The organism is Kosakonia oryzae (assembly GCF_001658025.2).
In the GTDB taxonomy this organism is placed as follows: Bacteria; Pseudomonadota; Gammaproteobacteria; order Enterobacterales; family Enterobacteriaceae; genus Kosakonia; species Kosakonia oryzae.
The window spans coordinates 2982632-3444004 of record NZ_CP014007.2 but is presented as its reverse complement, the minus strand read 5'-3'; the positions used below and the strand labels follow the sequence as shown (position 1 = coordinate 3444004).

The following is a 461373-nucleotide window of genomic DNA, read 5'->3' as shown; positions in this document are numbered from 1 at the left end:
GCCACGGGAAACGGTGGCGTGCATCCTGTTGCGTCGCCTGTGCAATACGTTCCTGAATGAGTTGCTTGAGGTTGTTTTGTCCTTCAGCTTCCCACGGCAGGCCTGTTAATAAAGGTAGCGCATCACGAACATCATCTACGGCCCAGATAAAGAATTGTTGTGCCTGAACCGCGTCCAGTAGTTCCTGATGCAACGAGAGATGACGCACATTTGCTGAAGGAATAATCACCCCTTGCTTACCTGTAAGCTCCCGCTGTTGGCAAATGGCGAAGAAGCCTTCGATTTTTTCATTCAATCCGCCAACCGGCTGTGAGCGACCGAACTGATCCACTGAGCCGGTGATCGCCAGACTCTGATTGATGGGCACTTCTGCAAGGGCGCTCATTAAGGCGCACAACTCCGCCATCGAGGCGCTGTCGCCATCAACCTCGCTGTAAGATTGCTCAAAGGTGAGCGAGGCAGAGAAGGGAAGCTGCTGTTCCAGCTCCAGCTCCGCCATCAGGAACGCTTGCATGATCATCATGCCTTTCGCGTGGATATTGCCACCCAGTTCGGCTTTGCGTTCAACATCGTTAAACTCACCATCACCGACATGAACGACGCAACTAATGCGTGAAGGCTCACCGAACGCACGTGGGTGACCCGGAAACTCGATGACTGACAGCGCATTAATCTGACCAATCTGCTCGCCTTCGGTTTCGATGAGAATTTGTTCCAGCAGAATTTCGTCCTGCATCCGTTCAGCGAGAAATCCTTCGCGCCATTCACGTTGAGCAAACATCGAGCGAAGCTCTTCGCCACTGAACGTTGCGCCTGAGGCTGTCGCCGCGACTTCCCGTAGCTGGCGCGCCAGCCATAATGGGCAGAGCGGCAACGTCTCCTGATCGCCGGTATAGCGTACTGCTTCACGAATTAACGGCTGCCACGCATCGGTACCGGGTGAGGGGAGCTGTGCGCTGTGTGCAACCTGCTCGACCCATTGACGCCAGGTTCCAATTGTTTCGGCATCCACAATTTGCAGTGTTTCTTCATATTCGCTGTAAATTGCCTGCGCGGCCAGATCGGGCTCCATCTCCTGGAAATCAGCCAGAGATTCGCGTTCCCCAACAAGAATCACTTTCAGATCCAGTGGCATAGACGGAATACTGACCGGCAGAGGGCGAGATTCGTCGAAGGAGACCCAGTCAAAACGGCGCTGCGTCACCATTGTTTTCAGACGCATCCACAGCAGCGGTTGCGCAAGCAGCGTGCGCAGGGAAATGATCAGCACACCGCCGTTTGCCTGATGTACCAGACCCGGCTGCAAAGTAATTTCATGATTGAACTGACGCAAACAACCAAACAGTTGCTCTGCTTCGATCCACTCAGCAATCGCTACCGGCTTGCTTCCGGTGAAAGGAGATTGCGCACTGGTTGCCGGGTCAAAACTTACGGATGCGCCGTTGATGCGGTATTGCCCCCCGGCTAGCGGGCGGTCCTGAGGAATTATTTCTCCGGTAGCGCAGGCAATAAGTGCCAGGTATTCAGCTTCTTCTGGCGCCTTTGCCAGTAAAAAACGTGACGTTGCCTGCGGATAGAGCAGTTGCTCCAGCGCGTACTGTAATCGGGGTTGCGTATCGGCCAGCGAGAAGTCCGCTTCGGGCGCTGATTCGGACGATTCAAAAACTTCCTGATAGCTTTCTGTATCAGGAACCAGGTCGTTCCATTCAAGTTTTGTAATGGTCAAAGTCGTTTTTTTGGTCTGGAGTAAAAGGCGAGATTATACCGTAAACCCTTCTTTAACACACCGGGATTACGCGCTTTCGCGATGCGAAGCTGGACGATAGCTCACAGTGGACGATTTCTTTTAAGCAGAGTGACAAAAAACTGATATTCTGAACTGAGTTACACGGTAACGTTGAGAGAGCAATGAAATATCAACAACTGGAAAATCTCGAAAGCGGCTGGAAATGGAAGTATCTGGTTAAAAAGCACCGTGAAGGAGAACTGATCACGCGTTACATTGAAGCCAGTGCTGCGAAGGAAGCCGTCGATGTATTGTTGACCCTCGAAAATGAGCCGGTACAGGTGAATGAGTGGATTGGTCTCCATATCAATCCGGCACTGGTTAACCGAATGAAACAGACTATCCGCGCCCGGCGTAAGCGCCATTTTAACGCGGAACACCAGCACACGCGTAAAAAGTCAATTGACCTGGAGTTTGTCGTCTGGCAACGACTTGCGGGGTTGGCGCAGCGGCGGGGGAAAACACTGTCTGAAACGATTGTGCAACTGATTGAGGATGCGGAACATAAAGAGAAGTATGCTTCGCAGATGTCCACACTGAAGCAGGATTTGCAGGCGCTGCTAGGCAAAGAGTGAGTTTTCCCTAAGACGTGATAGAATTTCAGGCAATAAAAAACCCCGCGCTCTGGCGGGGTTTTTGCTAAGACGTAAACTTAAGCCTGCGGCTGAGTTACAACGTCTTTGCTGCCTTTCACTTCGATCTCTACACGACGATCCGGTGCCAGGCAATCGATCAGCGCTGCGCGTGGTTTCACGTTGTCGCAGGTGCTGCCGGTAACCGGGTTGGATTTGCCCATACCACGTGCGGAGATTTTGTTCGCCGGGATACCTTTGGAGATCAGGTAATCAACAACGGACTGAGCACGTTTCTCGGACAGACCCTGGTTGTAAGCGTCAGAACCGATACGGTCGGTGAAGCCCAGAACCACTACTGAACCGTCTTTCGGATCCAGGTTGCTCAGCTGACCATACAGCTGATCCAGCGCCTGCTGACCTTCCGGTTTCAGAGTTGCTTTGTTGAAGTTGAACAGAACGTCAGACTTCAGGGTGAAGTGTTTGGTCTGCACTTCCGGAGCCGGAGCCGGGGCCGGAGCTGCAACTACCGGAGCTGCATCTTCCTGCTGGCCGAAACGGTAGGAAACGCCTACGCTCAGCATACCGTTATCCGGGCGAGCACCAACGGTGCTTGCGTCACCGATATTGTTAACCCACTGGTATTCCAGACGGGTAGCGATATCACGAGTCAGTGCATACTCAACACCACCAGCGAAGACCGGAGAAACACCGGTATCGTGATCTTTGAAGCCCTGGTTGCTCTGACCATCAGCACGCCATACCATACCACCCAGACGGGTATAGATATCCAGATCGTCAGTGATCGGGTAACCCAGCTTAGCAGTCAGTTGAACGCCCTGAGATTTGAACGCGCCGTTAACGGTGTCGCCTTTGTACGGCATACGGCCCAGCCAGTCATAACCCAGTTCGAAACCAACGTACGGGTTAACCTGGTAGCCACCGAACGCACCAGCACCCAGTTGGCTTTCGTGGGTCGGGCCATCGTTCTGCCATACCGCACCTTTGTCATGATACTGGGACCAACCCAGTTTGCCACCTGCATACCAGGTGTTATCTTTCGGAGCGGCCTGCGCTACGGTAGCGAAACCAGCCAGTGCCACTGCAATCGCGATAGCTGTCTTTTTCATTTTTGCGCCTCGTTATCATCCAAAAATCGCCATGGTTATCTCTAAGAGATGAGATGCCACGGTTAAATCCTTCACCGGGGGCGTTGCTCACTAACTATTCAGCAGATATCTTTACCGATATCTTTGGCTTATGCCGAGCACCCCTGGCGATGTAAAGTCTACAACGTAGTTGGAAACTTACAAGTGTGAACTCCGTCAGGCATATGAAAAAAAAGGCTTTGTATACACAATATTTAACAATTCCGCTGATATTTTGTCCGATGCGATGAGGCTGAAAAGCGCGCCACACAGGCTTTGTCGCTGTATTTGGCGGATAAAATGCAAAAGCAAGCTTCAGGCAAAAATAATCCCAGGAATACTCTTAAAGTTACTCAATGATACAAATTTGAGTGAATTTTTATCCCGGAATGCTGTCTCGCAGCCAGAGGATCATGACGTACTGGACGCATAACAAAGCCGATCGCGTTGCCTTCTTCTGCTGCCATCACCAACCGGTGGTGTTCATCTTCGGTTAATTCTTCCGCATGCCAGCCAATGACGACGCTATAGTTCCCGGTGCGTAATGCACGGATCATTGATTCCAGCGTCAGGTCAGGTGAAAGCTGGTTAACTTGCATCACCTTGGCGAGTGGCAGACCAACGGATTGCAGCCATTCACGGCTCAGTTTCTGTTGTGGCGTCAGCCACAACTGCCAGCGGGACTGTTGGCCGAGTTGCTGCAACAAGGGCAATAAAAGAAGCTGCGTCATTCCTGGCTGATCTTCGCGATAAACCACTTCGCTAATAAGCCCGGACACACTGCGGGAGTGGTCAGCATGATTTAACGTAGTGAATGCGGAATCGAATGTTGTTGAACGCTTAGCATAGCCCGAAGTGTACATAATCAATCCAGCCCTGTGAGTTACTGTATAAACATACAGTATCCTCTAAATGTTCAAAGATCAACCTCAATTTCTGAAACTATCTCGCATTTTTGTTTTTGTCTTTACCGCACAACGTAAAATTCGCTTGCTGTCCCGCTCACAGTTGCCTATGTTCCTGCCTAACGAAACAGCTAACATCGTAGTGGCTTTACTGTGTGATTTATAAGGGAAAAATCATGGAAGACCTTTCTTATCAGTGTATACATCAATCATGTGAATGTCTGACATCGCTTGGCGAAATTCGTCACCGTGCTCATTTTGGCGGTTACAGCTTGTCGGTGGACGACACGGTTTTTGCGATGGTGGCCGAAGGAGAGCTTTACCTGCGGGCCTGTGAACAAAGTACTCAATATGCAATAACGCACCATGCGCCACTTTTAATATTCAACAAACGAGGACGGGAGGTTTCGTTAAATTACTATTTTGTGGATCAGGCGTTATGGAACGATCGCCCTATGCTGCTGGAACTTTCGGCATATTCTCTCGATGCTGCCCGGCGTGAAAAAGTGCAGCGCAGCGCCAGAAAACGTCTGCGCGATCTCCCTAATCTGACGTTCCAGATCGAAACGCAGCTTCGTGATGCCGGAATTATGGATATACAGACGCTGCGTCTTCTTGGTGCTAAGGCCAGTTGGCTCAGGCTGCGGAAAGCGAATCGCCATCTGGGTGTGAAAATTCTTCTGGCGCTGGAAGGCGCTATCGTAGGATTGCACGAAGCGGCGCTCCCGGCGCAAACGCGCCAGGAACTGATGGAGTGGTTCGCTATTGTGATGAAGAAAACGGCCAATCCTCACTGAACCAGTTGGCTTTTCAGACGGCAAACTTCCGGCAATAAGGCGATAAGCAGGCCTATCTGTTGAAGGACCAGCGGCTCTTTGCTATCCGGGCGTGGATCTAAATGTTTAATGCGCTGCGACAGGGAACTTAGCGTTTCCTGTACGCGCGCATGATCAGAAGGAAGGTGATGCAGGGCGTCGTCTACATAACAGACGGCGTCATCAAGCAGATGCAAAATGTCGGGATGTGCGAGCTGCTCGCGATGCGCGCCAAGTGCAGAAATATAACTGGTAAAAGTGTGGTTAAGGCACAGTAAACGGAATGCCACATCGCGGAGTTCAGGCGATGCGCCGGGTTCTGAAGACATATTGGATACGACCGACGCCAGTTCAGCATCACGGTTATAGGCATTGCGCCGGGCAATACGGTACGCCAGTCGGTTATCGCGCCCCTGATGGTACTGTTCCAGAATCGCGTCGAGGTAACGGCAGTTGGCATCGAGAGCCTGCTCTATCACGCGTGGCAGGTGGCGAAAACGCCAGTCAGGCCAGATAAAGCTTACCGCCGCCCAGGCAATCACGCAGCCTATCAGAGTGTCGATGATACGGGGAATCGCTACTTCAAAGCCCTCACCGAGCAGATTAAAGCAGAGCAGCACCAGCAGGGTGATAAACATCGTAGCATGCGCGTATTGCACGGTGCGAAAAGCAAAAAACAGTACGCCGGTAATGACGATCAGCACCAGTTGTCCTTCATGGGAAGGAACGAAATAGAGCACTGGCAAACCTATCGCCACACCTACCAGTGTGCCGATGACGCGCAGGGTCAAGCGATGGCGGGTGGCGTTATAGTTGGGCTGGCAGACGAAAAGACTGGTCAGCAGGATCCAGTAACCATGCTGTAAACCGGTGATCTGAATAAATGCGTAACCAACACACAGTACCAGCGACATACGTACCGCGTGACGGAAAAGTGCAGATTCCGGCGTCAGATTATTGCGTAGCCGCAACCAGATATCGCTAAAGCTGTTCAGGCTGTCATCGGCTAACTGATTTTCTGTCTCATTCAGAAGCTGGGACTGCGGTTGTTCCGTTTCGATCGTCGCTAATTGTGCGTCAATCGCCCGCAGGTTATCGAGCAGAAAACCCAGGGCTTTCAAATGATCTGCTGACGTCACACCGCTGGCGCGGATGCGATCTAACGCGGCATCAAGATGCGTAAACGCACGCTCGAAACGGGAATCATGTTGATAAGGCGTTCGTAGCAGAATGGCGTGTGAAAGCCTGTCGCAGGCCTGTGCTTGCATTGATAGCAGACGCTGAAAGCGGAACATCACATCGCTGTAACGGAAATGTTCGCGCAGCGTCTGGTATTGAATGTGCGATGAGCTGGCGCGTTCATGGATATCCTGCGCGGCAAAGTAGTAATGCAGGGACTGGCGTGTGCTTCGTTGTCCACGATCGCCACGCAGGCGTGTCAGCAATGTTGCTTTCGTTTGGTTGAGCGTGGCAACGAGCTGACCATTGGCCAACGCCAGATCGTAAAGCGGCGCCTGACTTTCATCTTCAATATCCGGATCAAACAGGCGTGATTTCAGTTCAAGGTAGTGCGCCAGTTGTCCATAACTGCGTGAAAGATTGTCCTGCAAAGCGCGAACGGGGAAAACCAGGTGCCCAACCAGCGTCAGGAAGTTAAACCAGATTGCGCCTGCCAGCAACAGTAGCGGTTGCTGATACCACTGCTCGAAAAGCGAAATCCCCAGCATGGTGTAAACCGCAATCAGCAAGGCACCAAAGGCTATGGTGGCGTAGCGCTGCCCAAGTCCGCCCAATAAAATAAAACCGCAGGTGGAGCTGACAAGCCCGATAGCAAACAGCCACGGCCACGGGAACAGCAATTCGACGGAGGCGGAAGCAATAAAAAAGGAGATCAGCGTGATGATCAGGTTCTTCAGCCGTCCGCTCAGGCGATCGTCCAGATCGGCCAGCGCGGCAGCTACGACGCCCAGCGTTAAAGGGATGGTCAGTTTGACCTCGCCAAGCAGCCAGGGGAGCGCTGCTGTACCGCAGAGGGCGATAAAAATTCTGACGTTATACAGCCAGGCGCTATTCCATGTGTAACGACGAAGCAGAGGGCTTAACATAGCGGCATTCGGTCCGGTTACTGAAAACGACGACGGGCGTTAGCTTCGCGGGCTGCGCGGGCGGTTTCGACAGAGACCACACGACGACCCACTGGCCAGAGCGCAATCGCCGCAATTTTAAAATTCGCCACGCCTACCGGGATGCCGATAATGGTGATGCACTGCGCAATACCGGCGGCAATATGCATGATGCATAACCACCAGCCAAACAGCACAAACCAGATGATATTCAGCGCCGTTCCCCCCACGTTTAGCAGGCTATTCTGGCGCTCCGGTTCCAGTTCATCTATATGGATCGCTTCATTTCCCCACGGAATAAGCGAGAGCTTCGTGATTTCCCAACAGGAACGCGTCAGCGGCAGCGTTACAATCAGCACGATACTGACCACGGTTGCCAGCAACCAGCCCAATGTGGTGGCAAAACCACCAAGAACAAAGTTCAGAATATTCAGAACAGTACGCATAAAACCTCAGAACAACCCTATGAGTGGTATATCCCGGCAATTGTAACGACTTTTTGGACTGGAGCGCCAATTCTCTGGCAGGTAAACTGACTTTTATTGTCACAGGCTGAGAACGATAAGTCATGGAACTGAAAGCGACTTCACTGGGAAAACGGTTAGCCCAGCACCCGTACGATCGCGCGGTAATTCTGAACGCGGGCATTAAAGTCACGGGTGACCGGCATGAATACCTTATCCCTTTTAATCAGTTGCTGGCAATTGAGTGCAAACGCGGGCTGGTCTGGGGTGAGATGGAGTTTCAGCTTGCCGATAAGAAAGTGGTACGCCTTCACGGCACGGAGTGGAGCGAGACCCAACGTTTTTATCACCATCTTAATGAGCGCTGGAGTAAATGGGGCGCGGAGATGAGCGAAGTGGCGGCTGGCGTGCTATCGGAACAGCTTGAGCTTATTGCCGGGCGTGTCGATCGGGCGAAATGGCTGACGCGCAAACAGCTTACCGGGCTACAACAGCAGTTGCAGCAGGCTTTTACTGCGCTACCTATGCCCATAAGCCGACTGGCGGAATTTGAGAACTGCCGCGAGCTCTGGCAGCAGTGCCAGGCGTGGCTGAACGATGTTGAAGAACGAAGGGCGCAGCATAATAAGGCCTATACCGAGGCGATGCTTACGCAATATGCCGCCTTTTTTGAGCAGATAGAAAGTTCTCCGCTTAATCCTTCGCAGGCGCGAGCCGTAGTGAATGGCGAACAGTCGCTGCTGGTGCTGGCCGGAGCGGGCAGCGGTAAAACTTCCGTGCTGGTGGCTCGCGCTGGCTGGCTGCTTACGCGCGGCGAGGCGGCTCCCGATCAGATTTTATTATTAGCTTTTGGCCGTAAGGCTGCCCAGGAAATGGATGAGCGCATCCGCGAACGGCTGCACACCGAAGAGATTACCGCGCGGACTTTCCACGCGCTGGCGCTGTATATCATCCAGCAAGGCAGTAAAAAAGTGCCTGCGCTGAGCGAACTGGAGAACGATACTGCCGCGCGCCTGGCGCTGCTTACGGAAACCTGGTGTCAGCAATGCAGCGAGAAAAAAGCGCAGGCGAAAGGCTGGCGGCAATGGCTGGAAGAGGAGATGAACTGGGACGTGCCGGAAGGCAATTTCTGGGAAAATGACAAACTCCAGCGCCGCATCGGGCCGCGTCTCGATCGCTGGATCGGGCTGATGCGAATGCATGGCGGTGCGCAGGCTGAAATGATTGCCGACGCGCCAGAAGAAGTGCGCGACCTGTTCAGTAAACGTATTAAGTTGATGGCCCCGCTATTGAAAGCATGGAAAGCAGCGCTGAAGGCGGAAAACGCGGTCGATTTCTCCGGTCTGATCCACCAGGCTATCAATGTGCTGGAGAAAGGGCGTTTTATCAGCCCATGGAAGCATATCCTGGTGGATGAATTTCAGGATATTTCCCCACAGCGAGCGGCGCTGCTGGCGGCGTTGCGTAAACAAAACTCGCAGACTACGTTGTTTGCCGTCGGTGATGACTGGCAGGCTATCTACCGGTTTAGCGGGGCGCAACTTTCGCTGACCACCGCGTTTCATGACTACTTTGGCGAGGGCGATCTTTGTGCGCTCGATACCACTTACCGTTTCAATTCGCGCATCGGTGAAGTGGCAAATCGCTTTATTCAGCAAAACCCGTGGCAACTGGCGAAACCGCTTAACAGCCTGACCGCTGGGGATAAACATGCGGTAACGCTGATGGCTGAGGATCAGCTCGACGCCTTACTGGATAAACTCAGCGGCTATGCGACGCCCGAGGATCGCATCCTGGTGTTGGCGCGCTACCATCACCGTAAACCGGAAAGTCTCACGAAGGCGGCAACCCGCTGGCCGAAATTGCAGCTCGATTTTATGACCATTCATGCCAGTAAAGGTCAGCAGGCAGATTATGTGATTGTGGTGGGGTTGGATGAAGGGCAGGATGGTTTTCCCGCGCCGGCACGCGAGTCGATTATGGAGCAGGCGTTGCTACCTCAGACAGAAACGTTTCCTGATGCGGAGGAGCGGCGATTGCTGTACGTGGCGTTAACGCGGGCGCGTAAGCGTGTCTGGCTGCTATTTGATAAAGAAAACCCGTCGCGCTTTGTCGATATCCTCAAATCGCTGGATGTTCCTCAGGCAAGAAAACCCTGACTACAGGCGGCCTTTGCCGCCTGTGCTTACTTCAGCCGTTCGGCCAGATAGCGTTGATAATCCGGAATCAGAATGTCGACGGTGTCGTTGAATTGCGGCGAGGCGATAATAAAGTCTGCCGTCGATAAGTTAGTCGCTACCGGGATGTTCCAGACCGTCGCCAGGCGCAGCAGCGCTTTAACATCCGGATCGTGCGGAACGGCATTCAGCGGATCCCAGAAGAAAATCAGCACGTCGATTTTCCCTTCTGAAATCAACGCGCCTACCTGTTGGTCGCCGCCCATAGGGCCGCTCAGCATGGCGTTCACTGCAAGCCCTGTCGCACGCTGTATCAAATTACCGGTCGTGCCGGTGGCATAAAGCTCATGTTTTGCCAGCACCGGCTGGTGCCGCTCTACCCACTTCATTAACGATTGCTTGCAGTGATCGTGCGCCACCAGCGCAATATGTTTGCGCTCGGGTAGGGTGCGAGTTGTTGATTCCATCATCGGTTCCCGTCAGTTATTTTCGCTACAGATTACTGGAAGCGCCTGATGCTGCAAGAGAAGTAGATAAAAAAATCTGAAAATGGTTGAGAGGCTCTGTTTGACGTACACTTTGGGAAATCGCCCGGAGGAAACCATGAAAGAAACCGATATCGCCGATATTTTACAATCGACCCAGACTATTGCGCTGGTGGGAGCAAGTGATAAGCCTGACCGCCCGAGCTATCGCGTGATGAAATACTTGCTGGATCAGGGGTATCACGTGATCCCCGTTTCGCCCAAAGTCGCCGGGAAGACGCTGCTTGGGCAGCAGGGGTATGCCACGCTCGCGGAAGTGCCGGAAAAAATCGATATGGTGGATGTCTTCCGCAACTCTGAAGCAGCCTGGGGTGTGGCGCAGGAAGCCATTGCTGCTGGTGCGAAAACGCTGTGGTTGCAGTTAGGAGTGATTAACGAGCAGGCGGCAGTGCTAGCGCGTGAGGCAGGATTACGGGTGGTGATGGATCGTTGCCCGGCGATTGAAATACCCCGGTTGGGCCTGGCGAAGTAAAAAAATACCCCGCAGTCGGCGGGGTATGTTCAGTTACGCAGGCGTGGCGCCTGGAGTTGTCTGCGGATGGTGCGCGCCAGCTCGTCCATTGAGGGTTGTTCCGGGTGCTCATCCATCACTTCACTGGTGAGTTGCGCCTCCGCAAGGTAGGTATGAACCGCCTGGCCGTCGTCATCTTCCATAACGACATGATACCAGGGCAGAGCGCGTAACTCGTCGTTTACCGCCAGCTCATCCGCCGACGGCTCCTCAAGTGAATATTCAGGGTCGATATCGACCACCACGCCAAGATATCCCAGCAGCGAATGGCGAACCTGCTGACCGATACCGAATTTGCTGGCTATCATTGTCACCTCCCGGGAACCTTCTGTTCCCTCAGATATGAGGGTGCGGCTCCAAAATTCAAGTTACATGACGCGACAGGCAAACCCTTTTAAATACAGCCCTTCCGGGTAGGGAGCGATCACAGGATGATCGGCGGCCTGACGGAACTGTTCTATAAATTGTACATCACGGCCTGCATCTATTGCGGCATCGGCGATGATTTTCTGAAATAAATCGGTGGTCATCAAACCAGAACAGGAAAACGTCAGCAGTACGCCGCCCGGGTTCAGTAACTGAATCGCCAGCATGTTAATGTCTTTATAACCGCGACATGCACCCATCAACTGGCTCTTGTTTTCAACGAACTTCGGCGGGTCCATCACGATCACATCGAAGGTTTCACCCCGATCGCGGTATTTGCGCAGCAGCTTGAACACATCATCGCGGACAAACTCGGCTTTACTCAGATCAAGCTTGTTGAGCGTGACGTTCTGTTTCGCCACATCCAGTGCTTCCTGGGAAGTGTCCACGCTAACCACCTGGCGGCAGCCGCCCATTAGCGCAGAAACGGCAAAGCCGCCGGTATAGGAGAAGCAGTTCAGAACGCGTTTATCAGCGACATAGCGGCGGGTCGCCAGGCGGCTGTCGCGCTGATCAAGGTAGTAGCCAGTTTTATGGCCGCCCTGAATATCGACATACAACTTCATGCCGTTCTCTTCGATGGGCAGCAACGCAGGCGGCAGCTCACCGAGAACAGGGCCCTGCGTCAGTTCCAGCCCCTCTTTTTTACGCACAGCGACATCGCTGCGATCGTAAACAGAACATTGCGGATAGAGGGTTTGCAGCGCGGAGAGAAGTGCCGGACGCTGGTATTCTGCGCCTGCGCTCAGCAACTGCAATACAAGGAAATTACCAAAGCGGTCGATAGTCACGCCGGGCAGCCCGTCGGATTCCCCGGCAATCAGGCGATAGCTGTCCAGCCCGTCGCGCTGCGCCAGCCAGTCACGCCACTGCTGAGCCTGTTGCAGGCGACGCGTAAAGAAAGCGATATCAATACTTTCATCTTTATCGAACGTCCAGACGCGAGCGCGAATTTGCGAGGCAGGGGACAGCGCTCCACGCGCCAGCCATTTGCCCTGGTGATCGACGATATCAACGGTTTCTCCGAGGCTGGCTTTGCCCTCCATCCGTGCGACTGCACCGGAGAAAACCCAGGGATGACGGCGCAGCAACGATTTCTCGCGCCCTTTGGCTAACACTAAACGTACGCTCATAATTTGTTATGCTTTATTGCTAAGAATTGGGCGTCATTTTCCGGGTTAGTTCAGGGAAATGCAACGAGTTCGAGTAATCTCAGGCTTTGTAAACGTTGATATGTGTGCTTTTCCTGATATCGCAATCATCATCTGCCTGCAATCTGGAAAGAGCGATATTTATTCTCAGATGCTCTATAAATCATTAGTGTTTTTAATCTGTGGTGTTTTATAGCTATTTTTAAACGCTACCCAGAATAAGCTCGTTATGATTACCTCACATTTGATTGTTTTTTATCGCCGATAAGTCAAATCTAAAACTAATCCATGATTTTTATCTGAATGGTCAGAGTGATGATTGAAAAAAGTCATTCTTCGCTAATAATTTAAAAAAACCTCTGTCAGGTCTTTTAAAAATGAAAAGAAAACTATTTTTTTCTTTTTTGTTAACTGTGGGTGGGTGTTCTAATTATTATCCTCTGCCAGTAGCTAAACCCAGTCAATATGATGTGGAAAAACAATCGCAACTCAATAAATGCGCTAAGGATTCAAAACAATGTGAAAGTAGTAATGACACAAATAGTGAGCGGAAAAATCTGGCTAAGCAAAAAATTTTGCCAGAAATTCCTCAGACGTATACTAATATGCTCAGCTTTGCGCTTGCATATCGAGATGTATGGCACGAGAAATATTTAAAGCTGGTTTCACAAACCTATGTAACCAGCGAGATTGGTTTTCTTGGCACTTTAACGGCGTTAATCGCTGGGGTAAGTGGTGCAACAACAACTGCATGGGTGGGTGGTGGCGTGGCAGCGGGTACTGTATTGGTACCAGAACGATACCAATACAGTGTGCAGATTTATAATTATAAAAGTGCGGCTGAAACCGCACAATGTATCTATTCAGCGTTGGAGCTCCTTGATGTTAAGGTCGTTGAATATATGTCAGATACCGATTTCGCCAGAGAGATTGGACAATATGAATACCGGAAAATGCAAGATGTCACTTACGCGCTTGAGAATAAGCAAGCTGCGGTGTCACTGATGACCCCTGATTTAACGGCCTTTCAACAGATGATTGGCAAGGGGAAAAATACTACTACCGGGCCCCATATTCAAGGAGCGAAAAGCCCTGAGGAACTGTATAAAGAGAATATGCAGGAAAGTAAACAAAAAATTATCGACGCCTTAAATTTATGTACAGCCGCTGTTTCTGGAAAATAATATATTTGTAATGTTAACTCTGTGAGGTAATTATCATGTCTGATTATTCTTATAATCATCCTTTATTTGGTGATGTTTTTTATACAACTGCGCACACGCCAGCAATTTTTGGCGATGATATAAAATTCACCGCTGGGTTTGATTTTCATGATCTTGCTACAATTCATATCCCTCAACTTGTCGGGAGGTTGAATTTATTGTCTGATATTTATTTTCACAAAAAAGCACATCAACAACTTCTTGATGCATTTATTGAAATTGAGCAAGCTGGCCTGTTAGATGTTATCAAAGAATTTAATAGTGTTTTTAGTATGAGATTACGCAGACCCACCAGTGGTGTATTTAGCTCGCTTCCTTCAAACCACGCCTTTGGTATTGCTATTGATATTAATCAAGGGGATGGCGGGAATGGGATCACATCAGCGCCTCTTGCTCCCATTTTTGCAAAATATGGCTTTGTTTGGGGAAATAACTTCACCTCCCCGGATCCCATGCATTATGAAGTGAGCCAGTTTTATAGTTGATTTTTATAACATGATGTTGAAGCCTGAGGCGTTATGAAAAATATATTGCGATATAGAGACAGGTGACCAGAGATAATCGACACCTGCGCAAGGCGTGCACACTTGCCAGCATTAAACGTACGCTCATATTCGGCTATTCTGTAAACTGAAGAAAATGGGTGCTATTGTCACGGGTTCACCGGTTAAATGCAACGCGCCAGCACAGAAAGGGGAACAAGATGACACAAGTTTGCACAATTGCCTGGGTACACGGAATGGTGCAGGGCGTCGGCTTTCGTTACAGCACGCAGCATGAAGCTCAGCGTCTGGGGCTAACGGGATATGCACGTAATCTGGACGACGGCAGTGTCGAGGTGGTGGCTTGCGGAGAAGCAGAAAACGTTGACAAACTGGTAGCATGGCTGAAAGCGGGGGGACCGCGCAGCGCTCGGGTTGACAGAGTGCTGACTGAACCGCATCAACCCGGCAGAGAATGGACGAACTTTGGTATCCGCTATTAAATACATTTCACCGGTTTAGGCAGGCCGGCGATTTTCGTCGCCTGTTTTGCCGGGCCTTTCGGGAACAGGCGGTACAGATAGCGGCTATTGCCTTTCTCTTCGCCAAATTTATTCGCCATTGCTTTTACCAGCATGCGAATGGCCGGCGAGGTATTAAATTCCAGATAAAATTCGCGCACAAAGCGCACCACTTCCCAGTGTTCCGGGGAGAGTGAAATGCTCTCTTGTTGCGCAATAACCTCTGCCAGAGTTTCGCTCCAGAGGGTGGTATCTTTCAGATAGCCTTCGCTATCGGTCTCAATTTCTTTGCCTTCAAACATCAACATAGTTTTTCACAACGTCAGCCAACAACGGCGGCAGTGTAGCAAAAAACAAAGCCCCGCATAAGCGGGGCTTGTTGCAAAGCAGTGCCGTTTAGTCTCTGCTGGCAAAACCGAGGATGCTCAGCAGGCTGACAAAGATGTTGTACAGCGACACGTACAAGCTGACGGTTGCGCGAATATAGTTCGTTTCGCCGCCGTGAATGATGTTGCTGGTTTCAAACAGAATCGCGCCGCTGGAAATCAGGATAAACACGGCGCTAATTGCCAGGTGCAGTGCCGGTAGCTGCAGGAAGATGTTTGCCACCATACCGATCAGCACAACCACTACGCCCGCCATCAGCATACCGCTGAGGAAGGACATATCTTTGCGCGTGGTCAGCACGTAAGCCGAGCAGCAGAAGAACACCAGCGCAGTACCGCCGAGCGCCAGCCCGATCACATCACCCATACCGGCTGACAGATAGGCGTTCAGGATGGGCCCAAGGATATAACCCAGGAAACCGGTGAAGGCGAACGCCGCCAGAATACCGGTTGGTTTGTTGGCCAGTTTATAGGTCAGGAACATCAAACCGTACATCCCCACCAGCGTCAGGATCAGCCCCGGCGAAGGCAACATCAGTACAGTGCTGGCTGTGGCGGTGATAGCGGAAAACGCCAGCGTCAGGCTGAGCAGAAAATAGGTATTGCGTAAAACTTTGTGCGTGCTGAGCAGGGAACTCCGGTCACGCGATGAAGTAATAATACGATCCATGAGTCACTCTCTTATGACAGATGTAATTGTTTGCCGAGTCTAGAAAAGACTGGCTTTGTAACAAAGTTGTTTTACCCATCTTTACTCATAAAGCAAGGTTACCAGCACAATATTTCCTGCGAAGAAATGTGCTCCAGGCAGCATAAAGGGATTAATGTGAAGCATAACCATATTGGTGTCTTATATGTCACTGAAATCTATTGCTATATAAATCGTTGGGCGCTAAGAGTGTTAACGCGTCGGCATACTATAAATGAATAAGGTGAAAAGGACATGAAACCACAACCACGTAATCATATTGCACTTTCTCTGCTGGCTGTCGGCATTCTGAGCGCATGCAGTGGCGCGTTTGCCGCAACCGTGCCAGCGGGAACTGTACTGGCAGAAAAACAGGAACTGGTACGTAACAATGGCAGCGAGCCCTCTTCACTGGACCCGCATAAAGTAGAAAGCGACGTCGAATTTAATATTATCAGCGATATCTTCGACGGGCTGGTGGCAGTCAGGAATGACGGTTCCATCGAACCGCGCCTCGCGGAAAAATGGGAGAACAAGGACAACACGGTCTGGGTATTCCATTTGCGTCCGGGCATCACCTGGTCAGATGGTACCGCCATCACCGCGAAAGATGTGGTCTGGAGCTGGCAGCGTCTGGTCGATCCGAAAACCGCATCGCCTTACGCCAGCTATCCTGGCAACATGCACATTCTGAATGCGGCGGAGATTGCATTAGGCAAGAAATCGCCTGATACGCTGGGCGTAAAAGCGCTGGATGATTCAACGCTGGAAGTCACGTTGTCGCAGCCAACGGCCGCGTTCCTGGCGATGCTGGCGCACCCGTCGCTGGTGCCGGTCGATCCGGTGCTGATTAACCGTTTTGGCGATAAATGGACCAAACCGGAGCATATCGTTACCAGCGGCGCGTATAAGGTCACCGATTGGGTGGTCAACGAACGCATCGTTGCCGAGCGCAACGCACGCTACTGGAACAACAAACAGACGGTAATTAATAAAGTCACCTATCTGCCCATTAATGCCGAAACGGCGGATGTTAACCGCTACAAAGCGGGTGAAATCGATATTACTTACACCATTCCGGTGAATCAGTTCGCGCAATTACAGAAAACGCTGGGCGATCAGGTACATGTCGCACCGCAACTGGCGACCTATTATTACGAGTTTAATACCACCAAAGCGCCGTTTAACGATCCGCGCGTACGCCGCGCGCTGAATATGGCGCTGGATAAGGACATCATCGCCGATAAAGTGATGGGGCAGGGGCAGCGTCCGGCTTGGGTTATCAGCCAGCCGCAAATCGGCGGCGTGAAAATCGCGTCGCCGGATTATGCGTCATGGCCGCGTGAAAAGCGGATAGCCGAAGCGAAAAAGCTGCTCAGCGAAGCCGGGTTCAACGCGTCGCATCCGCTGAGCTTCAATCTGCTTTATAACACCATGGAGACGCATCAGCGTATTGCCATTGCCGCCAGTTCAATGTGGAAGAAAAACCTCGGCGTGGAAGCGAAGCTGCAAAATCAGGAGTGGAAAACCATGCTGGATACCATGCATACCGGTAATTTTGATGCGGTACGCTACGCATGGATTGCCGACTATGATGATGCCGCGACCTTCCTGAATAACTTCCGTACCGGCGACAGCGAAAACACCAGCAAGTACAGCAATCCGGCGTATGACGAAGCGATGCAAAATGCGGCGAAAGCGAAGGACGTTGCTGAACGTGGGAAATACTACCAGCAAGCGGAAGATCTCCTCGCCCAGGATGTTCCGGCCATTCCGGTCTACCATTATGTGCGTACACATCTGGTGAAACCGTGGGTTGGAGGTTTTGCGCCTGACAGCCTTGGTGTCTATCAGACAAAAGATTTGTACATCAAGAAACACTAAGTTTTGCCGGGAAGTGTGCTGAATAAACGATCATAACGCTGATATTTCAGACAAATAACACGTTTTTGATTGTTTTTCAGGCAAACAAACATTCTCAGTCTTTACAGACGCCCCGGGGATGTTTATAGTGCGCCTCATTCCGGAAGTGTGGCCGAGCGGTTGAAGGCACCGGTCTTGAAAACCGGCGACCCGAAAGGGTTCCAGAGTTCGAATCTCTGCGCTTCCGCCAGATTAAACAAGGGGTTACCGAAAGGTAACCCCTTTGTTTTTCTGGCTCCTGTCTACTCGCCTGAGAAATTCTCCCTTCCCGCGCTCATTTTCCTTTTACGTCAGCGTGAAAAGGGATATCCAGCCATCGAGAAATTTTCCCGTTCCTGCTGTGAACAGGCTCTTCCTGCGGCTGGAAAGATCCTGTATCAGGGCTGCTGTAAGCCGCTTCTTTGTTTAATCCACTCCTTATACCTGCCGGGTGACATGCCCATCACGCTAATGAAGGCGCGTCGAAAGGCCGTTTCGTCACTGTAACCGCATTCGCCGGCAATCTGCGCTAACGTTTTTCCCGGTTTTTCCAGCAACACGGCTGCGTTTTCAATGCGCGCCCGGGTGATAAAACTTTTGGGCGTTTCCTGAGACAATTCCCCCATTTTCCTGTGCAACGTTCGTGAAGACATATTCAGTTGTGCGGCGAGTTGCTCAACGGAGATAGCGATGTGTTGGTAACGAACAATATCTGGCACCATTGGGCTGGCTGGCGGTAAAAAAGTTATCGTTGTATCCGCGCGGGGTGGTTTTTACCATCAGACGCCGCTTCAGAGCATGGATTTTCAGGAAAACTATCTGGCTTCGTTTTTTGGTTTTCTGGGAATCAGTGATATCGGGTTTATTCGCGCGGAAGGAGCCTCAAAAGGTGAGGAGATTAAACAACAAGGAATTGCCAGCGCGATTGCTTCTATTAACGACACCCTGCAAAAGTTTAATTTAGTATGAGGGAATAAATAGCTTACATAGCGTAACCCTGAGAATCGCCTTCAGGCTTCTCAGGGTTTACGGTTCTTCTTAAGCAAGAAAAAACGCAATCTGATAGATTTCACTTTATTTTTTTACTTACAAAACATCGGAAAGCATCTTCCAATTCATCAATATTTTTGGATAAGTTGAGGGGGATATTTTTAAATTATTTATTGACGAGCGATAAGAAATAAATAAACGATCGATCGCCCCTTTTCTGATAGTTATCACCTATCGTAATGGTGTTTTTTGAAGTTTATTCCGATCAATACCTAAGAGAAATCATTATCCTGCCGATATTTTTCTATGCCATCTGCGACTGCGCAGTTGGTGTGCTTATTAATTCACTAAGGAAAGATAATGAAAAACAAAGCTACCATAGTAAAGCCGACAGGTATAAGTATCAGAAATAAGATTATTTTTTCGTTCGGTATTCTGATCGTGTTACTGGCTTTCATTGCCGGAAATGCGCTATATCGACTGGATGAAGCCAAAAATAAGATCTCAAAAATTGTCACGGAGGATTATCCCACCACGGCAATGGGCAATAATCTTATCAGAGAAGTTAATACATCAACGACTCTGTTCCTCAATGCATTAATAGAGAAAAATCCGCAAAAGCAAAGCCAGTTAATGCAGGAAGTGACTGCACGATCGGAAAAAATCAACGAACTCTATAAACAGCTCAACACGGCGGCAGACGATGCAGCATCCCAGGCGCTTTTAGTCAATGTTACGGACATGCGAAAGCTATATATCCAGTCGCGTAATAAGGTGATACAAAATATCCAGTCAGATCCTGTTTCAGCAATTGAGGAATATACCAATAATACGCGCGGAAAAGAATTGCAGTACATTGATAAAATTAATGCCTTTATCAATCTCCAGCGAGATGAAATGCAATCGTCATATACTGATTTTTTGCATGATTATAGTACGTCAAAAATGGTCATGATTATTATCGCGATAGTTTGCCTGATTCTTGGCGCCACCATGGCGATTGTTATTTCACGCGCTATTGTTATTCCGATTAAACATGCGGTTGAAGCTGCTACGCGTATCGCCGAAGGCAATCTTGGGGAAGAGATAAAGGTGACATCAAAAGATGAAACCGGGCAACTGACCAGCGCTATTTCTCATATGCAGGATGAATTAATAAAAATTGTCACGGAAATACGTGGCGGAGCCGAAAATATTGCGACCGGCGCGTCTCAAATTATGGCCGGAACCCGTGATTTATCAGCCCGTACGGAAGAGCAGGCCAGCTCTATCGAACAGACTGCATCGTCAATGGAACAGATTTCCGCAACGGTAAAAAATACTGGCGATAATACGGCGAATGCTTCACAACTTTCGGCGAGAGCGAGTAATGCGGTGACGGATAACGGAAAATTGATGGCTTCGTTAACGCAAGAGATTCAGAATATCAGCAGCTCCGCAGATAAAATGTCTGACATCATCAATCTGATTGATTCCATTGCCTTCCAGACCAATATTTTGGCACTTAACGCTGCCGTTGAAGCGGCGCGCGCGGGTGAACATGGTAAAGGGTTTGCCGTCGTGGCGCAGGAAGTTCGCAATCTGGCCCAGAAAACGGCCAATTCGTCGAAGGAGATCAGGACGTTGATTGAGAACTCAACGCAGCAAAGCGTTCGCGGGCTGGAGATGGTACGACAGGTAAACGGAAAAATGGATGAACTGGTACAAAATGTCGATAGCGTCACCAGTATTCTAAGAGAAATCGAGCAGGCCAGCCTTGAGCAAAGCGATGGCGTTCATCAAATTAATATTGCCATCGGGCAGATCGATACGACGACGCAGCAGAACGCCGCGCTGGTAGAGGAATCGGTTGCCGCTTCTGAGATGCTTAACGAACAGGCCAGAGTCATGCAAGATCTGGTCAGCGTATTCCGGATTCCACAACATGCCTGATAGCGCAACACGTTAACGAGTTAATTAATCTTCACCGGTGAAAGAGAGCTGTTTCTTTCACCGGATAAGATTAAGGTCATTCTTAACGCACTATTTTCGGGGACAGAGTGGTTATCACGTCATCATGTGTATGTGCGTTGGCAAATGCACTGCGCTTTCAATTTCAGACGTGCGGCGCGATTTGTCAGCGAGCGACAGGATATCACCTGTGAAATATCCTGCGCCCAGGTCCTTTATTTTTTCAGCAGACGAGGCAACTGGTTCTCCAGTTCAAGCACGCAGGCATCCATCATTTTCTGCGTCTCTTCGCTGACTTTCGCGTAGTTATTGGCTTTCCAGTCGCTTAACGGCGCGGTTTTCACCGGCGGTGCGCATTCAGCAGTGATATTAGCGCTGAAGGCGTTTCCACCTTCAGGGCGTTTAAAAAACTGCACCCGGTAGGTGAGATCATAATTGCTGTTTTTGGCTGACATATCGGTATAAATCAGTGACCACTGAGTTGCTGCGATATAGAGCGTTTCCTGATAGGCGTAACCGCCGCCATTTTTTTCCAGCCAGTCGTGAATTTTGGCCTCCGCTTTCGGCGCTAAATAGCGTGCGGTGGGTTCACGCATGGTATCAATAGAGGTCCCTTTATAGGTATTTTTATCGAACACATTACCCTTCACCCCTCCGCCAAGAACCGCGCCCAGTACGGCAAGCCCCATCCCGGCGCTTGACTGTACGGGGGAGACCTCACGTAGCAGAGGATCCGGATTGAGGTTGTTGTTCATTTGGGGAGTGGCAAACATGGTGTCAACACTCACTTTGCTGCCGTTACTTGCGGTCACTGCATGAGACGTCGTATTGGTTGCGCAGCCGCTTAACAATGCTGCGGATAAGGCACCGGTAATCAAAAACTGAATTTTCATGTTTTCCCTTTCTCTATTATTAAAATTAACGCGCATCAATCGTTTGCTTATTAAATTGCCCGGCAAGGTTTCTCAACACCGGGACGCGTTATCTCATTAGCGGCAGCAACACTAAAATCTTTATAAGAAATTTTCGTTAAGTTTTATTTTCTGTTAATTATTTTAGTGGCAAAATAGCACGAATAGACAAGATTTAATTCAATGGGTCAGTGTAATGGTGATATAAATTTAGCGCCCAAAGTAAAACTTGTGAATATAAAATCTGTTTTTCGGTTGGATTAATTGTTGTTATTTTTTGTCTTTAGTAACATCCTTAAAAAGGAGAATTAAAACACACTCATTGATTAATTTGCTTTATGGCAGGGATGACATCACCGTTGAATTACATTCGTAGTTCGGCTCTTTTTTTATTACTCGCGTTTACGGCACAGGCGGCGCCATTATCTCCGGCAGACCGTGACGCTGTCCGTCAACAGCAGGAACAGCTGCTTCGTCAGAGCCAGCAGCAGCGTGATGAACTGGAGCGCAGCACCACGCTGCCGCGCTCAGGCCAGAGTACGTCTGCCCCGCAGGCCGCTGGCCCCTGTTTTGATATTCACACCATCATCCTTTCCGGCGTGACGCTTATCAGCGAAAAAGCGCAGCAGAAACTGACTGCGCCCTGGCAGAATCAGTGCCTGAATATGGCGAAAATAACCGAACTGACCGCCGCGATTTCCGACTGGTATATCAGCCGGGGATATATTACCAGCCGCGCTTTTCTCACCGAGCAGGATTTATCGCACGGCGAATTACGCATTGTCGTGCTGGAAGGGAAATTACGCCATATCCTGCTGGAGGGGGAATCACCGCGCATGTTGAAAATGGTTTTCCCTGGCCTGGAAGGGAAAATCCTTAATCTGCGGGATATCGAACAGGGGATGGAACAAATAAATCGTCTGCGGCGTGAACCGGTGCAGATCGATATCGTTCCCGACAGTGAACCGGGTTATTCCAGCGTGAATTTAACCGCCACGCCGGAATTTCCGTTAAGTGCTTCGGTTTCGCTGGATAACAGCGGGCAGAAAAGTACCGGTGACGATCAATTAAATGGTTCGCTGACCGCCAGTAATTTGCTGGGGCTGGCGGAGCAGTGGCAGGTGAGCGGCGGGCGCAGCAGCGATTTCGCCACTGGCTATGACGCGCAAAATTTTCAGGCCGGGTTCAGCATGCCGTACGGTTACGGCCTGCTCGATTACAGCTATGCCTGGAGCAACTACCGCACCACCCTTATCAATCAGGGCTTTCCGTGGATCTCCACCGGTGACACCAAAACGCACCGCCTGAACGGTTCGTGGGTGGTGTTCCGCAACGGCAATATCAAAACCGCATTTACCGCCGGCGTCACACAGCGCTCCTCGCGCAACTGGCTCAACGACGCGCCGCTGGTCAGCAGCACGCGCAATCTCTCCAGCCTGCAACTGGGCATCAGCCATACGCAGAAAGTACTGGGCGGTGTGGCGACCTTCAACCCGACCTTCAGCCACGGCATGCCGTGGTTTAACGCCGCAACCGACGAAGGCAAAAGTGGCGATGAACCCCGCGCGCAGTTCCGCAAAGGGAGCCTGAGCGCCAGCTTCCAGCGCCCGTTCAGCGCCGACATCGTCTGGCTCACCAGCCTGTATGCGCAGTGGTCGCCGGACAGGCTCTACGGCAGCGAACGCCTGACGCTCGGCGGCGAAAGCTCCGTGCGCGGTTTTAAAGAACAGTATCTCTCCGGCGACAACGGCGGTTACTGGCGCAACGAACTCAACTACGTACTGTTCACGTTGCCTCTGTTCGGGCAGATCAGCGCCACGGCGGCGGTGGATGGCGGCTGGCTGGAAAAAGACCGGCTCGATCGCTACGCCTCCGGCACGCTGTGGGGCGCGTCTGCAGGGCTTGGCAGCGCCGGACGCTGGTTCGCCAGCCAGATCTCCGTTGGCACGCCGCTGCATTACCCCGACTGGCTCGGCCCCGATCACGTCAGTGTTAACTGGCGCGTTGCTGTCACGTTTTAAGGATCAAGACGATGAAGACTGACAAACCGGTTCGTTTTTCCCAGCGTGCTATCAGCTGGTTGATTATCAGCCTGCTGGTCTGGCAGCCGGTAGCCCCCGCGTTTGCTGCGGCGATCACGCCGACAGGCAGCGCCAGCATGGATAAAGCTGGCAACGGCGTGCCGGTGGTCAATATCGCCACGCCGAACGGGGCGGGCATCTCGCACAACCAGTTTCATGACTACAACGTCGGCAGCGAGGGGCTGATCCTCAATAACGCCACCGGGCAGCTGACGCAGACGCAACTTGGCGGGCTTATCCAGAACAACCCGAACCTGCGCACCGGGCAAGAAGCGAAAGGCATTATCAACGAAGTGACCGGTGGTAGCCGATCGCAGTTGCAGGGATATACCGAAGTGGCGGGTAAGGCGGCGAATGTGATGGTCGCCAACCCATACGGCATCACCTGTAACGGCTGTGGGTTTATCAACACGCCGAACGCCACCCTGACTACCGGTAAACCGCAATTCGATGCAGCGGGCAATCTCTCCGCACTGGAAGTGACCAAAGGCACCATCACCGTGGAAGGACAGGGGCTGAACGCCAGCGGCAGCGATGCGCTGGCGCTGATTTCCCGCGCCACCGAAGTGAACGCCGCCATTCATGCGAAGGACTTAACGGTGACCACCGGGGCCAACCGGGTGGACGCCAGCGGTAAGGCGACAGCGATTGCCGGCGAAGGTGCAGCGCCAGTGGTAGCGGTGGATACCGGCGCGCTCGGCGGCATGTATGCCAACCGCATTCACCTGGTCTCCACCGAGAAAGGCGTCGGCGTCAACCTTGGCAACCTGACGGCACGCCAGGGCGATATCACGCTTGATGCGAACGGCAAAATGGTGGTGAAAGAGAGCATTGCCAGCGGCTCGCTGACGGCGAAAGGCGACAGCGTCACCCTCAGTGGCAGCCACAAAGCGGGCGGCGATATCGCGGTTACGGCCACGCAGGATGTGGCGCTGAATCACGCCACGCTGGCCGCCGACGGCAAACTGACGCTCAGCGGCGCGGGCAACACCACCCTTACAGGCAGTTCACTCACCAGCGGCGGTGACATGTCGCTTAGTGGGAAACAGCTCACCAGTGATGCCTCCACCCAGGCCAATGCTGCAGGCAATGCCACGCTGAAGGCACAGACGATTACCCATCAGGGGCAGCTGACCACTGGCGGCAACGTGCAGATCGCCGCTGTTCAACTGGATAACCGTGGAACGGTGGCGGCAAAAGGCGGGCTGACTGCCAGCGCCAGCACAGTGAATAACAGCGGCACCCTGCAGGGGCAGACGCTGGGGATTAGCGGGGACAACGTACAGAACAACGGTTCACTGGCCTCCGCCAGTGAGGCGCGTATCAGTGCCGCGCAACTGGATAACCGTGGAACGGTGGCAGCAAAAGGCGGGCTGACTGCCAGCGCCAGCACAGTGAATAACAGCGGCACGTTGCAGGGGCAGACGCTGGGGATTACCGGCAACAACGTGCAGAACAACGGTACGCTGGCCGCCAGTGGCGCATTGAGCGTGGATGCCGGAACGCTGACCGACGGGGCAGATTCTGTCATTACCGGCAAAGGTGATGTCACGCTGACGGCACAGGGTGCGGCGGATTTGGCCGGGCAGGTGAATGCCGATGGCGCACTGACGGTTACCGCAGGAAGCATGCAGACCCGGCAGAATGCGCAACTGCAAAGCGGCGGCGATATGACGCTGGCGGCCAGTGATGCCACGCTGAACGGTACTCAGGCAGCGAAAGGGACGCTCAGCGTCGGGGCGAAAACGCTGAGTCACGGCGGTAAATCAGCGGCAACCCGTATTACGCTTAGCGCACCGGAAAACCTCACCAACAGCGGTACGCTGGTGGCGGATACGCTGGATCTCAGCAGTAGCCACATCAGCAACAGCGGCCTGTTGCAGGGTACGCAGGCGCTGAATCTGCACACCGGGCTGCTTGATAACCTCGCCGGCGGCACTCTCTACTCTGCGAAAGACCTGACGCTTGCCATCCCGCAATTGAATAACGGCGGCCTGATCACCACCGATGGCGACCTGTATCTGCACGGCGATGCGCTGACCAGCGGTGGCGAACTGAATGGCGTTAACCTGTTCAGCGATTATCACAGCCTGAGTAACAACGGCCGTCTGCTGGCGGACGGGCAGTTAACCCTCGCGGCAGACAGCATTCACAACAACGGGCTGGTGGCAGCAAACACCACTGGCGTGACGGCAGACACTCTCGATAACACAGGAACCCTGCAGGCTAATGATGCCCTGACGCTGCAGACACAGAACACCCGCAACAGTGGGACGCTGGCGGGCGGGAACGCGCTGGATCTTAGCGGGCAGGCGCTGATCAACAGCGGCCTGCTGGCCGCGAAAAGCCTGACGCTCAACAGCAGCGACATCACCAACAGCGGTACGTTGCAGGGCACCAGCCTGCTGACCGCCACGGGCAGCACACTGACCAACCAGCAGAATGGCCTGCTGCTGAGTAACGGCGCGGTCACGCTGAAAAACGATCGTCTCAACAACGCCGGGCAAATGCAGGGCGGCACGCTCGATCTGGCGACCGGAGAGTGGCTGAACAGCGGCACGGCGCTCGGGCAAAACGGGCTGAATGCCACGGTCAGCGGCTCGCTGGATAATCAGGGCAGCGTGGTTAGCCAGCAGGCGATGACGCTGACCGCGGACAGCAGCAACAACAGCGGTACGCTGATGGCGAAAGTGCTGGCGCTGCACGGCGATTTACGCAACAGCGGTCTGATCCAGGGGACTGACGGGCTGAACTGGCAGGGTACCACCTTTACCGGCACGGCTGACGGCCAGATGCTCAGCGGCGGCAGCCTGACTTTACAGGGCACCACGCTCGACAATCAGGGACGCATGCAGGGGCGCAACCTGACCGCCACCGCTGATAGCTGGCGCAACGGCGGTACGGTGCAGGCGCAGGATTCCCTGAACGCCACGCTTGGTCGTTCGCTTGATAACCAGGGGCAGATGCTGAGCCAGGGCGGGACCGCCATCAGCACCGCGCAACTGACCAACGACGGCAAACTGGCGGCAAAAGATCTCACTGTGACCGCGCCGGACATCGCCAGCAACGGCATTCTGCAGGGGAACGACAGCCTGACCATCGCCACGCAACATTTACTTAATGGCGGCAATGGTCAGTTAGTGAGCGGCAGCGGGCTGAACCTGAATCTTGATACCCTCAACAATCAGGGGCTGCTGTATGTACAGGATGGCCTGACGCTGACCGGCAATACGCTGATCAACGGCGGCAGCCTGGAAACCGGCGCGCTGGATGCCACCACCGGCAGCCTCGATAACAGCGGGACGCTGCTGGCGCATAACCATGCCACGTTACAGGCGGACCAGCTTGCCAACAGCGGTAACCTCATTGCCGACACGCTGGCGCTGACGGGCACCCGCATCACCAACAGCGGGCTGATGCAGGGAACGCAACAGATGCAGGCCACGGCGGACAGCATCGCTAACACCGCGGGCGGACGCTGGCTTTCCGGCGGCGGGCTGACGCTCAACGGTAATCTGAACAACGGTGGAACCGTGCAGGGCGATGCGATCACGCTGCGCGGCGACAAGCTGGATAACAGCGGGATCATCAATGGTCTGAACGGCCTGACAGGCATCCACAGCGGTGCGGTGACCAACAACGGTCAACTGGTCAGCGGTGGCGTAACGGATATCCACGCCGACAGCCTCTCCGGCAACGGGCGCATCAGCGGCGATACGCTGGCGCTCGACGCCCGCACGCTCAGCAATGGCGGGTTGTGGCAGGGTACGCACGGCCTGACGCTGAATGCGGATACCCTCACCACCGCCAGCGGTTCGCGCACGCTGAGCGGCGGCGATTTCACCCTGAACGCCGGGCAACTCTCCACGCAGGGCACCTTACAGGGCGGGCTGGTCAGCGTGACGGCGGATGACTGGACGCTCGGCGGCACCTTGCTGAGCCAGGGCAATTTAACGGCCACTGTCGGCAACACCCTGAACTTGCCGGGCGCGCTGCAAAGCCAGGGGGCGATGACACTCGCCGCGCAGACGCTGAACAATGACGGCCAGGTGTTAAGCGCCGGGGATATCACCCTGCGCGGGCAGCAGCTCACCAATAACGGCACCGTACAGGGCAACACACTGACGGCGCACGAAGCGGGCATCACTAACCGTGGTGCGCTCACCGGGCTTAACAGCCTGACGCTGGATAACCGCCAGGCAACTGCGGCATTGCAGGCGCGGATGGCGATGGCAACGCCGCAACTGGCGCTGCTCAACAGCGGTTCGCTGTTAACGCAGGGGGCGCTGGATATCACTGCCGGTTCGGTGAATAACAGTGGGATCTGGCAGGGTAACAGCATCCTGCTGGCGGCGCAGTCACTGGATAACAGCGGTGCCGTGCAGAGCGCCGGGGCGCTGAACTTCCAGCTTACCGGCGACCTGAATTCCGCCGCAGGCAGCAAAATTACCGCCATGGGCACGACCGCGCTGCAGGCCTTATCGCTGACCAACAACGGGCAGTGGGCGGCGAAAAACCTGACGCTTAACGGCGGGACGCTGAATAACAGCGGAGCCATCAGCGGCAGTGAAGGCCTGACCGCCACGCTGAACGGGGATATCAACCAGCAGAGCGGCGGCTCGCTTGCCAGTAACGGGGCGCTGAACCTGTCGGCGGCGTCGCTCGATAACGCCGGTAAGGTGCAGGGCGGTGATGTCACGCTTGCCGCTGCGGCGCTGACCAACCGCAGCGGCGCGCAGACGGTAAGCGCGGGCACGCTGACCCTGACCACGCCACAACTGCTTAATTATGGGCTGCTGCAGGGAGCGGGTGAAACCCGTGTCGATGCGACCGCGCAGGCGATCAACGAGGGCAAGTTGCTCTCCGGCGGGAAATTGACGCTCACCACACCGCAGTACAGCGGCGCGGGCTGGTTACAGGCCAGCAACCTGATACTGAATGCGACGAACAACAACGGCAGCGGCACGCTGCTGGCCGGGCAGATGACGCTGACCGGCGATACCTTCACTAATCAGGGGACGACGCAGGCGGATAACCTGACGCTGAATTACCGCCAGTTCACCAACAACGGCACGCTGCTTGGCACAAACCAGCTGACGCTGAATGCCTCGCAGGTGAATCAGTCCGCCAGCGGCAGGCTGTTCAGCGGCGGCGATCTGTTTGTCGGCGCGACCGGGCTGGACGCGCTGGGGCAGGTGGTGGCGCTCGGCAACCTGACGCTGCAACTGGCCAATGCCTTTACCGGCAAAACCACGCTGGCAGCGGGCAAAACCCTGACTGTTTCCAGCAACGGGGCGATCGATAACCAGAGCGTAATGCAGGGCCAGGCGGTGAATCTCAGCGCGGGCGGCCAGTTGACCAACAACGGGCAAATCACCACCGGTAGCGGGGCCAGTACCTTAAGCGGCAGCAATATTGTGCTGAACGGCAACAGTACGATTCAGGGCGGCGGCGATGTGGCGCTGGTGAGCCGGGGAGGGATTACGGCAAACGGCTTTGCCGGAACACTGGGCAGCCTGACGCTGAACGCGCCGGGTGCCATCATCAATACTGCGCTGCTGTATGCGGCGAACAACCTGGCGCTGTATGCCAACAGCATCACCAACCAGCGCGGCGATATGCTGGCGGGTAACAATCTGGTGCTGCAACGCGACGCGGCGGGGAATGCCAACAGCGAGGTGATCAACACCTCCGGCAGTATCGAAACGCGAAATGGCGACATCACCATTAAGACCGGGCATCTGCTGAATACCCGCGATGGGCTGAGTGTCACGCAAGCAACAAGTCAGAATACGAGCATATCAGGGTTGGGTAATGCCACGCTGGATCTCCCTTACACGATGATGCCTGACGGGACATGGGGTTATTACACTACGGAGTATGTCGTTCAGTCTGGACCATGCAATGGACATGGCGCATGTGACTACAACCACGTTACAGCTTACCATTACGCTCCCTTCAAGGAGTACACCACGCAGAAGTTTGCACTTTCACAAACGAATGTGAAAGTTGTGGCAAACGGCGGTGCAGCACGTATTTCTTCAGCAAGGAATCTGCAATTACAGGCAAACAACCTCGACAATCAGGCTAGTAACATTCTTGCCAGTGGTAATATTGCGCTGTCTGGCAGCCAGTTGAATAACCAGAGCTGGCAGGCAGGGACGAGCTATGATTACGTTGTTTATCAATACGGTACGAGTAATAAACCGACAACAGCAACGATTGACCCGGCGAACAGCTCACTGCATCCCACCGTTAAAGATAAAAATATTCCTTTCCAGTTGGTGGGGCATGAATCTGCTTTTACGGCGGGTGAAATTTACCGCGCTGTCATTCAGGCGGGCGGCAATGTCACTGCCAATTTCAGCAACAATATCAGTAATACAAACACCACGGCTCACACTGGTGGTGTTACGGGAACCATCACAGCCCCGTCACTGAATACCCTGAGCAATCAGGGTATCGGCGGTAGCGTGGCGAAACAGGCGCTGGCCGCAGGGCCAGTCGCGGTGAATTCCCCGCAGTGGCAGGATCAACTGCAAAATGCGCTGCAACAGATTAACGGCGGCAGCGGGCTTGATAACGGCGCGGCATCCGGTGCTGCGCTGGCAACGCCGGGCAGCCAGCAGAAAGGCAATGCCAGTCTGGGCAATACCGGCAGCCTGGCCAGCGCAGGCGTGACCACGGCAGCGCTGAAAAACATCGGCACAACACCGCAGCAGGGCAAAACCGTCGATACCAGCGCTTACCCGCTGCCGACCGGCAATAACGGTTATTTTGTGGTCACGGATAACCCGAAAAGCCCGTACCTCATCACCGTGAACCCAAAACTCGACGGCCTGGGGCAACTTGATCCGGCACTGTTCGGCGATCTGAATAAGTTACTTGGCATCACCCCGACCGCCGCGCCGCGCGAAACCAATCCGACGTATACCAACGAGACCCAGTTCCTCGGTTCGTCGTATATGTTAGGCCGCCTCAACCTGAACCCCGATTATGACTACCGGTTCCTCGGCGATGCGGCGTTTGATACGCGCTATGTCAGCAATGCGCTGCTGAACCAGACCGGCAGCCGCTACCTGAACGGTATGGGTTCCGATCTCGCGCAAATGCAGTATCTGATGGATAACGCCGCCAGCGCGCAGCAGTCGCTCGGGCTGTCGTTCGGCGTGGCGCTCACCGCTGAGCAAATCGCTTCTCTCGACCACAGTATTTTGTGGTGGGAGAGTGCGACGATTAACGGCGAGACGGTGATGATCCCCAAACTCTACCTGTCGCCAAAAGACGTCGCGGTGAACAACGGCAGCGTGATCGCCGGGAACAACGTCAGCCTTGACGGCGGCAGTGTCACCAACAGCGGCAGCACACTGCTGGCGCGTAACGATCTCAGCGTCAACAGCAGCGGGCAGATAACCAACAGCAACGATGCGCTGCTGAAAGCGGGCGGCAATGTTGATCTCAGCGCCATTGGCGATATCAGCAACATCAGCGCCACCATCAGCGGTAAAACCGTGGCGCTGGAGAGCGTGGAGGGCAGCATCAACAACCTGACGCTGGCCGATCAATTTGCGCTCAACACGAAGAATAAAGCGGGTTCAGTCAGCATCAAAGACACCACGCTGGGCAGCATTGCCAGCATTACCGCGACGGATGGCCTGTCGCTAGTGGCTGACAAGGACATCACCTTTACCGGCGCGACGGCCTCAGCGGGTGGCGCGCTGTTGATGGACGCAGGCGGCAATATCGCCGTTAACGCCATCCAGAAAAATGATGCTTACAGCCAGTCCGGCTTTTGGTGGCGTACCGACACCAGCCGCTCCACCGTCGGTTACCAGGGCAGCAGCATTACCGCAGGTGGCAATCTGGCGATGCAGGCGGGCAACGATCTAACGCTCAGCGCCAGCAATGTCAGCGCCGGGAAAGACGCAAAGCTGTCGGCAGGCAACGATCTGAACCTCGACGCGCAGCAGACCAGCAACGCCAGCCGTAGCGGCAAAAGTGAAAACCACAGCACCGGTGTTGATCGCACCACGGTCAGTGCCGGCGACAATCTGTTGTTGACGGCAGGCCGGGACATCAATTCGCAGGCCGCCGGGCTGGCGGCAGAGCAGCAGGTCGGCATGCAGGCAGGACGCGATGTCAATCTGCTGGCGGAAGCCACCACCCAGGGCGACAGCTACAAAGCCAGCAAGAAAACGGTCATTAACGAGCAGGTCCGCCAGCAGGGCACCGAGATTGCCAGCGGCACCGACACCACTATTATCGCCGGACGCGATATGAATGCCGAAGCGGCGCAGGTGACGGCGCAAGGCGATATTGGCGTACAGGCCGGGCGCGATGTGAACCTGACGACCGCCACCGAGAGCGATTATCACTACAAGGAAGAGACCAAAACCAAAAAAGGTTTCCTGAAAAAAACCACCACCCACACCATCTCCGAGCAGAGTGCCACGCGTGAATCCGGCACCTTGCTCAGCGGCGATAACGTGACGGTGAAATCCGGTAATGACCTGCTGGTGAAAGGCTCATCCGTGGTGGGCGACGGTGACGTGACGCTCAGTGCGGCGCATAACGTGGACATCACAGCCGCCACCAACACCGACTCGAACTGGCAATTTAAAGAGAAGAAAAAGAGTGGCCTGATGGGCTCCGGCGGCATCGGTTTTACCATCGGCAGCAGTAAAACCAAACAGGATCTGAAAGAGAAAGGCACCACCCAGAGCCAGAGTACGAGCACTGTCGGCAGTAATGGCGGGGATGTGACGATTTCGGCAGGTGACGCGCTGCATATTGGCGGCTCTGACGTGATCGCCAAAAAAGACCTCGCCCTGAGCGGCGACAGTGTGGTGGTCGATCCGGGTCATGACAAACGCACCACCGACCAGACCTTCGAACAGAAAAGCAGCGGTCTGACGCTGGCACTCTCCGGCGCGGTGGGCGATGTGGTGAACACTGCGGCATCCACAGCGATGGCGGCAAAAGATCAGAGTGACGGTCGCCTTGCGGCATTGCAGGGCACCAAAGCTGTGCTCTCCGGTATTCAGGCCTCGCAGGCTTCACGCCTGGCGGCGGTGAAAGCCGGCACGGATGATGCCACGAAAAATGGCTCCTTTGGTGTGATGGTTTCCATCGGCGGGCAGTCGTCGAAATCCACCTCCCATTCAGAGCAGGACACGGTGTTTGGCAGCTCGCTGAATGCAGGGGATAGCCTGAGCGTAACCGCGAACGGCAAAGGAAATGCGGCCAACAGCGGTGATATTGCCGTATCAGGCAGTCAGCTAAAAGCCGGGAAAGACATCACGCTGGCTGCGGCCAGGGATATCACTCTTGGCGGGGCGGCCAGCACGCAGCAAACCACCGGCAGTAACTCCAGCAAAGGTGGCTCGATTGGTGTCGGGATTGTTGCCGGGAAAAACGGTGCCGGGTTTATGGTGTCGGCCAGCGGAAACGCCTCGAAGGGGAACGAGAAAGGCAACGGTACCTCGTGGAATGAGACCACGCTGGATGCCGGGCAGAATGTTGATCTGACCAGCGGCCGCGACACCCTGTTGCAGGGTGCGCAGGTGAACGGCGATAAGGTGACGGCGGATGTCGGGCGCGACCTGACACTGAGCAGCCAGCAGGACAGCAATAACTACAACAGTAAACAGCAGAGCATCAGCGCCGGGCTGAGTTACACCTTTGGCGGCGGCGGCCCGGGCGGCAGTTTCAGCTACAGCCACGACAAAATGAACAGCAATTACGACTCGGTGCAGGAGCAGACCGGGATTTACGCGGGCAAAGGTGGCTTCGATATTACCGTCGGTAATCATACGCAGCTTGATGGCGCGGTGATTGCCAGCCAGGCGGATGCGGATAAAAACAAGCTGGATACCGGAACGCTGGGCTTCTCCGATATCAACAACAAAGCCGACTACAAAACGGAACATCAGGGTGCCGGGTTCAGCACCGGCGGCAGCGTGCCGGGTAATGTTCTCGGGAATATGACGAATGCCCTGCTGGCCGGTGCGGGCGGCAAGGGGCACGCGGAGGGCACCACGCAGTCGGCGGTGGCTGACGGCGCGATTGTGATCCGCGATCAGGCCGGCCAGCAGCAGGATGTGAACACGCTGAGCCGCGACACCGCGCACGCCAACGGCAGCATCGATCAGATTTTCGACAAGGAGAAAGAACAACGCCGCCTGCAAACCGCGCAGATGATTAACGAGATCGGCACGCAGGTAATGGATATTGCCCGCACGGAAGGTGATATAGCTAAAGCGAAAGCCGAGAGCGATCCGGCGGCACTGGCGGCGGCAAAAGAAACGCTGATCGGTAAGGGAAATCTCAATCCTACGCCAGAGGAAATTAGCGATCAGGCGGGCCGGACAGCAGAAGCAAACTTTGGGACGGGAAGCACACTCCAGCGTGCCATCACCGCAGCCACCGCCGCGATACAGGCACTGGCGAGCGGCGATATTAAATCTGCGCTGGCCGGGGCTGCCGCGCCGTATATTGCAAACGAAATTGCCGCGCAAATCCCGGAAACCGATCCTGCCGGGCGGGTTCTGGCGCACGCGGTGGTCAACGCCGCGCTGGCCGCAGCCAGCGGAAAAGATGCAGCCAGCGCGGCAGCAGGGGCGGCTACGGGGGAACTGACCGGGATAATAGCCCTGGAAGCGTGGGGCATAAAAGATACCAGTCAACTGAGCGAAGAACAGAAACAAACCGTCTCGGCGCTGGCAACGTTAGCGTCCGGGCTGGCGGGTGCGCTGGTGGGAGACAGTGGTGCAAATGCCATTGCAGCGGCGCAAGCCGGGAAAACGACGGTTGAGAATAACTATCTGAGCAAGCAACAATCTACTCAGCGGGATAAAGAGTTTGAGGCATGTAAAGGAAGCATCACCTGCCAGATTCAGGTGGGTGCTAAATGGGATGCTATCAATATAGGCCAGGAGGCTGCCTATGGTGCAGGAATGCTGGTTGGTATTCCTCAGGGACTCAGCGACTCTGTTGAGAACTTATCAAAATCCGTCACAAATCCTGTCGCAACTTTTGATGCCATCAAACAACTCTTAGAAAGCGACGACATCTTTAGCACACTGACAGATGCTGTTAAGCAAAACTACATTGATCGTCTTGAACTGATGGAGTCTGAATATCAGAGAGCTGGCGCAGCTGGAGCGTACAATGCAGGTGTCGAAGCTGGTAAACTGATATCAGATCTCGTTAGCGCGATTGCTGGTGGTGTTGGTGTTGCGAAAACGGGTGGGATGCTGACTGAAAAAATTATTGCAAAAGTCACCTCTAAAGCAGAGGTAATTTTCCCGGACACACCGTCGTTGACATGGACAGCAGGTGAAGGTGCATATTCAGGAATATCGGGCAAAGGTATTACAAATGTTGAATTTCCAAACGGGCAGTATGATGGAAATTCGTTGCCTTATGCGGTCAGTAAAGATAATGGTGTCACAACTGTCACTTACCCTGATGGGATCAGCTTCAGGATCGATATGCCGGATCACGTGGCAACTGTTGATAAGTTCACACAGAAATATGGGATTTCAGGTGGTCATAATGCAAACGCATTTTATGATGCGGTTAAGGAATACAATGTGAAAATTGTCAGTGAGACGCCTACTGGCGTAAAAGGTATTACTGAAGTTGAGTATTTAATACCGACGAAAGATCGGGCTGGAAATCTTACAGGAAATTATAAACCAACCACTGAAACAAAGACTATCTACGATCCTAATATATTCTCCGATCAGAAAATATTAGAGCTTGGCCAACAGGCGGCAGCTAAAGGTTATAAAGATGCGATGGCTAGTAAAAATGGTCAAGCTAACGTATCGGTTGATGGAGTTAACTTCAGAATATACGTGGATAAGACCACCGGAACTGTACGAAACTTCCATCCTAACTGAGGTGAATAATGATAAAAGAATTATTTAATCAACAGGATGTAGATAACGGACTTAATGTAGTCGTTGTATCTTATTTTGACAGAATGTATGAAGATGGTAAGTTTTTGCAAGTTTTAGAGTTCTTATCAAAAAAAAGGACGTTAAATGTTGATGGTGCTTACTGTAATTTTCCTGACATGGACAGTTATGACGAAGGTGAGCATTTTGAAGGAGTTGAATTTGCAGTCGGTTATCCACCATCTGAAGCCGATACAGTGATTGTCAGTGAAAAAATCTGTTATCACTATGTTCGGTTAGCCTGTGAAAAATACCTTAAGCTACATCCTGAAGATATGGAAAAAGTTAACGAGCTACTGGCTAAAATCCCATTATAAACAGCAAATCCCAGCCCTTAGCGACTGGGATTTTAGACTTATGAGGTAGTTATAGGATCTTTTTTCGGTAGGCTTAAAACCTGAAGGTAAAGATAATTGATCCAAATATGGTCAAGCAAGTCACTCCGACGAGTTGCGGTGCTGCATGTGCTGAAATGATGTTGAAGGATAGAGGCATCTTATCTTCTCAAATTGAGTTAGGAACAGAATTAACTTCAATGACTTCGTTGGCCAATAAACTTAATAAAGCCGATAGTGGTTGGGTGGCTAATAATGTTTCTTCATCTAGCTTTGAGGCTTTAAATCATACTGGTTCCTAGAGTGCAATGATGTGGGACTCGGGTAATAAAGTTGGTCACTGGGTTGTAGTCAAAGGTACTGATGATGTAGGAAACGTAATAATCAACGATCCATTTAAAGGGGCTCGTTATACGATGACCATTAGTGAATTTAAGGATACGTGGAATGGACACAGTGTCTACAAACCATAATATTGATTTGCTATCAATGAATTATGAATCTCAAACAAGTGTTGTTTATTATTGTTTGAGTGTGCAGGGTGAGGTTGAATATTTTTCTGCAAAAATATCTGATAATAAGGGTATAAGAGGTATTGCATATACGGATGGCCTTGATGAGTTAATAATATCCGTGATGCCTTTAAAGCCCAAAATATCTAGAGTATTGGGTGAAATAACATGGGATTATATTGAAGGTCGGGAAGTCATCTTCCCGATCCAGTTGGTTCCATGAATACTATCAAGATCTCAGCCTCGTACCGGGATCGATTTATTAGCCGTTATGGTATTCTCAAGAAAAATACTTCTTACCGCACTTAATCACCTGTATATCGCCGGTGATTAAGTGCACCGTGAAAGCTCTTCATCCACAATGCCACCTTCTTGGTTATTTGTTGTTACCCCTAGTGGTGTAGGTGCTGCGGGAGCTATAGGAGGTGGTAATAGTGCAGTGAAGGTGGTCGAGTGGAACCAAGCTCCGAATGGAACATATTTCCCCAAGAAGGGAAGTGATACAAAAGCTTTTGAGGGAAATGTTCCTCAGTCGGTTCTTGATAGTTTAGGATTGAAATGATGAAAGTTTATCAGGGTAATATTTCTAAAGAGTCATTAAGCCTGTTTGTTTCAGATATTGGCTCCGGAGAATTTTTTTCATATGTAGGACACTTGGTTTCACTAGAGCAAGCAATTTCTGTGCTGGGTTTGCTCTCTCCTGATTTTATTGAGATCCAGGGGCACATTTTCTGGCTACCTAACGCTCAGCAATACGACCCGAAAAAGTTTCATTTGTGGGGCTAGTAGAGAGTAAATCTGGTGTATTAGTACAAAGTACATCGCGCAGAGACGTTGAACGATACAGAAATATTTTTTCAATAAATCAGTTTTTTTCAAAGTGGGAAGATGCACCGGACCGACCCGTATTTAAAGTAGGTCTGTCAAAAGAGGATTATCGTCTTTGTCATTTATTTGCCGAGCAGATAACTAGATATTGGAAGCGCGCGTTAGCAGAGGCTTTCCCGGATAAGGTGTTTCAGTTTGAAATTGCTGACGACCTTCTGGATGAATATGGGGTTTGTCTGACATTTTGGCAGGAGTCTGTCAGTAATTCAGTGTAACTGCCCACTCGTTAAAGGTGAGCGCCCAGGCGGTCACCGAACTCGATAATGAAACGACGCATTTCCAGCCGCCAGTTCTGGATCGGCATACTCCATTTTTTTGCCTTCCACAGAGATAAACTCTGGAAATGCAGCTCCCTGGTTTGAAAAGCCCGGCGGGAAAATAAAATATGTGGAGCTGCCAACGAGTGGAAAAAAGACCGGATACTCCAGTTTAGCCTGGTACTCTTTGCCGGTGGGAGATCCTACTCATCGAGCGGATTCTTCCGGCAGGTATGACCGCAAATTATATCTCCCGCTCCTATAAATAAGGTCTGAACACGCTTTCATGATGCTGCGCCAGAGCAACCTGCGAAGCTTTTCAGCATCAAAGCATCACTTTTCTATTCACCTCTATCTACGCCGCAAAACAGTGTTAATTAACCCCGGTCACCTGTTTTCACCTCCTCCTGCATTCTCTTGACAGATATCAATCCCTCCTTTGCGATGCCGCTGTTGAATACCAGAGCAGAGTTTTTGCCCGGTATGCGGTTCGCACCGCTCTTCGATAATTAAAACAATCTGGTTATGGTCATGGAAAATGCTGTTCCGCAGCTTCAGTCAGTACATTCAGATCGCGTTCGTCGTCTAATTCAGCGCTGGCGCAACGATCCCGAAGCCACCTATCAGACGTGGTTTTTATGGGAGCAGAGGTTGAAAAACTTTCGCTCGATCCGCAGCGGTATTGCGGTCGTGGTGGATGAAATTGAGCAGGAAAAATTTGGCGTTGCTTACCGCGGTTCCTCGCTGGAGACAATTGTTCACTCCATTGCCGAGCAGAAGCAGATCTTCAAAGGTGCCGATCACGCTTTTCTGTGGAAACCAAAGCTGCGCATTCCGGATATTTATGAAAACAGCGCCAATCAGAAGGCCTTTGCCCGGCTTCTGCATCATTGCTCCTGTGCGGCGTGCGCGGACGATATTGTGGGACATATCAATGCTATCGATGCGTTGAAAATTAAAGGGCTCGGCCCGGCGGTCGCGAATCTGCTCTATTTTCTTCACCCCACGCACATTCCCCCGTTTAACACCGCCATTGTAAATGGCTATAACGCCCTTACCGGCGCGAAAGTTAAGCTCGGCAGTTGGCCGCATTTTCTCGCCATGCGTCAGGGGATCCTGAATTTAAACGCGCAGTACCGGGAATTACTGTCAAACGATTTGGGTGCTATTGGCGGGCTGCTTTTCGATATCGGTTCGGGTCGCTATCCTGCGCCGCCACTGGAAAATTCCGCCGCTGCCGACGCAGACTGGAATGCGTATCTGGAGGCGGCTCGCCCGCCGGCGGCGCAAAATAAAGCGCAAATCCAGGACGGGGAGAATGAACGCACGCACACGGAAATCCAGGCCTGGCTGCGTGATATTGGCAAAGCGCTCGGTTACGACGTATGGATTGCCGCCAACGACCACAGTCGTCTGCATCAGGGCGTGGCGCTATCGCACGGCTGTCTGAAAGCACTGCCGGAACATATCCTGTCGGTAAACGGTTCTGAAGCGACGCGTCTGATCGATGTCCTGTGGCTGAAACCAGAAGGTGCGCAGGTGGTGGCGGCATTCGAAGTTGAGCATTCAACCTCCATCTACTCCGGGATCTGCCGGATGCTGGATCTGGCGCTCAACGGCAATGATTTGTCCGCCTCAACCGAGCTTTTTCTGGTGGCGCCGGACAGCCGCGAAAATGATGTCAGAAGCCAGCTACAGCGCCCGGCCTTTAGCCGCATCACCGATCTCAATATGGCCTGGTTGCCCTACAGCGAGCTGGAAAAGCACCGCGACGCCATTATGCGTTTTGGCTCGGATCTGAAAGCCATTAAAGAGATTTCCCACGCCCTGTTGTAGCGCTGGCGGATAAAGAGATGCGCTAAACGCTGTGTTGACGGTGAAAAATGCCCGGGGCCGAAGCGTCAGGTTTCGGACCCGGCACAACGTGCCGTCACGGCGGCTACAAATCAATCACCAAAACCCGCGAGTGGCTGCGTGAGCAACATAGCGCGATATGCTGCGTGGCGGCGGTTTTCTCCGCTGCCGATTGCACCGTATCGCGGTGATCGACCACGCCATCAAGCACCGGCGTCAGACAGGCACCGCAAATCCCCATCTCACACGAAAGCGGCACTGCCACGCCATTATCCTGCAGCACCTGCGCAATGCTTTTGTTTGCCGGAACGGGCCATTTTTCTCCGCTGGAGGCCAGCGTAATGGTAAAAGTCTCTTCTTGTTGCGACGCCGCAACGGGCGCGGCAGGCGCAAATGCCTCGCTGTGGATCTGCGCTTCAGGCCAGCCTTTTGCCGCCGCAACGTCTCTTACCGCTGCCATAAAACCCGCCGGGCCGCAGGTATAAATGCGCTCTCCGTCGCCGGGGGCGGGAATCGTTGCCGCCAGCGTCTGCCGCGGGCTTTTGCCTTCTGAAGAGCAGTGAATAAGACAAACCCCGTGCTTCAGCGAGTGGGAAAGCTCGCGCGCAAATGCTGCTTCTTCTCGCCGTTTCACGAAATAGTGCAGCGTAAACGGCGTACCTGTCGCCTCCCGTTGCAGCAGCATCGCATAGAGTGGCGTAATGCCAATTCCGGCGGCCAGCAGCAGCACCGGGCCGTCATCGCGTAGCGCAAACAGGTTGCGTGGCGCTGAGATTGTCAGCGTCTGGCCTGGGCGTAACGTCTGATGGATATAGCGCGAGCCGCCGCGAGATGCGCTCTCCTGCGCCACGCAGATCAAGTAGCTTTCCGTCGTGCTTTCTCCGGTCAGCGAATACTGGCGGATCAGGCCGCAGGGCAGATGCACATCAATGTGCGCGCCGGGCTGCCAGCCGGGAAGCGGTTCGCCATTGGCGGAGACCAACCGCACGGCAAGATTTTTATCGCCCTGACGCCACAAGCCATCAACCACCACCTTCAGCACGTCATTCATCGCGCACCTCACACCAGAAAGAACTCGCCAAAACCCATTTTTTTCAGGCCACGGCGATAGGCAATCGAACTTCTGTCCGCCGGAATATGGGCTTCCAGCGTCAGATCCAGCGGCAGCCTTTCCGGCCGTTGTGTCTCTACCATCAGGCGATCTTCTTCAAACACGCGCAGGTTGAACGCGTGCACCTCTTCGATCGGGATATGCAGATCGAAATTGCGCGCGATCGGCGCAAACATGCGGGTAACGCGCGAGGAGACCGGCGATGCGGCATTCATGATCACCAGCCGCGCCTCGCCGGGAAAATGGATCGTCAGCGTGGCGGTAAACGGCAGGTGCATCTCGAAATGGCGCAGCCACTGAAAACCTTCCGGCGCGCGATAGTCAGAACTCGCCGGATAATTGCCGACCGAACTCCAGTAATCAGCAATAAAGCCAAACTCGGTCTCCTGCGGGCTGTAATCCGGGACGAACTGGTTATTGGCATCGGCGAAGGTGTCTGTGTGGATCCACGCAAAATGGGCGACATCGAGAAAGCCTTCCACCTGGCGGCCTGCAAATCCGTTCACCTCAAAGGCCGGGCAGTTGATCTGCTGAAAACCTTCGTCATCCCAGTGCGGCATCGTCGGGAGCGGTTGCGGGTTTTCCGCGTCAAACGCCAGGCAGGTCCAGATCAGGCCGAAACGCTCTTCAACGGCAAACGTCAACAGGTTGAGTTTTGCCGGTACCGGCTGATCGGGGCTGGAAGGGATGCGGTTACAGCGACCATCTTCACCGAAACGTAGCCCGTGGTAGGGGCAGACGATACCCTCTTCATCATGAAAACCGAGCGTCAGCGGCACGCCGCGGTGCGGGCAGACATCGCGGGCGACCACCACCTGGCCCTTCACGCGATAAATCACTAACTGTTCATCAAGCAGCGTGGCTTTCACCGGCGCTGCGCCAATATCGCAGGCGCGGGCGACGGGATGCCAGCATTTTGCCAGACGTAACCAGTCCTCCGGCTCGAAGGTGCAATGGGCGGGTGGGGTGGGGAGTGCTGTTTTCATGGTCATCATAGGCTCACATAAAAGCGATTGTTTAATTGTTGTAACTTTATTGTTGTCATATTAGGGTGTTCACATCCATCGCCATTAATTCACTGTGGCGTTGCAAAAAAGTGTACAGGTGCAGCATGAGTCCATTTTCCCGTTTCGCCCTCTATTTCGCTGAAGTTGCCCGCAGCGGCAGCCTGCGCCGCGCCGCAGAAAAACTGCATATCTCCGCATCGGCGATTAACCGGCAGATTTTGCAGGCGGAGGAGGAGTTTGGTACGCCGCTGTTTGAGCGGCTGCCGGAAGGTTTACGCATGACCACGGCGGGAGAGTTGCTGTATGACAATCTGCTGCGCTGGCAAAAAGAGTTTCAGCTTACGCGGCAAAAATTTGATGAGCTGCAAGGGCTGAAACGCGGCACGGTCAGTGTGGGAATGGTGCAGGCGCTGGCGGAAGGGAGCTTTGCCAGCGCGCTGGCCGACATTATCACCGGGCAACCGTGGCTGGAGCTGGAACTTCAGGTCGCGGATAGCCATACCGTCAGCCAGAGAGTGCGGCAGGCCGATCTCGACTTCGGTTTGATCCTCGATCCGGAAGGGCAATCAGGGCTGAATGTGCTGGCCTTCGCCGAGCTGGAGATGGGCGTGGTGATGCGTCCGGATCACAACATGGCAACTGCGCCGGCGTTATCGCTGGGCGAGCTGAGCGAGGCGCGGCATATTCTGCCCGGCGCGCCGCTCATTGTGCATGAGCGTGTCGGCATGCTTTATCGCCACTACGATCTCGCCCCGTCGAATACCATCAATTGTAATGACATCCGGCTGATTAAATCGCTGGTGCTGAAGGGGAGTGGCATCACGGTGCTGAGCCTGCTGGATGTGCTGGACGAAGTAAAAAGCGGGCAACTGGCGTTTGTGCCGCTGCGCAACAAACTGCTGCGCCCGCTGACGCTGGCGCTCTGTACCGCGCCATCGCGCCAGCTTTCCCGCCCGGCGCAAATGGCGATTCAGAAACTGACCCAGGTGCTGGAAGCGATGCAGAACGTTGGCGCATCAGCCTAACGGCCCGCCCTGAATGGTATCGCACAGGCCATTGATAATGCGCTCGCCGGTCTCCTCTTTCAGTTCCTGGTACCACGCCTGCGTCAGCGCCATATCTTTACCGTGAGTGATATCGCAGCGTTTACGCGCCTTGAGCACCAGATCGCGCACCCGGTCACAGCGTAGCGCTTCATACTGACGCAGCACGTTTTCGATGTCGCTCTGTTCGCGGAAAAGGTTTCCCAGCACTACCGCGTCTTCCATCGCCGCGCAGCCGCCCTGGCCGATATCCGGCGTGGTGCTGTGTCCGGCATCGCCCAGCAGCGCCACTTTACCGCGCACCAGCGTGTCGAACGGTTCGATATCATGGATCTCGATGCGGTTCGTGGTTTGCGGATCCAGCGCGGCAATCAGCCGTTGCACCGGCGGTGCCCAGCCGCTGAAGTAGCGCGTCAGGTCGTCGCGCAGCGTGCTGCGATCTTCCGCCAGCCCGGCGGGCAGCGGCACGTCAAAGAAGAAGTAGAAGCGCCCGTCGGAGATGGGCATCAGCGACACCCGTTTCCCTTCGCCCACAAAGGTTGTCCACTGCTCGGCGGGCGCAATGGCTTCATCGATTTTCACCAGGCCATTCCAGTTAACGTAACCTGCATAGCGCCGCTCTGGCGTATAGCCCAGCACGTACGGACGCAGCGCCGAATGGCTGCCGTCGGCGGCAATCAGAAAATCACCGTGGGCGCAGGTGCCATCGCTGAACCACGCGGTTACGCCATCGGCATGCTCTTCCACTTCGTTGACCCGTTTACCAAACTGCACCCGGTCGCGTCCCCAGTGATTGAGCATTTCGCGCTGCAGTTCCGCCCGCGATACCGGGCACGGGCGTCCGCCCACCCGCTCGACCAGCGGCGCAAGGCTAAACTGTGTCATCGTTTCGCCATTGCGGTAATCCTTATAGGCCATAAAGCGCATTGGGCCGCCGTAGGTCTCCATCATCTCGCCCATCCCCAGATGGTTCATGCACTTCACGCCGTTGGGCCAGATGGAGATCGCCGCGCCAACCGGCTTGATCTCTTTCACCGCTTCGAAAACCTGACACGCAATGCCTGCCTTCTGTAACGCCACCGCCGCACTCAGGCCACCGATACCTGCGCCAATCACCAATGCTTTCATTCTGTTCTCCTTTTACTTGCGTGTAACAGAAGGAGCAATTTGCGTACCAGAATGACGATGGGCGTTGGTGCGGGAGAGAGCGGGCGTTGCGAGGGTATGTTGCACTTTTGTAGTGCGTATTTGTATTAATGTTGCCTTTTTGTGAATCAAAAATTTCCAAATTTGGTGCAAGGAATCTAAAGTTTCACAGCGCTGGCGCGGGAGTGGCGACTCTGGCCTGCTTTGTGCATCAAGGCGTTGACGCGAATTGACAACAGGATGGAACGCCATGTCTGATGAAAAGAACAGCAGCTTATTGTACGGGCTGGAGCAGCGGATCCCGCCGCTTCCAGCTTTCTTCAGCGCTTTACAGCACGTACTGGCCGGGTTAGTCGGCATCATAACGCCGCCGCTGATCATTGGTGCGACGCTGGGGCTGGGCGAGTGGATGCCGTGGTTGATTAGCATGTCGCTGCTGGCCTCCGGGATTGGCACTTTTTTGCAGTCCAACCGCGTGTGGGGCGTTGGCGCGGGCATGATCTGCATGCAGGGCACCAGCTTTGCTTTTCTCGGTGTCGCCATTGCGGGCGGGATGTGGGTGAAAGGACAAGGCGGCACAGCGCAGGATGTGATGGCGATGCTGTTTGGCGTCAATTTCGTGGCCGCGCTGGTGCCAGTGATCGTCAGCCGCTTTATTGAGCCGCTGAAGCGCATTTTTACGCCAATCATTACCGGCAGCGTGATTGCCCTGATCGGCATCAGCCTGATTAAAGTCAGCGTGAATAACTGGTGCGGCGGCGTGCAGGCGAAAGATTTTGGCAGCATGAGCAATATCGGCCTCGGCGCAGGCACGCTGGCGGTGATTGTGTTACTGAGCTGTGCGAAAAACCGCTGGCTGCGTCTCTCTTCCGTAGTGGTCGGCATCGCCCTGGGTTGCATCGCCGCCGCCTTTGTCGGTAAGTTTCACTTCAGCGGCATCGGCGATACCTGGTTTCGTTTACCGTCGCTGTTCCCGTTTGGCTTCCAGTTTAATAGCGCCATCTTTCTGCCCGTGGCGCTGGTGTCGCTGGTGTGCATCCTGGAGGCGGTCGGCGATCTCACCGCTAACTGCCTGATCTCGCACCAGCCCATCGATAACAGCGCGTTTCGTTCCCGGTTGAAGGGCGGCATTCTGGCTGACGGCATCAGTTGTATGATTGCGGCGATGCTGGGCGCTTTTCCCAATACCACTTTTGCGCAAAACAATGGTGTTATCCAGATGACGGGCGTCGCCAGCCGCTTTGTTGGCCGCTATATTGGCGTGATCCTTATCCTGCTGGGGGTGTTCCCGCCGTTTGGCGAGTTATTACGCCAGATCCCGCTACCGGTGCTGGGCGGCGCGACGATGGTGATGTTTGGCTGCGTGGTGGCGGCCGGGATCCGCATCATTACCCAGAATCCGTTAACGCGCCGCGACATGCTGATTGTCGGGCTGGCGTTTGGTTTTGGTATGGGCGTCGAAGCGGTACCTGCTTTTCTCGCCCATTTCCCGCCCATTATCGGCAATCTGTTTGGTTCGGCGGCGACCTGCGGCGGCTTAGTGGCGATTGCTCTGAACCTGATTATTCCGGAAGAAAAAACGGCCATCGCCGCTGACGCAAGGAGCAAGGATGATCGCGCTGAATCACTTTAATCAGCTACCGGGCGACGAGGCCGCGGCACTGTTGCAGCCGTGTGTGGCGATCCCCGGCTGGACGGCGGCGCTGGTGGCCGCGCGTCCGTTTGCCTCGCTCGCGGAACTTCAGCAAACCGCGAGTGACATCGCCGGAGCCTGGGGGCGCGCCGAGCTGGAACAGGCGCTCAGCGCGCACCCGCGCATTGGCGAAAAGCCTGCGGGTTCGCAGGCGCATGCCGCGTTATCGCGCCAGGAGCAGTCGGCAGTGGACGATCGCGACGCGCAACTGGCCGCGGCGCTGCGCGAGGGGAATGCGCGTTATGAAGCGCGTTTTGGCCGCGTTTTTTTGATCCGCGCCAAAGGCCGTAGCGGAGAAGAGATTCTGCACGTGCTGGAACAACGGCTGACTAACAGCGACGCCGAAGAGATCGCGGCGGCGCTGGAGCAATTACGGGAAATCACCTTATTACGACTGGCAGGAGCGATTGGCGAATGAACAGCCTCAGTACCCATATTCTGGATATTTCCAGCGGTAAGCCCGCGCAGGGGGTGACGGTTAATCTGTTACTCGACGAGCAGACGGTGGCGAGCGGCGTCACCGATGCGAACGGACGAATCGGTGCGCTTTCCTCTTCATTGATGCCGGGACATTACCGGCTGGTGGCGCAAACGGGAGAATGGTTTGCACAGCGCGGCGTGGCGACACTGTTTCCCTGCGCGCAAATTGACTTTGTGATTACGCAAACGGCAGAGGAGCATTTCCATCTGCCGTTCTTAATTGCTCCCGGCGGCTGGTCAACTTACCGCGGCAGTTGACCATGCGCACTGACCGTTAATCCACGTCTCGCTGATATTGCGCTCGTCGCCGAGGGTCATCAGCACAAACAACTGCTCGTAGATCTCCTTGCAGCGCGTATTACGCAGGCGCTGCAAGGGCGTCACTGCCGGGTCAATGACCACAAAATCGGCCTCTTTGCCGGGCGCAAAATTACCAATTTTATCGTCCAGACGCAGGGCATGCGCGCCGCCAAGTGTGGCGTGGTAAAACGCTTCACTGGCGCGCAGGCGATAGCTTTGCAACTGGCCCACCTTGTAGGCTTCACCCAGCGTGCGCAGCATGCTGAAGGTGGTGCCTGCACCTACATCGGTGCCGATGCCCATGCGCACTTTGTTCTGCCAGCAGGCGGGCAGGCGAAACAGCCCGCTGCCGAGGAACAGGTTCGAAGTAGGGCAAAACGCCACCGCCGAACCGGTATCGTGCAGGCACTGCCACTCTTCATCATGCAGGTGAATGCCGTGGGCAAACACGCTGCGCTCGCCGGTCAGTTGATAGTGGTGGTAAACATCAAGGTAACGTTGATGTTCCGGCCAGAGATCGTTGACCCACGCCACTTCATTCGGGTTTTCGCTTAAATGTGTCTGCAGCCAGGTCTGCGGAAACTCTTCGCGTAAACGGCGTACCGCCTCAAGCAGCTCCGGCGAGGAGGTGGGCGCAAAGCGCGGCGTAATGGCATAACCCAGCCGCCCCTGATGCTGCCAGCGCTGGATCAGCTCGCGCGTTTGCTGGTAGCTCTGCTCAGCGGTTTCGCTGAGATATTCCGGCGTATGGCGATCCATCATCACCTTACCGGCGATCAGCCGCATATTCAGGCGCAGCGCTTCGCTAAACAGCGCGTTGACAGATTCCGGGTGCAGCGTGCAAAACACCAGCGCGGTGGTGGTGCCGTGGCTCAGTAACTGGCTGATAAAGAATTCGGCAATCTCTGTGGCGTAGGCTTCATCAGCAAACTGGCTTTCAACCGGAAAGGTGTACGTTGTCAGCCACTCCAGCAGTTGTTCACCAAATGCGCCAATCATTTCGGTTTGCGGATAGTGCACATGGGCATCAATAAAACCGGGGAGCAGCAGTTTGCCGCGCCGGTCGGTGTAGCCTTTATGCGCATCCAGATATTGCTCGCCCTCCTGCCAGCTCATTCGCGCCTGAATCTTGCCGTCGCGAATAAACAGCAGACCATCTTCAATGAAACGTGCGTGGTGGGCGATATCGTCGGCGTTGTCGCAGACTTCTGCAATGTCAAACAGCGCGCCGCGGACCGCGGCATGATAATCAATCATCGTTCCTGCCCTGATCGTTTCCATTGTGGGTGAAGTGTTAAAGCAAAATGAGTGCCAGCCGCGACGAGAAACGCCGCGGCCTGAGGTGAAGGGTTACTCTTTTTGTGCCGCGACGTTGGTATTGAAATGCGATGTCGTGACAACAGCGCGCTCTTCGCGGGCCAGCCAGCGATAGGTGATGCCGCCCAGCAGGACGCCGATAAACCAGCTAAAGTTGGCGACTTCGTGCAGCGCCGGAATAAAGCTGATGATCAACCCGACGGCCACTGACGGCACCAGCGCGCCAATCGCTTTCGGGTTAAAGCCATTGCGATACCAGTATTTGCCTTTTGGCGTGTCATCAAACAGGTCATCAACAAACACCTGCCCGCGTTTGATCAGATAGAAATCCGCAATCAGAATGCCGAACAGCGGGCCGATAAAGGCACCCAGCACGTCGAGGGTGTAGTGGATCAGTTCCGGCGAGTTAAACAGGTTCCACGGCGTCAGCAGAATCGAGCCGACAGCGGCGATCATGCCACCGGTACGGAAGCTGATTTTCTGCGGCGAGCAGTTGGAGAAGTCAAACGCCGGCGAAACAAAGTTAGCAACAATGTTGATGCCGATGGTGGCGGTGATCATGGTCAGCAGGCCAATCGCCACCGCCAGATCGTTGCCGACGCGGCTGACGGTTTCAATCGGATCGGTGATCATGCGGCCAAACAGCGACTGGGTGCCAGAGACAATCACCACGGTCACGATCGAGAACAGCAGGAAGTTGAACGGTAAGCCCCAGCGGTTGCCGCGACGAATTTCGCCCATGCTTTTGCCATAACGCGAGAAATCACCAAAGTTGAGCAGCGGCCCGGAAAAATAGGAGACCACCAGCGCAGTCGCGGTGATCATCTGCCAGGTTTGCTCACCGGCGCTGAGTGATTTGCTGGCGAGGGTAAACGAGATACCGTCGAAACCGGTCTTGTATACAATCCAGCCCGCCAGCGCCAGCATCACCACATACACCGCCGGACCGGCAATATCGATAAAGCGTTTAATCGCGCTCATCCCGTGCCAGAACACCATTGCCTGCAGAATCCACATGGTGGCGAAGCACAGCCAGCCAAGGTGCGACAGGCCGAACAGCGACCCCTGCGTTAAAGAAGAGAGCGACGGCCAGAACTTCAGCAGCACCAGCATTAAGGCATTCGCCGCCAGATAGGTCTGAATACCGTACCAGGCGAAGGCGATAAGACCCCGGATCACCGCCGGAATGTTGGCACCGAAGACGCCAAATGCCTGGCGGCAGATAACGGCATAGGGCACGCCTGCCATCTGGCTCGGTTTTGCAACCAGGTTTGCGCAAAGCTGCACAATGCAAATGCCTACCAGCAGGCAGAGCAGCACCTGCCAGCTTGCCAGCCCGAGCGTAAAGAAGCTCGCGGCGACCACGTAGCCGCCCATACTGTGTACATCCGACATCCAGAACGAAAAGATGTTGTACCAGCTCCAGTTCTGATCGCGCGTCGGCGCCAGATCCTCATTGCAAAGCCGTGGGCTGTATACCGCTCCGGAATCAGCGGCCTTAACCTGATGAGTGTTTTGTGTATTTGGCATGAAACCTGCTCCTGTCAATAAAAGCCCGTGAAAAGGGAGTGCTGATGTTGTTGCAGGATCCAGGCCAAAATGATTAATCTTGTATCCAATAATTTAATTTTATGTATACGATCCGATATCGAAAAGTAAAAAAGCGGAGTGGTTAATGAGTAATGAAAACAGTCTGCACGCCGCAGCTGCCTTGCAGGACAAGGATGAAACCATCTACCAGTCGCTGATGACCGCGATTGTCGAACATCAATTACTCCCGGGGAGCAAATTACCGGAAGAGGCGCTGGCGGAGGTGTTTGGCGTCAGCCGCACCGGGATCAGAAAAGTGCTGCAACGACTCAATGCTGTGCAAATGGTCACCTTAACGCCCAAACGTGGTGCACACGTCGCCAGCCCAACGGTCGAAGAGGCGCAGGCGATCTTCCGTACCCGCACGCTGCTGGAAGTGGCCAACCTGCCTGACGTGCTGGCGCACTGCCAGCCGCCACATCTGGCGGCGCTGGAAGCGATTATCCGCCAGGAGCAGCAGGCGCACGAAGCCTATGACGGCCCGGCGGCTATTCGCTACTCCGCTGAGTTCCACATTCAGCTTCAGGCTATTTCCGGCAACCCGGTGTTGACCGAGATGGTCACCGGCCTGAGCCAGCGCTCTTCGCTGGTGATTGCCGCCTGGGGCTCGCCGTGGCGTCAGGGATGTCGTTGTAACGATCATGAACAACTGGTTGATTTACTGCGTAAAAAGGATCTGCAGGCGCTAAGCGCGGCGCTGACGCACCATTTTGAACATATCGTCGACAGCCTCTGTTTCGAGCGGGCTGGCGTTTGTCTGCCGGATTTCGCCCGGCTGTTTGCCGGTCACAAGGAGGCGTAATGTCTGCCGTTTGTATACAAGTTATCAACCCGAACACCAGCCTGGCGATGACCGAAACCATTGGCGCAGCGGCACGAGCGGTGGCAGCCCCTGGCACCGAAATTGTGGCGGTATGCCCGCGTGAGGGCGTACCGTCGATCGAAGGACATTTTGATGAAGCGATTGCCGCCATCGGCGTGCTCGAACAGGTGAAAGCCGGGCGTCAGCAGGGTGTGGATGGTCATGTGATTGCCTGCTTTGGCGATCCGGGATTGCTGGCGGCACGCGAGCTGGCGCAGGGGCCGGTGGTCGGCATCGCCGAAGCCGCGATGCATATGGCGACGCTGGTGGCGACCCGTTTTTCCATCGTCACCACCTTGCCGCGCACGCTGATTATCGCCCGTCATCTGTTGCAGCAGTACGGTTTTCAGGAGCACTGCGCGGCGCTGCACGCCATCGATTTACCGGTACTGGCGCTGGAGGACGGCAGCGGTCTGGCGCAGGAAAAAGTGCGTGCGCGCTGTATTCAGGCGTTAAAAGAAGATGGCTGCGGTGCGATTGTGCTCGGCTGTGGCGGCATGGCGCAACTTGCGCAAGAGTTGACGCGTGAACTGCATGTGCCGGTGATCGATGGCGTCAGCGCGGCGGTAAAAATGGTGGAGTCGCTGGTGGCGCTGGGCTTATCGACCAGCAAGCGGGGCGATTTGGCCTTTCCGGAAAATAAAGCGTTGAGCGGTAAATTTCAGGCATTAATGCCGTAGCGAGTGGAGGGAGAATGGCACTTTTCGACGACAACTATCCGCGCGATTTGCGTGGCTACGCAGGGAAACCGCCGCATGCACAGTGGCCGCAGCAGGCGCGTATCGCCGTGCAGTTTGTGCTGAATTTTGAAGAGGGCGCAGAGAACCATGTGCTGCATGGCGATGCCGGATCGGAGCAATTTCTCTCCGATATTATCGGCGCGGCCAGCTACCCGGATCGGCATATGTCGATGGATTCACTGTATGAATATGGCAGTCGCGCCGGATTCTGGCGCATCCACCAGGAGTTCAGCAAACGCGGGTTGCCGCTGACGGTGTTTGGCGTGGCGATGGCGCTGGCGCGTCAGCCGGAGATCGTTGCGGCCATTAAAGCGGCGAATTATGACGTAGTCAGCCACGGCTGGCGTTGGATCCATTATCAGAACATGGATATCAATGAAGAGCGTGAACACCTGCAAAAAGCGGTGCAGGTGCTGCGCGATCTGTTTGGTAAAGCGCCCACCGGCTGGTACACCGGGCGCGACAGCCCCAATACCCGCCAGTTGGTGGTTGAGCATGGCGGGTTTGACTACGACAGCGATTACTATGGCGACGATCTCCCGTTCTGGAGTGAAGTCACCTGTGGCGACGGCACGCGTAAACCACACCTGATTGTGCCCTATACGCTGGATGCCAACGATATGCGCTTCGCGACCGCGCAAGGTTTTAATACCGCCGAGCAATTTTACACCTATCTGAAAGACAGCTTTGATGTGCTCTACGCCGAGGGCGAAAGCGCGCCGAAGATGATGTCTATCGGCATGCACTGCCGCCTGTTGGGGCGTCCTGGCCGTTTTCGTGCACTGCAACGCTTTCTCGATTATCTCCAGCAGCACGATCGCGTCTGGGTCTGTACCCGCCAGCAAATCGCCGATCACTGGCGGCAGGTTCATCCCTACGCACAATAAAAAACGCCCGGAAAATCCGGGCGTTTTTACTGACGCTGCGGCAAGAAAAGAGATTTCTTATGCCGCCGTATTTCGCACTAAGATGGGGTTCTATCAAACGCCAATCAGGCTTTCTAATGGGATACCAAATTGGGTGTGAAGGCGGCGAATCATCGGTAGCGTGAGGCTACGTGTACCGTTAAGAATTTCGTATACACGATTGGACTTGCCGATAGCAGGCTCCAGATCTTTCACGCTCAGCCCCAGTTGCTCCATACGAAATTTGATGGCCTCAATGGGTGAGGGGGGATCAATGGGGTAATGTTTCTTTTCGTACTCTTCAATCAGTAAGCACATCACTTCGAAATAATCACCTTCCGGCGTGTCCAGTTCCGGTTCATTGTCGAACATTGGCTCAACCGCCCGGAGAGCGGCTTCATAGTCCTCTTCAGTTCTGATCGGTTTAATGTTCATTTTTACTCCAGTTCAACGGTTTCGGCGTCGATAGTATCGTAGTGGCTGTGCGTCCCAATAAACTTCACGAATACCCATCCGCGCTGGTAAGCAATCGCCACAATTAATCGATAGTGATTTCCCTTAATGTTGAACACCACTCGCCTCTCTTTCAAAATGCTGGCGCTGCGGTATTGTCCTTTTATCTCTGCCGGGGTTTTCCAGTCTGCTTTGGTTACTTCATCGACCCAGGCTTTTAGCGGTTGCTCAGCGTCGGGATTCTCCGCCCAGAAGTCCCTTAATGTTTTCACGGAGATGATCTTCATGCGGACAGGATAGTCCCATTACGGGACTATGGGAAGCGCTAAGTCCCAAAATGGGATAATTCTTCACTAAGGTTGAATATAGCCCGGAACGCGTAATCCGGGCGTTTTTGTTAACTCATCAAACTGACCTGGGCGGCAACGATGCGCCAGCCGTAGGGGAAGCGCACCCAGCTTTGCTGCTGGCGACCAATGCGATCGCTCCCTTCACGGGTGAATTCGGTGCTGCACACGGCGTAATCCTCGCCGAAAGTGGTAATGACCGTATGGCGCAACTCGCGCTGCAAACCGGCGGCCGGACGCGCGGCGCGAAAGGCGCGGATCTCCTCAATGCCATAAAGATTCTCGCCTGCGCCGAGACGCACGGTGCTGGCATCGTGCCAGAATAGTTCATCAAGCACCGCAATATCGTTGCTGACCAGCGCGTCTTCATAGCGATAAAACGCGGCAGTGACCTCCGCCAGTACCCACGGGCGGTTAATGTCGTCCTGATGCATCATAGTGTTATCTCCGCAGGGCGGGCATCGGTGATGCCCTGTTCTTCCAGCACGCGGGCGGCGCGCAGGCAGGCTTGTTCGTTAAACGGCGCCGCAATCAGTTGCAGGCCAATTGGCTTGCCGGACGCGGTGCGCAGCGGCACGGTCACCACCGGCAGGCCTAAAAACGAAATCGGCTGCGTCAGCATGCCCATGCTGGCGCGGATCGGCAGCGGCTGGCCGTTTATCTCCATCGTCTGTTCGCCGATTTGCGTGGCGCTGCGCGGTGTGGCCGGGGCGATCAGCACATCGGCATGGGCAAACAGCGCGCGGCTTTCCTGCTGCGCGTGGCGGCGAAAACGCTGCGCCTGTAAATACCATGCCGCCGGGATCATCGCGCCCGCCAGCAGACGTTCGCGCGAGTGGGGTTCAAAACGCTGTGGTTCGCGGCGCAGCGCAGGTAAATACTGATTACCGCCTTCCGAGGCGCTGATAATGAACGCTGCCGAACGCGAGAGTTCCGCTTCGGGAAAGAACACTTCTTCGCGCGCATCGAGAGCGTGCGCTACACGGCTGAGCGCAGCTCTGGCATCGTCATCGCACCAGGTGGTGAAATAACCGCTCAGCACTGCGCAGCGTAACCCCTCCATCCCGCGTGACAGCAGCGGTTGTGCCGCTTCACTGGCGATTTGTGCTTGAAAGGCATCCTGCGGATCGCGCCCCTGTAAGGCATCATAAACCGCCGCCAGATCGCTCACCCGGCGGGCGAACGGCCCAATATGGTCGAGGCTGGGGACAAACGGGTGCGTTCCGGCACGCGACAGACGACCAAATGTCGGTTTAAGCCCGAAGATGCCGCACAGCGAGGCGGGCACGCGAATAGAGCCGTTGGTGTCGCTGCCGAGCGAAAAATGCACCAGCCCAGCGGCGACCGCCACCGCTGAACCGCCGGAAGAACCGCCAGCAATGCGCGTCAGATCGTGCGGGTTGCGCGTCGCGCCGTAGTGGCTGTTTTCAGTGGTAAAACCGTAGGCGTAAGCGTCCATATTGACCATGCCCGACAGCAGCCCGCCAGCCTGCCGTAACTGGCGCACGGCGCGGCTATCTTCTGTGGCGGCGGGGCGCTGGCTGAATAACTCTGCGCCTGCAAGCGTGGTGTGCCCGGCGACATCAAACAGGTTTTTCACCGCGTAGGGAATGCCTGCCAGCGGCGGCAGCGGCTGGCCATTCTGCCGTAGGGTATCGATGCGCTGCGCTTCGTCGAGCATGCGTGCTGCGGTCACCGTCGTCCAGGCGTTGATCTGCGGGTTGATTTGCTCAATCGCTGTCAGCGTCTGGCGGGCAATGTCGCTCGCGCTCAAATCCCCTGCGGCCAGTGATTGTTGGATGTCGGCAATACTCATCTCATGCAGCTTCATGCTTTGTACACTCCGGCAATTTCCAGACGATCGTCCAGCGGCAGCGCCATCAGCGGTTCAGCCATCGCGGCAATGCGGCGAAACTGTAGCAGCAGCTCGGCGCGCCGCTCATCCGTCAGTTCCACGCCATGAATGCGGATCATGGCGTCCAGATAGACGTCCCATTCGGGTTGTGAATTGTTCATGGTTCTCTCCTCAAAAACCGGCGGCGGAGCCGTTACTGCGGGGATCGAATGCCCCTTCAAACAGACCGTCAGGATGGCGAACAATCGCGCCTGCGTGGCCCATCGCTTCGCTGAAATCCGCCAGCACGTCAACGTCATGGCCCAACGCGCGCAGGCGGGCGACGGTCTCGGGCGAGAAGCGGCCTTCCAGCTTCAGCGAATCCGAGGTTTGCCCCCAGGTGCGCCCCAGCAGCCAGCGCGGGCGGCTGATTGACTCTTGCAGCGGTACGCCTTGCATTACGTAGCGGGTAAAAAGCGCTGCCTGGGTTTGCGGCTGGCCGTCGCCGCCCATCGAGCCGTAGACCATCACCCGGCCATCATGTAGCCGTGCTGCCGCCGGGTTGAGGGTATGAAACGGTTGTTTGCCCGGTGCGAGCGCCAGCAGGTGATCGGGGTTGAGGCTGAACGATGCGCCACGGTTTTGCCAGACGATGCCGGTATCCGGTAGCACCACACCGCTGCCAAACTCATGATAAATGCTCTGAATAAATGACACGGCGAGGCCGCTGTTATCCATAACGCCCATCCAGACGGTATCACCCGGCCCTTTGCCTGCGCCCCACGGCGCGGCCTGCCTTTCATCCACACGGTTAGCCAGCGCCTGAAGTTCGCTTGCGGCCAGCAGGCTTTGTATGTCGGTTTTCAGGTGGCGCGGATCGGTGATGTGGGTATCGCGCAGGCCGAAGGCGAGCTTGGTAGCCTCCACAATGCGGTGCACGGTGGCGGCATCGTCCGCGTTTCCCATCGCCAGACGGTCGGTAATACCGAGGATCGCCAGTGAAACCAGCCCCTGTGTCGGCGGCGCAAGGTTCCATACATCCCCCTGCGAATGCTGCAAGTGCAGCGGCGTGGTGCGGCGTGCGCGATGCTGCTGAAGATCTTCCCGCGTCACAGGCAGGCCATATTGCGCCATGCCGCGCGCCAGGCTCTCGGCCAGCGGGCCGCGATAAAAACTCTCCAGCCCCTCTTCAGCAAGGCGTTGCAGCGTAGCGGCGAGCGCCGGTTGACGGAAACGGCTGCCCGCTTTTGGCGGCTGGCCGTTGTGCAGATAGGTGTCGGCAAAGCCAGGCAGATCGCGCAGTTCGGCCAGTTTATCCGCCGTGGCGGTGGCCTGGGAAAGTGTCACCGGCGTGCCGTGTTGGGCGTAATCTATCGCATCCGTCAGCAGACGCGGCAACGGCAGCGCTTTGCCGGTTAATTCGTGCGAGACCTTCAACGCTTCATCCCAGCCGCTGACGGTGCCCGCAACAGTGAGCGCGGCGCGCGGGCCGCGATGCGGGATCGTCGCCAGATCGCTGTAGGCCGCGAGCGTCGCCAGCGAACCGGCAGCGCCACTGGCGTCGATGGCAATCGGTTCGCCTTCCGGCGGCACAATCAGCCAGAAACCGTCGCCGCCGAGGCTGTTCATATGGGGATAAACCACCGCAATCGTCGCCGCAGCGGCAACCATCGCCTCGATGGCGCTGCCGCCTTCGCGCAGGACAGACAGCGCACTTTGGCTGGCAAGATGATGGGGGGCGACCGCCATCCCGTGGGTGGAGACATTACTTTGCATTCGCTGTCCTCGTAAGCCGAAAAGTAGCCTGAAGTTGCAAAAGCCGTTCCATTTCTGAATAAAAAGTTTCACAGAGCGGGGCCGTGTCATTTTTTTGCCGGGCTGGCATGCATTGTGAAAGGGGAAATCGGTATAGTGCGATGAAACGAAAGTTACAGAGGTCTTATGGAACAGCTTGATGAACGTCTGAAAGGGCAATATGCCTCGTTATCGCCCCAGGAGCAGCGGGTGGCCGATTTTATCTTCGATCACTTTGATGACCTCATAAGCTATAACAGTGCTGAGCTGGCGCAGCTCAGCGGGGTGTCGAAGGCTACCGTCAGCCGCCTGTTCAAGCGTCTGGGGTATGAGAAATATAAAGACATGCGCGATGAACTGCGTACGCTGCGACAAAGCGGGATGCCGCTGACGGATAACCGCGATGCGGTGCAGGGCAATACGCTGCTGGCGCGCCACTATAAGCAGGAGATGGCGAACCTGACGCAGTGGGTTAATGCGCTGGATGCGCAGCAGTTTGCCGGTGCGCTGGAGGCAATAGTGAAGGCGCAACGCATCATTATTATTGGTATGCGTAACTCCTGGCCGGTGGCGCTGCACCTGCGCCAGCAGCTATTGCAGGCGCGCGGACAAGTGCAAGTGCTGCCGCAGCCGGGGCAGAGCCTGAGTGAAGAGTTGGTGGATTTAACGCCGGGCGATCTGGTGGTGATGGTAGCGTTTCGCCGTCGCCCGCGCATTATCCGCCCGCTGATGCAGCAGTTACAGAACGCGAACATTCCGCTGCTGCTGCTGTGCGAGCCGCAGGCGCACAACCTTTTTCCGCTGGCGAGCTGGCACCTTTGCGCACCGCTGGACAGCGTTTCCGCCTATGACAGCTATGCGTCAGTCAACAGTTTGATCAACCTGCTGGCGAATGCGTTTCTGCATGAAATTCTCGATAAAGGACGCCCGCGTATTCATGACATTGCCACGCTGTATCAGAAGCTGGATGAACTGGAACAGCGATAATGGGGCACCAGTGTGGTGATTTTGCATTGTTTTGGTGCATTTGATTACCACGAAACGTTCCGGTTTGAAGCGTCTTTTCTTTGTTTTCTCTGCGATAAATGCCGATTTCACCGTCGGCATTTTTATTGTGCACCGCTGGCACATTAGTTGCAGATATCAATTTAAGGAATCTTTTGTTTCATGTTAACGTAACGGGTAATCACCATGAGAAAACTTTTGATCGCACTGGCCGGGGCCGCTTGTCTGTTCACCTATGCTGCGGCTGCGCAGGCTGACCAATTACAGGATATTGAAAAGCGCGGCGTGATCCGCATTGCCGTTCCGCAGGATTTCCCGCCGTTTGGTTCGGTAGGCACCGATCTGCAACCGCAGGGCTATGACATCGATATGGCACGTTACCTCGCCAAACAGATGAAACTGAAGTTGCAACTGGTGCCGGTTACCAGCGCTAACCGCGTGCCTTATCTGCAAACCGATAAAGTGGATTTGGTGATCTCCAGCCTCGGTAAAAACGCCGAGCGCGAAAAGGTGATTGATTTCAGCCGCGCCTATGCGCCGTTCTTCCTTGGCGTGTTCGGGCCTAAAGGGGCGGAACTGAAAGATGCTGCGGCGCTGAGCGGCAAAAGCATCGGGGTAACGCGCGGCGCGGTTGAGGACATGGTATTGACCAGCGTTGCACCGAAAGATGCCGAGGTGAAACGTTACGAAGATAACAACACCACGCTCTCGGCGTATCTCTCCGGGCAGGTGCAGTATGTGGCGACCGGTAACCTTGTTGTGGCGGCGATTGCCCGGCAGAACGCGGATAAAGCCCCGGTACCGAGCTTTATGCTGAAAGATTCTCCGTGTTTTATCGGCCTGAAAAAGGACGAACCAGCGCTGAAAGAGAAGGTGAATGCGCTGATTGAGCAAGGGATTAAGGACGGTACGCTGAACAGCCTCTCTGAGCAGTGGCTGAAAGCGCCGCTGCCGGCAAACCTTGGCGCATAAGGCGTGTGAATGACGGAACAACTTCATTTTTCTGCACTCTGGCCGCACTGGCCAGAGTTGCTGGCGGGGATGTGGGTCACCGTGCAGTTGACGGTCATGGCGACGGTGGGTGGCCTGGCGATTGGCATTTTCGGTGCGGCGATTCGTAGCGGTCGGCCGACGTGGTTCAGCCGGATCTGGGGCGGTTATGTAGAGCTGATTCGTAACACGCCGTTTGTGGTGCAGCTCTTTTTTATCGTCTTTGGTCTGCCGAATATCGGTTTCAAGATGACGGCTGGCGAAGCGGCGCTGTTGGCGATGATCGTCAACCTGGGCGCTTACAGCACGGAGATCGTGCGTGCCGGGATCCAGGTGACGCCAAAAGGGCAATGGGAAGCCGGGCGCGTGCTGGGGTTAAGCCGAAGCCAGACGTTTATCCGCGTGGTGCTTCCCCCTGCGTTGCAGCGCATTTATCCGGCGCTGGTTAGCCAGTGCATTATTGTCATGCTGGGATCGTCCGTGGTGTCGCAGGTCTCCTATGAAGAGCTGACCTTCGCCGCCAACCTGATTCAGTCGCGGACATTCCTCAGCTTTGAGGTCTATCTGGTGACCACCGGCATTTATCTGCTGCTCTCGATCGCCATGCGTCAGTTGATGATGGCGGCGGGACGGAAATGGTTGGGGGTACAGGCATGATGACCACATTTACCGACTGGGACATTATCCGCAACCTGCTGCTGGCCGGGCGCTGGACGGTGTTGTTGTCGCTGGTGGCGTTTATGGGCGGGGCGCTGGTAACGCTGCCGCTGTTGCTGCTGCGACTCACTGGCGGGCGTCAGGTGAAACGCCTGATCCGCGCCTATATCGAACTGTTTCAGGGCACGCCGCTGTTGATGCAGTTGTTCCTCGCCTTTTTCGGTGTGGCGCTCTTCGGCATCGATGTGTCGCCCTGGACGGCAGCCTCGCTGGCGCTGACGCTCTATACCAGTGCGTTTTTACTCGATATCGGCTATGGCAGCATTCGCGCACTGCCGAAAGGGCAATGGGAAGCCTCGCGCTGCCTGGGGTTGAGCTTTGGTCAGACGTTATTCCGCGTGGTGGCGCCGCAGGCATTGCGCATCGCCATTGCGCCAACGGTCGGTTTTGCCGTGCAGGTGATAAAAGGTACTGCGCTTTCGTCAATCATCGGTTTTGTTGAATTGACCAAGGCCGGCACGATGCTGACCAACGTCACTTATCAGCCGTTTAAAGTCTTTGCGCTGGTGGCGCTGGGCTACTTCATTTTGTGCTATCCGCTGTCCCGCTACAGCCGTTACCTGGAGAATAAATTCAATGCCTCTCATCACCATTAATCAGGTACAGAAGTACTACGGCGACAACCACGTGCTAAAGGGTGTCGATTTGGACATCGATATGGGCGAGGTGATCTCGATTATCGGCCGTAGCGGATCGGGTAAAAGCACGCTGCTGCGCTGCATTAACGGCCTCGAAGGCTACCAGGAAGGGAGCATTAAGCTGGGCGGCGTGACCATTACTGACCGCGATTCACAGGCGCGGGAGATCAGCCGTTCCATCGGAATGGTGTTCCAGAGCTTTAATCTGTTCCCGCACATGACCGCGCTGGAGAACGTCATGCTGGCGCCGCGTCGGGTGCTGAAAAAAAGCGCCGCCGAGTGTCGCGAACTGGCGCAACGGATGCTGGAGAAAGTGGGGCTTGGCGACCGCCTCGATTACTACCCGGCGAATCTCTCCGGCGGTCAGCAGCAGCGCGTGGCGATTGCCCGTGCGCTGGCAATGTCGCCGAAAGTTTTACTTTGTGACGAGATAACCTCCGCGCTCGATCCCGAACTGGTGGGCGAAGTACTGAAAGTGCTGGAGCAACTGGCTGCCGAAGGGATGACGTTGATCCTTGTCACCCATGAAATGAATTTTGCCCGCGAAGTGGGCGACCGCGTGGTGTTTATGCATCAGGGCCGGGTGTGGGAGCAGGGCGACAGCAAAACGCTGTTTGCCAGCCCGCAGACTACCGAGCTGAAGCAGTTTATCTCTTCCGTGCGCGGTCTTAATTAACGTAAGGAATTTCAGATGGATATCGCTCAATTTCCGCAAATCAATCCGCCGCAACGTCTGCTGATGGGACCGGGGCCAATCAATGCTGATCCGCGCGTGCTGCGTGCCATGTCGAGCCAACTGATCGGCCAGTACGATCCGGCGATGACCCACTATATGAACGAAGTGATGGCGCTTTATCGCGGCGTGTTTCGCACGGAAAACCGCTGGACGATGCTGGTTGACGGCACGTCGCGCGCCGGGATAGAGGCGATCCTTATTTCCGCAATCCGGCCGGGCGATAAAGTGCTGGTACCGGTGTTTGGCCGCTTTGGTCATCTGCTGTGTGAAATCGCCCGTCGCTGTCGCGCCGAAGTGCATACGATTGAAGTACCGTGGGGCGAGGTTTTCACGCCGGATCAGATTGAAGATGCCATTAAGCGCGTGCGCCCGCGCCTGCTGTTAACGGTGCAGGGCGATACGTCAACCACCATGCTGCAACCGCTGGCGGAACTGGGCGCTATTTGTCGTCGCTACGATGTGCTGTTTTACACCGATGCCACCGCTTCACTCGGCGGTAACGCGCTGGAAACCGATGCCTGGCAACTGGATGCTGTCTCTGCGGGGATGCAGAAGTGCTTAGGCGGGCCGTCCGGTACCTCGCCCATTACCCTGAGTAGCCGCATGGAAGAGGTGATCCGCCGACGTAAATGTGTTGAAGAGGGTATTCGCACTGATGCGCATCTCGACGGCGTGGATGAGATGGTTTACTCCAACTATTTCGATCTCGGCATGGTGATGGATTACTGGGGGCCGGAGCGACTGAATCACCACACTGAAGCGACTACCGCGCTATTCGGCGCACGTGAATGTGCCCGGCTGATTCTGCAAGAGGGGCTCGATAATGGTATTGCGCGTCATAAGCTGCATGGTGATGCGTTGCTGAAAGGGATTCAGGCAATGGGGCTGGAAGCCTACGGCGATTTGCAACACAAAATGAACAACGTGCTGGGCGTCGTCATTCCGCAGGGCGTGAACGGTGACCAGGTACGCAAATTGATGCTGGAGGATTTCGGCATTGAGATCGGCACCTCTTTCGGCCCGCTGCACGGCAAAGTGTGGCGTATCGGCACCATGGGCTACAACGCGCGTAAAGCCTGTGTGATGAACACCCTGAGCGCACTGGAGTCCGTGCTGAATTACCTGAAATTCGCCACCACACAAGGGGCGGCGATGCAGGCCGCGTGGGATCACTATCTCAGCGAGGATGCGTGATGATTCGACCGGCACGCCTCGAGGCGGCAGCACGTGTAATGGCCCGCGCCGATGAGCTGGCCGCGATCAGCGAAACACCGGATGCACTGACCCGGGTTTATCTTTCCGCACAGCATTTACAGGCCAACCAGCGGGTTGCGGAGTGGATGCGCCAGGCGGGAATGCTGGTCTGGCAGGACAGTGTGGGCAATATTTGTGGTCGCTATGAAGCGGTTCAGGAAGGCGCTCCGGCGGTGCTACTCGGTTCGCATCTTGATACCGTGCGTAACGCCGGGCGTTACGACGGGATGCTTGGCGTGCTGACGGCCATCGAAGTAGTACACAGCCTGCATCAGCAGGATGTACGTCTGGCGCAGGCGATCGAGATTGTCGGTTTTTGTGATGAAGAGGGTACGCGTTTTGGTATCACTTTGCTGGGAAGCCGCGGGTTGACCGGAAGCTGGCCAGCGCACTGGCTTTCGCAAACTGATGCCGAGGGGATTAGCGTGGCGCAGGCGATGGTCAATGCCGGGCTGGACCCGCAGCGGATCCCGCAGGCGGCGCGCGATGCGGCGGCCTTCAGCAGCTATCTCGAATTGCATATCGAGCAGGGGCCGTGCCTGGAACAGGCTGGGCTGGCGCTGGGCGTGGTCGAGGCGATCAATGGCGCGCGCAGGCTAAATTGCCGCTTTACCGGCGAAGCCGGACATGCTGGCACGGTGCCGATGAGTCACCGGAAAGATGCGTTGGCCGCGGCGGCTGAGTGGATGATCGCCGTTGAGAGCACCACGCAACAGCAAGGTGGCAACCTGGTGGCTACCGTGGGGAATATGCGGGTTCTGCCTGGCGCGGTGAATGTCATCCCCGGCGAGGTGTCGTTGTCGCTCGATATCCGTGGCCCGCAGGATGTGCCACTTGATGCGCTGCTCAATGAATTACTGGCGATGGCGCAGGCCATCGCGGCGCGGCGCCATCTGCAATTCAGCGCCGAGGAGTTTTATCGTATTGCCGCCACGCCCTGCAATCAAAAGCTGCAAACATTGCTTGCTGATGCGGTGCAGGTTGTGCAGGGGGAGACGCTGTCGTTACCGAGCGGCGCAGGGCATGATGCTATCGCCATGGCGGAACGCTGGCCGGTTGGCATGCTGTTTGTGCGCTGCAAAGGTGGGATTAGCCACCATCCGGCGGAATCGGTACAGGTCGAAGATGTTGCGCTGGCTATTGATGCTTTTGGCCGCGCGGTGAGTGTGTTGGCCGCTGCGGAATAATCTCTGCAACGGCAGGTTTCAACCTGAAGGGAGGCGATGGACTGCCTCCCGGCGCTAAGCGTTAACGGGCGCATAAAAACAGTGGGCGCTTGCCGATGACAAACAGAAAGCCGTTTTTACCCTGTGGACGAATGGAGTAGTTGATCTCTTTATTCGGGTAGACATAAAAATCAGGCAGCACGCTCGCAATAACGTTATCGGTCGAGGTTTCGATGCTGTCCACTTTATTCACTGCAGTTGACGTAAAGTGATAGGAATGACGATTTTCTGTCCATGTATAAGAGACGTCTCGCCTGATCGTTTCTGTCGGTTTATTGTCTTCCATATAGCCGCCGCTTACGGATACAACGCCGCGTTTAGCCTCTCTGTTATACATAAAGTCGAGAGTAAAATTAGCTTGTACGTTTTTGTGATAAACAATCACTGAAGCTGAACATGTTTCCGTATAGCCGGATGATGCGACGAACAGATAATACAGATAACCTACAATCGCACCAGCGACTAAAAATATAAAGCTGAACAGAATGGTTTTTTTGTTATTCACTCTGCACTCTCCTGAAATAGAGTGAAATACAACCCGGTGAAACGGAGTTTTTAAAATCCTGCTTACAGGCTAGTGCAGTAAGCGTTGGCGATGTGGCTGATACCGGGAAATAAACCCAAGGATAAATCTTACAGTTTAGTCCGGTATTCTTAATCAGATTTTTATATTTCTGATAATAATTTCTGCTATCATGCGTGTCATCTTTAGTATAGATCTGACAGCCATTATCATTTTCTACAAAATTATAATTATCAAAGAAAACAGGCGTTTTACCGAATGGTAAAGAGTATGCAATTATCAGCAAACCTGTGGCAAAAGCGGCAAATATAATGACTGCCGATAAATGCCAGCCGGCAGATCGTGAAGGTTTGCTGGCAGGTATTTTATTGCGCCCAGGCGTTACCAGTGGAGTTTGTTCACGCTCATTGACATGCGCGCTTATCGCAGACCACGTCGGCTGGTCTGCGGTGCTATCGCGGGTAATAGCAGGATCGCCGTATTCTGTGTCTGAGGTAATATCGACTTCAGTAATGTCGGTTTCCGGTGTAACCGCTGCGTTAGATTTGTCCTGTTTTATGATTTTCACACTGTCGTCAATTTGAAAGCCTTTTCTGGGGATGGTTGCAATTAATCGGCTATCCGTTTCGCCGACTGCCCGCAATCCACGACGCACGATCGAGATATTTTGATATAACGTATTTGTTGGAACCAGCATGCCTTCTTCTTCCCAGACTTTTTTGAAGAAATCTTGCTGGAGAACAATTTCGGGTGAAGCCTCTAGTAGAAGCAGCAAACAACGGCTGGCGGGGGCTGTCAGCGTGACGTTTATTTCAGGATTGCTCACTGAAATAAGCTTTTTCATTTCCGGTCTGAATTCAATGTTATCGTTAATAATCCAGTTCATATACGCTACAACACAGCCATTGGTTGTGTTCCTTTATAAGTGTTTTATCTGTGTGAAAATCTGTAGATAAATATTTGAACATACACAGGGTTTGTTTTCCATGCTTTTTATATGTAGTTCAGCTAACCCACCCGCATTGATTGTAATGCTGAATGCTTCATTGTTAATAAAAATATTTTTCAAAGACTTATGCATTATTCTGGCGGTTTGTCAGGTTGGATTTATTGGGTTTTTATATATCTTAAATGCCTTATTAAGAATTACTTAAGATGCTTAAATGCCCTGTGAAGATGCTATTAATTGCATGTGTTAATTACTTTTATAAAACTATCATTGTAAACAATGTATATTTGTGAGGCAGTTGTGAGCGCTGGTTGATGAATGATATCCCCTGGGCGCATATACCACGATTTACCCTCCGCTTCCGCTGAGCCACAGTAGGGTTTCTCGATCAGCCTGAACCAGGTGTTACCGCTGTTTTTGAAACGCCCCTTTTGCCGCTCAAAATCCCATTCGAAATGGATTTTGCGCGGGCGGACCACCAGAATGGTGTCCATTATGATGACGGGCATCATACCGACGGTACTTTTAGAGGAAAGGTGAGTGGTGCGGTTTTGTGGCGGTATTTCCTGAAAAGAGACGCGGTAGTAGCGCTCTTTGTCGTCTGCCGGGCCATGATAAAAGAATTTGAAAAAGTCACTCTCTCCCGGCACGAGCGTTATCTGTCGCGGTGTAAACAACAGCTCTCCATCAGCGGTACGCGAGGAGACTTCCTGCTCTCCGGGTTTGTCGATGGATCGGACTTTCACGCGGTAAAGTCGTGCCTCTTTATTATTATTCACCACATGCTTGGCGACCATGTTGTTTTCCGCTGGCATGGAAAATGTCATGTCGCCGACCGAAATCGCCAGGCTGTACGCTGGCGCCATGAGCGCCAGCAGAGCGAAAAGAGAGTGAAGAAATTTACCTTGCATTTTGCCACATCGCCATTACGGTGACGTCCCCGGACGCACTGACGTCGCCATACCAGTCATTCTGATTAAGGGTTTTCAATGATTGTGGATCGTTCATTGGAATGGAAAACCGGACGGTTGATTTTCTTGTTACACCGGTTTCGCCGTTTGCCAGCGCCAGAGGTGTAGATGACCATAATGCTCCGGTCATGTCACGCCACTGCCCGTCACAGCCCACATCGATCTCTTCACGGGTTCCGCTCTGGGTGACAAAACTCACGATACCGGGGAAGGGCACCCGCGTTTGCCCGTCTTTTGAACTGAATATACACCAGGGGCGACCATTGATAGTTTGTGTCGGACCACTGACACTGACTAAGACCATATCCGCCGCCGTTTTTCCATTTGTGGTAACAATATAATCAAAATCGAGATCGGGATTAGCGAAGCCAACCGTTCCTGATCTGCTGGGTGTCACCGTAAAATCAGCCGGGATAATACTGATGCTAAAGTTGGTCGGCTTAAAGATAAGCTGTGCGGAGGTTGAAAACTCATACCAGCCGGATTCCGGCGCGGTGAGGTTTCTTAAACGGAACGTCACTAAATCACGTAAGTTACTTCCATTGGCGTTTTGATTAATCATCTCCTTAAAAAAATTATTTGAGAAAAAGAGATAAATTGAATCATGCCCTTTCATCGCATTAAACGTGTAGTAATTTGTTGTCCCTGTTACCGTCTGCCAGCTTGCGCCATCAAGGCTGAATTGCATATCTGCCGCTCTGACGGCAGACTCCAGCCCGGCATGGGAGATAGCCGGGAAAAAACGCACATCGGTGTCGCTAATACCATTATGATTTAACGTGTAAGTAACCACCTTGCAGGCAATGCCTGAAACACTGCCGATCACCTGCATCCGGCAATCTGCATTGCCTTCACCGATTGTTGGCGTCCCGTCGGTATTAAAGAAGATCTCTGACATCGAATTGGTACTGTAGAACTTGAAATGTGCAGCTTTAGTGTAAGAGACCTTACGCTCATACCAGTTGCCGCTGGGCATATACTGACAACGCTGCCCCAGTTTTGCATCATAAGCGTCTCTTGTCCGGCAGGTATTAATCGTCATGGAGAACGTTTGGCCGACCGGGGAATTGTTCAGATAATAATAAAATTGGTCTGACATCATCCCGTGCGCCCATTTAGCGCCGCCTGGCGTTACGTCCACGCCATAAAAGCCCTGGCTGTCCGTGGCCTGCGGCGGCAGCATGGAGGTTGCCATATCACAACCGCTGTACCAGTTGATACAGCGCATACCGACAAGCAGGTTTGACGCTGGAGCATTGGTGAGCCACATATCGAAGTAATAATTATCGCCAATTAAGGTATTGTAACCATTGTCAATATAACCAAGGCTGGTCTGATACATAGTACCTGAGCCGTTATATTTCAGACCTGTCCAGCGGTTTGAACCTGTCATTCGTGGATCCAGTGCCGCAACTGGCGTTACAAAATAGTTATCATCAGTGTCATTTTCGATGAAAATATATTGGCGTGTAGGTGCATCTGAATAGGTTGTTTTGCTTACCGCGGCGTGGACGGGAGCCGCCATAACATAAAAAACAATCAAAAATAAAAGACGCGAAAGATTAACTTTCATTGTGTTCTCCTGTCGGCATCAGGTTGGCAAAAGTTTTCAGACCCTGGCATGTAATATCACCAACCCATACCGCGCCGCGCGCCTGGCTAAGATCCAGTGCCGCTTCGCAGCTTTCATCATTGCCGTAATTAAAATCAATAACCGGGAATTTTTTATCAATATCCATAACAAATTCACCATTGTTATCAGTCTGCGCACGACCAATATGATTATTTATGCGCGCATTAGTCAGCAGCGTACCGTCTTCAGCACGAATCCTGCCGAATACAGTAACCATTTGTTTAATTTCTGGTTTAATGACTACAACATTACCTGGGTAAAGTGTCAGATGACTTTTTTTGCCGCGGGAAATGTCGTAGCTATCTAATGAATTTTTACTGTTAAGAATTTCAATATCATATTTATTATAGGGATCTAATGGCAGGTAATTATACTTACCGGTCATTGGGAAAGCACGGCCATTGATTTGTGCGGTCAATTTCCCATCATTTCCAATATCGGTGTGGAAAATAACGCCCGCATTTCCTTCATTATTACCGCTGGCCCCAATGCCCTCGGTCTGCCAGCCGAAACTGCCGGACGAGGTCATATTAGAATTAAGGTAACCATCAGCACCGCTATTAAGATTTAGTGTACCGGAAGAGTAGCGTGTTTCATAGCGAGTCCATGCTCCGCCACTCAATGTTTTATTATCACCGCTATCGCCGGAAATGGCGCGAGAAATATCTGCACCAACTGTACGAATAATACCCTCATCGAACTGTTTTTGTGCCGAAATATTCGCCGTAGTATATCCATTCTGGTGCGTCATACCGGTCTGGAGCCAGTTACCTAATGGTAATGAAAAATCGAGTGCAATAAATTTTTGCGTACTACTGGGACCGGTGCTGTCTCCGTAAGAATATTGTTGTATTCCGCCGCGCAGCCCCAGCGAACCAAAACGGCCGCTATAAAGCGACTGGCTATAATCGACAGTGTAGTTATGTGTGTGGTACTGATTATTGCTGTTGTAGCTCGCCGACAGTGTACCTAACTTTGACCACAGCGTATTCAGATTCAGGGACACACCCACCGCTGTATTGTCCGTACTGTTACGGCGCAGGCTGCGGCCAATCACCGTTTTTTCCCGGCTTAACCAGACGTTGCTGAATCCACCGGGAAGCGTTGCATTTATATTACTAATAAGGCTCCATGACCCATCGGTAGCAAACATGTTTTGCATACCCAACTGGAGCGCGTCAACGATCGGCCAGGAAAAATTGCCTTCAGCCACCGCGACATTGTTATAGTGATAGCCCGATGCCATCCAGTTGATTGTATTCAAACCGCCGGACGCGGAGGCACCCACCAGCAGCGTGTTTTTCGCCTGCTGAATGTTCCCGTTTTCATGAACCCAGTCGTCCATGTGCATGCTGCCGCCCCAAATCTGCCAGCTTAAGGGCATATCTGCCGTACGACTTCCGGTGAGCAATTTATTCACTTTTTGAATGTTGCTGCTCGTCACTTTGCCATTGACAATAACGTCGACTTTTACGTCATAAATACCGTACGGCAGATCGCGGGTATCCACTTCATGGCTACCCATATTAAAGTTCTGCACGCTTAGTAGCTTGTCATTGCGGTAAACATGAACCTCACCTGCGGCAGGCAAAAAAGCAATGACCGGCGTGATGGAATGCGAATGATCAAATTTGGTTGAGTTCGCCTGGTTTCCCCATGACATGCCATAAATTTTACCGGACGAGATGGCAGTGACTGGACCGAGAGATTGTAAATTCCATGCATCCAACACTCCCCCGGCAAACCGATAACCAGCGAAATCACGTTCGTACATGACTTTATAAATGTCGGCTTGCTGGTTAGCAGAGCCCAGGCCATAAATAGAGCTATCCACCAACAGATGGTGTTCACGTAATGCCGTGGCGCTCGCCAAAGAGAGATAGCTTGACGTATTGCTATCACCGCCGCGCATTTGGTTATGATAAACACCGAGATCATAATTCAGCGTACCGCTAATACTTTCAGCACTGGATGCGCCAATATCTTGACTACCGTCATGCAGTAACGTACCCAGTGCTTCTTTATTAACGACAAGTTGCAATATTAATTGCTGGAAATTTAAACGTAATGACGCGTCATTCGTCAGCGGAATAGTCAGGTCACTATTAAAACTGGTATTAACTAACGCTGTTAATTTTTCACGTGTTTGCTTATTTATCGAAGCATTTCCATCCTGCTCTTCAAGCTGGACTTGCCGAATTTTGAGCGATTTTTCATCAAGCCAAATTGCCGCAAGCCCAATCCGCTGATCGTCTGATTTCCCCTCTGTATTATTTAAGTGAATATACAGCGGTATGCTCATCCCATCGCGTAATGCGTTATTGAAGGCTTCAGGAATCATCACGCCATTGATTTGTTGATACAAAGATGGTTTAGCAACGGCGCCGTTTACATCAGTAAACAGAACCGCAGTACACGTGATGATTGTTTTTAAAATCTTATTATCCACAATAACGGCTCGCTAGTGAAAATACTATTTGACCGGAATAAAATTGTCCGCTTGCCAGAAAGCGAGTCGTGCTTTCTGATTTTCGATATCCACTTGGGTGAAACTTCTCGTTTTGCCGGGCATTAAGTAATAGTTTTCTTTACACTCTTTTTTCTCAGAGATTTTTTTACAAGGGCCATAGGCAATGAGGCGTAACGTGGCATTGCCAGTATTTTTTATTTCACCCTTTGAATATTGATAGTCATATTTTACTTTTCGCGGTGCGACGACCAGTATTGTACTAATACGAGCGGACGCGGTTGCGACAGCATAACGAGTGGCATTATTTTTTGATGCATTGCTGAGCGCCTGATCAAACCAAATAATACGATAATATCTTTCGATGTCGTCCTGTGGGCCATTATAGTAAAAACGGATCATTTCATTGCTTTCTGCCGGAAGCAACAGACTTCCCGGTGAGAGTAACAATTCATCCTTACTCTCCATCGGTATTGTTTTACCATCGCTCTGCGGCGAACTAATTCTTTCGACGCGAATATTAACCAGCCGTCCGGTGGTCGTCGGGTTTTTTATTGTTTTATTAAGAATAGTGGCATCGCTATACATAAATGAGGAGATATCACCAACATCGAGTGCATATACAGGCATTGCGCCACTTACAAATAGTAGCGTCGCCAGAATCGTTTTTTTCATAGAAATATCGCCGAAGAATTAAGCAGGAGCGTTATTTCGCTCCTGCTGAAAAAAGAATTAGCTCCAGGTAGCGTCGAACTGAACGCTGATATCACCGCTCCAGATACCTTCTGGCAGCTGGCTCATATCCGTAGCGGCAGTGGTGCCATCGGTGGTGCCATTTGCGATAGAGAAGGTGAATGCATCCTGTGCGGTAACACGACCGGTCTTGCTAAAGTCAGTGGCAAGAATGCTCAGGCCGCCATTTTTATTGCTGGTCGTATCAACCATTACGGTATCTGCATTTTGTTTAACTTCTTCACCCATATAATTCACGGCGACATTCAGGGTGGAGCCGGAACCATCAAGCTGAGTCAGGGTGTTGCTGATCAGACGAGAAGAGAGTTTGAATGCGGTAGCGGTAGCGTCGCCTTCAATCGCAACATCAAACAGGCCTTTTTGCGTGTTAAAACCTTTTACGCCATCAGCATACTGGAAGGTCAGGCTACCAAGCGGAGTAACAACCAGTGTGCTGGTGGTATCTTTTTTCGCGGTAGCAGACCAGGTTGCGATAGATTGACCCATCTGGGCGGCCTGTACGGAGCCAGCTGCAAAGGAAGCCAGTAAAGCAAATGCAATTACATTGCGTTTCATAAAAATACCTCAGTTATTTATATATCAGTTTGTTATTTAATCGCTGTGCATCAATGGTTATATCCATCGATGATATATTTGCGAACTCTATATTCTCGGAGAATACACGTGGTGCGCATTTAAAAAGCATCACTCTTAATTAGAATTGATGCTGATCTTACCGTTCAAAAGGAGGTGTTTATTAACGTCACTCGATTTTGTGAAGCCATTATTATTCGATAAATTTTTATTAGGAAGAGAAAAGTTTTTAGAAAGTGCTAAAATAATCATTGTTAATTATTTGTTAAATTTAAAATATGTATTTTCCCTGTTTTTTCAAAGCGAAAGGAGTTGTTGTTAACATTTAAGTATCACAACTAAATCTTATATAAGTTGAGAGTTCATATTTAGTGATGAGGTATAAGATTAGACCAGTGAGCAAGCTGCCTAAGAGGGGGGTAAATAATTCATGCATGATTATATTTTTTATAAATGCTATTTGCAGACGGATGCTTTTATGTAAATAAATGGCACGATGGGAAGTCAAAAGTGAGAGGGATAATTATGGGGAGTCGTATTCTATTATAAAATAAATCTTACGACTGCAGAGTAAAAAGTATCATTGCTACCCTCAATCATTGACGAAGATGGTTTTGTTTAGTATATGGAAGAAAATATAATCGATAGCGATCAGGCAAGTTAATTAGCGTAAATAAGATCTTAACCTACCGATCCTCGCTGCCAGGGATAATATCGTGCTGATTAAATGCGGTAATTACTGGTGCAGAGGAGAGGGCAATGTAATGATGTTGAAGGCATGTTTAAGACTAGTTCACTTGTCTTTATTCTTCCTGAGCGAATAATGAATATATTCAGACATGCTTCCGGTTTATCACGTATCCGGTTCTTTCTGAGTGAAATAAAAGATAAAACTATTTATTGCTGATATGGCTTCACGCTCAATGTTGCACTTTAAAGTATGTATGAAGGTTTATACAGTGGCGCTAAAAAAGATCGCTTCTTTTATAGCGAACGGAACCACTGTCTACGCCTGGCATAGTAACGTCATCTTTGCCAGACGAGATAATTTGATTACCGAAAAATAAAAACAGATTTATTGCCGATTAGCAGTAAATGACAGGTGCAATACATGTGCTAATAGTTAGTGATTACACATATATATTTTTTATGACTCAATGTTAAATATTATCGGATGAATAATGGGAATTAACAAAAATAAACGTGGAATGGTTAAATTGACCCCGCTCGCCGTGTCTGTCTTTCTGGCACTGCCTGTTCTCGCGCAGGCCGCATCTGTCAGTATCCCCGGCGGTAAAATAGTCAATGTAAACGGTGTTCCGGTTATAAATATCAATACTGCCAATAGCAATGGTATCTCCCATAATATTTATGATCAGCTTAATGTGGATAAAGAAGGGCTGATATTTAATAACAGTGCCAAAGATGTTGAAACGACTTTGGCCGGGCGTATTGCAGGCAACGCCAATCTGGCTGCGGGTTCGGCAAAAATTATTCTGAATGAAGTGACGTCAAACAACAAAAGTGTTATTGACGGAAAAATGGAAGTGGCGGGCGATAAAGCGCACCTGATCATCGCCAACCCGAATGGCATTACGGTTAATAATAGTGGTTTTATCAACACGGAAAAAACCACTCTGACAACCGGCAGGGCTGACATTAAGCAAGGTGAGCTGAAAGGGTATTCCGTTGCGGGTGGCACCCTGGGTGTAAAAGAGATCACCAGCGACTCGCCAACTGAGATTCTGGCGCGTTCAGTTGTGGTTAACGGCGAGATCCGTGCCGATCAACTTACCGTTATTGCTGGTAATAACTACGTGAACACGAAAGCACAGGCGATCGGAACGGTAACCGGCAGCGGCGCGAAAAATGCCTATGGCATCGATATTACTGAAGTTGGCGGAATGTACGCTAATCGAATAACGCTGGTCAGTACTGAAAGTGGGGTTGGTGTACGTAATTCAGGCATTGTCGCGGGTGGAGCCCAGGGAGTGGCGATCGACAACTATGGTCGCCTGGTGAATATTGACGCAGCAATCACTTCCGAAGGGAATCTTTCTGTCAGGACGAACGGTTCGCTGAACAACGAGTCAGGGACGTTACGCGGTATCGGGAAAATCTCGATCGACACGATTACCCATTCGATTAATAACAGCAAAGCAGGGAATATTAGCTCATTGTCGGACATTGATATTAGCAGCGGTGAATTCAATAACAGCAATGGCAAAATCATGTCCAATGGTCAACTGGTCATAAATACCCATAATAGAATATTGACCAATTCGGGAACCGCAAATGAAAGTGTTATCCACGGGGGAACTGTGATGCTCAAAACGGCTACCCTGAATAACAGCAAAGGCCGAATCACGGGTAACTCGATAGTCGTTGAATCCACTGTTGTTAATAATGCCAGCGGTGCTATTGATGCAATCAATGATGTGCAATTGATCAGTGCCGGGAATATTGATAACAGCCGTGGTTTGATTCATTCCCGTCAGGGTCAGATTGAAATTGCTGCACAGAAGGCGTTCTCGAACCGTGACACTCTTTCGACGGACGTTAATAACTCCGCCGCAATGGGCGTACAGGCTGATGCTGGCGACATAAAAATCATAGCCAGCTCGGTCAATAATATGCGAGGAGCTCTCAATTCAACAGGGAGTGTTATTGTTGAAAGCAATAGTGAACTGGTGAATGTTTACGGCAATATTTCTGCAATGGGCAACGTCATTCTCTCCAGTGCCGCTGCGATAGATAACTACAGTGGCCGTATTCACAGTGATAGCACCGTTTTTGTTGATGCTGCGTCTTTAGCTAATAGCTCCTGGAAAGGTATGCTTGTCGGGAAAAAAGGCGTAAATATTGAACTTAGCGGCATGCTGGATAACTCAACCGGCCTTATCGTCTCTGCTGAAGGGGATGTCGCGGTGAAGGTGAAAGCGCTGGACAATATGGGTGGAATTCTGTCAGGAAATAACGTAGATATAACCTCCGCATCTAATGTATATAACGTGGCAGGATTGATTAACGCCAATAAAAAACTCAGCATCAATGCGCTTTCTGAAATCGATAACCGATACGGGGATGATTTCACTAACGGTTTTGGTAGTAATATAAATGCAGGTTCGCTTACAGGCGGAATATATGGCCGTGATGGTATCAGTATCACTGCCAGAAATGTCAAAAACAACTATAGCAGCATCATTGCCGAAAAGGGGCCATTATCATTGAATGTTAATGACCGCATCATTAACGATCGTGGTTATATGGCAAGCCTTGCTGATATGTCGATTATGACGAAGAGCTTAAAAAATAATAATGGCATCATTGCGGCAATAGGGAATCTGTCGATCGATGTAGACACTTTGTCAAATACAGGTTCGGGTTCGCTCAGTAATAATAGCGCTGCGGGTATTATTTCGTCAGCTCAGAAAATGGATTTACTGATCAAAGGCAATTTTACCAATAGCGGCTGGATCAGCGCAAAAGGTGATGCCGTTATTAGCGTGGCGGGTAAATTGACGAACAATAAATCCATTTCCGCTGATAAGGCATTAACTATCAGGGCCATTGATGGTTTCACTAACAACATGGATATCATTGCTGCATCTGATTTAATTATCGACACCAATGGTAGCCTGACGAATGCGGTTGCGGGTAAGATCTCGGGTAAGGTAACAAACATCAACGTTGCTACTGATATCAACAATAAAGGTAATGTGCTTGCCAGCGATGAGTTAATTCTCAATGCCGGCGGCACTATCACCAACACAAGCAAAATGGTCACCGAAGGGTATGCATCAATTACGGCTCAAACTGTAAATAATAGCGGTAACAAAGCATCTCTTGGTGGTAGTAAAGGGCTGGTGCTGGAGGCTGACAAAGTCATCGGCGCAGGTACCCTCGTAGGGTTGTAAGTAATATCAACTCACATCGCCAGCGGAATCTGGCGATGTGAGTATCAGAAATCTGTTTCTTAAATATTAATCTTTCGTAGCCACTCTAAGGATGGAGCAAGTTATGTACAAATATAGCGATCTGAAAAATAAAACCGTATTAGTTTCCGGGGCAAATGGCGATACTGGTCGCGCAATCTGCCAGCAATATCTGGAGCAGCATGCAGTGGTTTATGCACTGCATGAAACCTGTGCCGAACAACTGCACGCGCTGAAAGCAGAACATCCCGAGGGGCAGAACCTGCATATTGTTCACTGCAATCTTGCGGATCCTGAGGCGGTGGTGGCAATCGGTGCCCGTTTGACCAGTGAAGCCGGGAAAGTGGATGTACTGGTAAACAATGCCAACGTGGTTAACGATAATCTCTTTGCATCTATGAGTTTTGATGACTTCAGCTCAACAATCGACGGTAATATGTTTAATACCTTCAGATTGACAAAAGAGATGCTGAGGCTGCTCAGAAGTGCTGAGAATGCGTCGGTTATTAATGTGGCGTCAATTACCGCCATTATTCCAGCGGTGGGACAGATTAACTACAGCGCTTCCAACGCCGCTCTGCTGGCCTTCACGCGTACGCTGGCGGCAGAACTCGCGCCGCAGGGCATTCGGGTAAATGCTGTTGCGCCTGGCATGATTGAGTCATCGAGCGGGAAAGAGCTCCCTCGCTCCCTGGTCCGTGAGATGACGGACTCGATTCCCTTACAGCGCATGGGTCGCAGCACAGAAGTCGCCAATACTATCGTTTACTTAAGCTCATCAGCTTCCAGCTATATTGTTGGTCAAACGATTGTCATCGATGGTGGTATGGTGATGCGTTAATTAATCTCGCGATCCAGTTTCCGCATTTCTATTGGCACGGAGACAAATAGTTATCAAAAAATAACGTTTATAATGAGATGGTTTATAGCCAGTATCGTTTGTTCCTTTTCTCAGGAGCGTGAGGAGTCTTGCCGGAAACTGTTTTTTAATCTGTGTACATATAGATGCACGTCTAAAATATTGGCCAGCAAATATAAATAACAAAGATAAGATGCCCAGACATTCTGTTTAGCCGCGTCTGAGAATTTCACCCTGACAGGGGGAACTCAGCAAGCAAACATTCGTGATCGTTGGGCATTTTATCCTCAGCTATTGCAATCATATCGGGTAAACCCACTCATACCTCTGTTCGAAAACCCTTCTCAAAATAGTTCGTAAACGGCCAGCAGGCCTTAGCGCACCATGTCGTTTAGTATGACAGCCTTCATTTAGCGCTGAATTCTGCAATGCCACTCTGTGATATTTCCGGAGCGTGGCGTCCTTTATCAGGATAAACATTGCCTGACATACTGCTATTAACCCGCAGGACACTTTCCTGAACGCACCAATCGCAACCAATTACTATCGGTAATATACCTCATGGTGGTTGTATAGCTCATGGTAGAAAGGCGTAAGCAGCCGCGTGGCTGCATCTGGTTGGTATATTATGGTAGCGATGGCTTCAGATTTGATGCGTGGCCAGAAGATGGTACAGAGAGGCGAGTACTGGTAAATATCCGCCTGGAGCCATAAGGGGCTACAGGCGGAGTGACTTTTTAGGTGATTACATCATTGCCATGCTGGTGGCTGAGGGAGCGAAGAAGGCGCTGGATTCAGCAAGCAGACTCTCTCTTATTAGCAGCAAATCGCTAATTTTTTTGCCCCCTAGTTTTTTACAGGCTTTATTACGATAGGCATAGACTTTTTTAGGCGGTATATTCAGTGTATTGGCGATAAGATCAATGTTTTTACCTTTCAGTGACTCATTGATAATAATATATTCGATATCGCTCAGGTGATTGTCTTTCGGTGTTGGATTTTTTTGTTTTTTGATGATTCGCTGCAGTGCCTGGCTAAATTCAGTAAGAGATACTCTTGATTTCAATACCTCATCGGCTTCATCAATAACAATATTACGCGCGCTGCGCATAATTACTAAAAGCTTACAGGTTTTATTGAGCGTTGATATAGCCCATGCACAGGAGTTGCTTTTTATATCAAGGTGAAGGATAACAATATCGTCGAAAGATAAATTATTAATCAATGCCGCATTAAGTTTATGTTCGATTATTTCGATATTTAATGTGTTGGCAAAAGACATGATGCCATGTTGAAGATAAGCATCTTCACTGATGGAGTATATTTTCATATTTTGGAATACCGAAAAGAATTGTCGGGAAATAAAATTTATATCCTGCAATTCTAATTATGTTTTTTTATTTCGGATAATTAAATAATCTTAAATCAACCTTAACTCGTTTCTGCGGTAAATAAGAATCTGCACAATGATGTGCATCATCAGACAGACTATACTTCCTGTGACGTGTTACTTGCGTCGGTACTGACAGGTAATAAATGGTATTTTTGGTTTATTGACTGCCTGTGGTTGGTGTTTTATGCCTTAATTGATCGCATTTGTGGTTTTTAAGTCTTAATCACGAAGGTGAAAGGAACCATAACCGCAAGCAAAGTTTTCCAGCGATGATTATGTGCAGATAACGACGACAACTGCGCGCTGACGGTAACGGGCAAGAGCAGCATCTACTACCGTAAGGATTTGAATGATGGAGACTTACCTTAAGAACATGAAGGCTGAGTGGGTCAATTTACTCGAGAGAACAGATGAACGCATTCGCCTTATCGCCGCTGAAGTTGGGAAGAATCATGCACGACAGCTGAGCCAGGAATTCTACACCGTTGTACTAACCGATTCGCAAGCGGCGGAATTTTTGTCTAATGAGCAGGTAGAAAGACAGCTTAAAGCTGCGCTTGCCCGTTGGATTGAAGAAGTACTTGCATGCCAGGTAGGTGACGTAGAGCGGTTGATCGAAGTGCAACAAACAATTGCTGCGGTTCATGCGCGCATTGGCATTTCCGTCGAGCTGGTAGAGATGGGGTTTCGGGTGCTTAAGAAGCTCCTTTACCCGGTGATTAATTCTGACGATTATGCACCGGCAGAAAAACTGCAAGTCTACCATTTCACAATAAATAGTATCGATCTGGCGATGGAAGTGATGTCACGCGCCTTCTCGTTCACTGAGCATAATGCGTCAAAAGAGGATGAAAACTACCGTATCTTCTCTTTGCTGGAAAATGCTGAAGAAGAGAAAGAGCGACAAATTGCCTCGTTATTAGCGTGGGAAATCGATCTGGTCTACCGAATTGTCCTTGATGCCGATTTAGGGAATAGCCTGTCCCTGAGCCAGGCGGATTTTGGTTTATGGTTTAACCATAAAGGGCGCCATTATTTCAGTGGTATTGCCGAGGCCGGTCATATTTCCCGGTTAATTCAGGATATAGACGAAGTCTTCCGTAATACTCGTGAAACGTCCAAAGCCTTAAGTAACCGCAGCCTGCGCACCAAATTCCTTATTCAGCTTAGAAAAAATGTGTCGCAAATCAGTACATTGCTGCGTGAACTTTTTGAGGAAGTCTCCCGTCATGAAGTGGGGATGGATGTACTAACACGCCTGCTCAATCGTCGTTTTTTACCGACTATTTTCAAACGTGAAATCGCCCAGGCAAAACGGGCCTCCACTTTCTTGTCGGTGCTGGTTATTGATGTGGATAAATTTAAGCAAATTAACGATACCTGGGGACACCATACCGGGGACGAAATTTTGCGCAAAGTGTCAGCGGCCTTTTATGACAATGTGCGCAGCAATGATTATGTATTTCGCTATGGCGGGGACGAATTCGTGATCGTCTTAACTGAGGCTTCCGAATTTGATACGACACGTATTGCTGAACGCATCCGTTCACGCGTCGAAAAAACCGTGATCAAATCGCCCGATGGCCAGACGATTCCGCTTTCGCTCTCCATCGGAGCGGCAATGTTTAGCGGTCATCCGGACTACGAACGGTTAATTCAGGCGGCGGATGAGGCGCTCTATATTGCCAAGAAACGTGGGCGCAACTGCGTTGAGTTGTGGAAACCCTCATCATGACTTATATCGGTGGAAACAGTGAAAATGCCGCTTTCATCTCTTTCGCCTCTTCGCCGGGGCTGCGGCCAAACAGACGGCGGAATTCACGATTAAACTGCGAGGGGCTTTCATAACCAACGCGGAATGCTGCGCCTGCGGCGGTCAGATTATCGCGGATCATCATCAGCCGTGCCTGGTTAAGCCGAACCGATTTGATGTATTGCAGCGGTGAAGTCCCGGTCACGGCTTTAAAGTGTTTATGGAAGGCTGGCACGCTTAAACCGATATCGTTTGCAAGCCGGGTGACATGCAGCGGTTGCGGAAACTCTGTGTGGATGCGCTGCAGGACGCGAGAGATGGCGGCGAACTGTCCCTGGCTGGCCAGCGCGGCCCGGATCGCGCCGCCTCGCGCGCCCATCAAAACCCGGTAATACAGTTCGCGAACGATCTGCGGGCCAAGGATTTTAGCCTCCTGCGGCGATGCCAGCGCGCGCAGCAACCGAAGCGTGGTATCCGCCAATTCGGGTTCCAGCGGCGTAGAAATGATCCCTTCCGGCGCGGTGGCGGCAGATATGGCTGACTGCTCCAGTTCACTCATTAACTCCAGCAAAACCGTCATCTCCAGCCGTACGGCAATAGCCAGCAGCGGTTCTTCTGCGCTGGCCTCTGTTTCGGTAGAAAAAGGCAGCGGCACCGAAAGCACCAGGTAATGTTGCTTATCGTAGTGGTAGACCCGGTCGGCCAGATAACCGCGTTTATGGCCCTGGCAGACAATCACTATGCCCGGCTCATAGACCACCGGCGTGCGGCCCAACGGGCGATCCGAGCGCATGAAGCGTACCGTTTCCAGCCGCGAACAGGTGTAACCCTCGTTGGGCGCCAGGCTGCGGAGCAGCGACACCATTTCAGTGTGCATTGCTTCTCTCCTCATCATAATTAAGCAACCATTCTGCCGTTTTTCGCCCGTTACGTGAACAGGGTGAAGAGGAACAGGCAATCATCGGAGAATAATAGGCCTGTTTTGCCTCTTCCTCGCCGCCTACTCTGTTGCTGGTGACACAACACAGGAGATCACCTTATGACGAAGCGCAAAATTATCCTGCTGACCGGAGCCAGTAGCGGTATTGGTGAAGCCACCGTGCGGCGGCTGGTGCAGGAAGGGCATCATTTGATTATCGGTGCCCGGCGGCTGGCAAAGCTACAGCGTCTGCAGGAGGAGCTGGGCAATATCGACGCGTTGCAGGTAGATGTGACAGAGGCTGGCGACCTGCAACAGATGGCGGATTTTGCCCTGTCGAACTACGGACGAATCGATGTGCTGATCAATAACGCCGGCGTTATGCCACTCTCGCCGCTGGCAGCGCGGAAACTGGATGAGTGGCGACAAACCCTCGATGTCAATGTGCACGGCGTCCTCAACGGTATTGCTGCGGTGCTGCCGGTTATGGAACAACAGGGCGGCGGGCAGATCATTAATGTGGCGTCAATTGGCGCACATACCGTTTTCCCCTCATCAGCGGTCTATTGCGCCAGTAAATTCGCCGTTCGCGCCATCTCTGACGGATTGCGCCAGGAGACGGAAACGATCCGCGTTACCGTCATCAGTCCCGGCGTGGTGGAATCGGAACTGGCCGATCACATCACGGATGACGACACAAAAACGGCGATGCAGGAATTTCGCCGCATTGCGCTGCCCGCAGATGCCATTGCCAAAGCGATTGCGTGGGCTATCGCACAGCCGGATGGCGTCGATGTCAGCGAAATGATTGTTCGCCCAACACAAAGCCCATATTGAGGAGGCGCAGATGGATAAAAAAGTCTGGTTTATCACTGGCGCAGCGCGAGGCGTGGGATTATCGCTGGCGCGCCAGTTGCTGGCACGGGGAGAATCCGTCGCCGCCACATCGCGTACGCTGCAAAACCTGCAACATGTGCCAGAGGCGCAGAGCGAGTGCTTTTTGCCGCTGGAGGTCGATTTGCGATCGGAAGCCAGCGTACAGTCGGCAATCGGGAAAACGATTGACCGGTTCGGCCGTATCGATGTGGTGGTCAATAATGCGGGTTACGGGCAGTATGGCGCGCTGGAAACACTGAGTGATGCCGAGCTGCGCGATAACTTTGACATTAATGTTTTCGCGCCGCTGCATGTCATTCGCCATGTCTTACCCCATTTACGTGAGCAGCAACGCGGGCATATTTTCAACATTGCTTCGATCGTCGGTTTTCAGGGCGGCTATGCGGGGTGGGGCAGCTACGTTGCCAGCAAATTTGCCCTGGCTGGCTTAACGGAGGCGCTGGCCGCCGAAGTGGCCGAATTAGGGATCACGGCGACGGTTGTCTACCCTGGTCCGGTTCGCACCGGGTTTCTCTCCGATGCGAGCCTGAAGGCGGCTTCACACACGCCGCCAGCCTATCGCGCTGCGCAGGCTTCGCTGGATTTGCACCTCAACGAGCTTGATGGCAAACAGGCCGGCGATCCGGAAAAGCTGGCGCTGTTGATGATCCAGGCCGCAAGCGTCAGCGCGCCGCCGCTGCATCTTTTCTCCGGTAAGATTGCCCATCAGCTGGCGCAGGAGAAAATCAGCGCGGTCAGCCAGGATCTTGCTCGCTGGAAAGGCGCTGGCGAAGCAACGGATTATTAGAAAACGCAGCAAGCGCAGCGCGGGTTGCCGCTGTGCTTGCTAAGCGACTGATATTTGATAACCTCGACGCTTTACGTCACAGGATGGCGAAAGTGAAAATCTCTCCTTATTTGCTGGCTGGCGCGCTCGGTCTGGCCGCGACGGCCGCCAGCGCACAGCAAGCCTACAACCCGGTTCTTTTAAACCTCTCAACGCTGATGGATTTCAACCCCGTGGTTGGTCACGTTAAGTCGCTGAATACTTCAGCGGTCAATGATAAAGGTGAAGCCGTGTATCAACTCAGCATGACGCTCTCCGCTGATGGCTGCGTTCAAACGCTGAACAGCACCGATAAAGTAAATCGTATGCAGACGGTGTTAGTGAAAGAGGGAAACACGCTGAAAGGCACCCAGAACGGGAAACCCCTGTCATTCACCCTCGACAGCAAATGCAATCTGCTGAGCCGCGATGACAGTGCAGGCCATCTGGATTTCGTCACCAATGCGCAAGGCCAACTGAAGTCTGTCATGCTGGGGGAGCAGAAGATTGTGGATCATTTTTATGATGCGGAAGGGAATTTAATCAAAGCGGAATTTTATGCCTCGGGTATGCTTGCCAGTTCAAATAGCGTGGCCTACCCGGATAGCGCTAATAAGCCGGTCGATTACACACTGGTGAATCAATCGGCTTACCAGCCCGGTTTTCGCGCAACAAATGCTTGCCAGTATGATAAGCAGCATGTTCCTACGCTGTGCCATGTCACGGTTACGCCCGAGAAAGGGCAACCGGCGCCGATGCCGAATATGACCGTCACCACGCAGGCAAGCTTTTACTAAACCTTGATGGGAGCCGTTAGTGGCTCCCGGATAACATTACAGCGTATAACGGGAAGCCGGTTTGCCATTGCGTGAGGCGCTATACAGAGCCAGCCGGGCTTCATCAAAATTGTGCCACAGCTGCAAATCTTCCACCGGCGGTACGGTCACTAACTCCCCTTGATCAAACCCCGTCAGGGCGGCATCCACCAGGTTTTCGGTGGTCATCACGGAACCTTCCGGCAGCATATCCAGTGTAACGCCGGAATGGCCCCAAATTTCCGTGGCTGTTGCCGCAGGCAATACGGCCTGAATACGCACATGGCTGTCAGCAAACTCTTCCTGCAAACCACGGGTGAAATTGAGCACCCAGGCTTTGGTGGCGCTGTACAAGGCGCTGTCTGCACGAGCGTGAAAAGCAAGGACTGAAGCGATATTGATAATGGCACCACGATCATTTTCGACAAAGCGCGGCAGTGCCGCCAGCGTCAGGCGCATCAGCGCGGTGGTATTCAGCGTATGAATGGCTTCATGCTCTTCAGCGCTTGAAGAGAGAAACGACGCCATGTTCGCGGCACCGGCATTGTTGACCAGAAAATCGATGTCTGCGTTCTCGCGCAGCACGGTTTCCACGCGTGCAATATCTGCTGACTGGCTAAGGTCGGCTATCAGTGTCTCTACTTGTACGCCATAACGCTGATGAAGATCGGCCGCCAGCGCCGACAAACGATCGGCCCGGCGCGCAACCAGCAACAGGTTGTAGCCACGGGTAGCGAGACGGTCGGCATAGATTGCGCCGATCCCTGAAGAGGCGCCGGTAATCAGAGCAGTGGTTGTCATTTTCAATTCCTCGAAGGTAAATGGTTTTATCATGCAACCACTACAGCATCGACTAAATGGTTTTATTATGCAACCAAATTAGATGGCAAAAGATGCGGTTTTATTTTCAGGGAAAGAAAACGTGGATTATTTGCTGTTGGCGACGCGCAATACCACCTCTTCCGGTTGCAGTTCGCGGCCATCTTCCGCCTGCAACATCAGTTTGCGCAATGGACGACGTGAAGCCTCATCAACCAGCACGCTGGCGGGTTCCCCGCGGGTAAACAACCACTCATTACCCCATTGCGACAGGGCGACCAGCACGGTTTGCAGGGCGCGACCTTTTTCGGTCAGCACATACTCTTGCCAGGCGCTGCCATCAGATGCCGGTTGGGTCTGTAATATTCCTTCTTCTACCAGCAGCTTAAGCCGCGCGGTGAGCATATTTTTGGCGATCCCGAGGCTTTTTTGAAACTCACCAAAACGCGAAACGCCGGCCAGCGCATCGCGCACAATCAGCAGTGACCACCAGTCACCGATAATGTTCAGCGAACGGGCAACGGGGCAAAAGGTCTCTTCAATACGGGTACGTTTCATGGGGATCCTCCGGTTAATGGTTTTATTATAAAACCAGAAGGGCGGTGAAAACATCGCTTTTTGCGCCAGTGCACACTCCGGACAACCGTACCCGGCGAAGCGTCATAAATGTGTCACAATCTTGCTTTCAGGCCGTGAAAAATGAGGGAAAAGAATGAAAAAACTGATCAGGGTAAGCGCTATTACCATTGCCATGTCCGCACCGGTTGCGTTGGCGCAGGAGATACCACAAGGGTATCAATTACAACAGGTTTTGATCATGAGCCGCCACAACCTGCGTGCGCCGCTAGCCAATAACGGCAGCATACTGGAACAATCGACGCCGAACCGCTGGCCGCAGTGGGACGTACCAGGCGGCGAGTTGACGACCAAAGGCGGCGTACTGGAAGTGTACATGGGCCATTTTATGCGCGAATGGCTGGTCAAAGAGCAGTTGTTGAAAGCGGGAGAGTGTCCATCCGCGAACAGTGTCTACGTCTGGGCCAACAGCCTGCAACGCACGGTTGCCACGGCGCAGTTCTTCACCAACGGCGCATTTCCTGGCTGTGATGTTCCGGTTCATCATCAGGAAAAAATGGGCACCATGGATCCCACTTTTAATCCGGTGATCACCGAGGATTCGGCTGAATTCAGTCAGCAGGCGGTCAACGCGATGGAAGCGCAACGACAGAAGTTTGCGCTGAATGAGAGTTACCAGTTGCTGGAAAAAATCACGCACTATCGCGCATCTCCGGCCTGTAAAGAGAAACAGCAGTGCTCACTCACCGATGCGAAAGATACCTTTAGCGCAAAATATCAGCAGGAACCGGGCGTGTCCGGGCCGCTGAAAGTCGGTAATTCGCTGGTGGATGCCTTTACGCTGCAATATTACGAAGGTTTCCCGCTCGATCAGGTCGCGTGGGGAGAGATTAAAAGCGACGCGCAGTGGCGCCTATTGTCGAAGCTGAAAAACAGTTATCAGGACACGCTGTTCACCTCGCCGGAAGTGGCGCGCAACGTAGCGAAACCTCTGGTGAAATACCTCGACAAAACGCTGGTGGAAGAGGCAAGTAGCGCGCCGAAAATCACCGTCCTGGTCGGGCATGATTCCAACATTGCCTCCCTGCTGACCGCGCTCAATTTCGCGCCTTACCAGTTGCATAACCAGTACGAGCGTACGCCTATTGGCGGCAAAATTGTGTTCCAGCGCTGGCACGACACGGCGGGGAAACGCGATGTCATGAAAATTGAATACGTTTATCAGAGTACGGAACAACTGCGAAACGCCGAGCCGTTATCGCTGGCTTCCCCGGCGCAGCGCGTTACCCTGGCGCTAAAAGGCTGCCCGGTAGACAGCAATGGTTTCTGCCCGGTGGATAAATTTAATGCGCTGATGCGCGATGCTGCGAAATAAAAAAAAGCCCCCGCGAAGGCGGGGGCGCGAGTGGTTACACATTTTTCCGTTCTATCGTCTGTTCACCCCAGAAGAGTTCATCTTTGTCGGTTTTATCAAAGGCGCGAAGTAACACGTCGTCGCTGCCTTCTTCCCAGATTTTCTCTGCCAGTACTTCGTCGTAATCGGCGACTTCAAAGATAGCCTCGGCGATCTCCGGCGAGGTATTGCGTAAACTGGCCCATTCACCGACGCGATGGGCTTTCGCTTCTTGAGTTGGCATCTGTTTCCTCCTGATGAAGGTTAGCCGTTCAGTTTTACTGCCAGGCCAGCAACATATTCGCCCTGGTAACGGGCAATTGACAGTTCTTCGCTGCTGGGCTGACGTGAACCATCACCACCGGCAATAGTGGTTGCGCCATAAGGCGTACCGCCGCGAACCTGCGAGACATCAAACAACTCTTGTGCGGCATAGCCAATCGGCACGATGACCATTCCATGATGTGCAAGCGTAGTCCATGTAGAGGAAATTGTGTGCTCCTGGCCGCCACCCGTACCGGTGGAACTAAAGACGCTGGCCAGTTTGCCGTACAGTGCGCCGGATGCCCATAAACCGCCAGTCTGGTCGAGGAATGTACGCATTTGCCCGGACATATTGCCGAAACGGGTTGGCGTACCGAAAATAATCGCGTCGTAGTCGGCCAGCTCTTGCGGCGTGGCGACGGGGGCATTTTGCGTTTTACCGCCAGATTTTAAGAACAGATCGCCAGGCATGGTTTCAGGAACACGTTTGATGACCACCTCTGCGCCATTCACTTTCTGCGCGCCTTCCGCGACTGCATGCGCCATCGTTTCAATGTGTCCATACATGGAATAATAAAGCACCAACACTTTAGCCATTTGCATCACTCCTGATTAGCTGATTTCGGCAGCACATCGCTGCGTCCTTCTTAAGCGTATGACGTGATCGCCAGAGTGCAAGTAAGAGAGCCATTTCTATGATAAATAACAAATTAAGCCCAATCCGGCTGTCGTTTACAATCTGACACATATTTGCGGCAGCGTTATTTTGGAGCGTTAAGAGAGGCTTATCGGTTTCGCTTAGGGAATATCGGGTTTCGGGCCGGGAAGCTGTTGCAGAATATTACCATTCACTGGATGAATGATTGTGTTCCACTAAGCTTAGTTCCACACGGCGTAGATAAAGGCCCGGCCTTCACGTCGTGAGGTGAAAGAATCCTCTTTTACTGAATGCAGTATGATGTCTAACATTTCACTTATCTGGAGGTCAGACATGGCAAACCATCGTGGTGGAGCAGGTAACTTCGCTGAAGACCGTGAAAGAGCATCAGCAGCAGGCCGCAAAGGTGGGCAGCAAAGTGGGGGTAATTTCAAAAACGATCCCCAACGCGCATCTGAAGCCGGTAAAAAAGGGGGCAAAAATAGTCACGGTAGCCGGGAAAGCTAACGTCCGATACTGACAACCTGCTGGGTTGTCGTCCATGCCCGCCGCCGGGGAAACCCGGCGGTTTTTTTTGCGCTTGCGCAACCCGTCGCGCCAACGCAAACTACAGGTTTTTCCTCAGGTCGGTGTGTTATGTCCCTCTCTCGTTACGCCTTTTCCGTCAAACCCCAGGAAGCGTTACTGATCCTCATCACCCTGTTCTGGGGCGGAACATTTCTTGCGGTGCAGTATGCCGTGACAATGAGTGGTCCGTTTTTCTTTGTTGGCTTGCGTTTTGCCACCGCTGGTCTGGCCGTGGCGCTCCTCTCGCTGCGAGTCTTAAACGGCATCAGCTGGCTGGAAATAAAAGCCGGTGGGGTGATCGGTATCGCCATCGCCCTTGGCTACAGCCTGCAAACCTGGGGGCTGCAATTTATTCCCAGCAGTAAATCGGCATTTATCACCGCCATGTATGTTCCGCTGGTGCCGCTGTTGCAGTGGTTGTGCCTGGGCCGGATGCCGGGGTTGATGCCGTGCATTGGGATCGCGCTGGCGTTTAGCGGGCTGTTACTGCTGGCCGGGCCGGAAGGCAATATGCTGGCGCTGGGGAAAGGGGAGATCATTACGCTTGCCAGCGCAGTGGCGATTGCCGCCGAGATCATTCTGATCAGCGCATGGGCCGGGAAAGTTGATGTCCGGCGGGTGACGGTGGTGCAGCTACTGACGGCTTCGCTGGTCTCCTTTGCCGCCATGATTCCTTCTGGCGAATCGGTACCGACGCTGTCGCCGGGGTTGCTGCTGGTCGCATTGGGGCTGGGGATCTTCAGCGCAATTATTCAGGTGGTCATGAACTGGGCGCAGCGCAGCGTATCGCCCACACGCGCGACGGTGATTTACACTGGCGAGCCGGTGTGGGCAGGCGTATTTGGCCGTCTGGCCGGTGAGCGTTTGCCGCTACTGGCGCTGTTCGGCGGGGCATTAATTGTACTGGGCGTGCTGGTCAGCGAACTGAAGCTGAAAAAGAAAAAAGCGCCGTTGCCAGCGCCTGAAAACAGCGTTAAACAGTCGGAAGGTTAGCAGGCAGGGCGTGATAGCGCCGGTCAAACCACACCAGCCCCTCCGGGGTTGGATGGCGGGCAATATCAACGATCTGGCAAAACAGAATATCGTGCGTACCGACGCTCACGACCTGGCTGATATAGCAGTCAAACGAGGCCAGCGCACCGGCCAGACGCGGGCAACCGGTTTCGCCTTGCTGCCAGCGTGCCGCGGCAAAGCGTTCATCCATCGGCGTTTTGCCGCCAAACAGATTCGATAAAGCTTCCTGTCCCGCCGCCAGCGTATTCACACACAGCGCCTGATTATTGCTGAATACCGGCCAGACGGACGCCGAACGGTTAAGGCATACCAGCAGCGTCGGTGGTGAATCGGTCACACTGCACACGGCGCTGGCAGTGAAACCGGCACGGCCCGCCGGGCCATCGGTAGTGATAATGTTGACCGCCGCGCCGACACAGGCCATCGCGTCGCGAAATGTAGTGTTGTCGATACTCATAACCTAAACCTCATGCAAACTGACAGACATCAGCAAAGGGCAAGCGCGGCAGGCGATCGTAGAGTTTGCCGGGATCGCCGTAACCAATATTGACCAGTAAATTGCTGCGCCAGGTGCTGTCGGCAAAAAATGCGCTATCGACAACGGCGCGATCGAAACCGGACATCGGGCCGGTATCCAGCCCCAGCGCCCGACAGGCAAAAATCAGGTAAGCCGCCTGCATGGAACTGTTGCGAAATGCCGTCTCCTCCGCCAGTTGCGGGCTGGAGGTGAACCAGCTCCGCGCATCGCCATGGGGAAACAGCACCGGCAATTGTTCATAAAATTCACTGTCCCAGGCAACGATGGCCGTTACTGGCGCACTGAGCGTTTTTGCCAGATTGCCGCTGGAGAGCGCCGGACGCAGCTTCTCTTTGCCTTCCGGCGTGCGGATAAACACCAATCGCGCCGGGCTACAGTTGGCCGAGGTCGGCCCCATTTTCAGCAGATCGTAAACCTGTTGCAGCGTCTCATCGCTAACCGGCCGTTCCAGCCAGCCATTGTGGGTGCGCGCCTGGTTGAACAGGGTATCCAGCGCCGCAGGGTTAACGGCTTCGCTCATAAATTCTCCTTCTGAGCCAGAGTCAGAACGGGCAGCATGCTGTGCAGCCCGTCGAGTAAAAGGGTATTAAAGTCTTCGCTTTCGGTGACATTGCAGGCATGCGCACCGCGTTCCATCACCTGTAACCGGCTTCCGGGGATCGCTGCTTGCAGGTCGGCGGAGCAGGTCCAGGGCACCAGCAGATCGTCCCGCGCGCAAATGATGTTTGTCGGGCAGCGAATCTCTTGCGCACGGCGGCTGAAGTCGGCATTTTTTAGCGCCGCCAGGCGACGCAACAGATTCTCCGTGCCCTGGAAATGCGCCAGCGCCAACGCTTCCTCTGCTTCCATCCGGGGCGCATGAGCGGCCATCCAGTCCGCCGGGTAAAGGAACAGCGGTTGCGCCTGAACCCAGGCTTCCGCGCCGCCCGCCGCCAGCAACCGCTCACGCACGCGGAAACAGCGAAGCGTATGGTCGTTCAGCCGGAGCCAGCCATTCACCAGCACCAGTCCGCTTACCGCCTGCGGGTAATCCAGCGCCAGTTGCAGGCCAATCAGCGCGCCCAGCGCGTGGCCGATAAGGCAAAACCGGGTGATGCCTTCCGCCTGCAGCGCCTGGTACAGCTCCGCTGCCATAGCCTGCATGCTATAACCATCCGGCAGCGTGGCCGGGTTATTGCCGGTTCCACGCTGGTCGTAGCGCACCACCTGGTAATGCGCTTCCAGCGTCGCGAGTTGCGCCAGCCAGTAGCTGCCAGCACCGCCCAACCCGGCGCTCAACACCACCATGGGCGCGCCTGCGTACGGTGCATCGCTCAGGGTTAGCTTCATGGCATCCTCACTGACCGATGTGCGCAACGGTGGCGATCTCCACCAGTGCATCGGGTTTCACCAGGCCGCATTGAATGCAGAAACGCGCCGGTTTATCGCCGGGGAAAAACTCGGCGTACACTTCGTTAATCGCGGCGTAATTTTTCCAGTCGGTGATAAAGATGCTGTTGAATGTCACATCCTCCATCGTGCCACCTGCGGTCTCGATCACGCGTTTGATCGTTTCCAGCACGTGGCGCGTTTGCGCCTTTGGGTCGCCAACAAACACCACGTTATTGTCGGCATCAAACGGCAGCGTGCCGGAGACATAAACCACGCCGTCAGCCAGCGTGCCCGGAACAAACGGGGCGATAGGGGTGGTGGTGCCCGGCGGAATAATGACCTGTTTTGGCATGATGAGTCTCCTTACGCAATATTGACCAGTTTTTGAGGTGCCAGGGCGGAGCAGAAAGTCTGCACATCGCTCACCCAGCCGAAGAAGGTTTCGATGTTGAACAGCGCAGCTTGCTGAGCAAATTCGGGGCCAGCCTGATGGGTGGCGTCTTCCAGTACGATGCCGAAATATTCGAGAAAAAAGCCGTCACGCAGCGTGGATTCAACGCAGACGTTAGTGGCAATACCGGTAAACACCAGATGGCGGATGCCGCGGCTGCGCAGGAGGCTGTCCAGCGGCGTATTAAAGAAGCCGCTGTAACGCGGTTTCGGCAGTACGATATCGCCAGCTTGCGGTTTCAGTTCCTCCACCAGTTCATAATCCCAGCCACCTTTTGCCAGCAATTTACCCTGCAATTCCGGGCGCTTGCGCATGGTCTTCAGCGCGTTGGATTTGTGGTAGTTCGGCGAACCGGGGCCACCGGCTTCCACGTACTGATCATCCCAGCCGTTCTGAAACCAGATAATCAGCATCCCGGCTTTGCGGGCGGCGGCAACGGCAATATTGATATTCTCAATCACCGGCCTGGTGGCCGAGACATCAAACCCGGCCAAATCCAGGTAGCCGCCGGGGCTGGCATAGGCATTTTGCATATCCACTACGATCAGGGCGCTGCGCTCAGGAGAAAAATCGACCGATTCCGGGCGGGCGTTGAGGGTAATCATCAGGCAACCTCGCGTGTTGGGGCTGGAATATGGCTACGGCACTGCATCAGCGGCTGAATACGCTCGCCGAACATTTCAACGCCCTGTAAAAAATCATCAAAGGTAAGCAATACGCCGTCGGTGCCGGGGACGCTGGCAACCTCATCGAGTAAGCGCGCTACCGTGGCATACGAACCCACCAGCGTGCCCATATTGATATTCACCGCCGATGTCGGATCGGCCATCTGACGCACATTCGTGTCGGCGCCGGAACGGGTATCTTTCTGGCTCTGTTCGGTCAGCCATGCCAGCGCTTCATCGTCAGCGCCTGCTTTGTAGTGCTCCCATTTGGCCCGCGCCGCCTCGTCGGTTTCATCGGCAATAATCATAAACAGCACATAAGAACCGACATCGCGCCCGGTGGCGCTGGCCGCTTCCTGCATACGTTTGGCCGTCGGCGCAAACGCGGTTGGGGTGTTAACACCTTTGCCGAAGCAGAAGTTGTAATCAGCGTATTGCGCGGAAAATGCCATTCCCGCATCGCTTTGCCCGGCGCAGATCACCTTCATCGGGCCGGTGGGTTGTGGGCTGACGCGGCAATCATTCATGGTGAAAAATTCGCCTTTGAAATCGCTTTTGCCGGTTCCCCACAGATCGCGCAATACCTGCACGTATTCCGTCAGATAGTCATAGCGACGCGAGAAGTAGTCGTCGCCGGGCCACAGGCCCATCTGCTCATACTCCGGCTTCTGCCAGCCGGTCACCAGGTTTACGCCAAAACGTCCGCCGGAGATGGAATCAATGGTCGATGCCATCCGCGCGACAATGGCAGGCGGCAGCGTCAGGGTAGCGGCAGTGGCGTAAATCTGAATACGCGAAGTGACTGCCGCAAGCCCGGCCATCAGCGTGAAGGATTCGAGGTTGTGATCCCAGAATTCGGTTTTGCCGCCAAAACCGCGCAGCTTGATCATCGAGAGCGCGAAATCGAAGTGGTAATGCTCCGCTTTCTGCACAATCGCTTTATTCAGTTCAAAGGTCGGCTTGTACTGTGGCGCATGGGTAGAAATCAGCCAGCCGTTGTTGCCAATCGGAACGAAAACACCAATTTTCATTACCTACCTCGCTTTGTCAGGTGAATGTCTGGCGTGGCGTTGCATCCTGCATTTTTCTTTCAGCCGCGCAATCAAGGGTTTGCAAAGCGGATGCCAACAATGAAAAGATCATTGTTATTAAGGTGTTAACTGAAAGTTGATGAAATGAGCCATAAAAAAGTGGACTAAATGGTCAAAAACGGTGCACAAAAAACAGGCACTCATGTTCAATCAGAGTGCACAGGGTCGAGTCGCCGTGCGCCTTTTGTTATGCTGCTGCCAACCAAAAGGAGAGAGAAAATGGCACAGGGTACGGTGAAGCGGGCCGGTAAACGTACGCAGGCGGTTAATGAGAAGCGACAGGCGATTTTGACGGCGGCGCTGGAGATCTTTTCCCGCGTGGGTTTCCACGGCGCGCGGCTGGAGCAGGTCGCCGATAGCGCGGGTGTGTCGAAAACCAATTTGCTCTATTACTACCCGTCGAAAGAGGCGCTCTATATTGCTGTGCTGCGGCAGATCCTTGATATCTGGCTGGCGCCGCTGAAAGCCTTTCGCGCAGATTTCACGCCGCTGGTGGCGATTAAGGAGTACATCCGCCTGAAACTGGAGGTGTCACGCGATTATCCCCAGGCATCAAAACTTTTCTGCCAGGAGATGTTGCAGGGTGCGCCGTTGCTGAAAGCGGAGCTGACAGGGGATTTAAAAACGTTGGTGGAGGAGAAGTCGGCCATCATTGCTGGCTGGATCGCCAGCGGTAAACTGGCGGCGGTCGATCCGCATCACCTGATCTTTATGATTTGGGCCTCAACCCAGCACTACGCCGATTTCGCCATCCAGGTGGAAGCTGTCACCGGCGCGACGTTACAGGATGAGGCCTTCTTTCAGCGCACGGTCGATAATGTGCAGCGCATGATCATTGAAGGCATTCGCGTCCGTTAATGGCCGGGCGGCAGCGGGCAACTGACATCGCCTTCGCCGCACTGTAGCAGCGAGGCCAGCCAGGCTTCACGCTCGTTGGTTTTATCCGTCAGGCACTGGTTTTCCACCATCGGCTGCACGCTTCCGCCGTCGACGCCGGAACTGACAAAGGCACAATCGCTGTCGCGCAGCGTTATCCAGGTTTGCTGCGCTTTTTTCAGCAGTGATGCCTGCGCGGGAGCGGCGCGCCTAATGGCGCTCTGATAAGTCTGGTTCAACTTTTTATCCGCCGCCTGATATTGTGCGGCAGTACAGCTATTCAGCTCAGCCTGTGTCGAGGCGTTTTCGCACTCGTCCGCGAGCAGTGGGCTGCTCATTAACAGCGCAGTCAGCGCCAGCATGCAACGTTTCATCCTGTTCCCTTCCGTACAAGGCTTTGATTCAGCCGTTTTATTAGCATAGCCCCGGAGGAATGTCATCTGCAGCGATAAGCGCAAGATGCGGGTAACGCGCCAGCCAGCGCTTTTCTTCCACTCGCCGGCGAAACTGCGAATATTTATGCCCTGTAAAGTGCGGCGTCGGTCGCAGGCGCAAGCCAAACAGATCGTCCAGGCCAAAAGGGGCAATAATCTCAATACGCGCCTTATCGACCAGCCGCACCGCCACAGCGGTGGCGGTTTCCGGCCAGTGCCGCAGCGCCGCAAGTAGTGAAGAATAGGGCTCATCGCCGTTGCGCAGATGCATGCGCGCCTGGTTTTTTACCGACCATGTAACCTCTGGCGCGCACTCGCGCAGGCGGTTTTCCATCTCGATATCCGCTTCGATCGCCATCTCATGTGGATTAAGCCAAATGACATCTACATCGCCAGCCGGTGGCTGCGGCGCGCTATGGTGCAGATGATCCCATACGGCATCGCGTACAAAACCGGCGCCAATCCAGCTTTCAGGGCACAAGGTGTGAACGATATGGAGTATGTTTTTGCGCCGGGGATCGGTGAGTAATAGCGTTTCCAGTGCGCTGGCATAACGCATGTGTGGCTCCTGCAAAAAGAGAGTGAGGTATCGAAAAGGGAAAAGACAGTATGCCGATGTTGCGTTTTACCTTACTCGTTTCAGTTCTCAAATTTGCAAACTTTTCCTGCCGTTAAAACCATCCATTCAGCGCATAAATGCTCTGAATTATTGATAAATGATAACAATATGTTAATAAAATGTTTTATTTAATGTTATTTTTAACATATGTGATCTGATATAAGAAAAGTATATGGTGTATTTTTACTTAAATTTAACCATAATTTTTCATAAAATTAACATTTTTGGGCATAAATCACATTTTGAATTTTTACATTATTTTGCCTCTTCCCTTCGTTGTTAATCTCCCGTTCGCGACTTTCCTCTGTCCTCAAGAAAGGTACAACTATGAAATTCAAACTCGCATTACTCAGCGCAGCGCTTATTTCTGCCTGCATGGTGTCGGGCCAGTCCGTTGCAGCAGAAAAGTATGAGATCGCGGTGGTTGCAAAAGTGACCGGTATTCCGTGGTTTAACCGTATGGAGACCGGCGTTAACGAAGCAGCGAAGAAACTGGACGTTAACGCTTACCAGACCGGGCCTTCGACCCCGGATCCGGCGCAGCAAGTGAAGGTGATTGAAGATCTGATCGCGAAAAACGTTAATGCCATCATCGTGGTGCCGAACGATGCGAAAGTGCTGGAGCCGGTGCTGAAAAAAGCTCGCGACAAAGGCATTGTGGTGCTGACGCATGAATCCCCGGATCAGCAGATTGGCCAGTGGGATATCGAAACCATCGACAGCGAAAAATACGCGCAGGCCAACGTTGATGAGTTAGCGAAAGATATGGGCGGTAAAGGCGGTTATGCGATCTACGTCGGTTCACTGACTGTACCGTTGCACAACGCCTGGGCTGATTACGCCATTAAATATCAAAAAGAAAAATACCCGGATATGTTTGAAGTCACCTCGCGTCTGCCGGTGGCGGAAAGTATCGACAAATCCTACGCCACCACCCTCGATTTAATGAAAACCTACCCGCAATTGAAAGGGGTGATCGGTTTTGGTTCGCTGGGGCCGATTGGCGCAGGGCAGGCAGTACAGAAAAAACGTGCGAAAGACAAACTGGCGGTTGTCGGGATTGCGATGCCGGGCCAGGCCGCGCCGTATCTGATGCGTGGCGATATCAAAAAAGCGCTGCTGTGGGACCCGCGTGATGCAGGCTTTGCGCTGGTCACCGTCGCTGACCAGTTGTTGCAGGGCAAGGAAGTCACTCCCGATCTGACCATCGACGGGCTGGGCAAAGCCGACGTTGATATGGACAAGAAAGTCATCCGCTTTAACAAAATCCTCGAAGTTACTAAAGATAACGCGCAATCACTCGGCTTCTGATTTTTTCAGGCCACACCAGGGAACCGGAGACCGGCCGCAAGGCCGGGCTCTTTTTGCAGCACAGATAACCATCGCGTCCCGTACGGGCGCTGGCAGGGGTATTGTCAATGACAGACACCACCGCATTTATCACTCTTGAGAATATCAGCAAACAATTTCCGGGCGTGCGGGCGCTGGACAATGTGAACCTGACGCTGGAAAAAGGCGAAGTTCACTGTCTGGCCGGGCAAAACGGCTGCGGTAAAAGCACCATCATCAAAGTGATCTCCGGGGTTTATCAGCCGGAAAAAGGTGCCAGCATTGCCCTGGACGGTAAACTTTTTCACCATCTGACGCCGCAGCTTTCAGCGCATTACGGCATTCAGGTCATTTATCAGGACCTCTCGTTATTCCCCAATTTTAGCGTGGCGGAAAATATCGCCATCCACCGTTATCTGCCCGGCGGCGATATCTGGGTGCGGCGCAGCGCGATGCGTGCGCAGGCGCTGGCCGCAATGGCGCGCATTGGCGTGCGCCTCGATCCGGATAAAAAAGTCGAGAAACTCTCCATCGCCGATCGCCAGTTGGTCGCCATTTGCCGGGCGATAGCTGCCGATGCCCGGCTGGTGATCATGGATGAACCGACCGCCTCGCTGACCCGCCAGGAAGTGAACGGGCTGCTGCGTGTGGTGAACGAACTGAAAGCCGCAGGGATCTGCGTGGTATTCGTCAGCCACCGTCTGGATGAGGTGATGGAAGTGGCCGACCGTATTAGCGTGATGCGTGACGGCAAGCTGATTGGAACATGGCCCGCAAACGAACTGGACAGCCACGAGCTGGCGTATCTGATGACCGGGCAGCGTTTTCACTACAGCCCGCTACCGGAAAAACCGCCGCAGGATCAGACGCCGATGCTGGAGCTGCGCCATCTGAGCCGCAAAGGCAAATATCGCGATATCAATCTGGCGCTGCGCAGCGGCGAGATCGTCTCCATTGTCGGTTTGTTAGGAGCAGGGCGCACCGAACTGTGCATGAGCCTGTTTGGCATGACGCACCCGGAAGATGGCGAAATCCGCATTAACGGTAAGCCGGTGAAACTGCGCAACAACCATGACGCCATTCGTCACGGTATTGGCTACGTTTCGGAAGACCGCCTGACGCAGGGGTTGATCATGGAGCAGTCCATTTACGACAACACCATCGTCACCGTTTTCGACAAACTGCATACGCGCGGCGGCCTGCTCGATCACGCCAAAGCCGGGCAACTGGTCGCGGAGCTGATCCGCAATCTGAATATCAAAGTCTCCGATGCGCAATTGCCGGTAAAAACGCTCTCCGGCGGCAACGCGCAGCGTATTGCCATCGCCAAATGGGTGGCGACCCAGCCGCGCATTCTGATCCTCGATTCGCCCACCGTCGGAGTGGATATCGCCAACAAAGAGGGGATCTACCAGATTGCCCGCCAACTGGCGGAACAGGGGATGGCGGTACTGATGATTTGTGACGAAATCCCGGAAGCGTATTACAACAGCCATCGCGTGCTGGTCATGCGCCGGGGTGAACTGGTGGCGGAATTCAATCCGCATCGCTGCACGGAGCAGGAGATTGCAGAGGTGGTCAATGCGTAACGCATCCCTTTCCCGCCTTGTCGGGCAACATGAATTCTGGCTTGGCCTGCTGGTGATTGCGCTGGCTGTAGGGCTGAGTGTGCGTACCGATGAATTTTTATCGCTGGGTAACCTGACGGATGTGGCGACCAGCTACGCCATTCTCGGTATCCTGGCCTGTGGCTTATTTGTGGTGCTGATCTCCGGCGGGATCGATATCTCGTTTCCGGCGATGACAGCAATTGCGCAATATGCGATGGCCAGTTGGGTGATCGCCCACGGCGGTAACTTCGCGCTGGCGCTGGCATTAGCCATGGCCGTCGGGCTATTGCTCGGTTTAGTGAACGGCTTCCTGGTTTACTGGCTGCGCGTCCCGGCGATCATCATCACTATCGCCACGCTGAACGTCTATTACGGGCTGCTGGTTTACGCCACCAAAGGCACCTGGCTGTATGGCTTCCCGGACTGGTTTATGAACGGCATTAACTGGTTCTCTTTCACTGCGGCGGATGGCTATGACTATGGCCTGACGTTGCCGCTGCTGTGCCTGGGGCTGGTGATCATTGTCACCGCCGTGCTGATGAATTACACCCGGCTGGGCCGCCAGATTTATGCAATGGGCGGCAACCGCGATGCGGCGTCGCGCCTCGGCCTTAATCTGCTGAAACTGCACTTTTATGTCTACGGCTATATGGGCATTCTGGCCGGTGTGGCCGCAGTAGTACAGGCGCAGATCACCCAGTCCGTTGCCCCGAACTCATTGATCGGTTTTGAGTTGACGGTGCTGGCGGCGGTAGTGCTTGGCGGCACCAGTATGTCCGGCGGCCGCGGTACGCTCACCGGCACGCTACTGGGGGTGGTTCTGCTGGCCTTCCTGCAAAATGGTTTAACGCTGCTCGGCGTCTCCTCCTACTGGCACATGGTCTTTAGCGGCGCGATTATTCTCGTCAGCATCAGCGCGACCGCGTGGAATGAAAAACGCAAACTCGCAAGGGAGCTTTAAGATGAAATCAATCGCCAGACTCTTCCCCGGTGATGCCATCATCCGTTTGCAATGCGTGATTATCATCGTTGTCGCGGTGGTCTTTTCCGCGCTGCTCGGCAGCCGCTTTTTCAGCGTCGCCAACTTCCAGTCCATCGGCTCGCAGCTACCAATCCTTGGCATGCTGGCGCTGGGCATGGGCATTACCATGCTGACCGGCGGCATCAACCTGTCGATTATTGCCGGCGCGAACGCTTGTTCACTGGTAATGGCCGCGGTGATTGTCACTCATCCCGACAATCCACTGTTTCTCGCGCTGGCGCTGCTGGCGGGTTTGCTGGTGGCGGTGGCGATTGGCGTGCTGAACGGCGCGCTGGTAGCGTGGATCGGCGTTTCGCCCATTCTTGCCACGCTCGGCACCATGACGCTGATTTCCGGCCTTAACATTTTGCTCTCCAACGGCACGGTCATTTCCGGCTTCCCGGCCGCGATCCAGTTTCTCGGCAATGCCACGCTGCTCGGTATTCCGGTGGCGCTGCTGCTGTTTATTGTGGTGGCGCTGCTGCTGTGGGTATTGCTGGAACATACCACGCTTGGCCGCAGCCTTTATCTGGTGGGATCGAACGAACAGGCGACGCGTTTTAGCGGCGTGAACACCGTGCGGGTGCAGATTTCGGTGTATGTCATCTCGGCGCTGTTGGGGTGGGTGGCCGCCATTCTGATGATGGCGAAATTCAACTCCGCGAAAGCCGGCTACGGCGAATCTTATCTTCTGGTGACCATTCTGGCGTCGGTGCTGGGCGGGATTAACCCGGACGGCGGCTTCGGGCGCGTGCTGGGGCTGGTGCTGGCGCTGGTGGTGCTGCAAATGCTGGAGAGCGGCTTTAACTTGTTGGGCATCAGCAGCTATCTGACGATGGCGCTCTGGGGCGCGGTGCTGATCCTCTTTATCGCATTACAAAATCGTAAAGCCTGATCTCAGGAGAAAAAGAATGGCGAGCTACTTTATTGGTGTGGATGTAGGGACCGGCAGCGCCCGCGCAGGCGTCTTTGATTTGACCGGCAGAATGGTCAGCCAGGCGAGCCGGGCCATTGAGATCTATCGTCCGCAGGCCGACTTTGTTGAGCAATCCTCGGACAATATCTGGCAGGCGGTGTGCAACGCCGTGCGTGACGCGGTGAATCAGGCGGATATCAACCCGATCCAGGTTAAAGGGCTGGGTTTTGACGCCACCTGTTCGCTGGTTGTGCTCGACAAAGAGGGCAACCCGCTGACGATTAGCCCATCCGGGCGCAGTGAGCAGAATATTATCGTGTGGATGGATCACCGCGCGATCTCGCAGGCCAACCGCATCAATGCCACGCACCATCGGGTGCTGGATTACGTCGGCGGCATTATCTCGCCGGAGATGCAAACCCCCAAGCTGCTGTGGCTGAAACAGCATATGCCAAACACCTGGGCGAACGCCGGTTACTACTTTGATCTGCCGGATTTCCTGACCTGGCGAGCAACGGGCGATGATACCCGCTCGCTTTGCTCGACGGTGTGTAAGTGGACGTACATGGGCCATGAAGACAAGTGGGATAATAGCTATTTCCATGAAATTGGGCTCGACGATCTGCTGGAACACGACGCCGAAAAAATTGGCCGCTATGTGAAAACCATGGGCGAACCGCTGGGGCGTGGGCTGACGCAGCGGGCAGCGACAGAGATGGGGCTGATGCCGGGCACGGCGGTAAGCGTGTCGATTATTGATGCGCACGCGGGTACGCTCGGTACGCTCGGCGCCAGCGGTGTTTCTGGTGAAGTGGCGGATTTCGACCGGCGTATCGCGCTGATTGGCGGCACCTCTACCGGGCATATGGCGATCTCCCCGCAGGCACGTTTTATCGGCGGTGTATGGGGGCCATACTACTCGGCGGTGCTGCCGGGCTACTGGCTGAATGAGGGCGGGCAGTCGGCAACCGGCGCGCTGATCGACCATATTATTCAGTCGCATCCGTGCTACGAAACGCTGCTCGGCCAGGCAAAAGCTCAGGGGCAAACCATTTACGAAGTGCTGAACGCGCTGCTGCGGAAAATGGCAGGCGAGCCGGAGAATATTGCGTTTCTGACCCGCGATATTCATATTCTGCCGTACTTCCACGGTAACCGTTCGCCGCGCGCCAATCCGACGTTAACCGGCGTCATCAGCGGGTTGAAGCTGTCGCGTACGCCGGAAGATATGGCGCTGCAGTACCTGGCGACCATCCAGGCCATTGCGCTGGGTACACGGCATATTATTGAAACCATGAATCAGAGTGGCTACAGCATCGATACGGTGATGGCCAGCGGCGGCGGCACCAAAAACCCGATCTTTGTGCAGGAGCATGCTAACGCGACCGGCTGCGCGATGTTGTTGCCGGAGGAGAGCGAAGCGATGCTGCTCGGCGGTGCGATGATGGGCACCGTGGCCGCCGGGGTGTTTGATAGCTTCCCGGAAGCGATGGCGGCGATGAGCCGTATCGGTAAAACCGTCACGCCGCAAACCAACCGCATTAAGCAGTATTACGATCGTAAATACACCGTGTTCCACGAGATGTATCAGGATCATATGAAGTACCGCGCGTTAATGCAGGAGCCAACATGAGCAGTGGCTGGCAGCAGGCCTGCGCCGCGTGGCAAATCTACAGCGAAGAGATGGCGGCGCTGAACCGCCATCTTAACGAAATGCAGTGGCAGGCGCTGATGGCGGAGCTGCGCGGCTGTCGCGGCAAAATTGCGGTAACGGGCGTTGGCACCTCCGGCATTGCGGCCCGCAAAATCGCCCATATGCTGGCCTGCGTTGAGCGTCCGGCGATGTATCTCAATGCCACCGATGCTGCGCACGGCGATTTGGGTTTTCTTGATGCCAATGATGTGGTGATTATGCTGTCGCGCGGCGGGAATTCCGATGAGCTGACGCGGCTGCTGCCGGGGCTGGCGGCGAAAGGCGTGGCGCTTATCAGTGTCACGGAAAACCCGGATTCAGCGATAGCGCAGGCCTCACGGCTGGTGATTTCCACTGGCGTTCGCCGCGAGATCGATCCGCTGAATATGCTGGCAACCACCTCGATTGTGCTGGCGCTGGCGATATTCGATGCCGCCTGCGCATGCCTGATGAGCGAAAGCGGTTATTCGAAGGAGACTTTGCTCGCCGTGCATCCCGGCGGCGATGTCGGCTTAACATTAAGCAAAAAAGCGCCGTAAGGCGCTTTTTTATTACCCCCTCCGAAGAGAGGAGGATAGATTTACGTGCCCCGGTCCGGGGATGTGCAACCTGCTGGTTTGGCTCCAGGTCCGATAAGCGTCGCGCCATCGGACCTGTTCACCGATTTAACCAATGGTCATCAGGCTGGCATTACCACCAGCGGCGGCGGTGTTAACGCTTAACGAACGTTCCAGCCACAGGCGTTCGAGCAGGATATGGCTTTCCCCGCGTGCAAAACCCTGCACCGAGACAATTGCGCCATCGCGTGCGGCGACGTTTTCACACAGCGTAACCAGTTGATCGGAATCACCATGGAAAATCACCGCGTCAAACGCTTGCGCCATCAGCGTATCGGCTTTGGCGAACTGGATGCGTGCGCTGACGATCGGCGGAAGCTGTTTCGCCAGATCGCGATGCAGCGTGTCATCCGGCCACAACAGCTGGCTGCCGCAGGCGATGACCGCCGCCAGTTGTACCAGCGCATCCTGTTCGTTATCTGCCACGCAAAGCACGCGTTCACGCGGAACCAGCGTCCAGCTATTACGCTCGCCGGTCGGGCCTGGCAGCAGGCGCTGCGTTCCGCTCTGCGCCAGCTCGCCAAACTGGCGGCATAGCGCCTGTAATGCCGGACGATCGGCGGCCCACGTGCTAAGTGCTTCCAGCGGTTGCGCCATCGCGTTTTTCAACTGGGTATCCAGCGGCGCGGTAGCATCATGCCGGGCGAGCGTTTTCAGTACCGCATTTTCCGGGCGGCTACCGAGCAGGCGATAGAGATAGAGCGGCCCGCCCGCTTTCGGCCCGGTGCCGGATAACCCTTCGCCACCAAACGGCTGCACGCCGACCACGGCGCCCACCATGTTGCGGTTAACGTACAGGTTGCCAACATGGGCGCTGCCAGTCACCTGGGCGATGGTTTCATCAATGCGCGTATGCACGCCGAGCGTCAGACCGTAGCCGGAAGCATTGATCTGCTCAATCAACTGCGGTAACTGATTACGGCTATAGCGCACCACATGCAGCACCGGCCCGAAGACCTCTTTTTGCAGCTCGTCGAAGCTCTCCAGCTCAATCAGCGTTGGCGCCACGAAGGTGCCGGTACGCCATTCGCGCGCATCTTCGCTGTTTTCGCGCATCGCCTGGAATACATTGCGCCCTTTGGCCTGCATCGCCTGAATATGTTTGTCGATATTCGCTTTCGCTTCGGCGTTGATCACCGGGCCGATATCGGTGGTCAGACGGCCTGGATTGCCCATCCGGCATTCGGCCATTGCACCACGCAACATGGTCAGCGTGTGATCGGCAATCTCTTCTTGCAGGCACAGCACGCGCAGTGCCGAACAGCGCTGCCCGGCGCTGTCGAACGCGGAGGCCAGCACATCGACAACCACCTGTTCGGTGAGCGCCGACGAATCGACAATCATCGCGTTCATACCGCCGGTTTCGGCGATGAGCGGCGTCGGACGGCCCTGCGCATCAAGCCGTGTGGCGATGGTGCGTTGCAGCAGGCTGGCCACTTCGGTCGAGCCGGTGAACATCACGCCGCGCACCCGCGCATCGGAGGTGAGCCGTGCGCCGACGGTTTCGCCACGCCCTGGCAGCAATTGCAATACCCCGGCAGGAACGCCCGCTTCCAGCAGAATGGCCACGCCTTGTGCGGCGATCAGCGGGGTTTGTTCCGCAGGTTTTGCCAGCACGCTGTTACCTGCTGCCAGCGCGGCGGCAATCTGCCCGGTAAAGATCGCCAGCGGGAAGTTCCACGGACTGATGCAAACCACCGGACCTAACGGGCGATGGGTTTCGTTATCAAAATCGGCGCTGACCTGGCCGGCGTAATAGCGCAGGAAATCCACCGCTTCACGCACTTCGGCAATCGCATTGCTGAAGGTTTTCCCGGCTTCACGTACCAGAATGCCCATCAACTGCGGCATCTGATCTTCCATCAGCACGGCGGCGCGTTGCAGAATGGCGGCGCGCTCCTGCGGCGGCGTGGCGAACCAGATGGGCGCATGATTAACGGCATTATTCAGCGCCTGTTCCACGTCTTCATCGCGGGCTTCCACCACGTAACCCACCACATCTTTCGGTTCTGCCGGGTTGATTACCGCGATCGGCTCGCCTTCCATCACCTGCTGCTCCAGCATTGGACGGGCATACCATTTCTGCATGGCGCTGTTCAGCAACGAAGAAGAGAGCGATGCCAGCCGGTGTTCATTCGCCAGATCCAGACCGGCGGCATTGATGCGTCCTTCCCCATACAGAGCGCGGGGCAGGGGGATCTTCGGATGCGGCAGACCGACCTGGCCTTCCTGCGCGGCCAGTTTTTCCACTTCCGCCACCGGGTCGGCCACCAGTGCATCCAGCGGTAGTGTGGTATCGGCAATGCGGTTAACAAAGGAGGTGTTGGCACCGTTTTCCAGCAGACGGCGCACCAGATAGGCCAGCAGGGTTTCATGCGTCCCAACCGGCGCATAAATGCGGCACGGGCGATTCAGTTTGCCGTCGGCAATTTTCCCTACCACCTGCTCGTACAGCGGTTCGCCCATGCCGTGCAGGCACTGGAACTCATACTGCCCGGGGTAGTAGTTTTGCCCGGCAAGCTGGTAAATCGCCGCCAGCGTATGGGCATTGTGGGTGGCGAACTGCGGGTAGATCAGGTTTGGCACTGCGAGTAACTTTTTCGCGCAGGCGAGGTAAGAGACATCGGTATACACCTTGCGCGTATAGACCGGATAACCCTCCAGGCCTTCCATTTGCGCGCGTTTGATTTCGCTGTCCCAGTAAGCGCCTTTGACCAGACGGATCATCAGACGGCGGCGGCTGCGGGTTGCCAGATCGATCAGGTAATCAATGACAAACGGGCAGCGTTTCTGGTAGGCCTGAATCACAAAGCCGATACCGTTCCAGCCCGCTAACTCTGGTTCAAAGCAGAGTTTTTCCAGCAAATCGAGGGAGATTTCCAGACGATCGGCCTCTTCGGCATCAATATTGATACCAATATCGTACTGGCGCGCCAGCAGGGTGAGAGATTTCAGGCGCGGATAGAGCTCTTCCATGACACGATCGTACTGCGCACGGCTGTAACGCGGATGCAGAGCGGAAAGCTTAATTGAAATGCCCGGCCCTTCGTAGATGCCACGACCGTTGGACGCCTTACCGATGGCGTTGATCGCCTGCTGGTAGGAGACCATATAAGCCTGCGCATCGGCGGCGGTGAGCGCCGCTTCGCCCAGCATATCGTAGGAGTAGCGAAAGCCTTTCTCTTCCAGCTTGCGGGCATTCGCCAGCGCTTCAGCGATGGTTTCGCCGGTGACGAACTGTTCGCCCATCAGGCGCATCGCCATATCCACGCCTTTGCGGATCAGCGGCTCGCCGCTTTTCCCGATAATGCGGTTCAGGGCGTGCGAGAGATTCGCTTCGTTGTGCGTGGAGACCAGTCGCCCGGTAAACAGCAGGCCCCAGGTGGCGGCGTTGACGAACAGCGACGGGCTGCGGCCAATGTGCGACTGCCAGTTGCCGTTGCTGATTTTGTCGCGGATCAACGCATCGCGGGTGGCTTTATCCGGAATGCGCAGCAGCGCTTCTGCCAGACACATCAGCGCCACACCTTCCTGCGAGGAGAGCGAAAACTCCTGCAACAGGCTTTGCACCATGCCAGCACGGCCGGAAGCGGTTTTCTGATTACGTAATTTTTCCGCTAACTGGTAAGCCAGTTTATGGGCATTTTCCGCGACCGGCTGCGGCAGACGAGCCTGCTCAAGCAGCATGGGTACTGCATCGGTTTCCGCCCAGCGCCAGGCGCTGGTAATGGCCGCGCGGGAAACAGACTGCGGCAGGATCTGCTCGGCAAAGTCGAGGAACGGCTGGTAGCTCTCATCAACCGGTACGCCGTTTTCCTCATCCTGTGACGTTGGCCCGGGCGCGGCGGCCAGCTCCGGTAATCCCTCGCTGCTCTCCAGCTTCTCCAGATAATTAAAAATAGCCTGTTTAATTAACCAGTGCGGCGTGCGGTCGATAGTCGCTGCGGCGGCTTTAATCCTTTCGCGCGTGGCGTCATCAAGCTTGACCCCCATCGTGGTGGTGCCCATGCTTTGCTCCTGTTTTTTTGGCTGTTTTGCGGTTCAGGCAGAAATATCCATCATGTTGCAACTTTGTGCAACCTTGTTAAATGTGACCTGGCTGGCAAGGTTAAAAATGAATGAAATGTTAATCGCTGGTAACAGGAAAAGGCGCTGGATATTTCACTGGAAAAGCAGGTTTTATGCGGTGGATAACACTTTTAAAAGGTGCAACCTGGAAAAGTGTGACACAGTGCAACCTATAGCAAAAAGCTATCAAGCTCAGGATGAATTTGATGTAAATGCTGTGTTAAATCAATTGTGAATAAGTGAGGCTTCCGGCAGGATACGGGCGCTTCTGATAATCAATACGCGCCATCACTACGTTCCGGTGATGGATAAAGCAGCAGAATGATTTTGCTGACGAAGAACCCTGGAGACTCCTTAATGGCAATGAGCACACCGATGCTGGTGACCTTTCTTGTTTATATCTTTGGCATGATATTGATCGGGTTTTTCGCCTGGCGTTCGACGAAGAATTTTGATGATTATATTCTCGGCGGCCGCAGCCTGGGGCCGCTGGTCACCGCGCTTTCCGCCGGGGCGTCCGATATGAGCGGCTGGCTGCTGATGGGGCTGCCAGGCGCGGTTTTTATCTCCGGGATTTCGGAAAGCTGGATCGCCATTGGCCTGACGCTGGGGGCGTGGGTCAACTGGAAACTGGTGGCCGGGCGTCTGCGCGTGCACACCGAAGTGAACAATAATGCGTTGACGTTACCGGATTATTTCACCGGTCGCTTTGAAGATAAAAGCCGTCTGCTGCGCATTATCTCCGCCGTGGTGATCCTTGTCTTCTTCACCATTTATTGTGCTTCCGGCATTGTGGCGGGCGCACGTCTGTTCGAAAGCACCTTCGGCATGAGCTACGAAAGTGCGCTCTGGGCTGGCGCGGCAGCCACCATTATTTACACCTTTATTGGCGGCTTCCTGGCGATTAGCTGGACCGATACGGTGCAGGCCAGCCTGATGATTTTCGCGCTGATCCTGACGCCGGTGATTGTCATTATTACGGTGGGCGGTTTCAGTGATTCGCTGGAGGTGATCAAGCAGAAAAGCATCGAGAACGTCGACATGCTGAAGGGGCTGAATTTTGTCGCTATCCTGTCGTTGATGGGCTGGGGGCTGGGTTATTTTGGTCAGCCGCATATCCTGGCACGCTTTATGGCCGCCGATTCCCACCACACAATTGTGCATGCGCGCCGTATCAGCATGACCTGGATGATCCTCTGCCTGGCCGGTGCGGTCGCCGTTGGTTTCTTTGGCATCGCCTGGTTCAATAACAACCCGTCGCTGGCGGGCGCGGTCAATCAGAACGCCGAACGCGTGTTTATCGAACTGGCGCAACTGTTGTTCAACCCGTGGATTGCGGGCGTGCTGCTTTCTGCCATCCTCGCCGCAGTGATGTCGACGCTGAGCTGCCAGTTGCTGGTTTGCTCCAGTGCGATCACTGAAGATTTCTACAAAGCGTTTTTGCGTAAAGGCGCCGGACAGACTGAGCTGGTGTGGGTGGGCCGCGCAATGGTGCTGCTGGTGGCGGTCGTCGCTATTGCGCTGGCAGCAAACCCGGAAAACCGCGTGCTGGGGCTGGTAAGTTACGCGTGGGCCGGTTTCGGCGCGGCGTTTGGCCCGGTGGTACTCTTCTCAGTGATGTGGTCGCGGATGACCCGCAACGGCGCGCTGGCGGGGATGATTATTGGCGCAGTGACGGTCATTATCTGGAAACACTACGGCTGGCTGGATCTGTATGAAATCATTCCGGGCTTTGTGTTCGGCAGCCTGGGGATTGTGGTGTTCAGCCTGTTGGGCAAAGCGCCTTCTGCGGCGATGCAGCAGCGTTTTGCCGAGGCTGATGCGCATTACCACTCGGCGCCGCCGTCCCGTTTACAGGCGGAATAATACGCCATTGACGAAAAACCCGCTGCGGCGGGTTTTTTTATTGCTAAATAATTGTAATTACGCTGTTATCTCAGAACAAATAACAACGAGGATAGCAATATGAAGTTAAAGACAGGGTTCACTGCGCTTGTGGTTGCCGGTTTGCTGGCGGGCTGTGCGGTGCCGGCATCGAAACCGAGCGTGGGCACGCAAACCTGCAAGGTTGAAAACCAAATGCAACAAACCACGCTCTATTACGGTTTAACCCGCCAGGGCGGTAAACTGATTACCGCTCAGGAGTGGCAACAGTATGTGGATAACGATGTCACACCGCGTTTTCGTGATGGCCTGACGGCTTTCGATGCCCAGGGGCAGTGGCTGGGCAGTAACGGGAAAGTGTCGAAGGAACCGAGCAAGGCGCTGATGCTTATCCACAGCGTGGACGCACAAACTGACGCAAAAATCGATACGTTGCGCGAGATTTATAAAGCGCGTTTCGCGCAGGAATCGGTGATGCGCGTGGATCAGCCGGTTTGCGTTCAGTTCTGATGTGCAACCCCTCTCCCGCAAGAGAGGGGTGAATCACTTACAGCACCACACCCGCAAAAGCGGCGGAGAGCAGGCTCACCAGCGTTGCCCCGTAGACCAGGCGCAGGCCAAAGCGGGAGACGGAATTGCCTTGCCGCTCATTCAGCCCCTTAATGGCACCTGCGACGATGCCAATTGAGGCAAAGTTGGCAAATGACACCAGGAACACTGACAAAATCCCCAATCCGCGCGGCGTCATCTGTGCGGCGATTTTTTGCAGTTCGATCATCGCCACAAACTCATTAGCGACCAGCTTGGTGGCCATGATGCTGCCAGCCTGCAACGCATCGCTGAGTGGAATGCCAACCAGCCACGCCAGCGGATAGAAAACATAGCCGAGAATTTGCTGGAAGCTGATACCGAATAGCGCAGAGAAGAGGGCGTTGACGGCGCTAATCAGGGCGATAAAACCGATCAGCATTGCCAGAATAATCATCGCTACTTTGAAGCCTGCCAGAATATATTCGCCAAGCATCTCAAAGAAACTTTGTGATTCGTGGAGTTTTTCCAGCTTAATTTCCGGTTCCGCTTCCGGGCGCGTGGGATTAATGATCGACAGCACAATAAAGGTGCTGAACATATTCAGGATCAGCGCGGCGACCACATATTTCGCATCCAGCATGGTCATATAAGCGCCGACAATCGACAGCGAAACCGTCGACATTGCCGTGGCGGCCATGGTGAACAGGCGGCGTGAAGAGAGGTCGGCGAGTATCCCTTTGTAGGCAATGAAGTTTTCGGACTGACCGAGAATCAGCGAACTGACAGCATTAAAGGATTCCAGCTTGCCCATACCGTTGAGTTTCGACAGCAGGGTTCCGATCAGGCGAATGAAAACAGGCAGGATCCGCCAGTGTTGCAAAATGCCGATCAACGCTGAAATAAAAACGATGGGACACAGCACGCCAAGGAAAATAAATGCCAGCCCTTTTTCGCTCATGCCGCCGAAAACAAAACCCGTGCCTTCACCGGCAAATTTCAGCAGCACTTCGAAGAAACCGGAAACATATTTAATCAGCGTTAATCCGCTTTGCGCATGCAGGAAGAACCAGGCCAGCGCCATTTCGATGACGATCAATTGCAGAATAAAGCGAAAACGTATTTGCCGCCGGTCGAAACTTACCAGCCAGGCGAGCGCGAGGATCACCGCCAGCGCCAGCAGAAAATGTAGGAAATTAATCATATCTCTAATTTTGCAGGTGAATGGGGGAGTATTTAGCCATAGCCGCGAGATGCGGTAAACATAAAGTTAATGCTTTGTAAGCTAAGTTATCGCTTTATTTCAACCACTTCTGCATAAGAGCCGCTTCGCCTGAGGTAGCCTGCTATCCGTTTACATCCAGTTATTATTCTTGTCATATTTTGCTTGAGTTTCTCGTTACCGTAATGATAATCACTATCAATGCAATTTACTTTTCTTTGCAACCGTTGACTGCACATGACACCAGGGGCGTCCTCCATGTTTGTTCCATTTCTTATTATGTTACGTGAAGGCCTCGAAGCGGCGCTGATCGTCAGTCTGATTGCCAGCTACCTGAAACGCACCCAGCGCGGACGTTGGATTGGGGTGATGTGGATTGGCGTTTTCCTCGCCGCTGCACTCTGCCTGGGGCTGGGGATTGCCATCAACGAAACCACCGGTGAGTTTCCGCAAAAAGAGCAGGAGCTGTTTGAGGGAATTGTCGCGGTGATTGCCGTGGTGATCCTCACCTGGATGGTGTTCTGGATGCGCAGAGTGTCGCGCAACGTCAAAGTGCAACTTGAGCAGGCGGTAGATAACGCGCTGGCGCGCAGTAATCATCACGGCTGGGCACTGATTTTGATGGTTTTTTTCGCCGTTGCGCGTGAAGGGCTGGAATCGGTGTTCTTTCTGCTGGCGGCATTCCAGCAGGATCTCGGTATCTGGCCGCCGCTTGGCGCAATCCTTGGGCTGGCAACGGCCGTGGTGCTGGGCTTTCTGCTCTACTGGGGCGGGATTCGCCTTAACCTCGGCGCGTTTTTCAAATGGACCAGCCTGTTCATCCTGCTGGTGGCCGCCGGTCTGGCAGCGGGCGCTATCCGCGCTTTCCATGAAGCCGGTTTGTGGAATCAATTCCAGGATGTGGCTTTCGATTTAAGCAACGTGCTCACCACGCATTCGCTGACGGGCACCTTGCTGGAAGGCATTTTTGGTTATCAGGAAGCACCGAGCGTGAGTGAAGTCTTTGTCTACTTTGCCTACCTGATTCCGGTGCTGGTGCTGTTTGTTTTGCCTCCACGCTCAAGAGCGCAGCCTTCGCAGGCGGCTTCCTGAGGATATGCACAGCTTCGTAGTTACAACATACTTATTTAAGGGAAGGGTCATGGCTATTCATTTTCGTCGTAGTGCTTTGCAGGTAGGGATCGCGGCGCTGATGTCTTGCGCTTTCGGGGTACAGGCTGCGGATGTTCCGCAGGTGAAGGTCACGGTAACGGACAAGCAGTGTGAGCCGATGAACCTGACCGTTAACGCGGGCAAAACGCAGTTCATTATCGTCAACCACAGCCAGAAAGCGCTGGAATGGGAGATTCTCAAAGGCGTGATGGTGGTGGAAGAGCGTGAAAACATCGCGCCGGGCTTCAGCCAGAAGCTGACCGCCAATCTGCAACCTGGCGAATATGATATGACCTGCGGCCTGCTTACTAACCCGAAAGGGAAACTGGTGGTCAAAGGCTCGGCAACTGCGGATGCGGCAAAAGACGATGCATTGTTGAGCCTGAGCGGAGCCATTACTGATTATAAAGCCTATGTGGTGGCGGAAACCGCGCAACTGGCCTCCGGTACGAAAGCCTTTACCGATGCGGTAAAAGCCGGGGATATTGAAAAAGCGAAAGCGCTGTATGCGCCAACTCGCCAGCACTATGAACGTATCGAACCGATTGCTGAACTCTTCTCCGATCTGGATGGCAGCATTGATGCCCGTGAAGATGATTACGAGCACAAAGCGGACGATCCGAAGTTCACCGGTTTCCACCGCCTGGAAAAAGCCCTGTTTGGTGATAACAGCACCAAAGAGATGGGCAAATATGCCGATCAGCTCAACAGCGATGTGCTGGATCTGCAAACGCGCATTAATGAACTGGCGTTCCCGCCGTCAAAAGTGGTGGGCGGTGCAGCCGATTTGATTGAAGAAGTGGCGGCCAGCAAGATCAGCGGCGAAGAAGATCGCTACAGCCACACCGATCTGTGGGATTTCCAGGCCAACGTTGATGGCGCGCAGAAAATTGTCGATCTGCTGCGTCCGCAACTGCAAAAAGAGAATGCGGAGTTACTGGCGAAAGTTGATGCCAACTTCAAGAAAGTGGATACCATTTTGGCGAAATACCGCACCAAAGATGGCTATGAGACGTACGACAAGCTGACCGACGCCGACCGTAATGCACTGAAAGGGCCGATCACCACGCTGGCGGAAGATCTGGCGCAGCTGCGCGGCGTGCTTGGGCTGGATTAACAATATGAAGCAACATGATGATCATGGCGTCAGCGAACCTTCGCGCCGCCGTTTACTGAAAGGGATGGGCGCGCTGGGAGGCGCGCTCGCAATTGCTGGCGGATGCCCGGTTGCCCATGCCGCAAAACCACAGAGTGCGCCGGGGACGCTGTCGCCGGATTCGCGGATGGAAAAGCAGCCTTTTCTCGGGGCGCATCAGGCCGGGATTTTGACGCCGCAGCAGGCGTCAATGATGCTGGTGGCTTTTGATGTGCTGGCTGCGGATAAAGCCGATCTTGAACGTTTGTTTCGCTTACTGACACAGCGCATCACTTTTCTCACTTCCGGCGGCCCGGCGCCGGATACGCCAAACCCACGGCTGCCGCCAATGGATTCCGGTATTCTCGGGCCGTATATCGCGCCGGATAACCTGACGGTCACCGTTTCTGTGGGCCAGTCGCTGTTCGATACGCGTTTTGGTTTGCAGGCGCAGAAGCCGAAAAAACTGCAAAAGATGGAACGCTTTCCCAATGATTCGCTGGATGCGGCATTGTGTCACGGTGATTTGCTTATCCAGATTTGCGCGAATACGCAGGATACGGTGATTCACACCCTGCGCGATCTCATTAAGCACACGCCGGATTTACTCAGCGTGCGCTGGAAACGGGAAGGGTTTATCTCCGATCATGCGGCGCGCAGTAAAGGCAAAGAGACGCCGGTGAATCTGCTGGGATTTAAAGATGGCACCGCCAACCCGGACAGCAGCGATAACACGCTGATGAATGAAGTCGTCTGGGTCACCAGCGATCAAGGTGAACCGGCCTGGGCCGTTGGCGGCAGTTATCAGGCGGTGCGGATTATCCAGTTCCATGTTGAGTTCTGGGATCGCACGCCGCTGAAAGAGCAGCAAACGATTTTTGGCCGTGATAAGCACTCCGGCGCGCCGCTGGGCATGCAGCAAGAGCACGACGTTCCGGATTACACAAAAGATCCGGACGGCGATGTGATTGCGCTCGACAGCCATATTCGTCTGGCGAACCCGCGTACCAAAGAGACACAATCAAGTTTGATGATGCGCCGGGGCTACAGCTATTCGCTCGGGGTGACGAACTCGGGTCAACTTGATATGGGCTTGCTGTTTGTCTGTTATCAGCACGATCTGGAAAAAGGTTTCCTGACGGTGCAAAAACGGCTTAACGGCGAGGCGCTGGAGGAATATATCCGTCCGATTGGCGGCGGCTACTTCTTTGTTTTGCCTGGGGTGAAAGACGCAAATCACTATCTTGCCCAATCTCTGCTCGAAGCGTAAAGATCCTATCCTGCCCGCCTGCGGGCAGGATATTCTGTCATTCGTTGCATTTTGACATACTTTTTCTGCCATCCAGCTATCATTTTTTCGTATGAGAAAGTATCTGTTATCTTTCTGTAATATTCATATCAGAGACTCTTTGCAACAACGCAGGGCGCTTGCACGTTATGAGTAAGTAAAAATAATGTTGCAATGATGCTAAGTTTTGATGTAATTAGTTTAAAGCGTTTTTCCCTGCGGTGATGAAGTTCTTCAGGAGATCGCGGATGGTAAAGTCCTGTAGCGGACACTCAAAAAGACCACGTAAGACCCGGCACGGAGATACCCCCTCCGGCAACGACTTCTTCACCCCTGAATTTTCCTCCTCTTTGTTCATACCTGATTTCAACGATGTGACCGGCGATGATGCCTGTCGCTCAGCCACATCATATTCAAAGGCAAGACAAGGCTTACAAGGAAGCCAACCCTCAGACGTTTGTGCGCATAGTCGCGTCGAAACAGACGCGCGTGATGTAAACCAACAACTCAAGGTGCTATCCATGGGAAGACAAAAAGCAGTGATCAAAGCTCGTCGTGAAGCGAAACGCGTGCTGAGACGTGATTCACGCAGCCATAAACAACGTGAAGAAGAGTCGGTCACCTCGCTTGTGCAGATGAGTGGCGTAGAAGCAATTGGCATGGCGCGGGACAGCCGTGATACCTCTCCGATTGCCGCTCGCAATGAAGCTCAGGCGCACTACCTGAATGCTATCGAGAGTAAACAACTGATCTTCGCAACCGGTGAAGCGGGATGCGGGAAAACGTGGATTAGCGCGGCGAAAGCGGCGGAAGCGCTGATCCATAAGGACGTGGAAAGGATTATTGTTACCCGGCCGGTCCTGCAAGCTGACGAAGATCTCGGCTTCTTACCCGGCGATATTTCGGAGAAGTTCGCGCCATACTTCCGACCCGTCTATGACGTGTTGGTTAAACGCCTTGGCGCGTCCTTTATGCAATACTGCCTGCGCCCAGAGATTGGTAAGGTGGAAATCGCGCCGTTCGCCTATATGCGCGGACGTACCTTTGAAAATGCGGTCGTCATTCTTGATGAGGCTCAGAATGTCACTGCTGCGCAAATGAAGATGTTTTTGACTCGCCTCGGGGAAAACGTGACGGTGATTGTCAACGGCGATATCACCCAGTGCGACCTGCCTTCCGGTGTAAAATCGGGGCTGAGCGATGCGCTGTCGCGTTTTGAGGAAGATGAGATGATTGGCGTGGTACGCTTTAACAAAGATGACTGCGTACGCTCCGCTCTCTGTCAGCGCACGCTGCTGGCTTATGATTGATGTCATCACAACGGAAGAGCCCGGCGTGCCGGGCTTTTTTATGCCTTTTTGCCATGCAGCATAAACTCAAGCATCAATGCAATCTGCGCTGCGAGCATGGCCCGTCCGGAATGTGTGCATAAATTGCGCTGCTGCGCCGCAGCAAGTAACGCTGTTGTCTCCGGGAAGATAATGATATCGCAGACCACAGCCGGCGGGTTGAGCGCCATCAGCGAGAAGGGGAGTTCTTGCGTCTCGCCCATGCCAACGGAGGTGGCATTAATGGCAATATCAACCTCTGCAGGTTTATCGTTGCCCAGTTGAAACTGTACCTGCGGATAGAAAACTGACAGTTCACGGATAAGGGCTTCGGCCCGGCTGGCGGTGCGGTTATAGATAACTAATTCTGCAACCTGATGAGCAGCCAGCGCATGCGCGATCGCCGTACCTGCGCCACCGGTTCCTGCCAGATAGATTTTCTTCTGCCTGACGGCAATATCCCGCTCCAGCAGACTGGCGACAAAACCTTCGCCATCCAGCATGGTGCCATGGATTTTCCCGTGCTGGTCACGGCGGATGACATTGCAGGCACCGCAGCGCGTTGCTGATGTGCTTGCTGAGTCCACGAAACGCATAACTTCTTTTTTATGCGGCATGGTGATAATGGCACCGGCGAAATTCTGCACAGCTTTCAGACCCTCAATCGCTTGTTGCACGCTGCCTGGAGAAACATGCAAAGGCACCATCAGTGTATCCGGGATGTGCTGCGCTTCGATGGCTGCATTGATCATCAAAGGGGCTCGCACTTGTGCTATGGGATCACCAATAATGGCCAACAGAGTTAATTTCCCACTTACGCTATTGAGTTCTTTCATTACGGCGCTCGTTTTCGCTACTGGAATGCCATAGTAATGCACCTGTAATTGCCGAGGGAGAAACAACGTGAGCAAGGTCAGAGGGTTTTCTTCTGAAGTGATATGAGGATGGGTTTTGCGATTGTTGAGTGCAGGTTGTGGACATGCATGCGCGACATGCGAAAAAAAGCCCGCATTTGCCTGCGAGCTCTTCTTCGAATAATGGCGGTGAGGGGGGGATTGACTCGCTTCGCTCGCCCTTCGGGCAGCCCACTCATGTTATTCGTGGTCTGTCCAACGGGCAGTTGCCCGTTGTCGAACCCCGGTCGGGGGTTCTCATCCCCCCTGCGCATGTGCGACATGCGAAAAAAAGCCCGCATTTGCATGCGAGCTCTTCTTCGAATAATGGCGGTGAGGGGGGGATTGACTCGCTTCGCTCGCCCTTCGGGCAGCCCACTCATGTTATTCGTGGTCTGTCCAACGGGCAGTTGCCCGTTGTCGAACCCCGGTCGGGGGTTCTCATCCCCCCCTGCGCATGTGCGACATGCGAAAAAAAAGCCCGCATTTGCATGCGAGCTCTTCTTCGAATAATGGCGGTGAGGGGGGGATTGACTCGCTTCGCTCGCCCTTCGGGCAGCCCACTCATGTTATTCGTGGTCTGTCCAACGGGCAGTTGCCCGTTGTCGAACCCCGGTCGGGGGTTCTCATCCCCCCCTGCGCATGTGCGACATGCGAAAAAAAAGCCCGCATTTGCATGCGAGCTCTTCTTCGAATAATGGCGGTGAGGGGGGGATTCGAACCCCCGATACGTTGCCGTATACACACTTTCCAGGCGTGCTCCTTCAGCCACTCGGACACCTCACCACATTGTATCGCTGCCTGCCACTTGGGGGGCAACGGGGCGCTACTATAGGGAGTTGCACTGAAACGGTCAAGCATATTTTCCGCATTGATGGCTGTTCGCTTAAGGTGTGAGCAATGGCGGATTTTGAGCAAAAAAATTGAACAGAAATGTCGTCCGGGTGAAGCATAGCTGCCAGCTGGCATTCCGGGGTTAAGTTGGTGCAGGATACGGCTAAAACAACGGTTACATAAGGTATCGCCGCCATTTCTGATGTTCATTCGGGGAACGGGCGGTTGCCCGTTGTCGAACCCCGGTCGGGGGTTCTCATCCCCCCCTGCGATGGAGAATATAAAAGAAAAAAGCCCGTACTTTCGTACAGGCTCTTGTCTGAAATGATGGCGGTGAGGGGGGGATTGACTCGCTTCGCTCGCCCTTCGGGCAGCCCACTCATGTTATTCGTGGTCTGTCCAACGGGCGGTTGCCCGTTGTCGAACCCCGGTCGGGGATTCTCATCCCCCCTGCGCATGTGCGACATGCGAAAAAAAAGCCCGCATTTGCCTGCGAGCTCTTCTTCGAATAATGGCGGTGAGGGGGGGATTCGAACCCCCGATACGTTGCCGTATACACACTTTCCAGGCGTGCTCCTTCAGCCACTCGGACACCTCACCACATTGTCGTCCCGACGTCATCGGGACGGGCGCTAATGTAGGGAAAAGCCATTGCGGCGTCAATCCTCTTTTTCAATAAATTAGCGTGTTTAGACAAACTTCAAACAACCTGCTTCTTAAACGTTCTGAAATCGCTTTTTTTCTCGTCACGGCACTTTCTCCGTGGTGTACAGGCGAAATTTGCTATGCTGATCACCCTTTTAAAAATAGCCAATAGAACCGGAAATTATCCGGATACATCACAACGAGTTCTGGAGTTGGAATGGACATTATTTTTTATCACCCTTCCTTTAATAGCGACTACTGGATTAACGCACTGCGTAAGGCGATGCCGCAGGTGAATGTTCGTGCATGGACGGCAGGCGATAATGCCCCGGCGGATTATGCCCTGGTGTGGCATCCCCCTGTCGAAATGCTTAAAGGGCGTAAACTGAAAGGGGTGTTTGCGCTTGGTGCCGGGGTGGATGCGATTCTCGGCCAGCTCAGCGCCAATCCGGGGATGCTGGCCGATGATATTCCGCTATTCCGCCTGGAAGACACCGGGATGGGATCGCAAATGCAAGAATATGCGGTAAGCCAGGTGCTGCACTGGTTCCGGCGTTTTGATGATTACCAGGCGTTAAAGCAGCAGTCCAGGTGGCAGCAGTTAGAAGAGTATGCGCACGGCGATTTCACTGTTGGTATTCTTGGCGCGGGCGTGCTGGGTTCAAAAGTCGCGGAAAGCCTGCTGCCGTGGGGATTTCCGGTTCGTTGCTGGAGCCGCAGCCGCAAGTCGCTGCCCGGTGTACAAAGCTTTGCTGGCCCTGAAGAACTGGGCGATTTTTTACAGGGCACGCGCGTGCTGATCAACTTGCTGCCGAATACGCCGGAAACGGTTGGTCTTATTAATCAGTCGCTGCTTAACCAACTCGCCGAACACTGTTATGTGATGAACCTGGCGCGCGGCGTCCATGTTGTTGAAGCCGATCTGCTGGCGGCGCTGGAGAGCGGAAAGGTGAAGGGCGCGATGCTTGATGTGTTCAGCCGCGAGCCGCTCCCTGCCGATAATCCACTGTGGGCACATCCGCGTGTGGCAATGACTCCGCACATTGCGGCGTTCACGAGACCGACCGAAGCCATTGAGTTTATCAGCCACACTATCGGCAAACTGGAGCGCGGAGAAACCGTCAGCGGGCGCGTTGACAGAGTTCGGGGTTATTAATGAAAGCCCGGCCTGTCCGGGTTTTGTCATTAAAATCGCCACCGATAACTGCTATCCTTGCAAAAAATAACGACAGGAGTGAGCCATGTACCCCGTTGACCTGCATATGCATACCGTCGCCAGCACCCATGCTTATAGCACCCTTCATGATTATATTGCCGAAGCAAAAAGCAAAGGCATCAAGCTGTTTGCCATTACTGACCACGGCCCGGATATGGCGGATGCGCCGCATTACTGGCACTTCGTCAATATGCGCATCTGGCCGCGTCTGGTGAATGGCGTGGGGATTTTGCGCGGTATTGAGGCCAACATTAAAAACACCGATGGTGAGATCGACTGCACCGGCCCGATGCTGGAAGCACTCGATCTGATCATTGCCGGTTTCCATGAACCGGTCTTTCCGCCGCAGGATAAAGCCGCGCATACCCAGGCGATGATTGCCACAATGGCCAACGGCAACGTGCATATTATCAGCCATCCCGGCAACCCGAAATTTGAGGTTGATATTCCTGCAATCGCCGAAGCTGCCGCGAAATATCAGGTGGCGCTGGAGATTAACAACTCTTCCTTTATGCACTCACGCAAAGGCAGTGAAGCTAACTGCCGCGCGATTGCTGCCGCGGTGCGTGATGCCGGTGGCTGGGTTGCGCTGGGATCGGATTCCCACACCGCGTTTACGCTGGGTGATTTCACTGAATGCCGTAAGGTACTCGATGATGTCGGTTTCCCGGAAGATCGTATTCTGAATGTCTCACCACGTCGCCTGCTGAATTTCCTTGAGTCACGCGGCATGGCACCGATTGCTGAATTTGCTGAACTTTAATACTGACTGGAACAACTGAATGAACGAATTTTCTATCCTCTGCCGCGTGCTTGGCTCGCTGTTTTATCGTCAGCCGCAGGATCCGCTGCTGGTGCCGCTGTACACCATGATCCGCGAGGGGAAACTGGCGGAAAGCTGGCCTCTGGAGCAGGATGATCTGCTGGAGCGCCTGCAAAAAAACTGCGATGCGCAGGCGCTGGCTGCCGATTACAACGCGCTGTTTGTCGGCGAAGAGTGCCGGGTGTCACCGTTTCGCAGCGCCTGGGTGGATGGTGCTACGGAAGCCGAAGTGCGTTCATTTTTGTCGAGCCGTGGCATGCCGTTAACCGATGCGCCAGCCGATCATATTGGTACCTTGCTGCTGGCGGCCTCCTGGCTGGAAGATCAGTCGGCTGAGGATGAAAGCGAAGCGCTGGAAACCCTGTTCGCTGAGTACCTTCTGCCGTGGTGCGGCACGTTCTTCGGTAAGGTGGAAGCCCACGCCACCACGCCGTTCTGGCGCACAATGGCGCCGCTTGCACGCGATGCCATTGCAGCAATGTGGGATGAATTGCAGGAAGAATCCGCTGAATAATGTGATTCACATCACTAATTGTGTGTAACGTGTAATTCATCGTTTCAATTAGTGTGCTTGTGGTCACATAACACCGGTGCGCATCTGCTATGATGCGCGCCATGAACATTCTCCTTTCTATTGCACTGACGACGGGTATTCTCTCTGGCCTTTGGGGCTGGGTTGCCGTTTCCCTCGGCTTGATTAGCTGGGCGGGTTTTCTCGGATGTACAGCCTATTTCGCCTGCCCGCAGGGCGGGTTAAAAGGGCTGCTGATCTCCACCTGTACCGTCATGAGTGGCGTTGTCTGGGCTCAAGTGATTATTCACGGCGCAGCGCTGGCACCGCATTTGGCGATCGTCGGTTATATGATGACCGGCGTGGTGGCATTCCTGATGTGTTTGCAGGCCAAAAGCTTGCTGCTCTCTTTTGTACCGGGCACTTTTATTGGGGCCTGCGCGACGTTTGCCGGGCAGAGTGAGTGGCGGATGATTGTGCCTTCGCTGGCCGTCGGGCTGCTATTCGGTTACGCCATGAAAAATAGCGGTTTGTGGATCGCTGCTCGCCGCGCGCAGCCTTTGCTAAACGAGCGAGAAGAAGTATAAATCGCATCAATGAAAAATCTTATTAAAACAGCCGACTAGCCGTCAACAGTACGCTTTGTGCGCTAAAGTATTAAAGAGATTAATTAAAAATGCCGATGAGTCAGATAGGTGGAATATCTGACTCCCACCATCAAGGATGAGCAACCTGTGAGGTGTTTATGCGGCTTTTTATGACATTCCTGTTTCCTCTGATTCTCCTTTTATCAATCTCTTCTGCCGGCGCTGCTACGCCGGGCGGGATCATTCACTTCCAGGGCACAATTGTCGAAGGCGGCTGCGATTATCGTTCCCATTTGCAGCAACTGGAACTCTCTTGCCCGCAGGGGCAAAAGGTCGAAACGCGGCAATTTTCGCTTCGTGATATTGCCGGGCAGTCTTTTGCATCGCTGGCAAAAGTCGAGATGCACTATCTCGATCCAGAGCATTCAAAGGCCATTGTTGTTATCAGTTATCACTGATTGTGCCTGCAAGTCGCCCCCGGTCCAGGATACACTTATCGAAAAGGCGGTTGATTGACCGGAAAGGGGGCAAAAATGCAGCCACGTATGCAGGTACTTCAGGGAGATATCACTACTCTCGAGGTTGATGTCATTGTGAATGCCGCAAACTCGTCGCTACTTGGCGGCGGCGGTGTTGATGGCGCTATTCATCGTGCGGCAGGACCGGAATTGTTGAAGGCGTGTCAGCAGGTGCGTCAGCAGCAGGGGGAGTGCCCTCCGGGGCATGCGGTGATCACCACGGCGGGAAATTTGCGCGCCAAAGCGGTGATCCACACGGTTGGCCCAGTGTGGCGTGGCGGCGGTGAACACGAAGCTCGTCTGCTTGAGGATGCGTACCGTAACAGTTTGCTGCTGGCTGAAGCGAACGGCTATACCACGATAGCGTTCCCGGCGATAAGCACGGGTGTGTATGGTTATCCGAAAGCGGCGGCGGCAGAGATCGCGGTCAACACGGTTTCTGCGCATCTGATCCGGCGCCCTCAGCTACAGCAGGTCTTGTTTGTCTGCTTTGATAGCGAAACGGCGCATCTTTACCAACGATTATTAACACAGCAGGGCGAAGAACCGGAGAAATAGGGGAAACGCAGGCTACTCACCAGGAGCAGCCTGCGAAATCAACGGGCGGTAGCGTGGGTTTTCACCTCTTTCTCCTGCGGTTTACCGGAGAAGAGAAAACGCAGCAGCGGAATGCGCAAATGAATTTCATACAGCAAAACCGCAATCCCAATAACGAATACCAGTCCGGTAACAAAACCTAACGCGTTGGACTGAATATGTGGCGTGATCCATGCGCCAAAAAGCAGCGTTAGCGGATGGTGTACCAGATAAATAAACAGTGAAGCATTAACAAAATAACTCACCCGAGCCGACTGAAAATTAAGCAACCGGTGCCCCAGCGAGAACACCACATTTACCATCCACAGCCCCAGCAGCATAGTAATTACTGCTTCGGTTTCATACATCCACGCATCGCCGCTGCCATAGCGTTGGTTAAGCAGATAAGCAATAAACGCCAGCACTGAACCAACCATGCACCACGGTGACGGCGTGGTAAAAAGTGATTTTAGCCGTGGATTGATGAACGTCAGCGCGCCAAGGATAAAGAAAGGAATGTAAAACAGCGTCTGCATGACGGCGAAATTAAACAGCGCATCGCGCAATATATCGGGATACAACAGAAAAATAATGCGCCGAAATGCGGCCCAGGCAATGCCCAGCAGCAGGAACCAGAGGGAAAGTGTACCGAGTGAAATAGAACCAAGTAGGCGATCGGCATTGTTTTTTATTTTTTTAAACAACCACATGCCAACCGTTGTTAATATGACAAGTACTAACAGGAACCATAAATGAGATATCAGCTCCCACGACAGCGTATTGAATTTGTCATATGCCGATAAGGTGCGCCATTCCGCGGTATTGTTATTCACATATTGCAACATAATAAATTGCGGCAACGTGAGCAGCGGAATTGCGGTGAGCATTGGTATACCGACGCGTTCAACGCGCACCATCCACCAGCGTTTTAGCGGATAACGCAGATATAGCATGTATGAAAAATAACCGGATATGACAAAAAACACCTGCATGCGAAACGCATGAATAGCGTCATTAAACAGGGTCAGCCACCAGGAAGGATAGGTGCTGTTAACGTGCCACATATGGCTGGAATAAATCAGCGAGATGTGGAACGGGATCCCAAGCAGCATTAACCACGCGCGGATGGAATCAAGGAAATATTCTCGTTGTGTGGGTACTCTGGCCATATAACTCCGGGCATTCTAAGACTTTTCGCCTTATCCATAAGACAAATAATGGTTACATTCGAAACTAACCCTACACTATGTCCGATAACCTGTCTCCAGGATAAGCCTGCAAAACGATAAAGGGTGAGTTTCTTTGCTTATTCAATGAGCCAGCAGGCAGAACAATACAGGGATTCAGTTGTCGGATTGGCTGAGTTTCCATTAAAATGGATCGGATCGATTTAAGCACACAAAGGGGGAAGTGCTTAGTTATTATGAAACCTAAATTACAAATGATGAAAATGCGTTGGGTAGGTGCTGCGGTTCTGTTGTCACTTTATACGTCATCAGGCTGGGCTTTTTCTATTGACGATGTCGCAAAACAGGCACAATCCCTGGCTGGCAAAGGCTATGAAGCACCCAAGAGCAATCTGCCCTCTGTGTTCCGTGACATGAAATACGCGGACTATCAACAGATTCAGTTCAACCACGACAAAGCCTACTGGAACGCGACCAACACCCCGTTTAAGCTTGAGTTTTATCATCAGGGTATGTATTTCGATACGCCGGTGACCATCAACGAAGTGACCGCCACCGCCGTTCGCCAAATTAAATACAGCCCGGACTACTTTAATTTCGGTAACGTTCAGCACGATAAAGACACGGTAAAAGATCTTGGTTTTGCTGGTTTCAAAGTTCTTTACCCCATCAATAATAAAGATAAAAACGATGAAATCGTCAGCATGCTGGGCGCAAGTTACTTCCGCGTGATTGGCGCAGGTCAGGTTTATGGGATCTCCGCGCGCGGTCTGGCAATTGATACTGCGCTCCCCTCCGGCGAAGAGTTCCCGCGTTTTCGCGAATTCTGGATCGAGCGCCCTAAGCCTGCCGATAAACGCCTGACGATTTACGCATTGCTGGATTCACCGCGCGCCACGGGTGCCTATCGCTTCGTTATTATCCCTGGCCGCGATACCGTGGTGGATGTGCAGTCCAAAGTTTACCTGCGCGATAAAGTGGGCAAACTGGGCGTTGCGCCGCTGACCAGTATGTTCCTGTTCGGTCCGTCGCAGCCCTCTCCGGCGACCAACTACCGCCCGGAACTGCATGATTCTAATGGCCTGTCGATACTTGCTGGCAACGGCGAGTGGATTTGGCGCCCGTTAAACAACCCGAAACACCTGGCTGTCAGCAGCTATGCGATGGAAAACCCGCAGGGCTTTGGCTTGTTGCAGCGTGGCCGTCAGTTCTCCCGTTTTGAAGACATCGATGACCGCTACGATCTGCGTCCGAGCGCATGGGTCACGCCGAAAGGCGAGTGGGGCAAAGGGAAGGTTGAGCTGGTTGAAATTCCGACCAATGACGAGACCAACGACAACATCGTGGCCTACTGGACGCCGGATCAACTGCCGGAACCAGGCAAGGAGATGAACTTTAAATACACCATCACCTTTAGCCGCGACGAAGACAAACTGCATGCACCAGACAACGCCTGGGTACTGCAAACTCGCCGTTCGACCGGTGATGTAAAACAGTCGAACCTGATTCGTCAGCCTGACGGAACGATCGCCTTTGTCGTCGATTTTACCGGCCAGGATATGAAAAAACTGCCGCAGGACACCCCTGTCACCGCACAAGCCAGCATTGGCGATAACGGCGAAATCGTTGAAAACACGGTTCGCTATAATCCAGTGACGCAAGGTTGGCGTTTGATGTTGCGTGTGAAAGTTAAAGATCCGAAGAAAACGACGGATATGCGCGCGGCCCTGGTAAATGCCGACCAGACCCTGAGTGAAACCTGGAGCTATCAGCTACCTGCCAATGAATAAGACAACTGAGTATATCGACGCGCTGCCGCTCACGGATGCGGAGAAGGCAGTGCTGCCGACAGAGAGTATTCTTAGCGTGCATCAGGCGCTGGATGCTGAACATACAGACTGGAAACGTGAAGACGATACGCCGTTGGGTTCTGTGACGGCACGCTTGCAGCATAGCTGGCCGGATTCACTGGGCAAAGAGCAGCTTATTAAGGATGACGAAGGGCGTGCGCAACTTCAGGCGATGCCGAAAGCGAAGCGTTCTTCCATGTTTCCCGATCCGTGGCGTACCAACCCTATCGGACGTTTCTGGGATCGACTCCGTGGGCGGGAAGTGGCACCGCGTTATCTTTCTCGTCTGACGAAAGAAGAGCTGGCGCACGAACAGAAATGGCGTACTGTCGGCTCAATCCGCCGTTATATCTTACTGTTGCTGACGCTGGCGCAGACGGTGGTGGCGACCTGGTATATGAAAACCATCCTGCCTTATCAGGGCTGGGCGCTGATCAACCCGACCGATATGGCGGGCCAGAATCTGTGGGTTTCCTTTATGCAGTTGCTGCCGTACGTGCTGCAAACCGGCATCCTGATCCTGTTCGCCGTCTTGTTCTGCTGGGTATCCGCCGGTTTCTGGACGGCGCTGATGGGCTTCCTGCAACTGCTTATCGGCCGCGACAAGTACAGCATTTCGCACTCAACGGTGGGTGATGAGCCGCTTAATCCGGAACATCGTACCGCGTTGATTATGCCTATCTGTAACGAAGACGTGGATCGTGTTTTTGCGGGGCTGCGTGCAACCTGGGAATCGGTTAAAGCCACCGGGCAGCAACAGCACTTCGACGTCTATATCCTCAGCGACAGCTATAACCCGGATATCTGCGTTGCTGAGCAGAAAGCGTGGATGGAGCTGATCGCGGAAGTGCAGGGCGAAGGGCAGATTTTCTATCGCCGTCGTCGTCGCCGTGTGAAACGTAAAAGCGGCAACATTGATGACTTCTGCCGTCGCTGGGGCAGCCAGTACAGCTACATGGTGGTGCTGGACGCAGACTCCGTGATGAGCGGTGAATGTCTGACCGGTCTGGTGCGTCTGATGGAAGCCAACCCGAATGCCGGGATCATTCAGTCGTCGCCGAAAGCGTCCGGTATGGATACGCTGTATGCGCGCTGCCAGCAGTTTGCCACTCGCGTTTACGGGCCGTTGTTTACTGCGGGGCTGCATTTCTGGCAGTTGGGGGAATCCCACTACTGGGGGCATAACGCGATTATCCGCGTGAAGCCGTTTATCGAGCACTGCGCGCTGGCACCGCTGCCGGGTGAAGGTTCTTTTGCAGGTTCCATTTTGTCGCACGACTTCGTGGAAGCGGCGCTGATGCGTCGTGCGGGTTGGGGCGTCTGGATCGCATATGACCTGCCGGGCTCGTATGAAGAGCTGCCGCCGAACCTGCTCGATGAGCTGAAACGCGACCGTCGCTGGTGCCATGGCAACCTGATGAACTTCCGTCTGTTCCTGGTGAAAGGTATGCACCCGGTACACCGCGCGGTGTTCCTGACCGGCGTAATGTCCTACCTTTCCGCACCGTTGTGGTTTATGTTCCTTGCGCTCTCCACGGCGTTGCAGGTGGTACATGCCCTGACGGAGCCGCAATACTTCCTGCAACCGCGCCAGTTGTTCCCGGTATGGCCGCAGTGGCGTCCGGAGTTGGCTATTGCGCTGTTTGCCTCAACGATGGTGCTGCTGTTCCTGCCGAAGCTGCTCAGTATCATTCTGGTATGGTGCAAAGGGCCGAAAGCGTATGGCGGCTTCTTCCGCGTAACGCTCTCGTTGCTGCTGGAAGTGCTGTTCTCGGTTCTGCTGGCGCCGGTGCGCATGCTGTTCCACACTGTATTTGTTGTCAGCGCCTTCCTCGGCTGGGAAGTGGTATGGAATTCGCCGCAGCGTGACGATGACTCTACACCGTGGGGCGAAGCCTTTATGCGTCACGGCTCGCAGTTGCTATTGGGGCTGGTGTGGGCAGTGGGAATGGCGTGGCTGGATCTGCGTTTCCTGTTCTGGCTGGCGCCGATTGTGTTCTCGCTGATCCTGTCGCCATTTGTATCAGTGATCTCCAGCCGTTCTACGGTAGGTCTGCGTACGAAACGCTGGAAGCTGTTCCTCATTCCGGAAGAGTATTCGCCGCCGCAGGTGCTGGTGGATACCGATAACTATCTGGAACTGAACCGCTCGCGTACGCTGGAGGATGGCTTTATGCACGCGGTGTTTAATCCTTCTTTCAATGCGCTGGCAACAGCAATGGCAACTGCGCGTCACCGTTCCAGCCGCGTGCTGGAAATCGCCCGCGACCGTCACGTTGAGCAGGCGCTGAACGAAACGCCAGAGAAGCTGAACCGCGATCGTCGCCTGGTGCTGCTAAGCGATCCCGTGACGCTTTCGCGGCTGCACTATCGCGTATGGTCCGCACCGGAGAGATATCTCTCCTGGGTAAACCATTACGAAGAGCTGAAGCTAAACCCGCTGGCGTTGAAGGCGAAGTAAGCCGACATTAAGGAAAATACCGGCCACTGCGCCGGTATTTTTTTACTCTGCAAACAGCAAGATGAGGTCAGGTGTGAGAGTTATTGTGGTTGTCGTAATGGCCTGTTTATTAAGCGGCTGCGGCAGCATTATCAGTCGGACTATCCCGGGGCAGGGCCACGGAAATCAGTACTATCCCGGCGTGCAATGGGATGTTCGTGATTCGGCGTGGCGCTATATTACCGTGCTCGATCTGCCTTTTTCACTGGTGTTCGACACGTTACTGTTGCCACTGGATGCACACCACGGCCCCTATGAGTGATCAGCGCTCGTCCCATTCGTCTGCCGCAGTCTGACCCTCTTCGGTATCGAGCGGTGGTTCAAGTTGGAATTCTCCCTCGTCCCATTCATGCAGCGTGTTCTCTTCCTGCCACTCCTGGCTTATTTCGATCTCGTCGAAATCACCGTCAAAGACGCTTTGCGCGGCTTCGCCACTGAGCATCGGCAGACACTCTCCAGGCTCATCCTCATCGGCAAAGAACTCAGCCTGCCAGGCGATATCGCCATCCTGAAGAACATACTTTTGCACATTAAATTGCTGCACGCTGATCTCGTCTTCATCAATATCTGGATTATTGGCGATAAAAATTTCACGTGCGGCATCAATTGCTTCAGACAGTGTTGAGTAATACTCCAGTTCGGATTCAGCCATGGAAAAGCTCCTCAAGTTGCAGAAAAAGTATCTGCAAAAATCTATAGACGCTGGTTTCGCCAGCGTCAAATGATAGCTGAGGTAATCAGATATTTAACAGAAATTGATCATTATGAAAAAGCGACAGAGCAGGAGGAACCCACTCTGTAACCGCTCACTCTTTACCGCTGACTACGGATGCGGTGGGAGTAGGTGTTTCAGAGTGAGAACGTGCAGGGCGCTGTAAGCTGAACCAGGAATAGATGGCATTAAAAAGCACCACGCCTGCGGTTACACAAAAGACCGCGCGGAACCCGTAGCTTGCGGAGACCGCGGCACCGATAAGCGGTCCGGTCACGTTGCCGATATCACGGAATGACTGGTTATAACTGAAAATACGCCCGGCAATTTGGTTGGTCGAGTTATACACCAACAGCGTCTGCACTGCCGGGAGTAACGCGCCATCGGCGGCGCCAAGCAGGAAACGCAGGATCGCCAGTTGCCAGGGAGTTTGTACAAACGACATGGGCACCAGCAGCAGCACGGATATCACCAGCGCGGCCACCAGGATCTTCTCCGGGCCGATGCGATCGCCCAGTTTCCCCAGGCGAGGAGCGCTCAACAGCGCCGCGACGCCAGGCACCGAGGCAATCATGCCGCTGATAAACGCGATATTGCTGACGTTACCCGTCAGTTCGCGCACGTACAGCGTCAGAATCGGCGCAATGGAGCCGGTTGCCACCTGAATAATCATGGTGGTGATAAACAGGCTCAGCACCAGTTTTGGATTTTTCAGCGAGGCAAAAACCTCTTTAAAGTGCAGCATTTCGCGTTTTGCCACCGGAACAAAATTCTCCCGAATGCAGAACAGTGTCAGCAGGAAGCAGAGGAACAGTACTGACGCGGTGATAAAGAAGACCATCCTCAAGCCCCAGTTATCGGCGAGCAGACCGCCTGCCAGCGGCCCAAGCAGCGCGCCGCCGACGCCGCCAGTGGAAAGGGTGCCGAGCGCCCAGCCGCTTTTATTTCGCGGTATTTGTGTCGCAATCAAAGCATTCGCGTTCGGGATAAATCCACCCAATAAGCCCAAAAGTGCGCGCAAGATTAAAAACTGCCAGACATTTTGCGCCATGCCCATCAGCGCCATAACAATCGCCATGCCCAGCGCCGAACGCAGCAACATAATTTTGCGGCCTTTACGGTCGGCAAGCCCGCCCCAGAATGGCGAAGCGATAGCAGAAAAAAGGAAGGTAATACTGAACACCAGCCCGGACCACATATTCAGCGCACCCGGATCGGTCACGCCGAGTTGCTCAACATACAGCGGCAGAAAGGGCATGACCAGGCTGAAGGCTGCGCCAGTAAGAAAACAACCAAACCAGGCAACGGTAAGATTACGTTGCCAGTTTATTGGGGCATCAGAAGATGACATAACCATCCGTACAGCGTTGTTGCAACGCGCGCATAAGGGAAATTGATAAGCATGCTAATTATGCGCTCAGGTGATGGTCGCTGCAATGCGCAGGGCGATTTTTGTATGATGAAAAAAAGCCCGCAAATGCGGGCTATTCAGATGTTCAGTAGCGAGAAGGGACGCCTTCCGGCGTGTTTTAAAGCGGCGATGTAGCCACATATACTGCTCGGGAGCCATCATGATGCAACGTTCCACGACTTTGTTCATCCAGGCGGCTGTTGTTTCTGCATCGTCAAGTGGCGGAGAGTACTCCGGCTCCAGCATGATCAGCTCATAGCCTTTAGCATCCGGCTTACGGCGCGGAACAAACGGTACGATAGCGGCCTGAGACATCCGCGCCAGCATCCAGGTGCCGGAAGTGGACGCCGCCTGCTCAACGGCAAAGAAAGGGGCGAAAACGCTGGCCCGCGGGCCGTAATCGTGGTCCGGCGCGTACCAGACAACCTCGCCGGCTTTCAGCGCGCGGATCATTCCTTTAAGATCTTTTCGGTCGATCATACTTTTGTTGGAACGCATGCGTCCCCAGGTCTGCACCAGATCGATAACCGGATTGTCGTTCGGTCTGTAGACACCAATTCCCGGCTCATTCATACCGAACATACGGGCGCCCATTTCCAGGGTGAGAAAATGCACGCCAATCAGCAAAATACCGCGCCCTTGCGCCTGCACATCGCGAACATATTCAAAACCGGAGACATCCATCCAGCGCGCTATTCGGCGATCGGACCAGAACCAGGCCATGCCGGTCTCCAGCAGGCCCATACCGACAGACGCAAAATTTTGGCTAACCATGCGCTGACGTTCTTCCGCACCCATCTGCGGGAAACAGAGTTCAAGATTGCGCTCGGCGATTTTTACGCGCCGTTTCATCACCCGTTTAGCCAGATGGCCAATGCCATACCCCAGACGATAAATGACCGGATAGGGGAGTTGAACGACCAGCCACAGCACACCAATTCCAAACCAGGTGGGCCAAAAACGAGGATGTAAAAGTGAGGCTGAAAACTTAGGTAAAAGCGTCATGACTGTCCTGTGTTAAGCAACAATTCCCTGTATTCTCGCACTTTTTCGGAATTTGCCAAAATCCGGGCGCACGGAATGGCGGTTTTTCCGGTGATTGTTATACCGCAATGAGCAGATTGAGAAGAAATGTAGCGTAAAATGTGTGGATGTAAATTATCAGTATTTGCTTTATGATGCCGCCGTTTTTTCACTCTCTACTTTGCAGGAAACGTACACCATGCCAGTGTTACACAACCGCATCGCCAACGATGAATTAAAAGCGCGCATGCTTGCTGAAACCGAGCCGCGTATAACGGTCTCGTTTTATAAATATTTTTCTATTATAGACCCGCAGGCAACGCGCGATGCCCTTTACCAGGCGTTTACCGCGCTGAAGGTATTTGGTCGCATTTATCTTGCTCATGAAGGGATTAATGCGCAGATCAGCGTACCGCAAAGCCTGTTCCCGGCTTTTCGCGAGACGCTTTATGCCTTCGATCCGGCACTGGATGGTCTGCGTCTGAACATCGCCATTGACGATGACGGCAAATCCTTCTGGGTGCTACGCATGAAAGTGCGCGATCGCATTGTTGCGGACGGCATTGAAGATGAGAGTTTTAACGCCAGCGATGTCGGCGATTATCTGAAAGCGGCGGAAGTGAACGCTATGCTCGACGATCCGGAAGCGATTTTTATCGATATGCGCAACCACTATGAATATGAAGTGGGGCATTTTGACGGCGCGCTGGAGATCCCCGCTGATACTTTCCGCGAGCAGTTACCTAAAGCCGTTGAGATGATGCAGGCGCATAAAGACAAGAAAATTGTCATGTACTGCACTGGCGGTATTCGCTGTGAAAAGGCGAGTGCCTGGATGAAGCACAACGGTTTTAAGAAAGTGTGGCATATCGAAGGCGGCATCATTGAGTATGCGCGTCGCGCCCGTGAACAGGGTCTGCCTGTTCGCTTTGTCGGAAAGAATTTCGTTTTCGATGAGCGAATGGGGGAACGCATTTCCGACGACGTGATTGCCCATTGCCACCAGTGCGGTGCGCCGTGCGACTCACATACCAACTGCCGCAACGATGGTTGTCATTTGCTGTTTATTCAATGCCCGACTTGTGCGGAGAAATATGAAGGCTGTTGCAGTGAATTGTGTCAGGAAGAGAGCAAGTTGCCGGAAGAGGAGCAGCGTAAACGCCGCGCCGGACGCGAGAACGGCAATAAAATCTTCAACAAATCGCGCGGACGTCTGAACACGAAACTGGGAATTCCGGATCCGGAATAACGCAAACAGGAGAGGGCAAGCCCTCTCCTGCTCATTTACTTCTGCTGTACGCCTTCGACGGAAATAATCAGCTCCACATCCTGCGATGCTGGCCCAAGATCGGTCGTAATATTGAAATCTTTCAGCGCAATTTTGCCAGAAGCTTCAAACCCTGCGCGCACGCCGCCCCACGGATCTTTACCCTCACCGATGAGTTTTGCCGCCAGCACCACCGGCTTCGTCACGCCATTCAGCGTCAGATTACCGGTGATATTCAGTCCATCAGCCGTTTTCTTCACTTCGGTAGAGCTGAACGTTGCCTGCGGGAATTTCGCCACATTCAGAAATTCCGCACTGCGCAGATGCTTATCACGCTCAGCATGATTGGTGTCCAGGCTGTTAGTGTTGATCGTCACATTCACTTTATCGGCGGCCGGGTTGGCTTCGTCGAAGGTAAATGTACCGTCGAAATCTTTAAACGTGCCGTATAACCAACTGTATCCAAGGTGCTGGATACGGAAGTTGACGAAAGCGTGTTGCCCCTCTTTATCGATTTTATAATCTGCGGCTACGGCAGTGCCGGTAGCAAAGAGTAGCGAGGCGAGAGCGAGTCCCGGCAGGATTTTCTTCATATTATGCTCCAGAGTCAGGCGACGATTTTCCCAGCATGCGCTTGAGAGTGACGTCTTTATCGATGAAATGGTGCTTTAAGGCGGCCAGACCGTGCACTACCGAGAGCACGACCACGCTCCATGCCAGCCATAAGTGAACAGTACCTGCGAGATCCGCCTGCGAACCGGCGTCGGTAAGCGTCGCAGGCACGTTAAACAGGCCAAATACGTTGATCGGTTTGCCATCCGCGGTGGAGATTAAATAGCCGCTGATGAGAATGCCAGACAGCAACACATAGAGTGCAATATGCGCCAGTACGGCACTTGCTCGCGTCAGGCGTGAATAACTGGAAAGCGAGGAAGGGGGCGGTGAAATATGCCGCCAGACAATGCGCACCACCAGCCCTAACATCAACAGAATGCCGATGCTTTTATGCAGTTCCGGTGCCTGATGGTACCAGCCATCATAATAACTGAGCGTGACCATCCATAATCCCAGCGCAAACATGCCATAAACGGCTATTGCCATCAGCCAGTGAAGAGCAACGGAAATAGCGCCGTAGCGGGTGGGTGAGTTGCGAAATTGCATAATTGTGAATTTGGTTAACGAACGGTTAATTTAAAATGGCGGGAGCGGATACATAATGCAACTGAAAATTAATCAATTAAATAATTAATTTTCCTATATCACATTTTTTGAATGATTATTGCTTGTGATGTTCAGATGATTAGAGGGTGACAGGTAACGTTGGCTGTTAATAGCAGGATGTGAAAGGTTTTTGTTGTTCAGGAAAATTGTTTTAATAATTGTTTTTTTAAATAAATGTCAGCTTTTGTCAATATTTATGGTCAAGGCCATACAATATAAATAAGGTCGATTAGCGCAACGAGTAGCCACAGCGCAATATATAACATCAAATGCTCACGCACGTTATTAATAAGGAAGTCGAATAAACGACGCATGATCTCTCCGCAAAAAATAAAGGCGGCCACAAATAAGGCCGCCGACGGATTATCGGGTAAAGCGTGACAGGGAAAAAGGCGTTAAATCAAAATCACTGCATTTACCCTGCGCAAATTCACAGGCGATTTCGCCGAGCACCGGCGCGAATTTAAATCCATGGCCGCTCAGTCCAGTGATAATCAGCGTGTCCGGATGTTCCGGTAAAGTATCAATAATAAAATCTTCGTCCGGCGAGTTATCGTAGGTACATGAAGCGCCGTAAAGACAACCGCCAATGCCCGGCAGGAACTGGCGCAGAAAACCGAAGCACTCCGAACCGTCTCCTGCTTCATGGCCAAAAGGTGTACGCTGTTGTGCCTCGTCGATGAGCTGACCGCCGTTATGACGACCGATCTTCAGTGCGTTGTCTTCGGCAGGGAAACCGTAATACTGATCGCCATTCGGCATTTCACCGGTGAAGGCGGGAAAGTGATTTTTGCTGCTGTAGCGACCATCCGCCTGGAACCAGGCGAAAACCTTGCGTACGGGTTGTACTGGAAGCGTTGGAATTAACTGACGTACCCAGGTGCCGGCGCTAACCAACACTTTCTTGCCGACGAACTCGCCTTCCGCTGTTTCGATGGTAGCGCCTTCAGGGCCATGACGCAGCGCGGTAACCGGGCAGTTAAACAGTTGCGCGCAACCGGCTTGCCGGGCGAGATGGATCCAGGTTTTTACCGCCAGTTCGCTTTTCAGCACGCCGGAATCGGCTTCGAACAGGCCGATATAGTCTTCCGGCACGGTGATTTCGGGCCAGCGGGCCATCAGTGAAGGCGCATCCAGTTTTTCTACCGCCAGATCCCACTGCTTAGCACTGTGGGCGACATTGGCGAGAAATGCGGAATCAGCCGGGCCGAGGTTGATCACGCCGGTCCGTTCGAACACCGCCTCACCGCTTTCGCTGGCTAACTGATCCCACAGCTGTTGGGCGCGCAGCACCAGCGGAACATATTTTTCACCTTCACCATACGCATGGCGAATCAGGCGCGTATCGCCATGATGGCTGCCTTGCTGGTGCGGCGGGAGATGAGCATCGGTCATCAGGACATTTAGCCCGGCGCGAGAAGCGTAATAGCCGGCCGCTGCGCCGACAGATCCGCTGCCGATAATAATCAGGTCATATTTCATGGTGTTCTCCAGGAAAAAGCGTGTTCAGGAGGGTAATTAACCTGGCGGCGTTATACAAGGGCAGAAATAATTAAGGCACCCTGAAGGGTGCCTGTTGGGATGAAGGTCAGCATTAAGACTAATGCCTGCGGTACTCATCTTCCTGGTAATCGCCTGATTCAATCTTGGCAATACCCGCCTCGAGAATCGATATAAACTGGCGGGCGACATCTGTCGTTAACCATAACGTCTGACCGACTTCAGTCTCTTCCTGAGCGGCTCTGTTTGGGGTCTGGTAGTGTAACCGGAGCATCAGGGCATCGTAACTATCCACGGTACTGATGTCCCATCCGACCAGTGGATGGGTCTGGATGACTTCATTATTCTTTACCATCATAACCCCCATATTAGCGTGTTTATTTAGACAACGACTTTCGAGGTTCAATGCGTGTTTTATTTGAAGCCTCTTTAGTATATCAACAGATGGGGGTGATGATCGAATAAATAAACACTCTGCAACATGTTTTTTAGGCTGTTTGATTTTTTTGAATAAGAAAACGAAACCTTAAGCACATATTTTTACTAAAGAACTACAGAATTAATGAATGGCGTAAAAAACAGACAAAAAAGCCGGGGCGACCCGGCAATAAGAACAAACTTAAAGAGAAATTAGTCGTTGATAAACCAGTCGTCGGCGCTTTCCCAGGTTTCCTGCAAAATTTCGCTTATGCGATCTTTATCTTCTTTTGCGCCACCAAGCACCGACAGGTTATTAGCCGCAGCGTAGCGAACGGTGATTTTGTTATCGTGTTCGGGATAGTAATTATTGAGCCGACGGGATAATTCGCCCGCCAGCGCATCGATAGCACCTGGCGGTAAGGGTGTGGTTTTGGCGATAGTCACTTCAATGCGCATAATAGCCCCCTGTGTGTTTACTGTATATATATACAGTTAATAAAGTATCTTTACAACAGGGGGCAATAAAAATTTTACTGCTTAACGCGCCAGCGAACGGTTTCTCCTGCGAGGAACGGCACCAGCGTATCGTCCGTCAGGGCAATGCTCTCTGGCACGACGCTTTCGATACGTTCCAGCTCAATAAAGCTCTCATTGAACGGCAGCCCGTAAAAACGCGGTCCATTCAGCGAGCAGAACGCTTCAAAATGCTGCAAGGCGTTCATCTCTTCAAACACGGTAGCGTAGCTGCCGAGCGCAGTCGGCGCGTTGAAGCAACCGGCGCAACCACAGCTTGCCTCTTTCCGGTGCCGCGCGTGCGGTGCGGAATCGGTACCGAGAAAAGCGCGTTCAAATCCACTGGCGACCAACTCTCGCAGCGCCTGCTGGTGGATATTGCGCTTAAGGATAGGCAAACAGTAGAGATGCGGACGCACACCGCCAACCAGCATATGGTTACGGTTAAACATCAAATGCTGTGGCGTAATGGTCGCTGCCAGGCGCTCATTGCCCTCGCGCACATAATCAGCCGCGTCTTTGGTGGTGATATGCTCAAACACGACTTTCAAACCCGGCAGGCGCTGGCGCAGCGGCTCCATCACCGTTTCAATAAAACGCGCTTCGCGATCGAAGATATCGATCTCCGCGTGGGTCACTTCGCCATGCACCAGCAGCGGCATGCCCAGTTTCTCCATGCGCTCCAGCACCGGCATAATGGCATCAATGCTGGTGACGCCGTGGCTGGAGTTGGTGGTGGCATTCGCGGGATAAAGTTTTGCCGCCGTAAAGACGTTTTCGTTAAACCCACGTTCCACTTCATCCGCACTCAGACTGTCGGTCAGATAGCAGGTCATTAGCGGGGTGAAATCATGTCCGGCAGGCACAGCATCAAGAATGCGCTGGCGGTACGCGCGCGCAGCATCAACGGTTGTCACAGGGGGAGCGAGATTAGGCATGACAATGGCGCGGGCGTAGGTTTCACTGGTCCACGGCACCACGGTTTTTAACATATCGCCATCACGCAGGTGGACGTGCCAGTCGTCAGGACGGCGGATTTTCAAAACCTGGGATTGTGTCATTGGAGTGCTCCGGCTGGTGAGAATCAGGTGTTTTTTGCCGGGCACTAAGGATAAGCGGAAACGTTTTCGTTTGCATCTTTTTCCTGAAAAAAAGGGCGCTCGCGGCGCCCTGTGGCTCAGTCGGTGAGGGGGATAATAATTTCGCCTGGTTTCACCTCAATGCCTTTGGCGTATTTCTTCGCCAGCGCTTCGCCTTTGCTGCTGTCCTCTTTTAGCACATAAGCCGGACGCTGATTAAAGTAGTTGCGCAGCGACTGGTTCAGGTAGGGCATCAACGTTTGCAGCACTGTCTGCATTTTTTCTGGCTGCACGTCGGCTTTCACTACTTCCATTTCTTGCAAATAAATGGCGCCTTTCTCTTTATCGAAGACTGGTAGCGCCTTCAGTTTCAGCTTGATGACCGCTTTCTGGTTACCGAAAAGGGAGGTCATATCCAGGTTGGCATCACCGGTCAGCGTGACTTTGTTCGGCTCTTCGCGACCAATTTCCGACGCCAGGTTGTTCAGCACAATGTGCGCGTCGGCCACGCCTGGCAGGCCAATGTCTTTCGCAAAATCATTGCGTTTTTGCAGCGCCTGGTTAATTTCCTGTTCGCTGATGGAATATTGGGTCAGTTGGTTACAGCCCACCAGCACGCCGCTCAGCAGTAAGGCAGCGGCAAAAAAGATCTTCTTCATAATTCCTCAACGTGATTCCGAAGGCGTCAAAGCCGGTGCGTAGGATGCGTCAGACGAGGTACAAAGGCTAGCGGAAAAAGCTGAAAGGCTGGCGGAAACATACGCTTCCGCCGTGAGTCCACTAAATAGCCATCGATGAAAGCAGGTTAACCTGGGTCTGCTTGGCCATATTATCGCGGTAATCCGCTACCCGGCTCGGCCAGTTAATTCCGGCAACAAGAGTCAGGTTACGCAGCAGCGGGAAAAGATGAATATCGTCCTCTGAGAGCTCGCCGTTGACCGCATTCGGTTTGACAATGAGCTTGTCCAGCGTCCGCAGGTCGTCGCTGATATTTTTCACCAGCCCGGCAGAGTGGGCGAGATGTTCGTCGAAATTGCCGATCGCCGCCTCTTTCTTCGCGATAAACCAGGCGCGCGCCTGCGGTGTGGAAAACTCGTCGAAGGCGGATTTCGCAAAGCGGGGTATCAGCAATTTGTTCACATAGCCATTAACCTTGCGCAGCCACTCTTCCAGTTTCGGGTTCCGTTTACCGGTGAGCAGCGGTTTGCCGTCAAGTTTATCGACATAGTGCACAATATCCATACTCTCCGGCAGATAACGGCTGTCGTCTTTTTGCAGGATTGGCGCCATTTTCTGACCAATCATTTTGGTTGGCGTGGCCTCGTCGTCACTGAGCAGGATATTGAGTTCTACGGGAAGATTTTTAAGGCCGAAAATCATGCGGGCTTTAACGCAGAAAGGGCAGTGGTCGTAAATGTAGAGTTTCACGTTTCTCCTCCATACTGGCTTATCCATCAAAGACCAGTATGGAAGAGAGCATTGCATGGCGCAAATCAGGCGCCAGGTTCAAGCATCCGCGGGCGAATACGCTTCTGGCCGAATTGCCACAGCAGCGCCATTGAGGTCATCAGCCCGATCAGACCGAGCATCATCCACGGTAATTCCGGCTGGTTGAAGGCTTTGCCGGCATCAAACAACCACCCGCCGCCGGCGTAACCCAGCGCGCCGCCAAATGCCAGCCCCAGGCGGCTGAAGCCCATATAACTGCCACGCGCACGGGCATCTGCTAGCTGTGCGCTTAAGGTTTCCCGCGCAGGTTCGGCAATAATTGAGCCGATATAGAACGTGCAGATAAGCGTAAACAGTTGCTGCAGCGTCCCGACCATTCCGATCGGCAGCAGGCTGAATGACATCACCAGCAGCCCGGCCATCAGACGGTGTTCAAGACGAAAGCGTTTTTCGCTCCAGCGGGCGATAGGGTAGAGCAACGTCAGCGACAAACAGGCTTCGATGGCATACATCCACTTCACCGCCGCCGGTGAACCGGCAATATCGTTGACCATGATCGGCAGCATCAGCATTACCTGTACTGCCAGCATATAGTAGCCGGTCAGCGTCAGAACGTAGGTGACAAACCGTTTGTCGTGCAGCACGCGAGCCAGCCCTTCGCGCACCGGTGCCTTTACCGTAGAGAGCTTCCACGCCGGTAACAGCCAGGCGTTAAACGCGGCGCAGAGCACGAACATTAGCGCACCGGCGGCACACACCAGACGAAAGTCATATTGCAACAGCCAGCTCCCGAGCAATGCACCGACAACCGCGCCGGCGCTGTCCTGCATCATCAGGATAGAGAAAAAGCGGCTGCGCTGGTTGGGGCGCACCAGTTTGACCACCAGTGCGGAACGCGGCGGATCAAACAGCGTGCCGCCCAGCCCGGAAAGAATGCAGGAGAGCCACAGCAGCCAGGGTTCATGCGCCACGCCCATCGCGACGAAACCGCCCGCGCGCATCAGCATGCCGGTGACGATCAGCGGTTTGGCGCCAAAGCGGTCGGCAATCGCGCCGCCGAAAATCCCCAAACCCTGCTGAATAAATTGCCGCAGGCCGAGTGCAATACCGACCATCAATGCCGCCCAGCCGAGCTGATCAACAAAACGAATAGAAATAAGTGGGAAGACAACGAAAAAGCCGAGGACCACCAGCATATTATCGACAAGCAGGAAATATTTACCCAGGCTCCTTGCCTGCGATATGCGCGCCATTTCCCCTCCGGGAAATTAAGAAAGATAAGACATTCTTATTCTGCGGGTTCGCCCGATCTTTTCCCACATGCGCGGTGACAATATTTTTTTATCAAAATCCGGCTTTGATTCAGAGTTTTCATCGAAAATAGCCCGCAAAGTGGAAAATGCCATGTTGCTGTTTTCACAGAGTGGCTGCGCAAATGTATAGTAAAGGTAAGGGGTTAAAAGAGTGGTGAAATGGAAGGAGTGGTAATGCATGTTTGGCTACCGCAGTAACGTGCCGAAAGTACGCTTAGTCACAGACAGATTAGTGGTTCGTTTAGTGCATGAGCGCGATGCCTGGCGCCTGGCGGATTATTACGCCGAAAATCGGCAATTTCTCAAGCCCTGGGAGCCCGTGCGCGATGAAAGTCATTGCTATCCTTCCGGTTGGCAGGCCCGTCTTGGCATGATCAATGAGTTTCATAAGCAGGGTTCGGCATTCTATTTCGCTCTGCTCGATCCTGAGGAAAAAGAGATCGTCGGCGTAGCGAATTTTTCCAATGTGGTACGCGGTTCGTTTCATGCTTGTTACCTTGGCTACTCCATCGGACAGAAATGGCAGGGGCAAGGGCTGATGTTTGAAGCGCTGACGGCGGCGATCCGCTATATGCAGCGCACGCAACATATGCACCGCATCATGGCGAATTACATGCCGCACAATAAACGTAGTGGCGATTTGCTGGCGAGGCTGGGTTTCGAGAAAGAGGGCTACGCCAAATCGTATTTGCTGATTGACGGGCAGTGGCGCGATCACGTACTTACCGCGCTCACCGCACAAGAATGGACCCCGGGTCGCTAAGGAGCAACGATGAAGTATCAACTCTCAGCGGTTGAAGCGCGCGTTATCGGCTGTCTGCTGGAAAAGCAGATCACCACGCCGGAACAGTATCCGCTGTCGATCAATGGTGTAGTTACCGCCTGTAATCAGAAGACCAACCGTGAACCCGTCATGAACCTCAGCGAACATGAAGTACAGGATGTGCTGGATGAACTGGTGAAACGGCACTATTTGCGCACCGTCAGCGGTTTTGGCAATCGCGTAACGAAATACGAGCAGCGTTTTTGCAACTCTGAATTTGGCGATCTGAAACTCAATCCGGCAGAAGTGGCGCTCATCACCACGCTGCTGCTGCGCGGGCCGCAAACGCCGGGGGAACTGCGCGGTCGTGCGGAACGCATGCATCGCTTTAACGATATGGCGGAAGTGGAAACGGCGCTGGAACTGCTGGCGACGCGGGAAGATGGCCCGTATGTCGTGCGGCTGCCCAGAGAGCCCGGCAAGCGCGAAAGCCGCTACATGCACCTGTTCAGTGGCGATGTACAGACGCTGGTGAATGTTGTTGAGGCGGTCAGCCCGCAGGAAGAATCACTGGCGACGCGCGTTGAGGCGCTGGAAGAGGAAGTGGCAGATCTGAAACAGCGTCTGGATTCGCTGCTCGCACATTTAGGAGATTAGCCGTGACGAAACTACGTGTTGGAGTGGTCGGCCTGGGCGGCATTGCGCAAAAAGCCTGGTTACCGGTTGTCGGCGCAGCGACCGACTGGACACTAACCGCAGCCTGGTCGCCGACGCGGGAAAAAGCCTTGCGGGTATGCGAGACCTGGCGCATTCCATATGCTGATTCGCTGTCGGCATTAGCCGCGCAGTGTGATGCGGTCTTCGTCCACACATCGACAGCTTCGCACTACAGCGTGGTCAGTGAGTTACTGAACCTTGGCGTGCATGTTTGCGTTGATAAACCGCTGGCAGAAAACCTCCAGGATGCCGAGCGGCTTATCGAACTGGCCGCGCGGAAAAAACTGACGCTGATGGTCGGTTTTAACCGCCGCTTCTCGCCGCTGTACCGCGAATTAAAACAGCAGATGCCGCAGGCGGCGTCGCTGCGGATGGATAAACACCGTACCGACAGCGTGGGGCCGCATGATTTACGCTTTACGCTGCTCGACGATTATCTGCACGTGGTGGATACCGCGTTGTGGCTGGCGGGAAGTGCGGCGGCGTTACAAAGCGGTACGTTGCTCACGGATGATGATGGCGCCATGGTTTATGCCGAACACCACTTCTCACTGGATCACTTGCAAATCACCACCAGTATGCACCGGCGGGCGGGAAGCCAGCGTGAATGGATTCAGGCCGTCACCGATGGCGCGCTGGTGGATATCACCGATATGCGCGAATGGCGCGAAGAGCGTGGGCAGGGCGTAGTCGCGCGTCCGGTTGCTGGCTGGCAGAGCGTGCTGGAACAGCGTGGTTTTGTGGGGTGCGCGCGCCATTTTATTGAATGCGTGCAAAATCAGACGGTTCCGGAAACGGCGGGCGAACAGGCCATCCTGGCTCAACGCGTGGTGGAAAAGCTCTGGCGTGAGGCGATGAGTGAATAACCGCCTGTAACATCTGGCGATAGTAATTCGCCTTTTTCCCTGTAGACTAAGCGCTTCGCTGTATACCAACGCCTGCATTGCAGGCGTTGTGCCTTATGGAATCCAGAATGAATCTATTAAAATCGCTGGCGGCTGTCAGCTCGATGACGATGTTTTCTCGCGTGCTGGGTTTTGCGCGCGACGCTATTGTGGCAAGGGTTTTTGGCGCAGGTATGGCAACCGACGCCTTCTTTGTGGCGTTTAAACTGCCCAATTTGTTGCGGCGTATCTTTGCTGAGGGTGCGTTTTCTCAGGCATTTGTTCCCATTCTTGCTGAGTACAAAAGCAAACAGGGCGAGGATGCGACGCGGGTGTTTGTGGCGTATGTCTCGGGTTTGCTGACGCTGGCGCTGGCGCTGGTGACTGTCGCCGGGATGCTGGCGGCACCGTGGGTGATTCTGGTCACCGCGCCGGGTTTTGCCGATACAGCGGATAAATTCAATCTCACCTCACAGCTACTGCGCATTACCTTTCCTTATATTCTGCTGATTTCGCTGGCGTCATTGGTGGGTGCAATCCTCAATACCTGGAACCGTTTCTCGGTGCCGGCGTTTGCGCCGACATTTCTCAATATCAGCATGATTGGCTTTGCGCTGTTTGCCGCGCCGTACTTCCATCCGCCGGTGCTGGCACTGGCATGGGCGGTGACGGTGGGCGGCGTGCTGCAACTGGTTTATCAACTGCCGCATCTGAAGAAGATCGGCATGCTGGTATTACCGCGCGTGAGTTTTCACGATGCCGGTGCTATTCGCGTTGTGAAGCAGATGGGGCCTGCGATCCTTGGGGTCTCGGTCAGCCAGATTTCGTTAATCATCAATACGATTTTCGCCTCGTTTCTGGTTTCCGGATCGGTATCGTGGATGTACTACGCTGATCGCCTGATGGAGTTTCCGTCTGGCGTGCTGGGCGTGGCGCTGGGGACGATTTTGCTGCCTTCGCTGTCGAAAAGCTTTGCCAGCGGCAATCATGACGAGTACTGCCGTCTGATGGACTGGGGGCTGCGTCTTTGCTTTCTGCTGGCGCTGCCGAGCGCAGTGGCGTTGGGCATTCTGGCAAAACCGCTGACCGTCTCGCTGTTTCAGTACGGTAAATTCACGGCCTTTGACGCGCTGATGACGCAGCGGGCATTAATTGCTTATTCCGTCGGCTTAATGGGCCTGATTGTGGTGAAGGTGCTGGCGCCGGGTTTCTATTCGCGGCAGAACATTAAAACGCCGGTGAAGATTGCCATTGTCACACTGCTGATGACACAGCTGATGAACCTTGCTTTTATTGGCCCGCTGAAACATGCCGGGCTGTCATTGTCGATTGGCCTGGCGGCCTGCCTGAACGCCGGTCTGCTTTACTGGCAACTGCGTAAGCAAGATATTTTCACGCCGCAGCCAGGCTGGAAAAGCTTTCTGCTGCGTCTGGTCATTGCGGTGCTGGTAATGGCGGCTGCACTGGTGGGCATGCTCTATGTTATGCCGGAATGGTCACTGGGTACGATGCCATACCGCTTACTGCGTTTGATGGCGGTAGTGGGGGTGGGCGTGGTGGCTTACTTCGCCACGCTGGCACTGCTGGGTTTTAAACTGAAAGAGTTTGCTCGCCGGACGGCATAAACAATTTTGCCAGGGGGGAAACCCCTGGCAAAAAAATGTCTGTCGATTAAATCGAGATTTTTTTGCCGCCGCGGTTAGCGGAAGCGGTGTGACCGTTGGCGCCGTACAGCGTCGGTTCCTGATGGGGTTTCAGTACATCCAGCGCCTGCTGATTACGCTCAATTTGCCCTTCCAGCAGCCATCCATTGTGCTGGTTAAGGTTGCGCAAATGCTGTGTCTTCTGCGTAATAATCTGCCAGCGATCGGCGATATCGTCATTCGCGCTGCGCTGTGTTTTCTGCGCCGAACGACGCTGTTGCTCCAGGTAATCCAGCGTTGCGAGCAAGGAACTTTTTTCTTCCGTAATACGCTGTAACGTACTGCCATTTACATGGCCTACGGAAAGTTGCTTTTGCTCAGCATCCATCACGTCTTTCAGAGCGCTCAGGATAACTGTCATTTGATCGAGGATGTCTGACAGTCGATTCATTCTGTTATTTACTCTGTAAGTAACTCTGCGCTTCGTTAATCAGGGCATCGGCAATCTTGCCGGTATCCATTTTCAGTTCACCATTACGAATCGCGGTTTTCAGCTGCTCAACGCGTTCCATATTGATGTCATTCGCGCCCGCCTGCATCAGCTTCGCCTGCGCACCGCTGATGGTGACGCTGGTGCTGTTCGCCGTCTCGGCTTTTTCCAGACGAGTTTTCTGCGACTGGGCGTCGTTGGTTTCGCGCTGTTGAACGGCGTTAACCGGCTTCAGAGGCGATGTACGATCAATGCTCATTGTGATGTCCTCATCGAGGTGTCCCGGCGTTTCGGGCCTGATATCTTTAGTCGTTGCTTATTTATCGGCAGGCAACATAATTTCTTTAAAAAGATTATAGGTTAATCAGAATATTCCCATCAGTGTTCACCGTACCGCTGACAATCTGGCCTGAAGACATGCGTACGCGGGCATTTTGCGCCACTGCGGCATTGTCCAGCGCTTGTCCTTCGCCGTTCACACTAAAGCCATCTCCCGATGCCACAACCTGTACCCGCTGTCCGGCTTTTACCCGCCATGCCTGACGCAGCATTGATAGCTGAATCGGCTGCCCGGGAACCAGATCGCGCAGGCTGATCGCATCCTGCGCCTGATTGATATCCAGCATGGTGCGCGGCGGCAATTGATCGAGACGACCGCGTTTTAATGTCACGCTGTCGGGTTGCAGCGTGCTGCCACGCGCAACAGATTGCGCCGCCACTACATAATTACCTGTCGCCTGCACGTTAACCTGCAAAAAGCGCTTAACCCCTGCACAGTTTGCCACAACATTTACGTTTCCCCATAACTTTGCGCTGCCGACCACGCTCAGCGCGGGCTGATCGCAGGCGGGCAACATGTTCTGCGGGGTGCGTATATTTACCACTACCTCGTCACTAACGCCAGCAAGGCGCTGAGCAAAAAATGATGTGAGCTGAGCTTGCAGCTCGCCCGCCTGTGTCAGCGGGCTCAAAAACAGTAAGGTCGCGGCTAAACCGCTTTTCAACGCGTTCATCGCAGACTCCTGCCTGTTGATGGGATGCAAAGATTTTAACTGCATGGCAAATCTATCAACGCAATAAATAGCGACGCATTTTGCCCTTATTCCGGCGATAAGTTTGCCTGAGGAGATTTAAGCTGTTGGCTAAATAATTGTCATCAGTGGGGGAGCTATGCTCGATAAACTTGATGCCGCTCTGCGTTTTCAGCAAGAAGCGCTGAACCTGAGCGCCCAGCGCCAGGAGATTCTGGCGGCAAACATTGCCAACGCCGATACCCCAGGGTTTCAGGCGCGCGATATTGATTTCTCCAGCGAATTAAAAAAAGTGATGGAGCGCGGGCGCGCTGAAAACAGCGGCGTTGCGTTGACGTTAACATCTTCCCGCCATATCCCGGCGCAAAACATCTCCACGCCGTCCGCCGATCTGCTGTACCGCATTCCTGACCAGCCTTCACTCGACGGTAACACTGTGGATATGGATCGTGAACGTACGCAATTCGCTGACAACAGCGTGAAATACCAGACCGGCCTGACCGTACTGGGTGGGCAGATCAAAAGCATGATGAGCGTTCTGCAACAGGGGAACTAATTAAATGGCATTACTGAATATCTTTGATGTCGCTGGTTCTGCGCTTACCGCGCAATCAAAACGTCTGAACGTCGCCGCCAGTAACCTGGCGAACGCCGACAGCGTAACCGGTCCTGATGGGCAACCCTATCGCGCTAAACAGGTTGTCTTCCAGGTTGACGCTGCTCCGGGTCAGGCGACCGGCGGCGTGAAAGTATCAGATGTGGTCGAAAGTCAGGCACCGGACAAACTGGTCTTTGAACCAGGTAATCCGCTGGCTGATGCCAATGGCTACGTCAAAATGCCGAACGTTGATGTGGTCGGTGAGATGGTGAATACCATGTCCGCTTCACGCAGCTATCAGGCAAACGTTGAAGTGCTTAACACCGTTAAGAGCATGATGCTCAAAACGCTCACCCTTGGCCAGTAAAGGAGACACGCATGTCTATCGCCGTGAACGTGAATGACACCACTGCTAACAGTAGTGTCTCATCGACCAGCAAAGGTACGTCCACTACAGGTACTAACAGCGCTTCCGACCTGCAGAGTAGCTTTCTGACGCTGCTGGTCGCACAGCTGAAAAACCAGGACCCGACCAACCCGCTGCAAAACAACGAGCTGACGTCGCAACTGGCGCAGATCAGCACCCTCAGCGGAATTGAAAAGCTGAATACCACTCTGGGTTCGATTTCCGGGCAGATTGATAACAGCCAGTCATTGCAGGCATCTAACCTGATTGGTCACGGTGTCATGATCCCGGGGCAGACGGTTCTGGTAGGCAGCGGAACCACCACGCCGTTTGGCGTTGAACTGACGCAGGCTGCTGACAAAGTCACTGCAACTGTCACCAGCAAAGACGGCACCGTGGTGCGCACGATTGATATTGGTTCGCTGTCGGCTGGCGTTCATACCTTTAGCTGGGATGGCAAGCTGACCGATGGGACGACAGCGCCGGATGGCTCTTACAAAGTCTCCATCTCTGCCAGCACCGGATCAACGCAGTTGGTTGCGCAACCGCTGCAATTTGCCATGGTGCAGGGCGTCACGCTCAACGCTAACGGCAACGCTTTAGATTTGGGTACCTACGGTACAACCACACTCGACGAAGTTCGGCAGATTATCTAAGCCTTAACACTTATCAGGAGTAAGTCATGGCCTTTTCACAAGCGGTCAGCGGCCTGAATGCTGCGGCCACCAACCTCGATGTCATTGGTAACAACATCGCCAACTCCGCCACATATGGCTTTAAATCCGGGACTGCGTCTTTTGCCGATATGTTTGCCGGTTCTAAAATTGGTCTGGGTGTTAAGGTTGCCGGGATTACCCAGGACTTTAACGATGGTACCACCACCAGTACCGGTCGCGGTCTTGACGTCGCGCTGAGCGGTAACGGTTTCTTCCGCCTGGTCGACAGCAACGGTTCTGTTTATTACAGCCGTAACGGCCAGTTCAAACTGGACGAGAACCGTAACCTGGTGAACATGCAAGGCATGGAAGTGACGGGTTATCCGGCAACGGGGACACCGCCAACGGTTCAGACCGGCGCGAACCCGCAGGCCATTACTATCCCGAACACCCTGATGGCGGCGAAAACCACCACCACGGCAACGATGCAGATCAACCTGAACTCTACGGATTCCACTCCGACAGTTACCCCTTTTGATCCGACTAACGCGGATAGCTACAACAAAAAAGGCTCTGTTACCGTTTACGACAGCCAGGGTAACGCCCATGACATGAACGTCTACTTCGTGAAAAGTTCTACGGCGAACACCTGGAGTGTTTACACGCAGGACAGTAGCGTAAGTGGCAGCACTGCGACGCTGGCAAGTACACTGGTGTTTGATACGAACGGCTCCCTGACCAGCGGCACCACGGCGAACATCACCACCGGTACCATTAACGGCGCAACCCCGGCGACGTTCTCCCTGAGCTTCCTGAACTCCATGCAGCAAAACACCGGTTCCAACAACATCGTTGCCACCACCCAGAATGGTTACAAACCGGGTGACCTGGTGAGCTACCAGATTAACGATGACGGTACCGTTGTAGGTAACTACTCCAACGAACAGACTCAGTTGCTGGGGCAGATTGTGCTGGCAAACTTCGCTAACAACGAAGGCCTGAAGTCCGAAGGCGACAACGTCTGGTCTGCCACGTCTTCTTCCGGTGTGGCGCTGCTCGGTACGGCAAACACCGGTAACTACGGCAGCCTGACCAGCGGCGCGCTGGAAGCTTCGAACGTGGATCTGAGTAAAGAACTGGTCAACATGATCGTCGCGCAGCGTAACTATCAGTCGAACGCGCAGACCATCAAAACCCAGGACCAGATCCTTAACACGCTGGTTAACCTGCGTTAATCGTCTGACGGGATGGCTTAATGGATCACGCAATATATACCGCGATGGGCGCTGCCAGCCAGACGCTGAATCAGCAGGCTGTCACGGCCAGCAACCTCGCGAATGCGTCCACTCCGGGTTTCCGTGCGCAGCTTAATGCGCTGCGTGCGGTGCCGGTAGAAGGGCTTTCGCTGCCTACCCGTACGCTGGTGGTCGCATCAACGCCTGGTGCCGATATGACGCCAGGCCAACTGGATTACACCTCGCGTCCGCTGGACGTGGCGTTGCAGCAGGACGGCTGGCTGGCAGTACAGACGGCGAACGGTACTGAAGGATATACCCGCAACGGTAATATCCAGGTGAGCTCGACTGGCCAGTTGACCATCCAGGGGCATCCGGTGATGGGTGATGCCGGGCCGTTGACCGTGCCTGAAGGCTCGCAAATAACCATTGCGGCTGACGGTACGATCTCCTCGCTGAATCCGGGCGATCCGGCCAATACCGTTGCGCCGGTTGGCAAACTGAAACTGGTGAAAGCAGACCCGCAAGAAGTGCAGCGCGGCGATGATGGCATTTTCCGTCTGACCCAGGCCGCACAGGCGACACGTGGCGCGACGTTGCAGGACGATCCGAGCGTACGCGTCATGTCCGGGGTGCTGGAAGGCAGTAACGTTAAACCGGTGGCGGCCATGACCGACATGATCGCCAGCGCGCGTCGTTTCGAGATGCAGATGAAGGTGATCTCCAGCGTCGATGATAACGCGCAACGAGCCAACCAGTTGCTGTCAATGGGCTAATAAACAGGACTACATATGATCAGTTCATTATGGATCGCAAAAACCGGCCTTGACGCCCAGCAAACCAATATGGATGTCATCGCCAACAACCTGGCGAACGTCAGTACCAATGGTTTTAAGCGTCAGCGTGCGGTATTTGAAGATTTGCTGTACCAGACGATTCGTCAGCCTGGCGCGCAGTCTTCCGCGCAGACTACGCTGCCTTCCGGCTTGCAGATCGGTACCGGCGTGCGCCCGGTTGCCACTGAACGTTTGCACAGCCAGGGCAACCTGTCTCAGACCAACAACAGTAAAGATGTGGCGATCAAAGGGCAGGGCTTCTTTGAAGTGGCGTTGCCGGATGGAACTTCCGCCTACACCCGCGATGGTTCCTTCCAGGTCGACCAGAACGGACAACTGGTAACGGCTGGCGGTTATCAGGTTCAGCCGGCGATCACTATTCCGGCAAACGCTCTGAGCATCACCATTGCCAGCGATGGCGTGGTAAGCGTGACCCAGCAGGGGACGGCGGCGCCAGTTCAGGTTGGCCAGTTAAACCTGACCACCTTTATGAATGACACCGGTCTGGAAAGCATCGGTGAAAACCTCTACACCGAAACGCAGGCTTCCGGCGCGCCTAACGCCACGACGCCTGGATTGAACGGTGCAGGCTTGCTGTATCAGGGGTATGTGGAAACCTCAAACGTAAACGTGGCTGAAGAGCTGGTGAATATGATCCAGGTTCAGCGCGCTTACGAAATCAATAGTAAGGCAGTATCGACCACCGATCAGATGCTGCAGAAACTGACGCAACTCTAAGGCGTTTTCCGGCGCGGTAAGCGCTGCGCCGGAACCCTGATTTTGAAGATGAATGCAATGCAAAAATACGCCGTGCGCAGCTACCCGATTATGGCTTTAGTGGCATTAACCCTGACAGGATGTGCCTGGGTTCCGTCTACACCGTTAGTGCAAGGGGCGACCACCGCTCAGCCCATTCCGGGGCCGGTGCCGATGGTGAATGGTTCGATTTATCAGACTGCGCAGCCAATCAACTATGGCTATCAGCCACTGTTTGAAGACCGCCGTCCGCGTAACGTCGGCGACACGCTGACTATCGTGCTGCAAGAAAACGTGAGCGCCAGCAAAAGCTCGTCAGCGAATGCCAGCCGCGATGGCAAATCCAGCTTTGGCATGGATACCACGCCGCGTTATCTCGAAGGGCTGTTCGGCAACTCCCGTGCCGATCTGAGCTCTTCCGGCAGCAATACCTTTAACGGCAAAGGCGGCGCAAATGCCAGTAACACATTTAGCGGCACGCTGACCGTCACGGTCGATCAAGTGCTGATCAACGGCAATTTACATGTAGTGGGTGAAAAACAGATCGCCATTAACCAGGGCACAGAGTTCATCCGCTTTTCCGGTGTCGTAAACCCGCGCACCATCAGCGGCAGCAACACAGTTCCGTCCACACAGGTGGCGGACGCGCGTATCGAATATGTGGGCAATGGCTACATCAACGAAGCGCAGAATATGGGCTGGCTGCAACGTTTCTTCCTCAACTTATCGCCGATGTAACCGGGGTGAATTATGTTTAGATATCTGGCAATGGCGTTGGTACTGGTGGCATCTGTCGCCCAGGCCGACCGCATCCGGGACCTCACCAGCGTACAGGGCGTGCGAGAAAACTCCTTGATCGGCTATGGCCTGGTCGTTGGCCTTGATGGCACCGGTGACCAGACCACGCAGACCCCTTTTACCACGCAGACACTGAATAACATGTTGTCGCAGATGGGGATTACGGTGCCGACCGGCACCAATATGCAGTTGAAAAACGTCGCGGCCGTTATGGTCACGGCGCAATTCCCGGCATTCGCCCGCCAGGGGCAAACCATCGATGTCGTCGTTTCCTCAATGGGTAACGCCAAAAGTCTGCGCGGCGGTACGCTGCTGATGACGCCGCTGAAAGGGGTCGACAGCCAGGTGTACGCGCTGGCGCAGGGGAATATTCTGGTCGGCGGCGCAGGTGCATCGGCAGGCGGCAGCAGTGTTCAGGTGAACCAGCTTAACGGCGGCCGTATTACCAACGGCGCGGTGATCGAGCGTGAGTTGCCGACGCAGTTTGGTTCAGGGAATACCATCAACCTGCAACTGAACCAGGAAGACTTCTCTATGGCGCAACAGATTGCCGACACCATTAACCGCAGCCGTGGTTACGGGAGTGCAACGGCGCTTGACGCCCGCACTGTGCAGGTCCGCGTTTCCACTGGCGGCAGTTCGCAGGTCCGTCTGCTGGCCGATATTCAGAACCTTGAAGTTGGCACGACTCAGCAGGATGCGAAAGTGATCATCAACTCGCGTACCGGCTCTGTGGTGATGAACCGTGAAGTGTCGCTGGATAACTGTGCCGTCGCGCAGGGGAACCTCTCTGTTACGGTCAACCAGCAGGCTAATGTCAGCCAGCCGAATACACCGTTTGGCGGCGGTCAGACGGTGGTGACGCCGCAAACGCAGATCGATTTGCGCCAGAGCGGTGGTTCGCTGCAAAGCGTTCGCTCCAGCGCCAACCTGAACAGTGTCGTACGCGCACTTAACGCGCTGGGGGCTTCGCCGATGGAACTGATGTCCATTCTGCAGGCTATGCAAAGTGCAGGTTGCCTGCGCGCGAAACTGGAGATCATCTAATGCTGACGGACAGCCGGTTGTTGTCGAGCGCGGCCTGGGACGCGCAATCACTGAACGAGTTGAAAACCGAGACCAGACAGGATCCGCAGGCCAATTTACGCCCTGTTGCGCGTCAGGTTGAGGGCATGTTCGTGCAGATGATGCTGAAAAGCATGCGTGAAACGTTACCGAAAGACGGTATCTTCAGCAGTGACTCAACGCGGTTGTATACCAGCATGTATGACCAACAAATTGCGCAGCAGATGACGGCCGGTAAAGGTCTGGGGCTGGCGGATATGATGGTCAAACAGATGGCCGCTCAGCAGGGTTCCGCTGAGCCGGCGGAACAAGCAGCACAGCAGGTGCCGATGAAGTTCCCGCTGGAAACGGTCACCACCTATCAGAACCAGGCGCTGACGCAACTGGTGCGTAAAGCGATGCCAAAAGCGCCGGATAGTAGCGATGAGCCGCTTTCCGGCGACAGCAAAGACTTCCTGGCGCAGTTGTCGCTTCCTGCCCGTCTGGCGAGTGAGCAGAGTGGGGTTCCGCATCACCTGATCCTGGCGCAGGCGGCGCTGGAATCTGGCTGGGGCCAGCGGCAGATCCCGCGTGAAAACGGCGAGCCGAGCTTTAACATTTTTGGCGTTAAAGCCACGCCAGGCTGGAAGGGGCCGACCACGGAAATTACCACCACCGAATATGAAAACGGTGAAGCGGTGAAAGTGAAAGCCAAATTCCGCGTTTACAGTTCGTACCTTGAAGCGCTCTCCGACTATGTCGGTATGTTGACGCGCAATAAACGCTACGCGGCGGTCACCACTGCAGCAACGCCAGAACAGGGCGCACAGGCACTGCAAAATGCCGGTTATGCGACCGATCCTAACTATGCCCGCAAGCTGACATCCATGATTCAGCAACTGAAATCGATGGGTGAAAAGGTCAGCAAAGCGTATAGCACCGACATCCAAAATCTGTTCTGAAAAGTCTCAAGTTTCGCCCTGGGTTGCCGATAATCGTCAACAGGACTCATGACTGAATGTATATAAGGAACCTCCATGTCCAGTTTGATTAATAGCGCCATGAGTGGGCTCAGCGCAGCCCAGGCCGCGCTTAATACTGCCAGTAATAACATCTCCAGTTATAACGTGGCGGGCTACACTCGTCAGACGACGGTGCTTTCAGCGGCGAAAAGTACGCTGGGCGCAGGCGGCTATGTTGGTAATGGTGTTAACGTCGTTGGCGTTCAGCGTGAGTATGATGCCTTTATCACCAACCAGTTGCGCGCGGCGCAAAACCAGAGCAGCGGGCTGACGACGCGTTATGAGCAGATGTCGAAAATCGACGATGTGTTGTCAAGCACCACCAATTCGCTGGCGACCAGCATGCAGGATTTCTTCTCCAGTCTGCAAACGCTGGTCAGTAATGCTGAAGATCCTGCGGCGCGCCAGGCACTGTTGGGTAAAGCTGACAGCATGGTTAACCAATTCAAAGTCGCTGATCAGTATCTGCGTGACCAGGACAAACAGATTAACCTGTCTATCTCATCAAGCGTTGATCAGATCAACAACTACACCAAGCAGATTGCCTCGCTGAACGACCAGATTTCCCGTCTTACCGGCGTTGGCGCTGGCGCGTCGCCGAATGACCTGCTCGATCAGCGCGACCAACTGGTTAGCGAACTGAATAAGATCGTGGGTGTGGAAGTGAGCGTGCAGGATGGTAATACCTACAACCTGACGATGGCGAACGGTTATACGCTGGTGCAGGGCAGTACCTCTCGCCAGCTGGCGGCGGTCTCTTCGAGCGCCGACCCGTCACGTACGACCGTGGCGTATGTTGATAACACCGCTGGCAATATCGAAATTCCGGAAAAACTGATCACCACCGGTTCGCTGGGAGGCCTGCTGACGTTCCGTTCGCAGGATCTGGATCAGACGCGTAACACGCTGGGTCAACTGGCGCTGTCATTTGCCGATTCATTTAACCAGCAGCACACGCAGGGTTATGACGCGAACGGCGACCAGGGCACCGACTTCTTTACCATTGGTTCCCCAACAACCCTGAACAACTCGAAAAACACCGGTGGCGCTACGTTGACGGCAGCCGTGAGCGACAGCTCTGCGGTACAGGCGACAGATTACAAAGTGGTTTACGACGGCACAAACTGGAATGTCACCCGTCTGTCTAACAATACCTCGTTTACGGTTACGCCGGACGCAACTGACGGTACGCTGAACTTTGACGGTCTGAAAATTACCGTTGGCGGCGCGACCGGACCGGCTGCCAACGACAGCTTTACCGTTAAACCGGTAAGTAATGCCGTGGTTAATATGAGCGTGGCAGTGACGGATGAATCGAAGATTGCTATGGCGCAAGTCGCCAATGGCGGCGCGAGCGATAACCGTAACGGCCAGGCGATGCTGGATCTGCAAAAGGCGACGAAAGTCGGCGGCAACAAAACGTTCAACGATACGTATGCCACGCTGGTCAGCGATGTGGGTAACAAAACCTCCACGCTGAAAACCAGCAGCACTACGCAGACCAACGTGGTGACACAGCTCAGCAACCAGCAGCAGTCTATCTCCGGGGTTAACCTCGATGAAGAGTACGGCAACCTGCAACGTTATCAGCAATATTATCTGGCTAACGCTCAGGTTCTGCAGACCGCAAGCACGCTGTTTAATGCGTTGCTGGATATTCGCTAAGTAAGGGGTGAATGATGCGTATCAGCACGCAAATGATATATGAACAAAACATGCGCGGCGTTACCAATGCGCAGAGTAAATGGCTGGCTTACGGTGAGCAAATGTCTACCGGGCAGCGTGTGAACCGTCCGTCTGACGATCCGATCGCCGCTTCGCAGGCTGTGGTGATCTCTCAGGCGCAGGCGCAGAACACCCAGTACGCGACGGCGCGTACTTTCGCTGAACAAAAAGTGTCGCTGGAAGAGAGCGTGTTGCAGCAGGTAACGACCGCTATTCAGGGCGCGCAGTCTACCATCGTTGAGGCCGGTAGCGGCTCGCTCAGTGACGACGACCGCGCATCGCTGGCCAGCAAACTGCAAGGCTATCGCGATCAGTTGTTGAACCTGGCGAATAGTACTGACGGTAACGGGCGTTATATTTTCGGTGGCTATAAAACCGAAACGGCGCCGTATGATTCCACCGGTACATACAGCGGCGGCTCGCAAAACATCACCCAGCAGGTTGATGCTTCCCGTAGCATGGTGATTGCCCATACGGGGGATGAAATTTTTAACCGCATCACCAGTAACGCCACGCCGGAACCGACGGATCCAGCAACTGGTTTGCCGGGAACTTCGGAAACCGATCTGTTTAAAATGCTGGATACCGCTATCGCCGCGTTGAATACGCCAGTTGCCGGTGATGAGACGGCTAAAGCGACCGCCCAGGCTGCGGTTGATAAAACCAGCCGTGGTTTGACGAACTCCCTGAACAATGTGCTGACAGTACGCGCGGAGTTGGGCACGCAGTTGAATGAGCTGGACAGCCTTGATTCGTTGGGGGATGACCGCTCGCTGGGTCTGACACAGCAGAAAAGCGATTTGGTGGATGTGGACTGGAACTCGGTGATTTCGTCTTACACCATGCAACAGGCTGCACTGCAGGCTTCTTACAAAGCATTCTCCGATATGCAGGGAATGTCGTTGTTCCAGCTTAACAAGTAATCGTTTCATTTTGAGCATGTCTTGAAACTGGGGCATGTTCCGTATGCCCGCTCTGTTACCGGAGCGGGCCTTTTTTTTGCCTTATGCTTTCTGCGCCGCTTGCTGGATACGACGGGCATCGACCAGGCGAATAATCAGCGCGATAAAACCAGAGAGCGTTGCCAGCACCACCACACCCTGCCATGAGGCGACGGAATAGAGTTTACTGCCCAGTGCAGAACCCACCGCCATACCGATAAACACACCGGTAAACAGTAACGCATTCAGGCGGCCACGTGCCTGGGGCTCCAGACCGTACACCAGATTTTGGTGCGCCACGAGGCTGGATTGCAGACCGAGATCGAAGCCGACCGCAGAGAGCGCAATCAGGATAAGCTGAGCGTGCGGCGGCAGTGCCGGCAGTAAAAACATCAGGGCAAAGGAGAGTGTCACCAACCCGGCGCCCAGTTGGGTCACTTTTTCAGCGCCAACTTTATCTGCCAGACCACCGGCCAGCGGCGCGGCCAGCGCACCGGCGGCACCCGCAATACCGAATGTACCGGCAACGGCGCTGCCCAACTGATATTTTTCCAGCAACATTACTGCCAGCGTAGACCAGAAGGCGCTAAAAGCGATGGACAAGAAACCCTGGGCGAAAGCCGCCCGGCGCAGTGCCGGATAACGTTGCCACAGGTGTGCCATCGATTTCATCAGTGCCGGATAGCTCAGCGTAGAGTGGGTGGCAAAACGCGGCAGCACGGACCACATCAGCACGCCAATCAGGGCAATACTGACGGCTGCGAGTTGATACATTACCCGCCAGCCAAATGCTGCGCCGACAAAGCCACTTACCGTACGTGAAAGCAGGATGCCCAGCAGCAAACCGGTCATCACCGTGCCGACCATTTTCCCCTGTTTCCCCGCGGGTGCCAGAATAGCAGCCGCCGGGACGATATCCTGCGCCATTGTCGCCGCCATCCCCAGCATCAGGCTGACGAGCAGCAGTGAGGGCAGGTTGCTGGTCAGGCTACAGGCCAGCAGCAGAATCGCCAGCGCCACGCTTTTTAGCAGAATGAGGCGGCGACGGTCATGGCGATCACCCAGCGGTAGTAAAAACAAAATTCCCAGCGCATAACCGGCCTGAGTCAGCGTCGGTACCAGCCCCATGCCGTTAACGGTCAGGTGCAGATCGCTACCCATCAGCGGCAGCAGCGGCTGCGAATAGTAGATTGAAGCCACGCTAAATCCCGCGCCCAGAGCCAGCGCTAAAATGACCCAGCCAACAACATCTGTCGAAAGAGAATGACGGTTCATACTGTGTTTCCCCGGTATGGTTTTTATGAATTCGTAGACGTGCTACGCAGTGAGGACATTCTTATCTAATACACTGTAGCGCGGTAGCCAGCGGAGTGGTAAAACGGTTATACGTGAAACGTATAGGCAAAATAAATATGAAGCGTCAGGAGCGTATAGACAGAGTGGATTTGATGCGGACGTTTATCCGCATCGTGGAAGCGGGCTCGCTGTCGTCAGCGGCACGCCAGTTGGGAACGACACAGGCGACGGTCAGTCGTCGTTTACAGTCACTGGAAACCCTGCTCGGCGTGAAGCTGCTGCTGCGCACCACCCATGCGATGAAACTGACCGATGATGGTGAACGCTGCTATCAACATGCAAAACGGGTGGCGGATGCCTGGGTAGCTCTGGAGGATGAACTGAGCCAGTCTGACGATGAACCGGTCGGCATTTTACGCGTGCGTGCGCCGCATGCTTTTGGTCAGGAGCAGTTGCTTGGGCCGCTCACCGAATTTCTGGAGCGACACTCGCAGCTTTCTGTCGAGTGGATGCTGAACGATAAAACGGTCGATTTTCTGAGCGTCAATATCGATTGTGCGATTCGCGTCGGCGCTGAAGTGGACCCGGCAACGGTATCGGTGCTGCTGGCAGAAGTACCCCGCAGCCTGGTGGCTTCTCCGGCCTTGTTGGCGCGTTTTCCGGCAATTGAGACTCCACAACAACTCTCAGCCTTGCCGTGGATAGCGTTGAACACTTTTTATCAGCATGAAATTCATCTGACGCATCAGCAGACCGGTGATGCAGAACAGGTGCCGATCTCGCCAAGGCTGTTTACCGACAGTTTGTACGCTGCGCGGAATACGGCGATCAGTGGTCTTGGTCTGGCGGTTATATCCAGTTGGGCAGTGGAAGAGGAGATTCGCAGCGGAAAACTGGTTGCCCTGTTGCCGGAATGGCAGGCGGCACCGCTGCCGGTACATCTGGTGTATCCGTGGGCGCGGTATTATCCGGCGCGATTGCGAAAATTTTTACAACTGATGCGCGAAGTGATGCCGGGCCTGGGAGGCGTGCGCCAGCCTGCGCGGCAGGCATAAAAAAGCCGACCCTGAGGTCGGCTTTTGGCTGTCTGACGATTAGTCAACAGAAGGTGGTTTCGTTGCCGGTGCGGTGGCAGCGTGGGTGGCGCTGTGACCGCCCGCGGAACCTTTACCTTCGAAGTTGAAGTCCGGACGAACCCAGTCGCTGTGACGCGGCGCTTCCGGTACATAGGCCGGAGCAGGCGCTTTGGTCATCGGCGCAGTGGCTACTCTACGGGCGACGACAGGCGCCACCGTTTCTTTAACCGGTTCAACAACGGGTGCTGCAACCGGGGCCGGGGCCTCTTCGCTAACAACCGGTGCGGTTTCAACAACTGGCGCCGGGGCTTCCTGCGCTGGCGCGGCTTCTTCCACAACCTCTTTGGCGACGACACGATCTTCTTCAGCAATCAGTTGCGGCTGCTCATCAACCGGCGCGGCGATAACCTCCGGATGGGTGGTTTCTACCGCAACGGTTTCTGGCTCAGCGACAGTCTGCTGCGGCTCGACAACGACAGGTTCAGTCACTTCCGTTTCAGCGGCTGGCGCTACAGTTTCTGCTTCTGCTGCAGGTTGCTGCTCAACCACTTCGGTCTGTACAGCACTAACCAACGCGGCTTCAGCCACCATCGGTGCAACATCCTGCTCAACGGCAACGTTCTCTTCTGCCGCGATCTCTTTCGCCTGCTCTTCCTGAGTGCGCGCAACCGGATAGCGGATCCATACTTTACCGGAAGCCATTTCAGGCGAAGCACATGCGACGGTCAGCGGCATGGCTGACTGCAACGGATAACGCTCGTCACGATAGCGACGACGGCGCTGGCCGCTGACGCGCAGGTGACGCGGAGAACGACGAGAACGGCGAGGCATCGCATTTTCGCGCGCTTCTGCATTCTCATCCTGATCCTGGCTGGTTTCCACAACGGCCGGGAGATCGACTTTCGCCACTTCAGTACTCTGAGCGATCGTCTCTTCGGTAGCATCTGCAGGCTGCGCATCTTCAATGCGAACTTTCTGGCTCAGTTGACGCTGTTTACGACGCGGCATCACCTGCACACGCTCTTCCTGTTCAGTTTCCTGCTCAGGCTGATCGGCACGGTTCAGTTCTTTAACATCCTGCTGCGCCTGACGTTTGTCATCGTTACGGCGACGGTTGCGTTCACGGCGTGACGGTTGCTGCTCATCGCGCTGTTTGGTTTTTTCCGTCTCTTCGACCGCTACTGGCTGACGCGCTTCGCGAGTTTCCGCGTTCTGCTGTGATTTCTCGCGGCGATTACGGCGGTTCTCTTCACGACCTTCGCGGTTTTCGCGATTCTCACGACCTTCGCGCGCCTCGCTGCCTTCAGCGCGGCCATCACGGCGTTCATTACGATCGCGACGATTGCTCTGGCGCGGTTTGCGGCGATCCTGCTGGCGATCTTGTTTCGCCGGTTTTTTCTCTTCACTGGCTTCGACAGCTGCCGGGGCTTCTTCGCCCGCAAACAGGCCTTTCAGTGCCGAAACGAAACGGCTGAACAGCCCCGGAGTTGCAGGTTGTACAGCGGCGGCAGGTTCTGCTTTGGCAGCAGGTGCGGCAGCAGCAGGCGCTGGCGGAGCAGGCGGAACATCCGGCATGACGAACGTCGCCAGTGCAGGCTGCTCAGGCAGTTTACGCTCGGCATACTCTTCTTCCGACGGCAGCGCCATCGCTTCTTCGTGCAGCTTCGGCAGCAGATAGCTCAGGGTCGGCGTCTCTTCGCCTTTACGCACGCGCAGTACGGAGTAGTGCGGCGTTTCCATCTGGTCGTTCGGCACGATCACGCAGCGTACGCCGCCCTGGCGGGCTTCGATAGCGCTGACCGCAGCACGTTTTTCGTTCAGCAGATAAGAGGCGACCTGGACCGGCACAATCGCGTGCACTTCCTGGGTGTTCTCTTTCAGCGCTTCTTCTTCGATCAGGCGCAGGATCGACAGCGACAGCGATTCGTTATCACGAATGGTACCGGTGCCGCTACAACGTGGGCAGACGTGATGGCTGGATTCGCCCAGCGACGGACTGAGGCGCTGACGAGACATCTCCAGCAGGCCAAAGCGGGAAATATGGCTGATCTGAATACGGGCGCGGTCCTGACGCACGGCTTCACGCAGGCGGTTCTCAACAGCACGCTGATGGCGAACCGGCGTCATATCGATGAAGTCAATAACAATCAGACCGCCAAGATCGCGCAGGCGCAGTTGGCGGGCGATCTCATCGGCTGCTTCCAGGTTGGTGTTGAAGGCGGTTTCTTCGATATCGCCACCGCGGGTTGCGCGCGCGGAGTTGATATCGATAGCCGTCAGTGCTTCCGTGGAATCGATAACGATAGAGCCGCCGGACGGCAGGCGCACTTCACGCTGGAAGGCGGATTCAATCTGTGACTCAATCTGATAGTGGCTGAACAGCGGAATTTCACCGGTGTACAGTTTGATTTTGCTGCTGAAATCCGGACGACCCAGCGCGGAGATGTGCTGGCGGGCCAGCTCAAGCACTTTCGGGTTGTCGATGAGGATTTCACCAATGTCCTGGCGCAGGTAGTCACGGAATGCGCGAACGATGACGTTGCTTTCCTGATGGATCAGGAACGGCGCCGGACGGCTTTCAGCGGCTTTCTGGATCGCTTCCCAGTGTTTCAGGCGGAAACTCAGATCCCATTGCAGCGCTTCGGCGGATTTACCCACACCAGCTGTGCGTACAATCAGCCCCATGCCATCCGGCAGTTCGAGGCTGGAGAGGGCTTCCTTTAATTCAGTACGATCGTCACCTTCAATGCGGCGAGAGATGCCGCCTGCGCGCGGGTTATTCGGCATTAACACCAAATAACTGCCCGCAAGGCTAATAAACGTGGTCAGTGCAGCGCCTTTATTACCACGCTCTTCTTTATCAATCTGGACGATAACTTCCTGGCCTTCACGCAGCACGTCTTTGATATTCGGACGGCCATGAGCGTTGTAATTGGCAGGGAAATATTCGCGCGCGATTTCTTTGAGGGGGAGGAAACCGTGTCGTTCAGCACCGTAATCCACGAAAGCGGCTTCAAGACTCGGCTCAATGCGGGTGATTTTACCTTTATAGATGTTCGCTTTTTTCTGTTCGTGCCCCGGACTTTCGATATCCAGATCGTACAGGCGCTGCCCATCCACAAGGGCGACACGCAACTCTTCTTGCTGAGTTGCGTTGATTAACATTCTTTTCATCGTAACTTACTCATTATTCTTACATTGACGACTAAGCTGCGGGCAAGATAACGCCTTTCCGGGGAGAACCGATGGCCTCGAGACTATTCACGTCGCCAACCTCACGGTTGTCGCTCGCTTAAGAGGCGCAGTGTGTCGGTTGCCTGTATTTCCTGTGGAAAATACAGCGCAATTATCAGGGGAACAGCCTGGGAAAAACTCTCCAGAGAAGATTCCATCTACCGGTAAGGACTGCAACCCGCAGCCCGCTAACTGCCTGAAAGTTCAATACGTCTTACGCCATTGCTGCGTGTATGATCGGACAGGCAAAACTGGTCATTCCGCTTATTTGCTTGTTTCAACAAGATTCAACACGGAAAACCGCAACATTATTCCCTGCGAACCCTCTTATAGCAAGCTGACTTTTACCATTTATCACCCGGTTACTCACAGTTTTTTCACCTCTGTACGGAGATTGGTTTAATAACCAGCGAATCAGAAGAAACTAACGCCAGTATCCAGGTGCGAATGTAAATATAAGCATAGAAAAATGAGTGGCGCTAATCATCATGGCTATTTAGAATCGCCTCCCATGAAAACTGAGACGCCATCCGTAAAATTTGTTGCTATTTCCGCTGACGAAGCGGGGCAACGCATCGATAACTTTTTACGCACCCAATTAAAAGGTGTGCCGAAAAGCATGATCTACCGCATTCTGCGTAAAGGCGAAGTGCGGGTGAATAAAAAACGCATCAAACCGGAATATAAACTGGAAGCGGGCGATGAAGTGCGCATCCCGCCGGTGCGCGTTGCTGAACGCGAAGAAGAGGCGGTTTCACCGCATCTGCAGAAAGTTGCGGCATTAAGCGACGTTATTTTGTACGAAGACGATCATATTCTGGTCCTCAACAAGCCGTCCGGTACAGCGGTACACGGCGGCAGCGGTCTGAGTTTTGGCGTGATTGAAGGTCTGCGCGCGCTGCGTCCGGAAGCCCGGTTCCTCGAACTCGTTCACCGTCTCGATCGTGATACTTCCGGCGTTCTGCTGGTGGCCAAAAAACGTTCGGCGCTGCGTTCGCTACATGAGCAACTGCGCGGCAAAGAGATGCAGAAAGATTATCTCGCGCTGGTGCGCGGGCAATGGCAGTCACACGTAAAAGTGGTGCAGGCACCGTTGCTGAAAAATATTCTGCAAAGCGGTGAACGCATTGTTCGCGTCAATAGTGAAGGCAAACCCTCGGAAACCCGGTTTAAAGTGGAAGAGCGTTACGAGTTTGCGACACTGGTACGTTGTAGCCCGGTAACCGGTCGTACGCACCAGATCCGCGTTCATACGCAGCATGCGGGTCATCCCATTGCTTTTGACGACCGGTATGGCGATCGCGAATTTGACAAGCAACTGGCAACAACCGGTTTGTCTCGTCTGTTTTTGCATGCAGCAGCGCTGAAATTTACCCATCCAAATAGCGGTGAGACGTTGCGTATTGAAGCGCCGCTCGATGATGAACTAAAACACTGTTTGCAGGTGCTGCGCAGCGCCAAATAAGTTTTCCCCCTCCGGTAAGAGGGGGAAAGCAACAGGTCAGGGCTTCAGCCACTTATCCAGCCACGGAAAGACTTCATCCTGCTGTTCACGGTAAAAAACATGCCCCAGTTGCGGCCAGGTGCGGGTGACGAGTTTGTCGTCGGCGTTCTGCGATTTCCAGACGCGGTGCGCTTTGGCAAAGGCCTCTTTTACTGCTTCCGGGGGGAACAGTTTGTCCTGGCCGCCGCTAAAGATCAGCATCGGTTTAGGCGCGGCGATACTGGCAATGTCCGGAATGTCCATCTGCGCAGGCATCCCAGGATGGAGCATATAAAAGGCGGACTGGCCGCGCAGAACGTTATTGCCCGGCTGCATCAGGCCGTTATACGTACCAAACCATGAGATCACGGCGGTTGCCGCCACTTTGTCGCTCAGTGCGGCCAGTTGCCAGGCGCGAAAACCGCCCATTGAGAAGCCCAACACGCCTACACGTTGACTGTCCACCCCGGCATATGAGGCGATAAAGTCTACCGTGCGCATATCTTCATAAGCCACTTCGCCTGCCAGAGAACGCCCAAGGTTGAAATAGTTACTGGCTAGCGCCTGCTGCTGCTCATAGACCATTGGCCCGCGATCGCCCCAACCCGGGCTGTCGATGGCGATGACGGCATAACCACGGCTGGCCAGCTCATCACCGATAAATTTTCCGCTGAAAAATTTGTCTGCCCAGGCTTGCGCGCTGGCGAGCTTTGTCGCATCGCCCCAGGGACGGATCAGCTTCTCTTTACCGATATCAAATTTCGCACCGTGATCGTGTAACAGCACGACTGCGGGGTGAGGTCCCGGGGATTTTGGCATCAGCAGTAGCGCCGCAATACGATTATCGTCGGTGATAGTAAGCGCCAGTTTTTCTGCGGTATAACTGCCACGATCTTCTTTGCTGAGAATTTCTGGTGCGAAAGGTTTCGTCGAGTCCGGGGTAAGCAAAGCTGTGCGGAATAACTGGCGGCTATGGGTTTGCCACTGAGTAAAATCTTTATAGTGGCCGGAGAGCCAGGAATGGGGATAACGCATCTCTGTTTTCAGCGTTTGCCATGAAGCGGGGAGGTTGCCTTCAATCACTCCCTGCGTTTGCCACGGTTCCTGCGCAATCGCATTCGCGGCGCCGAAAAGCGTCAACAGCAGCGCCATTTTATTGAATATCTTCATCACCTCTCCTTAAATTAAAACGGCGTTTTAATAACAGTGATGAATGTAATGTTTGCTCAAAAAAGAAACTGTGATCGCTAAAGCATTAGCTTAACAAGGGGTTACACTGTTCACGACGTAGCATCTGGCACAGCGCGATCAGCGGCAAACCGACCAGTGTATTAGGATCCCGGCCTTCAAGACGTTCAAACAGCGCAATGCCCAGACCTTCGCTTTTGAAACTACCTGCACAGTTCAGCGGACGCTCTTTACGGATATAGTCATCGATTTCCGGCTCGCTTAAATGACGGAAATGGACGTCGAAAGGCTCACATTCAGTTTGCAAATGGCCTGTGGCCGAATTATATAGTGCCAGGCCAGTATAAAAGGTGACAATATTCCCGCGAGCTTTCATCAATTGCTGGCGGGCATTTTCTTCCGTATGTGGCTTGCCGGTTATTTCACCGTCCAGCACACACACCTGATCGGAACCAATAATCAGATGCTGAGGATATTTGTCCGCCAGCGATTGCGCTTTTTCCTGCGCCAGACGCAGCACCAGATGACGCGGTGCTTCGCCTGCATGCGGGGTCTCATCAGCCTGCGGCGCGGCGCATTCAAACGCTAAGCCAAGCTTTTCCAGAAGTGCGCGGCGGTATGGGGAGGTCGATGCGAGAATAATTTGCGACATATTTTTTTCACCAAATATGGCTTAACAATGAGAGGCATTTTAAACTGTAGGCCGCAATGTGTGCGAATTATTGGCAAAAGGCAACCGTAGGCTGCCTTTTTCTTTGACTATATGACGTTACAAAGTTAATATGCGCGCCCTATGCAAAAGGTAAAATTACCCCTGACTCTTGATCCGGTTCGTACGGCTCAGAAACGCCTCGATTACGAGGGTATCTATACCCCCGAACAGGCGGAGCGCGTCGCCGAATCTGTAGTCAGCGTAGACAGTGATGTGGAGTGCTCCATGTCGTTCGCTATCGATAACCAGCGTCTGGCGGTCCTGACCGGCGATGCGAAGGTAACGGTATCGCTCGAATGCCAGCGCTGCGGGAAACCGTTCACCCATCAGGTCTACACAACGTATTGTTTTAGTCCTGTGCGTTCAGACGAACAGGCTGAAGCACTGCCGGAAGCGTATGAGCCGATTGAGGTTAACGAATTCGGCGAAATCGATCTGCTGGCGCTGGTTGAGGATGAAATCATTCTCTCCTTGCCTGTAGTTCCGGTGCATGATTCTGAACACTGTGAAGTGTCCGAGGCGGACATGGTCTTTGGCGAATTGCCTGATGAAGCGCAAAAACCAAACCCATTTGCCGTATTAGCCAGCTTAAAGCGTAAGTAATTGAGGAGTAAGGTCCATGGCCGTACAACAGAATAAACCAACCCGTTCCAAACGTGGCATGCGTCGTTCCCATGACGCGCTGACCGCAGTCACCAGCCTGTCTGTAGACAAAACTTCTGGTGAAACCCACCTGCGTCACCACATCACCGCCGACGGTTTCTACCGCGGTCGCAAGGTTATCACTAAGTAATCACGCGCAAGCGTGATTAAGCTTAGTGAGGATTTCCCCGCGAAAGCGGGGATAGACCGAACCAGGCTGCGAACGATACCTTGACACGTCTAACCCTGGCGTTAGATGTCATGGGGGGCGATTTCGGCCCGTCCGTGACAGTGCCTGCAGCTTTGCAGGCACTGAACTCTAATTCACAACTCAACCTTCTTTTAGTCGGCGATCCCGACGCTATCACGCCATTACTTGCCAAAGCTGATTTCGAGCAACGCTCACGCTTGCTTATCATTCCTGCACAGTCAGTTATTGCCAGTGATGCCCGGCCCGCACAAGCGATCCGCACCAGTCGCGGTAGCTCAATGCGTATGGCGCTGGAGTTGGTGAAAGAAGGGCGTGCCCAGGCTTGCGTCAGCGCAGGCAATACCGGCGCGTTGATGGGGCTGGCGAAAATGTTGCTCAAACCGATTGAGGGGATTGAGCGTCCGGCGCTGGTGACCGTTCTGCCACATCAGCAGAAGGGGAAAACTGTCGTGCTGGATCTCGGCGCAAACGTGGATTGTGACAGTAGAATGCTGGCGCAGTTTGCGGTAATGGGGTCGGTGATGGCCGAAGAGATCCTGGGGATAGCTAACCCGCGCGTCGCGCTGTTGAACATTGGAGAAGAAGAAACCAAAGGTCATGACAATATCCGTGATGCAGCGGCTCTGTTACGATCGGTTCCCTCAATGAACTACATTGGTTATCTGGAGGCGAATGAACTTCTGACTGGAAAAACGGATGTGTTAGTTTGTGACGGTTTTACGGGAAACGTCACATTAAAAACCATGGAGGGGGTTGTCAGGATGTTTCTTTCGCTGCTGAAATCACAGAGCGAAGGGCAAAAAAGGTCGTGGTGGCTGATTTTATTAAAACGTTGGTTACAAAAAAGCCTGAGCAGGCGATTCAGTCACCTCAACCCCGACCAGTATAATGGCGCCTGTCTGTTAGGATTGCGCGGCACTGTGATTAAAAGTCACGGAGCAGCGAATCAGCGAGCCTTTACCGTCGCGATCGAACAGGCAGTGCAGGCGGTGCAGCGGCAGGTTCCACAGCGAATTGCCGCTCGCCTGGAATCTGTGTATGCGCTTTCGGCATCATCCGCACAGGACGATGATAACCGGAATGTGTGTATATTACCCAAGAGTGACTGAGCGTACATGTATACGAAGATTATTGGTACCGGCAGTTATCTGCCTGAGCAGGTTCGAACAAACGCCGATTTAGAAACAATGGTGGAAACCTCTGACGAGTGGATTGTCAGCCGTACAGGGATCCGTGAGCGCCGTATTGCTTCGGCAAACGAAACTGTCTCAACCATGGGCTATGAAGCCGCTAAACGCGCGCTGGAAATGGCCGGCATCGATAACGATCAAATTGGCCTGATTATTGTGGCGACGACCTCTGCAACGCACGCTTTTCCGAGCGCGGCGTGCCAGATCCAGAATATGCTGGAAATCAAAGGTTGTCCTGCTTTCGACGTTGCCGCAGCATGTGCAGGATTTACCTACGCGCTGAGCATCGCCGATCAATATGTAAAATCCGGCGCGGTAAAACATGCGCTGGTGATTGGATCTGATGTGCTGGCGCGTACATTGGATCCAAACGATCGCGGTACAATTATTCTGTTCGGCGATGGTGCCGGTGCGGTGGTATTGGGCGCTTCGGAAGAGCCGGGCATTATCTCAACTCACATGCACGCTGACGGTAGCTACGGCGAGCTGCTGACGCTGCCGAACCTCGATCGCGTGAATCCGGAAAACCCGACCTATTTAACGATGGCGGGCAACGAAGTATTTAAAGTCGCGGTGACGGAACTGGCGCGAATTGTTGATGAAACATTAGCCGCTAATAATCTTGAGCGAAGCTCGCTGGACTGGCTGGTGCCGCATCAGGCTAACCTGCGTATCATCAGCGCCACGGCGAAAAAGCTTGGTATGGCGATGGATAACGTTGTGGTTACGCTGGATCGTCATGGCAACACCTCTGCGGCTTCTGTTCCCAGCGCACTGGATGAGGCGGTACGCGATGGGCGTATCAAACCTGGCCAGCTAATTCTGCTTGAAGCGTTCGGCGGCGGGTTTACCTGGGGTTCCGCGCTGGTTCGTTTCTAAGTATAAGGATAAGAAGATGACGCAATTTGCTTTTGTTTTTCCGGGGCAGGGTTCCCAGACCGTCGGTATGCTGGCGGATATGGCGGCAGCTTACCCGGTCATTGAAGAAACGTTTGCCGAAGCCTCTGCGGCTCTGGGTTATGATCTCTGGGCGCTGGTGCAGCAAGGCCCGGTAGAAGAGCTTAATAAAACATGGCAGACCCAGCCTGCACTCCTGAGCGCATCTGTCGCGCTGTGGCGCGTTTGGCAGCAGCAGGGTGGCAAAACGCCAGTGCTGATGGCTGGGCATAGCCTTGGCGAATATTCCGCACTGGTATGCGCCGGTGTTATCGCTTTTGCCGATGCTGTACGTCTGGTTGAGCTGCGCGGTAAATTCATGCAGGAAGCCGTACCTGAAGGTACTGGTGCGATGTCAGCTATCATCGGTCTTGATGATGAATCTATCGCAAAAGCGTGTGAAACTGCGGCGGAAGGCCAGATTGTTTCGCCGGTGAACTATAATTCCCCGGGGCAGGTGGTTATCGCGGGCCATAAAGAGGCTGTTGAACGTGCAGGCGCAGCCTGTAAAGCCGCTGGTGCTAAACGTGCACTGCCGCTGCCTGTCAGCGTGCCGTCTCACTGCGCACTGATGAAGCCGGCTGCCGAAAAACTGGCCGTTGAACTGAACGCTATTACCTTTAATGCTCCGCAGATCCCGGTTATTAACAATGTGGATGTGAAGTGCGAAACGTCGCCGGAAGCCATTCGCAGCGCACTGGTGCGCCAGTTGTACAGCCCGGTGCAGTGGACGAAAAGCGTTGAGTTTATGGCATCGCAGGGCGTTGAGCACCTGTATGAGGTCGGCCCCGGTAAGGTTCTCACCGGCCTGACAAAACGTATTGTTGACACGCTGACGGCATCGGCTATCAATGAGCCGGCTGCGATGTCAGAAGCACTCGCGCAATAAAAGAGGAACACCATGAGTTTTGAAGGAAAAGTCGCGCTGGTTACCGGTGCAAGCCGCGGAATTGGTCGTGCCATTGCTGAGACGTTAGCCGCTCGCGGCGCAAAAGTTATTGGTACCGCGACAAGCGAAAATGGCGCGCAGGCTATCAGTGATTATTTAGGTGCGAAGGGTAAAGGTTTACTGCTGAACGTGACCGATGCCGCATCTATTGAATCGGTTCTGGAGAACATTCGCGCTGAGTTTGGCGAGGTTGATATTCTGGTCAATAATGCCGGGATCACTCGTGATAACTTGCTGATGCGCATGAAAGATGATGAGTGGAGCGATATTCTCGACACTAACCTTTCATCTGTTTTCCGTCTGTCAAAAGCGGTAATGCGGGCTATGATGAAAAAGCGTCATGGGCGTATTATCACTATCGGTTCTGTGGTTGGTACCATGGGAAATGCTGGTCAGGCCAACTACGCTGCGGCGAAAGCGGGTCTTATCGGTTTCAGTAAATCGCTGGCGCGTGAAGTTGCGTCCCGCGGTATTACGGTGAACGTTGTTGCTCCGGGCTTTATTGAAACGGACATGACGCGTGCGCTCTCTGACGATCAGCGTGCGGGTATTCTGGCGCAAGTTCCTGCGGGTCGCCTCGGCGGCGCTCAGGAAATCGCCAATGCGGTTGCATTTTTAGCCTCTGACGAGGCGGGTTACATCACTGGTGAAACTCTGCACGTCAACGGTGGAATGTATATGGTCTAACCACGATTAAAATCATTTGCGTTATGAGGGCGAAAGGCCTCAAAATAGCGTAAAATCGTGGTAAGATCTGCCGGGATTTAGTTGCAAATTTTTCAACATTTTATACACTACGAAAACCATCGCGAAAGCGAGTTTTGATAGGAAATTTAAGAGTATGAGCACTATCGAAGAACGCGTTAAGAAAATTATCGGCGAACAGCTGGGCGTTAAGCAGGAAGAAGTTACCAACAATGCTTCCTTCGTTGAGGACCTGGGCGCTGATTCTCTTGACACCGTTGAGCTGGTAATGGCTCTGGAAGAAGAGTTTGATACTGAGATTCCGGACGAAGAAGCTGAGAAAATCACCACCGTTCAGGCTGCCATTGATTACATCAACGGTCACCAGGCGTAAGTGAACATCTCCAGGCGGTCACTCGACCGCCTGAGTTTTATCTAGTGTTATCCCTCGAATCTCTTTTTTATCCCTCCCTGGAGGACGAACGTGTCTAAGCGTCGTGTAGTTGTGACCGGACTTGGCATGTTGTCTCCTGTCGGCAATACCGTAGAGTCTACCTGGAAAGCTCTCCTTGCCGGTCAGAGTGGCATCAGCCTAATCGACCATTTCGATACTAGCGCCTATGCAACCAAATTTGCTGGCTTAGTAAAGGATTTTAACTGTGAAGACATTATCTCGCGCAAAGAACAGCGCAAGATGGATGATTTCATTCAATATGGAATTGTGGCTGGCGTTCAGGCCATGCACGACTCCGGCCTGGTTATCACGGAAGAAAATGCTTCCCGTGTTGGTGCCGCGATAGGTTCTGGTATCGGCGGTCTGGGTCTGATTGAAGAGAACCACAGCTCCCTCGTTAAGGGCGGTCCGCGTAAAATCAGTCCGTTCTTCGTACCGTCTACGATTGTTAACATGGTGGCAGGTCACCTGACTATCATGTTTGGCCTGCAAGGCCCAAGCATCTCCATTGCAACGGCCTGTACTTCAGGCGTGCATAACATCGGCCATGCTGCGCGTATTATTGCTTATGGCGATGCCGATGCGATGCTGGCTGGTGGTGCAGAAAAAGCCAGTACTCCGCTGGGCGTAGGTGGCTTTGGTGCAGCGCGTGCGCTGTCTACCCGCAACGATAATCCGCAGGCTGCAAGCCGTCCGTGGGATAAAGAGCGTGACGGTTTTGTCCTCGGCGACGGCGCTGGCATCATCATGCTGGAAGAGTATGAGCATGCGAAAAAACGCGGTGCGAAAATCTATGCTGAAATCGTCGGCTTCGGTATGAGCAGCGATGCTTATCATATGACGTCACCGCCGGAAAACGGCGCTGGTGCGGCCAAAGCAATGGTGAATGCGCTGCGTGATGCGGGCATTGAACCAGGCCAGATTGGCTACGTCAACGCACACGGTACCTCTACCCCCGCAGGCGATATTGCTGAAGCTCAGGCGGTGAAAGCGGTGTTTGGCGATGCCGCGCGTAGCGTCATGGTGAGCTCAACCAAATCCATGACCGGGCATCTGTTGGGCGCGGCCGGTGCAGTAGAGTCCATCTACTCCATTCTTGCGCTGCGCGATCAAGCCGTACCGCCAACCATCAACCTGGATAACCCGGATGAAGGTTGCGATCTGGACTTCGTACCGCACGAAGCGCGCCAGGTCAGCGGTATGGAGTATACCCTGTGTAACTCCTTCGGTTTTGGTGGCACCAACGGCTCGCTGATCTTCAAAAAAGTCTGATCACCTTCGCTGTTTGAAAGGCCCGCTTGTCGGGCCTTTTCTATTCAGCTTTCTCCGCTTGTTCTCTGCTTTCCATCCTGCCAAACTGTCCGGCTACATGCTTAAGGAGCCTCTATGTTCTTGATTAATGGCACAGAGCAACGACAGCTTGCGGCCAGTGACCGGGCCATACAGTTTGGCGACGGCTGCTTTACTACCGCGCGTATCCTCGCCGGGCAAATCCAGTTTGCACCCGCGCATATACAACGCTTGCGTCTGGCATGTGAACGGCTATGTATTCCCTTTAATGACTGGGATTTGCTGGCGCAGGAGATGGCATCGTTGGCACAAGGAAAAGCTGACGGCGTGGTTAAAGTGATCCTCAGTCGCGGTGGCGGAGGTCGCGGCTACAGCGCGGCGGGCTGCGATTCACCGACGCGTATTCTTTCTGTTTCAGCCCGGCCCGCTCACTACGCGCGCTGGCAGCGGGAAGGCGTTACGCTGGCGCTCAGCGATGTATGCCTCGGGCGTAATCCAATGCTCGCGGGTATCAAACATCTTAATCGTCTGGAACAGGTGTTAATCCGCGCCGGGCTGGAGCAGACCGGTGCTGATGAAGCGCTGGTGCTGGACAGCGACGGTTGGATCACCGAATGCTGCGCGGCCAATATTTTCTGGCGGCAAGGGCAGGAGGTTTTCACGCCGCGCCTCGACTATGCCGGAGTGGATGGCATCATGCGACAATATTGTATGCGACAGCTCGCATCTTCCGGTTTTCGCGTTGTCGAAGTGAATGCCCGCCAGCAAGCGCTGGCGCAGGCCGAGGAAGTGGTTATTTGTAATGCGTTGATGCCGGTCGTCCCCGTTCGCCAATGGGGAGAACTGCGCTGGTCAGCGCGTGATTTGTACCAATTTTTAGCCCCACTGTGTGAGCAGATAAATCAGTCATGAAGAAAATGTTACGCGTTGTTCTCCTGCTGCTGGCGGTATTAGTGATTGCGGCAGGAGCCGGAGTCTGGAAGGTTCGTCAACTGGCGGATTCCACGATCCTTACGAAAGGTGAAACCATTTTTACTCTGCCAGCCGGAACCGGCCGGGTGGCGCTGGGTGAATTGCTGTACCAGGAAAAAGTCATCAATCGCCCGCGTGTTTTCCAGTGGTTATTACGCCTTGAGCCGGATTTGTCGCACTTCAAAGCGGGAACTTACCGTTTTACGGCGGGCATGACCGTGCGCGAAATGCTGCAATTACTGGCCAGCGGCAAAGAGGCGCAATTCCCGCTACGTCTGGTGGAGGGAATGCGCCTGAGCGACTATCTGAAGCAGTTACGTGATGCGCCATACCTGAAGCACACGCTGAAAGATGATGATTATGCGACTGTCGCGCAGGCGCTGAAACTGGAGCACCCAAACTGGGTGGAAGGCTGGTTCTGGCCGGATACCTGGATGTATACCGCAAACACGACGGATGTCGCGCTGCTCAAGCGCGCGCATCAGAAAATGGCGCGAGCCGTTGAACAGGTCTGGGAAGGTCGCATGGACGGCCTACCGTACAAGGATCAGAACCAGTTAGTGACCATGGCGTCCATCATCGAGAAAGAGACGGCTGTGGCAGGCGAACGCGATCAGGTTGCCTCGGTCTTTATTAACCGCTTACGTGTCGGGATGCGCCTGCAAACCGATCCGACGGTGATCTACGGGATGGGCGCGCGTTATAATGGTAAGCTGTCGCGCGCCGATCTGGAGGCGCCGACGGATTACAACACCTATGTGATTAGCGGCTTGCCGCCAGGACCGATTGCTACGCCAGGTGAAGCCTCACTGAAAGCGGCAGCGCACCCGGCGAAGACGCCATACCTCTATTTTGTGGCCGACGGGAAGGGCGGACACACATTTAATACCAACCTCGCCAGCCATAACCGGTCAGTGCAGGACTATCTGAAAGTGCTTAAGGAAAAAAATGAGCAGTAAATACATCGTTATTGAAGGGCTGGAAGGCGCCGGTAAAACGACAGCACGCGATGTCGTCGTCGAAACGCTAAAAGAACTGGGCGTCGGCGAGATGATATTTACGCGCGAGCCGGGCGGTACGCTGCTGGCGGAGAAGCTGCGCAGTCTGGTGCTGGATATCCGTTCCGTTGGTGACGAAGTGATTTCTGATAAAGCCGAAGTCCTGATGTTTTATGCTGCTCGCGTTCAACTGGTGGAAACGGTGATCAAACCGGCGTTGGCGCGCGGTTGCTGGGTCATTGGCGATCGGCACGATCTCTCCACTCAGGCCTATCAGGGCGGCGGCCGTGGTATCGATCAGGGCATGCTGGCAACGTTGCGCGATGCCGTACTGGGCGATTTTCGCCCGGATTTAACCCTGTATCTCGATGTCACCCCTGAAGTTGGCCTGAAACGCGCCCGCGCGCGCGGTGAGCTGGATCGTATTGAGCAGGAGTCGCTGGATTTCTTCAATCGCACCCGCGCGCGTTACCTTGAGCTGGCTGCGCAGGATGCCTCTATTCGCACGGTGGATGCCACGCAACCGCTGGATGATGTTGTGCGCGCTATCCGTCAGACAGTTACCGCATGGGTGCAGGAGCAGGGCGCATGAAATGGTATCCGTGGCTGCGACCGGACTTTGAACAACTGGTCGCCAGTTATCAAAGCGGACGCGGGCACCACGCGTTACTTGTTCACGCGCTGCCAGGCATGGGGGAAGACGCGCTGATCTATGCGCTCAGCCGTTTTCTGCTGTGTCAAACGCCGGAAGGGCACAAAAGCTGCGGCCACTGTCGTGGCTGTCAGTTGATGCAGGCCGGAACTCACCCGGATTACTACCTGCTGGTGCCGGAAAAAGGCAAAACCACGTTGGGCATTGATGCGGTGCGTGAAGTGAGTGAAAAACTCTACGAGCATGCACGCCTTGGCGGAGCGAAAGTGGTCTGGATTCAGGATGCCGCACTATTAACTGATGCTGCCGCCAATGCATTACTGAAAACGCTGGAAGAGCCACCGGCTCAGACGTGGTTCTTCCTTGCCTGTCGGGAACCCGCGCGGTTACTGGCGACGCTGCGCAGCCGCTGCCGCTTGCATCACCTTGCGCCACCGGCGGAAAATTATGCCTGCGCATGGCTGAGCCGAGAAGTGACAATGTCACAAGAAGCTATTCTCAGCGCGCTGCGTCTGTGCGCCGGCTCGCCAGGCGCGGCTGAAGCGTTGTTGCAGGAAGACCACTGGGCGCAGCGCCAGACACTCTGTCAGGCGGTTGAAAACGCGCTGAACAGTGGTGACTGGTTCGCCATGCTGGCGACGCTTAACCACGATCGGGTGGCGGAGCGTTTGCAATGGATGTGTGCGCTGTTCCTCGATGCGCTGAAAGCGCAGCAGGGGGCGACACTACTGACCAATGTTGATGTGCCAGTGCTGATACACAGCCTTGCCCGTCAGTTACGTAGTGAGACATTGCATGCTCTGCTGCATGCCGTATTTACTTGCCGTGAGCAGTTGCTGAATGTCGTGGGAGTGAACCGCGAGCTGCTGCTTACCGATCTTTTGTTAACACTGGAACGGTACCTGCAACCAGGCGCCACGCTTCCGGTATCCCATCTTTAAGAGAGACATTATGTTTTTAGTCGACTCACACTGCCATCTTGATGGTCTGGATTACGCGTCTTTGCACAAAGATGTTGATGACGTATTAGCAAAAGCCGCCGCGCGCGATGTGAAGTTTTGCCTGGCCGTCGCCACCACGCTGCCCGGCTATCGCAGCATGCGCGAGCTGGTGGGCGAACGCAGTAATGTGGTGTTCTCCTGCGGCGTTCATCCGCTGAATCAGGACGAAGAGTATGACGTGGCGGCGCTGCGTCAGTTAGCGGCGGAAGAGGGCGTAGTGGCAATGGGTGAGACCGGGCTGGACTACTTCTATACGCCGGAAACCAAAGCGCGTCAGCAGATCTCGTTTCGCAACCATATCCGCATCGGACGTGAACTGAATAAACCGGTTATTGTGCATACACGCGATGCCCGCGCCGACACGCTGGCGATTTTGCAGGAAGAGCAGGTTCAGGATTGCGGCGGTGTACTACACTGCTTTACTGAGGATCGTGAAACGGCAGGCAAGCTGCTGGATATGGGGTTTTATATCTCTTTCTCCGGCATTGTTACTTTCCGTAATGCGGAACAACTACGCGATGCAGCACGCTATGTGCCGCTGGATCGGTTGCTGGTCGAGACCGATTCTCCGTATCTCGCGCCCGTACCGCACCGGGGTAAAGAGAACCAGCCTGCAATGACACGCGATGTGGCAGAGTATATGGCGGTTCTGAAAGGAGTTTCCATTGAGGAGCTCGCCCTGCAGACCACGCAAAACTTTGCCCGGTTGTTCCATATCGATCCCACCAGATTGCAATCTGCCTGAAATGTCAGCTTATTTTAGTACTCGTAATTAATAAACGATCAGAGTAAAGTTCACCGCCATAAAAAAGGCGGTGATGGTCGTTTTTCATACGCCAGTCAGCGCCTTTTGTAAATCTGTGTGAGTTTTAATTCGACCGCTAGCTGAAACGTGATAGCCGTCAAACAAAGCTGAAACGATTTATTTTACTCTGTGTAATAAATAAAGGGCGCTTAGATGCCCTTCCCAAGGCGCGGTTCTCCCCCCGTGCCAACGCGTGAAAGCGCAACAAAAAGCACTAATACTCAGGAGCACTCTCAATTATGTTTAAGAACGCATTTGCTAACCTGCAGAAGGTCGGTAAATCGCTGATGCTGCCAGTATCCGTACTGCCTATCGCAGGTATCCTGCTGGGCGTCGGTTCTGCAAACTTCAGCTGGCTGCCAGAAGTGGTTTCTCATGTTATGGCCGAAGCGGGCGGTTCCGTTTTTGCCAACATGCCGCTGATTTTCGCTATCGGTGTTGCGCTTGGCTTCACCAATAACGATGGCGTTTCTGCTCTGGCTTCGGTTGTTGCCTACGGCATCATGGTGAAAACCATGGCTGTGGTTGCACCTCTGGTTCTGCATTTACCTGCTGAAGAGATCGTTGCAAAACACCTGGCGGATACCGGTGTGCTCGGCGGGATCATCTCCGGTGCGATTGCCGCATACATGTTTAACCGCTTCTACCGTATCAAGCTGCCTGAGTATCTGGGCTTCTTCGCGGGTAAACGCTTTGTACCGATTATTTCTGGCCTTGCAGCGATTATCACCGGTGTGATCCTCTCCTTCATTTGGCCGCCGATTGGTTCCGCGATCCAGACATTCTCTCAATGGGCTGCTTACCAGAACCCGGTTGTTGCATTCGGTATCTACGGCTTCATTGAACGCTGCCTGGTACCGTTCGGTCTGCACCACATCTGGAACGTACCTTTCCAGATGCAGATTGGTGAATTCACCAACGCTGCAGGCCAGGTATTCCACGGTGATATTCCGCGTTACATGGCAGGCGACCCGACTGCGGGCAAACTGTCTGGCGGCTTCCTGTTCAAAATGTACGGTCTGCCGGCTGCCGCTATCGCTATCTGGCACTCTGCTAAACCGGAAAACCGCGCGAAAGTGGGCGGTATCATGATCTCCGCAGCGCTGACCTCGTTCCTGACCGGTATCACCGAGCCGATCGAGTTCTCCTTCATGTTCGTTGCGCCGATCCTGTACGTTATCCACGCTATTCTGGCAGGTCTGGCCTTCCCGATCTGTATCCTGCTGGGTATGCGTGACGGTACGTCGTTCTCTCACGGTCTGATCGACTTCATCGTACTGAGCGGCAACAGCAGCAAACTGTGGCTGTTCCCGGTCGTCGGTGCTTGCTATGCCGTGGTTTACTACACCGTGTTCCGCGTGCTGATCAAAGCGCTTGATCTGAAAACGCCGGGCCGTGAAGACGCAACCGAAGACACCAAAGCAGGTGCAAGCAGTGAGATGGCCCCGGCTCTGGTTGCAGCGTTTGGCGGTAAAGAAAACATCACCAACCTGGATGCGTGCATCACGCGTCTGCGTGTCAGCGTAGCTGACGTAGCGAAAGTGGATCAGGCTGGCCTGAAGAAACTGGGCGCTGCAGGTGTGGTCGTCGCTGGTTCCGGCGTTCAGGCAATTTTCGGTACGAAATCCGATAACCTGAAAACCGAAATGGATGACTATATCCGCGCTAACTAAGCCGTAGTCTGGGGAGACTGAGGGAGCCATCTGGCTCCCTTTTTTATTACTCTGCTATCAGAAGCTGTAATTTGCACTGACAGAGAAGTTACGCGGCGCGCCGTACACGCCGTAGGTGCCCAGATAATCGTAATACTCTTTATCGAACACATTGTTGAGGTTCGCCTGGATGGCAAAGTTCTTCGTGGCCTGATAGCGCGCGAAGAGATCCACCACCGTGTAACCACTCTGGGTAATGCGGGTATCGCCGTTCGGGCCGGTAATATCCTGCCAGGTTTTGTTCTGCCAGCGCGCGCCGCCGCCGATAGCCAGCTCAGGCAGCATCGGCAACTGGTAGCGGGTAAACAGCTTCATCGTGGTGCGCGGCTGTTCCGGGTTCACCGCAATGCCATCACCATCTTCCGCCATAAAGCGGCTTGCACCGAAGGTCAGTTGCAGGTTGTCGGTCAGCGCGCCGTTCAGTTCAAACTCTACGCCCTTGCTGACGGTGCCATTCACGGATTTATAGGCCGTCTGGCCACCTGAATCAGGAATATATTCACCGGTGGAAACAGCAACGTGATCCTGCTCGGTGCGGAAGAGTGCAAGCGTGGCGGTCAAACGCGTGTTAAACCAGTCGCCTTTTACCCCGGCTTCGTAGCTTTTACCGGTTGTCGGTTCAAGGAATTCGCTGTTGATGTCGCGCTGGCTGGACGGTTCGAAGATAGAGGTATAGCTGGTGTAGACCGACCAGGTGTCATCGATATCATAGATCAGGCCGGCATACGGCGTTACATCATCAAACTTGCTGTTACGGATCTCGTCCGGTTTACGCTCCAGGTTGTACTTCGCGCTCCACTCAGTGTAGCGGGCGCCGAGGATCAGATGCAGCGGATCGGCCAGCGAGATGCGGGTCGCGGCGTAGAGAGATTTCTGGCGAATAACATCGCGCTGGTAGAGTGCCCAGTCGGACCAGCTCGGATCGGCCAGCGTACTGCCGTTGTAATTGTTGATATTTCCGACATCCATCAGACCGAAATTATCATTCACCGGGTAGGAGTTATCGTAGTTGTTACGCTGACGGCTGTAGCTACCGCCGAACATCACCTCATGCTGGCGACCAAACAGGTCGTAGCCGCCGCGAACAAAGGCATCGACGGAATCCTGCTTACGCTCGCCCCGGTTCCAGCCGCCCCAGGCACCTTGCCACTGCGTGGCGTCATACAGGCCGGTGGCTTTATCCGGGAAACCATCGACATACATCAGTTTGCTGTCGAAATTGGTTTCGGCATGCATTGCGTTGACTTTGGCTTCCCAACCATTATCAAAACGCTGCGTCAGGTTGGCGAAAACCTTGCGTGAATCGACGTTAGAGTAAGCCCAGTCCGCCGCCGTGTTGAAACCACGGCGGAAATGGGTACGGCTACCGTCACTGTACAGCGAGGGAATGCCGCCCCAGGTCGGGCTATCTTCTTCACTCTCCTGGTAGTCATACCCGAGAGAAAGCGTTGTCGAATCGGTGAGGTCGGCATCGACAACGCCGGTAATGAATTTTTTGCGGTAGTGGTTGCGTTCAAGCCAGGAGTCGTTGTCCTGGTAGCCGGTAATAACTCGGCCGCGCACATTGCCGGATTCGCTCAGGGGAGCCTGGAGATCCAGGACATAACGCTGTTTGCCCCAGCTACCATACGTTGCCTCAGCCGAGCCTTTAAACGTTTTGCTGTCGGCGTGTTTACGCACCATGTTGACATACGCGGATGGGTTCCCTGTCCCGCTCATCAGACCCGCGGCGCCGCGCACGACTTCGATTTTGTCATAAATCGCTGTATCACCCGCGGTATCACCGAAATTCCATCGGTTATCGAGAAATGTCGGCATATCTTCATAGGCAAAGTTGCTGACGAAGAAACCGCGGGCGAAGAAATTGGTACGGTGTGAGTCAATGCGTGAAGCGTTAACGCCAATCGTGTTATCGAGTACTTGCTCAATCGTCGTTAGCTGTTGGTCTTGCATACGTTGCTGGCTGACAACGCTGACGGACTGGGGAATATCACGCGGCACTAACAGCAATTTTGTCCCGGTGGTGGTGGTTTTTACGCTGTAGTCCTGTGCCTGGCTATCGGAGGTGCTCAGCCCGCCGTCACCGTCGACCACGACAGTATCATCGGCGTTGGGCTTTGTTTCTGCTGCGAATACTGCAGCAGGCGCCAGCGCAAGTGCAATGCACGCCGCCAGCAGCGAAGGCGCAGCCGCGTTTGGACGCGCGCCATCCCTGAAGTGTTGAGTGAAAGACATAATAAACCCTTAATGGTGCGTTAGCGGGATAACCCGGCGGCGATACGTTGTCGTGCCGGAAGTGTTTATGTAATGCGTTTGGTAAGGATTGCGCATGAAAATGCAAATGCGAAATATACGTATTCACATCATGAATGTAAACAGATGTAATATTCATAATTGAAATGCTATTTCATGCTCGCTGCGTTGAAAGGAGAAAGGTTCCCGCCGCAGAGAAGGGCGTAAAGGAGAAAGAAAAAGAGCGTTATGGTTGAAACAACAAGAGAATCTCGATCATACTCTAGGGCACGTAATTGACGATGGCTGCGGGTTGGCTCCGCACCGGAAAAAGGAAAACGTCATGGCCGAAGAAACCATTTTCAGTAAAATCATCCGCCGGGAAATTCCCTCGGATATTGTCTACCAGGATGAACTGGTCACCGCTTTTCGCGATATCTCTCCACAAGCGCCGACGCATGTGCTTATTGTGCCGAATATCCTCATCCCTACGCTGAATGATGTCACCGAAGCGCACGAGCAGGCGCTGGGCCGCATGCTGACGGTTGCGGCGAAAATCGCCAGCGACGAAGGTATTGCCGAAGATGGATACCGTCTGATCATGAACTGTAATCGTCATGGTGGTCAGGAGGTTTACCATATCCATATGCACCTGCTGGGCGGGCGCGCAATGGGGCCAATGCTGGCTCATAAAGGTCTGTAAGATGATAAACGGGCGTGTCGCGCTGCTGCTGGCGGCGCTGGGGCTGATGGGATGCAGTTCGCGCCCGGCTATTCCGGTCGCCAGCGATCAAACGCTGGTGATGGAGTCCAGTATTCTGGCGGCGGGCATTATTGCGGAACCGCCGGAAATGGGCACGCAGGAGCTTCAACCTTCCGCCTCCTCCCGATTGTTTAATGAACGGCAGCAGCCGGTGACGGTGCACTACCGTTTTTTCTGGTATGACGCCAGAGGTCTGGAAATGCACCCGCTGGAAGCGCCACGCAGTATTACGATCCCGGCGCGTTCCGGCGTGACGCTGTATGGCAGCGCTAACTATCTGGGTGCGCACAGCGTCAGACTTTATCTCTATCTCTAAGGAGTGACACTTGATTAAAACATTTGGACGCTTCGCGCTACTGACCACGCTGGCGGTGTTGCTGGCAGGGTGTATCAGTAATCAACAGCCTGCGCCAGTTGAACAGGCAGGTGGCGCTCAGCAGCCCGCGCAACCGCAACCGCAACCCACGCAGCCCGTTCCGACAGTACCTTCGGTTCCGACGTTGCCGCAGCAGCCTGGCCCAATCGAACACCAGGATCAAACCGGACAGCCCGCGCCGCGCGAACGTCATTATGACTGGAACGGCGCCGTGCAGCCGATGGTCGGTAAAATGTTGCAGGCCAGCGGCGCTAACGCTGGCAGCGTTTTGCTGGTTGATAGCGTAAACAACCGGACCAACGGTTCGATCAACACCGGCGAAGCCACCGAAGTGGTGCGCAATGCGCTGGCCAATAACGGTAAATTTACGCTGATTACCGCGCAACAGCTCTCGCTGGCAAAACAGCAACTGGGGCTCTCCCCGCAGGACAGCCTGGGTACCCGCAGTAAAGCCATCGGTATTGCCCGCAACGTTGGGGCGCAGTATGTGCTTTATTCCAACGCGACCGGCAACGCCAGCGCACCCGCGTTACAAATGCAGCTGATGCTGGTGCAGACAGGTGAAATTATCTGGTCGGGTAAAGGTGCGGTTCAGCAACAATAAACAGACGCGTGACAGGGTATTGTCACGCTATTTTCCGACGTATACTCCCGTCGCCAGCCAGAATAGCGGGCTAAGCGGCGGGAGTTGTCTTATTCACAATGGCCGGCACACGCTGGTGCTGCGCCAGCGTCACCAGGCCGCTTCATCGCCTTTTCTGCGTCAGTACCGTTTGCTCCGCCGCTTGCCCGCGACTCTCGCGCCGCGCCCGCAACTCTATACTGGCGACTGGATGGCGGTGGGCTTTATACCTGGCGAGATCAAAACGGCCTTACCGCCGCCTGATGCACTGGCGGCATTACTCCGTGATTTACACCGTCAGCCACTTTTTGGCTGGCGTATTACGCTGTTGCCGCTGCTGGATCGATACTGGCAGCAGAGCGCGCCGACGCGGCGCACCCCTTTCTGGCTGCGGCAGTTAAAACAGTTAAGAAAACAGGGCGAACCGCAGCCGCTGCGGCTCGCGCCGCTGCATATGGATGTTCATGCCGGAAACCTGGTGCACAGCGCCGCAGGTTTGCGGCTTATCGACTGGGAATATGCTGGCGATGGCGATGTTGCTCTCGAGCTCGCCGCAGTATGGACGGAGGATGAGGCGCAGCGTCAGCAGTTGGTTGCGCAGTATGCTCAGCAGTCGGCGGTCGATCCGGTAATATTAGCGCGCCAGGTTCGACGCTGGCAGCCCTGGATAGGGATGCTGATGGCGGGCTGGTTTGAGTGCCGCTGGCAGCAAACGGGCGAACAACAATTTATTACGCTGGCAGAGGCTATCTGGCGGCGGTTACAGAACAAAGAATAAGAGAGGTCAGTGTGGGTCCGGTAATGTTGGATGTGGAAGGGTATGAACTGGATGCGGAAGAGCGCGAGATTCTGGCGCATCCGCTGGTGGGCGGCCTGATCCTCTTTACCCGTAATTATCACGATCCTGAGCAGTTGCGTGAACTGGTGCGCCAGATCCGCCAGGCTTCGCACCACCGTCTGGTGGTGGCGGTCGATCAGGAAGGCGGACGGGTGCAGCGTTTCCGCGAAGGCTTCACGCGTCTGCCTGCGGCGCAGGCTTTTGCCGCTCTGCATGGGTTAGAAGAGGGCGGACGTCTGGCGCAAGATGCCGGCTGGTTGATGGCCAGTGAAATGATCGCCATGGATATTGATATCAGCTTTGCCCCGGTGCTGGATGTTGGACATATCAGCGCCGCCATCGGTGAACGTTCTTACCATGAAGATCCAGCTAAAGCGCTGGTGATGGCGAGCCACTTTATTGATGGTATGCACAGCGCGGGAATGAAAACGACCGGTAAACATTTCCCGGGGCACGGCGCAGTAACCGCAGATTCACACAAAGAGACGCCGCGCGATCCGCGCCCGCTGGCGGAGATTCGCGCGAAAGATATGTCGGTATTCCGCTCGCTGATTGAGCAAAATAAACTGGATGCCATTATGCCTGCGCATGTGATTTATACCGATGCCGATCCGCGTCCGGCCAGCGGTTCACCGTGGTGGTTGAAAAACATTCTGCGCGGCGAGCTGGGTTTTAACGGCGTGATTTTTTCTGACGATTTGTCAATGGAAGGCGCGGCCATCATGGGCAGTTATGCTGAACGCGGGCAGGCATCGCTGGATGCCGGTTGCGATATGATCCTCGTCTGCAATAATCGTAAAGGCGCAGTCAGTGTGTTAGATAACCTGTCGCCGATCAATGCAGAGCGTGTTACACAATTGTATCATAAAGGTTCATATTCTCGTCAGGAGTTGATGAGCTCGGCGCGCTGGAAGGCAACCAGTAAAGCACTGGAGCAGTTGCATGAGCGCTGGCAGGAGCAGAAAGCCGACCATTAACCCCTGAGGACGTGATGTCGAAGTGGTGAGGATACAATGATTATCTATTTACACGGTTTTGACTCAAACAGTCCCGGCAACCATGAAAAAGTGTTGCAGCTACAGTTTATCGATCCGGATGTTCGCCTGATAAGCTACAGCACGCGGCATCCGAAACATGATATGCAGCATTTGTTGAAAGAAGTCGACAAGATGCTGCAACTCAACGTGGATGAACGCCCGCTGATTTGTGGCGTCGGCCTTGGCGGTTACTGGGCCGAGCGCATTGGTTTTCTCTGCGACATCCGCCAGGTGATTTTCAACCCGAATCTGTTTCCTTATGAGAACATGGAAGGGAAGATCGACCGGCCGGAAGAGTATGAGGATATTGCCACTAAATGTGTCGCTAATTTCCGCGAGAAAAACCGCGATCGCTGCCTGGTGATCCTGTCGCGAAAAGATGAAGCTCTGGACAGCCAGCGCTCTTCCGATGAGTTGCATCAGTATTATGAGATTGTCTGGGACGAAGAACAGTCGCATAAGTTTAAAAACATCTCGCCGCACCTGCAGCGCATTAAGGCCTTTAAAACCCTCGGTTAAGCTTCTCCCCGGCAGGCTCTCGTCTGCCGGGCTCCTCTTTTTCTCCTCTTCTGACGGGCAGTTTTTCGCTGTGCGACTACACTTGCTCAACTTTTAGGCATGAAAACTTGATTCATATCAATTTTGGTATGACCATTGAACCGTTCGTGATATTCTCGACGTCAAAGTGAGGTTGCGAGTGCGTAACTTATTGTTAATTAAGGGCTATTTTTATAACGTTTAATTAACAATTGGTTAATATTTTAGGGGGTCATTTTGACAACACCGTTGAGAAAGATTGTGATCGTAGGTGGTGGCGCTGGCGGTCTGGAACTGGCAACTCAGTTAGGTAAAAAGCTGGGGCGCGGTAAAAAAGCCAAAATTACGCTGGTCGATCGTAACCACAGCCATTTATGGAAACCCCTGCTGCACGAAGTGGCAACCGGCTCGCTGGATGAAGGTGTTGATGCGCTGAGTTACCTGGCGCATGCACGCAATCATCATTTCCAGTTCCAACTGGGATCTGTGGTGGATATTAATCGCGAAGGCAAAACCATCACTCTGGCAGAATTGCGTGATGAGAAGGGCGATCTGCTGGTGCCGGAACGCAAACTGGCCTATGACACGCTGGTGATGGCGCTGGGCAGTACCTCGAACGACTTCAACACGCCGGGCGTGAAAGAGCACTGCATTTTCCTCGATAACCCGCATCAGGCGCGTCGCTTCCATCAGGAAATGCTCAATTTGTTCCTGAAATATTCGGCCAACCTTGGTGCTAACGGCAAAGTCAATATTGCGATTGTCGGTGGCGGCGCGACCGGTGTTGAACTCTCCGCAGAGTTGCACAATGCGGTGAAACAGCTTCATAGCTACGGTTACAAAGGGCTGACCAATGAAGCGCTGAACGTCACGCTGGTGGAAGCGGGTGAGCGCATTCTGCCGGCGTTGCCGCCGCGTATCTCCGGTGCCGCGCACAATGAACTGACCAAAATGGGCGTCCGCGTGCTGACCCAGACAATGGTTACCAGCGCCGACGAAGGCGGTCTGCATACCAAAGAGGGCGAATACATCAAGGCCGACCTGATGGTATGGGCGGCAGGGATCAAAGCGCCGGACTTTATGAAAGAGATTGGTGGGCTGGAAACCAACCGCATCAATCAGCTGGTCGTTGAGCCGACGCTGCAAACGACGCGCGATGCAGATATTTACGCCATTGGCGACTGTGCTTCCTGCGCCCGTCCGGAAGGCGGATTTGTGCCGCCGCGCGCGCAGGCTGCTCATCAGATGGCCACCCTTGCGTTGCATAACATTCTGGCGCAGATCAAAGATAAGCCGCTGAAATCTTATGTTTACAAGGATCACGGTTCACTGGTTTCCCTGTCGAACTTCTCCACCGTGGGCAGCCTGATGGGTAACCTGATGCGTGGTTCAATGATGATTGAAGGTCGTATTGCCCGTTTCGTGTATATCTCGCTGTACCGTATGCACCAGGTCGCGCTGCACGGCTATTTCAAAACCGGTCTGATGATGCTGGTCGGCAGTATTAACCGCGTGATCCGTCCACGTCTGAAATTGCACTGATCCTGTTTCGCTGCTCTCCCGGTTATTGGCCGGGAGGCAGCATATCTCGCTGCCTTCCAGACGTATGCTGGTCGGAAAACTCTGAATATCATCTTTTACCCCACCTGTATCCCTATTTTTGCGTGCTTTCCGATTGGCTTTACTCTTGCTCAAGTTGCAAAATTGTTACCAATAGTCAACCAGGGAGAAAATCCTGTGAATAAATCAATGTTAGCGGGTATCGGTATTGGCGTGGCCGCTGCACTGGGCGTTGCCGCAGTGGCCAGCCTGAATGTCTTCGATCGCGGCCCTCAATATGCGCAGGTCGTTTCAGCCACGCCAATCAAGGAAACAGTAAAAACGCCGCGTCAGGAGTGCCGTAATGTTACTATGACGCATCGCCGCCCGGTGCAGGACGAAAACCGTATTACCGGTTCGGTACTTGGCGCAGTGGCTGGTGGGGTGCTCGGTCACCAGTTTGGCGGCGGCAAAGGACGAGATGTTGCAACTGTCGTCGGCGCGTTAGGCGGCGGGTATGCGGGTAACCAAATCCAGGGCGGTATGCAGGAGCGTGACACCTACACCACCACCCAGCAGCGTTGCAGCACGGTATATGATAAATCGGAAAAAATGCTCGGCTACGACGTGACGTACAAAATCGGCGACCAGCAGGGAAAAATCCGCATGGATAAAGATCCGGGAACGCAGATTCCGCTGGATAAAAATGGTCAGCTGATCCTGAATAACAACGCGTAAAATAGTAGTACTCTGCATGTTGGCTCCCCATCGCTCAGGCTGGGGAGCCTTTTTTTCACTAAAAAGCCCTGCATGACTGCAAGGCTTAATCAGATCAAATGAAATCGTGTTGACGAACCACCAATAGCCCGGTGATGAGAACAGATATAAAAGCAAATAATACTGAACCGCCCAACATAACCCACAGACCAAATAACAATGTAATTACTATTAACACTTTAATGAATGGTAATAGCAAAATCATCTCCATATTCCTTCTGCTTGTGATCAGTCAGTGAAGTACCCTTTATCCTCGACAAGTCATGCATTACAGCGCGTAAAAAAGAGAGCAAAGGAAAACCAGTTTAATGTGTCATCATGACGCTTATAATTTGTATCATTCTGCTGAATGATTAGCGGAGCAATAATCACAATTAATAATAGCAAAGCGGGGGATTTAGCTGATAGTTTTTACCTATTATTGAAATGTGATATCTCTATCACAGAGATAAAAAAAGAGACGGTTTCCCGTCTCATTTTTTTTATGCCTTGATCAAATTTGGCCACAGTCGCAGGGTTGTGCGCGTGATCTGCAGCAGCTTCTCAACGCTGGCACCTTCGCGCGCGCTGATCGACATTCCCTGCAAAACACATCCAAGGAATTCAGCCAGCGCCTGCGGATCTGCATCCGCCGGGATCTCACCGCGCTGCTGGCGCTGAGTGAGAAACTGGAGCAGGGTATCTTCCTGCTGCGCATGCCGCGACTTGATCGTTTGCGCGATGGCCTGCGAAGAAGCCGCCAGCGTCGCCGAGGTGTTGATCATAAAACAACCGGCTGGCGTATCGGTGCTGGTAAAGCACTTTGCCACGGCGGTGAAATAATCCAGCAGCGCGGTTTCTACCGGTTTGTCCTCGCAGAGCAACTGGGCTTCGTGCTTCCGGGCGAACCGCGCAATATAGCGATCGAGCACCGCACGGAACAACCCCTCTTTATTGGTGAACTCAGCGTACAGCGTCGGCGCTTTCGCCCCGGTGGCTTCCACGAGATCGGATAATGATGTGGCTTCGTAGCCATGCTGCCAGAACAGCGTCATGGCTTTGTCGAGCGCCGCTTCCCTGTCGAACACTTTCGGTCGGCCACGGCATTTTTTGGTGCAACTGGTGACTTCACTGGTCATATCGCCGCTTAACCTTTGTTGGTTTGTTGAACAACCATTATAAAAATAATTGTCGCCAATGACCAGCAGCAAATAGCACATATTCATAAAACATATGCTTATGAAATATAAGCAATTAACATTTTAATTAACAATCATTACAAAAATATGTTGACCAGTGACGAAGATCACACTTATCATTTACCTATCGATCGTTAACTTAATAGCTAACGACATCTTTTATCTTTATCCGGGAAAAAATCATGAAAAACATCACTGCGCTTTTCGCCGCTGCTGCACTCAGTACCCTCTCTTTTGCCAGCTTTGCTGCCGTTGAAGTTCAGTCTGCGCCGACAGGGCAGCAGGAAGTTGCTGCCATTGGCGTCAGCGCGGGTTCTGATCTCTCTTCCGTTGAAGCCAAACTGGCGCAAAAAGCTGACGAAATGGGCGCGAAATCGTTCCGCATCACTTCCGTGACCGGTTCTGACAAACTGCACGGTACTGCGGTGCTGTACAAATAAACCCAACCTCTCTCCCCTGTGCCACTGCAATAAAAAAGGCCCGGCGTACTGCGCCGGGCCTTTTCTTTTTCGCTTAGTTTTACAGAGCCTGTAAGGCACTCTCACTATGACGCGTAACATCAACCGGCATACCAGAGCGGATTTCCATTGCGTGGTTCATGATGCTGGCATCGCTACGCGCATCGTCTTTGAAGGCCTGCATCGCGGCATTCAGCATGATGGGTAGTGTTTGCGGATCGTCATCAATCGATTTTGACAGCGGTTGATGGACTTCAACCAGCCGCCTACCGTCCGGCTCAACCGACGCTTTTATCGGCGTATTAATGATATTCACCGCCGTTCCGGGCGTCACGCTGGCAAACAGACTGGAAATATCGGCATCGCGCAGGCGAATGCAGCCGGAGCTGACGCGCATGCCGATACCAAAATCCGCATTGGTGCCGTGCAGCAGATAAACCCCGCCAAACGCGGCAAGACGGATCGCATGATGCCCCATCGGATTATCCGGCCCGGCTGACATCACCGCAGGCAGATCAATCCCCTGAGCCTTGTAACGCGCGCGGATGTTGGCGGTTGGTGTCCAGGTGGGGTTGGCGCGTTTATCGGAAACGGTGGTGACCATCGTTGGTGTCAGGGTGTCGCCACCTAACTGGCCAATGCCGATGGGATAAACCGTCACTTCATTTTTTCCCGGCGGATAATAATAGAGACGCAGTTCCGCGAGATTAATCACAATGCCCTTGCGCGGAACATCCGGCAGCAGGGTTTGCAGTGGGATCGTCAGTACGCTGCCCGCGCGCGGCACATAAGGGTCGACACCCGGGTTTGCCTGCAACAGCGCGAGAAAACCAACGTTATATTTTTTGGCAATCGCTTCCAGTGAACCGCCATCATTTTGCACCACGTGATAACGGTTTTCGCCAACCAGACGGCTGCCCTCGGCGGGCAATGGCCAGCTATTTGCCCGCGCGGGCAGGGTGAGGGCAGTAACGATCGCAACAGTAAGAAGGGTGATCCAGCAGGTAAAACGCGCAATTCTTCTCATTACCATAATCCATGTAAATCATAAGGTTATTTGTGTGCAGCTTTGCGATGGGATTATGGTCGGGCAGGGTGTCGGGAAATCCTGGCTATTGCAAAATATTTGTAAATCTTGCGAAAAATAACAGGCCGGGCCAGGCGGCCCGGCGCTAAAACCGTCAGGCGACGGCGTTTTCGGCCAGTTGCTGCATAAAATTACGCACCCACTCCATGCGGGTTTTCCGTTCGCTCAGATCCTGCATAAATTTCAGCCGCGTCGGACCATCCAGACGGAAATGCTGCGGCTGCTTTTGCAGCAGACCAATCAGCCACACCGGATTGACGTTGTTTTTCTCGTTGAACTCGATGATGCCGCCTTTTTCATTGCCTTCCAGTTTGCGGATCCCCAGCTTCTGCGCTTGCTGGCGCAGCAGGGCGATATCCAGCAGATTTCGCGCGGCATCCGGTAGCAGCCCAAAGCGATCGATCAGTTCGACTTTAATCTCTTCCAGCGCGTTCATATCTTTTGCGCTGGCGATGCGTTTATAGAACGACAGACGGGTATTAACATCAGGAATAAAATCGTCCGGCAACAGCGAAGGCATGCGCAGTTCGACCTCGGTCTGCTGGCTGGTTAAATCCTCCAGCGACGGCTCGCGGCCGGCCTTCAGCGCATCAACGGCGTTTTCCAGCAATTCCATATACAGCGAGAAGCCGATGGTTTCCATCTGGCCGCTCTGATCTTCACCGAGCAGCTCGCCCGCGCCACGGATCTCCAGATCGTGTGTTGCCAGCGCAAAACCTGCGCCCAAATCCTCCAGCGAAGCAATCGCTTCCAGCCGTTTTTGCGCGTCGGGAGTCATCGCTTTCGGGTGCGGCGTCAGCAGCCAGGCGTAAGCCTGGTGGTGCGAGCGTCCAACGCGTCCGCGCAACTGATGCAACTGGGCTAGGCCAAAGTGGTCGGCGCGTTCGATGATAATGGTATTGGCGGTCGGAATATCGATCCCGGTTTCAATGATGGTAGTGCAGACCAGCACGTTGAAACGCTGATGATGGAAATCGTTCATCACCCGTTCCAGTTCACGCTCGCGCATCTGCCCGTGACCGATTGCGATACGCGCTTCCGGTACCAGCTTCGCCAGCCTGTCGGCGGCTTTCTGGATATTTTCCACGTCGTTATACAGGTAGTAAACCTGCCCGCCGCGCAGCACTTCACGCAGGATCGCCTCCCGCACCACCAGGCTGTCGTACTCCCGAACAAAGGTTTTAACCGCCAGACGGCGCGCGGGCGGCGTGGCGATGATCGACAGGTCGCGCATCCCGCTCATTGCCATATTCAATGTGCGCGGGATCGGCGTTGCCGTCAGCGTCAGAATATCGACATCGGCACGCATCGCTTTAATACGCTCTTTATGGCGCACGCCAAAGCGGTGCTCTTCGTCGACAATCAGCAGACCGAGATCTTTTAACTTCACATCGCTTTGCAGCAGTTTGTGGGTGCCGATCAGAATATCGATTTTACCTTCAGCCGCCTGTTCAAGAATTTGCGACTGCTCTTTGGCACTGCGAAAACGTGAGAGCATCTCAATGCGCACCGGCCAGTTGGCAAAACGGTCGCGGAAGTTATCAAAGTGCTGCTGCGCCAGCAGGGTGGTTGGCACCAGCACCGCCACCTGCTTGTTGTTTTCGACCGCAAGGAATGCCGCGCGCATCGCCACTTCGGTTTTACCGAAACCCACATCGCCGCACACCAGACGATCCATCGCCAGCGGCTGGCACATATCACTGAGCACGGCGTTGATCGCCTGCGCCTGATCCGGCGTGGTTTCGAAGGGGAAACTATCGCAGAACAGTTGATATTGTTCACGATCGTGCTTGAAGGCAAAACCTGCTTTTGCCGCGCGCTGCGCGTAGATATCCAGCAGTTCAGCCGCCACATCACGCACTTTTTCCGCCGCTTTCTGCCGCGCCCGCGCCCAGGCATCGCTGCCCAGTTTATGCAGCGGGGCACTCTCTTCTGCGCCGCCCGCATAGCGGCTGATCAGATGCAGCGAAGAGACCGGGACATAAAGTTTGGCGTCACCGGCGTACGTCAGCATCAGGTATTCGCCTTTAATACCGCCTGCTTCCAGCGTGGTCATACCGGCATAACGCCCGACGCCATGTTCCAGATGCACCACCGGCTGGCCGTCGTGCAGCTCGGCAAGGTTACGGATAAGCGTATCCGGGTTAATCGTCCGCCGGGTATCCTGGCGGCGGCGCGCAACGCGCTCGCCCAGCAGATCGCTTTCGCAAATCAGCGCCCGATTGCGCAGGGTGTCGATAAAACCGTGCTCTGCCGAGCCGATCATCAGCCAGGCACCGGGCGTTGACGCTTCGTCGAGGCGCAAAATGCGTTTGGGCGCCACTTTAATGCGCGCCAGCAGCTCTATCAGCGCTTCGCGGCGGCCTTCGCTTTCGACCGAGAAAACCACCGGGCCGCTGAAGGATTCAAGGAACTTACGCAGGTTATCCAGCGGTGATTTTTGCTGCGCCTGCACCGCCAGCTCCGGCAGTGCGCGGTAACCGAGATTAACGTGCGCGGCTTTTTCACTGAGCCGTTCAGTTTTGAGCTGGATACGCGGCCATTTTTTCAGTTCGCTGAACAGCGCGTCGCTGCGCAGCCATAAGCTTTCCGGCGGCAACAGCGGGCGCATCGGATCCACACCACGGCTCTCGAAGCGCGCCTGCGTCTCCTGCTGAAAACGTTCCGCGCTGACTTCCAGTTCGCCGGTATTAACCAGCAGCGTATTCGCCGGGAAATAGCTAAACAGCGGCGACAGCGGTTCGCTAAAGAACAGCGGCTGCCAGTATTCGATCCCGGCGGGCAGGGTGCCTTTGCTCACCTGCTGATAAATGTGTTCTGCATCGCGCTTCACCTCAAACCGATCGCGCCATTGGCTGCGGAACAGCTCAATGGCGTTTTTATCGGTCGGGAATTCATGCGCGGGCAGTAAATTAATCGCCTCGACCTCTTCCAGCGTGCGCTGGGTATCGGCATCGAACAGCCGCAAACTGTCGATTTCATCGTCGAAAAAGTCGAGGCGGAACGGCTGCTCGCTACCCATCGGGAAGAGATCCAGTAGCGCGCCGCGCGTGGCATACTCGCCGTGCTCCATCACCTGATCAACATGGCGGTAACCGGCGCTGTCCAGCTGCGCGCGCAGCTGATCGCGGGACAGCCGCTGCCCTTTTTTCATCACCAGCGCATGGCCGTGCAAATAGTTGTGCGGGCAGACGCGCTGCATCAGGGTATTCACCGGCACAATCAGCACGCCACGCTGCATAGCGGGCAACTGGTAAAGGGTGGAAAGACGGGAGGAGATGATCTCCTGGTGCGGCGAAAAGCTGTCGTAGGGCAGCGTTTCCCAGTCCGCCAGGTTCATCACCAGATTATCGGTAAACTGGCTTATCTCGTCCTGCAAGCGCAGGGCATTTTGCATATCCGGTGCGATCAGCACCACGGGACCAGCATGGCGCTCAATGATTTCCGCCACTTCGGTGGCGCAGGCGGCGCCGGTGAGTTCGCCAAACTGGCGCTGGTCACCCGCTTTGGTCGGCAGTGAATAACGATATTGTTCAGGCATAGAAGGTGTCGGAGTCTCTTGTGGATATACCCCCACATGGGGGCATATCACTGATACGCAATCCGTTGATTATCTGCGATTGCGTCATTTTAGCCAAGGCGAACGCATGGATCAGCGTGCGGCGACGGGCTGGAGGAGTTTTGTCGGCGGGGTGAAAAAGAGATCGCCGAACAGAGCGCTGGAGAGCTTGCGCACCAGCAATCCAAACAGCGTACAGATAAGCAACGTCGCAAACGGATAGACCAGCAGCAGCGCCAGCTCGGCTTGCGGCGGCCAGACGCCGGCATTCAGCGGTTTGATCAGCGCCAGGCTGAATCCCTCAATCAGAATGCGGTGAGTGGTATAAATTGCCAGCGTATTGCTGCCCACCACATTCAACAGGCTCTTTTCACTCGGTGGGAAACGCTGCTCCAGTTCCCAGAACAGCCGCATAATGGCAACGATCGAGAGCAAGCAGAGCGGCAACGGCATCGCAAACATCCACAGGCCGAAGGCCACAACTATCGCGAGGGCAAACAGCACGCCGTAACGGCGAATTTGCACGGTTTTGACCCACTCCATCAGGCTTGCGCCATACCAGGCACCCAGCGAGTAGAAAATCATATTGCGTACAACGCTGTTCATTCCCCACCACGGCAGCGGCAGATAATTGATCGCCAGACTGCCCAGGATAGTCAGCGCCAGCATCGGCACCTTCCAGCGGCTCAGTAGTTTGCACAGAGTGAAGTAGACCACCAGCGCATACAGATACCACAGGCTGGTGCTGGCGGTGAGCATCCCCTGTAAAAACTCAACCCAGCTATCCGCATAAGCGGCATTCGCGGCGTTGGTCAGATCGCGCTCCGGTGCCAGCCATGCATTAAGCTGGCTTAAACCCGCCCACTGCAACACACCCCACAGTGCCAGCACATACACAATATTCCAGATGCGCTTATCGATGGTTTCTTTCCATGGCACCTCATCGATATAGCGGCGGATCAAATAGCCGGAGATAAAAAAGAACACCGGCATGCGAAAAGGTGCGAGGTAAAGATTGAAGTAGACCCAGCACTTCGACAGTGTTTGCGACCACGGATGCTGGAACACATTGAGATGCGGATAGAAGGTAATCACGGAGTGGTAAATCACGACCAGACAAATACATAACCCTTTAATTTGGTTTAGCCACAAAGCTTTTTGTTTCACGCCCTTAGTTCCCTGTATTACAAAAAATTAAGTCTTTTATCCTGACCATTGAGGGCGTGAATGTGACGTTAAAGTGTCTGTATTTTGTGATTTTAGGATTAGGCGCAGGATCGTTTGTGGTTGACCTCTGTGCAAACATGCGGCGATTCAGCGTTCGCAGAATGGAATTATTGAGTTGATTTCCCGGCTTTTTTTCATATCACGCTGACGAATTCTTACGGTTCCTCTCATTTACGCTATGTGCTTTCGCTTATATACTCCTGACTCTGCTATCAGCAACCAGACGGATTTCATGTACCAGCCTGTCACTCTTTTCATAGGTCTGCGCTATATGCGTGGACGCGCTGCGGACCGCTTTGGCCGCTTTGTTTCCTGGCTATCCACCATTGGCATCACGCTCGGCGTCATGGCGCTGGTGACCGTGTTATCGGTAATGAATGGTTTCGAACGCGAGCTGCAAAACAACATTCTTGGGTTAATGCCGCAGGCCACGCTCACCACGCAAAACGGCTCTCTCAATCCGCAACAACTTCCCGCCAGTGCCGTGAAATTGCAGGGCGTAACGCGTATTGCGCCGCTGACTACCGGCGATGTCGTACTGCAAAGCGCGCGCAGCGTGGCGGTCGGCGTAATGCTGGGGATCGATCCGGCGCAAAACGATCCGCTGACGCCGTATCTGGTGAACGTTAAGCAGAGCGACCTGCAAGCGGGCAAATACAACATCATCCTCGGCGAGCAACTGGCCGGGCAATTAGGCGTTAATCGTGGCGATCAGATCCGCGTGATGGTGCCCTCCGCCAGCCAGTTCACTCCGATGGGGCGTCTGCCGAGCCAGCGTTTGTTCACCGTGATCGGCACTTTCGCCGCCAACAGTGAAGTGGATGAATATCAAATGCTGGTGAATATTGACGATGCGTCGCGGTTGATGCGTTATCCGGCGGGTAATATTACCGGCTGGCGCTTGTGGCTCAACGAGCCGCTGAAAGTGGACGTCCTGAGCCAACAAACGCTGCCGCAAGGCACAAAATGGCAGGACTGGCGCGATCGCAAAGGCGAATTGTTCCAGGCTGTGAGCATGGAAAAGAATATGATGGGGCTGCTGCTGAGCCTGATCGTCGCCGTTGCGGCGTTTAATATCATCACTTCGCTGGGCCTGATGGTGATGGAGAAACAGGGCGAGGTGGCGATCCTGCAAACTCAGGGGCTGACGCCGCGCCAGATTATGGCGGTCTTTATGGTGCAGGGCGCCAGCGCCGGGATCATCGGCGCGCTGCTTGGCGCCGTGCTTGGTGCGCTACTCGCCAGCCAGCTCAATAACCTGATGCCGATTATCGGTGCGCTGCTCGACGGCGCGGCGCTGCCGGTGGCGATTGAGCCGCTGCAGGTCGTGGGTATTGCGCTGGTGGCGATGGCCATCGCGCTGCTTTCAACGCTTTATCCTTCCTGGCGCGCTGCCGCCACTCAACCCGCTGAGGCTTTACGTTATGAATAAGATCCTGTTGCAATGCGACAACCTGTGCAAACGCTATCAGGAAGGCAGTGTGCAAACCGACGTGCTGCACAATGTCAGCTTTAGTATGGGCGAAGGGGAGTTGATGGCGATCGTCGGCAGCTCCGGTTCCGGGAAGAGTACGCTGCTGCACCTGCTGGGCGGGCTGGATACGCCGACCTCCGGCGATGTGATTTTCCGCGATCGGCCGATGAGCTCACTCTCGTCGGCGGCGAAAGCAGAGTTGCGCAACCGCGAACTCGGCTTTATTTACCAGTTTCACCATCTGCTGCCCGATTTTACCGCGCTGGAAAACGTCGCTATGCCGCTACTGATCGGGAAAAAGAAACCGGCGGAAATTGATGCCCGCGCGCGGGAAATGCTGCGTGCCGTTGGGCTGGAACATCGCGCCAGTCATCGTCCTTCTGAGCTTTCCGGCGGTGAGCGCCAGCGTGTCGCTATTGCGCGCGCGCTGGTGAACAACCCGCGGCTGGTGCTGGCGGATGAACCGACCGGTAACCTCGATGCCCGCAACGCCGACAGTATCTTTGCGTTGCTGGGGGAGCTGAATCAGCTGCAGGGCACCGCTTTTCTGGTGGTGACGCACGATCTGCAACTGGCGAAGCGCATGAATCGCCAGCTGGAGATGCGCGACGGTCATCTGAGCGCCGATGTGACGCTGATGGGGGCAGATTAATGGCGCTGCCTCTGTCGTTATTGATTGGTCTGCGCTTCAGTCGCGGTCGCCGTCGCGGCGGTATGGTGTCGCTGATTTCGGTGATCTCTACCGTGGGTATCGCGCTGGGTGTGGCGGTGTTAATCGTCGGTTTAAGCGCGATGAACGGTTTCGAGCGCGAATTGAACAATCGCATTCTGGCGGTGGTGCCGCACGGCGAGATCGAGCCGGTGAATCAGCCGTGGAACAACTGGGACACGGCGCTGGAAAAAGTGAAAAAAGTTCCCGGTATTGTTGCCGCTGCGCCCTATATTAATTTTACCGGGCTGGTAGAAAGCGGGGCGAATCTGCGCGCCATCCAGGTGAAAGGCGTCGATCCGGCGCAGGAGAGTGAGTTGAGCGCGCTGCCGAAATTTGTGCAGGGCGATGCCTGGCAGAATTTCCGCGCCGGTGAGCAGCAAATCATTCTCGGCAAAGGTGTTGCTGATGCGCTAAAAGTGAAGCAGGGCGACTGGGTATCGATCATGATCCCCAACTCGGACGATGCGCACAAACTGCTGCAACCGAAACGCGTACGTCTGCACGTGACCGGGATTTTACAGCTCAGCGGCCAGCTTGATCACAGCTATGCGATGATCCCGATGGCGGATGCGCAACAGTATCTGGAGATGGGCAGCAGCATTACCGGTATCGACATCAAAGTGAATGACGTGTTTAACGCCAATAAGCTGGTGCGCGATGCGGGCAGCGTCACCAACAACTATGTCTATATCAAAAGCTGGATCGGCAAGTACGGCTATATGTACCGCGATATCCAGATGATCCGCGCCATTATGTATCTGGCGATGGTGCTGGTGATTGGCGTGGCCTGTTTTAATATTGTCTCGACGCTGGTGATGGCGGTAAAAGACAAAAGCGGCGACATTGCCGTGCTGCGTACGCTGGGGGCGAAAGATGGCCTGATCCGCGCCGTATTTGTCTGGTATGGGCTGCTGGCCGGGCTGCTGGGCAGTCTCTGCGGCGTGGTGATTGGTGTTATCGTGGCGCTGCAACTGACACCGATTATCAACGTGATTGAGAAGATTATTGGTCATCAGTTCCTGTCGGGGGATATCTACTTTATCGATTTCCTGCCGTCAGAGTTACACCCGCTGGATGTGGTGTACGTGCTGGTGACCGCGTTAGTCCTGAGCCTGCTGGCGAGCTGGTATCCGGCGCGCCGGGCGAGCAATATTGATCCGGCAAGAGTGCTGAGCGGGCAGTAATCCCGCCGTTTTCACAGGGCCACAACGAAGGAGTGGCGATGAATTACGGATTTGATATCGGCGGCAGCAAAATCGCGTTAGGCGTCTTTGACGCTGAGCGACGCTTACAGTGGGAAAAGCGCGTCGCCACGCCCCACGACAGTTATGACGCGTTTCTGCGCGCCATCACCGGGCTGGTTGCCGAAGCGGATGAGCGCTTCGGTAGCAAAGGCAGCGTCGGCGTCGGTATTCCTGGTATGCCAGAGACTGCCGACGGCACGCTGTATGCCGCCAACCTTCCTGCCGCCAGCGGTCAGCCGCTGCGCGCCGATCTCAGCGCTCTGCTTGCGCGGGATGTGCGTATCAATAACGATGCCAACTGCTTTACCCTCTCTGAAGCCTGGGATGACGAATTTCGCGCTTATCCGCTGGTGATGGGGTTGATCCTCGGCACGGGCGTCGGCGGCGGGCTGGTGGTGAACGGGAAATCGGTGACCGGGCGTCGTTTTATTACCGGCGAATTTGGCCATATCCGCCTGCCGGTGGATGCGCTGGGGCTGATGGGTTTTGACTTTCCGTTAACCCGCTGCGGCTGCGGCAAAATCGGCTGTATTGAGAACTATCTCTCGGGACGCGGTTTTGCGTGGCTGTACCAGTACTTCTACCATCAATCGTTGTCAGCGCCGGAAATCATTTCGCACTGGGAGCAGGGCGAGGCGAAAGCGCGGGCCCATGTCGAGCGCTATGTGGATTTGCTGGCGGTGTGTCTGGGCAATATCCTGACCATTGTCGATCCCGATCTGCTGGTGATCGGCGGTGGTTTATCAAATTTCAGCGCACTGACCCGGCTGTTGCCGGAGCGCATTGCGCCGCATCTGCTGCCGGCAGGCGATGTCCCGCGTATTGAACGTGCTCGTCACGGCGATGCGGGCGGCATGCGCGGTGCGGCCTTCCTTCACTTAACTGATTAAATCCTGAGAGGATGCCATGCAATCGCGTCGTTTACATCGTCTCAGCCGTTTTCGCCGTAACAAACGCCGCCAGCGCGAGCGGTTACGCCAGAGAATTTTCTTCAGAGACAGAGTGGTACCGGAACTGATGGAAAAACCAAGAGTCGTCGTCCTGACCGGAGCAGGCATTTCTGCCGAATCCGGCATTCGTACTTTTCGCGCCGCCGACGGGCTGTGGGAAGAGCACCATGTAGAAGATGTGGCAACGCCGGAAGGTTTTGCCCGCAACCCGCAGCTGGTGCAGACTTTTTATAACGATCGTCGTCGCCAGTTGCAATTGCCGGAAATTGTGCCGAACGCCGCGCACCTGGCGCTGGCGAAGCTGGAACAGGCGCTGGGCGATCGGTTTCTGCTGATCACGCAAAATATCGATAACCTGCATGAACGCGCCGGCAACAAAAACATTATCCATATGCACGGTGAGCTACTGAAAGTGCGCTGCTCGCAGAGCGGGCAGGTGCTGGAGTGGACCGGCGATGTCACGCCCGAAGATAAATGCCACTGCTGCCAGTTCCCTGCGCCGCTGCGCCCGCATGTGGTGTGGTTCGGCGAGATGCCGCTGGGTATGGACGAGATCTACAGCGCGCTGGCGATGGCCGATGTCTTTATCGCCATTGGCACGTCCGGGCATGTTTATCCGGCTGCCGGGTTTGTCCACGAAGCGAAACTACAGGGTGCGCACACCGTTGAGCTGAACCTTGAACCGAGCCAGGTCGGCAGCGAGTTCGAAGAGAAGCACTACGGGCTGGCAAGCGAAGTGGTGCCGGAGTTTGTGGAAAAATTGCTGAAAGGGCTGTAACGATATTCTCTCGCAGGACGTTTTCCTGTCGCCCGGCGGCGTTTCGCTTGCCGGGCGTTTCGTTTCTCCCCGACAAATAAATTACAAGTCGCTTTCCGGTAAGTTCCCCGTAAGTTATCACCGCTGATGATAGCGCTTCCATTGCCAACAGGAGCGCCATTATGGTCGTTGTGCCGTACCGCATTATTGCTGCCAGTTTGCTGTCTCTCTCTTTTTCCGCCCTTGCCGATGATGCCACCACCTGGGGGCTGGGCGTCGGCGTTGCCAGCACGCAAAAACCCTATACCGGGATCGACCGCGAATATACGCCGCTGCCGGTACTGCATATCGACAACCGTTATTTCCGCTTTTTAGGCACCACCGCCGAAGTGAAATTACCTGCATGGCAGTGGAGTGAAACCCAACGGCTAAATGCCGGTCTAATAGCCCGCTATGATGGTTCAGGCTACGCCTCCGACGATGCCGACATTCTGCATGGGATGGATAAGCGCAAAGGCGGCGTATGGGCTGGCATCAAAGTGGAGTGGCAGAACCCGCTGGTGAATATTTTCACCGACTGGTCGCACGATATCTCCGGTAACAGCAACGGGCAACGCCTGCGTCTTGGCGCGGAGCGCAGTTGGCAATGGGGCGATGTAACCCTGACGCCGCGTGTTGTGGCGAACCGTTACGACAGCGATTATGTGAATTATTACTATGGCGTGCGCAGCGATGAAGCCCGCGCCTGGCGACCTGCCTGGCAAGGGGACGCCGCGCTGAACATGGAAATTGGCCTTAATGGCCGCTGGCAGTTCAGCACTCATCAGTTGTTAATGGTGGATGTGCAGACGACGCTGCTGGCCTCAGAGATTAAGGATAGCCCGCTGGTGGACAGGACCAACGAAAACCGAATTTTTGTCAGTTATCTCTACGACTTCTGATGAGCCGAATACTGTTAATAGAAGATCATGATCATCTGGCACGCCTGATTAGTAAAGGGCTGGCCGCCGCCGGGATCGCTACGGATATTGTCGGTCGCGGCGATGCCGCCTGGCATGCCATACAGCAAGTGGCTTACCAGGGGCTGGTGCTCGATCGGGGATTGCCGGATGGCGACGGTTTGCCGTTATTGCAGCGCCTGCGCCAGGCACAGGTTGTCACGCCGTGCCTGATCCTGACCGCTCGCGATGCGTTGCACGATCGTGTCGAAGGGCTGGAGGCCGGAGCCGATGATTATCTGGCCAAACCCTTTGCCATGGAAGAACTGGTGGCCCGCGTGCGGGCATTACTCCGTCGTCCCGCTGAAAGCCAGACCCTGAAGCCGGCGTGGGGTGATATCACTTTATTGCCGGAATCGGCGGTCATGTGCTGCAGGCAGCAGAGTGTCCCGCTGGCTCCCGCTGAGCTACAGATCATGCTGACGTTGATCCGTAAGCAGGGCAATATTGTGCGCCGCAACAGTATGGAGGCGGCCGGGTGGGGGCTAAGCGATGCCGTTACGCCGAACGCCCTCGATGTTGTTTTGTATCGCCTGCGCCGCAAACTGCTGGCGATTGGCTCCCGTTTGCAGATTGTGAATATCAGGGGGCTGGGCTATGCCATCCGGGAAAACCAGCCGCTTTAACAGCCTGTCGTTCAAGATCTTACTGGCCTTTATCACCGGCGTACTGCTCAGCATTGCGCTGCTGATCCTGCTCGGTATGGTAGTGAAAGAGCGTTTGCCGGGAATGGATCTGACCGATTACACCAGGGCGTTAGCCCGCCAGTTGCAATTTGATGCTCACGGCCAGCCGATCGGTTTTCGTGAAGGGGCTGATTATCCGCTGTGGATCTACAGCAGTCTCGAAGAGGAACTGGCGTACCGGGTGCTGGATGCCGACGGGAAAGTGGTATTAATGTCGCCGGGCGCACAGCACTGGCCGCCGCTACCGCAACTTACTGCGCCGGTTACGGGCGACTTCAAGTTTCAGTTGCAGGGCGCGGAATATGGCGGCACCAGCGATCTCTATTTCATGGAGGGAAAGCGCTGGTTTATCCAGGTGAGCGCCAGTTCGCGGATTATCGATTTCTTACACCGTGGATTTGCCCTGCCGTTTATTCGTTTTGGCATTGAGCTGTTCAGCCTGGTGCTGTTGGTGGTGTTCGGTTTGTGCGCCTGGGTGACGCTGGCCTGGTCGCTGCGACCGCTACGGCAGGCATCTGCTGGCGCCGCCACCATCTCGCCGCGTTCGCTGGATGCACGTTTGCCAACGGCGGGCGTTCCCACGGAGATTTTGCCGCTGATCGACAGTTTTAACCAGGCGCTGGCCCGGCTGGAAACGGGGTTTCGCAATCAGCAGGATTTTCTGGCGAAGGCCGCTCATGAGCTGAAGACGCCGCTGACGCTGATTCGCGCTGAAGTGGAATTGATGAGCGACTGCGCCGAGACCCGCGAACTGCTGCTGGCGCGCGTGGAACATCTTTCCCGCCAGGTACAGCAACTGCTGATCCTCGCGGAGGCCAGCGAGCCGCTGAGCTACCACTTCGCGCCGGTTGACGTGGCGGATGTCGCCCGCGATAGCGCGCGATTTCTGCAACGCATTGCCGAAGAGGCGCGCGTCAATCTGACGCTGACTTTCCGGAGTGTCGCTGTGGTGTGGAATGCCGATCGCGGCGCCTTGTTCACCTTACTGAAAAACCTGATGGAAAACGCGATCCAGCATGCGCCTGCGGGCAGCGACGTGCATATAGAAATTCATGCGCAGGCCATCACGCTTCGCGATTGGGGACCGGGCGTGGCCGGGGACGAACTGCCTTTATTGTTCACGCGCTTCTGGCGCGGCGCACACCGGCGCGATAGCGGTGCCGGGCTGGGGCTGGCGATCTGCCAGGAAATTGCCGTGGCTCATGGCTGGTCGCTGACCGCGGAAAATGCGCAACCCGGCCTGCGGCTGCGGTTGTGTGTGACGAGGGCGTAATTATCACGTTCTGCACCTCGCATCCGGCGTGCATGATGTTCAGTTATTCTGAGGGTTGCCAACAAATCTCCTGGCTTTCTCTGTTGGCGTGACAAACTTAGTATTTCTCTGTTGATACCCGTGATACACCGATCATGGCGAACAACCGGATCGGCCCGGATTTCGATCTGCACGGTACCACCAGATGAGAAAGGGCCGAGCTAAAACCGGGAAGCCGTACGCGGATTCCCGGCCCATAAAGGAGAATTAGCATGGCATATGTCACAACAAACCCGTATACCGGCGAAGTCGTTAAGACGTTCCCGGATGCCACCGATGCTGAAGTGAACGGCGCGATAGAACGATCTCACCGCGCTTTTAACGAGTGGAAAAATGTTTCATTTGCACAGCGCGGCGCGATTTTACAGAACGCAGCCAACCTGTTACGCCAGCAAAAAGATGAATTTGCGCAGTTGCTTACGCTTGAAATGGGCAAGCTGATTTCAGAAGCGCGAGCGGAAGTCGAACTGTCGGCACAAATTTTTGAATACTACGTGCATAATGCCGAAAAACTTCTGGCGCCGGAGATCCTGCCGGTGGCAAACCCGGAAGAAGCCACGGCAAAAATTGTGCATGAACCGCTGGGAGTGCTGCTGGCGATCGAGCCGTGGAATTTCCCGTATTATCAAATCGCCCGCATCATTGCTCCGCAACTCTCCGCCGGTAACACCATCCTGTTAAAACATGCGTCGAATGTTCCGCAAAGTGCTGCGCGGTTCGAGCGCCTGATGAAAGAGGCCGGTCTACCGGATGGCGGATTTATCAATCTCTACGCAGCCCGTCACCATATCGAACTGATCCTTAATGACCCACGGGTGCAGGGTGTGGCATTAACCGGTTCTGAGGGCGCGGGCGCAACCGTTGCTCAGCAAGCGGCGAAGGCGCTGAAAAAATCCACGCTGGAGCTTGGCGGGGCCGATGCGTTTATCGTGCTTGCCGATGCCGATATCGAAAAAGCGGCGAAGTGGGGCGTATTTGGTCGCCACTGGAATGGCGGGCAAGTTTGCGTCTCATCGAAACGCATGATCGTTGTTGATGAGGTGTATGACCAGTTTGTTGACCATTACATCAAAGGTGTTGCCGCGTTGCGGGCGGGCGATCCGCTGGATGAAAACACAACGCTGGCACCGCTCTCATCGCAACAGGCCGCTGACGAAGTTAAAGAGAAAATCAGCCTGGCCATTGCGCATGGCGCACAGGCGCTGGAAGTTGGACCGAAAGTCCCGAAACGCGGGGCATTTGTACAACCGACGATCCTGACCAATGTAACGCCAGACAATCCGGCCTACCATATGGAGTTCTTCGGCCCCGTGTCGATGATCTTCAGAGCCAAAAATGAAGACGACGCGGTGCGGATTGCCAATGACTCGCCGTTTGGTCTTGGCGGTTCTGTCTTCACCCGCGACACTGCGCACGGTGAAGCGCTGGCCAGCCGCATCTCTACTGGCATGGTGTATATCAACCACCCAACGCGTGTTAAAGCCGATCTCCCGTTTGGCGGGGTCCGCCGTTCCGGCTATGGCCGCGAATTAACTGGCTTGGGGATTAAAGAGTTCGTCAACCATAAGCTGATTTCGGTTGTCGATATTGATGCTGATTTTTAACTGCGTGAGGAGCCAGCCCCTGTCGGTTCGGCTCCCAGGATAACGCGACGCGGCCCACATTCCGGGCCGCGGTTTGCCTTAACGTCCTGCTTTTAACTTCTGGTAATACTCTTCATAAAGGGCGCTGGCGCTGCCCACATCATTTTGCCATTCGCCTTTGCTGAGGGTTTCCGCATCCGGGTAAAGCGATTTGTCGTTCGCCACTTCCGGTTTTAGCAGCTTACGCGCGGCAAGGTTCGGCGTCGGGTAACCGATGGTTTCCGCCACCTGTCTGGCAATGTCCGGTCGCAGCAGGAAGTTGATCAACTTCAGCGCGCCATCAACGTTTTTCGCATTGGCCGGAATCGACAGACTGTCCATCCAGAAAATACCGCCTTCCTGCGGCCATACCACTTCCAGCGGCGTACCGGCCTGACGGGCAACATACGCCGAGCCGTTCCATACCATGCCGAGGTTCACTTCCCCTTCCATATATGGGTTTGCCGGATTGTCGGAGTTGAAGGCCGCCACATTCGGCATCAGTTTTTGCAGCTCTTTATACGCCGCTTCAATCTCTTGCGGATCGGTGGTGTTGCCGGAGTAGCCGAGCTTGCGCAACGCCATCTGGAACACTTCGCGCGCATCGTCGGTCAGTAGCAGGCTGCCTTTGTATTCGGGTTTCCACAGATCGGCCCAGCGGGTGACGCTCTTCGGGTCGATAGCTTCGCTGTTCACACCAATAGCGGTTGCGCCCCAGATATACGGGATCGAGTAGTCATTGTTCGGATCGAACGGTTTGTTGAGCATTTGCGGATCGAGGTTGTGGAAGTTGGTAAGCTTCGTTTTATCGATCTTCTGAATCATGCCCTCTTTGCGCATTTTGTCGACGAAGTAGGTGGATGGCACCACCAGATCGTAAGCGCCGTCTTTATAGGTTTTGAGCTTGGCGTACATGGTTTCATTCGATTCGTAAGTCGAATAGATAACTTTGATGCCTGTCTCTTTGGTGAACTGTTCCAGCAGGCCTGGCGGCACATACTCTGTCCAGTTGTAGAAGTAGAGCGTTTTGTTGTCGTCCGCGTGCGCAGCGCTCATGCCGAGGGCAAGAGCGCCCGCTGCGAGCAGGTGGCGTGACCATTTTTTCATATTACGTCCCCTGAGATTGAGCCTCTGTTTCAGGCTATTTTATTTGCCATTCCGGGATTGAATGCGGCGGAAATCCTTGTGAACGCCTTGTTGCATCCGGGATGGCGGTGTTCGTTATGCCTGGCGCGGCAGGCGTCTGTTTTTGGTGGTATCGCGCGCAATCAACTGGCTGGCAATGACCAGCACCAGCGACAGAACCAGCAGAACCGTTGCCAGCGCGTTTACTTCCGGCGACACGCCGACTTTGACCATCGAGTAGATCTTCAGCGGCAGAATTTCATACCCCGGGCCGGTCACGAAGGAAGAGACCACCACATCATCCATCGACAGTGTGAAACTCAATAACCAGCCTGCGGCCACGGCGGGCATCGCCAGCGGCAGAATGATTTTGCGCAGAATGGTGATTTCGCTGGCACCGAGATCTTTGGCCGCTTCCAGCATCCGCACATCAAAACCCTTCAGGCGTGAAAACACCGTTACCACGACAAACGGCAGGCAGAAGGTGATATGCGAAAACAGCAGCGACCAGAAACCGAGCTGAATGCCCAGCAGCATAAACAGCACCAGCAGGGAGATAGCCATCACGATATCCGGCGACATCATCACCACGAACAGCATGCCGCTGACGAACGGCTTACCGCGAAAACGGTAGCGATAAAGCGCGACGGCGGTCAGCGAACCGATAAGCGTGGCGAATGTCGCCGACAGCACCGCCATGGTCAACGAGTGCTGCGCCGCCTGCAACAAACTGTCATTGTTCATCAGCAGGCTGTACCACTGCGTGGTGAAGCCCTGCCAGTTAATGCCGAAGCGCGAACTGTTAAAGGAGTTGACGATCAAAATAATGATCGGGATATAAAGATAAGCATAAATGGCGGTCATAAAACCGCCGCGCAGCAGTCGACCGATCATTCGAGTTCCACCTTTTTATTCAGAAGGTGAGCCAGTTTTAGAGCACTGAATTTAAACAAAATATTCCATTCTCCAAATTATCTCCAAAACTTTTCACCAAAACGGTTTGTTAAATAATCAATTTCCTGAACATAGAGGGCGCGCATTTTACAACAATTCATGAAGCATTGCGGCTTAAAATACCCATCAGATCACAAGCTTGATCCATTCATGTCCTCGGGTGTCGTTGTATCTGTCAGTAGTGGACTGAACTTTATGGCCAAGCAGCGTTTTAGTGTCTATTCCCTGTGCACGGTACAGGCGTTCAGCCAGCAAACATTACGCACCGGCAGATGCTGCTTCCCTTTCCGGTGAAAATTCAGTTTCAGTAGGCAGTGAATCCGGTGAACTCGTTTGTGGTTTCAGACATGGCCCTGCCTGCGTAATATCCAAAGTCGTATTGAGGATAGTGCTCAGCCGCTTCCACCCCGCCATATTTCGCTTTCCGGTTGTAATACGCGGTTTCTGATATTTCGACTTCACGGCAGACATTCTTAACGGTACATCCGGCCTCGACAGACTTAAGTACGGCGATGATCTGGTGCCTTGTGAATCAGGCCTTACGCATGGCGATCTCCTCACAGGGGCATAATCAGTATGTCGGAAGATCTCTGCAAGTGAATGGCCCGGTTATGCGGGATACTTACACAGGGCAGGTATGGTCACATCAGGAAGACCACCGTGTCGAAATCGCTTATTCGACCACCGATCGCAGTGAGTTCACCATCAATTATATCGGTGCGATTAAAGAGGGGTTTTCCAGTATTTCACTCGCTTCGGACTATGATCGCTGGGATGGCACAGCCTGGGTTACGGACACCACAGCCCAGCATACGTCAGAGGTTGCTTCTGATGGGCTGCACACGCAACAATTAGTTGACGCGGCAATGCAGTGTATCAGGGACATTCAGCTAAAATTGCAGGCTGGCAGAGTGCTGACAGATGTGGAAAAGACGAAACTGAATAATGTTCTGGGTTACATCGATGCGGTGAACGCTGTAGACACGTCCACCGCGCCGGATGTCAACTGGCCTGTTCGGATAGCGTCGACCATTCAACATTCGATGCTGTTAAGGTATTACGACTGCTCAGTCGCACTACAATATTTTATTGTCCGGATAATGTACCATTTTAGGTCGCCCCCGCTTTGTTGCGGGGCGTCATGTAGTATATTCATTTTTTATATTTCTTCTGCGAAGGTTTTTTTCGATTTTTTTACCTAAGGAAATGAATGGTTTTTCAATATAAAAATGTAATATTGTTCCTGCTGAAATTGTTATTGTGAGCATCATAAACAATCTTGCCAGGCCAATTTCGTGTACATAAAAACCAGGTTTATAGAAATTTAGTAAGTTAATAAACATATAATGCGATATGTATATTGAAAATGAAATATCACCTAAAAAATTCAGTGTTTTATTTTCTTTAAAACCAACATTGTTGTCATAAATAATAAAGCCAAGAAGCAATGCTAAGGAAATGATACCTCCTCGTTTCAACCCAAAGCCCAAAAAGTGACCGCTGAAATAATATGTTATAAAAAAACCACAACACACGAAGAATATGAATTTTGCAATATTTACGTCAATAGTGAATTTACCTTTATTGAATAATTCATAGAATACCATACCAACTACAAATTCAGAGAGTATTGGTGATGACATAAATCGCAGTAGTGCGAATGCAGGGTTGTCAACCGGAACATTTGCAGATGCGACACCTGATAAAGAAATATGTCCATTATAATGTAGCTGAATTACAAACATTGGAGCTAAAATTAGTAATGAAGATATCAAGGTTCTGTATTTTTGACTTATTGACATTGCTATTACAAATGTTGTATAGAAATAAATTTCGTACGTAAGTGTCCATGCAGGACCTAAAACGTTGTAACCAAATCCTGGTGCTACATTTGTGTAATCGCGGTGAAGAAAGAATAAAGCTCTGAGAAGGTTTTCGGACGGATCGAATCTATAGATTAACAATGCACCAATGGCAAAGATAATAATAAAGCAAGGATATATTCTGAAAAATCTCCTTATGACAAATGTTATTTTAGATGTATTGTTCTTTGTGGAAAGGGCGATTATAAAGCCACTTATCATGAAAAATAAATCAACGCCAAATGCACCTGAGCTAAACAGTATTAATCCTAAATCTTTTTGTGAATAAACTCCATTTAAGTATCCCCTAAAGTGAAACAAAACAACTGCCAGTGCTGCTATACCGCGCAGGTAATGTATAGACATTATTTTGCCATTCATAAACGCCCTTCTCGTTCATAACCAATGAGTTTAAAAAAAAAAGCGCAAATGCGCAAAAAATAATCACATTGTTTGATGGTCACAATAAGCTTTGCATGCTCTGCATCGTAGCCAATCACCACCAAAACGATAGGGACACACTATAAATGATTTATTGCTGCTCATTAAGCTAATGATGCTTGTTATTGATCTTTATGCGCGAAAAAAGAAAGGCTGTCGCACCACTTGCTCGATAGCTTCGGACAGCAATACTGTATTAATGTACAACATTGCTTTAGCGGTTCAGATCATGCCACGCAGCTCCGACATCATCCACGCGTTTTACCAGACCATTCAAGTCGAGCTTTCAGGCCGTCTAACGGTCAATACAGGCGAGTTCGTGCACCAACTCGCCGCCGTAAATTTTGACTGGACACGGTCCGAGGCCAACGACTGGATCAAGTCTCATACCCGTAATTTTCGCGACATTACCCCACATCACGGTGAAGACAGACTATGGTTTATGTTCAATCCGAATGGAGGGGAAGTATCTGATTATGGGCTTTCCTTCGCCACCACAGGACTATATTGAAGACCGGCTTTCTCTTGATAAGCAGTTTGTGGCGCATCCGCATGCAACCTATTTTATGCGTGCTGGTAATAGTACTGGCGCGCCGGTATAACGCAGTGGGCCTCTCATTATCGATCATTCGCTGACATCGTGTGATGGTTCTGTGGTTTTATGCTGCCTGGCGGGTGAATTCCATCTCCGCAGATACAGGCTTCACCCTTACCGGCATTTTGAACGGCTGGACGACGGTCGCTCTGAGATAATAGATCCTGAAACCGCCGATGATAACGAGGGGATTTTCGGCGTGGTAACGCACGCTGTAAACGATATGCGGACGCTTGAATTTGATGACTGTCCGGTGATGTGATGAAAAGGCCCATTTACATGGGCCTTTAACTAAAAACTCTTCTCCAAAACCAACCTATAACGTGTTGAATTTAAAAAGATCACATTAGAGTTTAAAAGCAAGAGAAAAATGGTCAAAAAAGCACCTAAGCTATTGATAATAAATGACTAACTATTTAAGTCATCAATCTTCTTATTCAGCAAGCGTGCGGCGCGCCAGTAAACCAGCAGCATCAACCCCATGACGATTGTCAGGGTGATACTGGTTGCCGAACCAAATGGCCAGTCGCGGATATTAAGGAACTGGCTCTTAATGACGTTGCCGACCAGCAGATTTTTCGCGCCGCCCATCAGATCCGCGACGTAGAACAACCCCATTGCCGGCAGCATTACCAGCAAACACCCGGCGATAATCCCCGGCATGGTCAGTGGAATGATAATGCGTGTAAAGGTTTGCAGCTTACTGGCTCCCAGATCTTTCGCCGCTTCCAGCAAGGGCTTATCGAGCTTTTCGATGCTGGAGTAGAGCGGCATCACCATAAACGGCAACAGAATATAGACCAGACCAATAATTACTGCGCCAGGGGTGAACATAATGCGTATTGGTGTATCGATAACGCCGAGCCACAGCAGGAACGCATTCAGATAACCTTTGGTGCTGAGGAAAATCTTCAGCCCGTAGATGCGAATCAGCGAGTTGGTCCAGAAGGGAACGATCAGCAGGAACAGCAGCAGTGGGCGCACTTTGGCAGGCAGCTTCGCCAGAAACCAGGCAAACGGATAGCCGAGCACCAGGCAGGCGAGCGTGGCGATCAACGCCATATTTAACGAGTGCAGCAGCACGTCGAAATAGAGCGGATCGAACAGGCGCGTGTAGTTGTCCAGCGTAAAAACCAGCGCGACGAAATGGGCGTCATCGCGGGTTAAAAAGCTGGTGGCGATGATCATCAGATTGGGCAGAAAGACAAACAGTACAAGCCAACCGACAATGGTGATGATCGCCGCGTTCTGGAATTTACTTGTCCTCTTCATCAGCCAGTACGACCTCCCAGCTTTCCACCCAATTAATGGCCATTTTTTGATCCAGCGAGTGGTCAAAATCAGGGTCATCTTCGTTGAAGAATTCGCTGACCATCACCATCTTGCCGTTCTCCAGCTCGACCATCGATTCCAGCGTCATGCCTTTGTAATTGCGTTCGCGCACGTAGCCGATCAGACCTGCCACTTCGGCAACATCATGAACTTCCTCCACGCGCAGATCTTCCGGGCGCAGCAGCACATTGAGCCGCTGACCTTTTTCAACGGCGAAATTGACATGAATCGTACATTCGCGGCCTTCGACGCTTGCGCGCACGCGCGTCTCATCCAGACGTTCGAGCACCGTGGCGTTAAAAATATTGATCTCGCCAATAAAGCTGGCGACAAACAGATTTTTCGGCTCTTCGTAGATTTCGCGCGGCGTGCCGTCCTGCTCAATACGACCATCGCGCATCACCACGATACGATCGGACATCGTCAGCGCTTCTTCCTGATCGTGGGTAACGAAAACAAAAGTAATGCCGAGCTTGCGCTGCAGCGCTTTCAGTTCGTTCTGCATCTGCTTGCGCAGTTTGTAGTCGAGCGCTGAGAGGGATTCATCGAGCAGTAACAGGCGCGGTTTGTTGACCACCGCACGGGCGATTGCAACGCGCTGCTGCTGGCCGCCGGAGAGCTGATGCGGTTTACGCTGGGCGAACTCATCAAGCTGCACCATGCGCAGCGCTTCGGTGACGCGCGGCGCGATTTCGCTGGCCGGGGTTTTTTGCATTCGCAGACCAAATGCCACGTTTTCGAAAACGGTCATGTGCGGGAAGAGGGCGTAGCTTTGAAAAACGGTATTCACATGGCGGTGTTCTGCCGGAACGTTCGTTATCTCCTGGTCATCGAGGCGGATGTAACCGGCATCGACGTTTTCCAGCCCGGCAATCAGGCGCAGAACGGTGGTTTTACCACAGCCGGAGGGGCCAAGCAGGGTGAGAAATTCGCCGTTATTGATGGTGAGATTAAAATCGGAAATGACATTTTTGCCATCAAAGCTTTTGCGAATACCGGCCAGTTGCACCAGTGGCGAACGCGATTGTGTGTTCAATTTTTTACTCTGTCCCGTGTTTGCGCATCGAATGGCGTATTGGATGCGGGGTTTGTGGTTAACCACCTTGAAGGTTGTGCACGATTTAAGGGCTGGCATTCTACGGCAAAGCCATGAAATCGCCAATCATTGTCAGCTTTTTGCTCATCAAACAGGCGCTTTCACAACGACATTTCCTGTGCGAGAGCAATTTTGAAAATATACTCGTTTACGGGGTAAAGGTGACTTGACGCAATATTTATCTTTTCATGCTTACTGATAATGTTGTGACATTTTGTTGGGGGGCTTCATGGACAAATTATTAGAGCGTTTTTTACAGTACGTTTCACTGGATACTCAATCTAAGCCCGGCGTCCGCCAGGTGCCAAGTACGGACGGTCAGTGGAAGCTCCTGCGTTTACTTCAGGCCCAACTCGAAGAGCTGGGGCTGGAAAATGTGACGTTAAGCGACAAAGGCACGGTGATGGCGAAGCTGCCTGCGAACGTGCAAACGCCGGTTCCGGCGATCGGTTTTATTTCCCATGTCGATACTTCCCCGGATTGCAGCGGGAAAAACGTCAACCCGCAAATCCTTGAAAACTATCGCGGCGGCGATATCGCGCTCGGCATCGGCGATGAAATTCTCTCGCCGGTGATGTTTCCGGTGCTGCATCAGTTGCTGGGGCAGACGCTGATCACGACCGACGGCAAAACGCTGCTCGGCGCGGATGATAAGGCGGGCGTTGCGGAAATCATGACCGCGCTGGCGGTGCTGAAAAAGGAAAATATTCCGCACGGCGACATCTGCGTGGCCTTCACCCCGGACGAGGAAGTTGGCAAAGGGGCGAAACATTTTGACGTTGAAGCGTTTGGCGCGAAATGGGCATATACCGTTGATGGCGGCGGTGTAGGTGAGCTGGAGTATGAGAACTTCAACGCCGCATCGGTGGATATCAAAATTGTCGGCAACAACGTGCATCCTGGCACGGCGAAAGGGGTGATGGTCAACGCTCTGACGCTCGCCAGCAAGATCCATGCGCTGGTGCCGGAAGAGGAGAGCCCGGAACAGACCGAAGGCTATGAGGGCTTCTATCATCTGACCAGTATCAAAGGCACGGTTGAACGCGCCGAGATGCACTACATCATCCGTGATTTTGATCGTAAAGCCTTCGAAGCGCGTAAACGTAAGATGATGGAAATTGCCAAGAAAGTGGGTAAAGGGCTGCACCCGGATTGCTATATCGAACTGGCGATTGAAGACAGCTACTACAACATGCGCGATAAAGTGGTGGAATTCCCGCATATCCTGGAAGTCGCTCAGCAGGCGATGCGCGACTGCGACATCGAACCGGACATGAAACCGATTCGCGGCGGCACCGACGGCGCGCAGCTCTCCTTTATGGGCTTGCCATGTCCGAACCTGTTTACCGGCGGCTATAACTACCACGGCAAGCATGAATTTGTGACGCTGGAAGGGATGGAAAAAGCGGTGCGGGTGATTGTTCGTATCGCCGAGTTGACCGCAAAAGGGCACTAATACAGGAAATGCCCGGTGGCGCTATGCTAACCGGGCCTGTGACAGAGCAGGACGTTGACAGATTTTCCAGGCCGGACAAGGCGCAACGCCCTCCGGCTTTTATTAATCCTCGAAGAACCAGTAACCGCTGTTGACCAGTGCGGCGAGCATGGCGAGGAATGACGGGTCTTCCAGCGCATCGCCAAAGTTCTCACCGGTTAATACGATATCGCCTGCCAGCGCATTCAGCGCCGGGCGGTGCGGCGTATCCACTTTCTCACCGTTTACGAAGACGTCTTCGCCAATACGCAGCACGCGCAGGCCGCCCAGACGCACCAGCTTGTCACCCTGTTGCAGCGCATCATAGATTTCATCCGGCTGATACGGCGGTTCCGGTGGCGCGACATCCAGTTCATGGCGCGACTGGGAAATAAACTCGCCCAGCCAGTCGTTAAACTGTGCGGGCTGGTTGATCAGGTTCAGCATCATCTCACGCAGTTTATCCACCTCTTCCGGCAGAATATCCGCTGGATGCGCACGCTGCGGCACGTCCGGATCGCTGTAACGCTGGCTGCCTAATTCACGCTGTAAAACGTAATCGGCGAAACCGCTGATCAATTCGCGGCCGCTTGGCGCACGAAAACCGACCGAATAGTTCAGCGAGTTTTCCAGCGAATAGCCTTCATGCGGGAATCCCGGCGGAATGTAGAGAATATCGCCCGGCTCCAGCTCTTCATCGATAATTGCCTCGAATGGATCGACCTGAAGCAAATCCGGGTGCGGGCAGTGCTGCTTGAGCGACGTTTTTTCGCCCACGCGCCAGCGACGACGGCCGGTGCCCTGAATAATAAACACATCATACTGGTCGAGGTGCGGGCCTACGCCGCCACCCGGCACGGAGAAAGAGATCATCAGATCGTCGGTACGCCAGTCGGGTAGGGCGCGGAACGGGCGCATCAGCGCGGCGGCAGGTTGATGCCAGTGGTTAACCGCCTGCACCAGCAGCGACCAGTTGCTTTCGCCCAGGTGATCATAGCTCTGGAACGGCCCGTGTCCGACCTGCCATTTGCCATCAAGATGGCTGACCAGTCGGCTGTCCACTTCATTTTCCATTGCCAGCCCGGCCAGTTCGTCAGGGCTGATAGGATCGACGAAATTTTTAATTCCACGTTTCAGCACTACCGGGCGTTTTTGCCAGTAGCGTTGAATAAAGTCTGGCCAGTTTATCTCTACGTGATATTCCATATGCGTTTCCGGCAAATAATCAGTGGCTGAATAAAGGATTATAGTAATGCTGATGCGCTATTTTGTCTGCGTAACGGGGTGAGATAACACGAAAAAGGGGGCGAATTCGCCCCCTTTTTGCACAATCGGTAAGTGAAGGCGATCAGTCACCGGCGGCGCTGGTGTGCTGCCGACCAAAAATCACTTCCATTCTGGCTCCGCCAAGCAGGCTCTCGCCGGTCAGAATTTGCCCTTCATACTGGTCCACGATCTCCCGCGCCACGGAAAGCCCGACGCCCTGACCGGGACGCAGCGTATCGGCGCGCTGCCCGCGATCAAAAACCATTTCGCGTTTCGCAATCGGGATCCCCGGGCCATCGTCGTCAACCATAATATGCAGCGTGTCTTCGGTTTGCCGGGCGGAAACTTCCACAAATTCAAGGCAGTATTTACAGGCGTTATCCAGCAGATTGCCCATCACTTCCATAAAGTCATTCTGCTCGCCAACAAAGCTGATTTCCGGCGAGATATCGAGTGTGATATTCACACCTTTGCGTTGGTAAACCTTGTTCAGCGCCGAGGTGAGGTTATCAAGCAACGGCGCAATGGGATGCAGTTCGCGGCTCAACAGACCGCTGCTGCCGCGCATGGTTGCCCGATGCAGATAGTAACCAATTTGCTGCGAAATACGGCTGATCTGCTCCAGCATTAAGGGTTCTGCTTCGGCAAGGCTCATCTTCTCGCCGCGCAGCGATCGTAATGTGCTCTGCAATACTGCCAGCGGCGTTTTCAGGCTGTGGGTGAGATCGGTCAACGTCGTGCGATATTTGTCGTAGCGATCGCGCTCACTCTTCAATAGACGGTTCAGGTTGCTCACCAGGCTGGTCAGCTCGCGGGTGGTTTCCGGGTTGAGTTGCTCACGGTGATGCTCTTCCAGCTCGCGCACTTCCCGCGCCAGATCTTCAATCGGCCGCAGGCTCCACCATGCCGCCATCCACAGCAATGGCACCACCAGCAGCAGGTTGGCAGCCAGTACATAGATAAACCAGTTCCAGACCATATTGGAGCCTTTAAGCTCGATAGGAATGGTATCGACAACCACGATGGTCAGTTGTGGCATGCGCGTTGTGGCGGGGTAAATATTCACAGCCACGGAGTGGGTCATTTCCGAATTGCTGTCGTCGTTGCGGATCTCTCTCAGCTCTTCCGCGATGGAATGGTCGTCATCCACCAGCGTACTGCTGGCATCGACATCAGCTTCAATTTCGTGGAAACCGTTGGCTGTTAGCCAATCCGGCTCGATCATTTTCTGCAACCACGGCACATCTTTCTGCGACCAGATCAGTTTGTTGTTCTTATCATAGATAAGCGCCACCGTCGGGCTTTGCAGGTTGAGATTTTCCGGCAACTCAACGCTGAGCTGGTTATTTTCCCACTTCGCCAGGGTGTAAAAGAGGTTACTTTCGCCGCGTAGCAGACGGAAGGTGGTTTTATCAAAACTGACGCTGTAACCCACCAGTGCCACCGCGCCATACGCCAGCGAGAGCACCATCACGACGGCTGCCGTGGCGAGTAAAAAGCGAACCCGCAATGACAGCGGCATGATGTGTCGCAACAGGCGTCTCATTTCGGCAATTCAAATAAATAGCCCTGGCCGCGCACCGTAGTGATGACGTCATTGGGATACTGCGCCTGGATTTTTTTACGTAACCGCCCCATCAGCACATCGATGGTGTGGCTTTCGCGCAGTTCTGCATCGGGATAAAGCTGCAACATCAACGAATCTTTGCTGACCACTTTGCCACTGTTGCGGATCAGCGTTTCCATAATGGTGTATTCAAAGGCGGTGAGTTTCACCACTTCATCATTCACGGAGAGTTCCCGGCGTGAAAGATCGACCTGGAAAGGCGGCATTGAGATCAGTTGCGAGGCCAGACCGCTGTTACGGCGCATCAGCGCCTGAATGCGCGCCACCACCTCTTCAATATGGAAGGGTTTGGTGACGTAGTCGTCGGCGCCCGCGCTCAGCACTTCGACTTTATCCTGCCAGCCTTCGCGGGCAGTCAGAACCAACACCGGCAGCGAAACCTCATGGCTGCGCCAGCGGCGGATCAGCGACAGACCATCTTCATCCGGCAGACCGAGATCGACAATGGCGATGTCCGGCAGATGTTCGTTCAGAAAGTAATCCGCTTCCCTGGCATCTTCCGCCGCGTCAACCTGATGTCCCAGTTCCTGTAACTGAACTTTTAAGTGGTGGCGCAGCAGAGCATTATCTTCCACAACGAGAACGCGCATCGTCAGAACTCTCCATATATTTTTGATACAAATAGTTTAACGCTGATTGTCAGGCGGTGGGGATAAACATTTACTAAACCGGGAGGGAAGAAACCCTCTTTTCAGGGAAAAGAGGGTTGGCAGGCAGAACAACGGGTTACTTTAATTCATCAACCATAGTGATGGCACGACCGATATAGTTGGCCGGCGTCATCGCTTTCAGACGTGCTTTTTCGTCGTCCGGCAGCGCCAGGCTATCGATAAACTGCTTCATCCCTTCAGCGTCAACGCGTTTGCCGCGGGTCAGTTCTTTTAACTTCTCGTACGGTTTTTCGATGCCGTAACGGCGCATCACGGTCTGGATCGGCTCGGCCAGCACTTCCCAGTTGTGATCGAGCTCGTCGAGCAGACGATCGCGGTTCACTTCCAGTTTGCTTACGCCTTTCAACGTTGACTGGTAAGCGATCAGCGCGTAGCCAACGCCAACACCAAGATTACGCAATACCGTCGAGTCGGTCAGATCGCGCTGCCAGCGGGAAACCGGCAGTTTGCTCGCCAGATGCTGCAACACGGCGTTTGACAGACCGAGGTTGCCTTCGGAGTTCTCAAAGTCGATCGGGTTAACTTTGTGCGGCATGGTGGAAGAACCAATTTCACCGGCAATGGTTTTCTGCTTGAAGTGGTTCAGCGCAACGTAGCCCCAGATATCACGGTCGAAGTCGATCAGGATGGTGTTGAAGCGCGCCATGCAGTCAAATAGCTCCGCGATATAATCATGCGGCTCAATCTGCGTGGTGTACGGGTTCCACTGGATCCCGAGCGAGGTGACGAACTCTTCGCTGAACTGATGCCAGTCCACTTCCGGATAAGCGGCGATGTGGGCGTTGTAGTTTCCTACCGCGCCGTTGATTTTGCCGAGAATTTCCACCTGGTTCAGTTGGCGGAATTGACGCTCCATACGGTAAGCGACGTTGGCCATCTCTTTACCCATGGTGGACGGCGTTGCCGGCTGGCCGTGGGTGCGCGAGAGAAGCGGAATATCACGATACTGCACCGCCAGATCTTTTACCGCGTCGATGATCTTGCGCCAGTAAGGCAGGATCACTTCGTCACGGGCGGTTTTCAGCATCAGCGCGTGGGAGAGGTTGTTAATATCTTCCGAGGTGCAGGCAAAGTGAATAAATTCAGATACCGCGTGCAGTTCGGCGATATCGGCCACTTTCTCTTTCAGAAAATATTCGACCGCTTTGACATCGTGGTTAGTGGTGCGCTCGATAGTTTTAATGCGGGCGGCATCTTCTTCACTGAAGTCTTCGACGATTTTATCGAGGTAACCGTTTGCGTGGGCAGCAAAAGCAGGAACTTCCTTGATCGCCGCGTGCGCCGCCAGTTTTTGCAGCCAGCGTACTTCAACCTGAACACGAAATTTCAGCAAACCGAATTCGCTGAAGATCCCGCGCAGTGCGCTGACTTTATCGCCGTAGCGTCCATCGACAGGGGAAACGGCGGTCAGTGAGGATAATTCCATAAGTCACAACTCCGGGAGGTTAACAATGAGCGAGAATTTGTTTGGCCTGTGTCGACAGGCGATTTCGGGAAAACATTAATTGCAGGCGGCCCCCGCCGACCTGATGCCACAGCACGGCGGCGCGGATCCCGGCGAGCAGCGTGGCGCGTACTTTTGCCTGCACCTGCGGGCTTTGCAGCACGGCGGGCGAGCCGGTGACCTGAATGCGCGGCCCCAGCGGGCTGATAACGTCAACATAAATACTGGCCATCGCGCTGAGCAGCGTCTCTGATTGCAGATCGAAGTGCTCAAGCTGGCGCTGTAACCCGGCAATACGGTTACCGAGCGTCTCCATTGCCCCTTTGCTGCCGGCAAGTTTACGCTCCAGAACCATCATAGAAAGAGTGTAGCGGGTTAATTCACCATTCAGACCCTGGCGACTACTGGCGTTCAACACGCCAAGCAGCGTCTCCAGCCCGGTACGCAGGTTGGTTTCACTGCCGCCGAACACGCTGAGCGTGGAGTCCGGGTTGAGATCGATAACGCTATTGAGCGAAACGTGCAGCGCGTCGGCGTCACAATGCCCCTGGTGCGCCAGTTGCTGCACCAGCCGTGCGGACTGGCAAATGCCTGCCAGCGCGAGGGTAATATCGTAATAGTTCTTCGCCACACTCACTCCTTCCACTGCCCGCATCGTTAACTGCTGCGCGGGCTTTCACCGGTCCAGTATTTCGCTAATTCGTTAAAGGGGCAGCGGCAGGCGCTGCTCAATAATGCCGCCGCCGAGGCAGACTTCGCCGAGATAAAAGACAGCGGATTGCCCTGGCGTGACGGCCGCAACTGGCGCATCAAAACGCACCTCAATGCGCTCGTCGTCCAGCACGGTGACGGTGCAGGGAATATCTTCCTGACGGTAGCGGGTTTTCACCGTGCAGCGCAGCGTCCCTTGTAGCGGCTCGCGATTGACCCAGTGCAACTGCTGGGCAATCAGCCCAACGGACATCAGACGCGGATGTTCGTGACCCTGCGCGACGATGAGAATATTGTTTTCCACATCTTTATCAACCACGTACCACGGCTCTTCGCTACCCTCTTTGGTGCCGCCGATCCCCAGACCTTTGCGCTGGCCGAGGGTGTGGTACATCAGCCCCTGATGCTCGCCAATCTCTTCACCGTCGACAGTGAGGATTTTGCCTGGCTGGGCGGGCAGGTAACGGCCGAGGAATTCGCGGAATTTACGTTCGCCGATAAAGCAGATGCCGGTAGAGTCTTTTTTCTTCGCGGTGACCAGGCCGAGCTCTTCGGCGATTTTACGCACCTGCGGTTTTTCCAGCTCGCCGACCGGGAACAGACTCTGGGCGATTTGCTCATGACCCAGCGTATACAGGAAGTAGCTCTGATCCTTGTTGCTATCCAGGCCGCGCAGCAGGCGGCTTTTGCCGTCAACGTCGGCGCGGCGCACATAGTGGCCGGTGGCAATGTAGTCTGCGCCCAGATCTTCGGCGGCAAACTCAAGGAAGGCTTTAAATTTGATCTCTTTGTTGCAGAGAATATCCGGGTTCGGCGTGCGTCCGGCTTTATATTCAGCCAGGAAATGTTCGAACACGTTGTCCCAGTATTCTGCGGCAAAGTTAACGGTGTGAAGCTCAATGCCGAGCTTGTCGCAAACGGCCTGCGCGTCGGCCAGATCCGCCGCAGCGGTGCAGTATTCCTCGCCGTCATCCTCTTCCCAGTTCTTCATGAACAGGCCTTCCACCTTATAACCTTGCTGCTGCAACAGGTAAGCGGAAACGGAAGAGTCGACACCGCCGGACATGCCGACGATCACTTTTTTTGGGCTATCAGACATAGAATACTCACGACTAAGAACTTCAGGGCGGCGTATTCTATCACGGGCTGACAGCGCAGGCATCCCTTTGTGCCCATTCATGTTGTGAATGTGTTGCGATAAGGCACACAACGGCCATTTACGCGGTGAACGGCCAGTTAAATTCGCCGACTAACGCCAGCGGATAGCGCTCCCCGCGCTGCCAGCTACGAATGCTCTCTGCGACCAGCGGCGAGCGCAAATTTGGTGCCTGCAAAATCTCTTCGGCAGTTACCCACAGGCAGCGATCGATATCGCTGTCGTGCGGCTCTGTGGCGCACGTTTCGTCAAGCTCTATGGCAAACAGAAAACGCAGAAACGGGGTTTTGTCCGGAGCGATCCAGTGATGCATGCGGATAAACTGCTGCGGTTCGGCGCGAATCCCGGTCTCTTCCCACAGCTCGCGTTTTGCCGCCTGCACGAGGGTTTCATCGGCTTCAAGATGACCAGCAGGCTGGTTCCATAGTGCTTTGCCGTTGATGGTCTCTTCTACAACGAGGAATTTGCCGGCGGCGTGAACCACGCAGGCGACGGTAACATGCGGTTTAAACATGGTTGGCTCCCTGGTAAGCGTCACGCCACTCGCCATTGGCGAGATTATCCAGCGTGTAATTCCCCATAGCGTAGCGGATGAGACGCAGGGTGGGAAACCCAACATGGGCAGTCATGCGGCGTACCTGGCGGTTGCGGCCTTCGTACAGCGTGATTTTCAGCCATGCGGTGGGGATCGATTTGCGCTCGCGGATCGGCGGATTGCGTGGCCATAGCCAGTCCGGCTCATTGACCCGCTCAATACCTGCGGGCAGGGTCGGGCCGTCATTGAGGGTGACGCCGCAGCGCAGCGCGGTGATGGCTTCGTCAGTCGGCTCGCCTTCCACCTGCACATAATAAATTTTGCCGGTACGTTTGCCGGGCTGGGTAAGGCTCGCCTGCAGCGCGCCATCGTTGGTCAGCACCAGCAACCCTTCGCTGTCACGGTCAAGACGACCGGCGGCATACACGCCCTGCACCGGAATAAAATCTTTCAGCGTGCTGCGTCCGGCTTCGTCGGTAAACTGTGGCAAAACATCGTAGGGTTTATTGAACAAAATGACGCGTTTTGGTTGGCTTTGACCGGAAGGTTTAGATGCTTGTCGCGAGCTGAATCGCTCAACCCGGTGATTTCTAAAAGAAGTTTTCTTCATGGTATTTTCAGTAGTTATCAATTGCCGCATTATAGCGGAATAACGATTGCCTTTCATGGAGCCTGAGTATCGGTTAGTATTGACGGGCTCATTACAATTCATTAACAAAAAACGGTTTGCTCTGTGTGATTCAGATAACAGGTGAACGGACGAAGTCTGAGCGCCCCGGCATGAAGTCAGCGAGCAAACAACCAGAAGCGCTCGAAGGAGAGGTGAATGGAAAGCAAAGTAGTTGTTCCGGCGGAAGGTAAAAAGATCACCCTGCAAAATGGCAAACTCAACGTTCCGAATAACCCGATTATCCCGTTCATTGAAGGTGACGGTATCGGTGTTGACGTGACTCCAGCCATGCTGAAAGTGGTGGATGCCGCCGTGGAGAAAGCCTACAAAGGCGAGCGTAAAATTTCCTGGATGGAAATTTATACCGGCGAGAAATCGACCCACGTTTATGGCCAGGACGTCTGGCTGCCGCCTGAAACACTTGATCTGATTCGTGAATACCGCGTTGCGATTAAAGGCCCTCTGACCACGCCAGTTGGCGGCGGCATCCGTTCCCTGAACGTTGCGCTGCGCCAGGAGCTGGATCTTTACATCTGCCTGCGCCCGGTTCGTTACTACCAGGGCACCCCAAGCCCGGTTAAGCATCCGGAACTGACTGACATGGTCATCTTCCGTGAAAACTCTGAAGACATTTACGCCGGTATCGAATGGAAAGCGGACTCTGCTGACGCAGAAAAAGTGATCAAATTTCTGCGCGAAGAGATGGGCGTGAAGAAAATTCGCTTCCCGGAACATTGCGGTATTGGCATCAAGCCGTGCTCCGAAGAAGGCACCAAACGTCTGGTACGCGCTGCGATTGAATATGCAATCGCCAACGACCGCGAATCCGTGACGCTGGTTCACAAAGGCAACATCATGAAGTTCACCGAAGGCGCGTTCAAAGACTGGGGTTACCAGCTTGCTCGCGAAGAGTTCGGCGGCGAACTGATCGATGGCGGCCCGTGGCAGAAAATCAAGAACCCGAAAACTGGCAAAGAGATCATCATTAAAGATGTGATCGCTGATGCGTTCCTGCAACAGATCCTGCTGCGTCCGGCTGAATATGACGTTATCGCCTGTATGAACCTGAACGGTGACTACATCTCTGACGCCCTGGCTGCTCAGGTTGGTGGTATCGGTATTGCGCCTGGCGCGAACATCGGTGACGAATGCGCACTGTTCGAAGCGACCCACGGTACGGCACCGAAATATGCCGGCCAGGACAAAGTGAACCCGGGTTCTGTGATCCTTTCCGCTGAGATGATGCTGCGTCACATGGGCTGGGTCGAAGCGGCTGACCTGATCGTTAAAGGCATGAGCGGCGCGATTAACGCCAAAACCGTGACCTACGATTTCGAACGTCTGATGGAAGGCGCTAAGCTGCTGAAATGTTCAGAGTTTGGTGACGCGATTATCGCGAACATGTAATCCGCATTGCGGGTTAAACAAGAACGGGAGCCTGAGGGTTCCCGTTTTTTTCTCCCCGCAAAAATTCTTCCGCGTTCTCTTCGCAGAGCATTATCTTGGGCCGTACAGACCGAAAGACGATGGCTACGAGAGGAAAGGTACGGAATTAAAGCAAAGCCTGATGGCTCCCCTGATCGAGTATTTTCAGGGTGCCCGAGCCTCACTCGGCGTCATATCGAAAGAGATTTCAGCCGCCACGGGTAAGAAAAACATGGTCTCGCACTGGTTCGGATCCAGCCAGTGGCAACTGCCGGGCGAGGCGGATTATCAAAAGTTGCAGGCGTTATTCACCCGAATAGCCACAGAGAAGCACCAGCGTAGCGAACTGATTCAACCTCATCACCAGTTGGTGGCCACGTACCATTCACTCAACCGTAAATACTGCGAGCTGGTGGACGAATATAAATCGCTCCGGCGGCACTTTGCTGTCACCGCCGCGATTCCGTATACCGATGTCTGGACGTATAAGCCGGTACAGTTCTACCCGGGAAAACACCCGTGCGAAAAACCAGCGGATATGCTGCAGCAGATTATCGCCGCCAGCAGCAGACCGGGAGATGTTATTGCCGACTTATTTATGGGATCCGGTTCAACGATAAAGGCAGCGTTGGCGCTTGGCCGCAGAGCTATAGGTGTGGAACTGGAAGAGGAACGTTTTAACCAGACGGCTGCTGAGATCAGAGGACCTTCAGGTTTATCCACTTAAAAAAGGTACGGCCCACCATGCGGGCCTTGCTTTATCCGTTTAATCAGGAATTCTCTCTACAACTTTTTGAAGGAATGAACGCCAGGTTTCACCCCAGGAAGCGGGCTTAAACTGGTTTTCCGCCAGTTCAACCATAATATGGTTTAACTCATCATCGCTTTCGAGTGCCAGCAATTGTGATGCCTGTTTTTTAAGGTTACGGAAAGCATATTCGCTTTCGGTTTCAGCGTAACTGGCCATTATCTCATCAATAGATTCGCCAAAAATATGAAAGTCTGGACCAAAGAAAATAACGACCAGCAGCCTGACATCAGGGTATTTTTTTTTCACAGTTTTATCTCATGAATGGATAAGCAGTTAAAACGTAATAGGGTTTGTTGTTATACATCTTTTTAATCAAAACAACGCGCACAACATACAGTGTTTCCTTAATCTGACTACCCTGTCGAAAGCCATAACCAACTGCAGAACCGTAATTGTATGTTAGTTCCAGTATGTTCCGGGAATCAGGGGTTAAATTTGCCCAGTGCAGTATTTTCAATCGATTAGCTTTTAGTGTTGCACTGATAACTTTTTCGGCCTGTTCAATTTTATAGAAAGACGACACCGATTCCAGCTGCGGACTTCTTGCCAGCCGGGATAATATTTCCTCATCAGGAATGGCGATATGCTTCGCAACAGTATGGCCGCCAGCTTTGATACCTTTAACCGCTTCATGCTCTGCCAGTTTGAAAGTCCCTGCCCGGACATAAGCCACCCGGGCAGCACCGAGCGTCAGGCCAAACGCCATAGGCACAGCGATATCGACAGTCAGCCCGATGTTTAACGCCGTATCTTCATCTGCGCCGAACTTTCGGGCCATATCAACGGCCAGCCGGTATGCAGCACTACGGGTATCGCGCCCGGTGATGGTTTGTTCAATAGATGTTTTTAGGCCATCCATACTATGAGCACCAACAACAACACAGGCTGCTTTGGTTAATCCGGTGGGATCCGGTGCTGCACACAATACGGTAGCCCCGGCCAGTTCAACGGTACTCATCGCGACACCAAGACCGCCGAGTAACCTGTTTTGCAGGGTTTCTGCTTTGGTAATTGTTTTATCTGATAAGACTGCTGCCAGTTGTACCGGCGACATAACAATCTGTAATCCTTCACTCATTGTTTTACTCCGTAATGGGTTGAAGCTGATGATAAAAAAAGCCAGTGCGCTGCGCAAAAAGTATTACCTGAAACAAGATTTTTACTTCTCTCTGGTTAGAAACAACGTTGAATCCTGGCTTGTGCGGGGATTTTTCATATTCAGCTTCCGGGCAATAAACATCTGAAGGCTTCGTTGTCGGAGAGTCTGACCCTTTCACGCACACAGCTCCCCTGAGCTGCTTCACTTAATAGCCTGTCTACTTCAATTAACAGCCTGGCGACTGATGTAGGCAATAAAGCTGCAAAGGGAGCGAACAGCGACATTACCAGCCTGGCCGGGATCACAACGCCGCTATCCAAAACGCAGGGCGGCACAGGTTCAAACAGTCCATTCGGTACGGCAGCGGACACTTTCTGCCAGGGAAATGATTCGCGCCTCAATACGGTTGCGGGTAAAACTGGCGGTCAGATAACATCAATTGTTGATGTCACTGGTAACGTCTCTGTAAGGCGAAGAACAGCGGCGGAACCTTCTTCCGGAACGGCACTTACAGGCTTCCCGATTGAGTCAATCCATAACATTGCTGGCGTTGACCGAGCGATCGCATCACTTGTTGGTAATTACACATGGGGACAAACAAACGCTTTCGGCACTTTTAACGTTGCTCTTTACAATGCTCAAGGCGGATTTGTCCGGGGGGCATCTTATACATTTGATGGCGGCGGCTCTGCAACTGCTCCGGGACAATGGGTGAATAACGCAGATGAGCGTATTAAAACTAATATCCAGCGCATAACTGATCCGCTGGATAAAATGATGCAACTTCGTGGCGTATCGTGGGATCGTCTCGACGGTTATGCTGGTGGTCTTGGCTTTATCGCACAAGACGTGCAGAAGGTTTTTCCGGGTAGCGTTTATGAGGGGCAGAACAGGACGTTAACTGATGGCACTGTCGTCGAAGGCGTTCTTGGCGTGGATACTTCAGGCGTTGCGGCCGCGTTGCATCATGAGGCCATTCTTGCGCTTATGTCCCGCATTGATGACCTTGAAAAGCAAATAGACATACTTCATTCAGGTTCATGAGATACCGGACGGAACCACGAAAAAATTTTCCACCACCTAAATATTTATTGCCAATAGAAAACATGTCAATTGCTGGCATATGTAAAGCGAAGCGGCCTTGATCAGTAGCACCAATAACACCACTGTATATAAAAACAGTATTAAGCAGGGCTACACTATGCAATTCATCAAACCAGCAGATTTTCCGCGCGCAGTTGTCGCGCTCCCGCTCTTCAGTGACCTTGTTCAATGTGGCTTCCCCAGCCCGGCAGCGGATTATGTTGAGCAGCGAATTGACCTTAACGAACTTCTTGTACAGCGCCCCAGTGCGACATACTTCGTAAAGGCTGCTGGGGATTCTATGATTGATGGCGGAATCAGCGATGGAGATCTGCTGGTTGTAGACAGTTCGTGCACCGCGCAGCACGGCGATATTGTGATTGCGGCGGTTGATGGCGAATTCACTGTGAAGCGCCTCCAGCTCAGGCCAACCATTCAGCTCAACCCAATGAATCCCGCATACAGCCCGATCCGGGTGACGAGTGAAGACACGCTCGACATATTCGGGGTTGTGACTTTTATCGTCAAAGCAGTGGGCTGAATATGTTTGCGCTTTGTGATGTGAACAGCTTCTATGCGTCGTGCGAGACTGTTTTCCGGCCAGATTTGCGGGGGATGCCGGTCGTAGTTTTGTCGAATAACGACGGCTGCGTGATTGCCCGGAGCGCTGAAGCAAAGCCTTTTGTCGTGATGGGCGAGCCTTACTTTAAGCAGAAAGAAGCATTCAGGCGCCACGGCATTGTGGCGTTCAGCAGTAACTACGAACTATACGCGGACATGTCTAACCGGGTGATGACAACGCTGGAAGAGATGAGCCCTCGCGTGGAAATATACTCAATTGATGAAGCCTTTTGTGATCTTACCGGCGTACGGAGTTGCCGCGATTTAACTGACTTTGGTCGTGAGATACGGGCCACAGTGCTGAAGCGTACTCATCTGACTGTCGGCGTTGGCATCGCACAAACCAAAACCCTGGCGAAGCTCGCCAACCACGCGGCAAAAAAGTGGCAGCGACAGACTGGTGGCGTGCTCGATTTGTCGAACCAGGCGCGCCAGCGAAAGCTGATGGCAGTGCTTCCGGTTGAAGACGTCTGGGGGATAGGACGTCGTATCTCAAAAAAGCTCGACGCTATGGGTATCAAAACGGCACTGGATTTGGCTGATACTGATATCCGGTTTATCCGTAAGCACTTCAGTGTCGTTCTGGAGAGAACAGTCAGGGAGCTTCGCGGCGAGTCATGCCTCGGGTTTGAGGAGTTCGCACCGGCAAAACAGGAAATTGTCTGCTCCCGTTCGTTTGACGGTCGCATTACCGATTATGAGGATATGCGACAGGCGATATGCAGCTACGCCAGCCGGGCGGCGGAAAAGCTGCGTGGCGAGCATCAGTACTGCCGGTTCATATCTGCTTTCGTTAAAACCAGCCCGTTTGCACCAAATGAGCCTTATTATGGCAACAGTGCCTCTGTAAAACTCCTAACACCCACGCAGGACAGCAGGGATATTATTGGTGCGGCCACGCGCTGTCTGGACCGGATCTGGAAGGATGCCCATCGGTATCAGAAGGCGGGGGTAATGCTGGGCGATTTTTTCAGCCAGGGCGTCGCGCAACTCAATTTGTTTGACGACAACGCACCGCGCGCGAACAGTGAAAAGCTTATGGAAGTTCTGGATCAGCTAAATAAAAAAGACGGCCGAGGCACTTTATACTTTGCCGGGCAGGGCATACAGCAACAGTGGCAAATGAAACGCGATATGCTGTCACCCCGGTATACAACTCGATTTAGTGATTTGCTTACTGTAAAGTAAAAAAACATTTTTACTTTAGGAATGGCTTTGATGGCACATAAACCGGTGCATCTTTATAAATATTTAACCTTCAGCGAAAATACCCTTAATCTTCTCTGTATGCTGCAGGTCTATTATGCAGATCCATCGCAATTCAATGATCCTTTGGATTGTCGACCTATTATTGTTAACGACTTGGAATTAGCGGATTTAAGAGAGGTTTACTCGAAATTAATTTTAAGGAAAGCTGAAAAGCAGTTTACTCGCAGTTTGCGCAAGTTGAAATTCCCAAAGGAAAAAACAGCGCAAAGAGCTTATCTTCTTGCAAACAGTGAGGTTGAACAAGCGCTCTCTGACTTTGAGTATTCAGCGACTGAGTTTGAAACGAAACAGCGAAGTGATTACTTGGAGAAACGCTATAGAGGGGTGATCCAAGATGAAATAGTTAACACCTTTAAAAAAGGTGTGCTCTGCCTTAGCCGAAAATTTGATAGTCCATTAATGTGGTCTCATTATGCCAATCAACATAAAGGGCTTTGTATTGAATATGATATGAGATCAGTAAAAGACGAACATGTACAAGAGGTTATCTATGGTGGCTCCAGGGAGATTTTAACAAGCGAAATCAACGAATGGCTCGATAATCCTGAGAATGATACAAGAATAAAACAGGTTTGCCTGTTAACAAAATCTGGGGAGTGGCGATATGAATCGGAATGGAGAATTTTTGGCCCAATAGGCCTTGGAAATTCATTGCCGCCTATCAAATCTGTAATATTTGGATTTAAATGTCCCGACGTTACTATTTATACGGTCATGAGAGCTATGATGTCAGATAATCGTAAGCTGAAGTTTTGGAAAATGGCTAATGAAGGTGTGGGTTTTGAATTGAAAAGGAAGTTAATTTATCCAGGGGACTATTTCAGCAATATGCCATATATATATTCAGATAGTGAAATAGATACAGCGTTGAGTGACCTATAATGCGAACCGCAAAAACATTTTATCAAGGTGCTATTAATTTTTTCCTTGATATATAGTATTTCCCATGGCACGCGACACAGCGTGCCAGATGAACTTCTCTGTCGGCACAGTACTGTCCGCAGCCATCTTCACAACAACCTTTCCGCCAATATCCTGTCTCATCCGTTCACGCGCCGCTTCAGGAGTTAACACGAGGGACCCCGAGCATGAATATCTACCAGACCTTTATCTGCCGCAGCCGTAACAATCAAAAATCCTTCCGCCTCATCACCTCGTTCGAAGGGTATGCTTCCGATCGCCGCCATGAAAATCGGCTGTCCGTCGACGCGGTGGATGAAATAAGGTCGTTTTTTGTCCCTCCTTCTTCCATTCAAACCAACCCTCAGCGAAACAAATTGCTCGCCCATGTTGCCATAGAGGTTTGAACATTCTGCTGGTAGCCGCAGTTTCTACCCGTGCATTAATCAGTGGCGGTTTATCCCACCATCCCGGTGCATATGACCAGATTACCGGATCGAGGTGTAAAAGATGATCGCGCTCGCTGAGTATCAGAACTTTTGTTCCCGGAGCCACGTTATAGCATCCAATGGGTTTTGGAGCATATGGAAGGAATATCACGTTCGGCTTCATCGGCCAGGTAAGCCAGATATTCTTCACGGGTTTGAGCTTGTGCAAAACGTCCACACATAGACACCTCCAGCACTGTAATGCTGAAAGTATAGGGCAGGGGGGAAAACTGGTGCGCACCCTTAAGTACTACGTTTTATAAGGGAATTTGATTTAACATTACACGGAAATTTAAGTAAAGGAACGGTCAGCGATTCTGGTAAGTATCTCTCAAAAAAACGCACCGAACAGACAGGGGTTTTACCTTCATTTTACCTTTGTTTTACCTTGGGCAAATCGCAGGCATAAAAAAACCAACCGCAATGGGTTGGTTTGTTTGGGATTTTTGGTCGGTACGAGAGGATTTGAACCTCCGACCCCTGACACCCCATGTCGGATGTTCAAATTTCTTCTAACTTGTCTATCAGAGCAATTGTAGAGTCCGCAAAGTTTTTTGCAGCGTCTTGGGAAATTTCGAAATTATGCTTATGTGCAGCCATGTTACGCAAATTGCGTAAGTTATCGTGTAAAGCTGCAAAATCTACATCAACCAAGCCAGTTTTATAAAGCAAGCGCATAAGAGTAGCTCCATGCATTGTCTCAAGGCGAATGAGGTGTGAATGAGAAGGTAACTCAATTGTACCGTCATCAACCTTTCGTCTCACTGCATTACGCAATGAGTCTTCAAGTTTCATATAGGATTTCATGACAGTTTCATAAGGGCTTAAGAAAACAAAATCCTTGTAACGCTCTGAGTTGTCTTTTTCTTTACCTGAAATATTCTCAGCCTCCCCAGCAGCTTCTGCAGCTTGCTCTTCAAACATCATCTCAAACTTATCATATTTTATTGATTTTATTGTTCTAATAAGTTTGAAAAGGTCATTTCTTCCGTAATAGAGAACACTAGCTAAAAGAACAGGCCAGGCTAGTGACTTGATTACTGATGATAAGAATGTCAAAAAATCCATTGTCTTTGCTTTTTTCGAAGTAGATATAGTGTGTATGTTACAAAAGCGTTCCCCAAAACGAAAGTAAATCATTTGTATATCAGCACGTTAGATCTTGTGATACAGCGTTAAAAAGATGTTTGGTTATTGAAAAATTCGACACAATAACAAGACCTTATGCTATTTTTATAAGTGTACTGCTGCGCCACATGGGCTGGGTTGAAGCGGCTGACCTGATCGTCAAAGGCATGAGCGGCGCGATTAACGCCAAAACCGTGACCTACGATTTCGAACGTCTGATGGAAGGCGCTAAGCTGCTGAAATGCTCAGAGTTTGGTGACGCGATTATCGCGAACATGTAATCCGCATTGCGGGTTAAACAAGAACGGGAGCCTGAGGGTTCCCGTTTTTTTATTATTAGATCCCGAACGGTTATCAAAATAATTTATCAAAACCCTTAGAGATTCCTTCACTATTTATTGAATACAATCCTTTTTAAATTATTTGAGCTAACAATTGTGACCGTACAGCTTGAGTAGGGAACAATTGACCTTTCCCCAGAATTAGATACAACCGTCAGCGGAAGCTACTCAGTTGCCAGCCCCTGCGACGCCGTCTGTGTTTTACACCCAGGCCGTTAAAATGATAAAGGTGGTACACGCGTTGGTGATTAACATGCAGACCTTCACGACGCAGCAACTGCCATATACGGCGGTAATCGAAACGCCTGCGTGCACGGTGGCCTGCGCATCAACAGCCGGACGCAGTGCTTCATAGCGCCAGGTCGATTTGATGAAAATGATATTGATATCATCAACGTAAATTCATCCACGAGAAATAACTCATTACGACGATATTATCTTTTATAGAAACAATGCGTGGCACTTAAAAAATATGAAAGGCAGAGCTTTTTTTCTAAAACGTCATTTTGCCATTATGGCATGTGCTTTTATATGAAACCGTGCATAAATTAAATTAAAGAATTCCAAATAAATGTCGTTATTACATCTAATACAACCAGATCGAGTGCTGCAATTATGACATGGAAAAATACCCAGGGCCGAATAGGCCTGTTACTTATAAGCTTTTTCGTTATCTTATTGATAGTAACCTATATTGTTATCAAGCAATTCGTCTCCCCGCAGATTATTGAGACTGAGACTAAAAATATTCAGGCGACAGTTGAATTACAAAGTAACGCGATTAAAGAGCAGATGAACCGCGTTAAGGCTCAGCAACGCTCAATCACTGAACTGGTTGTCGGGCTGCAAAGCCAGCAAATCGACGAGTTATTACCGCGTCTGGTTAACCAATATGGCGATTTAAACGTATTCGGCGGTGGGATTTGGCCTCTGCCTGCTCAGCGCGATCCGGCTCGGGACAAATTCAGTACCTTCTATGCCCGTGACGGAGGCGGTAATCTGCAGGTCAACACCGTATGGAACCAGCCGGAATCAGCAAAATACTGGGAACAACCCTGGTATAAAGACGGCATGAATGCGCCGAAAGGCGAGTGTGCGTGGGCGAAAGCCTATCAGGATGCGGCCAGCCCGCAGCCGCGAACTAACTGTGCTATGGCGATCTGGAAAGACGGCAAAGCCTGGGGCGTGGCGACCATCGACGTGACGCTGGGCTTCTTTAACCAGTTGGCTGTCGATATGGGCAAAGCGGTAAACGGCAGCGTACTGATTGTAGAAGCGGACGGCAAAATCGTCGGTAACGGCTCTTCCGTACAGGATAAACCCGCGCTCTCAAATGTCCGCGATCTCGGTATTCCGGCGGCGGCACCGTTAATTAGCCTGCTGGGCCAGGATAAAAAAACGGAAGTGCGCGGAAGCTATGAAGGTGAAGATGGCGCGCATTCACTGTTCGTTCTGCCCATTAGCGGCAGCCCGTGGTTCATGGCGGTTGATATTCCGAGCAGCCACCTGGTGAGTATGTCTGACGCTATTATGACCAAGCTCACCATCGTACAGGCGATTATCGGAATACTTATCGTCTTTATCATGATGATCATTGTGCGCAATATTTTCCATAATGTGACGTTGCTCAATCGTAATATTGAAGCGCTATCCAGCGGCGGTGCGGATTTAACGCAGCGTCTTGCGCAAAGTAAAAGCCCGGAATTTAACGCCATTATCAACAACTTCAATAAGTTTATTTCGTTCCTTAATGAGCTGATGCAACAGGTAGGAAATAGCTCGATGGCGATATCTTCGGCTTCGCGCCAGATTGCCAGCGGTAACCTGAACCTCTCCTCACGCACCGAAGATCAATCGGCCTCGATTGTGGAAACGGCAGCTTCGATGGAAGAGCTGACCAGCACCGTGCGCCTTAACGCAGAGAACGCGTTGCAGGCGAACAAGCTGGCGGAAGAGGCTTCGGCGGCGGCGAAACAAGGGGCCAGTGTGGTTAATAAAGTCGTCTCTACGATGAATAACATCAATGACTCCTCCTCAAAAGTGGTGGAAATTATCAGTGTGATTGACGGCATCGCCTTCCAGACCAACATTCTGGCGCTTAACGCCGCTGTGGAGGCAGCAAGGGCGGGTGAGCATGGTCGTGGGTTCGCTGTGGTGGCCGGTGAAGTTCGTTCACTGGCGCAGCGCAGTGCCCGCTCAGCGCAGGAGATCAAAAAGCTGATTGAAGAGTCGGTGAGCAGCATTGAGCAGGGCAGCGGACTGGTTCGTCAGGCGGGTACAACGATGGACGGCCTGATGGAAAAAGTTGAAAGCGTGGGTGTGCTGATCTCGGAAATCAGCTCTTCCAGCGATGAACAAAGTCGCGGGATTGCCCAGATCAACATCGCCATCAACCAGCTCGATAGCGCAACGCAGCAGAATGCGGCACTGGTGGAAGAGGTGGCGGCGGCCGCGCAGTCCATGGAAGAACAAACCGTCCAGCTCGAAAACGTGGTTGGCAGCTTCAAGCTCTGACAGACAAAATAGCCGACTCTGCAGAGTCGGCTTTCTTATATCTTGCGTCCGTCACTTATCCTTTCCGTCAATGCCCGCTTCGCATTTCCCTTGTTGTAAAAATCCATTCGCACTTCGGTATTTTTACTAAACTGAATCGCCCTCTAACCCGGGAGGACAGCACGGAGTTCGCTTAAAGGAACGGCTTTTGCGAAATACCATCCCTGTGCACAGCACTCAGGTACATTTTCTTTAAGGAACTGATACTGCATTTCAGTTTCCACGCCTTCGAAAACCACTATTTTAGGAATTTTTTTAAACATTTCTATCAAACCAGGAAGAATATGTTTATTGATGGATTCAGTCCCTATCGAGTCCGTTAATGATTTATCAATTTTAATTTCATCCACGTCAAGCAATGAAAGCCAGTTCAGATTTGAATAACCAGTTCCGAAATCGTCAAGTGCAAACATGACACCGGTATCCTTAAAAAAATCCATCGCTTGCTTGATATCATCTGTTCCGGAGCTTTGCCTTTCCGTAATTTCAAGGATAATAGACTCCCCTGCGACATTTTCTTTTTTTAACGTACTCAGCAGTTTCTCACGGAATTCTGCAGAACAGATATCAGAACAATTAACGTTGATGCTTAAAGTGATATTGTTGTTCAGCAATAGTGGTGCGCACTCCCTGATGGCATGCTCAACCACATACTGGCTAATCTTGTTGATTAAGCCATTTTTTTCCGCAAGCGGGATAAATATATCAGGGCCGATATATCCTATTTGCGGATCCGTCCAGCGTAACAGCACCTCCACTCCGGTTATTCCCCGGTCTTTAACTCTGTATATGGGTTGATAGACGAAATGTAACTCCCGGTTTAAAATTGCATTTTCCAGTCGCGTAAGTAATGACTGTTTATGGGATAAGTTATTAATATACAGGGTGCCAATCAAAAAGCCGATAATAAAGGAGAGACTAAATAAAAATACCAGAATATAACTATTGTTTTTAAAGAAGAGCGAGAGTGAGGTTCCGACAATAACACAAATATCATTCGCACGGTCGCAGGAGTGCTCAGTAAAGTACAACAAAGAATGAGTTTTGTTATGCTCTATCGACTCCAGTAATTGCGTATTTTTCCCGATCATGAAAAAATGATTTTCATGTTTAAAATCACCGATGATGGCATCAAAATCCATTTTATTGGCTTCCTCCCAGAAACGCTGGAAGACAAAAGGAGAGAGCGTTATGGCGAAGTTATTAGTGTAAAGAACATTTGCGGTAATGTTCTCTTCTATAAAGGCATCAAATACCCAAGTATAGCTCCCGCGATTAACCTTATTTCTGAATAAATTTAAAGAAACAGGTGAATTCAATTTTCCCCAAAGGGCCGAACAGATAATTTTCTCATCATCAACATAGGCGATATCTTTAATCAGGGGGTAGGGCCAGAGCCGTTTTCGCAATACATCCAGGTACTGGCTACTGCATGGCTCATAGACTGCAAACTCCTGCCGAAGCCCGTCAATCTGTTTTACCTCCGCGATCAAAGTGTCACTGCGCGCCAGAATTAAATCAGCATAATTTTCAATTTTTTCATGGATATAGTAATAATATATCCCGAGTCCTGCGCCGTACAGGACGCCGAAGGTTAACACTATTGAAAGTGAGTAGATACTGATCCTGTGGTGGATAATTTTCAATATTTGCAGTGGCATTGTTGACAGCATCCCCCTGTCATTATGGTTATTCGGCGCGAACGTTTTGTATAGTCTCGACCATACTCCAGCCATCGCATTGCGACATGAGAGGTAAAAGCAGTTTTCGTGGTTATCGGCCGCACGGCTCGAGACTTTATCAGTAATGTCTATCCTCTTTCTCTTGCGGCGTTACCCGTGACCCTTACCCGAGCAGGATTCAGTCATAATCAGGAATAACGGCTTCAGTCTGGCTGCATATGCTGGCAACCGGCATACTTCACCGCAAATTCTGACGGGCCATCCTGTCCTGCGCAGAATGGAGGTATAGCGTATGCATCGATCTTACAGCGCATTGCAAGGTTGCAAGCTTACGACAGCCCGGACAGGGGGGTTATAAAGCTGGCTGTGTATTCCACCTGTGCAGGTTCTTCTGCACCTCAGGAGAAGGCAGGAAACGCCTGTCTTCTCCGGGTTCCCTTTTTCTGGCTCGTCCGTGACATGTTACCGGACAACCAGAACAGGACATTTGGCGTGTCTTACCACTGCTGCCGCGTTTGAACCTAACAGATAGGTAGAGATGTCCGGCCGATGGGAGGCAATGATGATTAAATCCGCATTAATCGAATCGGCCAGCTTGAGGATTTGATCCTTTGGTGATCCGGTCACAGCATGGGTCTGGACCTTTTCCGGCGGTAGTTTGAATTCCTTAGCAAGCTCATCCAGTTTTTCTAACGCCGCCTGCTGGATTTCTTTTATTTTCGGCATTTCAACCGAATAGGCCAGACCCAACGTTGAATAATAGGGTAACGAGGGTATAACCGTGAGAAAATGCACTTTGGCGGTATTCATCACCGCGTGTGCCTGCACAAAGGGTATGACCTGGTGAGTCAGGTCGGTTTCAGAAATATCGATGGGAACCAGAATAGAGTTATACATGTTAGATCTCCTGTCTGATTTTGTTTAGCTCAGAATAGTCTCCCTGCAATTAAAAAATGTGTAGCTGCTGTCAAATTTGAATTCCATTTTAGTTGGCCTGCTCCCTGTGGATTAATACAGCCCGGTGTTTGCTAAGACGGAGTGCAACATAACGGCCACTTCTACAACAGGCCTGACTTGCTTCGATCAAAGCTCTTGTCTTTTAGCGTAAGAGAGTGTGGCCATCTGGCTATCCTGACAAAACTCTCCCTAAGTACGGAAGATATCGGTTAACAGGAAATCAAGGTGTTGCGGTTCTCAATGCCATGCTATCAGTGCCACTTAATTTGCTGGATTTCGAGGATTGCATCCTGTCCCGCATGCTCACAAAGGAGCCGAGCAATGCAACTCTTCCGGAGATTATTGGAACGGCAACGGCGCTCAACGCGGGTGCTGCCATTCATGGTTGCAGCAAGTATGGGCCGACTCAACGGCTTGTTAGCAGCGTTGAGGGATTGATTTTGCAATAGCATTTTTACTTACAGTCTCAAATATAACAGGGAACCTGATGATTCCCGTTTTTATTGCCTGGAAATAATTAGCAGGCTGATGATAATTAGCTTCACGGATATTTTCTATATTGCTTTGCAATAACCTTTTGGTTTTTTCTCATTGCTGATTATAAATCTTAATGTTTTATTAATATTTCTTGTGTAGCGGGAGAAATGCAGCTTAAAAATAAGAATTAATGAGATTGCTGAAGCGGGGTGCACTTAATACTCTTATAAAGTGTACTCACGTAGAAGGTATAAAAATCATGTTTAAGCGTCGCACTTTTAATACTGCTCTTGCGGCGGTGATTTCACTCTCTTTACTCGCGGCTCCTGCTTTTGCTAATCCGGGTAACGGAAATGGCAATGGTAACGGCAATGGTAACGGCAATGGTAACAGCAGTGGTAATCATGGTAATAACGGCAATAAAGGCAACAGCGGTAACCGAGGGAACAGCAGCGCCGCAGCCGATCAGGGGAATCGTAAAAACTACGGGAAACCGGATCACGTGGAATCGGATATTAGTGTCTCCCGCGCCCGTTCTCTGGCGATCAACTATGGCTTAACGGGTTACCAGTCGCTTCCTCCTGGCATTGCTAAAAACCTTGCTCGCGGCAAGCCTTTACCTCCGGGCATTGCTAAAAAAGCCGTACCCGCATCAATGCTGGGTCAGTTGCCTTATTATCCCGGCTATGAATGGCGTATTGTCGGTAACGACCTGGTGCTGGTCGCGCTGAGTACAGCCATTGTTACCGCCATCATCAATGGTGTGTTTGATTAATCCTCATCTCTTTTTAATCAACGCCTCGCATCTGCGGGGCGTTTTATTTTCAGACCAGGATGATCTGAGTTGCCATTAAATAAAATCACTCAAAGAAAAACCTCAGGAGAGGTTATTTTGTTGGGCCATATTCAGTGGGATCTTGCTGGTTCAGCGATGAATATTAGTGGCGAGTTGATCGCTTTGCCAGGGCGACGTTTTGTTGAGTTGCCGAAGTATTAAACTTTTTGGGATGTTTATTCACAGCGTAATTTTACTTAAGTCGAAATAGTGAAGATTTGCTGGCGAGCATAGTGTAGTGGAGAGTGAGAAGCGTGGGGGGCGGGTGTTTGGCCTCTGAAGAGGTCAGGGCAGCAAGGCGATTTGGGCAGACCACATCAGTGAAAACAGACATGTCCACACAAGGCGAGCGGCCCTGAATCTTGCACTGATGTGATTAGCGGCGTACTGCCATGGCCTCAATTTCCACACCGGCATCTTTTGGCAGGCGTGCCACTTCCACGCAGGAACGCGCCGGGAAAGCGGCGTCATGTTCGCGGAAAAAGGCTTCATATACCGCGTTCACCTGCGAAAAATGATTAAGGTCTTTGACAAAAATGGTGGTTTTAACAATATCCGCCACCTGCAGGCCACTTGCCTCGATAATGGCCTGCACATTTTCCAGCGACTGCCGGGTTTGCTGCGCAATGTCTGTCGCCATCTCGCCCGTCGTCGGGTTTAACGGGATCTGCCCGGAAGTGAACACCAGGGAGCCTGAATCTACCCCCTGAACATAAGGCCCAATAGCGGCAGGCGCCTGGGACGTTGAAATTGCTGACATAGACCAACCTTATTAAAAAGTAGTGTTATTTTTGACCGGAAAGCTCCGTCGTACGACGTACCGCAGCCAGAACGCTGCTTTGCAGGCCAGCGGCGAAATCACTTTTATTCAACTCATACAAACCATTAATGCCGACACCCGCCGGAGAGTTATTAATATCCATCAGTTGGCGCGGATGGCGTCCGGTTAACTTAAGCATTTCAACCGCGCCGACCAGGTTTTCCCACACCACCTGCGTGGACTGCGTGCGGGTTAACCCGGCAAGAACTCCGGCATCAGCCAGTGCTTCGACAAAGTAATAGACATAGTTGACGCCAGCGACAGCAAAACCGGTGAAAACGTCAATCAGCCGCTCCTCCAGTACCATCACCTTGCCGAAACTTTCGAGGAACGGCATGACGGACGCGCTGTTGACATAAGCATTAAACGCCACGCCGCTGTAGCCCAGCCCGGTATCCGTCAGCGTATTCGGGATGATCCGCGTAATCGGACGCGACTCGCCCAGCATTTCAGACAGTTGAGCCAGCGTTACGCCAGCAATAATAGAAATAACTGACGCCTGCGGCGCTGCATGCTGCTTAATCAGTTGTGCGACACCGGCAATATCATCCTGCGGACGAACCCCGATCACGATGTGATCCGCTGCGGCCAGCGCGTCGGGCAAATCCTGTGTATTGCTCAACTGATAGCGCGTTTTCAGCGTTTCAATTCGCGCTGGATCAATGTCCGATAAGCTGACCTTGTCCGGGTTTAATGCGCCGCGTTTTAAGGCGGCGCGCAGGATTGCTTCGGTCATTTGACCGGCACCAATAAAGTGGATATGGCTCATAATTAATCCTCGGATGTAACAGAAACAGGGCCCAATGACCTCTCCACCAGCGATACCCAAAGACCGATGCCAGGCGCGATAAGTTGGTCATTAAAATCGTAATGCGGGTTATGTAATGCTGCGCCCGGCGTTGGGCCATCGGCCCCCAGCCACAGATAAGCGCCCGGACAGGCTTCCAGAAAATAGGCGAAATCTTCTGCCGCCATGGATGGCGATAACTGGGTATGGACCTGCGTGATACCGGGGACATGGCGTGCGGCATCCGCCAGAATTTTTGCCTGTTGCGCATGGTTGACAGTTACCGGGTAACCGTATTCCCAACGAATGCTGCCACTGACGCCAAACGGTCGGGCGAGTTGTTCGACATACTCCGCCATCAGAGTCTGACAGCGCGTTCTGGCGGCCTGGCTCAGGCAACGCAATGTGCCGGATAAGTGCATTGTCTGCGGAACGACATTTATCGCTTCTCCGGCCTGCAGTTGCGTCACGCTGATCACGGCGCTGTCCAGTGGAGAGAGGCGCCGCGTGGTGATCGTTTGCAATGCGGTAATCAGGTGCGCACCGGCCAGCACCGGATCGGCACCTTTTTCCGGCATCGCCGCATGGCATCCCACGCCAGTCAGCGTGATAAAAAAGTTGTCCTGCGAAGCCATCATTGGGCCTGCGCTCACGGCCACTTCGCCCACCGGCAGCCCTGGCCAGTTGTGCAGCGCATAGACCGCAGAAACGGGAAAGCGCGTAAAGATCCCTTCTTCCACCATCAAACGCCCGCCGCCGGCATTCTCTTCCGCAGGCTGAAAAATAAAGTACACCGTACCGTGGAATGCTCTGGTCTGGCTGAGATAGCGCGCCGCACCCAGCAGAATGGCGGTATGCCCGTCATGTCCACAGGCGTGCATCGTGCCTGGCGAGGTTGAGCACCAGTCAACAACGTTGTTTTCCTGGATGGGTAAGGCATCAATATCAGCGCGAAGGGCTATTGCCGGCCCCTCGCCATTGCGCAGAACACCCATCACGCCAGTGCCTGCAATACCGGTATGCACTTCAAGATCAAATTCGCGCAGCAGGCTGCTGATTTTCGCGGACGTATGAAACTCTTGTAAGCCAATCTCCGGACGCGCGTGGATCTCACGTCGCCAGATAATCGCCTGATGAATAATCTCTTCGGGAATGGAGCGCATATTTCCTCTGCATTTTCCCGGCGCAATGCCGCAGCATGGCGCAGTGAATGGATTACCGGAACGCGTAATGCCCTCTGGTAGCTGATTCAATTATCGTAGTGGCGCTAACGAAAAAGAGCGGCTCAGGGCTTGCCAAAATAGATCCTCGCAAGCCCCTCTTTTGTCACTTCAACTGCGTGCTCGGCGCTCAATGAAATATGTTGCTCAATCAGCACCACGCCTTTTTCTATATTCCGCTGACGTAAAGCCGCAATAATTTCGACATGCTCGTCATAAGCATTGTTCCTGCGCACGGGGGTTTCGAGATCGATGCGCCGGAAAAAACGGCTTAGCGAATTCAGGCTATCAAGCATTTCATAGAGCCGGCTGTTATGGGAAATACGGGCTATTTCCATGTGGAAACGCTCATCGATTTCCGCGATCTTCGCCCAGTCCTGTTCGGTTTGCGCCGGGCGATGCTGGCTCACTTCCTCCCAGATAGCCGTGGTTGCAGCGATCTCTTCATCGGTTGCCCGCAGGCAGGCGAAACGAAAGGTGGACTGCTCTATCACCATTCGCACTTCATACAGCTCGCGGACACCTTCCGGCGTCAGGTCGCGGGAGTAAAAACCCCGGTTGGGGACAAAGTTCATAAAGCCGTCTTTCGCCAGACGGTTCAGCGCTTCCCGCACCGGGGTACGCGAGACGCCCAGTTGCGCCGCAAGCTCAACTTCATTCACCCGTTCGCCGGGACGAAAGTGGTAATCAATCGCCAGGCCTTTCACTTTCTCGTAGACCTTTTCCACACTGTCAGCGCTACGGGATTTCTTTTTAATAGCAACCACATTATCCCCTTAATTTACCGCACACTCAGCACGAAAATAAAAATGCTGTACAGGTTATTTCACGTAATATTTTTATAGATAGCACAGCGGAAAAAACAACTCAACACAAAAGTGAATACACTTTGTTTTTATTTAAAAGCCTATGATTTATAACTGTTTTTATCTTATTTTTTATCCTGAGTTTTTTCCGCACCATTTTACGGCAGCATTGCACCAAAATGATTCAAAGTGTATTCACTTTTGCACGCAGATGTTTTTATAAATCACGATAAAAAAGAAAAATGAAAGTTTCATGATGCGCTTTTCATTATTTTCGATTCCCTTGTATTTATTCGGGAATTTGCATTTGTCTTACCTGAAATAAGCACTGGATGCCGGGAACGTTCTGCTTCCTGGCATCGTCTTTGCTTAATGCACAAGTGTATGCACTTATATATTCACTTTAGTGCGCGCTTTTTCGGCATTACCAGGCAGGCTTGTGCACGTTTGTACAGGCGACAAAAAACACCGGCCTCAGAAGCCGGCAACAGCAAACCGGAGAACCAACATGAAAAATCGTTTTGGGCAGGGCATGACGCTGTCAACACTGGCAGGTATGACGTTGTTAGGTCTGGCGCACACGGCGCAGGCCGATGTGAACATTGGCGCGATTTTGCCCTTAACCGGCACCAGCGCCAGCATTGGTGAAGATCAGCGTCGTGGTATGGAACTGGCGGTTGAACAGATCAATGCCCATGGCGGCGTTAATGGCCAGCCATTACATGTGATCGTGGAAGATTCCGCCGAAAGCCCGGTAACAGGCCTGAATGCCGTACGTAAGTTAACCCAGGTTAACCATGTCCCTTTAGTGATGGGCAGTTTTTCCTCCAGCGTTACCATTCCAATTGGGCAATATCTGGTGAAGAACAACCTGCTACACATCAATATTTCCGGCACCAGCACCGATATCCGCAAAATCGGCGCGACGTCCTGGAGCGTGATTGGCCTGGATTCCCTTTCCGCGAGCTTCTCGGCACAAGATGTGCGCCAGCTCGGTTACAGCAATGTGGCCTTTATCGCCCCGGATGGCGCGTATGGTCAGGGGATGGCGGAGCAGTTCACCAAAGCGTTTGAAAAAGCGGGTGGCAAAGTGGTTGCCAAAGTGCTCTATACCAGCGGCCAGCCTTCTTACCGCCGCGAGCTGGAGCAAATCTCCCGCGCCCATCCGCAAGCGTATGTCTATACCAGCTACGGCCAGGATGCCATTGTGCTGAACCGCGAGGCCTGGGAGCTGGGTCTGAATAAAACGCCCTGGTATGGCATGTATTTAACCATGGCCATTGAAGGTTCTCCGGCGCAGTACACCAACGGGCAGGTTGGTATGGAAGTGGCGGGTATTGACCAGAAAGCGGCGAGCGGCAACGGCGCAAATTATGCGGAGCTGTACCAGCAAAAATTCCATGAGAAGCCACGATCCGTGTATGGCAGCTATGCCTGGGATAGCGTGATGCTGGCGGCGGCAGCGATTGATAAAGCGCACAGTGCCGATCCGGCAGCCATGATCGCAGCAATGAAAACCGTTGCGCCTGGCTTTACGGGCATTACCGGCACATTAAATCTGGATGCCGATAATCAACGTCAGTCCCAGCCATACCTGAAAGTGAAAGCGTTTAATGGCGTACCGGTTCCCCGGTAACGAGCCGTTTTATTTTGCCAGTTCACGCTACATCATCGGGGAAAAACCATGCTGCAGTTTTTGATTGATACATTAATTCGCACGGCGGATTTGTCGCTGGTCGCGCTGGGATTAAGCCTGGTTTACGGGCTGGTACGGTTCGCCAATATCGCCCATATGCAATATGCCATGGTCGGTTCATTTATGACCGCCGCCGGGCTTCATCTTGGCATGCCGTTGTCGCTGGCCATCGTATTTTCGGCAATAGTCTGCGGCATGCTGTCCATGATGTTGCATCACTGGGTATACCAGCCGCTGCTGAAAAGCGGCACCGCTAACGCCATGATCGGCTCGCTGGCGGTATCGATGGTGCTGATTGCACTGGTTCTCGGGGTTGAGGGATCGGCCCCGGTGAATTATTCCCTGCCCGTGGGCGCGCTCTTACAGGTAGGTGACACCCGCATCTCCTCCGACGAACTCTGGAGCCTTGGCGTCACGATTTCGCTGGTGGTGATGTTCAGCCTGCTGCTGTTTCGCACGCCGCAAGGCCGCGCTATTCGTGCGCTGGCCAGTAACCGGGATCTGGCGGCAGCCTCCGGGTTAAATGCCAGCGCCATTATCCACACCGTCAATCTGGTGGCCGGAATGCTGGCCGCCGTGGGCGGCAGCATGCTGGCGATGAACGCCAGTGCATGGGTTAACCAGGGCAATGATCTGATGTTGCCGGTACTCGCTGCCGCCATTCTTGGCGGTCTGGGAAACCCAATGGGCGCTATTTTTGGCGCGCTCCTCATCGCGACAACCGAAACCCTCGTGACCAACATCGATTGGAGCTGGCTGTTCGGCGGTGACTTATTGTTTATCCCGGTGACCTGGGTGAATGCCTCATCGTTTGTGATCCTGCTGCTGGCGCTGTTGCTGCGTCCTTATGGCCTGTTTAACCGGGAGGTCCGCCGTGTCTGAATTTTTACTGCATATCCTTTGCCTTGCCGGGATCTATGCCATCGTCGCACTTGCCCTGAATTTACAGGCAGGCTACGCCGGTTTGCTGAATTTCGGCCATATCGTGTTTGTCGGAACCGGCGCTTATGCCATTGGTCTGGGAAGCAATTTTGGCTTGCCGCTGTGGCTGGTGATCCCGGCCGGGTTACTGTGCGCCATTGTTATCAGTGCGCTGATGACGCTGCTGGGCCGTCAGCTCACGGCGGATTACTGGGGCATTGCCACGCTGGCGCTGGCTGAAATCATCCGTATTGCGGTGGTCAATGAAGACCATCTGACAGGCGGCGCGCAGGGGATTGGCGGGCTGTCCGCGCCCTGGTCAACCGGCGATACCGTCACCGATACGCGTATCTTCGCGGTCATTATCCTGCTCAGCGTCATTATCGCTACGCTCGCCAGCCTGCGGATCGGCGCCAGCCGGTTTGGCCGGGCGCTGCGCCTGATGCGCGAGCAACCTCAATTAGCGATCTGCATGGGTTATGCGCTGCCGTGGCTGAAATGCCGGGCGTTAATGAGCAGCGCGGTGATGTGCTGTCTGGCTGGCATGTTACTGGCCTGGTATACCGATTATGTCAGCCCGGATTATTTGCTCTCTTCGGAAACCTTTCTTATCTGGAGCATGGTGATGATCGGCGGTATTGGCAATGTGCGCGGCGTGCTGCTGGGCGTGTTGCTGGTGGAAGGGCTGTATAACTTTATCCCCTTCGCAAAAGATTATTTTCACATTAGCTCAGACCTGACTGGCGCTCTGCGCCTGGGGTTGGTGGGTCTGGCTTTATTACTCTGTCTGCTCACCCGCCCGGGCGGCCTGTTACCGGAAAAATTAAGGACTTTATCATGAGCCGTTTGCTTGAAGTGGCTGATGTCAGCAAAGCCTTTGGCGGCAACCAGGTACTGACATCCGTATCATTTACGCTGGAGAAGGGCGAAATTCTTGGCCTGCTGGGGCCGAATGGTTCCGGTAAAAGCACGCTGCTTAACACCATTTCCGGGTTTACCCGGCCGGATGGCGGCAGCATCACATTTGATGGGCGTTCCATTGCTTGCCAGCCCAGCCACCGGATCATCCAGGCGGGCATTGCGCGTACCTTCCAGCTACCGGTTATGCCGGAAAAGATGAGCGTGATGGAAGTCGTGATGACGGCGGGCACTCGTCAGCACGGGTTATTCAATGGTCTGCTTGGGCTGCCCTCCGGGCGTAAAGCCGAACAGGAAGACAGAGCCCGCGCCCGCGAATTACTGGATATTTTGTTGTTAACCAAAGTGAAAGACCTGCCTGCGGCGGCGCTTTCCGGCGGACAGAAAAAATTACTGGGCATTGCCTGTGCGTTGATGGGCAAACCGACGCTTCTGATGCTGGATGAGCCTATGGCCGGCGTGCACCCGAAATTACGTCAGGAGCTGGTGGAAACGCTGGTTAACCTCAGCCGTCAGGGCATTTCACTTTTGGTCATCGAGCACGACATGCACTTTATTAACACCTTGTGTCAGCGCTGTATCGTGCTGGATCGCGGGCAGATTGTTGCCAGTTGCCGCCCGGACGAACTGGCGCAGAACCAGCAGGTGCTGGAGGCCTATCTTGGGCACAGCACTGCAACATTGCAGGAGGCCGTATGATTACCCTCGAAAACGTGGTCGCCGGTTATACCCCGGGGATTGATATTCTGCATGGCATTTCATTGCACGTTGAACAGGCGGAAATCGTGACGCTGCTGGGGCCAAATGGCTGCGGCAAATCCACCTTGCTGAAATCGATTGCTGGTTTTGTCTCGCCGCGCGAAGGGCGGGTTGAAATTGATGGTCGGGAAACGGCAAAAATTCCGGTGCACCGCAAAATCCGTGAATGCGCACTCGGGTTTGTCCCGCAACTGGACAATGTCTTCAACAATCTGACCGTGGCAGAAAATCTGCAAACCGGGGGGCAGTTTTTGCCGCCCGGCCAGCGTAAACAGCGGATGGCGCAACTGGCGGAACATTACCCGGTGTTACATAAAAAGTGGCAATCGCCCGCGTCCGCGCTTTCCGGCGGCGAGCGGCAAATCCTCGCGCTGGCCCGCGCACTGATGCCCGAACCGGCGGTACTGCTGCTTGATGAACCCTCGGCCGGGCTGTCACCGAAAATGCTGACGGAAGTGTTTAGCGCCATACAAACCATTCGCCGCCAGGAAAAAGTGACCATTTTGATGGTCGAGCAGAATGCCATGGAAGCTCTGCACATTTCCGACCGGGCTTACGTACTGGCACTGGGGAAAGTGGCGATGGAGGGCAGCGCGCGGGATCTGCTGGACGACCCGCGTATGCGCGAGCTCTATTTTGGCGGTCGTGCTGCCTGACAGGATCAAAAAAGAACAGAAGGAATACGCTATGCCGATTACCCCGGTTATCGATCACGCGGTGATTAATGTTGATGAAGAACTGGATCAGGCGCAATGCCTGTTCCAGCGGATGGGATTTCAGCTCAGTACGCGGGGACACCATTCGATGGGCTCCAGCAACCATCTGGCCATCTTTGCCGATAACTATCTGGAACTTTTAGGTTATGAACCCGCCCGCCAGACAGATGCGCGCGGTTTATGGAACGTAGCCCCAGGCCTTGCCGGGCTGGTCTGGAAAACCCGCGATGCGCATGCGGTATGGCGGCACCTCCAGCAATGCCAGCTCGATGGCGAACCGCCGACCCGCTTCTTCCGCCCGGTGATACTGCCGGACGGCAGCCAGACTGAGGCCCGGTTTTGTATCTCGCGGATCCGCGCCAGCGCCGTGGAATACGGCTTCAGTTTTTTCTGCGAACATCAGACGCCGCAAGCCGTCTGGCAGCCCGCCTGGCAAGTACATCCTAATAGCGTGCAGGCGCTGTCCGCGTTCGTTATTGCCTCGCCGCAACCTGAACAGACGCTGGCGCTGTATCGCCAGTTGTTCGGCACGGAGGCCCGCGCGGAGGAGAACGGCGGCTATGTGCTTGATTCAGGAACCTGTTGCCTGCGCATTATCACGCATCAACAAGCAAGCCTGGAGTTTGCGCTGCCGCCTGTTGCGGCGCAGGCACCGGCGAAAATGGTGGCGCTCTGTTTTCAGGTGGCTTCACTGGAGCAGCTCAGGCGCTGCCTTAGCCAGGGCGATATTCAGTGGCGAGAGCAGGGCCATCAGGTGCTGGTAATGCAGCAGCAGGCACAGTGGCTGGCGATGCGTTTTGCGGAAAAAGCATAGAGGGGAGTGCTGAAAACGAAGGAAGAGCAGGACGTAAAGTGAATCGTCGCTGGCGGCTTCTCTTCCGGCATCCCTGATTTCAACCCGGCTGCACGTTCTGGCAGCCGGCAGATTTCGGCGCAAATTCAGAGAGCGTCATCCACGCTGGCGCTGCCTTACTCCGCCACCAGCCACATATCCGCTTCTTCAAACATTTCCTCGAGCATCCGGTTCAGCTTTTCCCGGTCGTTTTTACTGGCATCGCTGTTTAGCCCGTTGGCCTGCATGGGTTTTACCCGGACATCGGCATCAGGAAACAGACGGTGAACACGCCGGGTAAGTTCATCAAGGATGATTTCCCTGGCGCCGGAAAGCCCTTCAACATTGCGTTTGTCATAGACCAGTTCAACGAACATTAACCCTTCCTGTGTGTGAATTAATAGCGCAGTATTTATACTGTATAAAACAACAGTAATCAACAATGAAAGTGAGAGGGGAAGGGCAGAAAGTATTTTGTGGAATAGCGATCGGTTATTCCGCGCTGTTTCTGCGCGGAATGGGTGAAAAACAGAGGCGGTGTTTGCGGTGTGTATCATCGTGAGTCCTTTTCAGGACTCACGGTTTTATTTCGATTCTGAGCGGGAATTGCCGGTAGAGATCAGCTGGGCTGTACGGTTTTTTTCTTTTTAAAGTTTTCGTCATTAATCACAAACTGGAATGCGTCGAGAACCAGCCCCGATATTCTGAGAATATCTTCCATTTATCACCTGTAGCTTCAGAGCGTGTAGCCACTCAAATAGAGCAATGTTATTGGCCAGTTTATGACGATTTAATCGATGCGGTTTTTTCAGCCCTACGAAATGATCTCATTATTTAAAATAATTACCGTTTGGGCGGACAAGTCCGCCGCGCAATATCCCCTCTCGCCGCGCGTGAAAGCGCAGCGTTTGCCCACCGCATGAGTAAAAAAGAGCGTGCAATATCTGATTTTGCCCGTACCGGGCCACTATTGGCACGATCGGATGACATACACTGAACTGAGCAGCGAAAGCGAAGGCCCCTTTGTGCTTGTTCACCAGGAAGGCTTACGCCAGTACCGTCTGGAAATATGTCGAATAGCGCGTAAGCGCGGTGACTGTAGCGGGTTGATGATACCGGTTCGTACATATCTCTCCTCATCGCAGGCGTAACGGTGTTGAACAGTGGGAAGCAGCATGTTTAATCATTTGAAAAAACGAATGCACCAGTATAAAGAACCGGCGGTATCGCCATCGCAGGGGGAAGATATTCTCTTTGCTGCACTTGAGCAGAATATGATGGCTGCCGTGCTGATTGATGAGCAGGACAGGGTGATGTTTTACAATCGCGCGGCAGAAAAATTATGGGGCTACCGCCGTGACGATGTGCTCGGACAAAGTGTCTCCATTCTGATTCCGCATGATCTAAAAGCCGCGCATCCTGGCTTTATTCGCCATCATCGCGAGGGCGGTGATTCACGCGTTGAGGGGATGAGCCGGGAATTGCAACTGGAGCGAAAGGACGGCGAGAGGATCTGGACGCGCTTTGCCCTTTCCCGGGTCGTGAACGCAGGAAAAGTCTGTTATCTCGCGCTGGCGCGTGACGCCACTCTGGAGATGGAACAGCGGGAACAGACGCGTCTGTTGCTGCTGGCCGTTGACCATATCAGCAAACCGGTGATCGTGCTGGATACCGGACGGCGTATTGTGCAGGCGAACCGGGCTTTTACGGAGGCGTTTGGTCTGAGCTTAAGTGAGGCGGCGGGAAAACGCCTGGATAGCGTCCTCAATATTCCGGATGATCCGCCGGATAACCGGCAGCGTCTGCAAAACCTGTTGCGCAAGAATGAGCGCGAGCAGAATGAGTTTCAGGCGCTTGCCAGCAATGGCGAGAACGTCTGGTTCAACGCCACCCTCAGCCCGGTTCTTGCCAAAAATGGCCAGTTGCAGAATCTGGTAATGACTTTTTCTGATATCACCGAAGATCGCAAGATCCGCGAACTTGAACGGGCTTTGCTTTCCGCGATGCGCAGCAATCTGCCGATCGGTGAAATGGGCGAAATCATCTGCCGTAATATCGTCGCCGTGCTGGGGCAGGCGCACGCTTCGCTGAAAATCCTGCAAAATAATGTTCCGCAACGCTGGGCGTGCAGCGCCGAAAAACTCGACTGTCCGGGAGTCATATCGCGCGCCGTGACGATTCGCCGACGCGACGGTGTTGCCGCAGGTATCCTGACGATCGACACCGTGGCTGGCAAGGAAAACCGAGCCTTGACTGAGCGTGTCGCCGATATCAGCCAGCACCTGGCCGCGCTGGTGCTGGAACAGGAAAATAGCCGGCAGCAGATTGAACATCTGATTAAATTCGATCCGCTAACCGGGCTGCCTAACCGCAGACATCTGCAAGATTATCTCGATCAACGGCTGGCGACAGCGGAGACGAAAGCGCCAGTAGTGCTGATGATGATGGTTGATCACTTCCAGGATGTCATTGATGCGCAGGGGTATGCCACCGCTGAGCAGCTCCTCTCAATCGTGGCTAACCGGCTGCGCAATAGCCTCGGCGCGGGCCAGTATCTGAGCAAAATAGAGGGGCAACAGTTTGTGCTGGTGGATAGTGAGAATGACGTTAGCAGCATGACGCGGGTTGCGGAAGTGCTCGAAAACGCCGTCAGTGAACCTATCAACTTTAATAACACGACGTTTTCATTGACGTTGAGTATCGGCATTAGCTATGAGGCGGGTAAAGATCGCGACTGGCTGCTGTCCACTGCGCACAGCGCCATGGATCATATTTACCGCAGCGGCGGTAACGGCTGGCAGTTCTTCAATCAGGAGCTTAACCGCGCTGCGAGGGAGCGCCTGCTTTTGGGAGCGTCGCTGAAGCGCGCCGTTGCGGAAAATCGCTTGCGGTTGGTCTATCAGCCGCAGATCAATATCGCTACCGGTGAATTGTATGGTCTTGAAGCGCTGGCCAGATGGTGGGACCCAGAACACGGCGAAGTGCCGCCTGCGCGGTTTATTCCGCTGGCGGAAGAGGTGGGAGAAATCGAGAATATCGGCATCTGGGTGTTGCGCGAGGCATGCCGCCAACTGGCGCAGTGGCGCAAAAACTGGCCGGATTTTCCTGCGCTTTCTGTCAATTTGTCGGCCATTCACTTTCACAATATCCAGCTTCCCATGCAGGTACTGGACGCCATCAACGAGTTTGCCATCCCCGGTGAAATGCTGACGCTGGAAATTACCGAAAGTATGGTCATGGCGCCGGATGATGAGCTATCAGCGCGTTTTCAGACGCTGCGCGATATGGGGGTTGGTCTGTCGGTAGATGATTTCGGGACGGGGTTTTCCGGGCTTTCCCGGCTGGTCACGCTGCCGGTGACCGAAATTAAAATCGATAAAAGCTTTGTCGATAGTTGTCTGACGGATAACCGGAGCCGTTCGCTGCTGGAGGCAATAACCGGCATCGGGCAGAGCTTTGGCATGACGGTGGTGGCGGAGGGCGTCGAAACCCGTGAACAGTTACAGCTCCTGCGGCATATTGGATGCCCGGTGGTCCAGGGCTACTATTTTTCCAGACCGATTCCTCCGGAAGAGGTTCCAGAGTGGTTTTTAACGACCTTCCCAAGGCTTATCGCGCAAGAGGCGCAGCCCTGAAACGCGGTGAGTATCTTTGCGCTGAAATAGCCGCAACGCTTTTGTTTCTGCTGCGCCCCTTGTAGCATATGTCGCGAATTTTATTGTGGTTGTAGCGTTAGCTCTAAGGATGTGAGTGTGTTTGCGGAATTTGGCGTTATCAGTTACTGGACCTACTTTATCGGCGCAATTTTTATTATTTTGGTGCCCGGTCCGAACACCTTTTTTGTGCTGAAAACCAGTATCGCCGGCGGATTACGCAACGGGTATACCGCTGCGGCAGGCGTTTTTATTGGTGATGCTGTGCTGATGTTTCTCGCGTACGCCGGTGTCGCCACGCTGATTAAAACAACACCGGTATTGTTCAATATCGTGCGTTATCTCGGCGCGATTTACTTGCTCTGGCTTGGCGGGAAAATGCTCTACAGTACCTTTGTGCAGCGGACGCCGCCGCAAAGTGATGATGATGTGCATAAAGGCGATATTTTAAAACGCTCGCTGGTATTGAGCCTGACCAACCCGAAAGCGATTCTGTTTTATGTTTCGTTCTTTGTGCAGTTTATTGATATCCATTATGCCCGGCCCGGCGTGTCATTTTTTATTCTCGCCAGCACGCTGGAGCTCATCAGCTTCTGCTATTTCAGCTTCCTGATCGTGACAGGTTCTTATGTGACGCAATGGGTGAAGACAAAAAAACGCTTAACCCGTCTGGGAAATTCGCTGATTGGTTTAATCTTTGTCGGCTTCGCCGCCCGTCTGGCAACGTTGCAGTCCTGAAGAGTTAGCCTGAAGAGATAAAAAGAAAAGCCACGCCAGACAGCGTGGCTTTTTAGCATTTATTCTGCCAGCACGGGCATTTTCGCCATCACAAACTCCAGCACTTTCTCACCATCCATTGACGCGAAAGGATAACTTTCGATAATCGCGACAGGGGCATTACCCACGGCGGCCTTAATTTCGTCCAGTTTGTACTGGATGTGCGGCGCGACCAGAAAACAGTCAAAGGCGGGAGCGACGCTGGCGAAATTATCCAGACCGATTGCACTAATCAGCATTGGATAGCCATGTTCGTTGGCTGCCTTTTGCATCCGTTTCGCCAGTGCATTGGCGGTATTGCCGAAAAGACAACATATTAGTAACTTTTTCATGGTCCTGTCCTCCTGGAAGATACGCCTACACTATGCCTGCCAGTGGCGAGAAAATGAGCGCAGCCTCCAGGTTTATTACGAAATATCGTTACTGGAACACCGAAATAGCTTCTGCTAAACGAATAGCCTGCTGATTCATGCGCCCGGTGGCCTCAGCGCCTTCCTGCACGCGCTCGGCATTCTGGTGGGTGATCTTGTCCAGATCTTCCACGGCCAGACTAATTTCGCCAAGCGCCGTCGCCTGTTCGGCGGTGGCGGCACTGATTTGTGCAATCAGCGCGGTGACATTCTGGACCTTGCTGACAATCTCTTTCATTGTCTTGCCAGCGTTATCGGCCAGCTCACTACCGGAATCGACGTGCGCCACACTGGTTTCGATCAACGCTTTGATTTCGCTGGCCGCGCTGGCGCTGCGGCTTGCCAGGCTTCTTACTTCGCCAGCCACCACGGCAAAACCTTTCCCTTGTTCCCCCGCGCGTGCTGCCTCTACTGCGGCGTTCAGTGCCAGAATATTGGTCTGAAAGGCGATACTGTCGATGATGCTGGTGATGCTGGCAATTTGCCGCGAGCTGTCCGCAATTGCCGACATCATCTCGATCATCTGATTCATGACCTGCCCGCCTTGTTGCGCCGCGCTCTGCGTACCCTGCGAAAGGGTGGTCACTTCCGCCGCCGTCTCACGGTTACTCCTTACCGTCGCTGTCATTTCGTTCATGGTGGCGGCCGTTTGCTGCACATTTGACGCCGCCTGTTCAGTCTGACGGCTTAAGGAGTCATTTCCTTCCCGCAGCGCATCTGACGCTTTCAGCACGGTCACCGCCTGGCCGCTGACATCGTTAACCAGCCAGCGAAACATCAGGCCAAGCTGGTTGATGGCGCGTAGCGTGACGCCCACTTCATCTACGCGGTTGAGCTGTTCCACCTGATGTATTTCGCCGCTGGCAACCTGCAACGCCTGGCGCCGCAGATGTTCAATCGGGCGAACGATTTGCTGTTCAAGCCAGATATCGATTGCCAGCAGCAGTAGCGTCATAAAACCCGAGAAACTCGCCATTTGCCCCAGTGTCAATGCATGCAGCCAGGCGGCGGCAAGGCTGAATAACAGCGCGATAATTAGCGCTGAACGTAATCGCCAGCGCAGGGGAAGGGTGACGAACAGCGAGCGCCATGCCATCAAACCGGTGCGAATGATCAACCCTTTATGAAAACGTCGGCCTTTGCTCTGGCCGTTACGAAACTCACGGTACAGTGTCTCCGCCGCCGCGACTTCTTCCGCTGCGGGCCGCGTACGTACTGACATATAACCCTTGATCCTGCCCTCACGCACTACCGGAATAGCGTTAGCGCGTACCCAGTAATGATCGCCATTACGACGGCGGTTTTTTACCAGTGCCGTCCACGGTTCTCCCTGTTTCAGCGTGCCCCACATATCCGCAAAAGCTTCTTTTGGCATATCGGGATGACGAACCAGGTTATGCGGCTCGCCTTTTAGTTCCTCAAGCGAAAAACCACTGACCTGGATAAACGCGTCGTTAGCATAATTAATATGGCTTTGTGGATCGGTCGTTGACATTAAGGTGGCATCATTATCGAAAACGTATTCTTGCTGTGTGACGGGTTCATTGTTACGCATAGTGAGCCTTCTCAGGAAAAGGGATACGAGCCTGAAACATGTTACATTGCTTATATCTATTTACGGCATGAGGTACTACGTGCTTTATATTTTTCTGTTGCTTACGTACTGGCAAAATAGTGCATAAAATAATTTCATTTAAGCCATCATCTTTTTTCCCGAAGATAAAAGGAAATTTCACTTAAGGAGCAAAAAAAGGCGCGGCAGTAAAGTAAGTGTATATTTATATTCCAGCATAACCATACATAGTGTAGATGTTTTTATTATTGTTGAAGCTGCAGGGATAATGTTTCCGCTGAAACTATAAATACATGAATAAGAGTTGTGGTCGGGATCATAAACCTGTTGCTACGGTGCGCCAAATACGCGCCAGATCGTTTCCCGGCGGGCTGGATTCAGCTACGCTGAAACTCTCTTACTGCGAAAGGAATGTTCTTATGAAAGGTACTGTCGTTCACCACGAACACCGCATTGGCTTTCTTGTGATTCGCGACGATAAAGGCGAGTTCGCCCTCGCAGAGCTGCTGGGAAATTATGATGTTGAGATGGGAGATATCGTTTCTGGAAACCTGCATACCAACGGTAAGGAGACGTTGTTTAACCAGACTCAGAATGAAGCGATGGAGGTCTCTGTGAAAGGCTATGGATTATCTGAACAGGATGCCATTAGCATGTTTCTGCGCACGCACTGAATTAATTTACTGTTTCTTATGCGATATATCTTAGTTGCAGTGAATTAATTGCAGAGAAAAAAGAGTACCCATTTTCATTTGCGGCTTGAAGCAGGGGAAGGGCAATAAAATGCGGCAGTTTCGACACCAAAACTGCCAGCGAATGTTTTTTGAGATTGTTAAAGCGTATATCCGTCACGTGCGCACTTTATAACCTGTAACCCGATTGTGAGCCAACGCGAAATTTTCGCTGGAAAGATTAAGGAATTTGATGATTGTCCGCACTGCGCTTCGTTTGATAGCCACATGCTGCTGCGGAATGTGACGCCGCAGCAGCTCAATTCATTAAGTTATCTTATTATTCGTCTGCGTTTGAAGATTTTCATCCTTCCCGCAGGATTCCCGCCTGCTGCTTAATACAACAGGCCGGACAAATAACGTGCGCGTTAAATGCCGTACTGGTGGTGATTCTCGCCAGCGTTGATTTTCGCCAGTAAACGAAAGGGTTTACTGTCAGCCAGCCAGTCCGGGATCTCTTCGGGCGACAGCGGGCGTGAAAAGAGGTACCCCTGTGCGACATCGCAGCCATACTCTTCCAGCATGCGTGCGGTTTCAAGATCCTCAATCCCCTCGGCCAGTACCACGTACTGTAACTCTTTGAGCATCATAATCACGTTACGGGCGATAATCCGGCTGCCGGTGTCGGTGGTCACCTGGCTGACCAGCGAGCGGTCGAGCTTGATAACGTCGATCGGAATTCGGCGTAAGTAACTGATATTGCTGTATCCGGCGCCAAAGTCATCAAGCAGAATGGTAAAGCCCAGTAGCTTAAGCCTGTCCAGCTCCGCCAGCGCCGGTTCGCTTTCCAGCACTTTTTCCGTCTCCAGACATTCGATACGCAGATCGGAGGTATAAAGCCCGGCCGCGAGCACGTTGCGTTCCAGTTCATCGGCAAATCCCGGACGCGAAAAATCGCTCACCGTCACGTTGATCGATACCGGCAGCAAAATACCCTGCTGTTTCCAGCTTTTTAGCTGTGCGATCACCGTTTTAATTACCCACTGCGTAAGGTCGCTCATCAGGGTGGTTTTTTCCGCCAGCTCGACAATGAGGGCCGGAGAGACATTCCCCAGTTGCGGGTGTTTCCAGCGCAGTAACGCTTCGACGCCTTCGGTTTTACCGGAGCGCAGCGAAACCTTCGGTTGATAGACCATATAGAGCTGGTCCAGGGATTTGATGGCTTCGCTGAGATCGTGCAGCAGCTTGAAGTCTTTATTGCGTTTGTGGTCGAGGGTCGGGTCGAAAAGCAACGCCGGAATACCCTGGCGAATGGACTCATGCAGGGCGCTAATTCCCTGGCGCACCACTTCCTGCACATTGTCTTCCTGCGGGGAAAATTTAACGTAACCCGTATGCAGCGTCAGGTTGATGTCGATATCGCCAGCCACTTTCGCCTGTGTACAGGGTAAACGTTCCGCCCGTTTTGCCAGCGTCAGCGCGTAATCGATATCCACCAGCACGGCATAACGCGCGGTGGTAAAGGCATACAGCGTGACCTCGTCTTTCAGCTTCAGGCGCAAACGCAGCAGTGAACCGAAGCTGCGCAGCAGTTTCTCCAGCGCTTCGAGGCCGAGATAGCGAGAGAGTTCGTAAGCGCGCGGCATATCGATGCAATCAAAAATCACCAGCCCGTAAGGAGTGCTCGCTTTTGCAAGGGTTAACCGTTCCATCTCTTTCATCAGAAACTGACGGTTAGGTAGGCCGGTCAGCGCATCCACCAACCCGACGGTATAAAAGGATTCAAGATAGGCGGCGGCGAGGGCGGCAACACGTAAAAAGCTGGCAACCTGGCTGGATGTGGGCACGTAGGTTTCGGGATGACTCGCACACAGCGTACCCATGATCACGCCATCTTTATTTATCATTGGCGCTGAAGCATAAAAAACAATATCGCCGTTTTTTACCAGCGGCTGATGATTAAATCGACCATCAAGGCGGGTATCTGAACTAATTACCGTTTGGCCGCTGTGCAAAGAATATTGGCACATGGTCTGTTCGATTCGTATTTTTACGTGCTCAATCGGAATGTTTTTAACATATTTGATATATTGAAAAACATCATCGAATGTAGTGATAAAACAGCCTTCAACCCCCATAACTTCGCACGCCAGAAGAGCAAACTCGGCCAGTGCTGCATCGCGGGATTTATCCTCCTTGCTCAGCAGCTCCAGAGTGGCCAACCGTTTGCTTTCGCTTTTTTTCAGACCAGTGAACATAGCGAGCTCCTGCCCAAATAAATGAGACCGTAGAAATCTGTTCAGAGGACGCCATCATTCGTTTGGTTGAATTCTGCGCTGAAATAGCAACGTGTCTGTAATTACCACCAGCCCAATTGCGTTCCGGCCACGGCAACAATTGCCACAATCAGCATAATGATGGTTGTCTTTCTCACGAAAACTCCTTCACCGGCGATATACGCCAGAAATGAATTGTATAAGAGATAGAAGAAAATCAGATTTTTCTCAAGCTATCCATGGGGGGCAATAAGCTTAATCGAGACGGGTAAAGGATTTTTTCTTTTATTTTTTTCATCCGTTACATTACCTCTCTCGCAAACGCGCGACATTACATCATGAAAGCAGAACATTTGATATATCGGGGGCGGGAGCCACTAAAGCTGACAGGGAAAAATAAAAAAAAGCCCCGTTGATGAAGCGGGGCAAAAACTCATTGATTACGGAATGATGTTCTCTTGGTCATGGGTGAGAACGAGGCTCACTATAATGACCAAAAGTGCAGTAAGAATGGAGAAATCATGGAGATACCTCCGGCTTGAGGCTATGCTGAAGAGCAATTTCGCCTGAGATGAAGGAAAAAAATGATGCGCTATGTTTTATGGGTTTTGCCGTTTTTAGTCACCGCTTGCTCCACAACGAAACCCGATGCGCCGTTGCCGCCGCAGATCGGTAAAGCCAATCCGGCGGCGATGTACTGCCAGCAAAAGGGCGGGCAGCGGGTGCCGGTTCAGAGCCCGCAGGGGGTGCGTACCGAGTGTAAATTGCCGAATGGTGAGGTAATCGATGAATGGACGCTGTGGCGTCGCGATCATCCGCAATCCGGATCGTGACAGCAACGGGCAGCCCAGGGTAAACTTCGCTTTCAGATTAATCTCATTTTACTGTTGCGAGAGTACCAGAGAAGTATGTTTCAGCTACGAGCGGGCAGCCAGGCCTTAGTCATTGGCGCCCAGACCGCCAATGGTCGCTGCAATATTGGTAAAGCCGTTGAACTGTTCGGCCTGTGCCAGCCTGGAGAACGTTTTTTAAACCCTGTTAACGGTGTGATCACAGAGATGCCGCGCAACGTCGGCCGGGCGCTGTGGCTGGTCACCGGCAATGTCACCGCGTTCGATGGCCAGCAGGGCTTTGCTTTTATCCGGGCTGAGCATCTGATGCCGCTGCAACCCGACAGCGAACCGCAGGATCTGCGCGAGCGGGTGATCGACTAAGTCAACGAGCGCAGCCATTCAGCCAGCACGATGGCATGATTCTGCGCCTGGTTTTTCGCCGCGTATAACAGCGTAACGGTACTTTTTTTACCCCGCGCCGCGAGCTGTTCACCTGCCGTTTTTTGCCCATCCAGCTCTTTGCGGTAGGCTTCGCTGAAGCTGGCGAAATCGAGCACTTCCCCGTGAAAGGCTTTGCGCAGCTCCGTTGAGGGTGCCAGCGTTTTGTTCCATTCATCAAAACGCAGATCGGCTTTTTTTACGCCGCGCGGCCAGAGCCGGTCCACCAGCACCCGGTAACCGTCGTCGTCGCTGGCGGCGTCATAAACACGTTTACATTGGATCATGTTTTTTCCCTCTCTATCATCCCAGGTCACCAGTGCCGGTAATTGTTGCGCGGGAAAGGCAGTCGCTGACGAGGATGCAGGTTTGCTGCACGGCTGGCTCCTGATAATTTGTTCTTGCGCAACAGATTATTTCATTCTTCTGCGTGATACATGATCTCAATTTTAAGGTGTTGTGATTCCAGTAAAAGACAGCTAATGTGATGTTCCTTATGTTATTCGTTATTTGCCCCGGCATAAGGACACATTCATGCATCATATCCCTCCGAAAAAAACACTGCGTATCGCACTGGTCGGCGATTACAGCCATGACATTGTTGCTCATCAGGCGATTCCGCTGGCGATTGATGACGCTGCTGCCGTACTGGAAATTACCGCTGATTACGACTGGTTACCGACCAGCGAAATTAACAGCGCCGAAGATCTGGTCGGCTATGATGCCATCTGGGTGGTGCCGGGAAGCCCCTATAAAAATGCCCGTGGCGCGTTTATCGCCATTCAGTATGCGCGAGAAAATGCCGTGCCGTTCCTCGGTACCTGCGGCGGCTTTCAGCATGCGGTGATCGAATATGCCCGCAATGTGCTGGGCTGGAGCGACGCTGCACATGCCGAAACGGAAAACGAAGGGCGCATGGTGATCTCTGCGCTGACCTGCGCGCTGGTGGATCAAACCGGTACCATCGAACTGCGACCGAATACGCTGATTGCCCGCGCGTATGGCCGTGATGTGGTGGAAGAGGCCTACCGTTGCAGCTTTGGCGTTTCGCCAGAGTTTGCCCGCGAGCTGGAGAGCGGCGATCTGCGCGTGACCGGTTGGGATGAAGAGGGCGAAATCCGCGCGGTGGAACTGGTGACGCACCCGTTCTTTGTCGCCACGTTGTTCCAGCATGAACGCGCTGCGCTGGCCGGGCGACCTTCACCGCTGGTACAGGCGATGCTGCGCGCCGCCTGCGAATAAGCCATGGACCTCTTCCGCGCCATCCGATATCCGGCCGGATGGCGCGCGGTTTAGCGGGAAATAATTTCCCGATCGCGGCCAGCAAACGCGCCGCACACCGCCATTACCACCGCCAGCACGGTACATGCCAGCAACGGCAGGTGCCAGTCGCCGCTGGCGTCGTGAATTTTCCCCATCAACGGCGGGCCGCAGGCTGCCAGCAGGTAACCGACCGACTGCGCCATCCCGGAGAGGGCTGCCGCCTGATGTGCGGAACTGGCGCGCAGGCCAATAAATGTGAGGCCGAGGATCATTGTCGCGCCGGAGCCAAAACCAAAAATAACCGTCCACAGCACGGCGTGTGCTGGCAGCAACCATAATCCCAGCGAACCCACCGCGCACAGAAGCGCCACCAGTGCCGCGATGCCGCGCTGATCTTTCAGCCGATGCAGGAAAACCGGCACCAGTAAACCCGGCGCGGCGGTCGCCAGTTGCAAACCACCGTGCAGGGAACCCGCCTGCGCTTCACTAAAACCCTGCGTCAGCAAAATCGACGGCAACCAGCCAATAATAATGTAATAAATCAGTGAGTTGATACCGAGGAACAGCGTGACCTGCCAGGCCAGCGCCGAGCGCCAGATCCCCCGGCTGTGCAGCGCTCCGGAAGCGCTGATCTGCGCCGGTGCACCGCGACGCAGATGAGGCAGCCACAGCAGCAGCGCGAGTAGCGGAAACACCATCAGCATCAGCAATGCGCCGTGCCAGCCCGCGCCGCTCTGCGCCAGCGGAACCACCAGCGCGGAGCCGAGCGCTGCAGACGCGCCCATCGTCAGGGAGTAGGCGCCGGTCAGTTTCGCCACATGCCCGGCGAAGTCACGCTTCAGCATGCCTGGCAACAGCACGTTGCCGAGTGCTATGCCGCAACCAATCACCGCCGTGCCAACAAACAGCAGCGTGGAGGATGGCAGGGAACGGATGGCGATGCCAAGACAAATCAGCACCATTGCGGCAAACAGACTGCGCTCCATGCCGAAACGGCGGGCAACACCGGCAGCCAGCGGAGAGATCAGCGCAAACGCCAGCAGCGGCAGTGTGGTAAGCATGCCGGTTTGGGCTGTGCTTAAACCATATTCTGCACGAATGGCATCGAGTAACGGCGCCGCGCCGGTAAACGTGACGCGTAACGTGGTTGCAATCATCAGGATACCGGCAATCAGCAGCACCCCTTGTTGCCCACGGGAAGAAAGGCGAGTGGTCATTGTATTCTCTTGATAAACAACAGACCGCTACGATAGCGGTTTTTTCTTCGGTTTTAATCAAGCTAAAATGACAGTTTATCGCTAAATTCGGACAACTTAATGCACGGACTCGGACTGGGCGGCTACGATCCCGACAGCCAACAGGAAGCGGCGGTGGCTTTTCGTATCACCGTTGCGGCAGAAGAGCAGCGCATTCCTGCGCATTATCACCGCAAGGGGCAACTGATTCTGGCGCTGAAAGGGGCCATCACCTGCGAAGTTGAACATGCACGCTGGATGGTGCCGCCGCACCATGCCATGTGGCTGCCAGGTAGGGTGTCGCACAGCAATCACGCGACCCCCAACGCGCAGCTCTGCTTTTTATTTATCGAACCCTGGTCAGTGGTGATGCCAGAGCATTGCTGTACGCTGAAGATCTCGCCGCTGGTACGCGAGTTGATTATGGTGCTTGCCGCACGAACGCCAGCGCAGCGACGCCAGCCTGCTACGCAGCGGCTGGTGCAGGTGCTGTTTGATGAATTGCCGGATCAACCGCAGATGCAGTTGCAGCTTCCTGTTTCCGCGCACCCGAAGATCCGCCAGATGGTCGATCATATGGAGGCCAGCCCGGCTGAGCGACAAACGCTGGCGCAGTGGGCGCAGGTGTTCGCCATGAGCGAGCGTAACCTGGCGCGGCTGGTGGTTCGGGAGACGGGCCTCAGTTTTCGCCGCTGGCGACATCAGATGCAGTTGATTCTCGCCCTGCAACGGTTGATTAGCGGCCAGTCCGTACAGCAAGTCGCCCAGACGCTGGGGTACGACTCAACGACAGCCTTTATTACCATGTTTAAAAAGGGGCTTGGTCAGACGCCGGGGCGTTATCTGGCCACCCTCGGTACAGAGTAATATTTTCTGCTCTCTATTCCCTTGTGTTTATAAGGTCTTAAAAGGTTTGTTCTGTGGAGTGATGATGGATAAGTGATTTATATGGCGCATCTGTTTTTAATAATATTTTCAGATAATCAATGCACTTTTTGATATTTGTCTGATGAATGGGGTTATGTGACTTTAGCGCTGAAATCACCACAATAACAGGGCATAAGGATAAGCATGGCAACCTCATTACACACAAAAATCACCGCGCTCAGCGCACTGGCACTCCTTTCCGCACTCTCATTTTCTGCGCATGCCGACAAACTGGCGGATATCAAAGCCGCCGGTGTCGTCAAAGTGGCGACCTTCGATGCCAACCCGCCGTTTGGCGCGATTGACCCGAAATCGCACGAGATCGTCGGTTATGACGTCGATTTTGCTAAAGCGTTGGCGAAAAGCCTCGGGGTAAAACTGGAGCTGGTCGCGACCAATCCGGCGAACCGCATTCCGCTGCTGCAATCCGGCAAGGTGGATCTGATTGTTGCGGATATCACCATCACCCCGGAACGCGCGCAGGTGATTGACTTCTCCACGCCGTATTTTGTTACCGGCCAGCAGTTCCTCGTCCCGGCAACGGCTGCCGATAAACTGGAGGCCTACAGCAAAGCGCGCATCGGCGCAGTGAAAGGCACCACCGGCGAACAGGCGCTGCACCAACGCTTCCCGCAATCCCGCGTGCTGGCCTATGACGATATCCCGCTGGCGCTGACCGCGCTGCGTAATGGCAACGTACAGGCGATTACGCAGGACAGTACCATTCTGGCCGGATTACTGGCGGAAGCGCCGGATAAAGCCAAATTCAAAATCCTGCCGGATCTGCTGTCGAAAGAGGAGATTGGCGTAGGGGTGGGGAAAGGTGAAACCGCGCTGCTGAAAGCGGTGAATGATGAACTGGTGAACCTTGAGAAGAGCGGCGACGCGGCAAAAATCTACGATACCTGGTTCGGTCCGCAAACTAAAACCCCGGCTCCACGCAGCTTTAAAATAGAAGCGAAGTAATATGCTGTCAGGTCTGTTTTCCGCCTCTGTGGCTTCCGCCACGGAGGCGTTTCCCGTGCAAAAAGGAACGGTGACATTTCGCGGCGTCACAAAACGCTATGGCGATAATGTGGTGCTGAATGGCATTGATTTACAGGTCGCCGCTGGTGAAGTGCTGGCGGTATGCGGCCCCTCTGGTTCCGGCAAATCCACGCTGATCCGCCTGATCAACCAGCTTGAAACCCTGAGCAGCGGCGAGATTGAGGTTGATGGTCAACCGACCAGCACACTCTCCTGGCGCGCGCTGCGTGAACTGCGTCGCCATGTCGGTTTTGTCTTTCAGCAATTCAATCTCTATGCGCATCTCAACGCGCTGGACAATATCACGCTGGCGCTGCGGCACATTCACGGTAAAAGTGCCGGTGATGCGCAGGCTATCGCGCTGGCGTTATTGGCGCGGGTGGGATTGCAGGATAAAGCGCATCACTTTCCCTCGCAGCTCTCCGGCGGTCAGCAGCAGCGGGTGGCGATTGCCCGCACGTTGGCGGCCGATCCGCACATCATTCTGTTTGATGAACCGACCTCGGCGCTGGATCCGGAGATGATTGGTGAAGTGTTGCAGGTGATGAAATCGCTGGCGCACAGCGGTATCACGCTGATTGTTGTCACCCACGAGATGCAGTTTGCCCGTGAAATCGCCGATCGGGTGATCTTTATCGACGGCGGCGAGATCCTGGAGCAGGCGGCACCGGCGCAGTTCTTCTCCGCGCCGCAACACCCGCGCGCGCAGCGTTTCCTGCAAAAAGTGCTCAACCCACTGCACGCAGATAACAAGGAGTTGTGATGGCGCTGCATCTCGACTGGGCAGGCGTGCTGACCGGGCAGCCCGCGCAATGGATCCTCTCCGGTTTTCTCACCACCATTTGGGTCACCCTCGCCGGTATGCTGCTGGCGACGGCGCTGACGGTGCTGCTGCTGGCGTTGCGGTTGACCGGCGGCAAAGCAGGGCGCGCAGCGGTGGCGGTGTGGGTTTCGCTGTTTCGCAACACCCCTTTGCTGGTGCAGTTACTGTTCTGGTATTTCGCCGCCTGGAACCTGTTACCGCTGAGTTTTCGTCAGTACGTGAATGACGATCATGCATTCAGCATTCTGCCGGGCAATGTCTGGTGGTTTACCCCGGAATTTCTCTCCTCCGCCTGGGCGTTAGGGCTGTTTACCGCCGCATTTCTGGTGGAAGAGATTCAGGCCGGGCTGCACGCAGTTCCGCGCGGGCAAATTGAAGCGGCCGAGTCGCAGGGGTTCAGCCCGCTGGCGCTGTTTCGCTGGGTGTTGTTACCTCAGGGGTTACATAATGCCTGGCAACCGGTGGTGGGGCAATATCTCAACCTGATGAAACTCTCCTCGCTGGCCACCGGGATTGGCCTTGGCGAGCTGACCTACCAGACCCGGCAGATCGAAAGTTACAACGCGCATGAGCTGGAAGCGTTTGCCATTGGCAGCGTGCTCTATCTGCTGCTGGGGCTGGTGATGAGCGTGCTGTTCAATGTGTCGCAAAGCTGGCGGATTTTACGCCGCGCGGCGGGAGGTCAGCGTGATCGCTAACGTTACGGTTATCACCGATAACCTCGATTATCTGTTGTGGGGACGCGCGGCCCAGGGCGAACCGGGCGGGGTATTGCTCTCGCTGCTGATGACGTTTGGCGCGGCGGCGCTGGCCTTTCCCGGCGGCGTGCTGCTGGCCTGTTGCGCCTGGCGCTTTCGCGGCTGGCCGCGCAGGGCGCTGTTTCTGTGGGCGGAGATTATTCGCGGCATTCCGCTGATCTTCGTGATTTTCTGGCTGTGGTTTTTACTGCCGTGGCTGACAGGAACGGATCTGCCCGGCGCGGTGACCGTGACGCTGGCGCTGGCGTGGTTTACCTCGGCATCGGTAATGTATTCGACGCTGGCGGCACTGGGCGCGTTGCCGGACGGCCAGTACGAAGCGGCGCTGAGCAGCGGTTTTAGCAGCGTGCAAACCCTGCGGCTGGTGCTGCTACCCCAGGCGTTACGCAACGCGCTGCCCTCATACGTGGGGTTGCTGGTTGCGCTACTGAAGGACACCTCGCTGGCGTTTATCGTCAACGTGCCGGAGCTGACTACCGTGGCCGGGCAGGTGAATAACCGGGTGCAGGTCTACCCTGCGGCGCTGTTTATCTTTACCGGTCTGGTCTACTACCTGCTGTGCAGTGCGCTGGAATTTGCCGTCAAACGCCACCAGCGCCGTTATTCACTGCCGGCCAATTAGCAGCGACACCAGCCCGGCAGCAATCAGTGGCCCGACCGGAACGCCCCGGAACAGGGCCACGCCCAGCACGGTGCCGACCAGCAACCCTGCCACCAGCGACGGCTGCGTACTCATCAATGTCACACCGCGCCCACCGAGCCACGAGACAAAGATACCCACCGCAATGGCCACCAGCGACTTCCAGTTGACGAAGGAGTGCAGCAGGGTGGATGGCGGCAGCGAGCCGCTGGCAATCGGCGCCATCACGCCAATCGTCAGAATAATAATCCCCACTGTCAGCCCCTGTTTTTCTATCCACGGGAAGAAGGTATTCAGCGGCGTGATACGGACAATAATCAGCACCAGAATGGAGACGGCGACAGTGGTGTTGTGGCTGACAAATCCCAGCGCGGCGAGCGCGAGTAAAATAAACAGTGTGCTATCAAACATGCAGAGGTTCCTTGCCAAAAAAAGAAGCCTGTTCACTCTACGCATAAACGGATGATGAGGCAGGCTTTTTTCTTTCGTACGGCTAATTTCGGGCAGTTGCCAGAGTGCGAAGCGATTTTTTTACCTAAACCCTGTCAATTTGTCATGGAACAGTCATGTTCGGCGCTTATGAATAGCGCATCGACGGGTGAAATTTCAGGCAACTGCGAGCCGCTATCATGCCATCAGATATCTATGTTCTTACCGCACTGTTTACGACGCTGGCCGTTGGGCTGGTGATTTGCGTGTTAATACTGGAACGCTCGGAGTGGTAACCGGTTCATCACGCGGACAGACGGCGGAAATCGACAATTTCCGGCTGCGCAATGCGCAGGTAGTCTTGTGTATCCATAATCACTGATTTTTCCAGCAGACCGGCGTTGAAGGCGATATTGTCAAAGCGCTGAAACAGTACCGGGTCGGCCACCAGATGCAGATCCGGATGAAAGCTAAACGGCGGAATAGCGCCGAAGACGCAGGCGGTGAGTTCTTCCACTTCCAGCGGACTGGCCAGCGAGGCTTTCAGCCCACCAAAATGCTGTGCCAGGCGGCTGAGATCGGCTTGCAGGTCGGCGGCAAGGATCGCCAGCACATGCTTTTTCACGCCGTTCCCTTTAATTTTGCATACCAGCGCTTTGGCACCCTGGCCCAGGGCGGTGCCACGAATTTCACTGACCGCTTCGCATTTACCGACGGCGTCGTGCTCGACGACCTGAAAACGTGCCTGTTGCTGCTCAAGCAGGGTCAACAGATGCTGGTGGACGTCGCGGCTGGCAATTTCAGACATGATCTCTCCCGATAACAAACAGTAAGAGTGAAAGCATAATCCACTCGCCGGGCGATGAGAATAAAAAAGCCGCCCCGAAGGACGGCGAAAAAATACAAGCACTACAAACAACGCTTTGTGTGTACTGTTTATTTTTTTTGCAAAAGGTAGCTGTTTTCAAAGCCCGGAACGCTACCAATAACGTCGAATCCGTTAAAGAAGCCGCCTGCGCGCAGCAGGTCAACTGCGGGTCCGACTTCCGGAGAGTAAATGAAGTCACGATAATCATCGAACACAATAAATCCACCGCTGACCACGGTTGGCGCATACAGCAGGAAATCGGTAAGAACATGCTCTTTCAGGTGGCCGCCGTCAATATGCAGCAGAATGGTTTTCGGCTCCAGCGCCATTACCCGTTCAATACTGTGCTGTGAATAACCGCGTATCAGCGTGACTTGCGGGAAAATATGCTCGTGGTAGAAACCTAACTCCAGAGGCTGGTTCGTTAATTCCATCGGGTCGATGCTGATAATGCGGCGGTTACCCTGGCAGAGGGCGTTCATAAAGGCGCTGGATTTACCTTTCCAGACGCCGATTTCAATAATGTCGCCAGCGGCGTTGGCATTATTGACTAACCAGCAGAGATAACCGAGCAGCTTAACGTGATCGTGAAAAGAGAGTTCCCGACGCGGCATCGCTTTTTCAGCGGGCAGGATGGCTTGCGCTTGCACGAAAGCTTCTCCCAGATCGTCCCAGACGGTATCAATAATCCCTTTTATTTCAGGGTCCTGTACAAATACTTTTAAGTCATCCAGGTCGATCATGCGCACGGTTCCTGTCAATTTGTCTTTCGCGACGAAAGAGAACGCCACGATTTGTCGTGCGTAAAATGTGCCACATTTCTTTGTTCACAAGGGGTGAAATAGCCGCGCTTTTGTAGGGCAATTCGTGGATTAGCCCGGCGCGAGCGGAATAGATGGGATTACGGGAAAGAAACGCCTGAGGAAAATCAGCCAGCCGGGCGGCCCTGGCTGGCTGATGTGTGGGGTTAATTAGATGCTGCCGTTTGCTTATGAAACAGTTCGCGGAAGACAGGGTAGATATCTTCCTGATCGCGGATATGCTGGATGGCGAAGTTATCGAACATCGCTTGCAGATGTTCATACTCGCGCCACAGCGTCTGGTGCGCCCGGCGGGTGATCTCAATGTAGCTGTAGTAACGCACCACTGGCAGGATTTTCTTCGCCAGAATTTCGTGACACAGCGGCGAGTCGTCCGCCCAGTTATCGCCGTCCGACGCCTGCGCGGCATAGATATTCCACTGCGCCGGGTCGTAACGCTCTTTGACCACTTCATCCATCAGTTTCAGGGCGCTGGAAACAATAGTGCCGCCCGTTTCCTGCGAGTAGAAGAACTCATGCTCATCCACTTCTTTTGCCTGCGTATGATGGCGGATATAGACCACTTCCACGTTTTTATAGGTCCGGCTCAGGAACAGATAGAGCAGGATGTAAAAACGTTTGGCCATATCTTTGGTGGCCTGATCCATTGAGCCGGAGACGTCCATCAGGCAAAACATCACTGCCTGACTGGAGGGTTCCGGGCGTTTTTCGTAGTTTTTGTAGCGTAAATCAAAGGTGTCGATAAACGGCACACGCTCGATTTTTGCGCGCAGCTCCGCAATCTCTTTACGTAAACGCTCCTCTTCAAGTAACTGTGCCGGTTCGCTTTTCTCCACCGTTTCGAGACTATTTTCCAGTTCGCGCAATTCACGGCGTTTACCGGCCGTCATCGCGGTTCGGCGGGCGAGCGAATTTTGCAGCGATCGTACGACGCTGATATTCGCCGGTACACCGTTGGAGGTGTAGCCAGCGCGGTGCGTTTTAAATTCATTAAGCTGCCGTTGCTGATTTTGTTTCAGGTTCGGCAGCGCCAGATCCTCAAACAGCAGATCGAGGTACTCATCTTTGGAAATCTGGAAGACGAATTCATCCTCGCCTTCGCCGTCAGGGCTGGCTTCGCCCTGGCCGCTACCGGAACCGCCACCGCCGCCTTGCGGGCGTTCGATGCGGTCGTTCTGCACAAAATGATCGTTTCCCGGATGCACGCGATGGCGTAAGCCGCCGCGCCCCTGATGAAACATCGGTTCGCTGATATCTTCCGTTGGAATGGAGACAGACTCGCCGTTCTCCACGTCGGTCACCGAGCGTTTGTTAATGGCTTCGGAAATCGACTGTTTTATTTGTGCTTTATAACGGCGTAAAAATCGCTGGCGGTTAACCGTGCTTTTGTTTTTGCCGTTCAGACGTCGGTCAATGAACCAGGTCATTGGTGCCTCCCGCTGCGAATACCAACTTTGCAACAGGCCGCGCGCAGGGCGCGGCCCGATCGTTGTTATGATGATTTACGAACACGCAGATACCATTCGCAGAGCAGGCGAACCTGCTTGCGGGTGTAGCCTTTTTCCATCATACGATCGACAAAGTCGTCATGCTTTTTCTGCTCGTCGGTTGAGGTTTTGGCATTAAACGAAATGACCGGCAGAAGCTCTTCGGTATTCGAGAACATTTTCTTCTCGATGACCGTGCGTAGTTTTTCGTAACTGGTCCAGTTCGGGTTGCGGCCGTTGTTGTTGGCGCGGGCACGCAACACAAAATTGACGATTTCGTTACGGAAATCTTTCGGGTTGCTGATCCCGGCCGGTTTCTCGATTTTTTCCAGTTCCGCGTTCAGGGCTTCACGGTTAAACAACTGGCCGGTATCCGGGTCGCGGTACTCCTGATCCTGGATCCAGAAATCCGCATAAGTGACATAACGGTCGAAAATGTTCTGCCCATATTCGGAGTAGGATTCCAGGTACGCCGTCTGGATCTCTTTGCCAATAAACTCGGCGTATTTCGGGATCAGATAGCCTTTCAGGAACTCCAGGTAACGCTCTGCAAGCTCTTGCGGGAACTGCTCGCGCTCAATTTGCTGTTCCAGTACATAGAACAGATGCACCGGGTTGGCCGCCACTTCCACATGATCGAAGTTAAACACACGGGAGAGGATCTTAAAGGCGAAACGCGTCGACAGGCCGTTCATCCCTTCATCGACCCCGGCGTAATCGCGGTACTCCTGGTATGATTTGGCTTTCGGATCGGTGTCTTTCAGGCTTTCACCGTCGTAGACCCGCATTTTCGAGTAGATGCTCGAGTTTTCCGGCTCTTTCAGACGCGACAGGATCGAGAAACGCGCCAGTGTTTCCAGCGTGCCCGGCGCGCATGGCGCATGGGACAGCTCACTGTGATTGAGCAGTTTTTCGTAAATTTTCATCTCTTCCGAGATGCGCAGGCAATAAGGCACCTTGACGATGTAGACACGGTCAAGGAACGCTTCATTGTTTTTGTTGTTACGGAACTGCACCCATTCCGATTCGTTCGAGTGGGCGAGGATAATGCCGTTAAACGGCAGGGCAGAGATGCCTTCTGTACCGTTATAGTTCCCCTCCTGCGTAGCGGTCAGCAGTGGGTGCAGCACCTTGATTGGCGCTTTGAACATTTCGACGAATTCCATGATCCCCTGGTTTGCCCGGCACAGCGCACCGGAATAACCGTAAGCATCCGGATCGTTTTGCGCGTGGTTTTCCAGCTTGCGGATATCCACTTTACCCACCAGCGCGGAGATGTCCTGGTTGTTTTCATCACCCGGTTCGGTCTTGGCGATGGCGATCTGTTCCAGAATCGACGGCCACACTTTGACCACGCGGAATTTGCTGATATCTCCGCCGAATTCGTGCAGACGTTTGGCTGCCCACGGCGACATAATGGTGCCGAGATAGCGACGCGGAACGCTGTACTCTTTCTCAAGGATTTGCGCATCTTCCTGCGGGTTAAACAGGCACAGAGGATGGTCGTTTACCGGGCTGCGTTCGCCATTGGCGCTCAGCACGTAAATCGGCACCCGCTGCATTAAGGATTTCAGCCGTTCAGCCAGCGACGATTTCCCGCCGCCTACCGGACCGAGTAAATAGAGAATCTGTTTCTTCTCTTCCAGACCCTGAGCGGCATGTTTGAGGTACGAGACAATCTGTTCTATTGCCTCTTCCATGCCATAGAATTCTTCAAATGCCGGGTAGCGTCCAATGACCCGGTTCGAAAAGAGACGGGAAAGCCGTGGCTCCTGGGCGGTGTCTACCATCACAGGTTCACCTATAGCCATCAGCAGCCTTTCAGCGGCGTTAGCATAGGCACTACGATCTTGCTTACAGATAGCAAGAAACTCCTGCAAAGTGAACTCTTCGTCCTTGGCAGCTTCATAACGCTGGCGATAGTGATCGAATATATTCATGGCATGCCGTCCTTTCGTAATCTGTGGGAACATTACAGCTATCAGTTTTTCCACTTTTAGCGTCGCAAACCAACGGGATAAAAAATCTGATCCGTCCTATCTGTTATGAGCGTGTATCCGTCTTTGATCAAGTTATCGCTGGAGAAGATTCTGATGACAGGAGGGCGTTTTTTAACCATTATTTAGATTAAAAATCTGTTTGGTTGTGTTTATACAGATTTTTTATGAATGGTAACGGGTTTTTGCGTTGGAAAATGCCAACATTTCGCACCGGGCGAATGTTGGTAAATTTTTACAGGATGTGCGGAATCGCAAGTATAGAAAAAGTGACGCCGTCATGGTCACTTCGCCACAGAGCAAAGAGGAGCGACAATATTAACTACGCGAACTGTGTTAACGGAGGATGACAGTAGGTTGTTAAGACGAAAAAAAAGCTCCGTGCGATAACGCCTGGAGCCTTTGAATGCCATAACGCCTGCGTGATTAGCCGCGGTTCTCTTCGATGTAACGCGCTAAATCGGCGGGTGTTTTCAGTACGCTGGCGACTTCCGTCGGCGGGATCATGCAGCCGTAAACGTCCTGCACTTCCAGAACCATATCTACCGCGAGAATAGAGTCGAGAATATCGGACTCGATCAGCTCATCATGAAAGCCCACTTTGCGGGACAGAATCTTTTCAAACAGCGCGAGAATTTCTTGTTCCATTGTCTTTTCCTGTGTAATCAGTGGCTGCGGGCGTGGCTGTCCAGCAGTTTACGGTCGATTTTACCGTTAGGGTTCAACGGCAACGCGTCCTGGATAATGATTTGCGACGGCACCATGTACGAGGGCACCACCTGTGAAAGCGAATGTTTGATGGCGTCAGGCGCCAGTTTCGTTACGCAGAACGCTGCGATACGCAGTACGCCGCCGCCTGTTTTCATCAACGGCAATACGACCGCCTCGCGAATGCCGGACATCGCCAGCAGGCGGTTTTCAATCTCGTTGATTTCAATGCGGTAGCCGTTGAGTTTGATCTGGCTGTCATTGCGCCCCTGACAGTAAAGAAGCCCGTCTTCATAGCCGAGATCGCCCGTTTTATAGCCGCGCCAGGCTTCGCCTTCCCGGCGCAGTAATTTTTCTGCATTCTCCTGCGCCAGGCCGAGATAGCCGCGCATCACGTTTTTGCCCCAGATTATCAACTCACCCTCGGCAGTAATCTCCATTCTGGATTCCGGCATCATGGTGCCGATTGGCAGCAGGTCGTTCTCGCTGTTCACTATCTCATCGGTGATTTCAACCACGGTGGTGGCGATAGTCGCTTCGGTCGGGCCATAAGAGTTGAGGATTTTGGCCTGCGGAAAACGGCGGCGTAGCTGTTTAATCAGCGCTTTGTTGAGCACCTCGCCGATAAATATAAACACGCCAAGCGTAGGTAAAAAGTCGCTATTAAACTGCGGCGAGAGCAATTTCTGGTAGGCGAAAGAGGGGGTGGAAACCCAGACCGAGACAGCATTATTTTTCAGTCTGGTAAGCCAGTCTTCTGCCGCAATATCCTCTTTGGCATTCAGCACAATGTGGCCGCCGGTTGCCAGATTCGCCAGCAAGGGAATCAACGAGAGATCGAAACTGAACAGGGCGTGATTCATCAGCACCGGCACTTGCGGCAACGCGAAATCGTGGCTTACCCACTGCATAAAATGCCACACGCTTTCGCGCCCGATCTGCACGCCCTTCGGTTTGCCAGTACTACCAGACGTAAACATGATATAGGCAAGATCCGGCTCCGCCAGCGGCTGGCCGGTTTCACCGGTTGGCACAAACTGACGGGCTGCTACGTCGTAGTAGTACGGCGCGCTGGCGAGGTGGCAGATCTCCTTCAACCTTTCCTGAGGGTAGATGCAATCCACCGGAATATAGGGAATGTTGTGGAGCAGGCAACTATAGATTGCCACCGCAAATTCCGCCTGCTGGTGGCCATATAACACCACCGGCGTTCCGGCCGGGGGCTGGCAACGCTGATAGCGCTGTAACCACTCAGTTACCGCCACAGAGAGCTGTTGCCAGGTTAAGGTTTCATCGCTGCCGCTGATCGCTAACTGATGCGGGCGGGCGGGATCGAGTAATGCTGCACGCAGGAAATCCTGGAGCGCCTGGAGATCAGAGTGAAGATTCATAGGGGAGACATTCCGCTAAAAATGTAAAGGGATACCGCAGCGCTTGCGAGCGTTAACAGGCGTCCCAAAAAGAGCATCACGGGGTATTGCAACCAACGGTTCAGTGCCGGGCTGCGCTTTGCTGACCATTGCAACATATTGTGTGCAACTGAAATGGCGCCAAACAGCGCGCCGCTAATGACATAGTGCCGTTCGAGCCCGTTCCATGCCCCCATACAAAACAGCGTGCAGAAAATACCGATATTCTGCGCCAGCGTTTTGTTCTGACGGAAAAAGTCGAGCTTCATTAAATTCATATATATCGACATAAAGACCACATCGCGTAGCCATTCAGACAGGCTGATATGGAAACGGCGCCAGAAATCCTGTGGATTTTTCGCCAGAATGGGCATATTGAAATTTGCCGGAATATTAAGACCAAACAAGCGTCCGGCACCGATCGCCATATTGCTGTAGCCAGCAAAATCAAAATAGAGATAGGCGCTATAGGCCAGCGACATAACAATGCCAACACTTAAGCTAAACGGGCGATGGCTCCACGACTGAATGACCAGGTTATCGATCAGCATGGCAAATAAGAATTTCTGGATAATGCCGGTAAAAATGCTTTCTGCAGCAACGAGAAATTGCTCACGTGTCAGCGTAAATACCGGTTTATTAATATCTGTGATCCATGTGCGCCAGCGGTACATCGGGCCGGCCAGAATAATAAACGGCATAAACAGGTAGCAGAAATAATGCAAAATATTGTTGCCATCTTTTTTGTTGCGATAGAGCAGAACATCAATGGCACGGAAGGTCATAAAGGATAAGCCAATCATTCCCCAGTGATTATTTAAATGCAATTTCACCGCGAACAACGGCAGCAGGGTTAAACTTACCGCTTGCCAGGTTTTTAACCAGCCTTTTTCTTTTAGGGTCACGAGAATATAAAAACTGATGAATACCGCAACGGGGACTATGTAATCGCCCTGAAATATATATCCCCAGCCGAATGCCGCCAGCACGGAAAATGCGGATAAATAAGTTAACCGGTAACGCAGTACGCGGTTAACCAGCGCAAACAGCAACGCCGAAGAAAAGAGAAAGAAGAAAAAGGTTCCGGAGCTGTACATCATTCATTCCTCAGAACTTTTGATATTCAAAGTGCACTTTTAAATTCATGCTTTCATCAACAGAGGACCACGCGATAATGGTGACCGCCAGTAAGAGGTAAAGGAAAAACAGGCGAATAGCGTATTTCATCATTTAAAACTCTCAACAATAAAGCGGTCCATCGGAACCCATGCGAGATCGGTAGGATGCAGGCGATCCCAGTTCCAGCCGTTCTGGTAGGGCATTGAATACATATCAAGATACGGGATCTGATTTTCTTTCAGGATGGCTGTCGTCTGTGTTACCGCAGGCTGTACCAGTTCAGGGTTTTGTACCGCGCGCCGATTAATCGCATCGATAATGACCACTACCTGAACGTGGTGCTCTTTCAGCAGCTGGATCATGGCGCGAAACGCTTTCATTTGTTCGGCTTCAACGGGCGAATCGTCCCACACTTCCGGTTTTTCTCCCGGTTCATAGACAGTTTTATCCATCCATAAGGTGTCGGCGCTTTCCTGACGCGCCTCGTTCAGTTTGTGGGCATGGGCCAGTTCGCGATCCCAGTCCGGCGTGATGGCAACGGCAGGCTGCACCGGCCAGGGCCGCGCAGGTGAAGGGACAATATGCAGCATCGCCAGCCAGTCGTTTTTTATCAGCGTGCAGAAGTTGGCAAACTCGTAACTGACTTCTTGCCAGATATTGTCCAGATCCCAGCCAGAGATTTTCATTTGTTCAAACGTTAAATGGCTGGTTTCCTTTTTATCTATTTTGCGTAAGTAATTGACCAAAAATGGGCGTGTCTGTTCATCCTGCATTAATGGATTAAATACAGGGGCCGGGAAATTGTTAGCGAAAATAGTGGGAGGCACGCCAGTAGAATAAAAGCTGTCGGGGGCCAGCAGTAAAACCACTTTACTGTTTGCGTTAAGGGAATTTTTAAAGCGTGACAACAAAAGAAAATGTGTGATGCTGTCATCAAAACTGTCACCAAATGCTACTACATTGCGATGTAAATTATTATTGAGATAATTATATACGGCGTAAGGTTCATCTTCAGAGGTAGCTACCTCCGATGCGCCAATGAAAAAAATCGCATTGCCCTGTAAAGCATGGGAAATAGTCGCTATTTTTTCCGCCTGTTCTTTTGTCGTTCCGTCCATAGATTCAATCAGCGGCTGGAATTTAAGCGGCGGAGCATAACTGTTCATCAGCGGATGAATACAAAGGAACAGGACGGCAAGAAGTGCCATCAGAAAATGTAGGCAAAAAGTATTTTTGATTTTCATTATAAACGTGAAATTACTTGATGTTCTTATGTTTCAAAATTGTTGTTTTTCAAAGTCACAGACAAAGGAAACTTTGTTTCCGCGACACTATATACCAGCCGCAGGGGAATGATGAGTATTGCCGTGTAACAGTATGTACAGTGCGTCATTTGTCGCCAGCAATTCCAGAAACGACACAGCGCAGTTTTGCTGAGCAGGGTGCGGCAGCGTTTTGTCGTACTAAATACGCCAGGTAAGGCGCTATGAACAATTAGCGTCTTTTTTGTAATGTTCAGGTAAAAAAATTTGGGTAGGATGTCGTGGGCGGTTAAACTTCTTGCGCCAATTATTTGACTACAGGAAAGAAAGGACTGTGACCAAACTCAAACTCCTGGCACTGGGTGTGCTGACTGCAGGTTCCGCCTTTGCGGCGAATGCAGAAAATACCTTTTCCCTGGGCGCTGGTGTCGGCGTCGTGGAAACGCCGTACAAACAGTATGACAGGGATGTACTGCCGATTCCGGTGATCACCTATGAAGGCGATGATTTCTGGTTTCGCGGTATCGGTGGCGGCTACTATCTGTGGAATGATGATGCGGATAAGCTGTCGATTACGGCTTATTACTCACCGTGGCAGTTTAAACCGAAAGACAGTGATAACAATCAGTTACGCCAGTTAGATCGCCGTAAGGCGACCATGATGGCGGGGCTGTCGTATATTCACAATACGCCATATGGTTTCCTGCGCACCACGCTTGCTGGCGATGTGCTGGATAACAGCAACGGTATTACCTGGGACACCGCGTGGTTGTATGCGTACCACAACGGCGGTCTGACGGTGACGCCGGGAATTGGCGTTGAGTGGAGTAGCGACAACCAGAACGAGTACTATTATGGTGTCTCGGCTTCTGAAGCGCGTCGCAGCGGTTTAAATAGCTACGATCCAGACAGCAGTTGGAACCCGTATCTTGAGCTGAGCGTCAGCTACCGCCTGACTGATAGCTGGAGCATCTACGGCACCGGCCGCTATACTCATCTGTCGGATGAAATTAAAGACAGCCCGATGGTGGATAAATCATGGGCTGGCTTGTTATCCACGGGTGTGACTTACCGCTTCTGATTGTGCATTTGAATAGCGTAATTTGTGCATTAAAACAGGGCCTTTGGCCCTGTTTTGTTTTACGGTGGTGCATTTATCGCAGGGGGAGAAGATGGCAGAGAAAAACATCGTTTTTACCGGTAATGCAACGCTGCCCGCGATCGGCCAGGGCACCTGGTATATGGGTGAAAATTCACGTATGCGGGCAAAAGAAGTGGCTGCGCTACGGGCGGGTATCGATCTGGGGCTGACGCTGATTGATACCGCCGAAATGTACGCGGAAGGTGGTGCTGAAGAGGTAGTCGGCGAAGCCTTACAGGGCGGTTTGCGCGATAAGGCGTTTCTGGTCTCTAAAGTCTATCCGTGGAATGCGGCGGGTAAAAAAGCGATTGCGGCCTGTGAAGCGAGCTTACGTCGCCTGAAAACCGATGTGCTCGATCTCTATCTGCTGCACTGGCGTGGCAACTACTCGCTTGCCGAAACTGTCGAGGTGATGGAAACGCTGATGCAGCAGGGCAAAATCCGCCGCTGGGGCGTCTCTAACCTCGATTACAGCGACATGCAGGAACTTTTCCGCGTCAGCGGCGGTAAGGCCTGTGCTACCGATCAGGTGCTGTATCACCTCGGCTCCCGCGGGATTGAATTCGATTTACTGCCCTGGTGCCAGCAGCAGGCGATGCCTGTTATGGCGTATTGTCCGCTGGCGCAGGCCGGGCGTCTGCGAGATGGTTTATTGGAAAGCCGCGTGGTGCAGGATATCGCCCAGGCGCATCGCGCCAGCGCGGCGCAAATTCTGCTGGCGTGGGTTATCAGCCATCAGGGGGTGATGGCCATTCCCAAAGCGGCGAGCGTGGCGCACGTCGAGGAAAATGCGGCAGCGTTGAAAATCGAACTCAGTGCGGATGATTTGGCGCGACTCGATAACGCGTTTCCGGCACCCAACCGTAAAACGCCGCTCGATGTAGTGTAATATCGGGCTTTAACCCTCTCCCGGCGGGAGAGGGTAGGCAGCGGATCAGCGTTTAACCACGCGGATGCTTTGTGCCAGGCGGGACGGTTTTTCGGCGGTTGCTTTTTGCGCGACGGTCGCATTGACTGATTCCACGCAAACAAAGGTTTTATAACCATCGTCCGGCATGTCGGCCATGCTGACGGAGAGCGCCGGACCCGGGTTCCAGGCCACCACGTTGGCATTATGGCTGTGGGTCACTTCAATCTTGCGGTTCAGCGCGGCATCATGAATCAGGCTGCAACCTTCAGCGTTCAGATAGACGCGATCGGTACGATCCGGGAAGGTCTGTACGCCATCGGCCAGCACATCTTCTTTTGCGTCATTCACTTTATCAATAAAGCGATCGCCCAGCCCGCTCACTTTCACCGCGGCGATATCACCAACGTTGAAGTAGGTGTGCAGGGCGGAGGTGGTTTCAAACTCACCGTGGGCTTCCAGTTCAATTTCACAGGTTGCGCCCAGTTTATAACGTGCATACAGAGTAAAGTCGTGCGGCCACAATTTGCGCGAGGCATCGCTGCTTTGCAGTTCAAAAGTCAGCACCACGCCGTTTGCATCTTCGTTATGCGCTTTCAGCGTCCACGGCAGATTGCGCGCAAAACCGTGCGCAGGCAGGCCTTGCTGTTTTGCCGGGCCAAACCATGGCCAGCACACTGGAATACCGCCACGGATTGCGACGCCGTCTTTAAACGGAGTGTTGCCGCTCAGCCACAGGACTTCCTGTTCGCTTTGCGGTTTCCATGAGAGCAGATGTGCGCCCTGCAAGGTAAAGGCGGCTTTAACCTGCGGATGTTCAACGACTAACACATCCAGTTCGTCCATTTTACGGCGGGTAAGCGTTGGGGTAATTTGTTCGAGTACCGGAAGTGCAAAAATTTTTGTAATCATTAACGCAATCCTCTGTCTTGAAAACAAAAAAAAGAGCGACCGAAGTCGCTCTTTCAGATCATATGCTCATCTCAACTTATTTGGAGATGTGAGCGATCAGGTCCAGAACTTTGTTGGAATAACCTGTTTCGTTGTCGTACCAGGAAACCAGTTTCACGAAGTTGTCGTTCAGTGCGATACCAGCTTTAGCATCGAACACGGAAGTGCAAACTTCACCGTTGAAATCGGTAGATACAACGTCGTCTTCGGTGTAACCCAGAACGCCTTTCATCGGGCCTTCAGAAGCGGCTTTGATGGCTTTCTTGATTTCTTCGTAAGACGCTGCTTTTTCCAGACGAACGGTCAGGTCAACAACAGATACGTTCGGAGTCGGAACGCGGAACGCCATACCAGTCAGTTTGCCGTTCAGTTCCGGCAGTACTTTACCTACAGCTTTAGCAGCACCGGTAGAGGACGGGATGATGTTCTGGGATGCGCCGCGGCCGCCGCGCCAGTCTTTGTGAGACGGGCCGTCAACGGTTTTCTGAGTTGCGGTGGTTGCGTGAACAGTGGTCATCAGACCTTCGATGATGCCGAAGTTGTCGTTGATAACTTTAGCCAGCGGAGCCAGGCAGTTAGTGGTGCAGGATGCGTTAGAAACGATGTCCTGGCCAGCATATTTGTCGAAGTTCGCGCCACGAACAAACATCGGAGTGTTGTCTTTGGACGGACCAGTCATAACTACTTTTTTCGCGCCAGCAGTGATGTGCTTACGAGCAGTTTCGTCGGTCAGGAAGATACCGGTAGCTTCAGCAACAACGTCAACGCCGATTTCGTTCCATTTCAGGTTAGCCGGATCTTTCTCAGCAGTAACACGGATGGTTTTACCGTTAACAACCAGATTGCCGTCTTTCACTTCTACGGTACCTTTGAAAGGGCCGTGAGTGGAGTCGTATTTCAGCATGTACGCCATGTATTCAGCGTCCAACAGATCGTTGATACCAACGATTTCGATGTCAGAACGTTCCTGAGCAGCACGGAAAACAATGCGACCGATGCGGCCAAAACCGTTGATACCTACTTTGATAGTCATATATTCCACCAGCTATTTGTTAGTGAATAAAAGGTTGGCTGTAAAATTACAAAAACCGTACGCAGCGTCAAGCGGAATCGTGTCAATCATTGCGACAAATCAATCCTCCGCATAACCTTTGTTCGACTGACTCGCCTCACTCTTCCTTTGAGCATCCTCCCCATGTGGAGGCGCCGCGTGGGATTTTAAAGGTCAGACAGGATAAAAATGTGAAATACATCACATTTACCTGGCTGCTTTATCGCAACTGCTAAGTTTAGAACAAAAGTTAACACCCTAGTGTTAATGTTTTGTTAGAATCGTTGGAAAAAATGGTCTTACTTTTACCGCGAGATGTGAGCATATGGCGAATAATTCCTCCGAAGACGACCTGAAAAAAGAACTGACTGAAATGCAGTTTTATGTGACGCAAAATCACGGCACAGAACCCCCGTTCACGGGGCATCTGCTGCATAACAAGCGCGATGGCGTTTACCACTGTCTGGTGTGCGATGCTGCGCTGTTCAATTCCCAAACCAAGTACGATTCTGGCTGTGGCTGGCCGAGTTTTTTCGAACCGGTAAGTGAAGACGCGATCCGCTACATCAATGACTATTCCCACGGTATGCAGCGCGTAGAAATTCGCTGCGGGAAATGTGATGCGCATCTGGGCCATGTCTTCCCGGACGGCCCGCAGCCGACGGGGGAGCGTTATTGTGTGAACTCCGCCTCGCTGAGTTTCACGGATGATGAAGATGGTAGCCGGACTCGTGGCTGAAAAATCGATTCAGCTATTATTCCACGGAGATGAGTAACATGGATCTTGAACAAATTGTTAACAGTATGACGCCGGAGATCTACCAGCGACTGGCGACGGCCGTTGAATTAGGAAAATGGCCAGACGGCGTGGCGCTGACGCCGGAGCAAAAAGAGAACAGCCTGCAACTGGTGATGTTATGGCAGGCGCGCAACAACACGCAGGCGCAGCACATGACCATCGACACTAACGGGCAGATGGTGATGAAAAGTAAGCAGCAGTTGAAAGAGGATTTCGGCATTGCGCCGAAGCCGATCGCGACATTTAAGTCATAGGCGTTGCGCGATGCCGGAGGGCAGCTTCGCCTTATCTGGCCTGTAAAATCGCAAGCCGGACAGGCAACAGCCTCTGTCCGGCTATGCCCTCAGGCGTGTGTTTCCTGCCAGTCTGCCAATGTATAGAGCGTGGCGCCTTCTACCGCCATCTCCATAAATGCCTGCGTGCTGTCCTGCGGCTGAATATTGACGCCCCGGCAGCCATCGGTGATGACACTGACCACGTAGCCCAGCTTCAACGCATCCAGCACACTGAATTTGACGCAGTAGTCGGTGGCCAGCCCCAGCACGATTAACTCACGAATCCCGTGCTGCTGCAGCCAGCCATGCAGCGCTGTAGCTTTGCGGTGATCGTTATCGAAAAACGCACTGTAACTGTCGATGTTCGGATCTTCACCTTTGCGGAACACCTCATCAATGGCCTGCTGATTCAGCAGCGGGTGCAGCGCCGCGCCGTCACTGTTCTGCACGCAGTGATCCGGCCAGAACGTTTGCGCTAAACCATCCAGCTTGCCGGTGCTGAACGGCGCAACACCGTGCTGGCTGGCAAAGCTGCCGTGATTAGCAGGGTGCCAGTCCTGGCTTGCCAGTACCGCATCGCCGCGTGATTTACACCACTCGATCAGGGCATTGGCGATATCCACGGTGCTGTCGCCTTCGGCCACGGCCAGCGCGCCGCCGGCGCAAAAATCATTCTGGATATCGACCAACAGCAGGGCACGTTGCGTCATACAAAACTCCTCATTCATCCGGCGTCAGTTCACCACGCAGATTTTGCATCATCGCGGTACGGATCGCGTCCGCATCAAGCTGCTGGCTCAGCAGGTAGTGCAGTTTGGTCAGCGTGGCTTCGACAGTCATATCCGCGCCGCCAATCACCCCTGCGTGGGCGAGAGCATTACCGGTGGCGTAGCCGCCCATATTCACCTTGCCGGACATACATTGCGTCAGGTTGACCACCACGATGCCGCGCGCGCTGGCATCCTGCAAGGCTTTCAGGAAATCGCCGTTTTGCGGCGCATTTCCCACGCCATAGGAGCGCAGAATCAATGCTTTTACCGGCTGAAGCAGGAAATTACGCACCACATCGGCGGAGATCCCCGGATAAATCGTCACCACGCCAATTGGCTGCGGGGTGATAGGATGCACGATCAATTCTCCCACCGTGTGCGGTGCAGGCGGCGTATTGAGGCGGCGAATGTGGATACCGGCTTCCAGCAACGGTGGCAGGTTCGGTGAAGCGAATGCATCAAAACCGTCCGCATGCGCTTTGGTGGTGCGGTTGCCGCGATAGAGGCGATTGTTGAAGAACAGCGTCACTTCGTTAATCGGGAAGTTTGCCGCCACATACAGCGCGTTCAGCAGATTAATTTGCCCGTCGGAGCGAAGCTCGGCGAGTGGGATTTGTGACCCTGTCACAATTACCGGCTTGCCAAGATTTTCCAGCATAAACGACAGTGCTGACGCGGTGTACGCCATGGTGTCGGTGCCGTGCAGAATGACAAAACCGTCGTACTCGTCGTAGTGCGCTTTCACATCATCAGCAATATGCTGCCAGTCTTCCGGCGTCATATCGGAAGAGTCCATCAGCGGGGCATATTCGTGAATCGTGAAATCCGGCATCTCCGGGCGATGGAACTCCGGCATCAGCGCCAGTTGACGTTGCAGGTGGCCGGAAACCGGCACATAACCGTGTTCTGAGCGTTGCATACCGATGGTACCGCCGGTGTAGGCAACGTAAATAGATTTCTTTTGCATGGTTTCGTTCTTGCCGCATCTAAAAAAATCCCCTCCGGTGGAGGGGACGTGTGAGGTGAGTTTAGCGGATATTGGCGCAGTTCAGACAGAGGGCGTAACGATTTTGTGGATCGTTAAACACCGCCAGTTTGTCCGTTTCGGCTTTGACTTCCTGCGCAGCACTGGCCAGCGGCGCAGGCAGGTAAGCCTGCAACGCCTGCGGCAGCATCGCGCGCACGGAGCCAGTCATGCTGTCCATTACCCGATCAAAGAAGCTCGGTTCTTCTTCGTAGTAATCCACATGCCACTGCTTGAGTTTCGCCAGTTCCGCGGCTTTCGCCAGCGCATCGTCGAAATCGCCCAGCGCATCAACCAGACCGTTGTTTTTCGCATCCTGGCCTGTCCAGACGTGACCCTGGGCAATCTTATCGACCTGCTCAGGCGTGCTGTTGCGTGACTGGGCGACCAGCGTGATAAAGCGTTTGTAGCCGTTATCGATGCTCAGTTGCATCATTTGCTGAACTTCGTCAGGCAGCGCTTTGGTCATGCTGACATCCGCCAGCGGTGACGTGGCGACGCCGTCGGTGTGCACGCCAATGGTATCGAGGCTGTTTTCCAGCGTATTGATCACGCCAAAAATACCAATCGAGCCGGTCAGGGTGCTGGCATTGGCGATGATGTAATTTGCCGGCGTCGAGATCCAGTAGCCGCCGGAGGCCGCCATACCGCCCATCGACACCACCACCGGTTTGCCGGCCGCTTTTGCCGCTGCCAGTTCAGAGCGGATGATTTCGGAGGCGCTGACGCTGCCACCAGGGCTGTTCACCCGCAGGACGATGGCCTTCACTTTTGGATCAAGACGCGCGTCGCGGATCTGTGCGGCAGTGGTATCACCGCCGACATTCCCCGGCGTTTCTTCGCCATCCATGATCGCCCCGTTAGCGAAGATCACGGCAACGGTGTCGCCGACATCGCTCGGTTTCTTCGTCTGATAGTCATACATGCTGACGGCGCGGAAGTTTTTATCTTCGCTGCTCCAGCCAAACTGTTTGACCATCGCTTTTTCAGCGTCGGCAGCGGAACCCAGCTCATCCACCAGCTTATTGTCGAGTGCGTATTTTGCCGTGTCGCCATCGGCTTTGCGCAGACCGTCCAGCATCGCCTGCGCGCCAGGGAAGACCTGTTGCGCCGTGATCTGGCGGTTTGCAGCAACGGTATTAAGGTAGTTTTGCCACAGCTCGTTGATCCAGCGGCTGTCCGCTTCGCGCGCGGCAGGTGACATATCGTCACGGATAAACGGTTCAACGGCAGATTTATAGGTGCCAACGCGGAACACGTGCGTGGTCACTTTCAGCTTATCCAGCAGCGTTTTGTAGTAGAGGCCGTTGGTGGCGAAACCGTGCAGATCCACCACGCCCTGCGGCGACAACCAGATCTTATTGGCGAAGCTGGCAAGGTAATACTGGCCCTGACTGTAGTTATCACCGATGGCGTAAACCGGTTTACCGCTGTCGCGGAACGCGCGCAGCGCTTTACCGATGTACTGCATTGAGGGTTGATCGGCACCGGCGAAGTTTTTCAGATCCAGCACAATACCGGTGATATTGCGATCGCTCTGCGCCTGACGAATGGTCTCAACGATATCAAACAGCGAATTCTCTTGAAGGCGATCGGAACTGGCGCCAAAGAGCTGGCGGCCCAGTGCACCAAGACGTCCGCTGGTTGAAGTTTTATCGACCACCACACCGGTGATATCCAGCAGTAACGCGCCGCGATTGCTGTGCTCGGTTTTGCTGTCGCTGACCTGCATCCAGATCCCGACGCCCACCAGCACCAGCAGGATAAAGAACAAATTCAGCACCAGATTGCGGATAAAGTTCAGCAATCGCCAGCTCCATCGGAAAAAAGCGGCAATAAAACGCCAAAGTGTTCGCATGTATTCTCCCTGGTTTGTTTAGGCCGCCGCTGCCCGGGCGGCGAAGTGTGGTTATCCTAATTATCCCGTCGCCTCTTGTCAGCAGGAATCGCCTGCTGCGCTGTAACAAATTCTACGTCCGTGTTAATTTTAAGAATAAATTTTAATACAGGAGTTTAACTAATGGATGCACTTGAACTACTCATCAACCGTCGTAGCGCGTCACGCCTGGCGGAACCGGCACCAGCGGGTGAACAACTGGATAACATTCTGCGTGCCGGTATGCGCGCACCCGATCACGGTACGCTGCAACCGTGGCACTTTTTCGTTATCGATGGTGAAGGGCGCGAACGCTTAGGAAAAGTGCTGGAGCAGGGCGCAATTGCGGCGGGCCAGGATGAAAAGGGTATTGAGAAAGCGCGCACTTCACCGCTGCGCGCGCCGCTGATTATTACCGTGGTCGCCAAATGTGAAGTGGGCCATAAAGTACCACAGTGGGAACAGCTGCTTTCTGCCGGTTGCGCCGTGATGGCGATGCAGATGGCGGCGCTGGCGCAGGGGTTCAACGGTATCTGGCGCACCGGCCCGCTGACCGACAGCCCACAGGTGCGCGAGGCGTTTGCCTGCCGTGAGCAGGATAAAATCGTCGGTTTCCTGTATCTCGGCACGCCACAACTGAAAGCCTCCACCACCGTTACGGTTCCTGATATCGCTCCGTTCGTCACGCGTTTTTAATCACCGCATCTATTCACAGGCCGTATAAGACGAAAGCGCCACCCGGCAAATAGCCTCGTGACGCTTGAAAGGCCGGAAGGCGCTAATGCCTGGCCGGCCTGCGTTATGGATTCGCTACTTATTCTTCGCGGCAAACTCCGCTTTGGCTTTCTCCAGTTGCTGCTGGAATGCCGGGCTGGTGTGCAGCGTAGCAACAACGGCAGAACCGACGATCCGCGCGGCATCAACATCACTCTGCCAGTGGTAGCCGCAGATCACCCGGCTTTGCCCCAGATCGTAGCCGCGCTTGAGGATCTGATCCTGGCGCTGCGGGTTAATTTCCGCGAGCACCAGCGCCGTTGCCCAGCCAATTGAGGTATGCCCGGAAGGATAGGAGCCGTTTTTCGACAATTCATCCTGCTCTTTGGTATTGCAGGTCGGCACACCATAGAAGGCAAACGGACGTATGCGCATGTACTTCTGTTTAGCGCCGCGCGTGGCCAGATCGCCCGCATCCTCAATCATATTGGTCAGTAGCTTATGCAACTGCGGGGAGTCTTTTTCGGTAATCGGAGAACCGAATGCCGTTGAGAAGGCATTGGCGACGCCGCCGCTGCTCAGGTTGGCGTCTTCCGCAGCCTGTTTGCCACGCTCAGTGTTGCGCAGCAGGCGGCCTTGTTCGTACATCGCCTGATCGTTGAGAAACGCAATGCTGCCCACTTCCGGCGGTGGCGGCAGCAGCGCCAGGCTGTCAATCGCCTGCGCATTTTTCAGGTAGTAAAGGTCTGGTTTGGTGGTGGCATCGTTGCCCGCAGGGACAAGTGCAAAGGTATTAACAGAGAACAAACTCGCAATGCAGAGGGTTAGTAAACGTCTTTTCATTAGTGATTCCTTTAATTATCAATGACATCCTCAGATAAAAAGATAAGTAATATTTCTGTCATATAAAAGTAATAAATAAACACACGGTTTAAAAAATTGCTCTGCATCGCAAAATGGCCGATGTATTGAGCTCAGTGATGTTATGTGGCGACATACTCAGCAGTGAAATGCTGTTATTCGTTCGCTTAATGAGCAACAGCGCGTGAATTCAGACACGCAGACTTACCACCATGCCGTTTGGGCGCTACCATAGCGGGATTGCAATGACAGGAGATGTCCATGAGCGAGCAAACCATTCGTTTAACGCAATACAGCCACGGAGCCGGTTGCGGTTGTAAAATTTCCCCCAAAGTGCTGGATACCATTCTGCACAGCGAGCAGGCGAAGTTTCTCGACCCGAATCTGCTGGTCGGTAATGAAACGCGCGACGACGCTGCGGTTTACGATCTCGGTAACGGCACTTGCATTATCAGTACCACCGATTTTTTCATGCCTATCGTCGATAACCCGTTCGATTTTGGCCGCATTGCGGCAACCAACGCCATCAGCGATGTCTTCGCGATGGGGGGAAAACCGATCATGGCGATTGCCATCCTCGGCTGGCCGCTCGATAAACTGCCGCCGGAAATTGCCCGTGAAGTGATCGACGGTGGGCGCTTTGCTTGCCAGCAGGCGGGTATTGCGCTGGCGGGCGGTCACTCTATCGATGCGCCAGAGCCGATTTTCGGTCTCGCCGTGACCGGTGTAGTGCCGACAGAACGCGTGAAGAAAAACAGCACCGCGCAGGCGGGCTGCAAACTGTTCCTGACCAAACCGCTGGGTATTGGCGTATTAACCACTGCCGAGAAAAAATCCCTGCTTAAACCGGAGCATGTTGGTCTGGCGACGGAAGTGATGTGCCGGATGAATATTGCTGGCGCAGCCTTTGCAAATATCGACGGGGTGAAAGCGATGACCGATGTCACCGGCTTTGGCCTGCTCGGTCATCTGAGCGAGATGTGTCAGGGCGCGGGTGTGCAGGCGCAAGTGAATTATCAGGCCGTGCCGAAACTGCCGGGCGTCGAAGAGTATATTGCCAAAGGTGCCGTGCCGGGTGGCACGCAGCGCAACTTCGCCAGTTATGGTCATCTGATGGGCGAAATGCCTGCGCCCGTGCGCGATCTGCTGTGCGATCCGCAAACCTCCGGCGGCCTGCTGCTGGCGGTGTCGCCGGAAGCGGAAAACGAAGTGAAAGCCACGGCGGCGGAGTACGGCATTGAACTGAGCGCCATTGGCGAGCTGGTCAGCGCTCGCGGCGGCCGTCCGATGATCGAGATCCGTTAATTCATGCGGTTATTTATTGCCGAAAAGCCCAGTCTGGCCCGCGCCATTGCCGATGTGCTCCCCAAACCGCATCGCAAAGGCGACGGCTATATTGAGTGCGGTAATGGTCAGGTGGTGACCTGGTGTATCGGTCACCTGCTGGAGCAGGCGCAGCCGGATGCTTACGACAGCCGCTACGCCCGCTGGAATCTGGCGGATTTGCCGATTGTGCCGGAAAAGTGGCAGCTGCAACCGCGCCCGTCGGTGCTGAAACAGATCAATGTCATTAAACGCCTGCTCGCGGATGCCGAGCAGGTGGTGCACGCCGGTGACCCGGATCGCGAAGGGCAGTTGCTGGTGGACGAGGTGATCGACTACCTGCAACTGGCGCCGGAAAAGCGCCAGCAGGTGCAACGCTGCCTGATTAACGATCTCAACCCGCAGGCGGTGGAGCGCGCGATCGAACGCCTGCGCGCCAACAGTGAATTTATTCCGCTGTGCGTATCCGCACTGGCCCGCGCCCGCGCCGACTGGCTGTACGGCATCAATATGACCCGCGCGTATACGCTGCTAGGGCGCAATGCCGGTTATCAGGGCGTGCTGTCGGTCGGCCGCGTACAGACGCCGGTGCTCGGGCTGGTGGTGCGCCGCGATGAAGAGATCGAAAACTTCGTGGCGAAAGATTTCTTTGAGGTGAAAGCGCATATCGTCACGCCTGCCGGGGAGCGCTTTACCGCCCTGTGGCAGCCGAGCGATGCCTGCGAGCCGTATCAGGATGAGGAAGGGCGTCTGCTGCATCGTCCGCTGGCGGAACATGTAGTCAGCCGCATTACCGGCCAGCCAGCGCTGGTTACGGCGTATAACGATAAGCGCGAATCGGAACTGGCGCCGCTGCCGTTTTCGCTGTCGGCGTTGCAGATTGAAGCGGCGAAACGCTTTGGCCTCAGTGCGCAAAATGTGCTGGATATCTGCCAGAAGCTGTACGAAACCCACAAGCTGATTACCTATCCGCGTTCGGATTGCCGTTATCTGCCGGAAGAGCACTTTGCCGGGCGCCATGCGGTGATGAATGCAATTGGCGCGCATGCGCCGGATCTGCTGCCGCAGCCGGTGGTCAACCCGGATACGCGCAACCGCTGCTGGGATGACAAAAAGGTCGATGCGCACCACGCCATTATTCCGACTGCGCGGGCATCGAAAGTGAACCTCAGTGATAACGAAGCCAACGTTTATAACCTGATTGCCCGCCAGTATCTGATGCAGTTCTGCCCGGATGCGGTGTTCCGCAAATGTCAGATCGATCTGGATATCGCCAACGGCAAGTTTATCGCCAAAGCGCGTTTCCTGGCGGAAGCGGGCTGGCGAACGCTGTTGGGTTCGAAAGAGCGCGATGAGGAGAACGATGGTACGCCGCTGCCGGTAGTGGCGAAAGGCCACGAGTTGCTGTGCGAGAAGGGCGAAGTGGTGGCACGTCAGACGCAGCCGCCGCGCCACTTTACCGACGCCACTCTGTTGTCGGCGATGACCGGTATCGCCCGCTTTGTACAGGATAAAGAGCTGAAAAAGATCCTGCGCGCTACCGACGGGCTGGGGACGGAAGCAACGCGCGCCGGAATTATCGAACTGCTGTTTAAACGCAGTTTTCTTGTTAAAAAAGGGCGCTACATCCACTCCACCGAACCGGGGCGGGCGCTGATCCATTCATTGCCAGAAATGGCGGCCAGACCGGATATGACGGCGCACTGGGAGTCGGTGCTGACGCAAATCAGCGAAAAAGAGTGCCGCTATCAGGACTTCATGCAGCCGCTGGTCAGCACGCTGCATGAACTGATCCACCAGGCGCGTAATACGCCGGTGCGTCAGTTCCGTGGCCTGGTTGCGCCGGGCGGCGAGAAGAAAAAAACGTTTGCCAAAGGACGGAGTAAAAAACGCCCGCCATCAGCAGAGGCGGGCGGCGATGCAGTCGTTCCGCAGGCCTGATAAGCGAAGCGCCATCAGGCATTGCCGGACAGCGGCATAAATGCCTTGTCCGGCCTGCACCGCGGTTAAATCACACCCTGCGCCAGCATCGCGTCGGCGACTTTCACAAAACCGGCGATGTTGGCGCCGCGCACATAGTGCGTCTGTTTACCTTCACCGCCGTATTCGACACAGGCCTGATGAATATCAAGCATGATGTGGTGCAGACGGGCATCTACTTTTTCCGCTTTCCAGCTTAAACGCGCGGCATTCTGCGCCATCTCCAGCCCGGAAGTGGCTACGCCGCCCGCGTTGGCGGCTTTGCCCGGCGCGAACAGCACGTTTGCTTTAAGGAACAGTTCTGTCGCCGCGATGGTGGTGGGCATATTCGCCCCTTCGGCCACCGCTTTCACGCCGTTGGCAATCAGCACTCGCGCAGCATCCACATCCAGCTCATTCTGCGTGGCGCACGGCAGCGCGATATCCACGGGCACGGACCACGGCTGCTGGCCCTGCAGATAGTTCAGGCCAAATTCCCGCGCATAGTCGGCGATCCGGCCATCGCGGCTGGCTTTGATTTCACACAGACGGGCCAGTTTTTCCGCCGTAAAACCGGCTTCATCAACGACAGTACCGCTGGAGTCCGAAGCCGTGATCACGCGTGCGCCAAGAGACATCGCTTTTTCGATGGCGTACTGCGCCACATTGCCGGAACCGGAAACCGCCACGCGCATCCCTTCAAAACCGAGACCGTGGCGTTTCAGCATCGCTTCGGTGAAGTAAACCAGGCCGTAGCCGGTGGCTTCCGGGCGGATCAAACTGCCGCCGAACGACAACCCTTTGCCGGTGAAGACGCAGGCGGTGTTGTTGGAGAGTTTTTTCATCATTCCGGCCATAAAGCCGACTTCACGCGCGCCGACGCCAATATCGCCCGCCGGAACGTCGGTATCTGCGCCAAGATGGCGGTACAGTTCGGCGATCAGCGCCTGGCAAAAACGCATCACTTCGCCGTCGCTTTTGCCTTTCGGATCGAAGTCGCTGCCGCCTTTGCCGCCGCCCATTGGCAGGGTGGTCAGCGCGTTTTTAAAGGTCTGCTCGAAACCGAGGAATTTCAAAATCGACAGATTCACCGACGGGTGAAAACGCATCCCGCCTTTGTAGGGGCCAATGGCGGAGCTGAACTGCACGCGCCACGCGCGGTTGACCTGCACCTGGTTGCGGTCATCAACCCAAGCCACGCGAAACTGGATCACGCGTTCCGGTTCAACCAACCGCTCCAGCAGCGATAACTGGCGATAGCGCGGGTTAGCTTCAAGAAATGGCCAGAGGGTGGTCATCACTTCACGCACGGCCTGGGCGAACTCCGGCTGGTGCGGATCGCGTTGCTGGACATAACCGAGAAAGGATTCAAGAGAGGGTGTCTGATCCATAGATATAAGCGTCTCTTATTTTTAAGTGGATTTGTTGTGCTTGTGGTGCGCAAAAAACGGGCGCTTTCGGACTATAACATTCGTAATGACGCACGCTGCAAGGGAAAATACCCCACACCAGGCAAATTAATAATCTGCGCAGTGTCATAATGAAAAACGATGGCTGAGGAAACTAAAGCTGTGGGAAATAGATCCGTTATAGTAATACGTGGCGTCAATCAGAAAGGAAGAGTTATGGCCCGTTTATCGTGGATAGCAGCATTACTGGTGGTAGCGGCGGGCAGCGCGCTGGCCGAACGTTTACCCTCACCGGGAATTGAAGTGAATGTCCCGCCGGAAGTCTTTAGCTCCGGCGGGCAGACGCAAACCACGCAGCCGTGCATCCAGTGCTGCGTGTATGGCAATCAAAATTACAGTGAAGGCGCGGTGGTGAAAGCCGAAGGCGTGCTGTTACAGTGCCAGCGCGATGAACGCGCGATTTCTACTAATCCGCTGGTCTGGCGTCGCGTGAAGCCATAAACGCTTCCAGTAGCGGGATATCCGCTGGCGCCAGCGCCTGTTTCAGGGCGTCAGCGGGTTCGCACCACAGCAAGGCGCTGTGATAGTGGCGGGTTGGCTCACCGTGAAAGGCAACAACGTGCCACGCATGCAGATGGATCATCCGCCCGGACACTTCCCGCTGGTGGCTGGCGACATAACGAGCAGGCAGGGCATCAATGCCCAGTTCCTCGCGCAGCTCACGCGTTAGCGCCTGCGGCTGCGTCTCCCCGGCTTCCACCTTGCCGCCAGCAAACTCCCATAGCCCGGCTTGATCCGCGTGCGGCGGGCGTTGCGCCAGCAAAATTTTGCCATCGCGCTCGATGATCGCTGCGACCACCTCAACTGTTTTCAGGGTTGTCATCCGTCTGTTCCATTTTCTGCTGCTGGCTCCACTCGAACCAGCCGCCATCATACACGGCGATCTTCTGCCAGCCGAGCGCGCGGGCAAGCAAAAATGCCAGCGATGCACGCCAGCCGGTACCGCAGTAAAAAATCACCTGTTGATCGGCGGTGATGCCTTGCTGCTGCCACAATGCGGCAATCTCTTGCGGGGAGCGTACCGTGCCGTCCGGATGATGGTAATCCGCAATAAACTGGCTGTTGCCGCCAGCGTGTCCCCAGCGCGCGCCGGGAATATCACCAGCGGTGGAAATATAGTGATACCCACTGCTGCCGCCGCTGAATTCATCCCAACTGCGTACGCTGACCAGCACAGTTTCTGGCTGCGCCATTCGTTGCCGGGTTTGCGCCAGGTTAAGTAAAACGTCTGGCTGTGAAGGGAGCGGCGCGCCGAAATCCTGCGCGGTGATGGCAGGCGGCAGATCGATTGTTTGCCGTAGCCCGGCGCGTTGCCAGCTCTGCCAGCCGCCATTCAGCAGGCGGACATCGTTAACGCCCGCGTACAGCAGAATATGCGCCAGCCGCTCGGCCGCATAGTTGCCGCGACCGTAGAGAATAACGGTCATGTCGCTGCGTAAACCGCAACGGCACAGCACCGCGCGCAATATTTCGGGCGGCACCACATTCCACAGCGGCAGGCTTTCGACAAGTTGGGTGTCAATATAATACGCGCCGGGAATGTGTCCGGCGCGATAGCTTGGCTCGGCGTTATAGCCGACTTCCAGCAGCCGCCATGTTTCGGCTGGCGGATTGTGTTGCAGTAAATCGTCCAGCCACTGCGCGGTAACCCACGAATTGCCGGACGTCATGGCATCAGACCTTAAATTTAGCCCAGACCGGTGCGTGATCGGAGGGTTTTTCCATGCTGCGAATGTCGTAATCAATCCCGGTTTCGATGCAGCGCTCGGCCAGCGGTTGGCTTGCCAGTAGCAGATCGATGCGCAGGCCACGGTTGTCATCAAAGCCTTTGGAGCGGTAATCAAACCACGAGAAGCGATCGTTGGTTTCCGGGTTTGCTTCGCGGTAAGTATCCACCAGGCCCCAGCCCTTCAGGCGCTCCATCCATTCACGCTCTTCCGGCAGGAACGAGCATTTCCCGGTGCGCAGCCAGCGCTTGCGATTCTCTTCGCCAATGCCGATATCCAGATCCGTCGGGCTGATATTCATATCGCCCATGATCAGTACCGGGTTCTCTTTTTTCAGCTCGGTTTCGAGGAAGGTTTGCAGATCCTGGTAGAACTTCTCTTTCGCCGGGAATTTCAGCGGGTGGTCGCGGCTTTCGCCCTGCGGAAAGTAGCCATTAATCACGGTGATATTGCCGATAGGCGACGGGATTTCCGCCATGATAATGCGACGCTGCGCCTCTTCGCCGTCGTTGGGAAAGCCGCGACGTACGGAAACCGGCGTATCTTTGGTCAGCAGCGCAACGCCGTAGTGACCTTTTTGCCCGTGATAAAAGACGTTGTAACCCAGACGCGCCACCTCTTCGAGCGGAAACATATCGTCATGGACTTTTGTCTCCTGCAGACCGATCACGTCCGGCTGATGCTGCTCGACAAGCGCTTCCAGTTGATGAGGCCGGGCACGCAGGCCGTTGATATTAAAAGAGACAAATTTCATAGTCGCCGCCACTTAGCAGTAAAAAGATGCACAGATGTTAGCAGAATTTACATTTAACCACCGCCACTTATTGATATTGCTATTACTGATGAGCAAAAAACGCGCCAGTTGCCCTGATTTGGTGCTCGATGCGCCGAAATGGGGCAGGGTGCGAAGATTAATTTCGTTGATGATCACAGTTCCAGAATTAAATATTCTTATTGCATAAACCCGCGCCTCCGATCGTCCATTACCTCGCCTGGATATACATTTATTCACTTTTTATGCAATTTATATGAATAGCGACAGGTTGTAAGTTACTGATATTTCGTTGTGCCAGGACGTTTATGCATTTTTATCGCTGGCTGGCACGAACTGTGCAATCTACATTTACAGCGAAAACGTTCATATTAATTAACATTTATTCAACCTTTTATTTACCGGATGAGGTCGCTATGTCTACGTCAATTACGCGTGAAAATTTTGATCAATGGATGTTGCCTGTCTACGCGCCAGCGCCTTTTATTCCGGTTCGCGGGGAAGGCTCGCGTTTATGGGATCAGCAGGGTAACGAGTACATCGATTTTGCCGGGGGGATTGCGGTAAACGCGCTGGGCCACGCTCATCCTGCATTGTGCAAGGCTCTGAGCGAGCAGGCGGCGAAGTTCTGGCATACCGGCAATGGCTACACCAATGAACCGGTACTGAAGCTGGCGAAACGGTTGCTGGATGCCACGTTTGCCGATCGCGCTTTCTTCTGTAACTCCGGCGCGGAGGCGAATGAAGCGGCGCTGAAACTGGCCCGTAAATATGCCCACGACACTTTCGGCCCGCAGAAAAGCGGCATTGTGGCGTTCAAAAATGCGTTCCATGGCCGCACGCTGTTTACCGTCAGCGCCGGCGGGCAGCCCGCTTACTCGCAGGATTTTGCGCCGCTGCCGCCGCAGATCCAACATGCGGTTTACAACGATCTGGCTTCCGCCAGCGCCCTGATCAATGACGACACCTGTGCGGTCATTGTTGAGCCAATGCAGGGTGAAGGCGGCGTGGTCCCGGCCAGCCAGGCCTTTTTACAGGGCTTGCGCGATCTCTGTACCCGTCACAACGCGGTGCTGATTTTTGATGAAGTGCAGACCGGCGTTGGCCGCACCGGCGAACTGTATGCCTATATGCACTATGGTGTGACGCCGGATGTGCTGACCACCGCGAAAGCGCTGGGCGGCGGCTTCCCGATTGGCGCGATGCTCACCACCGAGACCTTCGGCAAAGTGATGAATGTGGGTACACACGGCACGACCTACGGCGGTAATCCGCTGGCGGGCGCAGTTGCTGGCGCGGTGCTGGATATCGTCAATACGCCGGAAACGCTGACCGGTGTCAAACAGCGTCACCAGTGGTTTGTTGAGCAACTGACGGCGTTCAACCATCGCCATCCGCTGTTCAGCGACATTCGTGGCCTGGGGCTGCTGATTGGCTGCCAACTGGTGGCGGAACATGCCGGGAAAGCGAAACAGATTTCGCAACTGGCGGCAGCGGAAGGGGTGATGGTGCTGATTGCAGGTGGCAACGTGGTGCGCTTTGCTCCGGCGCTGAATATCAGTGAAGAAGAGGTGCGTACCGGGCTTGCGCGCTTTACCCGCGCCTGTGAAAAATTCCTTGCGGAGAACGTATCATGATGGTGATCCGTCCTGTCGCGGCAAGCGATCTACCGGCGCTGATGAAGCTGGCCGGGAAAACCGGCGGTGGGTTGACATCGCTGCCCGCCGATGAAGCGACGCTGGCCGCGCGTATTGAGCGTGCCCGCCGCACGTGGCAAGGGGAGTTGCCGAAGGGTGAGCAGGGCTATGTTTTCGTGCTGGAAGAGACGCAAAGCGGTGAAGTGGCCGGGATCTGCGCCATTGAAGTGGCGGTGGGGCTCAACGATCCCTGGTATAACTATCGCGTGGGGACACAGGTTCACGCCTCGAAAGAGTTGAATGTCTACAACGCGTTGCCGACGTTATTTCTCAGTAACGATCACACCGGCAGCAGCGAGCTATGCACGCTGTTTCTCGATCCGGCCTGGCGCAAAGAGGGCAACGGCTATCTGCTGTCGAAGTCGCGCTTTCTGTTTATGGCGGCCTTTCGCGATCGCTTTAACGAAAAAGTGGTGGCGGAGATGCGCGGCGTCATCGACGAGCATGGTTACTCGCCGTTCTGGGAGAGTCTGGGAAAACGCTTCTTCTCGATGGAATTCAGCCGTGCTGATTATCTGTGCGGGACCGGGCAAAAAGCGTTTATCGCCGAATTGATGCCCAAACATCCTATTTATACCCACTTCCTCTCCGAGGAGGCGCAGGCGGTTATTGGCGAGGTGCATCCGCAGACCGCGCCTGCCCGCGCGGTGCTGGAGAAAGAGGGCTTTCGCTACCGCAATTATGTCGACATTTTTGATGGCGGGCCGACGCTGGAGTGTGATGTTGACCGGGTGCGGGCGATCCGCAAAAGCCGGCTGGTTACCGTGGCGCAAGGGCAGCGCGCGCCGGGAGAGTGGCCAGCCTGCATGGTTGCGAATGAGCAATACGAGCAATTTAGAGCCATGCTTATCAAAGCGGATCCCAATACGGAGCGTTTGCTGTTAAGCGCCGCAGAACTGGATGCGTTGAAATGTCAGCCGGGCGATACCGTGCGGCTGGTTCGCCTGTGTGCCGAGGAGAAATCACAATGAGTTTATGGATCAATGGCGACTGGGTAACCGGTGAAGGTGAGCGCCGGGTGAAAAGTAATCCGGTAAGCCATGAAGCGCTGTGGCACGGTTTTGATGCCAGCGCCGCACAGGTCGAAGAGGCGTATCGCGCTGCGCGTAACGCTTTTCCGGCTTGGGCGCGCGAACCTTTCTCCGTGCGCCAGGCGGTGGTGGAAAAATTTGCCAGCCTGCTGGAAGCCAATAAAGCCGCGCTGGCGGAAATCATCGCCCGTGAAACCGGGAAACCGCGTTGGGAAGCGGCGACCGAAGTGACGGCGATGATCAATAAAGCCACCATTTCCGTGAAGGCTTATCACACGCGAACCGGCGAACAGCACACGGAAATGGCCGACGGTGCGGCAACGTTGCGCCACCGTCCGCATGGCGTTCTCGCTGTTTTCGGGCCCTATAATTTTCCAGGCCACTTGCCGAACGGCCATATCATTCCGGCACTGCTGGCGGGCAACACCCTGCTGTTCAAACCGAGTGAACTGACGCCGTGGAGCGGCGAAGCGGTGGTTAAACTGTGGGAGCAGGCCGGTCTGCCCGCCGGGGTGCTCAATTTAGTGCAGGGCGGACGCGAAACCGGGCAGGCACTGAGTGCGTTGCCGGGGCTGGACGGTTTGCTGTTCACCGGTAGCGCCAATACCGGTTATCAATTGCATCGCCAGTTGGCGGGCCAGCCGGAGAAGATCCTCGCGCTGGAAATGGGCGGCAATAACCCGCTGATTGTCGAAGATATTCAGGATATTGATGCAGCCGTACATCTGGCTATCCAGTCCGCTTTTATTACCGCCGGACAGCGCTGTACCTGCGCGCGACGTTTGCTGGTGAAACGCTCAGCGGAGGGCGATGCTTTCCTTGCGCGACTGGTGGCGGTGAGCGCACGTCTCACGCCACAGGCATGGAACGCAGAACCGCAGCCGTTCCTTGGCGGTTTGATCTCCGCGCAGGCCGCGCAGCACGTGCTGCACGCGTGGCAGGAGCATGAAGCGCGCGGCGGCAAAACCCTGCTGGCACCACGTCTGCTGGAAGAAGGCACTTCACTGCTGACGCCGGGCATTATTGAGATGACCGGAGTGGCCGACGTACCGGATGAAGAGGTGTTTGGCCCGCTGCTGTGCGTCTGGCGCTATGACGATTTCGATGAAGCCATCGCGCTGGCGAACAATACCCGTTACGGGCTCTCCTGTGGGCTGATCTCCCCGCAGCGCGAGAAGTTTGATCGGCTGTTATTGGAAGCGCGCGCCGGGATTGTTAACTGGAACAAACCGCTGACGGGCGCGGCCAGCACCGCGCCATTCGGCGGAGTGGGCGCTTCCGGTAACCATCGCGCCAGCGCCTGGTATGCGGCGGATTACTGCGCATGGCCAATGGCGAGCCTTGAGTCTGCCGATCTGACTCTGCCGCAAACGCTCAGCCCGGGTCTTGATTTTTCCCGCGAGGAACAACCATGAAAGCGCGTGAAGTGAACTTTGATGGGCTGGTTGGCCTGACGCACCACTATGCCGGGTTGTCGTTCGGCAATGAAGCCTCGACCCGGCACCGTTTCCAGGTCTCCAATCCTAAGCTGGCCGCGAAGCAGGGGCTGCTGAAAATGAAGGCGCTGGCCGATGCCGGTTTCCCGCAGGCGGTGATCCCACCGCATGAGCGCCCAAATGTGCCGGTGTTGCGCCAGTTGGGATTTAGCGGCAGCGATGAGCAGGTGGTCGAAAAAGCCGCAGCGCAGGCGCCGCAAATCCTCTCTTCCGCCAGCTCGGCGTCGGCGATGTGGGTTGCCAATGCCGCTACGGTTTGCCCGTCGGCGGATTCCGTGGATGGCAAAGTCCATCTGACGGTGGCGAATCTCAACAATAAATTCCATCGCGCGATTGAAGCGCCGACCACCGAAGCGCTGCTGCGGGCGATTTTCCACGATGAAGAGAGATTCAGCGTGCATTCGGCACTACCGCAAGTGGCAATGCTGGGGGATGAAGGTGCCGCGAACCACAACCGTTTTGGCGGCGATTATGGCGACCCGGGCGTCCAGCTTTTTGTCTATGGACGCGAAGAGGGCAGCGCGCTCGCACCGACACGCTATCCGGCTCGTCAGACGCTGGAAGCCAGCCAGGCAGTGGCGCGTCTCAACCAGGTTCGCCCTTCGCAGGTGGTGTACGCCAGGCAAAATTCCCAGGTTATCGATCAGGGCGTGTTCCATAATGATGTCATTGCCGTTTCTAATCGCCAGGTGCTGTTTTGCCACGAGCACGCCTTTGCCGATCAAGCGCAATTGCTGGCCGAATTACGCCGTCGCGTGCCAGGTTTTATGGCGATCGAAGTGCCGCAGCAGGCGGTATCGGTTGCCGATGCGGTGTCGACTTACCTGTTCAACAGCCAGCTACTGAGCCATGAAGATGGCCGCATGGTACTGGTGTTGCCGCAGGAGTCGCAGGCGCATGAAGGCGTCTGGCGTTATCTGAACCAGTTGCTGGCGCAGGATAACCCGATCGCGGAACTGAAGGTGTTCGATCTGCGCGAGAGTATGGCAAACGGCGGCGGCCCGGCATGCCTGCGCTTGCGCGTAGTATTAACCGCGGCGGAGCAGCAGGCGGTAAATCCGGCGGTGATGATGAACGATACGTTGTTCGCCACGCTCAATGACTGGGTTGATCGCCACTATCGCGACCGTCTGACACAGGCAGATCTTGCCGATCCGCAGCTGTTGCGGGAAGGGCGGGAAGCGCTGGACAGGCTCACGCAGTTGCTGAACCTCGGTTCTGTTTACCCCTTCCAGCGTTAACCGGAGGTTGTATGGATAACTTTCTTGCCACCACGTTATCGGGTGACATCCCGCGTAAAATGTCAGGGGAGTCGGGCGGTATTCACTGGTTGTGGCACGAGCAAGGGATCCTTGAACTGGTGCCGCCGCACCCTACCGGGCGCTCGCTGGTGCTCTCCTGCGCCATTCACGGCAATGAAACCGCGCCGGTGGAGATGCTGGACATTCTGCTGAAAAATCTGTTTTCCGGCACGCAGCCACTGACCTGGCGGCTGTTGGTCATCCTTGGCAACCCGCAGGCGCTGAGGGAAGGAAAGCGTTTTCTGCATAGCGATTTGAATCGCATGTTTGGTGGACGCTGGCAGCAACTTCCGCCCAGTGATGAAACGGTGCGTGCCGCGCAGCTTGAACGCGCGGTTACCCACTTTTTTGCCGGTGGCGATGAAGAGCGCTGGCACCTCGATCTGCATACGGCGATTCGCGGATCGCATCATGTGCGTTTCGGCGTGCTGCCGCAGCGTGCGCAGCCGTGGGACGAGCTGTTTCTGGAGTGGCTGGGCTCGGCAGGGCTGGAAGCGCTGGTGTTCCATCAGGCGCCGGGCGGCACGTTTACCCACTTCACGTGCGCGCAATTTGAGGCGCTGGCCTGTACGCTGGAGCTGGGCAAAGCGCTGCCGTTTGGCGAGAACGATCTCAGCCAGTTTCAGCGTACCGCCTGGGCGCTGGCAGCGCTGCTGGCCGGTGAACCTGCGCCGGACACGCAGGGTGCGCCGGTGCGTTACCGGGTTGTGCAGCAACTGACGCGGCACAGCGAGGCGTTCAAACTGTATATGTCAGCCGAAACGCTGAACTTTACGCCTTTCAGCGCCGGGACGCTGCTGGCGGAAGATCGCGGTGAACGCTACGTTGTGCAGCATGATGAAGAGTATGTGCTCTTTCCGAATCCTGGTGTCGCTGTGGGTTTGCGCGCCGGATTAATGCTAGAAAAAATAAACTAATACCTCAGCCCTGTTACCACAGGGCTTATTTTTTAGTGGCTTTTAAAATAAATTACGGAAAAATCCTGGTTGCTGGGTTTATTATTAACCACTGTTGCTTTATAATCTTCATAATTCCTTATTAATCAATGTATTGATTATTTAATTTTCAACTCTCCACTGTTTATCCTTATTTCCCTCACATTTGACGTAAAAAGAGTCTTTACACTTTCATTGTTTTACTGTCGCTCTGATTAATTGACGATAAAGACGGTAAAGTAAATAGCGTCAACACGGCAATCGCCGTAAGTAAAACCGAAGTAAGGAATAATATTATGCGTAAATTGACTGCCCTGTTTGTTGCCTCTACCCTGGCTTTTGGCGCTGCTGGCCTGGCGCACGCCGACGATACAACGGCTGCACCTGCTGATGGTAAGCCGATGATGATGCACCACAAGGGTAAAGGTCCGCACGATATGATGTTCAGAGGCCTGAATCTGACCGATGCACAGAAACAGCAGATCCGCGAAATTATGAAAAGCCAGCGCGATGAGATGAAACGTCCGCGGGTTGAAGAGATGCGTGCAATGCATGACATCATCACCAGCGACAGCTTCGATAAAGCGAAAGCGGAAGCACAGATCGCGAAAATGGAAGAACAGCATAAAGCTGGCATGCTGAGACACATGGAAACGCAGAACAAAATTTACAACATTCTGACGCCGGAACAGAAAAAGCAGTTCAATGCGAATTTTGAGAAGCGTCTGACAGAACGTCCGGCACCGGAAGGTAAAATGCCTCCTGCACCTGCTGAATAATTCAGCACCCCCTATCAAGACCGCCGGTTTTGCCCATTGCATGCAGTACGTGATGGGCAGAATCGGCGGTTTTTCTTTTCTTCCCTCTTGCCAGCCGCCCGTGGCGCGGTATTCTCGTGAAACCCCTCTTCTTGGGTGCGTTACTTATCTGAAATTTATATTTTTTTACATGTCTGGTTACGCTGTGGCCTAAGGCAAATTGTTGCTGCTGCCGATAATCCGACAACGACAATAAACAATAACAAGCTGCCTGCTGAAGCAGCGGCGCGGATCGCATGATCGCGCCCTTCAGGAGTGATGATGGAATACTTTGATATTCGCAAAATGCCGGTGAATCTCTGGCGTAATGGTGCGGGCGAAACCCGGGAGATTTGCTGTTTTCCGCCCGCTACCCGCGATTTTAACTGGCGCGCCAGTATTGCTTCACTGGCAAGTAACGGTGAGTTTCCGCAGTTCCCCGGCGTCGATCGGGTCATAACCCTGCTGGAAGGTGGCGAAGTGACGCTGGATGGCGGTAGCGTTTTCCGCCACACCCTGAAACATCATCAGCCCTTTACCTTTGCCGGTGAACAGTCGGTGAAAGTGGAACTGTCGGAAGGGAAAATGTCGATGGATTTTAATATCCTGACGCGCCGCGACCGTTGTCAGGCAAAAGTGCGCATTGCCGATCGTACGTTTACCACCTTCGGGGCGCGCGGCGGCGTGGTGTTTATTCTTAGCGGCGCCTGGCAACTGGGGGATAAACTGTTAACCGCCGATCAGGGCGCTTGCTGGCAGGAAGGGCGGCATACGCTGCGGCTGTTGAAGCCAGAAGGGCAGTTGCTGTTCAGTGAAATCAGCTGGCTGCCCGGGCATTAATCCAGGTTAATGATTTCATGCTCGCCGCTGAGCAGCGGCTTGCAGAGTATTTTGTAACCATCATGGTCGAACCCGGCTGGCGTGCGCAGCAGCGCGGTGGCCTCGTCCAGGGTGTTAACCGAACCCAGCCACAGCCAGTTGTGAATGATGTGATATTGCGTCATCGCGCCGAAACTCTCTTTTAATCCGACCGGCCCTTGCCAGGGCCAGCACACCAGCTTCATGCGCGCCATTGCCGCCGCGAATCGCGCATCGTGCGCTTCACGCGGTTCTCTGCCGCTGCATGCGCCGGCGCAGCGTTGCAGCGCTGAGCGAAAGCAGGGACGACCGCGCGTGACCGCCTCCAGCCCCAGCAGGCCGTAGCAGAGCTTTTCGTCATCGGCGATGGATTGTAGCGCCTGTAGCGCTGCGCGGCGGTTGGCGAACAACCCGTGGAGCTCCGGCGTGGCGGAAAAATCCACTTCGCGTGCATAGACTACCTGCGGTTTCTCGCCGCCGAGCAGTAGCGAGCAGAGCTGGCGATTGCGGCGCAGACGTTTATTAAACAGCGGCTGCTGCTCTTTGATCAGCCGGGCTTCCAGCAGCAACGCACCCAACTCTCCGGCGGTGCAGATCCAACTGATGCGCCTGGACTGGCGCAGCATTGAGGCTTCATCCGGGGTGCGCATATGCGACAGCACCCGGCTGCGGATATTGACGCTTTTGCCGATGTACAGCGGCATCGCCTCGCTTTCACCATGAAAAATATAGACGCCAGGGTGCTTTGGCATGGCCTCCAGCCACTGGCGTAAATGTTCGGGGTATTCATAAATTGCCGCTGCGTCAAATTCGAGACGCGGCGCGGATTGACGCCTTGCCACTCAGAAACTCCTGATACTGTTTACCCATCCAGTATAACAACTAACGGCAGGCTAAAAAAGTGGCAAACAGGTGATGATGTGCGCAGGTCGGGAAAGCGGTGACAGCTTCAGGGAGCGGGGGATGAACGCAGAGGGCGTGACGCTTATCAGGCCCGACGCGCAGGCCTGATAAGATCAAGATGAATTTCAGGAATTATTTTTTCCAGAAGTCATCGAAAACGGTAATCGGCGGGCGGCGTTTGTGTTCGGTTTTCAGATACCAGCCTTCGATGATTTTGGCGATACCGGCATCCAGCGTTTTGCCTTCCAGATAATCATCGATATTTTCGTAGGTGACACCCAGCGCAGCTTCATCAGGCAGCGACGGGCGATCGTCTTCCAGATCCGCCGTTGGCGCTTTCTTATAGAGATGTTCCGGGCAGCCCAGATACGCCAGCAGTTGTTTCCCCTGACGTTTATTCAGGCGGAAAATCGGGTTGATGTCGGTACCGCCATCGCCGTATTTAGTGAAGAAGCCGGTTACCGCTTCAGCGGCGTGATCGGTGCCGACCACCACACCTTTGGTCATGCCAGCGATGCTGTACTGCGCTTTCATACGTTCACGGGCTTTCTCGTTGCCGCGAACAAAATCGCTCAGCTCAATGCCGGCATCGCGCAGTGCCTGTTCGCTCGCCAGCACTGCGCCTTTGATGTTCACGGTCAATACGCGATCCGGCTGGATAAAGCCGATGGCATCCTGGCAATCTTGCTCATCTGCCTGCGCGCCGTAAGGCAGACGCACCGCGATAAACTGATACGCTTCATCGCCGGTTTCCGCGCGCAGTTCGCTGATAGCCAACTGGCTGATTTTGCCGGTCAGCGTGGAATCCTGGCCGCCGCTGATGCCGAGCACCAGCGATTTAATAAAGGGAAACGTCTTCAGATAGGTTTTCAGAAAATCCACGCTGCGGCGAACTTCCTCTTCGGCGTTGATGCCCGGCTTCACGCCCAGCGCCTGAATAATCTCTTGTTGCAGAGTCATTTACCCCTCCGTTATGTAATCCTGCCTGGCAGGTTGCAAATAGTTAATATAGAGCCAAATTAACCCTTTGGCGGTAAAACGACAAGGATCACAGATTTGAGTGGCGCAATTTGCTGCGTTTTAGCAGCTTATGTCACTTTCATTAGATTTTTCCGAAAGAAATGCCATCGGCAACCCATAGTTGAAAAATGCACTTTTATATTCCAGGCTTAGATAACACGCTGATACACAAGCGGATACTAAAGAGGATGGAATATGAATAAAAACATCGCAGGAATTCTGGGTGCCGCCGCTGTACTGACCATGCTGGCAGGGTGTACTGCCTACGATCGCGCCAAAGATCAGGTCACACAGCCGGTTGTGAAAGATGTGAAAAAAGGCATGAGCCGCCAGCAGGTGATGCAGATTGCAGGTCGTCCTTCTTCTGAAGTCACTATGATTCACGCGCGCGGTACCTGCCAGACCTACATTCTGGGTCAGCGTAACGGTAAAACCGAAACTTACTTTGTGGCACTTGATGAAACTGGCCACGTAATGAATTCCGGTTATCAAACTTGCGCCGAGTACGATACCGACCCGCAAACTAAGCAGTAATTTATTTTTTGCCTGAGCATTAAAAAAACCGGCCTGATGGCCGGTTTTTTTATCTTACGCCGGTATGCTGTCAATCTTGCCGATTCGCGACCATACCCGGTGCGCAGCAAGGTGGGTGAGGAAATCATCCACCAGCATCGATGAGGCCGAGTCCGCTTCCACGATACCGTCTTCTCCCTGCGCAGCGACGCCCAGCAGCCCTTTAAACTGACGCGCATCGCCCAGCAGCGCAATGGTTTTCAGATGCTTATACGCCTCCAGCAGGTAGTATTTCGCATCCCCATTTTGTAAAAGTTCGCTCACGTTGCCGCCGGGGACGATCACACCGTCCACGGTCAACGAGGGCGATCCGGCAAACGTTGCGGCCACCGGCAGGCTGGAGCCGTCATCGGCGGTCACTTCACCCATGCGGGCATACAGCAATTTGCTGTGTACGCCTTTTGCCTGAAGCCCTTGCAGCACGTTCAGTACATCGGTAGCGCTGACGTTATCATGCAGCAGGACAGCCACTACCCGGCCTTTGACGCTGCCGTCCGGAACCGCATACAGGCTTAGCGCCGGATCTTTTTTCAGGCCGTTAACGTCCGGCGGCGGAGCGATATTGCGCTGTTCATCGCTGAGCGTAATCCCGAGGTTTTCGGCAACGCCCTGTGCCAGATGAACGTCGATATGCGCCAGTTGATCAACAACACGTTCGCGAATATAGGCGCGCGCCACTTTACTCAGTTCAAAGCTGAATGCGTCGATGATATGGCGCTGTTCAAAAGGCGTCTGGCTAAGCCAGAAAAGCCGTGGGTGGGCATAATACTCGGCAAAAGAGGCGCTGCGCTCGCGGATTTTATGGCCTTCAACGCGCTCCTGATACGTTTCAAACCCGCCGCGTTTCGGCCCCGGCGGCGTTTCCCGCGGCCAGTTATCGTTGATCGAGTTCGGTTCATAATTGGCCGGATTGGTATCAATATCCATGCGGTGCATGCCGTCACGCTGGAAATTGTGATACGGGCAGGTAGGGCGATTTATCGGGATTTCATGGAAGTTTGGCCCGCCGAGACGGCTGATTTGCGTATCGGTGTAGGAGAACAGCCGCCCCTGCAACAGGGGGTCGTTGGTGAAATCCAGCCCCGGCACAATATGCCCCGGATGGAACGCGGCCTGCTCGTTTTCGCTGAAGAAATTATCCGGGTTACGGTTGAGCACCATTTTGCCCACACGTTGCACCGGCACCAGTTCTTCCGGGATCAGTTTGGTCGGATCCAGCAGGTCAAAATCAAATTTGAACTCATCTTCTTCAGGGATCAGCTGCAGCCCCAGTTCATATTCCGGGTAATCGCCCGCTTCAATGGCCTCCCACAACTCACGGCGATGGAAGTCCGGATCGCGCCCGGTCAATTTTTGCGCCTCATCCCACACCAGCGACGCTTTGCCCGCCAGCGGTTTCCAGTGGAAGCGCACAAAGGTCGCTTTTCCTTCGGCGTTAATCAGCCGGAAGGTATGAATGCCGAACCCTTCCATGGTGCGATAACTGCGAGGAATGCCGCGATCCGACATCGCCCACATCACGTTGTGCAGTGTTTCCGGTTGCAAAGAGACGTAATCCCAGAAGGTGTCATGGGCGCTTTGCCCCTGCGGGATTGCCCAGTGTGGTTCCGGTTTCACGGCATGAACAAAATCCGGGAATTTATGCGCATCCTGAATAAAAAAGATCGGCGTGTTGTTGCCCACCAGATCAAAAATGCCCTCTTCGGTGTAAAACTTGGTGGCAAAGCCACGGATATCACGCACGGTATCTGCCGAACCGGCGCCGCCCTGCACCGTGGAGAAGCGGACAAAAACCGGCGTGATTTTCTCCGGATCGGAGAGAAAATCGGCTTTAGTGATGTCGCTCAGGCTGCGATAGGGCTGAAAATAGCCGTGTGCCGCAGAACCACGCGCGTGCACGATCCGTTCCGGAATGCGCTCATGGTCAAAATGGGTAATCTTCTCCCGCAGAATGAAATCTTCCAGCAGTGTGGGGCCACGGGTGCCGGCGCGCAGGGAGTTTTGATCGTCGGCGATGCGCACCCCTTGATTGGTAGTAAGTGGAAAATTCTCACTGCCCTTGCGGAAGGGCTCAAGCGCGTTCAGTTTGTCGTTGGACGTATCCGGCGCTTTCAGGCTGCCCGGCGCGGTTGGCTGTTCGCCTGGCGCAGTAGGCTTCGGGGAAGGACGGTGAGAATTATCTTCTGGCGCGAGGGAATCCAGCCCGGGGCGGGATTCGTCAGCATCATGTACAGGTGCATGTTGGGGGTCGTTTTTCTGGTGCGACATTGAACTCGTCTCCTGTTTTCATTACTGAAAAATGGTCGTTGTTATGGCAAAACCCCTCTAACTATAGAACATTGTCCTGTTACTGCCCGCCAGCCCGGCAGATAGCGGTTCGATGAAAAAGATGAGAAAAGTACGCCAGAGGCGACGGGCGGGGCAACAATCGGCTATGATAGGTCTTTCATGTCTGTAGATTTTGTCTTTAGTGAATGCATCGCTTATGAAACCTCTTCGCCAACAAAACCGAGTCGTTATCAGCTATGTCCCCCGGGTTGAACCCGCTCCGCCCGATCATGCCGAAAAAGTGGACGGGTATCGTGATGTCTGGCTGCTGCGCGGTAAATATGTCGCTTTCGTGCTGATGGGGGAAAATTTTCACCGTTCACCGGTTTTCAGCGTCCCTGAAGCGGCCCAACGCTGGGCGACGCAGATGCGCCAGCAGGACGAACTCGACGAAGAGTAATTCTGGCGCTACGGCTGGCGGAGCGCGGTGACAAGATAATCGGCAAACGCTCTGACCCTGGCTGAAAGATGCCGGTTTTGCGGGTACAGAAGATAAAACGGACGCGAACGGCCAGCCATCTCCTGCATCACTTCTTCCAGCCGTCCTTCAGCCACAGCCTGTGCCGCCACAAAATGGTAGATCTGAAAGAGTCCGCCGCCTGCTATCGCCCAGCCTACACCCGCCAGCACATCTTCATGGACCCTGCGCTGGCTGTTGAAACTGAAATTCTCATTTTCACCCTGCGCGTTGCGGAAAATCCACGCTACCGGCCGGCCCGTGCTGGGTAAAATAAACTGGATTAAATCGTGCTGGCGCAGGGCTTCCAGCGTCTGCGGGCGTGCGCGGTTTGCCAGGTATGCTGGTGATGCAAAGACGCCGACGCTGGCATCCTCCAGCTTGCGAGCCACGACGCGGGAGTCTTTCGGTTCTCCCATCCGAATGGCCAGGTCGTAGCCGTCATCAATAAAATCTATATTGCGATTCGAAATGTTAAGTTCGACCTCAATATCCGGGTATGCCGCCATAAACGCCGGTAACAACGGTACGATGCGGTGATGCCCGTAAACCGTTCCGACGCTGACCCGCAGAACGCCTTGCGGTCGGCGCTGTTGCCCGGTTAGCGCGCGTTCTGCTTCGGCAATCTGATCCAGCGCCTGCTGGCACTGCGCGCGATACAATTCGCCATCGCTGGTCAATTTTACGCTGCGGGTGGTGCGATTAAACAACCTGACGCCAAGCCGTGTTTCCAGCCGACCAATTGTCCGGCTAACCGAGGCCGGCGTGATCCCCAACGCTTCCGCCGCCGCAGTGAAACTGCCGCTCTCCGCTGCTTTGCAGAAAAGCTCAATACTGCCCAGTTGTACCGACTCGAATGACCGTGACATTTATTCTCTGATGTAATCAATAAAGTTCTTTCAGGTTAATTTATTTACAACAAGTGAACCAGTACATTTCTCGCACTGTTAATCTATTGGGAACCAACCATGAAAAAACTGCTACCGGGTTTGCTTGCTGTTATTGCGCTGGCAACCAGCGTGACCACTTATGCCGCATCGAAAGGCAATGTACTGGTGCTGCTCTCCAGCGAGACCGCGCTGCCGCTGCAAGAGGGGAAAAGTTATGCCTCCGGCTTTTACCTTAATGAGTTTGGTGTGCCTGCTGATGCGTTGATCAAAGCCGGATATTCACTGACGATTGTCACTCCCAAAGGCAATAAGCCGCTGCCGGATGAGCACTCGATCGACCCGATGTATTTCGCTAATAACCCGCAAGAGATGCAGCGCATTAAGGGCGTTGTGGACAAACTGACTGCCGAAGGCAGCGTTAAATCGCTTAAGCAGGTGCTGGCGCAAGGAACGGAGGGTAATGCGGGGATCTTTATTCCTGGCGGGCACGCCCCATTGATCGACCTGCCAGGGAGTGCGGATGTGGGTGCGCTGCTGCGTCAATTCCACCGCAGCGGTAAACCGACGGCGGCTATCTGTCATGGGCCGATTGCGCTGCTGGCGGCGCAGGAGCAGCCGCAGATTTTTGAGCAGGAGCTGATTACGGGCACGCCAGCGACGGCGAAAAACTGGATTTATGCGGGCTATAAGATGACGATTTTCTCCGATGCCGAAGAGCAGGCCTTTGAAGCGTCGTTGAAGGGTGAGAAGTTGCGTTACTACCCGGCGCAGGCGATGGCGCAAGCGGGAGGCAAGATGGCGTTTGCCAAAGCCTGGCAGGCTAATGTCGTGACGGATCGGGAGCTGATTACCGGGCAAAATCCTTTCTCGGATCAAGCACTGGCAAAAACGTTGATTGCTGCGCTGGATAGCAAAAAGCGATGAGATATAAAAAAGGCGGGGAGATTCCCCGCCTTTTATTGATGAGGCTTAACGATGCGCCAGCTCGGCGTCGTCTTCGCTCTCCAGAATAGCTTTGTCGGTCTGCTTCAGCCATTGGCTGGTCAGCGTCCCGGCGGTCATGGAGCCGCTCACGTTCAGTGCGGTACGACCCATATCAATCAGCGGCTCAACGGAGATCAGCAGCGCGACCAGCGTAACCGGCAGGCCCATGGCTGGCAGCACAATCAGCGCGGCAAACGTTGCGCCGCCGCCGACGCCTGCGACACCGGCAGAGCTGACGGTGACAATCCCGACCAGCGTGGCAATCCACACCGGATCCAGCGGGTTAATGCCGACGGTGGGGGCCACCATGACGGCCAGCATGGCCGGGTAGAGACCTGCACAGCCATTCTGACCAATCGTTGCACCAAAAGAGGCCGAGAAGCTGGCGATCGATTCCGGTACGCCCAGACGGCGGGTTTGCGCTTCCACGTTCAGCGGAATTGACGCCGCGCTGGAACGGCTGGTGAAGGCAAAGGTCAGCACCGGCCACACTTTGCGGAAGAATTTCAGCGGGCTGACGCCGTTAACGCCCAGCAGCAGGCCGTGCACGACAAACATAATGCCGAGGCCAAGATAGGAGGCGATAACAAAGCTACCCAGCTTGATGATGTCCTGAATGTTGGAGCCCGCCACGACTTTGGTCATCAGCGCCAGAACGCCGTACGGCGTAAGCTGCATCACCAGACGCACCAGTTTCATCACCCAGCTTTGCAGCGTGTCGATAGCGGTCAGCACGCGCTGGCCTTTCGGCGCGTCATCTTTCAGCAATTTCAGCGCGGCAACACCAAGGAAAGCAGCAAAAATCACGATGCTGATGATCGAGGTCGGGTTCGCGCCGGTCAGATCGGCAAACGGATTTTTCGGTACGAAAGAGAGCAGCAGTTGCGGTACGGTCAGGTCGGCCACTTTACCGACATAATTGCTCTGGATGGCATTCAGACGCGCCGTTTCTGCTGTTCCCTGCACCAGTCCTTCGGCGGTCAGACCAAACAGATTAGTCACCAGCACCCCGACCAGCGCGGCAATCAGCGTAGTAAACAGCAGCGTGCCGATGGTTAAGAAGCTGATTTTACCCAACTGGGAGGCGTTATGCAGGCGCGCTACGGCGCTTAAAATGGAGGCGAATACCAGCGGCATCACAATCATTTGCAGCAGTTGAACATAGCCGTTTCCAACCACGTTAAACCACTGGATAGAGGCTTTCAGTACCGGGCTGTCAGCACCATAGATAGCCTGCAACGCCAGTCCGAAGACCACGCCAAGCCCTAAGCCGACCAGTACTTTTTTGGCCAGGCTCCACTGTTTGTGGCGCGCCTGCGCCAGCAAAAACAGCAATGCCACGAACACAACGACGTTCGCGATTAATGGAAGATTCATCCCCGTTCTCCTGATTTCATTATTCGGTCAACCTTGTCGGTTAATCCAGTGGCGCAAGGTTAGCAGAAGTGCCGGGGTGGCCTTATATCCAAATGGAATGTTTTATGCCAAAAGCAGGAGAATTGCTGGTTTAATGGCCGGATTGTGGATGAATAAAGCGATTAAACTGGTTTTGCAGCGAGTTTATCATCTGTGATGACCAGCGAATTGCACCGTTTTCGGGCAACGATTGCGGCATCCACACCGCCCAGGTGAACAGCGCCATACATAATACGCGCTCCAGCTGGTTGCCTTTTTGCGGCGCCAGGATCGGCAGGCGAAAGCGCCAGCGACAAGGCCATAGCAGCGGCACGCCCGCGGGCGTCAGCATATCTGCAAGGATATGGCTCAAATAGCCCACCACCATTCCCTGTAATGCATCCGCAGGGACAATCCAGCTTTCCGGTACTTTCAGGGTAAACAGCGCGAGCGAGAGAAAAACCGCCAGCAGGCTGTGCGTAAAGCCCCGATGGCCGAAGGCTCGCGCCACCGGTTTTGATATCCACTTAAGTCGCTGGCCGAGAAAGGATTTCGGGTGATCGATGTCCGGTAACAGGCAGGTAAGAATGGCCGACGGAACAATATGCCACCAGTCACCCTGAGCAAGGACGGGTGTTAATTCGGCATTTTTGGCAAACACCGCGCAGGCAATGGAGAAAAGCAGGTGTCCTTCCGCCGTCATGATCAAACTCACTAAACTGTCGATGCATACAGTATAGGATGTTTATACAGTAGGCGGAAGAGGTGACGTTGTAACTCTTTGTCACAATCCTGTCAGATTAACGCGCCAGCCAGCCGCCATCGACGGCAAGGGTGAAGCCATTGATGTAATCGGATGCCGGTGAAGCGAGAAACACCGCTGCGCCTTTCAGATCTTCAGGCTCGCCCCAGCGCCCGGCGGGAATGCGATAGAGGATCTCCTGGCTGCGTTCGGCGTCTTCCCGCAGTTGCTGGGTGTTATTGGTCGCCATATAACCTGGCGCGATAGCGTTGACGTTAATCTGATGCGGTGCCCACTCATTGGCCAGCAGACGGGTTAACCCCAACACGCCGCTTTTCGACGCGGTATAAGAGGGCACGCGGATACCGCCCTGGAAAGAGAGCATCGAGGCAATATTAATAATTTTTCCGCCGTTACCCTGGACGATAAATTGTCGGGCAACGGCCTGCGACAGAAAGAAGACCGTCTTCAGATTCAGGTTCATGACATCATCCCAGTCCTGCTCGCTGAAATCGAGCGCGTCGCAGCGTCGAATGGCGCCAGCATTATTCACCAGAATATCCACCCGGCCCAGCTGGTTCACCGTCTGATTAACAATGTCATCAAGCCCGTGCTGGTGGCGCAGATCCGCCTGCACAGAAACAAAACGACGGCCGAGAGCCTGAACGCGTTCGGCCGTGTCATGTGGAATTTTTCGCCCCACGCCGACAATATCGCAGCCCGCCTCCGCAAGCCCTAACGTCATTCCCTGACCGAGACCGGTATCGCACCCGGTCACAATGGCCACTCTACCTGCAAGCTTAAAGGCATCCAGTATCATGTTCTCTCCGGCGTAATCATTATTGTTGTGACAGGGCATTAGCGCCTGAGGATCAGAATAGAAGCTGGGAAGGGAAAATACAAACAAAATGAAATGATGTTTCAAAAATAAAATCAAGGGGCAGCAAAAACTGCTGCCCCGGCGGGATTAGCCGATAAGATGGGCAAGCGTGAGCTGTTCGAGGCTGCTGAGCTTGACGTTAGCCAGCACATAACGCGGATCGGCGTGGTGTTCTTCATCCGGTACCACAATCGAGCGCATCCGCGCTGCTTTGCTGGCGATCATGCCATTGACGGAATCTTCCAACGCCACGCAGGTCAGCGGATCAACGCCCAGTTTAGCGGCACAATCCAGGTACACCTGCGGGTGTGGTTTGCTGTAGGGCAGCTTTTCTGCCGAAGCCAGCGCATCAAAGCTGTCGCGCAGTTCAAACATCGCCAGCACCTTTTCCAGCATATGTAGCGGCGACGCAGAGGCCAGCCCGACCAGCAGGCCGTTGGCCTTACACAGCGCAATGGCTTCACGTACGCCTGGCAGCAGCGGGCGTTTCTCTTCCACCAGCGAAATCGCACGCTGAATAATGCGTTCGGTGACTTCTTTGCGAGCCGGGCCATTCCACGGTTGCTGCGCATACCAGAGCTCCACCACCATATCAATGCGCAGACCGAGCGTGTCGGGCAATTCATTACGCCGGTTAATGTCTACGCCCAGGCTTGCTACAACCTCCAGTTCGGCGCGATCCCAGAGTGGCTCGGAGTCGATAAGTAATCCATCCATATCAAAAATGGCAGCAAGAATTTGACGCGGAGCTGTCATAAAACCTCTCTTTTTTATGGCATGTCGCCGGGGAATAAACGGTAAGTATGGTTAAACGTTCATCATACCGACTTTAAAGATCAGGCGAAAATGATTATCAGCAGGTAGACTAAGGCGGAAACAGTGCGTCACTTACAAGGGGAATCCATGACGTATCAACAAGCTGGACGCATCGCTATTCTGAAACGCGTTCTGGGTTGGGTGATTTTTATTCCGACCGTAATTTCGACAATCATTTCTGTATTGAAATTTATGTATGACCACAGTGAAAAACAGCCAGGTATTAACGCCGTAATGCTGGATTTCGCGCATGTCATGATTGAGATGATGCGTTTTAATACGCCTTTTCTTAACCTTTTCTGGTACAACTCGCCGACGCCCGACTTCCACCAAAGCCTGAACATTGTGTTCTGGCTTATCTATGTGCTGATTTTTGTTGGTCTGGCGTTGCAGGCCTCCGGCGCGCGCATGAGTCGCCAGGCGCGTTTTCTGCGTGAAGGGGTGGAAAATCAGATGATTCTTGAACAAGCCAAAGGGCCGGAAGGGTTGTCTCGCGAACAGATCGAAGCGCGCATCGTCGTACCGCACCACACCATTCTGTTGCAAATTTTCCCACTGTATGTGCTGCCGGTAATTGTGATTATCGCGGGCTATTTCTTCTTTTCACTGCTGGGCTTTCTGTAAGCAGTAACAGGCCCGAAAGCAATGACGCTACCGGGCCTGTCTGTTCTACGCTGCCAGTACGCGATCGAGCGCTTTTTGCGCGTTCAGCAGATGTTCGCCGCCAAAAAGAATGGCCCGGTTGAAGAGCGTATAAAGCTGGTAGATTGGCTGACGTTCGGGGAAGTCGAGGGGCAACGGTGAGACTGACTGGTAACCGTCGTAAATCTGCGGCGGCTGGTCCGGATGCAGCGGCAGCATCGCCAGATCGCACTCACGATCGCCCCAGTAACAGGCCGGATCGTAAATATAAGGGCCGTCTGGCCCCAGCGCGCAGTTATCGGACCACAGATCGCCATGCAGTAAGGACGGCTGCGGCTGGTGGGAGCTCAGGCGCTGCTGAACATGCTCGACAATGGCGTCGATATTGCCGAACTCCATACCTTTTTCCGCCGCCAGCTCTAACTGCCAGCCAATACGCTGCTCGGCAAAAAACGTTGACCAGCGGCGCTGCCAGGCATTGGGTTGCGGCGTGGTGGAAAGATCGTTATCAAAATCGAGGCCAAACTGCGGTTGATCGCTCCACTGGTGCAGGCGCGCCAGTTGTTGACCGAGCAGAAACGCGTTGTGCGCATCCAGCGGGCGGGCAGGGAGATACTCCATGACCAGAAAGCTGTAGTCGCGATCGCTGCCTACTGCGCACACCGTCGGCACCTTTACCGTATTGCTGCGCGCCAACAGCGCGAGCTGATCGGCTTCGGCGGTAAAAATAGGCAACAGTTCACGTTCATCGCATTTTACGAAAAGATCGCGACCCGCGTAACGGACATGCCATGCAGCATGGATTTCGCCGCCTGGCAGCTCATCCCGCTGCTCAATCTCGCCACTTCCCAGTTGTTCGCGTAACAGACCACTTATCGCTTGCCACATGATGTCTCTCCCATGTAATCAGCCAGATCATAAGGTTAGCGCACTAAAGCTGTGAAAAAATACGACATAACGCACACCTGCGGGACAGGTAACACGCCATGGCACTTAATGCTCTTTTTGCTGCCACTCCTCCCAGGTGCTGACGGTGATGTCAGCCTCGTCAGCCACCGCGGCGGCGGCTAATCCACGGGCGAGTTCGAGCACTTCCTGTTCACTGAGCGCACTGATGAGCCCGAAGGTGTTGGTGCCGAGATCGTGAACATTTCCATCTTCATCGGTCATCGTGAGCAGGAAACCTGCACGTGTAAAGTGGTTATTCAGTTCGTTGATTTCGGTCAGGCTTTGCTCATGAAATTTCACCACTACCACGTAGCGCGTGATGCCGTCACTGCTCATATTTCACCTCGTTGTAATCCTGAAGGTTTTTTTAGCATAGTCGTCACGCGCTATTTGTCGATTCTCAGGCATTACGCAAATAGTCGTAGATCTTTTGCGTGTCGGACAGCGCGCACAGTCGAGTACCATGGTTAATCGTCGCGGCACTCCCGGCGGCAACACCGTAACGGACCATATCGTCCAGTGGCGCGTTGTGCGCCAGTTTTAGCGTCATCGCACCCACCATACTGTCGCCAGCGCCTACCGTACTCTGGCTTTTCATCGGCGGCGGCACGACCTGCACGCACTGGTTCGCATCGACAGCCAGCGCCCCCTGAGGGCCCAGCGATACGACGACGCGCAGCGCTTTACCACTATCAACAATCTCCTGTGCCGCTTTGCGCACATCATCCGGCTGGGTCAATTCCCTCCCCACCAGCGCGCTTAGCTCTTTCTGATTCGGTTTGACCAGTTCGATATTGCCGATAGACAACGCAGCGCTGAGGGCTTCGCCGGAACTGTCAACGATGCAGCGCAGCCCATGCTGCTGCGCAGCTTTAATGAGTTGTGTCAGTTTCCCGACGGTAATGCCTGGCGGCAGGCTGCCGCTCACTACCAGTAACGCGCCCGGCTCAATGGTGAGTACTTTTTCTTCGATCTGACGAAACTCATCTTCACTGAGGCTGGCACCCGGCATGACAAAGCGGTATTGCTCGCCGCTGGATTCCACATGAACATGCAGGTTCTGCCGCGTCCAGTCTTTGGCGTCGACACTGATGGTTGGTACGTTTTCATCCGCTAACAGCGCCGTCAGGTGTTCGCCGGTTGCGCCACCGGCCGGAAAAATCGCTGTCGCTTTACCGCCAAGATGGGTAATGGCTCTTGCGACATTAATGCCGCCGCCGCCGGGCTCAAAAACAGGTGGGGTGCAGCGCAGTTTGCCTTCTGGATAAATCTGCGGCGTTAATGTTGCACTGTCCAGCGAAGGTGCCAGCGTCAAAGTATAAATCGCGACCATGATGACCTCCTTTTTCTTCGGTTGCAGTAAGTCTGGCACTGAATCCAGCGAAGGGAAAGGAAATAACAGACTGATTTAAATATGGTATCGATTAACCTGGCTTAGAGGATTAATAACCATTTTGTTGTTTTTGAGATCTCTCTTATTCAAAAATTCCAATAAGATTTCATTGATATGTTTAAGCGCCCTTTTTATAATTTGTTACCTTTCTTTGGAACGTTAGTCGTTGATCCTGATGAAAGTTTCCGGGACCGTGATGGTCTCTTTTTTATGCTGTTCGGACTCTAAAAAAATGAAGCTTTTGAAGACAGTACCCGCGTTTGCACTGGTCGCGGGCGTATTTGTGGCAATGAATGCTGCCGCAGATGATACCGTTTTTACTGTCATGGATGACCCATCCACCGCGAAACACCCGTTTGAAGGTAGCGTGAACGGCGGCTATCTGGCGCAGTCCGGCAACACAAAGAGCTCCTCTTTGACTGCCGATTCTACCCTGACCTGGTACGGCAATACGACGGCCTGGTCTCTGTGGGGCAACGCCAGTAATACCTCATCGAACGATGTTCGTTCGTCTGAGAAATACGCCGTTGGCGGCCGTAGTCGTTATAACCTGACGGATTATGACTATATTTTCGGCCAGGCTAGTTGGTTGACCGATCGCTATAACGGTTATCAGGATCGCGATGTATTTACCGCCGGTTATGGTCGTCAGTTCCTCAATGGCCCGGTTCATAGCCTGCGCTTTGAATTCGGTCCTGGTGTACGTTACGACAAGTACACCAATGACGACACCAAAACCACTGGGCTGGGTTATGCGTCCGGTACCTATACCTGGCAAGTGACCGACACCACCAAATTCACGCAGGGTGTCTCTGTGTTTGGCGCGGACGATACGACGGTGAACTCAGAAACGGCGCTGGAAGTGGCTATCAATGCCCATTTCGCATTGAAAGTAGGTTATTACCTCACCTGGAACTCCCAGCCGCCTTCATCTGCGCCGGATCATACCGATCGCAGAACGACGGTAACGTTAGGTTATAAAATGTAATACGCCGGGCCGGAAACTCCGGCCCACTCTTTTGTTTATTTGTGCTATTTCCCCGCGCTTTATATTCAGTTTTATTTAAGTAAACTTCTGTCTCCATATTGCCTTCATAATTAATTATCTGGACACACCTTCAGTTTATTTGACACGAATGGATAAATAAATTGACTGGGCAAAAATGTGATCCAGATCTACACTAGCTTTACGGGCAAAAAAACAGCCCAGCAAATAATGTTCGTTTTACAGAAAGAGAACTCCATTATGAAAACAATCAAAACTGCCGCAGTTGCCGTGGTGCTTTCTGCACTCTCTTTTGGCGTCTTCGCGGCTCAGCCAGCCACTTCAGCCAGCCAGAGCAACACGAATATCACTAACATCGAAGCAGGCTCCAATATGGTGCCAGTTGCGCAATCTACTCACGGAACCAACGATCAAGCATTTGATGCGCATACGCTGGTTGCCGGTGAATGGAATTAAGTAGATTCTTAGTTAATTCATTAACTTTGAAAACCGGAGAGTGTAGTACCGGTTTTTGTATTTACCCTCTAATGTAAATCAGCGCTCTGTATTTTATTAAATATTGGCTAAAACTGACGGTGATATTTAAAAGAGCTGCAGTTATTAAATAGGTCGTTTGTTTAACTCCGCAACAAAGATAAAATATTTTCTGCTGACTGGTTTGCCACTTTGAGTACGGCATCCTGCCCCTGTTGTAATATTTGTGCTTTCACCATGTTGCTGGTTTCCAGTGCATAATCTGCGTCTTCAATGCGGCTCTTTGCCGCCTGTGTGGCCACACTCTGTTGCGCCAGCACCGATTTTGACGATGCAAAGCGATTGATAAACGCGCCGTATTGAGAACGATAGCGACTGACTTTTTCCAGCGCGCTATCGAGTGTTTCCTGCGCATTGCCTGCGGTCGCCATTGAACGAAGATCGGTGTTCAGTAACCCCAGTGATTTCAGATCGGCCGACGTGGTCGGCATCGTGACGGCGCCAACCTCTTCATCAAAATTCGCACTGGTGACCACCTCCCAGGGGAAACTCTGCTTTGGCGGTTCGGCGGGAGTGATTTTAGGTGCGGGCAGGGTACCCCAGCTCAGGTTACTGCTAAACGAGCCGCTACCGACAATCATCACCACCAAATCTTCCGTAACATTATCTATTTTGATACGTTCCAGCCGGTTGGAACCATTACTGCCGTCGTTGTAGGCTTTGCCGGGTTCGTAGCGATCGCCATCGCCGCTGTAGCGGATGGTCATGCCGTCGTAATTAAGCGTTGCGCTGCCATTCAGCACCCAACTGGCACCTCCTTCTATCAATAATGAATCATCATAGGTTGCGCCCGCCTCAAAGCCGTTGGCCTCGGTCAGTACGCGGCTGGTCGCTTTTGCCGGGTCGGTGATACCACGGCTTTTCCAGGTGTAATCCGGATCGGTACCGGTGATCGGCGTACCGACAAGGTGCTTGCCATCGCGCGTGAAGAGCTGAATATCATCGTCCAGCCCCAATGAATCAATAGTGAGGGTGATATCCTTCGCCCCTGCGGGAATATACGCCAGTGAGACGATTCCCGAGCTGAATGTGTAATTCGTTCCCGCGACGGGAAATTTCGTGTCCAGCGGCGGAACATTACCGATTAACTCTGGCGGCAGATCCGGGGAGTCGGTGGCCAGCGGATAGCGACCAAAAATCTCTGTGTTTTCTGAAATGTACTGAATATTGTCAAGAATTTCTTGATATTCAGCATGCAAACTTTCCCGGTCACTTATCGACAACGTACTGTTACCGGACTGAATGGCCAGGCTTTTCGCTCGGATCAACAATTCACCGACGGTACTCAGGCTGCTTTCGGCGGTTTGCGCCATACTTATGGCATCGTCAAGCCCGCGTGAAATCACGGTATCCGAATTAACATTGGCGCGCATGCGGTTAACAATCGCCTGTCCTGCAGCGTCGTCTTTCGCGCCATTGATGCGCAATCCAGACGATAATCGCGTAATAGATTCCTGTAATGCTGATGTCGTTTTCTGGCGGGTGGACAGATTGAGACCGACCATTTCATTGTAATTAATCGTCTGCATCGCTGAGCTAATTCATTCGCGTTTCTAATGAATCATTCATCGGCAGTGAAGGTGGGTAACTTTAAGGTAAATTTATCAGCCGACATAATATGCGTGCATCCGATTGAAAGTGAAGGAAGTTATCAGCAGGGGTTACAAAGAGACGGGTTATCCCTATCCTGATGCCGATTAAGCGAGGCAAAACCACAACAACCGGAGGAGCAATGGGGAATTCCAAAGATGAGGCATTATACGAGGAGATGTGCCGGGTGGTAGGGAAGGTGGTACTCGAGATGCGAGATTTGGGGCAGGAGCCAAAGCATATTGTCATTGCTGGCGTGGTCAGAACGATGCTGGCAAATAAGCGAGTTACGCGTTCCGCATTAACGCAGGAAGCAATGGAAACCGTGATCCGCGCGCTGGGGTATCAATCCTGATAAACAAGGAAAAAAGGCACGCTTGCGCGTGCCTTTAGCGAGTGCGGGTTTGTCTTTCAAAGCAGTCTGGCACCATCAGCGCCGCTTTTTGTGACGACCCGGTAAACTTCTTGCTGACTTCATGCTGCGGTGCTTATAAAACGAAAAAATAATGATCGCAAGGAGCGCGATAATGATAACGGGATAAACAATTGCCATGCTTTATCATTGAGTTAGATGTTAATGGGAAGCCAACTAGACTGCCAGTGATACTGTTGTGTCAAGGTGGCCGCTAAAAATCAGATTAAACGTAAGCTATACGGTTAATTTTGAAACGTTTTTTCACAATAACAATCATCACTGCCAGTTATGAATATCCTGTTTTCAGGCGTGCAGAGGTTCCACGCTGGAGCGAATAAAAAGCACACACTTGCTGTTATATCCCGGAAATTCCATTTTGTACGTTTTTTTCTGCGGCGTGCTGAAATTGTGGTGAACGGTTACCGCTAGTGTGGTAGATATCGAGAGCTAAGTTGCTGAATTGTCAGTTACTGTGAACTGACAATTCACGTGGTAAATACTTTAACTTAATCGGGAGGGATCAATTTCCGCCATGATTAAACTGGCGATATCCTGCTGTTGGTGCACCTTTCCACATTTGATGATGATCTGCCTTGCGTTTTCATATCCCGGTGCCCAAAGCTGATTGTTGAGCCGTACATCTTTGTAGATAGCAATGAGCGGTTTCTGCCATGCGGCCGCCATATGCACGATCGAGGTGTCGGGCGAGATAATCAGATCGGCTTGCGCAATAAGTGCCATTGCATGGTGCAGAGTTTTAAAAGGATTTACGACGACTCTGGCGGGGAGAGGCAGACGGATCTCTTTACGGTGATCGAGCAGAATAATATTTACCGCTGGATAAGCAATCTGCAATTGTTCAATAATTGCCGCGAGCTGCGTCTGGGATAAACAGCGATCCTCATTACCGGCAAAGATATTAATGATAATCTTACGGCCTTCGATGGCGGCCAGAAATTGTTGCGTCTCAGCGTAAATATCCTGAGGAATATGCAGGTCATAAGTTGCCAGTTGTTTTTTATCTAATTGCATGCAGTCAGCGATGCAGTAAAAGGTTTTGCTGACATGCCAGTTTGCACAATCAAAATCAAAGGATTTGGTATAATGGTTAATAGAGGGCCATTTATTAAATCCTAACACTGCTTTGGCATTTATTTGTTTTAATAACAACAACCGATGCACAGGGATATCAAAAAGGGAAGGGTCGATAACAACATCATACTTATTATTAGATAACTCAGTAATCACAGAGCGGGGGACATTATGGGTGAACTTTTTAAGGTAGCTGGCAGAAGCGATATCTTCTGCCTCGTAGATATGGCGGATACGGGGGTTATAGCGCATTACCTGGCTGTTTGATTTTGTCAGCAGAAAATCAACGATATATCCTGACTCGTGCAGACATTTAACCAGTGCGGAATCGACGACAACATCGCCAATTGCTCCTTCGTTACGCATTAACAGAACTTTCCTTGCTGAGATTAAATTCAGTTCGCTTCGGGTTGGACTGTCCCAGAGCATTTTCGCGATATAAACGCGTAACAGAGTACGTATTTTTTTTAGAAAGTAATTACGCCGTCTGTTAAGTGCTCTTATTTTTTTAAATTTTCCGACAGGCATTTCTATCGCTGTGTGTTGCATCATGACGACTTTTTCCTTATTCGCAATAAACACTCCCGTCTGTGCCAAGATGAGAACGCAAGACGGTAAAAATGATTCAGTCAGGTTTGTTAGTTATTCCAGTAAAACGATGGATATCCTTTCGCTTGATTTCATCATGTGAAATTGAGGACATGATGGATGAAATGTGAATTCGTTATATTTTTTGCGATAGCGTATATAAAACTGCTGAGTTGTATAATTTCCCGTATTACGTGAACGTCATTGAAGGAGAATGTATTGTGTTAGCGCGCCATGATGGCGTGGCTGGCATGCTCCCTGCGATGTACGCCAGGAATATGATTCTGTTCACGCTTTTATGTCGTCGCGATGCCGTGTACTATTGTGGGGCGTTATCAGCAGGTGGGGATGGGCACTGTCAGGTTTTCTTCTGGTGTGCACAGTTTGCAGAGTGAAGCAAATAAACATTCTTAACATGCTGATATAAATATATTATTTAATTTTGTATGTGCTCTTTCGTGTGGGGCACCACTGCAAATAAGGAAATGAAATGCCTGTAATTACTCTTCCTGATGGCAGCCAACGCCATTACGACCACGCCGTAAGCCCTATGGATGTTGCGCTGGATATCGGTCCGGGACTGGCGAAAGCCTGTATCGCTGGGCGCGTTAATGGCGAACTGGTTGATGCTTCTGATGTGATCAACAGTGACGCCAACCTCGCCATCATCACCGCTAAAGATGATGATGGTCTGGAAATTATCCGTCACTCCTGTGCGCACCTGTTAGGCCATGCAATTAAGCAATTGTGGCCGAATACCAAAATGGCGATTGGCCCGGTTATTGATAACGGCTTCTATTATGACGTTGATCTTGACCACACCCTGACCCAGGAAGACATCGACGCGCTTGAAAAGCGTATGCATGAGCTCGCCGAAACCAACTACGACGTCATCAAGAAAAAAGTGAGCTGGCAGGAAGCGCGCGAGACCTTTGTTAAACGCGGCGAAAACTATAAAGTCTCCATCCTTGATGAAAATATTGCGCATGATGACAAGCCGGGCTTGTATCATCATCAGGAATACATCGACATGTGCCGTGGTCCGCACGTGCCGAACATGCGTTTCTGCCATCACTTCAAACTGATGAAAACTGCAGGGGCTTACTGGCGCGGCGACAGCAACAACAAGATGTTGCAGCGTATCTATGGCACCGCCTGGGCAGATAAAAAAGCGCTGAATGCTTATCTGCAACGCCTGGAAGAAGCGGCAAAACGCGATCACCGTAAAATCGGTAAGCAACTCGACTTGTATCATATGCAGGAAGAGGCGCCGGGTATGGTTTTCTGGCATAACGATGGCTGGACTATCTTCCGTGAACTGGAAACATTTGTTCGCTCTAAGCTGAAAGAGTACCAGTACCAGGAAGTGAAAGGCCCGTTCATGATGGACCGTGTGCTGTGGGAAAAAACCGGCCACTGGGACAACTACAAAGATGCGATGTTTACGACGTCTTCCGAAAACCGTGAATACTGCATCAAGCCGATGAACTGCCCGGGTCACGTACAGATTTTCAACCAGGGCTTAAAATCCTACCGCGATCTGCCGCTGCGTATGGCTGAGTTCGGTAGTTGCCATCGCAATGAGCCGTCAGGCGCGCTGCATGGGTTGATGCGCGTACGTGGCTTCACTCAGGATGACGCTCATATCTTCTGTACGGAAGAGCAGGTGCGTGATGAAGTGAACGCATGTATTCGTTTAGTCTACGATATGTACAGCACCTTCGGTTTTGAGAAAATCGTCGTCAAACTCTCTACTCGCCCGGAAAAACGTATCGGTAGCGATGAGATGTGGGATCGTGCTGAGGCGGATCTGGCGGTTGCGCTGGAAGAGAACAATATCCCATTTGAATTCCAACTGGGTGAAGGCGCATTCTACGGTCCGAAAATTGAATTTACCTTATATGACTGCCTCGATCGTGCATGGCAGTGCGGTACAGTACAGCTTGATTTCTCCCTGCCGGCTCGTCTGAACGCTTCTTATGTAGGCGAAAGCAACGAACGTCAGGTTCCGGTGATGATTCACCGCGCGATTCTTGGTTCTCTGGAGCGCTTTATTGGCATCCTGACTGAAGAATTTGCTGGCTTCTTCCCGACCTGGCTGGCGCCGGTGCAGGTAGTGGTCATGAATATCACCGATTCACAGTCTGAATACGTTAACGAATTGACGCGTAAACTGCAAAATGCGGGCATTCGTGTAAAAGCAGACTTGAGAAACGAGAAGATAGGCTTTAAAATCCGCGAGCACACTTTACGTCGCGTCCCTTATATGCTGGTTTGCGGTGACAAAGAGGTTGAGGCCGGCAAAGTTGCCGTGCGTACCCGCCGTGGTAAAGACCTGGGGAGCCTGGACGTAAATGATGTTATCGAGCAGCTGCAGCAAGAGATTCGCAGCCGCAGTCTTCAACAATTGGAGGAATAAAGTATTAAAGGCGGAAAACGAGTTCAAACGGCGCGTCCCAATCGTATCAATGGCGAAATTCGCGCCCTGGAAGTTCGCTTAACAGGTCTGGAAGGCGAGCAGCTTGGTATTGTGAGTCTGAGAGAAGCTCTGGAAAAAGCTGAAGAAGCCGGGGTTGATTTAGTTGAAATTAGCCCTAACGCCGAGCCGCCCGTTTGCCGTATAATGGACTACGGCAAGTTCCTCTATGAAAAGAGCAAATCTTCTAAGGAACAGAAGAAGAAGCAAAAAGTTATTCAGGTTAAGGAAATTAAATTCCGACCTGGTACAGATGAAGGCGACTATCAGGTAAAACTCCGCAGCCTGATTCGCTTTCTCGAAGAGGGCGATAAGGCCAAGATCACACTGCGTTTCCGTGGTCGTGAAATGGCCCACCAACAGATCGGTATGGAAGTGCTTAATCGCGTGAAAGACGATCTGAATGAACTGGCAGTTGTCGAATCCTTCCCAACGAAGATCGAAGGCCGCCAGATGATTATGGTGCTTGCTCCGAAGAAGAAACAGTAAGGCCATCAAGTAATTAAACCTGTGGGCCGCAAGCTCACGGGTTTGGTTCGCCTTTGTTTCGTTTATTAACAATGCGAAGTGGAAGTTAAAAAATGCCAAAAATTAAGACCGTACGCGGTGCTGCTAAGCGCTTCAAAAAAACCGGTAAAGGTGGTTTTAAGCACAAGCACGCTAACCTGCGTCATATTCTGACCAAAAAAGCTACTAAGCGTAAACGTCACCTGCGCCCGAAAGCCATGGTTTCTAAAGGCGATCTGGGTCTGGTAATCGCGTGCCTGCCGTACGCATAAGTCGTTAACCTTTTAACTTTTTTTAAGAATATAGATACAGGAGAGAGCATATGGCTCGCGTAAAACGTGGTGTGATTGCACGTGCACGTCATAAGAAAATTTTGAAACAAGCTAAAGGTTACTACGGCGCGCGTTCACGCGTTTACCGTGTTGCCTTCCAGGCTGTTATCAAAGCTGGTCAGTACGCTTATCGTGACCGTCGTCAGAAAAAGCGTCAGTTCCGTCAGCTGTGGATTGCACGTATCAACGCAGCAGCACGTCAGAACGGTATCTCTTACAGCAAATTCATCAATGGCCTGAAAAAAGCCTCTGTTGAAATCGACCGTAAGATCCTGGCTGACATCGCTGTATTCGACAAAGTGGCATTCTCTGCACTGGTTGAAAAAGCGAAAGCAGCTCTGGCATAAGCCAGTTTAAGAGAGGGAGCCTGGCTCCCTCTTTTGCTTTAACATTATCAATACATTGACATTTTGCAGTGATGCGTTTTCAATAGCCCATCACCGCCACTTACCCTGTTAAGGTAACGCAAGCATGAATGCTGCTATTTTCCGCTTCTTTTTTTACTTTAGCACCTGAACCCGGGAGGCTAGCGCGTGAAAGAAGAAACGGAAAACAGCGCCAGAAAGCCTCCCTTGTGGAGGCTTTTTTTGTATCTGTCGTTTGTAAATATCGTCATATAACGAGGAAAACCATGTCACATCTCGCAGAGCTGGTTGCCAGTGCGAAGGCAGCCATTAACGATGCTTCAGATGTCGCCGCTCTGGACAACGTCCGCGTCGAATACCTGGGCAAAAAAGGGCACCTGACCCTTCAGATGACCACCCTGCGTGAGCTGCCGCCAGAAGAGCGCCCGGCTGCCGGGGCAGTGATCAACGAAGCCAAAGAGCAGGTTCAGCAAGCGCTGAACGCCCGTAAATCGGATCTGGAAAATGCTGCGCTGAATGCGCGTCTGGCAGCCGAAACCATCGATGTCTCCCTGCCGGGGCGTCGCGTGGAAAATGGGGGGTTACACCCGGTAACCCGCACGATCGATCGTATTGAGAGTTTCTTCGGTGAACTGGGTTTTACCGTCGCCACCGGCCCGGAAATCGAAGACGATTACCATAACTTTGACGCGCTGAATATTCCGGGTCACCACCCGGCACGTGCGGATCACGATACTTTCTGGTTTGACGCGACGCGTTTGCTGCGTACGCAGACCTCTGGTGTGCAGATTCGTACCATGGAGAATCAGCAGCCGCCAATCCGCATTATCGCCCCTGGACGCGTTTACCGTAACGACTACGACCAAACGCATACGCCAATGTTCCATCAGATGGAAGGGCTGATCGTCGATAAAAACATCAGCTTTACTAACCTGAAAGGCACGCTGCATGACTTCCTGCGTAACTTCTTTGAAGAAGATCTGCAGATTCGTTTCCGCCCGTCTTACTTCCCGTTCACTGAACCGTCTGCAGAAGTTGATGTGATGGGCAAAAACGGCAAATGGCTGGAAGTACTGGGCTGCGGCATGGTGCATCCAAACGTATTGCGTAATGTTGGAATCGATCCGGAAGTTTACTCCGGCTTCGCATTTGGCATGGGGATGGAACGTCTGACCATGCTGCGTTACGGCGTTACCGACTTGCGCGCATTCTTCGAAAACGATCTGCGTTTCCTCAAACAGTTTAAATAAAGGCAGGTAAAACAATGAAATTCAGTGAACTGTGGTTACGCGAATGGGTCAATCCAGCCATTGACAGTGAAGCGCTGTCAGGGCAGATCACTATGGCCGGCCTGGAAGTGGACGGCGTAGAGCCGGTTGCCGGGGCGTTTCATGGTGTGGTGGTCGGCGAAGTAATGGAGTGCGCTCAGCACCCGAACGCTGACAAACTGCGAGTGACGAAAGTCAATGTCGGTGGCGATCGCCTGCTGGACATCGTTTGTGGCGCGCCAAACTGCCGTCTGGGCCTGAAAGTCGCCGTAGCGACAGTCGGTGCAGTACTGCCCGGTGACTTCAAAATCAAAGCGGCGAAACTGCGCGGCGAACCGTCGGAAGGGATGCTGTGCTCCTTCTCCGAGCTGGGTATTTCTGACGATCACAACGGCATTATCGAACTGCCGGCAGATGCGCCGATCGGCACCGATATCCGTGAGTACCTGAAACTTGATGATAATACCATTGAGATTAGCGTCACGCCGAACCGTGCGGATTGCTTAGGGATCATTGGTGTTGCACGCGATGTGGCGGTGCTGAATCAGTCTCCGCTGACGGCGCCAGAAATTGCGCCGGTCGCCGCGACAATTACCGACACGCTGCCGATCGCAGTGGAAGCCGCAGATGCCTGCCCGCGTTACCTCGGGCGCGTAGTGAAGGGCATCGATGTTAAAGCGCCAACCCCACTGTGGATGAAAGAGAAGCTGCGTCGCTGCGGTATTCGTTCAATCGATGCTGTGGTGGATGTGACCAACTATGTTCTGCTGGAACTGGGCCAGCCGATGCACGCGTTTGACCGCGATCGCCTGGAAGGCGGCATCGTGGTGCGCATGGCAAAAGAGGGCGAAACCCTGGTGCTGCTGGACGGCAGCGAAGCGAAACTGAACGCGGACACGCTGGTGATTGCTGACCATAACAAAGCGTTGGCGATGGGCGGTATCTTTGGCGGTGAACACTCTGGCGTGAACAGCGAAACCCAGAACGTACTGCTGGAATGCGCTTTCTTCAATCCGCTCTCTATTACTGGTCGTGCTCGTCGTCATGGTCTGCATACTGATGCTTCACATCGTTATGAGCGTGGCGTCGACCCACAACTGCAATACAAAGCCATGGAGCGCGCAACTCGCCTGTTGCTGGATATCTGCGGCGGCGAAGCGGGTCCGATCATTGATGTCACGAACGAAGCTACCTTGCCGAAACGTGCGACCATTCGTCTGCGCCGCAGCAAGCTGGATCGCCTGATTGGTCATCATATTGCCGATGAGCAGGTCAGTGATATCCTCAAGCGCCTTGGTTGCGAAGTCACTGAAGGCCAGGATGAATGGCTGGCGGTTGCGCCGAGCTGGCGTTTCGATATGGAAATCGAAGAAGATCTGGTGGAAGAAGTAGCGCGTATCTACGGCTACAATAACATTCCGGATGCGCCGGTTCAGGCCGGTCTGGTCATGGGCGAACACCGTGAAGCGGATCTTTCGCTGAAGCGTGTGAAAACCATGCTCAACGACAAAGGCTACCAGGAAGTGATCACCTACAGTTTCGTTGATCCGAAATTGCAGCAATTGATCCACCCGGGCGAAGAAGCGCTGATCCTGCCAAGTCCGATCTCCAGCGAAATGTCAGCAATGCGCCTGTCGCTGTGGACGGGGCTGTTGGGCACTATCGTTTATAACCAGAACCGCCAGCAGAGCCGCGTGCGTATTTTTGAAACGGGTCTGCGCTTTGTCCCTGATACCCAGGCAAATCTTGGTATTCGTCAGGATGTCATGCTGGCGGGCGCCATTTGCGGCAACCGTTATGAAGAACATTGGGATCTGGCGAAAGGCAGTGTGGATTTCTTCGACCTGAAAGGCGATCTGGAATCCGTTCTGGAGCTGACAGGCAAATTATTGGCCATTGAATTCCGTGCAGAAACGAATCCGGCGCTCCATCCGGGACAATCTGCAGCGATTTATCTGAAAGATAAACGTATTGGTTTTATTGGTGTTGTGCATCCTGAACTGGAACGTAAGCTCGATCTGAACGGTCGCACTTTGGTGTTTGAACTGGAGTGGAATGCGCTTGCAGACCGCGTGGTTCCTCAGGCTCAGGAGATTTCACGCTTCCCGGCAAACCGTCGTGATATCGCGGTAGTTGTGGCTGAAAATGTGCCCGCAGCAGATGTTTTGGCCGAGTGTAAGAAAGTTGGCGTAAATCAGGTAGTTGGCGTAAACTTATTTGACGTGTACCGCGGTAAGGGCGTAGCGGAGGGGTATAAGAGCCTTGCCATTAGCCTGATCCTTCAGGATACCAGCCGTACACTCGAAGAAGAGGAGATTGCCGCTACCGTTGCCAGATGTGTAGAGGCATTAAAAGAGCGATTCCAGGCATCATTGAGGGATTGAACCTATGGCGCTTACAAAAGCTGAAATGTCAGAATATCTGTTTGATAAGCTCGGGCTTAGCAAGCGGGACGCAAAAGAGCTGGTAGAGCTGTTTTTCGAAGAGATCCGTCGTGCTCTGGAAAACGGTGAGCAGGTAAAACTCTCCGGCTTTGGCAATTTCGATTTGCGCGACAAAAATCAACGTCCGGGGCGTAACCCGAAAACGGGCGAAGATATTCCCATTACAGCCCGGCGCGTGGTGACCTTCAGACCCGGCCAGAAGTTGAAGAGCCGTGTTGAAAACGCTTCGCCCAAAGCTGAATGATATGAACTAACTAAAAAGGCCGCGCTGCGGCCTTTTTTCTTTTCAGCGCCCGGCATCAATCATAAAATCAGCCACCTGACTGACGGTAAAACGGTTAACATGCTGGCATACGCTCATCTTCAACAGCAACGAAATCGCCGCTGGCTTGGCGGATTATTGCTGCTTTTATTATTCTCTGTGTTTATTAGCCTCTGCGCGGGCGAGCAATGGATCGCTCCCGACAGCTGGTTTACTCCTGATGGTCAGCTCTTTGTCTGGCAAATTCGTCTTCCCCGTACGCTGGCGGTAGTGCTGGTGGGTGCCGCGCTGGCGCTGTGTGGCGCTGTGATGCAGGCGCTTTTTGAAAATCCGCTGGCGGAGCCGGGATTGCTCGGTGTCTCAAGCGGCGCGGGCGTCGGGCTGATCGCTGCTGTACTGCTGGGCGGCGGTATGTTGCCTGGCTGGGCGCTGGGCGTGTGCGCCATCGCCGGAGCGCTGATCGTGACGCTTATTCTGCTACGTTTTGCCCGGCGTCATCTCACCACCAGCCGCCTGCTGCTTGCGGGTGTGGCGCTTGGCATTATTTGTACAGCGTTAATGACGTGGGCGGTTTACTTTTCTACCTCATTCGATTTACGCCAGCTTATGTACTGGATGATGGGCGGTTTTGGCGGGGTCGACTGGCAACAAAGCTGGCTGATGGTGGCGTTGTTACCGGCGATGATCTGGATCTGTTTTCAATCAAAACCGCTGAACGTTCTGGCGCTGGGGGAGATATCCGCGCGGCAGTTGGGGTTGCCGCTGTGGCTGTGGCGAAATTTGCTGGTGGTGGCAACGGGCTGGATGGTTGGTGTCAGCGTTGCGCTGGCAGGAGCCATTGGCTTTATTGGTCTGGTGATCCCGCATATTTTACGTCTCTGCGGGCTGACCGATCACCGGGTGCTGCTTCCTGGCTGCGCGCTGGCGGGGGCGGTGGCGTTGCTGTTCGCCGATATTGTTGCCCGGCTGACGCTTAGCGCCGCTGAGTTACCCATCGGTGTCGTTACGGCGACGCTGGGTGCGCCGGTGTTTATCTGGTTATTATTAAAGGTCGGGCGTGAAGCCTGAAATCCATAACATCAACTAAGGGTACGCTATGCAACAGGACATTCTGAATACCGAAGTCACGACCATTGATGGTGAACAGACCACGCTGGAAACTTATCGCGGTAATGTATTACTGATCGTCAATGTGGCATCCAAATGCGGCCTGACGCCGCAGTATGAGCAACTGGAAAACCTGCAAAAAACGCTCGACGGTGAGGGTTTCACCGTGCTGGGATTCCCCTGCAACCAGTTCCTCGGCCAGGAGCCGGGTTCGGAAGAGGAGATCAAAACTTTTTGCAGCACGACTTACGGCGTGACGTTCCCGATGTTCAGCAAAATTGAAGTGAATGGCGACGCGCGTCATCCGCTGTATAAAAAATTGATCGCTGCTGCGCCGTCCGCTGTTACACCAGAGGGTAGCGGTTTCTACGCGCGTATGGAGAGTAAAGGCCGCGCACCGAAAGAGCCGGGTGATATTTTGTGGAATTTCGAAAAATTCCTCATTGGCCGCGACGGTGCTGTTATTCAGCGTTTCTCGCCGGATATGACCCCGGACGATCCAGTTTTGCAACAGGCCGTTAAACAGGCGCTGGCGAAATAATGTCAGCGCTGCTGCAACTGCAAAATGTGGGCGCATCGGGCAGGCTGGGGCCGATTACGGCATCGGTTGATCGGGCGGCGATTGTACATCTGGTCGGACCAAATGGCGCCGGGAAAAGCACGCTGCTTTGCCGGCTTGCGGGTTTATCTGGCGGGCAGGGCGAGGTGTTATTGAATAACCGCCCGCTGGAACAATGGCCCGCCCAGGCGCTGGCGCAACATCGCGCTTATCTTGCCCAGCAGCAGACGCCGCCTTTTGCTATGCCTGTCTGGCACTATTTACTGTTGCATCAGCGCGATACTGCGCAAACTCACTGTCTGGGGAAAATTGCCGCTCAGCTTGGGCTGGGTGACAAGCTTAGCCGTAGAGTCAATCAACTTTCCGGCGGTGAATGGCAGCGGGTGAGGTTGGCCGCAGTGATTTTACAGATCCACCCGGAGGTAAATCCCTCCGGGCAGTTGCTGTTGCTGGATGAGCCAATGAATAGCCTTGATGTGGCGCAGCAGACTGCGCTGGATAAGCTTATCGCGGAGCTGGTAAGTGCTGGCGTGACCGTAGTGATGAGTAGCCACGACCTCAACCATACGCTGCGTTATGCGCAGCAGGTGTGGTTATTGAGCGCCGGGCGGCTACTGGGTAGCGGCAAACAAGAAGAGGTGCTGACGCCTGATCGGCTGGCGGAAGCTTACGGTATGGCTTTTCGTCGTTTCGACGTAGACGGGCATCGTGTGCTGATCCCGGCAACGTGACGAAAAGGTGACTTGCCACGCAACTGATTCACACGGTAGATTATTCCGATAAAAATAAAGTACGAGGCGAGATCCAGAATGCGTATCTGGTTTCTTCTGGCGGCGGCACTGTTTCTTGCAGGATGTAGTTCTCATCGCGCTCCGCCACCTAACCCAAGGTTGTCGGATTCGATCACAGTGATTGCGGGTCTGAACGAGCAACTGAGCGAGTGGCGAGGTACACCGTATCGCTACGGCGGTATGACGCGTTCAGGTGTCGATTGTTCCGGGTTTGTGATGATGACTTTCCGCGACAAATTTGCGCTTCAGCTACCGCGCGAAACGCGCCAACAGGCTGAGGTCGGCACGAAAATCGATAAAGATGATTTATTGCCTGGCGATCTGGTGTTCTTCAAAACCGGCTCCGGCGAAAGCGGGCTGCATGTTGGAATTTATGATACTGACAATGAATTTATTCATGCTTCCACCAGTCGTGGCGTGATGCGTTCTTCACTGGATAACGTCTATTGGCGGAAAAATTTCTGGCAGGCGCGGCGCATTTAAGCGCAGCGCCGCCGTGGTAAAAATTTGTTAAACCAGGATGTTTCCACTAATTATCTTTTAGAATATTAATTATCATAAGTGGACGTTGAAACTGGCAAAAGACTATTAGTGAGCAGCCTAATAAAGGAGAAGCCAAATATAAAATGGGATAAAAATGAAGTTAATCTCACTAAAATCATTAAGCCAGCAATTCATCTACTTGTGTTTAGCCATTCCGGATATCACCCTAAACGCGGGACGGCACAATGATCATTTTGCTTGATGATACTTATCGCCCGGAGTTTTTATTACAGCCAGCGAGAAAAAGTAACGGAATGCTTCAGGGGCTGGAAGTTATCGTTAACTTTGTCGGGAAAGACAGTAACGTCCGCGCCCCGGCAGAGCTGGTTTCCCCGCGCCTGAAGCCTGATGAAACCCTGCAACTCTTTACGGAGCAACTGGCGCTAATAGAGGCCTGTCAGCTCTTTTTCATACAACATCAATTAATCGCCTGGATTAATATTTCCCCGATTATTGTTGAAGCCTTACTTACCGATGAGGCACTGGCTGCCAGCGTGGCTAAATTTCCTTTTCTGGAATTTACTATAAATGAGAATTTCCTCAATTTAAATAAAGGCAAAGAGGATCCGTTTCTGTCTCTATTGGCGAAACAATATCCGCTGGTACTGGCTAATTTTGGTGTCGGAACAGCATCGACTAAAGCCATTTTTGACGGATTATTTAAACGTGTCGCATTAGATAAAAATTTTGTTCAGCAACGATTAGCTTCTCCTTCATTTGAACCTTTTATGCGGGCGATCGTTTCGCAGATAAGTCCTTATTGTCAGTCAATGATGATTGCGGGCATTGATGACGAATCTGCCCTGAAGCGGGCGGAACCTTTTCACTTCAGCGCAATGCAAGGGGCATTATGGCCGCCGGTCACCGTTGCGCAGATCACCTCTCTGATCCACCCATAGCCCTGCTTTTCGCCGGTGTTTAAACCTGATGGTTGGCACTACACTAAAGGCAGGAGGAACCATGACCCTTTCTTTTACTACCCGCTGGCGTGATGAACTGCCAGAATTTTACACTGCATTATCTCCGACACCGCTGCACAATGCCCGGCTTATCTGGCACAACGCGCCACTGGCGCAGGAGCTGGGCGTGGAGGACGCGCTTTTTCATCCCGAATCGGGTGCCGGTGTCTGGGGCGGCGAGGCATTATTGCCGGGCATGTCGCCGCTGGCGCAAGTTTACAGCGGACATCAGTTTGGTGTCTGGGCCGGGCAACTGGGCGACGGACGCGGGATCCTGCTTGGTGAACAACAATTGCCGGATGGCACGACCCGCGACTGGCATCTGAAAGGCGCGGGGTTGACGCCCTATTCGCGCATGGGTGACGGACGTGCAGTTCTGCGTTCAACTATCCGTGAAAGCCTGGCATCAGAGGCGATGCACTATCTTGGCATTCCGACGACCCGCGCGCTGAGCATCGTTACCAGCGATACGCCGGTCATGCGTGAAAGCCGCGAGCAGGGCGCTATGCTGATGCGCATCGCTGAAAGCCATCTGCGTTTCGGGCATTTCGAGCATTTTTATTATCGCCGCGAACCGCAAAAAGTACGCCAACTGGCGGACTTTGCCATCCGTCACCACTGGCAGCATTTGCAGAATGAATCCGATAAGTACGTGCTGTGGTTCCGCGATATTGTCCGACGCACTGCCACGCTGATTGCCCGCTGGCAGGCGGTCGGTTTTGCGCATGGCGTGATGAATACCGACAACATGTCGATCCTCGGGTTGACCATTGATTACGGTCCCTTTGGTTTCCTCGACGATTATCAGCCGTCATTTATCTGTAACCACTCGGATTACCAGGGGCGTTATAGCTTCGATAATCAACCCGCAGTGGCGTTGTGGAACCTGCAACGGCTGGCGCAGTCGCTGTCGCCGTTTATTGACATCGATGCGCTGAACAGCGCGCTGGATGACTATCAACATCTGCTGCTGACAGAATATGGCGTACTGATGCGCGGCAAGCTTGGTTTTCTCACCCAGCAGCAGGGCGATAACCAGCTTCTTACAGAACTGTTTGCGCTGATGGCACGCGAGGGCAGCGATTATACGCGAACCTTCCGCCTGCTCAGCCAGACGGAGCAGCAGAGCGCCTCTTCGCCGCTGCGTGATGAATTTATCGATCGTGCCGCGTTCGACAGTTGGTTTGTGCAGTACCGGGTACGTCTGCAACAGGAGCAGGTTGACGATGCGCAGCGGCAACAACTGATGTCCGGCGTGAATCCGGCGCTGGTGTTGCGCAACTGGCTGGCACAGCGGGCGATTGATGCTGCTGAGAAAGGCGACGCCAGTGAACTGTCGCAGTTACAGGAAGCGCTGCGCGAGCCGTTCCGCGATCGTAACGATGATTATGTCAGCCGCCCGCCGGACTGGGGAAAGCGGCTGGAGGTCAGTTGTTCGAGTTAGACTGGCTCATTTGGTCAGAATCAGCTTCCCGGCATGGGTCTGACGCAGCAGATATTGCTGGCCTTTATGCTCAATCACCACCCGGCCTTCTTCGCCCAGCAGTTGTTGACTGTTGATACGGCGATCGGTCGGGCTGATATGGGTGGGTTTTTCCTGCGAAGCGATGAGTGGGGCCGTCGAGCTATCCGTATGCGACATAAATGTTTAAATGTAGTTCATTATCAACAATGATAATCATTATCAATAATATGCCGACCGCTAGCAAGGGTGTTCTGTAACATTTCGCAGTTTCCCCCTGGATAAAGTAGGGAAAGAGGATCCCGCCGGCAGGCGGCGGGATGCGATCAGAGGCGGGTGGCGACTGCGGCCGCCAGTTTTTCCAGCAGCAATTCACTGTCGTCCCAGCCCAGGCAAGGATCGGTAATGGATTGCCCGTAAACCAGCGGCTGGCCGCTGACAATTTTCTGCGTGCCTTCCTGCAGGAAGCTTTCTACCATCACGCCGGCGATGGCGGTCGAACCGTTACGGATCTGCGAACAAACATTGTCACAGACATCGAGTTGACGTCGATGTTGCTTCTGGCAGTTGCCGTGGCTGAAATCCACCACCAGGTATTCCGGCAGATCAAACTCGCTCAGCGTATCGCACGCATTGGCGATATCCTCGGCGTAATAGTTCGGCGTTTTCCCGCCCCGCATAATGATATGCCCGTAAGGGTTACCACTGGTTTGATAGATGGTCATCTGGCCGGTTTTATCCGGCGAGAGGAACATATGGCTGGCACGGGAGGCGCGGATCGCATCGACCGCGATGCGGGTATTGCCATCGGTGCCGTTTTTAAAACCGACCGGGCAGGAGAGCGCTGACGCCATTTCACGGTGGATCTGGCTTTCCGTTGTACGTGCGCCAATCGCGCCCCAGCTAATCAGATCGGCTATAAATTGCCCGGTTACCATGTCGAGAAATTCAGTCGCCGTTGGCACACCGAGTTCGTTGACCTGGAGCAGCAGCTTGCGCGCCAGTTCGAGACCATGATTAACGCGATAGCTGCCATTCAGGTCCGGATCGGAAATCAGTCCTTTCCAGCCAACAACCGTGCGAGGTTTTTCAAAATAGGTACGCATCACGATCTCGAGCTGGGCGTGATGTTTCTCACGCAGCGTCTGCAAGCGGCTCGCGTAATCTACCGCCGCATCAAGATCGTGGATGGAGCAGGGGCCAATAATCACCAATAAGCGGCGATCTTCGCCATTGAGGATTTTTTCGATTCGCCGCCGGGATGCAATAACATGTTCGGCAATATCAGGTTTAACAGGATAACGCTGCGCCAGTTCAGCCGGTGTCACCAGGCTATCGATGCGCGCAGTGCGGAGTTCATCGGTTTTGTTCATCAAGCGTCTCAAAATTAGGTGCTTCAGCGGCAGGAATGCCGGAAGTGATGCGCACACCATAAACCAATCGCGGCTTATTTCAAGTATGGCCGTGAAGCGTATTACTTCAGTGGCAGGTATCATAGCGCAGTGTGAATCAATGTACTAGCTTGTTAGTACAAAAACGTGTGCAATACTCTGTGAGTGAGCATATTTTGAGCACGCTTTGCTGTGATTTGTTTTCTACTGAGTGAGCGTCAGGTGGGTCAGGTATTAATTATTTTTAAACTTAACACGATCTATTATTCCTGCCTGCCGGGGTTATTATTGTCGGAAATTTCTTTTGCATATAATTTGTTTGATAAATATGTGCGCCCTACGCTTGCTATTATAAAATGATTTACCAACCACGAAAAAAACAGAGGTGTTAAATTTCTGTATAGTTTTTATTTTAAAAGTTTTTTTAGGAAAAATATTGCGCGCTATTTCTGGACAATACATTCATCGCTGGCAGATACTATTAAGTATATTTTATAAAAGAATTTGGAGTTGTTATGTGATGGCTCCAGAAAAGCTGAAATCTATTTTTTCAGCGTTCTATTTAAATATTGTTTCCACATTAAGGGGAATTTAATGAAACAACTCAACAATGATGAAATGCAGGCCGTATCCGGTGCAGGTTTGATCTCTCTGGCTGCGGGTATGCTTGGTGAAGGCATTGGTATCGTGATTGATGCCGCCTTTGGCGGGAAAGGTTCTTTCGCCACTGATTTAGGTCGTAATATTGGTAAGGGCATCGGCGTCGTGCTTGAAACCGGCCTGAATCTTTTCTCCAGCATTATGAACATATTCAGAAAATAAATCATTAATCGCCACGGATGGCGAACTGCTGTTAATTTTACTGGGGGCTCCCCCAGTAAAATAAAACAGTGGATTTCTCATGCTTATCGGTACGTTAATGTTGCAAGGTGTCCAGATTTTTTCATCGGGTATCCGTGATGTAATACGCTCAAAAATGCGCTGATTATTATTGCGGCGTTTTTGGTTGTGCATAGACAATAAAGAGTACCATCGAAGATGACTTCACTGATATCAGAAATGGTATTCTTGTTTGTTTTATGCGTTCGTGAAAATTAACATTAAGGATAATGAAATGAAAGAACTTACCAATAATGAAATGCAGTATGCTTCGGGTGGAGTACTTTTTACCACAGCGGGTGCCCTGCTGGGGGGAGGTATCGGGAAATTGATTGATATGATGATCCCGGGCGAAGATCACTTCTCTGTGGCAAATGCGGGCCTGTCTTTGGGCTTATTGGGTGGTATTGCTGCTGACGCCATTGGCGTGGTAGCCACGCTCGGTACCATTGGCGTCGTGGGCGCAGTAGGGGCCGCAGGCGTGGTTGGCGCCGGCCTTCTTTGCCTGTCGCCGCTTCTGTTCTTCATCTAACGGTAGCCCGGTGCGGTATTAGAATATGAATAAGTGACATTTTATAAAAAGTGTCACTTATTTTTATATTCATCCCAACGCCTCTTACCTGCAAAGAACGAGTATCGGTGAACTTTATCAGGCACGCGAACCATAAAAAGGCCCTGAGATCGGGATTAAGCGGCACCGAAGGCGCAATGTTCAGTACATGCGGCGGTTCAGCCCCATGATGTCGAGCATTTTGGTTGCAATCTCTTCAACTGAGTAGTTGGTACTGTTAAGACAAGGAATCTGATTTTTGCGGTAAAGCGCTTCCACTTCCGCCACTTCCATGCGGCACTGTCGCAAAGAAGCGTACCGGCTGTTCTCCCGCCGCTCTTCACGAATCGCGGCAAGGCGCTCCGGATTAATGGTCAGACCAAATAATTTATGCTGCAACGGTTTTAACGCAGCCGGAAGTACCAGGTTATCCATATCATCGGCAATAAAAGGATAATTCGCTGCGCGAATACCAAATTGCATCGCCAGATAGAGGCTGGTGGGGGTTTTTCCACAGCGCGATACGCCCAGTAAAATCACCTGAGCCTGATCGAGATTGCGCAACGAAATACCGTCATCATGTGCCAGTGTGTAATCAATTGCGGCAATACGCGCGTCATATTTAGTTAAATTACCCGGATTAAGCCCATGCGTACGATGCGCAATGGGGGTGGGATCGAGCTTTAATTCCTGCTGTAATGGGGCAACCAGCGCCTGAACAATGTCCTGACAAAATCCTTCGCTTTGCAAAATAATAGAGCGAATTTCGGGGATCACAATAGAATAAAAAACCAATGGACGGTTGCCCGTTTGCTGATAGATAGCATCAATCTGATCTTTGACGGCGCGGGCGCGGCTCTCGTTTTCCACGAAAGGTAAGGTGATGCTGCTGACGGCGACCGGAAATTGCGACATCACCGCATGGCCCAATACTTCAGCGGTGATAGCGGTTCCATCAGAAATATAAAACACATGGCGATCAACAGAACTGTCCATTTAACCCATCCTGACTTTCATTCGTAATTCTCTGAAAGCATAAATTAAAATCTTCACTGTGCGTATCTCCTTTTTCTCATTTTTAAAATGAAATGGTGTTTTTATTTTTTATGAACTACAAGGTTCACTTTTTTTGATGGCGTATGAAAAATAAGGATATTCTAAAAAGAGATATTTTCACCGCGTGATTTATTGATGGGAATCTGTCCGAAAAACCATAATCTGGAATTGCTTACACGATTCACCGTTTTTTCCGGCGAATTAATTATGCCAGGATTAATACGCAGTCTGAGATTTTACCCATTCATATATCACAAAAGGATTGTTTCGATGTCCAACAATGGCTCGTCTCCGCTGGTGCTTTGGTATGACCAACTCGGCATGAATGATGTAGACAGAGTTGGGGGCAAAAATGCCTCCCTTGGTGAAATGATTACTAACCTGTCAGGCGTGGGGGTTTCCGTGCCGAATGGGTTCGCGACCACCGCCGATGCGTTTAACCAGTTCCTTGAACAGAGCGGCTTAAATCAACGTATTTATGCGCTGCTGGATAGCACGGATATTGACGATGTCTCTGAGCTGGCGAAAGCTGGCGCACAGATCCGCCAGTGGATTGTCGATACGCCTTTCCAGCCGGAGCTGGAAAAAGCGGTTCATGATGCGTATGCAAAACTGTCAGAAGATGACGCGCAAGCCTCTTTTGCCGTACGCTCCTCGGCAACGGCGGAGGATATGCCGGATGCCTCTTTCGCCGGTCAGCAAGAAACATTCCTCAATGTTCAGGGTTATGACGCCGTGCTGGTGGCCGTTAAACACGTATTTGCTTCGCTGTTTAACGACCGCGCTATCTCTTACCGCGTGCATCAGGGATATGACCACCGTGGCGTGGCGCTCTCTGCGGGCGTGCAGCGTATGGTGCGCTCGGACATCGGCGCTTCCGGCGTGATGTTCTCTATTGATACTGAATCCGGCTTCGACCAGGTGGTATTCATCACCTCGGCGTGGGGGCTGGGCGAGATGGTGGTGCAGGGCGCAGTCAACCCGGATGAGTTCTACGTGCATAAACCGACGCTGGCAGCTGGTCGTCCGGCGATTGTGCGTCGCACGATGGGCTCGAAAAAGATCCGCATGATTTATGCACCAACGCAGGAACACGGCAAACAGGTACAGATTGAAGATGTGCCGCAGGCCGATCGCGATCGCTTCTCGCTGACCGATGCCGATGTGCAGGCGCTGGCCAAACAGGCGGTGCAAATCGAAAAACACTATGGTCGTCCGATGGATATTGAATGGGCGAAAGACGGCCATACCGGCAAGTTGTTCATCGTGCAGGCGCGTCCGGAAACGGTACGCTCCCGCGGACAGGTGATGGAGCGCTACACGCTGCATGCGCAAGGGCGAATCATCTCTGAAGGTCGCGCTATCGGTCATCGCATCGGTGCTGGTACGGTCAAAGTGATCCATGACATCAGCGAAATGAACCTGATTGAAGCGGGCGATGTGCTGGTCACCGATATGACCGACCCGGATTGGGAACCGATCATGAAGAAGGCGGCGGCGATTGTTACCAACCGTGGTGGCCGCACCTGCCATGCGGCGATTATCGCCCGTGAACTGGGGATCCCGGCGGTGGTCGGTTGCGGTGATGCGACTGAACGTATCAAAACCGGTGAAAAAGTCACTGTCTCCTGTGCCGAAGGCGACACGGGTTATGTGTATGCCGATCTGCTCGATTTCAGCGTGAAAAGCTCCAGCGTCGATACCATGCCGGATCTGCCGCTGAAGATCATGATGAACGTCGGTAACCCGGATCGCGCCTTTGATTTCGCCTGTTTGCCGAATGAAGGCGTCGGGCTGGCGCGCCTGGAATTTATCATTAACCGCATGATTGGCGTTCACCCGCGCGCGCTGCTGGAGTTTGATGACCAGGAAGCGAAGCTGCAAAACGAAATTCGCGAGATGATGAAAGGTTTTGACTCGCCGGTTGAGTTTTACGTCGGCCGTCTGACGGAAGGGATTGCCACGCTGGGCGCGGCGTTCTGGCCGAAGCGCGTGATTGTGCGTTTGTCGGATTTTAAATCGAACGAATACGCCAATCTGGTCGGCGGCGAGCGTTATGAACCGGAAGAAGAGAACCCGATGCTCGGTTTCCGTGGGGCGGGCCGTTATGTGGCCGATAGCTTCCGCGACTGCTTTGCGCTTGAATGCGAGGCAGTAAAACGCGTGCGCAACGAGATGGGGCTGACAAACGTTGAGATCATGATCCCGTTCGTTCGTACCGTGGAGCAGGCGAAAGCCGTGGTTGATGAACTGGCGCGCCAGGGGCTGAAACGCGGTGAGAACGGGCTGAAGATCATTATGATGTGCGAAATTCCGTCCAACGCATTGCTGGCGGAGCAGTTCCTTGAGCACTTTGATGGTTTCTCGATTGGTTCCAACGATATGACGCAGCTTACACTGGGCCTCGATCGCGACTCCGGCGTCGTTTCCGAACTGTTCGATGAACGCAATGAGGCGGTGAAAGCCCTGTTGTCGATGGCGATCCGCGCCGCGAAAAAACAGGGCAAATATGTTGGTATCTGCGGCCAGGGGCCTTCGGATCACGAAGATTTCGCCGCCTGGTTGATGGATGAAGGCATCGACAGTCTGTCGCTGAATCCGGACACCGTGGTGCAGACGTGGCTCTCGCTTGCTGAACTGAAAAAATAACGCACTGAAGGAAAACCCCGACACAATGTCGGGGTTTATTATATATTTATCATAGGCTTATTTTATTATGGGGTGCCGAGCTGTGATAAAATATAAAGGAATAATATCAAACAATACAAAAAAGCCGGGCGAAGCCTGGCATGTCACTAGCTGTTCATTTGTTTAAAAAGTTCTCTTCCTGCCGCCTTCTGTTTCTCTATGTAATCGGCGAGATCCTGAATATGAATCATCCGCGGCGCCTTCTGGCTTTCGCCAGCCCGGAACGTTGGGATAGGCAATTGCCCCAAAGCAGCTTTTTTATCAGCGGTCGCTGACTTCATGCCAAAGTATTTTTCGCATACATCGGCAAGAGGTATTGATGCCGTTTCAAATTCAGTCAGTAATAAAAAAATCGTATTCATACCCACCTCACACCATACTCAGGCCACGGCAGTGGCTCCATGTCTCATATTAACCACTTCCCGGAAGTAGTGGCCCTCGTTGTCTTTTGTCCTGATTTTCATACTTCCTCGCGCTCTGAATTTATTCCACGGCTTACAAGTGAGCCGCTTTACTGGTTCCAAGGTTATCTTTCATTAAGGAATTTCCACGAATACGAGGGAAGCAATTCGATTGAAACGCTTTGGTTGAGTTTAAACTCAGGTGGAAAATTAGCCTTAAAATGTGCATTTATCGAGCCAGTACATTGGGCTTATTAACCCAGGAACAAGCAAGAACTGGTTATATGCATCTCAACTTTAAAGGGTATACGAGAGTTGAACCAGGTGATGAACTAGTGCACCCCGAAGAGCAGAGTATGTTGGCCGAAGCGATCGAAATGTTGGACGATGCAACATGGATGAAAATTCTTATGAAAACTGGTTTGAGCCAGGAATCGGTCAGGGAAATTTTTTCCGTTAATCGCCCCCTTTCAAATCCAAGAAATATACTCCAACTTGTTTGATGCTTAGTATCTAAACAACCCGCCATTTGCGGGTTGTTTCATTGTCTATAGAAAACCCCCAGCTAGGCTGGGGGTTCCGGAAAGCTTTCAGCTTTAAGCCAGTTATTAAAACCCCTTTTGATTTGTTAAAACACCTTGCGGTCTGGCAACTGCAAAAGTTCAACAAGAAATCAAAAGGGGGTCCCAATGGGGGACGAAAAGAGCTTAGCGCACACCCGATGGAACTGTAAATATCACATAGTTTTTGCGCCCAAATACCGAAGACAGGCGTTCTACGGAGAGAAACGTCTGGCGACAGGCAGCATTTTAAGAAAGCTATGCGAGTGGAAAAACGTACGGATTCTGGAGGCTGAATGCTGTGCAGATCATATCCATATGCTTGTGGAAATCCCGCCCAAAATGAGCGTATCTGGTTTTATGGGATATCTGAAAGGGAAAAGCAGTCTGATGCTTTATGAGCAGTTTGGAGATCTGAAATTCAAATACAGGAACAGGGAGTTCTGGTGCCGTGGATACTACGTAGATACGGTAGGGAAGAACACGGCGAAGATACAGGAATACATAAAGCATCAGCTTGAAGAGGATAAAATGGGTGAGCAGTTGTCGATCCCTTATCCGGGTAGCCCGTTTACGGGCCGTAATTAACGAAGTTTGATGCAAATGTCAGATCGTATGCGCCTGTTAAGGCGCGGCTGGTAACAGAGCCTTATAGGCGCATCTGAAAAACCTCCGGCTATGCCGGAGGATATTTATTTTCGAGACTACAATGTGCAATGTGGTATCGCCGCCGTTTGCTGAAGCCCTCGTTAGGGCTAATTTGCCAGAATCTGCAATACGCAGGAGGAGGCCGCTTGATGCAACCCCCCATCACAGAGGGGGCTATTTCCCACCAACAAACAGTGCAATTACAGCAACAATTAATGCCACAATGGAAACAGCGAATGATGCTATTGTAATAAGGATTGATGCCGTGGCAACCATTCTGGAATGATAGAACTCTCTCATTTCTTTCTTTGTTTTGTCGACTTCTTCAATGCTGTGGTTATGTTGAGGGAATGCATCAAGATAACCTCGACTTATTTTTTCCTCAAAAGACTCATGGAATTCTTTGTTCCAGCTATCAATAAAATTGATCACAGCATCTGTGATTTTTCGCTTATTTATCATTATGCCTCGCTTAATTTATTTTCATTTTGGAGTAATACCTGTTCATAATTCCAGTTATTAGCCTGAACAACTGACAACCTTATGCACCAGATGAGGACATTATGGCGCAGCAGTTACAGATCGTTAAGCATTGTTTGAATGTTGTCCCCGGCTTAAGTTAATGGCACTTATAAAATCAGGCCGGGGATTAGGAAATATTGAAATGAGAGCGCGCTAACTAATTTATTCTTTATTCTTCATTTGAATCATCTGTATTTCACTAATGCGCCGGCTATTCATGTTTATATTGCAACCAGCAAAAGCGGCTCCCAGGGAGTGTGTGCCTTGAGCGCCAGTTGTTGCTGCATTACAGTAATCATCACGGTATTTTAACCATTCACTCTGGCTTTTCTTGAAAGTATCGATCATTCGCTTTTTGCGATCCTCATCGCCCATCCACCATTGGGTGTAGTCAAACCCTTCGATTTCTTTAAGCTTATCAGTGTATGCTTTGTTCAGTGCATCGTCTGTTTTATCGTTGAGGTCTTCCAGACATTCGCTGTTATTTTCACCGTATTTTTGGATGCAGGCATCTACATCTTTATTCGACGTAATATCAGTAGCAGCGGTAGCCAGCGAAGCATTAGATGCCAGCAGCAGGGAAACTAAAACCAGAAGCTTTTTCATTACTGAAGGTTCCTTACTCTTATGTTTGTTCTTCTAACGTCACTGCCAAGATTGCTGTCGTTGCGCAGATAATCGATGATTTGCTGTCTGCTACCACCTTCGGCCATGATTTTAACCATTTGTTTCGCCGTAACGTTACCCTGATATAGCGTGTCAATAAACGCATCCCGGATTGTTTTATCTACGCTATTCCAGTCAAGAGCATTGGTAATGCCTAAGCGCCGTACCTGACGGCTGTAAACGCCTTTCCCGTATTCAATTTTTTCACGGTAAGCAATTTCGAATAACCGTATTTGCTGCTGGTGTGTAATTTCACCTACTAGCGGGCCATACACTTTTACGAATTGATCTGCTTCTCGATTTTTAAGCCCGGCAGCTTTTGCACACAGTTGGGCTTTATACTCTTCAATACCCGCCTGCCTGAGCGTCGCCAGGATTTCGCCCGCACTGCGATTACCCATATCGTATCCCCTGCCCAGAGTTACACCTGATCCGCCAACGGGTGGCCAGTGCAGGATTCTGGAAAAATAGGGATATGGATTCTGTCTGAATGGCATCACTGCGGTGATATAGTCTGTGCCTTCAGCATCAAACGTTATCTGCCCAATACTTACTCGAAGTGGGCCGCTGATATTTTGGGGCCGCCAGTGGGGTGTGGTTGCTTCTTCGAGCGCCTGCATAAACCAGGTATCAGTAGCACTGATCAGCCCTGATGGTGATAAATTCAGCAATCGTTGATACCAGCGTATTGCCTCGATGGTATCCAGATTACAACGCCCATCAGGTTGAATATGTCTGCCGGTCGCTACCGAGTATCCGGCACCGACAAGCTGCTGCTGGACAATTTTTACTTCTTTCGGATCGTTCGTTCCGCAATCCCCTACTGAAGAAGTCAGCCTGAATACCCTGGGGGCATGTTGCTGGCTGTGTCTCATTTGACTCTCCTTTTTCACGACATCATTCTGAGCTATGCATAATGATTTTTATTTTTGCACATGCATTGTAGCTGGCTTATTCACTGAAATCCCGCAGTAGATTTTTGAATATTCGGGGTTTGCTGATTGCTTAATATTCCCCGTTTTGCTTTGCCGTAAGCAACAATCCATAATACCTGCGTCAGCCCAAACAATAGGGCAGGATCGTCTACCGGGGCGGGGTCAGTCCATCAACGTCTCAGAAGTGTCCAGATTATCCGTGGCGATTCAGAAAGGGTAAAATTAGCCTGAATTGAGATAAAATGCACTAAAAAACACTGGTTGCATAATCAGTATTTTTTTGCATGTGAGTAATTATTATAGATTTTATTTTGTTGGCTGGCATGTGGATGCCGACACAATGTCGGGGTTTATTATATATTTATCATTGCCTTATGTTTGCATGGGGTGCTTATGGGGTGCCGGGCTGTGATAAAATATAAAGGAATAATATCAAACAATACGAAAAAGCCGGGCTAAGCCCGGCATGTCACTAGCTGTTCATTTGTTTAAAAAGTTCTCTTCCTGCCGCCCTTTGTTTCTCTATGTAATCGGCGAGATCCTGAATATGAATCATCCGCGGCGCTTTCTGGCTTTCGCCAGCCCGGAACGTTGGGATAGGCAATTGCCCCAAAGCAGCTTTTTTATCAGCGGTCGCTGACTTCATGCCAAAGTATTTTTCGCATACATCGGCAAGAGGTATTGATGCTGTTTCAAATTCAGCCAGTAATAAAAAAATCGTATTCATACCCACCTCACACCATACTCAGGCCACGCCAGTGGCTCCATATCTCATATTAACCACTTCCCGGAAGTAGTGGCCCTCGTTGTCTTTTGTCCTGATTTTCACACTTCCTCGCGCTCTGAATTTATTCCACGGCTTACAAGTGAGCGTATACGGCGCCTTCCTGTCAGTGCCGTCGCAACATAGCTTGCCGGGCGGTTGACCACTTCAACGGTAATTTTCACACCTTCAACCATAACCGTGTAAGTCGTCGTTTTGTCGTGGCGCCCGTACGGGCCAAATTTCTCGACATGCGATGCCAGAGCCGCGTCGCATGCCTGTCGCGCCAGCGGTGAATTTTTGCTGCTTCGGTTAATCAGCTTCATGCGCACGCTCCGGATCAAATTTGTCCCAGCAGTTAATTTCGATGTTGCGCTGCAGCCGCCGTGCCCGTACCTCTTCGATATCCCGCCCGGTCAACTCAGCTACCGACTGATTACCGTGCCTGGCGAGTAGCACCAGATCTTCGACACTCCAGTTTTCTCGCTCCATAAATCCTCCAGAGCGGGAGGGTTACCCCTCCCGGCGTCGATTAGCCAACGTATTCGGGTTTCATGTCGGTGAGCGTGATGCTGTATTTTTCGTACAGATCATCGCCCAGGTGGCGTTTTGCTGCGGAAAGCGTACGCTCCACGGCGGCAAACTGTTCCGCCGCGCCGGGTTCGCCGGGCGATGGCAGAGAATTAATCGCCGCCTCAACCTTGTTCCGGTTGTTGACCAGGTGATAACGACGCGTTGCCTTGTTTTTCAGTTCCGTGAAGAGGGCAGTGCCGAGAGCTGCTTTCGCCTCGTTAATCTGATTACCGACAGCAGTCGCAGCCTCCAGTGTTTCAGCGGCATCAATGCGCGCGCGGAATGCCTCTGCTTTGGTTTCCTGGCCATCAGTGTTATCGATCACCGTCTGATTTTGTGGCTCGCTCTCAGTGATCTCCTGGACGCTTACGCGTAGTGCCGGGTCAGGGTTGATGACTCTTTCCTGACGATCTTCAAGCTCATCCGGTGTGTATACGCCAAGGATCACATCCGGGCAGAAGAGTCGCGCCCAGCGCTTAACCGCAAGGTAAGCAAGCTGCTGGCGTGGATCATCCGCCCACAGGGTTGAGTTTCGAACCCGTGCCTGCGCCAGCAGTAAATCCAGTTCGCGGTATTGCTCCTCGCCTTTCAGCCGGGCGCGGATGATGATGCCGATCCCTTCTTCGTCCGCCATGCTCCAGCCAGGAACCCGGTATTCGCCTTTCTCACCTTTCTTGATGTTGAATCTGCCGATCACCTTTTCCCACGGGCCGTACCATTCATATTCGAAACGAGAAGCCAGCACGCCACTACGGGAGATCACCGCGTTGACGAGCTGCGCCTCATAACCCAGCACGCCATTAATCAGGTGTGTTTTCTGCGCTACGGCGAACGGGTTCATTTGCCACTGCGCCGCCTGCATAGCTACAGCCATACAATCCGCCGCATTTCCCTGGAGGTGACGCGGGACAGTTGCAGCCCCTTGCGACATCATCTGCGCAAAAGCGCTGATGGCGTTCAGATACTGCGAGTCGAAAAGCGCAATATTTGAATTAATAATCGCGCTCTGGTCTGTTACTGCAACATTTGTATTTTCCATGCTCCCCCCTTATGCGTTTGCCAGTGCGCGCAGCGCTTCAAGGCGGCGCAGGTCGTAGTCGTTCAGTTCGTCGGCGTAATCTTCGGTAACTGGCGCAGGCCATTCGCCTGTGTCGAATGCGTTCGCGATAGCGCGTATGGTGGTCTGGTATTCCAGCGCGCCAAGTTCGATGAGTTCCGGGCTGGCTTCGACAATCGCGATCCAGTGATAGCCCTCATCCTTGTTGACGAAAATCCAGAAGAACTGATCCAGTGCGGCGGTGTTCATGTACATGGCCGCGCTGAGGTGGTAATCGCGGTCGATAATTTCCCTGTGCAGTTTTGCCCGCAAAGCTGGCTGTTTGACGTTCCACATACTGATCGTTTTCAGGTCTACGCCGACACGGATGCCGCCCATATCGATTTCAAGATCGGGACGTACACGGATTTCCAGCCCGGTTTCGTCGTCGAACCCGAAATAGCTCACTTCAACGGCGCGGCCCGGGTGAGTGAGGAATTTCCCGGCGGTCGGGTGCGCCAGCAGCGCAGACTGAATCGCCGTGGCCGTTGCCATTTGCTGGCGGGTGACCAGAATTTTGTCTTCCGGGTTTTCGCGCCATGCATCCAGTAGCTCGTCGGCAAAGACTGCATCTGGATTAACGCTTTTAACGGCCTGAATCAGATCCGCTTTCGTGCCAGATACTTTCAGCGGTGCGGGTTTCTGCGCTTCCTGCGCAACTAAATCAGGATTAACAAGCGCCAGTTGCTCGAGCAGCGCATCACGGCTGCCGCTGGTTTTAACCGGGGCGGGCAGGGTGGAGTTGTATTCTTTGATGCAGGCCTTCATTGCCGTGGCAGTTTGCTTCTGGCCTTCTTCTATGCGCTGATATTCTGCCGGCAGGGACATGTAGCTTTGCCCTGTTTCATCAACAGATGTGCCTAGCGGCAGTTGCGCGGGCAGGGTGGTGTTGTGCGTTTCCAGCAGCGCTTTAATGTCATCTGTGCTTAACTGCGGCGGCAACCCGGCGTTGTATTCATCGATAAAGGCGCGGATTGTTGCTGTGGTGGTGAATGCGCCTTTCGGGATCTCCGGCTCAATGCTGAATTCGGCCAGAAGGTTTTCGGGCTGGAGCGCCAGTGCATGCACCAGATTCCCCATATCCAGTACCTTCGATTGCTCGCGGGCGATGGTTTTGGCAACGTGGCGTGCGTTGAAGTACATCAGGCTGACGCGGGCATCTTTCACCTGTGTGCTGCTGATACCGTTTGCCGCGTGGTAAACGTTATTCGGCAGACCTTCATAACGGCCCGGTTCGAAGAAGGCTGGATACTCCGGTTCTGATGCTGTGTCTGTTGCATCCAGTTGCACGTCTTCCGGCAACGGTTGGATGTTTTCCTGTTCGGCAACCGCGGCGGCCATCAGTGAGGCAGCAGCGGCCATAATGTCGTGGGTGCTCAGGGTATCTGCTTGCGTACCAGCGAGATCCACGCTTTCGCCTCCCGGCAGCGCAGCAGTATTTTGGTCTTCGATCTGGAAAGTCTCTTCCATCTGCACATCGTCGGCATTCTCCTGCACGCTTGTCTGGGTTGTGTCGCCGATCAGGCCATCAATGGAAAACATCCCGCCGCCCAGCTTTTTCACTTCCGGCTGACCGGTCGTTTCATTCACCGACGCGTGGGCAGCTTCGGCTGCCGCTTTCCCCACGACAGCAAATTCAGTGGCAAGTTTATCGAGGCTTTCAGCCGGTTCGGTGCCCTGAATCACCCCGGCAACAATCGCAGCACTGTCTATCTGGCGCGCCGCCGCAATGGTTTCTGCTGTCGGTTTGTCGTGCTGATGTTCAGTGAGGTTTGCGTTGATATAGGTCTGTAAGCTGACCGGGAAGTGATGCACATTTTCAGTGGCGCTACGGATGAGGGCGAAAATAGCAGCGCGGGAGAAATCGAGGATGCCGGGCGTTTTGCGCAGCGCTGCTGACCACTCTTTAAACGGACTTTCTTTGGCTGCGACAATGTCCTTCGCACGGCGGTGAACTGAACCAGGAATGTTGTAGATATCAAAATCCATCGGCATTGTTGCCGCCGCGATCTCGATATCCAGAGTGTCCAGCGTATGCTCATAGTCAGGATTGCGATCGGTGGCAATGCCTCCGCCCGCGTTAGCTCCCGTATCTGTGCGCTGAATGGCAGCAATACGCTTTCCTGCGGCCCATTCTTTTACAAGCAGGCCACGATCAATATGATGGGTGTCAGACCACGCCTGGATAAACTGAACCATGACAGCAAGCTCATGGCGTTTTTCTTCCGGGAATACTGACTTGAAGGCGCTGGTTAATTTCCACAACTCATGCGTTGTCAGATTGTCGATGCCGGGGATATTTCGCGCAGCAAGTAGCAAATTCTGGACATGGCTATTGTCGCTATCCATCTCCATAGCACCAATCTCAATACGCTGAGACTGAGTTACGTGATGGCGCATTTTGTCACTCAGATACTGTGCAATAATCCGCTGAGGCAGACGCAGTTTTACCACCGGATACAACGTATTTTCGTCATCATCCTCTGTTACGTCTGAGTGGGTATTCGTTTGCACGGGGGATGTTTCTGCGGGGGATGAAACCGGATCTGCTGCTTCGTTTACAGCACCCTCTGTTGATTCGGTATCCTGAGTATCTCTTGTGGCCTGGCTGGTAATTTTCTGCCAGGTGCGCCCGTCATCCGTAAGCGCATAACGATCGCACCAGGTGAAGTCGATAACTTCTTCTGCTGGCAGATCGTCAACCACAGGAAAATTAGTCAGTACCGGCAACTGATAATCGTGGCCGCGCCCGGTAGCGATTTCGTTATCTTCGAGAATTACCTGTACCTGCAATTTTGCACGGGCTTCGGTTTTCGCACTGAACCAGACAACTGCACTCGGCTTGCCTGATTTCTGAGTTGCTTTAATTAAATAAAAGAATTCCATACCAGATCCTTATTTTGGGGTGATAAAATCCCCGGCGCTGATTAAGCCGCCTGCGGTTTATTAGTGTTAAAAGTTCCGGTTTGCTTTGGTCGGTACACCGGAAGGGCTGGCCCACCTTGCGTGGGCTTTTGCTCAATGAACTTGCTGCAAAACCCTTTCAGTAAATTCACGCTTGTAGTTGCGATAACTGCCGAACATGGCTTTATCTGCGTCTGAAATACTGAGCGCCAGCAGGGCGATGGCCCTCACTGCGCAATGGGCGCAATCAAACTTACCCAGCACATAACCGCCATCGAGAATAACGGTCACTTCTTTTGATGACGGGGTGTGAATAACGCCGCTTACTTTCTTTTCGCAATTGAAAAGGGCGACATCCTGATTAATGACTTTAATTTCCGTTTGAGCTGTAATGATTTGCATAAATACTCCTTGGTTAATTAACCTTCGTGCGCCCACTGGTCATGGGTTGCACACTGTTTAGAGCAGTATTCATTTTCTTTGCGGGCGAGCTGCGCGCCGTTCCGAAAGAGAATGGTTTCTTTAACTGTGGTTTCAGCCGTGAGTGGCTTGCCGCAGTACGCGCATTTCGCGCCTGTAGGTGTTTTTTCTTTGATCACTGGATCACCTTTCCCGTTTAACAGAACTTCTACCAGGCAATCGCTGATGCGTGTGGCTTCGCGCATGGTGCGCAGGTAGACGTGTTTGCCGCGAACGGCTGAGACATTCCAGGTGTGGCCCTTGTGCATGGCCAGCATACCTGGCATCACGCACTGACGAATGATGTGCATCGTGCCGTAGTGTTGGTTAATCATTGGTTTTCCCCCTGTTGATGCCTGTCTTTTAACCACATCAGGCCCGGTGGTATGCTGGAGTTCCTACACAACCAGCAAGGACGGACTATGAAATCAGTAACCAAGCCGTGCCCGATCTGTGGTGAAGCAGCTACGTCGTTTAAGCATGTCAGTAAGGTTGTTAACATCAGCGGTAATCAACCCACTATCCGGGAGGTTCCATCCGTGGTTTATGTCTGTGATGAACACGGTTGGTTTATGCTCGCGGAACAAATTAATGACTTTGTCATTACAAGCACTGACCCATCTGTAAAAACACGGCTGGCAGAGTTGGTTAAGGTTCGCTTCGTACCTGAGCAAGAACAGCCGCTATCTCTGAAAGCTATTGAGTCGCTCGATTAAGGTCTTTACGGGACTCACTTCTCCAACCCAGGCGGTACATCTTTTTATTCATCCTGCCGCGAGGCACACCGCCTGTTCTGTTCACTTTCCGGCGAAGGTGGTGCATATGTTTTTCTTCCGGACTATTCATCCCTGTGCCGCCATCCTGCCGCGAGCTTTGAAGCTGCAAGGGTTTCTGTCGTGTCTCAAAAAGACGCGCCCAGTAAGCGCCAAACCCGAACATCTCAGTTTTCTTTGTGTTGCCTTTCATAGTCATCCTTTGCCGTTGTCGCCCGGCTGGCGGAACGTTGAAAAACCTTATGCGCGCATTACTGTGCGGTGAGCTGCTCTATGCTGCTCGTGTTTGGATGAATTAATGATAGCTAAAGCGATTACTTCAATCAATCGCCTTGACGATAATTGTCATTCCTTTATCGATTAAGTGTTGATTTATAAAGCGATTTATTTTTTGTAAATTGCGAGTAATATCGTGATTAAGTTTCCTAAGGAGATTGATATGAAGTTTCTCAAAGGATTGCTGTTTGTCTTTGGTGTCATGCTGCTGGGTGCAACGTTCAAAATGGATCAAGGTGGTGACATGCCATTCATCGCGTTCCTGTTCTACGGATTTTTTGCAATATCGGTGCTGATAGGATGGGCAGAGGTTGAGGCGTTTGTGTGGTAGTTGGCGGGAAAATGATGTGAAAGACCTGGATCGAGGGGCGCATTAGTTGCAAGAATTGATGCGTGGAACAGGATGTTTATATTGATAAAATCCTAGAGCAAAAAATCTACCGATTAAATTGTGATTTAAGCACAGAAAGGAAAAATCTGATGATTTACCAATGTCAATCATGTAATAGAACAACCTTTGAAATTAACTGCCCGTGGTGTTCTGGAGTGGGGCCAGCTACACACTCTGGGTGGGATTCCAGATCTTTACCAGCACAATCATCGGATATACAACAGTTGACATTAACACCTCTTAATCCGTCTTTCTACCCAGAGTTTCATTACCAATCAAAAGGGATGTTGAAAGATTTATTTGGGAAAAAGAAGGAACAAACGCAACTCAATCAGCTACTTGAAAGTGTGCTTGAAAAATATTCTCGTTTCAAAGACCCCTATTTTACAAATTTTATATATACATCCAGGTTTTCCCGTGGTAACGACTTAGATAAAAATTATACAGAAGATAATGGTGTATATTCTGAATTGACTTTATTTCGAGAAGTCCTTGTTCGACAAGGTTTCAATGAGCTCGAACAATTACCGCTGTTGTTGGATAAATTACTACTAACCACTTCATTCAATGCTCTTTATTTCGGTTTTGCTAAAGAAGTCAGTAGACATATTAAATCCACATTTACAGAATCGGTGAAGTCGTGGATAGACGAGGCAGGTACTAGTTTTCGAGCTGATATATCTCTGTTTTTATTTTATTTATGGAGCAATAAAATACAATTTCCTTCAATAGAATTTAATGAGGCTGCTGAAACTACTCCCGGCGTACCGTTGGTGTCATTCGATAATGTCAAAAAATACCTTTCCGTATGTGAGAACATATATTTTGATATTTTAGTTGATAGATTGACGGCTCGGCTCGAGAATTTTAACCCGAACAAATTTGTCACCATGTATCTTGTTGATGCAATGGATGGGTTTCAATTTGAAAATTTTCTTGTTGAAGTATTCCAGACAATGGGATATGACGTTAAGGAAACAAAGAGAAGTCAAGATCAGGGAGCTGATTTATTTGTTACCCGGTTTGGTAAAAAAATGGTAATTCAGGCGAAGAATTATTCGGGAGCTGTGGGCAACTCAGCGGTGCAGCAAGTAATTTCCGCAAAAACATTTTATGGCTGCGATGAAGCGATCGTAGTTACAAACTCTTATTTTACGAGGTCCGCAAAAGAGTTAGCTGAGTCTGCCTTGGTTCGCTTAATTGATAGAGATGAGTTACAGAAATATCTGGATGACTACAATCAGAAAATCATTGAGGATTTTCAATAAAATCAATAGATAATATCAACTCACATTTTATCATTATCACAAAATATTTATAGTATCCGCTTCTATTGCAAAGCTGCCTGTCAGGTGAGTTATGAATAAAAGCGGATGTTATGCCAAGTATTATAGTTGCACTGACCAATTATTATGGTTTTTTCTGTAAACTGCGCTCTAAATATTTCTTGCGATAGCTACGAAAAGGATAGTTATCATTAATTAATTTTTGGATTTTGATTATTCTTTTCTTGGATGTAAAAATAATTATAAATTGCCAAGAAAATACAAATGTCATAAACATAAGGAAGATTAAAGATAAGATATCAAAGATTACGCTTCCCATTTTAGTAAGATTTTCGCTTTCAATTGAATTCATTTTTCCAATTGAAACCATTATTTCTAGCATTAAGTAAACAGATGTTGAGTAAACTATTAATATAGCTACAAGACAAAGTAACATGCTCGTTAACCTGCTTGTTAACGTACTGTATGCGTCAGAATATTCCACAACAATATTATTGTTGGACTCTGAGAGTTTAAATATATCAAGTATTTTCCTTCCAACTGAGACAAGCTGAATGATTTCAAGGGCATTATTATAATGAAGCAGCTTTTTTAAGATATTGAATGGAATGGCCCTGCTGTTATGTATCCTGGATACGCAGGCTTGGATTATATAAGGCGTTGGTTTCTTATTGCTCAGTTCCTTAGAAAGGTTATCAATAATACTCGTTTTACTCTTGTTACTGCCATGAATGTAGTTTGTCCATAATGATAGAACAGAAATGATTATGGGAAGAAAAGCAAAAAAAAGAGATGTTTTCATTAGGAGTCCAAAATATTCAATTCGCTAATAATGAAATATGGTAAAAGATATCCACTAAAATATTTCTTACCTATTGATTAATTCTGTAGTAAGCCGTAAATATTACTATTAATTACTTAGCGGGAAACAATGGTCTGTTCGCCACTATATTAACGCAACTAACTATAAACAACATCAGCCTTTGGCACAAAACCCTCTATCAGATTAGGTACGGCTCTTAACCACAAAAGTATTAGCTTAAATATGAGAAAATACTAATACTGTTTGCATGCCTACCCAGCGTGTTTATCCATGCTTGCGATAAGTCTGTGGCATGCTTCCTATCACCTTCCCGAAAATTAGGACTCGATTCATTTCATCCCGTTCGATCGGATCCCAGGGCGTATAAATTTTGTTGTCCGAGATAACCAATAGCTTATCTTTCATCTTCTGGAGTCTTTTCACATGTACGGTGTCGTCATACAGGAATGCGTAAATACCGTCACCATCGAAACCTTTAACGCTGATATCGACAAAAAGCAGATCACCTGGCTCAATCGTACCGGACATGCTGTCGCCCCGAACGTTGATGATGCGTATTTGCTCCGCCTTTCTGCCATCGAACATCCTGCGGGCGTCTTCCGGCAGGTACTCCATTGACCGAAGCACTTCCACGAACTCGCTGTTCACAACTCCAGGCCCGGCGCTGACGCTGAGGTTTAAAACCTCGAGTCGATAGACGTCGCCGTGGAGCACTGGCTGCTCAGCTGGTTGCTGACCATCCTGCCGCATTGGGCCAGTGCCGGTGGAAAGCCACTCAGGACGAACCCCGAGCACTGATGCTATTTCCACTGTTTTTCTTGAACCTGAAGCTCCATTGAGCAGCTTGTTAACACTTGACTGTGCCATACCAACTGACTTGGCCAGCTTGCCTTGTGTATAGCCAGCTTCAGTCATTGCAAGCTCTAAACGCTCAGAAAACCCCATACAGACACCCCTCGATTAGTATCCAGAAATATTATCGCCAGAGCGATGAATTAGCAAAAATCGCCTATGCGATTGACATTCGTTTAAGCGATATTCATAATCTCAGCAAACCAATAGCTGGGGTGATTATGAAAAATTCTGCTGTAGAAAAAGCGATTGCCATCGCTGGAAGCCAGAAAGAGCTTGCCAGGCGCTGTGGTAAAGCCCAGTCCACAGTTTGTGACTGGCTGAATGGGAAGAAACAAATATCTCCCGTTCATGTGATCGGGTTGGTAAGAGCTGTTGATGGTGAGATTCAGGCTCATGAGTTTCGCCCTGATCTGCCCGAGTTATTTCCCCATCCCGACAATGCGGCCTAACACCTAACGGAGTTTCAATCATGCACAACGCAATAGCACGAAAGTTGGAACCACCAATTCTCAAGCCACTTGAAATTGAGAGCATTTTGCTCAACCGGCTGGCGTCGGTGGGGCAGAAGAATTACGCCGAGCAAATCGGCATTAGTGAATCGACAGTGAGCAAGCGAAAAGCCGACAGCCATTTTTCGGAGATGGCCAGGGAGCTTTCGGCGCTTGGTTTGCAAGTGGTACCGCCGGAGGCGGTGGTGGTCTCGCGCGATTACCTGACTTCGGTAGAGACACTGGCAGATATCGGCCTTCGTGCCGAACGCGCGCGGCCTGGCCCGCTGGGATGGGATTGATGCAGAGAAACAAAAAGGTGAAAGCCGGACTGCGTCAACAGTACCGGCCTTCGGGTGCAATGAGTGAGTCATTTGCGAGGCAATTATGACAAACAGCAATTCAAAACACCAGGCGCGGGAGGCATAGCTATGTCGAATGTCGCCTACGCCGATTTTTCGGCACGAAATGCCATCAGGAGCAACCGGATGGAGAACCAGAAAAGCGGATTCATCCTGTTGTACCGGAGCGTGCTTAAGCAACCCTGGGCGAAAGATGTTTTCCTGCGCACATTATGGGAAAACCTGCTAATGCAGGCTGCCCGGCAGCCATACACGGCAAATTTCCGGGGGACGCAATGGCCGCTGCAAACCGGACAACTGGTAACCACAACAGTCGATCTTGGGCTGAATTTATGTGACAGAGAGGGTAAGCCAACTAGCCGTCATGCCGTGGACAGAATGCTGGATATTTTTGAGCGTGAGGGGATGATTTCCAGGGCCGGAGAGAAGCGAAAAGGCACTGTGATAACCATCACAAATTACGTTGAGTATGCTCAAAAAATAGACGATTTACCCGCGCTTAAGCCCGCGCATATAGGCGAGCTTAAACCCGCGCATGGCGAAGCCAGTAACGGCGCGGCTTCGGAGGGGGATGCCGCGCATTCTGGCGAGCATAAGCCCGCGCAATTACCCGCGCATCATGAACAACAAGGTAATAACAATAATAAAAACCTTAAAAGATCTTCGTCTCGGAATTCTCACGAATCCCGAAACGACGCGACTGAAAAATTCCTCTCCCGTCATCCCGAAGCCATCGGCGGGATCTACACACCGGCGGGTAAGTCCTGGGGGACAGCGGAAGACCTCCGCGCCGCGAAGTGGATATTTGCGCAGTTGCTGGAAGTTAACGCGAGCCTGAGCGAACCAAAATGGGTCGAATGGGCTAATACCATCCGCCTGATGCGCCTGCAGGATTCACGCAGCCACAAAGACATTTGCAGCCTGCTCAAGTGGGCCAGCAAAGACGAATTCTGGAAAAACAACATCCTCAGCCCGTCTTCGCTGCGCAGACAGTGGGACACGCTCACCACCAGGCGGCTCAATGGACAAAGCGCGGTTCAGCCTAAAACCGGAGCCGGCACTCTGGACAATACCGACTGGATCAACGGGGTATTCAAATGAAAAACATCGCTGAAAGCATGCATGATTTTGACCGTGAAAACTTCCGCCGTGTCGCTGCTGGCTTGCCGGAAATTCAGGAAGAACAGACGCAAGGGGAGAAGCTCAAAGCGCTTGCCGGTTTGTTCAATGGCCTGTTCCGCGAACTGTGCGCGATTTTCCCGTACCTGTCGAACAAACCACAGGAAGACCTCGACGAAATGCGCCGCCAGTGGCTTCAGTCATTCGCTGAGAATGGGATCTGGACAAGCGCGCAAATCGACGCAGGGTTGCGCGTAGCGCGCCAGCAGGAAAAACCCTTCGTCCCGTCGCCGGGCCAGTTCGTCGCCTGGTGCCGCGCGGAAGAATGTGCGGCGGTAGGGCTGCCAAACCAGGCGGAGCTGATGGAACTGTTTTATCGTTACTGCCGTACGCGCGGAAGCTATCCTGATGCAGAGTCATTTCCGTGGCCCGGGAAAATCGACGGTAAGAACACCAGTCAATCATCCGCGAATTACTGGATCGTGACCACGCTGTACCAGCAGATGCGCGCCAGTGGTCTGAGTGACGCCGAAGTGCGCCGCAAAGCAGGCGAAGAACTGGCAGCGATGGCGCTGCGTATTCGTCGCGGCGAAGAGATCCCTGAGCCGAAAAAACAGCTTCCGAAGCTGGGCGGCAAGCCACTCGCACGCGCACAGAGCTTGGCAAAGATAGTCGAGCTTCGTGAAAAACATGGTTTGAGAGGCGCTAAGTCATGACCAGAAAATAATCGATTAAATGAAACTTCGGCCATTACGGGCTGTTCACTTGTGGGTCAGTTTCGTAAGTAACTGGCGTGAAGCGCATCGCCATTCAGGGCCAGTGCGCAAGATGTGCCAGTCTGGGGGAAATCATACTGGATTGCCGCATATTGCATTCTTACATAAGCGTCCCGATTGAGAACGAAGATAATCCGGTTGACCGTTAAGGCGTATACATCGGTTGCAGCACTCTCAAGTAAAAATATGGTGAGCACTCGTTCTTTCTTTAGATTTCTGTGCAAGAAAGACTGGCAATTTTGCTAACTAAATGGTGCACAAAACGTTTCATCTAGTATACTATCTCGTTTGAAATTGCTTCATTTTTTGGGATTTAAAATGAAAATTATACAAATGCAATCAGTTTTTTTCTACGAGCAAAACAATACTTTGGATTTTGACGGGCTTTCTTATTTTCTCAGAAAGAAAATTAAGGAAATAACAGGTTTTGAACTGCATTCTACTTCTCTACTAGGCGTCTTACCTAAAGATGTACCACCTGAGGTTCCTCGACTTCAATTAAATTCCGAAGATAATAAGTTAAGGGTTATCGGTTCCTTGCAACGTCTGGATTTTTTTATTGAACGCCGAGATGATCAAGAGGAATTAGAAAAAGAGAGATTTTTTAGCATTGTAGATGCTAACTTCGAAATTCATCAGCAGCTGGCTAAAAATATAACAAGGGTTGGTTTGATTGTTGTTAAGACAAGAGATGAGGATAATCCGCATGAATATGTTGCAAGAACATATTTAAATTCTCAAAATGTCCGGGATATACATGAATTAACAGAAACAAATATCGCCTATAATCGTCAATTTGAGTGCGATCATCTAAAATTTAATTGCCATACAACCCATACATCTGGTTATGATTATATCAGGCAAAAATCTATTTATATTAGGCAAATTGATGTTAGCTCGCTGCCAGATAAAATTTTTTATTTGACATATAATAAAAATGCTATTGTTAAAGCGTTCAATGAAAAATTAAACGAGCGTGAGTGAGACTTTAAAATGGACCAGAAAAAAGACAATAAAGATCCGGCGGAGACAGATGTAGAAAATAACGCAGATAAAAATGATCATGCTAATGTGTCGCCAATAGATTTTAGGCCTGTTTCTGATAGCTCTACATCCTCAATGACATCAAGGGCTTCATGGGTAACCAGCAGTAAAATTGATACTGGGGCGCCTACGAATGAAAGAAATATAGCTTTTGACCCACTAGTGTTGCTGGGAAATTATCCAGGAGCTTATACCTATCCACTTTTTGATAATATACCTATCTCTGTACCTCCATCCAGCTCGTTTGAAAAAGATGATACAAAAAATTGGTCTGTCAACAATACTGGTAGAATTAACCTTGTGACTTATTCTCCAGGCAATTCTTTTTATCAAGGGAAGTTATCATCTTCAAATGAAACTTTATCGGAAAATAACTCTAATCCACAAGCCAGTATACTTTGGTCATCGATCTTTAAGCGAGTTGCGTCCTTTGAAGAACAAATAAGCGAACATAACTCTAAGATTGTAAGTAGCCAAAAAAGTATAAGTAAAATTATGCTTTCTCTTGCAAAGCAAACATCCAAGATGAAGGGTTTTGATACCTCTCTTTCTAATGCAGAGGATAGGCTGGAACAAAAAGTTAAAGATTTTGAAAATGAACTTATAACTGCACGAAATTCTCTTTTAGCTGTCATCGCTCTATTTGCTTCTTTTTTTACATTTATATCGATTTCTGTAAATATCTTTTCTCGAGATATGTCACTAGCTACATCCATATCGGTGCTGTTGGTTATTTGGTCTTGCTTGATTAGTTTTATTTTTGTTTTTATGGCGGGAATTAGCAAAGGTGGGGAATTTTTTACGAGCAGCTCGTTTATAAAACACGCAGTGTTTATGGTTGTGCTCTTTTTTAGTTCATTTGGATTGCCTAGGATCGTTTTTCATTTATTCCCAATAAATTAGATGAATATGATTATGCTAGTGATGAAAATGCTTCCTGAATTGATTCTCATTATAGTATTTCATCGCCGCATCATCTCTTTTCCTATCCTTGGCTCTTAATACTGAGCAATCCTTTGACTAAATCATATTCGGGGGCTGGGATACAAATCAGTATTATTAATTGACAGTTATATCTAATACTTCGGACGGAAAGGTCATATACTACGATTGTAGACAAGTAATAGATCAAAGGAGTATTGAAAGATGGCTAAGTGGAGAGTGAGTTTCAAAGCGTCAAAAGGTAACATTTATTCAACTCCGTACACTGAAATTGTTGCAAGTTGCGAGGAGGATGCAGTCATTTTAGCTGAAAGGAAGCTTAAGCAAAAAATGCCTTTGAGCAGAGATTACGATTGGCAGGTTACGAGTGTAAAGCTAATTGAGTGATTTGATATCTCACAGTTACCTGTTCATAATTACAAGTGGTTAGTTTGACCACCTTATGCGCCTGATGGGGACATTATGGCGCAGCTACAACTTATCAATCATTCAGGAATCCTGATCCCGACAACGCCGGAGACCAGCGATTTTCTGCATTCAAAATGTAAGCTCGGCGCGGTGCTTTCTGCCGACGTAAAGCTTGTACGCAATCCGGCATTTCACCGCCTTTTCTTCGCACTGTAAGCCTCGGATTCGAATCCTGGGAGCCAATCGGTGATGCTTGATGCGCCAAGGTGCCCGAGTGGTACTCACTGACCAGACTATACTGCCCCGAAGTACGCGAAGGATAAGCAGGTGGCGCGCTGCGGTAACGCCGTTCCGCCGCCTTTCGCTGAGGCACTGGTGAGGGCCAATTTGCCTGAAATTTGCATTCATAAAGAAATTGCAGTTTAAAGATTGCAGGCATATTTTAATGATAATCATAAAAAGAAGGAGGTTAATATGAGCGAAAAGTTAAGAATTATTGGTGCACCGGATAAGGAATTTTATGCTGAGATAACATCTACTATAAGGCATGAAAAAAATGGAGATGTGGTTTGTAAAGATGCAAGGATAAAAGTGGAAACAGATTCATTTATATTTTTTTCACCAATGAAAATGGGGCAGGTTGTTACATTTATTAGGGAAGATGATACTTTTTTGGAATTATATAAATCTATTGATAACTCTGAAGAGTTTTTATTCTCGACCCATCCATATGGATAATTCAGTCATTTGATTTCTTGGAAGCAACTGTCTAAAATATCTTCGTCAGCCTGAACAACTGACAACCTTATGCGCCTGATGGGGACATTATGGCGCAGCTACAACTTATCAATCATTCAGGAATCCTGATCCCGGCGACGCCGGAGACCAGCGATTTTCTGTATTCAAAATGTAAGCTCGGTGCGGTGCTGTCAGCCGACGTCAAGCTGGTACGCAATCCGGCATTTCACCGCCGATTCTTCGCTTTGCTCAATCTCGGTTTTGAATACTGGGAGCCAACCGGCGGCGCTATCTCGTCCAACGAGCGGCGACTGGTGACCGGGTATGCAAAATTCCTCGCATCGTTCGGCGGCAACGAGTCCGCACTGTTGGATGCTGCTGAGCAGTATCTGGAGCAGGTTGCCAATCGCCGCATCACCAACGGGATTAGCCTCTGCAAATCCTTCGATGCGTACCGCGCGTGGGTGACTGTAGAAGCAGGGCATTATGACGCCATCGAGCTGCCGGACGGCACTCTTCGCAAACATCCCCGCAGTATTGCTTTTGGCAACATGGACGAAACCGAATTCCAGCAGCTCTACAAAGCCGCGCTTGATGTCCTCTGGCGATGGATATTGTCCAGTTCATTTAGCTCGCAGCAAGAGGCAGAAAACGCTGCGTCTCAACTGATGAGCTTCGCGTGATCATGAACAGAAAGAGCTGGTTCCAGCACACCGAATGCACCACGCAACAGGCCGACGAACTGGTGGAACAATACCGGCGCCGCGGCGTTGAAGTTGAGCGCAGCCTGAATCCTGATTTCATCACCTGGACTGTCAGCGCCAGGCTTCCCGAACAACGAAACGGTAAACGCGGTCGCCCGTGGGGAGGTCGCCTTGGCTGATTTACGCAAAGCGGCGCGCGGCCGCGAATGTACCGTCCGAATTCCAGGGATATGCAACGGCAACCCTGAAACCAGCGTGCTGGCGCATTACCGCCTGGCGGGAACCTGCGGCACGGGCATTAAACCGGATGATACACAGGCGGCGATCGCCTGTAGCTGCTGCCATGATGTCATCGACGGGCGCGTAAAAACCGAATACAGCCGCGACGAGTTGCGCCTTATGCACGCTGAAGGCGTAATGCGCACGCTTGCCATCTGGAAGAAAGAGGGGCTGGTGAAAGCATGACAGCCGCCGAAAAACACAGCTACGAAAAAGAATCCATCCTCCGCGCGCTTGCACCGGCGCGCCAACACCATTCCCGCACACAGCAGAAAACAGGAGCCGCCGCATGACTGCAAATCTCTCATATATCCGACAGCAACTGATAACCGCAATGGCTGATCTGAGCGGGGCGACAAAAGGCCAGTTACTGGCCTGGCTTGAGAATGCGCAATTTGACACGAATACTTACCGCAGGAAGAAGCCAAGAATTTACGATGAAGAAACGGAGAAATGGATAACGCTGCTCAACCCACCAATTAAGGGACGTCAGTCACTGGCGAAAGGGTCATCAATTGCTCTGATGAAGCCGGTGGAATTTGCGACTGCGTCGTGGCGCCGCGCTGTGCTGTCCGTTGAAGAACATCAGAAAGCGTGGCTACTATGGAACTACGGCGAAAATATCCGATTCGAATACCAGGTCGAAATAACTCGCTGGGCGTGGACTGAGTTTACGATGCAGCTCGACGGCAAGAAGATCGCCGGGAAAACGCTGGGGCGACTCCGGGCATTAATCTGGCTGGCAGCGCAGGACGTTAAATCCGAGTTAGCTGGGAGCGCAGTTTATCAATATAAAGACCTGGCGCTGCTGCTAGGGGTTGAAGATAAAAACTGGTCGAAAACTTTTACTGCTCACTGGCTCGCCATGCGCACTATCTTTCTGCGTCTCGATCAGATGTCTCTTTTGAGTATATCGAAAACACGATCGAAACAAATGGCGACCAATTATCAGCATGGTGTTGCAAAAGTAGATTAAAATGGCTATATTTCGTGTAAATCTGATATCGTCGTCATAGCTTTGATTGTCGACCAGATTATAAAACCTCGCATCGGCGGGGTTTTTTTATGTCTGGCATATTTACTTCTTGCTGGCGCATCGAACCAGAGTTATCTGTGTGTCACGTCATCAGAAAGGGTAAAAAGACATGCTAAAACAGCAAGATATGACAGAAACAGCAAGGGCTGTTTTAAGCGCGCTGACGTTATCTCCTGCCACTGCCGGGGAAGTAGCAGAAGCGGTGCATATTTCACACGAACGCTGCCAGTTGATACTGACTCAGTTGGTTATGGCGGGGTTATCGCATTATCAATTCGGATGTTATAAACGCCTCCAGTGATGGGGGTTTCCTGCTGTGAAAATGGGCGGCTGGTGGGTGTTGTAGCACCCTGCCAGCCATTCGCTCATGTCTGAGATCACAAGCGAACCAGGGCCCACTGCTTTAGCGCAAAAGCATAGTGAGCCTACCAGAGTCCCGCTTACTGATCTATGAAAAATACTGTAAAAATATCCAGTATTGAGTTAATCAATGCTGATTGCCTGCAATACATACAATCCCTTCCTGATAATTCCATTGACCTGATTGTTACCGATCCGCCTTACTTCAGGGTAAAGCCGAACGGCTGGGATAATCAGTGGAAAGGGGACGAGGATTACTTAAAGTGGCTCGACGGCTGCCTGGCGCAGTTCTGGCGAGTCCTCAAACCCTCGGGCAGCATCTACCTGTTTTGTAGTCATCGGCTTGCGGCAGATATCGAGTTGATGATGCGCCGCCGTTTCAGTGTGCTGAATCACATCATCTGGGCAAAGCCCTCTGGTCGGTGGAACGGCTGTAATAAAGAAAGCCTGCGGGCTTACTTCCCGGCGACCGAGCGCGTTCTTTTCGCCGAGCATTATCTTGGGCCGTACAGACCGAAAGACGATGGCTACGAGCGGAAGGGTACGGAATTGAAGCAAAGCCTGATGGCTCCCCTGATTGAGTATTTTCAGAATGCCCGCGCTTCGCTCGGCGTGACATCGAAAGAAATTGCCGCCGCCACGGGTAAGAAAAACATGGTCTCGCACTGGTTCGGCGCCAGCCAGTGGCAACTGCCGGGCGAGGTTGATTACCAAAAGTTACAGGCGTTATTCACCCGAATAGCGACAGAGAAACATCAGCGGAGCGAGCTGGATAAATCTCATCATCAGCTGGTGGTCACGTACCATTCACTTAACCGGAAATACTGCGAACTACTGGATGAATACAAATCGCTCCGGCGGCACTTTGCTGTCACCGCCGCGGTTCCGTATACCGATGTCTGGACGTATAAGCCGGTACAGTTCTACCCGGGCAAACACCCGTGCGAAAAACCGGCGAACATGCTGAGGGACATTATCAACGCCAGCAGCAGGCCTGGCGATCTCGTTGCTGATTTTTTCATGGGTTCTGGCTCAATGATTAAAGAAGCATTAGCGCTGGGGCGTAGCGCAATCGGCGTTGAACTTGAAACAGACCGGTTCAACCAGACTGTTTCGGAAGTATCAGCACAGGCGAGCAGGGACGCTGAATAATGTCGGTACTGGCCCCGTAAGACAAAAAAATAACACTGTGCAAAAGGTCATCTCTCTCTGATGACCTTTGACAAAGTGTTGTCCGTTGACGAAGTGGTACGGCTAATTTTACATTATTGATGTGGTGAATCCCCCTGTGCGGAGGGGCGTAAACAGCAATCTTCGTGTTTCACGACTGAAGCATACCCTGCGCGGGTCATGGTGGCTGGCCAAAGACTCACCGGGAGGCACCCGGCACCACATCCTGTAAATTTATTATTGCTTTTCTGGCCTGTTCATCCGAGCAGGCCTTTTTTTATCCTGTTTCCAATCACACAGCCTCCGCAAACAGCGAGGTGAGAGACTATGAAAATGCCTTACAAACAAGATTTCATTGCTGCTCTGCTGGCTGCAAAAGAGCAGGGTATTGGTGCAATGCTGGCGTTTGCAATGGCGTATCTCCGGGGGCGCTATAACGGCGGCCCGATCATGAAAACGCTTATTGATGCCACCATGTGCGCGATGATCGCCTGGTTTGCCCGTGACCTGCTGGATTTCTTCGGCCTGGCTAAAAACCTGTCGTATATCGCCAGTGTGTTTATTGGTTACGTAGGTACGGATTTTATCGGTGGCTTTATCAAACGCTTTGCCGCCAGAAAAGCAGGAGTGGATGATGCAAATCAGCAATAAAGGGATCGCGTTAATTAAGCAGTTTGAAGGTCTGCGGCTTGATGCTTATCAGGATAGCGTAGGCGTATGGACTATCGGCTATGGCTGGACGCAGCCGGTTGACGGCAAGCCAATCGGTAAGGGCATGGTCATCAAGCCGGAAACCGCTGATCGTCTGCTTAAAACTGGCCTGGTAAGCTACGAAAATGATGTGTCGAAACTGGTTAAGGTGAAGCTGACGCAGGGGCAGTTTGATGCGCTGGTATCGTTTGCCTACAACCTCGGAACGCGCGCGCTTTCCACCTCCACGCTGCTGAGAAAACTTAACGCCGGTGATTACCGTGGCGCTGCCGACGAGTTCCCGCGCTGGAATAAGGCTGGTAGTAAGGAGCTTGCCGGGCTGACGCGTCGCCGCGAGGCAGAGTTCGCTCTGTTCATGTCGTGATTAAGGCGCTGTTAAAGCGCTACTGGCTTCAATTGTCGGTAATAGCGCTGGTGGCCATACTCTCCTTTTTCGCTAATCACTACCGTGACAATGCGATCGCCTACAAAGCGCAGCGTGATAAAGCCACTGGCGAGCTGAAGCTCGCGAAAGACACTATCACCGACATGCAGGTGCGCCAGCGCGATGTGGCTGCACTGGATGCCAAATATACGAAGGAAATAGCTGATGCAAAAGCTAAAAATGATGCTCTGCAGCGTAAGCTTGATAATGGTGGTCGGGTGCTCGTCAAAGGCAAATGTCCAGTGTCAGCCTCAACTGAAACCGCCAGCACCTCCAGCGTGGGCCATGATGGCACCGTCGAACTCTCTGACGTTGCTGGACGAAACATTCTCGGTATCAGGGCAGGACTTATCCATGACCAGACAGCACTGAAAGCACTGCAAGAGTACATCATCACACAGTGCCTCAAGTAGCGAACTATGAAAATTTGCTGGATTTACTACTCGTTTTCTTTAGTACTGTCCAACCTATGTAGCATGTCATTAAGGGCTTTTTGTTTGTTTGCTGTGCTAACTTCAACCGTGGCAAATTGGAAGAGCGCTTCCTCCAGAAGGGGATAAGCATTTTTAAGTTTATCTTTAGTTAAAGGATATGTCGGTGTAGGCCAAATTTCCCAGAATGTTGGCTGCCCTATAGGGCAAGAATAATGAGCTACGATGCGATCTTGTGAATCAATTACGTGTATACCATCACGTAACCGTAAAGGCGTTAGTCCCAGTTTTTCTAGTGCTTCATAAATATCTGCAGTGTCATATCTTGTCATAGGTCCTCGATTTATTCGCTTGTCGTAAATTAGAAACAATAACAATTGTGTCGAGTTATTTTTCTCTATGTCGAAAGAGATTCAGAGGAATCGACGGAAGAGACAACGTTTATCCAGAGTCGTTCTTTGAACCTTTAAAGAGAGATTAAGCCCTTTTCAGAGGCGGCAATGAGAACCTTCGATAAAACGGACCATTCGAGATTTTGCGCATAATCTGTGTCGTATCCCTCCTCGGATGGATGGTTGAATGTGAGGTAATCAGTTGTATTCATATACATTTTTATAATGGATATGTCTTTATCATCATTATGTGAATAAAACTCAGTTTCTGAATACAAATCTTTATCGATAAAAACTAACCGAGTCTTACTTGACAATTTCAACTTAAGCATTGGAACCAGTACCTCAAGGTTAGACATTCTATCAAGTCCAACGATCACAATGTTGTTATCAGTATTTCTTGTTTTCCATTCTTCATATATTTTGTGATGGAACTCCTTTACGGTTTTTTCGAGCGCAGCACCGTAATGTTTGAGGGGAGAAATCACATCGCTCAAAGTTTTTAAGCTCATACGTCTCCTTAAATTACGAAATGGCAATTGCTAACAAACAGGAAATGTTACATCGAGATTAGTTCTACGATTCAATAAAGCAATATCCTCCTACAATCAAGTAAAAACCAGAGAAATTTATGGCAAAACCGGACTGGGGAGCGCTGCAAAACCAGTTCCTCGCCGACCATGCCAAAAACGGAATATCACCGAAAGAGTGGTGTGAAGCGCAGGGACTGAATTACGCATCAGCTCGTCGCTACATCAAAAAGCCCGCTACGCAAAGTGTGCAAAGTGCGCAAAAAACTGCGCAGAAAAAATTGCGCACTGCGCATGCGCAAAGCGGTGCAAAAACTCCAATTCCCCAAATTGAAAATCAAATTGATTCAAATTGCCTGCCACCTGAAAACATCGCCGATGAATGGAGTTTAAACCCTCATGAATACGGGCTTAACGACATGCAGGCCCGGTTCGTTAGCGAGTACCTCATCGATATGAACCGTGTGGCGGCGTATAAGCGTGCCGGTGGCAAAGGCGAGGGGAACACTGCGTATGTCGCAGCCTCGCGAATGTACAGAAACGATAAGGTGAGCCGGGCGATTCGCGATGCTCTGGCAGCAAGAGAGCGGCGCACTCAAATCACGCAGGATGCCGTGTTGAAAATGTGGTGGGAGCTTGCGACAGCAGATGCAACACAAATTACCGAACATCGTCGTTTGTGCTGCCGCCATTGCTGGGGATTCGGCCACCAGTATCAGTGGCGCGATGCGGTTGAATTTGAGGAAGCCGGTGCAGAGGCAAAGGAAAAGAAAAAAGCCGCTCCGCGCGATGACGGAGGCTACGGGTTCGATGCCACCCTTGATCCGAATCCCGAATGCCCTCGCTGTAACGGTATGGGGGTAAGCAGAGCATTTTTTCACGATACCCGCGATTTGCACGGCGCAGCGCGTCGGTTGTTCGCCGGGGTAAAAGAAGGGCGCTTCGGCCTGGAAGTTCAGATGCGCAATCAGGATGACGCCCTGAAGATGGTGGCGCAGCATCTTGGCATGCTGAAAAACCGCACCGAGCTGACTGGTGCTGACGGCGGCCCGATCAACCAGGTTAATTACACGCCGGAAGATTATGCGAAGGCGCAGGCGGCATTAGAAAAACAACTCCCCGATCTGGATTAAGCAGAAAAGAGAAAACAGGGTAAAAAGCGGGTTTCGCCTTTCATTTTAACCGGACCGTAATAATGGTGATTTGTTATCAAAATGTTATTGCTAAAAATGCCTGTTTATCACCGGGAAAACCTGTCCTTTTAACGCTTTCGTGGTGAATTTGCCATGAGTGCCAATCCCGCTATTCGGGTAACGTCCATTATGTTAAATAGCCCCAAAAAAGGGTAAAAATCGGGATTGAAAAATGTCGCAGCTACTCGAGTGGGAAGACCTCGATTTTCCTGATCGTGTCGCCCTTAAGTCAAAAAGCGAAAAATCCTTCCTGAATTTCACCCGCCTCTGGTTTGAGTTGTTGCAGGGTGATCGCCTGCTGGTTAACTGGCATCACCGCATGATGGCCAGCAAAATTGATGATCTGGTATTCGGACGGTTACAGCCCCGAAACCTCATTATCAACGTGCCGCCGGGCGGGACAAAAACAGAGTTCGTTTCGATCCACGCAGCGGCATACATCAACATGCTGGTGCAAACGGGTAAGTTACGCCGGTTTCGTAATCTGAATGTTTCGTTTGCTGATTCGCTGGTCAAACGTAACAGCCGACGCACCCGTGACATTATCGCCAGCGCTGAATATCAGTCGCTGTGGCCGTGCAAGTTTGGCGTGAACCAGGCCGAAGAGTGGGAGGTTGTTAATCCCCGCGGGCGAACCGTTGGCCAGACGGTTTCCCGCTCCAGTGGCGGGCAAATCACCGGTGGGCGCGCGGGATATCCCGGGCCTGATTTTTCCGGCTTTGTGTGCCTGGATGATTACAACAAGCCAGAGGACATGTTCTCCGCGACGAAACGCGATAACGCGAACCGTCTGCTGGTAAACACTATCCGTTCCCGCCGTGGCGATAAATCGAAAGACCATCCAACTCCATTTGTCAGTATCCAGCAGCGCCTGCACACCGACGATGCCACCGGCTTCATGCTGTCAGGCGGAATGGGCGTGGATTTCCACCACGTCACAATCCCGGCTCTGGTCAGCGAAGAATATATCGATGCACTGCCGGAACCATGGCGCTCGCTGTGTTGGTTCTCTGTTAAAGACACGGAAAGCGTGGTTGTCGGTGGTGTTCGCTACTGGTCGTACTGGCCAGCTAACGAATACGTGGGCGATCTGCTGCGACTGTGGGAGCGTGACGAATACACGTTTCTGTCGCAGTACATGCAGCGTCCGCGCGCTTTAACGGGCGGGTTGATCGATACCGACTGGTTTAAGCGGTACACACATCTGCCACCGCTGACACACCGCGCCGTTTACGTGGACACCAACAGCGGCAAGGTCGAGGACTACAACGATTACACCGTTTTCACGCTGGCTGGTATGGGGGCAGACAACAATCTGTATCTCATCGACAGCGTTCGCGGTAGGTGGGATCCGGAGGATTTGCTACAGCAGGCAACAGCGCTGTGGGAAAAATGGAAACCATACAATCCGAAACGCCCGGCGCCGCTCCGGCATATGGGCATTGAGGATAAACAGGCCGGGCAGGGACTGATTACCACGCTAAAAAAACGTAAATCGATCCCTGTGCTGGAAATCCCCCGAGGCGCCGGACAGAACAAGCTGGTTCGTTGCCTGAATAGCGTCCCTCAGATCAAAACCGGCAAAGTGTTCATTCCTGCATTGATGACCGACGATGGCCAGCCGGTCAATCAGGTTTATTACTGGGATGGTACGCCAGCAGCACAAACCAGTTGGGTATTGCCTGCCCTGGCCGAGTGCGCCGATTTCTCCGCAGATGACAGCCACAAAAATGACGACATCCTCGACACGTTCATGGATGCAATCGAGATCGAATTAATTTCCGGTGGCGGCACCGGGTGGGGATGGGTTTAACGATGAGCAATAACCAGTACGGCGGAAAACCGCGTATTCGCGTGACCTCTGACGGGCTAATGAACGTCATGACCGGCATGGGTACAGATCGTGACCGCCGCATGTTTAACCGTTTCCAGTTCGGCATGATGCAGGATTTTGGCGAACTGGAAGCCGCATATATCGAAAACTGGATCGCCCGCGACATCATTGATATTCCGGTTGACGACTCAACGCGCGAGTGGCGGGAATTTGCCGCTGACGACGCCACAGCCATTCGTGAGGCAGAAAAGGCGTTTAACGTTCAGGGGGTGACGCAGGAGGCCTTCAAGTGGGCAGGAATGTACGGTGGCGCGGGTGTGCTGATGATCACCGATCAATCGTTCGATGCCCCACTGGACGTGAAAAGAATCAAAAAGGGTTCACTGCGCCGTTTGCTGGTGCTCGACCGCATGTTTATCAACGGCCAGCAATTCAACGTCACAAATCCGCTGGAAGAAAATTACATGCTGCCGGACTACTACGTGGTTAACGGCGGTACTCAGCGCATTCACTACAGCCATTTCGTCAAAGCACCCGGCGCGCCGTTGCCTATGCGTTTGCGCATGATCAACGGTGGCTGGGACGACAGCCGTCTGCGGCGCTGCCTTGAGGATGTCAAAGACGCTGTCAGCGCAAAGGGCGGTATCGCGGCGCTGATTCAGGAAGCGAACATTGATATTATCAATCGTGAGAACCTCGCCTCCGATCTGTCCTCTGGTGATATGGATGAGTCGATAGCCCGCCGCTACAACATTTTTGGCATGATGAAATCCCTTTACCGACTGGCACTGCTGGACAGTAAAGAAGTTTTTGAACGCAAGCAGATTTCGTTCGGCGGACTGGGTGAAATTCTTTCATCCCTTATGGAATGGACATCCGGTGCAGCGGGCATTCCGATGACACGATTATTTGGTGTTCAGTCAAAGGGAATTGGCGACTCCGGCCAGGGCGATATGAACAACTACTACAACACCATCAGGGGCGGACAGGAATCAAAGTATCGGCCATTTCTGAAACGCATTGATGAAGTCCTGATCCGCTCAACGCTGGGCACCATGCCGGACGGACTGGATTTTGAATTTTCTCCGCTGGCGCAGCCGACCGACACCGAACTGTCAGCGCAGCGACTCGCTGACGCACAGGCGGATGATATTCGTCTGCAACAGGGGGTAGTGAAACCGTCTCAGGTAGCGCGAAAACTCATGGAGCAGGGGATCTATGGTATCGACGAATCTGATATTGCCGACATTGAGGCAGACGAAAAAGCCGAGCGAGGCGGCGATTATCAGTTCCGGCTCGGCAATGCTGGCGGAAATCCTGAAGAAGACCCCACCACGCCGACGGGCACCACTGAGACCGGCGAGGCAAACTGACGAAACTGAACGTTACTACAATGGGCAGTTGCGCGATATTGTCCGGCAAATGGCGCAGGCGATTGATGAGGCACTGATCCCGGTACTGTGCCGTGAGTACACCGCCGACAGCCGTTTAACCGATATCATCATGACCTCAATCCGGCAGGCGGCGGACCGGTTCTTCTCTGTTGCGTTTGGTGCAGCAACAGCAAAACTGGCTCAGCGCGTCGTCAGCCGGGCCGACTCCGAAAGTTCAGCGGTGTTTGTTGAGCAGATTAACCGCGCGCTGGGCGTTGACATGACCGGCCTGATGGTTAATGGCGGGCTGGTGGATTATTTCGACGCATCGGTCGAGCAGAATGTCGCACTGATCAAATCGCTGTCATCAGACTACTTCGACGACATTCAGCGGCAGGTCATGGATGGCATTCTGCGGGGCGACTCGCTGACCACGATTACCCGTAATCTGCAAAACACCACCGGCGCGACGTACAACCGGGCAAAACTCATCGCCCGTGACCAGACCGCGAAAATCCGTAGCGACATCACACGCCAGCGCCAGCAACAGGCAGGCATTGACCGGTTTCGCTGGTCAACGTCTCAGGATGTACGCGTCAGCGGCAACCCTGCAGGGCGATATCCGAAAGCAAAAATCAAATGCTTTCACATCGCCAGGCAGGACGTGGGCTACGGACCCGGCGTTTATCTCTGGTCAAAAGGCGCAAGCTTTAACGGCGAAACCGGCCTGTTTCCCGGGCGTGCGCATATTAATTGCCGTTGCACTCCCACCCCACTGATACAGGGACTCGATTACTAACCATCTGGAGTAACACGCATGCGGATCACAGTCCGTGACCGCGTGGCCTTCCCCGTCACATCCCAGCGCGAAATCACACCTGAGGGCTATCTCAAAGTCCCCGGGCGCGTTGCCCGTTCCGGTATTCAGCAGTATCTGGCCGCCGAGCTGGGGTTAACGGACAGGCCACCCGGTCAGATCGTTAATGTTTATCGTCCGCCAGAAGAGGTTTTTAAACCTGAGAGCCTGGCGAGCTACGACAACAAAGACGTCACCATTGATCACCCCGATGACCTCGTGGATTCCGGGACGTTTAAAGAGGTGACTGCCGGCCACGCGATTTCGCCGGGCCGCCAGGATGGCGATTTCGTCGTTGTAGATCTACTGATCAAAGACCAGGCCGCGATCGATGCCATTGACCGCGGTAAGGCGGAACTGTCAGCCGGTTATACCTCCGAGTATGACCATACCCCCGGCACGGCGCCGGATGGCACCCCGTACGAGTTCATTCAACGGGACATCACTATCAACCACATCGCACTGTGTGACCAGGCCAGGGCCGGGCATCTGGCGCGATTGTTCGACCATAAACCAACGGGAGCAAAGCCCATGCCATTTAAAGTTGTTCTGGATTCAGGCGTGCGGGTGGAAGTGGCTGATGAGGCAACTCAGCAGTTGATCCAGACCACCATCGACAACCTGAAAAAACGCGTGAAAGACGCGGAGGAGGAAAAAGAAAAGGCCGAAGCTGAGAAGGATTCGGCAGAGGAAGAGCTGGAAAAAGAGAAGGCCCAGTCTGACGCCAAAGACGAAGAGATCGAGGAACTGAAAGAGAAAACTTCCGAAGATTCGATTTCTAAACGCGTGGCGGATTTGCTGGCGGTGCGTGACTCAGCCGTGAAGGTGGCGGGTGCCGGTTTTACCTGCGATGCAACCGATCCTCTGAAAATCAAACGTGCTGCGCTGGATGCCGCGGGTATCAAGTGCCGCAAATACGAATCATGGGACAAAGCACCTGATGCGTATGTCACGGCTTATTTCGATGCGGAAGAAGAGCGCAAAGAAAACGATGACGACGATGACGAGGACGATCCGGACAGCAAACAGCGCTCCGATGACTCGCTCTTTAATTTCAGCCGCGATATGCGGGGCGCGAAAACCACCGGGGCGCAGGCGACCCGTGACAGCGTCCGTCAGTCCTGGCTCGATAAACGCTACGGCAAACAGGAGGCCAAATAATGGCTATTGCTCAGAACAATTTCACGCTTTATCGCGGCAAGGCGTACGAGGGGCAGATTTCCACCACTGACGTGGTTGAAGTGGTATCGCGGGTTGTTGAATCTGCGCTAGTTCCGTTTGGCCGTGCGGTGATCCGCGGAACCGCTGCCCGCTCATGTGCACCGGTGACTGCCGCCACTACGGCAGAGGACATTATCGGGTTTTCCGTCCGCTCTCTGGCTGAATTCAGCAACAGCTCACCAACAAACCCGGATGCCTATGCAACGGGTTATCCGGTGAGCCATGTCGCTTCCATTTTGCATCGTGGTCCCATGTTCGCGCTGTGCGTGGATGGGGCTAACGCGGGTGATTCGGTGATCGTTATCACTGCGGCCGGTGACAATCTGGGGCGTTTATCCGCCGGGTCCGCTGCGGGGGTGACGCTCAATTTTGTCCGCTGGGTTGATGATGTGGTTGCCGGTGAAATTGGTGAAATCCGCGTTGATGGCGTTCTTGCTGCTCCTGCTGCTGGCAATTAATAAAGAGGTTAATAATGAAGCGAAAATTTTCTGACGCTGCTGTTTTCGACGTGTCGCCGGTCGCGGCGCTGTCGTTCCTGATCCAGCAGGCCGCGTATGTCGAAGCGGAGATCTATCGGCTGGAGTATCCGCAGTTCAAATATGGCACATTGCTGCCGCTGGATAACAGCGCGCCGGACTGGGCAAAAATGGTGGTGTTCCGCGCGATTGATGCCCGTGGTGAATTGCAGGTGCTTGGTCCGAACAGCACCGATGTTCCGACCGTTGACATTGCGATGTCGCAGGGTTTCAAAGAAATCACGACCGCAGCACTGGGTTACACCTATTCTCTGGAAGAGATCGGCTTTGCCATGCTGAACAACGTTAACCTGGACGCCGAACGCGGGCAGGCAGTACGTGATGTCGTTGAGCAGGGGCTGAACAAAATCTATCTTCTGGGCGATAAGGGGGTGGGAGAGGGACTTTATAAAAGTCCTAATGTTGGCGTGGAGTCGGCATCGTCTACTCTGGCCGCGCTGGTCGCCGCAATTCCAACCTATGGCGCGCAGCCGATTATCGATTTCTTCGGTAATGCTTATAACCAGGTCTATCTGGAAAATACGCTGACCGTTCATCGACCAAACGGATTTGTGATCCCGTCAGAGCAGTTCCAGTTGCTCCAGCGAACCCTGCTTTCAACCGCAAACGCCAGCAACGTTACCCTGCTCGAATTCCTGCGCCAGAATTTCCGCGATATGGAATTTGAGGACGACATTCTGCTGAAAGGCGCGGGTGCAGGTGGAACCGATCGCATGATGGTCTATAAGAAAGACCTCCGTGTAGTCAAAGGACACGATGTGATGCCGTTGCGTTTCCTGGCTCCGGCCACGGCGGATAACATCAACTTCAAGGTACCGGCGCTGCTGCGTACCGGCGGGACGGAATGGCGTATTCCGAAAGCGGCTCATTACGTGGATGGGGTGTAACGATGGCTGAACTGTTTAATCTTCATTCTGCACCGTTGACCGTTACTGATGCGGTGACTGGCAAGCGTATCACCATCCAGCGTGGTCATTCTGCTCTGGTGGCGGGTGATTTCCGTGATCACCTGTTCGTTAAGGCCAAATTGTTGCGTGCAGAGCATGACGAGAGCGACGAGGCGCTGGCACAGCAGAATGCCAGTGAAACGGCAGTGGATATCGTCGCGTTGCGCACCCGGTACGAAGAGGTGCTGGGCAAAAAGGCACCATCGGCGGCTAAAGCAGAGACACTGCAAAAGGCCATCGACGAGGCGCTGGCGCAACAGCCGGATCCCTCCGGCAGTACTGCTGAAACCGAATAAACCCCGTCCTGGTGACGGGGTTTTGCTTTATGGGGGTAACGATGGAGATCACGACGCAAATTGTGACTGATTTCCGGGCGTATTACCCCGAATTCGGCGACGTGGCGTTGTGGCCGGATTCTGGGGTGATTACCGCACTGGCAGAAGGCGATGCAGAAACCGGCAAGCGCTGGGGCATCTATCCAGACGGTCGGGTGGTCAGCATCAAAAAGCGCGGCATGTTCGCGTTTGCTGCCCACAGACTGGTGATGCGTAAACGTTCCGCCGGGGGTGATGTCGGGGCCGCTTATGCCATTTCTGGTAAGTCTGTAGGTGATGAATCCACGTCGTTCGCTGTGCCGTCGGTGACGATGGATGATTTGACCATCAACGGCGATTTGCCGCTGACAGCGTACGGCGTGGAATTTATGCGCCTGCGCCGCCGTGCAGGCACCGGGGGACTGATGATATGAAAATCAATGCAGAAGTGCATGGCGGCAACAAAATCGCCCAGAAGCTGAAGCAGATTCAGGACCGACTGACGGCAAAACGCCGGGTGCTTGTGGGATTACCCGCTGGCTCCGGTAACTACGAAGACGGCGCGCCGTTGGTGGTCATTGGTGCGGTGCAGGAATTCGGCTCCGCAAACGGTCTCATCCCCGAACGCTCTTTCCTGCGCGTCCCTCTGCGCCAGAATCAGGACAACATCAAAAAGGGCTTTCGCGCCCTCTCAGGAAAGGTTGCCCGCGGAGAAATTACGGCATTCCAGATGCTCGACCAGATCGGTGCCCGGGCGGCGGGGTATTGCCAGGAAGCAATCAGTGCCGGAATTGAGCCGGCAAACGCACCGTCAACTATCGCCCGCAAGGGATCTGCAACGCCACTCATTGACACTGGCGCATTGCGGCAGGCTATCACCCATGTAGTGGAGGATTAACGATGTTCGGAAATGGTCTGGATATGAACGGCCATATCGATTCGACATTCAATTCTCCCGTTCCCGGCGGCGCGCGAATAATCCGGGCTGGTGCAGGTGGTTACACCGGACCCGGCGGGCGATGGGCGGATTCGCCGGGTGAAACCGTCGAACTGACGCGCGTTAACATTCAGCCTGCGAAGTGGAAAGACATGCAGATGCTGATTGGCATGGGTGGCACGGCGAATCCACAGGATGCGCGGGTCATTCATATCAACGACGGCGTGAATTATCTCTGGCCGGACGACAATGGAAAATTTGCCGATTTGCTCGAGTTCAGCGATGGGCAGGTGATGCGCCAGTGGCGGGTGATGTCCTGTGACAATCGTCCGTGGCGAAATTTCTGCCGCGCGGTGGTGGAACGATACCGGGGGACGGGCTGATGGAGCGCATCGACGAACTGTATACCGTTTTTCAGGAACTGGTGGCGCTGGCGTCGGGTGTGGATACCGTCATTCTGGCTGACCAGGGCCGCGATGCGCCAGCCGGGCTTTATGCCACCTACAAACCTATTCCGATCCGTGCATACGGCTGGTCGCAGCGACAACGCGAACTCATTCCGGCAACGGAGGAAGCCGATACATCGCTGGGGCAGTGGCAGGATCTGCGTGAAACGATAGTCACTTCAATGGAATTTATGTTGTCGGTGAACATCCTCAATGAGGGTGCGGATACAGCCATTCTGCGATTGCATAACGCCAATTTTCGCCAGCCGGTGAGTGAATTCCTGTACCGCAATGATATTGCCTGGCGTTACGTCAGTGGATGCAGAAATCTCACCGGAATATTACAGGCGGGGATCCAGCCGCGCTGGCAGGCAGATATCCATCTGTTTATCGAACACACCCTTTCTTACGAGCTGCTGCGTGCAGCGGGGTTCAATATTCAATTTATCAATGAGGGGTAAACCTCCCTATGGCTTATTCAGTCGATAATATTATCCCCATCAACCTGCTGTTGAGTCCGGCTGGCCTGGGGTATGCAGATTTTTCGAGCGCACTCGTTTTTGCTGATGCTGCCGATCTGGTTCAGGGGGCGGTGTTTGAGGCTGATACTTTTCGCGATTACGGCTCTGTAACAGACGTGGCGGCGGATTTCAAAACCGACAGCGACATTTACCGCATTGCCACCCGCTATTTCGCCAACGTGCCTAAACCGCCGACCATTACGGTATGGATGAAAAACGAAAATGACACGCTGCTGGAAATCATTAACAGTGCGAACGATCGACTCTGGCGCTACCACTACTTTTTCAAACACGCAGACATGACGGCGGTCATGTTACCGGATTTGTCCGACTGGTCTGATGCCGCCAGCCATCCGTTATGGTTCACGTTCAGCGATGACAACATCATCGATCAGAGCACCACGAATGATGTGATTTCTACTCTGAAAGCCAAAGGCAACCGCCACGTGTTTGCCGGGTACAAATCAGCATCCTCAGTGACCGCTGACGCCTCTCAGGCCTACGCGATGGTGCAACTGGCCGCAGCGTTCCACAAGTTTCGTCCGACTGGCGACAATACTGCCATCACTGGCGAGTATCAGGTATTGCCTGGTATCAGCGGTGACGATCTCACGACCAATGCCTATAACGCGCTGAAAGCGAAAAATGCGGTGTTTTTTACACAGATCGAACTGGCGGGGGAAACCGACAACAGCCGCGTAATTAACAGCAAATCGATGTCGTCTTATAGCGAGTTTATCGATGACGTGATCAATCTGGATGTGCTGAAAAACCATATTCAGGTGGATGGCTATAACTACATCGCTAACGCTGGTTCAAAACGTGCACTGACGCCTCGCGACTATGCCGGATTGCTGTCTGCCATCACGGCCACCTGCAAACGTTTTTATGATAACGGTGTGCTGGGTACGGGGTCATACGTCGATCCCGACGATGGTCAGACGAAAACAGCGCAGTTTGGTTTTGTGCTGCGGTCCTCCCCTGAAGATGTCCTCAGCCTGACATCCAGCCAGCGCAAGCAGCGCGTCTATCCGCCCACTTCCCTGATGGTCATTCTGTCGCGTGCCGGGCACGTGGCTGAAATCAATATCACCGTGGAGTAATACACTATGACAATGAAACGGTATGGCGCTGACGGCGCCAATTTAACCGTGTTCGGTATTCCGATTGACGATTTCGGCGACACAGATCCACCGATCACGATTGAGGATCTGGAGCCGCGCGCCACCCTGAAACGCGGTATCGGTAAAACGTCTGTACGCCTGGACAGCCAGACGCGCCCGAAGCGCCTCACCATTAACCTGATCCCCGGTTGCGATCAGGTGCGCCAGATTCTGGCAGTGGCAAAGACGGGCGTGGACGCCTCCTTTACATTTTTTCAGACGGGCACGGCAGAAACCGTCATGGGTTTTGATGGCGTTCTGGTGAACCGCGGCTCAATGGGGCGCGGTGGTAAAACCAGCGTCAGTGACGAGCAGTTTATTTTTGAATTTGCAGACAGCGAGGAAACCTGATGGGGCGCAGAATTGAAATTGAAATCGATGGCGCGACGTACAGCGGTGTGACCGCATCGGCAAAAGACCAGGTGGAAATGTTGCAGATTTCCGCGCAGGCTGGTCTGCTGCCGCTATTGGGGGAGGGGGTGACCCCGATGGGCATTACCGTCGCCATGGCTTCGCTGGACGGTGGGAAAACAGCCCGGCTGAAAGAACTGTGTATCGTGAAAGGAAAGATTGTTCGCGATTCTGATGGTGTGCCGGTAGCTGAAAACCTCTTTCAGGATGCCGCGCATAACTTCCTGCTGCTGCTTGGCCGTGCGCTGAAGGAGAATGTCGGCCCTTTCTGGCAGCTCAGCGAACAGAGCGAAAACGGCGCAGGGGCAACGCCGACCATTCCGTAACTGTCAAAGACTGGTTTCTGTGGCGTCCATGTGTGGGGGCGGGTGATGCCTGCCCGCCACTGGCGAAATGGTCGGATATGCTCGACGGAACGTATGCAATAGACGATGTGCAGGCCATGCACGATGTGCTTGATGATCTGATTGAACAGTTTGAGAGAGCAAGAGAAAACGCAAAATAAGCTGGTGATTCGCGCTGGCAATGTTGATCTGACAAACCCAAAGGCTCGCCCCGGCGGGTTTTTTATTGCCCGGAGAAAAGTAAATGGCGGAAAGTTCAGAAACCATTGATTCACTGCTGGTGTCTCTCGGCCTTGAAACCGATGCAAAATCATTCGAGAAAGGCGCTACCGCCATAAAAAGCGTCACCGATGGAATGCTTCAACTTGCCGCCATTGCCGGTGTTGGGATGGGCATGAAAGCCCTCACCAGTGGTGTTGCTAATTCTGCACTGGAAATGCAGCGCCTCAGCAATAATACCGGTTTTACGATCCGCCAGATTCAGGGACTGGAGATGGCAATGCGACGGCTTAATCTTTCTCCTGATGCTGCACACGACATCGCTAAAGCGATCCCCGATTTACAGCGCAAAGCCCGGTACGGGGAACTGAATGATAAGGCGTACTGGAACGGAGCGTTTAACCCTGGCGAATTCGCGAATATGGCTCCGGATCAGGGGTTACAGTATCTGTCCGATGCTTATCAGAAGATGAATCGCGATCAACGAGCATTTTTGCAGGAAGGTGCAGGGCTGGGGCGTGACTCACCGATCACTCGTCTGCTGGAGATGGGGCCAAAATTCCTCAGTGATTCTCAGGCAAAATCCGACGCAAACCCGTATAAAATTGATGCTCAGTTATTAAAAAACTCTCAAATATTTAACGACGAAATGGCGGATCTAAGCCGCAATTTTGAGGTGCTCGCTTACTCAATGGGCAGTAAATTGTTGCCGATCGTTAATTCAGTTCTTGATGTCATCAATAGTTTTATTAAAGAAAACCCTGGTGTTTCACAGGCTCTCCTTACGGCGGGTGGTGTCGCAGGCACCGCTGGCGCATTGAAAATCGGCGGGCGCCTGCTTGGCTTTGGTGGTGGTTCATCTTCAGGCTCGGGGGGCGGGTGGCTATCCCGATTTCTTCTCAATCCATTTACCGTTGGCGCCGCTGCGGCGATCACCCCCGGAAACGCCTTTGTTGATGAGAAAGATGCGCGCGCCATGAGCAATCCCGCACTTAACCGGGGGCGCTCTGATGGTGGGGGCGTCACGCCTTATGAGGCGTATTTAAGACAAAAAAAAGGCGGTGATCTTCATGGCGCGATCGATAACCCAAATGCCCGCGCCTATCTGGATGCCATTTCGCGCGCTGAGGGAACCGCGGCCCTTCCTGGTGGTGGCTATAACACGATGTTTGGTGGTGAACAGTTCGGCGATCTGTCTGACCATCCACGAGTATTGAAACCATTCCGACAGACAGACGGAACAATGAATCAGACGTCGGCAGCCGGGCGTTATCAGTTCACGCAAACATCATGGGATGAGGCAGCGCAGGCACTGGGTCTCACCGACTTTTCACCACGAAGCCAGGATATGGCGGCCCTGTGGCTTATCCAGCGGGCGGGGCAACTGGATAATGTCCTCAGTGGTGACTTTATGACGGCGACAAACCATCTCGGTGGTGTCTGGGCATCGCTGCCGTCATCGCCCTATGCTCAGCCCAAACGCAGCCAGGAGGAAATGGAAAATTACTATATTCCGGATTATGTCCAGCGCCGTAGTCAGGCGCCCTATAGCCCGTCAGTCAGCCGCTCTGAGTCGTCGCAGCCCACGCAGGTTACCCAGCGAAACGAGTTTAATATTTCTGGTCTGGGACTGGATGAAAAACAGGTGAGACACGTAGCAGAGGAAGTGGTTGTTGAAGCTGCAAACACGCTGGAGCGTTCATTCAATAAAAACAGAGGGTGATCATGTCAATCGTCGGAGTGTTCACTAAGTCCCTCCCGGAAATAGGCGGGATTTTTTTTGACGCAATACTGGAGGAGACCAGCGAACAACGGACTAACGTTAGTGAGTATCCGCTGGAAAATGGCCAGACGGCAAATGACAACGCCGTAACGCGACCGATGACGGTCACGATGACGGTGGCGATCTCTGATAACCCGGTTAAGGCATTGATGGATCAGGCTGGTGATCTGTCCGGCCTGGCCGGGATTGGTGCGGGCGTGGCGACTGGCGCCGTCAGCTCGCTGTTGGGGGGCGGCGCGGCTGCACTGGCCGGGATTGCAGCCTCCGCAGGGCTGGCTTTTGCCGTTTCCGGACGTCAGCGCTCAGAAGAGGCTTTGGTTAATCTTCGACGCTTACAGCGCTACAACAGCATATTAACGATTGTCGGCGTCAATTCATCTTACGATGACATGATCATCACCAACACCCGCGTGCAGAAAAGCAAGGAAAACGAGGGCGGGCAGGAAATCGTCGTCGAAATGCGCGCGCTGTTGATAAAAAACCGTAACGACAGCCCGGCGACGATAAACAGCAGGCTGCCTGCGGGTGACACCGCGGCCACACAGGGGCAGGCGAACGTGCATTTGGGCGAGGTGACACCGCAATGAAAACCATCCCCCTGACGGCAGGCCTGGCCGATTTTTCTTTTACCTCAACACTCAACGATACGTTGCTTCAGTTCAATATCCGCTGGCTGACGCGGTACGGTTATTTCGTGGTGGATATCCGGAATGCCAGCAATGAGCCGATCGCTCTGGGGCGGGGTCTGCATGTCGGAGTGAACCTGCTGGCAGGTCTGAACAGCACTATCGGCAAGATCGTGCTGGAGGGTGAAACGCCAACGATCGCCAATCTGGGCGTAACAAATAACCTGAACTGGTACCCCAATGACTGAATTATTTGGACGCGCATATCATCTGGAAATTACGTCAGCGGAAGGCAATAAGTTGATTTGCGACCCGCCCACGCAGGTTCGGTTCCTCATTACCAACATGCCACAGGACAGTGTGGCGACAGCCATGATCATGATTTATGGCGTCTCCAGTGAATACCGGCAGCTTATACAGCGCTGGGATAAAAAGCGCCTCCGTTATGGAACTGTGCGCCTGTCTGCCGGGTACGATGAATCTTCAGGTGAAATTTATACCGGGCAAATAAACAGCGTCGAAGTAGGGCGGGACGGCGTTAGCGTCTATTTACGGCTCAACTGCTGGTCAGTGATGTGGACTGAAGCGTCCACAGGTAAAACCTGGGGGGAGAAAGCGCGCGCCATCGAGATTCTTCAGGATGTGGCGCGTTCATTCGGGAAGCCGGTGCAGACGATAGGCGATTTTTCCGATTTGCCGGTTTTCAACCACGGTTACACAATGGCCTACACCTCCAGCCGCGCGTTCCTCGACAGAATGAAATCGGCGTGGCGCTATGACTGGTTATTGTCTGAAAACCGGACGGTGATCATCCGCGATGGGGCTACGCGTCCGACAACGTATGAAATCAATGTCGATAACGGCATGGAGGGCGTGCCGCGCTGGTATCAAAAAGAACTGGAGGTGGATGTTCGGATGAACCACATCATCCAGCCCGGAGACCTGATCAAAATCCGTTCTGATTTCTGGACCATCAACTACAGCGGCATGTACAACACGGGTCTGAATGACATGACGAATATTCAGCGCCGCACGGGCTCGTTTCGCGTACTGTCCACCACGCATCAGGGGGATCTCTGGGGTGATGACTGGCGAACGACATTACGATGCTTATGGAGCACCGCCCAGTGAAAAATACCAATCCGCTATTCAGCGCTGTCCAGTCTGCCGGGATGAGTATTATCAGCGACCTTATGATCGGTATGCCCGGTCATGTCATTGCTTTTAACGCTGACACGCAACGTGCGCAGGTTGAGTGCGGCATTCAGCGCCAGATGCCCGATGGAACGCTCGAAACCCTGCCACTGCTGGTTAACGTACCTGTCAGATTCTCCGGATCACCAGAGTGGGCTGTTTTCCATGAACTGCCCGTTGGCACAGAAGGGTATATCCATTTCAGCCAGCGGTCGGTTGATGCGTGGCTGGATATGGGCGGACCGGCACAACCTGTCGGGCCTGAGATGTTCAGCGCCAGTGACGCGTTTTTCTCGCCCGGCTACCGCTCAGCAAAAACGGCCATTCCTGGATTGCCGTCCAGCGGGATCGGCATAAGCAATCGCGATGGTTCGGTTCGCCTCCATCTGACCGACGGCGGCATTGTGCTGACGTGCGGCGGGCAAACGCTGGAACTCACCGCGAGTGGGCTAACACACAACGGTATCAACATCGGAAGCGACCACATTCATGGCGGTGTTGAGAAAGGCACAAGTAACACCAATGGCCCACAGTGAACCCATCTCATTACAACTTCACGCCCTGGCATTTGCCGGGGTTTTTTATGGAGTCTGATCCGTGATCCGAAATTTTGTGGATGGCGATATTGTCACACATGGCGACCACTTCGCGGTCGGGAAAGAGGCAACGCGGCAGGGCATTATCCGCCGTCTGCGTTTGTTCCTCAGGGAGTATTTTCTTGATTCAACGGAGGGTACCCCATGGTTTCAGAACATCCTCGGCAAAACACAGGCAGATATCGCTGCTGCCAGTATCAAACAACGTATCCTGACCGCGCCAGGCGTTATCGGCATCTCTCAGTTTGAATTCGATATCGATCAGAAAACCAGAAAAATAACCGTTTTCGCCTCACTGGTGGACGTCAATAACGAGCAATTCGAATTGTTCTTCAACGAGGAGATCATCTGATGGCGGAGATCACCAAAGACGGAGCGGTGGCTCAGACGCTGAATGCGTATCTCACCGTAATGCGTCAGCGCTATCTGGATATTGATGATGGCTGGAATATTAACCCGGAATCACCTGACGGGCTGATTATTGCGGCATGGTGTGAAACGCTGGCAAACCTTGATGAAGCCGTTATTAACGCCTATCACTCTGCTGACCCGAATTCAGCGATTGGCCAGCAACTCGATCGCATTGCGGCATTCGCTGGTATTACGCGGCAGGACGCCACGTTCTCCACGGCTACTGTGGTGTTCACTGGCACGCCGCTTGTGGAGATCCCCGCGGGCACACTGGTGCGTAACCGCATAACGGGGACGCTGTGGGCCACCGATACGACGGTCGCGACCAGTAACGCCGGAATTGCGACGGTAAGCGTGACGTGTACCACTGCCGGTGCGGTGGGGGCCAACAGTGACAATCTGTCGATCATTGCCACGCCAGTTGGCGGAATCACATCCGTCACTAATCCGGATTCCGCATCGCTGGGCGCGGACGAGGAAACAGATGATACATTCCGGATCCGGCGTAATGAGTCCGTGGCGCTGCCCGGCAATAACCAGATTGACAACATTTATGCCGCGCTGGTCAATCTCGATGGCGTAAAAAAGGTGAGGATTTATGAAAACGTCGATGATGCTCCGGATGAAAACGGCGTGCTGGGCCATTCGATGGCGATTTTCATTGATGGTGGCGCTGTGGATGAGATTGTGTCCACGCTGGCGGTGCGGAAAAGCCCCGGTTGCGGGCTGAATCGCTATAACACGGGGATTCCGAACCAGATTAGCATCGATACAACAACGCCAGGCGGAAACCCCTTCAATGCGACGTTCTTCAGGCCGGAATATGTATCCGCCCATGTCCGTGTGGAGATCGTCTCTGATTCGCTGTCCGGCGCCAACGATGATGAAATCAAACAGGCAATCATCGATTACTCGCTGCAAGGCTTTCCTGAAACAAACGGATTCGCAAAGCAGGGGTTTCGTATCGGCGAAACCATCGGTGCGGGCCGCCTGTACACGCCAGTAAATAAAATTGTTGGCAGTGATGATTACGTTGCTGCGATCACCGTCGGGAGCAGCGCTGGCGATGTAACTCACGGCATCATTCCGATCGCCTTTAACCAGTTGGCCGTGTTCTCGATGGACGCGATTGAGGTGTCTTATGCAACACCGTAATAAGGCGCTGACGCGAGCTTACTGGCAGTACAAAAACGCGCCAAAACTGATTGCGCTGCTGCTGGCGCTGCCGGATATCGCGCAGGCCAGCATTGAGGATCAGCTGGCAAAAATACAGGTCATGCTGGATATCGACAGCGCGGAAGGTGAGCAACTCGATATTTGCGGCCGCATTGCGGGGTACACCAAACGGCCGGTCGGGACATTTTACCCGGTATGCGTCCCTGCGGCGGTGAGTGATGACCTTTTCCGCCGGATGATCAAAGCAAAAATATTCAAAAACAACAGCATCGCGACGATTGATGAAATCAAACGCGCCACTGATTACATCCTGAATACGGCGGCGCGAATACTGGATGGCCAGGACATGGCCATGCGTCCGGTATTTTTCGAATATCTGGATGTTGGTTCGCAAAAACTCGTCGCTGATTACGATCTGATACCACGCCCGCAGGGTGTCGGGATGAGACAGGCCCGCACCCTGACTTACAGGCCTTTCGGTTTCAGCCAGCACTACAGCAATTTCCGCGCGCCGTTCTGGCACGGTGATGGCGTTAAATTTTATGCCGGGCTGCAACTGGTGATTATCTGGTCCGGTGATGTGGTATCCGGCACGCTGACGGCAAATCCGGGTGTCAGCGTTTCAGATATCGATGTGACACTGATTTACACCGCATCCGGTGCCAGCACATATCAGAGCGCGATCACTGATACAGAAGGGCGGTTTACCGTCACACCGCCGGTCGCTGAGCCGTTCAGCGTCATCGCCCGCGCGCAAGTCTGGACGCCGCTCTGCGAATGGGAAAGCGTTGAGAGTGCAGAAGTAACAACGAACATTTTTCACAACGGGGCCGTGACGCATAACGGCCTGCACACCCACAGAGGTTGACATGCCGAGTATCACCGAACTGAATGAATTCACCGCCGACATCCCGCTGCTGGAGCTGGATACGCCCGCGCGCGGATATGATGGTGTGGATATCGGCCCGGACAACGAGCAGGCGCAGCGGCTGGCGAACCGCACGAAATGGCTGAAACAGCGCGTTGATAACCTGCTGACGGCGCAGGTGCGTTCCGTCAACGGTAAATCCGGTACCGTCACGCTGACCGTGAATGATATCGGCGCGGATCCGGCGGGAACGGCGGACAGCCTGCTGACGGCGCACGAAAACGATGCTGACCCGCATCCTCAGTATTTCAACGAGGCGCGCGGTGATGTGCGCTATGTTGAGGTGTCACTCGCGAACACCGCCAACGGCTGGCTGCAACTGGACGCGTCCGGAAAAATCCCAGCGGCGCAACTCTCCACCATCGCATCGCGTTATGTCGTTGTTGCTGACCAGGCCGCACGTCTGGCGCTGGCGTCGTCGGCAAACCTCACCATCTGCGCTCAGGCGGATATCGACACGCTGTTTTATCTCAATGGCGGAGATAATCCCGCGGTGGCCGCTAACTGGGTGCAGGGACAGTCAGCCACGGTTTCCGGCGTGTCATCTGTATTCGGGCGTACCGGGGCCGTGACGGCACAGGCGGGGGATTACAGCGCTGACCAGATTAACGAGACGGCTGAGCGGAAATTTGTCACCCCGGCAGAGAAATCGGCGTGGAGCGCAAAGCAGGACACGCTGATGTCCGGGAGCAACATCCGCTCGCTGTTCGGTCTGTCGTTGACCGGCTCCGGTAACCTGGCGCCGACGCCGGCGCAGATGGGGGCTGCTGCCGCACAGCACACGCACGCCGTTGCCGACATTTCTGATTTCACACAGCAGACGCAGGCACTTATTGTTAACTCACTGGAAGCCGGTCCCGGCGTCACGCTGGGACAAAGCCCGGTCAGCGGGAAAACCATTATCAGCGCATCCGGCAGCGGTGCGGGGGGCGGAGGCGGTTATATCGTTGTTGACCGCGCCGGTGCCACGGCAGGCCAGGTGCATTCCTTCAGTTTTGCCCCACAGTCCGGTTTTAATTTATGCGCGTATGCGCTGAAGTCCGAGCAAGGGCAGCAGAATAAGTCGTACACTCAGGACGCTTTTTCCGCAGGCAGTGAGGCCAGTTTTAATACCACAGCGGATATCGTCTTTAACGCTAAAATGGGGCTGATCACGCAGTTAAATTACGTCACTGCCGCGGATGGGGGGCTGTTCAGTGCGGAGGTGCTTAAAAAGGGAAAATCCCTCGTCCTGTCCACCAATGCGGACAACAGCATCGTTCCCAAAATGACAGCCAACAACGCACCTGCCGGATATACGGTGAGCGCAAGCAGTGTGTATGATTCAGGCTCTCCGGCTTATTCGGCATTTGACCGGGTAGCCACTACTGCATGGGTGACATTATCCGGCCCGACGCAGTGGATTCAGATCAAATTACCTGAAGCCAAAAAAGTGAACCGCTTCAGGATCACAAACCGGACTGTGTCACAGCCCTTCCAGAATAACCCCAGAACATTTGCCCTGTACGGAAGCAATGACGGCACAAACTTTACTTTGCTGGCCAACGGGACAAGCACCAGTAACGTCGGTGATGCGCAGACAACAGTCACTATTCCGGCGCCGGCCGCCTGGCTTTATTACCGGTTAACGGTGACCGCCGTATTCCAGTCCGGGTCTGTGACACTGGGTGAACTCGAGTTGCTGGGCGATCCCTCCACCCGGTTCCTGTTAAATAGCAGTGACGGTAAATATTACACTGTGGTCAGCGGCGCGCTGTCAGAGGTTGCAGGCGCGATTGACAGTACCGTCATTGCAAATCAGGGCGTGGCCAGCGTTACCCTGACGGAGGCTATGCAGCAGCAACTGGGGGATTCATACAAAGTGGTTACCGGCGAAAGTGTGGAGATTAGCGGGGTGTTAACCCCCGACGACCAGATTGTGTTGCCGCTGGAACTGACAGGCGCGTCAGCATGGAGCACGATCAACAGCTCGACCATCACAGCCAGCCTGTCCGGCGCTGGCGCTGCACGGGTGGCCGTGACCAGGGATTTAACCGACTACGTTGTTTTTGACGGAACTACATGGGTCAGTATCGGGGCACTGACTGCCGATACGGCGGGGGCCGAAAAATTAATCGCTCAGGGAATGACCGCGGCGGCAGTGCCAGCCCTCACTGCCGCCCAGTGGGCGCAACTGTGGCCTGCGGGTGTGCCTGACCGGCTGGCTTTTGCGTATGCGTTGCATATTGCCGATGCGGCAGCCGATAAAGCGGAAATCGCCAGCAACGTGCTTAATGTGAACGAAGTTTCTGCCTGGAAGTTACAGACGCCCGCGGAAGTGGAAATCCGCTGGTATGCGGACAGTGTCAGTTTCAAAACCACCACTGCCGGTGATTACAAACTGGCGTATCAAATCCCGGACTAACCACCGCTAACAACCCACTCAACACATCTTCAGGCCGCATATCGCGGTCTTTTTTATTTTCTGGAGTACTGAATGGATCAGAAATTTTTCCGTGTACCGTTCGCATCGGTCGGTGATCGACAGACCATCCCGGACGTTGCACCAGGTAACGGTGCGGTAAGTTATCCCTCTGGCTGGGGGCCTGACTACGCAAAAGATCCCGGTGCGGATGCCAATGCAAAACCCGTTGAGCGCGAGGCCATGAACGCGGTGCTGAACGCCATTACTGGCGCGATTCGTCAGTACCAGACGAACGGCTATCCCGAGTGGATTACTACCGCGAACAATAACGGGGCTTCTTTCGGTTACGATGCGGGCGTGGTGGTGGATTATAATGGCGAACTGTACCTGTCGCTGGTCAGCAACAACAGCGCAACGCCGGGTGCTGATGCGACGAAATGGCAATTGTATATTCAGCGTGAGGCAACCGAACAGGAAGCTCTGGCCGGTGATGGCAGCGTGCAGGTAATGACGCCACGCCGGGTAAAACAACTGGCCGACTATCTGGATGACCAATTACATCAAACCATTACCACAGCAATGGCTCCGTATATTTTGCCGGTCGGGGCAATCATCCTGTGGGGAAACACCACGCCGCCTGATGGCTGGCTGGAACTGAACGGCCAGACGTTCGATACCGCAGAGAACCCTGAACTGGCTGTGCTGTACCCATCCGGACGCGTACCGGACTGGCGCGGACGGTTTGTGCGAGCCTGGGCACATGGTTCCTCGATTGATCCTGACAGTTCGCGCACTATCCTGTCCGTTCAGCAGGATGCCATGCAGGACCATACGCATTTTGCAGGCGCGGAAACCGGTTTTCATGACGGCGTTCCCGGTGCACCAACCCGCAACACTCCGGGTGGGGAAGATATCAGAACCTACTCGGCCAGAACCGGGCAGGTCAATGCGTACTGGGGGGGAGCGAGAGTATCAGACGAAACCCGCCCGAAAAACGTCGCGGCGATGTACATCATCAAGACGGATAAGGCTGAATCGGAAGCGGGCGCGGAAACACCCTCTGCCATTGTTATCAGCCCCGCTTCGGTGACGATGAATGCGGGAACTACGCGGCAGTTTACCGGCACGATTTTGCCGTCGGCGCTGGCGGCGGGTTATCCGGTATCATGGGCGGTGTCAGATCCATCGCTGGGCAGTATCAACAACAGCGGGCTGTATACCGCGACGGCGGGGAAATCCGGCACCCAGACCATAATCGCCAGTATCTCCACCGGTCTGACGGCAACAGCCGCTGTCACGCAACAGCTTTACCTGACCTCGATCGACATCGGTGCAGTACCGGCTGGCCTGCTGGCAGGTAACAGCTATCCCCTGACCATCAACTATTCTCCGGCGAATTACACAGAGACGGTTAACTCTGCGTCCACGGATGCATCTGTGGCGACATTATCCGCTGATGGTACGCTGACGGTCAGTGGTGCGGGTACGGCCACACTGTCACTGACCGGAGCCAGTTCCGGCGTCACGGATTCGATCACAATCACGGCAACGGAAGAAGTTATCCAGGAAACCCGTCTTCTGATCGTCAACAACCTGTCCGAAATAGCGGCCAGCGGCGGGGATGCGCAGGCGGAAGCGCGCGAAAATCTGGGGCTGGGGGCGCTGGCAACGAAAGATACCCTGACGGCGGCCGACACGGGTGCCGTTCCTCAGGACACGCAATCGCTCGGCACGGCGGATTTGAACACTGTGGTTTCTCCGGGGCGTAAGTTCCAGTCCCTGACGGGCAACGCCACCTCGGAGCGGCATTATCCCGTGTCACTGGCGGGCATGCTGGACGTTATCCGGACCACGGAAACCGGCATCCGGCAGATTTACTACCCGTACAACACCACGGACGTTCATCACCGCTACTGCGAGGACACTACGGTGGCCACGCCGGTATTCAGTAACTGGTCATTAAATGGTTCGGGGGATTATCTGGAAGCTGCAAATAACCTCTCTGACGTGGCCGATGCTGCAACGGCGCGGCAAAACATCGGGGTGAGTTACACCATATCGACCGATACGGCCCCCGCAGACTCGAGCGGATACGCTGCTGGTCATATCTGGTACCAGATTGAGGAAAGCTGAACCATGCCCATTTACCGTAAAACTGCAGGGGGCGATTTCGCCCCTGTCAGCGCGCTGAATATCAACGAGGGCGGCGAATTTAAATCCGTGATCGCAGCATGGGTGAACGACGGCGGGACATTCAGGAAAGTGTTTCCTTCTGTCGTTTATGTGGATCCGGCTGCGGATTATGACATGGCTGGAGCCACCATTCCGACGCTGACCCTTTCCCGAACCTCAGAAAGCGCTACGCAGAACGCCTGGAAAATAAACAAACTGGTCATTCCCCTCAAGGTAAACCTCGCCTCCAGTAATACGGATGTGGACTGGTCAGCGCTGGATATCATTGCCATCGATACACAGGAGGTGCTGCCCTTTGGCGTCTGGTCCACGGGTACATCGGATGAGATGTGGACTAAGGTAGAGCTTAAAGATGGCGTGGTGACCAATACCCGGATGAATGGGGTAACCGTTGCGGTTAACCCGTCCAACCACTGTCCACCGCCGCGCGACTGGATAAGCCAGTTATCATCCAGCAGTACCGGCACAGAGATGTATATCAAATACGGATGGTATGATTATACGGCCTTTTATGGCAGGCAGATCGGTATCCGCTGGCGCTGGCACAGCCAGCAGAACGGGAAGTATTACGAGCATATTTTTACTGACGAGAATATGGTGCTGAATGCACTGAGCTGATCTTGGTTGCCGCATCATAACTTATGCGCGCTGGTGCGGTTGCCTGGTGATTCGGGTTGTTGGTTCGTTAATCAACGACTGGACACTATGGCAATTTTCTATCAGTATTTTCATCCAGTAAGGCCTTCAACAGGATGAAGCTGATGGACACGGTGGAAGAGCTTAATGGAACTTACTTTTATCACGGACATACTAATGTATCCGCTGGTGAGTTGTTTAACCTTATCTTCCTTGAAAACTTCGCGGACAGTTTTGGTTTAGATGTTGCGTCTGCTGCAATGGTTCTTATCGGGCAGCCATACATACCGGTTTCAGGGAAGCTGGCGGCGGGGCAGAATACGCCGGGAACCAGCATTGCCTCAATCGTCAGCAGGAAGATTTTAAGAGATGCCCGTTTCCCATTCGGCTGGCGGCCACTGGCACCCGTGGGGAAACTCCGTTCTCTTAAAATGGTTCCCTCGAATAAGATTGCTACCTTTGTTGGCAGGTATATTCCTTACGTTGGGTACGCGATGGCCTTAGTGGCTGTCCAGCAGGTGATGAGCAAAACACGAACACAATACAATCTCATTGCCAGACCTCAGGACCGCATTAAATGGACGTATTTCTAATGGCCGATCGCGATTTCGAAAAAGAAGTAATTGATTATCTGATGGAACGCTACCCCATCAGAGCGCATTGGTTTAAGCCCGGATACAAGCAAATTACCAAAGACTGGACGCTTAACGATGATTTCCGGCTGGTTCCGGAAGATGCGGAAGATATGCTCCTGGACGTGTTCACACATTTCAATATTGATTACAGTGGTATGGATACCCGTAATTATATTGAATATGAGTACCCGTTCTGGCAGAAAAAACCAGAGATAGAAATAAAACCACTAACGGTAGCAATGATTATTGAATCGGCCAAAGCGGGTCGCTGGTTGTATGACTGACAACACCTTCATTAAGGATAAGGATAGCATTGCATCGACCCGTTGAACTCACAGCGAGAGGCGGAAGTTGGCAGGGCACGAGTATCTATCTAAAGGTGTTCGTCCAAAGAAATTATGTTCAGGCTCTCCCTTTATAATTCATCGACCATATACACCTTAACGCTGTGTCAACAATTGCCGAGTAAAGTCAGTTTACATGCGCATCTATCAGAAGTATTATTATCAAGTAAAGATGTACATGGCTGAGATTAAAACTTGGCATCAAGGTAAAATAATTACACTATAATTAATTTTAGCGGTGTGGTTATTTCATTAGACTTGAGGTTATTAATAAATGAAACTGGATTCCATACCATGAAAAGAGAAAAATCCATATTTACTAACTCTAGGCTTTATCCTCAGTCATATGAAGCACATGAATCTTTCTTAAAATACCTTTTGCTTACCGTAGAAAAACCGTACAGGTTTCTTTTTAAGAAAAACGAAGATAAAATAATCATTGAAGACATTCAATGCATGAATGACATAATTGATAAAATTGATAAAAAGTGTGCAAGAATAAGTCTTGAGCTTGAATCATATAGTACTATCCCCAAACTTATCGAGATTTTATCTAAATATTACTACACTACAGATTATAGTAATTTTGATTTGCCATATCTAGGTATTGGAGCAAAATCCGCGTTATGCTATTTATACGGCAATATAAGTACTGGAACAGGCTCTGCTAATAGCAAGGTCTTTCAGTTTATAGAATATTGCATGCTTAAAGAAAGTTTAATTGGATTGAAAAATCTTATCATTATCCATCCTGAGGAAGTAATAGAACTAACTTGTTATGGCGCGCTATTATCTGATAGGTTGAGAGTGATAGCCATTGATCTATCGAGTGTTAACAAGTCAGAACATAGAGGTTTACGGCTAGGAAAGTACGGTGCTGATTTGTTTCTGAATAAACACTCAGACTTTCTACGAAGTGTAATTAATGTTATTAATACAAGAAATAATTCTATTCCTGATATTTTCAAGAAGACACCTTTTGAATATATTCCATTTCATGTTGAAACCAAAGATTTTTGGATAAAAAGTTATTTATATTTAAAGTTATTGGTTTTTATAGCATCAGTTAGGAAATCAATAGAAGACTCGGATTATATAGGGGTGGTTATTCTTAATGACTGCGCTATGATATTAAATGAATTAAATATTCCACTCATTGAAAAGGACTTGCAAAGATTAAATATGACATTTTTTTGGCAAAGGCCGTGGTTCAAAAAAAGAATAGGCAATTGGAATAGTAATATGATCAATGAAAGGCCTATAGTTAGGATTGATAATAATTCAAAAGGTCTATATGCCACATCTGTAACTATAGTTTGTGATTCATTTAATTGGTTTTTGGAGTCATCTGTTTTAAATTACTCAGAAAAATCAGCGGGTGTAAACTTACCTCAGGGAATTTTTCAAAATGCAGTGTCAAATAAATTTGAAGAAGATGTCATTTCCTTTTTAAAAGAACATGACTTTAGGGCTGGGAAAGTTAGTGAAAATGCCACATGGTTTGTTGAAACACCAACTAAACTCACAAACATCAATAATGAAAAAATCCCTGGTGAGATTGATTGTTTAGCAGTCAAAAACGGAACTGTATTATTAATTGAATGCAAGGTACTTACAGATGGGGTAGATGAAAATAAAATTCGCAATTTATCGTCCAAACTTAATGAAGATGATCAAGAATTGTTTTTCTATAAGCAAGAATCTAAATTCAATTGGTTGATGAATACAGTTGAATTTAGAAACAACTATGATTTTATAAAAATAATCCTTCTCGATAAAAAACATTTGGCGCGAGTAAGTGACACTCACATAGTATTGACGTTTGACGAACTTAAAGAAATGGTTAGTTAAGCAGCGAGTGTAATATAATTGCTCGTCTATATTTTAAAAGTTTTCAATCCAACTACTCAACAGCAGGAATTTTCTGATTCCTGCATTGCTCCTATTTTTGTCATGTTAAGATGTCTGGCCGGACAGATGTCATTTTCGCAAAGAAGTATCATATGGAAATAAGGTAACTCATTCATTTAATTATCTATGGCAATCGATTCTTATTGTGATTGTGGTGTCTGATTAGTTTTTTTCTTACGGTAAATATCTAATATATAAAAATACCAACTCTCCGTGCTCAGCGATTTTTTCCAGCAGCAGGTCGGTGGATCTGACTTGGCCCCCAATTTAAGAAACGTCCGCTGTTGGCATAGAGTTGCCTGTCAGATTAGGTTTGGCTCTGTGCCATAGCTGTGTCAGGTCAAATCTGAGCTAATACAGTTAAATAGTGTGGCAAAGGGTCTGAAAAGGACTATCTGGTAATGCCTTAATCCTATCCGAGCCTTTCTTTTTTCAGTTGCTCCAGTCTCACATGCAGCGATTTAGGGAATAGTTCGGTATAAACCTGCCAAAGGATATTCAGTGATTTATGTCCTGTGACCTGGGCTACTTCTTCAATCGTAAAACCTGACTCGAATAGCCTGCTGGCGCCCTCCCGACGCAAATCGTGATAGCGTAAATCTTCTATGCCCAGCTTATCTCGTACCTGGCGATATGTTTGTGTAACGCTTCGACTGTGAAAGGGGAATACTCTCTCTGAGATTTTTGGTTGCCTCTGCAATATATCCCAGGATTCTCCAAGTAAGGGTACCAGCATGTGGTTTCCGGCTTTTTTTCTCGGATCCTTTCTGTCCCTGACCAAAACAGCCTTTTGCTGCATATCAACATCTTCCCATTGAATTCTGCAAACTTCCCCAATACGCATGCAGGTTAGTATGGAAAATAAAAAAATGTCAGAGAAAGGGACTTTTTTATAGGAGGTCATTTCTTTGTTTCTTAAGCCAGCAATAATCTGTTCCGATTCCTCGCGCGTGGGGCGCCGACTTCTCTTCTGTGTTGGCCCTATGACTTTCATTTGCGTAAGGTTTTGCCTGGCAAGGCTATATGCCTGCAGGTCTGCATCAATATTAAAAATCGGTTTAGCCGCTTTAAGGACAGAACCAATATAAGCCAGATCCTGCGCTACCGTCGCAGCACCTGCACCACAGGCCCGTCGTTGCTCGCAATGCTCAATAAGTGTACCTGATGACAAATCAGAAACTGCAACGCTGGCTACAGGTGAGCGGGATATCAGTTTTAGTACATCAGCTTTTGAACGTCCGTACTTTATGTTCGGGTGGCTGGTGTATTTTTGTATAAGCTCACCAAGCGTCACTTTTGGTGACTGGTCATCAGAAGGAATCCCATTGTTTTCTATATGCGAAACCCTGCTTATTCCCCAGGCTTTTGCGAGAGACAATTTTCCAAACGTCCTGTTCTCACGGTAGATATATTTCCCTGCCTTTTTCACCCCAACAGTGCACCGGTAGCGCAGGGTGCCGTCTGATTTGATTCTTTTCTCTACCGTGTAAAAAGCCATATATCGTTCCTTACTGGTGTCCTGTGGGGTGCTGTGTGGGGGACTGGGACGACAAAATTAGCCTAAATTGAGAAAAAATGCACTAAAAAATACTGGTCAAATAATCAGTTAAATTTATAATTTAATGATTAATAATGGTTTTATTTGGTGCTTGGGTATGCAGATGCCGACACAATGTCGGGGATTTTTTTAACTCGTCGGCGATCACAATTACTAAAAAACGTAAAAAGCCTGGTAATTATCACAATTGTCCGGGTGAGCGCTTCTTCTAATACTTTAGCCTGTAGTAAGCGGCGCGAAGCCCAATTCGCGTCAGGTTGAAATATCCATTTTCACCTCACAAGGCTGATAAAAAATGACCCTCACCTCTGTTCTCAGTACCAAAGATAAAATAGGTTATGGCCTCGGCGATATGGCCAGCGCGCTGGTCTGGCAAACGGCCACACTGTTTCTCGCTTATTTCTATACCGATGTTTTTGGTTTACCCGCCGCTATTATGGGCACCATGTTTTTGGTGGTGCGGGTGATTGATGCGTTTGCCGATCCCTGTATTGGCGCACTGGTCGATCGCACGCAAACCCGTCACGGACGTTTCCGCCCCTGGCTGCTATGGTTTGCGATTCCGTTTGGCGTCAGTTGCATTATCACTTTCTATGTGCCGGATGCCGGTCCAACGGCGAAAATCATCTATGCCTGCGTGACTTACGCGATCCTGAGTTTTATCTACTCCGCGATAAATGTACCGTACTGCGCAATGCCCGGTTCGCTGACCATGGACCCGCAGGAGCGCCATTCCCTGCAATCGTGGCGTTTTTGCCTGTCGTTTATCGGCGGATTGATCGTGACGGTAATTGCGTTACCGCTGGTGGCGCAGCTCGGTAACGGCAACGATCAGAAGGGCTATTTTTACGCGATGAGTATGATGGGCGTGCTGGGTATTTTACTCTTCTTCGGCTGCTTCTTTATGACCCGTGAGCGTTATACGCCGCATAATGACAGCTCAGGATCAATATTCAGCGATCTCAAATTACTGGCGAAAAATAGCCAGTGGCGCATTGTTTTTCTGTTCAATATTTTACTGCTCACCGCCGTGGTTACGCGTGGCTCGGCAACCATGTATTACGTCAAATATGTATTACAGCGCCCGGAAATGGTCTTTGCCTTTATTGTGTCCGGCATGATTGCCGCGCTGCTTGGCGCATTATTCTCCGCACGTTTGTTGGGGAAATTTGATCGCGTTCGGGCTTATCAGTGGACCATCATTACCTTTGTGGTGTTTGCCGCACTGATATTTATCATTCCGCCTACGCAAGTGTGGCTTATATTTGGCCTCAATATTGTTTTCAGCTTTATTCAGAATCTCACCACGCCGCTACAGTGGACCATGTTTTCCGATGTGGTGGATTACGAAGAGCATCGCAGCGGGCGACGCCTTGATGGCCTGGTGTTCTCGACGGCGCTGTTTGCCATCAAGTTCGGTCTTGCGCTTGGTGGCGCCGTTGTCGGCTGGGTGCTGGGCGCGGTGGATTATATACCGAACCAGGCGCAGCAAACGGCCAGCGTACTGACCACCATCAATGCGTTGTTTACGCTGATTCCGTGTCTGCTGTTTATTAGCATGGTGCTGTTGCTTACCCGCTACAAACTGAATAGCCAGCTGACCAACACCATTGCCCGCGAACTGATCCGCAAACGCGACGCCAGCAATTCAGTGGCAACCCCACAAACTACCCCGGATTTCAGTAACACAGGAGTGACCCGATGAGCGCAATTTATCAGGACCCTGGCCGCCCGGTTTCCGAACGCGTGGCCGATCTGCTTGCCCGGATGACACCGGAAGAGAAATTCGCCCAGATGCATGCATTATGGCTGGTGCTGTCAGAAGATGGCGAGCACCGCGAACGTAGCGATTTGAGCGACGAATTTGCCGGCGTCAGTGCCCAGGCGGCGCTGGCTGAACGGTTAACGCGAGGTATCGGGCAGATAACCCGTCCGCTCGGTACGCATATTGTTGATGCGCAAAGCGGGGTAAGGGCCGCTAACCGGCTGCAAAAAAGCATGGTAGAAGAGACGCGGCTGGGGATCCCGGCGCTGTTTCATGAAGAGTGTCTGGTGGGCTTGTTGTGCAAAGAGGCCACGCTATTTCCTTCATCACTTAACTATGGTTCGACCTGGGATCCGGCGCTGATAAAACGCGCCGCACAGCAAATCGGCGAGGAAGCGCGCAGCACCGGTTGCAAGCAGGGGCTGGCGCCGGTGCTGGATGTTTCGCGCGATGTGCGCTGGGGCCGCACTGAGGAGACGTTTGGCGAAGATCCCTGGCTGGTAGGTATGATGGCCTGTGCTTATGTTGAGGGGTTACAGGGCGAGCGGGGCGATATGCTGGCGACGCTCAAACACTACGTTGGCCACTCTTTCAGCGAAGGCGCGCGCAACCATGCGCCGGTGCATCTGGGTTTTTGCGAACTTAACGACACCTTTTTGTTGCCCTTTGAAATGGCGGTCAAACTGGCGAAAGCCGGTTCGGTGATGCCCGCTTATCACGACATCGATAATCAACCCGGGCACAGCGATCATTTCCTGCTGACCACGCTGCTGCGCGAAGAGTGGGGCTTTGATGGCATTATCGTTGCCGATTATGGCGGCGTCAGTCTGCTCCATCAGCATCACGGCGTCAGTCATGATGCGGCAGAATCGGCGGCGTTAGCCTTTAACGCCGGGCTGGATATTGAATTGCCGAAAGATGACTGCGCCCGTCATCTGGCGGAGGCGGTTGAGCGCGGGCTAATTTCAATGGCGAAGATCGATGAAATCGTCGCCCGCGTACTGGCGGTTAAATTCCGCCTTGGATTGTTCGAACAGCCCTACACAGATGAGCGCCGTATCGTGTTGCAGTCTGATGCGGCACGGCAGGCTGCGCGTGACGTGGCAACCCGTTCGCTGACCCTGCTGGAAAACAACGGCATTCTGCCGCTGCGAGGAACACCAAAAGTGGCGGTGGTTGGCCCGACAGCGGACGATCCGCTGGCCCTGCTCAGCGGTTACAGTTTTCCGGTACATTTGATCATCAGCGATATGCTGGAAGAGACCTCGCAGGTCACCACACCGCTCGCGGCATTGCGCCAGGCGCTGGGGGAGGGCAATGTTCGCTATGCGAAAGGTTGCCACATCATTGAAAAACGCATGGCGGGAGCGCCGGTCTTCCCGGGCGATGCCTCCGGCAAACCGATGCAGAAATCGCCGGTTTCCATGGATCAAAGCCTGATCCCGCAGGCGGTGCGTGCGGCGCAGGAGAGCGATGTGGTGATTGCCTGTGTGGGCGATCTTGCCGGGCTATTCCAGAGCGGCACGGTGGGTGAAGGCTCCGATACGGACAGCCTGTCGCTGCCCGGTGTGCAACAGCAATTGCTCGAGGCGCTGGTCGAGACCGGCAAACCCGTGGTGGTGGTGATGACCGGTGGGCGTCCTTACAACCTGCAAGGGCTGGAAACGCGTGTTGCCGCCTGGTTAATGGCATGGGCGCCGGGTCAGGAGGGCGGCTACGCAATTGCCGATGTGCTGACCGGCCGCGCGGAACCGCAGGGACGGCTGGTGGTGAGCGTGCCGAAAAGTGCGGGCGCGATGCCCTATTATTACAACCACAAACTGAAAAGCGGCGGCACGCCGTTTGCCTTCCATTTTGGCTCCCGCTACCCGTTCGGCTACGGGCTAAGCTGGACGCAGTTCGATTATGCGCCTCTGGTATTGTTAACGCCGGAAGTGGCTATTGATGGCGAAATCGCATTGCAGATTCGGGTCACCAATGTTGGCGAACGCAGCGGCAGCGAGGTTGTGCAGATCTACGTGCGCGACAAAGTCGCTTCGATGGTACGGCCGGTGCAGGAGTTGAAAGCGTTCCAGCGCGTGGAGCTTTCGCCAGGAGAGTCAGCCACGCTGACCTTTACCCTGCCCGTGGATATGCTCAATTTCACGCGGCGCGACGGCAAGCGCATCGTCGAGCCGGGCGAGTTTGAATTGCGGGCTGGTGCGTCATCGGGCGATATACGCACAACAGCAACGGTGAATGTTACCGGTGAAACGCGGGTGCTGCCAGCCGCATGGAGGATGATGAGCCGCTGCGAAATCAACCGTTAGCAAACCGCAGCCCATCGCCAGATGGGCTGTTTTTCTGGTTAGCATGCAGATAACAAATACATGTAAGAAATAACAAGCCCACTTTATTTCTCACATAATCGTAAGCTATGCGTGTGATCGTAAGCTATTTGTGCCGCGCCCCTGAATATATTCATTGTATTGATAATTACCCTGCATATAATCCTTTCTGTTCACTGTTATTTATCCCGCATAGTATTTCACGCTTTATTTAAGCGACGTATTTCGAGGCAATGTAATATGAGAAAAAACCATGAACGACATTACGTTCATTTTATTTGTAATGGCCTGACAGGTTTTGTGGAAGTGGAGCCTGAAGGTGCCATGTGGGTGAATTACGCGGGCGATCGCCGGGTATATGTGGCGTTACAGGGAAGGTTACGCAATGTGGTTGATCATGTTCTGGCGCAGCATAATCTGTTTTCTGGCAGGGTGAAATAAGGATTTACGCAATCTCTGCTATTTATTTTCACCTCTCCAAATCTCTTTCGTCGTTAATTTTTTTTGTTTTTCATCAGTGTGCGTTTTTTTAATGCAACGTTGACTCACCCGTATTATCTGGAATGGTTTGCATGAAAAATTTATTAATGGTTATTGCCGTACTGGCCTGTACGGCGCTCAACGGCTGCGCCTCGTATAATGATCATATACGCGCCTGCGATGGTCCGGATGTCAGCGCAGTACATTTGGCGTTAGATTATCTGCCTGTTGGCGCTGCGCTTGATAATGGTACGTGCGCGGTGATGGGTAATGCGAAGTGATGTTTTTGAGGCGAAAAAAAAGCCCATCGTGGGAGATGGGCAAAGACTACACACAGCAATTCGTTGTTTCACTCAGGGGATTTCCATGCTTATAAACCAAGGTGTTGATTTATAACCGTGGTCTTATAGTAGGCATGCGGCTTTTTTGAGTCGATCAGATTCGTCTCATTAGTTTAATGGTCTTGAAGAATATATGCGGAAGATACCGCATTATGCGGGCTACAGAGGAGTCTGATTAGATTTTATTATCTTAAATGATAAGCATGGCTTAATAATTATTTAAGGCGGGCTACCCCGCCTTAAGATTATTTTCAGGAAGAGGCTTGTGAATTTTGCTCGTCATTCAATACATCTTCTGCGCGCGTGGTGGGTTCGGGCACTTCATTCACCCATGCGGAGAAAAGACGCCATGAGACGGCCAGCAGCACCGGGCCAATAAACAGGCCAATCATACCAAATGCGATCAGCCCGCCGATGACGCCGGAGAGGATCAAAATCAGCGGTAAGTCTGCACCCATACGAATAAGCACCGGGCGGATAAAGTTATCCAGCGTGGCGACCACGCAGCTCCAGACCAGCAGCACGGTGCCCCAGGTGGAATCGCCGCTCCAGTAAAGCCAGATGATCGCCGGAACCAGCACCAGCAATGGCCCAATCTGGATAAGACAGGTCATCAGCATCACGACGGTGAGCAGCGTAGCGTAAGGGACGCCGGAGATGGCCAGCCCGATTCCGCCCAGAACCGCCTGCACCAGCGCGGTCACGACCACGCCCAGCGCTACCGCGCGGATAGCCTGACCGGCGAGCAACACTGCCGCATCGCCGCGCTTTGCCGCCAGACGAACGGCGAAATGGCGAATCCCCTGCGCCACCTGTTCACCTCGCCAGTAGAGCAAGGCGCTGAATAACAGCATCAGCCCACAGTGCAGCATAAAACGACCAATATGCGCGGCCTGGCCGACAAACCACGTGGTGGTTGCCCCAACGTAAGGCCGCAGTTTCGCCATGATCGCGGTGCCCCCCATATCCAGCAGGTTATGCCAGCCGCTATAGAGCTTTTCACCCACCAGCGGGATGCTGTGCAGCCATGCCAGATCGGGCGGTGACATCGAACCGGTGGTAATGGCATGGATAACCGGGCCGCTGGAGTCTACCAGGCTGTTCACCAGCAGGGCTACGGGAACAATAAACAGCAGGATTAATAGCAACATCATCACCAGAACCGCCAGCGAGCGTCGGCCAAACAGCAGGCGTTGCAGACGTAACAGCAACGGCCAGGTGGCTATTACTACGGTTCCCGCCCAGGCAAAACCGAGGATAAAGGGCTGAACAATCCACAAACAGGCGATAATCATGATTGCTAAAAACAGTACCGACAGCATCACTTGCGGCACATCCCTGGACTGACGTAGATCAACCATATGATTTACACACCTTTATTAAATTGCTGAAGAGTGGGCGTTGCAGGAAGGCGCCCGTGATAATGATTAATGATTTCAGCGCGTTTGCCCAGCCCGATTGTGCCTGCAATTCTCTGGGCGTATAAGAAAAAAATGTGATACAACGATGCATGCTTAAAGCAAACGATTAACTATTCACAACACTCACCATCAGGCAGGGTCAAGCATAATGATCCCACAGATTTCCCAGGCACCCGGCGTTGTTCAGCTGGTGCTGAATTTTTTGCAAGCACTGGAGCAGCAAGGTTTTACAGGTGATACCGCCACGAATTATGCCGACAGGCTGACGATGGCAACAGACAATAGTATTTACCAGTTATTACCCGATGCAGTCGTTTTCCCCCGTTCAACATCCGATGTTGCACTGATTACCCGTCTGGCGGCGGAAGAGCGCTTCCGCACGCTGGTGTTTACGCCGCGCGGCGGCGGCACCGGCACCAATGGTCAGGCGCTGAACCAGGGCATCATTGTCGATATGTCCCGCTATATGAACCGCATTATGGAGATCAACCCTGAAGAGGGCTGGGTGCGCGTTGAAGCGGGTGTCATTAAGGATCAGCTTAACCAATTCCTGAAACCTTACGGTTTCTTTTTCGCGCCGGAGCTCTCCACCAGTAACCGCGCGACGCTCGGCGGCATGATCAACACTGATGCTTCCGGTCAGGGTTCACTGGTGTACGGTAAAACCTCCGATCACGTTTTGGGCGTGCGTGCAGTGTTGCTGGGCGGTGATATTCTCGATACACAAGCGATGCCGGTGGCGCTGGCGGAAACGCTGGGCAAGGCCAACACGGCAATTGGTCGCGTCTATAAAACCGTACTTGAACGCTGTCGCGACAATCGCCAGCTGATCCTCGATAAATTTCCGAAACTGAACCGTTTCCTGACCGGCTACGACCTGCGTCACGTCTTTAATGATGAGATGACGGAGTTCGATCTTACCCGCGTGTTAACCGGGTCGGAAGGAACGCTGGCGTTTATCACCGAAGCGCGGCTCGACATCACCCGGCTACCGAAAGTGCGTCGGCTGGTGAACGTCAAATATGACTCGTTTGATTCCGCCTTGCGCAATGCGCCGTTTATGGTGGAAGCGCGTGCGCTGTCGGTGGAGACCGTAGATTCGAAAGTTCTGAACCTGGCGCGGGAAGATATCGTCTGGCATTCAGTAAAAGAACTGATTACCGATGTGCCGGACAAAACGCTGCTTGGCCTGAATATCGTTGAGTTCGCCGGTGACGATCAGGAATTGATTGATGGTCAGGTCGCGGCGCTGTGCCAGCGGCTGGATACGTTGATGGCCAACGGTGAAGGCGGGGTCATTGGCTGGCAGCTTTGCGAGGATCTGGCCGGGATTGAGCGCATTTATGCGATGCGTAAAAAAGCGGTCGGCCTGCTGGGTAACGCGAAAGGGGCGGCTAAACCGATCCCGTTTGCTGAAGATACCTGCGTACCGCCGGAACATCTGGCGGATTATATCGTTGAGTTCCGCGCGCTGCTGGACAGTCACGGTCTGAGCTATGGCATGTTTGGTCACGTGGATGCCGGGGTGCTGCACGTGCGTCCGGCACTGGATATGTGCGATCCGCAGCAGGAAATATTGATGAAATCCATCTCTGATGAGGTGGTGGCGTTGACGGCGAAATATGGCGGTCTGCTGTGGGGGGAACACGGGAAAGGGTTCCGCGCCGAGTACAGTCCGGCCTTTTTCGGCGCTCAGCTTTATGGCGAGCTGCGAAAAATCAAAGCGGCATTCGATCCTGAGAACCGCCTGAATCCCGGTAAAATTTGCCCGCCGGAAGGCGTGGATGCGCCAATGAAACAGGTGGATGACGTGAAACGCGGCACTCTGGATCGGCAGATCCCTATTGCGGTGCGTAATTCATGGCGCGGGGCGATGGAGTGTAACGGCAACGGTTTGTGCTTTAACTTTGATGTGAAAAGCCCGATGTGCCCGTCGATGAAGATTTCCGCCAACCGAATCCACTCGCCAAAAGGGCGCGCAACGCTGGTGCGCGAGTGGCTGCGCTTGCTGGCGGATCGCGGTGTTGATCCGCTGAAGCTGGAAAAAGAGCTGCCGGAAAAACGCGCCAGCCTGCGTACATTGATTGAGCGTACCCGCAACAGCTGGCATGCCCGACGCGGGGAGTATGACTTCTCGCACGAGGTGAAAGAGGCGATGTCCGGCTGTCTGGCCTGCAAAGCTTGCTCCACGCAGTGCCCGATTAAAATCGATGTGCCGGAATTCCGTTCGCGCTTCCTGCAACTCTATCACAGCCGTTATCTGCGCCCGGTGCGCGATCATCTGGTTGCCACGGTGGAAAGCTATGCGCCGCTGATGGCGCGTGCGCCGAAGACATTTAACTTCTTTATGAGCCAGCCATGGGTGCGTTCGCTGTCGGCCAAACATATCGGCATGGTCGATTTACCGCTGCTGTCGGTGCCCTCCCTGCAGCGTCAGATGGTGGGTCACCGTACGGCGAATATGACGCTGGAGCAGCTTGAACAGCTCAGTGCGGAGCGGAAAGCGAAAACGGTGCTGGTGGTACAGGATCCGTTTACCAGCTATTACGATGCGCAGGTGGTGGCTGACTTTGTGCGGCTGGTGGAGAAACTCGGCTTTGAGCCAGTGGTGCTGCCTTTCTCGCCGAACGGCAAGGCGCAACACATTAAAGGGTTCCTCAACCGTTTTGCCAAAACCGCGCAGAAGACCGCCGATTTCCTCAATCGCGTGGCGCAATTGGGGATGCCGATGGTGGGCGTCGATCCGGCGCTGGTACTGTGCTATCGCGACGAGTACAAACTGGCGCTGGGCGATAAGCGCGGTGATTTCCATGTTCAGCTGGTGCATGAATGGCTGCCTGCGGCGCTGGAGCATGTCGAGGCCCGCGCGGTCAGCGGCGAACCGTGGTATCTGTTTGGCCACTGTACGGAAGTGACGGCATTGCCGGGTGCGACGGGGCAGTGGGCGGCGATCTTCGCTCGTTTCGGCGCGAAGCTGGAAAATGTCAGCGTGGGCTGCTGCGGTATGGCCGGCACTTACGGCCACGAAGTGAAGAACCACGCCAGTTCGCTGGGTATTTATGAACTGTCGTGGCACCAGGCGATACAGCGTCTGCCGCGTAACCGCTGTCTGGCGACCGGCTACTCATGCCGTAGCCAGGTGAAGCGCGTTGAGGGTAACGGCGTACGCCATCCACTACAGGCTTTGCTGGAGATACTGGGATGATCTGGAAACGTGCAGTCACGCTGGAAGCGCTCAATGCCATGGGCGACGGCAATATGGTTGGTCTGCTGGATATTCGTTTTGAGCGCATCACGGAGGATGCGCTGGAAGCTTCCATGCCGGTGGATGAACGCACGCACCAGCCGTTTGGCCTGCTGCACGGCGGCGCGTCGGTCGTACTGGCGGAGACGCTTGGCTCGGTGGCGGGCTATTTATGTACCGAAGGGGATCAAAAAGTGGTAGGGCTGGAAGTTAATGCTAACCACTTGCGTTCGGTGCGCAGCGGTCGGGTGCGCGGCGTTTGCCGCGCGCTGCATACGGGCGGGCGTCATCAGGTCTGGCAAATCGATCTGTTTGATGAACAGTCGCGGCTTTGCTGCTCATCCCGCCTGACCACTGCAATTGTCTGACCAGCTTCGGCGGAGGTAATCCGCCGAAAATATTCATCTTTTATTCATTATTCTCACCATCTCTTTTTAACGCTTCGTGCTATAGTGCCCGGCACTGGATGTATCGTTTCGGCACCTTCTGCCGCGGCGAATAGCTGTAACGCGTAATGACCTGATGAAGTGATTCATTGTCTCCTTAAGCGCTACTGAATTTAAGCTTTAAGGTAACAGTGATGACATCGTTTAAACTCTCATTCTTACACCCGCGCCACTGGGTGACCTGGGTCGGTCTGGCTCTTCTCTGGCTGCTCGTTCAACTTCCTTATCCCGTTCTGGCCCGCCTTGGCGCAGGGCTTGGACATCACTCCCGCCGTTTTCTGAAGCGTCGCGAACGCATTGCGCGCCGTAATCTTGAACTCTGCTTTCCGGTTATGAGCGAAGCGCTGCGTGATGCGCTGATCGCCAAAAACTTTATGTCGCTTGGCATGGGATTAATCGAAACTGGTATGGCATGGTTCTGGTCGGATAAACGCGTGCGCCGCTGGTTTGATGTTGAAGGTTACCAGCATTTACAGGCTGCGCAGGCCAGCGAGCAGGGCGTGATGGTGGTCGGCGTACATTTTATGTCGCTGGAGCTGGGCGGCCGCGTAATGGGATTGTGCCAGCCGATGATGGCCACCTATCGTCCGCACAACAACCCGCTGATGGAGTGGGTACAGACGCGCGGGCGTATGCGTTCAAATAAAAATATGATCGACCGTCGCAACCTGAAAGGGCTGGTGAATGCGTTAAAACAGGGTGAAGCTGTCTGGTTCGCGCCGGACCAGGATTATGGCCGCAAGGGCAGTACCTTCGCGCCGTTCTTCTCGGTGAAAGATGCCGCCACCACCAACGGTACGTATGTGCTTTCACGTCTGTCGGGCGCTAAAATGCTGACGGTGACGATGGTGCGCAAAACCGATGGCTCCGGTTATTCATTGCATATTGGTCCTGCGTTAAATGATTATCCTGGCGAGGATGAGTTTGCGGCGGCCAGCTATATGAATAAAGTGATTGAGCGCGAAATTTTGCGCGCGCCGGAACAGTATCTGTGGATCCACCGCCGCTTCAAAACCCGTCCGCTCGGCGAACCTTCGCTCTATAACTGATCTCTTTTCTCAGCGCCCCGGGTTTCGGGGCGTTGTATTATCATTGCGTTAAAATTGACACGGGATGCTTATGGTCAGGTTTATTGTGGTTAGTTGTTTTACTCTCTTTTCCGCATGTTCGTTTGCCACCGGTATCAACCTCTCGTGCGATGAATATACCGCTGTTGTTGAGCCTGAGGGGCTTACCGTAAACGGTCATCGCTATACCAATCCGCAAGAGAAGCCGTTCGATATCTCTGACGATTACACTGGCCGCTCGCTGATTTATACCGACAGCCAGGATCAGAACAACCAGACCAACTGGGTTGCCATCAATATCATCACGCAGATCTCCAGCGGTAAAAAAGCGTTCTTCTTATCTGACAGCAAACACACAGATGATAAAGCCATCATCTGTACGCGCAAGGATGCAGAGCAGTAAGGTTAAAAGTCTTCCAGCAGCCGCAACTGACTGAAGGTTAATGGGCGAGAGAACATGTAACCCTCGATGCCGATATGGCTGTAGCGGCTGAGCAGCGCAAGGTCGGATGAACGTTCCACGCCCTCGCAAATGACATGTGTGCCAGCCGGGATCACCTTGTCGATCAAATTATGAAGTGTGGATAGTTTTGCCGGGCTGGCGGCAATTCCGCAGACCAGCGTTCGTGCAAGTTTAATGGTGTCAAAGCGAAACATGCGCAGGCTGTCGGCAGATTCTTTCCGCGTGCCAAAATCCTCTAACGAGAGCATAAAACCATAGGTTCTCGCCTGCTGTAAAAACGCCTGACGATGCATCTGTGGTGTATCCGTCAGCCACTCGCCAACCTCAATCTCAATGCGTTGCGGCGCCACGTGATGATCCCCGCACTGCTGGTAAAGGCTGGCGAGGTACGCCATATCGTTCATTAACTGAGCGGGGAGTTTGAATGAAACCGTGATGCCTTCTTTCATTTTCAGCAGTTCACAGACGGTCTCAAACAAAAAATCGCTAATGGCTTGAATGGTTTCTCTCGCAAGAATATCGAAGGATTGTTCTACTGGAAGCCAACGATCGCTGGCATTATAAATTTTGGCAAGAACTTCGTAGCGGAAAATAGTTTTCCCGGAAAGGTGCATGACGGGTTTGAACTCTGCGGTAACGCTAAGTTTTTTGTCCGCAATTTCCAATGTTTTTATATTCATTATCCCTTATTCAGCTCCCCACTCACAAGAACAGGTCTAACCACTATATAATTTTTCAATTTTACACAACTAATCATAAACTTTGAAAATTGTTTTGAATGATCGATCCTCTCTTTTCGATAGTCTGTATCTATTGCTATTATTAAAATGATCGCTTAAATCTATAAATAAAGATGGCCTTTTGTTTTAGGTATTTTTATTGTGTCAGGCTTATCAGCTAATTATTTGCGTTTTGTATTATTTATCTCCTTGTTTTTCTCCAGGAAAGTGGACTCAACGCAAATTAATACGCTCTTATCGCCTGCGGCAGGATTTGCCAAAAGCGTAAACTTTAATGCACATCACCTCTTTTGATCCTGATGCTGATCTGCTACTGCTTCACCCGGCACGATCCGTTGTTCATTTTTTTTGACCGTTTTTCTGTCATAGATGATGTCTTTAAACATGTATTTTTAATATTTTTATTGGCGCAGAAAGCGGAGCGAAAAAATAAAAGAACCTTTTATGGCATATCATTCTCGCTTTCGCCTGCCTATGAGCGGCAAAGCGTTAAATATGCTCAGAAAGCGTAAATAAACCTTTTCAAATTTGCGATTAATGAATTTCGCCTGCAAAGAACAAGTGCAGTAGAGCCTGGAAATAACAAAATCTCGTCGCGGTATTTTTATACGCTATTGCCGTACGTCCAAAAAACGTGCGTGAGCCGTGGGCGTCACAAAAGGGAATTGAACTCTGGCGGTGAGACTGTGCGATCTCCACTCGCCGTCGGTGGGGAGTGGAGTATCACCCGGAGGGTTATAAATGTCTGGAGAGGAAATCCTCAATCAAACGCAGTACCTCCCCGGGGTTTTCGCGGTTGCTGATATGCGCAGCATTCGGGATCAGCGTAAAATCGCAGCCCAGCTTTTCTGCCATCAGGCGACCTTCGACCGGCGGCCTCGGCAGATCCAGTTCACCAGTGGCAACCTGTGTCGGACAGCGAATGGAATCCAGCACGGAAAGCCTGTCCGGGCGACCAAAAATCTGTTTGCCGAGCGGGACGATACTGCCGCGCAGCTGTTCTGCGGTGAGTGAAGAGAGATACGCGGTGAGCTGCTGAACATCCGCCGGTGCGGCATGCTGTGAATAAAATTGCCCGACGATGTAATCCAGCATGGCAGGCGGAATGACGCCAGCGGTGTCAATGGCGTTGAGCATGCCGAAGTAGCGCTCGCGCGCTTCACTGGTTTCATCACCGATAAAGGTATCAAACAGCATTAACGCTTTTACCCGCTGTGGCACTGCGGCAGCCAGTTCGGCTGACCACATGCCGCCAACGGACAACCCCACCACCGCGAACTCCTCAATCTGCAACGCATCCATCAGCGCCAGATGATCGGCGGCCAGATCCACCAGCGACGTTGTTGATGCGGGCAGGGCGGGCGATTCTCCGTGGCCCCACAAATCCGGCGCGATCACGCGGAATTGTTTAGCCAGAGCTTCAATCTGCGGTGACCACATCGATTTATCGAACAGATAACTGTGGCCGAGTAAAACGGGAAATCCTGAACCGGTATCCAGATATGACATCGTAGCTTTCATTAACTCTCTCCATGTTTGCAGGGCGCAGCCCGGATTTAAACCAGGCGCTATCTTACAGGAGATATTTTCGCCGTGTCGGCTGAGAAAATCCTAATTACAGAGAAACGTCTTAAGCCGGGACGAAGACGTTGTGATAAATGGCGTCCTCTTTTCCATAGCGATTTCTGTTTATACCACCCTGGTTTTTATGGCGATTGATGAAGATGAAGCGGGCGGAAGCGCAGCGTGTGTGCTTGTTTTCTGCTGCTGGTAACTTTTTGATAACCCACTCCGTTTTTAAGGCGACTTTTTTTCGATCCTATCTCAAAAATAGGTATTGCCTATACATCTTATCTTTTTCACCGGACTGCCCGTGTCTGGCTGTCTAAAGTCATTATTTATCAATTTATTAAACAATTTTTCACTTATCTGTAATGCCTTTCAGCAACGTCTATGCTTATAGCAGCAGCCAAAAAAGGGGCTAGCGGGGGAATAACCCTGCGGGAAAGAGGTTGAAGTGAGAATTATTATCACTAACATAGCACTATGCCCTTCGAATCTGGTGATGTGAGGTAACGCGATGGAATCATTTAATCCGGAAGATTTTGCGTGGCGCGGGCTGACCATGACGCCTGCCGCTGCTGAACATATTCGTACGCTGGCCAGCAAACAGGCTGGCGTGCTGGGCGTGCGGCTCGGCATTAAGCAGACCGGCTGCGCGGGCTTTGGTTATGTGCTGGATACCGTGACGGAACCGAATGCCGACGATTTGCTGTATGAATTCGCAGGCGCGCGCCTTTACGTTCCGCTTCAGGCGATGCCCTTTATTGATGGCACGGAAGTGGATTACGTGCGTGAAGGGTTAAATCAGATCTTCAAATTTCATAACCCGAAAGCCCAGCATGAATGCGGCTGTGGCGAAAGCTTTGGGGTATAGGCGGTACTATGTCTCGTAATACTGAAGCAACTGACGATGTCAAAATCTGGACCGGTAACCTCAATTATAAAGAGGGGTTCTTCACGCAATTAACCACCGATGAGCTGGCGAAAGGCATCAATGAAGATGTTGTGCGGGCGATCTCGGCGAAACGTAACGAGCCGGAGTGGATGCTGGAGTTCCGTCTGAGTGCCTTTCGTGCCTGGCTTGAAATGGAAGAGCCGCACTGGCTGAAAGCGCACTACGACAAGCTGAACTATCAGGACTACAGCTACTATTCGGCACCGTCCTGCGGTAATTGCGATGACACCTGCGCCTCGCAGCCGGGGGCTGTGCAACAGACGGGCGCGAATGCGTATCTGACCGATGAAGTGGAAGCCGCGTTTAACCAACTGGGCGTACCGGTGCGTGAAGGCAAAGAAGTGGCGGTGGACGCCATTTTTGACTCGGTTTCCGTTGCCACCACTTACCGCGAGAAACTGTCGGAGCAGGGCATTATTTTCTGCTCGTTCGGTGAGGCAATCCACGATCATCCGGAACTGGTGAAAAAATACCTCGGCACGGTTGTGCCGTCGAACGACAACTTTTTTGCCGCGCTGAATGCTGCTGTCGCCTCCGATGGCACGTTCATTTATATCCCGAAAGGCGTGCGTTGCCCGATGGAGCTGTCCACCTATTTCCGTATCAATGCGGAGAAAACCGGCCAGTTCGAACGTACTATTCTGGTGGCCGATGAAGGCAGTTACGTCAGCTATATCGAAGGTTGCTCCGCGCCGGTTCGCGATAGCTACCAGCTTCACGCGGCAGTGGTGGAAGTGATCATCCACAAAGATGCCGAAGTGAAATACTCCACTGTGCAGAACTGGTTCCCCGGCGACAACAACACTGGCGGCATTCTTAACTTCGTCACCAAGCGTGCGCTGTGCGAAGGCGAAAATAGCAAAATGTCATGGACGCAATCAGAAACCGGTTCGGCCATTACGTGGAAATATCCGAGCTGCATTCTGCGCGGCGACAACTCGATCGGCGAGTTCTTCTCCGTGGCGCTGACCAGCGGACATCAGCAGGCCGACACCGGCACCAAGATGATCCACATCGGCAAGAACACCAAATCGACCATTATTTCGAAAGGGATCTCGGCCGGGCATAGCCAGAACAGCTATCGCGGGCTGGTGAAAATCATGCCGACGGCGACGAATGCCCGCAACTTTACCCAGTGTGATTCGATGCTGATCGGCCCGGACTGTGGTGCGCATACCTTCCCGTATGTTGAATGCCGTAATAACAGCGCCCAGCTTGAACACGAAGCCACAACCTCGCGCATTGGTGAAGATCAACTGTTCTATTGCCTGCAACGCGGTATCAGCGAGGATGATGCTATCTCAATGATTGTTAACGGTTTCTGTAAAGACGTCTTCTCCGAGTTGCCGCTGGAATTTGCCGTTGAAGCGCAAAAACTGCTGGCTATCAGCCTTGAACACAGCGTCGGTTAAGAGTTAAAGGATAATAAATGTTAAGTATCAAAGATTTGCAGGTAAGCGTTGAAGACAAAGCAATCCTGCGTGGTTTGAGTCTGGACGTTCGTCCTGGCGAAGTGCATGCCATCATGGGGCCGAACGGTTCCGGGAAAAGTACGCTCTCTGCAACTCTCGCCGGGCGTGAAGATTATGAAGTCGTCGGCGGCAGCGTGGAGTTTAAAGGCAAAGATTTACTGGAGCTGTCACCGGAAGATCGCGCCGGGGAAGGCGTCTTTATGGCCTTCCAGTATCCGGTAGAAATTCCCGGTGTCAGCAACCAGTTCTTTTTACAGACGGCGCTGAATGCGGTGCGGAAATATCGCGGCAAAGAGGAGCTTGATCGCTTCGATTTCCAGGATCTGATGGAAGATAAAATCAAGCTGCTGAAGATGCCGGAAGATCTGTTGACCCGTTCGGTGAATGTCGGTTTTTCTGGCGGTGAGAAGAAGCGTAACGACATTCTGCAAATGGCGGTGCTGGAACCGGATCTCTGTATTCTTGATGAAACCGACTCCGGGCTGGATATTGATGCGCTGAAAATCGTTGCTGAAGGGGTGAACGCCCTGCGCGATGAGAAACGGGCCTTTATTATCGTTACGCACTACCAGCGTATTCTCGATTACATCAAACCCGATTTTGTGCATGTGTTGTATCAGGGGCGCATCGTGAAATCTGGCGATTTCACGCTGGTTAAGCAACTGGAGGAGCAGGGCTATGGCTGGCTTACCGAACAGCAGTAACGCGCTGCAGCAGTGGCATCACCTGTTCGAAACCCAGGGCGGCGCGCGCTCGGAAGTGGCGCAACAACATTTGCAACAAATGTTGCGCTTAGGCCTGCCGACGCGCAAACAAGAGAACTGGAAATATACCCCGCTCGACGGCTTACTGAATAGCCAGTTTGTCAGCGCGAGCGCCACGGTAAACGCCGCGCAGCGTGACGCGCTGGCGCTGCCGGTGGATGCCATCAGGCTGGTGTTTGTTGATGGCCAGTTCAGCGCAGAATTAAGCGATGAAACGGCCGGTTCCGGTTTTGACGTGACGTTCAGCGACGCGCGTCATTCTCTGCCCGCGCCGGTGCAACCGGAGATGTTCCTGCATCTCACCGAAAGTCTGGCGCAGAACGTGACCTGGATTCAGGTCGCGCGCAATCAACGCCCGGCGAAACCCTTGCTGCTGATGCATATCACGCAGGGGCTGGCGGGCGCGGAGATGAACACCGCGCACTATCGCCATCATCTCGAACTGGCGCAGGGCGCCGAAGCGACCCTCTATGAGCATTATGTCAGCCTCAGCGAACAGCCGCACTTTACCGGTTCGCGTTTGACAATGGATGTGGCGGCGAATGCGCATTTGCACCATGTGAAACTGGCGTTTGAAAACCCGCAAAGCTATCACTTTGCGCATAACGATCTCCTGCTGGGGGCCGATGCGGCGGCTGACAGTCACAGCTTCCTGCTCGGCGGCCTGGTGCTGCGCCATAACACCAGTACGCAACTGAATGGCGAAAACACGCAGCTTAATATCAACAGCCTGGCGATGCCGGTGAAATCGGAAGTGTGCGACACGCGCACCTGGCTTGAGCACAACAAAGGCTACTGCAACAGCCGCCAGTTACATAAAACCATTGTCAGCGACAAAGGACGGGCGGTGTTCAACGGCTTAATCAATGTTGCGCAACATGCGATTAAAACCGACGGCCAGATGACCAACAACAATCTGCTGTTAGGACGTCTGGCGGAAGTGGATACCAAACCGCAACTGGAAATTTACGCTGACGATGTGAAGTGCAGCCACGGCGCAACGGTTGGCCGTATTGATGATGAACAGATGTTTTATTTGCGCTCGCGCGGCATTAACCAGCAGGCGGCGCAGAAAATGATCATCCATGCTTTTGCCGCTGAGCTGACGGAAGCCATTAGCGACGAAGCGTTGAAACAACAGGTTCTGGCGCGTATCAGCCAGCGCCTGGCAGGGGGCGTAGCATGAGTTTTCCCGTGAACGCGGTACGCGCCGATTTTCCGGTGCTGCTGCGTGAAGTGAACGGATTGCCGCTGGCTTACCTCGACAGCGCTGCCAGCGCGCAAAAACCGAATCAGGTCATTGATGCCGAAGCGGAATTTTATCGCCACGGTTACGCTGCTGTGCATCGGGGGATCCATACCCTCAGCGCGGAAGCGACGCAGCGCATGGAACAGGTACGTGAGAAGGCGGCAGCGTTTCTGAATGCGCGTTTGCCGGAAGAGCTGGTATTTGTGCGCGGTACGACGGAAGGGATCAACCTGGTTGCCAATAGCTGGGGCAACAGCCAGGTGCGTGCTGGCGACAATATCATCATCAGTGCGATGGAGCATCACGCGAACATCGTACCGTGGCAGATGCTATGTGAACGTGTGGGCGCGCAGTTGCGCGTGATCCCGCTCAATCAGGATGGCACTCTGCAATTAGAGGTGCTGCCAACACTGCTGGATGCACGCACGCGGCTGCTGGCGATTACCCAGGTTTCTAACGTGCTGGGGACGGAAAACCCGGTGGCGGAGATGATCGCGCTGGCGCATCAACATGGCGCGAAAGTGCTGGTGGACGGCGCGCAGGCGGTAATGCATCACCCGGTGGATGTGCAGGCGCTGGACTGCGATTTCTATGTCTTCTCCGGGCATAAACTGTATGGCCCGACCGGCATTGGCGTGCTATACGCCAAAGAGGATATTTTGCAGGCTATGCCACCGTGGGAAGGCGGCGGTTCAATGATTGCTACCGTCAGCCTGACGGAAGGCACTACCTACGCGAAAGAGCCGTGGCGGTTTGAAGCCGGGACGCCGAACACGGGCGGGATTATTGCGCTTGGCGCGGCGATCGATTATGTGAGTGCATTAGGCCTTGAGGCGATTGGCGAGTACGAACAGACGTTGATGCGTTATGCGCTGGCGGCGCTGGCGGAGGTGCCGGATTTAACGCTCTATGGCCCGGCGCAGCGCCAGGGGGTAATTGCCTTCAACCTTGGTAAACATCACGCCTATGATGTCGGCAGTTTCCTCGACAATTACGGTATTGCCGTTCGTACCGGGCATCATTGCGCGATGCCACTGATGGCGTTTTACAATGTGCCTGCCATGTGTCGTGCTTCGCTGGTCATGTACAATACGCAAGAAGAGGTGGATCGTCTGGTGGCTGGCCTGAAACGTATTCATCAGTTACTGGGCTAACGAAAGAGGCGAGAATGGCTGCATTACCCGATAAAGAGAAATTGCTGCGCAATTTTGCCCGCTGTGCCAACTGGGAAGAGAAGTACCTTTATATTATCGAGCTGGGGCAGCGGTTACCGGCGCTGAGCGCTGAGGATCATAACCCGCAAAACATTATCCAGGGGTGTCAAAGCCAGGTCTGGATTGTGATGCAGCGTAATGACGATGGCGTGATTGAGCTGGCGGGCGACAGCGATGCCGCGATTGTTAAAGGGCTTATTGCCATCGTTTTTGCGCTGTATCAGCAGATGACGCCGCAGGACATCGTCGCGTTCGATGTTCGTCCGTGGTTCGAAAAACTCTCTTTGACACAACATCTCACGCCTTCACGTTCGCAGGGTCTGGAAGCAATGATCCGCGCAATCCGCTCCAAAGCTGCCAACATTAGCTAAACTCAAAGAAAAGCTTTCATTCTGTTATGCGAGGCGTTTTTCGCCTCGCTGGTTTTCAGCTTTCTGGCGTTTTGCCAGTGAATACAGGAACGACAATGAAACGCGTGTCTTTGATAACTCTCTGTCTTTTTGGCGCGATTAGCGCTCTTTCGGTGGCTCATGCGGCGGAATATACCCTGCCGGAAAACGGGAGCCGTATCATTGGTCAAAACCAGACTTATACCGTGCAGGCGGGGGATAAAAACCTGCAAACTATCGCCCGTCATTTTGATACCGCAGCAATGCTGATCATTGAAGCTAATGACACTATTGCCCCGGTGCCGAAGCCGGGAACGGTGGTCACGATTCCTTCGCAAATGTTACTTCCCGATACACCGCGGGAGGGCATTGTGGTGAATCTTGCGGAGCTACGGCTTTATTACTTCCCACCCGGTAAAAATAGCGTTCAGGTTTATCCCCTTGGTATTGGTCAGCAAGGGCTGGAAACGCCGGTGTCTGTGACGAAGGTCAGCCAGAAAATACCTAACCCCACCTGGACGCCGACAGCGGGCATCCGCGCGCGCTCACTGGCGAACGGTATTGAATTGCCGCCGGTTATCCCTGCCGGGCCCAATAACCCGCTGGGGCGCTTTGCGCTGCGTCTGGGGATAGGTCACGGCGAATATCTTATTCATGGCACCAATGCGCAGGACAGCGTCGGGCTGCGCGTCAGTTCCGGCTGTATGCGTATGAACGCGGCGGACATCGCTGCGCTGTTTGCCCAGGTTTCGGCGGGAACTAAGGTGACTATCATCAACGAACCGGTGAAGTATGCGGTTGAGCCGGACGGTCGGCACTATATTGAGGTGCATCGCCCGTTGTCGCAGACGGTGGAAGAGAATACTCAGACGCTGCCGATAACCTTCTCCCCAACGCTGGCATCGTTTATTACCCGGGCGGGCGGCGATAAAGTTGCGATTGATAAAGCGTTGTACCGGCGTGCGGGTTATCCGGTGATAATTCCTGCGGCAAAGCAGGCCGCAAGCCCTGAAAGCGTGCTATCGTTGCAGAACAGCACGAAAGCGGCAGCCATGAATGCGGAAACGGCAGAAACGGTAACGCAGTAGGGAAGGGAAAGGGGGAAATCGCAGGCAAAAAAAATGGCGCACAAGGTGCGCCATTTCATTACAGGAACTCTTACTTACGGTAAGAGTGAGCCTGGTTGTCCAGACGCTGGTTAGCGCGAGCTGCGTCATCTTTAGCAGCCTGAACGTCGGAACGGATTGCGTTCACGTCGTTGCTCAGCTGGTCAACTTTAGCGTTCAGAGTCTGAACGTCAGAAGACAGCTGATCGATTTTAGCATTGCTGGAGCAACCAGCCAGCAGAGTAGAACCCAGGATTACCGCGCCCAGTACCAGTTTAGTACGATTCATTATTAATACCCTCTAGATTGAGTTAATCTCCATGTAGCGTTACAAGTATTACACAAAGTTTTTTAGGTTGAGAATATTTTTTTGATGGGAATACCCTTAAATTTGATCGTTCGCTCAAAGAAGCACCGACTTTGAATAAATGGTTAAAAAACGTGTGTTAAAACATCGGGCTTCCATCGGATTCATCTTAGATAATGTGCTGCTTAAATAGTGAAATCCGATTTGATTTTTTATTTAAGGTGGAGACGGAAATATAAAAAAAGCGCCGCGAGGGCGCTTTTTTAATCAGTCTAAATTGTCTGGTTATTATTACAGAACGTGGACAGAAGCGGTGTTTGTAGTGCCGCTTGGAACCAGCGCGCCGGAAACCATCACTACGACGTCGCCTTTGTTGGCCAGACCGCTTTGCAGCGCTACTTCTTTACCCAGACGGTAGAAATCGTCCGTAGAGGAGATCTCTTTCACCAGCTGTGGGACAACGCCTTTGCTCAGTACCAGTTGGCGGGCAGTGATTTCGTTAGTCGTCAGCGCCAGGATGGTTGCATCCGGGAAGTATTTACGCACAGCGCGTGCAGATTTACCGCCCTGAGTCGCTACCACAATCAGCGGTGCTTCCAGTTTTTCTGCGGTTTCAACGGCGCCACGGCAAACTGCTTCGGTGATGCGCAGCTTGCGGCTGTCGTTGTTGTAGTCAAGACGGCTGGTCATTACGCGGTCGGTACGTTCACAGATGGTGGCCATGATACCAACGGCTTCCAGCGGGTATTTACCTTTAGCAGATTCACCGGACAGCATAACGGCATCGGTGCCGTCGAGGATGGCGTTCGCGACGTCGCCTGCTTCCGCACGGGTCGGACGCGGGTTTTTGATCATCGAGTCGAGCATCTGGGTCGCGGTAATAACGACTTTACGTGCTCGGATACATTTCTCGATCATCATCTTCTGCGCGAAGATCACTTCTTCAACCGGAATTTCAACGCCCAGGTCGCCACGAGCAACCATGATGCCGTCAGAGGCTTCGAGGATTTCGTCGAAGTTGTTCAGGCCTTCCTGGTTTTCAATTTTGGAGATGATCTGGATGTTTTCGCCGCCGTGCGCCTTCAGATGCTCGCGGATTTCAACCACGTCGGAACGTTTACGGATGAAGGATGCAGCAACGAAATCAACGCCTTGCTCGCAGCCAAAGATCAGGTCTTGCTTATCTTTTTCAGCCAGCGCCGGCAGCGCGATGGAAACGCCTGGCAGGTTAACGCCTTTGTTTTCACCCAGGTCGCCGTTGTTCAGAACTTTACAGATAACTTTGTTACCTTCGATTGCGGTAACTTCCATGCCGATCAGACCATCGTCCACCAGAACGGTGTTGCCGACGTTCAGATCATTGGTGAAACCTTCATAGGTCACAGCAACAGTATCGGCGTTGCCGACCACGGATTTGTCAGTGGTGAAGGTGAAGGTCTGACCCGCTTTCAGGGAAACGTCGTTGCCGCCTTCCAGCTTGATGGTGCGGATTTCCGGACCTTTGGTGTCCAGCAGAATTGCCGCTTTTTTACCGGTTTTGCTCAATACGTTGCGCAGGTTTTTGATGCGCTGGCCGTGTTCAGCATAGTCACCGTGAGAGAAGTTTAAACGCATGACGTTCATGCCCGCGTCCAGCATTTTCGCCAGCATCTCTTCGGATTCGGTTTTCGGACCGATGGTGCAAACAATTTTGGTCTTTTTCATGACAGTTCTGGTCTTTAAGTTTGAGTTGAGAAGGATTGGGTATTCACGCTCCGGCTGGCGCACAACGGCCCCGGAGTCAAACCTGTGTTACGAAAAGAGCGATGCCACTGCCTAAGGATAGGTGACATCAAAAAAGCGTGCAGAGTAATGTGTGCCTGAGTTTCAGCCCAACGGGGAAAAGTATGATTTAAGTTTGGTCTTTTACAGTTCAATCAGCTGAAACCATTCAAGAGTGAATAGGCGGCCATTATACGCCAATTTTCAGCGAAAAGGAAAATGAAAACAGCGTTTCAAAAATCATCTGTGCAGTTTCACAACGAAGTGTTATCAACGTGTTAAGTTCGCCCAAAAATAAAAACCGCAGATTTACCGTCAAAATTGCACTTTTATCGCCAAATGGATAAAAGCAGGGCTAATTTGCGCCCCAGGTTCGCAAATTTGAACGTATAAAATCTCAACAAGTGAAACACGTTAAGTGGAGTGGCTGTAACGTTTTAGCGATGTTATTTAGCCATTCAGGATACGTAATGCCTGCTCATGCAAAAAAGGGCAGCCGGAAGCAAGGATATGACCGCCCGATTCCGGTCTCCCGCCGTCTAATGTTGTCACCACACCGCCTGCCTGCTCGATAATGGGCACCAGCGCCACAATGTCATACGGTTGCAATGCATATTCCAGACACAGATCAATCTGCCCGGCAGCGAGCATGGCCATTGCGTAGCATTCGCCGCCGTAGCGGATCATCAACGTATTCGCTTCCAGCGCCGCAAAATTGATCGCCGGAAAACGCGACACGGGTTCAGGGGAGGTGGTGTGGAAAATGGCCTGCTCAAGCGCGATTCCCCGGCGCGTCTGTAGGCGCGTTGTACCCTGCGGCCCCTGATGCCACGCCTGCTCACCATCGGCCCAGAAACGCTCGCGGGTAAAGGGTTGGTTCATCATGCCGATACGCGCGCGGCCTTCGACCGTCAGACCGATCAATGTTCCCCAGACCGGCAAACCGCAGAGAAAAGGGCGCGTGCCATCAACCGGGTCCAGCACCCACTGTAGCGGGCCGGAGCCGGTCACCCCGAACTCTTCGCCCATAATGGCGTGTTCCGGGTAGCGGGCGGTGATGATGTCGCGCATTACACGCTCCGCCTCGCGATCGGCGTCGGTCACCGGGTCAAAGCGAAACCCTTCTTTGGGTTTGCTGCCGACATGCAGATTGGTTTGCGCGCGAAAACGCGGCAGTGTCTGTTGATCTGCCGCATCGGCCAGTTCATGTAAGAAAGCGCTATCAGGCACAATATGATTCATGCGTAACTCTCCGGTGTCTTATTTGAACGCTGAAACAGCTCTTTTTGAACCTTGAATCTCTGGTTGTAGCATAACCCAGTGACAGATTATTGATTGTATACAATAAAGATTGCATACATAGCGGCTTATATGTATTTTTATGCACATAATTTGCATAAAAAGGTGGTGTGTATGTTCAGGAAGTGGATGCAGGCAGGTTGTCTTTTTGCTGCGCTGGCGAGCAGCGCGTTTGCTGCACAGCAAACTTACGTGGTGGGCGCTGGGGGAACTTATCGTCCGTTCGAGTTTGAAAACAGCCAGAAGCAGCTGGAAGGCTTTGATATCGACATCATTAAAGCCATCGCCAAAGCCGAGGATTTTAATATCAAGCTGATCAACACGCCGTGGGAAGGGATCTTCGCCACGCTGGGCTCCGGCGATCGCGACATCATTATTTCCGGCATTACCATTACCGACAAACGTAAGCAGATGGTTGATTTTTCCGCGCCTTACTTCCCGGCGGAGCAGTCGATCGTGGTCCCGGCCAGCTCAAAAGTGACCTCTCTGGCGTCGCTGAAAGATGAAAAAGTCGGCGTAGTGAACTCCAGCACCGGCGACATCGTGGTGTCAGACGTGTTGGGGAAAAACAGCACGGCGATTAAACGCTTTGATAACACGCCGCTGATGCTGCAAGAGTTGTTCGAGGATGGCGTCAGCGCGGCCGTGGGCGATGTGGGCGTGGTGAAGTACTACATCAAACAGCACCCGGAAAAACAGTTCAAACTGGTACCGGACGCGAAATTTGAACGTCAATATTTTGGTATTGCGGTGGCGAAAGGGAACAGCGAATTGCAGGCGAAAATTAACAGCGGCCTGAAGAAAATTGTCGCTGACGGTACTTACGCCAAAATTTATCAAACCTGGTTTGACGACCACGTGCCTGAATTGCCCGCGCAATAACACTTCGCTTCTTTTTTATTTCCGGCTACCGTGAACATTCCGGTAGCCGTCATTTTTTCAGGAATGACTTATGTCGGGATTCCGTTGGGAAATAATCCAGGAGTACGCGCCGTTATTTATGGAAGGCGCCTGGATGACCATCAAATGCACCATTATCTGCGTTATTTTAGGCACGCTCTGGGGCCTCACGCTCGGCCTTGGCCGTATGGCGCAGGCTGAACATGGGCCATGGAAATATGTATTGCGCTATCTGGTGCAATTTCCTGTGCGTTTTTATGTCAGCGCCATTCGTGGTACGCCGCTGTTTGTGCAGATTATGGTCGTACACTTTGCGCTGGTGCCGCTGTTCATCAACCCACGTGACGGCATTCTGGTGACCAGCGGGATCATGAGCAGCGATCTGGCGCGAGGGTTGCGCTCCGACTATGGCGCGTTTCTCTCCTGTATCGTCGCCATTACGCTCAATGCCGGAGCCTATGTGTCGGAGATCTTCCGCGCGGGTATTCAGTCTGTCGATCGCGGGCAGATGGAAGCTTCACGTGCGCTGGGTATGCCGTGGTGGAAGACGATGCGCAAAGTGATCCTGCCGCAGGCGTTTCGCCGTATTCTGCCGCCGCTGGGTAATAACGCGATTGCTATTGTTAAAGATTCGTCACTGGCTTCGGCGATTGGCCTTGCGGATCTGGCCTATGCCGCCCGCACCGTTTCTGGTGCGTATGCCACCTACTGGGAACCCTACCTGACCATTTCGCTGGTCTACTGGGTGATCACCTTTCTGCTTGCGCAACTGGTTAACCGACTGGAAAAGAGGTTTGGCAAAAGTGATTCACATTAAAAACCTGCATAAACATTTTGGCGAAAGCCATGTGCTGCGCGGTATCAGTTGCGATATCAAGCCGAAAGAAGTGGTGTGCGTGATTGGTCCGTCCGGCTCGGGGAAAAGTACCTTTCTGCGCTGTATGAACGGGCTGGAGTCGGTGAGCGAAGGTGCTGTTGAGGTGAACGGCTTTGCGCTCCACAATCCGAAAACCGATATCAACAAACTGCGCGAAAGCGTCGGCATGGTTTTCCAGCGTTTCAACTTGTTCCCGCATATGACCGTGCTGGACAACCTGATAATGGCGCCTGTGAGCCTGAAGGGGATGAAACGCGCTGAGGCCGTTGCCCTCGCGGAGAACCTGCTGGCGAAAGTCGGGCTGAGCGATAAACGTAATGCCTGGCCAGCGAGTCTTTCCGGCGGGCAACAGCAGCGCGTGGCAATTGCCCGCGCGCTGGCGATGAATCCGTCGATTATGTTGTTTGATGAACCGACATCGGCGCTCGATCCGGAACTGGTGGGTGATGTATTGCAGGTGATGAAAACGCTGGCGACGGAAGGGATGACAATGGTGATCGTCACACATGAAATGGGTTTTGCCCGCGAAGTGGCGGATCGGGTGATATTCATCGATCAGGGCGTGATTCAGGAAGAGGGGCCGCCGCAGCAGATTTTTACCGCACCCACCAATCCCCGAACCGCCTCGTTCCTCAGTAAAGTTCTTTAACATCAAGCTCTCTGCGGAGGGCTTTTTTGTTTTCCGATGACAGAAAGTGCAAAGCGTGCGATCGGACAGCGGCGGATACTGCAACGCGCCATACTTGAACGACGGTGTGGGAGCAGCAGGATCACACTCGGGTGTTATCACCTTTGTATCAAGCCTGAAGAATAAACGGAGAACAGCTATGACGATGAAAGTGCTCGGTTATGCCGCACAGTCAAATAAAGCCCCGCTGGCGCCTTTCCATTTTGAGCGTCGCGATCCACGGGCAGATGATGTGGTAATTGATATTCTTTATTGTGGCGTTTGCCATTCCGATCTGCACCAGGCCCGTAACGACTGGGGTTTTAGCCAGTACCCTATCGTGCCGGGTCATGAAATTATTGGTCGCGTTGTGTCTGCGGGAGCGGGTGTCAGCAAATTCAAACCCGGCGATTTAGTCGGCATCGGCTGTATGGTCGATTCATGTCGTGAATGTAATCCCTGCAAACAGGGGCTGGAACAGTATTGTGAAGAGGGGAACGTTCAGACCTATAACGGTATTGACCGGCACGATCACCGCCCTACATTCGGGGGCTATTCACAATCGATCGTTTGCTCGCAAGATTTTGTGTTGCGCATCCCGGAGAACCTTGATGCGCAAGCCGTCGCACCGCTGCTGTGCGCCGGGATAACCACCTGGTCACCGCTGCGCCGCTGGGGTGTGAAAAAAGGCAGTAAAGTGGCGGTGATCGGCCTTGGCGGGCTGGGGCATATGGCGCTGAAACTGGCTCACGCGCTGGGTGCGGAAGTGACGCTGTTTACCCGTTCACCGGGCAAAGAGGCCGATGCCCGTCGCTTGGGGGCGCACCATGTGGTGCTCTCTACGGACGCGAAACAGATGGAAGCGGTACACGGGGAGTTTGAGCTGATCATCGATACCGTGCCTTACACCCACGATATCAATGCTTATCTGTCAACGCTGACGCTGGATGGCACGCTGGTGTTTGTTGGGCTGCTGGGCCAGCTTGAACCGACCATTAACACCATCCCGCTGCTGATTGGCCGCCGTTCGGTTTCCGGCTCCGCGATTGGTGGTATTGCCGAAACGCAGGAAATGCTCGATTTCTGCGGCGAGCATAACATTACGGCGGATTCTGAGCTGATTCGCATGGATGAGATTAACGACGCCTTTGAACGCCTGCTGAAAAGCGACGTGAAGTACCGTTTTGTTATCGATATGAAAACGCTGAGCGCGTAAACGCAAAACGTCGGCAGGCCGCGTTTGCGGTCTGCTGCGTAACGCAGCGATAAAACAAGGGAAGTAAAAAGAAACTTAAGAATGGTGCGTCCGAATGGACTCGAACCATCGACCCCCACCATGTCAAGGTGGTGCTCTAACCAACTGAGCTACGGACGCACTGAGAGAATGGTGCGTTCAATTGGACTCGAACCAACGACCCCCACCATGTCAAGGTGGTGCTCTAACCAACTGAGCTATGAACGCAGTGTTGTGCTTGACAACGGGGACGAATATTAGCGGCAGCCCGGAGATGTGGCAAGGGGAAAATGGCAAATTTCTTCCTGAATTCACGCGATTGCGGAACAACTAACCAAAACGCCGGGAAAGTAGCCGCCATCCGGCGGCTACTGGCCTGTTAATGTGCAGCGCGCTGCAAAATGCGGGCGGAAGGCTGGCGTTGCAGGAAGCGCATCCGCAGCATCATCAAAATTGCCGCAGATGTCAGGCCGATAATAAAGCCCATCCAGAAACCGGCTGGCCCCATTCTCGGCACCACTAAATCGGTCAGCGCCAGGATGTAGCCGGCAGGAAGCCCCAGCACCCAGTAGGCGGTAAAAGTGATAAAGAAGATGGAGCGCGTATCTTTATAGCCGCGCAGCACACCGCTGCCAATGACCTGGATTGAATCGGAAATCTGATAAATCGCCGCCAGCAACATCAGGTGTGACGCCAGCGCCACGACTTGCGGATTATCGTTATAGAGCAGGGCGATCTGCTCGCGCAGCAGCACGGTGAAAATCGCCGTGACCACCGCCATGCAGACGCCAACCATCAACCCGGTGCGCGCCGCGATTTGCGCATCAAGGGTTGATCCCTGACCCAGGCGGAAACCGACGCGAATGGTCACTGCCGCGCCAAGCGACATCGGCAGCACGAACATCAGCGAACTAAAGTTGAGAGCGATCTGGTGCCCGGCGACATCGACAATCCCCAGCGGCGACACCAGCAGCGCGACCACCGCAAACAGCGTGACTTCAAAAAACAGTGCCAGCGCAATTGGCAGGCCGAGTTGCGTCAGACGTTTTAGTACGTCCATATCCGGTTTCGCAAAACGCTGGTTCTGCTGAATATCGCGCATGACGCGGGCGCGTTTCACCCAGACGCGCATACAGATAAACATCACCCAGTACACCGAGGCAGTGGCCACGCCGCAACCGATACCGCCCAGTTCCGGCATACCAAAATGGCCGTAGATAAAAATGTAATTCACCGGGATATTGACCAGCAGACCGAGAAAACCCATCACCATGCCGGGTTTGGTGCGGGCAAGGCCTTCACACTGATTACGCAGCACCTGGAAGAAGAGATAACCGGGCACGCCCCACAGCAGCGCGCGCAGGTAACCCACGGCTTTGTTGGCTAACTCCGGGTCGATGTTGTGCATCGCGCGAATGATATGGCCGGCATTCCACAGCACCACCATCACCAGAATGGAGACGGTGCCAGCCAGCCAGAACCCCTGGCCGATTTGATGTGCGATGCGATCGCGGCGCCCTGAGCCGTTAAGTTGCGCAATCACCGGCGTCAGCGCCAGCAGCAAGCCGTGTCCAAACAGGATCGCCGGCAGCCAGATTGAGGTACCAATGGCGACGGCAGCCATGTCCGTGGCGCTATAGCCACCCGCCATCACCGTATCAACGAAGCCCATAGAGGTCTGGGCCACCTGCGCGAAAATAACCGGCACCGCAAGGGCCAGTAACTGACGCGCTTCTGCTACATACTTCTGCACGTGAACACCTTTATATTGTTGTTATAAGAAAGAATGGAACGGCTTATCAGGAAGGAGTTTTCCTTGTGCTAACAAGAATGCCGCAGTGTGAAAGATGCGGCATGTGTATAAATATTACCTGCTACGGCCCCTTTTTTCCATGTTGACCATAAAGCAAAATTATTACCGCGCCGGGAGCGGGGCGCTTATCTTATCACCGGCCTGGCGGGAAAAGCAGCGGCGGGGTGAATGAGACTGGCATGGGCTATTTTCACCTGTTATTGTGCGTAAAGAACACGGCTGAGCCGTAGGAATGGAACAGGAGTGGTAAGTATGTTTACGGGTATTGTACAGGGTACGGCAAAACTGGTTTCGATTGAGGATAAACCAAATTTCCGCACCCACGTTGTTGAGCTTCCTGAAACGATGCTGGAGGGAATTGAGACCGGCGCTTCCATTGCCAACAATGGTTGCTGTCTGACCGTGACGGCCATTAATGGTAGCCATATTAGTTTCGATCTGATGAAAGAGACGCTGCGTATTACCAACCTCGGTGAGCTGAATATTGGCGATAGGGTAAACGTTGAGCGCGCAGCAAAATTCAGCGATGAGATTGGCGGCCATTTAATGTCCGGCCATATTATGACGACCGCTGAAATCGTTAAAATTCTCACCTCCGAGAATAACCGCCAGATCTGGTTTAAAGTGCAGGATCCGGCCTTAATGAAATATATCCTCTATAAAGGATTTATCGGTATTGACGGTATCAGCCTGACGGTCGGTGAAGTGACAAGCAGCCGGTTCTGCGTGCATCTGATCCCGGAAACGCTGCAACGCACCACCCTTGGCGCGAAAAAGCTGGGTCACCGCGTCAATATTGAGATCGATCCGCAAACGCAGGCCGTGGTCGATACCGTTGAGCGCGTGCTGGCGGCAAAAGAAGCCGCTGTCATCAGCAGCGAAGAGTAAAAAAACCCCGGCTTGCCGGGGTTTTTGTTTTAGCGCGGAACGCGCAGGCCGTGTTCGATACCGCGGCTGAAGACCACCTGCCACAGTTGAATATCACGTGCGCGGAAAGCGCCTGCACAAGCGTTCAGATAATAGCTGAACATCCGTTTGAAGCGTTCAGAGTAGTTGTCGGCAATTTCCGGCCAGGCGGCAAGAAAACGTTCATACCAGGCCATCAGCGTGCGATCGTAATCAGCGCCGAAGTTGTGCCAGTCTTCCATCACGAAATGTGATTCGCTGGCATTAGCAATCTGGCGTACGGAAGGCAGGCAACCGTTCGGGAAGATATAGCGGTTGATCCAGGGATCAACATTGAGATCGGTGCGTTTTGAACCGATAGTGTGCAGCAGGAAAATGCCGTCCGGTTTAAGGTTGCGATCCACCACGCTGAAATAGGTCGCGTAATTTTTCGGCCCCACATGTTCAAACATCCCGACGGAGACAATGCGGTCAAACTGCTCATTCAGATCGCGATAATCCTGCAGGCGAATATCGACATCCAGCCCTTCACAACGCTGTTGCGCCATTTTTTGCTGTTCCGCCGAGATCGTTACGCCGACCACGCTGACGCCGTAATTCTGCGCCATAAATTGTGCCAGCCCGCCCCAGCCGCAGCCGATATCCAGCACGCGCATACCGGGTTTCAGCTTCAGTTTTTCACCGATAAGCTTCAATTTCGCCCGTTGTGCGTCGTCGAGATTTTCTGCGTCTTTCCAGTAGGCGCAAGAGTATTGCATCTGCGGATCCAGCATGCGGGTAAATAGATCATTACCAAGGTCGTAATGCTCTTTACCGACAATCCAGGCCCGTTTTTTACTTTGCAGATTAAATAATCTTGCTCCGGCAATGCGGAGTGTGTCTTTGAAATTGTGCGGAAGCTGTTTTTCCAGTCCGGCGCGCAGTACTTTGGTGAAGAAGATATCCAGACGATCGCATTCCCACCAACCGTCCATATAACTTTCGCCTAGCCCGAGCGAACCTTCCTGTAAAACACGTTTAAAAAAATCCGGGTTTTTCACCTGGATATCTGAAGCGGCGGGACCGTTGACGCGGATACCTGCGCGGCTCAGTAACTCGTTTGCTATACGGAACCAATTATCATCCCGTACGCCAACTTCTTCTATACACGATGAACTCATAACTTCTCCATCACTCGCAGTGATCTGAACCTTCAAACAGCGTAGTCGCTTTTTCGGGCTTGTGAGAAATCTCACGGTTTTCACCGTGAGGCTGATATCCGACGTAGAACAGAGGAAGGGAGATGACCCTTGCCGAAAGGCCGTCCCTGGAATGACGGGCACAATCCGGTGCCCGTTACTACATAATATTTATCGTATTTATTAAAAACCGAAAATCAGTATAGGCCTCAATATCTGGTGATTCAACTTAAAGCTGTTAGCAAGCTAATCACTTCCTTGTTGATAGTCGTTAACAAATCACCCGTGCGAAGAGGAGGAGACAGCCTCATCTTTTACCGTTTCGGTATTACGCTGATGTTGCTGGCGATAGCCAAACGCCGCCAGCAGCACCATCACCACCATCACGCTGGTGGTGGTAAACAGTGGCGTGGCAATTAGCCCTGAAACCACCAGGCTTGCCAGGAAACACAACCCAAGTTGCAACGTATTTTGCAGCGCGGCTGCGCGGCCAGTTGCCTGGGGAAACGGGCGTAACGCCTGTGCCACCACAACAGGATAGATGGCGCCGTTGGCCATTGCCATAAAACAGAACGGGATCAGCAGTGCGGTCAGTGATGCCTGCGGCAGCAAACCCACGATCCAGGTGGCAATCACGCTTAGCCCAAAGGCGCTCAGCAGCCACGGAAGCAGGCGCGAACCCTGCCATTTTTGCAATGCGGCGCGGCAACCATAGCCGCCAATCAGGAAGGCAACGGTCTGCGGTACGTAGCTCAGACCAATGACTGACGGACCATAACCCATCTCGTGCAAAATAAACGGCGAACCGGTCAGCCAGGCAAAAAAACTGGCCGAGCAGGCGGCGTAGATAATGACATTGCCGCAATACGCTTTATTGCGCAGCAGATCGAAAAAGGTCAGCGGTTGTTCATGCAGCGCAGCAGTCTGCGCGGGCGTTTTCAACCGCCAGGCGGGCACCATCAGCACAAGGGTTATTGCCAGCAGCGTGGCAAAAATCGCCTGCCAGGAGAAGTGCTCCAGCATCCAGGCTCCCAGCAGAGGGGCAAGTGCAGGCGTCAGGCCCACCAGCGGCATAATGGTTGCGAAGATACGATTAACGCGGTGTGCCGGATAGTGGTCAGTGACCAGCGCCTGCCAACTGACGGTAGCGGCACAAACGCCGATCGCCTGTACGAAACGCAGCGCCAGTAACAGGCTGGCGTCCCGTACCCACAATGTTCCCAGGCAGCCAAGCGCGAAAATGGCCAGCCCGCTCAACAGAATGGGTCTGCGACCATAGCGATCCGACAATGGCCCCCACACCAGTTGTGCGACAGCAAAGCCAGCCAGAAACAAACTGAGCGTGGCGCTGACGATGGCCGGAGAGGTTTGCAAATCTTGTTGTATCGCGCTGAACGCGGGCAGGTACATGTCGGTGGCTAAAAAGCCGAGCACGCTTAATCCCGCGAGCCAGACTAAAAATCCTTTGCCAGGTTGCATTTGAGTTCTCACCTTGTTGCTTCTTCAGGGCTGTCGAGTGTAAGGAGTGCTTTTCCGCTTGTGAAACGCTAATATTTGCGCAGTGATTTCAAAATTTTTGCAGGCAGATTATGTGGTCAGAATATTCACTGGAAGTGGTTGATGCTGTTGCACGCAACGGAAGTTTCAGCGGTGCCGCTCAGGAGTTGCACCGTGTGCCTTCAGCAGTGAGCTATACCGTGCGCCAACTGGAAGAGTGGCTGGCGGTTCCGTTATTTGAACGCCGTCATCGCGATGTGGAGTTAACACCTGCCGGAAGCTGGTTTTTAAAAGAGGGGCGATCTGTTATCAAAAAAATGCAGATCACCCGCCAGCAGTGCCAACAGATCGCTAACGGCTGGCGCGGTCAACTGGCGATTGCCGTGGATAACATTGTGAAACCGGCGCGAACACGGCAATTGATCGTCGATTTCTACCGACATTTTAACGACGTCGAATTACAGGTTTACCAGGAGGTGTTTAACGGTGTCTGGGATGCGCTGGCAGATGGCCGCGTTGAGGTGGCGATTGGCGCGACTCAGGCGATCCCGGTCGGTGGACGGTATGCGTTTCGTGATATGGGCATGCTGAGCTGGAAATGCGTGGTCTCCAGCCGCCATCCGCTAGCATCAATGCCCGGCCCGCTAAGCGATGAAACGTTGCGCAACTGGCCCTCGTTGATCCAGGAAGATACGTCGCGCTCGTTGCCTAAACGTATTACCTGGCTGCTGGATAACCAGAAGCGGGTCATCGTGCCGGACTGGTCCTCTTCAGAAGCCTGTCTTTCTGCCGGGCTGTGTGTGGGGATGGTGCCCGCGCATTTCGCCCGTCCCCGGCTGGACAGCGGCGACTGGGTGGCGCTGGAACTGGAGAATCCGTTTCCGGATGCGGCCTGCTGCCTGACATGGCAACAAAATGACGCATCACCGGCGTTGAGCTGGCTGCTGGAGTATCTGGGGGACAGTGAGACGCTGAACAGCGAATGGTTGCGGGAGCCACAGTAGCGGCCCCCGCAGGGGTGATTAACGGCGGTAGTCGCGGAATGGGCCATCTGCCACTGAACGACGTTCGATCAGACGCGGATGAACTTCGATGGACTGCGACTCTTCGCGTTTGTTGACAATACGATCGAGCAACATGGTAAAGGCCGTTTCACCCAGCGAATCTTTCGGCTGATGGATGGTGGTCAGCGCGGGCGTAAAGTAGCGGGAATTGCGCACATTGTCATAGCCGATCAGCGAAATATCCTGGGGAACGCGCAGCCCCATCTCATCCGCCGCGCAGAGCGCGCCCATCGCCATAATATCGCCGCCGCAGAACACGGCAGTGGGGCGGTGTGACTGGTTGAGGATCTGCTGCATCGCCCGGTAACCTGATTCCGGTTCAAAGTCGCCCTGTACGATCCAGTTTTCCGGTACGGTGATGATCGCTTCTTCCATCGCCTTCATAAAACCGGCGAGGCGGCCTGCGCCGGTGTTGCGCTCCAGCGGGCCAGGGATGACGCCGATATCGCGATGCCCGCGCTCAATCAGATAGCGGCCGGCCATATAGCCGCCTTCAAAAGCGTTATCAATGACCGAGTCGGTAAAATCGGCTTTCGCCTCGCCCCAGTCCATCACGACCATCGGAATATTACGGTACTCTTCCAGCATGCTCAGCAGCGGCTCCGGGTATTCGGAGCACATCACCAGCAGGCCATCGACGCGTTTTTGCGCCATCATCGACAGGTAGGCGCGCTGTTTCTCAAGGCTGTTCCAGGCGTTGCCGAGGATCAAGGTGTAGCCTTTCTGGAAGCATTTTTTCTCTACGGCTTCGATGATCTCGGCAAAATAGGCGGCTTCGCTGCTGGTGGCCAGCAAACCGATCGATTTAGTGTGATTGACCTTCAGGCTACGCGCCACGGCGCTGGGGGAGTAATGTAACTCTTTGATCGCTGCCCATACGGCGTTGCGAGTCTCTTCAGCGACGAAGCGCGTTTTGTTAATTACATGAGATACGGTTGTAGTGGAAACGTTTGCTCGTTTCGCGACGTCTTTAATCGTTGCCATCAGAAATCACTCCAGACCATATCATAAGCTCCTGATAATACTTAAGGTAAACGTTTGCCTTCCATCACCCTGAACCCCAGCAAAGTGAGTGCGGTACGCCGGGAAAAAGACACTAAACGTCAGGAGGGGAGTCAATGGCCGGTACGCTAATAAATTTAGCGTCGAATTTTGTCTTATCTTGAGCAAAAGGGGAAGCGCTAAAACATATCTCCCCCGAATTCCTGCAAGATTTTTATGATTATTTGTGCAAAAATGCGCAAACCCACTATTTGTGGGGAAATGAAAATGGAGAAAAATTGATGAGCACCGATCTGAAGTATTCTTTGGTCACTACCGTCATTGTTCTGAGCCTGATTGTTTTCGGTGGGCTGACCGCCGCGCTGCATTGATCTGGCACGAGGGAGAGCCTTCTCCCTCGGCTTTCCCCGCCATTGTTATCACTTCTGCAATAATCTTTTGTCATTCTGCTAACTTCTGTTTTTTGTGATTGCTGTCATACTTTTGACTTCTGCGACAGTGTCCCCAACCGACACGGCTTTTTCGGAGTCAAACGATGAAAATTAATTTCCCTCTGCTTGCCCTGGCGATTGGCGCCTTTGGGATAGGTACAACGGAGTTCTCCCCGATGGGGTTGCTGCCCGTTATTGCCCGTGGCGTCGATGTTTCCATTCCGGCGGCGGGAATGCTGATTAGCGCTTATGCGATTGGCGTGATGGTGGGAGCGCCACTGATGACGCTGCTGCTGTCGCACCGAGGCAGACGTAATGCGCTGATTTTTCTGATGGCGATCTTTACGCTGGGTAATGTGCTGTCGGCAATCGCGCCGGACTACACCACTTTAATGTTGGCGCGCATCGTCACCAGCCTCAACCACGGTGCTTTCTTTGGTCTGGGTTCGGTTGTTGCCGCAAGCGTGGTAGCAAAAGAGAAACAAGCCAGCGCCGTCGCGACCATGTTTATGGGGCTGACTATCGCCAATATTGGCGGTGTGCCTGCTGCAACCTGGCTGGGTGAAACCATCGGCTGGCGCATGTCGTTTATGGCGACCGCCGTGCTGGGCCTGGTTGCTATGCTGAGCCTCTACTTCTCGCTGCCTGGCGGCGGAACGGGCGAACGTCCGGATGTACGCAAAGAGTTGTCCGTGCTGGTTCGTCCACAGGTGCTGTCGGCACTGCTGACGACGGTGCTCGGTGCAGGCGCGATGTTTACGCTCTATACCTATATTTCGCCGGTGCTGCGCACCATTACTGATGCTACGCCGGTATTTGTTACCGGGATGTTGGTTCTGATTGGCGTCGGTTTCTCGATTGGTAACTACCTTGGCGGCAAACTGGCGGATCGTTCGGTAACCGGTACGCTGAAAGGCTTTCTTATCCTGCTGATTGCCATCATGCTGGCCATTCCGTTCCTGGCCCGCAGCGAAGTGGGCGCGGCTATCAGTATGGTGGTCTGGGGCGCTGCGACCTTTGCCGTGGTTCCGCCGCTGCAAATGCGTGTAATGCGCGTCGCACATGAAGCGCCGGGGCTCTCTTCTTCAGTGAACATCGGTGCCTTTAACCTCGGTAACGCACTCGGTGCGGCTGCGGGCGGCGCGGTGATCTCCGGCGGTCTGGGTTATGATTTTGTCCCGGTGATGGGGGCGATTATTGCCGGGCTTGGGCTGATGGTGGTGCTGTTTTCCGGGCGCTCCCGGCCGGAACGAGCCTGTGCGGCAGTCGAGTAAAAAGAGGAGGGGCTATGCCCCTCCTTTGTTTTATGCGGCGAAATTCTTCGCCACGAAGGTCCAGTTGACCAGCGCCCAGAAGTGTTCAAGGTAGTTCGGACGGGCGTTGCGGTAGTCAATGTAATAAGCATGTTCCCAGACATCGACAGTCAGCAGCGGTGTCGCATTCGTCGTCAGCGGTGTTCCCGCATTGGACGTTGAGACAATCGCCAACCCGCCATCCGCTTTTTTCACCAGCCATGTCCAGCCTGAACCAAAGTTTTTCACTGCGGCATCGGTAAACTGCGCTTTAAACTCGGCAAAGCTGCCAAATGTTTTAGCAATCGCAGCGGCTAGTTCGCCAGTCGGCTCACCGCCAGCGTGCGGCGCGAGGCAGTTCCAGTAGAAAGTGTGATTCCAGACCTGCGCGGCGTTATTGAACACGCCACCTTCGCTGTGCTTAACGATCTCTTCCAGCGTTTTGCCTTCGAAGGCGGTGCCTTTGATCAAATTGTTGAGGTTAGTGACATAAGTCTGATGGTGCTTACCATAGTGATACTCCAGCGTTTCGGCTGAGATATGCGGCATCAGGGCGTCTTTTGCATACGGTAATGCAGGTAATTCGAACGACATTGCTACTCTCCTTCATTATTTTAATACACCCAATAACCCTACTGAGTGTGAGGCTTAGAGTAACAAATCGCGGAGACGGGAAAAAGAGAACATCGCCTGTCGCAGTGACGACAGGCGATGAGATCAACGAATGGTTTTTGGTGTAACGACGCGGCGAGCGCCGACGTAATGGCGCTGCCAGTAGTCTTCGCTAAGGGAAGTGACCTGAATATCCTGGCCGCTGCGCGGAGACTGGATAAACTTGCCGTTGCCAACGTACACGCCAACGTGATCGGCGGTACCGCGACCTTGCGTGCGGAAGAATACCAGATCGCCGCTTTCCAGCTCTGCCACATTCACCGGCGAAGCATCACGCAGGTGATACATTTCGTTGGCGGTGCGCGGAATGCGGAATTTCACTAAATCCTTATAGGCGTAATAGACCAGACCACTACAATCAAAACCGGTGCTCGGCGAGGTGCCGCCCCAGCGGTAAGGTTTACCAATCTGGTTCATCAGTTTCGACATCGCCGTTTTCTGGGCTTTCTGGATACGCACTTTATGCGCTTCAGCAATGGTCGTGGTTTTTTTGACTTTGACACAATGAGGCTTGTGACCTTTGCGCGGCGTACTGCATTTTTCCGTCCAGGCGACTTCTGTAGGTTTTAACTGGCTGGTTTTGTTACGACGCGAGGTGATCTGACTGGCTTTGCTGCTGGTGGAAACTTTTTTCTTAGCCGGTGACTTCTTGTGTTCCGCTGTTTTTTTACTGGTGGTTTTTTCTGCCGTACTGCGACCGCTTTTCTTTGATGTTTTTTGTGATGTGGTTTTTTTCTTACGTTCGGATGCTTTCGCCAGATGCGATTTTTGCACGGCCGATGCTCGCGCCTGTTCAGAGGCGTTAGCCAATGGCGTGAAAGAAAGCGTGGTGAACAACAAAGCACAGAGCGTGATCGAAGCTTTTGGTATCCGCGCCACTGAGCAATCCCCTGTTATGGCAAGCATATAATATGCCTGCGTATGGTTTTTCAAAACCCGTCGATTCTAATCCATAAAAAGCACAAAAGTTAATACTGTTTTTGCATCTATAACTTCGTTTCGTTAGCAAGCGCAAAAAAAAGCAGCAAAACGTTTCTATGACGGTTAAGAGTTGAGCAGGGCGAGTTGGGTTAAGTCATATTTTTAAGGCAACTTTACGTGACAGACGATAAAATAATGAACGGTGAATAAAATGTTATTTTCCGTTGCTTGTCTGAACCGTTACAATGTCAGATCTCAGCCGTAGAAGAAGTTGAAGGAAGTAAGACAATGAGCACAACCCTTGAGAAAATCCAGCGTCAAATCGCTGAAAACCCGATTCTGCTGTATATGAAAGGCTCCCCGAAGCTGCCGAGCTGCGGCTTCTCCGCCCAGGCTGTGCAGGCGCTTTCAGCTTGTGGCGAACGCTTCGCGTATGTGGACATCCTGCAAAACCCGGACATCCGCGCAGAACTGCCGAAATACGCTAACTGGCCAACCTTCCCGCAGTTGTGGGTGGAAGGTGAACTGGTCGGCGGCTGCGATATCATCATTGAGATGTATCAGCGCGGCGAACTGCAATCGCTGATTAAAGAAGCGGCGGCAAATCATAAAGACGAGCCGGCTGCGGAATAAGTTTCCGCCAATAAAAAAGCGACCCTGTGGTCGCTTTTTTTATGCCTGTGAATCATCGGCGAGCGGCAATGGCCATCCGCCCAGACGCTTCCAGCGGTTCACGATTTCGCAAAACAGCAGGGCGGTTTGCTCTGTATCGTACAGCGCCGAATGCGCCTGCGAGGCGTCAAAGGCAATGCCTGCGGCGGCGCAGGCTTTTGACAGCACGGTTTGCCCCAGCGCCAGCCCGCTCAGCGATGCGGTATCAAAGGTGACAAACGGGTGGAAAGGGTTGCGTTTCAGCGACGCGCGCTCGGCAGCAGCCATCATAAAGCTGTGATCGAAGGTGGCATTATGCGCCACCATAATCGCGCGGTTGCAGTTTTGATCTTTAATCCCTTTGCGCACCATTTTGAAAATGGCGTGCAGCGCATCATGTTCGCTTACCGCGCCGCGCAGCGGATTCGAGGGATCAATACCGTTAAAGGCCAGCGCTTCTGGTTGCAGATTCGCGCCTTCAAAGGGCTCAACGTGGAAATGCAGGGTACTGTCAGGCATCAGCCAGCCTTGTTCATCCATTTTCAGCGTAATGGCGGCGACTTCCAGCAGTGCGTCGGTTTTGGCGTTAAAGCCGGCGGTTTCAACATCAATCACGACAGGATAAAAACCGCGAAAACGGTCGCACAGGCCAGTAAGTTGAGCGTTATCGGACATCAGGATCTCTTGATACGGGAAAATGGCAGCGCATTATGGCAAATTTTGCGAAGGGATGTAAAACAGCGGGCGCAAAGTGCGCCCGAAGGGATCAATTACCCAGGCCGTGACCGGCATGCTTCTCTTCGATAAGTTCGATTTTGTAACCGTCCGGATCTTCAACAAAGGCGATGACGGTAGTACCGCCTTTAACCGGGCCCGCTTCGCGGGTTACGTTACCGCCGTTTTTGCGGATCGCTTCGCAGGACTCTGCGGCATTTTCCACGCTCAGCGCGATGTGACCGTAGGCGGTGCCCAGCTCATAGCTCTCGACGCCCCAGTTGTAAGTCAGCTCGATGACCGCTTCTTCGGTTTCCGGGCCATAACCCACAAAGGCCAGTGAGTATTTATATTCCGGATTTTCGCTGGTACGCAGCAGCTTCATGCCCAGCACTTTGGTGTAGAAGTCGATGGATCGTTGCAGGTTGCCAACACGGAGCATGGTGTGAAGTAAACGCATGATGTCCTCTTTATATAAATGAATTAACGTTCCAGTTAGAAACATCGTTTTAGTATAGCGGCGGAAAGCCGCCGCTATCAATGAACAATCAGAGGATCACAGAGACGGGTAGTCGGTATAGCCTTCTGCGCCGCCGCCGTAAAAGCTTTCCGGGCGCTGCGGGTTCAGTTCCGCTTTCAGTTGCAGACGTTTCACCAGATCCGGGTTAGCGATATAGGCGCGACCAAAGGCTACGGCATCGATCAAACCTTTCTCGATCAGCGCTTCCGCTTTCTCAACGGTGTAAGCGCCAGCGCCGATGATCGGGCCGTGGAAGCGCGCACGCACTTTTTCACGGAACGCATCGGTGTACGGCTCGCCGCCCGCCCAGTCCGGTTCGGACATGTGCAGGTAAGCAATGCCACGTTTACCCAGTTCTTCAATCAGATACAGCGCATCCGCTTCTTCGTTCGGGCCATTATCCACATTCTGGAACGTGCCAATCGGCGAAACGCGAATCCCGATGCGATCGGCTCCCCACTCTTTGCTCACGGCATCAACCACTTCCAGCACCAGACGGGCGCGGTTTTCCACGCTACCGCCGTACTGATCGGTACGATGGTTGGATGATGGGGACAAGAATTGATGCAGCAGGTAGCCGTGGGCAGAGTGCAGTTCGACCAGGTCAAAGCCCGCTTCACGCGCATTCGCAACGGCCTGGCGGAAATCGTTAACGATACCCGGAATTTCGGCGGTCTCCAGTGCGCGCGGCATAGAGGTATCTTCGCGGGTAGCGTTTCCATTGGCATCGCGCAGCGAAGTGCGGGTGCCCGCGCTGATAGCTGAAGGCGCGACAGGCGCTGCGCCGCCCGGTTGCAGGCTGCTATGTGAGATGCGACCGGTGTGCCACAGCTGAACCGCAATACGGCCGTTTTCACGGTGTACTGCATCGGTAATTTTCTGCCATGCAGCGATTTGTTCGGCGCTGTGCAGGCCCGGCGCGCCTGCGTAACCTTTCGCCTGCGCGGAGATTTGCGTAGCTTCGCTGATGATCAGGCCCGAACTGGCGCGCTGACGGTAATATTCTGCCATCAGCGGTGTCGGGATATCGCCCGGCTCAATGCTGCGCAGACGGGTCAGCGGAGCCATAAAAACACGGTTTGGAACGGTAATTGCGCCCACTTTCAGCGGCGTGAATAATTTACTGGACATAACAACTCCTGAATAGACCGGTCGACTAGTAAAAACTGAAATAAAAAAGCCTGAGATTACACAGGCATAGCGATAATGGTTTTTGCATGCGCCAGCGCGCTTTCCAGCGGCAGGGCACTGCGAGAAATCTTCGCCTGCAAATTAGCGCCCAGCCACAAGGCATACAGCACCTGCGCTTGCGTCAACGCATCGCCGGAAAGAATAAGGCTGCGATCTTCACGCCCTTTTTCCAGCGCTTGCGCAAGCAGGGCAATAACGCCGCTTGCGCCTTTGTCCATCGCGGCGCGCATATCTTCCGACAGATCGCACACTTCCGCTGAGAGTTTCACCGTCAGGCAACCGCTGATAATGCCCTGCTGGCAAAACTGGTTCAGCGTCTCCTGATAGTACGCCAGCAGCCTGTCGCGATAATTTCCCGGCCCGCTGGCGAAATGGGTAGCCAGCCGCTGGTGGTAACCTGCATAGTGACGCTCAAGTAACGCCACGCCAAACGCCTCTTTTGAGCGAAAATAGTGGTAGAACGAGCCTTTCGGCACTTCCGCTGTTTTCAATAATTCGCTCAGGCCCATACCAGTGAACCCGCGGTGCATGCAAAGTTGCTCGCCGGTAGCCAGTAAGTGTTCGCGCGTGTCGTGTTCGGTATTTTTGCTCATCGCGCTACTGTACTAGACCGATCGGTCTATCGCAAGTGGCAATCAATGCGCTTTAGGGCTTGCACGTTATCAGTGAGCAGTCTTCAATAGAGAGAGTGCATGCATTAACGGAGACGACAGTGCCTGAACAACTGGAGTTTTTCCCCGTCCAGAGTCCGTGTCGCGGCATCTGCCAGGCAGATGAACGGGGCTTTTGCCGTGGCTGCATGCGTAGCCGCGATGAGCGTTTCAACTGGCAAAACATGAGTGACGGGCAAAAACAAGAGGTGCTCCGCTTGTGCCGTCAGCGCTGGCTGCGCAAAATGCGCGCAAACAAATCCCTTCCTCCGGAAGAACCTCAGCAACCTTCACTTTTTTGACCCTGAAAATGCGTATACTCACAGGAAAATGACCTTTGAGGATACAACTATGGTTCAACGTATTGCTCTTGCGCCGCAAGGCCCGGAGTTCTCTCGTTTTGTGATGGGTTACTGGCGTTTGATGGAGTGGAACATGTCCTCGCGCCAGTTGGTGAGTTTTATCGAGGCGCATCTCGATCTGGGCATCACGACTGTCGATCATGCTGATATTTATGGCGGCTACCAGTGTGAAGCCGCGTTTGGCGAGGCGCTGAAACTGGCTCCGCATTTGCGTGAACGGATGGAAGTCGTCAGTAAATGCGGTATTGCCACCACCGCGAAAGCGGAAAACGTGCTTGGTCATTACATCACCGATCGCGACCACATTATCAAAAGCGCGGAACAGTCGCTGAGCAATCTGGCTATCGATCATCTCGATCTGCTGCTCATTCACCGTCCCGATCCGCTGATGGATGCCGATGAAGTGGCAGAGGCTTTCCTGCATCTGCACCAGAGCGGTAAAGTGCGCAACTTTGGCGTTTCCAACTTCACCCCGGCGCAGTTCTCACTGCTGCAATCGCGGCTACCGTTTACGCTAGCGACCAACCAGGTGGAGATCTCCCCGGTACATCAGCCGCTACTGCTTGATGGCACGCTGGATCAACTGCAACAACTGCGCATTCGCCCGATGGCCTGGTCGTGCCTGGGCGGCGGTCGCCTGTTTAATGATCCTGCTTTTCAACCGTTGCGCGATGAGTTGGCGAATGTTGCACGCGAGCTGAACGCGGAAACTATCGAACAGGTGGTTTACGCGTGGGTCATGCGTCTGCCATCGTCGCCGCTGCCGATTATCGGTTCCGGCAAAATTGAACGTGTAAAATCGGCGCTTGGCGCGCTGGATCTGCAGATGACTCGCCAGCAGTGGTTCCGCATCCGCAAAGCGGCGTTGGGCTACGACGTTCCATAAGTGAAGACCTTCCGGTGAAATCGTTCATCCTGATTTAAACTGACAGGGTAAACGTATATCAACGGAGGTCATATGAAGCGTTTTAGTCTGGCAATGCTGGCGCTGTTGGTCTGTACGGGGGCGCAGGCCGCCAGTGAAGACGTCGAGATGCATCTCGTCACTGCCCAGGGCATTGGGCAGTCGATCGGCAGCGTGAAAATCAGTGAAACGGACAAAGGGCTGGAATTTGCGCCGGATCTGAAAGCCCTGCCGCCCGGAGAGCACGGCTTTCACGTCCATGCCAAAGGCAGTTGCGAGCCCGCCATGAAGGAGGGCAAAGCCTCCGCCGCTGAGGCCGCAGGCGGCCATCTTGATCCACAACATACGGGTAAACATGAAGGGCCGGAGGGCATCGGACATTTAGGCGATCTGCCGGTGCTGGTGGTCAATAACGACGGTAAAGCTACCGATCCGGTGATTGCGCCGCGGCTGAAAAAGCTGGATGAGGTGAAAGACAAAGCGCTGATGATTCATGTCGGCGGCGATAATATGTCCGATCAACCAAAACCGCTGGGCGGCGGCGGGGCGCGTTATGCCTGTGGTGTTATCAAGTGATTCGCTCGATAAGCGTGCCTTCGGGCGGCGCTTGCTCCAGTTGGGAAAGCGAACAGTAAAGACGCCAGATAACCGACGCCAGTTCGCGCGCCGCAGGCTGATGGTGTTTTCCCAGCGTGACATAAATATGTTGTAACTCCGCCTGCGTGGCGGACAGTGTTCGTTGCTGGACGCCACGCTCACTCATCACATCGCGCAGTAATGCAATGCAGATATCACGCACGTTTGCCAGCGCATCGGAACGAATCTCCCACTCGCGAAGTTGCCACACCACATGCGAACAATTCAGCAGTACAACTCCCCAGCGCAATAACCAGCGCCGCGCCAGCACGTCCGCACTGTTGCTCAACTGGCTGATATGGTGATAGACCACGGATTCGAACTCATCCTCGCTCAGTTGCGGTACGCGGCTGAGTTGATCGACAAAATTACGCCGCAAGGTACGGATATGGCGGCGGCTTTTGCGCGCATCTGAACCCGGACGTAGCACGGCAAATGACAGCCAGGCCAGCGCAACGCCGAGAATTTCCGCCAGACTATTATTTAAAAAATCGGCGAAATCATAAGTAGGCGGATTGGTAACCGAGATAAACGAACCCATAAAAACGATCAACTGCCCCCACAGCGCGGCCTGTTTGGGGAGTTGTAATTTCAGCAGTTGCATGGTGATCACCAACGGGAACAGAAACAGCAAAAATGAACCCAGTTCGCTTATCTGCACCATCAGGCCGAATTTCACCACAAAACTGAACAGCGACAGCAGCAGCAATGTGCGCAACAGCAGGGTCAGCGAGTCAAAAGGCGCAGGCGACACCGAATAGAGCACGCAACTGATTGACGCCAGCGTCAACGCCGCCGCGCCATATTCCCACTGCGTATTAATGCTCCAGGCGCCGACCAGCGCCAGCGTGCAGAAAGTACGAATACCGCTCCACAGCGCCTCGGCATTATCGGTATAGCGCATCAACGCCGGGCTACGCGGCGGCGTATGGACGCTGATCGGCGTTGCGTTCTCAATACGCGCCAGCCAGCGGCTGCTGGCCAGATAGAGGCGGCAAAAATAGCGTAAGCGCTGCCAGAATGCGTGGTGGCGGTAATCATCCTGCTCGCCAGGCGCAAGAGGCGCAATTATCCGGGCGATGGTCAGCGCGTCGGCGTTCGGTCTGGCCAGCGCGGCCAATAATTCTCCTATTATCGGGCGCAAATTGGCTGGCGCGTCCGGCCAGTTAAGCAGCATGCGGCGCAGGCTGGAGATCACGCTGGTCATACGTAGTTGCTGATGCAGCAGCCAGGTGAGCAGGGCGTTTTGCTGACGGAAACGGTAATGGCTCCAGAAAGCCTGGATGCGCAGCAAATTGGTGGTGAGGATCTGGCCGATGACGCTTTCATGGGCGGCGCGAATGGCATCGGTCGTGTCCGGTTGCCATAGCAGGCTGGCGTGCTCCAGCAGACGGGCATGCATCTTTTTTAAGGTCGTCAGTAATGTAACGCCGTCCGCTGTGCCGGGCATCACCATCATCATCATCCCGGCGCACAGGATCCCCAGCGTGATTTCACAGACGCGCGCCTGAGCGGTATCCCACAGCTCCGTGATGTCGGTAATATTGACCACCGAGAACGCGATAATCGCGGCGGTGTAGCCAGCAAGCTGGAAGGCGTAAGCGACATTATTGGTGAATTGCGCGCAAGCCCAGGTACAAAAGGCAATCCAGCCAGCCATCGCAAACAGGAACAGCCATGGGTCATTCAACGTTTGCCCGGCGATAATCAGCGCAGCGCTGGCTCCAAGGAAACTACCGGCAATACGGCCAAGACTCTTACTGATCACGCCACCGACAGTAGGGAAACTGACCACCGCGGCGGATGTCATCGCCCAGTAGGGCTCATCCAGATCGAGATAATAAGCCACCGTTAGCGCCAGACACATGGCGATGCCATTGCGCAGCGCATAACGCCACTGGTCGGTCGTGGCTTTCACCCACGGCAGGTTTTGCCACCACCAGGCAGGGGATTTCATGGTTGTTCGCCAATTGCCACGGTACAGGTAGTGCCGGACACCAGCGTCAGATTGTCGGGCAATTTATCAAACTGAATACGTACCGGCACGCGCTGCGCCAGCCGCACCCAGGGCACATTTGGTTTGATGTCCGGAACCAGGCCGCTGTCTGTTTCAACACTCTGATCGTAGATAGCGCGGCCAATGCTGGATACGTGACCCTGTAACGTTACGTTGCTGCTGTACAGGACGATTTTCGCGGTGGCACCTTCATGAATATGGCGCAGTTTGGTCTCTTCAAAATAGCCCATCGCATAAAACGAATGGCTATCGACAAGGGCAAAAATCGGCTGTCCGGTGGTAGCGTAGTTGCCCGTGCGCGCCGAGAGATTAGTGACCCAGCCATCCACGGGCGCGCTGACAGTGGTCTGCGCCAACTGCCATTTTGCCTGTGCCAACTGCGCTTCGGCGATGGCAACGCCCGCCTGCGCAGCCTTAACGCCAATATTGGCAGTATCGAGATCTTCTGCGGAGATGTAATTTTGTGACAGACGGCGGCGGCGGCTGGCTTCGTCACTGGCTTTTGCCAGATCCGTGTGCGCTTTTGCCAGTTGCGCTTCGGCGTTCAGAACGGCGATGTGGTATGGCGTATCATCAATGCGAAACAGCAACTGCCCGGCTTTGACGAACTGGTTATCTTTCACCGCCAGCGCGGTAATCGTGCCGGAAACCTGCGGCGTAATACTGACCTGTTCAGCGCGAATTTTTCCATCCCGCGTCCAGGGGGTTTGCATGTAGTAGTTCCACATCCACCATGCCGCGACAACGGCCACTGCCAGTACCAGCAAGGTGGAGAAATATTTAAGGGACTTCAAACGCATATTTACCACACGATGAGCAAGCCGAGCGCGAGGCTCAGCGCAATAACAAACAGGGAAAGATCCATCAGAATGGGGTGCCAGATCTCGCCAGCGTAGATCCACTCGCGCAACACACGGTGGGCGACAAGCCACAGCAGAAAGCCAAGCATCACGACTTTAAAAATAGGCGGGAAATAGACTGATGCGCCGAAAATCAGGTCCTTGAGGGGTAAATCCAGATAATTCGAACTCCACTTCACGTTTATATGTCCTGTGCAGTCAAACGGATCGCCGGACAGGGCTTAACGGTAAGAAACCGATAAAGGTGCAACGCCAGAGCTGGGAGCGACCTCGCAAACCACTTGACCGGGACAGCAATACATTTGTTTTACCAATATAAATACTGCAAACTATTTTAAAATGAGTATAATAAGTTAGCAAGCTAATTATAAGGAGATGAAATTGGAATCGCCATTAGGTTCTGATCTGGCACGCTTAGTGCGCGTATGGCGCGCTTTGATTGACCATCGCCTAAAACCTCTGGAATTAACGCAGACTCACTGGGTCACGCTGCACAATATTCATCAGTTGCCGCCCGAGCAGTCGCAAATTCAACTGGCTAAAGCGATTGGCATTGAGCAGCCTTCGCTGGTGCGTACGCTTGACCAACTGGAGGAGAAAGGTCTTATTTCTCGCCAGACATGCGCCAACGATCGTCGGGCAAAACGGATCAAATTGACGGAAAAAGCAGCCCCCATTATCGATGAAATGGAGACAGTGATTCGCAAAACCCGGGGGGAAATTCTTTCCGGGATCTCTGCAGAAGAACTGGATCTCTTAATCAAGATGATTGCCCGGCTGGAACAAAATATCCTTGAGCTACAGGCGCGGGATTGAATTAAAAAAGCCTTGCAATCGCAAGGCTTTTTTTATGTCTGAAGAGGGTCACAACAGCAACCTGGCGCTTAGCGCGGAGAAACTGTGACCTGGCTGCCGTTGCTGGCCATCACAACGCGCTGGCCTGCAGCGAAACGGGTATTGCCCTGTTTCTGCACCACCATGATGGTGTTACCGTCGTCTTTACGAATTTCCAGCTCAACACCCTGCGTTTTGTTCAGCGAACCCTGAACGGACTGACCCGCTACGCCGCCTGCCACCGCGCCTGCTGCGGTAGCCAGAGAACGACCAGTGCCGCCGCCCACGGTGTTACCGAGGAAACCACCCAGCACCGCGCCGCCAATCGCGCCGATAACGTTGCTGTCATCACCGCCCTGAATTTGTACCTGACGGACATGAACAATGGTGCCGTAAGTGACATTTTGCACTTGTTTGGCTTCGGAGGCAGAGTAAACATCGCCGGAAAGCGTATCGTTGTTGACACAACCAGCCAACGTTAAACCAATCAGCGAAACTGCCAGTGCACGTAACATCATTTATGAATCTCCTGTTCACCATGAAATGCTCTTATGAGCATCCGTCATGGTTAAATTATATGGCATTTTTACAATGCCAGGTCGTATCTTCTGCCTAATCCTGGCAAAAATAATACCCGGTGTCTGTTTAACCAGATTTAAACGAGGCGATTATAAACGCAGCCTAAAGGGATTTCACTTAGTGAAAAACGGCAGGATTGTTAAAAAGTATTTGTAGTCGATAGCGTTAATGGTTGCTTTATGGTGGAGTGTTGTTCCTGAGTTACGCAAATTAAGGAAGGCGCATGAAATCGGGTCGCTACATTGGGGTGATGTCAGGAACGAGTCTGGACGGTGTGGATGTGGTGCTGGCGGCCATCGATGAGAACATGGTCGCGCAGCAGGCAAGCCTGACGTTTCCTATTCCACTACCGCTGAAAGAGGCGATCCTTGCGATTTGCCAGGGGCAGCCGCTCACGCTTTCGCAACTGGGACGGCTGGATACGCAACTGGGGAAATTGTTCGCTGATGCCGTTCTGGCGTTGATGGATCGCGAGCACCTGCACCCGGAAGATATCGTGGCGATTGGCTGCCACGGGCAAACGGTTTGGCACGAACCAACGGGAATTGCACCGCATACGCTGCAAATAGGCGATAACAATCAGATTGCCGCCCGGACTGGCGTAACGGTGGTCGGCGATTTTCGTCGGCGCGATATGGCGCTGGGTGGACAGGGCGCACCGCTGGTTCCGGCTTTTCACCACGCGCTGCTGGCGCATCCGGTTGAACGACGGATGGTGCTCAATATTGGCGGCATTGCCAACCTGTCACTGTTAATTCCCGGTCAGCCGGTCAGAGGCTATGATACCGGGCCGGGTAATATGCTGATGGATGCCTGGATCTGGCGGCAAAAAGGCAAGCCGTATGACAAAGACGCTCAGTGGGCAAGCGAAGGGAAAGTGGTGCTGCCGCTACTGCAAAATATGCTCAGCGATCCTTACTTCGCGGCAATACCGCCGAAAAGTACCGGGCGCGAATATTTCAATTATGGCTGGCTTGAGCGCCATCTGGTTCCTTTCCCGGGTATTAGCGCCAGTGATGTCCAGGCAACGCTGACAGAGCTGACGGCGGTGACCATTTCCGAGCAGGTATTGCTGAGCGGCGGTTGTGAACGTCTGCTGGTGTGCGGCGGCGGCAGCCGCAACCCGCTGGTGATGGCGCGCCTGTCGGCGCTGTTGCCGGGTATTGAAGTTTCCACTACGGATGAGGCAGGGATCAGCGGTGATGATATGGAAGCGTTGGCTTTTGCCTGGCTGGCATGGCGAACGCTCGCCGGGTTACCGGGCAATCTGCCGTCGGTGACCGGCGCTTCTGCGCCGACGGTGCTTGGTGCCATCTATCCGGCGAATCCACGCCAGAATCAGAGTTAACCGGATTTTACTTTGGTGTTACATCGCTAGACTGACCGGGTTTAAGGAGGGCGCTTCGCCCTCCGTGACCAGGACCGTCCAGGGATATCCAATGAAAAAACTACTGATTGCCTGCCTGCCCGCACTGCTTGCCGGGTGTAGTTATTACAACCAGTTCGTTGAGCGGATGCATACCGACACGCTGGTTTACCAGTGCGATGAAAAACCCCTGACCGTGAAAATTAACCGTACCCGCCAGCAGGCTAGCTTCGTCTGGGATGACAAACTACTGACGCTGCAACAAGGGCTATCGGCATCCGGCGCGCGTTATACCGATGGTGTTTATGTTTTCTGGTCGAAAGGTAACGGCGCGACAGTCTATAAACGCGACCGCATCGTGCTGAATAACTGTCAGTTAATTCCAGAGCGTTGAGATTTTCACAGGGGGGCGCATAATAGCCCTCCCTGATGATTATTTTTTGCTAACGCCATGTCTGATAACGATCAATTGCAGCAAATCGCGCATCTGCGCCGTGAATACACTAAAGGCGGCCTGCGCCGCAACGACCTGCCAGCAGAGCCGCTGAAACTCTTTGAACGCTGGTTAGGGCAAGCCTGCGAGGCCCAGCTCGTCGATCCGACTGCCATGGTGGTCGCCACGGTGGATGAAAACGGTCAGCCTTATCAGCGCATCGTGCTGCTCAAACATTATGATGAAAAAGGGCTGGTGTTTTATACCAACCTTGGTAGCCGTAAAGCGCACCATATTGAGCATAATCCGGCGGTCAGCCTGTTGTTCCCGTGGCACATGTTGGAACGGCAGGTGATGGTAACCGGCAAAGCGGAACGCTTATCGACGCTGGAAGTGGTGAAGTACTTTCACAGCCGCCCGCGCGACAGCCAAATCGGCGCCTGGGTTTCTAAACAATCCAGCCGTATCTCCGCGCGCGGTATCCTCGAAAGCAAATTTCTTGAACTGAAGCAAAAGTTCCAGCAGGGCGAAATTCCGCTGCCCAGTTTCTGGGGTGGTTTCCGCGTCAGCATCGAGCAGATGGAGTTCTGGCAGGGCGGCGCCAACCGTCTGCACGATCGTTTTTTATACCAGCGTGAAAATAGCGCATGGAAAATTGATCGTCTCGCTCCGTAATCCCTGAAAAATGTTGTGTTAAGCGCTGGTACTCCGTGTTCCGGCGCTTTATGCTATCTGCCCCCCTGAAGTATCCTTTCGCATCTGGCGAAAAGTCGTGTACCGGCAAAGGTGCAGTTCCGTTTATACATGGAGAATTTGATGGCAAGCAGTAACTTGATTAAACAATTGCAAGAGCGGGGCCTGGTGGCTCAGGTAACGGATGAAGAAGCGTTAGCAGAACGACTGGCGCAGGGGCCAATCGCGCTTTATTGTGGCTTCGATCCCACCGCAGACAGCTTGCATTTGGGGCATCTCGTTCCATTGTTATGCCTGAAACGCTTCCAGCAGGCTGGTCACAAGCCGGTTGCGCTGGTAGGCGGCGCGACCGGGCTGATTGGCGATCCGAGCTTTAAAGCAACCGAGCGCAAACTGAATACCGAAGAGACCGTGCAGGAGTGGGTGGATAAAATCCGCAGACAAGTGGCACCGTTCCTCGATTTCGACTGCGGTGACAACTCCGCCATTGCGGCGAACAACTACGACTGGTTCGGCAATATGAACGTGCTGACCTTCCTGCGCGATATCGGCAAGCACTTCTCCGTTAACCAGATGATTAACAAAGAAGCAGTGAAACAGCGCCTGAACCGTGATGACGTCGGGATCTCCTTTACCGAATTCTCCTACAACCTGTTACAGGGTTACGACTTCGCTTGCCTGAACAAGCTGCACGGCGTGGCGTTGCAGATCGGCGGTTCCGATCAATGGGGCAACATCACTTCCGGGATCGATCTGACCCGTCGTCTGCACCAGAATCAGGTATTTGGCCTGACGGTTCCTTTGATCACCAAAGCTGACGGCACCAAATTCGGTAAAACCGAAGGCGGCGCGGTCTGGCTGGATCCGAAGAAAACCAGTCCGTACAAGTTCTATCAGTTCTGGATCAACACCGCTGATGCGGATGTTTATCGCTTCCTGAAATTCTTCACCTTTATGGACATCGCCGAAATTAACGCGCTGGAAGAAGAAGACAAGAACAGCGGTAAAGCGCCGCGTGCGCAGTATGTGCTGGCCGAGCAGGTCACGCGTCTGGTGCATGGTGAAGAGGGGCTGGTTGCCGCAAAACGCATCACCGAAAGCTTGTTTAACGGCACGCTGAGCGATCTGAGCGAAGCGGATTTCGAACAGCTGGCGCAGGATGGCGTGCCGATGGTTGAGATGGAAAAAGGCGCGGATCTGATGCAGGCGCTGGTCGATTCCGAGTTGCAACCGTCTCGTGGCCAGGCGCGTAAAACCATCGCTTCCAATGCCGTTACCATCAACGGTGAAAAACAGTCCGATCCGGAATACACCTTCGCCGACAGCGATCGCCTGTTTGGTCGCTACACGCTGCTGCGTCGCGGTAAGAAAAATTACTGCCTGATCTGCTGGAAATAATTCACGTCATATCCTGGGGAGTGAGAAATCACTCCCTTCTTTTTTGTCCCGTCATTGCAAGGCTACAAAAATGAAGAACATCCTCGCCATTCAATCGCATGTGGTCTTTGGGCATGCGGGGAACAGTGCGGCTGAATTTCCGATGCGCCGCCTTGGCGCCAATGTCTGGCCGCTGAATACGGTGCAGTTTTCTAACCACACCCAGTACGGCAAATGGACCGGCAGCGTCATGCCGCCCGCACATCTGACGGAGATTGTGCAGGGCATCGCCGCTATTGATCAGCTACAGCGCTGCGACGCGGTACTGAGCGGCTACCTCGGTTCAGCGGAACAGGGGGAACATATTCTCGGTATCGTGCAGCAGGTAAAAGCCGCCAATCCGCAGGCGAAATACTTCTGCGATCCGGTGATGGGGCATCCAGAAAAAGGGTGCATCGTTGCGCCAGGCGTCGCCGAATTTCATCTACGCCACGCGTTACCGGCCAGCGATATCATTGCGCCGAATCTGATTGAGCTGGAGATCCTTTGCGAACATGCAGTGAATAGCGTGCAGGAAGCGGTTGCTGCCGCGCGTGAGCTGATTGCGAAAGGGCCGCAGATTGTGCTGGTGAAACATCTGGCGCGCGCCGGTCTGAGCGCGGATCGTTTTGAGATGCTGCTGGTGACGCCGCAGGAAGCCTGGCACATCAGCCGTCCGCTGGTCGATTTCGGTGCGCGTCAGCCGGTTGGCGTCGGTGATGTCACCAGCGGGCTGTTACTGGTGAAGCTGCTGCAGGGCACGCCGGTACGTGAGGCGCTGGAGCATGTAACGGCTGCGGTGTATGAAATTATGCTGACCACTCACGGCATGCAGGAGTATGAGCTGCAAGTGGTGGCAGCGCAGGACAGGATCGCGAAACCGGAACATCTGTTCAGCGCCACCTTGCTGTAATAAAAAAGGCGGGATTTTCCCGCCTTTCTCTTACTGGCATTAATGCCGCCCGCAAACGCACTGTGCGGCTATCAATGCTTACTGAATACCTTCCGCTGCCATCGCGGCCGCAACGGCCGGACGAGTCGCTACACGCGCCATGTAAGCGTCGATATGGCTCAGGCCTTCCATGTTCAGTTTCACCGCGCGCGCCCAGCGCAGCACGGTAAACAGGTAGCCATCAGCAATGGTGAAGCGCGCGCCGCTGATCCACTCGCTGTTTGCCAGGGATTCGTTTACGTATTGCAGCTTTTTCTCCAGCAGAGCGCGAACCGTCGGTTTGTACTCTTCCGGTGTATCCGGGCGGAAAAGCGGCGTGAAGCCTTTATGCAGTTCGGTGGCGACAAAGTTCAGCCACTCCAGCGTTTTGTAGCGCGGCAACGTACCGACCGGTGCCAGAAGCTGGCTGTCCGGCGCGGTGTCGGCGACATACTGCATGATTGCCACGCCTTCCGTTACCAGCGTGGCGTCATCAAGCTGAAGCGCAGGGATCTGGCCTTTCGGGTTAATGGCAAAAAAGTCGTCGCCATTTTCCAGGCGCTTTTTCATCAGATCGACGCTTACCAGCGTCACGTCTTTACCGGTTTCACGCAGGGCAATATGCGATGCAAGCGAGCAGGCGCCTGGCTTGTAAAACAGTTTCATTATGCTTTCCTTATCGTTAATTTCGGGCATTAGGTTATTACGCCATGGAATAAAAAAAAAGCCGCTAACCTGGGTTAACGGCTGAATATTTCGTGTTCCCCGCAGCAATTATGCTGTTGCGGTTTCCGACGCTTCGCGCACGCTGTCGTCGCTTTGCGTCATGCGGTTCAGCTTCGGTGCAGCGAGGATCATCAGCACAGCAATCACGGCTGTGGCGATACCAATCTGCAGGAAGACAGTACCGTAGATGTCCAGTGACATCAGCGGGTCGGTCACGTTTTCCGGGATCGCCATCTGGTTAGCGACGTAACCGGCGATGATGTTCGCACCGGCAGTAGTCAGGAACCAGCTACCCATAATGAAGCCCATCAGACGTTGCGGTACCAGCTGCGCAACCATCGCCAGGCCCAGACCGGAGATCATCAGCTCACCGATACTTTGCAGGGCGTAGCTTGCAATCAGCCAGTTCACGGAGACGATACCGGCATCGGACGCGAATTTGGTACCCAGCGGCAGAACCAGGAACGCGCCTGAGCACAGCACCATACCGATCGCAAATTTATGCGGCATCGGCAGTGTATCGCCCATTTTGTTGTAGATAGCGGCCAGAATCGGGCTACCAATAATGATCCAGAACGGGTTCAGCGCCTGATACTGTTCCGGCTCAAACGCGATGCCAAACAGGGTGTGTTCAACGTTGCGAATGGCAAAGAAGTTCAGGGACGTCGGCATCTGGCTGTACAGGACGAAGAAAACGATCGCCTGAAGCATCAGAATAAAGGCCACAATCATTTTGCGACGCGCAGCGCCTTGCAGGGCAAACGTCTCTTTCGCGAAGATGCAGATAATGCCCAGCGCAACAACGCCCAGTATCATACGGGCGATCCCCTGGTTGTGCAGCAGCCAGGTTGCGATAGCAACCAGCACGACGACACCGACGATGGTCGCCAGCAGGTAACTCATGCGCACCGGTGCGAAGTCCGGTTTTGAACCGTAGTTTTTCACCCAGCGTTTGCAGAAGGCGAAGTTAACGATGGTGATCAGCAGACCGACAACACTCAGACCAAATGCCGTGCTCCAGCCGAACTTCGCGGCAAGCCACGGCGTTGCCAGCATAGAGAAGAAGGAACCAACGTTAATGGACATGTAGTACATGGTAAATGCACCGTCCAGACGCGGATCATCTTTGGCGTAGCAGGTAGAAAGCAGGGAAGACGGGTTGGCTTTGAACAGCCCGTTGCCGACGGCGATAGCCGCCATACCCATATAGACGATACCTGCATCATGACCAGACCATGCTACCAGCGCATAGCCGATCGCCAGCACAATCGCACCCAGCATAATCACACGTTTGGTGCCAAGGACTTTATCGCCCAGCCAGCCGCCGATAGCGACCAGGCCGTAGACCAGCGCGCTAAAGGAAGAGAACAGCGTAATCGAGTCCGCTTCGGACATACCCAGCTGTTTTACCAGGTAAACGGCCATGATCCCTTGCAGGCCGTAGTAACCAAAACGTTCCCATAATTCGATCGAGAAAATCAGATAAAACGCTTTCGGTTGTTTAAACGCGTTCAGGCTAACGCTTTCGGTTGGTTTGTTTGCAGTTGACACATATACCTCTTTTTTTACATCCCATATTAACGGGGGGTGTTCAGCGCGTAATAACCAGAGTTCATCACGCTTATAGTTATATTGGGAGGGGAAACGGCGGGTAATGTTCACTATCCTGGCCTTTCAGGCAATACCTTTGAAATATTCTGTTACATAGATCTCCGTCATTACATTACTCGGTAATTGTATTTGTTATTCAGAGTTAAATTTTATCTATGTGATAAAGACGGATTTTTCCACTGAGATGATAGGGTGGGTTTGCTTTATTAGCTATATGTTCTGCTGTTTTGCTTGTAACGTAGTGTATTGGACTGGTTTATCAAACATTGATGGTTATATGTCTTGAAAATAAGTGATTAAACTTTGCGCTACGCCATGAAATTTTCAACGCTAAACTTCTTTTTTAACATCACATTAGCAATGTCAGCATAATCACACTGTGGTTGTATTTTTTTCTTCTAAAAAAATGATAAGACTTAATGAATGCGCATAAGTGAACGATTATTTGTCCAATTCATCATTTTTCGCACATTAATTCGTCTTAATGGGCAATGTGCAGAGATGTGAGTAATATCACATCAGTTATCGGCTGAAAATCAGCGAGTTCCGCCAATTTTCATGACTTCCGCACACGGTAAAAAGGCAATAACCATGGCTTTTTTAACGTTATGCCGCGCATTGCTCATGACAACCCGCCGCGCTGCTGGCAGACTGCTGCCTGTCCCTTTTTACTGGAGTCAAATAATGAACTTTCACCCGTGGCTCAATGCGTTACATATTGTCTCCGCCATCGTCTGGATTGGCGGCATGTTGGTAATGGCTGTGGTTGCCGGCTGGAGCGCGCTGCAAAGTGATAAAACCTCAACGGCGGGGTTGTTGCTGGCGGTACGCCGCTGGAGCCGCAAAGTCGTCACCCCGGCGATGCTGCTGCTGTGGATTGCCGGAGCGATCATGGTTATCGCTCACGGACAGTTTCCGCATCTCTGGCTGGTCGTGAAGATCGTGGCCGTGATTGTGCTTTCCGGGCTGCACGGTTTTCTTTCAGCAACGATACGCCGGATGGCGGCAGGTGAGGCGGTGAAGGGCGCAGGCGCTGTGCGCAATGCCACCACGCTGATTATCGTCGTGGTGGCGGTGATTATTCTGCTGGCGGTATTCCGGCCATTCTGAGGGCGGTCAGAGCTCCGCTTTGTCGTCGTATTCGCAGAGATCTTCGATAATACAGGAGCCGCAGCGCGGCTTACGGGCGATGCAGGTGTATCGCCCATGCAGGATCAACCAGTGATGGCAATCGACTTTAAACTCTGTCGGCACCACTTTCAGCAGCTTCTCCTCTACTTCCTCAACGTTCTTACCGGGCGCAAAACGCGTGCGGTTGGCGACGCGGAAGATGTGTGTGTCGACGGCAATAGTTGGCCAGCCAAAGGCGGTGTTGAGCACCACATTAGCGGTTTTGCGCCCGACGCCCGGCAGTGCTTCCAGTGCGGCGCGATCTTCCGGCACTTCGCCACCATGTTTTTCCAGCAAAATGCGGCAGGTTTTAATCACGTTTTCCGCTTTGCTGTTAAACAGGCCAATGGTTTTGATGTATTGTTTTACGCCCTCAACGCCCAGCGCCAGCATTGCGGCTGGCGTATTGGCAACCGGGTAGAGCAGCGCGGTGGCTTTATTGACGCTGACGTCGGTCGCCTGGGCAGAAAGCAACACGGCGATCAACAATTCAAACGGCGAACTGAAATTGAGTTCGGTAGTCGGGTGTGGGTTGTTTTCCCGTAAACGGGTTAATATTTCCAGCCGTTTTGCTTTATTCATTATGCCTTCCCGGGCGACGAGTGCGCAGCGTCACTAACAGCGGCAGCAGCTTCCCGGCGCTTTTTCATTTTTTGATCGATCAGATACTTCACTGCCAGCATCATGCCCAGACCGATAAATGCCCCCGGCGGCAGCATTGCCAGCAAGAACGGTGAATCGGTATGGAACACTTCAATACGCAGCACTTTTGCCCAGTTGCCGAGCAGACCGTCTGCACCGTCAAACAGGGTGCCGTTGCCAAGGATTTCACGCAGCGAGCCGAGAACAAACATCGCACAGGTCGCGCCCATACCGATGGAGAAGCCGTCCAGCGCTGATAACGCCGGGCCTTTTTTCGCGGCAAAAGCTTCAGCGCGACCGACCACGATACAGTTGGTGACGATCAGCGGAATAAAGATCCCCAATGACTGGTACAGACCAAAAGCGTAAGCGTTAATCAGCATCTGCACCGCGCTGACCACGGACGCGATAATCATCACGTAAATAGGTATACGGATCTCTGCGGGCGTCCAGCGGCGCAACAGCGAAATAAACAAGTTGGTCAGCGTCAGAACCAGCGTGGTAGCCAGCCCCAGACCCAGCGCGTTAGTTGCCGTGGAGGTTACCGCCAGTAGCGGGCACATCCCGAGCAACTGCACCAGCGCGGAGTTGTTCTTCCACAGACCCTGGACGATAACGTCTTTTACTTCGCTCATCGTTTACTCTCCACAACCCGGTAAACGGGAAAGCTGCTCAGGCAGCGTCGTTGCATACAGACCCGTGCGTTTAACCGCATTGACCACCGCGCGCGGGGTTATGGTGGCTCCCGTGAACTGATCGAAATCGCCGCCATCTTTTTTCACCGCGAAATGCGGGTCGGCGGCACCTTCAATTTTCTTCCCGGAAAAATGCGTAATCCAGTCAGAAATACGCAGTTCGATTTTATCGCCCAGCCCCGGCGTTTCATGATGCTCAGTTACGCGCACGCCCAGCACAGTGCCGGAGAAATCGGCACCGACCAGCAACTGAATCGCCCCAGAGTAGCCGTCGGGGGCCGTGGCTTCAATCACCGCCGCCACCGGCTGTTCATCTTTTTTGGCAATCCACAGATGATGCTGGCCTTTACCTAACGCCGGATCGCTCACCAGATAACAGCTCTGTTGCAGCGCATTATTATAGCTGTCGCCGGGGATCACCTGATCAAACAGCGCTTTTTGTTGCTGCGCGGCCTGTTCGGCAATCGTGGTTTTGGTCATTTGATCAATGGCCGCCGTCAGGCCGGTAGAACCCGCGGCAAACAGCGCCAGCGTCACGCCATGTTTACGCATTGTTTTCAGCATGGCGGCTCCTTAACGATGCCCGTACACGCGAGGACGCGTGTAGTAGTCAATCAGCGGTACGGTGATATTAGCCAGCAGTACGGCGAAGGCAACGCCGTCCGGATAGCCGCCAAAACTGCGGATCAGCCATACCAGTAAACCCGCCAGCGCGCCAAAAATCAGCCGCCCCTTGTTGGTGGTGGAGGCGGTTACCGGATCGGTCAAAATAAAGAAAGCGCCCAGCATGGTTGCGCCGGAGAGCAAATGCAGATGCGGCGCAGCCAGCGATTGCGGGGAAAAGATCCAGCCAAGCGTCGAGCACACTGCAAGCGAGAGCAGGAAGCTCAGCGGAATATGCCAGCGAATGGTCTTCTGCCACAGCAGGAATAGCCCGCCGGCCAGATAGCCGAGGTTAACCCACTGCCAGCCTGCGCCCGCCAGCACACCGCTGTAGATCGGGTATTGCAGGATCTGCTCAACGCTGTGACCCGCATGCAGTGACGTTTTAAAGGTATCCAGCGGCGTGGCCTGGCTGACGCCATCAATGCCGATACGCAGGGTTTCCATGGTGGCACCCGTTGCGGTATGCCCGCTGAAGATCACCTGTACCGCATCCATAAAGCCCGGCACGGTATGGGCGATTTCGTAGGGCGGCAGCCAGCTGGTCATTTGCACCGGGAAGGAGATCAGCAGTACTACGTAACCGATCATCGCCGGGTTAAAGGGGTTGTGACCAAGCCCGCCATATAACTGTTTAGCGATAATGACGGCGAACACCGTACCCAGCACCACCATCCACCACGGCGCGAAAGGGGGAATACTGATCGCCAGCAGCAGGCCGGTTAACAGCGCCGAATTATCCGCCAGAATCGCGCCCACATTTTGTTTACGCAGCGACAACACCAACGCTTCCGCTGCCAGGGCACTGACAATGGCGAGAATGATCTGGATCAGCGTTCCCCAACCGAAAAACCACAGTTGAGCGGCAATGCCCGGCACGGTGGCGAGCGTCACCAGCAGCATAATGCGTGAAGTCTGACGCTGGTTATGGGTATAGGGGGAACTTGCGATTCGGAAAACCATTTAATCCTCGTTAACAGCTTGCTGCGCGGCTTTTTTAGCCTGAACACGGGCGATGGCGGCGGCAACTGCCGCTTTGCGTGGATCGTCATTCGCGGCCTGCGGAACTGGCGATGCCTCATTTGCCACTGCCTGCGCCTGCGTTTGTTCTGCTTTACGCGCTTTCGCGCGGGCAATGGCGGCTTCGACGGCGGCTTTGCGCGGATCGACAGATGCCTGTTCCGGCGGTTGTTCAGCAACCGGGGATTCAGGCTGCGCCGCTTTACGTGCTTTCGCGCGGGCAATGGCGGCTTCGACGGCGGCTTTGCGTGGATCGACAGATGCCTGTTCCGGCGGTTGTTCAGCAGCCGGGGATTCAGCCTGCGCCGCTTTACGTGCTTTCGCGCTGGCAATGGCGGCTTCGACGGCGGCTTTGCGCGGATCGACAGATGCCTGCTCCGGCGGTTGTTCGGCAACCGGGGATTCAGGCTGCGCCGCTTTACGCGCTTTCGCGCGGGCAATGGCCGCTTCGACGGCGGCTTTGCGTGGATCGACAGATGCCTGTTCCGGCGGTTGTTCGGCAACCGGGGATTCAGCCTGCGCCGCTTTACGCGCTTTCGCGCGGGCAATGGCCGCTTCGACGGCGGCTTTGCGTGGATCGGACGTTTCACCGCTCGTCGCGTTTGCTTCAGCGTGCTGTGCTTTTTCTGCCTGGCGGGCGCGAACCTGCGCTTTGCGCGCTTCACGAGCGGCGATGGCATCGCGGTTATCCGGCTCAGCGCCAGCCTGAATCACTACCGGTTGCGTGGCGGTAGCTTGTTTTTCCCTTACGCGGGCCAGCGCAGCGTCGATGGCCTGCTGATCCTGAGCGCCAGGCTGCACCGCGGCCTGTTTGTGGCGCTGCTGGCGGGCAATTTTGTCGCGCTCAAGACGAGCCTGACGTGCCTCAAAGCGCGCTTTGGCTTCGATTGTGCGTTTCTCTTCCTGCGCAATGGCATAAATTTCCGCTTTCTCCTGACGGAAATATTGCACCAACGGAATATTGCTGGGGCACACCCAGGCGCAGGCACCGCATTCGATACAGTCGGAAAGATTATGCGCGGTGGCCTTATCGTGCTGCTGACCTTTGCTGAACCAGTAAAGCTGCTGCGGCAGTAAATCTGCCGGGCAGGCATCGGCACAGGCGCTACAGCGAATACAGCCTTTCTCTTCCTGCGGTTCACCCATTTCGCTGGCAGACGGTGCCAGCAGACAGTTGGTGATTTTGACCACCGGAACATCCAGCCACGGCAGGGTAAAGCCCATTAACGGGCCGCCCATAATGACCAGTTGTTCGCTGGAGGGGCAGAAACCGGCATGTTCAAGCAGATGACGCACGGGCGTACCCAGTCGCGCCCAGACGTTGCCAGGACGGGTGACGGCTTCGCCGGTTAGCGTGACGACACGTTCGGTCAGGGGCTCACCGTCAATCACCGCACGTTTCACCGCATAGGCCGTACCGACGTTTTGCATCAGGATGCCGATATCCGAAGAACGACCGCCGTGCGGCACCTGTTTGCCGGTCAGGATCTGCGTCAACTGTTTTGCGCCGCCGGATGGGTATTTGGTTGGAATAACGCGTAACTGAATATCATGGCCGTCGGCCAGCACCGCCCGCATCATCGAAATGGCCTGCGGTTTATTATCTTCAATTCCGATGAGGACCTGACGCGGTTTAAGAATGTGCGCCAGAATACGCACGCCTTCGATAATCTGCGCGGCACAATCCTGCATCAGCCGATCGTCAGCGGTAATGTACGGCTCGCATTCGGCGGCGTTGATGATCAGCGTTTCAATTTTATTGCCGCCGCCATACAGTTTGGCGGCAGTCGGAAAGCCCGCGCCGCCTAACCCCGCGACGCCATACTGATGAATGCGTTCGAGCAACGCATCAATGCTGTGCGAGCGGTAGTCATGCCAGCCATCGCGTTCGATCCAGCGATCTTCGCCATCCGCTGCAATAATGACGCTCATCTCCGGCAATGCAGAAGGGTGCGCGGTGGAGTGGGGGGCGATAGCCACAACGGTACCCGACGTCGGGGCATGTACCGGTAGCATCCGGCCGCGACCACGCGTCAGCGGCTGGCCGCGCAGCACCGTATCACCGACGCTGACGCACAGTTCGCCTTCAGCACCAATATGTTGTTTCAGCGGAATGACAAAGCGCTGCGCCAGCGGTAACTGGCGCAGCGGCGTACCGTTAGACTGCGTTTTCATCTCCGGCGGATGAATGCCACCGTGAAAATCCCACAGTTTCTCTTTTCGGAAAGCGGAAAATAACTTAAGCATGGTGTTCCACAGGAATAATACGTACCGGGATGGTTTCTAAATCCCATTTCCAGCTTGCGGTGGTCGTTTCCACAGGACGCAATTCAATGCACTGCGTCGGGCACGGATCCACACAAAGATTACAACCGGTACACAGATCGCTCATCACCGTATGCATGGCGCGCGTGGCACCAAGGATGGCGTCGACCGGACAGGCCTGGATGCATTTGGTGCAGCCAATGCAGTTGTTTTCATCAATAACCGCCAGCATCCGTACCGGCTCCTGCGCGCTGGCATCGCCGTCAAGCGGTTGCGGATCGACATTCAGCAGCGTGGCGATTTTCAGCATTACCGCTTCGCCACCCGGCGCGCAGCGGTTAATTTTTTCGCCGTTGATGCCAACGGCTTCCGCATAAGGGCGGCAGCCAGGATAGCCACACTGACCGCACTGGCTTTGTGGCAGCAGTTCATCAATACGTTCAACGACCGGATCGTCCTCAACCGCAAAGCGGCGGGATGCGTAACCGAGAATGAGGCCGAACAGCAACCCAAGCACGCTCAGAGCTGCAACGGCAATTGAAATTGCACTCATTACAGTTTTACCAGACCACTAAAGCCCATAAAGGCCAGAGACATTAAGCCCGCAGTGATTAACGCAATCGCATTGCCGCGGAAAGGAGCGGGCACATCGGCAACCACCAGACGCTCGCGGATCGCAGCGAACAGCACCATCACCAAAGAGAAGCCAACGGCGGCGGCAAAGCCATATAACGCCGATTGCATGAAATTATGACCAAGGTTGATATTCAGCAGCGCAACGCCCAGCACTGCGCAGTTGGTGGTAATCAACGGCAGGAAGATCCCCAGCAGGCGATAGAGCGCCGGGCTGGTTTTGCGCACCACCATTTCGGTGAACTGCACGACGACCGCGATAATCAGGATAAACGCCAGCGTGCGCAGATAGACTAAATCCAGCGGAATCAGAACCCAGGTATCGATAATCCAGGCGCACACCGACGCCAGCGTCATCACAAAGGTGGTCGCCAGACCCATGCCCATGGCGCTTTCCAGTTTTTTGGAAACGCCCATAAACGGACACAAGCCAAGAAACTTCACCAGTACGAAGTTATTGACCAGCACCGTCCCGATAAATAGCAGCAGATAATCTGTCATTATTTGGCCTGAAAATAAAAAAGCCGCCTATTATCGGTCAAACAGCACCGGGCGACAACAGGATAACTGTAAGGTTATTACGGATTAACAAATGTCTTCTTCACGCGTTGAGAACGCTTGAAGTAAGGCACCATCAACGCAGCGGCAAGCAGTGGGAACAGAAGCTGCCGCACCGCCAGATCGTCGGAAACGGGGGAGAAAGCGAATGCTTTCAGCGACAGCAGGACGCAAATTAACGACCAGATTATATAGTGTTTGGGTACGCTGCGACGGCGCTTAAAAAAGGCGACCACCAACCAGAACGTGTAATACCAGATGGCGATAGCGAAGGCGAATGAAACGAACCACAGAACATTTTCTTTCAGTGTTTGCGCGCCGAGCGCCGCGACCGTCTGTGGCGTTAATAGCGCGGTGGCATAGAACATTAATGCCAGAGAAGTACTTAATAACGTGAGCAGTAACCAGGCCAGAGGGCCAAGTAACCAGCCTCCGATTCGTTCTGCAGGCGTTGTCGTCATGTGTATTCCTCTGTTAAGGCTTTAATGTAATGCATTTATTTCGCCGGGCGAGGAGTATAAAGCATTACGCGCCAAATACCAGAGGTGTTACTGCACGTAGCGCCAGACAGAGCGCGGAACGCACCCAATGTCAAACAAGCGGCCGCCAGAGACCAGCTCAGCGCGGCGGTGATCGGCGGCGCGGTACATGTTGATGATTTCGGCGGTATCGGTAAGCGTGTAGTTGAGGTGGTCAAACAATTTTTCCAGACTTTCGAGCGAACTGATTTTGCGGAATTTTAATAAATAGTCCTGAACGGTCATGTCGTGGGTTATCCATATATTGAAAGAGGCGTAAATAAAATAGGGCTAATTCGTTCGAATAATAAACATTATTATCGCAACGTAAATAGCTCTGCTATTAAATTAAGAGTTTTCTTTTCTAATGAAAACAGGTGCCAGAACGGCGGCGGAGAAGAAGATTAACGATCTTCGCCGCCGCTGGCAATATGCATTTACTCTCTTTCCCAGGAGTTTTCGTTATTATTTTTTTTGCGCCACAATACTCTGTTCCGGGGGCTGATAATTATCAATATGGCTGGCGAAAACCAAAAGAACGGTCGATACGCCGAGCACCACCCACCCCATTAGTTCAATGATCCGATTGATTATTCCGGCCATACTTCTACGACTCCCTGATGTTAACCCACGTATAAAAAAACGCCACTGTGTCTCGGAAAGGCGCTGGCTGAAGATTTAAGCAGATTTTTCAATCGGAAACCAGGGCGTAATGGTACTAAATCATTCATGAAATTTATGAATGGAGGAAGCGGTTGTCGCTATCCGGCAGATGGTGTCAAATAAGTGCTCTAAAAGGAGGGGCCACAAAATGAGTGATAAGATCCGTGTTGGCTTAGTCGGTTATGGCTATGCCAGTAAAACATTCCACGCGCCGCTGATCGCCGGAACGCCGGGAATGGAACTGGCGGCTATTTCCAGCAGTGATGAATCAAAAGTCAAAGTCGACTGGCCAACCGTGCCGGTTGTCTCTGAGCCGAAACATCTGTTCAACGATCCGCAAATCGATTTAATTGTGATCCCCACGCCCAACGATACCCACTTTCCGCTGGCCAAAGCGGCGCTGGAAGCCGGTAAACATGTGGTTGTGGATAAACCCTTCACTGTGACACTGTCACAAGCGCGTGAGCTGGATGCGCTGGCGCGTAGTCTGGGGCGCGTATTGTCTGTATTCCACAATCGGCGCTGGGACAGTGATTTTTTGACGTTAAAAGCGCTACTGGCGGACGGCGCGCTGGGCGAGGTGGCCTATTTTGAATCCCATTTTGACCGTTTTCGTCCGCAGGTACGCAACCGCTGGCGCGAACAGGGTGGCCCGGGCAGCGGCATCTGGTACGATTTAGGTCCACATCTTCTCGATCAGGCGGTTAATTTATTCGGTCTGCCGGTATCGCTGATGGTCGATCTGGCGCAGTTGCGGCCTGGCGCACAATCAACGGACTACTTTCATGCCGTACTGACGTATCCGCAACGTCGGGTTGTGCTGCATGGCACGTTGCTGGCGGCGGCGGAATCGGCACGCTACATTGTGCACGGCAGCCGTGGTAGCTATGTGAAATATGGTCTGGATCCGCAGGAAGAATGCCTGAAAAATGGCGCGCGTTTGCCGCAGGCTGACTGGGGCTACGATATGCGCGACGGCGTGTTGACGCGTGCGGAAGGTGAAGATCGCAGGGAAGAGAGCTGGCTGACCGTGCCGGGCAACTACCCGGCCTATTATGCTGCGATTCGCGATGCGCTTAACGGCGTCGGTGAAAATCCGGTTCCGGCCAGCCAGGCGATTCAGATTATGGAGTTAATCGAACTGGGGATTGAGTCCGCAAAACATCGCGCCACCCTGAGCCTGACCTGACAACTGGCCGCTCACGCCGCTGCGTGAGCGGTTTTTTCAGGCGTTTGCCACTCTCTCCCGTAATGCCTGTTTCTCTTGCTCACTGAGGAACGCCATCTCCAGCCCGTTGATTTGCGCCTGGCGAATCTGTTCGCGGCTTAGTCCTGCTGCGGGTGCCGCAACCTGATATTCATGACCAATCTCCACACCCTGCACGGCCGGATCGTCAGTGTTAATGCTGGCAAGAATGCCATGTTCGAGGAAGGTCTTGAGTGGATGACGATCGAGCGAAGGCACGGTACTGGTCTGAATATTCGACGTCAGGCAGGATTCGATGCCGATACGCTGCTCCGCAAGGAAATCCATGAGCGCCGCATCGTCGATCGCTTTGACACCGTGGCCGATACGCACGGCACCCAGTTCGCGAATCGCCTGCCAGATGCTCTCCGGGCCGGCCGCTTCGCCTGCATGAACGGTAATGCGCCAGCCCGCATCCCGCGCGCGGTTAAAGTGTGGCAGAAACAGGCTGCCAGGGAAGCCGAGCTCATCGCCCGCCAGATCCAGCGCAGTGATGCCGTCGCGATGTGCCAGTAAGGCTTCCAGCTCCTGCAAACAGGCGGCTTCACCAAAGGTGCGGCTCATAATACCGATTAACCGCGCCTGGACGTTGAAGTCGCGGCTACCTTCACGCACGCCAGCAATCACCGCTTCCACCACGCCAGCAACCGGCAGGTTGTGAGTCATGGCCATGTAGCCTGGTGAGAAACGCAGCTCGACATAATGCAGGCCGTTAAGGGCCGCATCCTGCATATTTTCGTACGCCACACGGCGGCAGGCATCCAGCGAAGCCAGCACTTTCACGCCCCAGTCGAGTTTCGCCAGAAAACTGACCAGATCGGGTTCGTTCGAAGTGACCTGCACATGCGGACGCAGCGCGTCGAGCGTTTGCGCGGGCAGGGGTAAATTATACTGGCGGCCAAGATCCAGAATAGTTTGGGCGCGGATATTACCGTCGAGGTGGCGATGGATGTCAGTTAGTGGCAGGTTTGGATCTATCATGGTCGCACTCTTATTTTTGCTAAAGTGCATACCATTATACCACAGCTCAATAAGCTATTAAAAATACAGCTAAATTTATGAATCTTTGAAGGAAAGGTGATTGCGAAGAATAACAACCCGATTTTATGTTTACTCCGCTATCATTTCTGTCAGTTGCCTGAACGGGCTTGATCGGACACATGGAGCAATATGTCGCGATTATTCGCGATAAAACAGAGCCGCCCGCGGGCGACTCTGTTTTGAGCAATGACCGATATTATCGATGACCGGTGAACATAATCTCTTCAGCGGCCATAAAAATAGTGGCCCTTACAAACTAAACATCACATTAGCGATGTTAATGCGGCAATCAATCCTTCGACGCCGCGCTCAAGTTTTATTCGCGGGCAACCGGCATTTAAACGAATAAAACCCTGGCCTTCCGCGCCGTAAACATCGCCGCGCATAATGGCGACTTTTTGCTCCTCGATCAGTGCTTTTTGCAGATCATCATCATTCACCCCCAGGCGACGTAAATCGATCCATGCCAGATAGGTTGATTCCGGGATCTGCCAGTTAAGCGACGGGAACGCCTGATTTAACCGGCTGGCGACATACTCCAGATTGGCGCGCAGATACGTTCGCAGAGCGTCCAGCCAGGGCGCGCCCTGGCGGTAAGCGGCAATATGCGCAACCACCGATAACACTGCCGGTGAAGAGAGACCATTACTGTTTTTCAGCGCCTCCAGCCAGTTCTCACGCGAGGTTGTATCACCAATCATTCCCCATGCGCCGGTCAGCGCCGGGATATTGAAGCTTTTCGACGCCGAGGTAAACAGCGCCCACGGGCCGCGCGCCACGGTATGCCATGGGATATGTGGACGCTGGCTCCAGACCATATCCATATGGATTTCATCGCTGATCACCCTGACGTTATGGCGCTCGCACAGTGCGGCCATGGTTTCCAGTTCTTCCCGTGTCCAGAGCTTGCCGGTTGGATTGTGCGGGCTGCACAGGAGAAGAATTTTGCTTTCCGGACGCCTTAACACCGCTTCCAGACGCGCCATATCGCAGTACCAGCCGGCATCGTTACGCTCCAGAGGGACGGAAAACATCTGGCGCTGATTCCCGGCGATAGCTTTGTAGAACGCATCATAGGCGGGCGTATGTACCACCACACCATCGCCAGGCTGCGACCATTGCCGAATTTGCTCGGCGATCATCCAGATCACCGATGGGCCATAAACAAAGGTTTCCCGATCTGAAGGGCAGTTAAAACGGCTGGCCAGCCAGTGTTCAATCGCACCGAGAAAATCGTCGTTTTTCCAGCGGCTATAGCCCAGCACGCCGTGCGCCAGCCGTTGCTGCATGGCAGTAATAACGCAGGGTGCCGTGGCGAAATCCATATCGGAGATGGTAAAAGGCAGCAAATCGGCGTGGCCGAAACGATCGGCAACATAATCCCACTGCGTACACCAGGTTCCGTGGCGATCGATTGGGGTGGCAAAATCGAAAGAGGTCGTGTCCGTCATTTTATCCTGCCTCCGTCTGGGCTACCGCCTGCGGCGCGCGCATTAACTGCACCATCTCATCTTTCACCGACTGAACCTGCGTACCAATCACCACTTGCAGGTTATGTTGATTAACTTTAATCACGCCAATTGCCCGGTTCGCTTTCAGTGCTGCCTCATCCACGCGCGACATATCCTTCACCACCAGACGTAAACGGGTGATGCAGTTGTCCAGCGAATCGATATTCTCCGCGCCGCCGAGTGCGTTCAGCAGAGCCGGAACATTATAGCCCGATTGCCCTTGCGCACTTGTTGTTGCGCTGGTCTCCTCGCTGGTTGTATCGATATCGCGTCCCGGTGTTTTCAGGTTGAAGCGGGTGATAGCAAAACGGAACAGCGCGTAATACGTCACAAACCATACAGCGGCAACGACCGGCACCAGATACCATTTGGTCGCCATGCCATGCAGAATGCCGAAAACGATAAAGTCGATGATATTGCCGTCCGTATTGCCAATAGTTACGCCAAGCACCGCCATCACGGTAAAACCAAGACCGGTTAACAGGGCATGGAGCACATAGAGCGCCGGGGCGACAAACAGGAACAGGAACTCCAGCGGCTCGGTGGTACCGCCAACCACACAGGCAATCACGCCGGAAATAATTAAGCCTTTAATTTTATGACGATTTTCCGGTCTGGCACAGTGATACATTGCCAGCGCTGCGCCCGGTAAGCCGCCAAGGAAAGCCGGCATTTTACCCTGCGACAGAAAACGCGTCGCGCTCTCGGCAAAACCGTGGGTTTCCGCGCAGCCAAGCTGCGCCTGGAAAATGGTTAACGCGCCGCTGACCGTCTGGCCGCACACATCCATGGTGCCGCCCGCTTCGGTAAAACGAATCAGCGCGACCAGAATGTGTTGCAGGCCGAAAGGGAGCAACAGCCGCTCGCCGGTGCCGAAGATCATCGGGCCGAACTCGCCAGCGCGATCGATAATATACCCAAGGCCGCTAATTCCCAGCGCAAACCACGGCCAGACCAGCGGGATCACCAGGCCAATCATGCCCATCACAAGGCTGGTGACAATCGGTACCGAACGCGTACCGCCGAAGAAGGCCAGCGCATCCGGCAGGCGCAACGTATGAAAGCGCTCATGCAGCCGCCAGATGATCACCCCGGCAATCACCGCGCCGAGAATGCCGGTATCAATGGAGGGAATGCCCAGTACATTTTGCACGTTATGCGCTTTGAGAAGCGCCGCATCGCTGGTGGGCAAAATCCCTTTTGCCGTCAGCCAGAAATTGACCGCCAGGTTCATTACCGCATAACCGACAAAGCCGGAGAAAGCCGCAACGCCTTTATCTTCACGCGCCAGCCCCAGCGGGATGGCGATACAGAACATCACCGGCAGGAAGGTAAAGGCAAATGCGCCGATTTTACTCATCCAGATAAACACTGCCTGTAACAGCGGGTGGCCGAGCCACGGCAGAAGGGTAATCACATCGCGGCTGCTCAGTGAACTGCCGATGCCAAGCATGATCCCGCAAAACGAGAGCAAGGCGACCGGCAACATGAATGTCTTGCCTAATTGCTGAAAAAATTCCCACAACGTTATTTTCTGGGCGGTTTTTACCGTCATCACAAATCCTTAGTTCGCAAAGGCCAAAGCCGAAAGCGCACAGGGTAAAGATTTCTCCGATTTTTGGTGGGAGGTGGCGCACGTAACGCAGATTGCCAGCTTTTTTCAGAATCCATGAATACCGCGCGTTTGAGGCCTGTCGGGTAAGAAAACCATCTATCCTTCACACTATAAGCGAACAACAGCAAGAGGAGCGTCGGATGCGAAGTGACTGGTATAAAAATGCTGTTATCTACCAAATTGATACCCCTTTTTTTCTGGACGGGAACGGCGATGGTTGCGGTGATTTGCAGGGCATTCGCCGCCGCCTGGATTACATTCGCGGCCTCGGCGCGACGGGCGTCTGGTTAACGCCATTTTATCTCACCCCGTTTCTTGATGGCGGTTACGATGTGCAGGATCACCTGCAAATTGACCCGCGTTTTGGCGATATCGCCGATATGGTCTTACTGCTGGAAGAGGCGGAAGAACTGGGGATCCATGTCATCATTGAGCTTGTCTTGCAACATACCTCCGATCAGCATGTCTGGTTTCAGTCGGCCCGGCAGGATAAACACTCCCCGTATCGCGACTACTACATTTGGGCTGATGAACCGCCAGAAGAGGATGATGATCCGATGTTTCCCGGCGTCGAAGAGAGCGTCTGGAGCTGGGATGAGGCTGCGCAGCAGTATTACCGGCACATGTTTTATCGCCACGAGCCCGATTTGAATCTTCAGTGCCCGCAGGTGATTAAAGAGATCGAACGCATTATCGTTTTCTGGCTGCGGCTTGGCGTTTCTGGTTTCCGCCTTGATGCGGCATCGCACATGGTGAAACAGGCCGGTGGCGGCGATGCTGATAAAGGTTACTGGTTGCTGAACCATCTGCGTGATTTTGTCATGTTGCGCAGGCCCGAAACCATTCTGCTGGGGGAAGTGGATGTCGCTGTTGATGAGTATGCCGACTACTTCGGCGACAACGATCGGCTGCATATGCTGCTGAGTTTCAATATCAATAAACACTTCTTCCTGGCGCTCGCCCGGCAGGATGCCACGCCGCTGGCGGATGCGTTACGTGAACTCCCTGCGCCGCCGCTACGCGCCTGTTTCGCCAACTGGCTGCGTAACCATGATGAACTGGATCTCGACGGTTTGAGCGATGAAGAGAAAGAGGAGGTGATGGCGGCATTTGCGCCAGATGAGGAGATGAGAGTTTATCAACGCGGTATCCGGCGGCGGTTGGCGCCGATGCTGCAAGGCGATACAGCGTGGATTGCGATGGCGCATGCGGTGCTCTTTTCGCTTCCCGGCACGCCGGTGATGCGCTATGGCGATGAGATCGGCATGGGGGATGATTTGCGTTTGCCGGAACGCCAGGCTGTCCGTACGCCGATGCAGTGGTCCGGCACGCATGCTGCCGGTTTTTCAACGGCTGATGTCGATCGTTTATTGGTTTCGCCGATCGATAGCGGTCCTTTTCGCTATCAAAAAATCAATGTCGGTGCCGGGCAGTTGCAGGCCAACTCGTTGCTGCGACGCGTCAGCGATATGGCGCGCACCCGGCTGGGGTTAAAGGAGATCGGCTCGGGCAATTATCAGGTGCTGGATACCGGTAATCCCGCTGTACTGGGGTTGTTTTATCAGGTGGATGGGGAGAGCCTGCTGATGCTGGTGAATTTTTGCCGCCAGAGTGTGACGGCAAATCTCCACGCATTCCGCGATGTTGAACTAACAGAATGCCTGGCTGACAGAGCCTATTCAGCAACGGACTGTACGCGTCATCCGCGCGATATTGAACTGGCCGGGTATGGTTACCGCTGGTTCGGCGTGGTGAAAACCAGGGATCTCAGCGACGACGCATAAAACGCCCTAACGCCAGCAGCCCGAGCAGGGTAATGACCACTTTGCCGGGCAGATCGGCGCTGGCGCTCAGCGTATGCGTTTTGGCCTCATCGCTAAAGCGGCCGCGCGCATGGTGCAGGCCATCAACCGGCGCGTCCAGGTAATCGGCGGTTGCCGATAGCGGTTGTTCTTCCGTCTGGCCGCTCCAGGCTTTTTTCGCCAGCAAACGATCAAAAAGGGCGGGGAAAAGCATATTCCCGGCAATGGACTGAATGCTGGAACTGCCCAGCCAGACTTCGCGTACGCGCCGCTGGCTGGCCCGATAGATGGCGCGGGCGGCCATCTCCGGCTGGAAAACGGGTGCCACCGGACGGGCTTTTTTACCCAGTTTATTGCGCGCCCACTCAAACTGCGGTGTATTCATTCCCGGTAATTGCACCATTGTTAGCTGTATGGCGCTGCGCTGGTGGATCAATTCACAGCGTAGCGCATCCGTAAAACCACGAATGGCGGCTTTCGCACCGCAATAAGCCGCCTGTAAGGGAATGGAGCGGTAGGCTAAGGCTGAACCCACCTGAATAATCACACCGCGATCGCGGGCAGCCATCATGCGTAGCGCCTGCCGCGTTC

The 461373-nt window shown here is 53.1% G+C and carries 452 protein-coding genes, 5 tRNA genes, 4 other RNA genes, 12 pseudogenes and 1 other annotated feature (2 of these 474 only partly in view); of the genes and pseudogenes, 272 read left to right on the top strand and 201 right to left on the bottom strand.

The genetic code is table 11. From position 1 onward, the window contains the following. Nucleotides 1-1726: the 5' portion of an AAA family ATPase gene (locus tag AWR26_RS16485; protein WP_064567445.1), read on the bottom strand. Its footprint begins 35 nt before the window's first position; the window shows 1726 of its 1761 coding nt (coding positions 1-1726); the start codon lies at nt 1724-1726; its stop codon lies beyond the left edge, outside the window. 182 nt (nt 1727-1908) lie between these two features. Here AWR26_RS16485 and matP point away from each other — a divergent pair, with 182 nt between their 5' ends. After that, nucleotides 1909-2361, top strand: a complete 453-nt coding sequence (gene matP / locus AWR26_RS16480; RefSeq protein ID WP_043954014.1) for a macrodomain Ter protein MatP — start codon at nt 1909-1911, stop codon at nt 2359-2361. Between the two features lie 77 nt (nt 2362-2438). Here the strand turns inward: matP and ompA are convergent, their stop codons facing one another. Beyond that, nucleotides 2439-3488, bottom strand: coding sequence for a porin OmpA (gene ompA / locus AWR26_RS16475; protein WP_043954013.1), 1050 nt, complete (start codon nt 3486-3488; stop codon nt 2439-2441). Between the two features lie 371 nt (nt 3489-3859). Beyond that, nucleotides 3860-4369, bottom strand: coding sequence for an SOS-induced cell division inhibitor SulA (gene sulA / locus AWR26_RS16470; protein WP_064567443.1), 510 nt, complete (start codon nt 4367-4369; stop codon nt 3860-3862). A gap of 218 nt (nt 4370-4587) precedes the next feature. Here sulA and AWR26_RS16465 point away from each other — a divergent pair, with 218 nt between their 5' ends. Beyond that, a complete protein-coding gene (locus tag AWR26_RS16465; RefSeq protein ID WP_064567441.1) occupies nt 4588-5208 on the top strand; it encodes a TfoX/Sxy family DNA transformation protein in 621 nt (206 codons plus the stop codon). Here AWR26_RS16465 and yccS read toward each other — a convergent pair. Continuing rightward, nucleotides 5202-7331, bottom strand: coding sequence for a YccS family putative transporter (yccS, locus tag AWR26_RS16460; RefSeq protein WP_064567439.1), 2130 nt, complete (start codon nt 7329-7331; stop codon nt 5202-5204). The two genes, AWR26_RS16465 and yccS, sit on opposite strands and share 7 nt — an antisense overlap. Before the next feature lie 17 nt (nt 7332-7348). Further along, on the bottom strand, nt 7349-7795 hold the full coding sequence (locus tag AWR26_RS16455) for a YccF domain-containing protein (protein ID WP_064567437.1): 447 nt from the start codon (nt 7793-7795) through the stop codon (nt 7349-7351). 122 nt (nt 7796-7917) lie between these two features. Between AWR26_RS16455 and helD the strand changes: the two genes are divergently transcribed. After that, nucleotides 7918-9972 (top strand): DNA helicase IV, encoded by a 2055-nt coding sequence (gene helD, locus AWR26_RS16450; protein WP_064567435.1) that lies wholly within the window; start codon nt 7918-7920, stop codon nt 9970-9972. A gap of 26 nt (nt 9973-9998) precedes the next feature. On the opposite strand, the gene mgsA is transcribed toward helD, so the two are convergent. Next, nucleotides 9999-10457, bottom strand: coding sequence for a methylglyoxal synthase (gene mgsA / locus AWR26_RS16445; RefSeq protein WP_064567433.1), 459 nt, complete (start codon nt 10455-10457; stop codon nt 9999-10001). A 136-nt stretch (nt 10458-10593) separates the two neighbouring features. Here mgsA and AWR26_RS16440 point away from each other — a divergent pair, with 136 nt between their 5' ends. Then, on the top strand, nt 10594-11007 hold the full coding sequence (locus AWR26_RS16440) for a CoA-binding protein (protein WP_064567431.1): 414 nt from the start codon (nt 10594-10596) through the stop codon (nt 11005-11007). Nucleotides 11008-11036: 29 nt separating this feature from the next. Here AWR26_RS16440 and hspQ read toward each other — a convergent pair whose 3' ends face one another. Then, nucleotides 11037-11354: a heat shock protein HspQ gene (gene hspQ, locus AWR26_RS16435; protein ID WP_007374192.1), complete on the bottom strand. Its 318-nt coding sequence runs from the start codon at nt 11352-11354 to the stop codon at nt 11037-11039. Nucleotides 11355-11414: 60 nt separating this feature from the next. After that, entirely contained in the window at nt 11415-12605 is a 1191-nt protein-coding gene (gene rlmI, locus AWR26_RS16430; RefSeq protein ID WP_043954005.1) for a 23S rRNA (cytosine(1962)-C(5))-methyltransferase RlmI, read from the bottom strand. Nucleotides 12606-13000: 395 nt separating this feature from the next. Between rlmI and AWR26_RS16425 the strand changes: the two genes are divergently transcribed. From AWR26_RS16425 to yccX, 3 genes are all read left to right on the top strand, one after another. Continuing rightward, complete coding sequence (locus tag AWR26_RS16425; RefSeq protein ID WP_064567429.1) at nt 13001-13807, top strand: hypothetical protein; 807 nt, start codon at nt 13001-13003, stop codon at nt 13805-13807. Nucleotides 13808-13842: 35 nt separating this feature from the next. Continuing rightward, nucleotides 13843-14331, top strand: coding sequence for a M15 family metallopeptidase (locus AWR26_RS16420; protein ID WP_064567427.1), 489 nt, complete (start codon nt 13843-13845; stop codon nt 14329-14331). A 218-nt stretch (nt 14332-14549) separates the two neighbouring features. Further along, nucleotides 14550-14831: an acylphosphatase gene (gene yccX, locus AWR26_RS16415; protein WP_007374194.1), complete on the top strand. Its 282-nt coding sequence runs from the start codon at nt 14550-14552 to the stop codon at nt 14829-14831. Here yccX and tusE read toward each other — a convergent pair. Then, entirely contained in the window at nt 14828-15157 is a 330-nt protein-coding gene (tusE, locus tag AWR26_RS16410; RefSeq protein ID WP_064567425.1) for a sulfurtransferase TusE, read from the bottom strand. The genes yccX and tusE overlap by 4 nt on opposite strands. An 88-nt stretch (nt 15158-15245) precedes the next feature. Further along, nucleotides 15246-15905: an FtsH protease modulator YccA gene (gene yccA / locus AWR26_RS16405; protein WP_064567423.1), complete on the bottom strand. Its 660-nt coding sequence runs from the start codon at nt 15903-15905 to the stop codon at nt 15246-15248. Nucleotides 15906-16178: 273 nt separating this feature from the next. Between yccA and AWR26_RS16400 the strand changes: the two genes are divergently transcribed. Both AWR26_RS16400 and AWR26_RS16395 read left to right on the top strand, forming a co-directional pair. Further along, a complete protein-coding gene (locus tag AWR26_RS16400; protein ID WP_064567421.1) occupies nt 16179-17807 on the top strand; it encodes an ABC transporter substrate-binding protein in 1629 nt (542 codons plus the stop codon). Nucleotides 17808-17948: 141 nt separating this feature from the next. Further along, a tRNA-Ser gene (locus tag AWR26_RS16395) sits at nt 17949-18036 on the top strand. Between the two features lie 187 nt (nt 18037-18223). On the opposite strand, the pseudogene AWR26_RS16390 reads toward AWR26_RS16395, so the two are convergent. Then, nucleotides 18224-18532 (bottom strand): annotated as a pseudogene (locus AWR26_RS16390) (helix-turn-helix transcriptional regulator); the annotation flags it as partial. Nucleotide 18533: 1 nt separating this feature from the next. On the opposite strand from AWR26_RS16390, the gene AWR26_RS16385 reads away from it, so the two are divergent. Both AWR26_RS16385 and AWR26_RS16380 read left to right on the top strand, forming a co-directional pair. Next, nucleotides 18534-18794 (top strand): NAD(P)H-dependent oxidoreductase, encoded by a 261-nt coding sequence (locus tag AWR26_RS16385; RefSeq protein WP_322790460.1) that lies wholly within the window; start codon nt 18534-18536, stop codon nt 18792-18794. A gap of 381 nt (nt 18795-19175) precedes the next feature. After that, nucleotides 19176-20747 carry a methyl-accepting chemotaxis protein gene (locus tag AWR26_RS16380; protein ID WP_064567417.1) on the top strand — a complete coding sequence of 524 codons (1572 nt, stop codon included), beginning with the start codon at nt 19176-19178 and terminating at the stop codon, nt 20745-20747. A gap of 233 nt (nt 20748-20980) precedes the next feature. On the opposite strand, the gene AWR26_RS16375 is transcribed toward AWR26_RS16380, so the two are convergent. Beyond that, a complete protein-coding gene (locus AWR26_RS16375; RefSeq protein WP_064567415.1) occupies nt 20981-21658 on the bottom strand; it encodes a hypothetical protein in 678 nt (225 codons plus the stop codon). A gap of 365 nt (nt 21659-22023) precedes the next feature. On the opposite strand from AWR26_RS16375, the gene AWR26_RS16370 reads away from it, so the two are divergent. From AWR26_RS16370 to AWR26_RS16340, 8 genes and pseudogenes are all read left to right on the top strand, one after another. Then, nucleotides 22024-23697 (top strand): ShlB/FhaC/HecB family hemolysin secretion/activation protein, encoded by a 1674-nt coding sequence (locus AWR26_RS16370; RefSeq protein WP_064569040.1) that lies wholly within the window; start codon nt 22024-22026, stop codon nt 23695-23697. Between the two features lie 11 nt (nt 23698-23708). Beyond that, nucleotides 23709-33401 (top strand): annotated as a pseudogene (locus tag AWR26_RS16365) (hemagglutinin repeat-containing protein); the annotation flags it as partial. A gap of 2270 nt (nt 33402-35671) precedes the next feature. Next, the gene (gene cdiI, locus AWR26_RS16360) at nt 35672-36037 is read left to right on the top strand and encodes a ribonuclease toxin immunity protein CdiI (RefSeq protein ID WP_064567411.1); all 366 of its coding nucleotides are present in this window, start codon (nt 35672-35674) and stop codon (nt 36035-36037) included. Between the two features lie 107 nt (nt 36038-36144). Further along, complete coding sequence (locus AWR26_RS25785; protein WP_244256198.1) at nt 36145-36357, top strand: cysteine peptidase family C39 domain-containing protein; 213 nt, start codon at nt 36145-36147, stop codon at nt 36355-36357. A gap of 6 nt (nt 36358-36363) precedes the next feature. Next, nucleotides 36364-36528: a cysteine peptidase family C39 domain-containing protein gene (locus AWR26_RS25780; protein WP_074922466.1), complete on the top strand. Its 165-nt coding sequence runs from the start codon at nt 36364-36366 to the stop codon at nt 36526-36528. Next, on the top strand, nt 36503-36790 hold the full coding sequence (locus AWR26_RS16350) for a hypothetical protein (protein WP_064567409.1): 288 nt from the start codon (nt 36503-36505) through the stop codon (nt 36788-36790). The genes AWR26_RS25780 and AWR26_RS16350 overlap by 26 nt, the downstream gene beginning before the upstream one ends. A 335-nt stretch (nt 36791-37125) precedes the next feature. Continuing rightward, on the top strand, nt 37126-37353 hold the full coding sequence (locus AWR26_RS16345; protein ID WP_206062518.1) for a hypothetical protein: 228 nt from the start codon (nt 37126-37128) through the stop codon (nt 37351-37353). Nucleotides 37354-38243: 890 nt separating this feature from the next. After that, entirely contained in the window at nt 38244-39548 is a 1305-nt protein-coding gene (locus AWR26_RS16340; protein ID WP_064567407.1) for a hypothetical protein, read from the top strand. Between the two features lie 103 nt (nt 39549-39651). Here the strand turns inward: AWR26_RS16340 and AWR26_RS16335 are convergent, their stop codons facing one another. Both AWR26_RS16335 and hpxD read right to left on the bottom strand, forming a co-directional pair. Then, entirely contained in the window at nt 39652-40617 is a 966-nt protein-coding gene (locus AWR26_RS16335) for a PDR/VanB family oxidoreductase (RefSeq protein ID WP_064567406.1), read from the bottom strand. An 8-nt stretch (nt 40618-40625) separates the two neighbouring features. Beyond that, on the bottom strand, nt 40626-41663 hold the full coding sequence (gene hpxD, locus AWR26_RS16330; protein ID WP_043956894.1) for a molybdenum cofactor-independent xanthine hydroxylase subunit HpxD: 1038 nt from the start codon (nt 41661-41663) through the stop codon (nt 40626-40628). 125 nt (nt 41664-41788) lie between these two features. Here hpxD and hpxR point away from each other — a divergent pair, with 125 nt between their 5' ends. Then, entirely contained in the window at nt 41789-42709 is a 921-nt protein-coding gene (gene hpxR / locus AWR26_RS16325; protein ID WP_064567404.1) for a LysR family hpxDE operon transcriptional regulator HpxR, read from the top strand. On the opposite strand, the gene hpxO is transcribed toward hpxR, so the two are convergent. Further along, nucleotides 42701-43855 (bottom strand): FAD-dependent urate hydroxylase HpxO, encoded by a 1155-nt coding sequence (gene hpxO / locus AWR26_RS16320; RefSeq protein WP_064567402.1) that lies wholly within the window; start codon nt 43853-43855, stop codon nt 42701-42703. The two genes, hpxR and hpxO, sit on opposite strands and share 9 nt — an antisense overlap. A gap of 268 nt (nt 43856-44123) precedes the next feature. On the opposite strand from hpxO, the gene AWR26_RS16315 reads away from it, so the two are divergent. The 3 genes from AWR26_RS16315 to uraH are packed head-to-tail and all read left to right on the top strand — an operon-like array spanning nt 44124 to nt 46304. Beyond that, a complete protein-coding gene (locus AWR26_RS16315) occupies nt 44124-45506 on the top strand; it encodes a nucleobase:cation symporter-2 family protein (RefSeq protein ID WP_064567400.1) in 1383 nt (460 codons plus the stop codon). Next, a complete protein-coding gene (gene uraD / locus AWR26_RS16310) occupies nt 45484-45984 on the top strand; it encodes a 2-oxo-4-hydroxy-4-carboxy-5-ureidoimidazoline decarboxylase (RefSeq protein ID WP_064567398.1) in 501 nt (166 codons plus the stop codon). Before AWR26_RS16315 ends, uraD begins: the two co-directional genes overlap by 23 nt. Further along, nucleotides 45981-46304: a hydroxyisourate hydrolase gene (uraH, locus tag AWR26_RS16305; RefSeq protein WP_007374282.1), complete on the top strand. Its 324-nt coding sequence runs from the start codon at nt 45981-45983 to the stop codon at nt 46302-46304. Before uraD ends, uraH begins: the two co-directional genes overlap by 4 nt. On the opposite strand, the gene guaD is transcribed toward uraH, so the two are convergent. Then, nucleotides 46284-47603 (bottom strand): guanine deaminase, encoded by a 1320-nt coding sequence (guaD, locus tag AWR26_RS16300; protein WP_064567396.1) that lies wholly within the window; start codon nt 47601-47603, stop codon nt 46284-46286. The genes uraH and guaD overlap by 21 nt on opposite strands. 93 nt (nt 47604-47696) lie before the next feature. Then, nucleotides 47697-49193: an NCS1 family nucleobase:cation symporter-1 gene (locus tag AWR26_RS16295; RefSeq protein ID WP_007374284.1), complete on the bottom strand. Its 1497-nt coding sequence runs from the start codon at nt 49191-49193 to the stop codon at nt 47697-47699. Nucleotides 49194-49338: 145 nt separating this feature from the next. Here AWR26_RS16295 and AWR26_RS16290 point away from each other — a divergent pair, with 145 nt between their 5' ends. From AWR26_RS16290 to puuE, 3 genes are read left to right on the top strand one after another with little or no spacing between them, the layout of a single operon-like run. Next, nucleotides 49339-50055, top strand: coding sequence for a GntR family transcriptional regulator (locus AWR26_RS16290; protein WP_064567394.1), 717 nt, complete (start codon nt 49339-49341; stop codon nt 50053-50055). After that, nucleotides 50055-50795, top strand: coding sequence for an allantoin racemase (gene hpxA / locus AWR26_RS16285; protein WP_043953983.1), 741 nt, complete (start codon nt 50055-50057; stop codon nt 50793-50795). Before AWR26_RS16290 ends, hpxA begins: the two co-directional genes overlap by 1 nt. 14 nt (nt 50796-50809) lie before the next feature. Then, nucleotides 50810-51742, top strand: a complete 933-nt coding sequence (puuE, locus tag AWR26_RS16280; protein ID WP_064567392.1) for an allantoinase PuuE — start codon at nt 50810-50812, stop codon at nt 51740-51742. Nucleotides 51743-51835: 93 nt separating this feature from the next. Here the strand turns inward: puuE and AWR26_RS16275 are convergent, their stop codons facing one another. From AWR26_RS16275 to hpxW, 6 genes are all read right to left on the bottom strand, one after another. Further along, nucleotides 51836-52195, bottom strand: coding sequence for a helix-turn-helix domain-containing protein (locus AWR26_RS16275; RefSeq protein WP_007374288.1), 360 nt, complete (start codon nt 52193-52195; stop codon nt 51836-51838). Nucleotides 52196-52197: 2 nt separating this feature from the next. Then, nucleotides 52198-52500: a type II toxin-antitoxin system HigB family toxin gene (locus tag AWR26_RS16270; protein WP_064567390.1), complete on the bottom strand. Its 303-nt coding sequence runs from the start codon at nt 52498-52500 to the stop codon at nt 52198-52200. 110 nt (nt 52501-52610) lie between these two features. Then, nucleotides 52611-52997 carry an oxalurate catabolism protein HpxZ gene (gene hpxZ, locus AWR26_RS16265; RefSeq protein ID WP_035886240.1) on the bottom strand — a complete coding sequence of 129 codons (387 nt, stop codon included), beginning with the start codon at nt 52995-52997 and terminating at the stop codon, nt 52611-52613. After that, nucleotides 52994-54391, bottom strand: a complete 1398-nt coding sequence (locus AWR26_RS16260; protein WP_064567388.1) for an AtzE family amidohydrolase — start codon at nt 54389-54391, stop codon at nt 52994-52996. The genes hpxZ and AWR26_RS16260 overlap by 4 nt, the downstream gene beginning before the upstream one ends. Beyond that, complete coding sequence (gene hpxX, locus AWR26_RS16255) at nt 54388-54576, bottom strand: oxalurate catabolism protein HpxX (protein WP_007374292.1); 189 nt, start codon at nt 54574-54576, stop codon at nt 54388-54390. Before hpxX ends, AWR26_RS16260 begins: the two co-directional genes overlap by 4 nt. Nucleotides 54577-54586: 10 nt before the next feature. Beyond that, the gene (gene hpxW, locus AWR26_RS16250; protein WP_064567386.1) at nt 54587-56170 is read right to left on the bottom strand and encodes an oxamate amidohydrolase; all 1584 of its coding nucleotides are present in this window, start codon (nt 56168-56170) and stop codon (nt 54587-54589) included. A gap of 165 nt (nt 56171-56335) precedes the next feature. Between hpxW and hpxU the strand changes: the two genes are divergently transcribed. The 7 genes from hpxU (at nt 56336) to hpxK (ending at nt 62715) form a co-directional block, all read left to right on the top strand. After that, a complete protein-coding gene (gene hpxU, locus AWR26_RS16245; RefSeq protein WP_064567384.1) occupies nt 56336-57175 on the top strand; it encodes a MurR/RpiR family transcriptional regulator HpxU in 840 nt (279 codons plus the stop codon). A 204-nt stretch (nt 57176-57379) separates the two neighbouring features. Further along, on the top strand, nt 57380-58165 hold the full coding sequence (locus tag AWR26_RS16240) for a transporter substrate-binding domain-containing protein (RefSeq protein WP_064567382.1): 786 nt from the start codon (nt 57380-57382) through the stop codon (nt 58163-58165). Between the two features lie 9 nt (nt 58166-58174). Then, nucleotides 58175-58840, top strand: coding sequence for an amino acid ABC transporter permease (locus tag AWR26_RS16235; RefSeq protein WP_064567380.1), 666 nt, complete (start codon nt 58175-58177; stop codon nt 58838-58840). Then, nucleotides 58840-59496, top strand: a complete 657-nt coding sequence (locus AWR26_RS16230; RefSeq protein ID WP_064569039.1) for an amino acid ABC transporter permease — start codon at nt 58840-58842, stop codon at nt 59494-59496. Before AWR26_RS16235 ends, AWR26_RS16230 begins: the two co-directional genes overlap by 1 nt. Next, on the top strand, nt 59477-60214 hold the full coding sequence (locus tag AWR26_RS16225) for an amino acid ABC transporter ATP-binding protein (protein WP_035886236.1): 738 nt from the start codon (nt 59477-59479) through the stop codon (nt 60212-60214). The genes AWR26_RS16230 and AWR26_RS16225 overlap by 20 nt, the downstream gene beginning before the upstream one ends. A 15-nt stretch (nt 60215-60229) precedes the next feature. Next, nucleotides 60230-61468 carry a pyridoxal-phosphate-dependent aminotransferase family protein gene (locus AWR26_RS16220; protein ID WP_064567378.1) on the top strand — a complete coding sequence of 413 codons (1239 nt, stop codon included), beginning with the start codon at nt 60230-60232 and terminating at the stop codon, nt 61466-61468. Continuing rightward, nucleotides 61468-62715, top strand: coding sequence for an allantoate amidohydrolase (hpxK, locus tag AWR26_RS16215; protein ID WP_064567376.1), 1248 nt, complete (start codon nt 61468-61470; stop codon nt 62713-62715). Before AWR26_RS16220 ends, hpxK begins: the two co-directional genes overlap by 1 nt. Nucleotides 62716-62776: 61 nt before the next feature. Here hpxK and AWR26_RS16210 read toward each other — a convergent pair whose 3' ends face one another. The 7 genes from AWR26_RS16210 to ecpA form a co-directional block, all read right to left on the bottom strand. Next, nucleotides 62777-63259: a hypothetical protein gene (locus AWR26_RS16210; RefSeq protein WP_064567373.1), complete on the bottom strand. Its 483-nt coding sequence runs from the start codon at nt 63257-63259 to the stop codon at nt 62777-62779. Beyond that, nucleotides 63252-64163: a winged helix-turn-helix domain-containing protein gene (locus AWR26_RS16205; RefSeq protein WP_064567371.1), complete on the bottom strand. Its 912-nt coding sequence runs from the start codon at nt 64161-64163 to the stop codon at nt 63252-63254. Before AWR26_RS16205 ends, AWR26_RS16210 begins: the two co-directional genes overlap by 8 nt. A 296-nt stretch (nt 64164-64459) precedes the next feature. Beyond that, complete coding sequence (locus AWR26_RS16200; protein ID WP_064567369.1) at nt 64460-65137, bottom strand: fimbrial biogenesis chaperone; 678 nt, start codon at nt 65135-65137, stop codon at nt 64460-64462. Beyond that, nucleotides 65127-66770, bottom strand: a complete 1644-nt coding sequence (gene ecpD, locus AWR26_RS16195; RefSeq protein WP_064567368.1) for a fimbrial adhesin EcpD — start codon at nt 66768-66770, stop codon at nt 65127-65129. The genes AWR26_RS16200 and ecpD overlap by 11 nt, the downstream gene beginning before the upstream one ends. Further along, the gene (locus AWR26_RS16190; protein WP_407658706.1) at nt 66760-69279 is read right to left on the bottom strand and encodes a fimbrial biogenesis outer membrane usher protein; all 2520 of its coding nucleotides are present in this window, start codon (nt 69277-69279) and stop codon (nt 66760-66762) included. The genes ecpD and AWR26_RS16190 overlap by 11 nt, the downstream gene beginning before the upstream one ends. 24 nt (nt 69280-69303) lie before the next feature. Next, on the bottom strand, nt 69304-69972 hold the full coding sequence (locus AWR26_RS16185; protein WP_064567365.1) for an EcpB family pilus assembly chaperone: 669 nt from the start codon (nt 69970-69972) through the stop codon (nt 69304-69306). Nucleotides 69973-70029: 57 nt separating this feature from the next. Further along, nucleotides 70030-70605, bottom strand: coding sequence for a common pilus major fimbrillin subunit EcpA (ecpA, locus tag AWR26_RS16180; protein WP_064567363.1), 576 nt, complete (start codon nt 70603-70605; stop codon nt 70030-70032). Nucleotides 70606-71804: 1199 nt separating this feature from the next. Here ecpA and AWR26_RS16175 point away from each other — a divergent pair. Then, a complete protein-coding gene (locus AWR26_RS16175; RefSeq protein ID WP_064567361.1) occupies nt 71805-74540 on the top strand; it encodes a two-partner secretion domain-containing protein in 2736 nt (911 codons plus the stop codon). Between the two features lie 103 nt (nt 74541-74643). Then, nucleotides 74644-75399 (top strand): SDR family NAD(P)-dependent oxidoreductase, encoded by a 756-nt coding sequence (locus AWR26_RS16170; protein WP_064567359.1) that lies wholly within the window; start codon nt 74644-74646, stop codon nt 75397-75399. 763 nt (nt 75400-76162) lie between these two features. On the opposite strand, the gene AWR26_RS16165 is transcribed toward AWR26_RS16170, so the two are convergent. Continuing rightward, entirely contained in the window at nt 76163-76747 is a 585-nt protein-coding gene (locus AWR26_RS16165; RefSeq protein ID WP_064567357.1) for a helix-turn-helix transcriptional regulator, read from the bottom strand. 415 nt (nt 76748-77162) lie between these two features. On the opposite strand from AWR26_RS16165, the gene AWR26_RS16160 reads away from it, so the two are divergent. Then, a complete protein-coding gene (locus AWR26_RS16160; RefSeq protein WP_064567355.1) occupies nt 77163-78545 on the top strand; it encodes a diguanylate cyclase in 1383 nt (460 codons plus the stop codon). 1 nt (nt 78546) lies between these two features. Here AWR26_RS16160 and AWR26_RS16155 read toward each other — a convergent pair whose 3' ends face one another. Beyond that, a complete protein-coding gene (locus AWR26_RS16155) occupies nt 78547-79440 on the bottom strand; it encodes an AraC family transcriptional regulator (RefSeq protein WP_244256197.1) in 894 nt (297 codons plus the stop codon). Between the two features lie 162 nt (nt 79441-79602). Between AWR26_RS16155 and AWR26_RS16150 the strand changes: the two genes are divergently transcribed. From AWR26_RS16150 to AWR26_RS16140, 3 genes are all read left to right on the top strand, one after another. Beyond that, complete coding sequence (locus AWR26_RS16150; protein ID WP_064567353.1) at nt 79603-80319, top strand: SDR family oxidoreductase; 717 nt, start codon at nt 79603-79605, stop codon at nt 80317-80319. Nucleotides 80320-80329: 10 nt separating this feature from the next. Next, nucleotides 80330-81166, top strand: a complete 837-nt coding sequence (locus tag AWR26_RS16145; RefSeq protein WP_064567351.1) for an SDR family oxidoreductase — start codon at nt 80330-80332, stop codon at nt 81164-81166. Nucleotides 81167-81258: 92 nt separating this feature from the next. After that, complete coding sequence (locus tag AWR26_RS16140; protein ID WP_064567345.1) at nt 81259-81981, top strand: YnfC family lipoprotein; 723 nt, start codon at nt 81259-81261, stop codon at nt 81979-81981. A gap of 36 nt (nt 81982-82017) precedes the next feature. On the opposite strand, the gene AWR26_RS16135 is transcribed toward AWR26_RS16140, so the two are convergent. Then, the gene (locus tag AWR26_RS16135; RefSeq protein WP_064567342.1) at nt 82018-82800 is read right to left on the bottom strand and encodes an SDR family NAD(P)-dependent oxidoreductase; all 783 of its coding nucleotides are present in this window, start codon (nt 82798-82800) and stop codon (nt 82018-82020) included. Nucleotides 82801-82926: 126 nt separating this feature from the next. Beyond that, entirely contained in the window at nt 82927-83376 is a 450-nt protein-coding gene (locus AWR26_RS16130; RefSeq protein WP_064567339.1) for a winged helix-turn-helix transcriptional regulator, read from the bottom strand. A 154-nt stretch (nt 83377-83530) separates the two neighbouring features. Here AWR26_RS16130 and agp point away from each other — a divergent pair, with 154 nt between their 5' ends. After that, nucleotides 83531-84769 (top strand): bifunctional glucose-1-phosphatase/inositol phosphatase, encoded by a 1239-nt coding sequence (gene agp, locus AWR26_RS16125; protein ID WP_064567337.1) that lies wholly within the window; start codon nt 83531-83533, stop codon nt 84767-84769. A 34-nt stretch (nt 84770-84803) separates the two neighbouring features. Here agp and AWR26_RS16120 read toward each other — a convergent pair whose 3' ends face one another. Further along, a complete protein-coding gene (locus AWR26_RS16120; protein ID WP_007374322.1) occupies nt 84804-85031 on the bottom strand; it encodes a YccJ family protein in 228 nt (75 codons plus the stop codon). Nucleotides 85032-85051: 20 nt separating this feature from the next. Further along, nucleotides 85052-85648, bottom strand: coding sequence for an NAD(P)H:quinone oxidoreductase (wrbA, locus tag AWR26_RS16115; protein WP_064567335.1), 597 nt, complete (start codon nt 85646-85648; stop codon nt 85052-85054). Between the two features lie 394 nt (nt 85649-86042). Between wrbA and AWR26_RS16110 the strand changes: the two genes are divergently transcribed. Then, a complete protein-coding gene (locus tag AWR26_RS16110) occupies nt 86043-86216 on the top strand; it encodes a con-10 family general stress protein (RefSeq protein ID WP_071532050.1) in 174 nt (57 codons plus the stop codon). A 129-nt stretch (nt 86217-86345) separates the two neighbouring features. After that, entirely contained in the window at nt 86346-87269 is a 924-nt protein-coding gene (locus tag AWR26_RS16105) for a DMT family transporter (protein WP_064567333.1), read from the top strand. Here the strand turns inward: AWR26_RS16105 and rutF are convergent. Genes rutF through rutA form a run of 6 tightly spaced genes read right to left on the bottom strand, consistent with a single transcriptional unit; the run spans nt 87250 to nt 91346 of the window. Further along, a complete protein-coding gene (gene rutF, locus AWR26_RS16100) occupies nt 87250-87747 on the bottom strand; it encodes an NADH-dependent FMN reductase RutF (RefSeq protein WP_064567331.1) in 498 nt (165 codons plus the stop codon). The genes AWR26_RS16105 and rutF overlap by 20 nt on opposite strands. Nucleotides 87748-87757: 10 nt before the next feature. After that, nucleotides 87758-88348, bottom strand: coding sequence for a malonic semialdehyde reductase (locus tag AWR26_RS16095; RefSeq protein WP_064567329.1), 591 nt, complete (start codon nt 88346-88348; stop codon nt 87758-87760). Further along, the gene (rutD, locus tag AWR26_RS16090) at nt 88345-89157 is read right to left on the bottom strand and encodes a pyrimidine utilization protein D (RefSeq protein ID WP_064567327.1); all 813 of its coding nucleotides are present in this window, start codon (nt 89155-89157) and stop codon (nt 88345-88347) included. Before rutD ends, AWR26_RS16095 begins: the two co-directional genes overlap by 4 nt. A gap of 7 nt (nt 89158-89164) precedes the next feature. After that, a complete protein-coding gene (rutC, locus tag AWR26_RS16085) occupies nt 89165-89551 on the bottom strand; it encodes a pyrimidine utilization protein C (protein WP_007374329.1) in 387 nt (128 codons plus the stop codon). 11 nt (nt 89552-89562) lie between these two features. Next, the gene (gene rutB, locus AWR26_RS16080) at nt 89563-90255 is read right to left on the bottom strand and encodes a pyrimidine utilization protein B (protein WP_064567326.1); all 693 of its coding nucleotides are present in this window, start codon (nt 90253-90255) and stop codon (nt 89563-89565) included. Next, nucleotides 90255-91346 carry a pyrimidine utilization protein A gene (gene rutA, locus AWR26_RS16075; protein WP_007374331.1) on the bottom strand — a complete coding sequence of 364 codons (1092 nt, stop codon included), beginning with the start codon at nt 91344-91346 and terminating at the stop codon, nt 90255-90257. The genes rutB and rutA overlap by 1 nt, the downstream gene beginning before the upstream one ends. 279 nt (nt 91347-91625) lie before the next feature. Between rutA and rutR the strand changes: the two genes are divergently transcribed. Continuing rightward, nucleotides 91626-92264: an HTH-type transcriptional regulator RutR gene (rutR, locus tag AWR26_RS16070; RefSeq protein WP_043953952.1), complete on the top strand. Its 639-nt coding sequence runs from the start codon at nt 91626-91628 to the stop codon at nt 92262-92264. On the opposite strand, the gene AWR26_RS16065 is transcribed toward rutR, so the two are convergent. Continuing rightward, nucleotides 92261-92656 carry a lysozyme inhibitor LprI family protein gene (locus tag AWR26_RS16065; protein WP_064567324.1) on the bottom strand — a complete coding sequence of 132 codons (396 nt, stop codon included), beginning with the start codon at nt 92654-92656 and terminating at the stop codon, nt 92261-92263. The two genes, rutR and AWR26_RS16065, sit on opposite strands and share 4 nt — an antisense overlap. A 40-nt stretch (nt 92657-92696) precedes the next feature. Further along, entirely contained in the window at nt 92697-93275 is a 579-nt protein-coding gene (locus AWR26_RS16060; protein WP_064567320.1) for a nucleotidyltransferase family protein, read from the bottom strand. Nucleotides 93276-93662: 387 nt separating this feature from the next. Here AWR26_RS16060 and AWR26_RS16055 point away from each other — a divergent pair, with 387 nt between their 5' ends. The 6 genes from AWR26_RS16055 to AWR26_RS16030 all read left to right on the top strand — a co-directional run bounded on the left by AWR26_RS16055 (nt 93663) and on the right by AWR26_RS16030 (nt 100443). Beyond that, nucleotides 93663-94646, top strand: coding sequence for an autoinducer 2 ABC transporter substrate-binding protein (locus AWR26_RS16055; protein ID WP_007374335.1), 984 nt, complete (start codon nt 93663-93665; stop codon nt 94644-94646). A 107-nt stretch (nt 94647-94753) separates the two neighbouring features. Beyond that, nucleotides 94754-96253 carry a sugar ABC transporter ATP-binding protein gene (locus AWR26_RS16050; protein WP_064567314.1) on the top strand — a complete coding sequence of 500 codons (1500 nt, stop codon included), beginning with the start codon at nt 94754-94756 and terminating at the stop codon, nt 96251-96253. Further along, nucleotides 96246-97235, top strand: a complete 990-nt coding sequence (locus tag AWR26_RS16045; RefSeq protein WP_007374337.1) for an ABC transporter permease — start codon at nt 96246-96248, stop codon at nt 97233-97235. Before AWR26_RS16050 ends, AWR26_RS16045 begins: the two co-directional genes overlap by 8 nt. A gap of 1 nt (nt 97236) precedes the next feature. Next, entirely contained in the window at nt 97237-98190 is a 954-nt protein-coding gene (locus tag AWR26_RS16040) for an ABC transporter permease (RefSeq protein ID WP_064567312.1), read from the top strand. Between the two features lie 16 nt (nt 98191-98206). Then, complete coding sequence (locus AWR26_RS16035; protein ID WP_043953946.1) at nt 98207-99844, top strand: FGGY-family carbohydrate kinase; 1638 nt, start codon at nt 98207-98209, stop codon at nt 99842-99844. After that, nucleotides 99841-100443: a KpsF/GutQ family sugar-phosphate isomerase gene (locus tag AWR26_RS16030; protein ID WP_064567308.1), complete on the top strand. Its 603-nt coding sequence runs from the start codon at nt 99841-99843 to the stop codon at nt 100441-100443. Before AWR26_RS16035 ends, AWR26_RS16030 begins: the two co-directional genes overlap by 4 nt. A gap of 126 nt (nt 100444-100569) precedes the next feature. Here AWR26_RS16030 and putA read toward each other — a convergent pair whose 3' ends face one another. Next, nucleotides 100570-104529, bottom strand: a complete 3960-nt coding sequence (gene putA / locus AWR26_RS16025; RefSeq protein WP_064567306.1) for a trifunctional transcriptional regulator/proline dehydrogenase/L-glutamate gamma-semialdehyde dehydrogenase — start codon at nt 104527-104529, stop codon at nt 100570-100572. A gap of 417 nt (nt 104530-104946) precedes the next feature. Here putA and putP point away from each other — a divergent pair, with 417 nt between their 5' ends. Both putP and AWR26_RS16015 read left to right on the top strand, forming a co-directional pair. Further along, nucleotides 104947-106455: a sodium/proline symporter PutP gene (putP, locus tag AWR26_RS16020; RefSeq protein WP_064567304.1), complete on the top strand. Its 1509-nt coding sequence runs from the start codon at nt 104947-104949 to the stop codon at nt 106453-106455. 99 nt (nt 106456-106554) lie between these two features. After that, the gene (locus tag AWR26_RS16015; RefSeq protein ID WP_064567302.1) at nt 106555-106983 is read left to right on the top strand and encodes a DUF3574 domain-containing protein; all 429 of its coding nucleotides are present in this window, start codon (nt 106555-106557) and stop codon (nt 106981-106983) included. A 37-nt stretch (nt 106984-107020) separates the two neighbouring features. Here AWR26_RS16015 and AWR26_RS16010 read toward each other — a convergent pair whose 3' ends face one another. Continuing rightward, nucleotides 107021-108205: a NupC/NupG family nucleoside CNT transporter gene (locus AWR26_RS16010; RefSeq protein WP_064567300.1), complete on the bottom strand. Its 1185-nt coding sequence runs from the start codon at nt 108203-108205 to the stop codon at nt 107021-107023. Nucleotides 108206-108481: 276 nt separating this feature from the next. Between AWR26_RS16010 and efeU the strand changes: the two genes are divergently transcribed. From efeU to phoH, 4 genes are all read left to right on the top strand, one after another. Further along, on the top strand, nt 108482-109315 hold the full coding sequence (gene efeU / locus AWR26_RS16005; protein WP_007374347.1) for an iron uptake transporter permease EfeU: 834 nt from the start codon (nt 108482-108484) through the stop codon (nt 109313-109315). Between the two features lie 49 nt (nt 109316-109364). Next, nucleotides 109365-110492, top strand: coding sequence for an iron uptake system protein EfeO (gene efeO, locus AWR26_RS16000; protein ID WP_064567298.1), 1128 nt, complete (start codon nt 109365-109367; stop codon nt 110490-110492). A 4-nt stretch (nt 110493-110496) separates the two neighbouring features. After that, nucleotides 110497-111780 carry an iron uptake transporter deferrochelatase/peroxidase subunit gene (efeB, locus tag AWR26_RS15995; RefSeq protein ID WP_064567296.1) on the top strand — a complete coding sequence of 428 codons (1284 nt, stop codon included), beginning with the start codon at nt 110497-110499 and terminating at the stop codon, nt 111778-111780. Nucleotides 111781-112319: 539 nt separating this feature from the next. Continuing rightward, nucleotides 112320-113108, top strand: coding sequence for a phosphate starvation-inducible protein PhoH (gene phoH, locus AWR26_RS15990; RefSeq protein WP_064567294.1), 789 nt, complete (start codon nt 112320-112322; stop codon nt 113106-113108). A 38-nt stretch (nt 113109-113146) separates the two neighbouring features. On the opposite strand, the gene AWR26_RS15985 is transcribed toward phoH, so the two are convergent. The 6 genes from AWR26_RS15985 to AWR26_RS15965 form a co-directional block, all read right to left on the bottom strand. Continuing rightward, complete coding sequence (locus AWR26_RS15985; RefSeq protein WP_244256196.1) at nt 113147-114037, bottom strand: shikimate dehydrogenase family protein; 891 nt, start codon at nt 114035-114037, stop codon at nt 113147-113149. Between the two features lie 127 nt (nt 114038-114164). Next, nucleotides 114165-114301: non-coding RNA, RtT sRNA (locus tag AWR26_RS25965), on the bottom strand. 46 nt (nt 114302-114347) lie between these two features. Continuing rightward, nucleotides 114348-114485, bottom strand: a non-coding RNA gene (locus AWR26_RS15980) — RtT sRNA. Nucleotides 114486-114532: 47 nt separating this feature from the next. Further along, a non-coding RNA gene (locus AWR26_RS15975) (RtT sRNA) lies at nt 114533-114670 on the bottom strand. Nucleotides 114671-114717: 47 nt separating this feature from the next. Then, nucleotides 114718-114805 (bottom strand) — tRNA-Ser (locus AWR26_RS15970). 560 nt (nt 114806-115365) lie between these two features. Further along, nucleotides 115366-115453: transfer RNA gene (locus AWR26_RS15965), tRNA-Ser, on the bottom strand. Nucleotides 115454-115715: 262 nt separating this feature from the next. On the opposite strand from AWR26_RS15965, the gene ghrA reads away from it, so the two are divergent. The 6 genes from ghrA (at nt 115716) to ymdB (ending at nt 119711) form a co-directional block, all read left to right on the top strand. Next, a complete protein-coding gene (ghrA, locus tag AWR26_RS15960) occupies nt 115716-116654 on the top strand; it encodes a glyoxylate/hydroxypyruvate reductase GhrA (RefSeq protein ID WP_064567288.1) in 939 nt (312 codons plus the stop codon). Nucleotides 116655-116739: 85 nt separating this feature from the next. Beyond that, nucleotides 116740-117477 carry a phosphatase gene (locus AWR26_RS15955; RefSeq protein ID WP_064567286.1) on the top strand — a complete coding sequence of 246 codons (738 nt, stop codon included), beginning with the start codon at nt 116740-116742 and terminating at the stop codon, nt 117475-117477. 19 nt (nt 117478-117496) lie between these two features. Then, on the top strand, nt 117497-118051 hold the full coding sequence (locus AWR26_RS15950) for a TorD/DmsD family molecular chaperone (protein ID WP_064567283.1): 555 nt from the start codon (nt 117497-117499) through the stop codon (nt 118049-118051). A 101-nt stretch (nt 118052-118152) separates the two neighbouring features. Beyond that, the gene (locus AWR26_RS15945) at nt 118153-118635 is read left to right on the top strand and encodes a DUF1097 domain-containing protein (protein WP_206062517.1); all 483 of its coding nucleotides are present in this window, start codon (nt 118153-118155) and stop codon (nt 118633-118635) included. Nucleotides 118636-118805: 170 nt separating this feature from the next. Beyond that, nucleotides 118806-119093, top strand: coding sequence for a type 1 fimbrial protein (locus AWR26_RS15940; protein ID WP_064569037.1), 288 nt, complete (start codon nt 118806-118808; stop codon nt 119091-119093). A gap of 75 nt (nt 119094-119168) precedes the next feature. Continuing rightward, entirely contained in the window at nt 119169-119711 is a 543-nt protein-coding gene (ymdB, locus tag AWR26_RS15935; protein WP_064567282.1) for an O-acetyl-ADP-ribose deacetylase, read from the top strand. Between the two features lie 38 nt (nt 119712-119749). Here the strand turns inward: ymdB and mdoC are convergent, their stop codons facing one another. Then, on the bottom strand, nt 119750-120898 hold the full coding sequence (mdoC, locus tag AWR26_RS15930; protein ID WP_064567280.1) for a glucans biosynthesis protein MdoC: 1149 nt from the start codon (nt 120896-120898) through the stop codon (nt 119750-119752). A 272-nt stretch (nt 120899-121170) separates the two neighbouring features. Between mdoC and mdoG the strand changes: the two genes are divergently transcribed. The 3 genes from mdoG (at nt 121171) to AWR26_RS15915 (ending at nt 125528) form a co-directional block, all read left to right on the top strand. Beyond that, nucleotides 121171-122706, top strand: coding sequence for a glucans biosynthesis protein MdoG (gene mdoG, locus AWR26_RS15925; RefSeq protein ID WP_139227898.1), 1536 nt, complete (start codon nt 121171-121173; stop codon nt 122704-122706). Further along, complete coding sequence (gene mdoH, locus AWR26_RS15920) at nt 122699-125227, top strand: glucans biosynthesis glucosyltransferase MdoH (RefSeq protein ID WP_064567278.1); 2529 nt, start codon at nt 122699-122701, stop codon at nt 125225-125227. The genes mdoG and mdoH overlap by 8 nt, the downstream gene beginning before the upstream one ends. A 73-nt stretch (nt 125228-125300) precedes the next feature. Further along, entirely contained in the window at nt 125301-125528 is a 228-nt protein-coding gene (locus AWR26_RS15915) for a YceK/YidQ family lipoprotein (protein ID WP_064567275.1), read from the top strand. Here the strand turns inward: AWR26_RS15915 and AWR26_RS15910 are convergent, their stop codons facing one another. The 3 genes and pseudogenes from AWR26_RS15910 to AWR26_RS15900 all read right to left on the bottom strand — a co-directional run bounded on the left by AWR26_RS15910 (nt 125529) and on the right by AWR26_RS15900 (nt 128394). Next, nucleotides 125529-125903, bottom strand: a complete 375-nt coding sequence (locus AWR26_RS15910) for a MysB family protein (protein ID WP_139227899.1) — start codon at nt 125901-125903, stop codon at nt 125529-125531. Nucleotides 125904-126072: 169 nt separating this feature from the next. Beyond that, complete coding sequence (gene mdtG, locus AWR26_RS15905; RefSeq protein ID WP_064567272.1) at nt 126073-127329, bottom strand: multidrug efflux MFS transporter MdtG; 1257 nt, start codon at nt 127327-127329, stop codon at nt 126073-126075. A gap of 145 nt (nt 127330-127474) precedes the next feature. Then, nucleotides 127475-128394, bottom strand: a pseudogene (locus AWR26_RS15900) (Kdo(2)-lipid IV(A) acyltransferase). Nucleotides 128395-128611: 217 nt separating this feature from the next. Here AWR26_RS15900 and trhO point away from each other — a divergent pair. Beyond that, on the top strand, nt 128612-129661 hold the full coding sequence (trhO, locus tag AWR26_RS15895; RefSeq protein WP_064567270.1) for an oxygen-dependent tRNA uridine(34) hydroxylase TrhO: 1050 nt from the start codon (nt 128612-128614) through the stop codon (nt 129659-129661). A gap of 35 nt (nt 129662-129696) precedes the next feature. On the opposite strand, the gene AWR26_RS15890 is transcribed toward trhO, so the two are convergent. The 10 genes from AWR26_RS15890 to mdtH all read right to left on the bottom strand — a co-directional run bounded on the left by AWR26_RS15890 (nt 129697) and on the right by mdtH (nt 137114). Beyond that, nucleotides 129697-130272, bottom strand: coding sequence for a YceI family protein (locus AWR26_RS15890; RefSeq protein WP_064567268.1), 576 nt, complete (start codon nt 130270-130272; stop codon nt 129697-129699). Between the two features lies 1 nt (nt 130273). Next, nucleotides 130274-130840: a cytochrome b gene (locus AWR26_RS15885; RefSeq protein WP_064567266.1), complete on the bottom strand. Its 567-nt coding sequence runs from the start codon at nt 130838-130840 to the stop codon at nt 130274-130276. 260 nt (nt 130841-131100) lie between these two features. After that, nucleotides 131101-131214, bottom strand: a complete 114-nt coding sequence (locus AWR26_RS15880) for a YceO family protein (protein WP_064567264.1) — start codon at nt 131212-131214, stop codon at nt 131101-131103. Between the two features lie 49 nt (nt 131215-131263). Beyond that, nucleotides 131264-132382 carry an N-methyl-L-tryptophan oxidase gene (gene solA / locus AWR26_RS15875; RefSeq protein ID WP_064567260.1) on the bottom strand — a complete coding sequence of 373 codons (1119 nt, stop codon included), beginning with the start codon at nt 132380-132382 and terminating at the stop codon, nt 131264-131266. 118 nt (nt 132383-132500) lie between these two features. Then, nucleotides 132501-132755: a biofilm formation regulator BssS gene (gene bssS, locus AWR26_RS15870; RefSeq protein ID WP_017456389.1), complete on the bottom strand. Its 255-nt coding sequence runs from the start codon at nt 132753-132755 to the stop codon at nt 132501-132503. A gap of 275 nt (nt 132756-133030) precedes the next feature. Then, nucleotides 133031-133276 (bottom strand): DNA damage-inducible protein I, encoded by a 246-nt coding sequence (dinI, locus tag AWR26_RS15865; RefSeq protein WP_007374461.1) that lies wholly within the window; start codon nt 133274-133276, stop codon nt 133031-133033. Nucleotides 133277-133350: 74 nt separating this feature from the next. Beyond that, entirely contained in the window at nt 133351-134394 is a 1044-nt protein-coding gene (pyrC, locus tag AWR26_RS15860) for a dihydroorotase (protein ID WP_064567258.1), read from the bottom strand. A 116-nt stretch (nt 134395-134510) separates the two neighbouring features. Continuing rightward, entirely contained in the window at nt 134511-135071 is a 561-nt protein-coding gene (locus tag AWR26_RS15855) for a lipoprotein (RefSeq protein ID WP_007374463.1), read from the bottom strand. 121 nt (nt 135072-135192) lie between these two features. Next, on the bottom strand, nt 135193-135840 hold the full coding sequence (gene grxB, locus AWR26_RS15850; RefSeq protein ID WP_064567256.1) for a glutaredoxin 2: 648 nt from the start codon (nt 135838-135840) through the stop codon (nt 135193-135195). A gap of 65 nt (nt 135841-135905) precedes the next feature. Further along, nucleotides 135906-137114: a multidrug efflux MFS transporter MdtH gene (mdtH, locus tag AWR26_RS15845; RefSeq protein ID WP_064567254.1), complete on the bottom strand. Its 1209-nt coding sequence runs from the start codon at nt 137112-137114 to the stop codon at nt 135906-135908. 238 nt (nt 137115-137352) lie between these two features. Between mdtH and rimJ the strand changes: the two genes are divergently transcribed. The 4 genes from rimJ to murJ all read left to right on the top strand — a co-directional run bounded on the left by rimJ (nt 137353) and on the right by murJ (nt 141163). Further along, nucleotides 137353-137937, top strand: coding sequence for a ribosomal protein S5-alanine N-acetyltransferase (gene rimJ, locus AWR26_RS15840; RefSeq protein ID WP_064567252.1), 585 nt, complete (start codon nt 137353-137355; stop codon nt 137935-137937). 9 nt (nt 137938-137946) lie between these two features. After that, nucleotides 137947-138594: a YceH family protein gene (locus AWR26_RS15835; protein WP_064567250.1), complete on the top strand. Its 648-nt coding sequence runs from the start codon at nt 137947-137949 to the stop codon at nt 138592-138594. Between the two features lie 2 nt (nt 138595-138596). After that, on the top strand, nt 138597-139520 hold the full coding sequence (locus AWR26_RS15830; RefSeq protein WP_064567248.1) for a Gfo/Idh/MocA family protein: 924 nt from the start codon (nt 138597-138599) through the stop codon (nt 139518-139520). Nucleotides 139521-139627: 107 nt separating this feature from the next. Further along, a complete protein-coding gene (gene murJ / locus AWR26_RS15825) occupies nt 139628-141163 on the top strand; it encodes a murein biosynthesis integral membrane protein MurJ (protein WP_007374470.1) in 1536 nt (511 codons plus the stop codon). 46 nt (nt 141164-141209) lie between these two features. On the opposite strand, the gene flgN is transcribed toward murJ, so the two are convergent. From flgN to flgA, 3 genes are all read right to left on the bottom strand, one after another. Continuing rightward, on the bottom strand, nt 141210-141632 hold the full coding sequence (gene flgN, locus AWR26_RS15820) for a flagella biosynthesis chaperone FlgN (RefSeq protein ID WP_064567246.1): 423 nt from the start codon (nt 141630-141632) through the stop codon (nt 141210-141212). Between the two features lie 4 nt (nt 141633-141636). After that, nucleotides 141637-141930 (bottom strand): flagellar biosynthesis anti-sigma factor FlgM, encoded by a 294-nt coding sequence (gene flgM / locus AWR26_RS15815; protein ID WP_043953899.1) that lies wholly within the window; start codon nt 141928-141930, stop codon nt 141637-141639. A 94-nt stretch (nt 141931-142024) separates the two neighbouring features. Next, entirely contained in the window at nt 142025-142684 is a 660-nt protein-coding gene (flgA, locus tag AWR26_RS15810; RefSeq protein WP_064567244.1) for a flagellar basal body P-ring formation chaperone FlgA, read from the bottom strand. 157 nt (nt 142685-142841) lie between these two features. Between flgA and flgB the strand changes: the two genes are divergently transcribed. The 11 genes from flgB (at nt 142842) to flgL (ending at nt 152701) form a co-directional block, all read left to right on the top strand. Next, nucleotides 142842-143258 (top strand): flagellar basal body rod protein FlgB, encoded by a 417-nt coding sequence (flgB, locus tag AWR26_RS15805; protein WP_007374474.1) that lies wholly within the window; start codon nt 142842-142844, stop codon nt 143256-143258. A 4-nt stretch (nt 143259-143262) separates the two neighbouring features. Further along, entirely contained in the window at nt 143263-143667 is a 405-nt protein-coding gene (gene flgC / locus AWR26_RS15800; RefSeq protein ID WP_043953897.1) for a flagellar basal body rod protein FlgC, read from the top strand. Between the two features lie 11 nt (nt 143668-143678). After that, nucleotides 143679-144362, top strand: coding sequence for a flagellar hook assembly protein FlgD (gene flgD, locus AWR26_RS15795; RefSeq protein WP_064567242.1), 684 nt, complete (start codon nt 143679-143681; stop codon nt 144360-144362). A gap of 26 nt (nt 144363-144388) precedes the next feature. Next, a complete protein-coding gene (gene flgE, locus AWR26_RS15790; protein WP_064567240.1) occupies nt 144389-145597 on the top strand; it encodes a flagellar hook protein FlgE in 1209 nt (402 codons plus the stop codon). 20 nt (nt 145598-145617) lie between these two features. Further along, nucleotides 145618-146373 carry a flagellar basal body rod protein FlgF gene (locus AWR26_RS15785; RefSeq protein WP_007374478.1) on the top strand — a complete coding sequence of 252 codons (756 nt, stop codon included), beginning with the start codon at nt 145618-145620 and terminating at the stop codon, nt 146371-146373. 15 nt (nt 146374-146388) lie between these two features. Then, nucleotides 146389-147171, top strand: coding sequence for a flagellar basal-body rod protein FlgG (flgG, locus tag AWR26_RS15780; RefSeq protein ID WP_043953894.1), 783 nt, complete (start codon nt 146389-146391; stop codon nt 147169-147171). Nucleotides 147172-147228: 57 nt separating this feature from the next. Further along, nucleotides 147229-147927 carry a flagellar basal body L-ring protein FlgH gene (gene flgH / locus AWR26_RS15775; RefSeq protein WP_064569036.1) on the top strand — a complete coding sequence of 233 codons (699 nt, stop codon included), beginning with the start codon at nt 147229-147231 and terminating at the stop codon, nt 147925-147927. A gap of 12 nt (nt 147928-147939) precedes the next feature. Next, nucleotides 147940-149034 carry a flagellar basal body P-ring protein FlgI gene (locus AWR26_RS15770; RefSeq protein ID WP_007374481.1) on the top strand — a complete coding sequence of 365 codons (1095 nt, stop codon included), beginning with the start codon at nt 147940-147942 and terminating at the stop codon, nt 149032-149034. Continuing rightward, nucleotides 149034-149993 (top strand): flagellar assembly peptidoglycan hydrolase FlgJ, encoded by a 960-nt coding sequence (gene flgJ / locus AWR26_RS15765; protein ID WP_064567238.1) that lies wholly within the window; start codon nt 149034-149036, stop codon nt 149991-149993. The genes AWR26_RS15770 and flgJ overlap by 1 nt, the downstream gene beginning before the upstream one ends. Before the next feature lie 75 nt (nt 149994-150068). Then, entirely contained in the window at nt 150069-151718 is a 1650-nt protein-coding gene (gene flgK, locus AWR26_RS15760; protein ID WP_064567236.1) for a flagellar hook-associated protein FlgK, read from the top strand. Nucleotides 151719-151732: 14 nt separating this feature from the next. Further along, a complete protein-coding gene (gene flgL, locus AWR26_RS15755; protein ID WP_064567234.1) occupies nt 151733-152701 on the top strand; it encodes a flagellar hook-associated protein FlgL in 969 nt (322 codons plus the stop codon). 81 nt (nt 152702-152782) lie between these two features. Here the strand turns inward: flgL and AWR26_RS15750 are convergent, their stop codons facing one another. Next, the gene (locus AWR26_RS15750) at nt 152783-153994 is read right to left on the bottom strand and encodes an MFS transporter (RefSeq protein ID WP_064567232.1); all 1212 of its coding nucleotides are present in this window, start codon (nt 153992-153994) and stop codon (nt 152783-152785) included. Nucleotides 153995-154131: 137 nt separating this feature from the next. Between AWR26_RS15750 and AWR26_RS15745 the strand changes: the two genes are divergently transcribed. Then, nucleotides 154132-155070: a LysR family transcriptional regulator gene (locus AWR26_RS15745; protein WP_064567230.1), complete on the top strand. Its 939-nt coding sequence runs from the start codon at nt 154132-154134 to the stop codon at nt 155068-155070. Nucleotides 155071-155109: 39 nt separating this feature from the next. Here the strand turns inward: AWR26_RS15745 and rne are convergent, their stop codons facing one another. Next, the gene (gene rne / locus AWR26_RS15740) at nt 155110-158265 is read right to left on the bottom strand and encodes a ribonuclease E (protein WP_064567228.1); all 3156 of its coding nucleotides are present in this window, start codon (nt 158263-158265) and stop codon (nt 155110-155112) included. 571 nt (nt 158266-158836) lie between these two features. Between rne and rluC the strand changes: the two genes are divergently transcribed. Beyond that, nucleotides 158837-159790, top strand: a complete 954-nt coding sequence (rluC, locus tag AWR26_RS15735) for a 23S rRNA pseudouridine(955/2504/2580) synthase RluC (protein WP_043953885.1) — start codon at nt 158837-158839, stop codon at nt 159788-159790. A 36-nt stretch (nt 159791-159826) separates the two neighbouring features. Here rluC and AWR26_RS15730 read toward each other — a convergent pair whose 3' ends face one another. After that, nucleotides 159827-160960 carry a dienelactone hydrolase family protein gene (locus tag AWR26_RS15730; RefSeq protein ID WP_407658795.1) on the bottom strand — a complete coding sequence of 378 codons (1134 nt, stop codon included), beginning with the start codon at nt 160958-160960 and terminating at the stop codon, nt 159827-159829. A gap of 103 nt (nt 160961-161063) precedes the next feature. After that, the gene (locus AWR26_RS15725) at nt 161064-161648 is read right to left on the bottom strand and encodes a Maf family protein (RefSeq protein ID WP_064567223.1); all 585 of its coding nucleotides are present in this window, start codon (nt 161646-161648) and stop codon (nt 161064-161066) included. Between the two features lie 141 nt (nt 161649-161789). Between AWR26_RS15725 and yceD the strand changes: the two genes are divergently transcribed. From yceD to ptsG, 14 genes are all read left to right on the top strand, one after another. Beyond that, nucleotides 161790-162311, top strand: a complete 522-nt coding sequence (gene yceD / locus AWR26_RS15720) for a 23S rRNA accumulation protein YceD (RefSeq protein WP_007374493.1) — start codon at nt 161790-161792, stop codon at nt 162309-162311. A gap of 16 nt (nt 162312-162327) precedes the next feature. Next, a complete protein-coding gene (gene rpmF, locus AWR26_RS15715) occupies nt 162328-162501 on the top strand; it encodes a 50S ribosomal protein L32 (protein ID WP_007374494.1) in 174 nt (57 codons plus the stop codon). 80 nt (nt 162502-162581) lie between these two features. Next, the gene (gene plsX / locus AWR26_RS15710) at nt 162582-163670 is read left to right on the top strand and encodes a phosphate acyltransferase PlsX (RefSeq protein ID WP_064567221.1); all 1089 of its coding nucleotides are present in this window, start codon (nt 162582-162584) and stop codon (nt 163668-163670) included. A gap of 6 nt (nt 163671-163676) precedes the next feature. Beyond that, nucleotides 163677-164630 (top strand): beta-ketoacyl-ACP synthase III, encoded by a 954-nt coding sequence (locus AWR26_RS15705; RefSeq protein WP_064567219.1) that lies wholly within the window; start codon nt 163677-163679, stop codon nt 164628-164630. A gap of 16 nt (nt 164631-164646) precedes the next feature. Continuing rightward, the gene (fabD, locus tag AWR26_RS15700; protein WP_064567217.1) at nt 164647-165576 is read left to right on the top strand and encodes an ACP S-malonyltransferase; all 930 of its coding nucleotides are present in this window, start codon (nt 164647-164649) and stop codon (nt 165574-165576) included. A gap of 12 nt (nt 165577-165588) precedes the next feature. Then, on the top strand, nt 165589-166323 hold the full coding sequence (fabG, locus tag AWR26_RS15695) for a 3-oxoacyl-ACP reductase FabG (protein WP_035886189.1): 735 nt from the start codon (nt 165589-165591) through the stop codon (nt 166321-166323). Nucleotides 166324-166477: 154 nt separating this feature from the next. Next, nucleotides 166478-166714: an acyl carrier protein gene (gene acpP / locus AWR26_RS15690; RefSeq protein ID WP_000103754.1), complete on the top strand. Its 237-nt coding sequence runs from the start codon at nt 166478-166480 to the stop codon at nt 166712-166714. Nucleotides 166715-166804: 90 nt separating this feature from the next. Further along, the gene (fabF, locus tag AWR26_RS15685; RefSeq protein ID WP_035886414.1) at nt 166805-168046 is read left to right on the top strand and encodes a beta-ketoacyl-ACP synthase II; all 1242 of its coding nucleotides are present in this window, start codon (nt 166805-166807) and stop codon (nt 168044-168046) included. 114 nt (nt 168047-168160) lie between these two features. Continuing rightward, nucleotides 168161-168976, top strand: coding sequence for an aminodeoxychorismate lyase (gene pabC, locus AWR26_RS15680; RefSeq protein WP_064567215.1), 816 nt, complete (start codon nt 168161-168163; stop codon nt 168974-168976). Next, on the top strand, nt 168973-169995 hold the full coding sequence (yceG, locus tag AWR26_RS15675; RefSeq protein WP_064567213.1) for a cell division protein YceG: 1023 nt from the start codon (nt 168973-168975) through the stop codon (nt 169993-169995). Before pabC ends, yceG begins: the two co-directional genes overlap by 4 nt. Next, nucleotides 169985-170626, top strand: coding sequence for a dTMP kinase (tmk, locus tag AWR26_RS15670; RefSeq protein ID WP_064567211.1), 642 nt, complete (start codon nt 169985-169987; stop codon nt 170624-170626). The genes yceG and tmk overlap by 11 nt, the downstream gene beginning before the upstream one ends. Next, on the top strand, nt 170623-171627 hold the full coding sequence (holB, locus tag AWR26_RS15665) for a DNA polymerase III subunit delta' (protein WP_064567209.1): 1005 nt from the start codon (nt 170623-170625) through the stop codon (nt 171625-171627). The genes tmk and holB overlap by 4 nt, the downstream gene beginning before the upstream one ends. 10 nt (nt 171628-171637) lie before the next feature. Continuing rightward, a complete protein-coding gene (locus AWR26_RS15660) occupies nt 171638-172432 on the top strand; it encodes a metal-dependent hydrolase (RefSeq protein WP_043953873.1) in 795 nt (264 codons plus the stop codon). Between the two features lie 299 nt (nt 172433-172731). Further along, nucleotides 172732-174165, top strand: a complete 1434-nt coding sequence (ptsG, locus tag AWR26_RS15655) for a PTS glucose transporter subunit IIBC (RefSeq protein ID WP_064567208.1) — start codon at nt 172732-172734, stop codon at nt 174163-174165. A gap of 57 nt (nt 174166-174222) precedes the next feature. Here ptsG and fhuE read toward each other — a convergent pair whose 3' ends face one another. Further along, nucleotides 174223-176439 (bottom strand): ferric-rhodotorulic acid/ferric-coprogen receptor FhuE, encoded by a 2217-nt coding sequence (fhuE, locus tag AWR26_RS15650; protein WP_064567206.1) that lies wholly within the window; start codon nt 176437-176439, stop codon nt 174223-174225. A 340-nt stretch (nt 176440-176779) separates the two neighbouring features. On the opposite strand from fhuE, the gene hinT reads away from it, so the two are divergent. The 8 genes from hinT (at nt 176780) to AWR26_RS15610 (ending at nt 182886) form a co-directional block, all read left to right on the top strand. Next, nucleotides 176780-177139, top strand: coding sequence for a purine nucleoside phosphoramidase (hinT, locus tag AWR26_RS15645; protein WP_043953870.1), 360 nt, complete (start codon nt 176780-176782; stop codon nt 177137-177139). A gap of 1 nt (nt 177140) precedes the next feature. Beyond that, nucleotides 177141-177515: a YcfL family protein gene (locus AWR26_RS15640; RefSeq protein ID WP_064567204.1), complete on the top strand. Its 375-nt coding sequence runs from the start codon at nt 177141-177143 to the stop codon at nt 177513-177515. Nucleotides 177516-177525: 10 nt separating this feature from the next. Next, complete coding sequence (lpoB, locus tag AWR26_RS15635) at nt 177526-178179, top strand: penicillin-binding protein activator LpoB (RefSeq protein WP_043953868.1); 654 nt, start codon at nt 177526-177528, stop codon at nt 178177-178179. Next, a complete protein-coding gene (thiK, locus tag AWR26_RS15630; RefSeq protein ID WP_064567202.1) occupies nt 178160-178975 on the top strand; it encodes a thiamine kinase in 816 nt (271 codons plus the stop codon). The genes lpoB and thiK overlap by 20 nt, the downstream gene beginning before the upstream one ends. 11 nt (nt 178976-178986) lie before the next feature. Further along, nucleotides 178987-180012 carry a beta-N-acetylhexosaminidase gene (nagZ, locus tag AWR26_RS15625; protein WP_064567200.1) on the top strand — a complete coding sequence of 342 codons (1026 nt, stop codon included), beginning with the start codon at nt 178987-178989 and terminating at the stop codon, nt 180010-180012. A 36-nt stretch (nt 180013-180048) separates the two neighbouring features. Further along, on the top strand, nt 180049-180591 hold the full coding sequence (ycfP, locus tag AWR26_RS15620) for an alpha/beta hydrolase YcfP (protein ID WP_064567199.1): 543 nt from the start codon (nt 180049-180051) through the stop codon (nt 180589-180591). A 255-nt stretch (nt 180592-180846) separates the two neighbouring features. Beyond that, nucleotides 180847-182151 carry an NAD(P)/FAD-dependent oxidoreductase gene (locus AWR26_RS15615; RefSeq protein ID WP_064567197.1) on the top strand — a complete coding sequence of 435 codons (1305 nt, stop codon included), beginning with the start codon at nt 180847-180849 and terminating at the stop codon, nt 182149-182151. Nucleotides 182152-182346: 195 nt separating this feature from the next. After that, entirely contained in the window at nt 182347-182886 is a 540-nt protein-coding gene (locus tag AWR26_RS15610) for a glycine zipper 2TM domain-containing protein (RefSeq protein WP_071892715.1), read from the top strand. A gap of 521 nt (nt 182887-183407) precedes the next feature. Here AWR26_RS15610 and AWR26_RS15605 read toward each other — a convergent pair. Next, on the bottom strand, nt 183408-184043 hold the full coding sequence (locus AWR26_RS15605; RefSeq protein ID WP_043956887.1) for a TetR/AcrR family transcriptional regulator: 636 nt from the start codon (nt 184041-184043) through the stop codon (nt 183408-183410). Nucleotides 184044-184285: 242 nt separating this feature from the next. Between AWR26_RS15605 and bhsA the strand changes: the two genes are divergently transcribed. Continuing rightward, a complete protein-coding gene (bhsA, locus tag AWR26_RS15600) occupies nt 184286-184543 on the top strand; it encodes a multiple stress resistance protein BhsA (RefSeq protein ID WP_043953863.1) in 258 nt (85 codons plus the stop codon). A 79-nt stretch (nt 184544-184622) separates the two neighbouring features. Here bhsA and ldtC read toward each other — a convergent pair whose 3' ends face one another. The 3 genes from ldtC to AWR26_RS15585 all read right to left on the bottom strand — a co-directional run bounded on the left by ldtC (nt 184623) and on the right by AWR26_RS15585 (nt 190374). Beyond that, the gene (ldtC, locus tag AWR26_RS15595) at nt 184623-185588 is read right to left on the bottom strand and encodes a L,D-transpeptidase LdtC (RefSeq protein WP_082934111.1); all 966 of its coding nucleotides are present in this window, start codon (nt 185586-185588) and stop codon (nt 184623-184625) included. A gap of 154 nt (nt 185589-185742) precedes the next feature. Beyond that, complete coding sequence (mfd, locus tag AWR26_RS15590) at nt 185743-189189, bottom strand: transcription-repair coupling factor (protein ID WP_064567193.1); 3447 nt, start codon at nt 189187-189189, stop codon at nt 185743-185745. A 111-nt stretch (nt 189190-189300) separates the two neighbouring features. Continuing rightward, nucleotides 189301-190374, bottom strand: coding sequence for an acyltransferase family protein (locus AWR26_RS15585; protein WP_064567191.1), 1074 nt, complete (start codon nt 190372-190374; stop codon nt 189301-189303). Between the two features lie 292 nt (nt 190375-190666). On the opposite strand from AWR26_RS15585, the gene lolC reads away from it, so the two are divergent. The 9 genes from lolC (at nt 190667) to AWR26_RS15540 (ending at nt 200171) form a co-directional block, all read left to right on the top strand. Further along, on the top strand, nt 190667-191866 hold the full coding sequence (gene lolC, locus AWR26_RS15580) for a lipoprotein-releasing ABC transporter permease subunit LolC (RefSeq protein ID WP_139227873.1): 1200 nt from the start codon (nt 190667-190669) through the stop codon (nt 191864-191866). Next, the gene (gene lolD, locus AWR26_RS15575; protein WP_064567187.1) at nt 191859-192560 is read left to right on the top strand and encodes a lipoprotein-releasing ABC transporter ATP-binding protein LolD; all 702 of its coding nucleotides are present in this window, start codon (nt 191859-191861) and stop codon (nt 192558-192560) included. The genes lolC and lolD overlap by 8 nt, the downstream gene beginning before the upstream one ends. Beyond that, on the top strand, nt 192560-193804 hold the full coding sequence (gene lolE / locus AWR26_RS15570; RefSeq protein ID WP_043953857.1) for a lipoprotein-releasing ABC transporter permease subunit LolE: 1245 nt from the start codon (nt 192560-192562) through the stop codon (nt 193802-193804). The genes lolD and lolE overlap by 1 nt, the downstream gene beginning before the upstream one ends. A 38-nt stretch (nt 193805-193842) precedes the next feature. Then, nucleotides 193843-194754, top strand: coding sequence for an N-acetylglucosamine kinase (gene nagK / locus AWR26_RS15565; RefSeq protein WP_064567185.1), 912 nt, complete (start codon nt 193843-193845; stop codon nt 194752-194754). 16 nt (nt 194755-194770) lie between these two features. After that, nucleotides 194771-195592 carry a Sir2 family NAD+-dependent deacetylase gene (cobB, locus tag AWR26_RS15560; RefSeq protein WP_064567181.1) on the top strand — a complete coding sequence of 274 codons (822 nt, stop codon included), beginning with the start codon at nt 194771-194773 and terminating at the stop codon, nt 195590-195592. A gap of 161 nt (nt 195593-195753) precedes the next feature. Continuing rightward, a complete protein-coding gene (locus tag AWR26_RS15555) occupies nt 195754-196512 on the top strand; it encodes a MipA/OmpV family protein (RefSeq protein WP_064567180.1) in 759 nt (252 codons plus the stop codon). After that, the gene (locus AWR26_RS15550) at nt 196512-197195 is read left to right on the top strand and encodes a response regulator transcription factor (protein WP_064567178.1); all 684 of its coding nucleotides are present in this window, start codon (nt 196512-196514) and stop codon (nt 197193-197195) included. Before AWR26_RS15555 ends, AWR26_RS15550 begins: the two co-directional genes overlap by 1 nt. Then, nucleotides 197167-198528: an ATP-binding protein gene (locus AWR26_RS15545; protein WP_064567177.1), complete on the top strand. Its 1362-nt coding sequence runs from the start codon at nt 197167-197169 to the stop codon at nt 198526-198528. Before AWR26_RS15550 ends, AWR26_RS15545 begins: the two co-directional genes overlap by 29 nt. A gap of 251 nt (nt 198529-198779) precedes the next feature. Further along, entirely contained in the window at nt 198780-200171 is a 1392-nt protein-coding gene (locus tag AWR26_RS15540) for an NAD-dependent succinate-semialdehyde dehydrogenase (RefSeq protein ID WP_064567176.1), read from the top strand. Between the two features lie 78 nt (nt 200172-200249). On the opposite strand, the gene potD is transcribed toward AWR26_RS15540, so the two are convergent. The 4 genes and pseudogenes from potD to AWR26_RS15520 form a co-directional block, all read right to left on the bottom strand. Beyond that, nucleotides 200250-201296: a spermidine/putrescine ABC transporter substrate-binding protein PotD gene (gene potD / locus AWR26_RS15535; protein WP_064567175.1), complete on the bottom strand. Its 1047-nt coding sequence runs from the start codon at nt 201294-201296 to the stop codon at nt 200250-200252. Nucleotides 201297-201410: 114 nt separating this feature from the next. Beyond that, a complete protein-coding gene (gene potC, locus AWR26_RS15530; protein WP_064567173.1) occupies nt 201411-202208 on the bottom strand; it encodes a spermidine/putrescine ABC transporter permease PotC in 798 nt (265 codons plus the stop codon). Nucleotides 202209-202394: 186 nt separating this feature from the next. Then, a pseudogene (locus AWR26_RS15525) lies at nt 202395-202520 on the bottom strand (integrase); the annotation flags it as partial. Next, a pseudogene (locus tag AWR26_RS15520) lies at nt 202517-202785 on the bottom strand (transposase); the annotation flags it as partial. The pseudogenes AWR26_RS15520 and AWR26_RS15525, both read right to left, overlap by 4 nt. Before the next feature lie 28 nt (nt 202786-202813). Between AWR26_RS15520 and AWR26_RS15515 the strand changes: the two are divergent. Beyond that, nucleotides 202814-203470, top strand: a complete 657-nt coding sequence (locus AWR26_RS15515) for a tail fiber assembly protein (RefSeq protein WP_064567171.1) — start codon at nt 202814-202816, stop codon at nt 203468-203470. On the opposite strand, the gene AWR26_RS15510 is transcribed toward AWR26_RS15515, so the two are convergent. After that, complete coding sequence (locus tag AWR26_RS15510) at nt 203408-204511, bottom strand: acyltransferase family protein (protein WP_071892709.1); 1104 nt, start codon at nt 204509-204511, stop codon at nt 203408-203410. The genes AWR26_RS15515 and AWR26_RS15510 overlap by 63 nt on opposite strands. 259 nt (nt 204512-204770) lie before the next feature. Here AWR26_RS15510 and AWR26_RS15505 point away from each other — a divergent pair, with 259 nt between their 5' ends. After that, the gene (locus AWR26_RS15505) at nt 204771-205082 is read left to right on the top strand and encodes a DNA polymerase V (RefSeq protein WP_244256194.1); all 312 of its coding nucleotides are present in this window, start codon (nt 204771-204773) and stop codon (nt 205080-205082) included. Then, a pseudogene (locus AWR26_RS25905) lies at nt 205048-205428 on the top strand (HumD family translesion DNA polymerase). The gene AWR26_RS15505 and the pseudogene AWR26_RS25905 overlap by 35 nt, the downstream one beginning before the upstream one ends. A gap of 146 nt (nt 205429-205574) precedes the next feature. Here AWR26_RS25905 and potB read toward each other — a convergent pair. Both potB and potA read right to left on the bottom strand, forming a co-directional pair. Continuing rightward, entirely contained in the window at nt 205575-206438 is an 864-nt protein-coding gene (gene potB, locus AWR26_RS15500) for a spermidine/putrescine ABC transporter permease PotB (protein ID WP_064567167.1), read from the bottom strand. Beyond that, nucleotides 206422-207567 carry a spermidine/putrescine ABC transporter ATP-binding protein PotA gene (potA, locus tag AWR26_RS15495; protein ID WP_167351169.1) on the bottom strand — a complete coding sequence of 382 codons (1146 nt, stop codon included), beginning with the start codon at nt 207565-207567 and terminating at the stop codon, nt 206422-206424. Before potA ends, potB begins: the two co-directional genes overlap by 17 nt. A gap of 256 nt (nt 207568-207823) precedes the next feature. On the opposite strand from potA, the gene pepT reads away from it, so the two are divergent. Further along, entirely contained in the window at nt 207824-209050 is a 1227-nt protein-coding gene (gene pepT, locus AWR26_RS15490; RefSeq protein WP_007374537.1) for a peptidase T, read from the top strand. Between the two features lie 102 nt (nt 209051-209152). On the opposite strand, the gene AWR26_RS15485 is transcribed toward pepT, so the two are convergent. The 8 genes from AWR26_RS15485 to rluE all read right to left on the bottom strand — a co-directional run bounded on the left by AWR26_RS15485 (nt 209153) and on the right by rluE (nt 217118). Next, nucleotides 209153-210274: a ribosomal protein uL16 3-hydroxylase gene (locus AWR26_RS15485; RefSeq protein ID WP_064567163.1), complete on the bottom strand. Its 1122-nt coding sequence runs from the start codon at nt 210272-210274 to the stop codon at nt 209153-209155. Nucleotides 210275-210416: 142 nt separating this feature from the next. Then, entirely contained in the window at nt 210417-211880 is a 1464-nt protein-coding gene (gene phoQ / locus AWR26_RS15480; RefSeq protein ID WP_064567162.1) for a two-component system sensor histidine kinase PhoQ, read from the bottom strand. Then, on the bottom strand, nt 211877-212551 hold the full coding sequence (gene phoP / locus AWR26_RS15475; protein WP_007374541.1) for a two-component system response regulator PhoP: 675 nt from the start codon (nt 212549-212551) through the stop codon (nt 211877-211879). The genes phoQ and phoP overlap by 4 nt, the downstream gene beginning before the upstream one ends. Before the next feature lie 136 nt (nt 212552-212687). Further along, nucleotides 212688-214058, bottom strand: coding sequence for an adenylosuccinate lyase (purB, locus tag AWR26_RS15470; protein ID WP_064567160.1), 1371 nt, complete (start codon nt 214056-214058; stop codon nt 212688-212690). Nucleotides 214059-214077: 19 nt separating this feature from the next. After that, nucleotides 214078-214707: a high frequency lysogenization protein HflD gene (gene hflD, locus AWR26_RS15465; protein ID WP_043953841.1), complete on the bottom strand. Its 630-nt coding sequence runs from the start codon at nt 214705-214707 to the stop codon at nt 214078-214080. A 72-nt stretch (nt 214708-214779) separates the two neighbouring features. Beyond that, nucleotides 214780-215886 carry a tRNA 2-thiouridine(34) synthase MnmA gene (mnmA, locus tag AWR26_RS15460; RefSeq protein ID WP_064567158.1) on the bottom strand — a complete coding sequence of 369 codons (1107 nt, stop codon included), beginning with the start codon at nt 215884-215886 and terminating at the stop codon, nt 214780-214782. Nucleotides 215887-216004: 118 nt separating this feature from the next. After that, nucleotides 216005-216457, bottom strand: a complete 453-nt coding sequence (locus AWR26_RS15455) for an NUDIX hydrolase (protein ID WP_064567156.1) — start codon at nt 216455-216457, stop codon at nt 216005-216007. Then, on the bottom strand, nt 216450-217118 hold the full coding sequence (rluE, locus tag AWR26_RS15450) for a 23S rRNA pseudouridine(2457) synthase RluE (protein WP_071892986.1): 669 nt from the start codon (nt 217116-217118) through the stop codon (nt 216450-216452). The genes AWR26_RS15455 and rluE overlap by 8 nt, the downstream gene beginning before the upstream one ends. 186 nt (nt 217119-217304) lie before the next feature. Here rluE and icd point away from each other — a divergent pair, with 186 nt between their 5' ends. Next, nucleotides 217305-218555, top strand: a complete 1251-nt coding sequence (icd, locus tag AWR26_RS15445) for an NADP-dependent isocitrate dehydrogenase (RefSeq protein WP_064567152.1) — start codon at nt 217305-217307, stop codon at nt 218553-218555. Nucleotides 218556-218625: 70 nt separating this feature from the next. Continuing rightward, nucleotides 218626-219300: pseudogene (locus tag AWR26_RS15440) on the top strand (DNA methyltransferase); the annotation flags it as partial. A 39-nt stretch (nt 219301-219339) separates the two neighbouring features. On the opposite strand, the gene AWR26_RS15435 reads toward AWR26_RS15440, so the two are convergent. Both AWR26_RS15435 and AWR26_RS15430 read right to left on the bottom strand, forming a co-directional pair. Next, nucleotides 219340-219630, bottom strand: a complete 291-nt coding sequence (locus AWR26_RS15435; RefSeq protein WP_082934109.1) for a contact-dependent growth inhibition system immunity protein — start codon at nt 219628-219630, stop codon at nt 219340-219342. A 4-nt stretch (nt 219631-219634) separates the two neighbouring features. Beyond that, nucleotides 219635-220462, bottom strand: coding sequence for an RNase A-like domain-containing protein (locus AWR26_RS15430; protein WP_064567151.1), 828 nt, complete (start codon nt 220460-220462; stop codon nt 219635-219637). A 732-nt stretch (nt 220463-221194) separates the two neighbouring features. Between AWR26_RS15430 and AWR26_RS15425 the strand changes: the two genes are divergently transcribed. The 4 genes from AWR26_RS15425 to AWR26_RS15410 all read left to right on the top strand — a co-directional run bounded on the left by AWR26_RS15425 (nt 221195) and on the right by AWR26_RS15410 (nt 224338). Further along, nucleotides 221195-221527, top strand: a complete 333-nt coding sequence (locus tag AWR26_RS15425; protein WP_074922474.1) for a tail fiber domain-containing protein — start codon at nt 221195-221197, stop codon at nt 221525-221527. Nucleotides 221528-221684: 157 nt separating this feature from the next. Continuing rightward, complete coding sequence (locus tag AWR26_RS15420) at nt 221685-222107, top strand: translesion error-prone DNA polymerase V autoproteolytic subunit (protein WP_064567146.1); 423 nt, start codon at nt 221685-221687, stop codon at nt 222105-222107. Nucleotides 222108-222109: 2 nt separating this feature from the next. Continuing rightward, a complete protein-coding gene (locus AWR26_RS15415; protein ID WP_064567144.1) occupies nt 222110-223375 on the top strand; it encodes a Y-family DNA polymerase in 1266 nt (421 codons plus the stop codon). 30 nt (nt 223376-223405) lie between these two features. Further along, the gene (locus tag AWR26_RS15410; RefSeq protein WP_064567142.1) at nt 223406-224338 is read left to right on the top strand and encodes a DUF2971 domain-containing protein; all 933 of its coding nucleotides are present in this window, start codon (nt 223406-223408) and stop codon (nt 224336-224338) included. A gap of 33 nt (nt 224339-224371) precedes the next feature. Here the strand turns inward: AWR26_RS15410 and AWR26_RS15405 are convergent. Both AWR26_RS15405 and AWR26_RS15400 read right to left on the bottom strand, forming a co-directional pair. Then, nucleotides 224372-225026, bottom strand: a pseudogene (locus AWR26_RS15405) (SOS response-associated peptidase family protein). Nucleotides 225027-225345: 319 nt separating this feature from the next. Next, nucleotides 225346-225912, bottom strand: coding sequence for a hypothetical protein (locus AWR26_RS15400; protein WP_064567140.1), 567 nt, complete (start codon nt 225910-225912; stop codon nt 225346-225348). Nucleotides 225913-226085: 173 nt separating this feature from the next. On the opposite strand from AWR26_RS15400, the pseudogene AWR26_RS15395 reads away from it, so the two are divergent. After that, a pseudogene (locus AWR26_RS15395) lies at nt 226086-226253 on the top strand (NADP-dependent isocitrate dehydrogenase); the annotation flags it as partial. A gap of 238 nt (nt 226254-226491) precedes the next feature. Here the strand turns inward: AWR26_RS15395 and AWR26_RS15390 are convergent. Then, a pseudogene (locus tag AWR26_RS15390) lies at nt 226492-226679 on the bottom strand (IS3 family transposase); the annotation flags it as partial. A gap of 249 nt (nt 226680-226928) precedes the next feature. On the opposite strand from AWR26_RS15390, the gene AWR26_RS15385 reads away from it, so the two are divergent. Beyond that, complete coding sequence (locus AWR26_RS15385) at nt 226929-228827, top strand: methyl-accepting chemotaxis protein (protein WP_064567138.1); 1899 nt, start codon at nt 226929-226931, stop codon at nt 228825-228827. Nucleotides 228828-228970: 143 nt separating this feature from the next. Here the strand turns inward: AWR26_RS15385 and AWR26_RS15380 are convergent, their stop codons facing one another. Next, entirely contained in the window at nt 228971-230539 is a 1569-nt protein-coding gene (locus AWR26_RS15380; RefSeq protein ID WP_244256192.1) for an EAL domain-containing protein, read from the bottom strand. Between the two features lie 471 nt (nt 230540-231010). Further along, nucleotides 231011-231445 carry a universal stress protein UspF gene (gene uspF / locus AWR26_RS15375; RefSeq protein ID WP_064567136.1) on the bottom strand — a complete coding sequence of 145 codons (435 nt, stop codon included), beginning with the start codon at nt 231443-231445 and terminating at the stop codon, nt 231011-231013. Between the two features lie 796 nt (nt 231446-232241). Between uspF and AWR26_RS15370 the strand changes: the two genes are divergently transcribed. Together AWR26_RS15370 and AWR26_RS15365 are read left to right on the top strand one after the other, a co-directional pair. Beyond that, nucleotides 232242-232757: an anti-virulence regulator CigR family protein gene (locus AWR26_RS15370; protein WP_064567132.1), complete on the top strand. Its 516-nt coding sequence runs from the start codon at nt 232242-232244 to the stop codon at nt 232755-232757. A 69-nt stretch (nt 232758-232826) separates the two neighbouring features. Next, nucleotides 232827-232979 carry a hypothetical protein gene (locus AWR26_RS15365; protein WP_208631300.1) on the top strand — a complete coding sequence of 51 codons (153 nt, stop codon included), beginning with the start codon at nt 232827-232829 and terminating at the stop codon, nt 232977-232979. A gap of 214 nt (nt 232980-233193) precedes the next feature. Here AWR26_RS15365 and AWR26_RS15360 read toward each other — a convergent pair whose 3' ends face one another. The 4 genes from AWR26_RS15360 to AWR26_RS15345 all read right to left on the bottom strand — a co-directional run bounded on the left by AWR26_RS15360 (nt 233194) and on the right by AWR26_RS15345 (nt 236411). Further along, on the bottom strand, nt 233194-233577 hold the full coding sequence (locus AWR26_RS15360) for a RidA family protein (RefSeq protein ID WP_064567130.1): 384 nt from the start codon (nt 233575-233577) through the stop codon (nt 233194-233196). Between the two features lie 25 nt (nt 233578-233602). Beyond that, complete coding sequence (locus tag AWR26_RS15355; RefSeq protein WP_064567128.1) at nt 233603-234406, bottom strand: pyrroline-5-carboxylate reductase family protein; 804 nt, start codon at nt 234404-234406, stop codon at nt 233603-233605. A 2-nt stretch (nt 234407-234408) separates the two neighbouring features. After that, entirely contained in the window at nt 234409-235587 is a 1179-nt protein-coding gene (locus AWR26_RS15350) for a M20 aminoacylase family protein (RefSeq protein ID WP_064567126.1), read from the bottom strand. A gap of 122 nt (nt 235588-235709) precedes the next feature. Continuing rightward, nucleotides 235710-236411 carry a GntR family transcriptional regulator gene (locus AWR26_RS15345; RefSeq protein WP_064567124.1) on the bottom strand — a complete coding sequence of 234 codons (702 nt, stop codon included), beginning with the start codon at nt 236409-236411 and terminating at the stop codon, nt 235710-235712. Between the two features lie 547 nt (nt 236412-236958). Between AWR26_RS15345 and AWR26_RS15340 the strand changes: the two genes are divergently transcribed. The 6 genes from AWR26_RS15340 to AWR26_RS15315 are packed head-to-tail and all read left to right on the top strand — an operon-like array spanning nt 236959 to nt 242274. Beyond that, a complete protein-coding gene (locus tag AWR26_RS15340; RefSeq protein WP_064567122.1) occupies nt 236959-238086 on the top strand; it encodes an ABC transporter substrate-binding protein in 1128 nt (375 codons plus the stop codon). A 48-nt stretch (nt 238087-238134) separates the two neighbouring features. Continuing rightward, nucleotides 238135-239028, top strand: a complete 894-nt coding sequence (locus tag AWR26_RS15335; protein ID WP_064567120.1) for a branched-chain amino acid ABC transporter permease — start codon at nt 238135-238137, stop codon at nt 239026-239028. Next, nucleotides 239021-239908, top strand: a complete 888-nt coding sequence (locus AWR26_RS15330; RefSeq protein ID WP_064567118.1) for a branched-chain amino acid ABC transporter permease — start codon at nt 239021-239023, stop codon at nt 239906-239908. The genes AWR26_RS15335 and AWR26_RS15330 overlap by 8 nt, the downstream gene beginning before the upstream one ends. Continuing rightward, nucleotides 239905-240684, top strand: a complete 780-nt coding sequence (locus AWR26_RS15325) for an ABC transporter ATP-binding protein (protein WP_064567116.1) — start codon at nt 239905-239907, stop codon at nt 240682-240684. Before AWR26_RS15330 ends, AWR26_RS15325 begins: the two co-directional genes overlap by 4 nt. Further along, a complete protein-coding gene (locus AWR26_RS15320; RefSeq protein ID WP_007374558.1) occupies nt 240681-241400 on the top strand; it encodes an ABC transporter ATP-binding protein in 720 nt (239 codons plus the stop codon). The genes AWR26_RS15325 and AWR26_RS15320 overlap by 4 nt, the downstream gene beginning before the upstream one ends. Before the next feature lie 31 nt (nt 241401-241431). Continuing rightward, entirely contained in the window at nt 241432-242274 is an 843-nt protein-coding gene (locus tag AWR26_RS15315; protein ID WP_064567114.1) for a VOC family protein, read from the top strand. Between the two features lie 155 nt (nt 242275-242429). On the opposite strand, the gene AWR26_RS15310 is transcribed toward AWR26_RS15315, so the two are convergent. Beyond that, on the bottom strand, nt 242430-242669 hold the full coding sequence (locus AWR26_RS15310; RefSeq protein WP_043953821.1) for a DinI family protein: 240 nt from the start codon (nt 242667-242669) through the stop codon (nt 242430-242432). Between the two features lie 606 nt (nt 242670-243275). Here AWR26_RS15310 and AWR26_RS15305 point away from each other — a divergent pair. From AWR26_RS15305 to leuE, 3 genes are all read left to right on the top strand, one after another. Then, the gene (locus tag AWR26_RS15305; protein ID WP_156525213.1) at nt 243276-243443 is read left to right on the top strand and encodes a hypothetical protein; all 168 of its coding nucleotides are present in this window, start codon (nt 243276-243278) and stop codon (nt 243441-243443) included. 48 nt (nt 243444-243491) lie between these two features. Then, nucleotides 243492-245927 (top strand): oxygen-sensing cyclic-di-GMP phosphodiesterase DosP, encoded by a 2436-nt coding sequence (gene dosP / locus AWR26_RS15300; protein WP_064569031.1) that lies wholly within the window; start codon nt 243492-243494, stop codon nt 245925-245927. 117 nt (nt 245928-246044) lie between these two features. Then, on the top strand, nt 246045-246683 hold the full coding sequence (gene leuE / locus AWR26_RS15295) for a leucine efflux protein LeuE (RefSeq protein WP_064567112.1): 639 nt from the start codon (nt 246045-246047) through the stop codon (nt 246681-246683). A gap of 59 nt (nt 246684-246742) precedes the next feature. Here leuE and AWR26_RS15290 read toward each other — a convergent pair whose 3' ends face one another. Then, nucleotides 246743-247054 (bottom strand): PTS sugar transporter subunit IIB, encoded by a 312-nt coding sequence (locus AWR26_RS15290; RefSeq protein WP_064567109.1) that lies wholly within the window; start codon nt 247052-247054, stop codon nt 246743-246745. An 88-nt stretch (nt 247055-247142) separates the two neighbouring features. Next, nucleotides 247143-248687, bottom strand: coding sequence for a methyl-accepting chemotaxis protein (locus tag AWR26_RS15285; RefSeq protein WP_064567107.1), 1545 nt, complete (start codon nt 248685-248687; stop codon nt 247143-247145). 437 nt (nt 248688-249124) lie between these two features. Between AWR26_RS15285 and AWR26_RS15280 the strand changes: the two genes are divergently transcribed. Together AWR26_RS15280 and AWR26_RS15275 are read left to right on the top strand one after the other, a co-directional pair. Further along, on the top strand, nt 249125-249379 hold the full coding sequence (locus AWR26_RS15280) for a hypothetical protein (RefSeq protein WP_064567105.1): 255 nt from the start codon (nt 249125-249127) through the stop codon (nt 249377-249379). 207 nt (nt 249380-249586) lie between these two features. Next, nucleotides 249587-249775 carry a hypothetical protein gene (locus tag AWR26_RS15275; protein ID WP_139227875.1) on the top strand — a complete coding sequence of 63 codons (189 nt, stop codon included), beginning with the start codon at nt 249587-249589 and terminating at the stop codon, nt 249773-249775. A 29-nt stretch (nt 249776-249804) separates the two neighbouring features. Here the strand turns inward: AWR26_RS15275 and AWR26_RS15270 are convergent, their stop codons facing one another. After that, nucleotides 249805-251634: a sensor domain-containing phosphodiesterase gene (locus AWR26_RS15270; RefSeq protein WP_064567103.1), complete on the bottom strand. Its 1830-nt coding sequence runs from the start codon at nt 251632-251634 to the stop codon at nt 249805-249807. 605 nt (nt 251635-252239) lie between these two features. Between AWR26_RS15270 and AWR26_RS15265 the strand changes: the two genes are divergently transcribed. Then, the gene (locus AWR26_RS15265; RefSeq protein WP_064567101.1) at nt 252240-252485 is read left to right on the top strand and encodes a putative hemolysin; all 246 of its coding nucleotides are present in this window, start codon (nt 252240-252242) and stop codon (nt 252483-252485) included. Nucleotides 252486-252560: 75 nt separating this feature from the next. Further along, the gene (locus AWR26_RS15260; RefSeq protein WP_064567099.1) at nt 252561-252866 is read left to right on the top strand and encodes a hypothetical protein; all 306 of its coding nucleotides are present in this window, start codon (nt 252561-252563) and stop codon (nt 252864-252866) included. On the opposite strand, the gene AWR26_RS15255 is transcribed toward AWR26_RS15260, so the two are convergent. After that, complete coding sequence (locus AWR26_RS15255; RefSeq protein WP_064567097.1) at nt 252863-253210, bottom strand: DUF488 domain-containing protein; 348 nt, start codon at nt 253208-253210, stop codon at nt 252863-252865. The two genes, AWR26_RS15260 and AWR26_RS15255, sit on opposite strands and share 4 nt — an antisense overlap. 247 nt (nt 253211-253457) lie before the next feature. On the opposite strand from AWR26_RS15255, the gene AWR26_RS15250 reads away from it, so the two are divergent. Beyond that, complete coding sequence (locus tag AWR26_RS15250) at nt 253458-254165, top strand: CTP synthase C-terminal region-related (seleno)protein (RefSeq protein ID WP_064567095.1); 708 nt, start codon at nt 253458-253460, stop codon at nt 254163-254165. Between the two features lie 50 nt (nt 254166-254215). Here AWR26_RS15250 and AWR26_RS15245 read toward each other — a convergent pair whose 3' ends face one another. Beyond that, nucleotides 254216-255403, bottom strand: a complete 1188-nt coding sequence (locus AWR26_RS15245) for a CynX/NimT family MFS transporter (RefSeq protein ID WP_064567092.1) — start codon at nt 255401-255403, stop codon at nt 254216-254218. Nucleotides 255404-255502: 99 nt separating this feature from the next. Here AWR26_RS15245 and AWR26_RS15240 point away from each other — a divergent pair, with 99 nt between their 5' ends. The 5 genes from AWR26_RS15240 to AWR26_RS15220 all read left to right on the top strand — a co-directional run bounded on the left by AWR26_RS15240 (nt 255503) and on the right by AWR26_RS15220 (nt 259577). Further along, nucleotides 255503-256288, top strand: coding sequence for an AraC family transcriptional regulator (locus AWR26_RS15240; protein WP_064567090.1), 786 nt, complete (start codon nt 255503-255505; stop codon nt 256286-256288). A gap of 204 nt (nt 256289-256492) precedes the next feature. After that, nucleotides 256493-257314 carry an ABC transporter substrate-binding protein gene (locus AWR26_RS15235; protein ID WP_064567088.1) on the top strand — a complete coding sequence of 274 codons (822 nt, stop codon included), beginning with the start codon at nt 256493-256495 and terminating at the stop codon, nt 257312-257314. A gap of 1 nt (nt 257315) precedes the next feature. Then, complete coding sequence (locus tag AWR26_RS15230; protein WP_064567086.1) at nt 257316-258137, top strand: amino acid ABC transporter ATP-binding protein; 822 nt, start codon at nt 257316-257318, stop codon at nt 258135-258137. Then, the gene (locus AWR26_RS15225) at nt 258137-258895 is read left to right on the top strand and encodes an amino acid ABC transporter permease (RefSeq protein ID WP_064567084.1); all 759 of its coding nucleotides are present in this window, start codon (nt 258137-258139) and stop codon (nt 258893-258895) included. Before AWR26_RS15230 ends, AWR26_RS15225 begins: the two co-directional genes overlap by 1 nt. Continuing rightward, nucleotides 258885-259577 carry an amino acid ABC transporter permease gene (locus AWR26_RS15220; RefSeq protein WP_064567082.1) on the top strand — a complete coding sequence of 231 codons (693 nt, stop codon included), beginning with the start codon at nt 258885-258887 and terminating at the stop codon, nt 259575-259577. Before AWR26_RS15225 ends, AWR26_RS15220 begins: the two co-directional genes overlap by 11 nt. On the opposite strand, the gene AWR26_RS15215 is transcribed toward AWR26_RS15220, so the two are convergent. The 9 genes from AWR26_RS15215 to AWR26_RS15175 form a co-directional block, all read right to left on the bottom strand. Then, nucleotides 259560-260006, bottom strand: coding sequence for a DUF441 domain-containing protein (locus AWR26_RS15215; protein ID WP_007374583.1), 447 nt, complete (start codon nt 260004-260006; stop codon nt 259560-259562). The two genes, AWR26_RS15220 and AWR26_RS15215, sit on opposite strands and share 18 nt — an antisense overlap. Nucleotides 260007-260328: 322 nt before the next feature. After that, complete coding sequence (locus tag AWR26_RS15210; RefSeq protein ID WP_064567080.1) at nt 260329-260832, bottom strand: YbaK/prolyl-tRNA synthetase associated domain-containing protein; 504 nt, start codon at nt 260830-260832, stop codon at nt 260329-260331. A 128-nt stretch (nt 260833-260960) separates the two neighbouring features. Then, nucleotides 260961-261635: a class I SAM-dependent methyltransferase gene (locus tag AWR26_RS15205; RefSeq protein WP_064567078.1), complete on the bottom strand. Its 675-nt coding sequence runs from the start codon at nt 261633-261635 to the stop codon at nt 260961-260963. A 224-nt stretch (nt 261636-261859) separates the two neighbouring features. Beyond that, nucleotides 261860-263140 carry a YeaH/YhbH family protein gene (locus AWR26_RS15200; protein WP_064567075.1) on the bottom strand — a complete coding sequence of 427 codons (1281 nt, stop codon included), beginning with the start codon at nt 263138-263140 and terminating at the stop codon, nt 261860-261862. A 65-nt stretch (nt 263141-263205) separates the two neighbouring features. Continuing rightward, nucleotides 263206-265140 (bottom strand): protein kinase YeaG, encoded by a 1935-nt coding sequence (gene yeaG, locus AWR26_RS15195; protein WP_064567073.1) that lies wholly within the window; start codon nt 265138-265140, stop codon nt 263206-263208. Nucleotides 265141-265623: 483 nt separating this feature from the next. Further along, on the bottom strand, nt 265624-265845 hold the full coding sequence (locus tag AWR26_RS15190; protein WP_043953801.1) for an acyl carrier protein: 222 nt from the start codon (nt 265843-265845) through the stop codon (nt 265624-265626). A 17-nt stretch (nt 265846-265862) separates the two neighbouring features. After that, nucleotides 265863-267296 (bottom strand): AMP-binding protein, encoded by a 1434-nt coding sequence (locus tag AWR26_RS15185; protein WP_064567071.1) that lies wholly within the window; start codon nt 267294-267296, stop codon nt 265863-265865. Then, entirely contained in the window at nt 267293-268411 is a 1119-nt protein-coding gene (locus tag AWR26_RS15180; RefSeq protein WP_064567070.1) for an MBOAT family O-acyltransferase, read from the bottom strand. The genes AWR26_RS15185 and AWR26_RS15180 overlap by 4 nt, the downstream gene beginning before the upstream one ends. Before the next feature lie 129 nt (nt 268412-268540). Then, on the bottom strand, nt 268541-269677 hold the full coding sequence (locus AWR26_RS15175) for a D-alanyl-lipoteichoic acid biosynthesis protein DltD (protein ID WP_064567068.1): 1137 nt from the start codon (nt 269675-269677) through the stop codon (nt 268541-268543). Between the two features lie 352 nt (nt 269678-270029). Here AWR26_RS15175 and AWR26_RS15170 point away from each other — a divergent pair, with 352 nt between their 5' ends. Continuing rightward, entirely contained in the window at nt 270030-270776 is a 747-nt protein-coding gene (locus AWR26_RS15170) for a MipA/OmpV family protein (RefSeq protein WP_064567067.1), read from the top strand. 91 nt (nt 270777-270867) lie between these two features. Beyond that, nucleotides 270868-271725, top strand: a complete 858-nt coding sequence (locus tag AWR26_RS15165) for an aldo/keto reductase (protein WP_064567065.1) — start codon at nt 270868-270870, stop codon at nt 271723-271725. Nucleotides 271726-271770: 45 nt separating this feature from the next. Here the strand turns inward: AWR26_RS15165 and AWR26_RS15160 are convergent, their stop codons facing one another. Beyond that, the gene (locus tag AWR26_RS15160) at nt 271771-272655 is read right to left on the bottom strand and encodes a D-hexose-6-phosphate mutarotase (RefSeq protein WP_064567063.1); all 885 of its coding nucleotides are present in this window, start codon (nt 272653-272655) and stop codon (nt 271771-271773) included. A 76-nt stretch (nt 272656-272731) separates the two neighbouring features. Further along, nucleotides 272732-273727, bottom strand: coding sequence for a glyceraldehyde-3-phosphate dehydrogenase (gene gapA, locus AWR26_RS15155; RefSeq protein WP_064567061.1), 996 nt, complete (start codon nt 273725-273727; stop codon nt 272732-272734). 343 nt (nt 273728-274070) lie between these two features. On the opposite strand from gapA, the gene msrB reads away from it, so the two are divergent. Together msrB and AWR26_RS15145 are read left to right on the top strand one after the other, a co-directional pair. After that, on the top strand, nt 274071-274484 hold the full coding sequence (gene msrB, locus AWR26_RS15150; protein ID WP_064567059.1) for a peptide-methionine (R)-S-oxide reductase MsrB: 414 nt from the start codon (nt 274071-274073) through the stop codon (nt 274482-274484). Between the two features lie 38 nt (nt 274485-274522). Further along, nucleotides 274523-274798 carry a YeaC family protein gene (locus AWR26_RS15145; RefSeq protein ID WP_007374599.1) on the top strand — a complete coding sequence of 92 codons (276 nt, stop codon included), beginning with the start codon at nt 274523-274525 and terminating at the stop codon, nt 274796-274798. 89 nt (nt 274799-274887) lie between these two features. Here the strand turns inward: AWR26_RS15145 and pncA are convergent, their stop codons facing one another. The 3 genes from pncA to sppA all read right to left on the bottom strand — a co-directional run bounded on the left by pncA (nt 274888) and on the right by sppA (nt 278471). Continuing rightward, complete coding sequence (pncA, locus tag AWR26_RS15140) at nt 274888-275529, bottom strand: bifunctional nicotinamidase/pyrazinamidase (protein WP_064567057.1); 642 nt, start codon at nt 275527-275529, stop codon at nt 274888-274890. Between the two features lie 10 nt (nt 275530-275539). Beyond that, nucleotides 275540-276556, bottom strand: coding sequence for an asparaginase (gene ansA, locus AWR26_RS15135; protein WP_064567055.1), 1017 nt, complete (start codon nt 276554-276556; stop codon nt 275540-275542). Between the two features lie 61 nt (nt 276557-276617). Continuing rightward, on the bottom strand, nt 276618-278471 hold the full coding sequence (gene sppA, locus AWR26_RS15130) for a signal peptide peptidase SppA (protein ID WP_064567053.1): 1854 nt from the start codon (nt 278469-278471) through the stop codon (nt 276618-276620). Nucleotides 278472-278633: 162 nt separating this feature from the next. Between sppA and AWR26_RS15125 the strand changes: the two genes are divergently transcribed. After that, on the top strand, nt 278634-279185 hold the full coding sequence (locus tag AWR26_RS15125; RefSeq protein WP_043953789.1) for an NAD(P)H nitroreductase: 552 nt from the start codon (nt 278634-278636) through the stop codon (nt 279183-279185). Nucleotides 279186-279299: 114 nt separating this feature from the next. Here the strand turns inward: AWR26_RS15125 and phoC are convergent, their stop codons facing one another. Beyond that, a complete protein-coding gene (gene phoC, locus AWR26_RS15120; RefSeq protein ID WP_064567051.1) occupies nt 279300-280046 on the bottom strand; it encodes an acid phosphatase PhoC in 747 nt (248 codons plus the stop codon). A gap of 279 nt (nt 280047-280325) precedes the next feature. Here phoC and selD point away from each other — a divergent pair, with 279 nt between their 5' ends. Together selD and AWR26_RS15110 are read left to right on the top strand one after the other, a co-directional pair. After that, entirely contained in the window at nt 280326-281369 is a 1044-nt protein-coding gene (selD, locus tag AWR26_RS15115) for a selenide, water dikinase SelD (protein ID WP_035886130.1), read from the top strand. A gap of 3 nt (nt 281370-281372) precedes the next feature. Further along, complete coding sequence (locus AWR26_RS15110) at nt 281373-283328, top strand: DNA topoisomerase III (RefSeq protein ID WP_064567049.1); 1956 nt, start codon at nt 281373-281375, stop codon at nt 283326-283328. 65 nt (nt 283329-283393) lie between these two features. On the opposite strand, the gene gdhA is transcribed toward AWR26_RS15110, so the two are convergent. Next, nucleotides 283394-284737 carry an NADP-specific glutamate dehydrogenase gene (gene gdhA / locus AWR26_RS15105; protein ID WP_064567048.1) on the bottom strand — a complete coding sequence of 448 codons (1344 nt, stop codon included), beginning with the start codon at nt 284735-284737 and terminating at the stop codon, nt 283394-283396. A 234-nt stretch (nt 284738-284971) separates the two neighbouring features. Between gdhA and AWR26_RS15100 the strand changes: the two genes are divergently transcribed. Beyond that, a complete protein-coding gene (locus tag AWR26_RS15100) occupies nt 284972-285256 on the top strand; it encodes a DUF1496 domain-containing protein (RefSeq protein ID WP_064567046.1) in 285 nt (94 codons plus the stop codon). On the opposite strand, the gene AWR26_RS15095 is transcribed toward AWR26_RS15100, so the two are convergent. Genes AWR26_RS15095 through xthA form a run of 3 tightly spaced genes read right to left on the bottom strand, consistent with a single transcriptional unit; the run spans nt 285222 to nt 287296 of the window. Continuing rightward, a complete protein-coding gene (locus AWR26_RS15095) occupies nt 285222-285638 on the bottom strand; it encodes a pyrimidine (deoxy)nucleoside triphosphate diphosphatase (protein WP_035886124.1) in 417 nt (138 codons plus the stop codon). The genes AWR26_RS15100 and AWR26_RS15095 overlap by 35 nt on opposite strands. After that, complete coding sequence (locus tag AWR26_RS15090) at nt 285616-286485, bottom strand: sulfurtransferase (RefSeq protein WP_064567044.1); 870 nt, start codon at nt 286483-286485, stop codon at nt 285616-285618. The genes AWR26_RS15095 and AWR26_RS15090 overlap by 23 nt, the downstream gene beginning before the upstream one ends. A 4-nt stretch (nt 286486-286489) precedes the next feature. After that, a complete protein-coding gene (xthA, locus tag AWR26_RS15085; RefSeq protein WP_064567042.1) occupies nt 286490-287296 on the bottom strand; it encodes an exodeoxyribonuclease III in 807 nt (268 codons plus the stop codon). Between the two features lie 434 nt (nt 287297-287730). Between xthA and astC the strand changes: the two genes are divergently transcribed. The 7 genes from astC (at nt 287731) to ves (ending at nt 295411) form a co-directional block, all read left to right on the top strand. After that, complete coding sequence (gene astC, locus AWR26_RS15080) at nt 287731-288951, top strand: succinylornithine/acetylornithine transaminase (protein WP_064569030.1); 1221 nt, start codon at nt 287731-287733, stop codon at nt 288949-288951. Then, nucleotides 288948-289982: an arginine N-succinyltransferase gene (astA, locus tag AWR26_RS15075; protein ID WP_064567040.1), complete on the top strand. Its 1035-nt coding sequence runs from the start codon at nt 288948-288950 to the stop codon at nt 289980-289982. Before astC ends, astA begins: the two co-directional genes overlap by 4 nt. Then, nucleotides 289979-291457 carry a succinylglutamate-semialdehyde dehydrogenase gene (gene astD / locus AWR26_RS15070; RefSeq protein WP_064567038.1) on the top strand — a complete coding sequence of 493 codons (1479 nt, stop codon included), beginning with the start codon at nt 289979-289981 and terminating at the stop codon, nt 291455-291457. Before astA ends, astD begins: the two co-directional genes overlap by 4 nt. Then, nucleotides 291454-292779 carry an N-succinylarginine dihydrolase gene (astB, locus tag AWR26_RS15065; RefSeq protein ID WP_064567037.1) on the top strand — a complete coding sequence of 442 codons (1326 nt, stop codon included), beginning with the start codon at nt 291454-291456 and terminating at the stop codon, nt 292777-292779. Before astD ends, astB begins: the two co-directional genes overlap by 4 nt. An 11-nt stretch (nt 292780-292790) precedes the next feature. Beyond that, nucleotides 292791-293756, top strand: a complete 966-nt coding sequence (gene astE, locus AWR26_RS15060) for a succinylglutamate desuccinylase (protein WP_064567035.1) — start codon at nt 292791-292793, stop codon at nt 293754-293756. 314 nt (nt 293757-294070) lie between these two features. Further along, nucleotides 294071-294553 carry an ATP-independent periplasmic protein-refolding chaperone Spy gene (spy, locus tag AWR26_RS15055; RefSeq protein ID WP_064567033.1) on the top strand — a complete coding sequence of 161 codons (483 nt, stop codon included), beginning with the start codon at nt 294071-294073 and terminating at the stop codon, nt 294551-294553. Nucleotides 294554-294853: 300 nt separating this feature from the next. Further along, the gene (gene ves / locus AWR26_RS15050; RefSeq protein WP_064567031.1) at nt 294854-295411 is read left to right on the top strand and encodes an environmental stress-induced protein Ves; all 558 of its coding nucleotides are present in this window, start codon (nt 294854-294856) and stop codon (nt 295409-295411) included. Here ves and cho read toward each other — a convergent pair. Then, nucleotides 295408-296271, bottom strand: a complete 864-nt coding sequence (cho, locus tag AWR26_RS15045; RefSeq protein ID WP_064567029.1) for an excinuclease Cho — start codon at nt 296269-296271, stop codon at nt 295408-295410. The genes ves and cho overlap by 4 nt on opposite strands. Before the next feature lie 193 nt (nt 296272-296464). Continuing rightward, complete coding sequence (gene nadE / locus AWR26_RS15040; RefSeq protein WP_043953774.1) at nt 296465-297292, bottom strand: ammonia-dependent NAD(+) synthetase; 828 nt, start codon at nt 297290-297292, stop codon at nt 296465-296467. Nucleotides 297293-297547: 255 nt separating this feature from the next. On the opposite strand from nadE, the gene osmE reads away from it, so the two are divergent. After that, nucleotides 297548-297886, top strand: coding sequence for an osmotically-inducible lipoprotein OsmE (gene osmE / locus AWR26_RS15035; RefSeq protein WP_043953773.1), 339 nt, complete (start codon nt 297548-297550; stop codon nt 297884-297886). 54 nt (nt 297887-297940) lie between these two features. Here the strand turns inward: osmE and katE are convergent, their stop codons facing one another. Then, nucleotides 297941-300193 carry a catalase HPII gene (katE, locus tag AWR26_RS15030; RefSeq protein ID WP_064567028.1) on the bottom strand — a complete coding sequence of 751 codons (2253 nt, stop codon included), beginning with the start codon at nt 300191-300193 and terminating at the stop codon, nt 297941-297943. A gap of 217 nt (nt 300194-300410) precedes the next feature. Here katE and cedA point away from each other — a divergent pair, with 217 nt between their 5' ends. Further along, the gene (gene cedA, locus AWR26_RS15025) at nt 300411-300653 is read left to right on the top strand and encodes a cell division activator CedA (RefSeq protein ID WP_035886116.1); all 243 of its coding nucleotides are present in this window, start codon (nt 300411-300413) and stop codon (nt 300651-300653) included. An 8-nt stretch (nt 300654-300661) separates the two neighbouring features. Here cedA and AWR26_RS15020 read toward each other — a convergent pair whose 3' ends face one another. Next, nucleotides 300662-301579 (bottom strand): LysR family transcriptional regulator, encoded by a 918-nt coding sequence (locus AWR26_RS15020; protein WP_064567026.1) that lies wholly within the window; start codon nt 301577-301579, stop codon nt 300662-300664. A 99-nt stretch (nt 301580-301678) separates the two neighbouring features. On the opposite strand from AWR26_RS15020, the gene AWR26_RS15015 reads away from it, so the two are divergent. Continuing rightward, entirely contained in the window at nt 301679-302524 is an 846-nt protein-coding gene (locus tag AWR26_RS15015; RefSeq protein ID WP_064567024.1) for a type 1 glutamine amidotransferase domain-containing protein, read from the top strand. Nucleotides 302525-302569: 45 nt separating this feature from the next. Here AWR26_RS15015 and AWR26_RS15010 read toward each other — a convergent pair whose 3' ends face one another. The 4 genes from AWR26_RS15010 to hxpB all read right to left on the bottom strand — a co-directional run bounded on the left by AWR26_RS15010 (nt 302570) and on the right by hxpB (nt 306357). Further along, nucleotides 302570-303961, bottom strand: a complete 1392-nt coding sequence (locus tag AWR26_RS15010) for an L-cystine transporter (protein WP_064567022.1) — start codon at nt 303959-303961, stop codon at nt 302570-302572. A gap of 130 nt (nt 303962-304091) precedes the next feature. Continuing rightward, on the bottom strand, nt 304092-304682 hold the full coding sequence (locus AWR26_RS15005; protein WP_043953767.1) for a metal-dependent hydrolase: 591 nt from the start codon (nt 304680-304682) through the stop codon (nt 304092-304094). A gap of 97 nt (nt 304683-304779) precedes the next feature. Next, nucleotides 304780-305541, bottom strand: coding sequence for a 2-dehydro-3-deoxy-D-gluconate 5-dehydrogenase KduD (gene kduD / locus AWR26_RS15000; protein ID WP_064567020.1), 762 nt, complete (start codon nt 305539-305541; stop codon nt 304780-304782). Between the two features lie 147 nt (nt 305542-305688). Then, nucleotides 305689-306357 carry a hexitol phosphatase HxpB gene (gene hxpB / locus AWR26_RS14995; protein ID WP_064567018.1) on the bottom strand — a complete coding sequence of 223 codons (669 nt, stop codon included), beginning with the start codon at nt 306355-306357 and terminating at the stop codon, nt 305689-305691. A 147-nt stretch (nt 306358-306504) separates the two neighbouring features. Here hxpB and AWR26_RS14990 point away from each other — a divergent pair, with 147 nt between their 5' ends. Next, nucleotides 306505-307041 (top strand): YniB family protein, encoded by a 537-nt coding sequence (locus AWR26_RS14990; protein ID WP_064567017.1) that lies wholly within the window; start codon nt 306505-306507, stop codon nt 307039-307041. Nucleotides 307042-307086: 45 nt separating this feature from the next. Here AWR26_RS14990 and AWR26_RS14985 read toward each other — a convergent pair whose 3' ends face one another. From AWR26_RS14985 to pfkB, 3 genes are all read right to left on the bottom strand, one after another. Beyond that, the gene (locus tag AWR26_RS14985) at nt 307087-307947 is read right to left on the bottom strand and encodes a fructosamine kinase family protein (protein ID WP_064567015.1); all 861 of its coding nucleotides are present in this window, start codon (nt 307945-307947) and stop codon (nt 307087-307089) included. Nucleotides 307948-308052: 105 nt separating this feature from the next. Continuing rightward, nucleotides 308053-308343, bottom strand: a complete 291-nt coding sequence (gene ghoS / locus AWR26_RS14980) for a type V toxin-antitoxin system endoribonuclease antitoxin GhoS (protein WP_043953762.1) — start codon at nt 308341-308343, stop codon at nt 308053-308055. 64 nt (nt 308344-308407) lie between these two features. Next, on the bottom strand, nt 308408-309340 hold the full coding sequence (pfkB, locus tag AWR26_RS14975) for a 6-phosphofructokinase II (protein ID WP_064567013.1): 933 nt from the start codon (nt 309338-309340) through the stop codon (nt 308408-308410). Between the two features lie 292 nt (nt 309341-309632). On the opposite strand from pfkB, the gene AWR26_RS14970 reads away from it, so the two are divergent. Beyond that, a complete protein-coding gene (locus AWR26_RS14970) occupies nt 309633-310388 on the top strand; it encodes a DUF481 domain-containing protein (RefSeq protein ID WP_064569029.1) in 756 nt (251 codons plus the stop codon). 258 nt (nt 310389-310646) lie between these two features. Then, nucleotides 310647-310862 (top strand): YdgH/BhsA/McbA family protein, encoded by a 216-nt coding sequence (locus tag AWR26_RS14965; RefSeq protein WP_064569028.1) that lies wholly within the window; start codon nt 310647-310649, stop codon nt 310860-310862. A 161-nt stretch (nt 310863-311023) separates the two neighbouring features. On the opposite strand, the gene AWR26_RS14960 is transcribed toward AWR26_RS14965, so the two are convergent. After that, nucleotides 311024-312469, bottom strand: coding sequence for a flagellin N-terminal helical domain-containing protein (locus tag AWR26_RS14960; RefSeq protein WP_064567011.1), 1446 nt, complete (start codon nt 312467-312469; stop codon nt 311024-311026). A gap of 203 nt (nt 312470-312672) precedes the next feature. Between AWR26_RS14960 and fumD the strand changes: the two genes are divergently transcribed. Further along, a complete protein-coding gene (gene fumD, locus AWR26_RS14955) occupies nt 312673-312885 on the top strand; it encodes a fumarate hydratase FumD (RefSeq protein WP_043953759.1) in 213 nt (70 codons plus the stop codon). A gap of 561 nt (nt 312886-313446) precedes the next feature. On the opposite strand, the gene AWR26_RS14950 is transcribed toward fumD, so the two are convergent. After that, nucleotides 313447-314589, bottom strand: a complete 1143-nt coding sequence (locus tag AWR26_RS14950) for a glycosyltransferase family 9 protein (RefSeq protein ID WP_064567009.1) — start codon at nt 314587-314589, stop codon at nt 313447-313449. A 526-nt stretch (nt 314590-315115) separates the two neighbouring features. Here AWR26_RS14950 and thrS point away from each other — a divergent pair. From thrS to selO, 14 genes are all read left to right on the top strand, one after another. Continuing rightward, nucleotides 315116-317044 (top strand): threonine--tRNA ligase, encoded by a 1929-nt coding sequence (gene thrS, locus AWR26_RS14945; protein ID WP_007374644.1) that lies wholly within the window; start codon nt 315116-315118, stop codon nt 317042-317044. 3 nt (nt 317045-317047) lie between these two features. Beyond that, nucleotides 317048-317590 (top strand): translation initiation factor IF-3, encoded by a 543-nt coding sequence (gene infC, locus AWR26_RS14940; RefSeq protein WP_071532057.1) that lies wholly within the window; start codon nt 317048-317050, stop codon nt 317588-317590. 92 nt (nt 317591-317682) lie between these two features. Continuing rightward, nucleotides 317683-317880, top strand: coding sequence for a 50S ribosomal protein L35 (gene rpmI / locus AWR26_RS14935; protein ID WP_001124225.1), 198 nt, complete (start codon nt 317683-317685; stop codon nt 317878-317880). Nucleotides 317881-317930: 50 nt separating this feature from the next. Beyond that, entirely contained in the window at nt 317931-318287 is a 357-nt protein-coding gene (gene rplT / locus AWR26_RS14930) for a 50S ribosomal protein L20 (protein ID WP_007374646.1), read from the top strand. Nucleotides 318288-318406: 119 nt separating this feature from the next. Continuing rightward, nucleotides 318407-318531, top strand: a sequence feature (Phe leader region). Continuing rightward, a complete protein-coding gene (gene pheM / locus AWR26_RS14925) occupies nt 318412-318456 on the top strand; it encodes a pheST operon leader peptide PheM (RefSeq protein WP_001386830.1) in 45 nt (14 codons plus the stop codon). Its footprint overlaps the feature before it by 45 nt. Nucleotides 318532-318571: 40 nt before the next feature. Further along, a complete protein-coding gene (gene pheS / locus AWR26_RS14920) occupies nt 318572-319555 on the top strand; it encodes a phenylalanine--tRNA ligase subunit alpha (RefSeq protein WP_007374647.1) in 984 nt (327 codons plus the stop codon). Between the two features lie 14 nt (nt 319556-319569). Further along, entirely contained in the window at nt 319570-321957 is a 2388-nt protein-coding gene (gene pheT / locus AWR26_RS14915) for a phenylalanine--tRNA ligase subunit beta (RefSeq protein WP_064567008.1), read from the top strand. A gap of 4 nt (nt 321958-321961) precedes the next feature. After that, nucleotides 321962-322261 carry an integration host factor subunit alpha gene (gene ihfA / locus AWR26_RS14910; protein ID WP_006820203.1) on the top strand — a complete coding sequence of 100 codons (300 nt, stop codon included), beginning with the start codon at nt 321962-321964 and terminating at the stop codon, nt 322259-322261. Nucleotides 322262-322360: 99 nt separating this feature from the next. After that, entirely contained in the window at nt 322361-323347 is a 987-nt protein-coding gene (gene btuC, locus AWR26_RS14905) for a vitamin B12 ABC transporter permease BtuC (protein WP_064567006.1), read from the top strand. 28 nt (nt 323348-323375) lie between these two features. Continuing rightward, nucleotides 323376-323927, top strand: coding sequence for a glutathione peroxidase (locus tag AWR26_RS14900; RefSeq protein ID WP_064567004.1), 552 nt, complete (start codon nt 323376-323378; stop codon nt 323925-323927). After that, a complete protein-coding gene (gene btuD / locus AWR26_RS14895) occupies nt 323927-324676 on the top strand; it encodes a vitamin B12 ABC transporter ATP-binding protein BtuD (RefSeq protein WP_064567003.1) in 750 nt (249 codons plus the stop codon). The genes AWR26_RS14900 and btuD overlap by 1 nt, the downstream gene beginning before the upstream one ends. 78 nt (nt 324677-324754) lie before the next feature. Beyond that, nucleotides 324755-325219: a C40 family peptidase gene (locus AWR26_RS14890; protein WP_064567001.1), complete on the top strand. Its 465-nt coding sequence runs from the start codon at nt 324755-324757 to the stop codon at nt 325217-325219. Between the two features lie 245 nt (nt 325220-325464). Further along, on the top strand, nt 325465-326178 hold the full coding sequence (locus AWR26_RS14885) for an EAL domain-containing protein (RefSeq protein WP_064566999.1): 714 nt from the start codon (nt 325465-325467) through the stop codon (nt 326176-326178). Between the two features lie 61 nt (nt 326179-326239). Next, nucleotides 326240-327682: a protein adenylyltransferase SelO gene (gene selO / locus AWR26_RS14880; RefSeq protein WP_064566997.1), complete on the top strand. Its 1443-nt coding sequence runs from the start codon at nt 326240-326242 to the stop codon at nt 327680-327682. Between the two features lie 6 nt (nt 327683-327688). Here selO and hemP read toward each other — a convergent pair whose 3' ends face one another. After that, complete coding sequence (gene hemP, locus AWR26_RS14875; RefSeq protein ID WP_064566995.1) at nt 327689-327880, bottom strand: hemin uptake protein HemP; 192 nt, start codon at nt 327878-327880, stop codon at nt 327689-327691. Between the two features lie 146 nt (nt 327881-328026). After that, on the bottom strand, nt 328027-329073 hold the full coding sequence (gene aroH / locus AWR26_RS14870; RefSeq protein WP_064566993.1) for a 3-deoxy-7-phosphoheptulonate synthase AroH: 1047 nt from the start codon (nt 329071-329073) through the stop codon (nt 328027-328029). Between the two features lie 612 nt (nt 329074-329685). Between aroH and AWR26_RS14865 the strand changes: the two genes are divergently transcribed. Both AWR26_RS14865 and AWR26_RS14860 read left to right on the top strand, forming a co-directional pair. Continuing rightward, nucleotides 329686-329913: a hypothetical protein gene (locus tag AWR26_RS14865; protein ID WP_064566991.1), complete on the top strand. Its 228-nt coding sequence runs from the start codon at nt 329686-329688 to the stop codon at nt 329911-329913. A 292-nt stretch (nt 329914-330205) separates the two neighbouring features. Beyond that, nucleotides 330206-330502, top strand: coding sequence for a hypothetical protein (locus tag AWR26_RS14860; protein ID WP_139227877.1), 297 nt, complete (start codon nt 330206-330208; stop codon nt 330500-330502). Between the two features lie 180 nt (nt 330503-330682). Here the strand turns inward: AWR26_RS14860 and ppsR are convergent, their stop codons facing one another. After that, nucleotides 330683-331516 (bottom strand): posphoenolpyruvate synthetase regulatory kinase/phosphorylase PpsR, encoded by an 834-nt coding sequence (gene ppsR / locus AWR26_RS14855; RefSeq protein ID WP_035886099.1) that lies wholly within the window; start codon nt 331514-331516, stop codon nt 330683-330685. Between the two features lie 330 nt (nt 331517-331846). On the opposite strand from ppsR, the gene ppsA reads away from it, so the two are divergent. Continuing rightward, nucleotides 331847-334225, top strand: coding sequence for a phosphoenolpyruvate synthase (gene ppsA / locus AWR26_RS14850; protein ID WP_064566988.1), 2379 nt, complete (start codon nt 331847-331849; stop codon nt 334223-334225). A 146-nt stretch (nt 334226-334371) separates the two neighbouring features. Here ppsA and AWR26_RS14845 read toward each other — a convergent pair whose 3' ends face one another. Further along, nucleotides 334372-334626 carry a pyocin activator PrtN family protein gene (locus AWR26_RS14845; protein ID WP_064566986.1) on the bottom strand — a complete coding sequence of 85 codons (255 nt, stop codon included), beginning with the start codon at nt 334624-334626 and terminating at the stop codon, nt 334372-334374. A 728-nt stretch (nt 334627-335354) separates the two neighbouring features. Here AWR26_RS14845 and tnpA point away from each other — a divergent pair. Next, the gene (gene tnpA / locus AWR26_RS14840) at nt 335355-335813 is read left to right on the top strand and encodes an IS200/IS605 family transposase (RefSeq protein WP_064566984.1); all 459 of its coding nucleotides are present in this window, start codon (nt 335355-335357) and stop codon (nt 335811-335813) included. A gap of 234 nt (nt 335814-336047) precedes the next feature. Here tnpA and AWR26_RS14835 read toward each other — a convergent pair whose 3' ends face one another. The 10 genes from AWR26_RS14835 to AWR26_RS25770 form a co-directional block, all read right to left on the bottom strand. Next, a complete protein-coding gene (locus tag AWR26_RS14835) occupies nt 336048-336335 on the bottom strand; it encodes a hypothetical protein (protein WP_064566981.1) in 288 nt (95 codons plus the stop codon). Nucleotides 336336-336557: 222 nt separating this feature from the next. Next, on the bottom strand, nt 336558-337001 hold the full coding sequence (locus AWR26_RS14830; protein ID WP_064566979.1) for a lysozyme inhibitor LprI family protein: 444 nt from the start codon (nt 336999-337001) through the stop codon (nt 336558-336560). Next, nucleotides 337001-337936, bottom strand: a complete 936-nt coding sequence (locus tag AWR26_RS14825) for a peptidoglycan-binding protein (protein WP_064566978.1) — start codon at nt 337934-337936, stop codon at nt 337001-337003. The genes AWR26_RS14830 and AWR26_RS14825 overlap by 1 nt, the downstream gene beginning before the upstream one ends. A gap of 532 nt (nt 337937-338468) precedes the next feature. Beyond that, nucleotides 338469-338723 carry a pyocin activator PrtN family protein gene (locus tag AWR26_RS14820; protein WP_007374662.1) on the bottom strand — a complete coding sequence of 85 codons (255 nt, stop codon included), beginning with the start codon at nt 338721-338723 and terminating at the stop codon, nt 338469-338471. A gap of 98 nt (nt 338724-338821) precedes the next feature. After that, nucleotides 338822-339085 carry a DUF4060 family protein gene (locus AWR26_RS14815; RefSeq protein WP_064566976.1) on the bottom strand — a complete coding sequence of 88 codons (264 nt, stop codon included), beginning with the start codon at nt 339083-339085 and terminating at the stop codon, nt 338822-338824. Then, nucleotides 339072-339251, bottom strand: coding sequence for a hypothetical protein (locus tag AWR26_RS14810; protein WP_064566974.1), 180 nt, complete (start codon nt 339249-339251; stop codon nt 339072-339074). Before AWR26_RS14810 ends, AWR26_RS14815 begins: the two co-directional genes overlap by 14 nt. 40 nt (nt 339252-339291) lie before the next feature. Next, nucleotides 339292-340371 carry a RecT family recombinase gene (locus tag AWR26_RS14805; protein ID WP_064566972.1) on the bottom strand — a complete coding sequence of 360 codons (1080 nt, stop codon included), beginning with the start codon at nt 340369-340371 and terminating at the stop codon, nt 339292-339294. Nucleotides 340372-340380: 9 nt separating this feature from the next. Beyond that, on the bottom strand, nt 340381-343314 hold the full coding sequence (locus tag AWR26_RS14800; RefSeq protein ID WP_064566970.1) for a RecE family exodeoxyribonuclease: 2934 nt from the start codon (nt 343312-343314) through the stop codon (nt 340381-340383). 132 nt (nt 343315-343446) lie between these two features. Then, on the bottom strand, nt 343447-343734 hold the full coding sequence (locus AWR26_RS14795; RefSeq protein ID WP_064566968.1) for a hypothetical protein: 288 nt from the start codon (nt 343732-343734) through the stop codon (nt 343447-343449). A gap of 17 nt (nt 343735-343751) precedes the next feature. Further along, nucleotides 343752-343928, bottom strand: a complete 177-nt coding sequence (locus tag AWR26_RS25770) for a YdaE family protein (RefSeq protein WP_035943613.1) — start codon at nt 343926-343928, stop codon at nt 343752-343754. A gap of 285 nt (nt 343929-344213) precedes the next feature. Here AWR26_RS25770 and AWR26_RS14785 point away from each other — a divergent pair, with 285 nt between their 5' ends. From AWR26_RS14785 to AWR26_RS14775, 3 genes are all read left to right on the top strand, one after another. Continuing rightward, the gene (locus AWR26_RS14785) at nt 344214-344507 is read left to right on the top strand and encodes a hypothetical protein (protein WP_139227878.1); all 294 of its coding nucleotides are present in this window, start codon (nt 344214-344216) and stop codon (nt 344505-344507) included. Nucleotides 344508-345003: 496 nt separating this feature from the next. Next, entirely contained in the window at nt 345004-345171 is a 168-nt protein-coding gene (locus AWR26_RS14780; protein WP_156525212.1) for a hypothetical protein, read from the top strand. A gap of 149 nt (nt 345172-345320) precedes the next feature. Beyond that, complete coding sequence (locus tag AWR26_RS14775) at nt 345321-346499, top strand: restriction endonuclease (RefSeq protein WP_064566963.1); 1179 nt, start codon at nt 345321-345323, stop codon at nt 346497-346499. 142 nt (nt 346500-346641) lie between these two features. Here the strand turns inward: AWR26_RS14775 and AWR26_RS14770 are convergent, their stop codons facing one another. Together AWR26_RS14770 and AWR26_RS14765 are read right to left on the bottom strand one after the other, a co-directional pair. Then, complete coding sequence (locus tag AWR26_RS14770; protein ID WP_064566961.1) at nt 346642-347319, bottom strand: hypothetical protein; 678 nt, start codon at nt 347317-347319, stop codon at nt 346642-346644. Nucleotides 347320-347604: 285 nt separating this feature from the next. Further along, the gene (locus AWR26_RS14765) at nt 347605-348285 is read right to left on the bottom strand and encodes a LexA family transcriptional regulator (RefSeq protein WP_064566959.1); all 681 of its coding nucleotides are present in this window, start codon (nt 348283-348285) and stop codon (nt 347605-347607) included. Nucleotides 348286-348413: 128 nt separating this feature from the next. Here AWR26_RS14765 and AWR26_RS14760 point away from each other — a divergent pair, with 128 nt between their 5' ends. The 17 genes and pseudogenes from AWR26_RS14760 (at nt 348414) to AWR26_RS14680 (ending at nt 359169) form a co-directional block, all read left to right on the top strand. After that, complete coding sequence (locus tag AWR26_RS14760; protein WP_064566957.1) at nt 348414-348644, top strand: transcriptional regulator; 231 nt, start codon at nt 348414-348416, stop codon at nt 348642-348644. A 20-nt stretch (nt 348645-348664) separates the two neighbouring features. Then, the gene (locus AWR26_RS14755; RefSeq protein ID WP_035943368.1) at nt 348665-348985 is read left to right on the top strand and encodes a CII family transcriptional regulator; all 321 of its coding nucleotides are present in this window, start codon (nt 348665-348667) and stop codon (nt 348983-348985) included. A gap of 186 nt (nt 348986-349171) precedes the next feature. Continuing rightward, a complete protein-coding gene (locus tag AWR26_RS14750) occupies nt 349172-350146 on the top strand; it encodes a replication protein (RefSeq protein ID WP_064566955.1) in 975 nt (324 codons plus the stop codon). Next, complete coding sequence (locus tag AWR26_RS14745; RefSeq protein WP_064566953.1) at nt 350143-350880, top strand: replication protein P; 738 nt, start codon at nt 350143-350145, stop codon at nt 350878-350880. The genes AWR26_RS14750 and AWR26_RS14745 overlap by 4 nt, the downstream gene beginning before the upstream one ends. A 378-nt stretch (nt 350881-351258) precedes the next feature. Next, the gene (locus tag AWR26_RS14740) at nt 351259-351924 is read left to right on the top strand and encodes a hypothetical protein (protein WP_139227879.1); all 666 of its coding nucleotides are present in this window, start codon (nt 351259-351261) and stop codon (nt 351922-351924) included. Nucleotides 351925-351933: 9 nt separating this feature from the next. Further along, on the top strand, nt 351934-352887 hold the full coding sequence (locus tag AWR26_RS14735) for a hypothetical protein (RefSeq protein WP_139227880.1): 954 nt from the start codon (nt 351934-351936) through the stop codon (nt 352885-352887). A 498-nt stretch (nt 352888-353385) separates the two neighbouring features. After that, nucleotides 353386-353588, top strand: a pseudogene (locus tag AWR26_RS14730) (DUF1367 family protein); the annotation flags it as partial. A 220-nt stretch (nt 353589-353808) separates the two neighbouring features. After that, nucleotides 353809-354072 carry a hypothetical protein gene (locus AWR26_RS14725; RefSeq protein ID WP_064566946.1) on the top strand — a complete coding sequence of 88 codons (264 nt, stop codon included), beginning with the start codon at nt 353809-353811 and terminating at the stop codon, nt 354070-354072. An 86-nt stretch (nt 354073-354158) separates the two neighbouring features. After that, nucleotides 354159-354755 carry a DUF1367 family protein gene (locus tag AWR26_RS14720; RefSeq protein ID WP_139227881.1) on the top strand — a complete coding sequence of 199 codons (597 nt, stop codon included), beginning with the start codon at nt 354159-354161 and terminating at the stop codon, nt 354753-354755. A 2-nt stretch (nt 354756-354757) separates the two neighbouring features. Beyond that, complete coding sequence (locus AWR26_RS14715; protein ID WP_064569027.1) at nt 354758-354955, top strand: hypothetical protein; 198 nt, start codon at nt 354758-354760, stop codon at nt 354953-354955. After that, the gene (locus AWR26_RS14710; protein WP_064566942.1) at nt 354948-355241 is read left to right on the top strand and encodes a DUF1364 domain-containing protein; all 294 of its coding nucleotides are present in this window, start codon (nt 354948-354950) and stop codon (nt 355239-355241) included. The genes AWR26_RS14715 and AWR26_RS14710 overlap by 8 nt, the downstream gene beginning before the upstream one ends. 103 nt (nt 355242-355344) lie before the next feature. Beyond that, nucleotides 355345-356031, top strand: coding sequence for a bacteriophage antitermination protein Q (locus tag AWR26_RS14705; RefSeq protein WP_064566940.1), 687 nt, complete (start codon nt 355345-355347; stop codon nt 356029-356031). 169 nt (nt 356032-356200) lie between these two features. Then, entirely contained in the window at nt 356201-356392 is a 192-nt protein-coding gene (locus AWR26_RS14700) for a helix-turn-helix domain-containing protein (protein ID WP_071892703.1), read from the top strand. 149 nt (nt 356393-356541) lie between these two features. Then, nucleotides 356542-357603 (top strand): DNA-methyltransferase, encoded by a 1062-nt coding sequence (locus tag AWR26_RS14695; protein WP_064566937.1) that lies wholly within the window; start codon nt 356542-356544, stop codon nt 357601-357603. Between the two features lie 345 nt (nt 357604-357948). After that, complete coding sequence (locus tag AWR26_RS14690) at nt 357949-358272, top strand: phage holin, lambda family (protein ID WP_007371424.1); 324 nt, start codon at nt 357949-357951, stop codon at nt 358270-358272. After that, on the top strand, nt 358253-358696 hold the full coding sequence (locus tag AWR26_RS14685) for a lysozyme (RefSeq protein ID WP_139227882.1): 444 nt from the start codon (nt 358253-358255) through the stop codon (nt 358694-358696). Before AWR26_RS14690 ends, AWR26_RS14685 begins: the two co-directional genes overlap by 20 nt. Before the next feature lie 8 nt (nt 358697-358704). Continuing rightward, complete coding sequence (locus tag AWR26_RS14680) at nt 358705-359169, top strand: lysis protein (protein WP_167351168.1); 465 nt, start codon at nt 358705-358707, stop codon at nt 359167-359169. Nucleotides 359170-359195: 26 nt separating this feature from the next. On the opposite strand, the gene AWR26_RS14675 is transcribed toward AWR26_RS14680, so the two are convergent. Both AWR26_RS14675 and AWR26_RS14670 read right to left on the bottom strand, forming a co-directional pair. Then, nucleotides 359196-359519 carry a hypothetical protein gene (locus AWR26_RS14675; RefSeq protein ID WP_139227883.1) on the bottom strand — a complete coding sequence of 108 codons (324 nt, stop codon included), beginning with the start codon at nt 359517-359519 and terminating at the stop codon, nt 359196-359198. 134 nt (nt 359520-359653) lie between these two features. Continuing rightward, nucleotides 359654-360091, bottom strand: coding sequence for a hypothetical protein (locus AWR26_RS14670; protein WP_064566933.1), 438 nt, complete (start codon nt 360089-360091; stop codon nt 359654-359656). Nucleotides 360092-360210: 119 nt separating this feature from the next. Here AWR26_RS14670 and AWR26_RS14665 point away from each other — a divergent pair, with 119 nt between their 5' ends. The 29 genes from AWR26_RS14665 to AWR26_RS14525 all read left to right on the top strand — a co-directional run bounded on the left by AWR26_RS14665 (nt 360211) and on the right by AWR26_RS14525 (nt 387201). Then, complete coding sequence (locus AWR26_RS14665) at nt 360211-361242, top strand: terminase small subunit (RefSeq protein ID WP_064566931.1); 1032 nt, start codon at nt 360211-360213, stop codon at nt 361240-361242. A 232-nt stretch (nt 361243-361474) separates the two neighbouring features. Next, nucleotides 361475-363115 carry a phage terminase large subunit gene (gene terL / locus AWR26_RS14660; RefSeq protein ID WP_064566929.1) on the top strand — a complete coding sequence of 547 codons (1641 nt, stop codon included), beginning with the start codon at nt 361475-361477 and terminating at the stop codon, nt 363113-363115. Between the two features lie 2 nt (nt 363116-363117). Beyond that, entirely contained in the window at nt 363118-364509 is a 1392-nt protein-coding gene (locus AWR26_RS14655) for a DUF1073 domain-containing protein (RefSeq protein WP_064566927.1), read from the top strand. Further along, entirely contained in the window at nt 364439-365308 is an 870-nt protein-coding gene (locus AWR26_RS14650) for a phage minor head protein (RefSeq protein WP_244256190.1), read from the top strand. The genes AWR26_RS14655 and AWR26_RS14650 overlap by 71 nt, the downstream gene beginning before the upstream one ends. Before the next feature lie 18 nt (nt 365309-365326). Further along, nucleotides 365327-366526, top strand: a complete 1200-nt coding sequence (locus AWR26_RS14645; RefSeq protein ID WP_064566924.1) for a DUF2213 domain-containing protein — start codon at nt 365327-365329, stop codon at nt 366524-366526. After that, the gene (locus AWR26_RS14640; RefSeq protein WP_064566922.1) at nt 366526-367044 is read left to right on the top strand and encodes a structural cement protein Gp24; all 519 of its coding nucleotides are present in this window, start codon (nt 366526-366528) and stop codon (nt 367042-367044) included. The genes AWR26_RS14645 and AWR26_RS14640 overlap by 1 nt, the downstream gene beginning before the upstream one ends. Nucleotides 367045-367058: 14 nt before the next feature. Further along, nucleotides 367059-368009, top strand: coding sequence for a DUF2184 domain-containing protein (locus AWR26_RS14635; protein WP_007374698.1), 951 nt, complete (start codon nt 367059-367061; stop codon nt 368007-368009). A gap of 2 nt (nt 368010-368011) precedes the next feature. After that, the gene (locus tag AWR26_RS14630) at nt 368012-368365 is read left to right on the top strand and encodes a hypothetical protein (RefSeq protein ID WP_064566921.1); all 354 of its coding nucleotides are present in this window, start codon (nt 368012-368014) and stop codon (nt 368363-368365) included. Nucleotides 368366-368406: 41 nt separating this feature from the next. Next, nucleotides 368407-368817 (top strand): DUF4054 domain-containing protein, encoded by a 411-nt coding sequence (locus tag AWR26_RS14625; RefSeq protein ID WP_064566919.1) that lies wholly within the window; start codon nt 368407-368409, stop codon nt 368815-368817. Then, nucleotides 368814-369281: a hypothetical protein gene (locus AWR26_RS14620; protein ID WP_064566917.1), complete on the top strand. Its 468-nt coding sequence runs from the start codon at nt 368814-368816 to the stop codon at nt 369279-369281. Before AWR26_RS14625 ends, AWR26_RS14620 begins: the two co-directional genes overlap by 4 nt. 2 nt (nt 369282-369283) lie before the next feature. Beyond that, a complete protein-coding gene (locus AWR26_RS14615) occupies nt 369284-369703 on the top strand; it encodes a hypothetical protein (protein ID WP_064566915.1) in 420 nt (139 codons plus the stop codon). Next, nucleotides 369703-370227: a phage neck terminator protein gene (locus tag AWR26_RS14610; protein ID WP_064566913.1), complete on the top strand. Its 525-nt coding sequence runs from the start codon at nt 369703-369705 to the stop codon at nt 370225-370227. Before AWR26_RS14615 ends, AWR26_RS14610 begins: the two co-directional genes overlap by 1 nt. 8 nt (nt 370228-370235) lie before the next feature. Beyond that, on the top strand, nt 370236-371390 hold the full coding sequence (locus AWR26_RS14605; protein ID WP_064566911.1) for a DUF3383 family protein: 1155 nt from the start codon (nt 370236-370238) through the stop codon (nt 371388-371390). 6 nt (nt 371391-371396) lie between these two features. Next, nucleotides 371397-371801 carry a hypothetical protein gene (locus AWR26_RS14600; RefSeq protein ID WP_007374705.1) on the top strand — a complete coding sequence of 135 codons (405 nt, stop codon included), beginning with the start codon at nt 371397-371399 and terminating at the stop codon, nt 371799-371801. Continuing rightward, entirely contained in the window at nt 371801-372187 is a 387-nt protein-coding gene (locus tag AWR26_RS14595; RefSeq protein WP_064566910.1) for a hypothetical protein, read from the top strand. The genes AWR26_RS14600 and AWR26_RS14595 overlap by 1 nt, the downstream gene beginning before the upstream one ends. Nucleotides 372188-372449: 262 nt before the next feature. Beyond that, nucleotides 372450-374147: a glycoside hydrolase family 24 protein gene (locus tag AWR26_RS14590; RefSeq protein ID WP_064566908.1), complete on the top strand. Its 1698-nt coding sequence runs from the start codon at nt 372450-372452 to the stop codon at nt 374145-374147. A 2-nt stretch (nt 374148-374149) separates the two neighbouring features. After that, on the top strand, nt 374150-374794 hold the full coding sequence (locus tag AWR26_RS14585) for a phage baseplate protein (protein WP_064566905.1): 645 nt from the start codon (nt 374150-374152) through the stop codon (nt 374792-374794). Further along, nucleotides 374791-375081 (top strand): phage baseplate plug family protein, encoded by a 291-nt coding sequence (locus AWR26_RS14580; protein ID WP_007374712.1) that lies wholly within the window; start codon nt 374791-374793, stop codon nt 375079-375081. The genes AWR26_RS14585 and AWR26_RS14580 overlap by 4 nt, the downstream gene beginning before the upstream one ends. After that, complete coding sequence (locus tag AWR26_RS14575) at nt 375074-375964, top strand: phage protein (protein WP_064566903.1); 891 nt, start codon at nt 375074-375076, stop codon at nt 375962-375964. The genes AWR26_RS14580 and AWR26_RS14575 overlap by 8 nt, the downstream gene beginning before the upstream one ends. After that, nucleotides 375961-376563, top strand: a complete 603-nt coding sequence (locus AWR26_RS14570; protein ID WP_082934104.1) for a Gp138 family membrane-puncturing spike protein — start codon at nt 375961-375963, stop codon at nt 376561-376563. The genes AWR26_RS14575 and AWR26_RS14570 overlap by 4 nt, the downstream gene beginning before the upstream one ends. Nucleotides 376564-376624: 61 nt before the next feature. Continuing rightward, nucleotides 376625-376975 (top strand): hypothetical protein, encoded by a 351-nt coding sequence (locus AWR26_RS14565; protein ID WP_064566899.1) that lies wholly within the window; start codon nt 376625-376627, stop codon nt 376973-376975. Continuing rightward, complete coding sequence (locus AWR26_RS14560) at nt 376975-378189, top strand: baseplate J/gp47 family protein (RefSeq protein WP_064566897.1); 1215 nt, start codon at nt 376975-376977, stop codon at nt 378187-378189. Before AWR26_RS14565 ends, AWR26_RS14560 begins: the two co-directional genes overlap by 1 nt. Next, complete coding sequence (locus tag AWR26_RS14555; protein ID WP_064566896.1) at nt 378176-379078, top strand: DUF2612 domain-containing protein; 903 nt, start codon at nt 378176-378178, stop codon at nt 379076-379078. Before AWR26_RS14560 ends, AWR26_RS14555 begins: the two co-directional genes overlap by 14 nt. A gap of 1 nt (nt 379079) precedes the next feature. Then, a complete protein-coding gene (locus AWR26_RS14550; RefSeq protein WP_064566894.1) occupies nt 379080-381542 on the top strand; it encodes a discoidin domain-containing protein in 2463 nt (820 codons plus the stop codon). A 72-nt stretch (nt 381543-381614) separates the two neighbouring features. After that, nucleotides 381615-383675: a tail fiber protein gene (locus AWR26_RS14545; RefSeq protein WP_064566892.1), complete on the top strand. Its 2061-nt coding sequence runs from the start codon at nt 381615-381617 to the stop codon at nt 383673-383675. Between the two features lie 3 nt (nt 383676-383678). Then, the gene (locus tag AWR26_RS14540; protein ID WP_064566890.1) at nt 383679-384353 is read left to right on the top strand and encodes a hypothetical protein; all 675 of its coding nucleotides are present in this window, start codon (nt 383679-383681) and stop codon (nt 384351-384353) included. A 143-nt stretch (nt 384354-384496) separates the two neighbouring features. Then, the gene (locus AWR26_RS14535; protein WP_064566888.1) at nt 384497-384964 is read left to right on the top strand and encodes an STM2901 family protein; all 468 of its coding nucleotides are present in this window, start codon (nt 384497-384499) and stop codon (nt 384962-384964) included. Next, the gene (locus tag AWR26_RS14530; RefSeq protein WP_244256189.1) at nt 384964-385290 is read left to right on the top strand and encodes a DUF1493 family protein; all 327 of its coding nucleotides are present in this window, start codon (nt 384964-384966) and stop codon (nt 385288-385290) included. Before AWR26_RS14535 ends, AWR26_RS14530 begins: the two co-directional genes overlap by 1 nt. 354 nt (nt 385291-385644) lie before the next feature. Beyond that, entirely contained in the window at nt 385645-387201 is a 1557-nt protein-coding gene (locus tag AWR26_RS14525) for a hypothetical protein (RefSeq protein WP_064566883.1), read from the top strand. Between the two features lie 472 nt (nt 387202-387673). On the opposite strand, the gene AWR26_RS14520 is transcribed toward AWR26_RS14525, so the two are convergent. After that, nucleotides 387674-388759 carry a site-specific integrase gene (locus tag AWR26_RS14520; protein ID WP_064566881.1) on the bottom strand — a complete coding sequence of 362 codons (1086 nt, stop codon included), beginning with the start codon at nt 388757-388759 and terminating at the stop codon, nt 387674-387676. A gap of 355 nt (nt 388760-389114) precedes the next feature. Here AWR26_RS14520 and AWR26_RS14515 point away from each other — a divergent pair, with 355 nt between their 5' ends. The 4 genes from AWR26_RS14515 to AWR26_RS14500 all read left to right on the top strand — a co-directional run bounded on the left by AWR26_RS14515 (nt 389115) and on the right by AWR26_RS14500 (nt 393672). Beyond that, nucleotides 389115-390524 (top strand): MFS transporter, encoded by a 1410-nt coding sequence (locus AWR26_RS14515; protein WP_064566879.1) that lies wholly within the window; start codon nt 389115-389117, stop codon nt 390522-390524. After that, nucleotides 390521-392893, top strand: coding sequence for a glycoside hydrolase family 3 N-terminal domain-containing protein (locus AWR26_RS14510; protein WP_064566877.1), 2373 nt, complete (start codon nt 390521-390523; stop codon nt 392891-392893). Before AWR26_RS14515 ends, AWR26_RS14510 begins: the two co-directional genes overlap by 4 nt. Nucleotides 392894-393151: 258 nt before the next feature. Continuing rightward, nucleotides 393152-393352, top strand: a complete 201-nt coding sequence (locus AWR26_RS14505) for a hypothetical protein (protein WP_064566876.1) — start codon at nt 393152-393154, stop codon at nt 393350-393352. Between the two features lie 131 nt (nt 393353-393483). Beyond that, nucleotides 393484-393672 carry a hypothetical protein gene (locus AWR26_RS14500; RefSeq protein WP_064566874.1) on the top strand — a complete coding sequence of 63 codons (189 nt, stop codon included), beginning with the start codon at nt 393484-393486 and terminating at the stop codon, nt 393670-393672. Nucleotides 393673-393683: 11 nt separating this feature from the next. Here AWR26_RS14500 and rprA read toward each other — a convergent pair. Together rprA and ydiK are read right to left on the bottom strand one after the other, a co-directional pair. Next, an RNA gene (rprA, locus tag AWR26_RS14495) (antisense sRNA RprA) lies at nt 393684-393791 on the bottom strand. A gap of 192 nt (nt 393792-393983) precedes the next feature. Continuing rightward, nucleotides 393984-395093 (bottom strand): AI-2E family transporter YdiK, encoded by a 1110-nt coding sequence (gene ydiK / locus AWR26_RS14490; RefSeq protein WP_064566872.1) that lies wholly within the window; start codon nt 395091-395093, stop codon nt 393984-393986. Nucleotides 395094-395301: 208 nt separating this feature from the next. Between ydiK and ydiJ the strand changes: the two genes are divergently transcribed. The 4 genes from ydiJ (at nt 395302) to AWR26_RS14470 (ending at nt 400313) form a co-directional block, all read left to right on the top strand. Further along, complete coding sequence (gene ydiJ / locus AWR26_RS14485; RefSeq protein WP_064566871.1) at nt 395302-398358, top strand: D-2-hydroxyglutarate dehydrogenase YdiJ; 3057 nt, start codon at nt 395302-395304, stop codon at nt 398356-398358. Continuing rightward, nucleotides 398355-398765, top strand: coding sequence for a 1,4-dihydroxy-2-naphthoyl-CoA hydrolase (menI, locus tag AWR26_RS14480; protein ID WP_043953743.1), 411 nt, complete (start codon nt 398355-398357; stop codon nt 398763-398765). Before ydiJ ends, menI begins: the two co-directional genes overlap by 4 nt. Before the next feature lie 212 nt (nt 398766-398977). Next, nucleotides 398978-399892 carry a kdo(2)-lipid IV(A) palmitoleoyltransferase gene (gene lpxP, locus AWR26_RS14475; protein WP_064566869.1) on the top strand — a complete coding sequence of 305 codons (915 nt, stop codon included), beginning with the start codon at nt 398978-398980 and terminating at the stop codon, nt 399890-399892. Nucleotides 399893-399962: 70 nt separating this feature from the next. After that, nucleotides 399963-400313 (top strand): hypothetical protein, encoded by a 351-nt coding sequence (locus AWR26_RS14470; protein ID WP_227121135.1) that lies wholly within the window; start codon nt 399963-399965, stop codon nt 400311-400313. 2 nt (nt 400314-400315) lie between these two features. Here the strand turns inward: AWR26_RS14470 and AWR26_RS14465 are convergent, their stop codons facing one another. Both AWR26_RS14465 and AWR26_RS14460 read right to left on the bottom strand, forming a co-directional pair. Continuing rightward, entirely contained in the window at nt 400316-401053 is a 738-nt protein-coding gene (locus AWR26_RS14465; RefSeq protein WP_064566865.1) for an EAL domain-containing protein, read from the bottom strand. Nucleotides 401054-401848: 795 nt separating this feature from the next. Further along, entirely contained in the window at nt 401849-402634 is a 786-nt protein-coding gene (locus AWR26_RS14460) for an alpha/beta fold hydrolase (protein WP_064566856.1), read from the bottom strand. 559 nt (nt 402635-403193) lie between these two features. On the opposite strand from AWR26_RS14460, the gene sufA reads away from it, so the two are divergent. The 7 genes from sufA (at nt 403194) to ldtE (ending at nt 409807) form a co-directional block, all read left to right on the top strand. Further along, nucleotides 403194-403550 (top strand): Fe-S cluster assembly scaffold SufA, encoded by a 357-nt coding sequence (sufA, locus tag AWR26_RS14455; protein WP_064566854.1) that lies wholly within the window; start codon nt 403194-403196, stop codon nt 403548-403550. An 8-nt stretch (nt 403551-403558) separates the two neighbouring features. Further along, on the top strand, nt 403559-405043 hold the full coding sequence (gene sufB, locus AWR26_RS14450) for a Fe-S cluster assembly protein SufB (RefSeq protein WP_043953738.1): 1485 nt from the start codon (nt 403559-403561) through the stop codon (nt 405041-405043). A gap of 17 nt (nt 405044-405060) precedes the next feature. Further along, nucleotides 405061-405807 (top strand): Fe-S cluster assembly ATPase SufC, encoded by a 747-nt coding sequence (sufC, locus tag AWR26_RS14445; protein WP_007374741.1) that lies wholly within the window; start codon nt 405061-405063, stop codon nt 405805-405807. Continuing rightward, nucleotides 405782-407053: a Fe-S cluster assembly protein SufD gene (sufD, locus tag AWR26_RS14440; RefSeq protein WP_064566852.1), complete on the top strand. Its 1272-nt coding sequence runs from the start codon at nt 405782-405784 to the stop codon at nt 407051-407053. Before sufC ends, sufD begins: the two co-directional genes overlap by 26 nt. Next, entirely contained in the window at nt 407050-408270 is a 1221-nt protein-coding gene (gene sufS, locus AWR26_RS14435; protein ID WP_064566850.1) for a cysteine desulfurase SufS, read from the top strand. Before sufD ends, sufS begins: the two co-directional genes overlap by 4 nt. Nucleotides 408271-408284: 14 nt before the next feature. Next, nucleotides 408285-408701, top strand: coding sequence for a cysteine desulfuration protein SufE (gene sufE / locus AWR26_RS14430; RefSeq protein WP_043953735.1), 417 nt, complete (start codon nt 408285-408287; stop codon nt 408699-408701). Between the two features lie 95 nt (nt 408702-408796). Further along, the gene (gene ldtE, locus AWR26_RS14425; protein ID WP_064566848.1) at nt 408797-409807 is read left to right on the top strand and encodes a L,D-transpeptidase LdtE; all 1011 of its coding nucleotides are present in this window, start codon (nt 408797-408799) and stop codon (nt 409805-409807) included. A gap of 70 nt (nt 409808-409877) precedes the next feature. Here the strand turns inward: ldtE and AWR26_RS14420 are convergent, their stop codons facing one another. From AWR26_RS14420 to AWR26_RS14410, 4 genes and pseudogenes are all read right to left on the bottom strand, one after another. Beyond that, a complete protein-coding gene (locus tag AWR26_RS14420) occupies nt 409878-410114 on the bottom strand; it encodes a major outer membrane lipoprotein (protein WP_007374746.1) in 237 nt (78 codons plus the stop codon). A gap of 309 nt (nt 410115-410423) precedes the next feature. Next, nucleotides 410424-411836, bottom strand: a complete 1413-nt coding sequence (gene pykF / locus AWR26_RS14415) for a pyruvate kinase PykF (protein WP_064566846.1) — start codon at nt 411834-411836, stop codon at nt 410424-410426. Between the two features lie 80 nt (nt 411837-411916). Continuing rightward, nucleotides 411917-412048: pseudogene (ynhH, locus tag AWR26_RS25765) on the bottom strand (protein YnhH); the annotation flags it as partial. 295 nt (nt 412049-412343) lie between these two features. Beyond that, complete coding sequence (locus AWR26_RS14410) at nt 412344-413135, bottom strand: inositol monophosphatase family protein (protein ID WP_064566844.1); 792 nt, start codon at nt 413133-413135, stop codon at nt 412344-412346. A gap of 171 nt (nt 413136-413306) precedes the next feature. On the opposite strand from AWR26_RS14410, the gene AWR26_RS14405 reads away from it, so the two are divergent. From AWR26_RS14405 to AWR26_RS14390, 4 genes are all read left to right on the top strand, one after another. Further along, a complete protein-coding gene (locus tag AWR26_RS14405; RefSeq protein ID WP_064566842.1) occupies nt 413307-414074 on the top strand; it encodes a basic amino acid ABC transporter substrate-binding protein in 768 nt (255 codons plus the stop codon). 70 nt (nt 414075-414144) lie between these two features. Next, nucleotides 414145-414909, top strand: coding sequence for an amino acid ABC transporter permease (locus tag AWR26_RS14400; protein WP_007374751.1), 765 nt, complete (start codon nt 414145-414147; stop codon nt 414907-414909). Then, nucleotides 414896-415618 (top strand): amino acid ABC transporter ATP-binding protein, encoded by a 723-nt coding sequence (locus AWR26_RS14395; protein ID WP_064569025.1) that lies wholly within the window; start codon nt 414896-414898, stop codon nt 415616-415618. The genes AWR26_RS14400 and AWR26_RS14395 overlap by 14 nt, the downstream gene beginning before the upstream one ends. 178 nt (nt 415619-415796) lie before the next feature. Further along, complete coding sequence (locus AWR26_RS14390; RefSeq protein ID WP_064566840.1) at nt 415797-416852, top strand: NAD(P)-dependent alcohol dehydrogenase; 1056 nt, start codon at nt 415797-415799, stop codon at nt 416850-416852. An 82-nt stretch (nt 416853-416934) separates the two neighbouring features. On the opposite strand, the gene AWR26_RS14385 is transcribed toward AWR26_RS14390, so the two are convergent. The 3 genes from AWR26_RS14385 to mdtK all read right to left on the bottom strand — a co-directional run bounded on the left by AWR26_RS14385 (nt 416935) and on the right by mdtK (nt 418623). Further along, a tRNA-Val gene (locus AWR26_RS14385) sits at nt 416935-417011 on the bottom strand. A 10-nt stretch (nt 417012-417021) separates the two neighbouring features. Next, nucleotides 417022-417098: transfer RNA gene (locus AWR26_RS14380), tRNA-Val, on the bottom strand. Between the two features lie 151 nt (nt 417099-417249). Beyond that, nucleotides 417250-418623 carry an MdtK family multidrug efflux MATE transporter gene (gene mdtK, locus AWR26_RS14375; protein WP_043953730.1) on the bottom strand — a complete coding sequence of 458 codons (1374 nt, stop codon included), beginning with the start codon at nt 418621-418623 and terminating at the stop codon, nt 417250-417252. Between the two features lie 312 nt (nt 418624-418935). On the opposite strand from mdtK, the gene AWR26_RS14370 reads away from it, so the two are divergent. Beyond that, nucleotides 418936-419571, top strand: a complete 636-nt coding sequence (locus tag AWR26_RS14370) for a riboflavin synthase (RefSeq protein ID WP_043953729.1) — start codon at nt 418936-418938, stop codon at nt 419569-419571. A gap of 29 nt (nt 419572-419600) precedes the next feature. On the opposite strand, the gene cfa is transcribed toward AWR26_RS14370, so the two are convergent. Together cfa and punC are read right to left on the bottom strand one after the other, a co-directional pair. After that, complete coding sequence (gene cfa, locus AWR26_RS14365; RefSeq protein WP_064566838.1) at nt 419601-420749, bottom strand: cyclopropane fatty acyl phospholipid synthase; 1149 nt, start codon at nt 420747-420749, stop codon at nt 419601-419603. A gap of 297 nt (nt 420750-421046) precedes the next feature. After that, nucleotides 421047-422246, bottom strand: coding sequence for a purine nucleoside transporter PunC (gene punC / locus AWR26_RS14360; protein WP_064566836.1), 1200 nt, complete (start codon nt 422244-422246; stop codon nt 421047-421049). Between the two features lie 110 nt (nt 422247-422356). Here punC and punR point away from each other — a divergent pair, with 110 nt between their 5' ends. Next, nucleotides 422357-423268: a DNA-binding transcriptional activator PunR gene (gene punR, locus AWR26_RS14355; RefSeq protein ID WP_064566834.1), complete on the top strand. Its 912-nt coding sequence runs from the start codon at nt 422357-422359 to the stop codon at nt 423266-423268. Nucleotides 423269-423286: 18 nt separating this feature from the next. On the opposite strand, the gene purR is transcribed toward punR, so the two are convergent. Next, nucleotides 423287-424312, bottom strand: coding sequence for an HTH-type transcriptional repressor PurR (gene purR / locus AWR26_RS14350; protein ID WP_064566832.1), 1026 nt, complete (start codon nt 424310-424312; stop codon nt 423287-423289). A 299-nt stretch (nt 424313-424611) separates the two neighbouring features. Here purR and cydH point away from each other — a divergent pair, with 299 nt between their 5' ends. Next, nucleotides 424612-424701 carry a cytochrome bd-I oxidase subunit CydH gene (cydH, locus tag AWR26_RS14345; RefSeq protein WP_090137008.1) on the top strand — a complete coding sequence of 30 codons (90 nt, stop codon included), beginning with the start codon at nt 424612-424614 and terminating at the stop codon, nt 424699-424701. Between the two features lie 164 nt (nt 424702-424865). Continuing rightward, nucleotides 424866-426035 (top strand): MFS transporter, encoded by a 1170-nt coding sequence (locus AWR26_RS14340; RefSeq protein WP_043953724.1) that lies wholly within the window; start codon nt 424866-424868, stop codon nt 426033-426035. Nucleotides 426036-426065: 30 nt separating this feature from the next. Here AWR26_RS14340 and sodB read toward each other — a convergent pair whose 3' ends face one another. Beyond that, complete coding sequence (gene sodB, locus AWR26_RS14335; RefSeq protein WP_064566830.1) at nt 426066-426647, bottom strand: superoxide dismutase [Fe]; 582 nt, start codon at nt 426645-426647, stop codon at nt 426066-426068. Nucleotides 426648-426770: 123 nt separating this feature from the next. Then, nucleotides 426771-427604 carry a C40 family peptidase gene (locus AWR26_RS14330; RefSeq protein ID WP_043953722.1) on the bottom strand — a complete coding sequence of 278 codons (834 nt, stop codon included), beginning with the start codon at nt 427602-427604 and terminating at the stop codon, nt 426771-426773. A gap of 330 nt (nt 427605-427934) precedes the next feature. Here AWR26_RS14330 and AWR26_RS14325 point away from each other — a divergent pair, with 330 nt between their 5' ends. Continuing rightward, nucleotides 427935-428279: a Grx4 family monothiol glutaredoxin gene (locus AWR26_RS14325; protein WP_007374765.1), complete on the top strand. Its 345-nt coding sequence runs from the start codon at nt 427935-427937 to the stop codon at nt 428277-428279. Nucleotides 428280-428318: 39 nt separating this feature from the next. On the opposite strand, the gene rnt is transcribed toward AWR26_RS14325, so the two are convergent. The 4 genes from rnt to AWR26_RS14305 form a co-directional block, all read right to left on the bottom strand. Further along, nucleotides 428319-428972: a ribonuclease T gene (gene rnt / locus AWR26_RS14320; protein ID WP_007374766.1), complete on the bottom strand. Its 654-nt coding sequence runs from the start codon at nt 428970-428972 to the stop codon at nt 428319-428321. Between the two features lie 91 nt (nt 428973-429063). Continuing rightward, the gene (gene gloA / locus AWR26_RS14315; RefSeq protein ID WP_007374767.1) at nt 429064-429471 is read right to left on the bottom strand and encodes a lactoylglutathione lyase; all 408 of its coding nucleotides are present in this window, start codon (nt 429469-429471) and stop codon (nt 429064-429066) included. A gap of 96 nt (nt 429472-429567) precedes the next feature. Continuing rightward, nucleotides 429568-430662 carry an alkene reductase gene (nemA, locus tag AWR26_RS14310; protein ID WP_064566828.1) on the bottom strand — a complete coding sequence of 365 codons (1095 nt, stop codon included), beginning with the start codon at nt 430660-430662 and terminating at the stop codon, nt 429568-429570. 56 nt (nt 430663-430718) lie between these two features. Next, nucleotides 430719-431315: a TetR/AcrR family transcriptional regulator gene (locus tag AWR26_RS14305; RefSeq protein ID WP_064566826.1), complete on the bottom strand. Its 597-nt coding sequence runs from the start codon at nt 431313-431315 to the stop codon at nt 430719-430721. A 119-nt stretch (nt 431316-431434) separates the two neighbouring features. Here AWR26_RS14305 and AWR26_RS14300 point away from each other — a divergent pair, with 119 nt between their 5' ends. The 3 genes from AWR26_RS14300 to sodC all read left to right on the top strand — a co-directional run bounded on the left by AWR26_RS14300 (nt 431435) and on the right by sodC (nt 433214). Beyond that, nucleotides 431435-431674: a DUF1289 domain-containing protein gene (locus AWR26_RS14300; RefSeq protein WP_043953718.1), complete on the top strand. Its 240-nt coding sequence runs from the start codon at nt 431435-431437 to the stop codon at nt 431672-431674. 49 nt (nt 431675-431723) lie between these two features. Continuing rightward, nucleotides 431724-432620, top strand: a complete 897-nt coding sequence (locus tag AWR26_RS14295) for an aldo/keto reductase (RefSeq protein ID WP_064569024.1) — start codon at nt 431724-431726, stop codon at nt 432618-432620. Nucleotides 432621-432692: 72 nt separating this feature from the next. Next, complete coding sequence (gene sodC / locus AWR26_RS14290) at nt 432693-433214, top strand: superoxide dismutase [Cu-Zn] SodC (protein WP_064566824.1); 522 nt, start codon at nt 432693-432695, stop codon at nt 433212-433214. Here the strand turns inward: sodC and AWR26_RS14285 are convergent. Genes AWR26_RS14285 through AWR26_RS14275 form a run of 3 tightly spaced genes read right to left on the bottom strand, consistent with a single transcriptional unit; the run spans nt 433207 to nt 436330 of the window. Then, nucleotides 433207-435231, bottom strand: a complete 2025-nt coding sequence (locus AWR26_RS14285; RefSeq protein WP_064566822.1) for an FUSC family protein — start codon at nt 435229-435231, stop codon at nt 433207-433209. The genes sodC and AWR26_RS14285 overlap by 8 nt on opposite strands. Then, a complete protein-coding gene (locus AWR26_RS14280) occupies nt 435228-436091 on the bottom strand; it encodes an efflux RND transporter periplasmic adaptor subunit (RefSeq protein WP_064566820.1) in 864 nt (287 codons plus the stop codon). Before AWR26_RS14280 ends, AWR26_RS14285 begins: the two co-directional genes overlap by 4 nt. Before the next feature lie 2 nt (nt 436092-436093). Continuing rightward, a complete protein-coding gene (locus AWR26_RS14275) occupies nt 436094-436330 on the bottom strand; it encodes a DUF1656 domain-containing protein (RefSeq protein WP_043953714.1) in 237 nt (78 codons plus the stop codon). A gap of 196 nt (nt 436331-436526) precedes the next feature. On the opposite strand from AWR26_RS14275, the gene slyA reads away from it, so the two are divergent. Continuing rightward, the gene (gene slyA, locus AWR26_RS14270; protein WP_064566818.1) at nt 436527-436967 is read left to right on the top strand and encodes a transcriptional regulator SlyA; all 441 of its coding nucleotides are present in this window, start codon (nt 436527-436529) and stop codon (nt 436965-436967) included. Between the two features lie 68 nt (nt 436968-437035). Here the strand turns inward: slyA and slyB are convergent, their stop codons facing one another. Then, nucleotides 437036-437503, bottom strand: a complete 468-nt coding sequence (gene slyB / locus AWR26_RS14265) for an outer membrane lipoprotein SlyB (protein WP_064566816.1) — start codon at nt 437501-437503, stop codon at nt 437036-437038. A 284-nt stretch (nt 437504-437787) separates the two neighbouring features. On the opposite strand from slyB, the gene anmK reads away from it, so the two are divergent. The 5 genes from anmK to pdxY all read left to right on the top strand — a co-directional run bounded on the left by anmK (nt 437788) and on the right by pdxY (nt 442385). Beyond that, entirely contained in the window at nt 437788-438912 is a 1125-nt protein-coding gene (gene anmK / locus AWR26_RS14260) for an anhydro-N-acetylmuramic acid kinase (RefSeq protein ID WP_064566814.1), read from the top strand. A gap of 91 nt (nt 438913-439003) precedes the next feature. Then, nucleotides 439004-439324 carry a C-type lysozyme inhibitor gene (gene mliC, locus AWR26_RS14255; RefSeq protein WP_007374779.1) on the top strand — a complete coding sequence of 107 codons (321 nt, stop codon included), beginning with the start codon at nt 439004-439006 and terminating at the stop codon, nt 439322-439324. 57 nt (nt 439325-439381) lie between these two features. Beyond that, nucleotides 439382-440038: a pyridoxamine 5'-phosphate oxidase gene (pdxH, locus tag AWR26_RS14250; RefSeq protein WP_064566812.1), complete on the top strand. Its 657-nt coding sequence runs from the start codon at nt 439382-439384 to the stop codon at nt 440036-440038. A gap of 141 nt (nt 440039-440179) precedes the next feature. Further along, nucleotides 440180-441454 (top strand): tyrosine--tRNA ligase, encoded by a 1275-nt coding sequence (tyrS, locus tag AWR26_RS14245; RefSeq protein ID WP_007374781.1) that lies wholly within the window; start codon nt 440180-440182, stop codon nt 441452-441454. A gap of 70 nt (nt 441455-441524) precedes the next feature. Beyond that, the gene (gene pdxY, locus AWR26_RS14240) at nt 441525-442385 is read left to right on the top strand and encodes a pyridoxal kinase PdxY (protein WP_043953708.1); all 861 of its coding nucleotides are present in this window, start codon (nt 441525-441527) and stop codon (nt 442383-442385) included. A gap of 78 nt (nt 442386-442463) precedes the next feature. Here the strand turns inward: pdxY and gstA are convergent, their stop codons facing one another. Further along, nucleotides 442464-443069, bottom strand: coding sequence for a glutathione transferase GstA (gstA, locus tag AWR26_RS14235; RefSeq protein ID WP_064566810.1), 606 nt, complete (start codon nt 443067-443069; stop codon nt 442464-442466). A gap of 108 nt (nt 443070-443177) precedes the next feature. Beyond that, nucleotides 443178-444680, bottom strand: coding sequence for a dipeptide/tripeptide permease DtpA (gene dtpA / locus AWR26_RS14230; protein WP_064569023.1), 1503 nt, complete (start codon nt 444678-444680; stop codon nt 443178-443180). A gap of 744 nt (nt 444681-445424) precedes the next feature. Here dtpA and AWR26_RS14225 point away from each other — a divergent pair. Next, the gene (locus tag AWR26_RS14225) at nt 445425-445850 is read left to right on the top strand and encodes a CopD family protein (RefSeq protein ID WP_007374785.1); all 426 of its coding nucleotides are present in this window, start codon (nt 445425-445427) and stop codon (nt 445848-445850) included. Between the two features lie 6 nt (nt 445851-445856). On the opposite strand, the gene nth is transcribed toward AWR26_RS14225, so the two are convergent. From nth to blr, 10 genes are all read right to left on the bottom strand, one after another. Continuing rightward, complete coding sequence (nth, locus tag AWR26_RS14220) at nt 445857-446492, bottom strand: endonuclease III (protein WP_064566808.1); 636 nt, start codon at nt 446490-446492, stop codon at nt 445857-445859. After that, complete coding sequence (locus AWR26_RS14215) at nt 446492-447187, bottom strand: electron transport complex subunit E (protein WP_043953703.1); 696 nt, start codon at nt 447185-447187, stop codon at nt 446492-446494. Before AWR26_RS14215 ends, nth begins: the two co-directional genes overlap by 1 nt. Nucleotides 447188-447190: 3 nt before the next feature. Beyond that, complete coding sequence (rsxG, locus tag AWR26_RS14210) at nt 447191-447811, bottom strand: electron transport complex subunit RsxG (protein WP_064566806.1); 621 nt, start codon at nt 447809-447811, stop codon at nt 447191-447193. Between the two features lie 9 nt (nt 447812-447820). Further along, complete coding sequence (gene rsxD / locus AWR26_RS14205) at nt 447821-448873, bottom strand: electron transport complex subunit RsxD (RefSeq protein WP_064566804.1); 1053 nt, start codon at nt 448871-448873, stop codon at nt 447821-447823. Next, nucleotides 448874-451177 (bottom strand): electron transport complex subunit RsxC, encoded by a 2304-nt coding sequence (gene rsxC / locus AWR26_RS14200; protein ID WP_064566801.1) that lies wholly within the window; start codon nt 451175-451177, stop codon nt 448874-448876. Continuing rightward, nucleotides 451170-451748, bottom strand: a complete 579-nt coding sequence (rsxB, locus tag AWR26_RS14195) for an electron transport complex subunit RsxB (RefSeq protein ID WP_043953699.1) — start codon at nt 451746-451748, stop codon at nt 451170-451172. The genes rsxC and rsxB overlap by 8 nt, the downstream gene beginning before the upstream one ends. Further along, nucleotides 451748-452329: an electron transport complex subunit RsxA gene (rsxA, locus tag AWR26_RS14190; protein WP_043953698.1), complete on the bottom strand. Its 582-nt coding sequence runs from the start codon at nt 452327-452329 to the stop codon at nt 451748-451750. Before rsxA ends, rsxB begins: the two co-directional genes overlap by 1 nt. 77 nt (nt 452330-452406) lie before the next feature. Next, nucleotides 452407-452847 carry a DUF2569 domain-containing protein gene (locus AWR26_RS14185; RefSeq protein WP_064566799.1) on the bottom strand — a complete coding sequence of 147 codons (441 nt, stop codon included), beginning with the start codon at nt 452845-452847 and terminating at the stop codon, nt 452407-452409. 87 nt (nt 452848-452934) lie between these two features. Further along, nucleotides 452935-453150, bottom strand: coding sequence for a transcription modulator YdgT (gene ydgT / locus AWR26_RS14180; RefSeq protein WP_007374794.1), 216 nt, complete (start codon nt 453148-453150; stop codon nt 452935-452937). A 219-nt stretch (nt 453151-453369) separates the two neighbouring features. Continuing rightward, on the bottom strand, nt 453370-453507 hold the full coding sequence (gene blr, locus AWR26_RS14175; protein WP_007374796.1) for a division septum protein Blr: 138 nt from the start codon (nt 453505-453507) through the stop codon (nt 453370-453372). A 208-nt stretch (nt 453508-453715) separates the two neighbouring features. Here blr and AWR26_RS14170 point away from each other — a divergent pair, with 208 nt between their 5' ends. After that, entirely contained in the window at nt 453716-454756 is a 1041-nt protein-coding gene (locus AWR26_RS14170; RefSeq protein ID WP_064566797.1) for an oxidoreductase, read from the top strand. A gap of 36 nt (nt 454757-454792) precedes the next feature. Here the strand turns inward: AWR26_RS14170 and add are convergent, their stop codons facing one another. From add to malX, 3 genes are all read right to left on the bottom strand, one after another. Further along, on the bottom strand, nt 454793-455794 hold the full coding sequence (gene add, locus AWR26_RS14165; protein ID WP_064569022.1) for an adenosine deaminase: 1002 nt from the start codon (nt 455792-455794) through the stop codon (nt 454793-454795). A 323-nt stretch (nt 455795-456117) separates the two neighbouring features. Next, nucleotides 456118-457305, bottom strand: a complete 1188-nt coding sequence (locus AWR26_RS14160; protein WP_064566795.1) for a MalY/PatB family protein — start codon at nt 457303-457305, stop codon at nt 456118-456120. 1 nt (nt 457306) lies between these two features. Continuing rightward, entirely contained in the window at nt 457307-458920 is a 1614-nt protein-coding gene (gene malX, locus AWR26_RS14155) for a maltose/glucose-specific PTS transporter subunit IIBC (protein WP_064566793.1), read from the bottom strand. A 200-nt stretch (nt 458921-459120) separates the two neighbouring features. Between malX and AWR26_RS14150 the strand changes: the two genes are divergently transcribed. Further along, the gene (locus AWR26_RS14150) at nt 459121-460764 is read left to right on the top strand and encodes an alpha-amylase family protein (protein WP_064566791.1); all 1644 of its coding nucleotides are present in this window, start codon (nt 459121-459123) and stop codon (nt 460762-460764) included. Here AWR26_RS14150 and AWR26_RS14145 read toward each other — a convergent pair. Beyond that, nucleotides 460748-461373 carry the 3' portion of an SDR family oxidoreductase gene (locus AWR26_RS14145; protein WP_064566789.1) on the bottom strand. 346 nt of this gene lie beyond the right edge of the window, so 626 of the gene's 972 nt are visible here — the last part of the coding sequence; its start codon lies off the right edge, out of view; its stop codon occupies nt 460748-460750. The two genes, AWR26_RS14150 and AWR26_RS14145, sit on opposite strands and share 17 nt — an antisense overlap.

Bases quoted from the DNA above. Each gene is read 5' to 3' on its own strand.
- matP (WP_043954014.1), top strand. From the start codon at position 1,909: ATGAAATATCAACAACTGGAAAATCTCGAAAGCGGCTGGAAATGGAAG.
- ompA (WP_043954013.1), bottom strand. From the start codon at position 3,488: ATGAAAAAGACAGCTATCGCGATTGCAGTGGCACTGGCTGGTTTCGCT.
- sulA (WP_064567443.1), bottom strand. From the start codon at position 4,369: ATGTACACTTCGGGCTATGCTAAGCGTTCAACAACATTCGATTCCGCA.
- AWR26_RS16465 (WP_064567441.1), top strand. From the start codon at position 4,588: ATGGAAGACCTTTCTTATCAGTGTATACATCAATCATGTGAATGTCTG.
- yccS (WP_064567439.1), bottom strand. From the start codon at position 7,331: ATGTTAAGCCCTCTGCTTCGTCGTTACACATGGAATAGCGCCTGGCTG.
- AWR26_RS16455 (WP_064567437.1), bottom strand. From the start codon at position 7,795: ATGCGTACTGTTCTGAATATTCTGAACTTTGTTCTTGGTGGTTTTGCC.
- helD (WP_064567435.1), top strand. From the start codon at position 7,918: ATGGAACTGAAAGCGACTTCACTGGGAAAACGGTTAGCCCAGCACCCG.
- mgsA (WP_064567433.1), bottom strand. From the start codon at position 10,457: ATGGAATCAACAACTCGCACCCTACCCGAGCGCAAACATATTGCGCTG.
- AWR26_RS16440 (WP_064567431.1), top strand. From the start codon at position 10,594: ATGAAAGAAACCGATATCGCCGATATTTTACAATCGACCCAGACTATT.
- hspQ (WP_007374192.1), bottom strand. From the start codon at position 11,354: ATGATAGCCAGCAAATTCGGTATCGGTCAGCAGGTTCGCCATTCGCTG.
- rlmI (WP_043954005.1), bottom strand. From the start codon at position 12,605: ATGAGCGTACGTTTAGTGTTAGCCAAAGGGCGCGAGAAATCGTTGCTG.
- AWR26_RS16425 (WP_064567429.1), top strand. From the start codon at position 13,001: ATGAAAAGAAAACTATTTTTTTCTTTTTTGTTAACTGTGGGTGGGTGT.
- AWR26_RS16420 (WP_064567427.1), top strand. From the start codon at position 13,843: ATGTCTGATTATTCTTATAATCATCCTTTATTTGGTGATGTTTTTTAT.
- yccX (WP_007374194.1), top strand. From the start codon at position 14,550: ATGACACAAGTTTGCACAATTGCCTGGGTACACGGAATGGTGCAGGGC.
- tusE (WP_064567425.1), bottom strand. From the start codon at position 15,157: ATGTTGATGTTTGAAGGCAAAGAAATTGAGACCGATAGCGAAGGCTAT.
- yccA (WP_064567423.1), bottom strand. From the start codon at position 15,905: ATGGATCGTATTATTACTTCATCGCGTGACCGGAGTTCCCTGCTCAGC.
- AWR26_RS16400 (WP_064567421.1), top strand. From the start codon at position 16,179: ATGAAACCACAACCACGTAATCATATTGCACTTTCTCTGCTGGCTGTC.
- AWR26_RS16380 (WP_064567417.1), top strand. From the start codon at position 19,176: ATGAAAAACAAAGCTACCATAGTAAAGCCGACAGGTATAAGTATCAGA.
- AWR26_RS16375 (WP_064567415.1), bottom strand. From the start codon at position 21,658: ATGAAAATTCAGTTTTTGATTACCGGTGCCTTATCCGCAGCATTGTTA.
- AWR26_RS16370 (WP_064569040.1), top strand. From the start codon at position 22,024: ATGACATCACCGTTGAATTACATTCGTAGTTCGGCTCTTTTTTTATTA.
- cdiI (WP_064567411.1), top strand. From the start codon at position 35,672: ATGATAAAAGAATTATTTAATCAACAGGATGTAGATAACGGACTTAAT.
- AWR26_RS25785 (WP_244256198.1), top strand. From the start codon at position 36,145: ATGGTCAAGCAAGTCACTCCGACGAGTTGCGGTGCTGCATGTGCTGAA.
- AWR26_RS25780 (WP_074922466.1), top strand. From the start codon at position 36,364: ATGATGTGGGACTCGGGTAATAAAGTTGGTCACTGGGTTGTAGTCAAA.
- AWR26_RS16350 (WP_064567409.1), top strand. From the start codon at position 36,503: ATGGACACAGTGTCTACAAACCATAATATTGATTTGCTATCAATGAAT.
- AWR26_RS16345 (WP_206062518.1), top strand. From the start codon at position 37,126: ATGATGAAAGTTTATCAGGGTAATATTTCTAAAGAGTCATTAAGCCTG.
- AWR26_RS16340 (WP_064567407.1), top strand. From the start codon at position 38,244: ATGGAAAATGCTGTTCCGCAGCTTCAGTCAGTACATTCAGATCGCGTT.
- AWR26_RS16335 (WP_064567406.1), bottom strand. From the start codon at position 40,617: ATGAATGACGTGCTGAAGGTGGTGGTTGATGGCTTGTGGCGTCAGGGC.
- hpxD (WP_043956894.1), bottom strand. From the start codon at position 41,663: ATGAAAACAGCACTCCCCACCCCACCCGCCCATTGCACCTTCGAGCCG.
- hpxR (WP_064567404.1), top strand. From the start codon at position 41,789: ATGAGTCCATTTTCCCGTTTCGCCCTCTATTTCGCTGAAGTTGCCCGC.
- hpxO (WP_064567402.1), bottom strand. From the start codon at position 43,855: ATGAAAGCATTGGTGATTGGCGCAGGTATCGGTGGCCTGAGTGCGGCG.
- AWR26_RS16315 (WP_064567400.1), top strand. From the start codon at position 44,124: ATGTCTGATGAAAAGAACAGCAGCTTATTGTACGGGCTGGAGCAGCGG.
- uraD (WP_064567398.1), top strand. From the start codon at position 45,484: ATGATCGCGCTGAATCACTTTAATCAGCTACCGGGCGACGAGGCCGCG.
- uraH (WP_007374282.1), top strand. From the start codon at position 45,981: ATGAACAGCCTCAGTACCCATATTCTGGATATTTCCAGCGGTAAGCCC.
- guaD (WP_064567396.1), bottom strand. From the start codon at position 47,603: ATGATTGATTATCATGCCGCGGTCCGCGGCGCGCTGTTTGACATTGCA.
- AWR26_RS16295 (WP_007374284.1), bottom strand. From the start codon at position 49,193: ATGCCAAATACACAAAACACTCATCAGGTTAAGGCCGCTGATTCCGGA.
- AWR26_RS16290 (WP_064567394.1), top strand. From the start codon at position 49,339: ATGAGTAATGAAAACAGTCTGCACGCCGCAGCTGCCTTGCAGGACAAG.
- hpxA (WP_043953983.1), top strand. From the start codon at position 50,055: ATGTCTGCCGTTTGTATACAAGTTATCAACCCGAACACCAGCCTGGCG.
- puuE (WP_064567392.1), top strand. From the start codon at position 50,810: ATGGCACTTTTCGACGACAACTATCCGCGCGATTTGCGTGGCTACGCA.
- AWR26_RS16275 (WP_007374288.1), bottom strand. From the start codon at position 52,195: ATGAACATTAAACCGATCAGAACTGAAGAGGACTATGAAGCCGCTCTC.
- AWR26_RS16270 (WP_064567390.1), bottom strand. From the start codon at position 52,500: ATGAAGATCATCTCCGTGAAAACATTAAGGGACTTCTGGGCGGAGAAT.
- hpxZ (WP_035886240.1), bottom strand. From the start codon at position 52,997: ATGATGCATCAGGACGACATTAACCGCCCGTGGGTACTGGCGGAGGTC.
- AWR26_RS16260 (WP_064567388.1), bottom strand. From the start codon at position 54,391: ATGAAGCTGCATGAGATGAGTATTGCCGACATCCAACAATCACTGGCC.
- hpxX (WP_007374292.1), bottom strand. From the start codon at position 54,576: ATGAACAATTCACAACCCGAATGGGACGTCTATCTGGACGCCATGATC.
- hpxW (WP_064567386.1), bottom strand. From the start codon at position 56,170: ATGCAAAGTAATGTCTCCACCCACGGGATGGCGGTCGCCCCCCATCAT.
- hpxU (WP_064567384.1), top strand. From the start codon at position 56,336: ATGGAACAGCTTGATGAACGTCTGAAAGGGCAATATGCCTCGTTATCG.
- AWR26_RS16240 (WP_064567382.1), top strand. From the start codon at position 57,380: ATGAGAAAACTTTTGATCGCACTGGCCGGGGCCGCTTGTCTGTTCACC.
- AWR26_RS16235 (WP_064567380.1), top strand. From the start codon at position 58,175: ATGACGGAACAACTTCATTTTTCTGCACTCTGGCCGCACTGGCCAGAG.
- AWR26_RS16230 (WP_064569039.1), top strand. From the start codon at position 58,840: ATGACCACATTTACCGACTGGGACATTATCCGCAACCTGCTGCTGGCC.
- AWR26_RS16225 (WP_035886236.1), top strand. From the start codon at position 59,477: ATGCCTCTCATCACCATTAATCAGGTACAGAAGTACTACGGCGACAAC.
- AWR26_RS16220 (WP_064567378.1), top strand. From the start codon at position 60,230: ATGGATATCGCTCAATTTCCGCAAATCAATCCGCCGCAACGTCTGCTG.
- hpxK (WP_064567376.1), top strand. From the start codon at position 61,468: ATGATTCGACCGGCACGCCTCGAGGCGGCAGCACGTGTAATGGCCCGC.
- AWR26_RS16205 (WP_064567371.1), bottom strand. From the start codon at position 64,163: ATGAACTGGATTATTAACGATAACATTGAATTCAGACCGGAAATGAAA.
- AWR26_RS16200 (WP_064567369.1), bottom strand. From the start codon at position 65,137: ATGCAAGGTAAATTTCTTCACTCTCTTTTCGCTCTGCTGGCGCTCATG.
- ecpD (WP_064567368.1), bottom strand. From the start codon at position 66,770: ATGAAAGTTAATCTTTCGCGTCTTTTATTTTTGATTGTTTTTTATGTT.
- AWR26_RS16185 (WP_064567365.1), bottom strand. From the start codon at position 69,972: ATGAAAAAAACGATTCTGGCGACGCTACTATTTGTAAGTGGCGCAATG.
- ecpA (WP_064567363.1), bottom strand. From the start codon at position 70,605: ATGAAACGCAATGTAATTGCATTTGCTTTACTGGCTTCCTTTGCAGCT.
- AWR26_RS16175 (WP_064567361.1), top strand. From the start codon at position 71,805: ATGGGAATTAACAAAAATAAACGTGGAATGGTTAAATTGACCCCGCTC.
- AWR26_RS16170 (WP_064567359.1), top strand. From the start codon at position 74,644: ATGTACAAATATAGCGATCTGAAAAATAAAACCGTATTAGTTTCCGGG.
- AWR26_RS16165 (WP_064567357.1), bottom strand. From the start codon at position 76,747: ATGAAAATATACTCCATCAGTGAAGATGCTTATCTTCAACATGGCATC.
- AWR26_RS16160 (WP_064567355.1), top strand. From the start codon at position 77,163: ATGGAGACTTACCTTAAGAACATGAAGGCTGAGTGGGTCAATTTACTC.
- AWR26_RS16155 (WP_244256197.1), bottom strand. From the start codon at position 79,440: ATGCACACTGAAATGGTGTCGCTGCTCCGCAGCCTGGCGCCCAACGAG.
- AWR26_RS16150 (WP_064567353.1), top strand. From the start codon at position 79,603: ATGACGAAGCGCAAAATTATCCTGCTGACCGGAGCCAGTAGCGGTATT.
- AWR26_RS16145 (WP_064567351.1), top strand. From the start codon at position 80,330: ATGGATAAAAAAGTCTGGTTTATCACTGGCGCAGCGCGAGGCGTGGGA.
- AWR26_RS16135 (WP_064567342.1), bottom strand. From the start codon at position 82,800: ATGACAACCACTGCTCTGATTACCGGCGCCTCTTCAGGGATCGGCGCA.
- AWR26_RS16130 (WP_064567339.1), bottom strand. From the start codon at position 83,376: ATGAAACGTACCCGTATTGAAGAGACCTTTTGCCCCGTTGCCCGTTCG.
- agp (WP_064567337.1), top strand. From the start codon at position 83,531: ATGAAAAAACTGATCAGGGTAAGCGCTATTACCATTGCCATGTCCGCA.
- AWR26_RS16120 (WP_007374322.1), bottom strand. From the start codon at position 85,031: ATGCCAACTCAAGAAGCGAAAGCCCATCGCGTCGGTGAATGGGCCAGT.
- wrbA (WP_064567335.1), bottom strand. From the start codon at position 85,648: ATGGCTAAAGTGTTGGTGCTTTATTATTCCATGTATGGACACATTGAA.
- AWR26_RS16110 (WP_071532050.1), top strand. From the start codon at position 86,043: ATGGCAAACCATCGTGGTGGAGCAGGTAACTTCGCTGAAGACCGTGAA.
- AWR26_RS16105 (WP_064567333.1), top strand. From the start codon at position 86,346: ATGTCCCTCTCTCGTTACGCCTTTTCCGTCAAACCCCAGGAAGCGTTA.
- rutF (WP_064567331.1), bottom strand. From the start codon at position 87,747: ATGAGTATCGACAACACTACATTTCGCGACGCGATGGCCTGTGTCGGC.
- AWR26_RS16095 (WP_064567329.1), bottom strand. From the start codon at position 88,348: ATGAGCGAAGCCGTTAACCCTGCGGCGCTGGATACCCTGTTCAACCAG.
- rutD (WP_064567327.1), bottom strand. From the start codon at position 89,157: ATGAAGCTAACCCTGAGCGATGCACCGTACGCAGGCGCGCCCATGGTG.
- rutC (WP_007374329.1), bottom strand. From the start codon at position 89,551: ATGCCAAAACAGGTCATTATTCCGCCGGGCACCACCACCCCTATCGCC.
- rutB (WP_064567326.1), bottom strand. From the start codon at position 90,255: ATGATTACCCTCAACGCCCGCCCGGAATCGGTCGATTTTTCTCCTGAG.
- rutA (WP_007374331.1), bottom strand. From the start codon at position 91,346: ATGAAAATTGGTGTTTTCGTTCCGATTGGCAACAACGGCTGGCTGATT.
- rutR (WP_043953952.1), top strand. From the start codon at position 91,626: ATGGCACAGGGTACGGTGAAGCGGGCCGGTAAACGTACGCAGGCGGTT.
- AWR26_RS16065 (WP_064567324.1), bottom strand. From the start codon at position 92,656: ATGAAACGTTGCATGCTGGCGCTGACTGCGCTGTTAATGAGCAGCCCA.
- AWR26_RS16060 (WP_064567320.1), bottom strand. From the start codon at position 93,275: ATGCGTTATGCCAGCGCACTGGAAACGCTATTACTCACCGATCCCCGG.
- AWR26_RS16055 (WP_007374335.1), top strand. From the start codon at position 93,663: ATGAAATTCAAACTCGCATTACTCAGCGCAGCGCTTATTTCTGCCTGC.
- AWR26_RS16050 (WP_064567314.1), top strand. From the start codon at position 94,754: ATGACAGACACCACCGCATTTATCACTCTTGAGAATATCAGCAAACAA.
- AWR26_RS16045 (WP_007374337.1), top strand. From the start codon at position 96,246: ATGCGTAACGCATCCCTTTCCCGCCTTGTCGGGCAACATGAATTCTGG.
- AWR26_RS16040 (WP_064567312.1), top strand. From the start codon at position 97,237: ATGAAATCAATCGCCAGACTCTTCCCCGGTGATGCCATCATCCGTTTG.
- AWR26_RS16035 (WP_043953946.1), top strand. From the start codon at position 98,207: ATGGCGAGCTACTTTATTGGTGTGGATGTAGGGACCGGCAGCGCCCGC.
- AWR26_RS16030 (WP_064567308.1), top strand. From the start codon at position 99,841: ATGAGCAGTGGCTGGCAGCAGGCCTGCGCCGCGTGGCAAATCTACAGC.
- putA (WP_064567306.1), bottom strand. From the start codon at position 104,529: ATGGGCACCACCACGATGGGGGTCAAGCTTGATGACGCCACGCGCGAA.
- putP (WP_064567304.1), top strand. From the start codon at position 104,947: ATGGCAATGAGCACACCGATGCTGGTGACCTTTCTTGTTTATATCTTT.
- AWR26_RS16015 (WP_064567302.1), top strand. From the start codon at position 106,555: ATGAAGTTAAAGACAGGGTTCACTGCGCTTGTGGTTGCCGGTTTGCTG.
- AWR26_RS16010 (WP_064567300.1), bottom strand. From the start codon at position 108,205: ATGATTAATTTCCTACATTTTCTGCTGGCGCTGGCGGTGATCCTCGCG.
- efeU (WP_007374347.1), top strand. From the start codon at position 108,482: ATGTTTGTTCCATTTCTTATTATGTTACGTGAAGGCCTCGAAGCGGCG.
- efeO (WP_064567298.1), top strand. From the start codon at position 109,365: ATGGCTATTCATTTTCGTCGTAGTGCTTTGCAGGTAGGGATCGCGGCG.
- efeB (WP_064567296.1), top strand. From the start codon at position 110,497: ATGAAGCAACATGATGATCATGGCGTCAGCGAACCTTCGCGCCGCCGT.
- phoH (WP_064567294.1), top strand. From the start codon at position 112,320: ATGGGAAGACAAAAAGCAGTGATCAAAGCTCGTCGTGAAGCGAAACGC.
- ghrA (WP_064567288.1), top strand. From the start codon at position 115,716: ATGGACATTATTTTTTATCACCCTTCCTTTAATAGCGACTACTGGATT.
- AWR26_RS15955 (WP_064567286.1), top strand. From the start codon at position 116,740: ATGTACCCCGTTGACCTGCATATGCATACCGTCGCCAGCACCCATGCT.
- AWR26_RS15950 (WP_064567283.1), top strand. From the start codon at position 117,497: ATGAACGAATTTTCTATCCTCTGCCGCGTGCTTGGCTCGCTGTTTTAT.
- AWR26_RS15945 (WP_206062517.1), top strand. From the start codon at position 118,153: ATGAACATTCTCCTTTCTATTGCACTGACGACGGGTATTCTCTCTGGC.
- AWR26_RS15940 (WP_064569037.1), top strand. From the start codon at position 118,806: ATGACATTCCTGTTTCCTCTGATTCTCCTTTTATCAATCTCTTCTGCC.
- ymdB (WP_064567282.1), top strand. From the start codon at position 119,169: ATGCAGCCACGTATGCAGGTACTTCAGGGAGATATCACTACTCTCGAG.
- mdoC (WP_064567280.1), bottom strand. From the start codon at position 120,898: ATGGCCAGAGTACCCACACAACGAGAATATTTCCTTGATTCCATCCGC.
- mdoG (WP_139227898.1), top strand. From the start codon at position 121,171: ATGATGAAAATGCGTTGGGTAGGTGCTGCGGTTCTGTTGTCACTTTAT.
- mdoH (WP_064567278.1), top strand. From the start codon at position 122,699: ATGAATAAGACAACTGAGTATATCGACGCGCTGCCGCTCACGGATGCG.
- mdtG (WP_064567272.1), bottom strand. From the start codon at position 127,329: ATGTCATCTTCTGATGCCCCAATAAACTGGCAACGTAATCTTACCGTT.
- trhO (WP_064567270.1), top strand. From the start codon at position 128,612: ATGCCAGTGTTACACAACCGCATCGCCAACGATGAATTAAAAGCGCGC.
- AWR26_RS15890 (WP_064567268.1), bottom strand. From the start codon at position 130,272: ATGAAGAAAATCCTGCCGGGACTCGCTCTCGCCTCGCTACTCTTTGCT.
- AWR26_RS15885 (WP_064567266.1), bottom strand. From the start codon at position 130,840: ATGCAATTTCGCAACTCACCCACCCGCTACGGCGCTATTTCCGTTGCT.
- AWR26_RS15880 (WP_064567264.1), bottom strand. From the start codon at position 131,214: ATGCGTCGTTTATTCGACTTCCTTATTAATAACGTGCGTGAGCATTTG.
- solA (WP_064567260.1), bottom strand. From the start codon at position 132,382: ATGAAATATGACCTGATTATTATCGGCAGCGGATCTGTCGGCGCAGCG.
- bssS (WP_017456389.1), bottom strand. From the start codon at position 132,755: ATGGTAAAGAATAATGAAGTCATCCAGACCCATCCACTGGTCGGATGG.
- dinI (WP_007374461.1), bottom strand. From the start codon at position 133,276: ATGCGCATTGAAGTGACTATCGCCAAAACCACACCCTTACCGCCAGGT.
- pyrC (WP_064567258.1), bottom strand. From the start codon at position 134,394: ATGACACAATCCCAGGTTTTGAAAATCCGCCGTCCTGACGACTGGCAC.
- AWR26_RS15855 (WP_007374463.1), bottom strand. From the start codon at position 135,071: ATGAAGAAGATCTTTTTTGCCGCTGCCTTACTGCTGAGCGGCGTGCTG.
- mdtH (WP_064567254.1), bottom strand. From the start codon at position 137,114: ATGGCGCGCATATCGCAGGCAAGGAGCCTGGGTAAATATTTCCTGCTT.
- rimJ (WP_064567252.1), top strand. From the start codon at position 137,353: ATGTTTGGCTACCGCAGTAACGTGCCGAAAGTACGCTTAGTCACAGAC.
- AWR26_RS15835 (WP_064567250.1), top strand. From the start codon at position 137,947: ATGAAGTATCAACTCTCAGCGGTTGAAGCGCGCGTTATCGGCTGTCTG.
- murJ (WP_007374470.1), top strand. From the start codon at position 139,628: ATGAATCTATTAAAATCGCTGGCGGCTGTCAGCTCGATGACGATGTTT.
- flgN (WP_064567246.1), bottom strand. From the start codon at position 141,632: ATGAATCGACTGTCAGACATCCTCGATCAAATGACAGTTATCCTGAGC.
- flgM (WP_043953899.1), bottom strand. From the start codon at position 141,930: ATGAGCATTGATCGTACATCGCCTCTGAAGCCGGTTAACGCCGTTCAA.
- flgA (WP_064567244.1), bottom strand. From the start codon at position 142,684: ATGAACGCGTTGAAAAGCGGTTTAGCCGCGACCTTACTGTTTTTGAGC.
- flgB (WP_007374474.1), top strand. From the start codon at position 142,842: ATGCTCGATAAACTTGATGCCGCTCTGCGTTTTCAGCAAGAAGCGCTG.
- flgC (WP_043953897.1), top strand. From the start codon at position 143,263: ATGGCATTACTGAATATCTTTGATGTCGCTGGTTCTGCGCTTACCGCG.
- flgD (WP_064567242.1), top strand. From the start codon at position 143,679: ATGTCTATCGCCGTGAACGTGAATGACACCACTGCTAACAGTAGTGTC.
- flgE (WP_064567240.1), top strand. From the start codon at position 144,389: ATGGCCTTTTCACAAGCGGTCAGCGGCCTGAATGCTGCGGCCACCAAC.
- AWR26_RS15785 (WP_007374478.1), top strand. From the start codon at position 145,618: ATGGATCACGCAATATATACCGCGATGGGCGCTGCCAGCCAGACGCTG.
- flgG (WP_043953894.1), top strand. From the start codon at position 146,389: ATGATCAGTTCATTATGGATCGCAAAAACCGGCCTTGACGCCCAGCAA.
- flgH (WP_064569036.1), top strand. From the start codon at position 147,229: ATGCAAAAATACGCCGTGCGCAGCTACCCGATTATGGCTTTAGTGGCA.
- AWR26_RS15770 (WP_007374481.1), top strand. From the start codon at position 147,940: ATGTTTAGATATCTGGCAATGGCGTTGGTACTGGTGGCATCTGTCGCC.
- flgJ (WP_064567238.1), top strand. From the start codon at position 149,034: ATGCTGACGGACAGCCGGTTGTTGTCGAGCGCGGCCTGGGACGCGCAA.
- flgK (WP_064567236.1), top strand. From the start codon at position 150,069: ATGTCCAGTTTGATTAATAGCGCCATGAGTGGGCTCAGCGCAGCCCAG.
- flgL (WP_064567234.1), top strand. From the start codon at position 151,733: ATGCGTATCAGCACGCAAATGATATATGAACAAAACATGCGCGGCGTT.
- AWR26_RS15750 (WP_064567232.1), bottom strand. From the start codon at position 153,994: ATGAACCGTCATTCTCTTTCGACAGATGTTGTTGGCTGGGTCATTTTA.
- AWR26_RS15745 (WP_064567230.1), top strand. From the start codon at position 154,132: ATGAAGCGTCAGGAGCGTATAGACAGAGTGGATTTGATGCGGACGTTT.
- rne (WP_064567228.1), bottom strand. From the start codon at position 158,265: ATGAAAAGAATGTTAATCAACGCAACTCAGCAAGAAGAGTTGCGTGTC.
- rluC (WP_043953885.1), top strand. From the start codon at position 158,837: ATGAAAACTGAGACGCCATCCGTAAAATTTGTTGCTATTTCCGCTGAC.
- AWR26_RS15730 (WP_407658795.1), bottom strand. From the start codon at position 160,960: ATGGCGCTGCTGTTGACGCTTTTCGGCGCCGCGAATGCGATTGCGCAG.
- AWR26_RS15725 (WP_064567223.1), bottom strand. From the start codon at position 161,648: ATGTCGCAAATTATTCTCGCATCGACCTCCCCATACCGCCGCGCACTT.
- yceD (WP_007374493.1), top strand. From the start codon at position 161,790: ATGCAAAAGGTAAAATTACCCCTGACTCTTGATCCGGTTCGTACGGCT.
- rpmF (WP_007374494.1), top strand. From the start codon at position 162,328: ATGGCCGTACAACAGAATAAACCAACCCGTTCCAAACGTGGCATGCGT.
- AWR26_RS15705 (WP_064567219.1), top strand. From the start codon at position 163,677: ATGTATACGAAGATTATTGGTACCGGCAGTTATCTGCCTGAGCAGGTT.
- fabD (WP_064567217.1), top strand. From the start codon at position 164,647: ATGACGCAATTTGCTTTTGTTTTTCCGGGGCAGGGTTCCCAGACCGTC.
- fabG (WP_035886189.1), top strand. From the start codon at position 165,589: ATGAGTTTTGAAGGAAAAGTCGCGCTGGTTACCGGTGCAAGCCGCGGA.
- acpP (WP_000103754.1), top strand. From the start codon at position 166,478: ATGAGCACTATCGAAGAACGCGTTAAGAAAATTATCGGCGAACAGCTG.
- pabC (WP_064567215.1), top strand. From the start codon at position 168,161: ATGTTCTTGATTAATGGCACAGAGCAACGACAGCTTGCGGCCAGTGAC.
- yceG (WP_064567213.1), top strand. From the start codon at position 168,973: ATGAAGAAAATGTTACGCGTTGTTCTCCTGCTGCTGGCGGTATTAGTG.
- tmk (WP_064567211.1), top strand. From the start codon at position 169,985: ATGAGCAGTAAATACATCGTTATTGAAGGGCTGGAAGGCGCCGGTAAA.
- holB (WP_064567209.1), top strand. From the start codon at position 170,623: ATGAAATGGTATCCGTGGCTGCGACCGGACTTTGAACAACTGGTCGCC.
- AWR26_RS15660 (WP_043953873.1), top strand. From the start codon at position 171,638: ATGTTTTTAGTCGACTCACACTGCCATCTTGATGGTCTGGATTACGCG.
- ptsG (WP_064567208.1), top strand. From the start codon at position 172,732: ATGTTTAAGAACGCATTTGCTAACCTGCAGAAGGTCGGTAAATCGCTG.
- fhuE (WP_064567206.1), bottom strand. From the start codon at position 176,439: ATGTCTTTCACTCAACACTTCAGGGATGGCGCGCGTCCAAACGCGGCT.
- hinT (WP_043953870.1), top strand. From the start codon at position 176,780: ATGGCCGAAGAAACCATTTTCAGTAAAATCATCCGCCGGGAAATTCCC.
- AWR26_RS15640 (WP_064567204.1), top strand. From the start codon at position 177,141: ATGATAAACGGGCGTGTCGCGCTGCTGCTGGCGGCGCTGGGGCTGATG.
- ycfP (WP_064567199.1), top strand. From the start codon at position 180,049: ATGATTATCTATTTACACGGTTTTGACTCAAACAGTCCCGGCAACCAT.
- AWR26_RS15605 (WP_043956887.1), bottom strand. From the start codon at position 184,043: ATGACCAGTGAAGTCACCAGTTGCACCAAAAAATGCCGTGGCCGACCG.
- bhsA (WP_043953863.1), top strand. From the start codon at position 184,286: ATGAAAAACATCACTGCGCTTTTCGCCGCTGCTGCACTCAGTACCCTC.
- ldtC (WP_082934111.1), bottom strand. From the start codon at position 185,588: ATGAGAAGAATTGCGCGTTTTACCTGCTGGATCACCCTTCTTACTGTT.
- mfd (WP_064567193.1), bottom strand. From the start codon at position 189,189: ATGCCTGAACAATATCGTTATTCACTGCCGACCAAAGCGGGTGACCAG.
- lolC (WP_139227873.1), top strand. From the start codon at position 190,667: ATGTACCAGCCTGTCACTCTTTTCATAGGTCTGCGCTATATGCGTGGA.
- lolD (WP_064567187.1), top strand. From the start codon at position 191,859: ATGAATAAGATCCTGTTGCAATGCGACAACCTGTGCAAACGCTATCAG.
- lolE (WP_043953857.1), top strand. From the start codon at position 192,560: ATGGCGCTGCCTCTGTCGTTATTGATTGGTCTGCGCTTCAGTCGCGGT.
- nagK (WP_064567185.1), top strand. From the start codon at position 193,843: ATGAATTACGGATTTGATATCGGCGGCAGCAAAATCGCGTTAGGCGTC.
- cobB (WP_064567181.1), top strand. From the start codon at position 194,771: ATGCAATCGCGTCGTTTACATCGTCTCAGCCGTTTTCGCCGTAACAAA.
- AWR26_RS15555 (WP_064567180.1), top strand. From the start codon at position 195,754: ATGGTCGTTGTGCCGTACCGCATTATTGCTGCCAGTTTGCTGTCTCTC.
- AWR26_RS15550 (WP_064567178.1), top strand. From the start codon at position 196,512: ATGAGCCGAATACTGTTAATAGAAGATCATGATCATCTGGCACGCCTG.
- AWR26_RS15545 (WP_064567177.1), top strand. From the start codon at position 197,167: ATGCCATCCGGGAAAACCAGCCGCTTTAACAGCCTGTCGTTCAAGATC.
- AWR26_RS15540 (WP_064567176.1), top strand. From the start codon at position 198,780: ATGGCATATGTCACAACAAACCCGTATACCGGCGAAGTCGTTAAGACG.
- potD (WP_064567175.1), bottom strand. From the start codon at position 201,296: ATGAAAAAATGGTCACGCCACCTGCTCGCAGCGGGCGCTCTTGCCCTC.
- potC (WP_064567173.1), bottom strand. From the start codon at position 202,208: ATGATCGGTCGACTGCTGCGCGGCGGTTTTATGACCGCCATTTATGCT.
- AWR26_RS15515 (WP_064567171.1), top strand. From the start codon at position 202,814: ATGGCGATCTCCTCACAGGGGCATAATCAGTATGTCGGAAGATCTCTG.
- AWR26_RS15510 (WP_071892709.1), bottom strand. From the start codon at position 204,511: ATGAATGGCAAAATAATGTCTATACATTACCTGCGCGGTATAGCAGCA.
- AWR26_RS15505 (WP_244256194.1), top strand. From the start codon at position 204,771: ATGTACAACATTGCTTTAGCGGTTCAGATCATGCCACGCAGCTCCGAC.
- potB (WP_064567167.1), bottom strand. From the start codon at position 206,438: ATGAAGAGGACAAGTAAATTCCAGAACGCGGCGATCATCACCATTGTC.
- pepT (WP_007374537.1), top strand. From the start codon at position 207,824: ATGGACAAATTATTAGAGCGTTTTTTACAGTACGTTTCACTGGATACT.
- AWR26_RS15485 (WP_064567163.1), bottom strand. From the start codon at position 210,274: ATGGAATATCACGTAGAGATAAACTGGCCAGACTTTATTCAACGCTAC.
- phoQ (WP_064567162.1), bottom strand. From the start codon at position 211,880: ATGAGACGCCTGTTGCGACACATCATGCCGCTGTCATTGCGGGTTCGC.
- phoP (WP_007374541.1), bottom strand. From the start codon at position 212,551: ATGCGCGTTCTCGTTGTGGAAGATAATGCTCTGCTGCGCCACCACTTA.
- purB (WP_064567160.1), bottom strand. From the start codon at position 214,058: ATGGAATTATCCTCACTGACCGCCGTTTCCCCTGTCGATGGACGCTAC.
- mnmA (WP_064567158.1), bottom strand. From the start codon at position 215,886: ATGTCTGATAGCCCAAAAAAAGTGATCGTCGGCATGTCCGGCGGTGTC.
- AWR26_RS15455 (WP_064567156.1), bottom strand. From the start codon at position 216,457: ATGTTTAAACCGCATGTTACCGTCGCCTGCGTGGTTCACGCCGCCGGC.
- rluE (WP_071892986.1), bottom strand. From the start codon at position 217,118: ATGCGGCAATTGATAACTACTGAAAATACCATGAAGAAAACTTCTTTT.
- icd (WP_064567152.1), top strand. From the start codon at position 217,305: ATGGAAAGCAAAGTAGTTGTTCCGGCGGAAGGTAAAAAGATCACCCTG.
- AWR26_RS15430 (WP_064567151.1), bottom strand. From the start codon at position 220,462: ATGAGTGAAGGATTACAGATTGTTATGTCGCCGGTACAACTGGCAGCA.
- AWR26_RS15420 (WP_064567146.1), top strand. From the start codon at position 221,685: ATGCAATTCATCAAACCAGCAGATTTTCCGCGCGCAGTTGTCGCGCTC.
- AWR26_RS15415 (WP_064567144.1), top strand. From the start codon at position 222,110: ATGTTTGCGCTTTGTGATGTGAACAGCTTCTATGCGTCGTGCGAGACT.
- AWR26_RS15410 (WP_064567142.1), top strand. From the start codon at position 223,406: ATGGCACATAAACCGGTGCATCTTTATAAATATTTAACCTTCAGCGAA.
- AWR26_RS15400 (WP_064567140.1), bottom strand. From the start codon at position 225,912: ATGGATTTTTTGACATTCTTATCATCAGTAATCAAGTCACTAGCCTGG.
- AWR26_RS15385 (WP_064567138.1), top strand. From the start codon at position 226,929: ATGACATGGAAAAATACCCAGGGCCGAATAGGCCTGTTACTTATAAGC.
- AWR26_RS15380 (WP_244256192.1), bottom strand. From the start codon at position 230,539: ATGCTGTCAACAATGCCACTGCAAATATTGAAAATTATCCACCACAGG.
- uspF (WP_064567136.1), bottom strand. From the start codon at position 231,445: ATGTATAACTCTATTCTGGTTCCCATCGATATTTCTGAAACCGACCTG.
- AWR26_RS15370 (WP_064567132.1), top strand. From the start codon at position 232,242: ATGTTTAAGCGTCGCACTTTTAATACTGCTCTTGCGGCGGTGATTTCA.
- AWR26_RS15360 (WP_064567130.1), bottom strand. From the start codon at position 233,577: ATGTCAGCAATTTCAACGTCCCAGGCGCCTGCCGCTATTGGGCCTTAT.
- AWR26_RS15355 (WP_064567128.1), bottom strand. From the start codon at position 234,406: ATGAGCCATATCCACTTTATTGGTGCCGGTCAAATGACCGAAGCAATC.
- AWR26_RS15350 (WP_064567126.1), bottom strand. From the start codon at position 235,587: ATGCGCTCCATTCCCGAAGAGATTATTCATCAGGCGATTATCTGGCGA.
- AWR26_RS15340 (WP_064567122.1), top strand. From the start codon at position 236,959: ATGAAAAATCGTTTTGGGCAGGGCATGACGCTGTCAACACTGGCAGGT.
- AWR26_RS15335 (WP_064567120.1), top strand. From the start codon at position 238,135: ATGCTGCAGTTTTTGATTGATACATTAATTCGCACGGCGGATTTGTCG.
- AWR26_RS15325 (WP_064567116.1), top strand. From the start codon at position 239,905: ATGAGCCGTTTGCTTGAAGTGGCTGATGTCAGCAAAGCCTTTGGCGGC.
- AWR26_RS15320 (WP_007374558.1), top strand. From the start codon at position 240,681: ATGATTACCCTCGAAAACGTGGTCGCCGGTTATACCCCGGGGATTGAT.
- AWR26_RS15315 (WP_064567114.1), top strand. From the start codon at position 241,432: ATGCCGATTACCCCGGTTATCGATCACGCGGTGATTAATGTTGATGAA.
- AWR26_RS15310 (WP_043953821.1), bottom strand. From the start codon at position 242,669: ATGTTCGTTGAACTGGTCTATGACAAACGCAATGTTGAAGGGCTTTCC.
- AWR26_RS15305 (WP_156525213.1), top strand. From the start codon at position 243,276: ATGACATACACTGAACTGAGCAGCGAAAGCGAAGGCCCCTTTGTGCTT.
- dosP (WP_064569031.1), top strand. From the start codon at position 243,492: ATGCACCAGTATAAAGAACCGGCGGTATCGCCATCGCAGGGGGAAGAT.
- AWR26_RS15290 (WP_064567109.1), bottom strand. From the start codon at position 247,054: ATGAAAAAGTTACTAATATGTTGTCTTTTCGGCAATACCGCCAATGCA.
- AWR26_RS15285 (WP_064567107.1), bottom strand. From the start codon at position 248,687: ATGCGTAACAATGAACCCGTCACACAGCAAGAATACGTTTTCGATAAT.
- AWR26_RS15280 (WP_064567105.1), top strand. From the start codon at position 249,125: ATGAAAGGTACTGTCGTTCACCACGAACACCGCATTGGCTTTCTTGTG.
- AWR26_RS15270 (WP_064567103.1), bottom strand. From the start codon at position 251,634: ATGTTCACTGGTCTGAAAAAAAGCGAAAGCAAACGGTTGGCCACTCTG.
- AWR26_RS15265 (WP_064567101.1), top strand. From the start codon at position 252,240: ATGCGCTATGTTTTATGGGTTTTGCCGTTTTTAGTCACCGCTTGCTCC.
- AWR26_RS15260 (WP_064567099.1), top strand. From the start codon at position 252,561: ATGTTTCAGCTACGAGCGGGCAGCCAGGCCTTAGTCATTGGCGCCCAG.
- AWR26_RS15255 (WP_064567097.1), bottom strand. From the start codon at position 253,210: ATGATCCAATGTAAACGTGTTTATGACGCCGCCAGCGACGACGACGGT.
- AWR26_RS15250 (WP_064567095.1), top strand. From the start codon at position 253,458: ATGCATCATATCCCTCCGAAAAAAACACTGCGTATCGCACTGGTCGGC.
- AWR26_RS15245 (WP_064567092.1), bottom strand. From the start codon at position 255,403: ATGACCACTCGCCTTTCTTCCCGTGGGCAACAAGGGGTGCTGCTGATT.
- AWR26_RS15240 (WP_064567090.1), top strand. From the start codon at position 255,503: ATGCACGGACTCGGACTGGGCGGCTACGATCCCGACAGCCAACAGGAA.
- AWR26_RS15235 (WP_064567088.1), top strand. From the start codon at position 256,493: ATGGCAACCTCATTACACACAAAAATCACCGCGCTCAGCGCACTGGCA.
- AWR26_RS15230 (WP_064567086.1), top strand. From the start codon at position 257,316: ATGCTGTCAGGTCTGTTTTCCGCCTCTGTGGCTTCCGCCACGGAGGCG.
- AWR26_RS15225 (WP_064567084.1), top strand. From the start codon at position 258,137: ATGGCGCTGCATCTCGACTGGGCAGGCGTGCTGACCGGGCAGCCCGCG.
- AWR26_RS15215 (WP_007374583.1), bottom strand. From the start codon at position 260,006: ATGTTTGATAGCACACTGTTTATTTTACTCGCGCTCGCCGCGCTGGGA.
- AWR26_RS15210 (WP_064567080.1), bottom strand. From the start codon at position 260,832: ATGTCTGAAATTGCCAGCCGCGACGTCCACCAGCATCTGTTGACCCTG.
- AWR26_RS15205 (WP_064567078.1), bottom strand. From the start codon at position 261,635: ATGATCGACCTGGATGACTTAAAAGTATTTGTACAGGACCCTGAAATA.
- AWR26_RS15200 (WP_064567075.1), bottom strand. From the start codon at position 263,140: ATGACCTGGTTCATTGACCGACGTCTGAACGGCAAAAACAAAAGCACG.
- yeaG (WP_064567073.1), bottom strand. From the start codon at position 265,140: ATGAATATATTCGATCACTATCGCCAGCGTTATGAAGCTGCCAAGGAC.
- AWR26_RS15190 (WP_043953801.1), bottom strand. From the start codon at position 265,845: ATGGAACAAGAAATTCTCGCGCTGTTTGAAAAGATTCTGTCCCGCAAA.
- AWR26_RS15185 (WP_064567071.1), bottom strand. From the start codon at position 267,296: ATGAATCTTCACTCTGATCTCCAGGCGCTCCAGGATTTCCTGCGTGCA.
- AWR26_RS15180 (WP_064567070.1), bottom strand. From the start codon at position 268,411: ATGTACAGCTCCGGAACCTTTTTCTTCTTTCTCTTTTCTTCGGCGTTG.
- AWR26_RS15175 (WP_064567068.1), bottom strand. From the start codon at position 269,677: ATGAAAATCAAAAATACTTTTTGCCTACATTTTCTGATGGCACTTCTT.
- AWR26_RS15165 (WP_064567065.1), top strand. From the start codon at position 270,868: ATGGCAGAGAAAAACATCGTTTTTACCGGTAATGCAACGCTGCCCGCG.
- AWR26_RS15160 (WP_064567063.1), bottom strand. From the start codon at position 272,655: ATGATTACAAAAATTTTTGCACTTCCGGTACTCGAACAAATTACCCCA.
- gapA (WP_064567061.1), bottom strand. From the start codon at position 273,727: ATGACTATCAAAGTAGGTATCAACGGTTTTGGCCGCATCGGTCGCATT.
- msrB (WP_064567059.1), top strand. From the start codon at position 274,071: ATGGCGAATAATTCCTCCGAAGACGACCTGAAAAAAGAACTGACTGAA.
- AWR26_RS15145 (WP_007374599.1), top strand. From the start codon at position 274,523: ATGGATCTTGAACAAATTGTTAACAGTATGACGCCGGAGATCTACCAG.
- pncA (WP_064567057.1), bottom strand. From the start codon at position 275,529: ATGACGCAACGTGCCCTGCTGTTGGTCGATATCCAGAATGATTTTTGC.
- ansA (WP_064567055.1), bottom strand. From the start codon at position 276,556: ATGCAAAAGAAATCTATTTACGTTGCCTACACCGGCGGTACCATCGGT.
- sppA (WP_064567053.1), bottom strand. From the start codon at position 278,471: ATGCGAACACTTTGGCGTTTTATTGCCGCTTTTTTCCGATGGAGCTGG.
- AWR26_RS15125 (WP_043953789.1), top strand. From the start codon at position 278,634: ATGGATGCACTTGAACTACTCATCAACCGTCGTAGCGCGTCACGCCTG.
- phoC (WP_064567051.1), bottom strand. From the start codon at position 280,046: ATGAAAAGACGTTTACTAACCCTCTGCATTGCGAGTTTGTTCTCTGTT.
- selD (WP_035886130.1), top strand. From the start codon at position 280,326: ATGAGCGAGCAAACCATTCGTTTAACGCAATACAGCCACGGAGCCGGT.
- AWR26_RS15110 (WP_064567049.1), top strand. From the start codon at position 281,373: ATGCGGTTATTTATTGCCGAAAAGCCCAGTCTGGCCCGCGCCATTGCC.
- gdhA (WP_064567048.1), bottom strand. From the start codon at position 284,737: ATGGATCAGACACCCTCTCTTGAATCCTTTCTCGGTTATGTCCAGCAA.
- AWR26_RS15100 (WP_064567046.1), top strand. From the start codon at position 284,972: ATGGCCCGTTTATCGTGGATAGCAGCATTACTGGTGGTAGCGGCGGGC.
- AWR26_RS15095 (WP_035886124.1), bottom strand. From the start codon at position 285,638: ATGACAACCCTGAAAACAGTTGAGGTGGTCGCAGCGATCATCGAGCGC.
- AWR26_RS15090 (WP_064567044.1), bottom strand. From the start codon at position 286,485: ATGACGTCCGGCAATTCGTGGGTTACCGCGCAGTGGCTGGACGATTTA.
- xthA (WP_064567042.1), bottom strand. From the start codon at position 287,296: ATGAAATTTGTCTCTTTTAATATCAACGGCCTGCGTGCCCGGCCTCAT.
- astC (WP_064569030.1), top strand. From the start codon at position 287,731: ATGTCTACGTCAATTACGCGTGAAAATTTTGATCAATGGATGTTGCCT.
- astA (WP_064567040.1), top strand. From the start codon at position 288,948: ATGATGGTGATCCGTCCTGTCGCGGCAAGCGATCTACCGGCGCTGATG.
- astD (WP_064567038.1), top strand. From the start codon at position 289,979: ATGAGTTTATGGATCAATGGCGACTGGGTAACCGGTGAAGGTGAGCGC.
- astB (WP_064567037.1), top strand. From the start codon at position 291,454: ATGAAAGCGCGTGAAGTGAACTTTGATGGGCTGGTTGGCCTGACGCAC.
- astE (WP_064567035.1), top strand. From the start codon at position 292,791: ATGGATAACTTTCTTGCCACCACGTTATCGGGTGACATCCCGCGTAAA.
- spy (WP_064567033.1), top strand. From the start codon at position 294,071: ATGCGTAAATTGACTGCCCTGTTTGTTGCCTCTACCCTGGCTTTTGGC.
- ves (WP_064567031.1), top strand. From the start codon at position 294,854: ATGGAATACTTTGATATTCGCAAAATGCCGGTGAATCTCTGGCGTAAT.
- nadE (WP_043953774.1), bottom strand. From the start codon at position 297,292: ATGACTCTGCAACAAGAGATTATTCAGGCGCTGGGCGTGAAGCCGGGC.
- osmE (WP_043953773.1), top strand. From the start codon at position 297,548: ATGAATAAAAACATCGCAGGAATTCTGGGTGCCGCCGCTGTACTGACC.
- katE (WP_064567028.1), bottom strand. From the start codon at position 300,193: ATGTCGCACCAGAAAAACGACCCCCAACATGCACCTGTACATGATGCT.
- cedA (WP_035886116.1), top strand. From the start codon at position 300,411: ATGAAACCTCTTCGCCAACAAAACCGAGTCGTTATCAGCTATGTCCCC.
- AWR26_RS15020 (WP_064567026.1), bottom strand. From the start codon at position 301,579: ATGTCACGGTCATTCGAGTCGGTACAACTGGGCAGTATTGAGCTTTTC.
- AWR26_RS15015 (WP_064567024.1), top strand. From the start codon at position 301,679: ATGAAAAAACTGCTACCGGGTTTGCTTGCTGTTATTGCGCTGGCAACC.
- AWR26_RS15010 (WP_064567022.1), bottom strand. From the start codon at position 303,961: ATGAATCTTCCATTAATCGCGAACGTCGTTGTGTTCGTGGCATTGCTG.
- AWR26_RS15005 (WP_043953767.1), bottom strand. From the start codon at position 304,682: ATGACGGCGGAAGGACACCTGCTTTTCTCCATTGCCTGCGCGGTGTTT.
- kduD (WP_064567020.1), bottom strand. From the start codon at position 305,541: ATGATACTGGATGCCTTTAAGCTTGCAGGTAGAGTGGCCATTGTGACC.
- hxpB (WP_064567018.1), bottom strand. From the start codon at position 306,357: ATGACAGCTCCGCGTCAAATTCTTGCTGCCATTTTTGATATGGATGGA.
- AWR26_RS14990 (WP_064567017.1), top strand. From the start codon at position 306,505: ATGACGTATCAACAAGCTGGACGCATCGCTATTCTGAAACGCGTTCTG.
- AWR26_RS14985 (WP_064567015.1), bottom strand. From the start codon at position 307,947: ATGTGGCAAGCGATAAGTGGTCTGTTACGCGAACAACTGGGAAGTGGC.
- ghoS (WP_043953762.1), bottom strand. From the start codon at position 308,343: ATGAGCAGTGACGGCATCACGCGCTACGTGGTAGTGGTGAAATTTCAT.
- pfkB (WP_064567013.1), bottom strand. From the start codon at position 309,340: ATGGTCGCGATTTATACTTTGACGCTGGCACCTTCGCTGGACAGTGCA.
- AWR26_RS14970 (WP_064569029.1), top strand. From the start codon at position 309,633: ATGAAGCTTTTGAAGACAGTACCCGCGTTTGCACTGGTCGCGGGCGTA.
- AWR26_RS14965 (WP_064569028.1), top strand. From the start codon at position 310,647: ATGAAAACAATCAAAACTGCCGCAGTTGCCGTGGTGCTTTCTGCACTC.
- AWR26_RS14960 (WP_064567011.1), bottom strand. From the start codon at position 312,469: ATGCAGACGATTAATTACAATGAAATGGTCGGTCTCAATCTGTCCACC.
- fumD (WP_043953759.1), top strand. From the start codon at position 312,673: ATGGGGAATTCCAAAGATGAGGCATTATACGAGGAGATGTGCCGGGTG.
- AWR26_RS14950 (WP_064567009.1), bottom strand. From the start codon at position 314,589: ATGATGCAACACACAGCGATAGAAATGCCTGTCGGAAAATTTAAAAAA.
- thrS (WP_007374644.1), top strand. From the start codon at position 315,116: ATGCCTGTAATTACTCTTCCTGATGGCAGCCAACGCCATTACGACCAC.
- rpmI (WP_001124225.1), top strand. From the start codon at position 317,683: ATGCCAAAAATTAAGACCGTACGCGGTGCTGCTAAGCGCTTCAAAAAA.
- rplT (WP_007374646.1), top strand. From the start codon at position 317,931: ATGGCTCGCGTAAAACGTGGTGTGATTGCACGTGCACGTCATAAGAAA.
- pheS (WP_007374647.1), top strand. From the start codon at position 318,572: ATGTCACATCTCGCAGAGCTGGTTGCCAGTGCGAAGGCAGCCATTAAC.
- pheT (WP_064567008.1), top strand. From the start codon at position 319,570: ATGAAATTCAGTGAACTGTGGTTACGCGAATGGGTCAATCCAGCCATT.
- ihfA (WP_006820203.1), top strand. From the start codon at position 321,962: ATGGCGCTTACAAAAGCTGAAATGTCAGAATATCTGTTTGATAAGCTC.
- btuC (WP_064567006.1), top strand. From the start codon at position 322,361: ATGCTGGCATACGCTCATCTTCAACAGCAACGAAATCGCCGCTGGCTT.
- AWR26_RS14900 (WP_064567004.1), top strand. From the start codon at position 323,376: ATGCAACAGGACATTCTGAATACCGAAGTCACGACCATTGATGGTGAA.
- btuD (WP_064567003.1), top strand. From the start codon at position 323,927: ATGTCAGCGCTGCTGCAACTGCAAAATGTGGGCGCATCGGGCAGGCTG.
- AWR26_RS14890 (WP_064567001.1), top strand. From the start codon at position 324,755: ATGCGTATCTGGTTTCTTCTGGCGGCGGCACTGTTTCTTGCAGGATGT.
- AWR26_RS14885 (WP_064566999.1), top strand. From the start codon at position 325,465: ATGATCATTTTGCTTGATGATACTTATCGCCCGGAGTTTTTATTACAG.
- selO (WP_064566997.1), top strand. From the start codon at position 326,240: ATGACCCTTTCTTTTACTACCCGCTGGCGTGATGAACTGCCAGAATTT.
- hemP (WP_064566995.1), bottom strand. From the start codon at position 327,880: ATGTCGCATACGGATAGCTCGACGGCCCCACTCATCGCTTCGCAGGAA.
- aroH (WP_064566993.1), bottom strand. From the start codon at position 329,073: ATGAACAAAACCGATGAACTCCGCACTGCGCGCATCGATAGCCTGGTG.
- AWR26_RS14865 (WP_064566991.1), top strand. From the start codon at position 329,686: ATGAAACAACTCAACAATGATGAAATGCAGGCCGTATCCGGTGCAGGT.
- AWR26_RS14860 (WP_139227877.1), top strand. From the start codon at position 330,206: ATGAAAGAACTTACCAATAATGAAATGCAGTATGCTTCGGGTGGAGTA.
- ppsR (WP_035886099.1), bottom strand. From the start codon at position 331,516: ATGGACAGTTCTGTTGATCGCCATGTGTTTTATATTTCTGATGGAACC.
- ppsA (WP_064566988.1), top strand. From the start codon at position 331,847: ATGTCCAACAATGGCTCGTCTCCGCTGGTGCTTTGGTATGACCAACTC.
- AWR26_RS14845 (WP_064566986.1), bottom strand. From the start codon at position 334,626: ATGAATACGATTTTTTTATTACTGACTGAATTTGAAACGGCATCAATA.
- tnpA (WP_064566984.1), top strand. From the start codon at position 335,355: ATGGGGGACGAAAAGAGCTTAGCGCACACCCGATGGAACTGTAAATAT.
- AWR26_RS14835 (WP_064566981.1), bottom strand. From the start codon at position 336,335: ATGATAAATAAGCGAAAAATCACAGATGCTGTGATCAATTTTATTGAT.
- AWR26_RS14830 (WP_064566979.1), bottom strand. From the start codon at position 337,001: ATGAAAAAGCTTCTGGTTTTAGTTTCCCTGCTGCTGGCATCTAATGCT.
- AWR26_RS14825 (WP_064566978.1), bottom strand. From the start codon at position 337,936: ATGAGACACAGCCAGCAACATGCCCCCAGGGTATTCAGGCTGACTTCT.
- AWR26_RS14820 (WP_007374662.1), bottom strand. From the start codon at position 338,723: ATGAATACGATTTTTTTATTACTGGCTGAATTTGAAACAGCATCAATA.
- AWR26_RS14815 (WP_064566976.1), bottom strand. From the start codon at position 339,085: ATGAAGCTGATTAACCGAAGCAGCAAAAATTCACCGCTGGCGCGACAG.
- AWR26_RS14810 (WP_064566974.1), bottom strand. From the start codon at position 339,251: ATGGAGCGAGAAAACTGGAGTGTCGAAGATCTGGTGCTACTCGCCAGG.
- AWR26_RS14805 (WP_064566972.1), bottom strand. From the start codon at position 340,371: ATGGAAAATACAAATGTTGCAGTAACAGACCAGAGCGCGATTATTAAT.
- AWR26_RS14800 (WP_064566970.1), bottom strand. From the start codon at position 343,314: ATGGAATTCTTTTATTTAATTAAAGCAACTCAGAAATCAGGCAAGCCG.
- AWR26_RS14795 (WP_064566968.1), bottom strand. From the start codon at position 343,734: ATGCAAATCATTACAGCTCAAACGGAAATTAAAGTCATTAATCAGGAT.
- AWR26_RS14785 (WP_139227878.1), top strand. From the start codon at position 344,214: ATGAAATCAGTAACCAAGCCGTGCCCGATCTGTGGTGAAGCAGCTACG.
- AWR26_RS14780 (WP_156525212.1), top strand. From the start codon at position 345,004: ATGAAGTTTCTCAAAGGATTGCTGTTTGTCTTTGGTGTCATGCTGCTG.
- AWR26_RS14775 (WP_064566963.1), top strand. From the start codon at position 345,321: ATGATTTACCAATGTCAATCATGTAATAGAACAACCTTTGAAATTAAC.
- AWR26_RS14770 (WP_064566961.1), bottom strand. From the start codon at position 347,319: ATGAAAACATCTCTTTTTTTTGCTTTTCTTCCCATAATCATTTCTGTT.
- AWR26_RS14765 (WP_064566959.1), bottom strand. From the start codon at position 348,285: ATGGGGTTTTCTGAGCGTTTAGAGCTTGCAATGACTGAAGCTGGCTAT.
- AWR26_RS14760 (WP_064566957.1), top strand. From the start codon at position 348,414: ATGAAAAATTCTGCTGTAGAAAAAGCGATTGCCATCGCTGGAAGCCAG.
- AWR26_RS14755 (WP_035943368.1), top strand. From the start codon at position 348,665: ATGCACAACGCAATAGCACGAAAGTTGGAACCACCAATTCTCAAGCCA.
- AWR26_RS14750 (WP_064566955.1), top strand. From the start codon at position 349,172: ATGGAGAACCAGAAAAGCGGATTCATCCTGTTGTACCGGAGCGTGCTT.
- AWR26_RS14745 (WP_064566953.1), top strand. From the start codon at position 350,143: ATGAAAAACATCGCTGAAAGCATGCATGATTTTGACCGTGAAAACTTC.
- AWR26_RS14740 (WP_139227879.1), top strand. From the start codon at position 351,259: ATGAAAATTATACAAATGCAATCAGTTTTTTTCTACGAGCAAAACAAT.
- AWR26_RS14735 (WP_139227880.1), top strand. From the start codon at position 351,934: ATGGACCAGAAAAAAGACAATAAAGATCCGGCGGAGACAGATGTAGAA.
- AWR26_RS14725 (WP_064566946.1), top strand. From the start codon at position 353,809: ATGAGCGAAAAGTTAAGAATTATTGGTGCACCGGATAAGGAATTTTAT.
- AWR26_RS14715 (WP_064569027.1), top strand. From the start codon at position 354,758: ATGAACAGAAAGAGCTGGTTCCAGCACACCGAATGCACCACGCAACAG.
- AWR26_RS14705 (WP_064566940.1), top strand. From the start codon at position 355,345: ATGACTGCAAATCTCTCATATATCCGACAGCAACTGATAACCGCAATG.
- AWR26_RS14700 (WP_071892703.1), top strand. From the start codon at position 356,201: ATGCTAAAACAGCAAGATATGACAGAAACAGCAAGGGCTGTTTTAAGC.
- AWR26_RS14695 (WP_064566937.1), top strand. From the start codon at position 356,542: ATGAAAAATACTGTAAAAATATCCAGTATTGAGTTAATCAATGCTGAT.
- AWR26_RS14690 (WP_007371424.1), top strand. From the start codon at position 357,949: ATGAAAATGCCTTACAAACAAGATTTCATTGCTGCTCTGCTGGCTGCA.
- AWR26_RS14685 (WP_139227882.1), top strand. From the start codon at position 358,253: ATGATGCAAATCAGCAATAAAGGGATCGCGTTAATTAAGCAGTTTGAA.
- AWR26_RS14675 (WP_139227883.1), bottom strand. From the start codon at position 359,519: ATGACAAGATATGACACTGCAGATATTTATGAAGCACTAGAAAAACTG.
- AWR26_RS14670 (WP_064566933.1), bottom strand. From the start codon at position 360,091: ATGAGCTTAAAAACTTTGAGCGATGTGATTTCTCCCCTCAAACATTAC.
- AWR26_RS14665 (WP_064566931.1), top strand. From the start codon at position 360,211: ATGGCAAAACCGGACTGGGGAGCGCTGCAAAACCAGTTCCTCGCCGAC.
- terL (WP_064566929.1), top strand. From the start codon at position 361,475: ATGTCGCAGCTACTCGAGTGGGAAGACCTCGATTTTCCTGATCGTGTC.
- AWR26_RS14655 (WP_064566927.1), top strand. From the start codon at position 363,118: ATGAGCAATAACCAGTACGGCGGAAAACCGCGTATTCGCGTGACCTCT.
- AWR26_RS14650 (WP_244256190.1), top strand. From the start codon at position 364,439: ATGCTGGCGGAAATCCTGAAGAAGACCCCACCACGCCGACGGGCACCA.
- AWR26_RS14645 (WP_064566924.1), top strand. From the start codon at position 365,327: ATGCGGATCACAGTCCGTGACCGCGTGGCCTTCCCCGTCACATCCCAG.
- AWR26_RS14640 (WP_064566922.1), top strand. From the start codon at position 366,526: ATGGCTATTGCTCAGAACAATTTCACGCTTTATCGCGGCAAGGCGTAC.
- AWR26_RS14635 (WP_007374698.1), top strand. From the start codon at position 367,059: ATGAAGCGAAAATTTTCTGACGCTGCTGTTTTCGACGTGTCGCCGGTC.
- AWR26_RS14630 (WP_064566921.1), top strand. From the start codon at position 368,012: ATGGCTGAACTGTTTAATCTTCATTCTGCACCGTTGACCGTTACTGAT.
- AWR26_RS14625 (WP_064566919.1), top strand. From the start codon at position 368,407: ATGGAGATCACGACGCAAATTGTGACTGATTTCCGGGCGTATTACCCC.
- AWR26_RS14620 (WP_064566917.1), top strand. From the start codon at position 368,814: ATGAAAATCAATGCAGAAGTGCATGGCGGCAACAAAATCGCCCAGAAG.
- AWR26_RS14615 (WP_064566915.1), top strand. From the start codon at position 369,284: ATGTTCGGAAATGGTCTGGATATGAACGGCCATATCGATTCGACATTC.
- AWR26_RS14610 (WP_064566913.1), top strand. From the start codon at position 369,703: ATGGAGCGCATCGACGAACTGTATACCGTTTTTCAGGAACTGGTGGCG.
- AWR26_RS14605 (WP_064566911.1), top strand. From the start codon at position 370,236: ATGGCTTATTCAGTCGATAATATTATCCCCATCAACCTGCTGTTGAGT.
- AWR26_RS14600 (WP_007374705.1), top strand. From the start codon at position 371,397: ATGACAATGAAACGGTATGGCGCTGACGGCGCCAATTTAACCGTGTTC.
- AWR26_RS14595 (WP_064566910.1), top strand. From the start codon at position 371,801: ATGGGGCGCAGAATTGAAATTGAAATCGATGGCGCGACGTACAGCGGT.
- AWR26_RS14590 (WP_064566908.1), top strand. From the start codon at position 372,450: ATGGCGGAAAGTTCAGAAACCATTGATTCACTGCTGGTGTCTCTCGGC.
- AWR26_RS14585 (WP_064566905.1), top strand. From the start codon at position 374,150: ATGTCAATCGTCGGAGTGTTCACTAAGTCCCTCCCGGAAATAGGCGGG.
- AWR26_RS14580 (WP_007374712.1), top strand. From the start codon at position 374,791: ATGAAAACCATCCCCCTGACGGCAGGCCTGGCCGATTTTTCTTTTACC.
- AWR26_RS14575 (WP_064566903.1), top strand. From the start codon at position 375,074: ATGACTGAATTATTTGGACGCGCATATCATCTGGAAATTACGTCAGCG.
- AWR26_RS14560 (WP_064566897.1), top strand. From the start codon at position 376,975: ATGGCGGAGATCACCAAAGACGGAGCGGTGGCTCAGACGCTGAATGCG.
- AWR26_RS14555 (WP_064566896.1), top strand. From the start codon at position 378,176: ATGCAACACCGTAATAAGGCGCTGACGCGAGCTTACTGGCAGTACAAA.
- AWR26_RS14550 (WP_064566894.1), top strand. From the start codon at position 379,080: ATGCCGAGTATCACCGAACTGAATGAATTCACCGCCGACATCCCGCTG.
- AWR26_RS14545 (WP_064566892.1), top strand. From the start codon at position 381,615: ATGGATCAGAAATTTTTCCGTGTACCGTTCGCATCGGTCGGTGATCGA.
- AWR26_RS14540 (WP_064566890.1), top strand. From the start codon at position 383,679: ATGCCCATTTACCGTAAAACTGCAGGGGGCGATTTCGCCCCTGTCAGC.
- AWR26_RS14535 (WP_064566888.1), top strand. From the start codon at position 384,497: ATGGACACGGTGGAAGAGCTTAATGGAACTTACTTTTATCACGGACAT.
- AWR26_RS14530 (WP_244256189.1), top strand. From the start codon at position 384,964: ATGGCCGATCGCGATTTCGAAAAAGAAGTAATTGATTATCTGATGGAA.
- AWR26_RS14525 (WP_064566883.1), top strand. From the start codon at position 385,645: ATGAAAAGAGAAAAATCCATATTTACTAACTCTAGGCTTTATCCTCAG.
- AWR26_RS14520 (WP_064566881.1), bottom strand. From the start codon at position 388,759: ATGGCTTTTTACACGGTAGAGAAAAGAATCAAATCAGACGGCACCCTG.
- AWR26_RS14515 (WP_064566879.1), top strand. From the start codon at position 389,115: ATGACCCTCACCTCTGTTCTCAGTACCAAAGATAAAATAGGTTATGGC.
- AWR26_RS14510 (WP_064566877.1), top strand. From the start codon at position 390,521: ATGAGCGCAATTTATCAGGACCCTGGCCGCCCGGTTTCCGAACGCGTG.
- AWR26_RS14505 (WP_064566876.1), top strand. From the start codon at position 393,152: ATGAGAAAAAACCATGAACGACATTACGTTCATTTTATTTGTAATGGC.
- AWR26_RS14500 (WP_064566874.1), top strand. From the start codon at position 393,484: ATGAAAAATTTATTAATGGTTATTGCCGTACTGGCCTGTACGGCGCTC.
- ydiK (WP_064566872.1), bottom strand. From the start codon at position 395,093: ATGGTTGATCTACGTCAGTCCAGGGATGTGCCGCAAGTGATGCTGTCG.
- ydiJ (WP_064566871.1), top strand. From the start codon at position 395,302: ATGATCCCACAGATTTCCCAGGCACCCGGCGTTGTTCAGCTGGTGCTG.
- menI (WP_043953743.1), top strand. From the start codon at position 398,355: ATGATCTGGAAACGTGCAGTCACGCTGGAAGCGCTCAATGCCATGGGC.
- lpxP (WP_064566869.1), top strand. From the start codon at position 398,978: ATGACATCGTTTAAACTCTCATTCTTACACCCGCGCCACTGGGTGACC.
- AWR26_RS14470 (WP_227121135.1), top strand. From the start codon at position 399,963: ATGGTCAGGTTTATTGTGGTTAGTTGTTTTACTCTCTTTTCCGCATGT.
- AWR26_RS14465 (WP_064566865.1), bottom strand. From the start codon at position 401,053: ATGAATATAAAAACATTGGAAATTGCGGACAAAAAACTTAGCGTTACC.
- AWR26_RS14460 (WP_064566856.1), bottom strand. From the start codon at position 402,634: ATGAAAGCTACGATGTCATATCTGGATACCGGTTCAGGATTTCCCGTT.
- sufA (WP_064566854.1), top strand. From the start codon at position 403,194: ATGGAATCATTTAATCCGGAAGATTTTGCGTGGCGCGGGCTGACCATG.
- sufB (WP_043953738.1), top strand. From the start codon at position 403,559: ATGTCTCGTAATACTGAAGCAACTGACGATGTCAAAATCTGGACCGGT.
- sufC (WP_007374741.1), top strand. From the start codon at position 405,061: ATGTTAAGTATCAAAGATTTGCAGGTAAGCGTTGAAGACAAAGCAATC.
- sufD (WP_064566852.1), top strand. From the start codon at position 405,782: ATGGCTGGCTTACCGAACAGCAGTAACGCGCTGCAGCAGTGGCATCAC.
- sufS (WP_064566850.1), top strand. From the start codon at position 407,050: ATGAGTTTTCCCGTGAACGCGGTACGCGCCGATTTTCCGGTGCTGCTG.
- sufE (WP_043953735.1), top strand. From the start codon at position 408,285: ATGGCTGCATTACCCGATAAAGAGAAATTGCTGCGCAATTTTGCCCGC.
- ldtE (WP_064566848.1), top strand. From the start codon at position 408,797: ATGAAACGCGTGTCTTTGATAACTCTCTGTCTTTTTGGCGCGATTAGC.
- AWR26_RS14420 (WP_007374746.1), bottom strand. From the start codon at position 410,114: ATGAATCGTACTAAACTGGTACTGGGCGCGGTAATCCTGGGTTCTACT.
- pykF (WP_064566846.1), bottom strand. From the start codon at position 411,836: ATGAAAAAGACCAAAATTGTTTGCACCATCGGTCCGAAAACCGAATCC.
- AWR26_RS14410 (WP_064566844.1), bottom strand. From the start codon at position 413,135: ATGAATCATATTGTGCCTGATAGCGCTTTCTTACATGAACTGGCCGAT.
- AWR26_RS14405 (WP_064566842.1), top strand. From the start codon at position 413,307: ATGTTCAGGAAGTGGATGCAGGCAGGTTGTCTTTTTGCTGCGCTGGCG.
- AWR26_RS14400 (WP_007374751.1), top strand. From the start codon at position 414,145: ATGTCGGGATTCCGTTGGGAAATAATCCAGGAGTACGCGCCGTTATTT.
- AWR26_RS14390 (WP_064566840.1), top strand. From the start codon at position 415,797: ATGACGATGAAAGTGCTCGGTTATGCCGCACAGTCAAATAAAGCCCCG.
- AWR26_RS14370 (WP_043953729.1), top strand. From the start codon at position 418,936: ATGTTTACGGGTATTGTACAGGGTACGGCAAAACTGGTTTCGATTGAG.
- cfa (WP_064566838.1), bottom strand. From the start codon at position 420,749: ATGAGTTCATCGTGTATAGAAGAAGTTGGCGTACGGGATGATAATTGG.
- punC (WP_064566836.1), bottom strand. From the start codon at position 422,246: ATGCAACCTGGCAAAGGATTTTTAGTCTGGCTCGCGGGATTAAGCGTG.
- punR (WP_064566834.1), top strand. From the start codon at position 422,357: ATGTGGTCAGAATATTCACTGGAAGTGGTTGATGCTGTTGCACGCAAC.
- purR (WP_064566832.1), bottom strand. From the start codon at position 424,312: ATGGCAACGATTAAAGACGTCGCGAAACGAGCAAACGTTTCCACTACA.
- cydH (WP_090137008.1), top strand. From the start codon at position 424,612: ATGAGCACCGATCTGAAGTATTCTTTGGTCACTACCGTCATTGTTCTG.
- AWR26_RS14340 (WP_043953724.1), top strand. From the start codon at position 424,866: ATGAAAATTAATTTCCCTCTGCTTGCCCTGGCGATTGGCGCCTTTGGG.
- sodB (WP_064566830.1), bottom strand. From the start codon at position 426,647: ATGTCGTTCGAATTACCTGCATTACCGTATGCAAAAGACGCCCTGATG.
- AWR26_RS14325 (WP_007374765.1), top strand. From the start codon at position 427,935: ATGAGCACAACCCTTGAGAAAATCCAGCGTCAAATCGCTGAAAACCCG.
- rnt (WP_007374766.1), bottom strand. From the start codon at position 428,972: ATGTCCGATAACGCTCAACTTACTGGCCTGTGCGACCGTTTTCGCGGT.
- gloA (WP_007374767.1), bottom strand. From the start codon at position 429,471: ATGCGTTTACTTCACACCATGCTCCGTGTTGGCAACCTGCAACGATCC.
- nemA (WP_064566828.1), bottom strand. From the start codon at position 430,662: ATGTCCAGTAAATTATTCACGCCGCTGAAAGTGGGCGCAATTACCGTT.
- AWR26_RS14305 (WP_064566826.1), bottom strand. From the start codon at position 431,315: ATGAGCAAAAATACCGAACACGACACGCGCGAACACTTACTGGCTACC.
- AWR26_RS14295 (WP_064569024.1), top strand. From the start codon at position 431,724: ATGGTTCAACGTATTGCTCTTGCGCCGCAAGGCCCGGAGTTCTCTCGT.
- sodC (WP_064566824.1), top strand. From the start codon at position 432,693: ATGAAGCGTTTTAGTCTGGCAATGCTGGCGCTGTTGGTCTGTACGGGG.
- AWR26_RS14285 (WP_064566822.1), bottom strand. From the start codon at position 435,231: ATGAAATCCCCTGCCTGGTGGTGGCAAAACCTGCCGTGGGTGAAAGCC.
- AWR26_RS14280 (WP_064566820.1), bottom strand. From the start codon at position 436,091: ATGCGTTTGAAGTCCCTTAAATATTTCTCCACCTTGCTGGTACTGGCA.
- slyA (WP_064566818.1), top strand. From the start codon at position 436,527: ATGAAATTGGAATCGCCATTAGGTTCTGATCTGGCACGCTTAGTGCGC.
- slyB (WP_064566816.1), bottom strand. From the start codon at position 437,503: ATGATGTTACGTGCACTGGCAGTTTCGCTGATTGGTTTAACGTTGGCT.
- anmK (WP_064566814.1), top strand. From the start codon at position 437,788: ATGAAATCGGGTCGCTACATTGGGGTGATGTCAGGAACGAGTCTGGAC.
- mliC (WP_007374779.1), top strand. From the start codon at position 439,004: ATGAAAAAACTACTGATTGCCTGCCTGCCCGCACTGCTTGCCGGGTGT.
- pdxH (WP_064566812.1), top strand. From the start codon at position 439,382: ATGTCTGATAACGATCAATTGCAGCAAATCGCGCATCTGCGCCGTGAA.
- tyrS (WP_007374781.1), top strand. From the start codon at position 440,180: ATGGCAAGCAGTAACTTGATTAAACAATTGCAAGAGCGGGGCCTGGTG.
- pdxY (WP_043953708.1), top strand. From the start codon at position 441,525: ATGAAGAACATCCTCGCCATTCAATCGCATGTGGTCTTTGGGCATGCG.
- gstA (WP_064566810.1), bottom strand. From the start codon at position 443,069: ATGAAACTGTTTTACAAGCCAGGCGCCTGCTCGCTTGCATCGCATATT.
- AWR26_RS14225 (WP_007374785.1), top strand. From the start codon at position 445,425: ATGAACTTTCACCCGTGGCTCAATGCGTTACATATTGTCTCCGCCATC.
- nth (WP_064566808.1), bottom strand. From the start codon at position 446,492: ATGAATAAAGCAAAACGGCTGGAAATATTAACCCGTTTACGGGAAAAC.
- AWR26_RS14215 (WP_043953703.1), bottom strand. From the start codon at position 447,187: ATGAGCGAAGTAAAAGACGTTATCGTCCAGGGTCTGTGGAAGAACAAC.
- rsxG (WP_064566806.1), bottom strand. From the start codon at position 447,811: ATGCTGAAAACAATGCGTAAACATGGCGTGACGCTGGCGCTGTTTGCC.
- rsxD (WP_064566804.1), bottom strand. From the start codon at position 448,873: ATGGTTTTCCGAATCGCAAGTTCCCCCTATACCCATAACCAGCGTCAG.
- rsxC (WP_064566801.1), bottom strand. From the start codon at position 451,177: ATGCTTAAGTTATTTTCCGCTTTCCGAAAAGAGAAACTGTGGGATTTT.
- rsxB (WP_043953699.1), bottom strand. From the start codon at position 451,748: ATGAGTGCAATTTCAATTGCCGTTGCAGCTCTGAGCGTGCTTGGGTTG.
- rsxA (WP_043953698.1), bottom strand. From the start codon at position 452,329: ATGACAGATTATCTGCTGCTATTTATCGGGACGGTGCTGGTCAATAAC.
- AWR26_RS14185 (WP_064566799.1), bottom strand. From the start codon at position 452,847: ATGACGACAACGCCTGCAGAACGAATCGGAGGCTGGTTACTTGGCCCT.
- ydgT (WP_007374794.1), bottom strand. From the start codon at position 453,150: ATGACCGTTCAGGACTATTTATTAAAATTCCGCAAAATCAGTTCGCTC.
- blr (WP_007374796.1), bottom strand. From the start codon at position 453,507: ATGGCCGGAATAATCAATCGGATCATTGAACTAATGGGGTGGGTGGTG.
- AWR26_RS14170 (WP_064566797.1), top strand. From the start codon at position 453,716: ATGAGTGATAAGATCCGTGTTGGCTTAGTCGGTTATGGCTATGCCAGT.
- add (WP_064569022.1), bottom strand. From the start codon at position 455,794: ATGATAGATCCAAACCTGCCACTAACTGACATCCATCGCCACCTCGAC.
- AWR26_RS14160 (WP_064566795.1), bottom strand. From the start codon at position 457,305: ATGACGGACACGACCTCTTTCGATTTTGCCACCCCAATCGATCGCCAC.
- malX (WP_064566793.1), bottom strand. From the start codon at position 458,920: ATGACGGTAAAAACCGCCCAGAAAATAACGTTGTGGGAATTTTTTCAG.
- AWR26_RS14150 (WP_064566791.1), top strand. From the start codon at position 459,121: ATGCGAAGTGACTGGTATAAAAATGCTGTTATCTACCAAATTGATACC.